Origin of the sequence: Streptomyces sp. NBC_00158 (assembly GCF_045160885.1) — a bacterium.
In the GTDB taxonomy this organism is placed as follows: domain Bacteria; phylum Actinomycetota; class Actinomycetes; order Streptomycetales; family Streptomycetaceae; genus Streptomyces.
On sequence record NZ_CP108161.1, the window covers coordinates 2419857 to 2871596 of the forward strand.

The 451740-nt window shown below is 71.9% G+C and carries 438 protein-coding genes, 1 tRNA gene, 1 other RNA gene, 4 pseudogenes and 1 riboswitch (1 of these 445 cut by a window edge); of the genes and pseudogenes, 204 read left to right on the top strand and 240 right to left on the bottom strand.

Annotated features, from left to right (window positions below; genetic code table 11):
* The first annotated feature begins 275 nt into the window (after positions 1-275).
* Complete coding sequence (locus OG553_RS10735) at positions 276-626, top strand: ATP-binding protein (RefSeq protein WP_405978748.1); 351 nt, start codon at positions 276-278, stop codon at positions 624-626.
* 84 nt (positions 627-710) lie between these two features.
* Here OG553_RS10735 and dapC read toward each other — a convergent pair whose 3' ends face one another.
* On the bottom strand, positions 711-1805 hold the full coding sequence (gene dapC / locus OG553_RS10740; protein WP_405978749.1) for a succinyldiaminopimelate transaminase: 1095 nt from the start codon (positions 1803-1805) through the stop codon (positions 711-713).
* 105 nt (positions 1806-1910) lie between these two features.
* The gene (fdxA, locus tag OG553_RS10745) at positions 1911-2243 is read right to left on the bottom strand and encodes a ferredoxin (RefSeq protein WP_007266339.1); all 333 of its coding nucleotides are present in this window, start codon (positions 2241-2243) and stop codon (positions 1911-1913) included.
* Between the two features lie 116 nt (positions 2244-2359).
* Here fdxA and OG553_RS10750 point away from each other — a divergent pair, with 116 nt between their 5' ends.
* Together OG553_RS10750 and OG553_RS10755 are read left to right on the top strand one after the other, a co-directional pair.
* Complete coding sequence (locus tag OG553_RS10750) at positions 2360-3343, top strand: GNAT family N-acetyltransferase (RefSeq protein WP_405978750.1); 984 nt, start codon at positions 2360-2362, stop codon at positions 3341-3343.
* Entirely contained in the window at positions 3340-4125 is a 786-nt protein-coding gene (locus OG553_RS10755) for a transglutaminase-like domain-containing protein (protein WP_405978751.1), read from the top strand. Before OG553_RS10750 ends, OG553_RS10755 begins: the two co-directional genes overlap by 4 nt.
* A 293-nt stretch (positions 4126-4418) precedes the next feature.
* Here the strand turns inward: OG553_RS10755 and OG553_RS10760 are convergent, their stop codons facing one another.
* The 8 genes from OG553_RS10760 to OG553_RS10795 all read right to left on the bottom strand — a co-directional run bounded on the left by OG553_RS10760 (position 4419) and on the right by OG553_RS10795 (position 11797).
* On the bottom strand, positions 4419-5045 hold the full coding sequence (locus OG553_RS10760; RefSeq protein WP_405978752.1) for a response regulator transcription factor: 627 nt from the start codon (positions 5043-5045) through the stop codon (positions 4419-4421).
* A complete protein-coding gene (locus tag OG553_RS10765) occupies positions 5042-6205 on the bottom strand; it encodes a sensor histidine kinase (protein WP_405978753.1) in 1164 nt (387 codons plus the stop codon). The genes OG553_RS10760 and OG553_RS10765 overlap by 4 nt, the downstream gene beginning before the upstream one ends.
* Before the next feature lie 4 nt (positions 6206-6209).
* Positions 6210-6974 (bottom strand): ABC transporter permease, encoded by a 765-nt coding sequence (locus OG553_RS10770; protein WP_405978754.1) that lies wholly within the window; start codon positions 6972-6974, stop codon positions 6210-6212.
* Entirely contained in the window at positions 6971-7930 is a 960-nt protein-coding gene (locus tag OG553_RS10775) for an ABC transporter ATP-binding protein (protein ID WP_405978755.1), read from the bottom strand. Before OG553_RS10775 ends, OG553_RS10770 begins: the two co-directional genes overlap by 4 nt.
* A 172-nt stretch (positions 7931-8102) precedes the next feature.
* Positions 8103-9947 (bottom strand): hypothetical protein, encoded by a 1845-nt coding sequence (locus OG553_RS10780; protein ID WP_405978756.1) that lies wholly within the window; start codon positions 9945-9947, stop codon positions 8103-8105.
* Between the two features lie 352 nt (positions 9948-10299).
* Positions 10300-10683 (bottom strand): DUF6113 family protein, encoded by a 384-nt coding sequence (locus OG553_RS10785; protein WP_405978757.1) that lies wholly within the window; start codon positions 10681-10683, stop codon positions 10300-10302.
* A complete protein-coding gene (gene mshB / locus OG553_RS10790; RefSeq protein ID WP_405978758.1) occupies positions 10680-11579 on the bottom strand; it encodes an N-acetyl-1-D-myo-inositol-2-amino-2-deoxy-alpha-D-glucopyranoside deacetylase in 900 nt (299 codons plus the stop codon). Before mshB ends, OG553_RS10785 begins: the two co-directional genes overlap by 4 nt.
* Before the next feature lie 23 nt (positions 11580-11602).
* Complete coding sequence (locus OG553_RS10795; protein WP_045952243.1) at positions 11603-11797, bottom strand: hypothetical protein; 195 nt, start codon at positions 11795-11797, stop codon at positions 11603-11605.
* A gap of 398 nt (positions 11798-12195) precedes the next feature.
* On the opposite strand from OG553_RS10795, the gene OG553_RS10800 reads away from it, so the two are divergent.
* Positions 12196-12633 carry a cupin domain-containing protein gene (locus OG553_RS10800; RefSeq protein WP_405978759.1) on the top strand — a complete coding sequence of 146 codons (438 nt, stop codon included), beginning with the start codon at positions 12196-12198 and terminating at the stop codon, positions 12631-12633.
* 9 nt (positions 12634-12642) lie between these two features.
* On the opposite strand, the gene OG553_RS10805 is transcribed toward OG553_RS10800, so the two are convergent.
* The 13 genes from OG553_RS10805 to OG553_RS10865 form a co-directional block, all read right to left on the bottom strand.
* Positions 12643-13707 (bottom strand): ABC transporter ATP-binding protein, encoded by a 1065-nt coding sequence (locus tag OG553_RS10805; protein WP_405978760.1) that lies wholly within the window; start codon positions 13705-13707, stop codon positions 12643-12645.
* Complete coding sequence (locus OG553_RS10810; protein ID WP_405983012.1) at positions 13700-14674, bottom strand: ABC transporter ATP-binding protein; 975 nt, start codon at positions 14672-14674, stop codon at positions 13700-13702. The genes OG553_RS10805 and OG553_RS10810 overlap by 8 nt, the downstream gene beginning before the upstream one ends.
* 17 nt (positions 14675-14691) lie before the next feature.
* Positions 14692-15723 carry an ABC transporter permease gene (locus OG553_RS10815; RefSeq protein WP_405978761.1) on the bottom strand — a complete coding sequence of 344 codons (1032 nt, stop codon included), beginning with the start codon at positions 15721-15723 and terminating at the stop codon, positions 14692-14694.
* Positions 15716-16639, bottom strand: a complete 924-nt coding sequence (locus OG553_RS10820) for an ABC transporter permease (RefSeq protein ID WP_405978762.1) — start codon at positions 16637-16639, stop codon at positions 15716-15718. Before OG553_RS10820 ends, OG553_RS10815 begins: the two co-directional genes overlap by 8 nt.
* Positions 16640-16670: 31 nt before the next feature.
* Positions 16671-18302: an ABC transporter substrate-binding protein gene (locus OG553_RS10825; protein WP_405978763.1), complete on the bottom strand. Its 1632-nt coding sequence runs from the start codon at positions 18300-18302 to the stop codon at positions 16671-16673.
* Positions 18303-18408: 106 nt separating this feature from the next.
* Positions 18409-19353, bottom strand: coding sequence for a GNAT family N-acetyltransferase (locus OG553_RS10830; protein WP_405978764.1), 945 nt, complete (start codon positions 19351-19353; stop codon positions 18409-18411).
* A 175-nt stretch (positions 19354-19528) separates the two neighbouring features.
* Positions 19529-20575, bottom strand: a complete 1047-nt coding sequence (locus OG553_RS10835) for an ABC transporter ATP-binding protein (protein ID WP_405978765.1) — start codon at positions 20573-20575, stop codon at positions 19529-19531.
* Positions 20568-21623: an ABC transporter ATP-binding protein gene (locus OG553_RS10840; protein WP_405978766.1), complete on the bottom strand. Its 1056-nt coding sequence runs from the start codon at positions 21621-21623 to the stop codon at positions 20568-20570. The genes OG553_RS10835 and OG553_RS10840 overlap by 8 nt, the downstream gene beginning before the upstream one ends.
* A 13-nt stretch (positions 21624-21636) precedes the next feature.
* A complete protein-coding gene (locus tag OG553_RS10845) occupies positions 21637-22596 on the bottom strand; it encodes an ABC transporter permease (protein ID WP_405978767.1) in 960 nt (319 codons plus the stop codon).
* On the bottom strand, positions 22589-23536 hold the full coding sequence (locus tag OG553_RS10850) for an ABC transporter permease (protein ID WP_405978768.1): 948 nt from the start codon (positions 23534-23536) through the stop codon (positions 22589-22591). Before OG553_RS10850 ends, OG553_RS10845 begins: the two co-directional genes overlap by 8 nt.
* Before the next feature lie 95 nt (positions 23537-23631).
* Positions 23632-25254: an ABC transporter substrate-binding protein gene (locus OG553_RS10855; RefSeq protein WP_405978769.1), complete on the bottom strand. Its 1623-nt coding sequence runs from the start codon at positions 25252-25254 to the stop codon at positions 23632-23634.
* Between the two features lie 427 nt (positions 25255-25681).
* Entirely contained in the window at positions 25682-27586 is a 1905-nt protein-coding gene (gene typA / locus OG553_RS10860; RefSeq protein ID WP_405978770.1) for a translational GTPase TypA, read from the bottom strand.
* 331 nt (positions 27587-27917) lie between these two features.
* Complete coding sequence (locus tag OG553_RS10865) at positions 27918-30374, bottom strand: ABC transporter family substrate-binding protein (RefSeq protein ID WP_405978771.1); 2457 nt, start codon at positions 30372-30374, stop codon at positions 27918-27920.
* Between the two features lie 400 nt (positions 30375-30774).
* Here OG553_RS10865 and OG553_RS10870 point away from each other — a divergent pair, with 400 nt between their 5' ends.
* The 7 genes from OG553_RS10870 to OG553_RS10900 all read left to right on the top strand — a co-directional run bounded on the left by OG553_RS10870 (position 30775) and on the right by OG553_RS10900 (position 41185).
* Entirely contained in the window at positions 30775-30999 is a 225-nt protein-coding gene (locus OG553_RS10870) for a hypothetical protein (RefSeq protein ID WP_405978772.1), read from the top strand.
* Positions 31000-31102: 103 nt separating this feature from the next.
* Positions 31103-31927 carry a hypothetical protein gene (locus tag OG553_RS10875; protein ID WP_405978773.1) on the top strand — a complete coding sequence of 275 codons (825 nt, stop codon included), beginning with the start codon at positions 31103-31105 and terminating at the stop codon, positions 31925-31927.
* Position 31928: 1 nt separating this feature from the next.
* A complete protein-coding gene (locus OG553_RS10880; RefSeq protein ID WP_405978774.1) occupies positions 31929-33863 on the top strand; it encodes a fumarate reductase/succinate dehydrogenase flavoprotein subunit in 1935 nt (644 codons plus the stop codon).
* Complete coding sequence (locus OG553_RS10885) at positions 33860-34642, top strand: succinate dehydrogenase/fumarate reductase iron-sulfur subunit (protein WP_405978775.1); 783 nt, start codon at positions 33860-33862, stop codon at positions 34640-34642. Before OG553_RS10880 ends, OG553_RS10885 begins: the two co-directional genes overlap by 4 nt.
* Positions 34643-34687: 45 nt before the next feature.
* Complete coding sequence (locus tag OG553_RS10890) at positions 34688-37999, top strand: protein kinase domain-containing protein (protein ID WP_405978776.1); 3312 nt, start codon at positions 34688-34690, stop codon at positions 37997-37999.
* A gap of 360 nt (positions 38000-38359) precedes the next feature.
* Positions 38360-40432 carry a TPM domain-containing protein gene (locus tag OG553_RS10895; RefSeq protein WP_405983013.1) on the top strand — a complete coding sequence of 691 codons (2073 nt, stop codon included), beginning with the start codon at positions 38360-38362 and terminating at the stop codon, positions 40430-40432.
* 36 nt (positions 40433-40468) lie between these two features.
* On the top strand, positions 40469-41185 hold the full coding sequence (locus OG553_RS10900) for a PspA/IM30 family protein (RefSeq protein WP_405978777.1): 717 nt from the start codon (positions 40469-40471) through the stop codon (positions 41183-41185).
* A 26-nt stretch (positions 41186-41211) separates the two neighbouring features.
* Here the strand turns inward: OG553_RS10900 and OG553_RS10905 are convergent, their stop codons facing one another.
* From OG553_RS10905 to OG553_RS10945, 9 genes are all read right to left on the bottom strand, one after another.
* Complete coding sequence (locus OG553_RS10905) at positions 41212-43830, bottom strand: SpoIIE family protein phosphatase (RefSeq protein ID WP_405983014.1); 2619 nt, start codon at positions 43828-43830, stop codon at positions 41212-41214.
* A gap of 182 nt (positions 43831-44012) precedes the next feature.
* Complete coding sequence (locus tag OG553_RS10910) at positions 44013-44441, bottom strand: ATP-binding protein (protein WP_042803982.1); 429 nt, start codon at positions 44439-44441, stop codon at positions 44013-44015.
* Between the two features lie 250 nt (positions 44442-44691).
* Positions 44692-45099, bottom strand: coding sequence for a (deoxy)nucleoside triphosphate pyrophosphohydrolase (locus OG553_RS10915; protein ID WP_405978778.1), 408 nt, complete (start codon positions 45097-45099; stop codon positions 44692-44694).
* Between the two features lie 32 nt (positions 45100-45131).
* Positions 45132-45326, bottom strand: a complete 195-nt coding sequence (locus tag OG553_RS10920; protein ID WP_125598320.1) for an SPOR domain-containing protein — start codon at positions 45324-45326, stop codon at positions 45132-45134.
* Positions 45327-45625: 299 nt separating this feature from the next.
* Positions 45626-46378 carry a GntR family transcriptional regulator gene (locus OG553_RS10925; RefSeq protein ID WP_405978779.1) on the bottom strand — a complete coding sequence of 251 codons (753 nt, stop codon included), beginning with the start codon at positions 46376-46378 and terminating at the stop codon, positions 45626-45628.
* A 100-nt stretch (positions 46379-46478) separates the two neighbouring features.
* Positions 46479-48143 carry an IS200/IS605 family accessory protein TnpB-related protein gene (locus OG553_RS10930; RefSeq protein WP_405978780.1) on the bottom strand — a complete coding sequence of 555 codons (1665 nt, stop codon included), beginning with the start codon at positions 48141-48143 and terminating at the stop codon, positions 46479-46481.
* Positions 48136-48714: an IS607 family transposase gene (locus OG553_RS10935; RefSeq protein ID WP_405978781.1), complete on the bottom strand. Its 579-nt coding sequence runs from the start codon at positions 48712-48714 to the stop codon at positions 48136-48138. The genes OG553_RS10930 and OG553_RS10935 overlap by 8 nt, the downstream gene beginning before the upstream one ends.
* A 103-nt stretch (positions 48715-48817) precedes the next feature.
* A complete protein-coding gene (locus OG553_RS10940) occupies positions 48818-49981 on the bottom strand; it encodes a DUF4190 domain-containing protein (RefSeq protein WP_405978782.1) in 1164 nt (387 codons plus the stop codon).
* A gap of 177 nt (positions 49982-50158) precedes the next feature.
* On the bottom strand, positions 50159-51730 hold the full coding sequence (locus OG553_RS10945) for a S8 family peptidase (RefSeq protein WP_405978783.1): 1572 nt from the start codon (positions 51728-51730) through the stop codon (positions 50159-50161).
* A gap of 232 nt (positions 51731-51962) precedes the next feature.
* Between OG553_RS10945 and OG553_RS10950 the strand changes: the two genes are divergently transcribed.
* From OG553_RS10950 to OG553_RS10960, 3 genes are all read left to right on the top strand, one after another.
* Positions 51963-53084 carry a pyridoxal-phosphate dependent enzyme gene (locus tag OG553_RS10950; protein ID WP_405978784.1) on the top strand — a complete coding sequence of 374 codons (1122 nt, stop codon included), beginning with the start codon at positions 51963-51965 and terminating at the stop codon, positions 53082-53084.
* A 407-nt stretch (positions 53085-53491) separates the two neighbouring features.
* Positions 53492-54310, top strand: a complete 819-nt coding sequence (locus OG553_RS10955) for an isocitrate lyase/phosphoenolpyruvate mutase family protein (protein WP_405978785.1) — start codon at positions 53492-53494, stop codon at positions 54308-54310.
* Between the two features lie 44 nt (positions 54311-54354).
* Positions 54355-55311: an EamA family transporter gene (locus OG553_RS10960; RefSeq protein WP_405978786.1), complete on the top strand. Its 957-nt coding sequence runs from the start codon at positions 54355-54357 to the stop codon at positions 55309-55311.
* Positions 55312-55324: 13 nt separating this feature from the next.
* Here OG553_RS10960 and OG553_RS10965 read toward each other — a convergent pair whose 3' ends face one another.
* From OG553_RS10965 to OG553_RS10980, 4 genes are all read right to left on the bottom strand, one after another.
* A complete protein-coding gene (locus OG553_RS10965) occupies positions 55325-56116 on the bottom strand; it encodes a trypsin-like serine peptidase (RefSeq protein WP_405978787.1) in 792 nt (263 codons plus the stop codon).
* Complete coding sequence (locus OG553_RS10970) at positions 56113-57198, bottom strand: alpha/beta hydrolase (RefSeq protein WP_405978788.1); 1086 nt, start codon at positions 57196-57198, stop codon at positions 56113-56115. Before OG553_RS10970 ends, OG553_RS10965 begins: the two co-directional genes overlap by 4 nt.
* A 277-nt stretch (positions 57199-57475) precedes the next feature.
* Positions 57476-58624, bottom strand: coding sequence for an alpha/beta hydrolase (locus OG553_RS10975; RefSeq protein WP_405978789.1), 1149 nt, complete (start codon positions 58622-58624; stop codon positions 57476-57478).
* 136 nt (positions 58625-58760) lie between these two features.
* Positions 58761-59198, bottom strand: coding sequence for a MarR family winged helix-turn-helix transcriptional regulator (locus tag OG553_RS10980; protein WP_405978790.1), 438 nt, complete (start codon positions 59196-59198; stop codon positions 58761-58763).
* Positions 59199-59281: 83 nt separating this feature from the next.
* On the opposite strand from OG553_RS10980, the gene OG553_RS10985 reads away from it, so the two are divergent.
* A complete protein-coding gene (locus OG553_RS10985) occupies positions 59282-60256 on the top strand; it encodes an SMP-30/gluconolactonase/LRE family protein (protein WP_405978791.1) in 975 nt (324 codons plus the stop codon).
* A gap of 32 nt (positions 60257-60288) precedes the next feature.
* Positions 60289-60870 carry a Uma2 family endonuclease gene (locus OG553_RS10990; protein ID WP_405978792.1) on the top strand — a complete coding sequence of 194 codons (582 nt, stop codon included), beginning with the start codon at positions 60289-60291 and terminating at the stop codon, positions 60868-60870.
* A 46-nt stretch (positions 60871-60916) separates the two neighbouring features.
* Here OG553_RS10990 and OG553_RS10995 read toward each other — a convergent pair whose 3' ends face one another.
* Positions 60917-63307 carry a xanthine dehydrogenase family protein molybdopterin-binding subunit gene (locus OG553_RS10995; protein WP_405978793.1) on the bottom strand — a complete coding sequence of 797 codons (2391 nt, stop codon included), beginning with the start codon at positions 63305-63307 and terminating at the stop codon, positions 60917-60919.
* Positions 63308-63562: 255 nt separating this feature from the next.
* On the opposite strand from OG553_RS10995, the gene OG553_RS11000 reads away from it, so the two are divergent.
* On the top strand, positions 63563-65167 hold the full coding sequence (locus OG553_RS11000) for a PucR family transcriptional regulator (RefSeq protein ID WP_405978794.1): 1605 nt from the start codon (positions 63563-63565) through the stop codon (positions 65165-65167).
* An 8-nt stretch (positions 65168-65175) separates the two neighbouring features.
* Here the strand turns inward: OG553_RS11000 and OG553_RS11005 are convergent, their stop codons facing one another.
* The 4 genes from OG553_RS11005 to OG553_RS11020 are packed head-to-tail and all read right to left on the bottom strand — an operon-like array spanning position 65176 to position 70368.
* On the bottom strand, positions 65176-65898 hold the full coding sequence (locus tag OG553_RS11005) for a sulfite exporter TauE/SafE family protein (protein ID WP_405978795.1): 723 nt from the start codon (positions 65896-65898) through the stop codon (positions 65176-65178).
* 32 nt (positions 65899-65930) lie between these two features.
* Positions 65931-66689, bottom strand: coding sequence for a fumarylacetoacetate hydrolase family protein (locus OG553_RS11010; protein ID WP_405978796.1), 759 nt, complete (start codon positions 66687-66689; stop codon positions 65931-65933).
* On the bottom strand, positions 66677-69571 hold the full coding sequence (locus OG553_RS11015; RefSeq protein ID WP_405978797.1) for an FAD-binding and (Fe-S)-binding domain-containing protein: 2895 nt from the start codon (positions 69569-69571) through the stop codon (positions 66677-66679). The genes OG553_RS11010 and OG553_RS11015 overlap by 13 nt, the downstream gene beginning before the upstream one ends.
* Positions 69572-69630: 59 nt before the next feature.
* Entirely contained in the window at positions 69631-70368 is a 738-nt protein-coding gene (locus OG553_RS11020) for a 2OG-Fe dioxygenase family protein (RefSeq protein ID WP_405978798.1), read from the bottom strand.
* A 491-nt stretch (positions 70369-70859) separates the two neighbouring features.
* Between OG553_RS11020 and OG553_RS11025 the strand changes: the two genes are divergently transcribed.
* The gene (locus OG553_RS11025) at positions 70860-71690 is read left to right on the top strand and encodes a helix-turn-helix transcriptional regulator (protein WP_405978799.1); all 831 of its coding nucleotides are present in this window, start codon (positions 70860-70862) and stop codon (positions 71688-71690) included.
* Positions 71691-71927: 237 nt separating this feature from the next.
* On the opposite strand, the gene OG553_RS11030 is transcribed toward OG553_RS11025, so the two are convergent.
* From OG553_RS11030 to OG553_RS11045, 4 genes are read right to left on the bottom strand one after another with little or no spacing between them, the layout of a single operon-like run.
* Complete coding sequence (locus OG553_RS11030) at positions 71928-72698, bottom strand: hypothetical protein (RefSeq protein WP_405978800.1); 771 nt, start codon at positions 72696-72698, stop codon at positions 71928-71930.
* Positions 72682-73899 (bottom strand): hypothetical protein, encoded by a 1218-nt coding sequence (locus OG553_RS11035; protein WP_405978801.1) that lies wholly within the window; start codon positions 73897-73899, stop codon positions 72682-72684. Before OG553_RS11035 ends, OG553_RS11030 begins: the two co-directional genes overlap by 17 nt.
* Before the next feature lie 54 nt (positions 73900-73953).
* A complete protein-coding gene (locus OG553_RS11040; RefSeq protein ID WP_405978802.1) occupies positions 73954-74208 on the bottom strand; it encodes a Txe/YoeB family addiction module toxin in 255 nt (84 codons plus the stop codon).
* On the bottom strand, positions 74205-74486 hold the full coding sequence (locus OG553_RS11045) for a type II toxin-antitoxin system Phd/YefM family antitoxin (protein ID WP_405978803.1): 282 nt from the start codon (positions 74484-74486) through the stop codon (positions 74205-74207). Before OG553_RS11045 ends, OG553_RS11040 begins: the two co-directional genes overlap by 4 nt.
* Before the next feature lie 439 nt (positions 74487-74925).
* Between OG553_RS11045 and OG553_RS11050 the strand changes: the two genes are divergently transcribed.
* Positions 74926-75177: a hypothetical protein gene (locus tag OG553_RS11050; RefSeq protein WP_405978804.1), complete on the top strand. Its 252-nt coding sequence runs from the start codon at positions 74926-74928 to the stop codon at positions 75175-75177.
* The gene (locus OG553_RS11055; RefSeq protein WP_405978805.1) at positions 75177-75569 is read left to right on the top strand and encodes a DNA-binding protein; all 393 of its coding nucleotides are present in this window, start codon (positions 75177-75179) and stop codon (positions 75567-75569) included. The genes OG553_RS11050 and OG553_RS11055 overlap by 1 nt, the downstream gene beginning before the upstream one ends.
* A gap of 129 nt (positions 75570-75698) precedes the next feature.
* On the opposite strand, the gene ychF is transcribed toward OG553_RS11055, so the two are convergent.
* On the bottom strand, positions 75699-76787 hold the full coding sequence (gene ychF / locus OG553_RS11060; protein ID WP_405978806.1) for a redox-regulated ATPase YchF: 1089 nt from the start codon (positions 76785-76787) through the stop codon (positions 75699-75701).
* Positions 76788-76937: 150 nt separating this feature from the next.
* On the opposite strand from ychF, the gene OG553_RS11065 reads away from it, so the two are divergent.
* On the top strand, positions 76938-77435 hold the full coding sequence (locus tag OG553_RS11065; protein WP_405978807.1) for a DUF6542 domain-containing protein: 498 nt from the start codon (positions 76938-76940) through the stop codon (positions 77433-77435).
* On the opposite strand, the gene ppgK is transcribed toward OG553_RS11065, so the two are convergent.
* Positions 77429-78220 (bottom strand): polyphosphate--glucose phosphotransferase, encoded by a 792-nt coding sequence (ppgK, locus tag OG553_RS11070; RefSeq protein ID WP_405978808.1) that lies wholly within the window; start codon positions 78218-78220, stop codon positions 77429-77431. The genes OG553_RS11065 and ppgK overlap by 7 nt on opposite strands.
* Before the next feature lie 21 nt (positions 78221-78241).
* Positions 78242-79246, bottom strand: a complete 1005-nt coding sequence (locus OG553_RS11075; protein ID WP_405978809.1) for a 4-hydroxy-3-methylbut-2-enyl diphosphate reductase — start codon at positions 79244-79246, stop codon at positions 78242-78244.
* Positions 79247-79332: 86 nt separating this feature from the next.
* Here OG553_RS11075 and OG553_RS11080 point away from each other — a divergent pair, with 86 nt between their 5' ends.
* The 4 genes from OG553_RS11080 (at position 79333) to OG553_RS11095 (ending at position 83010) form a co-directional block, all read left to right on the top strand.
* Entirely contained in the window at positions 79333-80706 is a 1374-nt protein-coding gene (locus OG553_RS11080) for an APC family permease (RefSeq protein ID WP_405978810.1), read from the top strand.
* Positions 80707-80739: 33 nt separating this feature from the next.
* Positions 80740-82032, top strand: coding sequence for an exodeoxyribonuclease VII large subunit (xseA, locus tag OG553_RS11085; RefSeq protein ID WP_405978811.1), 1293 nt, complete (start codon positions 80740-80742; stop codon positions 82030-82032).
* Between the two features lie 51 nt (positions 82033-82083).
* Positions 82084-82323: an exodeoxyribonuclease VII small subunit gene (locus OG553_RS11090; protein WP_405978812.1), complete on the top strand. Its 240-nt coding sequence runs from the start codon at positions 82084-82086 to the stop codon at positions 82321-82323.
* A 96-nt stretch (positions 82324-82419) separates the two neighbouring features.
* On the top strand, positions 82420-83010 hold the full coding sequence (locus OG553_RS11095) for a malonic semialdehyde reductase (protein WP_405978813.1): 591 nt from the start codon (positions 82420-82422) through the stop codon (positions 83008-83010).
* A 133-nt stretch (positions 83011-83143) separates the two neighbouring features.
* On the opposite strand, the gene OG553_RS11100 is transcribed toward OG553_RS11095, so the two are convergent.
* Complete coding sequence (locus tag OG553_RS11100) at positions 83144-83671, bottom strand: DUF4245 domain-containing protein (RefSeq protein ID WP_405983015.1); 528 nt, start codon at positions 83669-83671, stop codon at positions 83144-83146.
* A gap of 226 nt (positions 83672-83897) precedes the next feature.
* On the opposite strand from OG553_RS11100, the gene glpX reads away from it, so the two are divergent.
* Positions 83898-84929: a class II fructose-bisphosphatase gene (gene glpX / locus OG553_RS11105; RefSeq protein WP_405978814.1), complete on the top strand. Its 1032-nt coding sequence runs from the start codon at positions 83898-83900 to the stop codon at positions 84927-84929.
* A gap of 132 nt (positions 84930-85061) precedes the next feature.
* Here glpX and OG553_RS11110 read toward each other — a convergent pair whose 3' ends face one another.
* Together OG553_RS11110 and OG553_RS11115 are read right to left on the bottom strand one after the other, a co-directional pair.
* Entirely contained in the window at positions 85062-85463 is a 402-nt protein-coding gene (locus OG553_RS11110) for a WhiB family transcriptional regulator (protein ID WP_405978815.1), read from the bottom strand.
* Between the two features lie 132 nt (positions 85464-85595).
* Positions 85596-86282 carry a DUF1707 domain-containing protein gene (locus OG553_RS11115; protein WP_405978816.1) on the bottom strand — a complete coding sequence of 229 codons (687 nt, stop codon included), beginning with the start codon at positions 86280-86282 and terminating at the stop codon, positions 85596-85598.
* 150 nt (positions 86283-86432) lie between these two features.
* Between OG553_RS11115 and OG553_RS11120 the strand changes: the two genes are divergently transcribed.
* From OG553_RS11120 to OG553_RS11130, 3 genes are all read left to right on the top strand, one after another.
* On the top strand, positions 86433-88097 hold the full coding sequence (locus OG553_RS11120; protein WP_405978817.1) for a fumarate hydratase: 1665 nt from the start codon (positions 86433-86435) through the stop codon (positions 88095-88097).
* Positions 88098-88236: 139 nt separating this feature from the next.
* Complete coding sequence (locus OG553_RS11125; protein WP_405978818.1) at positions 88237-88845, top strand: hypothetical protein; 609 nt, start codon at positions 88237-88239, stop codon at positions 88843-88845.
* A gap of 96 nt (positions 88846-88941) precedes the next feature.
* A complete protein-coding gene (locus tag OG553_RS11130; RefSeq protein WP_405978819.1) occupies positions 88942-89715 on the top strand; it encodes a glycerophosphodiester phosphodiesterase in 774 nt (257 codons plus the stop codon).
* 86 nt (positions 89716-89801) lie between these two features.
* Here OG553_RS11130 and OG553_RS11135 read toward each other — a convergent pair whose 3' ends face one another.
* Entirely contained in the window at positions 89802-91331 is a 1530-nt protein-coding gene (locus OG553_RS11135; protein ID WP_405978820.1) for a ricin-type beta-trefoil lectin domain protein, read from the bottom strand.
* Positions 91332-91438: 107 nt separating this feature from the next.
* On the opposite strand from OG553_RS11135, the gene OG553_RS11140 reads away from it, so the two are divergent.
* The 3 genes from OG553_RS11140 (at position 91439) to OG553_RS11150 (ending at position 96043) form a co-directional block, all read left to right on the top strand.
* Entirely contained in the window at positions 91439-92842 is a 1404-nt protein-coding gene (locus tag OG553_RS11140) for a class II fumarate hydratase (protein ID WP_405978821.1), read from the top strand.
* A gap of 103 nt (positions 92843-92945) precedes the next feature.
* Positions 92946-93668, top strand: coding sequence for a DUF402 domain-containing protein (locus OG553_RS11145; RefSeq protein ID WP_405978822.1), 723 nt, complete (start codon positions 92946-92948; stop codon positions 93666-93668).
* A gap of 251 nt (positions 93669-93919) precedes the next feature.
* Positions 93920-96043 (top strand): SpoIIE family protein phosphatase, encoded by a 2124-nt coding sequence (locus tag OG553_RS11150; protein WP_405978823.1) that lies wholly within the window; start codon positions 93920-93922, stop codon positions 96041-96043.
* Positions 96044-96130: 87 nt separating this feature from the next.
* On the opposite strand, the gene OG553_RS11155 is transcribed toward OG553_RS11150, so the two are convergent.
* Complete coding sequence (locus OG553_RS11155; protein WP_405978824.1) at positions 96131-98422, bottom strand: transglycosylase domain-containing protein; 2292 nt, start codon at positions 98420-98422, stop codon at positions 96131-96133.
* Between the two features lie 244 nt (positions 98423-98666).
* Here OG553_RS11155 and OG553_RS11160 point away from each other — a divergent pair, with 244 nt between their 5' ends.
* The 5 genes from OG553_RS11160 (at position 98667) to OG553_RS11180 (ending at position 103602) form a co-directional block, all read left to right on the top strand.
* Complete coding sequence (locus OG553_RS11160) at positions 98667-99578, top strand: SPFH domain-containing protein (RefSeq protein WP_405978825.1); 912 nt, start codon at positions 98667-98669, stop codon at positions 99576-99578.
* Entirely contained in the window at positions 99575-99892 is a 318-nt protein-coding gene (locus OG553_RS11165) for an AT hook motif protein (RefSeq protein ID WP_405978826.1), read from the top strand. Before OG553_RS11160 ends, OG553_RS11165 begins: the two co-directional genes overlap by 4 nt.
* A gap of 157 nt (positions 99893-100049) precedes the next feature.
* Positions 100050-100574 carry a PadR family transcriptional regulator gene (locus OG553_RS11170; RefSeq protein WP_405978827.1) on the top strand — a complete coding sequence of 175 codons (525 nt, stop codon included), beginning with the start codon at positions 100050-100052 and terminating at the stop codon, positions 100572-100574.
* Positions 100571-101257, top strand: a complete 687-nt coding sequence (locus OG553_RS11175) for an ABC transporter ATP-binding protein (RefSeq protein WP_405978828.1) — start codon at positions 100571-100573, stop codon at positions 101255-101257. The genes OG553_RS11170 and OG553_RS11175 overlap by 4 nt, the downstream gene beginning before the upstream one ends.
* A complete protein-coding gene (locus OG553_RS11180) occupies positions 101254-103602 on the top strand; it encodes an ABC transporter permease (protein ID WP_405978829.1) in 2349 nt (782 codons plus the stop codon). The genes OG553_RS11175 and OG553_RS11180 overlap by 4 nt, the downstream gene beginning before the upstream one ends.
* An 87-nt stretch (positions 103603-103689) precedes the next feature.
* On the opposite strand, the gene OG553_RS11185 is transcribed toward OG553_RS11180, so the two are convergent.
* The gene (locus tag OG553_RS11185) at positions 103690-104637 is read right to left on the bottom strand and encodes a hydrogen peroxide-inducible genes activator (RefSeq protein WP_405978830.1); all 948 of its coding nucleotides are present in this window, start codon (positions 104635-104637) and stop codon (positions 103690-103692) included.
* 123 nt (positions 104638-104760) lie between these two features.
* On the opposite strand from OG553_RS11185, the gene OG553_RS11190 reads away from it, so the two are divergent.
* The 3 genes and pseudogenes from OG553_RS11190 to OG553_RS11200 all read left to right on the top strand — a co-directional run bounded on the left by OG553_RS11190 (position 104761) and on the right by OG553_RS11200 (position 107451).
* Positions 104761-105453 (top strand): hypothetical protein, encoded by a 693-nt coding sequence (locus tag OG553_RS11190; protein WP_405978831.1) that lies wholly within the window; start codon positions 104761-104763, stop codon positions 105451-105453.
* Positions 105454-105634: 181 nt separating this feature from the next.
* Positions 105635-105769, top strand: a pseudogene (locus tag OG553_RS11195) (peroxiredoxin); the annotation flags it as partial.
* A gap of 161 nt (positions 105770-105930) precedes the next feature.
* Positions 105931-107451 (top strand): recombinase family protein, encoded by a 1521-nt coding sequence (locus OG553_RS11200; protein WP_405978832.1) that lies wholly within the window; start codon positions 105931-105933, stop codon positions 107449-107451.
* A gap of 18 nt (positions 107452-107469) precedes the next feature.
* On the opposite strand, the gene OG553_RS11205 is transcribed toward OG553_RS11200, so the two are convergent.
* From OG553_RS11205 to OG553_RS11295, 19 genes are all read right to left on the bottom strand, one after another.
* Positions 107470-107598 carry a hypothetical protein gene (locus OG553_RS11205; RefSeq protein ID WP_405978833.1) on the bottom strand — a complete coding sequence of 43 codons (129 nt, stop codon included), beginning with the start codon at positions 107596-107598 and terminating at the stop codon, positions 107470-107472.
* A complete protein-coding gene (gene thyX / locus OG553_RS11210) occupies positions 107595-108284 on the bottom strand; it encodes an FAD-dependent thymidylate synthase (protein WP_405983016.1) in 690 nt (229 codons plus the stop codon). The genes OG553_RS11205 and thyX overlap by 4 nt, the downstream gene beginning before the upstream one ends.
* 56 nt (positions 108285-108340) lie before the next feature.
* On the bottom strand, positions 108341-108583 hold the full coding sequence (locus OG553_RS11215; RefSeq protein ID WP_405978834.1) for a hypothetical protein: 243 nt from the start codon (positions 108581-108583) through the stop codon (positions 108341-108343).
* Between the two features lie 21 nt (positions 108584-108604).
* Positions 108605-108877 carry a hypothetical protein gene (locus tag OG553_RS11220; protein ID WP_405978835.1) on the bottom strand — a complete coding sequence of 91 codons (273 nt, stop codon included), beginning with the start codon at positions 108875-108877 and terminating at the stop codon, positions 108605-108607.
* Between the two features lie 19 nt (positions 108878-108896).
* Complete coding sequence (locus OG553_RS11225; protein WP_405978836.1) at positions 108897-109328, bottom strand: hypothetical protein; 432 nt, start codon at positions 109326-109328, stop codon at positions 108897-108899.
* Positions 109329-109337: 9 nt separating this feature from the next.
* Positions 109338-109976, bottom strand: coding sequence for a hypothetical protein (locus OG553_RS11230; RefSeq protein WP_405978837.1), 639 nt, complete (start codon positions 109974-109976; stop codon positions 109338-109340).
* Between the two features lie 5 nt (positions 109977-109981).
* Complete coding sequence (locus tag OG553_RS11235; RefSeq protein ID WP_405978838.1) at positions 109982-110335, bottom strand: hypothetical protein; 354 nt, start codon at positions 110333-110335, stop codon at positions 109982-109984.
* Positions 110332-111006: a hypothetical protein gene (locus tag OG553_RS11240; protein WP_405978839.1), complete on the bottom strand. Its 675-nt coding sequence runs from the start codon at positions 111004-111006 to the stop codon at positions 110332-110334. Before OG553_RS11240 ends, OG553_RS11235 begins: the two co-directional genes overlap by 4 nt.
* Before the next feature lie 84 nt (positions 111007-111090).
* Positions 111091-111654 carry a hypothetical protein gene (locus OG553_RS11245; RefSeq protein WP_405978840.1) on the bottom strand — a complete coding sequence of 188 codons (564 nt, stop codon included), beginning with the start codon at positions 111652-111654 and terminating at the stop codon, positions 111091-111093.
* Positions 111655-111673: 19 nt separating this feature from the next.
* A complete protein-coding gene (locus OG553_RS11250) occupies positions 111674-112069 on the bottom strand; it encodes a hypothetical protein (RefSeq protein ID WP_405978841.1) in 396 nt (131 codons plus the stop codon).
* A gap of 30 nt (positions 112070-112099) precedes the next feature.
* The gene (locus OG553_RS11255; RefSeq protein WP_405978842.1) at positions 112100-112285 is read right to left on the bottom strand and encodes a hypothetical protein; all 186 of its coding nucleotides are present in this window, start codon (positions 112283-112285) and stop codon (positions 112100-112102) included.
* 156 nt (positions 112286-112441) lie between these two features.
* Positions 112442-112729 (bottom strand): hypothetical protein, encoded by a 288-nt coding sequence (locus tag OG553_RS11260; protein ID WP_405978843.1) that lies wholly within the window; start codon positions 112727-112729, stop codon positions 112442-112444.
* A gap of 76 nt (positions 112730-112805) precedes the next feature.
* On the bottom strand, positions 112806-113519 hold the full coding sequence (locus OG553_RS11265; RefSeq protein ID WP_405978844.1) for a DUF2786 domain-containing protein: 714 nt from the start codon (positions 113517-113519) through the stop codon (positions 112806-112808).
* Between the two features lie 23 nt (positions 113520-113542).
* An RNA gene (locus OG553_RS11270) (hammerhead ribozyme type II) lies at positions 113543-113608 on the bottom strand.
* A gap of 13 nt (positions 113609-113621) precedes the next feature.
* Entirely contained in the window at positions 113622-113867 is a 246-nt protein-coding gene (locus OG553_RS11275) for a hypothetical protein (RefSeq protein ID WP_405978845.1), read from the bottom strand.
* A 68-nt stretch (positions 113868-113935) separates the two neighbouring features.
* Complete coding sequence (locus OG553_RS11280; protein WP_405978846.1) at positions 113936-114397, bottom strand: hypothetical protein; 462 nt, start codon at positions 114395-114397, stop codon at positions 113936-113938.
* A gap of 156 nt (positions 114398-114553) precedes the next feature.
* On the bottom strand, positions 114554-115201 hold the full coding sequence (locus tag OG553_RS11285) for a hypothetical protein (protein ID WP_405978847.1): 648 nt from the start codon (positions 115199-115201) through the stop codon (positions 114554-114556).
* 146 nt (positions 115202-115347) lie between these two features.
* Positions 115348-115779 carry a hypothetical protein gene (locus OG553_RS11290; protein ID WP_405978848.1) on the bottom strand — a complete coding sequence of 144 codons (432 nt, stop codon included), beginning with the start codon at positions 115777-115779 and terminating at the stop codon, positions 115348-115350.
* Positions 115780-116575: 796 nt separating this feature from the next.
* A complete protein-coding gene (locus OG553_RS11295; protein ID WP_405978849.1) occupies positions 116576-117028 on the bottom strand; it encodes a hypothetical protein in 453 nt (150 codons plus the stop codon).
* 356 nt (positions 117029-117384) lie between these two features.
* Here OG553_RS11295 and OG553_RS11300 point away from each other — a divergent pair, with 356 nt between their 5' ends.
* From OG553_RS11300 to OG553_RS11420, 25 genes are all read left to right on the top strand, one after another.
* The gene (locus OG553_RS11300; protein WP_405978850.1) at positions 117385-117960 is read left to right on the top strand and encodes a DNA cytosine methyltransferase; all 576 of its coding nucleotides are present in this window, start codon (positions 117385-117387) and stop codon (positions 117958-117960) included.
* Positions 117961-118213: 253 nt separating this feature from the next.
* The gene (locus OG553_RS11305; RefSeq protein ID WP_405978851.1) at positions 118214-118348 is read left to right on the top strand and encodes a hypothetical protein; all 135 of its coding nucleotides are present in this window, start codon (positions 118214-118216) and stop codon (positions 118346-118348) included.
* A 321-nt stretch (positions 118349-118669) separates the two neighbouring features.
* Positions 118670-118742, top strand: a tRNA-Trp gene (locus tag OG553_RS11310).
* A 61-nt stretch (positions 118743-118803) separates the two neighbouring features.
* Positions 118804-118986: a hypothetical protein gene (locus OG553_RS11315; RefSeq protein WP_405978852.1), complete on the top strand. Its 183-nt coding sequence runs from the start codon at positions 118804-118806 to the stop codon at positions 118984-118986.
* A 98-nt stretch (positions 118987-119084) separates the two neighbouring features.
* Positions 119085-119438: a hypothetical protein gene (locus OG553_RS11320; RefSeq protein WP_405978853.1), complete on the top strand. Its 354-nt coding sequence runs from the start codon at positions 119085-119087 to the stop codon at positions 119436-119438.
* A 39-nt stretch (positions 119439-119477) separates the two neighbouring features.
* Positions 119478-119765, top strand: coding sequence for a hypothetical protein (locus tag OG553_RS11325; RefSeq protein WP_251065180.1), 288 nt, complete (start codon positions 119478-119480; stop codon positions 119763-119765).
* A gap of 348 nt (positions 119766-120113) precedes the next feature.
* The gene (locus OG553_RS11330) at positions 120114-121139 is read left to right on the top strand and encodes a terminase (RefSeq protein WP_405978854.1); all 1026 of its coding nucleotides are present in this window, start codon (positions 120114-120116) and stop codon (positions 121137-121139) included.
* A 31-nt stretch (positions 121140-121170) separates the two neighbouring features.
* Positions 121171-122595, top strand: a complete 1425-nt coding sequence (locus OG553_RS11335; RefSeq protein WP_405978855.1) for a phage portal protein — start codon at positions 121171-121173, stop codon at positions 122593-122595.
* Positions 122592-123692, top strand: a complete 1101-nt coding sequence (locus OG553_RS11340) for a hypothetical protein (protein WP_405978856.1) — start codon at positions 122592-122594, stop codon at positions 123690-123692. Before OG553_RS11335 ends, OG553_RS11340 begins: the two co-directional genes overlap by 4 nt.
* Position 123693: 1 nt before the next feature.
* Positions 123694-124215 carry a hypothetical protein gene (locus OG553_RS11345; protein ID WP_405978857.1) on the top strand — a complete coding sequence of 174 codons (522 nt, stop codon included), beginning with the start codon at positions 123694-123696 and terminating at the stop codon, positions 124213-124215.
* A 77-nt stretch (positions 124216-124292) separates the two neighbouring features.
* Positions 124293-125354: a hypothetical protein gene (locus OG553_RS11350; RefSeq protein ID WP_405978858.1), complete on the top strand. Its 1062-nt coding sequence runs from the start codon at positions 124293-124295 to the stop codon at positions 125352-125354.
* A gap of 74 nt (positions 125355-125428) precedes the next feature.
* The gene (locus tag OG553_RS11355; RefSeq protein WP_405978859.1) at positions 125429-125890 is read left to right on the top strand and encodes a hypothetical protein; all 462 of its coding nucleotides are present in this window, start codon (positions 125429-125431) and stop codon (positions 125888-125890) included.
* On the top strand, positions 125887-126222 hold the full coding sequence (locus OG553_RS11360) for a phage head-tail adapter protein (protein WP_405978860.1): 336 nt from the start codon (positions 125887-125889) through the stop codon (positions 126220-126222). Before OG553_RS11355 ends, OG553_RS11360 begins: the two co-directional genes overlap by 4 nt.
* Positions 126222-126605 carry a DUF5403 family protein gene (locus tag OG553_RS11365; RefSeq protein ID WP_405978861.1) on the top strand — a complete coding sequence of 128 codons (384 nt, stop codon included), beginning with the start codon at positions 126222-126224 and terminating at the stop codon, positions 126603-126605. Before OG553_RS11360 ends, OG553_RS11365 begins: the two co-directional genes overlap by 1 nt.
* Positions 126605-127099: a hypothetical protein gene (locus OG553_RS11370; RefSeq protein ID WP_405978862.1), complete on the top strand. Its 495-nt coding sequence runs from the start codon at positions 126605-126607 to the stop codon at positions 127097-127099. Before OG553_RS11365 ends, OG553_RS11370 begins: the two co-directional genes overlap by 1 nt.
* A 79-nt stretch (positions 127100-127178) precedes the next feature.
* On the top strand, positions 127179-127919 hold the full coding sequence (locus OG553_RS11375) for a hypothetical protein (protein WP_405978863.1): 741 nt from the start codon (positions 127179-127181) through the stop codon (positions 127917-127919).
* Between the two features lie 105 nt (positions 127920-128024).
* Positions 128025-128363, top strand: coding sequence for a phage tail assembly protein (locus tag OG553_RS11380; RefSeq protein WP_405978864.1), 339 nt, complete (start codon positions 128025-128027; stop codon positions 128361-128363).
* Between the two features lie 65 nt (positions 128364-128428).
* Complete coding sequence (locus tag OG553_RS11385; RefSeq protein ID WP_405978865.1) at positions 128429-128731, top strand: hypothetical protein; 303 nt, start codon at positions 128429-128431, stop codon at positions 128729-128731.
* A gap of 6 nt (positions 128732-128737) precedes the next feature.
* Complete coding sequence (locus OG553_RS11390) at positions 128738-133168, top strand: hypothetical protein (protein ID WP_405978866.1); 4431 nt, start codon at positions 128738-128740, stop codon at positions 133166-133168.
* The gene (locus tag OG553_RS11395) at positions 133165-134007 is read left to right on the top strand and encodes a phage tail family protein (RefSeq protein WP_405978867.1); all 843 of its coding nucleotides are present in this window, start codon (positions 133165-133167) and stop codon (positions 134005-134007) included. The genes OG553_RS11390 and OG553_RS11395 overlap by 4 nt, the downstream gene beginning before the upstream one ends.
* A complete protein-coding gene (locus OG553_RS11400; protein WP_405978868.1) occupies positions 134007-136205 on the top strand; it encodes a siphovirus ReqiPepy6 Gp37-like family protein in 2199 nt (732 codons plus the stop codon). The genes OG553_RS11395 and OG553_RS11400 overlap by 1 nt, the downstream gene beginning before the upstream one ends.
* A gap of 13 nt (positions 136206-136218) precedes the next feature.
* Positions 136219-137535, top strand: a complete 1317-nt coding sequence (locus OG553_RS11405; RefSeq protein WP_405978869.1) for a tail fiber domain-containing protein — start codon at positions 136219-136221, stop codon at positions 137533-137535.
* The gene (locus tag OG553_RS11410; protein ID WP_405978870.1) at positions 137532-137876 is read left to right on the top strand and encodes a hypothetical protein; all 345 of its coding nucleotides are present in this window, start codon (positions 137532-137534) and stop codon (positions 137874-137876) included. Before OG553_RS11405 ends, OG553_RS11410 begins: the two co-directional genes overlap by 4 nt.
* Positions 137877-137945: 69 nt before the next feature.
* Complete coding sequence (locus tag OG553_RS11415; RefSeq protein ID WP_405978871.1) at positions 137946-138740, top strand: peptidoglycan-binding protein; 795 nt, start codon at positions 137946-137948, stop codon at positions 138738-138740.
* Entirely contained in the window at positions 138737-138955 is a 219-nt protein-coding gene (locus OG553_RS11420; RefSeq protein WP_405978872.1) for a hypothetical protein, read from the top strand. Before OG553_RS11415 ends, OG553_RS11420 begins: the two co-directional genes overlap by 4 nt.
* Positions 138956-139009: 54 nt before the next feature.
* On the opposite strand, the gene OG553_RS11425 is transcribed toward OG553_RS11420, so the two are convergent.
* The 3 genes from OG553_RS11425 to OG553_RS11435 form a co-directional block, all read right to left on the bottom strand.
* Complete coding sequence (locus OG553_RS11425; protein ID WP_405978873.1) at positions 139010-139402, bottom strand: hypothetical protein; 393 nt, start codon at positions 139400-139402, stop codon at positions 139010-139012.
* 74 nt (positions 139403-139476) lie between these two features.
* The gene (locus OG553_RS11430; protein ID WP_405978874.1) at positions 139477-140175 is read right to left on the bottom strand and encodes a hypothetical protein; all 699 of its coding nucleotides are present in this window, start codon (positions 140173-140175) and stop codon (positions 139477-139479) included.
* 51 nt (positions 140176-140226) lie between these two features.
* Positions 140227-141201 (bottom strand): hypothetical protein, encoded by a 975-nt coding sequence (locus OG553_RS11435; protein ID WP_405978875.1) that lies wholly within the window; start codon positions 141199-141201, stop codon positions 140227-140229.
* 240 nt (positions 141202-141441) lie between these two features.
* Between OG553_RS11435 and OG553_RS11440 the strand changes: the two genes are divergently transcribed.
* The 20 genes from OG553_RS11440 (at position 141442) to OG553_RS11535 (ending at position 153039) form a co-directional block, all read left to right on the top strand.
* Positions 141442-141930 (top strand): hypothetical protein, encoded by a 489-nt coding sequence (locus OG553_RS11440; RefSeq protein ID WP_405978876.1) that lies wholly within the window; start codon positions 141442-141444, stop codon positions 141928-141930.
* A 292-nt stretch (positions 141931-142222) separates the two neighbouring features.
* Entirely contained in the window at positions 142223-142675 is a 453-nt protein-coding gene (locus tag OG553_RS11445; protein WP_405978877.1) for a hypothetical protein, read from the top strand.
* Positions 142672-143604 (top strand): hypothetical protein, encoded by a 933-nt coding sequence (locus OG553_RS11450; RefSeq protein ID WP_405978878.1) that lies wholly within the window; start codon positions 142672-142674, stop codon positions 143602-143604. The genes OG553_RS11445 and OG553_RS11450 overlap by 4 nt, the downstream gene beginning before the upstream one ends.
* Positions 143605-143649: 45 nt before the next feature.
* Positions 143650-144141 carry a hypothetical protein gene (locus tag OG553_RS11455; RefSeq protein ID WP_405978879.1) on the top strand — a complete coding sequence of 164 codons (492 nt, stop codon included), beginning with the start codon at positions 143650-143652 and terminating at the stop codon, positions 144139-144141.
* A 115-nt stretch (positions 144142-144256) separates the two neighbouring features.
* The gene (locus tag OG553_RS11460) at positions 144257-144694 is read left to right on the top strand and encodes a hypothetical protein (RefSeq protein ID WP_405978880.1); all 438 of its coding nucleotides are present in this window, start codon (positions 144257-144259) and stop codon (positions 144692-144694) included.
* Between the two features lie 61 nt (positions 144695-144755).
* The gene (locus OG553_RS11465) at positions 144756-145157 is read left to right on the top strand and encodes a deoxycytidylate deaminase (protein ID WP_405978881.1); all 402 of its coding nucleotides are present in this window, start codon (positions 144756-144758) and stop codon (positions 145155-145157) included.
* A gap of 20 nt (positions 145158-145177) precedes the next feature.
* Positions 145178-146023: an AAA family ATPase gene (locus tag OG553_RS11470; RefSeq protein ID WP_405978882.1), complete on the top strand. Its 846-nt coding sequence runs from the start codon at positions 145178-145180 to the stop codon at positions 146021-146023.
* A gap of 3 nt (positions 146024-146026) precedes the next feature.
* Complete coding sequence (locus OG553_RS11475) at positions 146027-146401, top strand: hypothetical protein (protein ID WP_405978883.1); 375 nt, start codon at positions 146027-146029, stop codon at positions 146399-146401.
* Positions 146398-146550 (top strand): hypothetical protein, encoded by a 153-nt coding sequence (locus OG553_RS11480; RefSeq protein WP_405978884.1) that lies wholly within the window; start codon positions 146398-146400, stop codon positions 146548-146550. Before OG553_RS11475 ends, OG553_RS11480 begins: the two co-directional genes overlap by 4 nt.
* On the top strand, positions 146547-146960 hold the full coding sequence (locus tag OG553_RS11485) for a CHC2 zinc finger domain-containing protein (protein ID WP_405978885.1): 414 nt from the start codon (positions 146547-146549) through the stop codon (positions 146958-146960). Before OG553_RS11480 ends, OG553_RS11485 begins: the two co-directional genes overlap by 4 nt.
* A 34-nt stretch (positions 146961-146994) precedes the next feature.
* Positions 146995-147459, top strand: a complete 465-nt coding sequence (locus OG553_RS11490) for a toprim domain-containing protein (protein WP_405978886.1) — start codon at positions 146995-146997, stop codon at positions 147457-147459.
* Positions 147456-147821: a hypothetical protein gene (locus tag OG553_RS11495; protein ID WP_405978887.1), complete on the top strand. Its 366-nt coding sequence runs from the start codon at positions 147456-147458 to the stop codon at positions 147819-147821. The genes OG553_RS11490 and OG553_RS11495 overlap by 4 nt, the downstream gene beginning before the upstream one ends.
* Positions 147821-147988 carry a hypothetical protein gene (locus OG553_RS11500; RefSeq protein ID WP_405978888.1) on the top strand — a complete coding sequence of 56 codons (168 nt, stop codon included), beginning with the start codon at positions 147821-147823 and terminating at the stop codon, positions 147986-147988. The genes OG553_RS11495 and OG553_RS11500 overlap by 1 nt, the downstream gene beginning before the upstream one ends.
* A complete protein-coding gene (locus tag OG553_RS11505) occupies positions 147985-148194 on the top strand; it encodes a hypothetical protein (RefSeq protein ID WP_405978889.1) in 210 nt (69 codons plus the stop codon). Before OG553_RS11500 ends, OG553_RS11505 begins: the two co-directional genes overlap by 4 nt.
* A 3-nt stretch (positions 148195-148197) precedes the next feature.
* Entirely contained in the window at positions 148198-149391 is a 1194-nt protein-coding gene (locus OG553_RS11510) for a hypothetical protein (protein ID WP_405978890.1), read from the top strand.
* Positions 149388-149711, top strand: coding sequence for a hypothetical protein (locus OG553_RS11515; RefSeq protein WP_405978891.1), 324 nt, complete (start codon positions 149388-149390; stop codon positions 149709-149711). Before OG553_RS11510 ends, OG553_RS11515 begins: the two co-directional genes overlap by 4 nt.
* On the top strand, positions 149708-150091 hold the full coding sequence (locus tag OG553_RS11520; protein ID WP_405978892.1) for a hypothetical protein: 384 nt from the start codon (positions 149708-149710) through the stop codon (positions 150089-150091). The genes OG553_RS11515 and OG553_RS11520 overlap by 4 nt, the downstream gene beginning before the upstream one ends.
* Positions 150088-150492, top strand: a complete 405-nt coding sequence (locus tag OG553_RS11525; RefSeq protein WP_405978893.1) for a hypothetical protein — start codon at positions 150088-150090, stop codon at positions 150490-150492. The genes OG553_RS11520 and OG553_RS11525 overlap by 4 nt, the downstream gene beginning before the upstream one ends.
* Before the next feature lie 2 nt (positions 150493-150494).
* A complete protein-coding gene (gene nrdJ / locus OG553_RS11530) occupies positions 150495-152690 on the top strand; it encodes a ribonucleoside-triphosphate reductase, adenosylcobalamin-dependent (RefSeq protein WP_405978894.1) in 2196 nt (731 codons plus the stop codon).
* 73 nt (positions 152691-152763) lie between these two features.
* Complete coding sequence (locus OG553_RS11535) at positions 152764-153039, top strand: hypothetical protein (protein WP_405978895.1); 276 nt, start codon at positions 152764-152766, stop codon at positions 153037-153039.
* A 44-nt stretch (positions 153040-153083) separates the two neighbouring features.
* Here the strand turns inward: OG553_RS11535 and OG553_RS11540 are convergent, their stop codons facing one another.
* On the bottom strand, positions 153084-154436 hold the full coding sequence (locus OG553_RS11540; RefSeq protein ID WP_405978896.1) for a transcriptional regulator: 1353 nt from the start codon (positions 154434-154436) through the stop codon (positions 153084-153086).
* Positions 154437-154850: 414 nt separating this feature from the next.
* Here OG553_RS11540 and OG553_RS11545 point away from each other — a divergent pair, with 414 nt between their 5' ends.
* The 5 genes from OG553_RS11545 to OG553_RS11565 all read left to right on the top strand — a co-directional run bounded on the left by OG553_RS11545 (position 154851) and on the right by OG553_RS11565 (position 158053).
* Positions 154851-155042: a hypothetical protein gene (locus OG553_RS11545; RefSeq protein WP_405978897.1), complete on the top strand. Its 192-nt coding sequence runs from the start codon at positions 154851-154853 to the stop codon at positions 155040-155042.
* A gap of 162 nt (positions 155043-155204) precedes the next feature.
* Complete coding sequence (gene amcB / locus OG553_RS11550; protein ID WP_405978898.1) at positions 155205-156323, top strand: cyclophane-forming radical SAM peptide maturase AmcB; 1119 nt, start codon at positions 155205-155207, stop codon at positions 156321-156323.
* On the top strand, positions 156301-156567 hold the full coding sequence (gene amcA, locus OG553_RS11555; protein ID WP_405978899.1) for a multiple cyclophane-containing RiPP AmcA: 267 nt from the start codon (positions 156301-156303) through the stop codon (positions 156565-156567). The genes amcB (OG553_RS11550) and amcA (OG553_RS11555) overlap by 23 nt, the downstream gene beginning before the upstream one ends.
* Positions 156568-156638: 71 nt before the next feature.
* Positions 156639-157313, top strand: coding sequence for a pentapeptide repeat-containing protein (locus OG553_RS11560; RefSeq protein ID WP_405978900.1), 675 nt, complete (start codon positions 156639-156641; stop codon positions 157311-157313).
* A gap of 14 nt (positions 157314-157327) precedes the next feature.
* Positions 157328-158053, top strand: coding sequence for a hypothetical protein (locus OG553_RS11565; protein ID WP_405978901.1), 726 nt, complete (start codon positions 157328-157330; stop codon positions 158051-158053).
* Here the strand turns inward: OG553_RS11565 and OG553_RS11570 are convergent.
* Positions 158050-159222 (bottom strand): hypothetical protein, encoded by a 1173-nt coding sequence (locus OG553_RS11570; protein ID WP_405978902.1) that lies wholly within the window; start codon positions 159220-159222, stop codon positions 158050-158052. The genes OG553_RS11565 and OG553_RS11570 overlap by 4 nt on opposite strands.
* 252 nt (positions 159223-159474) lie before the next feature.
* Here OG553_RS11570 and OG553_RS11575 point away from each other — a divergent pair, with 252 nt between their 5' ends.
* Both OG553_RS11575 and OG553_RS11580 read left to right on the top strand, forming a co-directional pair.
* Positions 159475-160044: a peroxiredoxin gene (locus OG553_RS11575; RefSeq protein ID WP_405978903.1), complete on the top strand. Its 570-nt coding sequence runs from the start codon at positions 159475-159477 to the stop codon at positions 160042-160044.
* 3 nt (positions 160045-160047) lie between these two features.
* The gene (locus OG553_RS11580) at positions 160048-160587 is read left to right on the top strand and encodes an alkyl hydroperoxide reductase (RefSeq protein ID WP_125601103.1); all 540 of its coding nucleotides are present in this window, start codon (positions 160048-160050) and stop codon (positions 160585-160587) included.
* 78 nt (positions 160588-160665) lie between these two features.
* Here the strand turns inward: OG553_RS11580 and OG553_RS11585 are convergent, their stop codons facing one another.
* The 5 genes from OG553_RS11585 to OG553_RS11605 form a co-directional block, all read right to left on the bottom strand.
* Positions 160666-161352, bottom strand: a complete 687-nt coding sequence (locus OG553_RS11585; protein WP_405978904.1) for a hypothetical protein — start codon at positions 161350-161352, stop codon at positions 160666-160668.
* The gene (locus tag OG553_RS11590) at positions 161336-162691 is read right to left on the bottom strand and encodes an AI-2E family transporter (protein WP_405978905.1); all 1356 of its coding nucleotides are present in this window, start codon (positions 162689-162691) and stop codon (positions 161336-161338) included. The genes OG553_RS11585 and OG553_RS11590 overlap by 17 nt, the downstream gene beginning before the upstream one ends.
* Before the next feature lie 118 nt (positions 162692-162809).
* Complete coding sequence (locus OG553_RS11595) at positions 162810-163553, bottom strand: transglycosylase SLT domain-containing protein (protein WP_405983017.1); 744 nt, start codon at positions 163551-163553, stop codon at positions 162810-162812.
* Positions 163554-163947: 394 nt separating this feature from the next.
* On the bottom strand, positions 163948-165264 hold the full coding sequence (locus OG553_RS11600; RefSeq protein ID WP_405978906.1) for a PhoH family protein: 1317 nt from the start codon (positions 165262-165264) through the stop codon (positions 163948-163950).
* A 306-nt stretch (positions 165265-165570) separates the two neighbouring features.
* Positions 165571-166332, bottom strand: coding sequence for an isoprenyl transferase (locus tag OG553_RS11605; RefSeq protein WP_405978907.1), 762 nt, complete (start codon positions 166330-166332; stop codon positions 165571-165573).
* A 127-nt stretch (positions 166333-166459) separates the two neighbouring features.
* Here OG553_RS11605 and mgrA point away from each other — a divergent pair, with 127 nt between their 5' ends.
* Entirely contained in the window at positions 166460-167497 is a 1038-nt protein-coding gene (gene mgrA, locus OG553_RS11610; RefSeq protein ID WP_405978908.1) for an L-glyceraldehyde 3-phosphate reductase, read from the top strand.
* Positions 167498-167628: 131 nt separating this feature from the next.
* On the opposite strand, the gene OG553_RS11615 is transcribed toward mgrA, so the two are convergent.
* Positions 167629-168366: a prepilin peptidase gene (locus OG553_RS11615; protein WP_405978909.1), complete on the bottom strand. Its 738-nt coding sequence runs from the start codon at positions 168364-168366 to the stop codon at positions 167629-167631.
* A gap of 380 nt (positions 168367-168746) precedes the next feature.
* Between OG553_RS11615 and OG553_RS11620 the strand changes: the two genes are divergently transcribed.
* From OG553_RS11620 to OG553_RS11630, 3 genes are all read left to right on the top strand, one after another.
* Positions 168747-169121: a DUF192 domain-containing protein gene (locus tag OG553_RS11620; protein ID WP_405978910.1), complete on the top strand. Its 375-nt coding sequence runs from the start codon at positions 168747-168749 to the stop codon at positions 169119-169121.
* Between the two features lie 36 nt (positions 169122-169157).
* Complete coding sequence (locus tag OG553_RS11625; RefSeq protein WP_405978911.1) at positions 169158-169775, top strand: SMI1/KNR4 family protein; 618 nt, start codon at positions 169158-169160, stop codon at positions 169773-169775.
* A 306-nt stretch (positions 169776-170081) separates the two neighbouring features.
* Positions 170082-171377, top strand: coding sequence for an extracellular solute-binding protein (locus tag OG553_RS11630; protein WP_405983018.1), 1296 nt, complete (start codon positions 170082-170084; stop codon positions 171375-171377).
* 167 nt (positions 171378-171544) lie between these two features.
* On the opposite strand, the gene OG553_RS11635 is transcribed toward OG553_RS11630, so the two are convergent.
* Entirely contained in the window at positions 171545-172168 is a 624-nt protein-coding gene (locus OG553_RS11635; protein WP_405978912.1) for a hypothetical protein, read from the bottom strand.
* Positions 172169-172352: 184 nt separating this feature from the next.
* Between OG553_RS11635 and OG553_RS11640 the strand changes: the two genes are divergently transcribed.
* A complete protein-coding gene (locus OG553_RS11640; protein ID WP_405978913.1) occupies positions 172353-173486 on the top strand; it encodes a serine hydrolase domain-containing protein in 1134 nt (377 codons plus the stop codon).
* Between the two features lie 43 nt (positions 173487-173529).
* On the opposite strand, the gene OG553_RS11645 is transcribed toward OG553_RS11640, so the two are convergent.
* From OG553_RS11645 to OG553_RS11655, 3 genes are all read right to left on the bottom strand, one after another.
* Positions 173530-173850 (bottom strand): nuclear transport factor 2 family protein, encoded by a 321-nt coding sequence (locus OG553_RS11645; RefSeq protein WP_405978914.1) that lies wholly within the window; start codon positions 173848-173850, stop codon positions 173530-173532.
* Between the two features lie 152 nt (positions 173851-174002).
* Positions 174003-174821, bottom strand: coding sequence for a polysaccharide deacetylase family protein (locus OG553_RS11650; RefSeq protein WP_405978915.1), 819 nt, complete (start codon positions 174819-174821; stop codon positions 174003-174005).
* A gap of 221 nt (positions 174822-175042) precedes the next feature.
* Positions 175043-176632 carry an MDR family MFS transporter gene (locus OG553_RS11655; RefSeq protein ID WP_405978916.1) on the bottom strand — a complete coding sequence of 530 codons (1590 nt, stop codon included), beginning with the start codon at positions 176630-176632 and terminating at the stop codon, positions 175043-175045.
* 120 nt (positions 176633-176752) lie between these two features.
* On the opposite strand from OG553_RS11655, the gene OG553_RS11660 reads away from it, so the two are divergent.
* Positions 176753-177337 carry a TetR/AcrR family transcriptional regulator gene (locus OG553_RS11660; protein ID WP_405978917.1) on the top strand — a complete coding sequence of 195 codons (585 nt, stop codon included), beginning with the start codon at positions 176753-176755 and terminating at the stop codon, positions 177335-177337.
* A 71-nt stretch (positions 177338-177408) separates the two neighbouring features.
* Here the strand turns inward: OG553_RS11660 and OG553_RS11665 are convergent, their stop codons facing one another.
* The 3 genes from OG553_RS11665 to OG553_RS11675 all read right to left on the bottom strand — a co-directional run bounded on the left by OG553_RS11665 (position 177409) and on the right by OG553_RS11675 (position 178463).
* Complete coding sequence (locus OG553_RS11665; RefSeq protein WP_405978918.1) at positions 177409-177642, bottom strand: hypothetical protein; 234 nt, start codon at positions 177640-177642, stop codon at positions 177409-177411.
* 20 nt (positions 177643-177662) lie between these two features.
* Entirely contained in the window at positions 177663-177980 is a 318-nt protein-coding gene (locus tag OG553_RS11670) for an antibiotic biosynthesis monooxygenase family protein (protein WP_405978919.1), read from the bottom strand.
* Between the two features lie 78 nt (positions 177981-178058).
* The gene (locus OG553_RS11675; protein WP_405978920.1) at positions 178059-178463 is read right to left on the bottom strand and encodes a nuclear transport factor 2 family protein; all 405 of its coding nucleotides are present in this window, start codon (positions 178461-178463) and stop codon (positions 178059-178061) included.
* Positions 178464-178570: 107 nt separating this feature from the next.
* Here OG553_RS11675 and OG553_RS11680 point away from each other — a divergent pair, with 107 nt between their 5' ends.
* Both OG553_RS11680 and OG553_RS11685 read left to right on the top strand, forming a co-directional pair.
* Positions 178571-179128 (top strand): TetR/AcrR family transcriptional regulator, encoded by a 558-nt coding sequence (locus OG553_RS11680; protein WP_405978921.1) that lies wholly within the window; start codon positions 178571-178573, stop codon positions 179126-179128.
* Between the two features lie 44 nt (positions 179129-179172).
* Positions 179173-179718 (top strand): Uma2 family endonuclease, encoded by a 546-nt coding sequence (locus OG553_RS11685; RefSeq protein ID WP_405978922.1) that lies wholly within the window; start codon positions 179173-179175, stop codon positions 179716-179718.
* Positions 179719-179727: 9 nt separating this feature from the next.
* Here the strand turns inward: OG553_RS11685 and OG553_RS11690 are convergent, their stop codons facing one another.
* Positions 179728-180294 carry a hypothetical protein gene (locus tag OG553_RS11690; RefSeq protein WP_405978923.1) on the bottom strand — a complete coding sequence of 189 codons (567 nt, stop codon included), beginning with the start codon at positions 180292-180294 and terminating at the stop codon, positions 179728-179730.
* A 185-nt stretch (positions 180295-180479) separates the two neighbouring features.
* Here OG553_RS11690 and OG553_RS11695 point away from each other — a divergent pair, with 185 nt between their 5' ends.
* Genes OG553_RS11695 through OG553_RS11705 form a run of 3 tightly spaced genes read left to right on the top strand, consistent with a single transcriptional unit; the run spans position 180480 to position 183863 of the window.
* Positions 180480-182309, top strand: a complete 1830-nt coding sequence (locus OG553_RS11695; RefSeq protein WP_405978924.1) for a polymorphic toxin-type HINT domain-containing protein — start codon at positions 180480-180482, stop codon at positions 182307-182309.
* On the top strand, positions 182306-182710 hold the full coding sequence (locus OG553_RS11700; protein WP_405978925.1) for a DUF6188 family protein: 405 nt from the start codon (positions 182306-182308) through the stop codon (positions 182708-182710). The genes OG553_RS11695 and OG553_RS11700 overlap by 4 nt, the downstream gene beginning before the upstream one ends.
* Positions 182711-182744: 34 nt before the next feature.
* The gene (locus OG553_RS11705; RefSeq protein ID WP_405978926.1) at positions 182745-183863 is read left to right on the top strand and encodes a MerR family transcriptional regulator; all 1119 of its coding nucleotides are present in this window, start codon (positions 182745-182747) and stop codon (positions 183861-183863) included.
* 70 nt (positions 183864-183933) lie between these two features.
* Here the strand turns inward: OG553_RS11705 and OG553_RS11710 are convergent, their stop codons facing one another.
* Together OG553_RS11710 and OG553_RS11715 are read right to left on the bottom strand one after the other, a co-directional pair.
* The gene (locus OG553_RS11710) at positions 183934-184410 is read right to left on the bottom strand and encodes a ricin-type beta-trefoil lectin domain protein (RefSeq protein ID WP_405978927.1); all 477 of its coding nucleotides are present in this window, start codon (positions 184408-184410) and stop codon (positions 183934-183936) included.
* Positions 184411-184800: 390 nt separating this feature from the next.
* On the bottom strand, positions 184801-185400 hold the full coding sequence (locus tag OG553_RS11715; protein ID WP_405978928.1) for a hypothetical protein: 600 nt from the start codon (positions 185398-185400) through the stop codon (positions 184801-184803).
* A gap of 213 nt (positions 185401-185613) precedes the next feature.
* Between OG553_RS11715 and OG553_RS11720 the strand changes: the two genes are divergently transcribed.
* Both OG553_RS11720 and OG553_RS11725 read left to right on the top strand, forming a co-directional pair.
* A complete protein-coding gene (locus tag OG553_RS11720; protein ID WP_405978929.1) occupies positions 185614-185880 on the top strand; it encodes a hypothetical protein in 267 nt (88 codons plus the stop codon).
* A 10-nt stretch (positions 185881-185890) separates the two neighbouring features.
* Positions 185891-186151, top strand: a complete 261-nt coding sequence (locus tag OG553_RS11725) for a hypothetical protein (RefSeq protein WP_405978930.1) — start codon at positions 185891-185893, stop codon at positions 186149-186151.
* Here the strand turns inward: OG553_RS11725 and OG553_RS11730 are convergent.
* Positions 186148-186636 carry an ATP-binding protein gene (locus tag OG553_RS11730; protein ID WP_405978931.1) on the bottom strand — a complete coding sequence of 163 codons (489 nt, stop codon included), beginning with the start codon at positions 186634-186636 and terminating at the stop codon, positions 186148-186150. The two genes, OG553_RS11725 and OG553_RS11730, sit on opposite strands and share 4 nt — an antisense overlap.
* 247 nt (positions 186637-186883) lie before the next feature.
* Here OG553_RS11730 and OG553_RS11735 point away from each other — a divergent pair, with 247 nt between their 5' ends.
* From OG553_RS11735 to OG553_RS11745, 3 genes are all read left to right on the top strand, one after another.
* On the top strand, positions 186884-187735 hold the full coding sequence (locus OG553_RS11735) for a helix-turn-helix domain-containing protein (RefSeq protein ID WP_405978932.1): 852 nt from the start codon (positions 186884-186886) through the stop codon (positions 187733-187735).
* Positions 187736-187744: 9 nt separating this feature from the next.
* Positions 187745-187942, top strand: a complete 198-nt coding sequence (locus OG553_RS11740; RefSeq protein WP_405978933.1) for a hypothetical protein — start codon at positions 187745-187747, stop codon at positions 187940-187942.
* Between the two features lie 75 nt (positions 187943-188017).
* Entirely contained in the window at positions 188018-188311 is a 294-nt protein-coding gene (locus tag OG553_RS11745) for a hypothetical protein (protein WP_405978934.1), read from the top strand.
* Between the two features lie 58 nt (positions 188312-188369).
* Here the strand turns inward: OG553_RS11745 and OG553_RS11750 are convergent, their stop codons facing one another.
* Entirely contained in the window at positions 188370-188792 is a 423-nt protein-coding gene (locus tag OG553_RS11750; RefSeq protein WP_405978935.1) for a hypothetical protein, read from the bottom strand.
* A 42-nt stretch (positions 188793-188834) separates the two neighbouring features.
* On the opposite strand from OG553_RS11750, the gene OG553_RS11755 reads away from it, so the two are divergent.
* Positions 188835-189311 carry a hypothetical protein gene (locus OG553_RS11755; RefSeq protein WP_405978936.1) on the top strand — a complete coding sequence of 159 codons (477 nt, stop codon included), beginning with the start codon at positions 188835-188837 and terminating at the stop codon, positions 189309-189311.
* A 398-nt stretch (positions 189312-189709) separates the two neighbouring features.
* Here OG553_RS11755 and OG553_RS11760 read toward each other — a convergent pair whose 3' ends face one another.
* On the bottom strand, positions 189710-191251 hold the full coding sequence (locus OG553_RS11760) for a helix-turn-helix domain-containing protein (RefSeq protein ID WP_405978937.1): 1542 nt from the start codon (positions 191249-191251) through the stop codon (positions 189710-189712).
* Positions 191252-191369: 118 nt separating this feature from the next.
* Between OG553_RS11760 and OG553_RS11765 the strand changes: the two genes are divergently transcribed.
* Positions 191370-191543 (top strand): hypothetical protein, encoded by a 174-nt coding sequence (locus OG553_RS11765; protein ID WP_405978938.1) that lies wholly within the window; start codon positions 191370-191372, stop codon positions 191541-191543.
* An 18-nt stretch (positions 191544-191561) separates the two neighbouring features.
* Here the strand turns inward: OG553_RS11765 and OG553_RS11770 are convergent, their stop codons facing one another.
* The 14 genes from OG553_RS11770 to OG553_RS11835 form a co-directional block, all read right to left on the bottom strand.
* Positions 191562-192200, bottom strand: a complete 639-nt coding sequence (locus tag OG553_RS11770) for an OmpA family protein (RefSeq protein WP_405978939.1) — start codon at positions 192198-192200, stop codon at positions 191562-191564.
* A 4-nt stretch (positions 192201-192204) separates the two neighbouring features.
* Positions 192205-192792 carry a hypothetical protein gene (locus OG553_RS11775; RefSeq protein ID WP_405978940.1) on the bottom strand — a complete coding sequence of 196 codons (588 nt, stop codon included), beginning with the start codon at positions 192790-192792 and terminating at the stop codon, positions 192205-192207.
* Between the two features lie 29 nt (positions 192793-192821).
* Entirely contained in the window at positions 192822-193475 is a 654-nt protein-coding gene (locus OG553_RS11780; RefSeq protein ID WP_405978941.1) for a pilus assembly protein TadG-related protein, read from the bottom strand.
* Positions 193472-193672: a hypothetical protein gene (locus OG553_RS11785; protein WP_405978942.1), complete on the bottom strand. Its 201-nt coding sequence runs from the start codon at positions 193670-193672 to the stop codon at positions 193472-193474. Before OG553_RS11785 ends, OG553_RS11780 begins: the two co-directional genes overlap by 4 nt.
* Before the next feature lie 110 nt (positions 193673-193782).
* Complete coding sequence (locus OG553_RS11790; protein ID WP_405978943.1) at positions 193783-194469, bottom strand: response regulator; 687 nt, start codon at positions 194467-194469, stop codon at positions 193783-193785.
* Positions 194466-195545, bottom strand: a complete 1080-nt coding sequence (locus tag OG553_RS11795) for a sensor histidine kinase (RefSeq protein ID WP_405978944.1) — start codon at positions 195543-195545, stop codon at positions 194466-194468. Before OG553_RS11795 ends, OG553_RS11790 begins: the two co-directional genes overlap by 4 nt.
* Before the next feature lie 3 nt (positions 195546-195548).
* A complete protein-coding gene (locus OG553_RS11800; RefSeq protein ID WP_405983019.1) occupies positions 195549-196439 on the bottom strand; it encodes a DUF5936 domain-containing protein in 891 nt (296 codons plus the stop codon).
* A gap of 28 nt (positions 196440-196467) precedes the next feature.
* Positions 196468-197406 (bottom strand): type II secretion system F family protein, encoded by a 939-nt coding sequence (locus OG553_RS11805; protein ID WP_405978945.1) that lies wholly within the window; start codon positions 197404-197406, stop codon positions 196468-196470.
* Complete coding sequence (locus OG553_RS11810; RefSeq protein ID WP_405978946.1) at positions 197403-198749, bottom strand: CpaF family protein; 1347 nt, start codon at positions 198747-198749, stop codon at positions 197403-197405. Before OG553_RS11810 ends, OG553_RS11805 begins: the two co-directional genes overlap by 4 nt.
* 2 nt (positions 198750-198751) lie before the next feature.
* Complete coding sequence (locus tag OG553_RS11815; protein ID WP_405978947.1) at positions 198752-199213, bottom strand: TadE/TadG family type IV pilus assembly protein; 462 nt, start codon at positions 199211-199213, stop codon at positions 198752-198754.
* Between the two features lies 1 nt (position 199214).
* Positions 199215-199580: a TadE/TadG family type IV pilus assembly protein gene (locus tag OG553_RS11820; RefSeq protein WP_405978948.1), complete on the bottom strand. Its 366-nt coding sequence runs from the start codon at positions 199578-199580 to the stop codon at positions 199215-199217.
* Positions 199581-199583: 3 nt separating this feature from the next.
* A complete protein-coding gene (locus tag OG553_RS11825; RefSeq protein ID WP_405978949.1) occupies positions 199584-200876 on the bottom strand; it encodes a CpaE family protein in 1293 nt (430 codons plus the stop codon).
* 7 nt (positions 200877-200883) lie between these two features.
* Complete coding sequence (gene cpaB, locus OG553_RS11830; protein ID WP_405978950.1) at positions 200884-201585, bottom strand: Flp pilus assembly protein CpaB; 702 nt, start codon at positions 201583-201585, stop codon at positions 200884-200886.
* A gap of 39 nt (positions 201586-201624) precedes the next feature.
* Positions 201625-202494: a hypothetical protein gene (locus OG553_RS11835; protein ID WP_405978951.1), complete on the bottom strand. Its 870-nt coding sequence runs from the start codon at positions 202492-202494 to the stop codon at positions 201625-201627.
* Between the two features lie 371 nt (positions 202495-202865).
* Between OG553_RS11835 and OG553_RS11840 the strand changes: the two genes are divergently transcribed.
* On the top strand, positions 202866-204560 hold the full coding sequence (locus tag OG553_RS11840; RefSeq protein ID WP_405978952.1) for a chitinase: 1695 nt from the start codon (positions 202866-202868) through the stop codon (positions 204558-204560).
* 137 nt (positions 204561-204697) lie between these two features.
* Positions 204698-206029 (top strand): M14 family zinc carboxypeptidase, encoded by a 1332-nt coding sequence (locus OG553_RS11845; RefSeq protein WP_405978953.1) that lies wholly within the window; start codon positions 204698-204700, stop codon positions 206027-206029.
* A gap of 58 nt (positions 206030-206087) precedes the next feature.
* On the opposite strand, the gene OG553_RS11850 is transcribed toward OG553_RS11845, so the two are convergent.
* The gene (locus OG553_RS11850) at positions 206088-206495 is read right to left on the bottom strand and encodes a RidA family protein (RefSeq protein ID WP_405978954.1); all 408 of its coding nucleotides are present in this window, start codon (positions 206493-206495) and stop codon (positions 206088-206090) included.
* A 259-nt stretch (positions 206496-206754) separates the two neighbouring features.
* Between OG553_RS11850 and OG553_RS11855 the strand changes: the two genes are divergently transcribed.
* Genes OG553_RS11855 through OG553_RS11865 form a run of 3 tightly spaced genes read left to right on the top strand, consistent with a single transcriptional unit; the run spans position 206755 to position 210686 of the window.
* Complete coding sequence (locus OG553_RS11855) at positions 206755-208035, top strand: amino acid deaminase (RefSeq protein ID WP_405978955.1); 1281 nt, start codon at positions 206755-206757, stop codon at positions 208033-208035.
* A gap of 2 nt (positions 208036-208037) precedes the next feature.
* Entirely contained in the window at positions 208038-209618 is a 1581-nt protein-coding gene (locus OG553_RS11860) for an amidohydrolase family protein (RefSeq protein ID WP_405978956.1), read from the top strand.
* A gap of 48 nt (positions 209619-209666) precedes the next feature.
* Entirely contained in the window at positions 209667-210686 is a 1020-nt protein-coding gene (locus OG553_RS11865) for a YdcF family protein (RefSeq protein WP_405978957.1), read from the top strand.
* 87 nt (positions 210687-210773) lie between these two features.
* Here OG553_RS11865 and OG553_RS11870 read toward each other — a convergent pair whose 3' ends face one another.
* On the bottom strand, positions 210774-212141 hold the full coding sequence (locus OG553_RS11870; protein ID WP_405978958.1) for a carbohydrate-binding protein: 1368 nt from the start codon (positions 212139-212141) through the stop codon (positions 210774-210776).
* Positions 212142-212319: 178 nt separating this feature from the next.
* On the opposite strand from OG553_RS11870, the gene OG553_RS11875 reads away from it, so the two are divergent.
* Together OG553_RS11875 and OG553_RS11880 are read left to right on the top strand one after the other, a co-directional pair.
* Positions 212320-212505 (top strand): hypothetical protein, encoded by a 186-nt coding sequence (locus OG553_RS11875; protein WP_007266193.1) that lies wholly within the window; start codon positions 212320-212322, stop codon positions 212503-212505.
* A 354-nt stretch (positions 212506-212859) separates the two neighbouring features.
* Positions 212860-213288 (top strand): annotated as a pseudogene (locus OG553_RS11880) (peptidylprolyl isomerase); the annotation flags it as partial.
* Here the strand turns inward: OG553_RS11880 and OG553_RS11885 are convergent.
* The gene (locus tag OG553_RS11885; protein ID WP_405978959.1) at positions 213222-214292 is read right to left on the bottom strand and encodes a LysR family transcriptional regulator; all 1071 of its coding nucleotides are present in this window, start codon (positions 214290-214292) and stop codon (positions 213222-213224) included. The pseudogene OG553_RS11880 and the gene OG553_RS11885 overlap by 67 nt on opposite strands.
* Before the next feature lie 103 nt (positions 214293-214395).
* On the opposite strand from OG553_RS11885, the gene OG553_RS11890 reads away from it, so the two are divergent.
* Positions 214396-214875: a nitroreductase family deazaflavin-dependent oxidoreductase gene (locus OG553_RS11890; RefSeq protein ID WP_405978960.1), complete on the top strand. Its 480-nt coding sequence runs from the start codon at positions 214396-214398 to the stop codon at positions 214873-214875.
* A 142-nt stretch (positions 214876-215017) separates the two neighbouring features.
* Here OG553_RS11890 and OG553_RS11895 read toward each other — a convergent pair whose 3' ends face one another.
* The 14 genes from OG553_RS11895 to OG553_RS11960 all read right to left on the bottom strand — a co-directional run bounded on the left by OG553_RS11895 (position 215018) and on the right by OG553_RS11960 (position 232020).
* Positions 215018-215584, bottom strand: a complete 567-nt coding sequence (locus OG553_RS11895) for a GNAT family N-acetyltransferase (protein ID WP_405978961.1) — start codon at positions 215582-215584, stop codon at positions 215018-215020.
* A gap of 70 nt (positions 215585-215654) precedes the next feature.
* Positions 215655-216131 (bottom strand): macro domain-containing protein, encoded by a 477-nt coding sequence (locus OG553_RS11900; RefSeq protein WP_405978962.1) that lies wholly within the window; start codon positions 216129-216131, stop codon positions 215655-215657.
* Positions 216132-216175: 44 nt separating this feature from the next.
* Entirely contained in the window at positions 216176-216733 is a 558-nt protein-coding gene (locus tag OG553_RS11905) for a hypothetical protein (RefSeq protein WP_405978963.1), read from the bottom strand.
* A 181-nt stretch (positions 216734-216914) separates the two neighbouring features.
* Positions 216915-218036: an NAD(P)/FAD-dependent oxidoreductase gene (locus OG553_RS11910; RefSeq protein ID WP_405978964.1), complete on the bottom strand. Its 1122-nt coding sequence runs from the start codon at positions 218034-218036 to the stop codon at positions 216915-216917.
* A gap of 49 nt (positions 218037-218085) precedes the next feature.
* On the bottom strand, positions 218086-218706 hold the full coding sequence (gene wrbA / locus OG553_RS11915) for an NAD(P)H:quinone oxidoreductase (RefSeq protein ID WP_405978965.1): 621 nt from the start codon (positions 218704-218706) through the stop codon (positions 218086-218088).
* Between the two features lie 83 nt (positions 218707-218789).
* A complete protein-coding gene (locus OG553_RS11920; protein ID WP_405978966.1) occupies positions 218790-220226 on the bottom strand; it encodes a multicopper oxidase family protein in 1437 nt (478 codons plus the stop codon).
* A gap of 82 nt (positions 220227-220308) precedes the next feature.
* Entirely contained in the window at positions 220309-223674 is a 3366-nt protein-coding gene (gene pcaB, locus OG553_RS11925; RefSeq protein ID WP_405978967.1) for a 3-carboxy-cis,cis-muconate cycloisomerase, read from the bottom strand.
* The gene (locus OG553_RS11930) at positions 223656-224984 is read right to left on the bottom strand and encodes an AMP-binding protein (protein ID WP_405978968.1); all 1329 of its coding nucleotides are present in this window, start codon (positions 224982-224984) and stop codon (positions 223656-223658) included. Before OG553_RS11930 ends, pcaB begins: the two co-directional genes overlap by 19 nt.
* Positions 224981-226213: an MFS transporter gene (locus tag OG553_RS11935; protein WP_405978969.1), complete on the bottom strand. Its 1233-nt coding sequence runs from the start codon at positions 226211-226213 to the stop codon at positions 224981-224983. Before OG553_RS11935 ends, OG553_RS11930 begins: the two co-directional genes overlap by 4 nt.
* Entirely contained in the window at positions 226210-227877 is a 1668-nt protein-coding gene (locus tag OG553_RS11940; RefSeq protein ID WP_405978970.1) for a class I adenylate-forming enzyme family protein, read from the bottom strand. Before OG553_RS11940 ends, OG553_RS11935 begins: the two co-directional genes overlap by 4 nt.
* The gene (locus OG553_RS11945) at positions 227874-229067 is read right to left on the bottom strand and encodes an FAD-dependent monooxygenase (protein ID WP_405978971.1); all 1194 of its coding nucleotides are present in this window, start codon (positions 229065-229067) and stop codon (positions 227874-227876) included. The genes OG553_RS11940 and OG553_RS11945 overlap by 4 nt, the downstream gene beginning before the upstream one ends.
* A gap of 7 nt (positions 229068-229074) precedes the next feature.
* Complete coding sequence (locus tag OG553_RS11950; RefSeq protein WP_405978972.1) at positions 229075-229851, bottom strand: amidohydrolase family protein; 777 nt, start codon at positions 229849-229851, stop codon at positions 229075-229077.
* A gap of 5 nt (positions 229852-229856) precedes the next feature.
* Entirely contained in the window at positions 229857-230960 is a 1104-nt protein-coding gene (gene griH, locus OG553_RS11955) for a 3-amino-4-hydroxybenzoic acid synthase (RefSeq protein WP_405978973.1), read from the bottom strand.
* 220 nt (positions 230961-231180) lie between these two features.
* On the bottom strand, positions 231181-232020 hold the full coding sequence (locus OG553_RS11960; protein ID WP_405978974.1) for a 2-amino-3,7-dideoxy-D-threo-hept-6-ulosonate synthase: 840 nt from the start codon (positions 232018-232020) through the stop codon (positions 231181-231183).
* Positions 232021-232486: 466 nt separating this feature from the next.
* Between OG553_RS11960 and OG553_RS11965 the strand changes: the two genes are divergently transcribed.
* The 3 genes from OG553_RS11965 (at position 232487) to OG553_RS11975 (ending at position 237303) form a co-directional block, all read left to right on the top strand.
* Positions 232487-235327, top strand: coding sequence for a helix-turn-helix transcriptional regulator (locus tag OG553_RS11965; RefSeq protein WP_405978975.1), 2841 nt, complete (start codon positions 232487-232489; stop codon positions 235325-235327).
* A 222-nt stretch (positions 235328-235549) separates the two neighbouring features.
* The gene (locus OG553_RS11970; RefSeq protein WP_401244419.1) at positions 235550-236761 is read left to right on the top strand and encodes a pyridoxal phosphate-dependent aminotransferase; all 1212 of its coding nucleotides are present in this window, start codon (positions 235550-235552) and stop codon (positions 236759-236761) included.
* A gap of 116 nt (positions 236762-236877) precedes the next feature.
* Entirely contained in the window at positions 236878-237303 is a 426-nt protein-coding gene (locus OG553_RS11975) for a hypothetical protein (RefSeq protein ID WP_405978976.1), read from the top strand.
* 631 nt (positions 237304-237934) lie between these two features.
* On the opposite strand, the gene OG553_RS11980 is transcribed toward OG553_RS11975, so the two are convergent.
* From OG553_RS11980 to OG553_RS11990, 3 genes are all read right to left on the bottom strand, one after another.
* On the bottom strand, positions 237935-238189 hold the full coding sequence (locus OG553_RS11980; protein WP_405978977.1) for a hypothetical protein: 255 nt from the start codon (positions 238187-238189) through the stop codon (positions 237935-237937).
* Positions 238182-238331: a hypothetical protein gene (locus OG553_RS11985; protein WP_405978978.1), complete on the bottom strand. Its 150-nt coding sequence runs from the start codon at positions 238329-238331 to the stop codon at positions 238182-238184. The genes OG553_RS11980 and OG553_RS11985 overlap by 8 nt, the downstream gene beginning before the upstream one ends.
* Positions 238332-238421: 90 nt before the next feature.
* The gene (locus tag OG553_RS11990) at positions 238422-239636 is read right to left on the bottom strand and encodes a helix-turn-helix domain-containing protein (protein WP_405978979.1); all 1215 of its coding nucleotides are present in this window, start codon (positions 239634-239636) and stop codon (positions 238422-238424) included.
* A gap of 88 nt (positions 239637-239724) precedes the next feature.
* On the opposite strand from OG553_RS11990, the gene OG553_RS11995 reads away from it, so the two are divergent.
* A complete protein-coding gene (locus OG553_RS11995; RefSeq protein ID WP_405978980.1) occupies positions 239725-240084 on the top strand; it encodes a hypothetical protein in 360 nt (119 codons plus the stop codon).
* Positions 240085-240159: 75 nt separating this feature from the next.
* Entirely contained in the window at positions 240160-240528 is a 369-nt protein-coding gene (locus OG553_RS12000; protein WP_405978981.1) for an Mth938-like domain-containing protein, read from the top strand.
* Positions 240529-240532: 4 nt separating this feature from the next.
* Here OG553_RS12000 and OG553_RS12005 read toward each other — a convergent pair whose 3' ends face one another.
* Positions 240533-240979, bottom strand: coding sequence for an anthrone oxygenase family protein (locus OG553_RS12005; RefSeq protein WP_405978982.1), 447 nt, complete (start codon positions 240977-240979; stop codon positions 240533-240535).
* Between the two features lie 90 nt (positions 240980-241069).
* On the opposite strand from OG553_RS12005, the gene OG553_RS12010 reads away from it, so the two are divergent.
* Positions 241070-241648: a TetR/AcrR family transcriptional regulator gene (locus tag OG553_RS12010; protein WP_405978983.1), complete on the top strand. Its 579-nt coding sequence runs from the start codon at positions 241070-241072 to the stop codon at positions 241646-241648.
* A gap of 326 nt (positions 241649-241974) precedes the next feature.
* On the opposite strand, the gene OG553_RS12015 is transcribed toward OG553_RS12010, so the two are convergent.
* Positions 241975-242250, bottom strand: a complete 276-nt coding sequence (locus tag OG553_RS12015; RefSeq protein ID WP_405978984.1) for a helix-turn-helix domain-containing protein — start codon at positions 242248-242250, stop codon at positions 241975-241977.
* A 59-nt stretch (positions 242251-242309) separates the two neighbouring features.
* Between OG553_RS12015 and OG553_RS12020 the strand changes: the two genes are divergently transcribed.
* Positions 242310-242501: a hypothetical protein gene (locus OG553_RS12020; protein WP_405978985.1), complete on the top strand. Its 192-nt coding sequence runs from the start codon at positions 242310-242312 to the stop codon at positions 242499-242501.
* Positions 242498-243028 (top strand): VOC family protein, encoded by a 531-nt coding sequence (locus tag OG553_RS12025; RefSeq protein WP_405978986.1) that lies wholly within the window; start codon positions 242498-242500, stop codon positions 243026-243028. Before OG553_RS12020 ends, OG553_RS12025 begins: the two co-directional genes overlap by 4 nt.
* Before the next feature lie 527 nt (positions 243029-243555).
* Here the strand turns inward: OG553_RS12025 and OG553_RS12030 are convergent.
* Entirely contained in the window at positions 243556-244005 is a 450-nt protein-coding gene (locus tag OG553_RS12030; protein WP_405978987.1) for a hypothetical protein, read from the bottom strand.
* A 139-nt stretch (positions 244006-244144) separates the two neighbouring features.
* On the opposite strand from OG553_RS12030, the gene OG553_RS12035 reads away from it, so the two are divergent.
* From OG553_RS12035 to OG553_RS12050, 4 genes are read left to right on the top strand one after another with little or no spacing between them, the layout of a single operon-like run.
* Positions 244145-245248: a hypothetical protein gene (locus OG553_RS12035; protein WP_405978988.1), complete on the top strand. Its 1104-nt coding sequence runs from the start codon at positions 244145-244147 to the stop codon at positions 245246-245248.
* On the top strand, positions 245245-246459 hold the full coding sequence (locus OG553_RS12040; RefSeq protein WP_405978989.1) for a toxic anion resistance protein: 1215 nt from the start codon (positions 245245-245247) through the stop codon (positions 246457-246459). The genes OG553_RS12035 and OG553_RS12040 overlap by 4 nt, the downstream gene beginning before the upstream one ends.
* Positions 246456-248117 (top strand): substrate-binding domain-containing protein, encoded by a 1662-nt coding sequence (locus OG553_RS12045; RefSeq protein ID WP_405978990.1) that lies wholly within the window; start codon positions 246456-246458, stop codon positions 248115-248117. The genes OG553_RS12040 and OG553_RS12045 overlap by 4 nt, the downstream gene beginning before the upstream one ends.
* Positions 248104-248709, top strand: a complete 606-nt coding sequence (locus OG553_RS12050) for a hypothetical protein (protein WP_405978991.1) — start codon at positions 248104-248106, stop codon at positions 248707-248709. Before OG553_RS12045 ends, OG553_RS12050 begins: the two co-directional genes overlap by 14 nt.
* A 234-nt stretch (positions 248710-248943) precedes the next feature.
* Here OG553_RS12050 and OG553_RS12055 read toward each other — a convergent pair whose 3' ends face one another.
* Positions 248944-250785, bottom strand: a complete 1842-nt coding sequence (locus OG553_RS12055) for a phosphoenolpyruvate carboxykinase (GTP) (protein ID WP_405978992.1) — start codon at positions 250783-250785, stop codon at positions 248944-248946.
* A gap of 219 nt (positions 250786-251004) precedes the next feature.
* Here OG553_RS12055 and OG553_RS12060 point away from each other — a divergent pair, with 219 nt between their 5' ends.
* A complete protein-coding gene (locus tag OG553_RS12060; RefSeq protein WP_405978993.1) occupies positions 251005-251706 on the top strand; it encodes a hemolysin III family protein in 702 nt (233 codons plus the stop codon).
* Between the two features lie 35 nt (positions 251707-251741).
* On the opposite strand, the gene OG553_RS12065 is transcribed toward OG553_RS12060, so the two are convergent.
* The 6 genes from OG553_RS12065 to OG553_RS12090 all read right to left on the bottom strand — a co-directional run bounded on the left by OG553_RS12065 (position 251742) and on the right by OG553_RS12090 (position 262255).
* On the bottom strand, positions 251742-253124 hold the full coding sequence (locus tag OG553_RS12065; RefSeq protein WP_405978994.1) for a hypothetical protein: 1383 nt from the start codon (positions 253122-253124) through the stop codon (positions 251742-251744).
* A 125-nt stretch (positions 253125-253249) separates the two neighbouring features.
* Positions 253250-255679, bottom strand: a complete 2430-nt coding sequence (locus OG553_RS12070; RefSeq protein ID WP_405978995.1) for a galactose oxidase-like domain-containing protein — start codon at positions 255677-255679, stop codon at positions 253250-253252.
* 22 nt (positions 255680-255701) lie between these two features.
* Positions 255702-256901 carry a glycosyltransferase gene (locus OG553_RS12075; RefSeq protein WP_405978996.1) on the bottom strand — a complete coding sequence of 400 codons (1200 nt, stop codon included), beginning with the start codon at positions 256899-256901 and terminating at the stop codon, positions 255702-255704.
* A gap of 6 nt (positions 256902-256907) precedes the next feature.
* Entirely contained in the window at positions 256908-258635 is a 1728-nt protein-coding gene (locus OG553_RS12080; RefSeq protein WP_405978997.1) for an ArnT family glycosyltransferase, read from the bottom strand.
* A complete protein-coding gene (locus tag OG553_RS12085; RefSeq protein WP_405978998.1) occupies positions 258632-259963 on the bottom strand; it encodes a glycosyltransferase in 1332 nt (443 codons plus the stop codon). Before OG553_RS12085 ends, OG553_RS12080 begins: the two co-directional genes overlap by 4 nt.
* 237 nt (positions 259964-260200) lie before the next feature.
* Positions 260201-262255 carry a thioredoxin domain-containing protein gene (locus tag OG553_RS12090; RefSeq protein WP_405978999.1) on the bottom strand — a complete coding sequence of 685 codons (2055 nt, stop codon included), beginning with the start codon at positions 262253-262255 and terminating at the stop codon, positions 260201-260203.
* 197 nt (positions 262256-262452) lie between these two features.
* On the opposite strand from OG553_RS12090, the gene OG553_RS12095 reads away from it, so the two are divergent.
* From OG553_RS12095 to OG553_RS12105, 3 genes are all read left to right on the top strand, one after another.
* On the top strand, positions 262453-263931 hold the full coding sequence (locus OG553_RS12095; RefSeq protein WP_405979000.1) for an APC family permease: 1479 nt from the start codon (positions 262453-262455) through the stop codon (positions 263929-263931).
* 46 nt (positions 263932-263977) lie between these two features.
* On the top strand, positions 263978-264925 hold the full coding sequence (locus tag OG553_RS12100) for a hypothetical protein (RefSeq protein WP_405979001.1): 948 nt from the start codon (positions 263978-263980) through the stop codon (positions 264923-264925).
* 173 nt (positions 264926-265098) lie between these two features.
* Positions 265099-268323, top strand: a complete 3225-nt coding sequence (locus OG553_RS12105) for a tetratricopeptide repeat protein (protein ID WP_405979002.1) — start codon at positions 265099-265101, stop codon at positions 268321-268323.
* A 222-nt stretch (positions 268324-268545) separates the two neighbouring features.
* Here OG553_RS12105 and OG553_RS12110 read toward each other — a convergent pair whose 3' ends face one another.
* Both OG553_RS12110 and mca read right to left on the bottom strand, forming a co-directional pair.
* Positions 268546-268776 (bottom strand): hypothetical protein, encoded by a 231-nt coding sequence (locus OG553_RS12110; RefSeq protein WP_405979003.1) that lies wholly within the window; start codon positions 268774-268776, stop codon positions 268546-268548.
* A 2-nt stretch (positions 268777-268778) separates the two neighbouring features.
* A complete protein-coding gene (gene mca / locus OG553_RS12115) occupies positions 268779-269660 on the bottom strand; it encodes a mycothiol conjugate amidase Mca (RefSeq protein ID WP_405979004.1) in 882 nt (293 codons plus the stop codon).
* A 107-nt stretch (positions 269661-269767) separates the two neighbouring features.
* Here mca and OG553_RS12120 point away from each other — a divergent pair, with 107 nt between their 5' ends.
* The 4 genes from OG553_RS12120 to greA all read left to right on the top strand — a co-directional run bounded on the left by OG553_RS12120 (position 269768) and on the right by greA (position 272795).
* Positions 269768-270181 carry a DUF4307 domain-containing protein gene (locus OG553_RS12120; protein WP_385771811.1) on the top strand — a complete coding sequence of 138 codons (414 nt, stop codon included), beginning with the start codon at positions 269768-269770 and terminating at the stop codon, positions 270179-270181.
* Between the two features lie 226 nt (positions 270182-270407).
* Positions 270408-271565 (top strand): hypothetical protein, encoded by a 1158-nt coding sequence (locus OG553_RS12125; RefSeq protein ID WP_405979005.1) that lies wholly within the window; start codon positions 270408-270410, stop codon positions 271563-271565.
* A gap of 113 nt (positions 271566-271678) precedes the next feature.
* The gene (locus OG553_RS12130) at positions 271679-272188 is read left to right on the top strand and encodes a cupin domain-containing protein (RefSeq protein ID WP_405979006.1); all 510 of its coding nucleotides are present in this window, start codon (positions 271679-271681) and stop codon (positions 272186-272188) included.
* A gap of 109 nt (positions 272189-272297) precedes the next feature.
* Positions 272298-272795, top strand: coding sequence for a transcription elongation factor GreA (gene greA / locus OG553_RS12135; protein ID WP_125814764.1), 498 nt, complete (start codon positions 272298-272300; stop codon positions 272793-272795).
* A gap of 82 nt (positions 272796-272877) precedes the next feature.
* Here greA and OG553_RS12140 read toward each other — a convergent pair whose 3' ends face one another.
* From OG553_RS12140 to ilvA, 3 genes are all read right to left on the bottom strand, one after another.
* A complete protein-coding gene (locus OG553_RS12140; RefSeq protein WP_405979007.1) occupies positions 272878-273729 on the bottom strand; it encodes an ABC transporter permease in 852 nt (283 codons plus the stop codon).
* On the bottom strand, positions 273726-274727 hold the full coding sequence (locus tag OG553_RS12145; protein WP_405979008.1) for an ATP-binding cassette domain-containing protein: 1002 nt from the start codon (positions 274725-274727) through the stop codon (positions 273726-273728). Before OG553_RS12145 ends, OG553_RS12140 begins: the two co-directional genes overlap by 4 nt.
* A 180-nt stretch (positions 274728-274907) precedes the next feature.
* Entirely contained in the window at positions 274908-276140 is a 1233-nt protein-coding gene (gene ilvA, locus OG553_RS12150; protein WP_405979009.1) for a threonine ammonia-lyase, read from the bottom strand.
* A gap of 261 nt (positions 276141-276401) precedes the next feature.
* Between ilvA and OG553_RS12155 the strand changes: the two genes are divergently transcribed.
* The 3 genes from OG553_RS12155 (at position 276402) to OG553_RS12165 (ending at position 277720) form a co-directional block, all read left to right on the top strand.
* Positions 276402-276923: a MarR family winged helix-turn-helix transcriptional regulator gene (locus OG553_RS12155; RefSeq protein ID WP_405979010.1), complete on the top strand. Its 522-nt coding sequence runs from the start codon at positions 276402-276404 to the stop codon at positions 276921-276923.
* Positions 276924-277019: 96 nt separating this feature from the next.
* A complete protein-coding gene (locus tag OG553_RS12160) occupies positions 277020-277472 on the top strand; it encodes an RNA polymerase (protein WP_405979011.1) in 453 nt (150 codons plus the stop codon).
* The gene (locus OG553_RS12165; protein WP_405979012.1) at positions 277469-277720 is read left to right on the top strand and encodes a hypothetical protein; all 252 of its coding nucleotides are present in this window, start codon (positions 277469-277471) and stop codon (positions 277718-277720) included. Before OG553_RS12160 ends, OG553_RS12165 begins: the two co-directional genes overlap by 4 nt.
* A gap of 25 nt (positions 277721-277745) precedes the next feature.
* On the opposite strand, the gene OG553_RS12170 is transcribed toward OG553_RS12165, so the two are convergent.
* A complete protein-coding gene (locus tag OG553_RS12170; protein ID WP_405979013.1) occupies positions 277746-278903 on the bottom strand; it encodes a cystathionine gamma-synthase in 1158 nt (385 codons plus the stop codon).
* A 107-nt stretch (positions 278904-279010) separates the two neighbouring features.
* Between OG553_RS12170 and OG553_RS12175 the strand changes: the two genes are divergently transcribed.
* The 4 genes from OG553_RS12175 to msrA all read left to right on the top strand — a co-directional run bounded on the left by OG553_RS12175 (position 279011) and on the right by msrA (position 283789).
* On the top strand, positions 279011-280117 hold the full coding sequence (locus tag OG553_RS12175) for a hypothetical protein (protein WP_405979014.1): 1107 nt from the start codon (positions 279011-279013) through the stop codon (positions 280115-280117).
* Positions 280118-280305: 188 nt separating this feature from the next.
* The gene (locus tag OG553_RS12180) at positions 280306-281904 is read left to right on the top strand and encodes a M48 family metalloprotease (RefSeq protein WP_405979015.1); all 1599 of its coding nucleotides are present in this window, start codon (positions 280306-280308) and stop codon (positions 281902-281904) included.
* Positions 281901-283043, top strand: coding sequence for a hypothetical protein (locus OG553_RS12185; protein WP_405979016.1), 1143 nt, complete (start codon positions 281901-281903; stop codon positions 283041-283043). The genes OG553_RS12180 and OG553_RS12185 overlap by 4 nt, the downstream gene beginning before the upstream one ends.
* An 83-nt stretch (positions 283044-283126) precedes the next feature.
* Positions 283127-283789, top strand: a complete 663-nt coding sequence (gene msrA / locus OG553_RS12190) for a peptide-methionine (S)-S-oxide reductase MsrA (RefSeq protein WP_405979017.1) — start codon at positions 283127-283129, stop codon at positions 283787-283789.
* 87 nt (positions 283790-283876) lie between these two features.
* On the opposite strand, the gene OG553_RS12195 is transcribed toward msrA, so the two are convergent.
* Complete coding sequence (locus OG553_RS12195) at positions 283877-284923, bottom strand: NAD(P)-dependent alcohol dehydrogenase (protein WP_405979018.1); 1047 nt, start codon at positions 284921-284923, stop codon at positions 283877-283879.
* Positions 284924-285131: 208 nt separating this feature from the next.
* Between OG553_RS12195 and OG553_RS12200 the strand changes: the two genes are divergently transcribed.
* A complete protein-coding gene (locus tag OG553_RS12200; RefSeq protein ID WP_405979019.1) occupies positions 285132-286028 on the top strand; it encodes a helix-turn-helix domain-containing protein in 897 nt (298 codons plus the stop codon).
* A 32-nt stretch (positions 286029-286060) separates the two neighbouring features.
* On the opposite strand, the gene OG553_RS12205 is transcribed toward OG553_RS12200, so the two are convergent.
* The 3 genes from OG553_RS12205 to OG553_RS12215 form a co-directional block, all read right to left on the bottom strand.
* The gene (locus OG553_RS12205; protein WP_405979020.1) at positions 286061-287032 is read right to left on the bottom strand and encodes a GNAT family N-acetyltransferase; all 972 of its coding nucleotides are present in this window, start codon (positions 287030-287032) and stop codon (positions 286061-286063) included.
* Positions 287033-287165: 133 nt separating this feature from the next.
* Positions 287166-288410, bottom strand: a complete 1245-nt coding sequence (locus tag OG553_RS12210; protein ID WP_405979021.1) for an Ig-like domain-containing protein — start codon at positions 288408-288410, stop codon at positions 287166-287168.
* Between the two features lie 159 nt (positions 288411-288569).
* The gene (locus tag OG553_RS12215; protein ID WP_405979022.1) at positions 288570-288854 is read right to left on the bottom strand and encodes a hypothetical protein; all 285 of its coding nucleotides are present in this window, start codon (positions 288852-288854) and stop codon (positions 288570-288572) included.
* Positions 288855-289018: 164 nt separating this feature from the next.
* Between OG553_RS12215 and OG553_RS12220 the strand changes: the two genes are divergently transcribed.
* Entirely contained in the window at positions 289019-289399 is a 381-nt protein-coding gene (locus tag OG553_RS12220; protein WP_405979023.1) for an LPXTG cell wall anchor domain-containing protein, read from the top strand.
* Positions 289400-289462: 63 nt separating this feature from the next.
* On the opposite strand, the gene hutH is transcribed toward OG553_RS12220, so the two are convergent.
* From hutH to OG553_RS12245, 5 genes are all read right to left on the bottom strand, one after another.
* On the bottom strand, positions 289463-291004 hold the full coding sequence (hutH, locus tag OG553_RS12225; RefSeq protein WP_405983020.1) for a histidine ammonia-lyase: 1542 nt from the start codon (positions 291002-291004) through the stop codon (positions 289463-289465).
* A gap of 2008 nt (positions 291005-293012) precedes the next feature.
* Entirely contained in the window at positions 293013-294131 is a 1119-nt protein-coding gene (locus tag OG553_RS12230; protein ID WP_405979024.1) for a GGDEF domain-containing protein, read from the bottom strand.
* 84 nt (positions 294132-294215) lie between these two features.
* Entirely contained in the window at positions 294216-295019 is an 804-nt protein-coding gene (locus OG553_RS12235) for an enoyl-CoA hydratase/isomerase family protein (RefSeq protein WP_405979025.1), read from the bottom strand.
* Positions 295020-295045: 26 nt separating this feature from the next.
* On the bottom strand, positions 295046-296254 hold the full coding sequence (locus OG553_RS12240) for an adenylate/guanylate cyclase domain-containing protein (RefSeq protein ID WP_405979026.1): 1209 nt from the start codon (positions 296252-296254) through the stop codon (positions 295046-295048).
* Between the two features lie 170 nt (positions 296255-296424).
* Positions 296425-297291, bottom strand: coding sequence for a biotin--[acetyl-CoA-carboxylase] ligase (locus OG553_RS12245; protein WP_405979027.1), 867 nt, complete (start codon positions 297289-297291; stop codon positions 296425-296427).
* 131 nt (positions 297292-297422) lie between these two features.
* Here OG553_RS12245 and OG553_RS12250 point away from each other — a divergent pair, with 131 nt between their 5' ends.
* From OG553_RS12250 to OG553_RS12265, 4 genes are all read left to right on the top strand, one after another.
* Positions 297423-299015: an acyl-CoA carboxylase subunit beta gene (locus tag OG553_RS12250; protein ID WP_405979028.1), complete on the top strand. Its 1593-nt coding sequence runs from the start codon at positions 297423-297425 to the stop codon at positions 299013-299015.
* A 21-nt stretch (positions 299016-299036) separates the two neighbouring features.
* The gene (locus OG553_RS12255) at positions 299037-299249 is read left to right on the top strand and encodes an acyl-CoA carboxylase epsilon subunit (RefSeq protein ID WP_405983021.1); all 213 of its coding nucleotides are present in this window, start codon (positions 299037-299039) and stop codon (positions 299247-299249) included.
* A 92-nt stretch (positions 299250-299341) separates the two neighbouring features.
* Positions 299342-299476, top strand: coding sequence for a morphogenic membrane protein MmpB (mmpB, locus tag OG553_RS12260; RefSeq protein WP_401254192.1), 135 nt, complete (start codon positions 299342-299344; stop codon positions 299474-299476).
* A gap of 37 nt (positions 299477-299513) precedes the next feature.
* A complete protein-coding gene (locus OG553_RS12265) occupies positions 299514-300122 on the top strand; it encodes a nucleoside triphosphate pyrophosphatase (protein WP_007266093.1) in 609 nt (202 codons plus the stop codon).
* On the opposite strand, the gene OG553_RS12270 is transcribed toward OG553_RS12265, so the two are convergent.
* Positions 300103-300543, bottom strand: a complete 441-nt coding sequence (locus OG553_RS12270) for a hypothetical protein (RefSeq protein WP_405979029.1) — start codon at positions 300541-300543, stop codon at positions 300103-300105. The two genes, OG553_RS12265 and OG553_RS12270, sit on opposite strands and share 20 nt — an antisense overlap.
* Positions 300544-300932: 389 nt before the next feature.
* On the opposite strand from OG553_RS12270, the gene OG553_RS12275 reads away from it, so the two are divergent.
* The gene (locus OG553_RS12275) at positions 300933-302696 is read left to right on the top strand and encodes an acetyl/propionyl/methylcrotonyl-CoA carboxylase subunit alpha (protein ID WP_405979030.1); all 1764 of its coding nucleotides are present in this window, start codon (positions 300933-300935) and stop codon (positions 302694-302696) included.
* Between the two features lie 329 nt (positions 302697-303025).
* Here OG553_RS12275 and OG553_RS12280 read toward each other — a convergent pair whose 3' ends face one another.
* On the bottom strand, positions 303026-303988 hold the full coding sequence (locus OG553_RS12280; protein ID WP_405983022.1) for a DeoR/GlpR family DNA-binding transcription regulator: 963 nt from the start codon (positions 303986-303988) through the stop codon (positions 303026-303028).
* Positions 303989-304223: 235 nt separating this feature from the next.
* Positions 304224-305663 carry an NAD(P)H-quinone dehydrogenase gene (locus OG553_RS12285; protein ID WP_405979031.1) on the bottom strand — a complete coding sequence of 480 codons (1440 nt, stop codon included), beginning with the start codon at positions 305661-305663 and terminating at the stop codon, positions 304224-304226.
* A gap of 162 nt (positions 305664-305825) precedes the next feature.
* Between OG553_RS12285 and OG553_RS12290 the strand changes: the two genes are divergently transcribed.
* The 3 genes from OG553_RS12290 (at position 305826) to OG553_RS12300 (ending at position 308942) form a co-directional block, all read left to right on the top strand.
* On the top strand, positions 305826-306263 hold the full coding sequence (locus tag OG553_RS12290; RefSeq protein WP_356845208.1) for a gamma-glutamylcyclotransferase: 438 nt from the start codon (positions 305826-305828) through the stop codon (positions 306261-306263).
* A 126-nt stretch (positions 306264-306389) separates the two neighbouring features.
* Positions 306390-307196: a purine-nucleoside phosphorylase gene (locus OG553_RS12295; RefSeq protein ID WP_405979032.1), complete on the top strand. Its 807-nt coding sequence runs from the start codon at positions 306390-306392 to the stop codon at positions 307194-307196.
* Positions 307197-307295: 99 nt separating this feature from the next.
* Complete coding sequence (locus OG553_RS12300; RefSeq protein WP_405979033.1) at positions 307296-308942, top strand: phospho-sugar mutase; 1647 nt, start codon at positions 307296-307298, stop codon at positions 308940-308942.
* Positions 308943-309772: 830 nt separating this feature from the next.
* Here OG553_RS12300 and OG553_RS12305 read toward each other — a convergent pair.
* From OG553_RS12305 to afsQ1, 4 genes are all read right to left on the bottom strand, one after another.
* Positions 309773-310285, bottom strand: a complete 513-nt coding sequence (locus tag OG553_RS12305; RefSeq protein ID WP_405979034.1) for a GNAT family N-acetyltransferase — start codon at positions 310283-310285, stop codon at positions 309773-309775.
* A gap of 902 nt (positions 310286-311187) precedes the next feature.
* The gene (locus OG553_RS12310) at positions 311188-311802 is read right to left on the bottom strand and encodes a hypothetical protein (protein ID WP_405979035.1); all 615 of its coding nucleotides are present in this window, start codon (positions 311800-311802) and stop codon (positions 311188-311190) included.
* A gap of 7 nt (positions 311803-311809) precedes the next feature.
* Positions 311810-313300 (bottom strand): sensor histidine kinase, encoded by a 1491-nt coding sequence (locus OG553_RS12315; protein ID WP_405979036.1) that lies wholly within the window; start codon positions 313298-313300, stop codon positions 311810-311812.
* Positions 313297-313974 (bottom strand): two-component system response regulator AfsQ1, encoded by a 678-nt coding sequence (gene afsQ1 / locus OG553_RS12320; RefSeq protein WP_405979037.1) that lies wholly within the window; start codon positions 313972-313974, stop codon positions 313297-313299. The genes OG553_RS12315 and afsQ1 overlap by 4 nt, the downstream gene beginning before the upstream one ends.
* 203 nt (positions 313975-314177) lie before the next feature.
* Between afsQ1 and OG553_RS12325 the strand changes: the two genes are divergently transcribed.
* On the top strand, positions 314178-314882 hold the full coding sequence (locus OG553_RS12325; RefSeq protein WP_362469998.1) for a SigE family RNA polymerase sigma factor: 705 nt from the start codon (positions 314178-314180) through the stop codon (positions 314880-314882).
* Positions 314883-315039: 157 nt separating this feature from the next.
* Here OG553_RS12325 and OG553_RS12330 read toward each other — a convergent pair whose 3' ends face one another.
* Both OG553_RS12330 and OG553_RS12335 read right to left on the bottom strand, forming a co-directional pair.
* Entirely contained in the window at positions 315040-315672 is a 633-nt protein-coding gene (locus OG553_RS12330) for a uridine kinase (protein ID WP_128637085.1), read from the bottom strand.
* 702 nt (positions 315673-316374) lie between these two features.
* Complete coding sequence (locus tag OG553_RS12335; RefSeq protein WP_405979038.1) at positions 316375-316752, bottom strand: hypothetical protein; 378 nt, start codon at positions 316750-316752, stop codon at positions 316375-316377.
* Between the two features lie 334 nt (positions 316753-317086).
* On the opposite strand from OG553_RS12335, the gene OG553_RS12340 reads away from it, so the two are divergent.
* Complete coding sequence (locus tag OG553_RS12340; protein ID WP_405979039.1) at positions 317087-317458, top strand: hypothetical protein; 372 nt, start codon at positions 317087-317089, stop codon at positions 317456-317458.
* Positions 317459-317530: 72 nt separating this feature from the next.
* Here OG553_RS12340 and OG553_RS12345 read toward each other — a convergent pair whose 3' ends face one another.
* From OG553_RS12345 to deoC, 3 genes are read right to left on the bottom strand one after another with little or no spacing between them, the layout of a single operon-like run.
* Positions 317531-318439 (bottom strand): aldehyde dehydrogenase family protein, encoded by a 909-nt coding sequence (locus OG553_RS12345; RefSeq protein ID WP_405979040.1) that lies wholly within the window; start codon positions 318437-318439, stop codon positions 317531-317533.
* The gene (locus OG553_RS12350) at positions 318432-319868 is read right to left on the bottom strand and encodes an aldehyde dehydrogenase family protein (RefSeq protein ID WP_405979041.1); all 1437 of its coding nucleotides are present in this window, start codon (positions 319866-319868) and stop codon (positions 318432-318434) included. Before OG553_RS12350 ends, OG553_RS12345 begins: the two co-directional genes overlap by 8 nt.
* Before the next feature lie 5 nt (positions 319869-319873).
* Positions 319874-320836 carry a deoxyribose-phosphate aldolase gene (deoC, locus tag OG553_RS12355; protein WP_405983023.1) on the bottom strand — a complete coding sequence of 321 codons (963 nt, stop codon included), beginning with the start codon at positions 320834-320836 and terminating at the stop codon, positions 319874-319876.
* A 137-nt stretch (positions 320837-320973) separates the two neighbouring features.
* Here deoC and OG553_RS12360 point away from each other — a divergent pair, with 137 nt between their 5' ends.
* The 3 genes from OG553_RS12360 (at position 320974) to OG553_RS12370 (ending at position 323314) form a co-directional block, all read left to right on the top strand.
* Positions 320974-321603, top strand: a complete 630-nt coding sequence (locus tag OG553_RS12360) for a PH domain-containing protein (RefSeq protein WP_405979042.1) — start codon at positions 320974-320976, stop codon at positions 321601-321603.
* Between the two features lie 869 nt (positions 321604-322472).
* Positions 322473-323048, top strand: a complete 576-nt coding sequence (locus OG553_RS12365; protein WP_405979043.1) for a VanZ family protein — start codon at positions 322473-322475, stop codon at positions 323046-323048.
* Between the two features lie 53 nt (positions 323049-323101).
* A complete protein-coding gene (locus OG553_RS12370; protein WP_362470016.1) occupies positions 323102-323314 on the top strand; it encodes a PspC domain-containing protein in 213 nt (70 codons plus the stop codon).
* Between the two features lie 51 nt (positions 323315-323365).
* Here OG553_RS12370 and OG553_RS12375 read toward each other — a convergent pair whose 3' ends face one another.
* The 3 genes from OG553_RS12375 to OG553_RS12385 all read right to left on the bottom strand — a co-directional run bounded on the left by OG553_RS12375 (position 323366) and on the right by OG553_RS12385 (position 325819).
* Positions 323366-324133: a hypothetical protein gene (locus OG553_RS12375; protein ID WP_405979044.1), complete on the bottom strand. Its 768-nt coding sequence runs from the start codon at positions 324131-324133 to the stop codon at positions 323366-323368.
* A gap of 128 nt (positions 324134-324261) precedes the next feature.
* Complete coding sequence (locus tag OG553_RS12380) at positions 324262-324531, bottom strand: hypothetical protein (RefSeq protein ID WP_405979045.1); 270 nt, start codon at positions 324529-324531, stop codon at positions 324262-324264.
* Positions 324532-324670: 139 nt separating this feature from the next.
* On the bottom strand, positions 324671-325819 hold the full coding sequence (locus OG553_RS12385; RefSeq protein WP_362470025.1) for an adenosine deaminase: 1149 nt from the start codon (positions 325817-325819) through the stop codon (positions 324671-324673).
* Positions 325820-325932: 113 nt separating this feature from the next.
* Here OG553_RS12385 and OG553_RS12390 point away from each other — a divergent pair, with 113 nt between their 5' ends.
* The 3 genes from OG553_RS12390 to OG553_RS12400 all read left to right on the top strand — a co-directional run bounded on the left by OG553_RS12390 (position 325933) and on the right by OG553_RS12400 (position 328410).
* Positions 325933-326652 (top strand): alpha/beta hydrolase, encoded by a 720-nt coding sequence (locus OG553_RS12390; RefSeq protein WP_405979046.1) that lies wholly within the window; start codon positions 325933-325935, stop codon positions 326650-326652.
* Between the two features lie 76 nt (positions 326653-326728).
* A complete protein-coding gene (locus OG553_RS12395; protein WP_405979047.1) occupies positions 326729-327094 on the top strand; it encodes a cupin domain-containing protein in 366 nt (121 codons plus the stop codon).
* A 215-nt stretch (positions 327095-327309) separates the two neighbouring features.
* On the top strand, positions 327310-328410 hold the full coding sequence (locus tag OG553_RS12400) for a LuxR C-terminal-related transcriptional regulator (RefSeq protein WP_405979048.1): 1101 nt from the start codon (positions 327310-327312) through the stop codon (positions 328408-328410).
* Positions 328411-328412: 2 nt separating this feature from the next.
* On the opposite strand, the gene OG553_RS12405 is transcribed toward OG553_RS12400, so the two are convergent.
* From OG553_RS12405 to OG553_RS12425, 5 genes are all read right to left on the bottom strand, one after another.
* Positions 328413-329132, bottom strand: a complete 720-nt coding sequence (locus OG553_RS12405; protein ID WP_405979049.1) for a hypothetical protein — start codon at positions 329130-329132, stop codon at positions 328413-328415.
* A 12-nt stretch (positions 329133-329144) separates the two neighbouring features.
* A complete protein-coding gene (locus OG553_RS12410; RefSeq protein ID WP_405979050.1) occupies positions 329145-329819 on the bottom strand; it encodes a pentapeptide repeat-containing protein in 675 nt (224 codons plus the stop codon).
* 69 nt (positions 329820-329888) lie between these two features.
* On the bottom strand, positions 329889-330080 hold the full coding sequence (gene amcA, locus OG553_RS12415) for a multiple cyclophane-containing RiPP AmcA (RefSeq protein WP_405979051.1): 192 nt from the start codon (positions 330078-330080) through the stop codon (positions 329889-329891).
* The gene (gene amcB / locus OG553_RS12420; protein ID WP_405979052.1) at positions 330058-331176 is read right to left on the bottom strand and encodes a cyclophane-forming radical SAM peptide maturase AmcB; all 1119 of its coding nucleotides are present in this window, start codon (positions 331174-331176) and stop codon (positions 330058-330060) included. The genes amcA (OG553_RS12415) and amcB (OG553_RS12420) overlap by 23 nt, the downstream gene beginning before the upstream one ends.
* A 44-nt stretch (positions 331177-331220) precedes the next feature.
* The gene (locus OG553_RS12425) at positions 331221-331454 is read right to left on the bottom strand and encodes a hypothetical protein (protein WP_405979053.1); all 234 of its coding nucleotides are present in this window, start codon (positions 331452-331454) and stop codon (positions 331221-331223) included.
* 145 nt (positions 331455-331599) lie between these two features.
* Here OG553_RS12425 and OG553_RS12430 point away from each other — a divergent pair, with 145 nt between their 5' ends.
* Positions 331600-332931 (top strand): tetratricopeptide repeat protein, encoded by a 1332-nt coding sequence (locus OG553_RS12430; protein ID WP_405979054.1) that lies wholly within the window; start codon positions 331600-331602, stop codon positions 332929-332931.
* A gap of 99 nt (positions 332932-333030) precedes the next feature.
* Here OG553_RS12430 and OG553_RS12435 read toward each other — a convergent pair whose 3' ends face one another.
* Entirely contained in the window at positions 333031-333969 is a 939-nt protein-coding gene (locus tag OG553_RS12435) for a LysR family transcriptional regulator (protein WP_405979055.1), read from the bottom strand.
* Positions 333970-334068: 99 nt separating this feature from the next.
* Between OG553_RS12435 and OG553_RS12440 the strand changes: the two genes are divergently transcribed.
* The 3 genes from OG553_RS12440 to OG553_RS12450 all read left to right on the top strand — a co-directional run bounded on the left by OG553_RS12440 (position 334069) and on the right by OG553_RS12450 (position 337306).
* A complete protein-coding gene (locus OG553_RS12440) occupies positions 334069-335364 on the top strand; it encodes an MFS transporter (RefSeq protein WP_405979056.1) in 1296 nt (431 codons plus the stop codon).
* 152 nt (positions 335365-335516) lie between these two features.
* Positions 335517-336224 (top strand): L,D-transpeptidase family protein, encoded by a 708-nt coding sequence (locus tag OG553_RS12445; RefSeq protein WP_405979057.1) that lies wholly within the window; start codon positions 335517-335519, stop codon positions 336222-336224.
* Positions 336225-336307: 83 nt separating this feature from the next.
* A complete protein-coding gene (locus tag OG553_RS12450) occupies positions 336308-337306 on the top strand; it encodes a sigma-70 family RNA polymerase sigma factor (RefSeq protein WP_405979058.1) in 999 nt (332 codons plus the stop codon).
* Here the strand turns inward: OG553_RS12450 and OG553_RS12455 are convergent.
* The 12 genes and pseudogenes from OG553_RS12455 to OG553_RS12510 form a co-directional block, all read right to left on the bottom strand.
* Positions 337205-337570: an STAS domain-containing protein gene (locus OG553_RS12455; protein WP_405979059.1), complete on the bottom strand. Its 366-nt coding sequence runs from the start codon at positions 337568-337570 to the stop codon at positions 337205-337207. The two genes, OG553_RS12450 and OG553_RS12455, sit on opposite strands and share 102 nt — an antisense overlap.
* Before the next feature lie 440 nt (positions 337571-338010).
* Positions 338011-339288, bottom strand: coding sequence for a thymidine phosphorylase (locus tag OG553_RS12460; protein ID WP_405979060.1), 1278 nt, complete (start codon positions 339286-339288; stop codon positions 338011-338013).
* A 116-nt stretch (positions 339289-339404) separates the two neighbouring features.
* Positions 339405-339803 (bottom strand): cytidine deaminase, encoded by a 399-nt coding sequence (locus OG553_RS12465; protein ID WP_405979061.1) that lies wholly within the window; start codon positions 339801-339803, stop codon positions 339405-339407.
* Positions 339800-341062, bottom strand: a complete 1263-nt coding sequence (locus tag OG553_RS12470) for an ABC transporter permease (RefSeq protein ID WP_405979062.1) — start codon at positions 341060-341062, stop codon at positions 339800-339802. Before OG553_RS12470 ends, OG553_RS12465 begins: the two co-directional genes overlap by 4 nt.
* Positions 341059-342174 (bottom strand): ABC transporter permease, encoded by a 1116-nt coding sequence (locus OG553_RS12475; RefSeq protein ID WP_405979063.1) that lies wholly within the window; start codon positions 342172-342174, stop codon positions 341059-341061. The genes OG553_RS12470 and OG553_RS12475 overlap by 4 nt, the downstream gene beginning before the upstream one ends.
* Positions 342171-343889: an ABC transporter ATP-binding protein gene (locus OG553_RS12480; RefSeq protein ID WP_405983024.1), complete on the bottom strand. Its 1719-nt coding sequence runs from the start codon at positions 343887-343889 to the stop codon at positions 342171-342173. The genes OG553_RS12475 and OG553_RS12480 overlap by 4 nt, the downstream gene beginning before the upstream one ends.
* Before the next feature lie 207 nt (positions 343890-344096).
* On the bottom strand, positions 344097-345161 hold the full coding sequence (locus OG553_RS12485) for a BMP family protein (RefSeq protein ID WP_405979064.1): 1065 nt from the start codon (positions 345159-345161) through the stop codon (positions 344097-344099).
* Between the two features lie 218 nt (positions 345162-345379).
* On the bottom strand, positions 345380-346636 hold the full coding sequence (locus OG553_RS12490) for an amidohydrolase (protein ID WP_405983025.1): 1257 nt from the start codon (positions 346634-346636) through the stop codon (positions 345380-345382).
* Positions 346637-346773: 137 nt separating this feature from the next.
* Positions 346774-347913, bottom strand: coding sequence for a hypothetical protein (locus OG553_RS12495; RefSeq protein ID WP_405979065.1), 1140 nt, complete (start codon positions 347911-347913; stop codon positions 346774-346776).
* 65 nt (positions 347914-347978) lie between these two features.
* On the bottom strand, positions 347979-348899 hold the full coding sequence (locus tag OG553_RS12500; protein WP_405983026.1) for an N-acetylneuraminate synthase family protein: 921 nt from the start codon (positions 348897-348899) through the stop codon (positions 347979-347981).
* Between the two features lie 363 nt (positions 348900-349262).
* Positions 349263-349820, bottom strand: a pseudogene (locus OG553_RS12505) (cytidylyltransferase domain-containing protein); the annotation flags it as partial.
* On the bottom strand, positions 349724-351304 hold the full coding sequence (locus tag OG553_RS12510) for a DUF6716 putative glycosyltransferase (protein WP_405979066.1): 1581 nt from the start codon (positions 351302-351304) through the stop codon (positions 349724-349726). The gene OG553_RS12510 and the pseudogene OG553_RS12505, both read right to left, overlap by 97 nt.
* Positions 351305-351459: 155 nt before the next feature.
* Here OG553_RS12510 and OG553_RS12515 point away from each other — a divergent pair, with 155 nt between their 5' ends.
* Both OG553_RS12515 and OG553_RS12520 read left to right on the top strand, forming a co-directional pair.
* Positions 351460-352461, top strand: coding sequence for a glycosyltransferase family 2 protein (locus tag OG553_RS12515; RefSeq protein ID WP_405979067.1), 1002 nt, complete (start codon positions 351460-351462; stop codon positions 352459-352461).
* Positions 352458-353801 carry a polysialyltransferase family glycosyltransferase gene (locus OG553_RS12520; RefSeq protein WP_405979068.1) on the top strand — a complete coding sequence of 448 codons (1344 nt, stop codon included), beginning with the start codon at positions 352458-352460 and terminating at the stop codon, positions 353799-353801. The genes OG553_RS12515 and OG553_RS12520 overlap by 4 nt, the downstream gene beginning before the upstream one ends.
* Before the next feature lie 19 nt (positions 353802-353820).
* On the opposite strand, the gene leuE is transcribed toward OG553_RS12520, so the two are convergent.
* Together leuE and OG553_RS12530 are read right to left on the bottom strand one after the other, a co-directional pair.
* Complete coding sequence (gene leuE, locus OG553_RS12525; RefSeq protein WP_405979069.1) at positions 353821-354471, bottom strand: leucine efflux protein LeuE; 651 nt, start codon at positions 354469-354471, stop codon at positions 353821-353823.
* A gap of 45 nt (positions 354472-354516) precedes the next feature.
* Positions 354517-356112, bottom strand: coding sequence for a methylmalonyl-CoA mutase (locus OG553_RS12530; RefSeq protein WP_405979070.1), 1596 nt, complete (start codon positions 356110-356112; stop codon positions 354517-354519).
* 168 nt (positions 356113-356280) lie between these two features.
* Here OG553_RS12530 and OG553_RS12535 point away from each other — a divergent pair, with 168 nt between their 5' ends.
* Positions 356281-357129 (top strand): peptidoglycan-binding protein, encoded by an 849-nt coding sequence (locus tag OG553_RS12535; protein WP_405979071.1) that lies wholly within the window; start codon positions 356281-356283, stop codon positions 357127-357129.
* Between the two features lie 251 nt (positions 357130-357380).
* Here OG553_RS12535 and OG553_RS12540 read toward each other — a convergent pair whose 3' ends face one another.
* Together OG553_RS12540 and OG553_RS12545 are read right to left on the bottom strand one after the other, a co-directional pair.
* On the bottom strand, positions 357381-358409 hold the full coding sequence (locus tag OG553_RS12540; protein WP_405979072.1) for a hypothetical protein: 1029 nt from the start codon (positions 358407-358409) through the stop codon (positions 357381-357383).
* Entirely contained in the window at positions 358409-359158 is a 750-nt protein-coding gene (locus OG553_RS12545) for an RNA polymerase sigma factor (RefSeq protein ID WP_405983027.1), read from the bottom strand. Before OG553_RS12545 ends, OG553_RS12540 begins: the two co-directional genes overlap by 1 nt.
* A gap of 328 nt (positions 359159-359486) precedes the next feature.
* Here OG553_RS12545 and OG553_RS12550 point away from each other — a divergent pair, with 328 nt between their 5' ends.
* The 10 genes from OG553_RS12550 to OG553_RS12595 all read left to right on the top strand — a co-directional run bounded on the left by OG553_RS12550 (position 359487) and on the right by OG553_RS12595 (position 368750).
* The gene (locus OG553_RS12550; RefSeq protein ID WP_405979073.1) at positions 359487-360107 is read left to right on the top strand and encodes a 2-oxo-4-hydroxy-4-carboxy-5-ureidoimidazoline decarboxylase; all 621 of its coding nucleotides are present in this window, start codon (positions 359487-359489) and stop codon (positions 360105-360107) included.
* Positions 360108-360259: 152 nt separating this feature from the next.
* Complete coding sequence (sdhC, locus tag OG553_RS12555; protein WP_405979074.1) at positions 360260-360640, top strand: succinate dehydrogenase, cytochrome b556 subunit; 381 nt, start codon at positions 360260-360262, stop codon at positions 360638-360640.
* 5 nt (positions 360641-360645) lie between these two features.
* Positions 360646-361128 (top strand): succinate dehydrogenase hydrophobic membrane anchor subunit, encoded by a 483-nt coding sequence (locus OG553_RS12560; protein WP_405979075.1) that lies wholly within the window; start codon positions 360646-360648, stop codon positions 361126-361128.
* 24 nt (positions 361129-361152) lie between these two features.
* The gene (gene sdhA, locus OG553_RS12565) at positions 361153-362907 is read left to right on the top strand and encodes a succinate dehydrogenase flavoprotein subunit (RefSeq protein WP_405979076.1); all 1755 of its coding nucleotides are present in this window, start codon (positions 361153-361155) and stop codon (positions 362905-362907) included.
* Positions 362907-363665 carry a succinate dehydrogenase iron-sulfur subunit gene (locus OG553_RS12570; protein ID WP_125818876.1) on the top strand — a complete coding sequence of 253 codons (759 nt, stop codon included), beginning with the start codon at positions 362907-362909 and terminating at the stop codon, positions 363663-363665. The genes sdhA and OG553_RS12570 overlap by 1 nt, the downstream gene beginning before the upstream one ends.
* A 139-nt stretch (positions 363666-363804) precedes the next feature.
* Complete coding sequence (locus OG553_RS12575) at positions 363805-364977, top strand: serine hydrolase domain-containing protein (protein ID WP_405979077.1); 1173 nt, start codon at positions 363805-363807, stop codon at positions 364975-364977.
* A 73-nt stretch (positions 364978-365050) separates the two neighbouring features.
* Positions 365051-367048, top strand: coding sequence for a bifunctional metallophosphatase/5'-nucleotidase (locus tag OG553_RS12580; RefSeq protein ID WP_405979078.1), 1998 nt, complete (start codon positions 365051-365053; stop codon positions 367046-367048).
* Between the two features lie 96 nt (positions 367049-367144).
* Positions 367145-367564 carry a hypothetical protein gene (locus OG553_RS12585; RefSeq protein WP_405979079.1) on the top strand — a complete coding sequence of 140 codons (420 nt, stop codon included), beginning with the start codon at positions 367145-367147 and terminating at the stop codon, positions 367562-367564.
* A complete protein-coding gene (locus OG553_RS12590; RefSeq protein WP_405979080.1) occupies positions 367540-368004 on the top strand; it encodes a thiol-disulfide oxidoreductase DCC family protein in 465 nt (154 codons plus the stop codon). The genes OG553_RS12585 and OG553_RS12590 overlap by 25 nt, the downstream gene beginning before the upstream one ends.
* 11 nt (positions 368005-368015) lie before the next feature.
* Positions 368016-368750, top strand: coding sequence for a TetR/AcrR family transcriptional regulator (locus tag OG553_RS12595; RefSeq protein WP_405979081.1), 735 nt, complete (start codon positions 368016-368018; stop codon positions 368748-368750).
* Positions 368751-368781: 31 nt separating this feature from the next.
* On the opposite strand, the gene OG553_RS12600 is transcribed toward OG553_RS12595, so the two are convergent.
* Positions 368782-370014, bottom strand: coding sequence for an MFS transporter (locus OG553_RS12600; protein WP_405979082.1), 1233 nt, complete (start codon positions 370012-370014; stop codon positions 368782-368784).
* 109 nt (positions 370015-370123) lie between these two features.
* On the opposite strand from OG553_RS12600, the gene OG553_RS12605 reads away from it, so the two are divergent.
* Positions 370124-370657 carry a MarR family winged helix-turn-helix transcriptional regulator gene (locus OG553_RS12605; RefSeq protein WP_405979083.1) on the top strand — a complete coding sequence of 178 codons (534 nt, stop codon included), beginning with the start codon at positions 370124-370126 and terminating at the stop codon, positions 370655-370657.
* Here OG553_RS12605 and OG553_RS12610 read toward each other — a convergent pair.
* The 3 genes from OG553_RS12610 to OG553_RS12620 all read right to left on the bottom strand — a co-directional run bounded on the left by OG553_RS12610 (position 370644) and on the right by OG553_RS12620 (position 374113).
* Complete coding sequence (locus tag OG553_RS12610) at positions 370644-372200, bottom strand: ABC transporter substrate-binding protein (protein WP_405979084.1); 1557 nt, start codon at positions 372198-372200, stop codon at positions 370644-370646. The genes OG553_RS12605 and OG553_RS12610 overlap by 14 nt on opposite strands.
* A gap of 111 nt (positions 372201-372311) precedes the next feature.
* The gene (locus tag OG553_RS12615; RefSeq protein WP_405979085.1) at positions 372312-373874 is read right to left on the bottom strand and encodes a metallophosphoesterase; all 1563 of its coding nucleotides are present in this window, start codon (positions 373872-373874) and stop codon (positions 372312-372314) included.
* Positions 373871-374113, bottom strand: a complete 243-nt coding sequence (locus OG553_RS12620; RefSeq protein WP_405979086.1) for an SCO4848 family membrane protein — start codon at positions 374111-374113, stop codon at positions 373871-373873. Before OG553_RS12620 ends, OG553_RS12615 begins: the two co-directional genes overlap by 4 nt.
* Positions 374114-374234: 121 nt before the next feature.
* Here OG553_RS12620 and OG553_RS12625 point away from each other — a divergent pair, with 121 nt between their 5' ends.
* Positions 374235-375506, top strand: a complete 1272-nt coding sequence (locus OG553_RS12625) for a D-alanyl-D-alanine carboxypeptidase family protein (protein ID WP_405979087.1) — start codon at positions 374235-374237, stop codon at positions 375504-375506.
* Here OG553_RS12625 and OG553_RS12630 read toward each other — a convergent pair.
* The 4 genes from OG553_RS12630 to glyA form a co-directional block, all read right to left on the bottom strand.
* Positions 375503-376426, bottom strand: coding sequence for a YhjD/YihY/BrkB family envelope integrity protein (locus tag OG553_RS12630; protein WP_405979088.1), 924 nt, complete (start codon positions 376424-376426; stop codon positions 375503-375505). The genes OG553_RS12625 and OG553_RS12630 overlap by 4 nt on opposite strands.
* Positions 376427-376599: 173 nt before the next feature.
* On the bottom strand, positions 376600-377184 hold the full coding sequence (locus OG553_RS12635; protein ID WP_405979089.1) for a 2'-5' RNA ligase family protein: 585 nt from the start codon (positions 377182-377184) through the stop codon (positions 376600-376602).
* A gap of 83 nt (positions 377185-377267) precedes the next feature.
* Complete coding sequence (gene trpS / locus OG553_RS12640; protein ID WP_405979090.1) at positions 377268-378281, bottom strand: tryptophan--tRNA ligase; 1014 nt, start codon at positions 378279-378281, stop codon at positions 377268-377270.
* A gap of 461 nt (positions 378282-378742) precedes the next feature.
* Complete coding sequence (glyA, locus tag OG553_RS12645) at positions 378743-380011, bottom strand: serine hydroxymethyltransferase (RefSeq protein ID WP_405979091.1); 1269 nt, start codon at positions 380009-380011, stop codon at positions 378743-378745.
* 35 nt (positions 380012-380046) lie between these two features.
* Positions 380047-380137: riboswitch (ZMP/ZTP riboswitch) on the bottom strand.
* 117 nt (positions 380138-380254) lie between these two features.
* Between glyA and rocD the strand changes: the two genes are divergently transcribed.
* Entirely contained in the window at positions 380255-381460 is a 1206-nt protein-coding gene (gene rocD, locus OG553_RS12650) for an ornithine--oxo-acid transaminase (RefSeq protein ID WP_405979092.1), read from the top strand.
* A 145-nt stretch (positions 381461-381605) separates the two neighbouring features.
* The gene (locus OG553_RS12655) at positions 381606-382169 is read left to right on the top strand and encodes a hypothetical protein (protein ID WP_405979093.1); all 564 of its coding nucleotides are present in this window, start codon (positions 381606-381608) and stop codon (positions 382167-382169) included.
* Positions 382170-382188: 19 nt separating this feature from the next.
* On the opposite strand, the gene OG553_RS12660 is transcribed toward OG553_RS12655, so the two are convergent.
* Together OG553_RS12660 and OG553_RS12665 are read right to left on the bottom strand one after the other, a co-directional pair.
* The gene (locus OG553_RS12660) at positions 382189-383385 is read right to left on the bottom strand and encodes a glutathionylspermidine synthase family protein (RefSeq protein ID WP_405979094.1); all 1197 of its coding nucleotides are present in this window, start codon (positions 383383-383385) and stop codon (positions 382189-382191) included.
* A gap of 6 nt (positions 383386-383391) precedes the next feature.
* Positions 383392-383694 carry a hypothetical protein gene (locus OG553_RS12665; RefSeq protein WP_405979095.1) on the bottom strand — a complete coding sequence of 101 codons (303 nt, stop codon included), beginning with the start codon at positions 383692-383694 and terminating at the stop codon, positions 383392-383394.
* 98 nt (positions 383695-383792) lie between these two features.
* On the opposite strand from OG553_RS12665, the gene OG553_RS12670 reads away from it, so the two are divergent.
* Both OG553_RS12670 and OG553_RS12675 read left to right on the top strand, forming a co-directional pair.
* Positions 383793-384632 (top strand): hypothetical protein, encoded by an 840-nt coding sequence (locus OG553_RS12670; protein ID WP_405983028.1) that lies wholly within the window; start codon positions 383793-383795, stop codon positions 384630-384632.
* 101 nt (positions 384633-384733) lie between these two features.
* Positions 384734-385261 carry a hypothetical protein gene (locus tag OG553_RS12675; protein ID WP_405979096.1) on the top strand — a complete coding sequence of 176 codons (528 nt, stop codon included), beginning with the start codon at positions 384734-384736 and terminating at the stop codon, positions 385259-385261.
* A gap of 29 nt (positions 385262-385290) precedes the next feature.
* Here OG553_RS12675 and OG553_RS12680 read toward each other — a convergent pair whose 3' ends face one another.
* Together OG553_RS12680 and OG553_RS12685 are read right to left on the bottom strand one after the other, a co-directional pair.
* Entirely contained in the window at positions 385291-385482 is a 192-nt protein-coding gene (locus OG553_RS12680) for a DUF397 domain-containing protein (RefSeq protein WP_405979097.1), read from the bottom strand.
* Positions 385479-386306: a Scr1 family TA system antitoxin-like transcriptional regulator gene (locus tag OG553_RS12685; protein WP_405979098.1), complete on the bottom strand. Its 828-nt coding sequence runs from the start codon at positions 386304-386306 to the stop codon at positions 385479-385481. The genes OG553_RS12680 and OG553_RS12685 overlap by 4 nt, the downstream gene beginning before the upstream one ends.
* A 108-nt stretch (positions 386307-386414) precedes the next feature.
* Between OG553_RS12685 and OG553_RS12690 the strand changes: the two genes are divergently transcribed.
* The gene (locus OG553_RS12690) at positions 386415-386843 is read left to right on the top strand and encodes an ATP-binding protein (protein ID WP_405979099.1); all 429 of its coding nucleotides are present in this window, start codon (positions 386415-386417) and stop codon (positions 386841-386843) included.
* Here OG553_RS12690 and OG553_RS12695 read toward each other — a convergent pair.
* Entirely contained in the window at positions 386824-388239 is a 1416-nt protein-coding gene (locus OG553_RS12695) for a PLP-dependent aminotransferase family protein (protein ID WP_405979100.1), read from the bottom strand. The two genes, OG553_RS12690 and OG553_RS12695, sit on opposite strands and share 20 nt — an antisense overlap.
* A gap of 46 nt (positions 388240-388285) precedes the next feature.
* Here OG553_RS12695 and OG553_RS12700 point away from each other — a divergent pair, with 46 nt between their 5' ends.
* Positions 388286-388804 carry a carboxymuconolactone decarboxylase family protein gene (locus OG553_RS12700; RefSeq protein WP_405979101.1) on the top strand — a complete coding sequence of 173 codons (519 nt, stop codon included), beginning with the start codon at positions 388286-388288 and terminating at the stop codon, positions 388802-388804.
* On the opposite strand, the gene OG553_RS12705 is transcribed toward OG553_RS12700, so the two are convergent.
* The 4 genes from OG553_RS12705 to OG553_RS12720 all read right to left on the bottom strand — a co-directional run bounded on the left by OG553_RS12705 (position 388805) and on the right by OG553_RS12720 (position 391788).
* Positions 388805-389671 (bottom strand): hypothetical protein, encoded by an 867-nt coding sequence (locus tag OG553_RS12705; protein ID WP_405979102.1) that lies wholly within the window; start codon positions 389669-389671, stop codon positions 388805-388807.
* Positions 389672-389674: 3 nt separating this feature from the next.
* Positions 389675-389809: a hypothetical protein gene (locus tag OG553_RS12710; RefSeq protein ID WP_405979103.1), complete on the bottom strand. Its 135-nt coding sequence runs from the start codon at positions 389807-389809 to the stop codon at positions 389675-389677.
* A gap of 136 nt (positions 389810-389945) precedes the next feature.
* A complete protein-coding gene (locus OG553_RS12715) occupies positions 389946-390935 on the bottom strand; it encodes a malate dehydrogenase (RefSeq protein ID WP_405979104.1) in 990 nt (329 codons plus the stop codon).
* 238 nt (positions 390936-391173) lie between these two features.
* Positions 391174-391788, bottom strand: coding sequence for a short chain dehydrogenase (locus OG553_RS12720; protein WP_405979105.1), 615 nt, complete (start codon positions 391786-391788; stop codon positions 391174-391176).
* Between the two features lie 70 nt (positions 391789-391858).
* Between OG553_RS12720 and OG553_RS12725 the strand changes: the two genes are divergently transcribed.
* Positions 391859-392752, top strand: coding sequence for a LysR substrate-binding domain-containing protein (locus OG553_RS12725; RefSeq protein WP_405979106.1), 894 nt, complete (start codon positions 391859-391861; stop codon positions 392750-392752).
* On the opposite strand, the gene OG553_RS12730 is transcribed toward OG553_RS12725, so the two are convergent.
* Positions 392739-393287, bottom strand: coding sequence for a DUF3017 domain-containing protein (locus tag OG553_RS12730; RefSeq protein WP_405979107.1), 549 nt, complete (start codon positions 393285-393287; stop codon positions 392739-392741). The genes OG553_RS12725 and OG553_RS12730 overlap by 14 nt on opposite strands.
* On the bottom strand, positions 393277-394137 hold the full coding sequence (locus OG553_RS12735; protein ID WP_405979108.1) for a bifunctional methylenetetrahydrofolate dehydrogenase/methenyltetrahydrofolate cyclohydrolase: 861 nt from the start codon (positions 394135-394137) through the stop codon (positions 393277-393279). Before OG553_RS12735 ends, OG553_RS12730 begins: the two co-directional genes overlap by 11 nt.
* Positions 394138-394389: 252 nt before the next feature.
* On the opposite strand from OG553_RS12735, the gene OG553_RS12740 reads away from it, so the two are divergent.
* Positions 394390-395142 (top strand): RDD family protein, encoded by a 753-nt coding sequence (locus OG553_RS12740; protein ID WP_007266003.1) that lies wholly within the window; start codon positions 394390-394392, stop codon positions 395140-395142.
* 90 nt (positions 395143-395232) lie between these two features.
* On the opposite strand, the gene purH is transcribed toward OG553_RS12740, so the two are convergent.
* Together purH and purN are read right to left on the bottom strand one after the other, a co-directional pair.
* Positions 395233-396810, bottom strand: coding sequence for a bifunctional phosphoribosylaminoimidazolecarboxamide formyltransferase/IMP cyclohydrolase (gene purH, locus OG553_RS12745; protein WP_405979109.1), 1578 nt, complete (start codon positions 396808-396810; stop codon positions 395233-395235).
* Positions 396807-397430 (bottom strand): phosphoribosylglycinamide formyltransferase, encoded by a 624-nt coding sequence (purN, locus tag OG553_RS12750; protein WP_405979110.1) that lies wholly within the window; start codon positions 397428-397430, stop codon positions 396807-396809. Before purN ends, purH begins: the two co-directional genes overlap by 4 nt.
* A 249-nt stretch (positions 397431-397679) precedes the next feature.
* Here purN and OG553_RS12755 point away from each other — a divergent pair, with 249 nt between their 5' ends.
* Positions 397680-398255 (top strand): hypothetical protein, encoded by a 576-nt coding sequence (locus OG553_RS12755; RefSeq protein WP_405979111.1) that lies wholly within the window; start codon positions 397680-397682, stop codon positions 398253-398255.
* Positions 398256-398671: 416 nt separating this feature from the next.
* Here the strand turns inward: OG553_RS12755 and OG553_RS12760 are convergent, their stop codons facing one another.
* Positions 398672-400228 carry a DUF6350 family protein gene (locus OG553_RS12760; protein ID WP_405979112.1) on the bottom strand — a complete coding sequence of 519 codons (1557 nt, stop codon included), beginning with the start codon at positions 400226-400228 and terminating at the stop codon, positions 398672-398674.
* 119 nt (positions 400229-400347) lie between these two features.
* Between OG553_RS12760 and OG553_RS12765 the strand changes: the two genes are divergently transcribed.
* Complete coding sequence (locus tag OG553_RS12765) at positions 400348-402054, top strand: helix-turn-helix domain-containing protein (protein ID WP_405979113.1); 1707 nt, start codon at positions 400348-400350, stop codon at positions 402052-402054.
* A 64-nt stretch (positions 402055-402118) separates the two neighbouring features.
* Here the strand turns inward: OG553_RS12765 and sucD are convergent, their stop codons facing one another.
* The 5 genes from sucD to OG553_RS12790 form a co-directional block, all read right to left on the bottom strand.
* Complete coding sequence (sucD, locus tag OG553_RS12770) at positions 402119-403009, bottom strand: succinate--CoA ligase subunit alpha (RefSeq protein ID WP_405979114.1); 891 nt, start codon at positions 403007-403009, stop codon at positions 402119-402121.
* Between the two features lie 21 nt (positions 403010-403030).
* A complete protein-coding gene (sucC, locus tag OG553_RS12775; RefSeq protein ID WP_125818842.1) occupies positions 403031-404209 on the bottom strand; it encodes an ADP-forming succinate--CoA ligase subunit beta in 1179 nt (392 codons plus the stop codon).
* 263 nt (positions 404210-404472) lie between these two features.
* The gene (locus OG553_RS12780) at positions 404473-405624 is read right to left on the bottom strand and encodes a VWA domain-containing protein (RefSeq protein WP_405979115.1); all 1152 of its coding nucleotides are present in this window, start codon (positions 405622-405624) and stop codon (positions 404473-404475) included.
* Positions 405621-407909, bottom strand: coding sequence for a DUF5682 family protein (locus OG553_RS12785; protein ID WP_405979116.1), 2289 nt, complete (start codon positions 407907-407909; stop codon positions 405621-405623). The genes OG553_RS12780 and OG553_RS12785 overlap by 4 nt, the downstream gene beginning before the upstream one ends.
* Positions 407906-409012 carry an AAA family ATPase gene (locus tag OG553_RS12790; RefSeq protein WP_362467161.1) on the bottom strand — a complete coding sequence of 369 codons (1107 nt, stop codon included), beginning with the start codon at positions 409010-409012 and terminating at the stop codon, positions 407906-407908. Before OG553_RS12790 ends, OG553_RS12785 begins: the two co-directional genes overlap by 4 nt.
* A 134-nt stretch (positions 409013-409146) precedes the next feature.
* On the opposite strand from OG553_RS12790, the gene OG553_RS12795 reads away from it, so the two are divergent.
* Both OG553_RS12795 and OG553_RS12800 read left to right on the top strand, forming a co-directional pair.
* A complete protein-coding gene (locus tag OG553_RS12795; protein WP_405979117.1) occupies positions 409147-410487 on the top strand; it encodes an SWIM zinc finger family protein in 1341 nt (446 codons plus the stop codon).
* A gap of 305 nt (positions 410488-410792) precedes the next feature.
* Positions 410793-412367, top strand: a complete 1575-nt coding sequence (locus OG553_RS12800; RefSeq protein ID WP_405979118.1) for a DUF5691 domain-containing protein — start codon at positions 410793-410795, stop codon at positions 412365-412367.
* Between the two features lie 38 nt (positions 412368-412405).
* Here OG553_RS12800 and OG553_RS12805 read toward each other — a convergent pair whose 3' ends face one another.
* Positions 412406-412810 carry a cobalamin B12-binding domain-containing protein gene (locus OG553_RS12805; protein ID WP_362467164.1) on the bottom strand — a complete coding sequence of 135 codons (405 nt, stop codon included), beginning with the start codon at positions 412808-412810 and terminating at the stop codon, positions 412406-412408.
* 210 nt (positions 412811-413020) lie between these two features.
* Between OG553_RS12805 and OG553_RS12810 the strand changes: the two genes are divergently transcribed.
* Together OG553_RS12810 and OG553_RS12815 are read left to right on the top strand one after the other, a co-directional pair.
* Positions 413021-413854, top strand: a complete 834-nt coding sequence (locus tag OG553_RS12810) for an esterase/lipase family protein (RefSeq protein WP_405979119.1) — start codon at positions 413021-413023, stop codon at positions 413852-413854.
* A gap of 272 nt (positions 413855-414126) precedes the next feature.
* Positions 414127-415584 carry a M23 family metallopeptidase gene (locus OG553_RS12815; RefSeq protein WP_405979120.1) on the top strand — a complete coding sequence of 486 codons (1458 nt, stop codon included), beginning with the start codon at positions 414127-414129 and terminating at the stop codon, positions 415582-415584.
* A 55-nt stretch (positions 415585-415639) separates the two neighbouring features.
* Here the strand turns inward: OG553_RS12815 and pcrA are convergent, their stop codons facing one another.
* Positions 415640-418141: a DNA helicase PcrA gene (pcrA, locus tag OG553_RS12820; protein ID WP_405979121.1), complete on the bottom strand. Its 2502-nt coding sequence runs from the start codon at positions 418139-418141 to the stop codon at positions 415640-415642.
* A gap of 86 nt (positions 418142-418227) precedes the next feature.
* Between pcrA and OG553_RS12825 the strand changes: the two genes are divergently transcribed.
* Complete coding sequence (locus tag OG553_RS12825; protein ID WP_405979122.1) at positions 418228-418584, top strand: hypothetical protein; 357 nt, start codon at positions 418228-418230, stop codon at positions 418582-418584.
* A 181-nt stretch (positions 418585-418765) separates the two neighbouring features.
* Positions 418766-419818: an NlpC/P60 family protein gene (locus tag OG553_RS12830; RefSeq protein ID WP_405979123.1), complete on the top strand. Its 1053-nt coding sequence runs from the start codon at positions 418766-418768 to the stop codon at positions 419816-419818.
* A gap of 6 nt (positions 419819-419824) precedes the next feature.
* Here the strand turns inward: OG553_RS12830 and OG553_RS12835 are convergent, their stop codons facing one another.
* The 3 genes from OG553_RS12835 to OG553_RS12845 form a co-directional block, all read right to left on the bottom strand.
* A complete protein-coding gene (locus OG553_RS12835; RefSeq protein ID WP_405979124.1) occupies positions 419825-420937 on the bottom strand; it encodes an alpha/beta hydrolase in 1113 nt (370 codons plus the stop codon).
* 110 nt (positions 420938-421047) lie between these two features.
* Complete coding sequence (locus OG553_RS12840) at positions 421048-421743, bottom strand: response regulator transcription factor (RefSeq protein WP_007265981.1); 696 nt, start codon at positions 421741-421743, stop codon at positions 421048-421050.
* The gene (locus OG553_RS12845; protein ID WP_405979125.1) at positions 421740-423032 is read right to left on the bottom strand and encodes a PspC domain-containing protein; all 1293 of its coding nucleotides are present in this window, start codon (positions 423030-423032) and stop codon (positions 421740-421742) included. Before OG553_RS12845 ends, OG553_RS12840 begins: the two co-directional genes overlap by 4 nt.
* Positions 423033-423163: 131 nt before the next feature.
* Between OG553_RS12845 and OG553_RS12850 the strand changes: the two genes are divergently transcribed.
* The gene (locus tag OG553_RS12850) at positions 423164-424459 is read left to right on the top strand and encodes a PspC domain-containing protein (RefSeq protein ID WP_405979126.1); all 1296 of its coding nucleotides are present in this window, start codon (positions 423164-423166) and stop codon (positions 424457-424459) included.
* Complete coding sequence (locus OG553_RS12855) at positions 424446-424670, top strand: hypothetical protein (RefSeq protein ID WP_405979127.1); 225 nt, start codon at positions 424446-424448, stop codon at positions 424668-424670. The genes OG553_RS12850 and OG553_RS12855 overlap by 14 nt, the downstream gene beginning before the upstream one ends.
* Here OG553_RS12855 and OG553_RS12860 read toward each other — a convergent pair.
* The 4 genes from OG553_RS12860 to guaA form a co-directional block, all read right to left on the bottom strand.
* On the bottom strand, positions 424634-425125 hold the full coding sequence (locus tag OG553_RS12860; RefSeq protein WP_405979128.1) for a DoxX family protein: 492 nt from the start codon (positions 425123-425125) through the stop codon (positions 424634-424636). The genes OG553_RS12855 and OG553_RS12860 overlap by 37 nt on opposite strands.
* Positions 425126-425144: 19 nt before the next feature.
* Positions 425145-426386 carry a hypothetical protein gene (locus tag OG553_RS12865; RefSeq protein ID WP_405979129.1) on the bottom strand — a complete coding sequence of 414 codons (1242 nt, stop codon included), beginning with the start codon at positions 426384-426386 and terminating at the stop codon, positions 425145-425147.
* Positions 426387-426503: 117 nt separating this feature from the next.
* Positions 426504-427280: a class II aldolase/adducin family protein gene (locus tag OG553_RS12870; RefSeq protein ID WP_405979130.1), complete on the bottom strand. Its 777-nt coding sequence runs from the start codon at positions 427278-427280 to the stop codon at positions 426504-426506.
* A 132-nt stretch (positions 427281-427412) separates the two neighbouring features.
* Complete coding sequence (gene guaA / locus OG553_RS12875; protein WP_405979131.1) at positions 427413-429005, bottom strand: glutamine-hydrolyzing GMP synthase; 1593 nt, start codon at positions 429003-429005, stop codon at positions 427413-427415.
* A gap of 372 nt (positions 429006-429377) precedes the next feature.
* On the opposite strand from guaA, the pseudogene OG553_RS12880 reads away from it, so the two are divergent.
* Positions 429378-429644 (top strand): annotated as a pseudogene (locus OG553_RS12880) (chorismate mutase); the annotation flags it as partial.
* A gap of 273 nt (positions 429645-429917) precedes the next feature.
* Here OG553_RS12880 and OG553_RS12885 read toward each other — a convergent pair.
* From OG553_RS12885 to OG553_RS12915, 7 genes are all read right to left on the bottom strand, one after another.
* Complete coding sequence (locus OG553_RS12885) at positions 429918-431570, bottom strand: hypothetical protein (RefSeq protein WP_405979132.1); 1653 nt, start codon at positions 431568-431570, stop codon at positions 429918-429920.
* A 181-nt stretch (positions 431571-431751) separates the two neighbouring features.
* Entirely contained in the window at positions 431752-433575 is a 1824-nt protein-coding gene (locus OG553_RS12890; protein WP_405979133.1) for a GMC oxidoreductase, read from the bottom strand.
* 9 nt (positions 433576-433584) lie between these two features.
* Positions 433585-435216, bottom strand: a complete 1632-nt coding sequence (locus tag OG553_RS12895; RefSeq protein WP_405979134.1) for a succinic semialdehyde dehydrogenase — start codon at positions 435214-435216, stop codon at positions 433585-433587.
* 134 nt (positions 435217-435350) lie between these two features.
* Complete coding sequence (locus tag OG553_RS12900; protein ID WP_405979135.1) at positions 435351-437012, bottom strand: serine/threonine-protein kinase; 1662 nt, start codon at positions 437010-437012, stop codon at positions 435351-435353.
* Between the two features lie 114 nt (positions 437013-437126).
* Positions 437127-439694, bottom strand: a complete 2568-nt coding sequence (locus OG553_RS12905; RefSeq protein WP_405979136.1) for a protein kinase — start codon at positions 439692-439694, stop codon at positions 437127-437129.
* Between the two features lie 88 nt (positions 439695-439782).
* Positions 439783-442401, bottom strand: coding sequence for a protein kinase domain-containing protein (locus tag OG553_RS12910; protein WP_405979137.1), 2619 nt, complete (start codon positions 442399-442401; stop codon positions 439783-439785).
* Positions 442402-442650: 249 nt separating this feature from the next.
* Positions 442651-444357: a glycerol-3-phosphate dehydrogenase/oxidase gene (locus tag OG553_RS12915; RefSeq protein ID WP_405979138.1), complete on the bottom strand. Its 1707-nt coding sequence runs from the start codon at positions 444355-444357 to the stop codon at positions 442651-442653.
* 254 nt (positions 444358-444611) lie between these two features.
* Between OG553_RS12915 and OG553_RS12920 the strand changes: the two genes are divergently transcribed.
* Both OG553_RS12920 and OG553_RS12925 read left to right on the top strand, forming a co-directional pair.
* Entirely contained in the window at positions 444612-445841 is a 1230-nt protein-coding gene (locus tag OG553_RS12920) for a nucleotide sugar dehydrogenase (protein WP_405979139.1), read from the top strand.
* Between the two features lie 200 nt (positions 445842-446041).
* Entirely contained in the window at positions 446042-446515 is a 474-nt protein-coding gene (locus OG553_RS12925) for a hypothetical protein (RefSeq protein ID WP_405979140.1), read from the top strand.
* Positions 446516-446591: 76 nt separating this feature from the next.
* Here OG553_RS12925 and OG553_RS12930 read toward each other — a convergent pair whose 3' ends face one another.
* From OG553_RS12930 to OG553_RS12945, 4 genes are all read right to left on the bottom strand, one after another.
* Positions 446592-447716 carry a GuaB3 family IMP dehydrogenase-related protein gene (locus OG553_RS12930; RefSeq protein ID WP_405979141.1) on the bottom strand — a complete coding sequence of 375 codons (1125 nt, stop codon included), beginning with the start codon at positions 447714-447716 and terminating at the stop codon, positions 446592-446594.
* 145 nt (positions 447717-447861) lie between these two features.
* Positions 447862-449361, bottom strand: a complete 1500-nt coding sequence (guaB, locus tag OG553_RS12935; RefSeq protein ID WP_405979142.1) for an IMP dehydrogenase — start codon at positions 449359-449361, stop codon at positions 447862-447864.
* A gap of 148 nt (positions 449362-449509) precedes the next feature.
* Complete coding sequence (locus OG553_RS12940; protein ID WP_405979143.1) at positions 449510-450139, bottom strand: sigma-70 family RNA polymerase sigma factor; 630 nt, start codon at positions 450137-450139, stop codon at positions 449510-449512.
* A 385-nt stretch (positions 450140-450524) separates the two neighbouring features.
* Entirely contained in the window at positions 450525-451136 is a 612-nt protein-coding gene (locus OG553_RS12945; RefSeq protein WP_003948568.1) for a response regulator transcription factor, read from the bottom strand.
* 379 nt (positions 451137-451515) lie between these two features.
* Here OG553_RS12945 and OG553_RS12950 point away from each other — a divergent pair, with 379 nt between their 5' ends.
* On the top strand, positions 451516-451740 hold the 5' portion of the coding sequence (locus OG553_RS12950) for a WhiB family transcriptional regulator (protein WP_030298281.1). 102 nt of this gene lie beyond the right edge of the window; 225 of the gene's 327 nt are visible here — the first part of the coding sequence; the start codon lies at positions 451516-451518; its stop codon lies off the right edge, out of view.

The window sequence follows — 451740 nt, forward strand, 5'->3', positions numbered from 1 at the left end:
ACCACCCGCGCACGCCCCCGGCGTGCGGGTGGCCCGGCGTGCTGCCTCGGCGGCACGGTCACGCGTACGCCCCGTCACCCGGGAGGGGTGTCCACGCGTTCGGGCCGTACACCCGGAAGACGGAAAGAACCGCAGGTCGGGGCGGGTCCGGTGCTCTTGTCACGGAAGCCGATTAAACGATGCGTTACTGATCCTTTACCCAGCGGGTCCGCAACTCCCCCCACCCCGGGAGCGGTTGTACACGACGTACTCAGCCGCTACCGCTTAGGAGCATCATGACCCTCCCCCTGACCCGTCGGATCGCCCGCGCCGCGCTTCTCCTCGCAGCCGGTACCGCTCCCGTGGTCGGTGCGGCAGGCGCCGCCAGCGCGGCCGACGCCGTGGGCCTGGAGTCCCTGCCGAAGCTGAACACGCTCACCGCCCCGGACGCCGGAGCGGCCACCGACACCGCGCACACCGCCACCGAGGCCCTCCCGGCCGCCGCCCCCGTCGCCGCTCCCGCCACCGACGCCGTCGGCGGCCTCGGCGGCGCCACCCAGACGCTGGGCGGCCTGCCGGTCGCCGGGCAGGCCCTGGGCGGTGGCCTTCCCGGCGGCGGCCTGCCGGGCGGCCTGCCGCTGGGCTGACCCCCGCCGGACGCGCGAACGCCCGAGGGGGCCGGGAGCTGATGCTCCCGGCCCCCTCGGCGCGTTTCCGGCGGGCGGCCGCGGTCAGCCGAGGCGCTTGACCGCGGCGGCGACCCGCTCGTCGGTGGCGGTGAAGGCCACGCGGACGAAGTTCGCGCCGGCCTCGCCGTAGAAGTCGCCCGGCGCCACCAGGATGCCGAGGGACGCGAGGTGCGCGACGGTGTCCCAGCAGGGCTCGTCGCGGGTCACCCACAGGTACAGGCTGGCCTCGCTGTGCTCGACGCGGAACCCGTGCCCCTCCAGGGCGGTGCGCAGCGCCTCGCGGCGGGCGGCGTAGCGCCCGCGCTGCTCCTCGACGTGGGCGTCGTCGCCGAGGGCCGCGACCGTGGCGGCCTGCACCGGGGCGGGGGTCATCATGCCGCCGTGCTTGCGGATCTCCAGCAGCTCGCCGAGGACGTTCTCGTCGCCGGCGATGAACGCGGCCCGGTAGCCGGCCAGGTTGGAGCGCTTGGACAGCGAGTGGACGGCGACGAGGCCCTCGTACGAGCCGCCGCACACGTCGTCGTGGAGGACGGAGACGGGCTCGGCCTCCCAGCCCAGCTCCAGGTAGCACTCGTCGCTGAAGACGAGGATGCCGTGCTCGCGCGCCCAGGCGACGATCCGGACCAGCTCTTCCTTCGGGATGACCTTCCCGGTGGGGTTGGACGGGGAGTTGAGCCACAGCAGCTTCACGCCCGCCGGGTCCAGGTCCGTCGGGTCGTCGTAGACGACGGCCTCGGCGCCGCACAGCCGCGCGCCGACCTCGTACGTCGGGTACGCGAGGCGCGGGTAGGCGACCTTGTCCCCGGCGCCCAGGCCCAGCTGGGTCGGCAGCCAGGCCACCAGCTCCTTGGAGCCGACGACCGGGAGGACGTTGCGGTGTCCGGCGGCGCTCGCGCCGAGGCGGCCGCGCACCCAGCCGGTGATGGCGTCGCGCAGGGCGGGGGTGCCCCACACGGTGGGGTAGCCCGGGGAGTCGGCGGCGGCGACCAGGGCGTCCTGGATCAGCTGCGGCACCGGGTCGACGGGCGTGCCGACGGACAGGTCGACGATGCCGTCCTCGTGGGCAGCCGCCGTCTTCTTGTACGGCTCCAGCTTGTCCCAGGGGAACGTGGGAAGACGGTCGGAAACTGCGGCCACGGTGCTCTGCTCTCTCTCAGGGGCTGGACGGGTGCGGGAAAACGGCTCGGTCCCGCGCGGCGGGCGTGCCGTACGGGACCGAGAAGCGCGTCTGCCGTGGAACGGTCAGTGCTCGCCGGCGTTGATGTCGGCGGGCAGCGCGGCGACGAAGGGGTGGTCGCGCTCGATCAGGCCGAGCTTGGAGGCACCACCGGGCGAACCGAGCTCGTCGAAGAACTCGACGTTCGCCTTGTAGTAGTCCTTCCACTCCTCCGGAGTGTCGTCCTCGTAGAAGATGGCCTCGACGGGGCAGACCGGCTCACAGGCGCCGCAGTCGACGCACTCGTCCGGGTGGATGTACAAGGACCGCTGGCCCTCGTAGATGCAGTCGACGGGGCACTCTTCGATACAGGCCTTGTCCTTGACGTCGACACAAGGCTCCGCGATGACGTAGGTCACGCTCTCGTTCCTCCTCGGTAGGGCTGTCCATTCGCGCGGGAGCGCGGCGTCGTCGATGCCCGCACCTAGTATCTCCGTTCCCGGGCACGATCCGAACAGGAGGGGCGGACAGAGCTGTGGAAATCACTGCCGGTGGGCTGCTGGAGATCCGTATTACCCCGGCTGACGTGGGTAAACGAGTCTCTGTACGACGGGTGGAGGACGGCGGGAGCGGTGCTCCGGCGTTCGCGGACGCGGTCGGGGTTCTCACATCCTGGACCGGGGGTGTGCTGACGATCACACGCAAGGACGGCGTGTCCGTCCACATCCCGGAATCGTCGCTGGTGGCGGGCAAGATCGTGCCCCCCGCGCCGGCCCGGCGCAGGGGTCCCGCGACCTCCTTCGAGGAGCTGGCGCGGGTCACGGCGCGGGCCTGGCCGCCGCTGGAGAGCGAGCCGCTCGGCGAGTGGACGCTGCGGGCCGCCGCCGGGTTCACCCGGCGCGCCAACTCCGTGCTCCCGCTCGGCGACCCCGGCATACCCCTGGACGAAGCACTCGCGCGGGTGACCTCCTGGTACGCGGAGCGCGACCTTCCGGCGTACGTGCAGGCCGCGACCGGCGCCGCCGGGACGCAGGAGCTGCTCTGCGCCGAGCTGGAGCGGCGCGGCTGGGCCAACGAGGTCTCGGCGGAGGTCCGCGTCGGGGGCCTGGCCCCGGTGGGCGACCTGGACGCGGACGCGGCGGCGGTACGCCTGACCCGCGAACCGGACGAGCGGTGGCTCGCCCGCTACGGCAGGGTCCGGGAACCGGAGCTCGCCCGGCGGATGCTGGTGGCGGGCCCGTCGGTGTGGTTCGCCTCCCTGGACGACGGCCGGGCGATCGGGCGCTGCGTGGTCGACGGCCGCTGGGCCGGGTTCGCGGCCGTGACCGTCGCCCCGGAGGACCGGCGGCGGGGGCTGGCGACGGCGGTGATGACGGCGCTGGCCCGGCGGGCGCTGGAGGAGGGCGCGTCGGCGGCGTGGCTCCAGGTGGAGACGGACAACCCGGCGGCGCGGGCCCTGTACGACGGGATGGGCTTCGCCACGCACCACTCCTACCACCACTTCCGGGCGGTGCGGTGAACACGCGCGAGCTGTTCGCGGCGGAGGCCCGCGCGGAGCGGCCCGACCTGGCCCGGCTGTGCCTGCTGCTGGCCGCGGAGGCGGATCCGGAGCTGGACGAACGGGCCATGGACCGGGCCGAGATCGAGCTGGACCGGCTCGCGGGGATGCTGCCGTACGGGCTGCGGGACGCGAGGTCGTGGGCGACGGCGGTGACGGAGCTGCTGGGCGGCCGGCTCGGCTTCCACGGCACCCCCAAGGACTACGACCGGCTGTCGTCCTCCCTGCTGCACGAGGTGCTGCTGCGCCGGCGGGGCCTGCCGATCCTCCTCTCGGTGGTGTGGCTGGAGGTGGCCCGGCGGGCCGGTGCGCCGGTGTACGGGCTGGCGCTGCCGGGGCACTTCGTGGTGGGCTTCGGGGACCCGGAGGACTCGGTGGTGGTGGACCCCTTCGCGGGCGGCGCCTCGCTGGGCGCGGGCCCGGCGGAGCTGGCGGCCGCCCCCAAGACACCGGCGCGCACCCTGGACATCGTGCTGCGGATCCTGAACAACATCCGCGTCTGGGCCTCCGCCCGGCCGGAGCACTCGGCGGTCGCCCTGTGGTCCCTGGACCTGGCCCTGCTGCTGCCCTCCCACCCGGCGGCCCTGCGGTACGAGCGGGCGCGGCTCCTGGTGGAACGGGGTGCCTTCCGGGAGGGCGCGGCCGAACTGGAGGGCTACGCGGAGGTCATGGACGCGGTGGACAAGGACGAGGCGGCGCGCATCCGCGGCGAGGCCGTCGCTGCTCGCGCCCTCCTGAACTAGCCGCCGGGTCCCCGGAGGGCCGCTGCGCGGTGCCGAGGCCCCCGCCCCGCCCTTCGCCCGTTCCCCGGGGCTGCGCCCCGGACCCCCGCGCCTCAAACTCCCCCAGCTACCGCTGGGAGGTGCCCCCAGGCGGGGCTGGATTTGCCGCTGCGCGGCAACTTCCAGCCCGCGCGGCGTTTGAGCGCACCGGGCGCGGAGCGTCCGGTACCGGGGTCAGGGGCGGAGCCCCTGGGAACGGGCGAAGGGCGGGTAGGGGACCTCGCCCCGCGCAGCGGCAACGCCACCGGCACCGGCTACAGCCAGCCCTTTTCGCGGGCCACGCGGACCGCTTCGGCTCGGTTGCGGGACGCGAGTTTCTGGATGGCCGTCGAGAGGTAGTTGCGGACCGTGCCCTGGGAGAGGCAGAGGCGCGCCGCCAGTTCGGCGTTGGTCGCGCCGAACTCCGCCGCCCGCAGGACCTCGCGTTCGCGGTCCGTGAGGGGGTTCGCGCCCTCCGCCAGGGCCGCCGCCGCGAGGGTGGGGTCGATGACCCGCTCCCCCGCCAGGACCTTGCGGACCGCGTCGGCGAGCTGGGCGGCCGGGGCGTCCTTGACCAGGAAGGCCGAGGCGCCCGCCTCCATCGCGCCGCGGAGGTAGCCGGGGCGGCCGAAGGTGGTCAGGACGACGATCTTGAGGGCGGGCAGGGCGGCCCGCAGCTGCGCGGCCGCCTCGATGCCCGTCATGCCCGGCATCTCGATGTCGAGGAGGGCCACGTTCACGTCGTGGGAGCGGGCCGCCGCGAGCACCTCGTCGCCGCGGGCGACCTGGGCCAGGACCTCGATGTCCGGCTCCAGGCCGAGGAGGGCCGCCAGGGCCTCCCGGACCATCGACTGGTCCTCGGCGAGGAGGATCCGGATGGGGGCGGCGCCAACTTCGCTCATGACCCGGATCCTAGGGGAACCCGCGCCACCAGGCGGAAGCCGGTCTTGCCCGCAGGTCCGGCCGACAGGCTGCCGCCGACCGCCTCCAGACGCTCCGTCAGGCCGGTCAGGCCGTTGCCGGGGACGGCGGCGCCCCCGGCGCCGTCGTCGGTCACGGACAGTTCGACGACCGGGCCCGCGAGGGTCTGGCGGGTGGCCAGGGTGACCGTGCAGCGCCGGGCCCCGCTGTGCCGGACCACGTTCGTCACGGCCTCGCGCAGCGACCACGCCAGCGCGGATTCCCTCTCTTCCGGGAGCGCGTCGTCCTCGAACTCGGCCGGCAGGTCGCCGGCCACGCCCGCCGCGGCCAGCGCCGTGCGCGCGCCCGCGAGTTCGCCGGGCAGCGTCGGCCGCCGGTAGCCGCTGACGGCCTCCCGTACGTCCACCAGCGCCTGCCGGCTGACCCGTTCGATGTCGGCCACCTGCTGGGCGGCCCGCTCGGGGTGCTCGGGCAGCATCCGGCCCGCCAGCTCGCTCTTGAGGGTGATCAGCGACAGCGAGTGGCCCAGCAGGTCGTGCAGGTCGCGGGCCATCCGCAGGCGCTCCTCGTTGGCCGCGAGCTCGGCCACAGTGGCCCGCGCCTGGCGCAGCTCAATCGTGGTCCGGATCATCGCCCGGACCCCGACCATCGCGAAGCCGCCCATCAACGCGGGGATCAGCAGCCCGGCCAGGTACTCGGTACCGCCCGGGACCGCGAAGGCCACGGCCGTCAGCAGCGCGGTCGCGCCCGGGACGGTCCAGCGGGACACCTCACCCGGCAGGGCGGCGCCGGAGGAGATGGACACGTACACGAAGAGCACCAGCCACTCGCGGCCCAGGGTCAGCGAGAGCACGGTGGCCTGCGCGGCCAGCACCGCCAGGGAGACCAGCACCCGCGGCACCGGCATCATCCTGACGGTGCGGAAGACCAGCACCAGGTACCAGCAGGTGAAGGCCAGCAGGCCCAGGCCGCCGAGCAGCCGGGCGCCGGTGCTGTGCCCGCCGCTGACCAGGTCGGTGACGGGGGCGCTGAGGTAGAAGAGCCAGATGCCGATCCACAGGCTCTTGACCACCTTGTGGGTGGTGCTCTCCGGTCCCCGGCCGATGCGGTGCAGACCGTCGGCTTCCTGCGTCAGCGCCACTGTCTCAGGCCTTCAGTGAGTCCTTGCGGTACAGCCAGGCGGCCGCACCGGTGAACAGTACGAAGTACGCGGCGAGGATCGCCACGTCCTTCGCGTGCGGCGCGCCCCCGAGCTCGATGGCCTGGCCGAGGCCGGCGTAGGCGTGGGTGGGCAGCCACTCGCAGATGTTCCGGAGCCACTGGGGGAAGTTCGCGGTGGGCATCCACAGCCCGCCGAGGATGGACAGGCCGAAGTAGAACAGCATGGTGATGGGGCGGACGTTGTCCCCGCTGGCGAGGTAGCCGATGGCCACGCCGAGCGCCGCGAAGACGAGGCTGCCGGCCCAGATCGCGCCGGTGAGGGCGAACCACTGCCAGGCGTCGAACCGTACGCCCTTGGCCGCGGCGGCGACGGCGAAGACGACCAGGATGGAGGGCAGGGACAGGACGCCGGCGCTGGCGGTCTTGGCGAGGACGTAGCCGTGTCCGGGCAGGGCGGTCAGCCGCAGCTGGCGCACCCAGCCCTTCTCGCGCTCCTTGGCGATCCGCTCGCTGTTGCCCATCAGCACGGCGGTCAGGGCGCCGAAGGAGGCCATGGCGACCATGTAGAAGGCGGGCATGGTCAGTTCGGTGCCCATGACCTTGGTCGTGCCGTCCAGGGTGCCGCCGAGCATCAGGAAGAGCGCGGCCGGGTACATGACGGTGAAGAACAGGTACTTCTTGTTGCGCAGGGCGCGGGAGATCTCCAGCTTGACCAGCCGCAGGGTGCCGGCGTTGACCGTGTTCATCATCGGGTGGCCTCCTCGGCCTCGGTGAGGGCGATGAAGGCCTGCTCCAGGCCGAGGCCCGCGACCTCCAGGTTGCGGGGGTGGAGCCCGAGTCCGTACACGGCGCTCACGGTGGCGTCGGCGTCGCGCGACTGGAGGCGTACGGAGCGGCCGGTGAGGTCGAAGGCGGTCAGGCCGGGCAGGGCGCGCAGCGCCTGCTCGTCGACGGGGCCGTCGAGGTCGAAGGCGACCTTGCGGGCGCCTGCCTTGGCCTTGATCTCGGCGGCGGTGCCGTCGGCGAGGAGCCGGCCCTTGTTGAGGACGAGGACGCGGTCGGCGATCGCGTCCGCCTCCTCCAGGTAGTGGGTGGCGAACAGGACCGTGCGGCCCTGGGCGGCCTGCTCCCGCATGGTGGCCCAGAAGGCCTGGCGGGAGGTGACGTCCATGCCCGTGGTCGGCTCGTCGAGGACGATCAGGTCGTTGTGACCGGCGGTGGCGAGGGCGAAGCGCACGCGCTGCTCCTGGCCGCCGGAGAGCTTGTTGACGAGCCGGCCGGCGATCTCCTCGATCCCGGCCCGGCTGAGGACCTCGTCGACGGGGTGCGGGCGCGGGTGGAGGGCGCAGCCGAGGGCGACGAGCTCGCGTACGGTCACGTCCTCCATCAGGCCGCCGCTCTGCAGCATGGCGCCGACCCGGCCGGAGGCGATGGCCTCGCGGGGGGTGGTGCCGAAGAGGGTGACGGTGCCGGAGTCGGCGGGGCGCAGGCCGAGGAGGAGGTCGAGGGTGGAGGACTTGCCGGCGCCGTTGGGGCCGAGGAGCGCGACGGTCTCGCCCGGGTGGAGTTCGAGGGAGAGGCCGTCGACGGCCCGGACCTTGCCGTAGCTCTTGGTCACGTTCTGGAAGGACACCACGGTGCCGGTGTCGCCGGATCCGCCTGCGGGGCCCGGGGCGGCGGGGTGTGCCGCGGTCGTCGTCGTCATGTACCGAGGTTCGCCCGTACGGGGGTGGGCGCGGCAGTGTCGCGGGTCGTGACTCCCGCATGACGGATGTCATGCGGTGGAGGTGACAGTCCTGGTGGCGGGGGGTGCCGGGGATGCGGCGAAGCCCCTCTCCGGGGCCGGGGAGGGGCTTCGCGGCGCGGTCGCGGGACGGTCAGTTCGCGTTGGTGTCGATCGTGACGGTCCGTTCGGCGGGGGTCTTGCCGATGAGGGCCTTGCCGAGGGCGCCCGCGACGTCCTGCGGGGTGACGGGGGTCTTGGCGCCGGTGCCCCGGGTGATCAGGACCCCGTCGAAGGCGTTCCCGTAGGTGGCCTTGAGGGCCTCCAGGTCGTACTTCTCGACGAGGCGGCCGTCGACGGCCGTCATGCTGAGGATCTTCGGCAGGGACTTGGGGCCGAAGGGGATGGACTTGGTGCCCGCCTTGACCGTGGCGACGCCGGACATCGCGGGCTCCGCGAACTCCTTCATGGCGCGGTCCAGTTCGGTCTGCGTGACCGTGGGCTCCTTCTTGCTGACCGGGAGCTGGACGGCGGCGGCCTTGCCGTTGGCGACGAGCTCTCGGAAGGCCTTGGTGACCTTGTCGACGGAGCCGTCGACGTCGAGCCCCTCGCCGGCCTTGCCGGGTACGGCCACGGCCTTGCCGGTGTCGAACTTGATGGTGCCCTCGGAGGAGGAGCCGGCGGCGCCGGCCAGCTCCTGGAGGGAGACCCGCAGCTTCTCCTCGTCGACCGGCATGACGGCGGTGGCCGTGCGCTCGACCCCGAAGAGGGAGCCGATGACGCTGACGGGGTTGTAGTCGCTGCCCGTGGCGTTGCGGACGGTGGTCTGGCTGTCGAGGGTCAGGCCGGCCTTCTCGGGCTTCAGCTCGACCTGCTTGCCGCCGATGCTGAGCTGCAGCGGGGCGGCGGCGCGCTTGCCGAAGGCGGCCTGGAGCTTGGCGACGGCGTCGTCGCGGCTGCCGCTGATGTCGACGCCGAGGACGGTGGTGCCCTTGGGGACGTCGGAGTGGTTCATCAGCAGCCCGGCTCCGTAGGCCACGCCTGCGAGGACGACGATGCCGCCGCCGAGCAGGACCAGCTTGGAGCGGCCCTTCTTCTTGGCGGCCTTGCCGGCCGGGGCGGACTTGCCGGCCTTGGCGGACTTGCCCGCGGGGGCGGGCGGCGGCGTCATCTGGCGCGGCGGCTTCGGGCCCGGCGGCGGGGCGGCCGGACCGGGCGCGGGCACCGGCGCGGGGGCCGGGGTGTCGAAGGCCTCGGGGCCGGGCCAGCTCGGGGGCGCCTCGGCACCGACGGGTACGGTGCCCAGCGCGGGTCCGCCCGTCGGCCCGGCGGGCTCCGGGAAGGCGGGGAAGGGCTCGGTGACGGGCCCGTTGTCGTACCCCGTGTAGCCCTGGGGGGCGCCGACTCCGGGGCCGCCGACGACGGGGGGCGGCGCGAAGCCGGCGCCGTTGCCGTGCGCGGCCGGGGGCTGCGGGTGTCCGGGCTCGGCCGGGGGCGCGAAGCCGGCCCCGGTGCCGGGCACGCCGGAGCCGTAGCCGGCGCCGGGGCCGCCGGGCGCACCGGGGCCGCCCTGGCCTGCGGGCATGCCGGGGCCGCCCGGGCCGCCGACGGGCACGCCGGCCGGGGGCGTCGCGGTGGGCGGGGGCGCCGCCGACTTGCGCGGGGCGAACCATCCGCCGGCCGGCGCGTCGCTCTGCGCGGGGGCCGGCTCGGGCGCGGGTGCGGCGGGCGCGGGAGCCGGCGTCGTGGCCGCGGGGAGTGCGGGGGCCGAGGCGGCGGGCCGGGCGGGCGCGGGGCGCCGCTCGGGCGTGCGCGGGGCGGCGGCGGGCCCGGCGGCGGCCGGGGACGCGTCCTGGGCACCGTCCTTGACGGGCTTGCGCACGACCACGGGCGGGATCGGCCGGGATCCGGGGATGTTGATCCGGATCCGGGTCGTCAGGTGGGTCTCGGTCTTCGGCCCGTCGGTGTCGGTGTCGGGCGTGGACGGGTTCGAGGTCACAGGGTTCTCCTCCGGGACGGTCGCGGCGCCGGGACCGGGTGGCACGGACGGATACTGGCCGGTTCCATACGGCGGCGTACCCGAGGGGTAGGCGGCTCCACCGTGCCCTTGGGGCCCGGGGGACGAACTGTCGGTTTCACGACTCAAGGCAGGTTCTCCCGGTTGGCTCCGCCGCCCGTCATTCCGTGCGCGGGCAGCTCGGCGGCCCGTCCACCATACTGGCCGCCGCCCGGGCACAACTGTCGGCCAGGAATCCCAGGTTCCTCTTCTGCTTCCGCGCGCCCCCGCGCGAGGGCCCGTCAAACCCCCGCAACCCGTCCCCGATCGGCGGATGCGGGAGTTCAGCGGCCCTTCATCCGCGGGACTTGGAGGCCTGATCCGGCCTCTCCACGGGGCCGCGCATCGTGGCGCAGATCACAGCGGCCGCACTTCCCCCCAAAAGGTATGCGTACATGCCGATTCCGGAGGAACCGAGCAGGAAGTCCCCTTCGGGACGGGGGAGGCTGAGGAGGACGTAGGAAAGGAACCAGCCGGCCGCCGGGGCGCCCACCCCGAGGCCCCCGCCGACCGTCAGCCGGCCCGCGAGGAACAGCCCGAGGAGGGCCAGCAGCGCGAGCAGCAGCCCGGCGGGGAACCACAGGTCGACGACGAGCCAGCCGGCCGCGCCGGTGAGCGCGCCGAGGACGAGAAGGCCGAGCAGGGCGGCGATCCGCCCCGGGGTCAGCGCGGTGGTCACGCCTCCACCCCCGCGAAGAGGTCCCGCTCGCGCTCGCCCGCCGGGGCGCCGGAGCGGCCCGCGGCCAACTCGTAGTACTCCCGGGCGAACAGCGGCTGGCCCAGGTCGTTGGAGAGGGCGAAGAACGGGCCGTCCACGGCGATCTGGGTGACGTGCGCCCGCATGGCGGCCGCCTTCGCCGCCGCCAGTGCGGTCGCGCCGCCCTCGTCGCCGATCTCGGCGGTGATCCGCTCGTCGGGGACCACGCCCGGCACGTCGTCCGGGGTCGCGATGCCCGGGAAGGCGGCGCCCGCCGCGCGCAGCCGCTCGAAGCCCTCGTCGACGACCGAGGCCGGCACGCGGTTCCAGTAGAGCTTCGCGATGGCGTGCGGGGCGCCGAGCTCGGGGCGGAACGCGGGGTCGGCGGCCAGTTCCGCGCCGCGCGTGGCGACCCGGTGGGCCTGGATGTGGTCGGGGTGGCCGTAGCCGCCGTCGGGGTCGTAGGTGACCAGGACCTGCGGGCGCAGCTCCCGGATCACTGCCACGAGGTACCCGGCGGCCTCGTCCAGGTCGGCCGACCAGAAGGAGCCCGGGCGGGCGTTCTGCGGGGCGCCCATCATCCCGGAGTCCCGGAAGCGGCCCGCGCCGCCGAGGAAGCGGTGGTCGGCGACCCCGAGTTCCTTCATGGCGGCGGCGAGCTCGCCGACGCGGAAGGGGCCGAGGGCGTCGTCGCGGTCCGGCGCCAGGTGGGCCAGCTCGGCGGGGATGACCTCGCCCTCCTCGCCGAGGGTGCAGGTCACCAGCGCGACGTGGGCACCCTCGGCCGCGTACTTGGCCATGGTGACGCCGTTGTTGATCGACTCGTCGTCCGGGTGCGCGTGCACGAGGAGCAGACGACGGGCGGGAAGACCGTTCATGGGTCCCACCCTAAGAGCACCACCTACAACTTGAGGCCACTGATCATGCTCGCCACGTTGGAGGTGAGCTGGCTGAGGGTGGGCGCGACCGTGGAACTCGCCAGGTAGAACCCGAGCAGTACGCAGACGAACGCGTGCCCCGCCTTCAGACCCGACCTCCGGACCAGAAGGAAGACGACGATCGCCAGCAGCACCACGGCCGAGATCGAGAGTGCCACGGCGTTTCACCTCCACGTCGAGCGGACATCGGTATGCGTACTCTTGCTCGGCGAATTCATACCCACCGTGCGCTACGGATCATAACTATCCGTACCAGCGCATCGATCGAATTCCGGCAGCACGAGGGGCGCATGCCGCGCACGGCCGGGGGCACACGGAGGCCGGCCGGGAGGGCTCCACGCCCTCCCGGCCGGCTGTCGACACCCGCACGGCCGCACATGGCCCAGACTGCATGCCCCAGATCTCGGGGCAGAAACGGTCAAGTTGCCCCTGTGTTAACCGTGTTGGGTCAAAGCCTGCCCGACCGGGCACCCGTACGCGGGGTGGCTGGAAATGATCGCTCACCCGGCCGTCCGAAACCGTTCGGACCTGCGGGAGCGCCTGTTGTACTGCCCCCATGAGCGATCTTGGAATACAGGAGTGCGCGGTCGTCCGCAGCGGCGGCTACGAGGGCGTGCAGGGCGGTTCCTTCGGGGCGGGGATCAGTGCCCAGTCGGCCGGGGCGCAGGGCCTGTGCCTGCACCGGCTGGTGATGCCGGCGGGCTCCCGGGGCCGGCCGCACCTGCACGAGGGACACGAGTCGGCCATCTTCGTCCAGTCCGGCGAGGTCGAGGTCTGGCACGGCGAGGACTTCGCCCGGCACCTCGTCCTGCGCGCCGGCGAGTACCTGTACATCCCGGCGGACACGCCCCACATGCCGGTGAACACGGGCACGGAGGACATGGTGTGCCTGGTGGCCCGGACCGACCCGGACGAGCAGGAGGGTGTCAGGCTGCTGCCGCTGCCGGAGCGGCTGGCCGCGCTGGTGGGCTCCCTCCCGGTCGGGGCGGGCTGAGCGCGCCGGTCACCGCTCCTTCGCCAGGGGGGCCGGTGGGGGCGGGAGTTCGCCCGGGGGCGGGACCACCCGCTTCTCCGCCGCGAAGTGGCAGGCCGAGGGGTGGGCGGCCGGGCCCGGCGGGAGGGCCTGCGGGACGGCCAGCAGGGGGACCTCCGTCGCACAGCGGGATTCGGCCTTCCAGCAGCGGGTGCGGAAGGGGCAGCCGGACGGCGGGTTGGCCGGGGAGGGCACGTCGCCGGTGAGGATGATCCGCTCCCGGTGGTCGCGGGCTCCGGGGTCGGGCACCGGCACGGCGGAGAGCAGGGCCTGGGTGTAGGGGTGGGTGGGGTGGTCGTAGATCTGGGTGTCGGTGCCGATCTCGACGACGCGGCCCAGGTACATGACCCCGACCCGGTCGGAGATGTGCCGGACGATGGACAGGTCGTGCGCGATGAACACGTACGAGAGGCCGAACTCGGCCTGGAGGCGCTCCAGCAGGTTGACCACCTGGGCCTGGACGGAGACGTCGAGGGCGGAGACGGGCTCGTCCGCGACGATGATCTCGGGCTGGAGCGCGAGGCCGCGGGCGATGCCGATGCGCTGGCGCTGGCCGCCGGAGAACTGGTGCGGGTACCGGTTGATGTACTCCGGGTTCAGGCCGACCACGTCCAGGAGCTCCTGGACCTTGCGGCGCCGGTCGCCCTTCGGGGCCACCTCGGGGTGGATCTCGTACGGTTCGCCGATGATGTCGCCGACCGTCATGCGCGGGTTGAGCGAGGTGTACGGGTCCTGGAACACCATCTGGATGTTGCGGCGGACGGCCTTCAGGGCGCGGCCCGAGAGCTTGGTGATGTCCTCGCCCTTGTACGAGATCGCGCCTGCGGTGGGGCGTTCGAGGTTGACCAGCATCCGGGCGACGGTGGACTTCCCGCAGCCGGACTCGCCGACGATGCCGAGGGTCTCCCCCGGCGCCAGGGAGAAGGAGACGCCGTCGACGGCCTTGACCGCGCCGACCTGCTTCTTGAAGAGGATGCCCTGGGTGAGCGGGTAGTGCTTGACGAGGTCGCGGACCTCCAGGATGGGCTCAGGCACCGATGCACTCCTTCCAGAAGAAGCAGGCGCTGGCCCGGTCCGGGGCGACGTCGGCGAGCGGCGGAACCTCGGCGCGGCAGACGGCCTGGGCCATCGGGCAGCGCGGGTTGAAGGCGCAGCCGGGCGGGATGGCCAGCAGGTTCGGCGGCAGGCCCTTGATGGCGTAGAGCTCCTGGCCCTTCTGGTCCAGGCGCGGGATCGAGTCGAGCAGGCCCCGGGTGTAGGGGTGGGCGGGCGACTTGTAGATCTCGCGCACGGGCGCGGACTCGACGATCCGGCCCGCGTACATGACGGCGATCTTGTCGGCCACGTCGGCGACGACGCCGAGGTCGTGGGTGATCAGGATGAGGCCCATGTTGAGTTCGCGCTGGAGCTCGGCGAGCAGGTCCATGACCTGGGCCTGGACGGTGACGTCGAGGGCGGTGGTGGGCTCGTCGGCGATGATCAGGGAGGGTTCCAGGGCCAGCGCCATCGCGATCATGATGCGCTGGCGCATGCCGCCGGAGAACTGGTGCGGGTAGTCCCCCACGCGCTGTTTCGCGGCGGGGATCTTCACCCGGTCCATCAGCTCCACGGCCCTGGCCCGGGAGTCCTTGCGCGACATGCCCCGGTGGACCTCGAACATCTCGCCGAGCTGGGCGCCGACGCTGAGCACGGGGTTGAGGGAGGACAGGGCGTCCTGGAAGATCATCGCCATTTCGGCGCCGCGGATCTTCCGGCGTTCCTCCTCCTTCGCCTTCAGGAGGTCCTTGCCCTTGAAGAGGATCTCGCCGCCCGCGATCCGGCCCGGAGGGACGTCGAGGATCCCCATCACGGCCTGGGCCGTCACGGACTTGCCGGAGCCGGACTCGCCGAGCACGGCGAGGGTCTCGCCCTCGTCCACCGAGTAGTCGACCCCGTTGACGGCCTTGGCGACCCCGTCGCGGGTGGTGAACTCGACGTGCAGGTCCCGGACTTCGAGCAGCATCTGGCGGCTCACACTCCTCAGCGCAGCTTGGGGTCGAGGGCGTCGCGGACCGCGTCGCCGAGCATGATGAAGGCGAGCACGGTCAGGCTCAGGGCGCCCGCCGGCCAGAGCAGCATGTGCGGGGCGTTGCGGATCTGGGTGGCGGCGTTGGAGATGTCGATGCCCCAGGAGACCGTGGGCGGGCGCAGGCCCACGCCGAGGAAGGACAGGGTGGCTTCGAGGGCGATGTAGGTGCCCAGGGCGATGGTGGCGACGACGATGACGGGGGCGACGGCGTTGGGGGCGACGTGGCGCAGCAGCATGCGCCCGTTGCCGGCGCCGAGGGCGCGGGCGGCCTGGACGTAGTCGTTCTGCTTGGCGGTGATCACCGAGCCGCGGGCGATGCGGGCGAGCTGCGGCCAGCCGAGCAGCACGATGAAGCCGACGACGGGCCAGACGGTGGTGCTGGTGACCACGGACAGGAAGACCAGGCCGCCGAGGACGACGGGGATCCCGAAGAAGATGTCGGCGACGCGGGAGAGCAGGGAGTCGCCCCAGCCGCCGAAGAACCCGGCGAGCCCGCCGAGTACGGAGCCCAGCAGGGCGGCGCCGACGGTGGCGCAGACGCCGACGGTGATGGAGGCGCGGGCGCCGTAGACGGTGCGGGTGTAGACGTCGCAGCCCTGGGTGTCGTACCCGAAGGGGTGTCCGGGGGCGGAGCCCTGCTGCGATTTGGACAGGTCGCACTGGAGGGGGTCGCCGCTCGCGATGAGCTGGGGCCAGATGGAGATGGTGACGAGGAAGAGGATGAGCAGGGCGGAGACGATGAAGACGGGGTTGCGGCGCAGCTGGTGCCAGGCGTCGGACCACAGGGAGCGGGCCTTCTCCCGGGGGCCTGCGGCTCCGCCCGCTGCGGATTCCTTGGCTACGGCGACGCCTTCCACGCTCTCGGCCTCCTGGAGGGCCAGGTCCATGGCCCCGCCCTGGCCGGTGGGCGACATGGCCTCGCCGGGGCGGGGGCCGACCGGGTCGTAGCCGCCGGGGCCTTCGGGGCGCTCGGGCTCAGGCATAACGGATCCTCGGGTCCAGGACCGCGTAGAGCAGGTCGACGAGCAGGTTCGCCACCAGGAAGACGATGACGAGGATGGTGACGAAGCCGACCACCGTGGGCGAGTTGTTGCGCAGGATGCCCTGGTAGAGCTGGTAGCCGACGCCGTGGATGTTGAAGATTCGCTCGGTGACGATGGCGCCGCCCATGAGGGCGCCGATGTCGGTTCCGATGAAGGTGACCACCGGGATCAGGGAGTTGCGCAGCAAGTGGCGGGTGATGACCCTGCGGCGCGGCAGGCCCTTGGCCACGGCGGTGCGTACGTAGTCGGCCTTGACGTTCTCGGCGATGGAGGTCCGCGAGAGCCGGGTGACGTAGGCGAGGGAGACCAGGGCGAGGACGATGCCGGGGAGGATCAGCTCGTTGAACGGGGCGTCCGGGGAGACGGTGGGGCGTACCCAGCCCCATTTGACGCCGAAGACGAACTGGAGGAGGTAGCCGGTGACGAAGGTGGGCACGGAGATGACGACGAGGGTGAGGACGAGGAGGGTGGTGTCGATCGCCTTGCCCCGGCGCAGTCCGCTGACCACGCCGAGGGTGATGCCGACGAGGATCTCGATGACGATGGCGACGATGGTCAGGCGCAGGGTCACGGGGAAGGCCGTGGCCATGAGCTCGGTGACCTTCTGGCCGTTGAAGGCCGTGCCGAAGTCGCCCTTGAAGATCTGCCCCATGTAGTGGACGTACTGCTCCCACAGGGGGCGGTCGAGGTAGAGGTCCTTGCGGATCCGGGCGGCCGTGGCGGGGTCGGGGGCCTTGTCGCCGAAGAGGGCCGCGACCGGGTCGCCGAGCGCGTAGACCATGATGAAGATCAGGAAGGTGCTGCCGATGAACACGGGGATCATCTGGAGCAGCCGCCGGATCACGTAACGTCCCATGGACTGCTCCAGGATCGATCCGTCGGAGGGGTCAGCTGACCTTGATCTCGTTGTAGACCGGGACGCTGAACTGGTTCAGGGCGACGTCGGAGATCCGCTCGGAGTGGCCGGCGCTGCCGTTCTGGTACCAGAGGGGGATGGCCGGCATCTGCTCGGCGAGGATCTTCTCGGCGTCCTGGAAGGAGGCGGTGGCCTTGGCGGCGTCGGTCTCCTGGTTGGCCTGGTCGACGAGCTTGTCGAAGTCCGGGCTGCTGAACTTGCCGTAGTTGGAGGAGGCTCCGGTGTAGTACAGCGGCTGGAGGAAGTTCTGGATGAGCGGGTAGTCGGCCTGCCAGCCGGAGCGGAAGGGGCCGGTGAGCTTGTAGGCGCTCTGCTGGTTGCGGAAGTCCGCGAAGGTGCCGACGGGGTTGACCGTGCAGACCGGGCCTTCGCCGAGGGCGTTGTTGACGCTGTTGCAGACGGCGTCCATCCAGTCGCGGTGCGAGCCGGTGTCCACGTTCGAGGTGAGGGTCATCTTGCCGCCGGGCAGGCCGCCGCCCTCCTGGATGAGCGCCTTGGCCGCCTTGGGGTCGTACTTGCAGGCGTCGCCGCAGAGGGTGGACTTGAAGCCGCCCTTGTCTCCGAGGGCCGGGGAGGTCCAGTCCTTGGCGGGGGTGCGGGTCTCGCGGAAGATCTGCTGGGTGATCTCGTCGCGGTTGATGGCCATCGAGATGCCGCGGCGGACCTTCTCCATGCCCTCCTTGCCCCACTGGGCGTCGTAGAGGGGGAAGGTGAGGGTCTGGATGATGAGGGCCGGCTGGTTGATGTAGCGGTCGCCGAGGTCGTTCTTGACGTTCTTCAGCTGCTGGGCGGGGACGTCGTCGACGAGGTCGAGGTTCCCGGAGATCAGGTCCGTGTAGGCGGTGTTGTTGTCGGTGTAGACCTTGAGGTCGACGCCGCCGTTCTGCGCCTTGTCCTCGCCGGGGTAGCCCTCCCACTTGCGCAGCTTCATGCCGGTGCCCTTGGTGTACGAGTCCACCGTGTACGGGCCGTTGCCGACGGGCTTGTCGAGCCAGGCGGTGTGGTCGGTGAAGAAGGCCTTGGGCAGCGGGGCGAAGGCCTGGTAGCCGAGGGTCTCGGGCCAGGTGGAGAACTTGGACTTGAGGGCGACGGTGAAGGTCTTGGGGTCCTTGACGACCAGTCCGGACATGGTCTTCGTCTTGGGGTCCCCGGCGGCGGGGTGCAGGTCGGCGTAGCCCACGATGTCGGCGAAGAAGGGCGCGTTGTTCTGCTTGTTGCGCACGTCCGCCGCGTAGTTCCAGGCGTCGACGAAGGACTGGGCGGTGACCGGCTCGTCGTTGCTGAACTTCCAGCCGTCCTTCAGGGTGATCGTGAAGTTCTGGCTGTCGGTGGTCTCGATCTTCTCGGCGACCATGTTCTTGGCCTCGCCGGTCTTCGCGTCGTAGCGCTTGAGGCCCCGGAAGAGCATGTCGAGCACCTTGCCGCCCTGCACCTCGTTGGTGTTGGCGGGCTCCAGCGGGTTCTGCGGGTCACCCCAGGAGGAGCTGACGATCCCGGCCGCGCCGCCGCCCCCGCCGCTGTCGCTCCCGCCGCCGCAGGCCGTCGCCGCGAGGGCGACGGCCACCGCACATGCGGCCCACTTGGCGTGGGTGGCTCCGCGCATGGACTGCCTCCTAGAGATACCAAGACTCACTTAGGGGCAATGTCACCCCATGTCGGGTCTCGTGCACTCCTGGTTGGCCCTTTTGCACCCTCGCGTCCCCCGGCTGTCACCCCTGGGGGTGCAACTTGAGCTCCCAGGTGTCGACGGCGTAGTGCAGGGCCATCCCGTGCGCCTCGTACAGGGCGAGGGCACCGGTCTCGTTGAGGGTGTCCACGCCGAGGCCGAGGGTGTCGCGGCCGCGGGCGGCGTAGGCGGCGAAGGCGTGCCGCAGCAGGTGGGAGCCGAAGCCGTACCCGCGCAGGTCCTCGCGTACGCCGAGGTGGCTGACCCAGCCCATGCTGGTGCGGTCGTCGCGGGTGACGAGCACGGCGACGTCCCCCTCGGCCGGGAGGCTCGCGAGCCACACGAGCGACCAGTCGAGGCCGCGGCCGTCGATGTGGTCGAGCCAGGACTCGTACGGGCGGTGCGCGTGGCCGAAGTGGGCGGCGAAGGTCTCCTCCACCAGGGCGTGGGCGCGGCGGCGGTCGGCCTCGTCTTCGGCGCAGTGGCGCAGGGCGAGGCCGCCGAGCGGGGCGGGCGGCAGGTCGGCGGCGGGCGAGAGCCGGCGGGTCATCACCTGGTAGCGGCGGACGCTGCGGTAGCCGCGGCCGGTGAGGAGGGTGAGGTCGAGGGTGGGCCGGACGTTGAGCTGGATGCGCAGCCGGGCGTCCGGGCCGGTGCCGGAGGCCATTTCGCGGGCGCGCTCCTCCATCCGGTGCAGGAGTGCCAGGGCGGCCCGGCCGTGGCCGGGCAGGACGTAGTGGTCGCCGTCGACGCGGCCGGGGCCGGAGTCGGCCCAGACGAGGGCGTAGGCGACGAGCCCGCCGTCCTGGAAGGCGAGCCAGGAGTCGGCGGCGAGGTCCACGTCGGGGTGGTTGAGGTCGGCCTCGACGGTGCCGAGGTCGGTCTCGGGTCTGCCGATCTCGATGACGTCGACGGCGTTGAGCAGTGCGCAGATGTCCCGGGCGTCCCCGGGCCCGGCCGGGCGGACGGTCAGCGTCTCGGTGGTCATCCGTCCACTGTCGGCGGCCGCGGGGCGCGGCCGCAACGGACTTTGGACCTCCGGGGCCGGGCCGGGCGGCCCGCCGGGCGGCTCGGCCGGGCGCGCCGGGGAACGCCGAGGGCGCCCGGCCCGGAGCTGGTGCTCCGGGCGCGGGCGCCCTGGGACGCGTACGCCGTACGGGAGGTCAGCCGGCCAGGACGGCCCGGTCCTCCGCGAAGTGGCACGCCGACTCGTGCGCGGCCGGGGTGTCGACACCCTGGAAGCGCGTCGGGATCGCCAGCAGCGGCTCCTCCGTGGAGCACTTCTCCTCGGCCTTCCAGCAGCGGGTGCGGAAGCGGCAGCCCGACGGCGGGTTGGCCGGGGAGGGGACGTCACCGGTGAGGATGATCCGCTCGCGGCCCTCGCGGGCCTCCGGGTCCGGCACCGGCACGGCGGAGAGCAGGGCCTGGGTGTACGGGTGGGTGGGGTGGTCGTAGATCTCGGCGTCGGTGCCGATCTCGGCCATCTTGCCCAGGTACATGACGCCCACGCGGTCCGAGATGTGCCGGACGATGGAGAGGTCGTGCGCGATGAAGACGTAGGAGAGGTTGAACTCGTCCTGGAGCTTCTCCATCAGGTTGATGACCTGCGCCTGCACCGACACGTCGAGCGCGGAGACCGGCTCGTCGCAGATGATGATCTCGGGCTGGAGCGCGAGGCCGCGGGCGATGCCGATGCGCTGGCGCTGGCCGCCGGAGAACTGGTGCGGGTACCGGTTGATGTACTCCGGGTTCAGACCCACGACGTCCAGGAGCTCCTGGACCTTGCGGCGCCGGTCGCCCTTCGGGGCCACCTCGGGGTGGATCTCGTACGGTTCGCCGATGATGTCGCCGACCGTCATGCGCGGGTTCAGCGAGGTGTACGGGTCCTGGAACACCATCTGGATGTTGCGGCGGACCTCTTTGAGGGCCTTGCCGGACAGCCTGGTGATGTCCTGGCCCTTGTAGAAGACCTCGCCGGCGGTGGCCTTCTCCAGGCTCATGAGGAGCTTGGCGACGGTGGACTTGCCACAGCCGGACTCACCGACGATGCCGAGGGTCTCGCCCTGGTAGAGGTCGAAGGAGACCCCGTCGACGGCCTTGACCGCGCCGATCTGCTTCTTGAACAGGATGCCCTGGGTCAGCGGGAAGTGCTTGACCAGGTTGCGCACCTGAAGGATCGGCTCGCCCTTGGGCTTGGTGAGATCAGCCATGGATCTGCTCCTTCCAGAAGTGGCACGCGCTGCCGCGGCCCGGCAGCTCGGTGCCGTCCTGCTCGGTCACCTGGTGCAGGACGGGCACGTCGGTGCGGCAGATGTCCTGGGCCTTGGGGCAGCGCGGGTTGAAGGCGCAGCCCGTGGGGAGGTCGAGCAGGTTGGGCGGCAGACCCTTGATCGCGTAGAGCTCCTGGCCCTTCTGGTCCAGGCGCGGGATCGAGTCGAGCAGGCCGCGGGTGTACGGGTGCGCCGGGCGGCTGTAGATCTCGTGGACCGGGGCGGTCTCGACGATCCGGCCGCCGTACATGACGGCGATCTTGTCCGCGACGTCGGCGACGACGCCGAGGTCGTGGGTGATCAGGATCAGGCCCATGTTCATCTCGCGCTGGAGCTCCGCGAGCAGGTCCATGACCTGGGCCTGGACCGTCACGTCGAGGGCCGTGGTCGGCTCGTCGGCGATGATCAGGTCGGGCTCCAGGGCCATCGCCATGGCGATCATGATGCGCTGGCGCATACCGCCGGAGAACTGGTGCGGGTAGTCGCCCACGCGCGCCTTGGCGGCGGGGATCTTCACCCGGTCCATGAGCTCGACGGCCTTGGCCAGCGAGTCCTTCTTGGACATGCCGCGGTGGACGCGGAACATCTCGCCGAGCTGGGCGCCGACGGTGTGCACCGGGTTCAGCGAGGACAGGGCGTCCTGGAAGATCATGGCGATCTTCGAACCGCGGATCTTGCGGTAGTCCTCGGCCGGGAGCTTCAGCAGGTCCTGCCCCTGGAAGAGGATCTCACCGGAGGGGATCTTGCCGGGCGGCATGTCGAGGATGCCCATGATGGCCTGCGCCGTCACGGACTTGCCCGAGCCGGACTCGCCGAGGACGGCGAGGGTCTCGCCGGCGTTCACGGAGTACGAGACGCCGTTCACGGCCTTGGCGACACCGTCGCGGGTGTGGAACTCGACGTGCAGGTCGCGCACATCGAGGAGGGGGGTCCCCTCCGGCGCCGAGCGGGGCGCGGGGACGTTCGAGGTCTTGTCGATGGTGGTCAACGTACGCCCTTCCTCAGCGCAGCTTCGGGTCGAGGGCGTCGCGCACCGCGTCGCCGACCATGATGAACGCGAGCACGGTGACGCTCAGCGCAATGGACGGGAACAGCAGCACGTGCGGTGCCTGGAGCCAGCGGGCCGAGGCGTCGCTGACCATCAGGCCCCAGGAGATCTCCGGGGGCTGGACACCGATGCCGAGGTACGACAGGGCCGCCTCGGCGGAGATGTACACACCCAGGCTGATCGCGCCGACCACGATGACGGGGGCGACGGCGTTCGGCAGGATGTGGCGGATCGTGATGCGCATGGTGCCGGCGCCCAGGGCGCGGGCGGCCACGACGTAGTCGTTGTTCTTGTTCTGCAGCACCGAGGACCGCATGATGCGGAAGATCTGCGGCCAGCCGAGGACCGCGAGGACCAGGGAGACGGTCCAGGCGTTGCCGGGCATGGCGGACATGATCAGCATGCCGCCGAGCAGCAGCGGGATGGCGAAGAAGATCTCGGTGAACCGGGACAGGATGCTGTCCACGAAGCCGCCGACCCAGCCGGCGATCAGGCCGAGGGCGCCGCCGACGAGCAGGACGAGCGTCGTGGTGACGACGCCGACGATCACGGAGTTGCGGGCGGCCCACACGGTACGCGTGTAGACGTCGCAGCCCTGGATGTCGTAGCCGAACCAGTGGGCCGCGCTCGGGGTCTTGAGCGAGTCCTCCAGCTTGCAGGCGCCGGCGTCGAACGGGCTGCCGTCGGTGAACAGCTGCGGCACGGCCGCGACGATCAGCAGGAACACCACGAGCACTGCACCGATGATGAAGATCGGGTTGCGGCGCAGGTCGTCGATCGCGTCGGACCAGAGGCTGGCCTCGCGGTCCTTCTTCTTCTTGTCCTGGACCTTGCCGGCCTGCTTGCCCCCGGAGGTGGCCGCGGCCGTCTGGGTGTCGGTCATCGAGTCCTCCACCGTATTCGTGTCACGCATAGCGGATCCTCGGGTCGAGCACGGCGTACAGCAGGTCCACAAGGAGGTTGGCGACGAGGTAGATGAGGACCAGGAGGGTCACACCACCCACGACGACGGCACCCTGCTTGAGGTAGACGGACTGGGCGAGCAGGCCGCCGAGGCCGTGGATGTTGAAGATGCGCTCGGTGATGACCGCACCGCCCATGAGGGCACCGAGGTCGGCGCCGAGGAAGGTGACGATCGGGATCAGCGCGTTGCGCAGCGCGTGGTTGACGACGACGCGGCGGCGGGGCAGGCCCTTGGCGGTCGCGGTGCGGACGTAGTCCGCGCGCATGGTCTCCATCAGGCTGGTACGGGTGAGTCGGGCCACGTACGCGAGCGAGGTCGAGGCGAGCACCCAGGCCGGGAGGAGGTAGGCCTGGAGTCCGTCGTTCTCGTTGAAGGAGACGGAGAAGAGCTCGATGCCCCAGCTGTTCTTCAGCTGGACGCCGAGGGTCAGCTGGAGGACGAAGCCGGTCACGAAGACGGGGATCGAGATGACCATCAGGGTGGAGATGAGGACCAGCTGGTCGAGGAACTTGCCGCGGCGCAGGGCGGCCATGATGCCGGCCGCGACGCCGACGATCGCCTCGATCACGAAGGCGAAGATCGCGAGGTTCACCGTGTACGGGAACGCCTCGCCGATCAGGTCGGTGACCTTGCGCCCGGTGAGGGTCTCGCCGAGGTCACCCTGGAACACACCGGTGATGTAGTTCCAGTACTGCAGCAGGAACGGGTCGTCCAGGTGGTACTTCTCGCGCAGCATGGCGGCGACGAGCGGGTCTGCCTTCTTCTCGCCGGCGAGGAGCTGAATCGGGTCAGCGCCGGGCATCGCGAAGGTGAGCAGGTAGATCAGGAACGTGGCGCCGATCAGCACAGGGATCGCCTGTATGAGTCGGCGGATGAGGTAGCGGCCCATCAGACCTCCAGCAAAGAACAGGGGGAAAGGGCGGGCAGACGGAAACCTGATTCCGTCTACCCGCCCCCGCGAACTCCCCTAAGTGACGAGGGGTGTTAGTTGCGCTCGACGTTCGCCAGGTCCATCTGGCCCTGGGCGTCGACCTCGACGTTCTTCACGGACTTGGAGTAGGCCGCGGAGGACATGTACGTGAACACCGGGATGTACGGAAGGTCGCGGATGATGATGTCATCGGCCTTCTGGTACAGCTTCAGGCCCTCGGCGGCGTCGGTCGCCTTGTCGGCGTCCGCCATGACCTTCTCGAACTCGTCGTTGCGGTAGTGGCCGTAGTTGGAGCCCTGCTCGATCGCGACCTTCGAGAAGACCGGACGCAGGTAGTTCTCCGCCGCCGGGTAGTCCATCGACCACGCCATGCGGAAGGCACCCTTGTACTTCGCCGCACCGAGGTCGTCCAGCATGTCACCGAACTTGGCGTACGGCTTGGCGGTGACCTCGATGCCGAGGTTCGCCTTCAGCTGGTTGGCGACGGCCTCGATCCACTCCTTGTGGCCGCCGTCGGCGTTGTAGCCGAGCTCGATCTTGTTGCCGGGAACACCGCCGGCCTTCTCGAAGAGCTCCTTGGCCTTGGTCGGGTTGTACTGGCCGACCTCGCCCAGCGCGCCCTTGCGGTAGCCCGGGATGATGGGGCTGATGAAGTCGTCGGCCGGCTTGCGGGTGCCGTTGAAGATGGTCTTCGTCAGCGTGTCCCGGTCGATGGCCATGGAGATGGCCTGTCGGATCTCCAGCTTGCCGAACGCCTCGGGGTTCGTCTCCAGCGGGAGGCCGATGTAGCCGACGGCCGACTCGGGCTTGTAGATGTAGCGGTCGCCGAACTCCTGGGAGACGGTGGCCATCGCCGAGATCGGGAGCTTGTCGACGATCTGGATGTTGTCGGCGCGCAGGTCGTTGTACGCCGTGTCCATGTTGTCGTAGATCTTGAAGGTGACGCCCGCGAGCTTCGCACGGCCCTCGGCCGGGTACTTGTCGAAGCGCTTGACCTTGATCTGCTTGTTGTGCTCCCAGGCGCCGTCCATCTGGAAGGGGCCGTTGCCGATCGGGTTCTCGCCGAACTTCTTCGAGTCCATGGTCTCGAAGGCCTTGGGCAGCGGGAAGAAGGCGTTGTAGCCCAGCATGGTCTTGAACTGGGAGAAGGGCTCCTTCAGCGTGACGGTGAAGGTCTTCTCGTCAACGACCTTGAGGCCCTTGAGCTCCTTGGCGGTGGGCTTCTTGTCCTTGCCCGGCGCGAGCTCGTCGGAGCCCTCGATCTTGGCGAAGAACGGCATGGCCTCGGCCACGTTCTCCTGGTTGGCGCCCCAGTTCCAGGCGCGGACGAACGACTGCGCGTCGACCTTCTCGCCGTTGTGGAAGGTGAAGCCGTCCTTGACCTTGATGGTCCAGGTCTTCGAGTCCGTGCTCTCGATGGACTCGGCGACGTCGAGCTTCGGCTCGTTGGTCTTGGTGTCGTACTTGACCAGACCGCTGAAGACCGCGTTCATGACCTCGGAGCCCTCGGACTCAGCGGTGTCCTGACCGATCAGGCGGTGCTGCGGCTCGCCGAGCACAACGGTGATGTTGCCGCCCTTGCCACCGGCGTCGTTGCTACCGGTGCTGCAGGCCGTCGCGGCCATGGCCACGATCACGGCACCCGCGACCCACTTGGCGCTCGTTGCTCCGCGCATGGGTATTTGCCTCCTCAGGAGTCACTGTCGATTCGTGAAGGACCCGGTTCCCGCTGACACCCCTGACAGCGAAATCCGGTCCCATCGTGTGTGCTCGTGAGTCGACGCTCCCCACAGCGTGTGACCCATTGACCCGAGCTCAATGGAGCCAATCCTCAGGGACTCCCAGGCCGTAAACCACACTTAAGTGGTCTCGTTTTCACAACATCACCGCATGGCGAAAACCCGAAATCCGGACAAACGGATAGGAGACAGACACGTGCGAAACGGACGGTTAGCTCATCATCCGGAGCGTCACGGTCGGTATGCGGACACCTGAACTCAACAATCCGTTTGACAAACGCGAACGGCCCCTCCTCGCACCGGGACGGTGCGGGGAGGGGCCGTTGTCAGCCGTACTGCTTTCGGCCAGAGTCCGACTCGCGGACTACTTGGCCGACTTGGCGCGCGACGCGGTGCGCGAGCGCTCCTTCTGGTCCAGGACGACCTTGCGGATGCGGACGGCCTCCGGGGTGACCTCGACGCACTCGTCGTCGCGGCAGAACTCCAGGGACTGCTCCAGGGACAGCTTGCGGGGCGGGATCACGTTCTCCGTGTTGTCCGCCGAAGCCGCACGCATGTTCGTGAGCTTCTTCTCCTTGGTGATGTTCACGTCCATGTCGTCGGAGCGCGAGTTCTCGCCGACGATCATGCCCTCGTACACCTCGGTGCCGGGCTCGGTGAACAGGACGCCGCGCTCCTGCAGGTTGATCATCGCGAACGGCGTGACCGCGCCGGAGCGGTCGGCGACCAGGGAGCCGTTGTTGCGGGTGACCAGCTGGCCGAACCACGGCTCGTGGCCCTCGTGGATCGAGTGGGCGATGCCCGTACCGCGGGTGTTGGTCAGGAACTCCGTGCGGAAGCCGATGAGGCCGCGCGACGGGACGACGAACTCCATGCGGACCCAGCCGGAGCCGTGGTTCGACATGTTGTCCATGCGGCCCTTGCGGACGCCCATGAGCTGCGTGACCGCACCCATGTGCTCCTCGGGCACGTCGATGGTCATGCGCTCGACCGGCTCGTGCGTCTTGCCGTCGATCTCCTGCGTGACGACCTGCGGCTTGCCGATGGTCAGCTCGAAGCCCTCGCGGCGCATCTGCTCGACCAGGATGGCGAGCGCGAGCTCACCGCGGCCCTGGACCTCCCAGGCGTCCGGGCGGTCGGTGTCGAGGACGCGCAGCGAGACGTTACCGATCAGCTCGCGGTCCAGACGGTCCTTGACCTGGCGGGCGGTGACCTTGCGGTCCTTGACCGCGGCCTTGGCGTCCGCGCCCTTGCCCGTACCGCCGCGGCCGACCATCGGGGAGGTGTTCGTACCGATGGTCATGGAGATCGCCGGCTCGTCGACCGAGATCAGGGGCAGCGCGACCGGGTTCTCCGGGTCGGCCAGGGTCTCGCCGATCATGATGTCGGGGATACCGGCGACGGCGCAGATGTCACCGGGACCGGCGACCTCGGCCGGCTTGCGGGTGAGCGCCTCGGTCATCATCAGCTCGGTGATGCGGACGTTGGAGATCGAACCGTCGCGCTTGATCCAGGCCACGGTCTGGCCCTTGCGCAGCTCGCCCTGCTCGACGCGGAGCAGCGCGATGCGGCCGAGGAAGTTGTCGGCGTCCAGGTTGGTGACGTGGGCCTGGAGCGGGGCCTCCTCGTCGTACACCGGGGCCGGGACGTGCTCCAGGATGGCCGAGAAGAACGGCTCCAGGTTCTCGCTGTCGGCGGGGACGGTGCCGTCCTCCGGCTTGGTCAGCGAGGCGACGCCGTCACGGCCGCAGGCGTAGACGATCGGGAACTCGATCTGGTCCTCGTCGGCGTCCAGGTCGAGGAACAGGTCGTACGTCTCGTTGACGACCTCGTCGATCCGGGAGTCCGGGCGGTCCGTCTTGTTGATGCAGAGGATGACCGGCTTGCGCTGCTGGAGGGCCTTGCGGAGCACGAAGCGGGTCTGCGGCAGCGGACCCTCGGAGGCGTCCACCAGGAGGACGACGGCGTCCACCATCGACAGACCGCGCTCGACCTCGCCACCGAAGTCGGCGTGGCCGGGGGTGTCGATGATGTTGATCGTGATCGGGGCCCCGCCGTCCTTGGGGTGGTACTTCACCGCCGTGTTCTTGGCGAGGATCGTGATGCCCTTCTCACGCTCCAGGTCGTTCGAGTCCATCATGCGGTCGTCGAGCTGCTGGTGGGCGGCGAAGGCACCGGCCTGCTTGAGCATGGCATCGACGATGGTCGTCTTGCCATGGTCGACGTGGGCGACGATGGCGACGTTACGGATGTCGTGGCGCGTGGGCACTTCGGCGCTTCTCCCGGGATCGTGGATGGCGTCGCGTACGGCCTGGCACGCGAGCCTCTGCCGGGCGGAAACCTGCCACGGCCTTACCCCATCGTACGTCGAGTGGCGGGAACCGCCTGCCGGGGGGTCTGTCAAGAGGCCGGACGGCTGAGGAGCGCCGGGATTCGGGTGGGGGGTCCCGGCGCGGGGTGCGGCCTGTGTTCATGCGGGTCAATGGGTACGTACGACCTTGCCCGCCGGGGATCCGGCGGGCAAGGAACTTGAGTCACTTCTGAGCTTGCTACCCGGGGGTCAACCTGACAGGCCCCGTTTTTTCACCCGATGTCCGCGGCTACTTCTTCTCGCCGTCCTTGGCGCCCTTGGTGTCCTTGGCGGTCGGCGGCTTCTTCCAGCCGATGTCCTGGTAGCGGGGCGCGCCGAGGCCGAAGGCGCCGGCGTTGGCCAGGCCGGGCTTGACGGCGACCAGCTCGGGGCGCTGGTAGAGCGGGATGGAACCGGCCGCGGCCCAGATCCGGGCGTCCGCCTTGCGCATCAGCTCGCGGGCCTGCGCCTCGTCCAGCTCGCCGGCGGCCTGGTCGAAGAGCTGGTCGATGTGGTCGGTGCCGACCCGGGTGTAGTTCTGTTCGACGAGCAGGGAGCCGTCGGCGGCCGGCTCGGGCTTGGCGAAGATCGGGCGGGCGTCGGTGGCCGGGAAGGCCGTCGCGGGCCACGAGTACAGGGCCAGGTCGTACTGGCCCGAGGCGATGTGGTCCTTGAAGAAGCTCTCGTCGGCCACCTTCTTGATCTCCGTGCTGATGCCGATCTTCTGGAGCATCTGGGAGATCCGCTCGCCGACCGAGCGCAGGGCCTCCGAGCCGGGACCGGCCGGGAGGACGAAGCGCAGGCTGAGCGGCTTGCCGTCCTTGGCGAGCATCGCGCCGGAGGTGCGGGCCTGCTTGGCGGGGGCGGGCACGGGGGCCGGGCTGGCGGCGGCCGCGGGCTCCTTGGCGTCCGTGTCCTCCTTGGCCTCCTCGCCCTCCGCCGGGGCCTTGGCGTCGTCGGCGGCCGCGGCGGCCGCCTTCGCGAGGGCCTCCGCCTGGGCGAGCAGGACGTGCTCCTGCTGCGCGGCGAGGGAGGCCGGCGCCAGGGCCGGCGAGGGCCCGTCGGTGCGGCCGAAGGAGGCGACGCCCTCGGCCGCGTCGGCCCCGAAGCCGCGCACCGGCGTCTGCGGCAGGACGCGCAGCCCGGCGGCGGGGGCGGGGGCGCCGGGCAGGCCGGGCCGGGTCCGGCGGATGCCCAGGTCGGCGGTGGCGGAGCGGAGGTCGCCGTTGCGGCCGTCTTCGTCGCCCACGATGTAGAGGCCGTCGTCGCCGGTGCCGTCGCCCGGTCCGGGCTTGGCGCCCGCCGGGGTCTTGGAGTCGTCCTGCGAGCTCTCCGCGCTCTCGGCCCCCGCCTTCGCCGGCTCGTTCAGCTTGCCGCCCTTGCGCCAGCCCGCGTCCGCGAGCAGGGCCTGCGCCGCCTGGGTGTCCTGGCCGCCGAGGGCGTCGCTGTTGTCGGCGTACGCCTGCTGCCCGGCCAGCGCCAGGTGGCTGCCGACCGGCTTCGCGGGCAGGCCCAGGGGCTTCAGGACGATCTCGGCGAGGGTCTTGCGGTCCAGGGCGCGGGCGACGGCCCGGCGGACCCGCTCGTCCGACAGCGGGCCGGAGGCCCCGTTCATGGCCAGCTGCGTGTAGGCGGCCTCCAGCGACTTGCGGACCGTGAAGCCGCGCAGCGCGGACTGCTCCTCCGCGTACTTCTTGACGGCGTCGGCGTTCTTCTGGCGGGTCTCCTGCTCCTCCTTCGCCTTGGCCTCGTCGGCCCCGTGGGCCAGCGCCCAGGAGAGGGTGGCCTGCGCGGGGGTGAGGGAGGCGCCCGGGCCGTGCGTGCCGTCCACCCGGCCGGCGTCCCGGTGGGCGAGGGCGATGCGGTCGGCGCCCGAGCGGTCGATCTCGGCCAGGTCCACCTTCCCGGCGGCCAGCGCCGCCGGGCGGCCCGCCCGGGGCACCGCCGTCAGCACGAGGGTGTCCAGCTTCGCGGGCCGGCCCCACCAGCGGGGGTTGCGGGTGAGCGCGGCGGTGCCGGTCTTCTTGTCGATGGCCCCCAGGCCGAAGGGCCCGGCGGTGACCTTGAGGGCGCCGCGGGCCCCCTCGTTGAAGGCCTCCGGGGTGCCCATGACCTGCTTGGGGTAGAGCGGGCTGAACAGGGAGCGCCAGTCGGAGTACGGCCTGACGAAGGTGACCTTGACCTCCAGGTCGGTCTTGCCGCGCTCGATCTTCTCGATCCGGTCGTAGCCGGCGTTGCGGGCGGTCCAGTACGCCGAGTCCTTGCCGTTCAGGGCCCGCCACTGGGCGACGAAGTCGGCGGCGCCGATCTCGCGCCCGTCGCTCCACACCGCCTGCTGGTTCAGCTTGTACAGGACGACCTGCTTGGGCTCGCGCTCGACGACCTCGGCCTTCTCCAGGTAGTCGGGATTGGCCACCGGCCGGCCCTTGGCGTCCAGGGTGAACAGCTGCGGCAGGACCGCGCCTGCGATGCGGCCGGTGGTGGCGTCCGCGTCGGCCTGGAAGGTGTTCAGGGTCTCCGGCAGGGAGTCCACGGCCCAGCGCAGCACGCCGCCGTCGGCGACCTGCTCGCGGACGGTCGTCGCGACGTCCGGTCCGGCGGCGGCCGGGCCGCCCTCGTCCTCGCCCGCGCCGCAGCCCGCGAGGAGCGGCAGTGCGAGGACTCCCGAGGTGAGGAGCGCCAAGGACCTGCGCCTTCTCTGGGTCATGGGTGGTACCTCCGGGGCGGGGCGCGAGGGCCGTGAGACGAGGGTCTTGATCACGTTCGGCGGTATATGGAGCTGATCACACCGGTGTGGAAACCCACTGAAATCGACCACCGCCCGCGTCCTCCGCAGCGGCCCCTCGCCACGCCGCGAACCCCACCCGTGCGGACCAATCCCGCTTGCGCCCCCGGGCACGCCCCCCGCCCCCGGCCGCCGCCGGGCTCCGCGCCCAGCCGCGCGTTCCCTCGTTCGAGGGATGAAAATGGGGGCAGGGAGGGGCGCACGGTTTGCGCCTGCGCGCCCGGAATCGCTGCACGTCCCTTCACAACCGGGGACGGGAGGCGCGACACTCGCAGGCGCCCGTGAGCATTGCCACCGCACCCTGCGGAAGTGAGGGCAAGTCATGTCCCTGCAAGACGATCTGACCGCCGTACGGCGCAGTCTCGACCAGCTGGTCCGCTCGGTGGAGCAGCTGGAGAAGGACGTCGCCCGGCAGTCGCCGGCCGCCGGCTCCGGGCCGCCGGAGAAATCCAGGATGGTGACCATCCCGGACACCCCGTACGACAACGCGCTGTGGACGGACACCGACGACGAGGGCCTCGGCGCCCGCGACCGCCGCGCCCCCTAGGACCCGCCGCCACACGTCCCCGCGCAGCACCCCCATCTGGCCCGGCCGCTCCGGCGGCCGGGCCTCCTGGGCCACCCCTCGACCACTCCACCCGGAGTCCCCTTTGGCCACAGGCACGGAACCACCCCAGCAGCGGCCCGGCGGGGTCCACGGCCCCTCGCGGGCCGCGATCACGGCCCGGCACCTGCGGACCGACCGGTGGTGGCTGTCGCCCGCCGGCACCGCGGCCGGGCTGCTCGCCTTCATCGCGTACTCGACCTGGCGGGCCTTCGCCAACGACCACTACTACGCGGCCCCGTACGTCTCGCCGTTCTACTCCCCCTGTCTGGCGGAGAACTGCCAGACCATGCGGGGCGGCCCCAACCTCGACCTGTTCGGCAGCTGGTGGGGCCTGTCCCCCGCCCTGCTGATCCTGGTCTTCCCGCTCGGATTCCGGCTGACCTGCTACTACTACCGCAAGGCCTACTACCGGGGCTTCTGGGCCTCGCCGCCCGCCTGCGCCGTCGCCGAGCCGCACGCCTCGTACACGGGTGAGACCCGCTTCCCGCTGGTCCTGCAGAACCTGCACCGGTACTTCTTCTACGCGGCGGTGCCCGTCGCGGGCATCCTCACGTACGACACCGTGCTGACCTTCCGCGACGAGCACTACGCCTGGGGCCACATGGGGCTGGGCACACTGGTCTTCCTGGCCAACATCGTGCTGATCTGGGCCTACACCCTGTCCTGCCACTCCTGCCGGCACATCATGGGCGGCCGCCTCAAGCACTTCTCCAAGCACCCGGTCCGCTACCGCCTGTGGGGCTGGGTCAGCCGGCTCAACGCCCGCCACATGCAGCTCGCCTGGGCCTCCCTGATCAGCGTGGCCCTCTGCGACTTCTACGTGTACCTGCTGGCCAGCGGCACCATCACCGACCCGAGGATCTTCTGAGATGGCTCAAGTGGAACGGCAGCAGTGGGACGTGGTCGTGGTCGGCGCGGGCGGTGCCGGACTGCGGGCCGCGATCGAGGCCCGGGAACGGGGCGCCCGTACGGCCGTGATCTGCAAGTCCCTCTTCGGCAAGGCCCACACGGTGATGGCGGAGGGCGGCATCGCCGCCTCCATGGGCAACGTCAACGAGGGCGACAACTGGCAGGTCCACTTCCGCGACACCATGCGCGGCGGCAAGTTCCTCAACCAGTGGCGGATGGCCGAGCTGCACGCCAAGGAGGCCCCCGACCGGGTCTGGGAACTGGAGACCTGGGGCGCCCTCTTCGACCGCACGCCCGACGGCCGGATCTCCCAGCGCAACTTCGGCGGCCACGAGTACCCGCGCCTCGCGCACGTCGGCGACCGCACCGGCCTGGAACTGATCCGCACCCTCCAGCAGAAGATCGTCCAGCTCCAGCAGGAGGACTTCGAGGAGCACGGGGACCACGAGGCCCGGCTCAAGGTCTTCCAGGAGTGCACGGTCACGCGGGTTTTGAAAGATCGCAGCCTGAAGGACCGCGGTCCCAAGGACGGGGAGAGGGTCTCGGGGACCTTCTGCTACGAGCGCGAGACCGGCCGCTTCTTCGTCCTGGAGGCGCCCGCCGTCGTCCTGGCCACGGGCGGGATCGGCAAGTCCTTCAAGACCACCTCCAACTCCTGGGAGTACACCGGCGACGGCCACGCGCTGGCCCTGCTCGCGGGAGCCCCCCTCCTCAACATGGAGTTCGTCCAGTTCCACCCCACGGGCATGGTCTGGCCGCCCTCGGTGAAGGGCATCCTCGTCACCGAATCCGTGCGCGGCGACGGCGGGGTGCTGCGCAACTCCGAGGGCAAGCGGTTCATGTTCGACTACGTCCCGGACGTCTTCAAGGAGAAGTACGCCGAGTCGGAGGAGGAGGGCGACCGCTGGTACGAGGACCCCGACCACAACCGGCGCCCGCCCGAGCTGCTCCCCCGCGACGAGGTGGCCCGCGCCATCAACTCCGAGGTCAAGGCCGGCCGCGGCTCCCCGCACGGCGGGGTCTTCCTCGACGTGTCCACCCGGATGCCGGCCGAGAAGATCAAACGCCGGCTGCCCTCCATGTACCACCAGTTCAAGGAGCTGGCGGACGTGGACATCACCGCCGAGCCCATGGAGGTCGGCCCGACCTGCCACTACGTGATGGGCGGCATCGCGGTCGAGTCCGACACCGCCGCCACCGTCGGCGTACCCGGCCTGTTCGCCGCCGGGGAGGTCGCCGGCGGCATGCACGGCTCCAACCGGCTCGGCGGCAACTCCCTCTCCGACCTGCTGGTCTTCGGCCGGCGGGCCGGACTGCACGCGGCCGAGCACGCGGCGGCCGCCGGTGCCGGCCGGGCCGCCGTCTCCCAGGCGGAGATCGACGCGGCGGCCGCCGAGGCCCTCGCCCCGTTCCACGCCGAGGAGGGCGCGGAGAACCCGTACACCCTCCACCAGGAGCTCCAGACGGCGATGAACGACCTGGTCGGCATCATCCGCCGCGAGGGCGAGATGGCCGAGGCCCTGGAACGGCTCGCGGCCCTGCGCGTACGGGCCTCCCGCGCCGGGGTCGAGGGGCACCGGCAGTTCAACCCGGGCTGGCACCTGGCGCTGGACCTGCGCAACATGCTGCTGGTCAGCGAGTGCGTGGCCCGCGCCGCCCTGGAGCGCACCGAGAGCCGCGGCGGGCACACCCGCGAGGACTGCCCGGCGATGGAACGGCAGTGGCGGCCGGTGAACCTGCTGTGCCGCCCGGTCGTGCCGGCCCCCGCCGATCCCGGCGCGGCGCGGATCGCGCTGGAACGGGTCCGCACCGAACCGATCCGGCCCGACCTGCTCGCGCTCTTCGAGAAGGAAGAGCTGGCCAAGTACCTCGCCGAAGAGGAGCTGTACGGGTGACCACATACGACGCACGCTTCCGGGTCTGGCGGGGCGACGCGGAGGGCGGCGGGCTGCGGGACTTCACCGTCGAGGTGCACGACGGCGAGGTGGTCCTGGACATCGTGCACCGGCTCCAGGCGACCCAGGCGTCCGACCTCGCCGTCCGCTGGAACTGCAAGGCGGGCAAGTGCGGCTCGTGCAGCGCGGAGATCAACGGCCGGCCGCGGCTGATGTGCATGACGCGGATGTCCGTCTTCGGCCGGGACGAGACCGTCACGATCACCCCGCTGCGCGCCTTCCCCGTCATCCGGGACCTGGTCACGGACGTGTCCTTCAACTACGCCAAGGCCCGCGAGGTCCCGGCCTTCGTGCCCCCGCCGGGGGTCGCGGCGGGCGAGTACCGGATGCAGCAGGTGGACGTGGAACGCTCGCAGGAGTTCCGCAAGTGCATCGAGTGCTTCCTGTGCCAGGACACCTGCCACGTGGTGCGCGACCACGAGGAGAACAAGGCCGCGTTCGCCGGCCCCCGCTTCCTGATGCGGGTCGCGGAGCTGGACATGCACCCCCTGGACGCGGCCGCGGACACCGGCCTGGACCGCAAGCGCACCGCCCAGGAGGAACACGGGCTGGGCTACTGCAACATCACCAAGTGCTGCACGGAGGTCTGCCCCGAGGGCATCAAGATCACCGACAACGCCCTGATCCCGCTGAAGGAGCGGGCCGTCGACCGCAAGTACGACCCCCTGGTGTGGCTGGGGAACAAGATCCGGCGCCGTTCGGCTTCCGACCCCCGTTAGTTCACTTCGCGGTGGACAATGCCCCCTGGATGACCGTCGGACGACGTGATCTCAGGGGGCTTCGCGGTGCGGGTGGGGGAAGTACTGGCGGACCGGTACCGGCTGGACCGGCGGCTCGGCGCCGGAGGCATGGGCGAGGTGTGGCACGGCCACGACCAGGCCCTGCACCGGGCCGTGGCGGTCAAGGTGCTGCTGGACGCGGCGACCAACGAGGAACTGATCGCCCGGTTCCGGCGGGAGGCCACCATCGGGGCGCGCCTCCAGCACCCGGGCATCACCGTCGTGCACGACGTGGGGCAGCACGAGGGGCGCCTGTTCATCGTGATGGAGCTGCTCTCCGGCGAGGACCTGGGGGCACGGCTGGCCCGCTCGCCGGGCGGACTGCCGGCGGGCGAGGCGGTCGCGCTGGCCGCGCAGACGGCGGAGGCGCTGGCCGCCGCGCACGAACAGGCCGTGGTGCACCGGGACCTGAAGCCCCAGAACCTCTTCCTGCTGCCCGGCGGCCGCCTGAAGATCTGCGACTTCGGCATAGCCCACTCCGCCGACGCGACGGCGGGGTGGACGGTGACCGGGCGGATGTTCGGCACCCCGCCGTACATGGCGCCCGAGCAGTGGCGCGGCGAGCACGTGGACGCCCGCTGCGACCTGTACGCGCTGGGGTGCGTGCTGTACGCGCTCCTGAGCGGGGAGCCGCCCTTCGGGTCGGCGGAGCCGATGTACGTCCTGATGCGGCGTCACGTGGAGGACGCGCCCGCGCCTCTGGAGGTGCCGGGGGTGTCCGCGGAGCTGGGCCGGCTGGTGCTGGCACTGCTGGCGAAGGACCCGCGGGACCGTCCGGAGTCGGCGCAGTGGGTCGCGGGGGCGCTGCGGGGGCTGGAGCGGATCGCGGCCGGCGGCGCGGCGGGGGGTTCCGTCCCCGCCGACGGGCGGCGGGCGGAGCCGGAGGCCGAACCGGGGCCGGGGCTGGAGCCGGGGTCGGGGCCGGGGCCGGAGCTGGAGCCGGGGTCGGGGTCGGGGCCGGGGCCGGAGCTGGAGCCGGGGCCGAGGCCGGGGCCGGAGCTGGAGCCGGGGTCGGGGCCGGGGCCGGAGCTGGAGCCGGGGCCGAGGCCCGAGCCGGGGTCAGAGGCCCGGTCCGAGGCGGGGCCGGGGCGCGAACCGGGGGCGGGGCCCGAGCCGGGGCCCGAGCCGGGGCCCGAGCCGGGGCCGGAGGCCCGGTCCGAGCCGGGGCCGGGGCCCGAGCCGGGGCCGGGGCGCGAACCGGAGCCGGGGCGCGAGCCGGGGCCCGGGGGCGAGCCGGGGCCGGGGCCCGAGCGGGAGGTGGGCGGCTTCGTTCCCGCCCCGGTACGGGACTTCGTACGGGAGCTGCTGCTGGAGGCCGAGGAGACGCTGACCTCCCTGCCGCCCGGGGCCGGCGAGGCGCGCACCGAGGGGCTCGCCCTCGCGGCGGAGGCCGCGGCGCGCTTCGACGCGGGCCTCGCGGGCCGGCTGCTGGCCGACGCCGAGCTCTGGGCCTGGACCGACGGGGACGGCGACGGCGCCCGGGTGGCCGCGCTGCTGACCGGGCTGGCCCGGCGGATCTCGCGGGACGCCCCCGCCCGCACCGAACGGGTGCTGACCGACGCGCAGCAGGCCCTCTTCCCGGTGCCCGACCCGAAGCGGACGGCCCGGCTGCGGAAGGTCGCGGAGGAACTCGCCGCGGTCGCCCCCGAACGCGGGGTCCGGCTGGCCCGTTGGTACTTCGGCGGCAGCCCGGCCGAGGAGGCCGTACTGGCGCGGGCCGCGCTGGCGAGCGCCCCGGCCGACCTCCCCCGGGCCGAGGGGTACCTGTCCCTGATCCAGAGCCCGGTGGTCCGGGCGGCCACCGAGTCCAGGGCCGTCACCGCCGTCGCCCGGCGGGACCTGCCCGCCGCGCTCCGGCTGGCCGCGCGGATCCCGGGCGGCGGGGCCCGGGTGCGGGCGCTGTGCCGGGTGGCGGGCGAACGCTCCGCCGTCGGGGACCGGGCGGGCGCGGCCGAGGCCCTGGCCCTGGCGGAGCAGGCGCTGGCCGACACCGCGGACGAGGAACTGGACGCGGCCCGCGCGGCCCTCGACGCCGCCCGGGACCTGAGCGCGCAGGGCCGCCCCTCCGTACTGGACCCGGCCGTCGCGCAGGAGCGGGCCGCCGCCGCCCGCCGGCTGGCCGAACCCGCCGAGCGGGGCCGGGAGCTGGCCTGGATCGCCCGGGACTGCACGGCGGGAGCGCCCTGGCTGGCGGCCGCCGCGGCCGACCCGGGCACCCCGCCCCCGCGCGCGGTGCCCCCGCGCCCGCGCGCGGCCGGTACCCGGCCCGCGACGGGGTGGCGGACCGGGGACCGCCCGGACGCGCTGCACGCCGCCGGGGAGCGGGTCGTGTGGACGGCGGGGTCCGAGGTCGGCTGCGTGGACGCGGCGACGGGTTCCGGACGCTGGACGGCGTACGCCGACGAGGGGGTGCGGGCGCGGCCGCTGCCGGAGCCGGAGTGGGTGTGGTGCAGGGCCGACGCGGACACCGTGTGCGTGGTCGTGGGGTCGGGCGCCGGGTCGCGCGAGCGGCTCGTGGTCCGGGATCCGGCCGACGGGCGGGTGCGGTGGTGGCGGGAGCTGACGAAGCCGGCGGGACTGGTCCCGGCGCCGGGGCTGGTCCTGCACAGGACGCAGGACGAGCTGACCGCCCTGGACAAGGCCGCCGGGGAACCGGTGTGGCGGCACCCGCTGTCGGGCGTGACCTCGTTGACGGTCGCGGGCGAGTGCCTGGTCCTCGGGGACGGCCGGCAGCTGCGGGCGCTGCACCTGCCGAGCGGGACCCCGCTGTGGTCCTGGCCGCGCGGCTACGACGCCGGCGCGCGGCCGGCCCCCGACCACCTGCCGGGCGGGCCGGTGCACGTGCTGGCCGGCGGTGTGCTGCGCGCGCTGGACCGGCGCAAGGGGTACGAGCTGTGGCGCTTCGAGCCGGGGACGCCGGCGGCGGGGCTGCTCGTCGAGGACGGGGTGGTGTACGCGGCCGCGTACCGGGCGGAGCAGGGCTGGGACGTGGTGTTCGCGCTCGACGCGGAGAGCGGGGCGGTGCGGTGGCAGCGGCCGGTGACCCGGCGGGAGGGCACGGAGTGCGTGCTGGAGCTGCTGGGGGTGCGGCGGGGGGTGCTGTACGTGAAGTCCTCCCACGGCGGGCGCCGGGGGCTGCTGGGGAGGGCGGCGCTGCCGTTCGTGACGGGCCTGGACGTCGCCACGGGGCGGCCTCGCGGGCACTGGGACCATCCGGCGGGCGGTCCCGCCCCTGTCGTCGCCGCCGGCACCCTGATCCAGACCCAGCCGACCCTGACGGGTCTGCCGATGCCCTGACGCGCCGCCCCTCTTCACGCGCCGCTCGCGCGGCCGGTGGGTCGTGTGCGGGTGGGTGGGCCGCTGCGCGGGGCGAGGTCCCCTACCCGCCCTTCCACCGTTCCCAGGGGCTCCGCCCCCTGACCCCGTCGCCTCAAACGCCGGCGGGGCTATCCATAGCCCCGCCGGCGTTTGAGGCGCGGGCGCGGTAGCGCCGTGTCTTGAGCCGCGCCGGCGATTGAGGCGAGAACGGTTGAAGGGCGGGTAGGGGACGGCCCCGCGCAGCGGCCGGCCAGCCGCAGGCGGCCCACTGGCCCCGGCCCCGGAAGGCTCCGGGTGCGGAGGGCCGGAACGGCCCATAGCCTCCGAAATGTGTATCCGCTGAGAGGCACCGCCGCCCTCCGGGGCCTGATCCTCGCCGCCGCGCTGCTCGCACTGCTCGCACTGCCGACGCAGTCGGCCCACGCCGAGGACCCCGTCGCCCTGTCGAGGCAGGGACAGGTCACCGACCGCGTCGGCGCCCTCGGCGACCGGGCGCCCGCCGTGGCCGCCGCGCTGGAGCGGCTCTACGCCGACCGGAAGGTCCAGCTCTTCGTGGCGTACGTGCGTGACTTCTCCGGCCGCGCCCCGCAGGGCTGGGCCGACGCCACCGCGCAGAAGAACGGCCTCGGCCGGGACGACGTGCTGCTCGCGGTGGCGACCGGCGACCGCCAGTACGCCTATTCGGCCGACGTCGACTCCGGTTTCACCGAGGCGCAGCTCGCGGACGTCGCCCGTACCGCCATCGAGCCCGCCCTGCGCCAGAACGACTGGGCGGGTGCCGCCATCGGCGCGGCGAACGGCTACGACGCCGTGCTCGGCGGGAAGCCGGTGCCGGTGCCCGTCGTCACCCCCGGCCCGGCCGACCCCGGCGGGGCGGCGGAAGGGGTGGGCGGGGCAGGGGACTTCGTGCTGCCGGTGGTCGCCGTCGGTGCGGCGGGGGCGCTCGGGGTGTACGCGTACCGGCGCCGCCGCAAGCGCGACGGGACGGGCCGGGGCACGACCACCGCCCACGCCGGCTGGGACGGGGCGCGGGCCGAGCCCACCCCGCTGCCGGAGCTCGACGCCAGGGCGAAGGCCCTGCTGGTGGAGACGGACGACGCCGTCCGCACCAGTACCGAGGAGCTGGGCTTCGCCACCGCGCAGTTCGGCGACGACGCGGTCGGCACCTTCACCGCGGCGGTGGCGTACGCCAAGGACGAGCTGACGCACGCCTTCCGGCTGCGCCAGCAGCTGGACGACGCCTACCCGGAGGACGACGCGACCCGGCGCCGGATGCTGGAGGAGATCGTGGCCCGCTGCACGGAGGCGAACCGCAGGCTCGACGCCGAGTCGGCGGACTTCGACCGGCTGCGGGACCTGGAGAAGAACGCCCCGCGGGCCCTGGCCACGGTGGAGGCGCACTTCCGCGCCCTGACGGGCCGTACGACGACCGCCGAGGCCACCCTCGCCGCGCTGACGGGCCGCTACGCGGACTCCGCGGCGGCGCCGGTGGCCTCCAACCCGGAGCAGGCGAAGGACCGGCTGCTCTTCGCGACGACCAGCCTCGGCGGGGCGCGGGCCGCCCTGGACACCGGTGACAACGGCCGGGCCGCCGTGCACGTACGGGCCGCCGAGGGCGCGGTGGACCAGGCGGCGACCCTGGTGGACGCGGTCGAGCGGCGGGCGCAGGAGCTGGCGGAGGCGGCCGGGAAGCTGCCGGGCGCCCTCACGGAGACGGAGACGGACCTCGCCGACGCGCGCGGCCTGCTCACCGGTACGCAGGCGGGCTCCGCCACGGGTGACCTGCGGGGCCGGATCGGCCGGGCGGAGTCCGTACTGGCCGACGTACGGCGGGAGCAGGCGGCGGGCCGGTACGACCCGATCGACGCGCTGCGCCGGGTGGAGGAGGCCGACGCGGCGCTGGACGAGGCGCTGGCGGGGGCGCGGGAGCAGGAGTCGGGGCGGCGGCGGGCGGCGGCGCTGCTGGACCAGGCCCGGTTGTCGGCCCGCAGCGCGATCGGCGCGGCGACGGACTACGTGACCACCAGCCGTGGCGCGGTCGGCAGCCAGGCCCGGACCCGGCTGGCGGAGGCGCAGCGGCACCTGGAGCGGTCGGCGTCACTGGCCGGACAGGACCCGGCGGGGGCGCTGGCGGAGGCGCAGCAGGCGGACTCGCTGGCGCGGCAGGCGCAGCAGCTGGCGGAGGAGGACGTACGGGCGTACCGGAACCCGTACGCGGGTCAGCGCGCGGGCGGCGGCCGGGGCGGTGCCGTGCTCGGCGGGATCATCCTCGGCGAGATCCTCCGGGGCGGCGGCGGCCGGGGCGGCTTCGGCGGGGGCGGAGGCGGAGGCGGAGGCGGCTTCGGCGGCGGGCCCGGCTCCTACGGGGGCGGCGGGACCCGCGGCCGCATGGGCGGCGGCGGCCGCTTCTGAACGACGAGGCACCAGACCCCATCAGGAAGGACCCCGATGAGCAAGCAGACGATCCTCGGCCGTGTCACCCAGCTCGCGAAGGCCAACATCAACGCGCTGCTGGACCAGGCCGAGGACCCGCAGAAGATGCTCGACCAGCTGATCCGCGACTACTCGAACAACATCTCGGAGGCCGAGCAGGCGGTGGCCACGACCATCGGCAACCTGCGGATGCTGGAGGCCGACCACAAGGAGGACGTGGACGCGGCCGCGGAGTGGGGCGGCAAGGCCCTCGCGGCCAGCCGCAAGGCGGACGAGCTGCGCGCGTCCGGCGCCGCGGCGGACGGGGACCGCTTCGACAACCTGGCGAAGGTGGCCCTGGGCCGGCAGTTGCAGTCGGAGAAGGAGGCGGCGACGGCGGAGCCGGTGATCGCGGCTCAGACGGAGGTCGTGGACAAGCTCAGGGCGGGCCTGGGCGCGATGAAGGACAAGCTGACGGAGCTCCAGGCCAAGCGGGACGAGCTGGTGTCGCGGGCGAAGACGGCGCAGGCGCAGAACACGATGCTGGACGCGGTCGAGAACATCGACGTGCTGGACCCGACCAGCGAACTGCACCGCTTCGAGGAGAAGGTGCGCCGGGAGGAGGCGATGGCCATGGGCAAGTCGGAACTGGCGGCCTCCTCCCTGGACGCCCAGTTCGAGGCGCTGGACGACCTCGGCAGGTCCTCGGAGATCGAGGCCCGCCTGGCCGCCCTCAAGTCCCGGGCGGCCTGAACGGGTTCCTCCTCGGCCGTACGTGCTCAGCCGTACATGCTCAGCAGCTGTTCCGCCGACAGTTCGGTGACCGCCTCTCCCGGTGCGCCGCCCGGCATCGGGAGCGGGAGCTCGAACCAGACGGTCTTGCCCCGGTGGGTGCGGCGGGTGCCCCAGCCGGCCGAGAGCAGGCCGACGAGCTGGAGGCCGCGGCCGCCCTCGTCGGTGTCCCGGGCGCGGCGGCGCCTGGGCTGGGCGAGGTTGCCGTCCCAGACCTCGCACACCAGGGTCCGGTCCAGCAGCAGCCGCAGCCGGATCTCGCCCTCCCCGTACCGCAGGGCGTTGGTGACGAGTTCGCTGACGAGCAGTTCGGTGGTGTCGAGCAGGCCTTCCAGGCCCCAGCCGGGCAGCTTGGCCCTGGCCAGTTCCCGGGCCCGGCCCACCGAGCGGGCCTCGCGGGGGAGCTGCCAGTCGCCGACGGCTCCGGCGGGCAGGCCCTGGACGCGGGCCATGAGCAGGGCGATGTCGTCCTCGCCGTGCCGGGTGTGGAGGGTGTTCAGGACGTGGTCGCAGACCTCCTCCAGGGGGCGGGACGGATCGGCGACCGCCCGGCGCAGGCCCCGCAGGCCCTCTTCCAGGGGGTGGTCGCGGGATTCGACCAGGCCGTCGGTGTAGAGGGCGAGGAGCGCGCCCTCGGGGAGTTCGACCTCGACCTCCTCGAAGGGTTCGCCGCCCACCCCGAGCGGCATTCCGGTCGGGATCTCCAGCAGCAGCCCGGGGCGCGGTTCGGCGCCGTCCTCGGCGGGTTCGACGAGGACGGGCGGCATGTGGCCGGCGTTGGCGATGGTGCAGCGCCGGGTGACCGGGTCGTAGACGGCGTACACGCAGGTGGCGAGGTAGACCTCGGAGCGGTCGGCGTCGCGGGAGTGCAGGGCGGCCCGCGAGGCCTGCTGGGCGCCTCCCGGGGCACCGAGGCCGCGGGCGACCTCGTCGAGGGCGGTGAGCACCTCGGCCGGTTCGAGGTCCAGCAGGGCGAGGGTGCGTACGGCGGTGCGGAGTTCGCCCATGGCGACGGCGGCGCGCAGGCCGCGGCCCATGACGTCGCCCACGACGAGGGCGGTGCGGTGCCCGGGGAGTTCGATGACGTCGAACCAGTCGCCGCCGACCTCGGTGGCGGCGTTGCCGGGCAGGTAGCGGCAGGCGATGTCGAGGCCGGCGGCCTCGGGGTCGCCGGGCGGGAGCAGGCTGCGCTGGAGGATCAGCGCCCGTTCGTGCTCGCGCCGGTAGAGGCGGGCGTTGTCGATGCAGACGGCGGCCCGTGCGGCGAGTTCCACGGCGACGGCCCGGTCGCGTTCGCCGAAGGGCTCGCTGCCCTTCGTACGGGAGAACTGGGCGAGGCCGACGACGGTGTCGTGGGCGACCATCGGGACGATCAGGGTGGACTGGACGAGGTCGTCGGGGCCGGCCGCGTCGACCAGCCGGGGCCGTGCCGTGCGCAGGACCATCGCTCCGGGCGAGGCGGCCGGGTAGCGGTGGGTCTCGCCGACGGCGACAAGTGCGCCGGGTCCCGAGAGGGGGGCGTCGGAGACGGCGGAGGCGAAGGCCACCCGGCGCAGTTTCGCGGAGGGTGCGCGGCGGGCGCCCTGGTCGGGCAGGGAGGGCACGCCGGGGCCCTGCGGGCGGGCGGGGCGGTCGTCGTCGCCGAGCAGCAGCCCCTGGTAGAGGTCGACGGCGGCGAGGTCGCAGAAGCCGGGGACGGTGACGTCGAGGAGTTCGCGGGCGGTGGTCTCCAGGTCGAGGGAGTTGCCGATGCGGTGGCCGGCCTCGTTGAGGAGGGCGAGGTTGCGGCGGACCCCGGCGGCCTCGCGGGCGGCGAGGTGGCGGCGGGTGACGTCGGTGCCGAGGCCGGCGACGCCGATGGGGCGGCCGGTGCCGTCGTGGACCCGGTAGAGGTTGATGGACCAGTGGCGGTCGTCGCGGCTGCGGGGGGTGGCTCCGGTGATCCGCAGGTCGGTGACGGATTCGCCGGTCTCCAGGACCCGGCGCAGGGCCTCGGCCATCCGGTCGGCCTCGTGGGGCGGCAGGTAGTCGTGGACGGTGCGGCCGCGGTGCTCGGCGACGGTGCCGCCGAAGACGGTCGCGAAGCGCCGGTTGGCGCGCTGCACGGTGAGGTCGGTGCCGAAGAGCAGGAACCCGAAGGGAGATTGGCCGAATATGGCCTGTGATGCGGCGAGGTCGGATTCGATGCGGCGCAGCGCGCGCACGTCGACGACGACGCAGAGTGCGGCCCGCTCGGCGCTCTCGGTCTGGGTGGGCATCACATAGATCTCGGCCACCCCGTGGGCGCCCTTGCCGCCGGGGATGCGGAAGGGGATCAGGCCGGTCCACTCCTTGCCGTCGAGGATCTCGCCGACCTTGCGGTGCCCGCCCTCGCGCAGCTCGGGCGGCATGAAGGCCTCGACCGGGTCGCGGCCGACCGCCTGCGCCGCGCCGAGCCCGAACAGCTCCTCGGCGCGCAGGCTCCACTGGTCGATGAGCCCGTCAGGGCCGATCGAGAAGGAGGCGACCTTTATGTAGTCGTATATCGAGCCAGGCGGACTGCTGTGCCACAGGGAGTCGTGCAAAGGCTCCCCGGGCACGCGGGCCTGATGTGTCTGCGCAGGTATCTCGCTCACGCGACCGTCCCCTCCAGCTCACCGCAACCGGACCGGCCATGACCGAAGTATTCAGCACCACGGCCCCGTACGGCACGGCGTTCACGATCACAAAAGGGTCCCGTTGTTTTCCGGCCATGTCCGGTGGTCTCCCCAGACGCCGCCCGGGAGACCCACTGCCGCCCTTCTCCTTGTTACTCACCAGGAAGAGCCAACTCGAACCACACGGTTTTCCCCGTCTTGCCGTGCCGGGTCCCCCACCGGCGCGCGGAGACGGCGACGAGGTGCAGGCCGCGCCCGCCCTCGTCGTCCGGCTTGGCGATGCGCTCGCGGGGCGGATCCGGAAGCGGATCGGAAACCTCCACGAGCAGGGCCGGGCCGCCGGCCAGGTCCGGAGCGGCCGGATTGCGCCGTACCAGGCGGACCCCGATGGGGCCGGAGGCGTACCGCAGGGAGTTGGTGACCAGCTCGCTGACCAGCAGGACGGTCACGTCGCCGACGGAGTCGAGGCCCCAGGAGCGGAGGGTGCCGCGCACGGCGTGGCGTGCGGTGCGGACGGCACCGGGCTCGGCGGGGAAGGCCCACTCGGCGCACTCACCGTCTGTGTCGATCACGCCGATCACTTCCCGGGCCACCAGCGACCCCTGTCCGGTTCGTCGGTGACGAAAGGGGGGCGAGATAGGGACTAATAGCGACATACCCGATATTCGGGGCGCCGTACCACCCGATCCCCCACGCACCGGCGCACTGTGGCGCAGACGGCCTACAGCGGGAGCGTCACGCGCCCCGGTGCGCCCCGCGTGCGACGCGGCGCCCGCCCCGCCTCCCGTCCGGGGCCCGCCCGACCGCCCGACCCGACCGCCCGACGCGCGCCTACCCCGCGTCCGCCCCGGCACGCAGCCGGCGGCCGGCCTCCTCGACGAAGGGGCGGTCCTGGTCGAGCCAGTCCACCGAGTCCAGCTCGTGCGGGGCCAGCCAGCGCAGCTCGTCGTGGTCCTCCAGCGGCTCGGGCTCCCCGGAGACCAGCCGGGCCGTCCACACGTGCAGGACCAGGCCGGGCTTGAGGGGCCACTCCCCCGGGATCCGCTCCAGCGCCTCGGTCTCCACGCCGAGCTCCTCGCGCAGTTCGCGCACCAGCGCCTCGGGCACGGTCTCGCCCGGCTCGGCCTTCCCGCCGGGGAGCTCCCACCGGCCGGCCAGCTCGGGCGGCGCGCTGCGCCGGGCGGCCAGCAGGCGCCCGTCATGACAAAGGGCTCCGCCCACGACCACTCGTACAGTCATGGGCGGAGCCTATGCCAGCGCCTTCAGCCGATTCAGTTGGTGGTGGCGGTCTGGCTTTCCTGTCCGATCCGCTCGACCCAGTAGAGCTGCTTGTGTCCGCGGTCGTCGAGGCTGTCGACGACCTTCTGGGCCTCGGCCCGGGTGGGGTAGCGACCCACCCGGTAGCGGTTGCCGTTGTCGTCCTGACGTATGACCAGCCATGGAAGCAGGGCACCGCTGTCGGTCATCGCGCTTCACCCTCCGCCGCTGTACCTGCCCAGGAAACCGCATTGCGCATATGCCCGAGCTTACGCCCGACCTTTACTGAGCGGATACGGTTTTTCACGAAGAGGTACCTGGGGGGCGTACGCATCCGGCCAGGCGTACGAGCGGGCCGTGCGCGCCGGTCCGGACCCGGCGCACGGAGCGCACCCGCGGGTGGGCCGACGTGGGGGTGCCCGCCGCGCCGCGCGGGCCGGACTCGAACAAGGGTCCGGGGCGCGCCCCGGACCCTTGCGGAACGACCGAAAACCCCGCGCGTGCCCTGTTACCGGACAGGCAGGTGGTACGAGAGGCGGTAGCGGTCCGCCGGCACGACCACGTCCGCGGTCTCCACGGCGCGGCCCGAAGCGAAGTACGTACGGCTCACCACCAGCACCACGTGCCCCGGGACCCCGCCCAGCGACATGATCTCCTCGGCCAGCCCCGGCCGGGCCCCGACCTCCTCGACCACGTTGTCCACGACCACGTCGATGGCGGCCATCCGGTCCACCACCCCCGAGCCGCCCAGGGGCCCCTCCTCGGGCAGCATCACCGGGGTCCGGCCGGTCACGGAGAGCGGCTCCCAGGAGGTGGAGAGCATCATGGCCTCCCCCGCGTCGCGGAAGACGTACCGGGTGCGCATGACCCGGTCCCCCGGCTCGATGCCGAGGCGCTCCGCGATCCGGTCCGGCGCGGCCGTCTGCTCGCTGCTGGACTCCCACGTGCCGCGCGCGCCCGCCTCCGCCTGCTCCTGGCGGAACGGGGTCGAGGCGCCGGCGGAGCGGTAGCCGGAGCGGGCGACCCGGCGGGGCACGGGCTGCTCGCGCACGTACGTACCGGAGCCGGAGCGGCCCTCCACCAGGCCCTCGGCCATGAGGACCTTGCGCGCCTCCAGTGCCACGGTGTCGGAGACCCCGTACTCCTCGCGGATCCGGGCCTGGGAAGGGAGCCGGGCGTGCGGGGGCAGGGAGCCATCGACGATCTTCCGTCGCAGATCCCCGGCCACGCGGAGATAGGCCGGCTGCTCACCGAAAGTCACGAGCCACTCCCATCAGGTTGACAGACAGCTACACCCTGGCAACCGACGGTTGGGCAGCGCAAGCACGGGCCAGAGTTTCACCCGATGTGATGAACCCAGGTCACTCAAACCGTTCCTGATCAGTGAACAGGAGTGGGTCTTGGACCCACGTCCCGGCACTGCGCGCGTCCCGAACGGTTTTGGATGCGCCGGTCGCCCGCGTTCTTTGTTTCATCCCTGTTCGGGCACGTGCATCGTGTGCACGCTCCGCGGCAGGGCGGCGGGTTCCCTCACGCTCTGGGGTGCCTCGGTGGGCCTGGGCGGTCCGATGCCCGCGACGATCGCTCTGGTCGTCGCGGGGCGGTGCCGTCCGTCGCCGGACCGGGTGCCCGAGGGCGCGTCGCCCGATCGCGATGCCGGCGGCATCGTGACGGGACATCTTTCGGTGTGGGGTGGCCAGCGGCTTGCGCCAGTGCTGGGCGCCCCACTGGGAGGTGTGGGCAGGATCGACCGCGACGACGGCGAGGCCGGTCTCGGCGGCCATGGAGACGAGCCGGGCCTTCAACTTGCCGGTGGGCATGCCGCAGATGAGCTGCCGGAACCGCTTCTTGCGGCCGCGCTTCTCGCGGGTCTTCTCCGCCTGGAAGTCCAGGTCCTCGATCGCGATCGCGGCGACGCCGACCCGCTTGGCCCAGTGAAGTACCCGGGTGATGGCGTGCCGGATCTGCGCGTCCCGATGGTCCGCGGTGCCCGACAGGTCGTAGAGGAACCGGTGGGGCTCGCCCACCGGGTTGCCGTGGACATCGAGCCGGTAGGCGGCGAAATGGTCAGCGTTCGTGTCCACGCCGATCACACCCCTGGCCCGTGCCGCATCCAGCGGGACCGTCCGCACGACGGGGCGTTGCCAGGATGCGGTGAGGTACCAGCGCCCGCGCGGAACGTCGTAGTGGATGCGGTAGGCGACGGCCCGGTTGCCGTCGATCCGGTCCCGCCACTCCTGGCTCCGGTGCACGAAAGCGATCCGGGAGGCCAGGACGTACCGGCCGTGCTTCGCGTTCGCCAGGTGTGTCAGCGGCGCGGGCAGCTTGAGCGACACCTCGCCGTCCGGGGTGACACGGATGGTCTCGTTGCCGAAGCGCTTGCCCGACTCGCCGTCAGCGGCCAGGAACCAGCGCTCCGCCTCCCACAGCTGTCGCCACTCGGCCTCGGTGAGCTGCGCTGCCTGGAGGTTGTGCCGGGTGCCCAGCAACCGGCGGCCGCCGCGCACCACGTGCACGACACCGTTCTCCCGGTCGGCCCGCGCCGCGTCGAGTCGGTGTTCCAGGGTGTGCAGACGCCGGGACTTGTGGAACCACTCGCCCCTGGAGCGGTATCCGCCCGGTGCCCGCTTGCTGCCCTTGCCCCCGATGGGCTGGGACAGGCGGTGCGTCAGCGTGCGGATGCCGGTCTCAAGGTTCTGGATGTGCGCGAGCTGACCACGGCTGGAGAGCGCCCACTGATCGTGCGTGGCCTTCGTGATCGACCCGGCCCAGCGAGAGGACGACTTGGCCGTCAGCGCACGCTTTCGGGCGGCCCACGTGTCCGTGGCGTGCCCCAGGCCGTCCGCACACCGCTGCCTGGGGTCGCGCGACGCGAGAACCCCCAGGTACTCCCCCACGCCACGCAAAACCGTCTCGTCCTGGCTGGTCAGCCCCTTGAGGCGGTCTCGTACCGCCACGTCGGAGGGGCCGGCAGCCACGAACGGCGCGTCGATGGTGCGCAGCTTCTTCCTCTGCTGCTCAGTCATCGGCGGCCGCCGCTGCCAGAGCCCTCTTCGCCCGGCTTCCCGCAGAACGGCGGCCGTACAGGCGGACACAGAAGAAGGTCAGAACCTCAGCCATCTCCTGTGCCAGGTCGTCTTCGGCTTCGCCCTCGTTCAGGACCACCAGGCGGCGGCCGGTCGCGGACAGGGCGGCTTCGACGAGTTCGACGTTCATCCGGCCGAGGCGGTCTTCGTGCTCGACCACCACGGTGGTCACCGCGGGATCGGCCAGCAGACGACGCGCCTTCGCCCGGATGCCGTTCACGCCCGATGCGATCTCGGATTCGACCCGCACCACTCGATGCCCGGCCTTCGCCGCCCACTCGGTCAGCCGGGCGACCTGACGTTCCAGATCCTGCTTCTGATCGTGGGAGGAAACGCGAGCGTACAAGCCCACGCCACCCGTTACGGACACTGACGAGTTCGCCTCGACGTTCACCAGGATCGTGCGCGGCCCCACCCGTTCCGCAGGGACCGGCAATGTGCCCTCACGGAACCAGCGATACGCAGTCTGCGGATGCACACCCTGCGCCTTCGCCCACTCCTTGAGGTTCATGCACCCGACCGTAACGACACTCATCCAAACGCACTATCACTCACAAGAGCGAACCAAAGGACCAGCAGCGCTCACCCCCTTACCGCGCGTTACCCACCGGACTTCAGACGGACTCCGACGAAGGCCCCCGCCCGGACCCCGACCCCGACCCGTCCGGACCCGGCACCACCCACTCCGGAACCCGCGTCGAGAGCCCGTACGACCCGCGCAGCGCCTTCTCCGTGTCCACCGACAGCGCCGCCAGCGCCGTGTCCCACGCCCGCCGGAAGTCGGCCGGCCGGGTCGCCCGCGCCGCCCGCTGCCACTCCTTGCGCGCCGCGGCGACCTCCCTGAGCCGGTCGCCCGCCGCCGGCCCGGTGCCCTGGCGCGAGGTGACGCCCTGGAGCATCCGCTCCTCCGCGGCCAGCGCCTCGTCCACGCCCCGCGCCCACTTCTGGTGCTCGGGCAGCGCCTCGTCGAGGTCCCGGTCGGGGGCGCGGCCCAGCGCCTGGTCCACCGTGTTCAGCGCGGTCAGCAGGGTCACCTGGTCCGGCGTCAGCATGCCCGCGTCCTTGCGCAGACTGCCCTTGTGCTCCTCCGTCGACGTGCCGATGAGGCACAGGAGCCGCCGGTCGCCGTTCTGCCAGCTGTCCGGCGAGGGGGTGAAGTAGAACATCTCCGCGTACCCGGGCAGCGCCCACGAGTCCATCGCGTACGCGTCCTGCGCCTTCCAGCAGGTGTCCGTGGCGGTCTCCTCCAGCCACCCCTTGCTGGGATAGGCGCTCTGCCCGATCGCCGTCGCGGCGGTCACCTCCGCGTCGTGCACCCGGTCGCAGCCGACCCGGTACGTGAAGCGGGTCTCGTCCAGGAGGTCGCCGCCGGGAACGTTGAAGCAGTCGCCCACGCGCAGCTCGTCCATCCCCGTCAGCCGGCCCTCGACCTGCTCCGCGTACCGTCCCCCGCCCAGCGCGCCGGTGAAGTGCTCCGCGTACCGGGTGACGCCGGTGACCAGGACCGCGGTCGCCAGCAGCGAGACCACCAGGCCCGTGACGGCGAGGGCGCGGCCCCGCTCCCCCTTGCGCGAGATCTGCACCAGCGCCACGACGCCGAAGACGATCCCCAGCGGCGGGAAGCAGAGCAGCCCGACCAGCAGGGAGGCCAGCGCGAACCCGTTGAGCGCGGGCGGGTGCCCGTACGCGGGCTGCGGCCCCCACACCGGCGGCGGCGACGGCGGGGGCCAGGAGCGGCCCGGGCCGGCGGGGGGATGTTGCGGGGGCGGGGTGGTCACCGGGCGAGTGCTCCATCAGGGGCGGCGCGAACGAATGCGCGAAATACTACGCAGCGGGGGCGACCGATCACTCGGTCGCCCCCGCGTTCATCGCGCGATCCAGCCTGTTATCGCGCCCCTCGCCGCCCGGTCGCCCGGGCGGAGGACCTCATGCGGTGCACGTCCTGCCGCCCGGCGTCAGAACTGCAGCGCCCAGGAGTCGATCTTGCCGGTGTCGACGTTGGCGTTGTCGTTCACCCGCAGCTTCCACACCCCGTTGGCCACCTCGGACGAGGCGTTGACCGTGTAGGAGCGGATGATGTTGTCGGCGCTGCCGCCGCTGCGGTTGTGCAGGTTGTAGACCGAGCCGTCGGGGGCGACGAGGTCGACCTTCAGGTCGCCGATGTAGGTGTGCTTGATGTCGACCGAGACGCTCAGCGCGGCCGGGGCGTTGCCGGAGATCCCGCTGACGGTGACCGGCGACTCGACGGTGGCGTTGTCGTTGACCGCGTAGTCGGCGGTGTTCTCGAACTTGGTGCCCGGGTTCGGCGGCGTGGTGCTCGCGCCCACGTTCAGCAGGCGGTTGGGGGACCCGGTGCCGGGGCCGGTCACCACGTTCGGGGTGGCCGCCGCGACGAGACCGTCGCGGACCTGCGCCGGGGTGCTCGCCGGGTTCTGCGAGAGGTAGAGGGCCGCCGCGCCGACGACGTGCGGGGTGGCCATCGAGGTGCCCGAGATGGTGTTCGTCGCGGTGTCCCCGGTGCCCCAGGCGGAGGTGATGGAGGAGCCCGGCGCGAAGATGTCCAGGACGGAGCCGTAGTTGGAGAAGCTGGACTTCGCGTCGGTGTTGGTGGTGGAGCCGACGGTGATGGCCTCGGCGACGCGCGCCGGGGACTTGCTGGAGGCGTCCGTGGACTCGTTGCCGGCCGCGACGCCGTAGGTGATGCCGGCGGCTATGGAGTTGCGTACGGCGGTGTCGAGCGCGGAGTCCGCGCCGCCGCCGAGCGACATGTTGGCCACGGCGGGCTTGACGGCGTTGCGGGTGACCCAGTCGATGCCGGCGACCACCTGGGCCGTGGTGCCGGAGCCCTGGTTGTTGAGCACGCGGACGCCGACGATCTTGGCCTTCTTGGCTACGCCGTACGCGCCGCCCGCGACGGTGCCGGCGACGTGCGTGCCGTGGCCGTGGCCGTCCTGGGCGGTGTTGTCGTTGTCGACGGCGTCGTAGCCGTCGGAGGCGCGGCCGCCGAAGTCCTGGTGGGTGATGCGGACGCCGGTGTCGATGATGTAGGCGGTGACGCCCTCGCCGGCCTTGTCCGGGTAGGTGTAGCTCTGGTCGAGCGGGAGGGCCCGCTGGTCGATGCGGTCCAGGCCCCAGGACGGCGGGTTGGGCTGGGTGGCGTCGACGGTGAAGGTGCGGTTCTGCACGACCGACGCCACCGCCGGGTCGGCCGCGAGCTTTCTGGCCTGCGCCTCGGAGACCTCGACGGAGTAGCCGTTGAGGGCCGCGCTGTAGGTCCGGTCGATCTTCGCGCCGTACCGCTTGGCGACGGCCTTGCCGCTGTCGGCGGTGGAGCGGGCGGCGGAGTCCTTCAGGGTCACGATGTAGCTGCCGGGGACGGCCCCGGCGGCGCCGGCGTTCTCGATGACGCCCTGGGGGCCGTCGGCCGCGGAGGCGGGAAGCGCGGCTGCCGCGCCGAGCGCGAGGGCCACGACTGCGGTCGCGCTGACGCCGGCGATCCTCCGGCGGGTGTGACGCATCACGGACATGTGGGGGGTCCTCCTCGTAGGGGGTGGTCTGCGGGTGCCGAGCGGCGGTGCGCGGACACGCGGAAGAACTTGTTTTAAGCATGTCCATGACAACGAATCCCGCCCCAACGGGCCGCCGTCCCCGAAAGGTTGACCCACCCCCGCGCCATCCCACAAGAGCACAACGGCCGCACCATGGACGCGTAACATCCGTGCCATACAACGGCCATGAACGAGCAAAGGCGCTCCGCACATGACGCACGCACTTCCTGGTTACGTCTGCCCCGAGGACGGCACGCACGCCGACGTGCGGACCGCGCCGTGGTGCTGCCCGCTGTGCGGCGGCCCCTGGGACCTCGACTTCGCACCCGATCCGGCCATCCCCCTCGAACCGGCGGCCGGCCCCCACTCGCTGTGGCGGTACGCGCCCGCACTGCCGCTGCCGGGGGCGTTCTCCGTCTCGCTGTCGGAGGGGCACACCCCGCTGGTGCCGCTGGCGGAGCGGATTCACGCCAAGCTGGACTTCCTGATGCCGACGCTGTCCTTCAAGGACCGGGGCGCGGTCATGCTCGCCGAACTGGCCCGGCGGCTGGCCCCGGAACGGGTGGTCGCCGACAGCAGCGGCAACGCCGGGACGTCGGTGTCGGCGTACTGCGCCCGGGCCGGGCTGAGTTGTGAAGTTTTCGTGCCGGAGGGCACCTCGGAGAAGAAGACGGAACAGATGCGGGCCCACGGCGCGTCCGTACGCGTGATCGCGGGCGGCCGCGAGGCCACGGCGCGGGCCGCGCGGGCGGCGGCGGACGAGCCGGGCACCTTCTACGCGAGCCACGTCTTCAACCCCTACTTCCTGCACGGCACCAAGACGTACGTCTACGAGGTCTGGGAGGCCCTCGGCGGGCGGCTCCCGGAGGCGCTGGTCGTGCCGGTGGGCAACGGCACCCTGCTGCTGGGCGCGGCCCTGGCGGTGGAGGAGCTGGCCCGGCGCGGGGTACGGCCGCCCGCGCTGATCGGCGTCCAGGCGGAGGCGGTGTCCCCGGTGGCGGCCGCCTTCGCGGCGGGCGCGGAGGAGGCCGCGCCGGTGCCGCAGCTGCCGACGGCTGCGGAGGGCATCGCCATCCCGGCTCCGCCGCGGGCCCGGCAGATCCTGGCGGCGGTCCGCAAGTCCGGCGGCACGTTCGTGACCATCCCGGACGACCGGCTCCGCGAGGCGCAGCGGGACCTGGCGCGGCGCGGCCTGTTCGTGGAACCGACGGCGGCCGCCTGCTGGGCGGCGGTGGCCCCCACCGCCCCCGGCGACCCCCTCCGCGGCCGCACGGCGGTCATCCCCCTGTGCGGCGCGGGCGCCAAGACGGGCCTGGCCCCGTCTCCTTCTTGACGCGGTCCTCGCACCGCTCAGCGCCGGGGGCGCTTCCCGGGCTTCGGGCCCGCTGCGTCGGCCTCCGGCCGTCGCATGCGGGGCGGGGCCGGTTCGGGTGGCTGGTGCCGGTGGGTCGGGTGCGGGTGGTGTGCCGCTGCGCGGGGCCGGGGTCCCCTACCCGCCCTTCCACCGTTCCCAGGGGCTCCGCCCCTGACCCCGGGTACGGGCGCTCCGCGCCCGGCGCCTCAAACGCCGGCGGGGCTATGAATAGCCCCGCCGGCGTTTGAGGCGCTGGGGGTCCCCCCAGCGGTAGCTGGGGGAGGGTCCGGGGGCGGAGCCCCAGGAGGGGTCCGGGCGCGGCCCGATAGGGCTTGGTGTCGGAAAACCGCCAGCCCGGCGGTGGGGCGGTCTGGTCAACTGGGGGCATGACCACCAACCTTGAGCGTGCCGCCCAGGCCGCCGCCTTCGCCGCGCTGCACACCCCCGCCGCCCCGCTCGCCCTCGCCAACGCCTGGGACGTCGCCAGTGCGCGGCTCGTCGAGGCCGCCGGGGCGGCGGCCGTCGCCACCACCAGTGCCGGGGTCGCCTGGTCGCTCGGGGCGCCCGACGGGGACGCGCTCGCGCGGGAGCGGGCGCTGGAGCTGATCGCCCGGGTGGCCTCGGCCGTCTCCGTGCCCGTCACCGCCGACATCGAGGGCGGGTTCGCCGCCGACGCCGCCGGGGTCGGGGAGACCGTCGCCGGGGTGCTGGCCGCCGGGGCGGTCGGGATCAACATCGAGGACGGCCGCCGCGCCCCCGCCGAGCACGCGGAGCGCCTCGCCGCGGCCCGGGCCGCCGCCGACGCGGCCGGGGTGCCGCTGTACGTCAACGCCCGGGTGGACACGTACCTCTTCGGCCTCGGCGAGAGCTCCGCCCGCCTCGACGAGACCCTCGCCCGCGCCGCCGCCTACCTCGCCGCCGGCGCCACCGGCGTCTTCGTGCCCGGGGTCACCGACCCGGCCACCGTCGCCGAGCTCGCCAAGGGGATCGACGGGCCGCTCAACGTGCTCGTCGGCCCGGGCGCCCCCTCCGTCGCCGAGCTCGGTGCCCTCGGGGTGGCCCGCGTCAGCCTGGGCTCCTGGGTGGCCGAGGCCGCGTACGCCGTGGTCCGCCGCGCCACCGAGGAACTGCTGGCCGGCGGCACGTACGGGTCCCTCGCCGGGTCCCTGCCGTACGGGGAGCTGAACGCCCTGCTCAAGGGCTGAGATATCCGGAAGCGTGCATCGGGCACCGACCGTAGGATCCGGCCATGGGCACCTCGACTCCGATAGGCGGCAAGGACACGGGCGCGGGCGCGGCGACGGACTCCGCGCGCCGCAGGACCACGGGGGCCGTGTGGTTCGCGCTCGCGCTCGTGTACGTGGTCTGGGGCTCGACCTACCTCGGCATCCGGATCGTGGTCCAGACGATGCCGCCCTTCCTGTCCGCCGGGGCCCGCTTCATCACCGCGGGCCTGGTGCTGGCCGGGATCGTCGCCTGGCGGTACGGGCCGTCCGCGCTCCGGATCACGGCCGCGCAGGCCCGCTCGCTGGTGCTGGTCGGCCTGCTGCTGATCCTGGGCGGCAACGGCCTGGTGGTGCTGGCCGAGACCTCCATCCCGTCCGGGCTGGCCGCGCTGCTGGTCGCCTCGGTGCCGATGTGGGTGGTGGTGCTGCGGGCGGCCACCGGTGACCGGCCGCCGCTGCGCACCCTGGCCGGGGTGCTGGTGGGCCTCGCCGGGCTGGCCGTGCTGACCAGCCCGGGGCTGAGCGGGGAGGTCCACCTGGGCGGGGTGCTGCTGGTGCTGGGCGCCGCGCTGCTGTGGTCGCTGGGCTCGTTCTCGGCCGGGCGGCTGCCGATGCCGGCCAACCCCTTCACCGGCTCCGCCTACCAGATGCTGGCGGGCGGGGCCGCCGGTGTGGTGGTGGGGCTGCTGCGCGGCGAACAGCGCGGCCTGGACCCCGGCTCCTTCTCCACCTCCTCGTGGGTGGCCCTGGGCTACCTGGTGCTGATCGGGTCGGTCGTCGGGTTCACCGCGTACGCGTGGCTGCTCCAGGCGGCGCCGCTGTCGCTGGTGGCCACGTACGCGTACGTCAACCCGGTGGTGGCCGTGGCACTGGGCGCGCTGATCCTGGACGAGCCGCTGACCCTGCCGATCGTGCTCGGCGGCGCGATCGTGGTGGCGGCGGTCGGGGTGATCGTCAGCACCGAGCGCCGGAAGAAGTAGCCCCGGGCGCCGCTCAGCCCTTGGCGGCCCGCTCGTAGAGGGCCTTGGCCTTCTCGTCGTACAGCGCGGCCGTGGAGTCCACGTCCGTGTCCCCGCCGCTGAGCACCCCGATCAGCCGGCCCGGCTGCCCCGTGCCGCCGCGGTCGGCGATCCAGGGGCTGCCGCTGGTGCCGGTCCAGAAGCCCGAGCAGCTGATGTACAGCATGTCGGGGTCGTCGAGGTCGTGGCGGGTCTGGGTGGTGCAGGAGACGGGCTTGTTCTGCGGGTTGTGCTCGGACTCCGGGTAGCCGACGACGGTGACCTCGCGCTCGTAGCCGGAGGTCCAGTCGGGCGCGGGCGCCTCGCCCTTGCCGCCGACGGCTTCCTGCACGCTGCGGCCGTCCTCGTCGGGCTCGATGGTGAGGAAGGCGAAGTCGGCGGTGTCGTCGCCCCACTTCGTCCAGCGTTCGTCGACGTGGATCGAGCGGACCTTCCACACCCCGAGGGGCTGGGTGCCGGAGCCCTCCCCGGAGAAGGCGGGCGCGAAGGAGAGCTCGCCGATGGCGAGGCCGTCGTGGGCGACCTCGCCGGGCACTCCGTCCTCGCCCGCCGGGGCGACGCAGTGCGCGGCGGTCGCGACGACGTTGCCCTCGGGGCTGTCGACCACGCTCGCCGTGCACCAGTGCTCCCCGTTGGCCATGAGCACGCCGACGGTGGGGAAGGGGTGCACCGGGCGGTCGCCGGGCGCCTTGAGGAACGCGACGGCGCACACCATCGCGATCCCCGCGGCGGCGGCCGCCGTCGCCCCCTTCACCGCGGGGCTCATCGCACGGCGGGGTCGGGTGTCGGTCCCTGCATCACCTTGCTGATCCACTCCAGGGAACCCTCCCTCATTCCTCGTACGTACGACTTTCCGTTGTGCTCACCATCCTGGATCACCTGCAGCCGGGTGTGCACGGGGCCCCTCCCGTATTCGCGCATGAACCGCTCGGCCAGGTCGCGGCCGCTCTCCTTGGTGCCGATCTGGAAGTTGATCCAGACCTCCGGACCACCCTCCTTGATCAGCTTCTCGGCGAGCTTCTCGGGGTCGTTGGCGTCCATGGCCTGCCGGTTCCCCTTCCACAGCGGGGAGTCGGGGACGATGTCGACGCCGCTGGCGATGACCGCCTTGAAGCGCTCGGGGTACTTGAGGACGTGCTTGAAGGCGCCGAAGCCGCCCGAGGAGGAGCCCATGAAGGCCCAGCCGTCGCGGGAGGTGAAGGTGCGGAAATTGGCCTTCGTGAAATCGGGGACGTCATCGGCCATCCAGGTGCCCATCTTCGGCTGGCCGGGGATGTCCGATCCGTCGAAGTGGTGCTTGGTGTCCGCGTTGATCACCGGCATGACGAGGATGAACGGCAGGCTGGTGCCCGCCTTGACCCCGTCGATCACGGCCTGCTGGAGCCCGAGGCCGGGGCCGGTGCCCCAGTAGTTCTTGGGGTAGCCGCGGCCGCCGGGCAGGGAGATCAGCACGGGGAAGGCGCTCTTGGCGTACTTCGGCTCGTCGTACTCCTTGGGCACCCACACCCACACGTCGCCCGTGAAGCCGGACTTCTGGCCGGTCAGGGTGGTCATCGCGATCTGCGTGCCGTCCGGCAGCCGGCTCGTGCGGGTGAACTCGGCCTTGGGGCCGGTGGGCATCAGCACCCCCGGGCGGATGTCCTCGGCTGCGGCCGACTCCTGGATCTTGCCGAAGGAGACCGGATCCCCTATGTCCGAGAAGAGTCCCGCCTTGTACGCCGCGCCGCCCCCTGCGGCGAGGGCGAGGGCGACTCCGCCGCCGATCAGGACGTGGCGCCTGCGGGGGCGCCGGGGGCGACGGCCGCCCTTGGTCGTGGGGCCGCCGTCGCCTTGGTGGTCATACTGCACGGATTCGTTCCCGTTCCTTCTCCGGCGCCCTGGTTGGGCGCGGGTCGGACCGATTGGTCCCCCTTAACACCTGTACAGAGGTGTGAACGACCGTATGGGTTGCCTGGGACCGGGGCGACGTGGCGAGGGCCACGTGGCGGAGTCCGGCGACGGGCCGGGGGCGGGTCCTGCCTGCGGGAACGGGAGGTCTTCGAACGTACGGGGCCCGGGTCGGCCGGGCGGGGCGGACGGGGGCGGGCGGGGACGCGGGCGGGCAGCGGACGGGGGCGGGCCCCGGTCAGCCCGCCTCGGGCCTGGGGCCCTTCAGCACCTTGCTGACCCACTCCAGCGAGCCCTCCCTCATGCCGCGCACGTAGTGCCAGCCGTTGTGCTCGCCGTTCTGGATGTCGCGGATGGTCGTCTTGACCGGGCCCTTGCCGTACTGCTGCACGAACCTCGTCATCCGGTCCTTGCCGGACTCCTTCGTGCCGACCTGGAAGTTGACGTAGACGTCCGGGCCGCCGCTCGCGATCAGCTTCTCGGCGAGCCGTTCGGGGTTGTTGGCGTCCATCTCCGCCTGGTGGCCCTTCCAGAGCGGGGAGTCGGGGGTGATCTCGCCGCCGCTGGCGATCACGGCCTTGAACTTGTCCGGGTGCTGGAGGAGCGTCTTCATGCCGACGAAGGCGCCCGAGGAGGAGCCCATGAAGGCCCAGCCGTCGCGGGACCTGTACGTACGGAAGTTGGCGCGGGCGAAGTCCGGGACGTCCTCGGCGATCCAGGTGCCCATCTTGGGCTGCCCGGGTATGTCGGCGCCGTCGTAGTAGTACTTGTCGTCCGGGTTGAGTACCGGCATGACCAGGACGAAGGGCAGGCTGGTGCCGGCCCGGACGCCCTCGGACACGGCCTTCTGGAGGCCGAGGCTGCGGTCCGCCCAGTAGTTGGTGGGGTAGCCGTTGCCGCCGGGGAGGGCGATGAGGACCGGGAAGGCGCTCTTGGCGTACTTGGGCTCCTCGTACTCCTTGGGGGTCCAGACCCAGACGTCGCCCTCGAACCCGGATTTGGCTCCGGCCACGCGGGTCTTGGCTATCACCGTGCCGTCGTCGAGCTTGGCGGTCTGCCTGAAGTCGGACCTGGGGCCGGCCGGCAGCTGCACGTCCGGGTCGCCGGTGGGCGTGGGCGGGGCGGAGGGGGCGGCGGCTGTGGCCGAGGCGGTGGCCGAGGCGGTGGCCGAGGCGGACGGCGGGACGGGACCGCCGAAGCTGACGGCCTCGCTGTTGCCGGAGAACCAGTCCTTCTCGTAGGCGACGAAGCCGCCCCCGCCGAGGAGCAGCGCGCAGGCGGCGCCCGCGCCGGTCCACACCGCGCGCCGGGACCTCCTGCGCCCCTGCCCGGGCCCGGGCTCGGGCTCGCGACCGGACGGCTGCTGGTGCTGCGGGTTCTCGTGCACGGACTTCGCTCCGAACGGTCGGGCTGCCCCGGGCGGGACAGTGCGGGTGGAACTCCCCCCATGTGGGATGCGCGGATCCCGCGGGAAGTTCCGGGCCCGTGCGGGAACGCGGGCGGAACTCCGCGTTTCCGTCAGCTCACCTGAGGGTGTCGAGCACCTCGGCACACCGTCCCAGCAGCTCGATGAGCTGCGTCCGCTCCTGGTCCGTGAGGGCGGCGGCGAGGGCGGTCTCGACGCGGACGGCGCCGGCGTCGGCCAGCTCCATCGCGGCGCGGCCCTCCGGGGTGAGCCGGGTCTCCAGCACGTTGCGGTGCCACTCGTGGGGGGTCCGCTCGATGAGGCCGCGCTCGTGGAGGTTCTTCAGGACGGTGTTCATGGTGGGCGGCGTGACCCCGCAGAGCCGGGCGAGGGCGGCCGCCGAGATGCCCGGCTTCTCGGCGAGCCAGAGCAGGGCGGCGTACTGCGGAACCGTTACTGCGGCCGGCTTGCACGCGGCGTTCTTCGCCGCGAGGAGCGCCTGCTCGGCGCGCTTGATGTGCGCGCCGATGCGTTCCTCGGGAGGCATGGAGGTCATTGCGGCATCCTACGACCCTTGCCAAGCATTAGACCTCTAACTACTCTGCGAACACACCGATCAAGAAGGGTTCACCCATGCGCATGTCCTCTAATACCCTGGTGACCGCGGCCGCCGTCGCCCTGGCCGCGGCCCTGACCACCGCCGCCGCCCCCTCGCCCGCCCCCTCCTCCCCGGTCGGGACGGCGTTCACCCTCCCCGGCTCGAAGGTCTACCCGGAGGGCATAGCCTCCGACCCCCGCACCGGCACGGTGTACGTCGGCTCGTACGCGGACGGCACGGTCTACCGCGCCCGCCCGGGGGCCCGTACCGCCGAGGTGTTCCTCCCGTCCGGCACCGACGGCCGGCGCACGGCGAACGGGCTGCGCGTCGACGCGCGGGGCCGCCTGTGGGTCACGGACTCCACGGCCGGGGTGTCGGTGTACGACACGGCGACGGGGGCCCGCCTGGCCCGCTTCGAGGTGGACCCCGCCACCCCGCACTTCGTCAACGACCTGACCATCACCCCGGACGGCACCGCCTACCTGACGGACAGCGTCCGCGCGGTGATCTACCGGGTCACCCCCGCGCAGCTGCGCGCCGGCTCCGGCCCGCTGACCGTGGCGTACGACCTGGGCCGGCACGTCACCCCGCCGCCGCCCGGCAAGTTCACGCTCAACGGCATCACCGCCGACCGGGACGGCCGCTACCTGCTGACGGTCGACATGACGGCGGGCGAACTCCACCGCGTCGACCTGCGCACCGGCGCCCTGAGCCGGGTCGCCCTGACGGGCGGCGACCTCAAGGCCGCCGACGGCCTCCAGCTCTCCCCCACGGGCACCCTCCGGGCGGCCCACAACGTCACCAACACCCTGACCCGCTGGCAGCTCACCCCGGACGGCACCCGCGCCCGCCTGACCCGCACCCTCACGGACCCGTCCCTCCAGATCCCCACCACCCTGGCCCACACCCCGGGCCGCACCCTGGTGGTCCGCTCCCAGTTCGACAAGGACGGCCCCCTCACCCCCTCCACGGGCACCCCCACCACCTTCTCGGTGGCCGCGGTCCGGGGTCTGTGACAGCCGAGCCCGCGGGCCGCTACCGTGAAGCCATGACCGGACTGCCCGACTGGATGCGCCCGCCGCGCGCGGAAGGCTGGTTCGCGGAGGACCTGGACCGCCTCCCGGAAGCACCGCGCCATACCGAGCTGATCGACGGAGCCCTCGTATTCATGATGTCGCCGCAGCGCTGGTGGCACGGCGAGGTCGTCACCGACCTCACGCTCGCCCTCAGGACCCAAGCCCCGGACGGTTTCAGGGTCGGCAGGGAAATGACCATCCGCCTCGATGCCCGCAACCGTCCGGAGCCGGACGTCGTGGTGACCACAGCCCCTTACGATCCTGACTGCACGTGGTTCGCCCCGGAGGACGTGAAGCTCGTCATCGAGGTCGTCTCCCCCGAATCGGCCCACCGGGACCGCACGGTGAAGCTCCGCAAGTACGCGGAAGCCGGCATCCCCCACTACTGGTGCATCGAGGACGAGGACGGGGCGGCCGTCGTCCACGTCTACGAACTCGACGAGCCGACCGGCGCCTACGCGCCCGCCGGCATCTTCCGGGGCGCCCTCCGGCGCCCGGTGCCCTTCGAGATCAGCCTGGACCTCGACAAGCTCACCCCGCCCCACGGCGGTTGACCGGTGTGCCCGGGGCGGCCGCTCGCGCCGCCCCGGACGCCACCTGTCAGAGGCCCGTCAGGTGTTCCGGGCGGATCGGGGTCTTGTCGAGCTCCAGGCCCGTCGCGTTGCGGATGGCCGCCAGGACCGCCGGGGTGGAGGAGAGGGTCGGGGCCTCGCCGATGCCGCGGACGCCGTACGGGGCCTCCGGGTCGGCCAGTTCGAGGTAGTCGACCGGGATCGTCGGGGTGTCGAGGATGGTCGGGAGCAGGTAGTCCGTGAAGGAGGGGTTGCGGACCTTCGCGGTCTTCGGGTCCACGATGATCTCCTCCATCACCGCCACGCCCAGCCCCTGCACGGTGCCGCCCTGGATCTGGCCGACGACGGACAGCGGGTTGAGGGCCTTGCCCACGTCCTGGGCGACGGCCAGCTCCACCACCTTGACCAGGCCGAGTTCGGTGTCCACCTCCACCACCGCCCGGTGCGCGGCGAAGGCGTACTGCACGTGGCCCTTGCCCTGGCCGGTGACCCGGTCGAAGGGCTCGGTGGGGAAGTGCCGCCACTCCGCCTCGATCTCGACGACCTCGTCCTCCAGGACGTCGGCGAGGGCCGCGAGGACCTCCCCGCCGGAGGTGAGCACCTTGCCGCCCTCCAGCAGCAGCCCGTCGGAGGCCCACGCCGGCTGCTGCGCGCCGAACCTGCGCCGGCCGATCTCCAGGACGCGTTCCCGGACCAGCTCGCAGGAGTTCTTCACGGAGCCGCCGGTCATGTACGTCTGGCGGCCCGCGGAGGTCGAACCCGCCGAGCCGACCCGGGTGTCGGCGGGGTGGATGGTGACCTGCTGGACCCCGAGTTCGGTACGGGCGATCTGCGCGTGGATGGTCACACCGCCCTGGCCGACCTCCGCCATGGCCGTGTGGACCATCGCGACGGGCTCGCCGCCCACGACCTCCAGCCGCACCCTGGCCGTCGAGTAGTCGTCGAAGCCCTCCGAGAAGGCGACGTTCTTGATGCCGACCGCGTAGCCGACCCCGCGGACGATGCCCTCGCCGTGCGTGGTGTTGGACAGGCCGCCCGGCAGCGCGCGCAGGTCGGCCGGAGCTCCGGCCACCTCCCACTGGCGCGGGGGCGGCATCGGGCGATCCTTGACCATGCGCAGCAGTTCGGCGACCGGGGCGGGGTGGTGCACGACCTGCCCGGTGGGCATGACCGTGCCCTGCTCCATCGCGTTGAGCTGGCGGAACTTCACCGGGTCCATGCCCAGTTCGTCGGCGAGCTTGTCCATCTGCGCCTCGTACGCGAAGCAGGCCTGGACGGCGCCGAAGCCGCGCATCGCGCCGCAGGGCGGGTTGTTGGTGTAGAGGCCGACCGCCAGGATGTCCACGTCCTCGATGACGTACGGGCCGGCCGAGAGCGACGCGGCGTTGCCGACGACCGAGGCCGTGGAGGAGGCGTACGCGCCGCCGTCGAGCACGATCTTGCAGCGCATGTGCGTCAGCCTGCCGTCGCGGGTGGCGCCGTGCTCGTAGTACAGCTTCGCCGGGTGGCGGTGGACGTGGCCGAAGAAGGACTCGAAGCGGTTGTAGACCATCTTCACCGGCTTGCCCGTGCGCAGGGCGAGCACGGAGGCGAGGATCTGCATGGAGATGTCCTCGCGGCCGCCGAACGCGCCGCCCACGCCGGCCATCGTCATGCGGACCTTCTCCTCGGGCAGGCCTAGGACGGGGGCGATCTGCCGCAGGTCCGAGTGCAGCCACTGGGTGGCGACGTACAGGTCGACGCCCCCGTCCTCGGAGGGCACGGCGAGGCCGGACTCGGGGCCGAGGAAGGCCTGGTCCTGCATGCCGAAGGTGTATTCGCCGGTGACGATGACGTCGGCCCGCGCGGCGGCCGCGTCGGCGTCGCCGCGGACGATGGGCTGGTGGTGGACGATGTTGGGGTGCGGGACGTGGGCCGAGTGGTGGTCGCCGCGGTTCTCGTGGACGAGCACGGCGTCCGGGGCGAGCGCGGAGGCCTCGTCGGTGATGAGCGGCAGCTCCCGGTACTCGACCTTGATCTTCGCGGCGGCGCGGCGGGCGGTCTCGGGGTGGTCGGCTGCGACCAGGGCGACCGGCTCGCCGTGGTGGCGGACCTTGCCGTGGGCGAGGACCGGGGTGTCCTGGAACTCCATGCCGTAGTACTTCATCGGGGCCGGCAGGTCGTCGTACGTCATGACCGCGTGGACACCGGGGAGGGCCAGGGCCTCGGCGACGTCGATGGAGACGATCTCGGCGTGGGCGACGGTGGACCGCAGGGTCTGGCCCCAGAGCATGTCCTCGTGCCACATGTCCGAGGAGTACGCGAACTCGCCGGTGACCTTGAGGGTGCCGTCGGGGCGGAGCGTGGACTCGCCGATGCCGCCCCTGGTCCGGGAGCCCTGGGTGACGTTGGTGGGGATTCCGCTGGTGCTGCCGGCCATCTTCGGACCGCCTCTCTGCGTGACGTGCCGGTGCCGCGACCCCCGTGCGCGGCATCCGGCTCCCGCGTGGCCCGAACCGCTGCCGGCCACGCGGAGCAGTAGACACAGCCGCCGAGGGGGCGGGGCAGTCACCGATCACTCAGAACAGCCCGCTCCGCCGCCTGTGGAGGACCGTGCTTTCGCACCGTCACGAGCCCCTGAACTGTGGTGATCCGTGTACGGGAAGGGCGGGCGCGGCGTGAGAGTCTGACGGTCATGCGGCTGCGCGAACTCCTGGACACCGACGAGCTGGGGCTGCTGCTGCTCGTGGGCGCGGACGCCGGCGACGAGGTGCTCGACCGCGCGGTCCGGGCCGTTCCGGTCATCGACCTGGCCGACCCCGGGCGCTTCCTCTCCGGCGGGGAGCTCGTCCTCACCGGGCTGGCCTGGTGGCGGGGGGACGGGGACGCCGAGCCGTTCGTACGCGTCCTCGCGCGGGCGGGCGTCACGGCCCTGGCCGCGGGGGAGGTCGAGCACCGGCTCGTCCCGCACGACCTCGTACGGGCCTGCCGACGGTACGGCCTGCCGCTGGTCGCGGTGCCGCCGGAGACCTCGTTCGCGTCGGTCACCGAGTACGTGCTGCACCGCCTGCACCGCCGGGAGGTCGGCAGCCTCGCCGCCGTGGTCGAACGCCACCGGCGGCTGCTGGCCGACCGGGCCGCCCCCGACTCCGTACTGGAGCTGCTGCGGCAGAGCCTCGGCCTCGACGTGCGCGTGCTGTCGGCGACCGGGCGGCAGATCGCCGGGGCGCACCCGCCGCCGCACCCGCGGACGGCGGCTGCGCTGGCCGCGCGCTACCTGGCGGCGCGCCGGGCGGGCGAACCGGTCCCCCACCGGGTCACGGTCGGGGACCGCGCGTACTCCCTCCTGCCGGTGCCCGGTGCCACCGGGCCGGCCTGCGAGCTGGCCGACTGGCTGGTGGTGGTGGAGGCCGACGTCTCCGGCTGGCCCGCGCCGGACGCGGAGCTCCTGGACCGGGTCGGCGAGCTGCTCGGCGACGCGCGGTTCGCGCACGAGGGGGCGAAGGCGGCGCTGCGCGACCTGGCCCGCCGTTCCCTCGACCTGGTGCGCGGCGACGTCCCGGCCGAGGAGATCCCCGTACGGCTGCGGAGTACCGCGCAGTCCGTGGTCAGCGGGGTCGTCCACTGGCCGCGCTGCCAGTACGTGGTGGCCGACGGGGTCCCGGCCCGGGCCCTGCGCGTCCTGCTGGAGGAGGCGCTGGTCGAGCCCGACGGCCCGGCGCCGGTGTCACCGCTGGACATCGCCGCCACCGTGGAGGCCGAACGGGCGGTGCTCATGGTCCTGGTGCCGGAACCGGCGCCCGGCGTCGACTGCGCCGCCCTCCAGCGGCGGCTCGCCGCGGCCCTCGCCCGCTGGCTCGGCCCGGGAGAGGCGGTGTCCGTCGGCGTGAGCACCCCGGTGGACGACCCCGGCAACGCCCGCCGTGCGCTGGACGAGGCCCACAACGCGCTGCGGGTGGCCCGCCAGGCCCCGGACCGGGTGACCGTACGCGGCCCCGGCGACCTCACCGCGCACGTCCTGTCGCTGCTCCCCCTCATCCCGGCGGACGCCCGCCGGGCCTTCGCGGACCGCCACCTCGGGCCGCTGCGCGAGCACGACCGCCGGCACCGGACGGAGCTGCTGGCCACGCTGGAGGCGTTCCTCGACTGCGACGCGTCCTGGTCCCGGACCGCGGCCCGGCTCCACCTGCACGTGAACTCGCTGCGCCACCGCGTCGCCCGCATCGAGGAGCTGACCGGCAGCGACCTGGCCCGGCTGGAGACCAGGCTGGACTTCCTCGCCGCCCTGCGGGCGGTCTGAAGGGCCCGTCAGGCGGCGGCCACGCGCAGGACCACCGACAGGGAGCTGACGACCAGCAGGCCGAGGACGACCCGGCGGAAGCGCTCGGCGTTCAGGCGGTGGAAGACCTTCTCGCCGGCGAATATCCCGATGAACAGGGCCGGTACCCCGACGAGGAGCATCTGCCCCACGGTCGCGGTGAGCTGGCCGCTGATGCCGAAGCCGACGAGCGCGGCCAGGCTGGTGCCGGAGAACACCACGCCCAGGGTGGCCCGCTGGACCCGGGGCTCCAGCCGCATGCTCTGGAACGCGGCGACCATCGGCGGGCCGTCGATGCCGGTGGCGGCGAAGGAGGCTCCGGAGAACAGGCCCACGGCCATGACCATCTTCAGGCCGCCGCCCAGGGTGATCTTCCGCCACACGATGAACGTGCCCATCAGGACCACCGCCGTGATGACGAACAGCAGCACCCGGGAGGAGAGCGTGGCCAGCAGCCACACCCCGAACGGCACGCCGGCCAGCCCGGACAGCAGGGTGGCCGTCATCAGGCGGCGGTCGACGTGGCGCCAGTCGCGCACGGCTATCCACAGGCTGAGCGGGGCGGCCATGATCCCGGCCACCACCACCGCGCTCGCCGGGTCGATGAGCAGCGCCAGGGGCGGGACGGCCACGAGGGAGAAGCCGAAGCCCGCCGTGGTGCGTACGACGGAGGCGGCGGCCAGCACCAGGAAGGCGCCGAGGAGGATCAACATGGGGCAGGGGTCTCCAGGTCGGGCGGCGCGGTTCAGACGACGGGGTTGGTGAGCTCGCCGATCCCCTCGACGGAGACCGTGACCCGATCGCCGCGCCGCAGCGGTCCGACACCCGCCGGGGTGCCGGTGAGTACCACGTCACCGGGGTGCAGGGTCATGGCCGAGCTGATGTGGCTGATCAGGCGGTCGACGGGGTGCACCATACGGGAGCTGTTGCCGTCCTGGCGGATCTCTCCGTTGACCGTGGCCCGGACCGCGAGCGCGCGGGGGTCGAGTTCGGTCTCCACCCAGGGGCCGAGGGGGCAGAAGGTGTCCGAGCCCTTGGCCCGCCACCACTGCCGGTCCGGGCCCTGGAGGTCGCGGGCGGTGACGTCGTTGGCGCAGGTGTAGCCGAGGAGGTGGTCGGCCACCTCCTCCGGCTTCAGGTCGCGGCAGGTCTTGCCGATGACCGCGGCGAGCTCGGCCTCGTGGTGGAGCTCGTCGGTGTAGGAGGGCTTGACGACGGCCTCGCCGGGGCCGATGACGGCACTGCCCGGCATGAGGAAGACGAGCGGCTCCTCGGGCACCTCGTTGCCGAGCTCCGCGGCGTGCTCGGCGTAGTTCCGGCCGATGGCGAGGACCTTCCCCGGGGTGACGGGGGCGAGCAGCCGGACCTCGGCGAGGGGGAAGCGGGGCGCGTCGTCGGACACGTCCAGGGGGCCGAAGGGGCCGTTGACGAGCGGTACGACCTCGTCGTCGGCGAGGAGTCCGTAGCGGATCGTGCCCGCCTTCTCGAACCTTACGATGCGCATGATCCACTTCCGTTCCGGGAGTTCTTGCCGGGGGTGTTGCCGCGGGCGTTTCCGGGCAGGGCGCGCAGCAGCAGCTCCGCGAGGTGTTCGGGGCGGTGCGAGCCCTCCTGGGAGATCTGCGTGCGGCAGGAGAAGCCGTCGGCCACCACGGCGGTGTCCGGCCCGGCGGCCCGCAGCTTCGGGTAGAGCTCGCGCTCGGCGGCGCCCTGGGAGACGTCCCAGTGCCCCGGTTCGTAGCCGAAGTTGCCCGCCATGCCGCAGCAGCCCGCGGAGACCACGTCGGCGGTGACGCCGAGCCGGCGCAGCACCTCGGTCTCCGGCCCGTGGCCGTGGCCGGCCTCCTGGTGGCAGTGCGGCTGCATCACGGCGTCCTGGTCGAGCGTGCCGAAGGGCCAGGGGCCCTCGTGCTCCGCGACCACTTCGGCGAGGGTGCGCACCTGCCGGGAGAGCCTGCGCACGACGGGCGAGTCGGGCAGCAGTTCGGCGGCCTCCTCGCGCAGGGTCTGCGTGCAGGAGGGTTCCAGCCCGATGATGGTCCGGCCGGCTTCGAGGTGCTCGCGCAGGGCGCCCACCGAGCGGCCGAGGACGGCCCGGGCGGTGCCGAGCTGGCCGGTGGAGTGCCAGGTCAGGCCGCAGCAGACGGGGCCGTCGGGCAGGACGACCTGGTATCCCATGGCTTCCAGGACCCGGGTGGCGGCCTGGGCTCCGCGGGGGTCGAGGAGGTTGCTGAAGGTGTCGGGCCACAGGACGACGGTGCCGGCGCTGCCCGGCTCGGCGGCGGCCGGGGCGGAGGCGGGTGCCGGGGCCGGCTTGCGGTAGTGGAACCACTGCCTGAAGGTCTGGGACGGCAGTTCCACCAGGGGCCGGCGGGTCTCCAGCCCGGCCAGGGCGCTCAGCCGGGCGGCGACGGGCGCGCGCCGCGTCAGCCGGTTGAGCGTACGGGGGGCCACGGAGGCGAGCCGGGCGAGCACCGGCAGCCAGCCGAGGGTGTAGTGGGCGCGGGGCCTGAGGCGTCCCTCGTAGTGCTTGCTGAGGAACTCCGACTTGTAGGCGGCCATGTCGACGTTGACCGAGCAGTCGCTCTTGCAGGCCTTGCAGGAGAAGCAGAGGTCGAGGGCTTCCAGGACCTCGGTGGAGCGGTAGCCGTCGGTGATCGTCTCGCCGCGCAGCATCTCGCTCAGCACCCGGGCGCGGCCGCGGGTGGAGTGCACCTCGTCGCGGGTGACCTGGTACGAGGGGCACATGTGGCCGGTGTCGTTGCGGCAGCTGCCGACGCCCGTGCAGCGGTGCACGGCGTTGGTGAGCGAGCCCTGGTCGGCGCCGAAGCGCTGCACCAGGGGCAGTTCGTTGCGGTCGCGGCCCGGTCCGGGGCGGATGTCGGCGTCGAAGGGTGCCGGATCCACGATGATGCCGGGGTTGAGCAGGTTGCGCGGGTCCCAGATCTCCTTGAACGCGGCGAAGGCGCCCATGAGTTCGGGCGAGTACGTACGGGCCAGCAGCTCGGAGCGGGCGCGGCCGTCGCCGTGCTCGCCGGAGGCGCAGCCGCCGTGCGCGACGACGAGGTCGCCGGCGGCGGTGATGAACTCCCGGTAGGCGGCGATGCCCTGTTCGGTGCCGAGTTCCCAGTCGACGCGTACGTGCAGGCAGCCCTCGCCGAAGTGCCCGGTGATGGTGCCGGTCCGCCGGTGTTCGGCCATGAGGGCGTGCAGGTCCCGCAGGTATCCGGAGAGCCGCTCCGGCGGGACGGCGGAGTCCTCCCAGCCGGGCCAGGCCTGGCGGCCGTCGGCCATGCGGGTGGCGATGCCGGCGCCGTTGCGGCGGATGGACCAGATGGCGGCGGTCTGCACGGCGTCGGCGGTGACGAAGCTGGTGGCCCCGGTCTCGCGGGCGAGGCGTTCGGCGTTGGCGATCGCGTCGGCCTCGTCGGTCCCCTCGATCTCGCAGTACAGCCAGGCCTCGCCGCGCGGCAGCAGGTCGATGCCGGGGGCGCGGCCGCCGCGCGAGCGCAGCGCCTCGACCAGGGGGGCGTCCAGTCCCTCCACGGTCAGCGCGCCGGCCTTGGCCAGCGAGGCGCCGCAGTCGGCGGCCGCGTAGACGTCGGGGAAGCCGAGGACGAGGAGCACCCGGGCGGCCGGGAGCGGGGTGAGGGCGATCTTCGCGCCGAGCAGGACGCCGCAGGTGCCCTCGGTGCCCACGAGCGAGCGGGCGACGTGGAAGCCCTTCTCGGGCAGCAGGGCGCCCAGCCCGTACCCGGACACCTGGCGGCCGAAGCGGCCGAGTTCGGTGCGCAGCGGTGCGAGGTGGTGGTCGCGCAGCCGCTTGAGCCGGCGGTCGATGTCCGGGTCGCCGCTGGAGCCGTGGCCGGCGTGGATCCGGCGGCCGTCGGCGAGGAGCAGGTCGACCTCCTGGGTGATGTCGGCGGTGGTGCCCCAGGCCACCGAGTGGGCACCGCAGGCGTGGTTGCCGATCATTCCGCCGATGGTGCAGCGGGAGTACGTGGAGGGGTCGGGGCCGACGGTGAGGCCGTGGGCGGCGGCCCGGTCCCGGAGGGTGCCGAGGACGACGCCGGGCTGGACGGTGGCGGTGCGGGCCTCCGGGTCGAGTTCGTCGATGCGGTTCATGTACCGGGAGAAGTCGAGGATCAGCCCGGTGCCGATGGAGTTTCCGGCGATGGAGGTGCCGCCGCCCCGGCAGGTGATGCCGACGCCGTGTTCGGTGGCGATGCCCACGGCGACGGCCACCTGTTCCTCGTCCCGGGGCTCCAGCACCGCGGTCGGCATGACGCGGTAGATCGAGGCGTCGGAGGTGTAGGCGGTACGGGTCCGCACGTCGGTGCGGGCGGCGGGCAGCCGTGACTGGAGGTGCCTGGTGAAGTCGTTCATGGCGTCTTTCCCGGGTGGCGGGGAGGGGCGGGGCGGCGGCGGTCAGGGGTTGCGGTCGGTCAGCCGGCGGAGCCGTCGGCCGGGAGCGGGAAGTAGTCGATCAGCAGCATGTCGCGGACACCTTGCCGGACTCCGGAGGCGGGCTCGATGGCGGAGACCCCGTGGAAGACCCTGCGGTCGTCGATCACGATCGACTCGAACCGCCGGAGCAGCGTGGTGCTGTGGAGGGGGCGGCGGTCGCGGTCGTACAGCTGCGATTCGCCCCCCTGGACGTCGGTGCGGCGCATCAGGACCTGCGCCACGTAGTGGTGGCCGTCCTCGTGCACGCCCTCGGGGGCCGGGAGGCCCTTGGCGTCGCGGGTCGCGGTGATGCGGATCTGGTGGACGCCGACCCCGGTGGTGGCCGGGTCCAGGTCGCCGGGTACCCGCTCGGCGAAGAAGCGGATGAGGGTGTGGAGCACTCCGCCGGCGGCCACGTCGTCGGCAAGCGGGGGGAAGTGCCGGTCGACGCCGCCGTGCAGGGAGTTCACCTCGGCGGACTGGTGGAAGGCGCGCGGCGGGTCCTGCACGAGTTCCCCGCCGGAGAAGTGGAAGAGGCCGTGACGGCAGCGGCGGTAGTCCGCGCCGTCCTTCATGTAGGCGTCGACGGGCATTTCCTCCCAGGACTCCAGGAAGAGCTTGATCTCGCTCGCCGTGTGGACGTCCAGGGCCTGCGCCAGCTCCTCGTCCGAGAAGTACCTGTACGGAGGGTTGATATCAGCGGCCGGGCTCTGTGAACGTATTGCCTCGGTCGTCACCACGAACTCCCTTTATCGGTTTCTTCGACATTGCCGCGATGAATGCGGCAGCACCGATGCTGGCCGGGATGGGAGCGCCCGGACAAGGCCGGAAACAGGTTCGGAAACCTGCACCGCAGGAACACGCGGAAGAACTGGAATCACACCCTCCGGCCGAATTCACATCCCCGCCCGAAGACGTGATCAAAGTCTCCAGCCGGCCTGGATGCCGGTCGAGTTTGAGTCAACTAGCCTGGTAGGGAGCGCCAGTTGCCAGCATGGGGGAAAACCCGATGACGCCTACGTTTGGTACACCTCTCGAATCACTCCGATCCCAGGACATTCAGCTCTACCGAGAGCTGCTCGCGCAGGATTCGGCGTCCTATCCGCCTGCGGCTCCTGATTCCGCCTCCGGGGAACGGTCCCCCGAAGCCCGCGAGGATTCCCTGGAAAGACTCCTCTCGTCCGGCCTCGCCGTTCCGGACGACCGGAGCAGCAGCGGCTTCACCCCCGTGAATCCCGAGACGATCGGCAGCCACGTCGTGGCCGAGATCCTGGAGAACTCCGCCCGGTCGGCGATCAACCTGCTGCGGCTCCGGGACGAATTGGGTCCGGTGGTAGCCGAATACCGGAACAGCCGCCTGCGGAACACCTACGGGTACGTGACGCACACCGACCACCCGAACATCAACGCCGCCATCCGGCTCGCGGCCCGGGAATGCCGCTTCGAGGTGCTCACCTCACAGCCCGGCGGGGGCAGGTCCGAAACCGTCCTGAGCGAGTCGCTGCCCGCCACGCTGGAGATGCTGGACCGCGGGGTGCGGATGAAGACGATCTACCAGCACAACGCGCGGTCCAGCGCGGCGACGCGCAGGTTCGTGCACACCGTCCAGCAGCGCGGCGCCCGGGTGGCCACGCTGGACGAGAACTTCGACCGGCTGATCGTCTTCGACAGAACGGTGGCGTTCATTCCCGAGGACGACGACGGCCGGGTGGCCGCGGAGATCCGCGCCCCGGCCGTGGTCTCGTTCCTCGTGGCCCTCTTCGAACGCTCGTGGACCAGGGCCGTCCCCTTCACCCCGCCCGGCCGCGACCGGGCCACGACCCGCATCACCGACGACCTGGAACGGGCCATCATGCGGCACATCGTCGCCGGTGACACCGACTCGGTGACCGCCGCGCGGCTCGGCATCAGCGTGCGCCGCTGCCAGGAGTACGTGGCGAGGATGTCCGCGCGGCTGGGCAGCCGCAGCCGGGCCCAACTGGGCTACCTGATAGCCAAGTCGGCGCTCCTCGACGGCGCCCCGGAGGAGCCGGCCCCGGCCCCGGCCCGCTCCGCCTAGGCCGCCATGCGGGCGCCGCGGCGCCCGGCCGGACTCGTCACGCCCCACCCGATGTCACTGGCCGACGGGGCGATCAGTACCGCGGCGGGAACGGGGGCGATGGCGAAGCGGCGCATGGTGCCTCTCTCATGGATACCGAACCGGACTGGTACCGCCATGTTCACGCGGCAAGGGCCACCCCTTCAACACCCGGAGGGGGTGGTGAACCCGCACTGCGGGAACACGCAGGGGTACGTGTCAGACGGGCGGCAGCAGATCGCTGCCGCTGACGGTGTACGCGAGCGGCGGGTACCGGAAGTCCGTTTCCTGGTTCTCCCGCCGCCGCAGCCGGTAGAACTCGCGCGCCTGCTCGTCGTCGGCCGCCACCAGGCGCGCACCCTCCGGCAGGTACGCGTGCCCGTCCCGGAACCGTACGAGGGTCTTCGAGGTCCGGAAGGTCACTCCCAGCCACTCGTTCTCCGCCGCCGGGGCGGCCGCGTCCAGCACGATCCTGTGCCTGAGCCGCCGGTTCGCGCCGACGGAGAACACGACGACACCGTCGTGGGCGAGGGGCACCTCGAACTCCTGGCCCCCGTCCCCCTTCTCCTCGAAGACCAGCTTCCGGAGCGGACCCGTCCCGGGATTCCGGTAACAGGAATACACGGCGATGAAGGAACCACCGGCCAGGTCGAGGGCCTGGTCGGAGTGGGCTCCCATCTTCCGGTAGGCGTCCGTGTACCTCTCGACGAGGGCGTTGTTGAAGCCGGCCGGAAGCCCCGCGCACTCCTGGATCCGCCGCGCCAGCCGCTCGTGCACCGCCCCGAAACGCTGCGCCGGGCTGCCGTAGCGGGTGGTGGTGCGTACGAGGGGCACCCCGCCCGCCTCGTCGACCCTGGTGAGGACGCCGCCCCGCCGCCCCTTCCCCAGCTCCTCCCAGCGGACCGACGCGGACAGCTCCGCGAAGGGGTCCTCCCCGGCCGGCAGCGCATACGGGACGACCCCGTCGGGGAGCCTAGATCCGAGGGGCAACGTAGTCTCCCGCGTTCATGCTGAACAGCAGCTCCGGACCGTAGTCGACGAAGGCCGAGCTCCTGTTCTCCTCGGCGTACAGCCGCCGCAGCTCGTCCATGCCCTCCGGCGTGGGCGGCCCCAGCTCGACGAGACCGCCCGCCCCCTTGAGGAACGTACCGCCGTCCTTGTGCACGGCTTCGGCGCTCGAACAGCGCACCACGTACCCGAGGCGCGTCGGGAGCAGCCCGGCGTCCAGGGCCGAGGGCCGGATCTCGTGCGTGTACAGGCGGTTGGTGGACAGCGGCATGAAGAACACGGAGCCCGGGTGGAGGGTCACGGTGAACCGCTCGGGCAGCGCGGCCCCTCCACCCCCTCCTGCCGGGTCCTTGAGGCGGAACCTGAGGCTGGTCAGCCCGTCCTCGTCCAGGGGACCCGGCCGGTCGTAGAAGGTGCAGAAGGCCATGACCCCGTTGGCGGGCATGTCCTTGGTCTTGTCCGCGTGCGCCGATATCCGGGCCTTGGACTGCTTGCGCCCTTCCGCGGCACGGGTGTTGTGGTAGACCTGCGCGAGGACGTGGTTCAGCGGCGCGTGGCCGCGGAACACGGTCGCGGCCTCGCGGTTCAGGGCGTCGACGATCTCCGTGTCGGTCGGGCGGAAGCCCTCGGTCGGCCCGGAGAGGTTCGTGGAGCAGCGCAGCAGCCGGAAGTGCAGCTCCTCGCCCTCCTGCGTGACGGGCGTCAGGTAGATCCCGCTGCGGTGGGCCGTCCCGGGCTTGGTGGACTCCGTCAGCGCCTGGAACTCGTGCTCGGCCCGGATCCGCCCGAAGTGACCGTCGCCGGGCTCGAAGAACCGCCGGTAGTACACCCCGGCCCCGTGCACCCGGACCGGTACCCGGCCGGTCCCGACGGAGGTCCACGCCCCGCCCGCGTCCCCGTACGCGTCCCCGTACGCGTCCCCGTACGCGTCCCCGTACGCCGGCTCCCGGACGACGAACACCCGTTCCGCCCCGTCCAGCCGGCGCTCCCCGATCGCGGACACGTCACCGCACAGGTACACGGTCTTCCCCGCGAGGTCGCACGCCCCGGAGACGACCTCCTCCGGCGTGACCACGGCCCCGAAGAAGTCCCGGCCCAGATCACCGCCCCGCAGCTCCGCGGGCACGACGAGCACGTTGCCCGCGTCCTCGATCCTTGCCTCTGCCGACCCTGCCGCGTTCATCGGACGGTCCCCCCTTCGCGAGGAATTCGGTTACTACCCGCACCACATGAGCGGTCAGTAGCGGTACCGGGCCGCGAGGATGACGATCTCCTTGTCCGTGACCAGATAGACAAGGCGGTGCTCATCATCGATCCGTCGCGACCAAACCCCCGGCAAGTGGTACTTCAGCGGCTCGGGCTTGCCGATTCCCGAGAACGGGTCACGCTTGACGTCCTCGATGAGCTTGTTGATCCTGGCGAGCATCTTGCGGTCGTTCTTGAGCCAGGACGTGCAGTCCTCCCAGCCCTGGCCCTCGAAGACGAGCCTCACGCGGCACCCGTACCAGCGTCCACCGAGTCGGGATCGATCAGTTCGCGCTCCGACACGTTGATGTCGGCCAGGGCGTTCTCGTACGCCTTGAGCAGCCGGCGGGCGTTCGCCGGGGAGCGCAGCAGGTACGAGCCCTCGCGCAGCGCCGCGTAGTCCTCGGCCGAGACGAGCACGGCATTGCCGTGCTTGGAGACGATCTCGATGGCCTCGTGGTTCTCGTTGACCTTCTTGATCAGCGGAAAGAGTTCCTTGCGGGCTTCACTCGCCGTTATGGACATGTCCTCACCCCTTCCCTCAAGTGGTACCTGATAACGTACCACTCTCGACACCCTCCAGCAGGGTCGAGCGACTGCCCGGATGGCCGGATGTCCCAGCACGGGTAAACAGCAAGGGGTCGACTCCCGACGGTGTCGACCCCTTCTGACCTGCATGTTTTCCACGTCAGCGACGTGGTGTCAGTTCATCCGCTCATACGTTGAAGCGGAATGCCTGCGGCCCGATCCTGACCTGCGGCGGAGCCCCCATCCAGGGCTCTGACCAGCCATTTCTCCGTTGGCATGCGTTGGCTCCCGATGACTGTTTACGAGTGTCCTGCGGACTGGCTGCGGACCGGGCGGTCCCGCAAGGCGGAGGACGGAGTGCCCGAGCCGCTTCTTCCGCGCCGCCGCCGCGACCATTCACACCCACGGAGTTACGACCGCCGGTAGGATCGACACCATGAGCGGTAGCAGAAAGTACTCCGTCAGCCTGCCCGAGGACCTCGCCGAAGCCGTACGCGCCCATGTCGGGCCCGGCGGCTTCTCCGCCTACGTCGCCGAAGCCCTGGAACAACGGGTCGCCATGGACAGGCTTCGGGAGATCGTCGCCGACTTCGAGACCGACAATGACGAGCTCACCCGCGAGGAGGTCGAGGCCGCCCGCGCGCTGCTGCGCCATGACCACCGACAGGTCGGCGGTGCCGCCGCCTGATGCCTGGCACCCTGCTGCTCGACAGCGAAGGACTCTCCAAGCTCTACCGCAAGGACCGCACCGTCGTGGCGATGGTCCAGGCGGCATCGGAAGAGGGCGTCCGCGTGGCCACAAGCGCCATGACCACCCTCGAAGCCGACTACGAGCGCGTCCACCCCGCCCGCATCAAGTGGGTCCTCTCCCGCATCGACGTTCACGACGTCACCAGGGAGATCACCGACGAGGCTGCCGCCCTCCTGCGCACTCACCACCTTCACGGCCACAAGTACGCCATCGACGCCGCCTTCGCCGTCATCGCCCGCAACGCGCCGCAGCCGGTCACCGTCCTCACTTCCGACCCCGAGGACCTGACGCTTCTCTGCGGCCCCGCCGTAGAAGTCATCAAGGTCTGAAACGCCCGCCGCGCCCAGTCGGCCGGCGCGCCGCCGACACCCCGCGCTCGACAGGCGAGGACCCCAAGCGGACAGGAGAACGTGCCTGACCTGCCAACTGGCAGGTCAGGCACGTCACTTGATGAATGGTCAGACGTTGAAGCGGAACTCCACCACGTCGCCGTCCTGCATGACGTAGTCCTTGCCCTCCATGCGGGCCTTGCCCTTGGCGCGGGCCTCGGTGACCGAGCCGCAGTCGACCAGGTCCGCGAAGGAGATGATCTCGGCCTTGATGAAGCCGCGCTGGAAGTCGGTGTGGATCACGCCGGCCGCCTCGGGGGCGGTGGCGCCCTGCTTGATGGTCCAGGCGCGGGTTTCCTTCGGGCCGGCCGTCAGGTACGTCTGGAGGCCCAGGGTGGCGAAGCCGACGCGGCCGAGGGTGGCGAGGCCGGGCTCGTCCTGGCCGACCGACTGGAGGAGTTCGAGGGCCTCGTCGTCGTCCAGCTCCGCGAGGTCCGCCTCCAGCTTCGCGTTCAGGAAGATCGCCTCGGCCGGGGCGACCAGGGCGGCCTGCTCCGCCTTGAAGGCCTCGTCCGTCAGCTCGTCCTCGTCCACGTTGAAGACGTAGAGGAAGGGCTTGGTGGTCAGGAGGTGGAGCTCGTGGAGGAGGTCGCCCTGCTCCGTGCCCTTGGTGATGCCCTTGGAGAAGAGGGTGTCGCCGGCTTCGAGGATCTTCTTCGCCTCGACGACCGCCGCCAGGACCGCGACCTTCTCCTTCTGGAGACGGGACTCCTTCGTCAGGCGCGGCTCGGCCTTCTCGATGGACTGGAGGTCGGCGAGGATCAGCTCGGTGTTGATCGTCTCGATGTCGTCCTTGGGCGAGACCTTGCCGTCGACGTGGACGACGTTCTCGTCCTTGAAGGCGCGGATGACCTGGCAGATCGCGTCGGACTCGCGGATGTTCGCCAGGAACTTGTTGCCCAGGCCCTCACCCTCCGAGGCGCCGCGCACGATGCCGGCGATGTCGACGAAGTCGACCGTGGCGGGGAGGACCTTCTGGGAGCCGAAGATCTCCGCCAGCTTGCCCAGGCGGGGGTCCGGGACGCCGACGACGCCGATGTTCGGCTCGATGGTGGCGAACGGGTAGTTGGCCGCCAGCACGTCGTTCTTGGTCAGGGCGTTGAACAGGGTCGACTTGCCGACATTCGGCAGGCCGACGATTCCGATCGTGAGCGACACGTTGGCGACTTCCCGTAGCTGGAGGGGGCGGCGGCCCGGAGGTGGGCCACCGGACAGTTTACTTTCCGATGAGCGGCACTCGTTGTACGCGTGTCCGGGCCCGGGTTCGGGGCCCTTCCCGCCTAGTTTGGTGGGGTGGAGCAATACAGGATGCGTTCGGTACGTCACCCGCAGGTGCCCTCCCGCGTTCCCGCCCGGGTGCCCGCCCAGTCGCGGCGCCCCGCCGCGCCCCGCCGGCTGCCCCGGCCCATGCTGACCGGGTTCGGCGCCGGGCTGTTCGCCTGCCTGGCGATGCTGCTGGTGGCGGGGGTGTGCCGGCTGCTCTTCGGCTCCTCCCTCTTCGCGTACGGGCTGCTCTTCCTGCCCGTCGCCGCCGCGGTCGGCGTGTGGGTGCGGCCCGCGGACCTGGTCACCGCCCCGATCTCGGCCCCCATCGCCTTCGCCGCCGGGGTGTGGCCCGTCTCGGGCGGCTCCGGCGGCCTCGGCGGGCAGCTCATGGGGGTGGTGTCCGCGCTGTCCCTGCACGCCGGGTGGCTGTACGCGGGCACCCTCGCCGCCGGGCTGATCGCGCTCGTGCGCCGGGCCGCCCTGAGCGGGCGCAAGCGGGCCGCCCGGCAGCAGCGCAGGACGGCCGGCGCCGCCTACTGAGCCCCGGACGCCCCTGAGGCCCCTGAGGCCCCTGTCGCGCCGTCCGCGCGGTCGCGGGCGGCCATCGCCGCGCCGACGATCCCCGCGTTGTTCTGGAGCTTCGCGGGGACGATCTCCGCCCGGATCCCCTTGACCAGCGGCAGGAACTTCTCCGGCTTGCGGCTGACTCCGCCGCCCAGGATGAACAGGTCCGGGGAGAAGAGCATCTCCACGTGGGCCAGGTACTTCTGCAGCCGGTGCGCCCAGCGCTCCCAGCTGAGGTCCCCGTCCTCCTTGGCCTTCACCGAGGCCCGGGTCTCCGCGTCGTGGCCCTTGAGCTCCAGGTGGCCCAGCTCCGTGTTCGGCACGAGCCGTCCGTCCTGGAAGAGCGCGCTGCCGATGCCCGTGCCCAGGGTGAGCAGCAGCACCGTGCCGGGCACCCCGCGCCCCGCCCCGTACGTCATCTCGGCGACGCCCGCCGCGTCGGCGTCGTTGAGGACCGTGACCGGCCTGCCGTCCAGCCGGGCGGAGAGCAGGGCCGCCGCGTCGAGGCCGATCCAGCCGGGGTCGACGTTGGCGGCCGTGCGGGTGACGCCGCCCGTGACCACTCCCGGGAAGGTGACGCCGACGGGGCCGTCCCAGGAGAAGGCGCCGACCACCTCCGCGACACAGCCGGCCACCCCCTCGGGGGTGGCCGGCTGTGGGGTGAGTACCTTGTGGCGCTCCTGTGCCAGCTCGCCGCGGGCCAGGTCCACGGGAGCGCCCTTGATGCCTGAACCGCCGATGTCCACACCGAAGATCTGCATGGACATACGGTACGAAAGGACTTACTTCTCGGCGACCAGTTCCGCGGCCTCCGCGCGCAGGTCGCGGCGCAGCTCCTTGGGCAGGGAGAAGACGATGTGCTCCTCGGCCGTCTTGACGATCTCCACGTCCGCGTAGCCGCGCCGGGAGAGCCATTCCAGGACTTCCTCGACGAGGACCTCCGGGACGGAGGCGCCCGAGGTCAGGCCGACGGTGGTGACGCCGTCCAGCCAGGCCTCGTCGATCTCGCTGGCGAAGTCGACCAGGTGGGCGGCCTTCGCGCCGGCGTCGAGGGCGACCTCGACGAGGCGGATGGAGTTCGAGGAGTTCTTGGAGCCGACGACGATGACGAGGTCGGAGTCGGCGCCCATCACCTTGACGGCGGCCTGCCGGTTCGAGGTGGCGTAGCAGATGTCGTCACTGGGCGGGGAGACGAGCAGCGGGAACTTCGTCTTCAGCGCGTCGACGGTCTCCATGGTCTCGTCGACCGAGAGGGTGGTCTGGGAGAGCCAGACGACCTTGGACTCGTCGCGGACCTCGACCTTGGCCACGTCGTCGGGGCCGTCGACGATGGTGATGTGGTCCGGGGCCTCGCCGGAGGTGCCGATGACCTCCTCGTGGCCCTCGTGGCCGATGAGGAGGATGTCGAAGTCCTCGTTGGCGTAGCGGACGGCTTCCTTGTGGACCTTGGTGACCAGCGGGCAGGTCGCGTCGATCGTCGCGAGCCTGCCGCGCGCCGCCTCCTCGTGCACCACGGGCGCCACGCCGTGCGCGGAGAACATCACGATGTTGCCGGGCGGGACCTCCTCCGTCTTCTCGACGAAGATGGCGCCCTTCTTCTGCAGCGTCTGGACGACGTACTTGTTGTGCACGATCTCGTGGCGGACGTAGACCGGAGCACCGTACTGCTCCAGGGCCTTCTCGACGGCGATCACGGCACGGTCCACACCCGCGCAGTAACCGCGGGGGGCGGCGAGCAGGACGCGGCGGGAGGCGGGAGCAGGGGCGGCAGCAGTCATGTGCTCCATCGTACGGGGGTCTCCAGCAGGCCGTACGTCGCCCGTTCGGCACAGACTTGGCCGAACGTACGTACCGACCGTCATCCGGAGGACCGATGGCATCCGCTACGGATTCCAGCACGGCGGCCCCCGCGGCGCTGCGCCGGAACCTGGGCTTCCGCGACCTGGTGGTCTACGGGCTGCTCTTCATCGCCCCCATGGCCCCGGTGGGGGTCTTCGGGACCCTCGACGCGAAGTCGCACGGCGCGGTCGCCCTGGTGTACCTCGTCGCGACCGTGGCGATGGCCTTCACGGCCTTCTCGTACGCGCAGATGGTGCGGGTGGCCCCGCAGGCCGGCTCGGTGTTCACGTACGCCCGCAAGGGGCTCGGCGAGGGGGCCGGGCTGATCGCGGGCTGGATGGCGATGCTCGACTACCTGCTGATCCCGGCGGTGGCGTACCTGTTCTCCGGGATCGCGATGAACGCGCTGGTCCCGGAGGTGTCCCGGTGGGTGTGGACGGCGCTGGCGGTGGTGGTCACCACGGCCCTGAACCTGTGGGGCGTACGGGCGGCCGCGCGGGTGGGCTTCGCCGTGCTGGCCATGGAGATCGTGGTGCTGCTGGTGTTCCTGGTGGCTGCGGTGACCGTGCTGGCCCAGGGCGGGGCCCGGCGCGGCTGGCTCTCGCCGCTGACCGGGGACGGGTCGTCGGCCTTCTCGGCGGCGGCCGTGCTGGGCGCGGTGTCCGTCGCCGTCCTGTCGTACCTGGGCTTCGACGCCATCGCCTCCTTCGCGGAGGAGGTCACCGGGGGCAGTGCCCGGGTGGCGCGGGCCGTGCTGTTCTGCCTGGCGCTGACCGGGGTGCTGTTCGTGGCGCAGACCTACCTGGCGGCGCTGCTGTCGCCGGCGTCCTCGGCGGAGCTGGCGGCCGACCCGGGGCGGCAGGGGCCGGCCTTCTACGACGCGGTGGAGGCCTCGGTCGGGCCCTGGCTGCACGACCTTGTGGCGGTGAGCAAGGCGGTCGGGGCGGCCTTCGCGGCGCTGGCCGGGCAGGCGGCGGCGGGGCGGCTGCTGTTCGCGATGGCCCGGGAGCGGCGGCTGCCGCGGGTGCTGGCCCGCACCTCGGGCGGTACCCCGAGGGCGGCACTGCTGGTGGCGGCCGCGGTGACGCTGGTGGCGGCGGTGTGGGCGGCCCGGCGCGACGCCGGCCTCGGCCACCTGGTCTCGGTGGTGGACGTGGGGGCGCTGGTGGCGTTCACCCTGCTGCACGCCTCGGTGGTGGGGTGGTTCGTGGTGCGGCGGCGGGCGGGGGCCCCGGTGTGGTGGAAGCACCTGGTGGTGCCGGTGCTCGGGGCCGCCGTGACGGTGGCCGTGATCGTGGAGGCCTCCTGGACGGCCCAGCTGGTGGGGGCGGTGTGGCTGCTGGCGGGCCTGGGGCTGCTCCTCGTACAGCGCGGGCGTACGGGCGGCGACACCCGGCACGCGGCCTGAGACGCTGTCAGCGGCTGCGGTTAGCCTGCGTGCATGGGTCTGAATACGTCGGCTGATGCGCCGCTGCCGGTCGGTCAGGTGTCCCGGCTCATCGGGGGCTGGATCGACCGCCTGGGCCAGGTGTGGGTGGAGGGGCAGATCACGCAGCTGTCCCGGCGGCCGGGGGCCGGGGTGGTGTTCCTGACGCTGCGCGACCCCTCGCACGACATCTCGGTGAGCGTGACCTGCTTCCGCCAGGTCTGGGACGAGGTCGCGGACGTGGTCTCCGAGGGCGCCCGGGTCGTCGTACTGGCCAAGCCGGAGTGGTACGCCCCGCGCGGGCAGCTGTCCCTGCGGGTGACCGAGATCCGCCCGGTCGGCATCGGCGAGCTGCTGGCGCGCCTGGAGCGGCTGAAGCGGTCGCTGGCCGCCGAGGGGCTCTTCGCCCTGGACCGCAAGAAGCCGCTGCCGTTCCTGCCGCAGCTGATCGGGCTGGTGGTGGGGCGGGCCTCGGCGGCCGAGCGGGACGTGCTGGAGAACGCCCGGCGGCGCTGGCCGGCCGTCCGCTTCGAGGTGCGCAACGTGGCGGTGCAGGGGGTGCACGCGGTGCCCCAGGTGGTGCAGGCGGTCAAGGAGCTGGACGCGCACCCCGGCGTGGACGTGATCATCGTGGCGCGGGGCGGCGGCAGCGTGGAGGACCTGCTGCCGTTCTCCGACGAGGAGGTCGTGCGTACGGTCGCGGCGGCCCGCACCCCGGTGGTCTCGGCGATCGGGCACGAGCCGGACTCCCCGCTGCTCGACCTGGTCGCGGACCTGCGGGCCTCCACGCCCACGGACGCGGCCAAGAAGGTGGTCCCGGACGTCGGCGAGGAGCTGGAGCGGGTGCGCCAGCTCCAGGGCCGCGGCCTGCGGGCGCTGCGCGGGCTGCTGGAGCGGGAGGAGCGGGGCCTGGCGAACGCGCTGGCGCGCCCTGTGTTCGTGCACCCGCAGCGGATGGTGGAGACCCGGGAGGCCGAGCTGGAGGCGCTGCTGGCCCGCAGCCGGCGCACGCTCGGGCACCTGCTGGACCGGGCCGACTCGGAGCTGGAGCACACGCTCGCCCGGGTGGTCGCGCTGTCGCCGAAGGCCACCCTGGAGCGCGGGTACGCGGTGCTCCAGCGGGCCGACGGGCACGTGGTGCGGGCGCCCGGGGAGGTCGTGGCGGGCGAGGTGCTGCGGGCCCGGGTGGCGGCGGGCGAGTTCGCGGTGGAGGTGGCGGAGCCGGAACCGGCGAACGCCCCGCCGCAGGTCCCGGAGCCGGCGGTGGAGACCGGCTCGACCGCCGGTCCAGACCCTCTCGAAAACTGACACATTCCACGCTAATCAGACGCACCGCATACCTACGATGGGACCCAAGGAATGACCGACACCGATACGGCGCTGGGGTACGAACAGGCACGGGACGAGCTCGTGGAGGTCGTCCGCAAGCTGGAGGCCGGAGGCACCTCCCTGGAGGAGTCGCTGGCGCTCTGGGAGCGCGGCGAGGAGCTGGCGAAGGTCTGCCGGCACTGGCTCGAAGGGGCCCGCGCCCGGCTGGACTCGGCACTGGCCGCCCGTGAGGCGGCGGCCGGGGACGACGGGGACGGCCGCGAGGAGTGACCCGCACCACCAACCCAGCTAGTAGTTGAAATTTCATCTACTTTGGCCGTAGAGTCGGAGCCACCGCTTCACCTCCGCATAGAAGAAGGCTTACCGATGTCTCTCGTGCTCGACGCCGCTGCCCAGGACCTGCTGTTCCGCGAGGCCCGCACCGCCAACTCGTTCTCCGAGGAGCCGGTGACCGAGGAGCAGGTCCAGGCCATCTACGACCTCGTGAAGTTCGGCCCCACCGCCTTCAACCAGAGCCCGCTGCGCGTCACCCTCGTCCGCTCCCCCGAGGCCCGCGAGCGCCTCGTGAAGCACATGGCCGAGGGCAACCAGGCCAAGACCTCCGCCGCCCCGCTGGTCGCGATCCTCTCCGCGGACAACGAGTTCCACGAGGAGCTCCCCCAGCTGCTCCCGCACTTCCCGCAGGCCAAGGACGCCTTCTTCTCCGAGCGCCCGGTCCGCGAGCAGAACGCCCTGCTGAACGGCGCCCTCCAGGCCGCCTACTTCATCATCGGCGTCCGCGCCGCCGGTCTGGCCGCCGGCCCGATGACCGGCCTGGACTTCGACGGCGTCCAGAAGGAGTTCCTGGACGCCGACCACACCCCGCTGATGGTCGTCAACATCGGCAAGCCGGGCGAGAACGCCTGGTTCCCGCGCTCCCCGCGCCTGGACTTCGACCAGGTCATCACCACCGTCTGAGCCCCCCGCGCCGCCTGAGCACCGGCACGGACACGCACACGACGTACGCGAAAGGCCGCCCTCCCCGGATCCCGGGGAGGGCGGCCTTTCGCCGTACCTGCGGCCATGCCCGCGGCGGCTACGGGTCTGCGCGCTACGGGGCCTGCGGCCCCTGCTTGAACTCCAGCGCCGCCGCCATCGCGGCGAGCCCGTCGAAGTCGGCCGTGCCCGTCACCACGGTCACGTAGCCCTGCTCCTGCCGGACGAGCGCGTCGTACTTCTCGCCGTCCCAGCGCTCCCACGCCCGGTCGCCGACCTGCTGGGTCTGCCCGGTGGCCTTCGCCTGCTGGGTGAGCTTGGCCACGTTCTTGGCCGAGGCGTCGGTGGACTGCTCCACCGCCACGTACTGCTTGTCCGGATCCTGGAAGCCCAGGTGCCAGGCGTTCGCGTCCTTGCGCTCGAAGGTCACCGAGGTCGCCCGCCACTGGTCCGGGAGGCCCACCGGGGCCGCCACCGGGTACGGCGCGGCGCGCCGGGCCGTGATGGTCTCCACCCGGTAGTCCACCGTGCGCGTAGGGTCGGCGTCCTCGTCATGGGGGATGAATATGTAGATGCCCGCCACGACCACGCCGATCACCGTCAGCGACCGGACCATGTCCCAGACCGTCTGCTTGCCTTTCATACCTGCCACCGCACCATCGTCCCGCATCGCCCTCCGCGATCACCGGCCGGGGTGGGCGTGGCGGGCGTGGCGGGCACACCACCGGAGGCGCACGATGTCCGCTCAGCCGTACGGCATGACCGATATGCCGCTCATACGTGACCCGGTCTGCTCAATATGTCGATGAACCGATAGAGTTCCAGCACCCTCACATCCCGGCCGTCGTCGTACAGAAAGGTGCGCTCCGATGACCGAGCACAACCTGCCGCCCCAGCTCGAAGTCGCCCCCGATTCGCCCGACCGCAACCTCGCCCTGGAACTCGTACGGGTCACCGAGGCCGCGGCCCTCGCCGCGGGCCGGTGGGTGGGCCGTGGCGACAAGCTCGGCGCCGACGGCGCCGCGGTCAACGCGATGCGCACCCTGATCTCCACCGTCTCGATGAACGGCGTCGTCGTCATCGGCGAGGGCGAGAAGGACGAAGCGCCCATGCTCTTCAACGGCGAGCGCGTCGGTGACGGCACGGGCGCCGAGGTCGACATCGCCGTGGACCCGATCGACGGCACCACGCTCAACGCCAAGGGCATGCCCAACGCCATCGCCGTCCTGGCCGCCGCCGACCGCGGAACCATGTTCGACCCGTCCGCGGTCTTCTACATGGACAAGCTCGTCACCGGCCCCGAGGCCGCCGACTTCGTCGACATCAACGCCCCCGTCTCGGTGAACATCCGCCGCGTCGCCAAGGCCAAGCGGGTCGCCCCCGAGGACGTCACGGTCGTCATCCTGGACCGCCCGCGCCACGAGGGCATCGTCAAGGAGATCCGCGAGACCGGCGCCCGGATCAAGTTCATCTCCGACGGCGACGTCGCCGGCTCGGTCATGGCCGTCCGCGAGGGCACCGGCGTCGACCTGCTCATGGGCATCGGCGGCACCCCCGAGGGCATCATCTCCGCCTGCGCCATAAAGTGCCTCGGCGGCACCATCCAGGGCAAGCTGTGGCCCAAGGACGACGCCGAGCGCCAGAAGGCCATCGACGCGGGCCACGACCTGGACCGGGTCCTGACCACGAACGACCTGGTGTCCGGCGAGAACGTCTTCTTCGTCGCCACCGGCATCACGGACGGCGAGCTGCTGCGCGGCGTCCACTACCGCTCCGAGACCGCGACCACGTCCTCGCTGGTCATGCGCTCGAAGTCGGGCACGATCCGGCAGATCGACTCCACGCACCGCCTGTCGAAGCTGCGCGCCTACAGCGACATCGACTTCGACCGCGCCCAGTAGGAGCGGTCCGGCCGGCGACGGCACGGCGAAGGGGCGGCCCCTGTGCGGGGGGCCGCCCCTTCGGCGCGTTCACCACCGGTCCGGCCGAGACCGGTCGACGCGTGCGTACGTGCGCGGCGCCGCGCGCTCCGGTCAGCCCGCCGCGGCGACCGGTCCGGGCGCGCCCGCGCCCGGGAGCAGTTCGGCGGCCCGGCGCCGCCTGCGGCCCAGCACCACCCGGCGCTCGGCGGCGGTGAGCCCGCCCCAGACCCCGTACGGCTCCGGCTGGAGCAGGGCGTGCTCGCGGCAGGCGACCATCACCGGGCAGCGGGCGCAGACCCTTTTGGCGGCCTCCTCGCGGGCGAGCCGGGCCGCGGTGGGCTCCTTGGACGGTGCGAAGAAGAGACCCGCCTCGTCCCTGCGGCAGACGGCCTCGGCGTGCCATGGGCCGTCCTCTTCCCTGGCCGGATCCCGCGGCTTCGGCACGGCCGTCGGGCGCGTCGGAAGGCTCTGGACGGCGGCTGCATGCAGGGACTGATGCGGCGGATGCGGCACGGTCTACTCCTGACGACGTATACGCGAGCGAGAGACGATGCACCAGTCCCTACCCGCTGCGCGTGCCGCTATGCACCGCGTGCCGCCGGGGCGGCCGGGTTCGTCCGAAACCGGACGCAGCCCGGTCGTGTTTCAGTCGAGGTGCTTGCGGAGCTTCGCGGCCAGGTCGACGAGGCGGGAGCCGCGCTTGGGGCGGGCCTCGATGTTGCCGAGCAGGGCGAAGCCGCGGACGATCACCACGGGGGCCTGCGGGTCGGCGGCGACGCCCTCGCCGCGCACTTCGAAGTTGCCGAGGACGCCGCTGCCGTAGCCGCGCAGGGTGACGTTCTCGGGGACGAGGACCTCGATGTTGCCGAGGACGCTGGTCGCGGTGATCTCGGTGACCTGCTGCTCGAAGACGGCCTCGCTGAGGTCGATGGTGATGTCGCCCATGACCGATACCGCACGCGTGCGGGCGCCGGGGCGCCAGCGGCCCTTGCGGGCGGAGCTGCTGCACACCGCGACGACCGTCTCGGCGGGTCCGCCGGCGGCCGGCGCGGCGGGGGTGTCGGTAGCGGCGGACGCGGCGGGCCGGTGGCCGCCCGTGCCCGCCGGGAGGTCGCGCACCAGCAGGTCCAGCTCCCCGACGGTCTTGACCGCGTACAGGGTGTCGAGGCGCTCGGAGTGCTCCTCGGCGGTCAGGCGGCCCTCCGCGAGGGCGTCGGAGAGGATCTGCGCGATCCGGTCCCGGTCGGCGTCGGAGGCGCGCAGCCCGGAGGGTCCGGCGGCCCCGTCGCCGGGCGCGGGGGCAGGGGAGGCGGTGTGCTTTTCCATGTCCACGCCGCCCAGCATAGCGAGACACGATAGATCGCGATACTGCTGGGTGAGCCTTACCTCACAGACACAGCCGGCGCGAGAGGTCCTACGCTTGATGTCCGCGCTGCCAATTGGTCGCCAGCGCTGTCTGCCGAGTGAGGAATGGCTACCCAAATGCCGGAGTTCGCGTACACCGACCTGCTGCCCCTGGGCGAGGACACCACCCCCTACCGGCTGGTGACCTCGGAGGGAGTCTCGACGTTCGAGGCCGACGGCCGTACGTTCCTCAAGGTCGAGCCGGAGGCGCTGCGCAAGCTCGCCGCCGAGGCCATCCACGACATCCAGCACTTCCTGCGCCCCGCGCACCTCGCGCAGCTCCGCCGGATCATCGACGACCCGGAGGCCAGCTCGAACGACAAGTTCGTCGCGCTCGACCTCCTGAAGAACGCGAACATCGCGGCGGCCGGCGTCCTGCCCATGTGCCAGGACACGGGCACGGCGATCGTCATGGGCAAGCGCGGCCAGAACGTGCTGACGCAGGGCGGCGACGAGGAGGCCCTCTCGCGCGGCATCTACGACGCCTACACCGAGCTGAACCTGCGCTACTCGCAGATGGCCCCGCTGACCATGTGGGAGGAGAAGAACACCGGCTCGAACCTGCCCGCGCAGATCGAGCTGTACGCGACCGACGGCGGCGCGTACAAGTTCCTCTTCATGGCCAAGGGCGGTGGCTCCGCCAACAAGTCCTTCCTCTACCAGGAGACCAAGGCGGTCCTCAACGAGGCCTCCATGATGAAGTTCCTGGAGGAGAAGATCCGCTCGCTCGGCACGGCGGCCTGCCCGCCGTACCACCTGGCGATCGTGGTCGGCGGCACCTCCGCCGAGCACGCGCTCAAGACCGCGAAGTACGCCTCCGCGCACTACCTGGACGAGCTGCCGCGCGAGGGCTCCGCCCTGGGCCACGGCTTCCGCGACGAGGCCCTGGAGCAGCAGGTCTTCGAGCTGACTCAGAAGATCGGCATCGGAGCGCAGTTCGGCGGCAAGTACTTCTGCCACGACGTCCGCGTCGTCCGCCTGCCGCGCCACGGCGCCTCCCTCCCGGTCGCGATCGCCGTGTCCTGCTCGGCGGACCGCCAGGCGGTCGCCAAGATCACCGCCGAGGGCGTGTTCCTGGAGCAGCTGGAGACGGACCCGGCGCGCTTCCTGCCCGACACCACGGACTCCCACCTGGACGAGTCCTCGGACGTGGTCTCCATCGACCTGAACCGGCCGATGGACGAGATCCTGGCGACCCTGACCGAGCACCCGGTCAAGACCCGCCTGTCCCTCACCGGACCCCTGGTCGTGGCCCGCGACATCGCGCACGCCAAGATCAAGGAGCGGCTGGACGCCGGCGAGGGCATGCCGCAGTACCTCAAGGACCACCCGGTGTACTACGCCGGCCCCGCGAAGACCCCCGAGGGCTACGCCTCCGGCTCCTTCGGCCCGACCACGGCCGGCCGCATGGACAGCTACGTCGAGCAGTTCCAGGCGGCGGGCGGCTCCAAGGTCATGCTGGCCAAGGGCAACCGCTCGCAGCAGGTGACGGACGCGTGCGGCGCGCACGGCGGCTTCTACCTCGGCTCGATCGGCGGCCCGGCGGCGCGCCTGGCGCAGGACTGCATCAAGAAGGTCGAGGTCCTGGAGTACGAGGAGCTCGGCATGGAGGCGGTCTGGAAGATCGAGGTCGAGGACTTCCCGGCCTTCATCGTCGTCGACGACAAGGGCAACGACTTCTTCCAGAACCCGGCCCCCGAGCCGACGTTCACCCACATCCCGGTGCGCGGCCCGGGTCTGTAGTACGCGGCTCCGAGGGCCCCTCCCCCGTTCGGGGGAGGGGCCCTCGCGCGTCTCCGCCCTTCGGCAGATGGCAGGGGCGCCGGCTCCCGGCGAGGCTGTTCCCGTACCCGAAACGGCCTACCCCAAAAGGGAGTTCATCATGAAGCCCCGTACGCGTGCCCTCGCCCTCGCCGGAACCGCCGCCCTGCTCGCGGCCGTGGCCCTGGCGTCCCCGGCCCCGGCGGCGCCGGTCGCGCCGAAGACCGCCTCGGTGCACGGGGGCGGCGCGATCTTCTTCCCGTACTCCCCCAAGGACGACATCCGCTTCACGGTCGACGCCGAGTCGGCCCCGTGGACCAAGCCGTACCCGAACACCCCGGGCCTGGAGAAGGGCCTGCCGACGGACGCGCGGGGCCGGGTGACCATCTCCCACCACTTCAAGGAGTCCGGCTTCACCGGCACCGCCGAGGCGGAGATCGACTGCCTGGTCACGGGCGGCAGGACCGCCACCCTGACGGCCGTGGTCAAGACCTCGAACGTCGGCTGGGAGGGCAAGCGGATCGGGATCAGCGTCCAGGACGGCGAGCACGGCGCCCCTGACCGGGTCGGCTTCTCCTGGGCGGTCGCCAACGTCGACGTGAACGCGGACGGCTCGGTGGTGGAGCCCCGGGTGGGCACCTGCATGGCCCCGGCCCCCTTCACGGAGGTGGTCAAGGGCGGCTACAAGGTCACCCCGGCCCCGCTGGCCCCCCAGCCCGCGAAGCCGTAGTTCCCCGCCCGCGGTTTCCGCTCCCGGGCACCGGGGTTAACGTCGGGTACGCCGCCCTGCGGCGACCCGTTCACCCCGGTTCGCAAGGATCCCCGTATGACAGCGTCGACGCCCTCCCTCCGCACCGCCCGCACCGTCCGGGTCGTCGCGCACCGCGGGGCCTCGCAGGAACACCCCGAGCACACCATCGAGGCCTACCGGCAGGCCGTCGCCGACGGGGCGGACGCCCTGGAGTGCGATGTGCGCCTGAGCCGGGACGGACGGCTGGTGTGCGTGCACGACCGGACCGTGGAGCGGACCTCCGACGGGCGCGGGGTGGTCTCGGCGATGACGTACGAGCAGCTGTGCGCGTTCGACTTCGGCGGGTGGAAGGGCGAGAAGCACCGGGGGGCCCGGGTGCTGCTGTTCGAGGACCTGCTCCAGGAGGCCCTCGCCGCGGACCGGCCCGTCGGGCTGGCCGTGGAGACCAAGCACCCCACCCGGGCCGGCGGCCGGCTGGAGGCCGAGCTCGTCCGGGTGCTGAAGGAGTACGGGCTGGCCGACGGAGCGGACGGCCGCGTCGAGGTGATGAGCTTCTCCCGGAACGCGCTGACCCGGATGCACCGGCTGGCGCCGGGTCTGCCCGCCGTGTACCTGATCGAGCGGGCCGTGCGGCCGCCGCGTCCGCCGTTCGCGGGGCACGCGGGTCCCGGTATCGACCTGGTGCGCCGGGATCCGGGACTGGTGGGCCGGCTGCGGGCCAAGGGGCTGCGGGTGCGGGTGTGGACCGTGGACGAGCCCGAGGACGTGGAGCTGTGCGTGCGGCTCGGGGTGGAGACGATCATCACCAACCGGCCCCGGCAGGTACGGGAGCAGCTGGAGGCCATTTAGCGGGCCGGGTCCCGGACGTGGGAACACCCGGCCGGAGCGGTCCGGCCGGGTGTGGGGGGTGCGGTGGCGGTGCGGGGACGGGCGGCTTACGCGAAGCGCTGGTTCGCGGAGCCGTTGCAGGGCTGGAGGCGCAGCTGCTCGTGGGCGGCGGCGACGGTGAGGCACATGCCGGGGGCGGCCGCGGGGCGCAGGGTGGCGCCGTCGCGGACGAACTGCTGGTTGGCGCCGCCGTGGCAGTTGTAGAGGATCATCCCGGTGCCGGCGCCGTAGTTGGCGCCCGGGGCGTCGAGGCAGCGGTCGTGGGTGAGTTCGACGTGGAGGGACTTCCTGGCGGAGTCGTACCACCAGCCCTGGTTGCGGCCGCCGTGGCAGTCCCAGCCGACGACCTTGGTCTCGTTGGCGCTGGAGCCGCCGAAGGAGTCGAGGCAGTTGCCGGTGGCTTCGTTCTTCAGGGGCTTGTAGAGGGAGTCCCAGGCGCCGGCCTGGAGGACGGGGGTGCCGGTGCTCGCCGGGTCGGCGCAGGAGGCCTCGCGCAGGCCGGAGGCGTAGAGCTGGGTGAGGCAGGACGCGAAGGCGCCGTGGCCCCGGTAGTTGGGGTGGAAGGACTGGCGGGCGGTGTTCTCGTCCCAGGGGAAGTGGTCCCCGAGGTCGAGGTAGAGGCCGCGGGCCCAGGTGTCCTCCATGCAGACCTCGTGGCCGTGGAAGAGCCGCGAGTTGTCGAGGTAGACCGCGCCGGAGGCGAGGGCCGCGGCGCGCATGCCCTTCTCGAAGGTGGGCACGGCGTAGTTGCGGCCCCAGGTGGCGTCGGAGTCGTAGCCGGCGCAGCCGCCGGGGAGCTTGCCGGGGAAGTTCGGGTTGTCGTTGAAGTCGGGGCCGATGGGGCTGGGGTAGCCCATGACGACGAGCTTGTAGTCGGTGTCGGCGTAGCCGGCGTCGCGCATGACGGTCTTGAGGTCCGCGACGGTGGCCTCGACCTTGGGCTTCAGGCCGTCGACGCGGGACTGCCAGCCGGGGCCGTACTTGGGTTCGCAGGTGCCCTGGCTGAGCACCCAGCGGGTGACGCAGTCGGTCATGACGGGGCCGAACTGGAGGTCGTCGTTGGCTCCGGCGACCAGCAGCACCATCTTGATCTTCGTGTTGCGCGCCTTGACGGCCAGGCTGTCGCTCTGGACGAGCTCGTCGGCGTACTGCTTGCTGCCGCCGATCCGGATGTTGCCCGTGTAGCCGCCGGAGCAGGCGACGTTGAAGGTGAGGTCGGCGGGGATGCCGGTGCGGTGGATGGCCGCGTCGGGCGAGCGGTGGCACTGGTTGGACGGGGTGTTGGTGGCGGGGTCGTAGTTGCCGACGCCCTCGCCGGAGATCTCGCTGTCGCCGAGGGAGATGAGGCCGGTCTTGCGCTCGGCGAGCGGCCGGATCGCCGGGTCCCCGTAGATCTTGACGGCCTCGGCGGCGCGTACGGCCTCCAGCTCGGGCGACAGGGGTGCGATCGAGCCGGAAGCGGCGGGTGCGGCCTGGGCCATGGGGGTGACGGCGGTGACGCCCCCGAGGGCGGCCGCGAACGCCGCGACGGCGGCGAAGGTACATCTGAGCCTGGGTTTCGTGCGGGCACGTGCCATGAACGCCTCCCCGATATCGGTGTTACCACCGGTATTTACTGGCCGGTAGGGGAGATGGGAACAGTTCGAACAAGACAATTGCTCAAGTTTCTGAGGAGGCTACAAAGATGACCGACGATCAGCAGCCGCAGGCGTTCCGGACCGAGCACGACTCCATGGGCGAGGTCCGCGTCCCCGCGCACGCCAAGTGGCGCGCGCAGACCCAGCGCGCGGTGGAGAACTTCCCGCTCTCCGGGCAGCGCATCGAGCGCGCCCACATCGAGGCCCTCGCCCGGATCAAGGCCGCCGCCGCCCTGGTCAACGCCGAGCTGGGAGTGGTGGACGAGGACGTCGCGCGGGCGATCCGGTCCGCCGCCGCCGAGGTCGCCGAGGGGCGCTGGGACGAGCACTTCCCCGTCGACGTGTTCCAGACCGGGTCGGGGACCTCGTCCAACATGAACACCAACGAGGTGATCGCCACCCTGGCCACCGAGCGGCTCGGGCGCGAGGTCCACCCCAACGACCACGTCAACGCCTCGCAGAGCTCCAACGACGTCTTCCCCTCGTCGATCCACATCGCGGCCACCGCCGCCGTCTCCCGCGAGCTGGTCCCGGCCCTGGAGCACCTCGCCGCCGCCCTGGAGCGCAAGGCGGCCGAGTTCTCCGAGGTGGTCAAGGCCGGGCGCACGCACCTGATGGACGCCACTCCGGTCACCCTGGGCCAGGAGTTCGGCGGGTACGCCGCCCAGGTCCGCTACGGCGTGGACCGGCTGCGGGCCGCCCTGCCGCGGCTGGCCGAGCTGCCGCTGGGCGGTACCGCGGTGGGCACCGGGATCAACACCCCGCCCGGGTTCTCGGCGGCCGTGATCGCCGAGGTGGCCCGCGCGACCGGGCTGCCGTTGACCGAGGCCCGCGACCACTTCGAGGCCCAGGGGGCCCGGGACGCGCTGGTGGAGACGTCCGGGGCGCTCCGTACGATCGCCGTCTCGCTCACCAAGATCTGCAACGACCTGCGCTGGATGGCCTCCGGCCCGCGCACCGGATTGGCCGAAATCAATCTGCCGGATCTCCAGCCGGGGTCCTCGATCATGCCCGGAAAGGTCAATCCGGTCGTCCCCGAAGCCCTGTTGATGATCGCCGCGCAGGTGATGGGGAACGACGCGACGGTCGCCGTCGCGGGCGCCGCCGGCAACTTCGAGCTCAATGTGATGCTCCCGGTGATGGCCCGGAACCTGCTCGAATCGATCCGCCTGCTCGGCAACGGCAGTCGGCTGCTGGCCGACCGCACCGTGGACGGGATCACCGCCAACTCCGAGCGGGCCAGGGAGTACGCCGAGTCCTCGCCCTCGGTGGTGACCCCGCTCAACCGGTACATCGGCTACGAGGAGGCGGCCAAGGTGGCCAAGCGCGCCCTCGCCGAGCGGAAGACGATCAGGGAGGTCGTGCTGGAGTCCGGCTACGTCGACCGGGGCGCGCTCACCCTCGCGCAGCTGGACGAGGCGCTCGACGTGCTGCGGATGACCCGGCCCTGAAATCGGTTCCGGCCAGGGGCCGAATCCGGTCGTTTACCGTCCCCGGCCCCCTCCGTGACCTGCACCGCAGCGTCCCGCGGGGCCGCCGCCCTAAGATCTGCGCATGACAGGTACCTACGGGGGGCCCGGGGGCGGCGCGGCGCGGCCCGCCGCGGGTGACGCGGCGTCGGCGCCGCACTGGGCGCCCGGGGAGCAGATCCTCTGGCGCTACCGCGACCACGCCCCGGGGCAGGCCGGCCCCATCCACATCGCCCGCCCGGTGACGGTGGTGCGCGACACGGACGAGCTGCTCGCCGTGTGGATGGCGCCCGGCACCGAGTGCGTCAAGCCGGTGCTGGCCGACGGCAGTCCGGTACACCGGGAGCCGCTCGCCACCCGCTACACCGCGCCCCGCACCACCGCGCGCTCGCGCTGGTTCGGCGGGGGCGTGCTGAAGCTGGCCCGGCCCGGGGAGCCGTGGTCGGTCTGGCTGTTCTGGGACGACGACTGGACCCTGCGCAACTGGTACGTCAACCTGGAGGAGCCCCGTACCCGGTGGGCCGGCGGGGTCGACTCCGTCGACCACTTCCTCGACATCGCGGTCTACCCCGACCGCAGCTGGAAGTGGCTGGACGAGGACGAGTTCGCGCAGGCGCAGCGGATCGGGCTGATGGACCAGGACCAGGCGCGCCGGGTGGTGGACGCGGGGCGCTCGGCCGTGGAGGTCGTCAAGGCCTGGGGGGCTCCGTTCAGCGACGGATGGCAGGACTGGAGGCCCGATCCGGCCTGGGGAGTTCCGGTTCTGCCCGAGGACTGGGACCGCACCCCGGCGCATATGACCTCATGAGACCCTTGATGCGCCCCCGGGGGTCAACCGTAGGATCGTCCTCCGCAGGTCGTGCACGAGGGGCCCCACCGGTCCCGCACCCGTAAATGACCTGCGGCGACCGGGACTTGACCGGAGGTCGACGCGAGCGAAAGGTAACGAGCGGGACGCGGTACCCGGGGGTGATGGTGCCCCCGCCGCTGAGCGGGTATACCGCGACTGACCGAGTTGAGTGCAGCGCACATCGAGCGCAAACGGACGGAATTCCACGCGTGACGGAGTACCCCACCTCCCAGGAGGGCCCGCAGCCCACCGTCGCCTCCGGCGGAGGTACGGATGAGCTCGGCCACGGCAAGGCCCCCATCGCGGCCGCCGAGGCCGTACGCACGCATGCCGACTTCCCGCGCCCGCGCGGCACCACCGGCGAGGGCTCCGGGCACGGCCCCGCGGACACCGGCGCGGCCGCGGCACGCGGCCGGGACGGCGAGGCCGCGCGCAACGCGGGCCGGCGCACCCCGGCCGACGGGGCGCCGGGCGAGCCGGCCGCCGCCGAGGCCGCCGCGGCCGTACGGGCGGTCCCGCTCCCGGCCTCCGGCGCCGGTTCCGGCCACGGCCCCGGCTTCGGCGAGGTCGGCGTGGCCCGCCGCGAGGGCGACCGGCTGCGGTTCGTCGGCGCCGCCACGCGCCGGATCGCGCGCGGCATCGACCTCGACGAGATCGTGCTCGGCCTGTGCCGGGCCACCGTGCCGACGTTCTCCGACGCCATCCTCGTCTACCTGCGCGACCCGCTGCCCGTCGGCGACGAGCGGCCCGTCGGCCCGGTCGTTTTAAGGCTGCGCCGCACCGACCGGCTCCGGCCGATCGACGACCTTACCGACGCCGACGGGGGCGCCGGGGCCGCGGGGGCCGCCGGCGAGCTCGACTTCAGCCAGCTGCCGCTGGTCGGCCCGCAGGGTGACCTGCCCGCGGCCGAGCTGTGCGAGATCCGCCCCGGCGGGGCCCTCGCCGAGGTGCTGCGCGGCGTGCGCCCGGTCTTCGGCTCGGCCGCCGGGGCCAAGGACGCGCTCCCGGAGCTGCTGGGCACCGACCATCCCGTGCCGCGCGGCCAGCGGGCCATCCTGGCCCCGCTGCGGGGCCGCCGCCGGGTGATCGGCGCGGCCGTGTTCCTGCGCACCCCCGACCGGGACGCGTTCGAGCAGAACGACCTGCTCGTCGCCGCGCAGCTGGCCACGCACACCGCGCTCGGCATCGACAAGGCCGTGCTGTACGGGCGCGAGGCGTACATCGCCGACGAGCTCCAGCGCACGATGCTGCCCGACGGCCTCCCCCAGCCCACCGGGGTCCGGCTGGCCTCCCGCTACCTGCCCGCCGCCGAGACGGCCCGGGTGGGCGGCGACTGGTACGACGCCATACCGCTGCCGGGCAGCCGGGTCGCGCTGGTCGTCGGCGACGTCATGGGCCACTCCATGACCTCCGCGGCGATCATGGGCCAGCTGCGCACCACCGCGCAGACCCTGGCCCAGCTGGACCTGCCGCCGGCCGAGGTGCTGCACCACCTGGACGAGCAGGCCCAGCGGCTGGGCTCCGACCGCATGGCCACCTGCCTGTACGCGGTCTACGACCCCGTCTCGCACCGGATCACCATCGCCAACGCCGGCCACCCGCCGCCGGTGCTGCTGCACCTGGGCGGCCGCGCCGAGGTGCTGCGCGTGCCGCCGGGCGCCCCCATCGGGGTCGGCGGCGTGGACTTCGAGGCCGTGGAGCTGGACGCCCCGGCCGGGGCCACCCTGCTGCTGTACACGGACGGGCTGGTGGAGTCCCGGCTGCGGGACGTGTGGACCGGCATCGAGCAGCTGCGCGAGCGCCTCGCGACGACCGCGCAGCTGACCGGGCTGGACCACTCGCCGCCGCTGGAGGCCCTCTGCGACGACGTGTTGGACATGCTCGGCCCGGGTGACCGGGACGACGACATCGCGCTGCTCGCGGCCCGCTTCGAGGGCATCGCGCCCAGCGACGTGGCGTACTGGTTCCTGGACCCGGAGGAGACCGCTCCGGGCCGGGCCCGCCGGTTCGCCCGGCGCGCGCTGGCCCGCTGGGGGCTGGAGGAGCTGAGCGACTCGCTGGAGCTGCTGGTCAGCGAGGTGGTCACCAATGCCGTCCGTTACGCGGAGCGGCCGGTGACGCTGCGGCTGCTGCGCACGGACGTGCTGCGCTGCGAGGTCGGCGACGACTCGCCGCAGCTGCCGCGCCAGCGGCGGGCCCGGGACACCGACGAGGGCGGGCGCGGCCTGTTCCTGGTGAACCGGCTCGCCCGGCGGTGGGGCGCGACCCGGCTGAGCAGCGGCAAGGTGGTCTGGTTCGAGCTCCCGCTGCCGGGGGCGCACGAACGGCGCTGACCGCCCGGAGCACGCGGAAGCGGAAACGGGAACGGGAACGGGACGGCCCCGCAGCGGAATCGCTGCGGGGCCGTCGTCGTCGTGCGCCTACCTGTCGTCCAGGTTCGGACCCGGCGGGACGGGCGGCGTCGGGTCCTTCGTCGGCGGGGTCGGCTTGCCCGTCGGCGTGGTCGGCTTGCCGGTCGGCGTCGTGGGCTTGCCGGTCGGCGGGGTCGAGCCGCCGGAGCTGCCCGAGGGGTCCGGGGTGCCGGTCGGGCGGGTGCTGCCGGAGCCCGACGGCGTCGGGGTGCCGGAGCCGCTCGGGGTGCCCGACGGGGAGGGCGCGCGGGAGGGCGCCGGGGTGCCCATCCTGGCGTCGTCCAGGTCGAACTGGCCCGTGGTCTGGCCCTTGAGCGCGGCCGTCGTGTACGCCTGCCAGATCTGCGCGGGGAAGCTGGAGCCGCCCGCGCGGCCCTTGCCGGCGGTACCGGTCAGGGTGACCTGGCCGTGGGTGTTGGGGTCCTCGCCGAACATCGCGACGACGGTGACCAGTTCGGGGGTGTAGCCGGTGAACCAGGCGGCCACGTTGGACTCGGTGGTACCGGTCTTGCCCGCGGCCTCGTAGGCGGAGCTGCGGACGGCCTTGCCGGAGCCGTTCTCGACCACGCCGGTGAGGACCTTGGTCACGGTGTCGGCGGTGGTGCTGGTGAGCACCTGGGAGCCGATCGGGGTGACGGGGGTGAACTCGCCGTCCTTGTGCTCGGCCTTCTTGATGATGCTCGGCGTGACCTTCTTGCCGTGGTTGTCGAGGGTGGCGTAGACGGCGGCCATCTCGACGGTGTTGGCGCTCATCGTGCCGAGCGACATGGCGGGGCTCGTCTGCGGCCAGCCCGGACGGTCGGTCATGCCCATGGAGAGGGCGGTCTTCTTCACGTTCGTCGGCTTGGCGTCCACGATCATCTGGGCGTAGACCGAGTTGACGGAGGAGTTGGTGGCCTCCTGGACCGAGATCATCGGGTCGCCGTAGTTCTCGTTGTCCTGGTTCTGCGGGGCGAACGGGGTGTCGCTGCCGACCACGGGACGCTTGCTGGTGCCGTCGTAGAGGGTGCTCGGGTTGATCGGGCGGCCGTCCTGGGTCTTCGACCCGTTCTCCAGGGCGGAGGCCAGCACGATCGGCTTGAAGGTCGAGCCCGGCTGGAAGTCGGTGCGCAGGGCGTTGCTCGCCGCCTTCTCCGTCAGGCCCACGCCGCCGTACATGGCGACGATGTGGCCGGTCTTGGCGTCGACGGAGGTGGCGCCGGCCTGGACGCTCTGGTCCTGGGGCCGGTTCTTGGTGTCCTTGCGGTCGAGCTTGGACTCCAGCTCGTCCTGGACGGCCTTCTCCAGGGCGGCCTGCTTCTTCTTGTCGATGGCGAGGGTGATCGTCCAGCCGCCGGCGTTGATCTGGGCGTCCTTGATCCCCTGGCGGTTCATCTCGGCCTCGGCGGCCTGGATGAGGTAGCCCTTCTGGCCGTCCATGCCCGGACGCGGCTTGGGCTTGATCGGCTCCTGGAACTTCAGGGTCTGGCGCTTGGCCTGGTCCAGCTTGCCCATCTCGACCATGTTGTCGAGGACGGCGTTGAAGCGGATCATCACGAGGCGCTTGCCGTTGGGGCCGGCGGTCGCCCAGTCGTACTGGCTGGGGGCCTGGATGACGGCGGCGAGGTACGCGCCCTGCTCCAGGGTCAGCTTGTCGGAGTCGACGCCGTAGTAGGCCTGGGCGGCGGCCTGGATGCCGTACGCGTTGCGGCCGTAGAAGTTGGTGTTCAGGTAGCCCGCGAGGATGTCGGGCTTCTCCATCCGCTGGTCGACCTTGAGGGAGATGATCAGCTCGCGCAGCTTGCGCGTCGGCGACTGGTCCTGGGTCAGGTAGTAGTTCTTGACGTACTGCTGGGTGATCGTCGAACCACCGGCCGTGCCCTTGCCGCGGACCGTGTTGACGAGGCCGCGGACCACGCCCATGACGTCGACGCCGCGGTCCGTGTAGAAGGTCTTGTTCTCGATCGCGATGAACGCGGTGCGGACGTCCTCGGGGACCTTGTCGATCGGGACGATCTCGCGGTTCATGTCGCCGGTGCGGGCCATGATCGAACCGTCGGCGTACTTGTACGTGTTGCTCTGGAGCGTCGCGGTCTTGTTCGGGTCGGTCGGCTCGTCCACGGAGAAGTAGAGGGCTATGCCCGCGACCACCAGGAGGAGGATGCCGCCGAGGAAAGTCCCCAGCAGCGTCTTCCAGTTGAGGAAGCGGCGTATGCCACTGCGCTTCTTCGTCGCCTTGCCCGCGCGCCCGCCGGCGCGCCCGCTCGGCGCATTCCGCGCACCGCGTTGCTGCTGCGCCCGTCGCGCATCTGCTCGGCCCATCGCTCCCGCTCCGCTCGATTACCCCCCCGACGTCAGCTCAGAAAACTAACACCGCAGGCTGTGACAAAGGTTGATCAACCCAGATCAATACCGGTCAATTCGGACGTGAGAATCAGCACCCACTCCGATGGAACCGACGCCAACGATGCCGGAAGGGTTGCGGTGTCCGCAAAAAGTGATATCACTTTGATAGAGCGACGCGGTCGACGACGGCCGGACGCAACACACCAAACGGGGGCATTCCATGGCAATCGAAGCGGACGCACGGCCGAGTGCGGTACGTGAGTTCACGGCGCGCAGCGTCGGCGGCGGACCCGCCCTGCTCTTCGGGCTGGTGGGCGTGGCGGCCGGGGCGGGTCTGCTGGCGGTCGCCGCCGTGTCCGCCGCGACGGCGGTCAAGGCGACCCTGATCCCGCTGGGCGCCCTGCTGGTCCTCTCCGCCTTCTTCGCGATGACCGGCCTCAACACCGTGGCCCCCGGCGAGGCCCGGGTGGTCCAGCTCTTCGGCCGCTACCGGGGCACGGTCCGCGCGGACGGACTGCGCTGGGTCAACCCGCTGACCTCGCGCCAGAAGATCTCCACCCGGGTGCGCAACCACGAGACGGCCGTCCTCAAGGTCAACGACGCCTACGGCAACCCGATCGAGCTCGCGGCGGTCGTGGTGTGGAGGGTCGCCGACACGGCGCGCGCCGTCTTCGAGGTCGATGACTTCACCGAGTTCGTCGAGACCCAGACCGAGGCGGCGGTCCGGCACATCGCGATCGAGTACCCCTACGACGCCCACGACGAGGGCGGCCTGTCGCTGCGCGGGAACGCCGAGGAGATCACCGAGAAGCTCGCGGCCGAGCTGGCGACCCGGGTCGAGGCGGCGGGCGTGGAGATCGTCGAGTCCCGCTTCACGCATCTCGCGTACGCTCCGGAGATCGCCTCCGCGATGCTCCAGCGCCAGCAGGCGGGCGCGGTCGTGGCGGCCCGCAAGCAGATCGTCGAGGGCGCGGTGGGCATGGTGGAGCTCGCCCTGACCCGGCTGGCCGAGGAGGACATCGTGGACCTGGACCCGGAGCGCAAGGCCTCCATGGTCTCGAACCTGATGGTGGTGCTCTGCGGCGACCGCGCGGCCACGCCCGTCATCAACACGGGCACCCTCTACCAGTGACCCCCTCCGCCGCCCCCCGCCCCGGCGGGCCCCAGGGCCAGGGTTCCGGGTCCGGTCCCGGGTCCGGTCCCGCCCCGGACCCCGCCGAGGGCAAGACCGCCCGGGTGGCACGGCAGGCGCGCAAGCAGGTGCTCCTGCGGCTCGACCCGCAGGTCTACGACGCCCTCGCGCGCTGGGCCGGCGAGGAGCTGCGCAGCGCGAACGCGCAGATCGAGTTCCTGCTGCGCAGGGCCCTGTCCGAGTCGGGCCGGCTCCCCGGCGGCGCCGCCCCGATCCCCCCGCGCGGCCGCCCCCGCAGCGCACCGGACCCCTGAGCCCGTGCGCCCGTGATCCCGCAATCCCGCAGGACCCGTCCGGGCCCGCCGACTCCGCGTCGGCGGGCCTTCGGCGTATCCGCTGCGGGCATCCGCGCGTATCCGCACGTCAGAGACCTATACACCATGCGTATACACGACGTGTATAGTCGCGGCCATGTCCATCGGCCACACCCTGCTCGGCCTCCTCGAGGCCGGCCCGCGCCACGGCTACGACCTCAAGCGCGCCTTCGACGAGACCTTCGGCCACGACCGCCCCCTCGCATACGGGCAGGTCTACTCGACCATGTCCCGGCTCCTGAAGAACGGCCTCGTAGAGGTCGACGGGGTCGAGAGCGGCGGCGGTCCCGAACGCAAGCGGTACGCGATCACCGACGCCGGCATCACCGACGTCGAGCACTGGCTCTCCGAGCCCGAGAAGCCCGAGCCGTACCTCCAGTCGACCCTGTACACCAAGGTGGTCCTGGCGCTGCTGACCCACCGCAGCGCCGACGGGCTCCTCGACACCCAGCGCGCCGAGCACCTGCGGCTGATGCGCATCCTGACCCAGCGCAAGCGCAAGGGCGACATCGCCGACCAGCTGGTCTGCGACCACGCCCTGTTCCACCTGGAGGCCGACCTGCGCTGGCTGGAGCTCACCGCCGCCCGCCTCGACCAGCTCGCCCGGGAGGTCCGCCGATGACCCCCGCCGGCACCCTGCTCGCCGCCGCGGACCTGCGCAAGTCGTACGGGCCCACCAAGGCCCTGGACGGCGCCGGGTTCTCCATCCACCCGGGCGAGGTCGTCGCCGTCATGGGGCCCTCCGGCTCCGGCAAGTCGACGCTGCTGCACTGCCTCGCCGGGATCGTCACCCCCGACTCCGGCACCGTCACCTACGCCGGCCGCGAGCTGTCCTCGATGAAGGACGCGGAGCGCAGCGCCCTGCGCCGCAGCGACTTCGGCTTCGTCTTCCAGTTCGGCCAGCTCGTCCCCGAGCTGACCTGCGTGGAGAACGTGGCCCTGCCGCTGCGCCTCGCCGGGACCCGGCGCAGGGAGGCCGAGGCGACCGCGCTGCGCTGGATGGAGCGGCTCCAGGTCGAGGACCTCGCCGCCAAGCGCCCCGGCGAGATCAGCGGCGGCCAGGGCCAGCGGGTGGCCGTGGCGCGGGCCCTGGTCACCGGACCCCGGGTGATCTTCGCGGACGAGCCCACGGGCGCCCTGGACTCCCTCAACGGCGAGCTGGTGATGCAGCTCCTCACCGAGGCCGCCCGGTCGGCGAACGCCGCCGTCGTCCTCGTCACGCACGAGACCCGGGTCGCCGCGTACTCGGACCGCGAGATCGTCGTGCGCGACGGCCGCTCCCGCGACATGGAGCCGGTCGTATGAGCGCGCCCGGCAGGACCCGCGCGTGGTCCCGGGACCTCGCCATGGGCGCCCGGTTCGCCCTCGGCGGCGGCCGCGAGGGGTGGCTGCGGACCCTCTTCACCGGTGTGGGCGTCGGCCTCGGCGTCGCGCTGCTGCTGATCAGCACGGCCGTCCCGAGCGCGCTCGCCGCCCGGCAGGAGCGCGGGAACGCCCGCTCCCTCCTGGGCGCGCCCACGGCCGCGGCACCGGGCCCCGACACCCTGCTCATAGCCCGCGCCGACATGACGTACCGCGGCCAGGACGTCGAGGGCCGGCTGCTGAAGCCGGAGGGCCCCGGGGCCCCGGTCCCGCCGGGCCTGAAGGCCTTCCCCGCCCCCGGTGAACTGGCCGTCTCCCCCGCCCTGCGCGAGCTGCTGCGCTCGCCGGAGGGAGCGCTGCTGCGCGAGCGCCTCGACGGCAGGATCGGCGCCGTCATCGGCGACGCCGGCCTGACCGGCCCGGCCGAGCTCGTCTTCTACCGGGGCGCCGAGAGCCTCCCGGCGACCGAGCCGGGCGAGTTCCGCGTCCGGCGCGTCACCGGCTTCGCCCCCGCTCCCGAACGGGCGGAGCTCAGCCCGGTGCTGATGCTCACCGTCCTGCTGACCTTCGTGGCCCTGCTGCTGCCGGTCGCCGTGTTCATCGCCGCCGCCGTCCGCTCCGGCGGGGAGCGGCGCGACCAGCGGCTCGCCGCGCTGCGCCTGGTCGGCGCCGACGGGCGGACGGTCCGCCGGATCGCGGCCGGGGAGGCGCTGGCCGGAGCCGCGGCCGGGCTCGTACTGGGCTCCGCCTTCTTCCTGGTCGGGCGCCGGCTGGTCGGCTCCCTCTCCCTCGGCCAGCGCAGCGTCTTCCCGGCCGACCTGGCCCCCGCGCCGGGGCTGGTCGCCCTGGTGGCCCTCGCCGTTCCGGTCGCGGCCGTGGCCGTGACCCTGTTCACGCTGCGCGGGGTGGTCATCGAGCCGCTGGGCGTCCTGCGTACGGCGCCCCCGCGCCGACGCCGCATCTGGTGGCGGCTGCTGCTGCCGCTCGGCGGGCTCGGCCTGCTCGCGCCGCTGGCGGGCCGCCGATACGAGGGCGGCCGGTTCAACGAGTGGCTGGTCGGCGGCGGCGTGGTGCTGCTGCTGGTCGGGGTCACCGCCCTGCTCCCGTGGCTGCTGGAGCGGTGCGTCGGCCGGATGCGCGGCGGGCCCGTCTCCTGGCAGCTGGCGGTCCGCCGCCTACAGGTCTCCAGCGGTCCCTCCGCCCGGCTGGTCAACGGCATCACGGTGGCCGTCGCCGGGGCGATCGCCCTCCAGATGCTCTTCTCGGGCGTGGAGGCGGACACCACGCGGGAGACCGGGCAGGACCCGTCCCGGGCCTCGGTCGCGGTGCTGATGCACGGTGGCACCGAGGACGGTCTGGAAGAACTCGGCCGGCAGCTCGCCGGGACCCCGGGCGTGGTCCGGGCCGTCCCGCTGACCGTCGTGGGCGTCGCCCGGCAGGTCCCGAGCCCCGGCTCGCCCGACGTGACCATCGGCAGCTGCCGGGCGCTCGACGAGGTGGCGGAGCTCGGCCCCTGCCGGGACGGTGACGTCTTCCTCCTCAGCGGCGGCCCCCTGGAGGAGGCCGTCGCTCCCGGGGACCGGGTGTTCGCCGGGGACGTCAGGATCTCCGCCGCGGAGTCGGCCGCCCTGGGCGGGAAGACCGTCGAGTGGACCGTCCCGGCCGGCGCCCGTACCGTCCGCCCCCGCGAGGACCCGACCGGCAAGCTCCGCACGGGCCTGCTGGCCACCCCGTCCGCCGCGCCCAAGGACGTGGGGCGGGCCCGGTTCGCGCAGGTCTACGTCCAGCTCGACGACTCCGTGCCGGACGGGCTGGAGCGGGTGCGCACCGCCGCCTTCAAGGCGGACCCCCTGGCCACGGCGATGACCCTGCGGGCCACGCAGGAGGACGGCGCCCTCCCCGGGATCCGGGCCGGGCTGTTCTTCGGCGCGGCCGGGGTCCTGGTCCTGATCGGCACCAGCCTGCTGGTCGGCCAGCTGGAGCAGCTGCGCGAGCGCAGGAGGCTGCTGGCGGCCCTGGTCGCGTTCGGCACCAGGCGCTCGACGCTGTGCCTGTCGGTGTTCTGGCAGACGGCGCTGCCGGTGGCCCTCGGGCTGGTCCTGGCGGCGGTGGCGGGCACCGGGCTGGGCTCGCTGCTGATGGGGCTGGCGCAGGTCCCGGTGCGGGTCGAGTGGACCCAGGTGCTCCTGCTGACCGGCGCCGGCGCGGGGCTGGTCGCGGCGGTCACCCTGCTGAGCCTGCCGCCGCTGCTGCGCCTGATGCGCCCCGACGGGCTGCGCACGGAGTAGCGGGCGGAGCCGTACGCCCCAGGGGGTGTCCGCGAAGTCGCGCCGTCCGCCCGGGGGGCGGGGCAGGCGCTACTCCGCGGACACCCCCTACTCCGCGGGCCACACCGGGAGGGGGCGTACGGCTTCGCGGAGCGCCGCGGCGATGGCCCGGAACTCCTCCTGCCGGGCGGTCCCGGTCCGCATGGCCAGCGCGATCCGCCGCGAGGGCGCGGGCTCGGCGAAGTAGCCGGTGGCCAGGTACTCGTTGCGCGCGGTCTCCAGCCGCAGCGCGGTGCGCGGCAACAGGGTCACGCCCAGTCCCCCGGCGACCAGTTGTACGAGGGTGGACAGTCCTGCGGCGGTCGTGGTGACGGCGGCCCCGTCGGACCGGCCCGCCTCGCGGCAGATGTCGAGGGCCTGGTCGCGCAGGCAGTGCCCCTCGTCGAGCAGCAGCAGCCGCAGGTCGCGCAGTTCCTCGCGCGGGATGTCGCGGCGTCCGGCGAGCGGGTGTTCGCGGGGCGCCAGCAGGACGAAGTCCTCGTCGAAGACGGGCAGTTCGGTGACCCCGGGGACGCCGAGCGGCACCGCGAGCAGCAGCAGGTCGAGCCGCCCGCCGGCCAGTCCCTCCAGCAGCGAGGAGGTCTGCTCCTCGTGCACCTGGAGGTCCATGCGGGGGTAGCGCCGGTGGAAGAGCCCGAGGACGGTCGGCAGCAGGTACGGGGCGACCGTGGGGATCACCCCGAGCCGCATGATCCCGGTGAAGGGGGCCCGTACGGCCTCGGCCTCCTCCAGCAGCCCGCCCATGGCGTCGAGCACCGTGCGGGCCCGGGCCGCGATCCGCTCGCCCGCCGGGGAGAGCAGCACCTTGCGGGTGGTCCGCTCCAGCAGCTGGACGCCGAGGGCCTCCTCCAGTGCGGAGACGGCGCCGGAGAGCGCGGGCTGGCTCATGCCGATCGAGGCGGCCGCGTCCCGGAAGTGCAGGTGTTCGGCGACGGCGGCGAACGCCCGCAGCTGTGCGAGCGTCGCCTGCTTCGCTCCCCTGTTGCCGACAGCCACTGATAGGTACCTCCGATCGCCCAGCACCAGACTAGGCCGTGCGCGCTGCGGGCGGCCCGGTGGTGCGTGAGAGTGGAGGGAGGGACGAAGGGCCCGGCCACGGGCCGAACCCTGGAGGCAACCATGAGGAACAAGTTCCTGCGGATCGCCGTTCTGACCCCTCTGGCGGTCTCACCGCTGGTCCTCGGCCCGACGGTCATGGCCCACGCCGCACCGGCGGCCCCCACGGCCGGCACCTGCGAGGTCATCAAGGGCTACGGCAAGCCGCCGAACGAGTGGGCGGTCCAGGGCAAGGGATTCACCGAGGACGTCGTCTCCGTCAAGGGCGACAACGGCTACAGCAACCCGGACTACAAGCCCACCAAGGGCAGCGTCGCGATCGGCAGCGTGCCCGCCGGCCACTACACGGTCGGGGGCGTGACCTGCACGGGCGGCACGGACCCCGTGAAGACCGGAACCGACACGGGTACGGACGCCGACGCGAAGGCCCAGTACGACAAGGGCTTCCAGAAGGGGTTCCAGGCGATCAGGGCACAGTGCGGCGCGAAGCCGCCGCAGAACCTGGCCCAGGTCGACCCGAACTGGCAGAAGGGCTACGACGCGGGCGCGGCCCTGGCCGCCAAGACGTTCTGCGGCGGCACGCAGGACGGGCAGACGGGCACCACCGAGTACGACAAGGGCTACCAGCGCGGCTACGACTCCACGAAGACCACCTGCAAGACCGCTCCCCCGCAGACCGCGGTCCAGCCCGACCCCGAGTGGCTGCGCGGCTACGGCGAGGGCGCCGCGAAGGCCCTGGCGGAGTTCTGCAAGTAGGCGCAAGCAGGCGGGTCTCCCCGCCGGACCTCCCCCACGGAGATGATTGATAGGGAAGCCTGATCAGCGGGACCGCCCTTAGCGATTTCCGCGATCAATGTCACTGTGCCAGCATGTGAGACCGTCCAACCCCTTCGGAAAGCCCCCAAAAGGGCCCCTTTCCGCTCTGCAAGGAGTCAGTGTGCTCACTGTCGGTGACAAGTTCCCCACCTACGATCTGACCGCCTGCGTCTCCCTCGACGCCGACAAGCAGTTCGCGCAGATCGACCACAAGTCCTACGAGGGCAAGTGGCGCGTGGTGTTTTTCTGGCCCAAGGCCAGCGTTTAACCCACCTGCGGAACCAACGGTTCCACATGTGATAATCGCTCCTTGGCATATGGCTCGAAGCCGCTGACCAGCCGGGTTGGACACCTGCGTCAGCGCGCAGCGAGCGAGCAAGGGAGCACCACTTGATACCCGTCGGCATGTACCGGCGCGTGTCCGAGGACAAGGCCATGAAGGGCCTCGCCTCGACATGGCGTGAGGTCGAGGAGCAGGTCAAGGAACAGGAAGACGCGATACGCGCCCTGGCCTCTGTCCTCCCCGACGACGTGACGATCGTCCGCGATTACTGCGACAACAACACGCCTGCCTCGGACCCCTTCATCGTCCGCCAGGACTTCGAGAACATGTTGAAGGATCTCGAAGCGGGCATCATCCGAGGCATTCTCTTCCTGCACTCCGACCGGCTTGCGCGCCTCGTCTATGACGCCGCCCGCGTGTGCCGGGTCTTCGAGATGAACCCCGAGTACATCGGCCTGAGCGTCGAGGGCAGCGTGAACCTCGCGACCGTCGAGGGTCGGGGCATGTTCGTCATGCAGGCCACCGTGGGCAACATGGAGATCGGCAACACGCGCCGCCGTGTGGCCCGTACGAACCGCCGTGTCGCCGAGAAGGGCGTCATGCACGGAGCGCCTCGCGCCTTCGGCTGGGGTGAGGACCGGCGCACCCTGGATGACGTGGAAAGCAAGATGATCCGCGATGCGATCCTCGCCATCCCTGGCGGTTACAAGGTCGCCGACTTCCGCCGGGCCCTGATCGAGTACGGCTACGAGCCGAAGCGGAACAAGAAGTCACACGACGGTATCCGCAAGATCCAGCACACGGCCGCCGAGGCGATCCTCATAAGCCCGCGCGTTGCTGGCTATCGCTTCCACGTCCCCGAGTCCATGCGCCGGGCGGCCTCGGGGCGCTTGTGGCTGCCGGACTTCATCGTCTACAAGAACGGTGAGCCGGTCCGGGGTGACTGGGAAGCTCCCTGCTCGCCGGACGAGTGGCAGGCCGCGGTGGACGAGATCAAGCGGCGCAAGGAGGCGAACAAGGCCGGACTCAAGAGCGGGAAGCACGACACCACGGCGTCGCACTTTCTGTCTGGGATAGCGCGGTGCGGGAAGTGCTCGTCGCCGATGTGGTCCAACCCCTACAAGAGAGGGACGGGCGCTTACGAGAAGTACAGGTTCCGGTACGCCTGCCTCTCGAACCAGGGAGGGTGCGGCGGGATCACCCGCGTCGGGCCGCCGATTGATGAGCTGGTCGAGACCGCGTTCCTGTTGGAGACGCGGGTGACGCTCGGCTCCGATGTGGCGAAGGCTGCGGAGATCGACGAGACGGTCCACGACAGGCGGCTCTCGGAGATCGCGAGCGAGATCGAGGACGTGAACGCGCGGCGCAAGGCAGGGCGGATCTCTACCTCGTCGGCTCTCGACATGATCGAGGACTTGGAAGGCGAGCGGGAGAAGCTGACCTCGAAGCGCGGACAGCTTGCCCTTCAGAAGCGGAAGAAGGCAATGCTGACGCCGGACGCGCTCGCGGACTGGGAAGGGCTGACGATGACGGAGAAGCGCACGCGCCTGAAGGCTGCTGTGCGGGCCGTGATCGTGCATCCCGCCGGCAGAGGGAAGCGGTTCGATCCGGAGCTGATCGAGGTTGTCTGGCAGAAGAACCAGGCGGCGACGTAACGGGGAAAGTCCCCCTCCCTACACGGGGAGGGGGACTTCTCTCTTGGCGGGCCGTAGACCCCAGAGCTTCATGACGTAGTGCCGGTGGGCCTCGTCCCGTACGGGCGCCTTGGCCAACTCGCGCTTCAGCCACTCCTCTTTCGTCACGGGGCGACTCTCCCGTTCGCCTCGAAGGCCGCGTGGGTCACGGGCATGAGGTCGGCGAAGATCGCTTCGGCCTTCTCGGCGCACATCTCGATCTCGCGCTGAGGGTTGGAAACGAATGCAGCGTCCTCGCGATGGGTGCGGAGGCTGAGGAAGTTCATCAGTCCGCGGGGGTTCATGGTGACGTACATCGAGGTGTAGATGCCGACCGGCAGGGCGGCGCGGGCGACCTCGCGGGCGATGCCGGCGGAGAGCATCCGCTCGTAGGAGCGATAGGTGGTCTCGTAGGCGTTGACCAGCTCGGCGTCCACGATGGCGAACTGCTCTGTCGTGCCCGGCTCGAAGCGGTAGCTGCCTGCCTTGCCGACCTGGACGAGGTTGCGGCCTACTGCGGGGAGGTAGAAGTCGGGCCGCAGCTCGCGGTAGCGGGCGGACTCCTCGTTGTACGAGGCGATGCGGTGGCGCTGCCATTCACGGAAGACGAAGATCGGGGCCTCGACGTACAGGGTGAGGCTGCCGTGTTCGAAGGGGCTGCCGTGCCTCTCGCGCATGAGGAATCCGATCAGCCCCTTGTCTCGGGCTTCCTCGGTCGTCCGGGCGCCGCCGGAGCTGCGGCCGAGGGTGGAGACGCGGGCGGCGCGCACGACCGCTTCGTCCGACAGGTTGTGGTCGACGAGCTGGACGGTCATGTCGGAACGGAGGTTGATGGGGGTCACGACGAGCCTCTCTGGTTCAATCTTTACACTCAGGCCGCGTAGTGGGCGGCCTGCTCTTCATAGGAGCGGCGGGACTGCTTCGTGAGGTGCCACATGCCGAAGTCGCACTGGTAGACGCGGTTTTCGCGGTCGATGGCCCGGCGCTGTCCTCGACGTTCGGCATTGCGGTCGCGCTTGGCCTGAGCCCGGCCGAGCGCCTTCTCCGCTGCTCGCTCGTCGGCAAAGGCCCGCTTGCCGGAGCACTCGCAGGTGTGGAATTCGACGGTCTTCATGGTGATGGCTCCTTCGGCGGGTCAGTGGCGGGTGAGTCCGAGGCTGCGGCTGCGGTTGCGGATGATCCGCATGTAGACAAGGACGGCTGGGCGCTGGACTCCGAGGTACTCGGCGAAATGGCGGGCGGGGTTGATGACACCTTCCGCCTCGGCTTTCGCGAGGTGAGCGGCGAGGCGAACGAGGAAGGCATCGGATACCCGTGCCGTCTTGCCGCGCAGGGCCAGCAGTTCGGCGATCTCGTCCTCGGTGATGCTCGGGGCGCGGAGGATGTCGGCCGGGTCGGTGCTGGTCATTCTGCGTCCGTCTCTCTGATCACTTCTGCTGGAACTTGCCACAGGGGCAGGTGGGGATCTGGCAGGCGCCTCGGGCGGCGCCGGCAAGGGAGTGAGTGAAGGGGGCGTGGCCGCATTCGGGGTGGAAGCAGTAGCCCTTCCACCCCTTCTTGCCGTCCACGTTGGCCAACATCGCGCCGGGGCTGTAGAGCTTGACGACTCGGCCGGTCCCCCCGAAGGCCATCTTCGAGGCGAAGGTCTTGATCTCGGCTTCGCTTCCGAACGGCCCGAAATTCAATCCGCGGTGCCCGTCCTTCCAGGTGTGCACGAGGGCGAACAGGTCGCGCATCTGGAGGAGTTCGGCGGCTGTCTTGTAGATCGCCTTTGCCATCTGGTCGGCGCTCTCGAAGGTGGGGTCCTCCAGGAGCGCCTTGATAGCTTCGACCTCTTCCTTCCGGGGGGTCAATCTCATGGCTTCACCTTAACAGGCGTGTTCCATGTTTACATCTGCCGCCCTGATGGTCTGCATCACACGCGCGTACATCTCCCACAGGGTGCCGTCATTGCGGACCACTGCGTCGAAGGCGTATCCGGTCAAGGCGTTCTCGCTCGCGTGCCCGGTCTGCGCGATGGGGCTTGAGCCCGGCCGCTCCACGAGGATGACCAGGCCGCCGCGCTGGCGGATCGCGTCCGCCTCGTTGGGAAAGCGCACGTCGGTGATGACGGTGGGGCCCCAGGTCTCGTAGTCGCGGAAGAGAGCGTCGACCCACACGTTCTCCCCCAGGGCTGCCCGGCCGCCCTCAGTGCCGAGCCTTTGGAGGTACTGGCGCACCTCGGGGTAGACGTCTTTCGTGGTCTCCCACCCGTAGCCGTCCACCTCGTAGCGGAGGCTGGTCACGCCCTCGGCGTACTCCTTTTCCACCATGAGGGGGTCGAGGGCGTACAGCATCTCCTTGACCTTGTCGGCGAACGCCTTGCGCTGCCACCCGGCGCTGAGGAGTACGTCGGCGGCGGTGTCCTTGCCTGCGCGTGCGGCGCCCGCGAAGCCGACGAGCGGCGCTGGCTCCCTGCCGGATTCCGCGGTGCCGGCGGGCTTGAGTTCGGCGATCGAGGTGTTCATCGTGTTCATCCTTCGTGACTGTCGTGGAGTCGGTTCAGGCCGGGGGCGTGCACGTGTCCCTCGCAGACGTCGCAGTCGCAGTCGTGGAGGCATAGGTCGCATCCGGGCCAGTCGCAGAGTGGGTCGGGACCGTGCCAGTGCTGCGGGTCGGGCTCGTCGCAGCCCCACCCTCCACAGGTGCGGTCGCGGGCCCACGTGGGGTAGACGAGGTGTTCACGCTGGCCGGAGAGGCCGTGGGCGAGGTGCTCGCCTGGGCAGGTGAAGCGGGAGCGGCTGGCGCTCTCGCGGTCCCGGAAGGCCGCCCGGCACAGGGTGCACTGGAGGCGGCCTTCCGGACGCTTGCGGAGCTGGTGCCTCACGCCGTCATCGTGCCGAAGGCGGGGACGGCCGGGCCGAGCGTCCACGTGCCTCCGACCTTCGGGGCGGCCTCGCCAATCGCGGTCTCGAAAGACCACTCCTCAGACATCAGAGACTGACGCATGAGCAGCTCGGCGTGACGGCCCTGGAGGGCGCGGAGCTGGATCTCGACATCGCGGGCCTCGCGCTCAATGGCTGTCAGGCGGGCGTTCCGGCGGCTGCGGAGGAACTCAACAGCCTTCTCGTGGACGAGCTGAGCGTCGCGCCGATGCATCTCGATGAGGGCCTGGACGATCTCGCGGGTCCGCTTGGTCGCCCCCTCGGGGGCCTCATAGTCGCCTATGCCGGTCTGCACGCGGCGAACGTGGATGTGCCAGTCAGTCTGACCAGGGCGGACGACGGTGTACTCCGCCAGGCGGGAGCCGCAGACTTCGAGCGTCCCGGACGCCCCGGCGCGGTTCCACGTGCTGCGGCCGTAGGCGACCGTGAAAGCCGTGGGGAGGAACTCCCACGCACTCTCGGAGTCGGAGACTCGCAGCTCGTGGAACTCGGGTGCGATTTCGACCGTCCCTCGGACTCGCGGGCCAGTCAGCTCGTAGGCGGTAATCCAGGGCTTCGAGGCTTCAGTTCGCTCGACCGTGACGGAACCGAAGGACAGGTTCAGCGTGCTCATGTTGCGCTCTCTTTCGTCTGCTGAAGGGTGGCTGCCCCTGCCCTCTCCCTGTGTGAACAGGGGCAGCCGATGTGCTGTGGTGGGTCAGGCCGTGGTGCCGGCGGACCGGGCGGCGTAGAAGCGGAGGGCCTCTCGGGCCTGCGCTCGGGCGAACGAGCCGCTGTAGAAGCCGGAACGCGTGGCGACCTGGGACCACTCGGGCTCGTCGGCGTCGGGCTCGCTCGTCTCCTCGACGACGACCCCCCACACGTCTCCGGCGAGCCAGGCTTCGTACTCCTCCATCTCGGCCTCGACATAGCCCTCAGTGAGGAGGCCGCCGTCGATGGCTCGGGCCTCCTCGCCGGTCACGTACCAAAGGGAGCGCGGGCCGTTGTCGGGGGCGGATTCGAGGACGATTCCGCCGTGCATGATCGCCACATACCGGGTGAAGGTCTCTATGCCCTTCCAACGATTCCAGGCGAGGCGTCCCCAGGCGTCGGCGAGCGGGCCGCCGTCCTCGTCGACCGCCGCGTACTGGCCGAGGTAGGTGTCGATCGTGATCACGTGGACGAGCGTGTCCGGGTCGTTGCGGGGGTTGTCGGCGCGTGCGTCGCGGACCAGGCGCGCGCGGAAACGACCGTCTTCGGTGGTGGACAGAAAGTCGGACATGCTGACTCCTTCGAGTTGATCAGGCAGCGTGGGCGTCTGCGTCCCAGGCGGGCAGGTCGAGGCCGAGTTCGGCGTAGCGGGCGGCTCGTGCCTGGGCTCGGCTGGGGCCGGAGAACTTGCAGCCCTTGTGGCGGCGGGGCGGAGCGGGGTTCTTGCCGGTGCGCTCGCGCATGTGGCTGTAGAAGATCTCGATGTCAACGCTGCACAGCAGGCAGCGCAGGGCCCATCGGTGTTCACTGCCGGGGTAGCCCTCGTGGACTCCGGCGCACCGGGTGCGGGTGCAGTTGTCGGGTTCGGCGACCGGCTCGGTGCGGGTGGTGTAGCCGAGTTCGAGCATTCGGGCCCAGGCGGCCTTGAGGCTGTCCAGGTTGCGCGGGTTGGCACGCAGGAAGGAGGAGAGGAACGGGGCGGTCATGTGTCCTGCCTTTCGGGCGAGTTGGGGAGGTCAGGCCCTGTCGGGCGCGCGGAGGTAGCCGAGGGTGCCGGCGGAGTCGATGGCCCAGACCTCGCCGGGGTCGAGCACGAGATCGCGGGTGCTGATCTCGGAGGCGCAGTGGTCGCAGCGGAAGAGGCCGGAGACCGTCACCCCGAAGGGGGCCTTGCTGCACTCGGCACAGATGATGGTGATCACGGGTAGCCTTTCTGGGGTGGCCTCCTCCCCTCTCCCTGTGGGGAGGAGGCCGCTCGCGTCAGCGGGCGAGGATTCCGATCAGGCCGAGCGCGTTGCAGACGACGAGGGTCAGTACCGCGGTGAGGGCGCCGGTCACAATGTCGTACGGGTCGCCGTTCACTTCGCGCTGACCTCGTCGAGGATCGCGAGGATCTCGTCGCAGGCCGCGTACTCGGAGGGGCTCACGTGGCGCCATTCCGAGTCGGGGAGCATCTCGACCGGCAGGGACAGGGCCAGGCTCTCGGCGGTCTCCGCGAGGTTGCATAGCGTGTACCACTCCTGCGAGCCGGGGTCGTAGTCGTTGCGCCACTCGTTGACCTCGCGCACGGTCTTGAGCACCTCGGCGACGAGCATCTTGATCCGGTCGAGTCCCATCGACTCGGCGTTCCGGATGGACGGCATCATGTCTCTCTCTTCTCTGTGCGATCGGGGGGCCGCCCCCGCTCTCCCTGTGTGCAGAGGCGGCCCGAGGTGGGGTGGATCAGGCCGCGATCGCCCGACGACCACTCACGCGGGTCTGGCCGAGGTCTGCGCGGCGTCCGGCCTCGCGACCGGCGTTCATGCCGCTACCGCGTCGGCGGTGCGTTCCGGCGTTCCGCTGGTTCGGGTACGCCTGCCGGAAGCGAGCGAGGGTGACGGCCCTCCGGTCCGCGACGACCAGCTCTGCGGATCGCCCGGACGCGCTCGGAGCGGCCTCCTGACGGGCGCGGGCCTCGATCTCCTTCAGCCGCTCGTGGACGGTCAGGATGAACCCGGCCATCCACGACTTGCGGTAGGTGACTGTGGCCTCTCCCAGCCGGGGGCGGCCCTGGCGCATCCCGTTGAACATCTGGAGGAGAAGGCTGGTGAACAGCAGCTCCACCCGGTCGAGGTCGGACTCGTGGCCGAAGAGGTGGATCTCGCCGTTCCGGAGGTTGATCCCCTTGCAGCCGAGCGCATCGGCGATGTAGCCGAGGAGGAGTATCCGGTCACCGGCATACGTGCCCTGCACCTTGATCATGCGGTCGCCGGGGCGGTCGGTGTTCGGGTTCAGGTCGGCGAGCATCGCCCGCTCGACCCCGTACTTCGCCATCAGCTCGGCGGCCTTCGCGAAGTACGCCTGAGCCTCTTCGGGGGTGGTGGCCGGATCCTCGGCCTTCGCCAGGATGGCGCGGATCTTGGCGAGCTTGCCGTCTTCAGGCATGGGGGTAGCCATGTCGGAACCTTTCGGGGGTTCGATGCGGGCTGGCATCGTCAGAGGGGAGGGACCGCCTCCCGCTGACCTCCCTTCGGGAGGTTTCGCCTTTGCATCTGGGGGTCAGGCGGAAATCAGGTCCCAGCCGTTGAGGATGTGAGCGATGGCGAGGGCGTCGATGTGGGCCTTGGCCGCTGCCTCGCGTTCCTCGTAGGTCGGCAGGTCGTACGTCACCGTCAGCTCGGCGAGGGGGTCGATTGCGAAGGGCTCGAAGAGTCCCGTCACCAGCACGTCGCCGAATCGAAGAGCGAGAGAGTGCGCGCCGCAGTCGGGGGCGCGGAAGGTGATCTCGTCGTCGGGCTTGATCATGGTTGGGCTCGCTTTCCGGAAGGGCCTCCCTGCTCTCCCTGTGTGCAGGAAGGCCCGAGGGTGGAGGGTCAGACGGAAGAGGTGCGGAAGGCGTCACGCACGGCGGTGAGCTTGATCTTCAGTTCGGCGAGCTTGGCCGCGTTCTTCGTGGCCCGGTCCCGCTCCCAGCGCCAGATCTCGCGGTACGTCGGATCGTTCGGGTTGTCGGCGAGGAGCTTCCCCGCCCGCTCCTTCTCGACCAGCTCGTACGCTTCTCGGCGGACGACCGCGCCCAGGAGCGGTTCCCAGTGCGTTGTGATCAGCTCGTCGTCGGTCACGTACTGCCAGAAGACGGCGTGGTGCAGTCCGGCCGCGAGGTCGGCGCGCTGGTGGTACTCCTCGGCCATGTGCGCAAGGCCCTTGTCCTCGAACTTGCGGGCCATGAGGCGGAACTCTTCGCGGTCGTAGGCCAGGGCGAGGCCGTAGATCGTGCTGTGCGAAAGCAGGGTGCCGGCGACAGCCTTGACCGCGGATTCGGTCTGCGGGTGCATGTGTCCTCGTGTTTCAGTGATCGGTTGCTGACGCTGGTTGGCTCGTCAGAGGGCAGGCCCCGCCTGCCGCTGACGCCCGGAGGGCGTTTCGCCTTTGCGTTGCTGGGGTGGCTGTCCCTGCCCTCTCCCTGTGTGGGAAGGGACAGCCGGGAGGGATCAGGCCCGAGCGAGGTCTGAGTTGCTCGTGACCTCTTGCAGGGAAATCCCGTGGGGGTGCAGGACGCCGCAGTCGTCCTCGCCGCACTCGCACTCGTCGCGGAGGGTCTTGGCGTGCATCTCGGCGCAGCCCTGGGCGTACTGCCAGGCGGACCACAGCGAGGTGAAGCGGGACTCCGCGTCGCGCTCGTACCCCTCGCGCTGAGTCACGAGGACTCGGCCGGTCCCTTCAGGCTGGACCTCCCACAGACCCACCAGGTCGCCGTTCTCGCGCCAGACTCGGACCTCGTGGTTCGGCTCGCACTCGCCCTCGAAGGCGCAGTCGGAACCGTCGCAGTAGCCGGTGAAGCAGTGCCACGAGTTGGCCGGGTCGCAGTCTTCGTTCCGGCAGGCTTCACACTCGCGGGCGTTCATGATGTGCATCCCGCAGCAGTCGCAGTCGTGGGCGCCTCGGATGATCTCTTCGGACTCGTCTTCGAGAAGCTCCCACCCATCGGGTACGAACAGCTCGACGTCGTCCGGTTCCTCGGAGAGGTACTCCTGCACGTACGTGGTCTGCGTGGCTCCGGGGACACCCTTGTATGGCTGCCCGATGACCAGCATCAGGTTGAACTTCGCGTCGCTCGGGGCGACGACCTTCGCGCTCATGAAGACCTCGAATTCATGGGTTGGACTGACGGGCTGGCTCGTCAGGGGGGAGGCACCGAACCTCCCGCCGACACCCCCCACCGCACCCAGACCAGGGGCACGGTGGGACCGCAGGGCGTTTCGCCTTGTAGGGTCAAACTTCACACTTAGGCGTCGAGGTCGACCGCGATGAAGACGACCTCCAGCTCCTCTTCCGTCTTCGGTTCGATGCCGTTCAGGCGGTCGATCTCGGCAGCCTGCTGCGCTATGAGGCGGCGTGCCTGGTCGAGTTCGAGTGACAGGTCTTCCACGCGGCGGCCGAGGTTGTAGGCCATGGTCAGGAGGGGGAAGCGCTGGACATCGGTCTTCGCAAGGTTCACCGGACGCTTCGGCCGCTCGATCTCTGCGATGGCCTCGACCGTGAGGAATACGGGGCCGGCGCAGTAGGTGCACTTCTCCCCTGCGTCCTGTGCGGTGACAGCTCGCTCGTAGAAGCTGAAGTCGACGCACTGGTAGCACCGGAAGTCGCCATCCGCCCGCTTGATTCCCACGGCCTTGCCGTACTGCCTGTCGTGGGCGGAGAAGACGTACTCGCTCATGTGGCCTTACCTTTCGGTACCGGCGTGTTCAAAGTTTACACTAGCCGGAGAGTTTCGCCGAACCGTTTGGCTCGGCGTCTGTTCTAACTTTACACCATTCATCGGGTGGAGTTTCGCGTTTGGCCTGGTCAGCGGTAGGCACTCCCATGTCCTACCGCCAGGACCCTTGGCCTAGCGATCTCCGGGACCGTGGTCCGTTCGATGTGGCTACATCTTAACACTATCCCCCGGCTTCTCTGCAACCCCCGTTGTGGGCTGCGGTTTTACCGGTTCTGCATGTCGTTCCGTCCGTCCCGTTGCCGGTCCGTTCGGTGCGATGTGGCTACACCTTAACACGCTGCCCAGGCTGCGCCGCAACCGTGCCCACTGCGGAGGGCTGGAGTCCTTAGCCTCTTACGCGTGTGCGTGCGCGCCCGCTGTGCTCTGGTATGCCGTGTGTGCCCTGATTCATCACATTGCATGGGCTTCTATCTCGTATCGGCCTGTTCAGTACTCACGTGAGCTTATGTACTGAGGTGAAGGCAATATCCACAGTTGTGGAAAACATCCGATGCACACCCTAAACAGTTGGTGTGTCCGCATTGGCCAGACATAGCCCGGGGGGTGGGGGTATGACCCAGCCGGCGGCGGGTTCCTGGCCGCCATGTGTTAGCAGCTCGGATTCCGCCACGGTTCCAAGGTCGACGGGGGCCGTCGCGCGCCGCGTCAAGCCACGACATACGTGCAGGTCAGCGCCGCTATGACCGTTCTGCAGCGCCTCCGCCGGCACTGCACAGGAATGAAGGCCGCGGCGAGGTCAGCTCTTGCCGTCGCCGAGGATGCCGCGCGCCTCGTTCGGGGTCAGGACATGGCGCACACGGTGCTCGATGTTCCGGTCGGACAGGCCGTCGAACCGCCTCGCGTCCTGCATTGCCTCGGCAAGCTCCTGGCGCTTCACGTCGTGGGCAAGGTCGGCCATCTGCGCCTCTTCGATCGCGCACTCAAGGGCGAGCGTCGGCCCGTGAACCGGTGCCGGGTTGTCGATCACCGCGTGACGCCCGTTCTCGCTGTGCACCTCGACGACAGCGGGAAGGCCCTCGTATTTCGCCGGGCACGTCTCGCGCCAGCGGGCGAGGACCAGGCGGCCGAGGTCGTGAGCCGTGCCGCCCCAGGTGGTCATCTCACCACTGTGCGCAGGCTTCTCCCAGCCCTCGTCGGCGTTGGCTGCCGCTGGCACACGAAGCTCGTACGTGAAGGTCGTCTCGTCCATGCCGCCGACTGTATCGGCGCTCTCCTGCCCTGAAGTACGTCTTCGCGTCTTCAGGAAGGGGCGGCCTCCGGCCGCCACATCTGCTTGCCGTCTTCTCGCCGTCGCCCCTCCGGGGCGCCTTCTCCCTTCGCCTCTTCGCCGCCGCTGCTCAACACCGCCGCCCTTCGGGCGCCGCCGGGAAGTGACCGAGGTCACAAGTCTTCGTCTTTCCGGAATCAAGATCAATTAGCGACTTCTATATGTAAGTACGTAAGTCGCAAGGCTCGCGAGGCTTGAGCCCCTGGCGGGGCTCGCCTGCATGAAGACGCCTTGCGACTAGCGCGTTGCAGGCTTGGCCCCGGAGGGGCCACCTGGGGATGACGAAGTACGTATGTACGTACTTCGGGGTGGGGGTCTTTCTGGAGATCCTCGAACTCTGCGCGGGGTACGGCGGCCTGGGAATGGCAGTCGCCCCGCTCATCGGCGGACGCATCGCGTACGTAGCGGAAAGCGCCCCCGGGCCGAGCGCAGTCCTCGCCGAGAGGTACCCGGACGCTCCGAATCTGGGCGACATCCGCGAGATCGACTGGACACAGCTCGTCGGCAAGGTCGACGCGATCACGGCGGGCTTTCCCTGCCAGGACATCAGCATTGCGGGGTCACGGGTTGGAATTCGAGGCACTCGCTCTGGAGTTTGGGTCAACGTCCTTGACGGCATTCGCACGGTACGACCGCGAATCGTCTTCCTGGAGAACGTGTCGAACCTCCGGACGCGCGGCCTCGAAGTCGTCCTCCGTGACCTGGCCGAGGTCGGGTATAGCGCGCGGTGGATCTGCATACGAGCTACCGCAGCTAGCGCCCCTCACCTCCGTGACAGGTGGTTCTGTATCGCGACCCCTGAAGACTCCGACCGCGAATTTGGGGTCCAACGGCGGCGCTCGCCCACCTGCTGAACGTCGCGCAGGCGGCCACGGGCCGACTCTCGATGACGAGGTCTGCTACCTCCTCCCCTACTCGGAAGCGATCCGGGAAGGCCGCGAGCCCGAAGCCGCGGTGGACGGTCCCCGCTCCCCTGCTCACTGGTGGGGCGAGTATCTCGCTGCCATTCGGCAGTGGGAGGACGTGACTGGCCGCGCCGCTCCGCCTCCTACCGAGGTGGGCCGCAAGGGCGGGCCGCGAGTCACGGTCGAGTGGGTTGAGTGGCTGATGGGTCTTCCCCTCGGCTACGTGACCGGCGTCCCCCGCCTCACGCGCGGGCAGCAGCTCCAGATCCTCGGTAACGGCGTCGTGCCCCAGCAGGCCGCGACCGCGTTTGCGGCGCTCCTCGACCTGGGGGTGTGAATGCCGAACTGGTCGGGCTCGGACAGGCGCGAGCGCCTGCCGGCGGACTGGCCGAGAACACGAACCCGCATCCTGCGGCGCGACGGACATCGCTGCACTGCCCGCGATCAGTACGGGAATCGCTGCGAGGAACCCGCCACAGATGTGGACCACATCGTGCCTGGTGACGACCACCGAGACGCCAACCTGAGATCGCTCTGCGGGTGGCATCACCAGGCCAAATCGTCGCGCGAAGGCGCACTCGCCCTGGCCGCGAGGCGCAAGCGCATAGATCGGCGGTTCCGCAGGACCGAGGGGCACCCCGGCCTGCTGTAAGCCGAAGGGTCGATAGCTCAACTGGAAGAGCGCCGGTCTCCAAAGCCGGCGGCTGGGGGTTCGAGTCCCTCTCGGCCTGCATGGACATCTGGTCATGGCTGTGGGTCGCGTGGCTCGCGGCCTTCGGCGTAATCGAAGGAGTGGCCCTTGCACGAGACGACCGAGGAGACACCTTCTCCGAACACGTCTGGAAGTGGTTCGGCATCGGACGACACGATGAGCCTCGGCCTGCCGTCACGGGCTCGGTGCGGCTGCGCCGCTTCGTGCTCCTCGCCTTCTGCACCTGGCTGTGGACGCACTTCCTGACCGGCGGCGCGTTCTGATCTGACTCGAAGGAGGTGAGCCAGTGCCCGGCCCCGTACCCAACCGTGAAGCCGACCTGGCTCGCCCTCGCGAGCGCAAGGGCAGCGACGTTCAGCCTGTGACGCGAGGCGTTGCCCGGCCCACAAAAGTGCCCAACGGTGACCGTTCCTGGCATCCGATCGCGAAGCGCCTGTGGGACTCCCTGAAGGAGTCCGGTCAGGCCGACTACTACCAGGCGAGCGACTGGGCTCTCGCCTACTCCCTCTGCGAAGACCTCTCCTTCTACAAGAAGTCGGGGAAGCGGTCGGGCCAGATGCTCCAGACCATCTACTCGGCCTTCGAGCGGCTCCTCGTCGCCGAGGGCGACCGGCGCCGTGTGCGCATCGAACTGCACGAGCCCGAGCCGGAACAGCAGTCCGCGGCCGTGCTCGCCATCGCCGACTACAAAAAGGATCTCGGACTCGCCGAGTGAGGTCATGCCCACGCTGGGCGGACCGATCACCGAGGGGAGGTGAGTCCCATTTCAGCCCTTACAGCAGAAGAGATCGACGCCCTGGAGCCGAGCTTCCTCGGCCCCACGTGGCAGAAGGCCCCGGACGGGTCCTGGCTACTGCCTGAGCACACACTCGGGTGGCAGGTCGCCGGATGGTGCGCGGAATACCTGCGCGCCGAAGACGGCGGGCCCTGGCGCTTCACTCGCGAGCAATTGCGCTGGACGCTTTGGTGGTACGCGGTCGACGAGAACGGTCGATTCCTTTACCGAAAAGGCGTTCTCCAGCGCCTCAAGGGCTGGGGTTGAATGGCAAGGACCCCCTCCTTGCCGTCATCAGCCTCGTCGAGTTCGTAGGGCCGAGCCGGTTCTCTCATTGGGATGAGAACGGGCATCCGGTCGGAGTTCCGCACCCGCAGGCGTGGGTACAGGTGGCGGCTGTCAGCCGCGACCAGACGCGGAACACGATGACTTTGATGCCGAGCCTCATGAGCGACAAGCTGATCGAGACGTACGGCATCAAGGCAGGATCTGAGCTGATCCGCGCAAACGGCGGCCGTCAGCGCCTTGAGGCGGTGACAAGTAGTTATCGCGCCCTGGAAGGGGCGCGGTCCTTAGCGGTCCACGTTTGTTGTACTTAACGAATCCCACCACTGGGTGCTCGGCAATTCCGGCGACAAAATGTACGCCACGATCGACGGCAACGCGACTAAGCGCGACAGCCGCTATCTGGCCATTACCAACGCGTTTCTCCCGGGCGAGGATTCTGTCGCGGAGAAGATGCGCGAGGCGTTCGAGAAGATCCTCGAAGGCCGCGCGGCTGACATCGGCTTCATGTACGACAGCATCGAAGCGCACCCGGCAACTCCCCTGACGCCCGAAGCAATCCGGATCGTCCTGCCGAAGATCCGCGGAGACGCCACCTGGCTCCGCGTCGAGACGATCCTTCAGTCGATCCTCGACACGACCATCGAGCCCAGCCGCTCGCGTCGCATGTGGCTTAACCAGATCGTCGCGTCGGAGGACGCGATCTACGGCCCGGCCGAGTGGGATGTCCTGCGGGATGACTCAAAGATCCTCCAGCCCGGCGACGAGATCACCCTCGGCTTTGACGGCGGCCTCCGCGACGACAGCACTTGCCTGCTGGCGCTCCGCGTCAGTGACGGCTTCGCCTGCGTCTTGGGCCTCTGGGAGAAACCGGATGGCCCCGCCGGCAAGGACTGGGAAGTCCCGCGCGAGCAAGTGAACTCGGCCGTGCACGAGGCGTTCGCCGCCTTCAGCGTGCAGGGCATGTACGCGGACGTGGCTCTCTGGGAGAGCTACATCAGTGAGTGGTCCGCAACGTACGGCGAGGGCCTGGCCGTGAAAGCTCCGGGCAAGGACGCGATCGGCTGGGATATGCGGTCGAGCTTGAAGGCGTCAACCATGGCGCACGAGCGTCTGGTTCGCTCGGTCCTCGACCGGAAGCTCGTGCACGACGGCGACCGGAAGCTGCGCCGGCACGTGCTGAACGCGCGCAGGAGGACCAACAATTTCGGGCTGTCCTTCGGCAAGGAGAGCCGCGAGTCCCCGAAAAAGGTGGACGCGTACGCAGCGCTCATGCTCGCGCACGAGGCCCTCGTCGATCTCCGAGCCCGTGGCAAGCAGGTCCGTAAGCGGACTGGCCGGGGCTTCTTCCTGTAGCAGTGTAAACATTGAACAAGGGTGGTGAACCATGGCCGACCCCACGGCGCCTGCCGCCCTTGCGGTGCAGCTCCTCGCCATCCTCAGTAGAGACAAGGACCGGCTGACCCGGATCGACGACTACCTTCACGGGCGGCACGACGATCCGTACATGCCGGCGATGGCGGACGACGAGTACAGGCTCCTCGCCAAGAGGGCCGTCTCGAACTGGACCCCCCTCCTCGTCAACACACCAGCGCAGGCCCTCTATGTGGACGGCTACCGCGCAGGTGACGAAGAGGGCCAGGGCGCGGCAACAGACCTTGCCTCTCCGCAGTGGCGACATTGGCAGCGGTCCCGCCTCGACGCACGGCAGTCGGCCGTCTACAAGGGCGCACTGACCTACGGGCACTCCTTCACCCTCACCGAGCGGGTGAAGGGCCTCGTTCTCACGAAGGGGCTGAGCGCGCTCCGCACAGCAGCCCTGTACGAAGACCCGGCCAACGACGACACCCCCCACTCCGCGGTGACCGTGACGGCCTGGCCCTCGGGCGACAAGCCCGGCCGGGCCCGGATGTGGGACAGCCACTTCGAGTACGCGGTCACCTTCAAGGCGCTGGACGACGAAGACGGCGTCCGTGTCGGCAAGGGCAAGCGCCACGGCGCTTCGGAGTGCCCTGTCACAAGGTTCGCAGCGTCGGTCGACCTCGAAGGCCGGACGGTCGGTGTGGTTGAGCCGATGATCCCGCTCCAGAACCGGATCAATCAAACCGTGTTCGATCTCCTCGTCGCGCAGACCTACGCCTCGGTGAAGGTCAGGACGGCTACGGGCATGGCCCCGCCGGTCCAGCGCGATCCGGAGACGGGCGAGATCGTCTATGACGCCCAGGGCAACCCGATCCCGTTGCCGATCAATCACAACGCGAAGCGCTTCTTGTTCGCGGAGGATCCGGACGTCCGCTTCGGCAGCCTCGACGAAACCCCTCTGTCGGGATTCATCGAGAGCATCGACATGAGCATCCGGCACCTCAGTGCGTGCGCGCAGGTACCCCCTCATCACCTGCTTGGTCAGATCGCGAACCTCTCGGCCGAGGCCCTCCAGGCTGCCGAGACTGCGCTCAGCCGCAAGATCCAGGAGTTCAGAACCCTGTTCGGCGAAGCGTGGGAGAGGGTGTTCAGGCTCGCGGCCGAACTCGAGGAGCTGCCGGCGGCTGACGACTTCACGGGCGAAGTCCTGTGGCGTGACATGGAGCAGCGCTCCCTTGCGCAGGCCGCTGACGCCCTGGGCAAGCTGCGCGAGCAGCTCGGCATCCCCGCGAAGGGGCTGTGGAAGCGTGTTCCGCAGGTCACTCAGACCGAGCTGGACGAGTGGGACGAGCTTGCCGAGGAGGAAGACTCCGTCGGTCAGCTCGCTTCTGCGCTGACGCGGGCAACCGCTGAACCGGTCACCGCGGAATCGCTTCCGGTGGCAGCGTGACGCGCAAGAAGGGGCAGGCCGAGACCGACGAGGTCTCGGCAGCTTTTCATGTCGCGCTGACCCAGATCGGAGCGCAGACCACAGCTGAGGCGCTGGCCCTGTGGGCGGATGTCCCGGTCGACCGGCGAGCGGCTACGGCTGGCTCATGGTTGCGCCGGGCTATCACGCTCGTCATGGGACGCAGGCGCCAGTCGCGCGACCTCGCGCGGGCCTACTACCGGCTCGCGCGGGCGCTACAGACCGGCAAGACGACTGCTGACCCCTATCACCCCGAGCCCGCGTACGTGACCCTGGCCGACCTTCGGCGAGAGTTCGCGGAACTGGCGGGCTCCTACAGCCCGCCGGCTGAACCGGCGGGTGAGGCCGCGACCGTCGAGGACGGGGAAGCCTCGCCCGCGCCAGTCGTCGAGCAAGACCGTGAAGACGAGCCGGGCCAGGCGCCCCGCAACGATCCCGGTCCCGACAGCGACGACCAGGAGGACGAGCCCGACTGGGACCGCATCCTCGTCGAGGAGCTGGAAGGGCTCCGTGAGGAAGAAGAGCGGATCGAGCGTGAGGCCGAGGCCGAACTTCGGATCGTGCTTGAGGCCCTCGGCCCCGCGAACCTCGACCGTCGCCTGACCGTCGAGGACGCAGACCCCGAGGAAGCCCACCGCCAGGCAGGCTCCCGGCAGGCCGCAGCCGCAGCCCGCGTCGCGATGAACGGCGGCCGGTCAACGAACTGGTCGCACATGCGCCGCGACCGACGCGCCCTCGGATATGTGCGCCTGTCGCGCACGGGAACCCCGTGCGGCTGGTGCGCCATGCTGATCAGCCGGGGCCCGGTCTACAAGTCCCGCGAGTCCGCCACGTTCAACGACGGCGACAAGTACCACGACAACTGCCACTGCTACGCGATGCCGGTCTGGAACCGGGATCAGTACCAGTCGAGCGAGCTGACCGCCCTGTCGCGGCAGTACGAGGCCCTGTGGCCGAAGGTCACGAAGGGCCACACCGGCAAGGACGCGGTGAGCGTCTGGCGCCGGTTCATCCGCACAAAGCAGAGAGCCGCAGCCCAGGAGGCGCGGCCCCCCACTGACACGACCCCGGAGGCGTGAAGTGCCCGAAGAGAAGCCCGAGGCCACGGCCGAGAATCCGCCCGCCCCGCCTGCTGGCGAGGAAGTCCCGTCCGGCGAGAAGCCGGACGACAAGGGCGGTGCCGGCGCCGAGTCCACCAGCGAGGAAGACGCGCTTCCCGATTGGGCGCGTAAGGAGCTGGCCAAGGTCCGAGGCGAGGCCGCTGGTTACCGCACGCGGCTGCGTGACGCCGAGACGAAGCTCTCGGGGGCGAAGACTCCTGAAGAGGTGGAGGCCGCCCTCGCTGACGTGAAGGCGAAGAACGCCGAGCTGGAGCACTCGCTCGTCGTCGCCACGGTGGCCCGCAAGTTCGACCTGCCCGAAGCGCTGGCGGGACGGCTGCGCGGCGCGACTTCCGAGGAGCTGGAAGCCGACGCCAAGGCCCTTCAGTCACTTCTCACCCCTGTGCCCCCGCCCGCTCTCGGCGGCGGGCTGGACCCGTCCGACGAGGACGACGGAGAGATGGACCCGCGCAAGCTCGCGCGGCGCACCCGGCGCTTCTAGCGCCCCCGATGACCCCCCTTACTCAACCCCCGTGCTGACCAGCCGGGGGTTTTTCCATGCCCCCGGAGGTTCCACCCTTGCCCACCGCACAGCACCAGGTAGTCAAGCCGCAGAAGCTCGTCAACGCGGCTGTCGGAATGCTGGAGCAGGAGCTTCTCATTCCCAACCTGTTCACCAAGCAGGGCGTCGACCAGTTCAAGGGCGCCGAGAACGACACCATCTCCATGAAGGTGGAAGGCATCCTCCCGTTCCACGACTACGCGTGGCGTAACGACCGCTCCAACCCGATCGTCTTCGACGAGTACGCGGAGCGGACCCTCGCTGTGACCTTCGGCGGAAATGTGTACAGCGCCGTGAAGCTCACCGACGAGCAGAACGACTTCGACATCGACAACTGGTCGAAGCTCCTGCGCCCGCAGTCCAAGGCCATCGCTCGCGGCCTTCAGCGCCGGGCGGTCAACATGCTGACCAGCCAGGCGTACAACGTCACCATCGGCAACGCCGGTCAGGCCCTTCGCGGCGCCCTCATTGAGGCCCGGCGCGTGCTCAACGCGTTCCACGCCCCGAAGGAAGGCCGCTACCTCCTGGTCGGCACCGAGTTCGAGTCGGCGCTTCTGTCCGACGAGAAGCTCAACTTGGCGCAGAACGTCGGTGACTCCGAGGCCGAGACCGCGCTGCGTACCGCTTCGATCGGTCAGCGCTTCGGCTTCAACATCGTTGTCGACCAGACCATCCCGGCGGACGCGGCCTACGCCTTCTCCTCGTCCGGCTTCATCTTCCTCTCCGGTGCCCCGAGCGTGCCGCAGTCCGTTCCGTACGGCGCGACCACCTCGTTCGAGTCGATCGCCCTGCGGTGGGTCCGCGACTACGACCCGCTCTACATGCAGGACCGCTCCGTCGTGAACACGTACGCCGGTTTCCGCAGCGTGCCTGACGTGCTGGTCGGCTGGGACAAGGTCAACGAGAAGGAAATCGTCTCCACGCAGGAGCACTTCGTTCGCGGTATCAAGCTCACCCTCGACGGCGCCTCGAACTACCCGGCTGCCGCGTCCGAGCTGGCCGTGATCACCGGCGTCTCCGACGCGAAGGTGTGGACCCCGACCGGCATGAAGGCAGAGACCGACCCGGCCAACGCCTGATGAGACGGCAGGCCGCGTGACCTGGAACCACCGGGAATCGCGGCCTGCCGGCCTTTCGGAAAGGAGGTCGAGCGATGGCCTACGCCACCCTCGACGAGCTGAAGGGCCGCCTCGACTGGGAGCCGGACGCGGACGAGCTGCGGATCGCAGCGGGGGCGCTGGAAGACGCCTCGGACCTGGCGGTCACCTATGGCCGCGACTGGCCCGAGGCCACCCCGCCCCGCCTCGTTCGAACGCTGGTCCTGAAGGCCGCGGCGAGGTACCTGCGCAACCCGAACGGCTACACGCAGAGCCGAGCGGGGGACGAGACGCTCGCCTGGTCGGACGCCCATGGCCGAGACGCCGGCAGCGTCTACTTCACGCGCGAGGAGATCCGGCTCCTGGAGGAGCTTGCCGGCCGCAAGCGCGGCATCACCAGCGTGGTCGTCTCGGCCTGGGGCACGAAGCCGCAGCGGGCAGACACCAGCGGGCTCGTTCCCGTCGACTACTCTCCCGCCTCCCCCTTCCCGCTGTTCGGGAACGAGGGCCCCTGGTGAGCGTGCAGCGCAGGCGCGGCCAGACCGCGCGCGTGTGGCGGACAACCCAGACCGTCGACCGGCGGGGCAACACGGTCATCGCCGTGGACGAGGACAACCCCGTGACCGTCAGGGCCGCCTTCATCCCCCAGCGCAGTGGCAAGGCCGAGGTCCCCGGCCAGCAGCAGATCAACGTGACGCGCATGATCGTGGACGCCCATGTCGAGGGCGTCACCCTGTGGTCCCGCGTCGAATACCAGGGCCGCTCGTGGGACATCGTGACGCCCCCCGCCTACCACCACGGGGACCGCCGGACCCGTCACTGGAGCATCGACATACGGGAGCGGCCCTGATGGCAGAGATCGAAGACGAGGTCGGCGGCAAGAAGCTGGAGGAGTTCATCGCCCGTATGCCCGGCGTGCAGCGGTCACTCGACGAAGCCCGCTTCGAAGTCGCCGCGCGGGCCGAGGCCCTGCTTCTCCAGCATCGCCAGGAAGGCCATGCGTCGATCGACGTCGAGGACGGCCGGATCGACAAGTACGTGATCCTCGACGACGAGCGCGGCAAGGACGCCGCCCTCTCAATCGAGTACGGCCGCGCCGAACAGTTCATCGTCCGTAAGCGCAAGGACGGTCAGACCTACCTCGACATCATCCCGGCGGCAGAGGGCCTGTTCATCCTCGCTCGCGCTGCGAACCTCCCCAAGCGCCGGAAGGGGAAGGTGCACCTCGACTGATGGCAGGACTCCCCGACCACATCAAGGCCATGGCGGAGCTGTCGCCCGTCGAGGATCTTCTCCTCGCGGTACTGCGCGAGGGTCTGCCCGGCGTACGGGTGAAGTCCCTGGTCGACCTGCACGAGGAGTTTCCTCTCGTCCTGGTCCGCCGCGACCCGACCTGGGGCCAGTGGCAGGGCGACACCCGTTTTACGGATGCCGCCCGCGTCGTCATCAACTGCTTCGTCCCCGACCCCAACGGCGACGAAGAAGCGGCGATTCTCTCCGAGGCCGTTCGCGTCGTACTGCGCAATGCCTGGCTGAACCAGAAGGTATATCCCCGCCGAGGCCACATCATCCGCGTGGATCTGAATTCCGCTCCCAGACGTGCGACGGACTGGGCGACAGCTACTGGCCCAGTGCAATACGCGGACCTCCCGACCGGAGTTTGGCGTTACGAGTCGATCTACGACGTACAGATCCGCAAGCCGCGGACTCGCCCTTACACCCCCTGACACTTTCCATTACGCAAGGCCCGGACCCCACTCGCGGGGCGCCGGGCCTTTTTGCGTGCGCGAGTAAGGATTCAGCCTCTTGGCGATCAATGACCTGGCCACCCTCGTTGTAGGCAGTGGTAACTATCTGACCGCGCCTGTCGGCACGACCATGCCAGCGGATCTCCTGACGCCGCTCAGCCCGTGGCAGAACGTCGGTCACACCTCCCTTGAAGACATCTTCGGCATTACGTCGGAAGGTGGCGAGGCAACCACAATCGGCAGCCTCCAGAACAAGAGCCTTCGCACCAAGTATTCGGCGCGAACCGAAACGATGACTTTCACTTTGCAGCAGTTTGATACTGCTGGTCTGAAGCTCTACTTCGGTTCCAACGCGCCGATCCTCCCTGACGGTTCCGTGGGCGTTCCGACTAACCCCGAGCCGACTCAGTCTGCGTTCCTCGCGGTATTCGTGGATGGCGACAACCATTTCGCTTTCTACGCTCCTCGCGCGGAAATCTACCGAGCCGACGACATGGCGATCTCGGACACCGAGTCTCTCGCCGGACTGCCGATCGGCGTCAAGCCGATGGTCCACGGCAACAACACGTGGACGTACGCGATCACGCCCCTGGGCGGGGTGCTGGCGACCGGCGCGACTGCTGGCTCCCCGGGCTCCTTCACCCCGGAGGGTGCTGTCGTCCCGGCCAACCTGGCTGCTCTGGCCGGTGTGATCGCGACCCCGACCACGAAGTGGACTACGGGCCAGCACGTGAACCTCGGCGACGGCTCGAAGGCGTACTGGAACACCACGGTCTGGGCCGCCGGCACCGCCACCTGATCCTCCCTCACTCCCGGCGCGGGCGCCTTGCGGACCCGTCCGCGCCGGGCTTCTCCCTTTCGGTCCGCTCCCCCTTTCATCTCATTCCCGGAGGTCCGCAACCCCATGGCTTCTTACTCTCTCGACGACATCCGCGCCGCCGCGGAGCGCAAGTACGGCAGCACTGACATCCAGATTGGCGAAGAAACGGTTCGCCTCCTCAACCCGCTGCGTCTGCCCAAGGCCCGGCGTGATGCGCTGATGTCTCTTCAGGAGCAGATGGGCAAGGAGGAATCCGACCAGGCCGAACTTCTGTCGGAGGCAATCCTCACCATCGCCGCATCCGAAAAGGCAGCCGAGAAGCTGCTCAATGAGGTGGACGGCGACCTTGCGATCCTCGCTGAAATCTTCGGCCACTACGGCGAGAGCACCCAGGTGGGGGAAGCCTCGGCCTCGCAGGACTGATCGACGAATACGCAGAGGGCCTTTACCCGGACCTCCTCTTCCACTTCGGCGTCGATCTCGCTGACGTGATCGAGGGCCGGGGGCCCTCGCCTGCGCTCGTCCTTCTGCTTGTGCAGAGGCTTCCCGACACCTGCCTAACGGTCGCCCTCGCGTCTGGCGGCCGTGAGCATTTCGGCTGGGGTCAGGACCGGCATTTGTCGGCTGATCTCTTCGACGCACTGAACCAAAACACCCGTGCCACCGGCCAGTGGGGCAAGGGCAAAGCCCCGAAGATCCCGCAGTACCCGAGACCGCAGGCAAAGAAGGCCGAGAAGAAGGCCAAGAAGCCGCGCTCGGTCGCGGAGATTTACAAGCACTTCCGGAGGTAAGCGCCCGTGGCGTCGGAACCGAATATCGTCGGCCGGATCGCGGTCAAGGTCATGCCGGATACGTCTGGCTTCAAAGAAGACCTGAAGAAGAAGCTCGAAAAGATCGAGCATGATCTCGCGATCACCATTCGCACCAAGGCCGATGCAACCGGCGCCCGCAAGGATGTCCTCGAAGCGGTCCGCGCGATCAACGCCGACAACAAGAAGACCGACACCCGCAAGATCCGCTTCTACACGAAGCTCGACCTGGCCGGGATGTCCAGCGAGGTGACCCGGGCCGTACGGGAGTACCAGTCTCGCGCGAACCAGCACCGGATCACCTTCTCCGCTACCGGCCGCCAGGTCGTACAGGAAGCCCGCCGGACCCAGCGCCAGGCGCAGGCCGAACTCTCCGACCTGCGCATCGGCGTGAACCTCGACAACCAGGGCTCCGTCCTGGCTGCCATCGGCCGGGTGAAGGCCGCGCTCGTCGCGATCGGCGAGACGGACATCGACATCGACCTCGACGAGGGCTCGCTGAACGCGGCGATCGACATGTTCGAGGAACGCCTCGACGAGATCGGGCACATCAAGCTCCAGGTCGACCAGGAGAGCGAGTCGTCGGTCAAGGCCGCTGTCGCCGCGATCGACCGCGAGTTGCAGCGCCTCGCCGAGACCGAGCTGAAGGTCACCCTCGACCGGGACTCCCTGGAAGAGGCCAAGCGGAACCTCGTCGCGGAGTCCCGCGCGGCGGCTGTGCAGGCTGCCGGCGAAATTCAGGACCAGCTCGACGCCATCCAGATTCGCCCGAAGCTGGACGAGCAGAAGGTCGTCCAGGTGAAGCGGCAGCTCGAAGCAGCCTTCGAGCAGATGCGGAACCTGCGGGCACAGCTCACGCCCGAGCTGGACGCGCTCGCCACCCAGAAGGTCAAGCGGGATATCGACGACCTCCAGGACCGCATCGACGGCCTGAAGGCGGAGATCGAGCCGGAGCTGTCGCGTACCGGCGTCATGGCCACCATCGCGCACATGGCGGTCCTCACCCGGGACCGCTTCGTGGACCTGATCCCGCGCGTCAAGCTGTCTGCTGCGGCCACCGCAGCGGCGATGCTGCAAGCCCTCAGCGGCGCACGAGTCCTTGGCGACATGTTCGAGCGCCTGGGCAACATGGTCCGCAACCTGGACCGGTCCGCGCCGATCATCGGCACCCTGGCGACCGCGATAGCGGGCCTCGCCGGCTGGGGCATCACCGCGGCTTCCAACCTGTTCACGATGTCCGCCTCGCTCGCGCAGATCGGGGCAACCTCCCTGGCCCTGCCGGGAATTCTCGGCGGCATGGCGATCGGCATCGGTGCCACCGTTGCCGCCTTCAAGGATTTCAACAAGGTGTTGCCCGGGGTCAAGGGGCAGCTCTCCTCCCTCCAGGACCTCATCAGCGAGAAGTTCTGGGCAGAGGCGAAGAAGCCGATCAAGGAACTGATCGACACCGTCATGCCCGAGCTGACGGCAGGCTTCAAGACCACCTCCACTCAGCTCGGCCAGTTCTTCGGCGGCTTCGCCGACTCCCTCAAGAGCAGCCTCGCCCCCGCCCTGGGCGGCATGTTCGAAGACCTCTCCAAGTCGATCGACATCGCCACGACCGGCACGGGCGCCTTCGCCAACATCATCAAAACTCTCGGCGAGGTCGGCGCTGGCTACCTCCCTCAGCTCGCGCAGTGGTTCGTGGACGTCGCCACCAAGGCGTCGACCTGGCTGAACCAGAAGGGCGAGTCCGGGCTCCGCGAGGAGATCAACGCGGGCATCACGGCCCTCAAGGATCTCGGCGGGATCCTGTTCGAGACGGGCGGCATCTTCGCGGGCCTCTCCCGCGCGGCCACCGCGGCCGGCGGCTCCACCCTCGGCATGATCCGCCAGACGCTTGCGGGGGTCCACGAGGCCGTAGACAGCAGTGGCGTACAGGCCAAGCTTGTCGGTCTGTTCACGGCCGCCCACGACGCCATGTCGAACATGGCCGCCAAGGGCGGCGGCGAGGTGAAGGCGTTCTTCGGCCAGTTTGTCGGACTGCTGACGGAGATTCTTCCCCAGGTCGGAACGATCCTCGGTACCGCGCTCGGCGCTATCGCTGGCGCACTGAATCAGGATCAGGTATTCGCCGGGGTCTATGCCCTATTCAACGGAATCCAGGCTGCGGTAAATGCCTTGGCTCCTGCCATGGCCCCGCTCGGCCAGGCATTCGGGGCAATTCTGACTCTGGTCGGATCTTTCCTCACAATGCTAGGCCCTCTGGTCGCTGCCGTTCTCACGCCGCTTTCGCAGGCTTTTACAATGCTGGTTCCTGCGATCGAGCCTTTGATCGGTTTGCTTGGCGAAGGCTTGATGGGAATTGTCGCTGCGCTCGCTCCGCTCATTATGACCGTGGTCGAAGCCTGCGTTCCGCTTATCGAGGCGCTCGTCGCCGGGCTGGCCCCGATCATTCCGCTGATCTCGGCAGCGCTCGCCGTAATGTCGGCTGCGCTACAGCCTGTGATCGAAATTCTGATGCAGATTTTGACGGCTGCGATTCTGCCACTTATTCCCGTGGTGCAGTCGCTCGCCGCAGAGTATCTGCCTCTGATTTCAGAAGCCTTCTCGGCGGTAATGGAAGCCATTCAGCCTTTCCTGAACGCCCTGCTCCAGGTCGTCAATTTCCTCATGCCGATCTTGGCCCCGGCGATCGAGTTCATCGCCGGACTGCTCCTAGGTTCCCTGGTCGGAGCCATCAACGGCGTGGCCGACGTATTCACTGGACTCTGGAACGTCTTCAAGGGCGTCTGGGACATGATCGTTGGCTACTTCAAGTTCGTCATCGGCTTCTTCGTCGGCTCCATAACGGGCGACTGGAGCATGTTCGAGGACGGCCTGAAGCAAATGTGGGAGGGAATCAAGTCGTTCCTGAGCGGCCTTTGGGATGTCATCAAGGGCGCCTTCATGATCTTCCTGAACATCGGAATTCTCGGTGTCGGAAAGAAGATCCTGGCGGGCATCAAGAGCCTCTGGGACAACGCCTGGAACAGCATCAAGGGCGCAGCGATTTCCATCTGGAATACAACGAAGGCGAACTTCTCGTCCTTCATGACCTCGCTGCGAAATGCCCCGGGCGCCGCACTCCAGTCGATCAGGAAGTTCTTCTCGGACACCTGGAACACCATCAAGTCCGAGGCGGGTACGGCCTGGGAAGCGGTGAAGCGCGTCTTCTCTCAGAAGATCGATGAATGCGTGAAGTTCGTTCGGGACATCCCGAGCAACGTCAAGCAGATTTTCGGTGACGCGAAGTCGCTCCTGATGGACGCAGGCCGGAAAATCATCACCGGTCTGATCGACGGCTTGAAGAGCATGATCGGCTCGGTTAAGAGCACCCTCGGCGACCTCACCAGCAAGATCAAGGACTGGAAGGGTCCTGCCCCCAAGGATGCCGTCCTGCTGTACGACGCCGGTCGGCTGATCATCCAGGGCCTCATCAAGGGTCTGGAGTCGCAGTACGACAAGGTCAAGCAGAGCCTCAACGAGCTGACGGCGAAGATCCCCAAGGGCGCGTCCAAGGGCCTCAAGGACCGGATCAACCATGACCGGGCCGTGCTGCTCAAGCTCGCCGCCCAGTGGGAGGCGGGATCGAAGCGGCTCCAAGCCGCGCGGGACAAGCTCGACAAGCTCCGCGAGGAAGCCAGCCGCTACGCGAAGTCCGTCGCGGACAAGGTCATCAGCACTGGCGACGTCACGAAGATTCAGGACACGTCCTTCACCGGGATCTCGTCGGAGCTGAAGAACGCGGTCGAACAGGCGAAGCGATTCGCGGACGTGCTCAAGAGGCTCAAGACCCTGGGGCTGAACACCACCTCGTTCGACCAGATCGCCTCCGCAGGCCCGGAGGCCGGGCTCGCTGCGGCCGAGGCCATCGCCAACGCGGGTGCGTCCGGAGTCGCAGAGATCAACGCCTTGCAGAAGGAGTTGGAGAAGTACGCCGGCAAGGCCGGGGCCACCGCGTCGCACTACATGTACGACGCCGGGGTCAAGGCGGCCGAGGGCCTGGTCAAGGGCCTTGAAGCACAGCAGAGCGCGATCGAAGCGCAGATGCTCAAGATCGCGGACGCGATGGTCAAGGCCATCAAGAAGGCCCTCGACATCCACAGTCCGTCGCGGCTGTTCAGGAAGCTCGGCTCCTTCGTCGGCAAGGGCTTCGGCCTCGGCGTCGAGGACGAGCGGGGGCGCGTCGAACGCGCCACCAATGCGCTCGCTTCGAGCGCGACCTCGGGGGCGTCTCGCGAGGTCACGGCCGCTGTCTCTGGCGGTCTGGCGGCGGCCGACTCCGGCCGGTCCGTGACGAAGGTCTTGAACTACTACGCGGGCTCGGCAAGCAGCTCCCTCTCGTCCGAGGAGGAGCTGTTCGCGGCTGCCTCGCGGGCAAGGATGGTCGGCTGGTGAAGCTCGAATTGGCTTCGGCCTCAGACAGGCTGGACCTGGACGGCTTCGAGAAGAACGGGCTTGGGTTCCAGGCCCTCGCCGGGATAACCGGCCTGGGCCTGCCCCAGCTCTCTGTTCAGTGGCTCGAAGGAGCCGGGGACGGCGCCGCCTATCGCGGGCGGCGCGTCCTTCCCCGTGACATCGACATCCCCCTCGACATCGTGGGGCGTGACCGGGTGCACCTCGCCGAGCTGGTGAACCGGCTCGCGCGGGTCCTCGCCGCGGATTGCACCCTGACGTATGTCGATGCCGAGGGCGTGCGCTGGTCCACGCCCGTCCAGTGGACCGGCGGAGGAGACATCGACCCCGGCTCGGGCGAACGCGACGTGCAGACCGTCATCACGCTCCGGGCCCCCTCCCCGTACTTCCTGGCTGAGGCGGCACAGACGGTCTCGATCGGCGGCGCCACGGCTGCGCCGTTCCTCTCGTCGCTGTCGGCGATGCCCCTCGCGTCGTCGCAGGCGATCGGCGACGTGCAGCTCTCCAACGAGGGCGATGTGCCGGCGTTCCCCGTCTGGGAGGTGACCGGGCCGGGCGACAACTTCAAGGCGATCAGCCCCGAGGGCAAGGTTCTGCACTGGACCGGCACCCTCGCGGCCGGGGAGAAGCTCGTCGTCGACATGGGGGCAGGCACGGTCAAGAGCGGCACCGGAGTCAACCGGTACTCGCTCCTGGCTGCGGCCCCCGCCTTCTGGTCGGTAGCGCCGGGCGCCTCTACCGCGACGGCCTCGCTGCTCAACATCACGACCGCCTCTCGCATCGTGTGCTCCTGGCGTCCCCGGAAGTGGGTGGTGATCTAGTGCGGCAAGAGGATCTCCTCGTCGAGGTACGCGACAAGACCCTGACGCGCGTCGGCGCGATCCCTGCGGATCTCCTGACCATGGACGCGGAGGACGTACACAACAACGTCGGCACGTGGAGGCTCAGCATCAACGCCGAGCACCCTCTCGCGTCGGTCCTCTCTACGCCGGGCGCCGGCATCATCGTGACCGGTCCGGCGGACGTCCTGTTCTCGGGGCCGGTGACGAAGACGGAGAACGCCTCCACGGCAACGGACCCGCTCGGCACGCTGAAGGTCGAGGGCGTAGACGACACGATCATCCTGTCCGACATGCTGGCCTGGCCCGACCCGTCCAACGGGAACGCGGCCAGCCAGAACTTCGCCTTCGACGAGCGGGTAGGCCCCGCCGAGACGCTCATGCACGCGTATGTGAACGCGAACTGCGGCCCCTCGGCTCCGGCAAACCGGCGCCGGATCGGCCTGGTCATGGGCGCCAACGGCGCGCGCGGAGCGGAGGTCTCCAAGGCTGCCCGGTTCCAGCAGCTTGGCGAGCTGTGCAAGGAGCTGGCCGAGCCTGCCAGCCTGGGGTTCCGAGTGGTGCAGCGCGGGGCGAACCTGGTGTTCGAGACCTACGCGGTGCAGGACCGCACGAAGGAAGCCCGGCTCGGCGTCGTGAACAACACGCTCGCCGGTCAGCGCGTAAGTACCTCCACCCCGCTGAAGACCCGGGTCATCGTCGGCGGTGACGGCGATGGGTCGAACCGGCTGTTCGTCCCCGTCGACAGCGCAGACTCGATCGCCTCCGAGACTGACTGGGGCCGCCGGATCGAGACGTTCATCGACGAGCGGTCCTCGACGGATACGGTCGAGCTGACGCAGAAGGGCACCGAAGCCCTGGCCGATGGCGGCAAGACGGTCACCGCGGCCCAAGCCGTTCCAATGGAGGATTCCGCGCTCGACTTCGGGCGGGACTGGTTCCTCGGCGACAAGGTGTCCGTCATCGTCGGCACCGCCGAGATGGCGGCCGTCGTCACCGGCATGGTCCTGAAGGTCGACTCGGACGGGTACCGGCTCGGCGCGACACTGGGCGACCCCAGTCCGCTCAACCCTGCAATGGCCGACGCCAAGGCCGTCAAGGAGCTGGAGTCCCGCGTCTCTTCCCTGGAACGAACAGCGGAAGCCTCGCCTGCCGGCGCTCGAGAAGTGCCAGCGGGCACCCTGACCCAGTCCAGCCCCACAGACGCCTACCCCGAACGCGCGAGCGTCATGTACCTCACAGCGGCGGACGCGACCGCTGGCGGCTGGGACTTCGGCGGCAAGTACGGCTTCGTCACGACCCGGCGCCAGGCGAACGGCGATGCGTACCAGACCTGGAGCCGCGTGCACGCAGCCGCGACAACCCACGAGGAATGGGTGCGCGGCGGCAACCGGTCCTCGGGCTGGAGTGCTTGGCGGCAAGTCGGCTTCGACAACCAGCTGGTGCCGGCGGACTTCACCTCGGCCTCGTTGCCGAGCGCCTACCCCTTCGGCACGTCGACGCTCACCATGAACGAGACGCAGGCGATTGCAGGCGGCTGGGCGTTCGGCACGGGCGGCAAGTACGGCGTGGTGCGCACGGTTCATCCCGTGGGTTCCACGTTCGCACACCAGACGTGGCTTCGGCTGAGTCCCACGGTCACGGAGGAATGGACCCGCTCGGGCAACGACGCGGCGGGCTGGACGACGTGGCGCACCTCGGCACACAACGAGAAGGCCGCTAAGGGCGTCGTCGCGATCCAGGGCCTCACCACCTCGGCCTACATCGGCGACACGGCAACCGTGATCTACACGCAGCAGTTCACCGCTGAAGCGGGCCGTTGCTACAAGGTCGTCGTCCGGATCGCAGCCATCGACACAGACGGCACCGGCGATAACGCCAACACGAGCATCCGCTACGCGAAGCAGGGCGCATACACCTGCGTCCGATGGGCCGCCGGCACAACGGTCAGCACGTCGAGCACGCTCGCAGCCGACTTCTTCAGCACGACCTTCGACGACGACTCGAACACGTCGAGCGGCCTGAACATCACCTGCTACATCAACAACCCCCCGGCCGGACCGGTCACGGTCGGCGTCACGCTCAACACCCGCCGAGCCGCTGCGACGTACGGCATGGTCCGCTACCTGCCCGGCGGCCTGTCGACCCTCGCTGTCGAGGACGCTGGCGCGGCAGTTTAAGGAGCTTCCCTCTTTGGCTATCACCTCATACCCGTTCGACGGCCAGGCCGTCACGGAGACCCAGTTCTCCCAGATGTTCCGCGAGTTCCAGGACTCCGGCGTCGTCACCTCGCTCGGCGGCTCAGGCTTCGGCGTAAACCCTTCGGCTGGCATGACGCTGACCGTGAGCGCGGGCCTCGCCTTCCTACGCGGCCACATGGTGCAGTCCACGGCGACGGAGAACGTAACCATCGCGGCAGCCAGCGCCCAGGCCCGCGTCGACCGGGTGGTCCTCAAGCTCGACCCAGCAACGAACTCGATCACCCTCGCGGTGAAGGCCGGCACCGCGGGCTCGACCACGCCTGCGGCCCTCACTCAGACGGACACCGGGATCTACGAGATGGCCCTCGCGTCCGTCACCGTCGGCGCGAGCGTCACCTCGATCACGGCCGGGGACATAACGATGACCCGCCCGTTCGTGGGACACCGCGTCGGCGCATGGATTACCGCCACCCGCCCGACATCTCCGCGCATCGGTCAGCTTGGCTACAACAACACCACCGACTCGTGGGAATACTGGTCCGGCTCCGTCTGGGCACCCCTGCTGTCGACCGTGGACTGGTCCAACCTGTCCGGCAAGCCCGCGACGTTCACCCCGTCCACCCACACGCACACCTGGTCCCAGATCAGTGACCGGCCGTCGACCATGACCCCGACTGCGCACACGCACGACTGGACTCAGGTCACGGGCAAGCCCACGAGTTTTGTCCCGAGCGCCCATGGTCACGCCTGGTCGGAGCTGACCGGCGTCCCGGCCACTTTCGCCCCGAGTTCCCACTCCCACTCGTGGGACAGCATCACCTCGAAGCCGAGCACATTCACCCCGAGTTCCCATTCCCACTCCGGCTATCTGGGGTCTGGGGACACGATCCACCGTGCCAACGGGTCGGATCGTCCGCACTCTTACACGCCGACCGGCGCCACCTGGTACGCGGTGTGGGTGGACGGCAATCACAACTTCTGCCGCAACACCAGCGCGCGCCGGTTCAAGGAGAACATCCGGGACATCGACATCGACCCGGAAGCAGTTCTGTCCCTGCGCCCGCGCATCTACGACCGCAAGCCCACCGTGAACGACGAGGGCGAGACGGTCGAGGGACGCCGGGACGAGTTCGGCCTGATCGCCGAAGAGGTCGAGGAGACACTTCCCGAGATCGTCATCCGCGACGAGGAGGGACAGATCGACAGCGTGCGCTACGACCTGATCGGGGTCGCGCTCCTGTCCGTCGTGCAGGACCAGGCCGAGCGCATCGAGCGTCTGGAGCAGCTCGTCAGGGACATGTCCCGATGAGTTTTGACCCCGCCGTACAGGTGGCGATCGTCTCAGCCGGCGGCATGGTTACCGCAGCTCTGGTTGGCGTTCTGGTCGAGCTTGTGAGACGCCAGGGGACAGCGCTGTCCGAGGTGCGCGCGCACGCGCAGGAAGCGCGCGACCAGGTCTCCAACGACCACAGCACGAACCTGCGAGACGACCTGGACAAGGTCATCTCGGGACTCGATCGCGTCCTGGAAGGGCAGGCCCGGCACAGCCGGGACATCCGCGACCTGCGCGCCGACCTGTCCCACGAGCGCAGCGAACGCCTGGCTGTCTCGGAGCGTCTCGACACGCACATCTCGACCTCCGCTCCCTAAAACCCACCACCCCCCAAGGCCCTGTCCCCCATCGGACGGGGCCTTTCGCATGTCCCAAAGGAGGACCCCGTGAGCAATCAGGCTCAGAAGATCCTCGGCATTGCACGCGCCGAGAAGGGCTACCAGGAGGGCCGGAAGTCCGGCCACTGGAACAACGACCAGAAGTACAGCAACGGGGTGCCCGGCCTGGAGTGGAGCGACTTCCAGGCGTGGTGCGCGACCTTCGTCTCCTGGTGCGCGCTGAAGGCCGGGGTCGCCGACCTCTACCCGCGCACCGCGTCCTGCCTGACCGGCGTCTCCTGGTTCAAGCAGCGGAACCGGTTCTCGGCCTACCCTGCGATCGGTGCCCAGGTGTTCTTCGGCAAGGGCGGCGGCACGCACACCGGTCTCGTCTACGACTACGACGACGAGTTCGTCTACACCATCGAGGGCAACACCAACGACTCGGGCAGCCCCGAGGGCGACGGCGTGTACGAGAAGAAGCACCGCCGGAAGGACTCGTACGTCTTCGGCTACGGCTACCCGGCCTTCGCCGAGGGGATCAAGTCGGCTGACCCGGCGTGGAAGGACAAGGCGCCGAAGCCTCAGCCGCCGGCACCGCAGCCTTCCTCGCAGATAGTCGCGCTGAACCCGGCCGTGAAGCCTGGCGCCAAGCACGCCCAGGTGCGCGACCTTCAGCGGCTCCTGATCAAGGCCGGTTACGGCCCGATCAACGGGGCCGTGACCGACTTCTACGGCCCGGAGACTCAGCGGGCAGTGGCCCGATTCCACGACCGGAACCCCGCTTACCGCAGCGGCCTGCACGACCCGCGGATTGGCCCGAAGGGCTTCGTCGCCCTCCAGAAGCAGGCGGGCCGCCGATGAGCAAGATGCTTCTGCCCGGCTCGAAGCCGCCGAGCCTCCTGTCCCTGCTGCCTGTCCGATACCGCTCGCGCGCTGGGGCGTTCCTGGCCGCGCTCGGCGTGGTCGTGAGCGTCTGCGCCATCGTCTACGCCGACAAGCCCGAGGTCGCTGTCATCGTCCAGATCGCAACCGCCCTCGGCCTGGTCGAGTCTCCCGACTCGGACGCCACCGAGTGAAGCACGCCCCCCTGCCGGTCCTCATGGGCTGGCAGGGGGGCGGCTTTCGTCGTCTCAGGACTCGTCGTTCTTCCCGGCTTTCCCAGCCTTCAGCGCCTCGATCTCATCCATCGTCATGACGGGGGTCCTCGAACGGCGCACCGGAGCCTCGGCCGCCTTCCTAGCCTTGGGCCTCCTTGCCGGCGGCGCCTGCTGCCCAGGCACCTCGGCCTTCGGGTCCTCGACCGCCGCGATGATGGCCGCAGCCGCTCGTTCGAGGGGGGCCAGCTCCGGAGGACCCTGCGCAGCAAGGTCGTCACCGAAGAGATCCCGCAACGGCGCCGCGTCCTCGTCGCACAGGTCACGCTCGCGAGGCTTGGAACCCGCAAGGGCGAGGGTGTACCGGGTCGTGGGGCGGTCCTTGCTCTTGCACTGGTCGCATAGGCGCACGGTGATCGTTAGTTCCATTTCGGCGCCCCCTCGCGCTGCGTGACTCTCTATGTGTTGATTGTCGCTCATGGAGGGGGCACGGGTCGAAGTTGTCAGAGTGAGGCGGATTCGAGCCGCTGAAGGTAGCGGCTTCCGGTGCGCCGGTCGCGGCCCATGAGTTCGGCCAGGGCGGGACCGGTGACCTCCTTCTGCTGCTCCTTGAGCTTCGCGACGGCCTGGCGGATCTCCGCGATGCTCGCGGTCGGACGGCCGGGGCGGCGCCGGTTTCGGGCCTTGGCCACCTCGTCGACCGGCGGCTCGAAGCCGTCAAGGGTCTCCTGAACGGGCTCGGCTTCCTGGTCCTGGCGCTCGTCGTCGACATGCTCCTCGGCGATCAGCGCGGCTTCCGCCGGCATAGCCCTGGTCGCTCGGATGATCATGTGTGCCACGTGCCCGGCGACGACGCCCGGAACGGTGGAGACAGCGGCGGTCAGCGCCATGGACGACTGCATGTACCCGGCGGCTATCCAGTGGGCGACGATCTGGCCGACCACGGTCATGGCCAGGGCGCCGATCGCACCGACGACGGCAGTTCCGCGACCCTTCTCGCCCTTCTTGCGCGTCTCGACGAACCAGACGGCGAAGCAGGCGTACACGCTCATGCAGACCGGCATACCGGCGGCAGCGATCTCTCCCCATCCGGCAGCGCGGGCGAGCTGGTACTCGCCGGGAGCAGACATGGCGAGAGCGACGGCGAGAACGAGGCCGCCCAGGACGTAGGCGTACCAGGGCATACGGACAGACGAAGACATGGCTGTGCCTTTCAGAGGCAGTGCGAAAGTGGAGAAAGTTCGAGGGGGCCGTCAGGCCCGGGACGGCCGCGCCATGGCTGCGCGGGCCTCGGCGGCACGCTCGCGGTAGTCCGCGATGAAGCCGTTCTCTTCCGGCTGGGCCAGGTCGGCGCCGGTCTGCGATGCGGCGATCAGCTCGCGGGCGAAGTCGCTCAGCTCGACGCCGGAGCACACGCCGCAGATGCCGGAGTCCTGGCCAGCGGGCAGGAGGCGGCCACAGCCGTCCGTCGCGCAGTCGGTGTACGTGCGCCACTGGCGCTTGCGCTCGGGGCGCTTGCGGTCGAGGCGGTCCTCGATCAGCTTCGAGGCGCTGTAGAGCTTCCTGGGAAGCCCCTGCGTCACTGCGTCGGTGATCTCGGCGATGGTCGCCCCACGGTCCAGCCAGTCCGCGAGGGACGGGACGAGCTTGCTGACCTGGCGCTCATTGAGCTTGAGGCGGGAGTCGATCGCGGCAAAGCGCCGAAGGAGGCGGGCAGCCTCGATCTCCTGCTTGCTGTCTTTGGGGCTCTCGCCCTCCCTCTCCTTGTCGGCGTCCCGCTCGGACGGCGCAGGCTCGGCCTCGGCGGGAGGGTTGGGAGGGTTCTTTCGCCCGTACTTAGAAGAGTCCTTATCCCCGTAAGGGGACGTGCCCGTCTTCTGAGTGGCCGGGGCGCTGGTGACCGGACGGGCGGGAACCGGGGACGAGGCCATGTTCGGCTGCTCGTACACGTCCACGCTGGAGACGATCTGGTTCGTCTCGTCGTCGCGGCTGGTCTTCGTCACCCAGTACCCGAGCTTGCGCAGCTCCTCGACGGCCTTGGCCACCGCGGATCGCCCTTGCGGGTAGTTGTCGGAGAGGGTGCGGACGTTTTCCTTGACCCCGCTGGGCATGGAGAGGACGAGGGCGAGGATGCCCCGCGCGGTGTGCGACATGCGCGGGTCCTGGATCGCCTTATTGGCGATGATCACGAAGTCCCGCTCATGCGTCGGGATACGATGGATCTGCATAGGGAGTGCGAGCTCCTGGTGCCGGACCCCGGGGTGTTAGCCGCACCGCCGGGGTCACCTGTCTTGTTACGCCCTGACCAGGCACTTTCGTAAACCTGTGACTAGGCGGATCAGCTTCGCTGTCGGGTTCAGCTTGACATGATCACTAGTCGTTGGTCAATCTTTACTCGAACAAGACAGGTTCGGGGTCATCCTGGGGGATGAGCGCGGACAGCGCAGACCAACACCCGAGGGGGATACATGCCCGCGTCGAAGATCGTCAACGAGCAGGAAGTCATCCAGTGGTTCCGGGAGGGCAAGACCTACCCGGAGATGATCCGGCTCTACGAAGAGATGTACCAAATCACGACCACCGCCCCCATGTGGTCTTCCTTCCGCCGACGCAGGGGTCTCAGCCGGCGGAACCTACGCGCCGATGACCTGCTGCCTTGGAAGATGAAGGAAGAGCATAGGCACCAATACCCGCCCATCATGCTTCGGATCGAGGCTCGTCTACGCGAGGAGAAGGCAGCCCTGGAGCGGGGCGAGGAGCCCGAGCGCCCCGTCAGCGACCGCGACAAGAAGCGCCTCGCGTCCTGGAAGAAGGGCCTCACGGCGGACGGGCAAGACCTCGTCGTCCACTACGACGCCGAGACCGAGGAGGGGTTCTTCCTCGTGCCGCGCAGGCCCGAAGACACTGATCTCATTCGCACTCCCCCTCGCAAGACCGGCAACCAGGCTCGGGACTGACCCTACACCCGAACACTCGAACGCGCATTCGAACAACGCGCTACCCTTCCCGCACAGAAGGGTTGCCCTACCCCCGTCGCATCTCGGCGGGGGTTTTCTCGTCCTCAAGTCGTATGCGCCTCTGACCTGCGCATGAGTAGGGTGTGTTCACCCGGCGTTCACTTTCTGCGCACAAGTGCGGCCTGCCGTTCCGCATGTGCGCACCGCCCGCGACAGTCGGTTGACACACCGTGCACCGGCCACGTAGAAACAAGCCAGACGAGTTCAATGTTTACACCTGGGGGGTCGAGCTGTGCCGCTGAACCTGAGCGAGCCTGTCTCGGATGAAGGGCCGACGAAGTACGGCGACACGAAGTGCTTGTTCGTGAGGGACAAGGAAGACGTGCCGCATGAAGCAGGACTCCCCGACCTGTACGCCCTGGCCGTCAGCGAAGACGGCACTCATGCAAGGACCGATAGCGTGCTCGGCGGTATCAAAACGACTCTTCCTGCTGGCGTCGAGCTGGTCGGAGACCCCGCGGCCTGGGACTGCGCGCTGATCGTGCACCCGAACACTCCTGCCTCACAGATGGTCAAGGTTTATGCCGCGCTCCGCGCTGCGAACCTGGAGCCCATGAGCGACGAGGAGCAAGAGCCAGAGCTGCTCGACAACGGCATGGTCCGCATATGGCTGGTGCCCACTGATCCGGGAGACCCGTTCGACGAGGACGACTCCCCTGTTCGAAACCTGGAGATCGCAGCTTGAGAATCGTCGACCTGGCGCCGACACCGACAGTCCCCCGCGACGGCTGGGACCGGCCGCTCGTCGTCCCCAAGCAGGGCGGCAAGCCCGTCCCGCTCACCCGCACGACGACGTACATCGACTGCATCGAAGACAAGACCGCCCTGTCCGGTTGGAAGTCCCGGATGACTCTGGTGGGGGCCGCGAAGCGCCCCTCCCTGCTGGACGTGGTCAGGCAGCTCGATCCCGAGGACACCGAAGACAAGCGCAGGCTGAACGTCCTCGCCGAACAGGCTATGGACATCTCCGGGGCGAATGCCAAGCGGGAGAAGGGCACGCACCTTCACACCCTGTCGGAGTACGTAGACCGCGGTGAGCCCCTGCCCGCCGGCACCGCCGTACGCGACCAGCTCGACATGGCCGCCTACATGGGTGCCACCGTCGAGTTCGACGTGAAGGCCGTGGAGAAGTTCGTCGTCGTGCCCGAGCTGGGCACGGGCGGAACGTTCGACCGGCTCCTCGAATACGCCGGGCCGGGCCCGGACGGCGAGCCGATCGAGGGCTCCTTCATCGGTGACCTGAAGACAGGCAGCATCCAGTACGGCGCCCTCAAGATGGCGACACAGCTTGCCGTGTACTCGCGCGGTGAGCTGTACGACTACAGCCGCTTCCCCGTAGACCCGTCGAACAGGAAAGAGTTCGCTGCATGGAAGAAGCGAGAGGTGCCGGCGGACGAGGCCGCACATGCGTATAACGCCCTGCCCGACGTGTCGCAGAAGTGGGGCATCATCATCAACCTGCCTGCCGGTTCGGCCGAGTGCACCCTGCACTGGGTGGACCTCGAAGTCGGCTGGGCTGCGGCCAAGCTCGCCCGAGAGATCCGCGCCATGCGCAGCGTGAAGGGTGCGATGCGCCCGTGGGTGACCGGCCTCACAAATTCGAAGGTCGCCTAATCGCCGGCACGCGTGTTAAGTTTGACCCAGAACTGAGGGAGTGAAGTGAAGGCAGATCAGGCAGAACTCGTGACGTCCTTCCCGGACGGCTCGATCGGAATCACCATCAAATACGGCAAAAGCTACGAGGACACCTGGGCCGTCTTCCGTGGCTCCGTGAGGCAGGTCCGCGAGCTGCTCTGTGACTACTTCGGGTTCGAGTGTAAAGATGTAACAAGCCTCTCTCTGAGCGACCTCGTTGTCAACGCAACGAGCCTCGCTCACGGCAAGGGGAACATCGCCTCGATCCTCGACGCACGGATCATCCCGGACGACACCGCAACCGCGGCGCCGGCAGACGATCCCTGGGCGGCTGCCTCGGCCGTTCCGTCCCAGCCCCAGACCGACAACGGCTCCGCCTGGATCCTCGGCGAGATCGAGAAGCAGACCAGCGTGGCCGACCTGCAAAAGCTCTGGGCGGCGAACCAGTCCCACTTCGCCGACCCCGCCGTGATGACCGCCTACAAGGCCCGTGGCCGGGCCCTGAAGACCGGCTGAGCATCATGCCCGTCATCATCCTCTGCCTCGTCCTGGCCCTGTCCGCAATGGGCGCGGTCATCACCCCACGGCTCTCTGAGCCCACCCCCTATTACCGAACCGAAGGAGAAACCGAGTGCCCCTGAACCTCGTCGAGATCGCGACCGCTGGCGGCGGCTGGCTCAAGCCGAATGACGTGAAGGACGCCCCCGCCCTGCTGATCGAGGTCAACTCCTACGAGGCACAGCGCCCCACCCCGAACGGGCCGAAGGACTCGGCCCTGTGCGATGTGACGGTCTTCAAGGACCGCGCCGCCCTCGACGCCCTGAACCCCGAGATCAACAAGGGGATGCGCATCGAACAGACCCTCCTCGCCCGCGACCTCGCACCGCTCGTGGGCAGCGCAACCATCGTCACCCTCGCGCAGATCCCGCCCAAGCGGCCGGGTGCCTACCCGGCGTGGGTCTGGCGTCCTGTCGCCGACGCGAACACCCGCCAGGCGGTCATCAAGTACGCCGAGCAGCGCGAGGCCGCCGTCGAGGCCGCCGTCGCCGAGGCCCCTTCCTTCGACTGATCGCGACGAGCTGGGGGCCGGTCACGCGGCTGGCCCCCGCTCTCGCGGGTCTGGAGGACCCGTGAACCGTCCCTCCTGGGACTGCTGGGCGATGGGCATCGCTCAGGCCGTGGCCACCCGTGCGGACTGCACCAGGGCCCAAGTCGGAGCCGTCGTTCTCTACGCCAACAAGCGCGACATGTCGCCGGGCTACAACGGCTTGCCGGCGGGCGTGCCCGGCTGTGCGACGGCAGGCAACTGCCCTCGTGGCCGCCTGTCTGTCGAGGACTGTGCGCGCGACTCGGACTATGCGAACTGCGCCGCGAGCCACGCGGAGAGGAACGCGATCGAGCGCGCGGACCCGAAGGAGCTTCCCGGCTCCACCTTGTACGTCACCCGCAAGCCGTGTCCGGCCTGCCTGACCTTGATCGAGGCGGTTGGTATCCGCCGCGTCGTCTACAGAGAGGAGATACCCCAGTGCTGACACCCGCTAGGTCACTGGCCTTGCACGCCGAGTCCGGCAAGGAGCTGCCGCGCGTCGAGGCGTTCGAGGCCCTGTACGCCATGGGATGCCGCCCGCGTCACGGAGAGGTCGTGATGATCGCGGGCAGGTCCGGCACGCAGAAGTCCGGCTTCGCGCTGTACTGGACGGCGCAGATGGGTTTGCCGACGCTGTACTTCTCCGCCGACATGTCGGCCTTCACCGCGAGCAGCCGTCTGGCGTCGATGATGACGGGCGACACGACCGAGATGGTGGAAGCGGGCATGGGTGCCGGCGGCCGTCACCGCATGGAGTACCTCAACGCGCTGTCGGGCCTGCCCTTCACGTTCTCGTTCGGCTCGCCGATCACGTGGCACGCGGTCGACGAGGAAGTCGAAGCATGGGTCGAGCTGTGGGACAACTACCCGGCCGTCTTCGTCTTCGACAACCTGATGGACTTCGAGGGCGCCGAGTCGGACTACACCGAGCAGATGGCCGTGATGAGCGGCCTGACCGAACTGGCCCGCGCGACCGGCGCGACCGTGATCGTCCTGCACCACGCGAGCGACAAGTCGTGGGAGGCGAAGAGCGACCCTTGGGCTCCCCCCTCCCGAGATCAAATCAAGGGCGGGTTGTCGGAGAAACCGGAGCTGAGCCTCTCCGTGGCGCTGGATCCGAACTCGCACGAGTACCGGGTCGCAGTGGTCAAACAGAGGATGGGCGCCTGCGACCCGACAGGCAAGCGGTACGCCTCGATGCGTTGCCACCCCGAGGTGACGCGGTTCTCGAAGCTCGAACGCCTCGCCCCGGTCACCCCGCCGGCACAGCCCTGGTCCCCGACCGCCATTCTTCAGAAGCAGGGAGTGTAAAGATTGACCACGATCACTGAGCGGAACCGCGCCAACCGGCGCAAGGGCGCCGCCTGGGAGACGGAACTCCTCGCGGGCCTGCGCTCGGTAGGCGAGGACGCCGAGCGGCTGCGGCTGACCGGGGCCGAGGACGAAGGAGACCTCGTCGTCCGCGAGGACGGCGGCCTGTTCACGGTCATCGAGACCAAGAACGCCCGCTTCGAACCAGGGCCGTTCCTCGACGAGGCCGAGCGCGAGCGCCTCAACTTCGCCAAGCACCGAGGCATCGACCCGCACAGCGTGGAGTCGATCGTCGTCGTGAAGCGCAGGGGCAAGGGCTGGCGCAAGGCGTTCGTGCTGACCACGGTCGAGGCGTACTTCGGGCTGGACGCCGCGTGATCACGGTGACGTTCGAGGAGGAGGCCGAACGCGACCGACTCATAGTCGAGTTGGGCAGGTTCGACCTGAGCACGGCTGCGGGACAGGGCCTCGACGACCTCGGATACGACGACGACAAGGGCTGGTTCGTCGGCAGGCGGTTGCCGTGAGGTTCAGCCGGATCGACAACGACGACCAGGACCACGAGAAGCCAACCCTCGAATCGGTCCTCGAACACTACGGCGTCGACTTCAACGACCAGCGCGCCACGGGCATGGCGGAGTGCCCGTTCCACGACGACCAGACGCCGTCCTTCTCGTGGAACACAGACCGGCAGCTCTGGAAGTGCCACTCCTGCGGCAAGGGCGGCGACTCATTCACTTTGATCATGGAAAAGGAAGGCACAGACTTTGTCGGAGCGCGAGCCATTGCGGCCTCTCTCTCCCTCGCAACGCGAGATGCTGGAGGAAGCGACCGCGACCTATCAGGCAGCGCTTACGGCGGACGCCGCAAGGTATCTCCTCGGCCGGGGAATCGGCCGCGCGGAGGCGGCTACGTACCGGCTTGGCGTCGTGGGTGACCACCCGTTCCCCGGCCACGAGAGGTACAGGGGGATGCTCGCCATCCCCTACCTCGACCGCAACGACGCGCCGCTGACCATCCGGTTCCGCTGCCTGCAAGACCACGACCACCGCACCTTCGGCCACGGCAAGTACAACACCATCAAGGACGACCCGCCGCGCATGTACGGCGTCGGCTCCGTCCACAAGGCCGACAGCGTGATCGAGGTGACCGAGGGCGAGCTCGACCGGATCATCCTGGAGAAGCTCGGCCTCCACGCAGTCGCCATCCCCGGCGCCTCCATCTGGCAGGGACGCCACAGGCGGATGCTCGCGGGCTTCAACAGGGTCCGGATCTGGGGTGACCCCGACGATGCCGGCGCCGAGTTCACCGCCCGCATCTGCCGCGCCCTGCGCTCCGCAAAGGGGATGCGGCTGCGGGCCGGAGACGTGACCGAGACCTACGTGCAGGAGGGGGCTGAAGCCCTGCTCAGTTTGATCAAGGAGGACGAACAGTGACCCAGACCACCGCAAAGAAGGCCGCCCCTCGCAAGGCGCCGGCACGAACGGCCGACCCGCTGACTGCCGTCCTGGCCGAGGTGCAGGCAGCCGCGAAGACCGTGGGCCCGCTGCCCGGCCATCTCGTCGGCGGCGTGCACCCGGACCGGGGAACCGACGCCTACCGCAGACGCGGCGAGGAGTGGGCCATCATCAACGCCGACCGGGGAGAGGCCGGGGTGCTGGGCGTCGATGGCCTGGCGATCGAGGTCGCCTTCGCCGCATTCGGCGGGCGCACGCCTGGAGAGATCCGCGGTGGCCTTGTCCGCCTCAGCTCGCTCGCCGTGGCCGCTGTCACGCAGATCGACCAGGAGGGCAAGTGATGGCCGCCGCGATGAGTGCCGAGCACTACCGCCAGGCCGCCGCAGAGCTGGACGCGTGGGAGCCGAAGGACCCGTGGGGAGCCGACTTTTACACCGGCCTCGGCATTGGCGAGGCCGCCAAGATCCTGCGCGCGCGGGCTGACGAGCTGGAAGGGGGTGCCGAGTGAGCGAGGCCCTGCCGGGCGACCCTGGCCCGACCCTCACCCGCCTGTACGAGGAGCTGGAGCCCGACGTACGGGAGACCGTCGTCCTCCGCCTTCTCGACATCGGCTCCTCCGCCGAGCGCCTGGCCCTCGTCCTGCGCAAGCACGGGCACTCCGTCTCCGCTTCCACGATCCGCACGTACCGCCGATCTCTTCGTGATGGAGTATAAAGTTTGAACAAGACTGAGCTGCTGAACGACCTTCTCGCGACACCGACCGCACCGGCCATCAGCGGACGCCAGACCGACCCCGACAAGGATTTCACCCGCCAGATCGAGGTGTCGGGCGACGCGGCCGAGGTGACCGTCCGGGGCCCCGAAGGCATCGACCCCGAGTCGACGGCGGCCGACGTGCTCCGCGCGCACCAGCTCGACCCCGCCGAGTGGGAGGTCACAGGCTTCCGGTCCTCCGAGTGGACCATGGCCAACGGTGAGCCGGGAGTCTCCGCACGGTTTTCCTTCGGCCGCCGCAAAGTGCCGGCGGTTCTCGAGCGGCCGAACATCGACGAGCTTCTCGCTCTCTTCGACCAGGCGCCCGGTTTCGTCCAGGAGGGCGAGAAGGGCGAGTTCACTTTCATAGTCGCCTTGGGTGACATGCAGTTCGGCAAGATCGATGGCGACGGCTACGCGGGCACGCTCACGCGGGCGATGCACTGCATCGACCAGGCGGTCAGTCGCCTCGCCGACTACCAGGAGCGCTTCGACATCGAGCACGTCCACCTCGCGTGGCTCGGCGATCACGTCGAGGGCTTCGTCTCTCAGGGCGGCGCGAACGTCTGGCGCACTCAGCTCACCCTCACGGAACAGATCCGGCTCACCCGCCGACTGATGGCGCACGCGATCATCCGCTTCGCGCCGATGGCCAGCCGCCTGACGGTCGTGGCGGTCCCCGGCAACCATGGCGAGGCCGTGAGGCCGGGCGGGAAGGGCGTCACCCGCTACGACGACAGCCACGACACGGACGCCCTGATCTCCGTCAGCGAGGCCCTGGCCCTGGCGGGCGAGGAGTTCGCCCACGTCGAGGTGTACGTCCCCGATACGGACGAGCTGACCGTCGTCGTCGAGTGCTCGGGCACGGTCGTCGCCCACGCGCACGGCCACCAGTGGCGACCTGGCAAGCACTTCGAATGGTGGAGGTCGCAGGCGTTCGACAAGACGAGCGCGATGCACACCGCCGACCTTCTCCTCGCCGCCCACCTGCACCACGAATTCGTGGACACGGACGGACCGAGGACGTTCATCCAGATCCCGGCCATGGAGTCCGAGTCGACGTGGTGGCGGCACCTGAAGGGCACGCGCGGGGCGCCGGGCCTGATGGTCATGGTCACGAAGGACGGGGCCGTGCCGGTGAAGGAAGTGGTCCGGTGACCGGCCCGGCCGACTGGCGGGTCCTTGAGCTGCCGGATGTGGTGGCCCTCGCAGGCCGTGCCGCCCGCCGTATCGCGGACGGGTACGAGGACACCCTGACGCTGGAGTACGAGGACGCCCGGCAGGAGGCGCTCATCATCCTGGCAACGAAGCCGGACATGGTGAACGAGTGCCTCGCCGACCCCTCGCTCGGCCTCGGCGTTCTCTATCACCGCCTGGTCCTCGACCTTATGGACCGTGTGAAGACCCAGGCCAAGTACCGCTGTCGCCACATCTCCTACGAGGCGGCCTGCGAGGCGGCGGAGAGGGGCCGCCTGTGAGCGGGTACGACCGGCGCCTGGTCGAACACCTGCTTCCGGCCGTGTGGGACGTGGAAGCCGCGTACGGCGTCCGTAACCCCACGGCCCCTGACCCGGACATGCCGAAGGGGACCGTCGACAAGAAGGCCGCGGGGACCTTGTTCGCGCACCTCGCCGACATCCGGCGCGGCTGGAAGACGGCCCCCCTGTCCCGGGTCGAGAAGCGAGCGCTGTTCATGCACTTCGCCCTCGACTGGGAGGACCAGCGAATCGCGGCCCGCGAGGCGGTCACCGACAGGGCTGTCCGCTACCGGCTGGAGCGAGGGGTCGGCAAGCTCGCCGCCCACCTCAATGGCACCGACTACATCGACAGCTACGACGAATTGGAGACCGCAGCGTGAGCGAACCTCTGCCCGAGGAACCGCCTGCCGAGGAGCCTCAACCCTCTGAGCCGCCCGCCGGCATGGGCCCGGAGGACTTCGAGTTCTGGGACGACTCGACCCAGACCTTTTACGAGCGCCGGGCAGACGGCGCAGTCATCGCCCGCCCATTTACCGAAAGGGAAGTCACCCAGCAGCAGGACGAGTTGGCGCTTGACAGCCTGCACTCGGAAGCCGCCTTCGCGATCGGCTACCTCGACGAGCGGATCGACTCTTGCCTCGCTTACCTGGCGCTGCCCGCGCCCACGGGCGAGGAGTCGGCGGCACAGATCAGGGTGCTGTCCGACCTCTCCGCCTACAGCGCCGGAACCCTCAAGCGCCTGATCAAGGTGCTGGCCGTCATGTTGAACAAGCCGGTCTGACCTTGGCCAAGCCGCAGACCATCCCCCATCAGAAGGAGAACCTCATCACCACCGCAGTTCCGTTCGGTCCCACCGGTCAGACCGTGTACGAGCGCACCTACAGCCGCACGAAGGCGGACGGTAGCCGGGAGACGTGGCCCGAGACGGTCCGCCGCGTTGTCGCAGGGAACCTCGGCCTCGTCTACGGCCCCGCCGAGGGCTGGAGCGAGGGCGTGCGAGCCGAGCATGACGAGCTGGTCGAACTGATGGACCGCTTCGCAGTCCTGCCCGCAGGCCGCCACCTGTGGGCGAGCGGAGTCAAGGGCAGGCAGTACCTCTTCAACTGCCACGTCAGCGGGTGGGGCGAGAAGCTCAGCCGACACTTCGAGTTCAGCTTCCTTCGGCTCATGGAAGGGGGCGGCGTCGGGGCCAACTACTCGACGCGCTTCCTGAAGCCGTACGGACCCCCTCGTCGACCCCTGACCGTGCACATCGTGTGCGACCCCGCCCACCCCGACTACGAGGACATGAAGGCCGCGGGCGTCCTCTCGATGGACTACGACTCGGACTGGACCGGGGCGTTCGAGGTCGAGGACTCCCGCGAGGGCTGGGCCGCCGCGCTGGTCGACCTGATCGACACCTTCATGACCGACGACGAGGTCAAGCACAGGGACCGCGTGTACGACGTGAGCCGCGTACGCGGGAAGGGCGCCCGCCTGAAGACCTTCGGCGGCGTGGCGAGCGGCCCGGCCCCGTTCGCCCGCATGATGCAGGAGATCGGCCGCGTCCTAAGCCGGGCTGCGCGCTGCCAGTCCTGCGGCGACACGGGAGCGGTCGAGGACTACCGGGGTTGCGACTGCTGCGAGTCCTCGTTCCCTTGCGTGGACTGCCCCGAGCACCTGACCCCCGTCGAGGCGATGGAAATCGACCACGCCATCGCCGAGTGTGTGGTCTCAGGCGGAAACCGCCGGTCCGCCCGCATGGCCATCTGCCGCTGGGATGATCCGTACATCGACGAGTTCCTGTCGTGCAAGGACGACCCGGCGCAGCACTGGACGACGAACATCTCCGTCGAGATCGACCAGGACTTCATCGACTACCTGTCCGGCGAGAAGCACGACGACTTCGGGCCCGGTGGAAACGAGTGGGCCCACATGGTGCACCGCAAGGTCGTCGAAGGGATGCTGAAGAACGGCGAGCCCGGCTACTGGAACTCGACCGCCTCGAACGTCGGCGAGCCCAGCGAGGTCGTCGCCACGAACCCGTGCGGCGAGATCGCGCTCATGCCGTGGGAGAACTGCAACCTCGGGCACGTCAACCTCGACACCTTCGTGCTCGACGGGCACGAGGCGTACGACGAGACCGGCCTCAAGAGGGCGCACGAGCTGATGGCCCGCTTCCTGGTGCGGGCGACATACGGAGACGTGAACGACGCCGAGCAGGCCGAGCGCCTGGCCGCACAGCGCCGAATCGGCGTCGGCCACCTGGGCGTGCAGGGCTTCCTCGCGAAGCAGGGCATCCGCTACAGCGAAGCGCCGGCACACACCCGCTTCCGGCTCCTCCTCGGACGCCTGAAGAGGGTCGTCCGCCAGGCCGCCCGCGACTACGCCTTCGAGCTGCGCATCCCGGAGCCGGTCAAGGTCACGACGGTCGCCCCCACGGGCACGATCGCGAAGATGCCGGGTGTCACGGAGGGGATTCACCCCGTCTATGCCCGCACCTTCCTGCGGCGCGTGCGCTTCTCGATAGCCGACCCGGACCAGGCCGCCAGGGTCGCCGCCTTCGAGTTCGAGGGGTACAAGGTCGAGCCGTGCGTCTACGACCCCAGCGGGAACACGATGGTCGTCGAGTTCCCCACGCTGGACAAGCTCGTCGCCGAGGTCGAGGCGCGCGGCTATCCGGCCGACCTGGTGGAGTCGGCCGACGAGCTGTCTCTGAACCAGATGCTCGCCTTCCAGGCCATGTACCAGACCGAGTACGCCGACAACGCGGTGTCGTTCACGGCGAACGTGCCCGAGGGCCTGGACCTCGACGAGACAGCGGAAGTGATCGAGTCGTGGCTCCCTCTCCTGAAGGGCACCACGATCATGGTCGACGGCACTCGGCCGCAGGCTCCGTACGAGCGGATCACCCGCGACCAGTTCGACGAGTACGAGTCGTTCCGGGTCGAGGACTCGACCGACGAGGAGTGCTCGACCGGCGCCTGCCCGGTGCGCTAATCGTCCTACGCCATAAGCGAGTTGGGCCCCCGGGAGGGGGCCCTTCTGGCGTTTCCGCAGGTAGAATGCCTGCATGACGTTCAAGATGACGTGGGCGCTGGTCGCCGAGCACGTAGACCAGTGGACCGGCGACGACTTCACCGAGGCCGCGTCGGTGCTGGACAGAGAGGTCGGCGCCACGGTCTCGGCGAGCGGCATGAACGAGGGCGCCCAGGCTCACTTCCGCGAGACCTTCCTCGTTCCGGTCCGGGACGGGATCGCAGGCGCCGGCAAAGAGGCGGTTGAGGCCGGACGTGGCTGGGACCGCGCCGCCGGGCCTCTGCTCGTCGTGCTCTCTCCGGCTGCCTGACTTGCAGGCCCCCGCGATCGACGCGGGGGCCTGCGTCCGTTTGGTCAGGCCGCCTCGACGAGGGCCTGTGCCCGCTCGTTGAAGTCGGCGACGAGCCGGTTCTGCCCGAAAGGCTGCATCCGGCGGCGTAGATCCTGAACGGCCTCGATGGCGCGCGTGCTCTTGACCTGTGAGGCCAGCGTCAGTGTGCGCAGGCCCGCAGCGTACGCGGAGTCCACGTCTCGACGCTGAACGTGGCTGACCGCGAGGGCTGCCTGAGACATCGCGCCCCGCCGGGCGCGCTTCTGCTGGTGTGCGTGATCGATGGACCGTACGGCGTGGGCCTCGGAGGACTTCGGGTCATTGAGATCCCGGAAGGTCATCGCGTGCTCGCCGTGCAGGTAGGCCGGGTCAATGAACTCCGCCCACGCCTGCTCTTGCTCCGGACGCACCCGCTCGAACGCTTTCTCCGATTCGATCACGGCCCGGCTGGCCGCTTTGATGTCGCCGAGCTTGGCGAGGGCCCGCGCTTCGAGGCACCACAGGTCAGCCAGGCAGGCAGCGGAATCGGCCTTGGCCAGCCCGTGTCGACCGGCCTGCGCAAGGCGGCGACCTTCGTTCGGGTCGCCCAGTAGGGTCGCCTGGTCGGCCATGCCGGCGAGGACATGCGCCCCGAGGGCCGCGTTCTTCGACTCCTCGGCGAGCCGAAGTGCCTGGATGAGGTAGCGCTGTGCCACGCCGTGCTCTCCGGAGTCGTACGCCATCCAGCCGAGGAGATAGGTCTGCTCGCTGGCGGCCTCGCACAGCGCCCGGCGCACCTCTTCCGTCTTCGCACGGGGCAGGAGCGGCAAGACGTGCTGGGTCATGTACTCGGCCAGGACCAGGCGGCCAGAGCCTCCGCCCTGGAAGATGTCCATCCGCTGGAACTTTTCGAACATCGCCTTCACGGACGTCACGTCCTCCAGGCGGACGCGCGGTCCAGCGGACGGTTCCTGATCGAGGGTGTTCATCAGCCAGTCGCGCGAGGGCCCAACCCCGGCGACCGCAGCGAAGGGTGCGGCTGCAAGCAGTTTGCGTCGGTCCACGTCAGCTCTCCCGAGTTCGGCAACTGCCTTCACGGTAGCCGTGAACGAGGTGTCGTAGACGAGAGCGGAATCAACCGATGTGCCGGCGCCGAAGCCGATGTCGTATGCCGTGACGCGATACCCGAAGTGGTCGGAGAACACGTCGGCAACGATCTGCGGGACAGGCTCGCGAGGCTGTTCACCTTCGATCCAACACCTGATCCGGGACACACCAGGCGCGATGTGGGGCTCCCTGTACTCCAGCGCCTTCGCCTTGATTCGGCGCGCTAGCTCACCGCGGCTCATTCTGGAGCGGGCGAGATGGCTCTCCAGTCCCACATTGCGCGTCTTCATCCCCAGGGCCTCCGGTTACCTCGGGCCGAAAGCGACACCTTTCGACACCCCCTCGTACGGTACCCAACTCCTCACGCTGGGTGTTGCCTTGACGTACCAATTCGCCGACCAGGAGCGCACCCCCGCAGCCAGAAACTCGCGAAGGAGACGGGACCGCATGCCCGACGAGAACACCCGGATCGAGGAAGTCTCAGATCACCGCCTGATCGGACGGGAGGTTGCGCACCTGCGAGACGGCCGACGCGGTACCTGCGCAGCGGTGTTCAAGCACATCAGCAAGGCAAACAACAGGACCCTCCGCACAGTGGCTCACATGCGTCCGCTGGACGCCTCCGGCAGGGAGTGGGAGGCGGACCCCAACAGCCTCCAGCCGATCAGCCCCATCGGCTCCGAGGCCCGCACCAAGGCGTTCGTATGACCGGGCAGGCATGGGTCGGCGACGAAGTCCGCGACCCCAACGGCCACACCTGGGTGGTCACCGATGTCCGAGCAAGCAAGACGTGGGTGTTGCGTCCGCTCTCCGGCGGCCTCGCGACTCAGCACGAGACCGACGACCCGGACTCCCTTGAAGTGCTCGTCCGCAGGGAGCATCGCACCCAACCCTGACCAGCGTCCCCGGCGGACGAACGGCCTCTGCGGCCCGGCGCACGCCCCGCACGCGCCCTGGCCATCCCCGCGCCCCAGGGCGCAGACCCCCTTCGCGGGGCGTGTCCCAGGCCGCAGAGCCCATCGTTGCCACCCGTTCAGCCCGAACCGAGAGGATGCACGATGCTCCCTGCCGCCCGCCTTGCCACCCGTCCGCGTTCCGTGATCATGCAGCCGACCACCAAGTGCTTACCGATGGACTGCACCTACTGCTACCTGCCGTTCCGCAAGCTAAACCACCTCATGCCCGTCGAGGTCGCGGAGGCAGTAGCCCAGGTCGTCAACGTTTGGGCGGCCGACGACCCAGCCTTCGAAGTTGTATGGCACGGGGGTGAACCGATGGCCACTGGCCGGGAGCGCCTGGCCGCCCTCATGGCCCCCTTCCAGGGCGTCAGGCACAGCATCCAAACGAACGCCGCTCTCGTGGACGACGCGTGGTGCGAGTTCGTGATCAAGCAGGGGATGCACGTCGGTGTCAGCATCGACGGCCCCGAGGACATGAACACCCACCGCATCACCCTTGCCGGCCACCCCGGCTTCCGCGTCACCATGCGCGGCATTGAGCGCCTCCGCCGCCACGGCATCCCCTTCTCCGCCATCGCCGTCGTCTCCAATCCCGACCCGGCCGACGCCGCCCGCTTCTACGAGTTCTTCGCCGAGCTGGGCGTAACCACCCTCGGCGTCAACGTCGAAGAACAGGAGGGGGTCAACACGGGCCAGCAGGCGGCCGACCCGCTACGGGCAGCGGAATTCTGGGAGGCCCTCGCGGACGCCTGGCGGGCCAACCCCGCCGTTCGGCTCCGGGAGGTACAGCGGGTCCTCAACTTCGCCAGTGCCGTCCTTCAGGGCCACGACGTCACCCCCTTGCCCGCATCCTCCCCCTGGGACCCGCTGCCGACCATCGCCTACGACGGCAGCGTGATCATGCTCTCCCCGGAGCTGGCCGGATTTACAGATCCCCGCCTCGGAGACTTCACCACCGGCAACGTGCTCAAGGACGGCCTCGACGCCCTGGTAGCCGAAGCCGAGCAGCGCACCCCATGGATCGCCGAGTTCTGGGACGGCGTGGATGCCTGCCGCGCCACTTGCCCCACCTTCGCCTTCTGCGGAGGGGCACACCCCGCGAACCGGTACTTCGAGCACGGGGGCCGCATGGACGGCACCCGTACCTCGTACTGCACCACGTCCAAGATCGCCCTTCTCGAAGGAGTCACGCGACATGTCCGCAGCCACCGCCCCTGATGCCACCGCGCTCGTGATGGACTCGGCACCGGGATTCACGTCCCTCCTGGAAGCCGCCGGCACCTCGTCCGTCGCCCGCTGGGAGAACGCCTGGACTAACGCCACCTGGAGCAACCAGCCCACCTCGCAGGCCGCGCACGCCCAGCCCTTCGCGACCGCCTTCGACAACCGGCCCACCTGGGATAACCCCACCCCGGCCTTCGACAACCGGCCCACCTGGGACGACTGGAACAAGAGCAAGTAGTCCCACCCCCGACCGGGGCGGCCCCGTCAGCCGCACAGGGCCGCCCCGGCACCACCATGAAGGAGTAATCCATGGCCACCCGCACGTTCGGCCACGTCACCGTCACCCTGCCCGAGCTGGACGAGCCCGGCCTCTACCTGTCCCACGTCGACACCCTCGACAGCCCCCGAGGCGCCGTCCAGGACTTCACGTACGGGGACGCGGACCTGCGCTCGCTTGACCTCGCCGACACGCAGCTCATTACCGGCCGCATCACTGGTGTGCATTCCAAGAAGGTCGAGTTCGAGGGGCTGAGCCTGCACGGTGTGGAGATCACCAGCAGCGATCTCGGAGCGGCCCGGTGGAGCGAGAGCAAGCTGACCCGCGTCCACCTCCGCGACTGCAAGCTGATGGGCGCCGCCTTGGACGGCGTGGTGCTCGACGACGTGTTGTTCGAGGGCTGCAAGCTCGACTTCGCCACCTTCGAGAAGGTCCGCGTCACCGGGCCCGTGGCCTTCATCGGCTGCGTCCTCACCGAGGCCACCTTCACCGACTGCGACCTGTCGGACGCCGTGTTCAACGACTGCACTCTCCGGCTCACCGAGTTCGGCACTGGCCGATACCGCAACACCGACCTTCGCGAGAACGACCTGTCGGCACTCCGCGGCGTCGCGAACCTCTCCAAAGTCCGCATCGACCACGGCCAACAGGCCGATCTCGCCGAGGCCCTGGTGGGCGAGCTGGACATCGCGCTCGGAGACGACTGAACCCGGAGACCCCAGTGCCCCTGCACATCGCCTGCGCCGACCTGGACGCCCTCCGCGAGCGGTGCGACTTCGCCACCGTCCGCACCATCAAGAACGAGCCCGAGTACGAAGACGGCGCCGTCGTCCCGTCCGGGCTGTGGCAGCCGCTTCCCGAGGCGGTGGGGCTCCTGCTGACCGCGCCACAGTGGGCCCCGCCCAGCACCCTCGTGGAGATCGTCCGCCCGCCTGTGCCCAAGGGCGAGGAGTTGGAGGTCTTAGCCGCCCGCATGGGGGACTCGGACGCCGTGTACCTCGGCCAGGCCCACGCCAAGCCCGACATGATGACGACGACGGAGAACTACGCCGCCGGCAAACTGCTCGGCCTGCACCTCGACAACTGGGACAAGCTGCTTTACGGCGCGAAGGCGCGGGGACGGCGGAGACTGGCCGTCAATCTCGGCCCCGGCAGCCGATACATCATCCTGGGCGCCCTGGACGCTCAAGCTGTCTGCCGGGCCGTCCATCCCACTGACTACAACCTCCGCTACCCCCACACCAACGACTACCGGGAACACGTCGCGGCGGGGCACCCGGTACAGGTCATCCGTATCCGGCTGGCACCCGGCGAGGGCTACATCGCCCCTACTGAGTACCTGCTGCACGACGGCTCCACCGAGGGCCAGGAGGAGCCGTCCACCGCAGCCTTCTGGCTAGGTCGATGGGCAAGGGGTGCCCTGCCGTCCCTGATCGAACCCACCTAGTCCGATGGTGTCGGCCCCGGCTGGTCTGCCTCCCTGCGGGCAGCGAGGTCGGGGCTGTCGGCCGCCTCAGGCGCGGTCGGCTCGGGCAGCACTCCCAAGACTGCCAAGTCCGGGGCTCGGCTCTCCTCGTGGGCTTCGAGGACCACGTCAACTGCCTGCCCGATCGCGACCCCGGACGCAGCGTCGGCACTCGGGCAGCGCTGGGAGCCGTGCTCAGCGACGACTGCGCCGGTCTCAGTGTCCGTGATCACAGTCTCTACAAGAGGCTGCACGTCGGCAGTTGCCGCCATCGGCGCCGAGAAGGTGGTCGTGAGCGACAGGTCCGCCGAGATGGGCGCCTCCACCTGGATCTTCAGCAGGTTGCCGCTCTGGACGGGCCCGATCACCACGGCCTCACCGGGAGAGGCGGCACCCAGCCAGTCAGAGAAGCTGTCAGCGCCCTTGACGAGGTCTTCCAGGGGCTCGGGCACCACCTTCTTCAGCTTCTCCCCCAGCCGCTTTTCCTTCTTCTCCTTCTTGGCCTTCTCCTCCGCGTGGAGGTTCTTGCCGGTCGCGGGGTAGTACGGCTTCCCCTTGCCGGCGGGAGCCGTGGGCGCTTGGCCCGCCTGCCCCTCAGTAGCCACGGGGGCGCCTGGTGTTTTCGGCGTGGCCGTGACCGAAGACTCGGCGCTACCAGCGGGCGAGGGGGGCAGCTTCGCGTAGACCGGCCCGTTGGGGACCGCCACATCTTCGGTGTGCACGTGCACGGTCCCGTCCGGGTGGACGTGTATCTGGGTCTTGTCGCCGTAGGCCAGGGCGTACGCGTCTTCGGTCGAGAGGCCACGCCTCGTCGCTTCCCGAATGAGCGCCTTGCGCTGTTCTCCCGTCAGCGGGACGCCTGCGATGCCGCCTCCGCCGTCCAGGTAGGTAGGGAAGTAGCCGGGCAACGGTGCGGATTCGAAGGCGTCGTCGATCTTGGTCCCGTGCGGCTTGTCGGGCTGCTTGGGGGCGGCCCGATCATCGTGGCCCATGGTGCTCAGGGTGAGGCACGTGAAGGTGCCGCCGACCAGGAGTCCCCAGGTGCCGATGGCGAGCTTCCGGTCACGTTGGCCCTTAGCGGGCAGGGCAAGGAGCTTCCCAATGGGATGAGTGCTGATCTCATCCTGCGACGCCTCATTGCGTCGATTCACGGGTCGACTCCCCTCAAACGGAATATGAACTTCCGGTATCAAATCACGAACAGAAGATCGATTTATCCCTATACTGTTGAACCTTCAGGTCACGATGTGGAGTCAGTCACCTACCGCCAAGTAACCCCGGACACCGCGCCCCGTTAATCGGACACGCCTATCAATCCGGTCGGAAGTAGCGATTTCACCCATCAATGCCGCTGTGCCAGGGTGATCACGTCCAACCCCTCAGTACGACCCGAAGGACAGAGCGTGCTCACTGTCGGTGACCAGTTCCCCGAGTTCGACCTCATGGCTTGCGTATCCCTGGAGAAGGGCAAGGAGTTCCAGCGGATCGACGCAGAATGGCTTAAGCTCAACCGGGAAAAGAAGGGTTGGTTGGTGGCCTTCTTCTGGCCTGCCGACTTCACCTTCGTGTGCCCGACCGAGATCGCCGCGTTCGGCAAGCTGAACGACGAGTTCGCGGACCGCGACGCGCAGGTCCTCGGCGTCTCCGGTGACTCCGAGTACGTGCACCACGCCTGGCGCAAGGACCACGCCGACCTGCGCGACCTGCCCTTCCCGATGCTGGCCGACGTCAAGCACGACCTGATGCAGGCCTGCGGCGTCGAGGGCGAGGACGGCTTCGCCAAGCGCGCCGTCTTCATCGTCGACCCGAACAACGAGATCCAGTTCGCCATGGTGACCGCCGGTTCCGTCGGCCGTAACCCCAAGGAGGTCCTGCGGGTCCTCGACGCCCTGCAGACCGACGAGCTGTGCCCCTGCAACTGGAACAAGGGCGAGGACACCCTGAACGCCGGCGCCCTGCTGGCCGGTGAGTGACGGATGTCCCTCGACACCCTGAAGTCGGCCATACCGGACTTCGCCAAGGACCTGAAGCTGAACCTCGGTTCGGTCATCGGCAACCAGGACACGCTCACCCAGCAGCAGCTGTGGGGCACCGTCCTGTCCTGCGCGATCGCCGCCCGCTCCCCGCGCGTCCTGCGTGAGCTGGAGCCGGAGGCCAAGGCCGCGCTCTCCCCGGAGGCGTACAACGCCGCCAAGTCCGCCGCCGCGGTCATGGCGATGAACAACGTCTTCTACCGGACGCGCCACCTGCTCTCCGACCCGGAGTACGGCACGCTGCGCGCGGGCCTGCGGATGAACGTCATCGGCAACCCGGGCGTGGAGAAGGTCGACTTCGAACTGTGGTCGCTCGCGGTCTCCGCGATCAACGGCTGCGGCCAGTGCCTGGACTCGCACGAGCAGGTCCTGCGCAAGGCGGGCGTCGACCGCGAGACGGTCCAGGAGGCCTTCAAGATCGCCTCGGTGATCCAGGCCGTCGCCGTCACCCTCGACGCGGAAGCGGCCCTGGCCGCCGAGTAGTCGCCCCCAGGGGTGCTCCCGAGCACCGCCGTGCCCCCGCAGCCCTTCCGGGCGGCGGGGGCACGGCGCGTTCGCGGGTCACTTCTCGCGCAGCCGGGCCATCAGGGCGCGCATGTCCTCGATCATCGCCGCCTTGACGGCGTTCTCGTCGAGGTCGCCGCCCTTGCCGTCCTCGCCCGGCCACCACTCGACCCTGATGGTGAGGACGGCCCCGCCGTCGAGCACCTGGAGCCGGGGCGCGGAGTCCTCGCCGGTGAACACCGCCCGCTCGCCGAGGCCGGGGACCAGCTGGGGCTCCACGGACGGGGACCTCAGGTTCAGGTTGATGCCGGGCCCGTGCCCGAACTCCGCCTCCGGGTCGGTCTTCTTGTGCAGTTCGACCTGCACCTGCGCGTCATGGGTGAAGGGGCGGTCCTCCCGGCCCCCGGTGGAGAAGCAGTGGGACCAGTCCAGCGCCGGGCTCTCTCCGTGGCTCGGCATGCCCACGCCCAGGTTCCCGGTCACCGCGCCGACGGCCTTCAGCGGCGTCTCCGTGCACAGCTGCTCGCTGTGCCGGTACGCGATCGGCGGCCCGGCGGCGGCGTGGCGTTCCTGCGCGACCAGCACCCCCGCCCAGACGGCGGAGGCCAGCACGGCCCCGCCCAGGGCCCAGAGCCAGGGGGCCCGTCCGCGCCCCTCCCGGCCCCCGGGCCGCTCCTGCGGGCCCGCGAGCTCGGCCGGAGAGGCGTCGGCCCACTCCCCTTCGAGCTCAGGCTCGCTGATCATCCCCGGCCTCCAGCGCGGCGGCCCGTACCGCCGTGGCCCCGTGCGGGCCCGGACCCGTGGCGGAGACGGCCCCGTTGTGCCGCTCGCGCGAGTACGCCCTCAGGTAGACCACCACCGTGTTGGTGACGGCCACCAGCGGCACGGCGACGACGGCCCCGCCGATGCCCGCGATCATCCCGCCGGCCGCCACCGCGAGCACCACCGCGAGCGGGTGGACCCGTACGGCCCGGCCGAGGATGAAGGGCTGGAGCACGTGCCCCTCGATCTGCTGGACCGCCAGCACCACGCCCAGCACCGCCAGGGCGATGACGGGGCCCTGCGTCACCAGCGCCACGACCACGGCGAGCGCGCCGGAGATCACGGCGCCGACGAGCGGGATGAAGGCGAACAGGAAGATGAACACGGCCAGCGGCACGGCCATCGTCACGTCGAGGAAGTACAGCCCGAGGCCGATGAAGACGGCGTCGATCAGCGCGACGAGCACCGTGCCGCGCACGTACGCGGTCAGCGTGCGCCAGGCGCGCGGACCCGCGCCGGCGACACCGGGGCGGGCGGCGGCCGGGACGAGGCCCAGCACCCAGCTCCAGATCCTCTGGCCGTCGTAGAGCAGGAACAGCGTCGAGAACATCGCGAGCAGCATGCCCGTCATCACCTCGACGAGCACCGTCACGCCCTGGAGGCCGGCGGAGGTGATCTCCTCGGTGTTGGTGCCGATCGTCTCGCTGAGGTTCTTCGCGATGTCGTTGATCTGCTTCTCGGTCACGTGGAACGGACTGTCCAGTGCCCAGCTCTTGAGTTCGTTGATGCCCTCGCGGAGCCGGTTGGAGAGGTCGTCGAGGTTCTCCATGACCTGCCAGACCACGAACCAGCCGACGAGCCCGATGACGACGAAGCCGAGGATCGCGGTGACGGCCGTGGCGAGCCCGCGCGGCAGGCCGAGCCGGCGCAGCCGCACCACGAACGGCTGGAGCAGCGCGGTGACGAGCAGGGCGGCGGCGAAGGCGAGGACGACCAGGCGGACTTCGCTGATCACCTTCATCAGGACCCAGACCATCCCGGCGAGCAGCAGCAGCCGCCAGCTCGCCTCGGCGGCGACCCGCACCCCCCACGGGATGACGGTCACCGGGTCGGGGCGGACCGGCGGCGGGACGGCCACGGGCCCGCCGGGCGTCGCGGCGCCCGGGGCCACCGCCGTGGAGGCGGAGGCGGAGGTGGCGGCGGGCAGCGGCGGTTCGCCGGCGGCCTCGGCCTCGACCTCGGCCCGCCGTTCGTCCAGGGCCGCCTCCATGCGGCTCAGTCTGCTGCCGAGCCGGCCGAGCCAGCCTGCCCTCTTCGCCATGTCGTTCCTTTCCCCCCGCCCAGCGGTGACACCTCGCACGACCGTACACGCGAGGAACCCCACACCGTTGGACGGTGCGGGGTTCCCCGAGGTTGTACGCGGGCCCTATGCCAGGGCTCTAGTACCAGCCGTTGGCCTGGTGGAAGCTCCAGGCGCTGCACGGGCTGCCGTAGCGCTCGTTCATGTAGCCCAGGCCCCACTTGATCTGGGTGGCCGGGTTGGTGCGCCAGTCGGAGCCGGCCGAGGCCATCTTCGAACCGGGGAGCGCCTGGACCAGACCGTAGGCTCCCGAGGAGGAGTTGACGGCCTTGTAGTTCCAGGTGGATTCCTGGTTGATGATGTTCGAGAAGCACTGGAACTGGCCCGCCGGGACCAGCTGCCGGGCGATGTCCTTGACCTGGGCGACGGTGTAGGAGCCCTGCACCGGGAAGTCGCCCGCGTCGCGGGTGGCGGAGCGGCTGGCGACGCCGCCCTCCTCCTCGCGCTGCTCCTTGAGCTTGGCGTCGGCCTCCGCCTTCTTCGCCTTCTCGGCCTCGGCCTTCTCGGCCTCCGCCTTCTTGGACTTGGCGTCCTCGGCGGCCTGGATGCGGGCGGCCTCCTCCACCGAGCGCTTGGCGTCGGCGTCGGCGGCGTGGGCGATGGTGTCGGCCTGCTGCGCCAGGGTGGCGCTCTGGACCTGGGCCTGCTCGCCGACCGGGACGTCTGTCAGGAGAGTCGCGCCGGAAGCGGTCGTCTCGATGTCGTTGGAGGCGGCGTCGCCAGTGGCGACGCCCACGACTGCGCCGACGGTGGTGACCGCGGTGGCCGAAGCCACTGCGAACCCCCGGACCGAGATCCGGCTCACACGGTGTCCTTCCAGCAGCGTCCGCAGTGACCGCGCGGTCGCAAGAGTGCCCCTTCGACACTGGTCTCCGTGGTGTTGAGGTCACTGGAGACGCTGGCCCGTGGGCAACTCCCTTGCGGGGGATGCCGGCTGTACCGGGCGGCATACGGACATCGGCTGTGGAGTTGTTCGTACTGCGTATCCCGGAAGGGGATACAGGTATTCCGTATGCGGGGCCTGACGGAGAACAGACTCTGCCGGACCTCGACGCCGCAGGGCAATTCCGCGTTGCGTGTGAAAGGTCACACCTGCTGTGATGCCGGTGATTCGGGGAAACGCCTGTGCAGCAGGGCGCCGCCCGGCTAGGCTCCTGGGCCTTTGCCGGGCGGCGCCAACTGACCGTCCCGCTATGGGGGTTTTACCCCGTTCCCTCCTAGAGGGTCTCCAGCATCTCCGTCACCAGTGCGGCGATCGGGGAGCGCTCGGAGCGGGTCAGCGTCACGTGGGCGAAGAGCGGATGCCCCTTCAGCTTCTCAACGACGGCGACCACTCCGTCGTACCGGCCGACGCGCAGATTGTCGCGCTGGGCCACGTCGTGGGTGAGGACCACCCGCGAATTGGCCCCGATCCGGGACAGAACGGTCAGCAGGACGTTGCGCTCCAGGGACTGGGCCTCGTCCACGATGACGAACGCGTCGTGCAGCGAACGTCCGCGGATGTGCGTGAGCGGCAGGACCTCCAGCATCCCGCGCCCGAGCACCTCCTCGATGACCTCGCGCCCGGCGACCGCCGAGAGGGTGTCGAAGACCGCCTGCGCCCAGGGGCTCATCTTCTCGGCCGCGTCTCCGGGCAGGTACCCGAGGTCCTGGCCGCCGACCGCGTACAGCGGGCGGAACACCATGACCTTCTGGTGCTGCCTCCGCTCCAGCACCGCTTCCAGGCCCGCGCAGAGCGCCAGCGCCGACTTGCCGGTGCCGGCCCGGCCGCCCATCGAGATGATCCCGATCTCCGGGTCGAGGAGCAGGTCGAGGGCGATGCGCTGCTCGGCGCTGCGGCCGTGCAGCCCGAAGGCCTCGCGGTCGCCCCGCACGAGCTTCACGTTGCCGTCGGCCGTGACCCGGCCCAGGGCCTTGCCCCGTTCGGACTGGAGGACCAGCCCGGTGTGCACGGGCAGTTCCGCGGCCTCGGGCACGTGGAGCCGTTCCTCGGAGTAGAGGAGGTCCACCTGCTCCCCCGAGAGGGCGAGCTCGCTCATGCCGGTCCAGCCGGTGTCCGTGATGGCGAGTTCGGCGCGGTACTCCTCGGCGAGCAGGCCCACGGAGGAGGCCTTGATGCGCAGCGGGAGATCCTTCGAGACGACCGTGACGTCGTAGCCCTCGGCCTGGAGGTTGCGGGCGACCGCGAGGATCCGCGAGTCGTTGTCCCCGAGCCGGAAGCCCGCCGGCAGGACGCCGGGGTCGGAGTGGTTGAGCTCGACGCGCAGCGTGCCGCCCAGATCTCCCAGCGGGATGGGGGCGTCGAGGCGACCGTAGCGGACCCGGAAGTCGTCGAGCAGGCGCAGGGCCTGACGGGCGAAGTAGCCGAGTTCGGGATGGTGCCTCTTGGCCTCCAACTCGGTGATCACCACGATCGGGAGCACGACCTCGTGCTCGTCGAAGCGGGAGAACGCGTTGGGGTCTGCCAGCAGGACGCTGGTGTCGAGGACGTAGGTCCGCCTGTCGGGCAGGCGGCGCTTTGTGCTGGTCACCACGGAAGGACGTACCCCCTCGGAAGAGGTCGGGCCATGAAGACCGGACCGGTCATCGGCGCCAGTGCCAGGGCCGAATTCCGGCCCTCCAATCCGTCCGTGCGAACCGCACGCGCGTCCTGGTGCAAAGGGCCTCCCGGGCGGACGGCCCTGTGCCGTCCGCTGAGACTCGACACCCGTGGATCGGGCGTCGACCTGCCTGGGTTATGCCCTCGAACGTGCGGTGCCATGCCATGGCATATGACGGACGCTCGGTGAATCCCTGGTGAAGGGTTCGCGTGGGGCCGAGGGGGTCGGGGTGTCTTCCGGTCAGGTGCCGTAGCGCCGGTGGCGGGCGGCGTAGTCGCGGAGCGCGCGCAGGAAGTCGACCTTGCGGAAGGCCGGCCAGAAGACCTCGCAGAAGTAGTACTCGGAGTGGGCGCTCTGCCACAGCATGAACCCGGACAGCCGCTGCTCGCCGCTGGTGCGGATCACGAGGTCGGGGTCGGGCTGGCCGCGGGTGTAGAGGTGCTCCGCGATGTGGTCGATGTCCAGGACCTCGGCGAGCTCCTCGAAGGAGGTGCCCTTCTCGGCGTGCTCCAGCAGGAGCGAGCGGACCGCGTCGGCGATCTCCTGGCGGCCGCCGTAGCCCACGGCGACGTTGACCAGTATCCCGTCGATGTCGTGGGTGGCCTGCTCGGCCTCCTTCAGGACCGTCTGGGTCTGCGCGGGCAGGATGTCCAGGTTGCCGACGTGGTGGACGCGCCAGCGGCCGTCCTCGGCGAGGCCCCGGACCGTGTTCTCGATGATGTTGAGCAGGGGCCGGAGCTCGACCTCCGGCCGGTCCAGGTTGTCCGTGGAGAGCATCCACAGGGTGACGACCTCGACGTCCGTCTCGGTGCACCAGCCGAGCATCTCGGAGATCTTGTCGGCGCCGGCCTGGTGGCCCTGCACCGTCGTGCCTCCGGACGCCTTGGCCCAGCGCCTGTTCCCGTCCAGGATGACGCCGATGTGCTTGGGCGACGCGTCATGGTCGAGGCGGCCTTCCACCCGGCGTGCATAGAGCCTGTACACCAGGTCGCGCAGCTTCACGATCTTCGAGCCCCTCCGTGCAATGCCCCCGTGCGAATTGCGGTCTCCCCCGAGTCCGCCACATTACTGCGCGTCGGGATCGGGTACCCAACTCGGTCTGTCACAAGTCCGTGATAGCAAGGACAACATGACTGATAACAATCCCTATCGGGCAGAGCCCTCGCGTTACGACTCCATGCCCTACCGGCGCACGGGTCGCAGCGGCCTCAAGCTTCCCGCGATCTCCCTGGGTCTCTGGCACAACTTCGGGGACGACCGGTCCCTGGAGTCCCAGCGCGCCATCCTGCGCCGCGCCTTCGACCTCGGCGTGACCCACTTCGACCTGGCCAACAACTACGGCCCGCCGCCCGGCTCCGCCGAGCTGAACTTCGGCAAGATCTTCGCCCAGGACTTCGCGCGCTACCGCGAGGAGCTGGTGCTCTCCACCAAGGCCGGCTACTTCATGCACCCCGGCCCGTACGGCGAATGGGGCAGCCGCAAGTACCTGCTCGGCTCGCTCGACGCCTCGCTGAAGCGGATGGGCGTGGACTACGTCGACGTCTTCTACTCGCACCGCTTCGACCCGGAGACCCCGCTGGAGGAGACCATGGGCGCGCTCGCGTCCGCGGTCCAGCAGGGCAAGGCGCTGTACGTCGGCGTCTCCTCGTACACGGCGGCGCAGACCGCCGAGGCCGCCCGGATCCTGACGGACATGGGCGTGCGCCCGCTGATCCACCAGCCCTCGTACTCCATGATCAACCGCTGGACGGAGGAGGACGCGCTGCTGGACACCCTGGAGGAGGCCGGCATGGGCTGCATCTCCTTCGCGCCGCTCGCGCAGGGCATGCTGACCGGCAAGTACCTCCAGGGCATCCCGGAGGACTCCAGGGCGGCCGCGGGCAAGTCCCTGAACCCCGCGCTGCTGTCGGAGGACGTGGTCCGCCGCCTGCGCGGCCTGAACGACATCGCGGCCCGCCGCGGCCAGTCGCTGGCCCAGCTGGCGCTGACCTGGGTGCTGCGCGACGAGCGGATCACCTCCGCGCTGATCGGCGCGTCGAGCGTGAAGCAGCTGGAGGAGAACGTCGCCGCGCTGGCCGGTGCGCCGCTCACGGAGCAGGAGCTGAAGGAGATCGACTCCTTCGCGGTGTCGACCCCCGGCACCAACATCTGGGCCCAGCGCGGCTGACCTGCACTTTTGCCCTGAGGGCGGGTGGAAAGAAAAACGGGCCGGTCCGTGGGGGGGATACGGACCGGCCCGAGGGGGGGGTTCCACCATAACCCTTCGTAAAGCGTCCTGCGTGCATTGCCGCAAAACGATTACGCTCCGAATCCGCCCAGCAGCACTCCGGTGAGGGTTCCGGCGGCCATGAAGGGGCCGAAGGCGAAGCCCTGGTCACGGGCCGCGCGGCCGCTCAGCAGCAGGCCGAGGCCGTATACGGCGCCGTAGAGCAGCCCCAGGAAGGCCCCGGCCACCCATACCCCCCACCCGTACCACCCAAGAGCGACCCCCAGGGCGAGCGCCAGCTTGACGTCGCCCAGCCCCATCCCGGCGGGGTTGATCAGGAACAGCACGAGGTACGCGGCCCCGAGCGCGAGCCCGCCCAGCAGCGCGAGCCGCCAGGACCCGGCGGCCCCGGGCAGCAGCGCGGCCGCGCCGAGCAGGGCGGCGCAGGCGGCGGCGAGGGGGAGGGTGAGCACGTCGGGCAGCCGGTGCACGGCCCGGTCGACGAGCCCCAGCAGCACCGGCACGGGCGCGAGACCGACGAACACCACCGCCTCGGGGCGTGCGCCGACGGCCGCCGCGAGGGCCGCGCAGACGGCCGCGGTGAGGAGGGCCGCCCCGCGGGCGCGGGGGCCGTAGCGCGGGGCCGTAGCGCCGCTTCCCCGGGGGCACTGGGCGGGCCCGAGCCAGCCCCGCAGCGGGTGCCCGTCGGGGCAGCGCGCGCGCCAGGGCTCGCCTGGTTGCACCGAGAGGCGGTACGCGGCGCGGGGCAGCGCCAGGCCGGCGGTGCCGCCGTACGCGGCGGCGGCGAGGGTGATCACGGTGGTGCCCATCCGGCGACGTTAGGCCGCCGCCGTCCCGGCCGGATGGGCCCCGGGACCCAACCCCGCCGGTCGGCGTCGCCGCTGCGCGGGGCGAGGTCCCCTACCCGCCCTTCCACCGTTCCCAGGGGCGTTGCCCCTGACCCCGGTACCGGACGCTCCGCGCCCGGTGCGCTCAAACGCCGCGCGGGCTGGATATTGCCGCGCAGCGGCAATATCCAGCCCCGCCTGGGGGCACCTCCCAGCGGTAGCTGGGGGAGTTTGAGGCGCGGGGGTCTGGGGGCGGAGCCCCCAGGGGGTCCGGGGCGCAGCCCCGGGGAACGGGCGAAGGGCGGGGCGGGGAGACGGCCCCGCGCAGCGGTGCGGCGGGCTTCCGCCCTAGGGTGACCCCCATGGCGTACAGGGACGGCACCGGCACCCTCCTCATCGGCGGCACCACGGTCCCCCTGGAGGTCGCCGCCTCCTACCGGGCCCGGACCCGGGGGCTGCTCGGCCGGGACGGTGTCGAGGGGGCGCTGCTGCTGACGCCGGCGGGCAGCGTGCACACCTTCCGGATGCGGTTCCCGATCGACGTGGCCCACCTCGACCGCCGCATGCGCGTCATCGCGCTGACCACCATGCCCCCGGGCCGCCTGGGACTGCCCCGGCTCCGCTCCCGGCACGTGCTGGAGGCCGAGGCGGGGGCCATGGCCCGCTGGGGCCTGGCGGTGGGGAGCCAGGTGGCCGTGACCGTCTCGACGGGTGGACCTCCCGGCGCGGGGCGGTAGGTTGGGGCGGTTGAGCTGGGGTCTCAGGGGAGCGGCATGACGGAGAACGCGCGGATCAAGGCGCTGGAGCAGATCATGCCGGCGACGCACGGCGCCGACGAGGACGTCGACTGGCAGGCGGCGGAGGCCGTCTGGGGGACCCGTTTCCCCTCCGACTTCGTGGCGTTCATGGGGCGTTACGGGGCCGGGTCCATCAATGGCGAGGCCACCGTGCTGCTCCCGCTGCCCAAGCCCGGTCTCCAGTGGGACCCGGCCGAGATGGCCGAGGAGACCGCCAACGCCCGGCAGCTGTGGGAGGCCGGGGGCGGCCGGGCCGCCTTCGGCGTGGACCCGGAGTCGATCATCGCCTGGGGCGTCACCGGCGGGTCCGACATCCTGTGCTGGCTCACCACCGACCCGGACCCGGACCGCTGGCCGGTCCTGGTCGCCGGCCGGCACACCGCCGACGCCTTCGCCGTCCACCCGTACGGGATGGCCGAATTCCTGCTGCGGCTCTGCTCCGACGAGTTCGACGTGAGCCCCGTGAGCATCACCTTCTGGGACGCCGGGCACCTCAGCTTCGTCCACTGGCGCAAGGCCCAGCGCCGTTGGCAGGAGGGCCGCAACCCCGAGACCGGCGAGCCGGACCCCTACGCCGGCGAGTTCGCCGACTAGCCGGCCGCCGGGGCCCGCCGCCCGACCGCGCCCGAAATCACACCGAGCCCGTTTCCCCTGCCGGAAACGGGCTTTTCGGCATGTCTACGCGCGTCGCATATCCCGTACCCATATCGGAAAACACAATTTCGAAAAGCATTGGTTGGAGCATTGAACACAAGTGCCGACCCAATGCATTCCAGCCGACCGCCCTCGGGAGAGAATTCCGGCCAGACGGGCCACGGCGGGACACCCCAGCCCGGAGCAACTCATAAGTAATAACGGGAATCAAAAGAAAATCAGGGGTATCCACTCGTGCGACGAAGAATGTTCGGCGCGGCCGCCACGGCCACCGTGTTCGGTCTGCTGATACCGCTGTCCGGCTGCGGAACTTCCTCCGGTGACGGCGGCGGCGACACGCTGCGCCTGGTCGCGGCCGAATACGGCAACACCCCCGCCACCAGTTCCAAGGCTTTCTGGGACAAGGTGACGGCCGATTTCACGAAGGCCAACCCGGGCATCAAGGTCAAGGTCGAGCTGCTTCCGTGGGCCGACATCGACCGCGAGGTATCCCGTATGGTCGCCTCCGGCAAGGCGCCGGACATGGCCCTCATGGGCTCGTACTCGGACTTCGCCGCGCAGGGCAAGCTGTATTCCGCGGAAGAACTGCTCTCGATCAGCGCCGAGGCGAACTTCCTCCAGCCCCTCGCCGAGGCCGGTTCGGTCGGCAACACCCTCTACGGCCTGCCCTTCGTGGCGAGCAGCCGTCTGCTCTTCTACAACACCAAGCTGTTCGCGGACGCCGGCCTCGTCGCCAAGGACGGCTCGCCCACCTGGCAGCCGAAGACCTGGGCGGACCTGGAGAGCGCCGCCAAGGCGCTCAAGACGAAGGGCGTGAAGTACCCGTACGCACTGCCGCTGGGCCCCGAGGAGGCGCACGCGGAGGCGATGATCTGGGAGCTGTCCAACGGCGGCGGCTACGCCGACAGCAGCGGCAACTACAGCCTGGCCTCGGACCAGAACGTGGTGACGTTCAACTGGCTCAAGACCAAGATGGTGGACCCCGGGCTGACCGGACCGACCCCGCCCTCGCAGCTGAACCGCGCCGACGCCTTCGCGGCGTTCCTGCGCGGCGAGGTCGGCATGCTCAACGGCTACCCGTCCCTCTCCCACGAGGCGCGCGCCAAGGGCATCACCGTCGGCGCCGTGGCCATGCCGGTCTCGGACTACCTCGGCACCGGCGAGAACCCGCCCACCGTGGGCGTGGCCGACTGGATGATGGCCTTCAAGCAGAACGGCAAGCGCGAGGAGATCGGCAAGTTCCTGGACTTCGTGTACCAGGACAAGAACCTGGCGGACTTCGCGGGCCGCTACCACCTGCTGCCCTCGACCGTCACGGCCTCCCGCACCCCCTCGGGCGGCGGCCTCGACAAGAACGACGAGCAGTTCCTGACCGCCCTGCGCGGCGCCCAGCTCTACCCGGTCAACAACCCGGCCTGGATGTCGGTCAGCGACACCATCAAGCGCAACATCGGGCGGGCGGTGGAACCGGGCGTGAGCCCGAAGGCCGTCCTGGAGGACATCGCCGCGAAGGCGAGCGCCGCCTCGAAGAGGAACCACTGAAAGTCCCCCGCAACGAGGGACCTTCGCCTCCCTGCCGCACGTCATCCCGTACGGCAGAATGGCTGTCGGCACTTGATCCAAGGCCGCGGCCCCGTCGCCCGTCGGGCACCCACAAGGTGCACGGGGCGACAGGCCTCCTCCTCTCCCCCTCTCCTCCCCGGCTCCCGCTACGCCTTGCCGTTCTCCGCGGAGAACGCCTTGCGGTACTGCCCGCAGCCGGAGTCCCAGCGCAGGGTGCCCGTCAGCGTCCCGTAGTGGGTGCGCGTGACCGACCACTCCACCGTGTACTCGCCGGTGTCGCACGCGATCTTCTTTCCGCCCGGGACCTTCTGACGCCCCGTCGCGGGCTGCCCCGTCAGCTTCCGCTCCACCTCGGCCCGCGCGACCCCCTTCGCGTCGCGCAGCACGGCGTGCACGACGATCGGGTGCGTGCCGTTCTTGGTGGTCAGCCCCTTGTTCACCAGCACGTCGGACACCGCCCACGCGAACTCGTACGAGGGCTGCCAGGAGAGCGTGTCCGGGTCGGCGACCTTGCGTTCGCCCCTCGGGTCGTGGGGGTGCGAGGGGCGGGAGACCGTCCCGTACTGGATCCCCGGGTGGAAGCGGACCTGCCCCTCCAGCTTGTGCTTCTGGTCCTTGGTCCACGTGGACTTCATCTCGTGCTCGCCCCCGGCCGGGTCCTGGAGGAATCCGGTGCCCGGCGCGGCGGCGGCGGAGGCCTGGCCGAGGGCGGGGGCGACGGCCGCGGCGGCCGCGGCGAGGGCGAGGGCGGCGGTGCGAGTGCGCTTCATGCCCGGACCAACGGGCCCCCGCGGCGGGCCGGAACGACGCCGTGCGCGCGTTCACCCGTACGGAGCGGCCGGCGGACGCACAGGTGACAGATTCCCGGCCGGGCCGGCACGCGCCCCTGACGCCTCTGGTTGCCTGTGGCCGAACGGACGGGGAAACGGTCCCCGCACGACCACGGGGGATGGCATGGGCACGATGATCGATGGGACGGTCGCACCGGGCTGGGAGGCGGTACGGGAGGAGTTCGAGGCGTTCGTGGCAGCCGAGCCGAACCCGCCGGAGGCCCAGCTGGCCGTGCGCCACCACGGCCGGACCGTGGTGGACCTGTGGGGCGGCGAGGACACCGACGGGTCCACCCTGAGCGGGGTCTTCTCCCTCACCAAGGGCGCCGCGCACCTGGTCGTGGCGCTGCTGGCGCAGGAGGGCGTACTGGACCTGGAGCGCCCGGTGTCGGCGTACTGGCCGGAGTTCACCGGGCACGGCAAGGAGCGGCTGACGGTGCGGCAGCTCCTCGCGCACCGCTCCGGGCTGATCAGCACCGGCGAGGGCTTCTCGTACGAGGAGATCGCGGACGACGCCCTCATCGCGGCCCGCCTGGCGGCGCAGGAGCCGTTCTGGGAGCCGGGCACGGCGTACGGCTACCACGCGTTCGTGATCGGCGCGCTGACGGGCGAGGTGGTGCGGCGGGCCACGGGACGCTCGATCCAGGAGCTCTACGAGGAGCGGGTGCGGGCGCCGTACGGGCTGGACCTGTACATGGGGCTGCCGGCGGAGCTGGAGGGCCGCTGGAAGCCGGTCCTGGAGATGCTGCCGACGCCGGCGCAGCTGGAGCTGCTGGCGGCGGGCGGGCCGCCGCCCGAGCTGCTGAGCACGGCGTTCAACTGGCACCACGAGCCGCCGATGGACTTCGTCGCGTACGCCAACCACCCGAAGGTCAAGGCCCTCGGCCCGGCCTCGGCGGGCGGCAGCGGCACGGCGCGCGGAGTGGCCGCCCTGTACGCGGCGGCCATCAGCGGGCTGGACGGGCGGCCCGCGCTGCTGGAGCCGGCGACCGTGGCGGACGTGGCGCGGCTGCACACGCCGGGGCAGGACCGGGTGACCTCGGAGCCGGACCACTTCGGGCTGGGCTTCGAGACGCAGCCGGCGGTGGGCCCGGAGGCCTTCGGGCACTGCGGCGCGGCGGGCGGCAACGGCTTCGCCGACCCGGTCACGGGGATCGCGTACGGGTACACGCGCCGCCGCTTCGGCTTCCCGGGCGGGCTGGCCCCGGAGAACGGGCGCCTGACGGCGGCGGTGCTGGGAGTGGCGCGGGGGCTGTAGGCCGCGTCCTTCGGACCGGGCCGGGCCCGCGCGCGCCGGGCGCTCAGGCCTGGCCGGTCTCGAAGCGGCTGATGTGGCCGTCGGAGACGGTGAACCGCCAGGCGGTGCGCATCTCGCCCCAGGTGTCGTTGCGGTAGGAGACGACGAGGGAGCGGCCGTCGTCGGTCTGCTTCTCGACCGACATGTGGCCGCGGGAGGAGAAGATCTCGCGGTCCGTCCAGTCGGTCACGTCGCGGTCCGAGCCGTCGTCGGACATGGTCGCGCCCGGGGTCAGGACGGCCCGGAAGGCCTCCTGGTCGCCCGCGTTGACGGCGGTGACGAAGGCCCGGACGGCGGGGTCGGCGAGCTGGTCCGGCTTGATCATGGGGTCTCCCGGTCGTGTGCGTGGTCGTCGTGCGTCCTGTGCTGCGCGCGCGACCAGGGAACACCCCCGGCGGGGCCCGGCGGCCGACCCTCACCCGTTCGCCGCCCGGCGGCGTGTCAGTGCCGGCGCCGGAGCAGGCTCCGGCGCCGGTGTCAGGAGGCGTCGGGGGCGGTGCGCACCGGGAAGCCGGTGGGCCGGCCCTGCTCCTCCAGCCAGGTCAGGACCTGGTCGAGGGCGGCGACGGTCTGCTTGCGGTCGCCGCCTCCGTCGTGGAAGAGGACCGTGGGGCCGTTGCCGATCTCGCGCTTGACGGCGTCGACGATGGCGGCGGTGCCGGGCTTGCCGAAGTCCTTGGTGTCGACGTTCCAGCCGAGCGGGCGCATGCCGTTGGCGGCGGCGATCCTGCGGCTGTCGGGGGTGAAGGCCCCGCCCGGGGCCCGGTAGTACTCGACCTTGGCGCCGGAGCCCGCGGCTTCCTCGATCAGCTTCTTCGCGTCGAGGATCTGCGCCTGCTGGTAGGCGACGGGCTTCTTGTCCATGGACGTGTCGTGGTCCATGGAGTGGTCGCAGAGCCGGTGGCCGGCCGCGACGACCTTCTTGACCAGGTCGGGGTGGGCCCTGGCCTGCGGGCCGATCATGCAGAAGACGGCCTTGACGTCGTGCTCGGCCAGCACCTGGAGGACCTGCGGGGTCCAGCGGGGGTCGGGGCCGTCGTCGATGGTGATGTTGACGGCGTTGCCGCCGGCCTCGGAGGCGTGGGCGATGCTGTCGGGCAGCCCGGCCGGCTGCGCCGGCGGCTGGGCGGCCGGCCCGTTGCCGCCCGCAGGGGTCTGCGTACCGCCCTGCCGGGCGGCGGGGCCGTCGTCGGTGGTGACGAGGGCCGTCACGCCCCAGATGGTGGCGGCCACGGCGGCGGCCGAGGCGCCGACGGCTATCCGGTTCCGGAGGCTCTGCTTCTGCGTGCTCGTCATGTGTCCACTCCCCGTCCGGCCTTGCAAGGGTTCTGTGGGTCATGACGCCTCGATACCTGGAGGGGTTCCACCGAATTGCCCAATAAATTCCAGGTAATACGGACTTTGGTCCTCAATAACCTCAGTTGTCACATCTGTTGGGGACATGAAAAAGGCGGGTGCGGTCCGGGGGGATCCCGGGCCGCACCCGCCGCGCCTTCAGGCGGGGAGTGACCGGTGGCTCAGTGCGCGAAGGAGTCCTGCGGGGCCTGCGCGGCCTTGGCCTGCTCGCCGCCGGCCGGGGCCGGACCCGCGCCCCGCAGCGGGACCTCCTTGACGAACCAGGCGAGCACGAAGCCCAGTACGGCGACCGCCGCGCCCAGCAGGAACGCCGAGTGGGTACCGGCGGCCACGGCGTGCTGGTAGGCGTCGCGGACGGCCTCGGGCAGCTTGGCCAGGCTCGCCGCGTCCAGCTGGGCGGAGCCGGCGGCCTGCGCGGCCTGCGGGCCGAGCCGCTCGGACATGGTGTCCGTGACCTGCGAGGTGAACAGGGAGCCCATCAGGGCCACGCCGAAGGAGCCGCCGAGGGTGCGGAAGAGGGTGGCCGAGGAGGAGGCGACGCCCATGTCCTTCATGTCGACGCTGTTCTGCGCGACGAGCATGGTGATCTGCATCAGGAAGCCGAGACCGGCGCCGAGGACGGCCATGTAGAGGCCGGAGACCAGGCGGGTGGTGCCGGTGTCCATGGTGGCGAGCAGGAAGAGGCCGACGACCATCAGCGCGCCGCCGACGATCGGGAAGACCTTGTACTTGCCGCTGCTGGTGGTGATCCGGCCCGCGACGAGCGAGACGGCCATCATCGAGAGCAGCATCGGCAGGAGCAGCAGGCCTGAGTTGGTGGCGGAGGCGCCCTGGACGGACTGCTGGAAGAGCGGGAGGTAGAGCACGCCGCCGAACATGGCGAAGCCGACGAGGAAGCCGATCACCGACATGAGGGTGAAGTTGCGGCTGCGGAAGATGTGCAGCGGCATGACGGGCTCGGCGGCCTTGGTCTCGGCGTAGAGGAACGCGGCGATGGAGAGGACGCCGACGACGATCAGGCCGATGATCTCGGCGGAGCCCCAGGCGTACTCGGTGCCGCCCCAGGTGGTCACGAGGACGGTGGAGGTGATGGCGATGGTCAGCAGGGCCGCGCCGATGTAGTCGATCCTCGGGCGTTCCCCCTGTCCCGTCTTCTTGGGCAGGTGCAGCACCGCGGACACCATCGCGAGGGCGACCGCGCCGAGCGGGAGGTTGATGTAGAAGGACCAGCGCCAGCCCATGTGGTCGGTGATGGTGCCGCCGACCAGCGGGCCGCCGATCATGGCGAGGGCCATCACGCCGGCCATCATGCCCTGGTACTTGCCGCGCTCGCGGGGCGGGATCAGGTCGCCGATGATCGCCATGACGCCGACCATCAGACCGCCGGCGCCCAGGCCCTGGACGGCGCGGAAACCGATCAGCTGGCCCATGTCCTGGGCCATGCCGCTGAGCGCGGAGCCGATGAGGAAGATGATGATCGAGGTGAGGAAGGAGCCCTTCCGCCCGTACATGTCGCCGATCTTGCCCCAGATCGGCGTGGAGGCGGCGGTGGCCAGCGTGTAGGCGGTGACCACCCAGGAGAGGTGCTCCAGGCCGCCGAGCTCACCGACGATGGTCGGCATCGCGGTACCGATGATCATGTTGTCGAGCATGGCCAGCAGCATTGCGATCATGAGGGCCATGAGGACGACACGTACGCTGCGCGGCTTCACCTCCTCGGCGCCGGCTGCTTTCGTGATGTTCTCCGCCATGTCCACTCCCCGTTCACATCCAACCGCGCCGGGCACTTACTTGCCGCCCGGCTAGTTCACTACACTGGGGAAGGTAGACCCGTCACTAGCCGGGCGTCAAGTAAGTACTCGGGGAGATCCATGTCCAGCACCGGTCCGCAGCAGCCGCGACGTGGCAACACGCGCCAGCGCATCCAGGACGTCGCACTGGAGCTCTTCGCCGAGCAGGGGTACGAGAAGACCTCTCTGCGGGAGATCGCGGAGCGCCTGGAGGTCACGAAGGCTGCGCTGTACTACCACTTCAAGACCAAGGAAGACATCATCATCAGCGTCTTCGACGACCTCACCCGGCCGATCGACGAGCTGATCGGGTGGGCGCAGGAGCAGCCGGGGACGCTGGAGACCAAGCGGGAGATCCTGCGCCGCTACAGCGAGGCCATGGCGGCGGGCGCGCCGCTGTACCGCTTCATGCAGGAGAACCAGGCCACGATGCGGGAGCTCAGCATCGGGGAGACGGTCAAGCGCCGGCTGTTCACCCTGGTGGAGCTGCTGCGCAACGACGAGGGGCCGCTGGCGGACCAGGTGCGCTGCGTGAGCGCCCTGTTCACCCTGCACGCGGGGATGATGTTCCTCCAGCACGTGGAGGGGGACCCGGAGGAGACCCGGCTGGCGGCCCTGGACGTGGCCACGGACCTGATCACCCGCGCCCACCGCGGCGACGCGTAGTCACCGGCGGGCGGGCGGCGGGCGTCACCGGGCGGGGCGGCTCAGGGCGGGGCGGCTCAGGGCGGGGCGGCTCAGGCGCCGTCACCGCCGCCCGGCCGGGTCGCGGAGCGCCTCGCCGCGAGGGAGCGGCGCAGGACGGGGAGGGTGAGCCCGAGGGACATGCCGATGGCCAGGCCCGCGCCCACGTTGTCGAACACCAGGAGCCCGAGAAGGATGCCGACGGACATGCCGGCCGACAGGCCGACGCCGACGTCCTTGCCGTAAGTGCCCTCGTCCGCGGTGGTCTTGCTGTCTTCGTGTGCCATGCACACATTCTGTCAGCCGATCACTTGTCCACGGCCATGGCCAGCTCGAACATGCCGCTGCTCATGTCCTCGCACAGGGCCCGGCAGGCGCCGAAGAGCTCGGTGAACTGGGGCATGGCCTGCCAGTCCTCCATGGCCTGCGTACCGGTCCAGCGGGACACGGACACGAAGTGGCCCGGCTCGTTCAGGTCGCGGATCAGCCGGGCGTGCAGGAAGCCGTCGGCGGACCCCTGGGTCCAGGTCAGGAACTCCGTCCAGCGCAGGATGAACTCGTCCTCCTCGCCCGCGCGCACCTGCCAGTTCCCCGAGGCCCAGTACCTGCTCGTCGTGTCGGACATCGCGCACCACCTCGGGAGTCGGCCCCTCCCCCAGATTAGGCCGGTACGCGCGCACCGGCCCGTCCGGGGCGCGGCCGCTCAGGCGCGGAGGCGCCGGTCGGACTCCTCGATGGGGACGTCGTTGATGCTGGCCTCGCGGCGGCGCATCAGGCCGTCGTCGTCGAACTCCCACTGCTCGTTGCCGTGGCTGCGCCACCACTGGCCTTCCGCGTCGTGCCACTCGTACTCGAAGCGGACGGAGATGCGGTTGCCGGTGTACGCCCACAGCTCCTTGCGCAGCCGGTAGTCCAGCTCGCGCTCCCACTTCTCGGCGAGGAAGGCGCGGATCTCCGGGCGGCCGGTGAGGAAGCGGTCGCGGTTGCGCCAGACGGAGTCCTCGGAGTAGGCGAGCGCGATGCGCTCGGGGTCGCGGGTGTTCCAGGCGTCCTCGGCGGCCTGCACCTTGGCGCGGGCGGTCTCCTCGGTGAACGGGGGCTTGAGCACGGTGAATTCCTCTCGGATCGCAACACGGAGAAGCTCGGAGAACGTTCGTTCTCAAAGTAGAGAACGAACGTTCTCGGCGCAAGCGGTTCTGAATTACCCTTCACCCCATGGACGACGAAGAGGCCCGCACCCGACTGCTCGACGCGGCGGAGTCGCTGTTCTACGCCGAGGGCCTCCAGGCCGTCGGCATGGACCGCATCCGCACGGAGTCGGGCGTCCCCCTCAAGCGGCTCTACCGGCTCTTCCCCGCGAAGGAAGCCCTGGTCACCGCCTACCTGGAGCGGCGCGACGCCCGCTGGATCGGCAGCCTGCGGGAGGCGGTGGCGCAGGCCCGGGAGCCGGTGCCGGCGGTGTTCGACTGGCTGGCGCGGTGGTTCTCGGAGCCGGACTTCCGCGGCTGCGCCTTCCTCAACGCGTACGGGGAGCTCGGCACGGGCCCCGCGGCCGTGCTGGACGTCGTACGCCGCCACAAGTCTGAGCTCCGCGCCCTGCTGGGCTCCCTGACGGACTCCCCCTCCCTGGCGGACCAGCTCCTGATCCTGGCGGAGGGCGCCACGGCCGTGGCCGCCCTCACCCCGGGCCCGGAACCGGCCCACACCGCCCGAGAGGCGGCCCTGCGCCTGCTGGAGGCGGAAGCGGGCCGGGGGACCGGCGCGCGGCGCTAGCCTGAGGGAGCACCAACGCCGCCCAGTGGACCACGGTGAGAGCCATGAGCTTCGAGGACATGCTGCGCGCGGTCGAGGAGATGGACACACCCGAGGGCTACAAAGCCGAGCTCATCCGGGGGAAGATCATCGTCTCGCCATGGCCGGAGCTGCGTTGCATGCGGCCCATGCTCAGCCTGCGGGAGCAACTGGAGCAGCACGCCCCAGAAGGCCATGTGGCGGAGAGCGCCCCCTTCCTGTTCAGCCTCCCGTCAGCCTGCCGCGCCTACGGGCCAACCCTCTACGTCGTCGACCGGTCCGCCTTCCTGGCAGAGGGGCGGCACGGCGACGGGGAAGCCCTGCACCTCGTCGCGGAGTTCACGTCGACCTCCACCAGGGACGCGGACTGGCAGGAGAAGCTCCAGGTGTACGGACAGCTGCTGCCCGTGTACCTCGTGGTCGACATGCAGGCGGAAGAGATCACCTGCTTCTCCGACCCGTCCCCGCAGGGCTACCGCGCCCACAAGACGGTCTCCTTCGGCACCCCCCTGCCGGTGCCCGCCCCGTTCTCGTGCGAGATCGACACGACCGCGTTCCAGCCGGCGGGCTGAGCCGGCTCGTCAGCGGCAGTCCACCCCGTGCAGGGACGGCATCACGGGGTCGCCCTCGCGGCCGTGGACTTCCAGGACGCCCGCCCGTTCGCCCCAGTGCAGCTCGTACTGTCCGGCGGCGATGGGGCGCGTGCCGTCGTCGGCGATCCAGGTGCTGCCCGGGAAGGCGAACCCGACGCCGTTCACCGCGTACACGGTTCCGTCGCCGATCACGAGGAACGCGTTCTCCCGCACCACGGCCCGGCAGCCGTCCGGCCCCGCCGGGTCCAGCACCCGGTACTCCGACCCCAGGTCCCCCGCCCCGCCGAGCGCGGTGCCGGCCACGGCCGCCAGCGCGGGGAGGGCGAACGCCGCCCGCCAGGGCCCGGAGGGCCGGGAGCGGGGGCGGATCCGCAGGAGCGCGGCCGCGAGGAGCGCGGTCCCGGCGACCGCCCAGTGCGGCAGCACCCACCCGGGGACGACCAGGATCGGCTCGGTCCAGCTCACGACGGCGGCGAGCAGCGCGCACAGGACGGCGAGGAGCAGCCGCCGGTCCACCGCCGATACCCGCCGCTCCGGTTCCACTCGCGCCTCCATCCCCCCACCCTACGCGGGCCGTTGGGCCAAATGATCATGACCTGCGGTAACGCCTTACGGTCGGTCGCGACCACACGCGCGCACCGCATGACGCATGGCGCATGGCGCATGACGCGTGAGCAACATCGGCGGCAGTGGCCGCCACGGGGAAGCGCGGCCCTCGCGGGCCGCGTCGTAAGGAACGCATGTTTCAGCACGTCAAACAGAAGACCGTCGCCCTCCTGACCGCCCTGTGCCTCACCGCGGGCGCGGGAGTCGGGTCGGCCGCGGCCGCCGAGCGGCCCGAGCGCGAGCCCACGCTCCTGGAGATGGCCTCCAAGGTGTCCCAGTACGCGAACTGCCGGTCGCTACCGCTGCACCAACGGCCGCAGTGCGTAAAGGAGTTCGCCCTCAAGTCGCTCAAGATCAGCCTCGCCGTGGGCACGTACCTCTACATCTCCCAGCCTGCGATGAAGGACAAGGGCGCGGCCTTCGCCGAGGTCAACAAGGAGATGGAGAAGCTCGCCGGCCAGCTCCGGCCGCTCCTGACCCAGGCGAACCAGGAGGCGGACCCCGCGCGGAGGCGGGAGATATTCAAGCAGCTCGCCAAGACGTACAAGGCGGGCAAGCCGCACCTGGAGAAGTTCCGCAGCCAGCTGTTCCAGGCCTCGGAGCTGCTGGACTCGGTCGGCGAGCCGTCCGCCGAGCTCACCGCCCTCCTCTCCGTCTACCTGGGGGACTACTTCCCCGAGCGGAAGCCGGTCGAGCCGGTGCCGGACGGCCCGAGCATCTTCGACGCGCTCGACGAGCTCAAGGGCATCGGCAAGGACATCGACCAGATCATCAAGGGCCTCGACCAGATGAACGAGGCACTCGACGAGATGAACGCCACGATGGTCCAGGTCAACGAGAGCATCGACGGGATCAACAAGGGCCTGGAGCAGGCCAACCGGGGCATGGACAAGCTCAACGAGGGCGTCCGTGAGATGAACGAGGGCCTGGGCCAGATGAACACCGCCGTGCGCGGGTTCAACAAGGCCGCCGACAAGATCGTCTCGGTGCCGGACATCAAGTTCGACTTCTCCCACGTCAACGAGAAGGTCGGCGCGAACCAGACCCCGCCCGAGGTGCTCGCCGCCCAGGACCGCAGGATGGGCTCGCTGCTCAACCTGCTCCCCGGCATCGGCGACGGCAAGGGCGTCGTGGAGGCCCTCCGCGGCAAGGACCTGGCCACCGGCGAGGAGCTGAGCGTCACCGACCGCGCCCTGGGCGCGCTCGTCGTGCTGCGCTGGGTGCGCAACGGCGGGACGCTCACCGCCGACGCCATCCGCGCCGCCCGCAAGGGCGAAAGGGTCGCCGGCTGCTTCAACAGCTTCCCGGCCGGCACCCCGGTACTGATGGCCGACGGGACGGCCCGCCCCATCGAGCAGGTCGGGCCCGGTGACAGGGTCCTCGCCACCGACCCCGAGTCGGGCGTCACCGGCCCCCGCCCCGTCGAGGCGACGATCCACACGCCCGACGACATCGACTTCACCGGCATCACCCTCAGCGCCGACGCCGGCCGCGGCACGCTCACCTCCACCGACCACCACCCGTTCTGGTCGGACAAGCGCGGGCAGTGGACGGACGCGGCCGACCTCAACTCCGGCGACACCCTCCGCACGCCGGACGGCGCCACCGTCGGGATCGAGGAGGTCGTCCACTGGAAGGAGATCCGGGGCGCCTACAACCTCACCGTCAACGACCTCCACACCTACTACGTGCTCGCGGGCGCCACTCCGGTCCTGGTGCACAATTCCAACGGGCTGTGCAGCAGGCCGGCGGCCATCGCGAAGGCGACGGGCTACTCCGTCAAGCAGATCAAGGACGCGATCCACAAGGTGAAGGCCCAGGGCGGTTGGCGCGGTATCGGCGGCAACAAGAACCCGGACATGCTGATCGACCCCAAGACGGGCGAGGTCCATCCGCAGATGCCCGACGGCAGCCCCGGCGACAGCATCGGCAACATCTTCGACCACCTTCCGGACCTGCCGTGATCGAGGAACACGAAGACCGCTGGGTCATCGGGCTGCGGGGCACCGCCGTGGTGGCCGTCGACTACGTCGACCTCCCCCGGGACGTCCTCACCGTCGCACTCGCGGACGGCGCGCTGCTCACCGTCTCCGGGCCGGTGCTCCTGACCGACGGCCCGGCGTCCGCGCCGGGCGCGGTCGCGCTGCCCGTCAGGGAGGCGGGCCTGCTCGTCGGCGCGACCGTCCGGTCGGCGGTCGCGTTCAAGAACGGCTCCCTGCGGATGGTGTTCGGCACGGGCCACCACCTGAACGTCCGGCCGACGGAACCCGCGACCCGGATCCGCCTGTGGAAGCCGGGCGCGTACTGCTGGTCGTGGGAACGGAACACGGAGACGGGCACGGGCACGGGCCACATGCGGGTTTGACCCTCGACCTGGTCGAGGGACCAGAGTGCGGGACGTGGGGAACGAGATGCGCAGTATCGGCGAAATGGCCCGGGACAGCGGACTGGGCGTGAGCGCGCTGCGGTTCTACGACGGAGCCGGAGTGCTGGTCCCGGACCGGGTGGACCCGGTGAGCGGGTACCGCTGGTACGGGCCCGGCCAGCTGGACGAGGCCCGCCTGCTGGCGCACCTGCGGCGGGCCGGCATGCCGCTGGCCGACATCCGGCTGGCGGCCGCCGGCTGGGCCGGGTCCGACAGGGCCCTCGTGCTGAAGCTGCTCGCCGAACACCTGCTCCGGCTGGAGCGGGGGCTCGGCGAGGCGCGCCGCGAGTTCTCCATGGTCCGTGCCCTTCTCGATGCCAGGGAGATCCCGATGAGTTCCACCACCGCCGCCGACGCCACCGCCGTACGCCTGACCCTGTCCGGGGCCGGGCTGGCCGCCGCGCTGGACGCGGTCCGGTTCGCCGCGAGCACCGATCCGGAACTGCCGGTGCTCGGCGGCGTCCTGTTCGACTTCGACGCCGAGGGCGGGGCACTGCGGGTCGTCGCGACCGACCGGTACCGGCTGGCCGTCTCGGCGGCCGCCGTCACCGCTTCCGAGGGCCTGGAGGCGGCGTCCCGCGTCCAGGCCGTCGTACCGTCACCGCTGGTCGACGCGATGCGGGCGCTGCTCGGCGCCGAGGGGCCCGCGGAGCTGCTGGTCGAGGGGGACAGGGTGGCCCTGGAGGCCGGGGAGCGGCAGGCGGGCGGGCGCTGCCTCGGCCCCGGCTTCCCCGACTACCGCCGGCTCGTACGGCTCCCGGCCGGGCGCCGGGCCGTGGTGGACGTGGCCGCGTTCCGGGAGGAGCTGCGCAGCGGTCCCGTACGCGGCCAGGTGCGGGAGCAGGACGGCGCCGCGTACGAGGTGAGCGTGCTGGAGGTGACGGACGGCGGCGCCGCGACGGTCCGCGGGGACGGCGCGGCCGGGGAGGACGGGATCGGCGTCAACCGTGCCTTCCTGCTGGACGCCCTGGCCGCCGGCGACCGGGACCGCCTGGTCCTGGAGGCCGGGGCGCCCAACGCCCCCCTGACGGTCCGGCGGACCGACGACGAGGACACGTACTCGCTGCTCATGCCGGTGCGCGTGGAGGACTGAGCCCGGCCGTCCCGTTCCCGGGGCGGACGGCCGGAGCCGGCCGCCCCGGGAACGGGAACGGGAACGGGGATCAGGCGAGGGCCAGGCTGATCTGGTCGTTGAAGACCACCCAGTTCTGCCCGCGGTCGGCGGAGTCGCAGGGCTTCGAGGAGACGGTCGTGGCTCCCCAGGTGTTGGCGAGGCAGTACGCCGGGGCGAAGGCGAGGGAGATCTTCTGGCCCGAGACGTTCCAGTACTGCCCCTGGTCGTTGGGGTCGCACGGCTTCGTCTGGACGTCCGGGGTGCCCCAGTTGTTGGCCAGACAGTAGCCGCGCGCGTTGGTGAGGGAGATCTGGTGGCCCGAGACGGTCCAGTGCTGGCCCCGGTCGGCCGCGTCGCAGGGCTTCGAGGAGACGTCCGGGGCGCCCCAGGTGTTGGCGAGGCAGTACCGGCCCGGAACGGCGGCCTGCTGGACGGCGCCAGCGGCCCCGGCGGTACCGGCCGGCAGGAGGGAGGCGGTCAGGGCGAGGGCGGCGAGGGCGAGGGTCTTGCGGAGGGCGATTGCCATGATGCGGATTCCGTTCTCACGCGGGCAGGAGTGATTCACTCAGGCCAAAGGGAGGGAGTTATCCGGCTCGGATCCGAGCACATGGAGATTGATATCAGCGATCACCGGCCGATTAATTGGCTTGACCGACCCCTTCACCCGTAACGACCAGTCGACGGATGATCGGATCACCGCCGACTGGCGGATTAGCCCCCCTCAAGTCTCAAAACACACCTATCCCCACCTGCAAGAATGGCCAGAAACCCACGACCCGGCACACCGGGTCCGCCCTGCTCCACACCCCTGCGCAGGGCGGACCCGAATTTCGAACCCGGCACCCCTGATGCCGAAACGTTCCTCATCATCGCTTTCACGCCGAATACCTACAGCGGGTGAATCGGAGTGGAATTCTCAGCCAGCTCGCAGAGCCGCGGAGAATGCGGCGAGGGAGTCGGCCGAGGCGTACACGGTCACGGCGTCGACGACCCCGGCGGCGCCCATGTCGAGGCGTACGGGCGGGTCCAGGCGCACGGCCACCTCCAGCGAGTCGCTCACCGAGCAGGCCACCGCGTCCGGCTCGTCCGGCACGGGCCGCACCCCCCGGCCGTCCACGGTTCGGATCACGGGCGACACGGACCGGACCGCGGAGCGCGGCAGCGCGACCTCCCCGAGGAACCCGGTTCGCAGGACGAGCCGCTCGGCGTCGACCTGGTGCGGATGCCGGAGCAGCGCGGCCACCAGCGCGAGCCCGCCGACGATCAGCAGCACCTCCAGCGCGGCGTGGGCGGGCCGGAGCGGGGGCGGGACCATCGAGGACACCAGGAACGAGGTGACGAACTCGATGGCGACGAGCGGCAGCACCAGCTGCCGCACCCCGCCAGAGTGCCGCACCCCCGGCACCGCCGGCCGCCGCACGGCCACCTCCACCAGCGACCGCACCAGCACCTTCACGGCACCGGCCCTGCCCGGCCCGGCCGTCACCGTCCCCGTCACCCACTCCGTAGCGGCCACGCACCCGCCCCCGTTCTCTCCGCTCTCATCTCCCCCCACCTTCAGCCGAGTTGAGACAGGACGAAAGTGACAAACGTCAGCGACGCGGCAACGGCACACGGCTCGACATGCACGCCGACGCACCCGGAGAGAAGATGAACAGACAGGAAAGGGCCATCCGCATGCCCGCGCGCGCGGCGACCGCGCGCACCTGCCCCACCAGGAGGTGACCTCATGGCATGGGACCTGACTTCCCCCTATTACGTAGGACCCAAGGGCACCGTGCCCGTCTGGGTGACGTTCGGCTCGCCCGGCCAATGGCGGTACACGTACATCCAGGCACGTCCCTACCCGAACACCCTCAAGCAGCCGTTGTTCGTCATGAACCAGGCCGTGAGGGTCGACAGCTCATCACTGGGCGGGCCGGTGGGCTGGGGCTTCGGAGCGGACGTCTACAACCCCAATGACGTGTGGATCCAGTTCACCCTGCACGGGGTCTGAAGGAGGACTCATGGGCGCCACACCACTCAACCCGTCCGCCGCGGTCTTCGTGGACGAACACGGCACGATCCGCGGAGCCGTCGTCTTCGGAGAACCGCAAAGGGGCGAGGACGAAGTCCGGCACAGCCCGGCCTCGTCCCAGGACCTGACGGTCCACGAGGTGGACCTGCCGCCGGAGCTGCGGGGCCGAGACCTGGCCCCTGACGCCTTCGAGGCGTACCAGGTGGTCGTGGAGGGCGGCAACGCCACTCTGAGGCGGCGCGAAGGCTAGGGCCGGCAGGGGAGGGTGGCCCAGGTCCGCGTCCCGCCGCCGGGCTCCCGGGAGGGCCCGACCCCCCAGTCCCCGCCGTGGTCGCGGACGAGCGCGGCGAACACCCGGAGGGTGGCCCGGCGGCGGGCCTCGCAGAGGGCGGCGAGGCGGGGGTGGGCGTGCGCGGAGTGGCCGTCGTAGACGATCAGGCGGAGGGCGTCGTCGCGCTGACGGAGGGAGAGGTACGTCTCCCCGTACGGGTCCATCCGCCAGGCGGAGCCCATGAGTTCGGAGGCCGCCTGGACGGCGGCGGGTTCGAGCGGATCGAGCGCGTAGGCCCGCAGCGCGGCCCGGACCACCTGCCGGGCGATCCCGGCGGACCGGGCGGAGGCGGGCAGCGTGACGCTGCACGACAGCCCGGCCGCGGGGTCGCCTTCGGGGGCGACGGGGCAGGAGGCGGGGGCGGCGTACAGGTCGGCGGTGAACGGGCTGAGCGGACTGAGCATCTTCGGCTCCCAAGTCGTCTGCGGTGACGGCGGATTGGCATCGGAAGCTCGACGCGCACAGGGGCTCACGCGGGCGGGGAGGTGGCCCGTCGCCGAGGCCGAGGCATGCTGCGGCGGTGCGCTTCGACTCCCCTGGGTGAGCGGTGCGCTACCTAAAGTAGCGCGAGAAGTGGGGTATCCACCACCTGGTCCGTGGAGTTGAACCACGGGATGGATCTGCTGGGCCGTGACGCGGCAGACTGCACCCATGCCGCCGCGCACCTCACCGACTGAACGTCAGAAGCGACTGGGCGCCGAGCTGCGCAGGATGAGACTGGCCGCCGGCGTATCGGCCGAATCCGCCGCCGGCCTGCTCGGTGTCGACCGGGCCAAGGTCTCTGCCATGGAGCAGGGCGTCCGGGCCATAAACGAGGAACGCCTTCGCGCCCTGGCCTGCCACTACGACTGCGCGGACGAGGACTACATCCACGCGCTCGTCGCAATGGCCCAGACTCGGAAGCGCGGTTGGTGGGAGCGCTACCGGGGCTCACTGTCATCGGCCGTGCTCGACATCGCCGAACTGGAGGCCCACGCGACGCGCATGCGGTGCGCGCACTCGGTACACATCCCGGGCCTGTTGCAGACCAGCGAACACGCCCTTGCACTCTTCCGGTTCGTCGTACCGAGACTGCCGGAACAGCAGGTCGCCCTGCGCCTGGCGCACAGGCTGGAGCGGCAGCAGGTGCTGGAGGGCGCATCGGCGCCCGAGTACGTCGCGGTCGTGCATGAAGCCGCACTGCGCATGCGGTTCGGCGGCCCCAAGGTGGCACGGGCTCAACTCGATTACCTGACGCACATGTCCGCCCGGGACAACGTCGTCCTGCGCGTACTACCTTTCGAAGCGGGAGGGTTCCCCGGCGCGGGCCAGACGGTCAACTACCTGGAGGGTCCGGTTCCGCAACTCGACACCGCGCAGGTCGACAGCACACACGGCCCCGACTTCCTGCACACCGAAGCGCAATTGGCCAAGTACCGGGCCCAGCTGGACTGGATGGAGCGGCTCAGCCTGACCCCCGCTGATTCAAGGGACTTCATCCAGGCCCTGGCCCGTCAGCTCTGAGAGGACCCGATGACCGACATCGACTGGGAAGACGCCTTCTGTGGCGAAGGCGCGAGCTGCTACCGCATAGGCGTGGACGCGAACGGCAACAGTTACATCGCCGTCGCCGGACAGGAAGACCGCCCGCTCACGGACAGCCGGGCGGCCCTGTCGGCCCTGATCCGCGACATCAAGGCAGGCAAGGCGGACCACCTCCTCGACGGCTGACCCGGACCGTCTCGCCGCGCGGCGCCCGGCGGCGTAGCGTCGTAACCGGGGGCGATCAGGAAGCGAGGGGTCGCCATGGCCGTTCTGGTGCAGAACACCGGCACCGGCTGGGACCGGGAGCTCTACCAGACGCTGCACGACCGCGTCATCCCCGACGTCACGAAGCCGCCCGCCGGACTCATCGCCCACGCGGCGATGCCCGGCGACCCGGACGGGTGGGTGGTCATCGACGTCTGGGAGTCGGAGGACGACTACCAGCGCTTCCTGGAGGAGGTCCTGATCCCCGCCTCGCAGGAACTCGGGACGCCGCAGTTCGACACGAAGATCGTGGAGATCTACAACCTGATGGTCCCGCCGCACCCCATCTGAGGTCCCCCGTACGCGGCGTGCCGTGCCGGTGGTCCGGGCACGGCACGCGCTGACGGGATCAGTGGCGGCGCTGACCGCTCTTCGCGGGGCCCTTGCCGGTGGATGCGGCGGCTCCCGGGACCCGCTTGGCGAGGGGAGGCGGCGGGGTGGATCCCGGCGGCTGCGGAACGGCCGCGGTCCAGATCCGGGTGGTGGGGCAGACGAGGAGGTCCGGCTCGCCCCGGGCGACGGTGCAGGTGGTCTCGTAGATCTCCCCGGTCGTGGTCACCACCTCGACGATGACGTCGTTGCCGGTCTCCGCGATGGTGATGCCGCAGGGGTTCGGCGGGTAACCCGTCGAGTTCCCGGAGAGGTTGTACCAGGTGAAGGCGGGCTGCGTGGGGTTGTTGGCGTTGAAGTCGTAGACGCCGGCCAGCGCGGTGCCGTTGGGGAGCAGGACGGCCTTGTACTTGACCTCGGACTCGTCCCAGGAGGTCGACACGTCGACGCACGGCCCGGTGGGCCCGGTCGGACCGGCCGGCCCTTGCGCCCCGGTCTCGCCCTGGGGGCCCTGGGCACCGGTGGCACCGGTCTCGCCCTGCGGACCCTGCGCGCCGGTCGCGCCGGTCTCACCCTGCGGGCCCTGCGCACCAGTCTCACCCTGAGGGCCTTGGGCACCGGTCGCACCCGTTTCACCCTGCGGACCCTGAGCACCGGTCTCACCGGTCTCGCCCTGCGGGCCCTGAGCACCGGTCGCACCCTGCGGGCCTTGGGCGCCGGTGGCACCCGTTTCACCCTGCGGGCCCTGGGCACCGGTCGCACCGGTTTCGCCCTGCGGGCCCTGGGCACCCGCCGGACCCTGCGCACCCGCCGGTCCCTGGGGCCCCGGCGGACCTGCGGGGCCAGCCGGTCCCGGCGGGCCAGGGGTGCCCTTCGGCGGGCACTTCGTCTGACGCCAGGTGCCGTACTCGTCGTCGCCGTCCTCGACGTGATCCTTCGCGCCGTCAGGGTGGCCGTGTGAGCCGCACGGGTTGCTCGCGGCGGCTGCCGCCGGGGCGACCGGCGTGCCCGCCGCCACAGCGGGGCCCGCCATGCCCACGAGCACGAGCGAGAGGGAGGCCAGTGTGCTCCCCGCCGCCCAGGCCCGACTGCGGGCCACCGGGCCCAGGGGGGCCTTGCCCCTGTGCTCACGACTCATAGAAGCGCTCCTCCGGAACGAAAGGGTTATGAACGTCCTTGGGATAAACGGACAACAACCCCAACGCCTTGAGTCCAGAGCGGCCGACATCAACCCAATGGCCTACCCGCCCCCCACGAACGGCCGCACCGACACCCACTCGCGATATCGCGGGTCTACGCGCTGCGGCCTCTCGGCCGCCACCCCGACCCCGTCCGGGCTACGGGGTCGGTGAGCAACGATCAATCGAGGCGGTAGCCCTCGACGTCCAGCACGTCCTCGCCGCAGTAATACCGGACGGCATTCGGATATGCGACATGCTCCTCATAGAGGATTACGTAACCGGCCAGCGCGGTGATCTGCCACGCATTCCCGAGGTGCCGGGCGAGGAGCCGGAACGCGGCGTCGGCCGTCAAGAGTCCGGCGGGAACCTTGATCGTGTCCGCCTCGCGCCCGGGGTCCAACTTGAACCTGAACCTGTAGGGCAGGTGCGACTTCAAGTAGTCGGCAAAATGCCGAACCGTCATCAGGCGAGGAGTCGGATCGAACGGAAATGGCCAGTCCAGGTCAATCGGATGAAGGAGATCGAAGTGTCCTTCTTTGAGCTGGACCAAGTCCCGCGCGCGACCTGGATCAGAATTACCGAATCCATTATTGTTCCAGGACGGCCAGCCACTCAGCTGCTTGATGACAAGCCTCTCAGGGGCGATAACAGACATGTCATCCTCGATGTATACATAGGAGAAGAACAGCTCGGATGAGGAAACGTGCTTCCTTCCGAGGATCTTCACTCGAAGTCGATCCAGACGCTTCTGCATCGCGAAGTCGGTTTTCCCGACGTACAGCAACTCGTCGCCCCAACCAGAGACCCGGCGGGTCAGCTGGAATACTCCGGGCCTGGGCAGCACCCCACGAAGCCCCTCTTCGGTCAAAGGAACAGGCTCCTGACCCAAGAGGGAGTCTGCAAGCCGTCGGCCCAGGTGGGCATCAATACCGAACGCGAAGCTGACGCTGTCCCCGCTCGTGGTCACCACGGCTGTGGCGTCGGCCGTGCGGCCGGCGTCTTCCTCGGCCTCGCGTCCCTCGGCACGATCCTCGGCGAGCTCCAGCTGCTCTTCTAGATCCGCGCACCGTGCTTCCGCTTCCCAGGCACGCCGCTCGGCATCCGCGAGCTGCGCTGTCAAGCCAGCTATCGTCTCGAGGAGTTCGTTCCGCTCAGCGCTCAGCGCTTCGAAATCCGAAGACCACCGGACCATCTCAGCACGATGCACGAGTCGGTCCGCTGCGCCCGCGTTCTCCAGCTTGCGGAGCTGGGCCTGCTGCTCGTCCAACTTCTCGTGAGCGGTCCGAACCACCTCCTGAAGGAGCCGGACCTCCTGCTTGAGCCGCACGCTCTCCCTGTCCGCCTGGGCGAGCTCGTCCCGCAGCTCCTGAAGTTCGGCAGCCAAGGGGTTCGCGGCACGGAGAGCAGCCCGATGCAGCTCGCGTACATGGGCCCGGACGGTGGGGGTCAGCTCTACGCCGGTCGCCTGGTCCCCGTGCTCGATGAGCTGCTCCACGAAGTCGGCCTGCGGTACCAGGACGCCGCTGAAGAAGCGGGACAGTGTCGAACGGTCCCACAAGACGCGTGCTGCGTAGCGGCTCAGGGTCAACCCCAGACGTTGTGCCAACTCCCGCAGCGCCACGGCCAAGGCATGGCGCTCAGGCCCGACCTTCAGGCGATCGACATCCTTCTGAAACACCATCCTGCGCGGCTCTCTCGGAACCAGCTCCCCCTGCGACATCCGCTCCCCTCCCTACGCCTGCCGGCTGTTGCGTGAAGTCGCAACGGTGTGCGCGTGCGGCAACACGCGGCCTCCTTCCATGATCGGTGGAACGTGCCGACCCACCAAGGGGGACCCCGTGACCACAACCACCGCGCTGCTCATCCTGCTGCTGGCCGTGCTCACCGCGCTGCTGGGCGGAGCCTTGTTCCACCTCGTCCTGACCCGGCCACGCCTCGCCACTCCGCTCACCGTCGCCATGGGAGGAATGGCCTTGCTGGCGACCTTGACGTTCGGCGTCGTCAGCCGCTGAGGACCGAGCGGAAACACCTCAGCCGACCGCGCCGCGGGGGAAGGTGATCTCGACCCGGCGGTTCTTCTTGCGGCCTTCCTCGGTGCTGTTGTCGGCGATCGGGTAGTCCTCGCTGTATCCGCGTACGTCGTAGGTGACGCCGGGGTTGGTGACGGTCTTGGCCAGCTCGGCCTGGACGGCGTCGGCGCGCTGCTTGGAGAGCTCCTTGCCGTGTTCGTAGCTGCCCTGGTCGTCGGTGAAGCCGAAGACGCGGATGCGGGTGGCCTTCTGGGTGTTGATCTCCTGCGCGATGGCCTGGATGCGGGAGGCGGCCTGGGCGTTGAAGACGGCGCTGTTCTCCGGGAAGAGGACCTCGGACTGCAGGGCCATCATGACGTTCTGGTTGGTCTCCTGGCGGCGCTGCTCGCCGCCGAGGTCTTCGACCACCTCGGCGATGTCGAGCACCTTGATGGGTGCGAGGGTGCCGCCCTGGGGGATCTTGAGGCCGGGGGCGTTCGGGTCGATGGGCACGGGTGCGGCGGCCGACGGCTCCGTGCCGGGCGGAACGGAGGGTTTGGGGTCGTCGGCGTGGGCGCTTGTCGCGCCGAGGAGGTGGGCGCCGGCGATGACGAGCCCGGCGATGGCTGTGGCTGCGGCTACGCGGTGGCGTTTTGTCATGGGGTCACCCGGAGAGTTTGACGGTGGCCGTGGCGAAGGTGGGAATGCTCATCTCCACCTCCATGGTGGCAGCAGGCGGCGCTGGGAACTGCGCAAAGAACGGGACCGACTGGCCTGGTTCGATAATGGCCAGCCCCGTGGTGCACAGGCACCTTCCATCGGTGTCCCGGAGCACGTAGTAGCGCTTCTTTCCGGCCTTGTCGACCAAGGTCACGCCGGCAACGGAAACACCACTGGAGTTGAGTTCGTTTCCTCGCCATGGCGCCGTGTTGACGTAGGGAGCAGTGCCGGTGTTCTTCAGCTGACCTTCCACGGTCAGGAATCCACCGGCGTCACGTGCCGCCTTGTTGATGGTCAACGTCATACCGGCCTCACCGTTGGCGGTGGCGAGCACCACCGTCGGCGTGGGCTTGGAACCACCGCTCGGTGCCTGCGACTTCGGCGCGTCTCCCTGAGGCGCCGACGAGGGGTCCTGGGCGGACTTGGGCTTGTCGTCGCCTCCCCCACCGCAACCCGCCACCGCGAGCGCCAGGACGGCCGCGGTTACGGCAGCCGCTCCCCCACGGATCTTCGCCGAGCGCCGAGTGCTCATCTATGCAGCTTCCTTTTCTCGCGTCTTTGTCAGTCGACCAGTCGTACCGTGAACAGTGCCTTCGCCAGCTTGCTCAGTGAGCCCGGATGCGCCAGATCCAAAGTGAGCGACTCCCCGTCACAGACGAACTTGACGCTTCCCGGCCCCGGCGTGGAGCTCGGGCTGGGACTCGGGCTCGATGTCGGGTCCGGGGTCGGTGTGGGCGACGGAGGGGCCGGGGCCGAAGCCAGTGAACAGCGGGGCTTGATACGGGCCTTGGCAGTGGCCTTCCCGTGAACACCCTCGGTGCCCGGCACCACTGACTCACCGACGGTCCCGTTCGTCGTCACAGTGACGCTGACTACCGGGATGGCTGCTTCACATTCGGCGACGGCATCGTTCAGAGCCGCGAACTCGGCCGCCTTGGCACACGCGCCTCGCCCTGTGAGCAGGTCACCATGCACGAGCTTCGCCCAGTCCGCGGGCGTGAGGCTGAGCAGGTCGAGCCCCGAGAAGGTTCCGTCCCTGGCCTCTCCTGCTGCGGCGAGGGCAGCAGCATCAGCAGCACCCTGCGCATTGCTGCGCGTCACCCCTGCCTGCCCCACGACGAAGAAGGCCAAGGCCGCGAAGAGCAGGCCCACCACCACGATGATGTAGACGGGGAATGCCTGCCCCCGCTCGTCCCTCAGCCCCTGCCGGCTCACTTCCCCGCAGTGATACTCGCGACCGCCCCTGTGATCTTGGTGGTGATGGCCTGCCCGATGCCCGTACCGACGATCGCCCCGATGATCACCACGACCACCAGGATGATCCCCAGGTACTCGAACGCCGTCTGCCCGCGATCCCTCGCACCCTTGCCCGCGTACCGCTTCCGCAACCTGCTCAGCGTGTTGTTCGACATAGGGGGTCCCTCCCGGTCCGGTTCCGCTGTCGATCTGCGGACGGTACGGGGAGTGACGAGAGATAACCAAGGGTCCCGGGGCCCAAATACGGTCCCATTGCGCACGGCGTCTACCCATGACCGGTCACCCCCGGACGGGCTGTTCCCAGCCAGCGGGCTATCGCCTCGCTGCGGCTCGCGCTCTGGAGCTTCGCGAAGATGCGGTTGATGTGGTTCTTGACCGTCTTCTCGCTGATGAAGCAGGCGCCGGCGATCTGCTGGTTGTTCATGCCGGACGCGATCAGGTCCATGATCTCCACCTCCCGCGAACTCAGCCCGAAGACAACGGAGTTGTGCACGCGCTCCGTCGACTGTGCCACAGAAGGTTGCGTCTGCGAAGAGGACCTCAGCTCCGCGAGGACCGCGGTGGCCGCCGTCGGGGTGAAGTGGGCGCGGCCTTCGCGGACGTCGCGGACCGCCCGGACCAGTTCGTCCGCGCTGAACTCGCCGTGGATCAGGTAGCCGCCCGCCCCCAGGAGCAGGGCCTCGCGGATCTGGTCGGCCTCCTGGCTGTACGTCAGCATGAGGACAGGGGCCAGGCACACCAGGTGCGGCAGCGCCGAGATGCCGTCCACCCCCGGCATCCGGACGTCCAGCAGGATCACGTCCGGGGCGTGGGCCCGGGTCAGGTGCAGGGCCTCCCGGCCGTCGCGGGCCTGGGCCACCACCCGGAGGTCCCCCGCGGTGGCCAGCAGCGCGCTCAGCCCGGCCCGCACCACCGGGTTGTCGTCGGCGATCAGGACGTCGATCGGGGTCATCGGATCCCCTCCAGCGGGAGCGAGAGACGGACACGGGTGCCCGGGCGGCCGGCCGGGCGGGGGCCGAGGGAGAGGGCGGCTCCGATCGCCGCCGCGCGTTCCCGCATGCCGCGTACGCCGAAGTGGCCCGCGGACGGGAGCTGCGCCGGCAGGCCGCGGCCGTCGTCCTCCACCGAGACGGTGAGGTGCGTGCCGGTCACCGAGACGGTGAGCAGGGTCTCGGAGGCCTCCGCGTGGCGGCGTGCGTTCTCCACCGCCTCCGTGGCGATGGACAGCACGTGGTGGGAGACCGGGGCCGGCAGGGCCGGGAGCGCGCCCGTCACCCGGACCTCCGCGTCCAGCGCGTGCAGCGCCGGCAGGAGGGGGAAGGGCTCGGCCCGCAGGTCCGTCAGGAGGGCGCGGGACTCGGTGGCCGCGCGGCGGGCCGCCGAGGCCACCTGCTCCGCCAGGGCGCGGATCGAGGCCGGGTCCGGCGTGCGCGCGAGCGCGTCGGCGGCGAGGGCCAGGCCGTGCAGGGTCTTGGAGACGGAGTCGTGCATCTCCCGCGCCAGGCGCTCCCGTTCCTCCCGGACCGCTTCGGCCGCCGCCAGCCGCGCCCGGGTCTCGGAGAGGCGGAAGAGGAAGTCGCGGACCGAGGACCCGGCCGCGCCGGAGAGGACGCAGAGGAAGGAGAGGACCAGGCCGCCTCCGAGGGCGGCCACCACCACCGTCTGGGCCGCCGCGAAGACCGCCGAGCCGCGCCAGCCGTACACCAGGCCGGAGAGGAGTGGGGTGCCCAGGGCCACCAGGCCCAGCGGGGACGACGGGGTGGCCGTGACCAGGAGCAGCGCGCCCACCGCCATGTCGGCCGCCAGCAGCCACCGGTGGCGCAGCAGCAGCGGCCCGAAGCGCTCCCAGTCGCGGAAGAGGGCGTACGAGAGGAGGAAGGTGAGGGCCGCGGAGGTCGCCACCAGGTACGTGGGGGCGCCCGGTGCCGTCCGGCCCAGGGCGAGCGGGGCGCCGAGGGGGATCATGACCAGCCGGACGGCGAAGACCTGCCTGCACAGGGCCTGGAGGGCGTTGGCTTCCAGGCGCATGGCTCAGCCGCCTCCCAGCAGGGCGCCGAAGTCGACGTTCGCGCCGTAGACGAAGCCGCAGACGAGGAGGATCAGGGTCCCGGGCAGCATGAACATGGTCACCGCGAAGGTGGCCTTCGGGACGGCCCGGGCGGCGCGCCGGCGGGCGTTCTGGGCGTCGGTGCGCCGCATGTCCTCGGCGATCGCGATCAGGGTCTCCACGATCGGGGAGCCCAGCTCCTCGCCCTGCTGGAGGGCGGTGACGAACTGTGCGACCTGCTCGGAGTCGTTGCGCCGGCGCAGCTCGTCGAAGGCCTGGCGGCGGCTGACGCCCATGTCCATCTGCTGGAGCGTGATGCGGACCTCGTCCGCCCAGGGGCCCTCGTACTTGGCCGCGACGCGTTCGAGGGCCTGCCGGAAGCCCAGTCCGGCGCTGACGACGACCGCGAGGACGTCCAGGAAGTCCGGCAGGGTCCGCTCGATGTTGTCCCGGCGGATCCGGATCGCCGACCAGAGCCCGGCCTCGATCCAGAACAGCCCGAAGGCCACCATCAGGAGGGCGGGGACGAGCTTGCCGTTCATCAGCATCGCGAGGGCGCCGAGGCCGCCCAGGAAGCCGTACACCGCGCGGCGGGCGGCGTAGCGGTCGATGGTGAGGCCGGCCGGGTTGCCCGCCATGTCGATCTGGCGGCGCTTGCGGGCCACCTGCTTGGGACCCATGAGCCGCAGCACCATCGGCGCCCAGCGGATGCCGAGGCGGTCGACGAGCGAGCCGACGGCGGTCGTACGGGTGGCGCCGACCTCCAGGGCGAGGGCGAGGTCGGTGGGGAGTTTGACGTCGGCGCGGTAGAGCCGGACGCCGTACAGGATCCCGAAGACGGAGAGGGCGGCGGCCAGGGCCAGGAGGAGGGGCAGGTAGGTGTTCATCGCAGCGGCCGGCCCCTCAGACGTCGATCTTCGACAGGCGGCGGATGAGGACGAACCCGAGGGTGAACAGGCCGAGCGCGATCAGCACCGCCGTCTGCCCGATCCAGGCGCCGGTCATCCGGTCCAGGGCGCCGGGCATCATCGTGTCGACGAGGAGCAGCGAGCCGAGGCCGATCGCCGGGACGAGGTACGCGGTCACGGTGACCTGGGACAGCTGCGTACGGATCTCCCTGCGCGTCTCCTTGCGCTGCTCCAGGGTCACGGTCAGGTTCCGCAGGCTGCCGACGATGGCGCCGCCGGCCCGCGCCGACAGGACGAGGGTGGAGACGAGGACGACCAGCTCGCGGGACGGGAGCCGCTCGACGATCTCCCCGAGCGCCTCCTCGATGGAGTGGCCGACCGCGAGCCGGTCCGCGACCCGGGACAGCTCCTCCCCGGCCGGGGCCTCCAGTTCCTCGGCGGCGATCCCGATGGCGGTGCGCAGGGCGAGTCCGGCCTGGGTGGCGTTGGCGAGGATGCGGGCGAGCTCCGGGAGCTGGTTGATGAACCGCTCGGTGCGCCGGGCGCGCTGCCAGTTGAGGAAGGCGTTGGCGGCCCAGAGCCCGATCAGGCCGGCCACCGGGCCGAAGAAGGGTGCGAGGAGGGAGGCGGAGACCAGCCATATGCCGGCGACGGCCATCAGCATGTACGCGAAGAACTCGCCCGGGGTGAGGTCCAGGCCGGTGGTGGCCAGCTTCAGTTCGATGCGCCGGCCCAGCCGCGTCCTGCGCAGGCGCCGGTCGAGGCCCTGGAAGCGGCGCCTGCGGCCGGTGGCCCGGGGGGCGCCCTCCGCGGAGAGCCGGTCGATGAGGGCGGCGCGCTGGGCGAGCCCGGCCGAGTACGCGTGCACCCCGAGGGACACGAACAGGCCCGCCAGCAGCGTGGCGCCGAGGGTGAGGAGGACGAGGTTGGTCACAGCACGGTCCGGGAGGTCAGCGGGTCGAGGTAGTCCTCCGGCGGGGCGACCCCGAAGGCCTGGGGGATGGGCTGGTTGCTCATGTAGAGGCGCTCCGCGATCCGGCGGGGCAGCGGGGCGTAGGCGAAGTAGCCGTGCACGCGCCCGTCGGCCCCCATGGGCTGGGCGAGGTAGCGGCACACGGTGGTGATCCGGAACGGCTCGCGGCCGTGGGAGTCGAGGATGGAGATCTCCGTGATGCGGCGCGAGCCGTCGCCGAAGCGGGTGAGCTGGACGATGACGTTGACGGCGCTGTTGATCTGGTCCTGGAGGGCCTCGAAGGGGATCTCGACCTCCGACATGGAGGCGAGGGTCTGGAGGCGCATCAGGGCGTCCTGCGAGCTGTTGGCGTGGACGGTGGCGAGGGAGCCGTCGTGGCCGGTGGACATCGCCTGGAGCATGTCGAGGGTCTCGCCGCCGCGGACCTCGCCGACGATGATGCGGTCGGGGCGCATGCGCAGGGAGTTGCGGACGAGGTCGCGGATGGTGATCTGGCCCTTGCCCTCCACGTTCGCGGGCCGGGATTCGAGGCGGATGACGTGCGCCTGCTGGAGCTGGAGCTCGGCGGAGTCCTCGATGGTGATGACGCGCTCGCCCTCGGGGATCAGTCCGGAGAGGGCGTTGAGGAGGGTGGTCTTCCCGGTGCCGGTGGCGCCGGAGACGATCACGTTCATCTTCGCCTGGACCAGCCCGGAGAGCAGGAGCAGCATCTGCTCGTCGAGGGAGCCGAGGGCGATCATCTCGTGCAGGGTGAAGGCGCGCGGGAAGCGGCGGATGGTGAGGGTGGCGCCGGTGAGGGAGAGCGGCGGGATGATGACGTTGACGCGTTCGCCGCTGGGCAGGCGCGCGTCGACCATCGGGTTGGCCTCGTCCACGCGCCGGTTGACGGTGGAGACGATGCGCTCGATGGTCTGCATCAGCTGCTCGTGCGAGGCGAAGCGGATGGGGAGCTGTTCGACGCGGCCGGAGCGCTCCACGAAGATCTGGTCGGGGCCGTTGACCATGATCTCGGAGATGGAGGCGTCTTCGAGGAGCGGTTCGAGCACGCCGAGGCCGAGCGCCTCGTCGACGACCCGGCGGATCAGCTGGGCGCGCTCGGCGGTGGAGAGGACGGGGCCCTCGCGGCTGATGATGTGCCCGAGGACGCGTTCCAGGCGCGCGCGGCGCTCGGCGGGCGCGAGCGCGGACATCTCGGCGAGGTCGATCTCCTCCAGCAGCTTGGCGCGGTAGGAGGAGACGAGCCGGCCGTCCTCGCGGGGGCTGTGGCGGTCGTCGGGGGTGTTGACCCGGGAACGCAGGCTCATGGTCACGGTCCCTTCGGGTCGTCGTTGGGCATGACAGCGGTGGCCCTGGCCGGGTCGACGGACAGGCCGGGCACGATCGTGTTGATGGGGATGGTCACGGTGGCCGTGACGGCGTCGGCGCTCTTGCTGATGGCCACGTCGGCCGTGAGGCCGCCCCGGACGGCCGCCTGGCCGGCGGCCGCGCCGCCGGAGCCCTTGCGGGCCTCCACGCGGGCCGCCGTGCGGGCGGCGGTGTCGGCCTGTTCGTGGACGTACGCGATCCAGCCCAGCTGGATCCCGCACAGTGCGACGAACAGCAGGATCGGCACGAAGCCGATGTACTCCAGGGCGACCTGCCCCCGGTCGCCCCGGCGGCCCGCCCTGGCCGCGGGACCGCCCGCGCCGGGCGCGGGCGGCCCGCCCGGCGCGGGCCCCGGGCCGGGCCGGGCGGCTCGGCCGGGCCGCTGATCGCAGTGGCGGGGCATCTCAGTTCTCCCTCTCCATGGCGGCACCGGCCTCGCCGGTGATCCGGCCGAAGCTCAGGCCGGGGTAGAAGACCGGGATCTCCAGCTGGACCGTGGCCCTGTACACGTCGCCGGACGGCCCGCACTCGGTCGTGAGGTTCCACGCACCGCTGATGTGCTCGGCGGCAGCCGTCTGGCAGGCCCCGCCGCCCTTGACCGCCCCCGCCCGCGCCGCCTCGTCGGCCGCGTTGCCGGCCAGGGAGAACGCGTAGCCGATCAGTACGCACTCCCAGACCGCCGCGACGAGCAGCAGGATCAGCGGCACCATGCCCACGAACTCCAGGGCCACCTGTCCCCGGTCCCCGCCCCGGTACCGCCCCCGGCGCACGCCTCAGCCCTCCCGGCCGCGCCGCAGCCGGGCCACCGGGCCGGGCGGGCGGACCGCGAGGGCCGCGCCCGTGCCCGCGACCGCGCGCGTGCCCCGCCGGTGGTCCGGGGCCGGTGCCCCGTCCGGTGCCGAGAGGAGGCCGAGTTCGCCCGCCACCGCCCACAGGGCCTGTTTCACCGTCGAGCGGTTGTCGAGGTCCTGGACCCGGCCCGCGTCCACCACGGCCTGGAGTTCCTTGAAGGCGGCGGGGACGGAGGTGCGGACCGGCCGGGTCTTGGTGATCTTCTCGATCAGCGAGGGCTGGATCTCGGTGTGCTTGCTCCAGCGGTTGACGACCATCGCGGTGTCCTCCGCCTTGCGCACCTGGAGCCGCTCCCACATGCGGACCATCCGCTTGGCCGCGCGTACGGAGACCACGTCGGGCGTGGTGACCAGTACGGCCGTGTCGGCCTGTTCCACGGCGGCGGCGTTGGCTCCGGTGACCTGGGTGCCGCAGTCGACGACGACCAGTTCGTAGCGGGCGCGCAGGGCGCCGATGACCTGGCGGGCGGCGCGTTCGTCGACCTCCTCGCCCCGCTCGCCGTCCGCCGGGGCCAGCAGCAGGGCCAGGCCGGTGCGGTCCTCGTAGACGGCGTCCTGGAGGACGCGGGGGGAGATGTCCTGGATCCCGGCGAGGTCGGCGATGGAGCGGCGGAACTGCACGTCGAGGTAGGAGCCGACGTCCCCGGCCTGGAGGTCGAGGTCTACCAGGGCCGTGCGCCGTCCCGAGGCGGCGGCGGCGAGGGCGAACTGGACGGCGGTGAAGGTGGTGCCGACGCCGCCCTTGGCCCCGGTGACGGTGACGACCCGGCCGCCCGGGCCGGTGAAGACCTCCGCGCCTCCGCCCAGGTGGCGGCGTACGCCGACGGCCCACAGCGCGGCGGCCTGGACGCGGGCGCTCAGCTCCTCGTACGAGAGGGGCAGGGCGATCAGGCCCCGCGCGCCGGAGTCCATGGCGGCGGAGAACAGGCCGGGGCCGGCGTCGGAGGAGAGCAGGACCACGCCCACCGCCGGGAAGCGCAGGGCGACTTCGCGGATGAGTTCCAGGGCGGGGACGGGGCCGATCCGCTCGTGGACGAGGACGACCTCGGGGAGTTCGTCGACGGACTCGGCGGCCATCCGGCCGAGCATGTCGAGGAGGGAGGTGGAGTCGGGGACGGGAGGGGCGGGCTCGGCGTCGGGCAGCTGGCTGAGCAGGGCCGTGATGGAGCGGGCGGCGTCCGGGTCGCCGGCCGCGGGGAGGATTCGAGTGGTCATCCGCGCCTCACTTGTCCCCGTCGAGGGTGTACGTGCGGTCGGTGGGGCCGGGGGCCGAGTCGGTGCCGGGGGCGACCAGGGCCAGCCGGACGTGTTCCGCGAAGGACTCGGCGTAGGCGACGCGCTGGGTGTCCTTCGTGTTCAGGGCGAAGGTGATCGGGACCGCCTCGGCGGGGCCCTTGCGGTCGCTGTCCTTGTCTAGGGCGGTGAGCTTGCCGACGCCGAGGACGCGGGCGTTGGCGACGATGATCACCGAGCGGGAGGGGTCGGTCTCCTTGGCGCCCTTGAAGGTGGCGATGATGTTGACCTTCGCGCCCGAGGTGATCTTGCCTGCCACGCCGGTGGCCGCGTCGATCATGATGGCGATCTCCTGCTCCCCGGCCTGGAGCTGCGGCTTGTCGACGAACATGTCGCTCTGGAGCAGGGAGCCCTTCTTCAGGGTGGTGAGCGCGATCTTGCCCTGGAGCGCGCCCAGGTCGTCGACGGCGGTGTCGGAGAGCCACCGCTTGGGGACCTTCACCTCTTCGAACTGGCCGGCCGTCAGGGCGCTGTACGGTGCGATGTCGCCCTTGACGCGGTACGCGACGACCTCGGCCCCGACCTTGGAGTTGACGTCGCCGATGACGACGAGGACCCCGGCGAAGGCGGCGAGGGCGCACAGGACCGACAGCAGGAGCAGGATGACGCCGCGGCGCTGGCGTGAGTTCATGAGCCGTACTACCTCGCCGTTCTTCGTTCGTTCGGGCGGTCAGGATCCGGTTCTGGAGCGGGCGGCGGGCACCTCGGGCGGTGGTGCGGCCAGGGGGGCGGCGCAGAAGCCGCAGCGGTCGCCGATGAGCTCGAAGCCGCACCAGCCGCACTCCTCGCGGCGCACCGAGGAGACCAGCTGGTGGAGCACGGAGACGTCGGGGATGGCGGCGGCGAACTCGACGAGCTTGGGGGTGGCCCACCAGCGGGCGGAGTCGGCGGGCAGCGGGTTCTCCATGACGCCCTGCACCTGCCAGGCGGGGGCCAGTTCGGCCGCCACCCAGTCGGAGGAGAGCTGGCCGCGCGCGAAGGTGAGGTGGGTGGCGAAGGCGGGGCCGGCCGGGACCACCCCGGTGGCGGCGGTGCCGAGCCGGGCCAGGTGCGGTGACGGGTGCGCGAGTACGGCGAACTGGGCACTGGGCGACCAGGAGCGGGCGTGCGCCTTGAGGCCGACGGGGATCCGGTCGAGCTTGGCGACGGAGCCCAGCAGGGCGCCCGCGTACACGTAGTGGGAGAGCAGCCGGGCGGCGGAGGCGATCACCCCGGGGCTGAAGTCGCAGACGGTGAGCTGGCGCAGCTGACGCACCAGCACGGCGGTGCCCAGCGGCGGGAGGTCGGTGTCGACGATCGCGATCCGGTCGGTCTCCAGGATGGCCCGTACGGTGCGCACCCGGTGCGCGGTGGCCGGGGGCAGCCAGGACGGTACGACGGCGACGAGGTGGCCGTGCCGTTCCAGCAGGGCGCCGGTCTCGGCGAGGGCGGCCTCCAGGCCGGCTTCGGCGGGCGGGTGCAGTACGGCGGCGCCGGGGGTGTGCCGGTCGGGGGCCGGCAGCACCAGGTCGGCACTGGTGACAGCGATGGCGGTCGGCACGCGAATCCCCCCGTTCACCCTCCGCGCGGCGTCCGTTCGCCCGGCCGTCGGCCGGACTTCCGCACGCGCGCATGCTGCGCGACCGCAAACGATCGGCGCCCTTCCCCCTTGCCCGAGCACCATATCCGCGACGCCCCTGACAGGGCAGGGGCTTGAAGATTCCCGTGCCGGAAGCACATGTCACAGGAGGCGGGAAACCCGGACAACAGGGATCGGGGCCGGGTCCATTTCAAGCCACATTGCAAACACTCTTGACACGGGGATTGGTCTGGACCAACTTGGCTGGCGCCTGCTTTCGGTCCGGGGGACCCCACTCCCCCCTCACAGCTCCCCCCTTCCGCTTCTCCCCTTCCTCCCCCCACGGAGCCCACGTGAACCGCATACGCTCCCTCGCCCTGCCACTCGCCGCCACCCTCGCCGCCGGCGGCCTCACCGCCCTCGCGGCGGGCCCCGCACAGGCCGCCGACGTCAACGTCGTCCGCAACGGCGGCTTCGAGTCCGGACTCGCCAACTGGTCCTGCTCGAACGGCAGCGGCGCTTCCGTCTCCTCGCCCGTCTACGCCGGGGCGGGCGCCCTGAAGGCCACCCCTGCGGGCTCGGACAACGCCCGCTGCTCCCAGACCGTCACGGTCAAGCCGAATTCCACGTACACGCTCAGCACCCAGGTGCAGGGCTCGTACGTCTACCTGGGCGCGACCGGCACCGGCGCCCAGGACGCCTCCACCTGGACCCCGGGCTCGGGCGGCGGCTGGCAGAAGCTGTCGACCACCTTCACCACCGGCCCGAACACCACCCAGGTCACCGTCTACACCCACGGCTGGTACGGCCAGCCGGCCTACACCGTCGACGAGTTCAGCGTCTTCGGCCCGGACGGCGGCGGCCCCACCGACCCCGGCCCGGGCCTGCCCGGCGCTCCCGCCGGGGCCGCCGTTTCCGGCCAGAGCCAGAACGGGCTCACCCTTTCGTGGAACGCGGTCAGCGGGGCGGCCGGCTACCACGTCTACCAGGACGGCGTGCGCGTCCAGACGGTGGCGAACACCTCCACGCCGGTCACCGGGCTCGCGCCGGGCACCTCGTACTCCTTCCAGGTGAGCGCGTACAACGCGGCCGGCGAGGGCCCCAAGTCGGCGCCGGTCACCGGCACCACCACCGGGGGCGGCGGCCCGAACCCGAACCCGTCGGTGCCCAAGCACGCGCTGACCGGCTACTGGCAGAACTTCAACAACGGCGCGACCGTCCAGAAGATCTCCGACGTCTCCGCGCAGTACGACATCATCGCCGTCTCCTTCGCCGACGCCACGACCACGCCCGGCGCCATCACCTTCAACCTCGACTCGGCCGGCCTCGGCGGCTACACCGTGGACCGGTTCAAGGCCGACGTCGCCGCGAAGAAGGCGGCCGGCAAGTCGGTCATCCTCTCCATCGGCGGCGAGAAGGGCACGATCTCGGTCAACGACTCCGCCTCGGCGACGAATCTGGCCAACTCCGCGTGGGCGCTGATGCAGGAGTACGGCTTCAACGGGATCGACATCGACCTGGAGAACGGCCTCAACCCGACCTACATGACGCAGGCGCTGCGCGCCCTGTCGGCGAAGGCGGGCCCCTCCATGGTCCTGACCATGGCCCCGCAGACCATCGACATGCAGTCCACGCAGGGCGGGTACTTCAAGACCGCGCTGGCCGTGAAGGACATCCTGACGGTCGTGAACATGCAGTACTACAACAGCGGCGCGATGAACGGCTGCGACGGCAAGGTCTACTCCCAGGGCTCGGTGGACTTCCTGACGGCCCTGGCCTGCATCCAGCTGGAGGGCGGCCTCGACCCCTCGCAGGTGGGCATCGGCGTCCCGGCTTCGCCGAGCGGCGCGGGCAGCGGCTACGTCTCCCCGACCGTGGTGAACAACGCCCTGGACTGCCTGGCCAGGGGCACGGGCTGCGGGTCCTTCAAGCCGTCGAAGACCTACCCCTCGCTGCGCGGGGCGATGACCTGGTCGACCAACTGGGACGCCAAGGCGGGTAGCACCTGGTCCAACGCGGTGGGTCCCAAGGTCCACGGGCTGCCGTAGGCGGTAGAGGTGTGGGGGTGGCTGATTCGGTCCGGTGAGCCCGCCGGATACCCCCGGGGCTATTGACCGGGACATGCCACAAGAGCACGCTGTGCGCGTCCGCACGGCTACCCCCACACTCCCACCCAGGAGAACGCATGCGGCTCCACACCCGCCGGAGGGCCGCCGTCACGGCGGCCCTGCTGGCGCTCGCGCTCGGCGCACCCGCCTACGGCATGAGCGCGACGGCAGCACCGCCGCCCACCCCGTCCACGGCGACGCAGGACGAGGCCATCGCCCAGTACGAGATCCAGGGCCCCTCCACGGCCGCCGAACGCACGGCCCTGCTGCGCACCGGGGCCTCGATCGACGAGGTGGACGCCCGCTCGGTCGTGGTCAGCGCCGACCCCATGCAGGCCAAGAGCCTGCGGGCGCTCGGGTACGCGCTGACCCCGCTGCCCGGCCCGCCGGACCGCGGCGAGCGCGGGGTCGCCGCGACCCCGATGGACTTCCCCTCCGCCGACTCCCGGTACCACAACTACGCCGAGGCGAAGGCCGAGATCGACCAGCGCATCGCCCAGTACCCCGGGATCATGAGCAAGCGGGTCATCGGGAAGTCGCACGAGGGCCGCGACCTCATCGCCATCAAGATCAGCGACAACGTCGGCACGGACGAGGCCGAACCCGAGGTGCTCTTCACGGCCCACCAGCACGCCCGCGAGCACCTGACCGTGGAAATGGCCCTGTACCTGCTCAAGGAGTTCGGCTCCAAGTACGGCACCGAGAGCCGGATCACCAACATGGTCAACCAGCGCGAGATCTGGATCGTCCCGGACCTCAACCCGGACGGCGGCGAGTACGACATCGCCACCGGCTCCTACCGCTCCTGGCGCAAGAACCGCCAGCCCAACAGCGGCTCCTCCTACGTCGGCACCGACGAGAACCGCAACTGGAACTACAAGTGGGGCTGCTGCGGCGGCTCCAGCACCAGCAAGAGCTCCGAGACCTACCGCGGGCCGGCCGCCGAGTCCGCGCCCGAGGTCAAGGTGGTCTCCGACTTCGTCCGCAGCCGGGTGGTCGGCGGCAAGCAGCAGATCACGGCCGCGATCGACTTCCACACGTACAGCGAACTGGTGCTGTGGCCGTTCGGCTACACCTACAACGACACCGCACCGGGCCTGACGGCCGACGACCTCGCCGTGTACAAGAAGATCGGCACGAGCATGGCCGCCAGCAACGGCTACACGCCCGAACAGTCGAGCGACCTGTACATCACCGACGGCACGATCGACGACTGGCTGTGGGGCAACCAGAAGATCTTCGCCTACACCTTCGAGATGTACCCGGCGAACGGCGGCGGCGGCTTCTACCCGCCCGACGAGGTGATCGACCGCGAGACGGCGCGCAACAAGGAAGCCGTGCTCCAGCTGCTGGAGAACGCGGACTGCATGTACCGCTCGATCGGCAAGGAAGCCCAGTACTGCGCCTAGCGCGCACCCGCTGAGCCGGGGCGCCCCACCGCCAGGGGGGCGCCCCTCCGCCCGTGCCTCAGCCCAGCACCGCCAGGGCGTCGATCTCGATGAGCAGCCCGGCGGGCAGACCCACGTACACCGTGGTCCGGGCGGCGGGCACCTTCACGCCCTGCTCGTCGAAGTAGGCGTTGTAGATCTCGTTCATCTCGGCGAAGTGGCCGGTGTCGGTCAGGTAGACGCGGATCATCACCACGTCGTCCCAGGTCGCGTCGCCGGCCTCCAGCACGGAACGGACGTTCTCCAGCGTCTGGAGGGTCTGCTCGCGCAGCGACGGCCCGGCGGTGGTGGGCGGCTGCCCCTCGACGTGCGGGAGGTAGCCGACCTGGCCGGCGACCTGGAGGATGTTGCCCTTGCGGACGCCGTGCGAGAACTTCGCGGGCGGGGCGGGGTGGGACTCGGGGGTGACGGCGGTCTTCTCGCTCACGTCGGGGTCCTCTGCGTTCGTATCGGTACGGGGGTGTTCTCCCCCCGCTGATGGTGTCAGCGGGGGCCGGCCCCCGTGGCCCCGGTTCGACCGGTTCGCGAGGACGGGCTACCCGTACCGGACGGGGCCGGGCGGGCGGGGCCGCTGCGCGGCGGCCGGCCGACCCCCGGCGGAACCGGGGGACGTTGACCCGCCGTCCCTGCCGGTGTAGACCACAGGCAACGCGCAGCGCATCCGCACCACCCCCCAGGAGGACCCCATGGGCAGCGACGCAGTCCGACGGCTCGCCGGCGAACCCGTCGACCACCGCTTCAAGGGCCTGCCCCCGGACGCCCAGACGGCCGGCCTCACCGTCGGGGAGCTCGCCGCGCAGGGGCGGGACCTGTACGCCGGCGGGTTCACCACCCCCGTCCTCACCCTCGACGCCGACGCGCTCGCGCACAACCTCGCCGTGCTCGGCGAGTACTCCGCCCGGCACGGCCTCGCCTTCGCGCCCCACGGCAAGACCTGCATGGCCCCGCAGCTGTTCGAGCGCCAGCTCGACCACGGTGCCTGGGGCATCACCGCCGCCGTCCCCCACCAGGCCCGCGTCTACCGCGCCTTCGGGATCCCGCGCATCTTCCTCGCCAACGAGCTCGTCGACCCCGCCGCCCTGCGCTGGGTCGCCGCCGAGCTCGTCGCCGACCCCGGCTTCCGGTTCGTCTGCTACGTCGACTCCGTGCGCGGGGTCCGGCTCATGGACCGGGCCCTCCGGGGCCACGGCGCCGTACTGGACGTCGTCGTCGAGCTCGGCGCCGGCGAGGGGGCGCGCACGGGGGCCCGTACCGACGAGGACTGCCGGGCCGTCGCCGACGCCGTCGCCGCCACCGACACCCTCCGCCTCGTCGGCATCGCCGGCTACGAGGCCGAGGTGCCCGACGCCGACCCGGAGAAGGTGCACGCCTGGCTGCGCCGGCTCACCGGGCTCGCCGCCGAGTTCGACAAGGCCGGACGGTTCGGCCCCGACGTCGAGGAGATCGTCGTCAGCGCCGGCGGCTCCGCCTGGTTCGACGCCGTCGCCGACGTGTTCGCGGAGCTGCCCGAGCTGTCCCGGCCCGTGCTGAAGCTGCTGCGCTCCGGGGCGTACGTCTCCCACGACCACGGCTGGTACGGCCGCCTGACCCCCTTCAACCGGGTCCCGGAGGAGGGCGGACTGCGCCCCGCCTTCCGGCTCTGGACGCAGGTCGTCTCCCGCCCCTCCCCCACCCAGGCCTTCGTCAACGCCGGCAAGCGCGACATCGCCTACGACCTCGGCCTGCCCGAGGCCGAGCTGGTCCGCGACGCCCTCGACGGCACCGAACGCCCCGCCACCGGCATCCGCGTCGTCAAGCTCTCCGACCAGCACGCCTGGCTGGAGACCGGATCCGCCGAGGACGTCCAGGTCGGCGACTGGGTGGCGCTCGGCATGTCGCACCCCTGCACCATCTTCGAGAAGTGGCCGCTGATCCCGGTCGTCGAGGCCGACGGCAAGGTCACCGAGTACGTCCGGACCTTCTTCTAGCCGTGGACCTCGTCATACGCGGCGCCCGTGTCGTCGACGGCACGGGCGGGCCCTCGTACACCGCGGACGTCGCCGTGCACGGGGGCCGGATCGCCGCCGTCGGCCGGATCCCGGCCGGCGGGCGGCGGACCCTCGACGCCCACGGGCTGGCCCTGGCCCCCGGGTTCGTCGACATGCACGCCCACAGCGACCTCGCACTGCTCCGCGACCCGGACCACTCCGCCAAGGCCGCCCAGGGCGTCACCCTCGAAGTCCTCGGCCAGGACGGCCTGTCGTACGCGCCCGCCGACGAGCGGACCCTGGCCGGCGTACGGACCGCCATCGCCGGCTGGAACGGCCCCGGGGACGACGTCGACCTCGACTGGCGGACCGTCGGCGAGTACCTCGACCGGATCGACCGCGCCCACGGCGGACGGGGCACCGCAGTCAACGCCGCCTACCTCGTCCCACAGGGCACCGTCCGCGCGTACGCCCTCGGCTGGGACGACCGCCCGGCCACCCCCGCCGAACTCGACCGGATGCGCCGGCTCGTCGCCGAGGGGCTGGAACAGGGCGCCGTCGGCCTTTCCTCCGGGCTCACCTACACCCCCGGCATGTACGCCACCGGCGCCGAACTCACCGAGATGTGCAAGGTCGTCGCCCGCTACGGCGGCTACTACTGCCCGCACCACCGCTCGTACGGGCGCGGCGCGCTCGCCGCCTACGCCGAGATGCTCACCCTGGCCCGCGAGGCCGGCTGCGCCCTGCACCTGGCGCACGCCACCATGAACTTCGGGGAGAACGAGGGCCGGGCCCCCGAACTGCTGGCCCTCCTCGACGCGGCCCTCGCCGACGGCGCCGACGTCACCCTCGACAGCTACCCGTACACCCCCGGCTGCACCACCCTCGCCGCGCTGCTCCCCGGCTGGGCCCACGAGGGCGGCCCGGACGCCCTGCTGGCGCGGCTGCGCGACGAGGACACCTCCGAGCGGATCCGGTACGCGCTGGAGGCGGAGGGCTCCGACGGCTGCCACGGGGTGCCGGTGGACTGGGCGACCGTGGAGATCTCCGGTACGAACGACCCCGCGTACGGGAGCCGCGTCGGCACCCGCCTCGACGGCTGGGAGACCGCGCGGCGGCTGCTGATCGACGACCGGCTCGGGCCGACCGTCCTCCAGCACGTCGGCCACGAGGAGAACGTCCGGGCGATCATGCGCCACCCCGTCCACACCGGCGGCTCCGACGGCATCCTGCACGGCGCGAAGCCGCACCCCCGCGCGTACGGCACCTTCCCGCACTACCTCGGCCGCTACGTGCGCGAGTTGGGCGTGCTCTCCCTGGAGGAGTGCGTGGCCCACCTGTCGGGCCGCCCGGCAGCGCGGCTGCGGCTGCCCGACCGGGGGCTGGTCCGCGAGGGCTTCCGCGCCGACCTGGTCCTCTTCGACCCGGACACGGTCGCGGCCGGGTCCACGTACGAGCGGCCGCGCGCACTGCCCACGGGCATCCCGTACGTACTGGTCGACGGACGGTTCGTCATGCGGGACGGGAAGCGGACGGACGTCCTGGCCGGGCGGGCGGTGCGCAGAACCCCGTTCGCGGGCTAGGACTTTGGTCCCACCGGGTGTTCACGGCCGACACATACGATGAACGCCATGGCCGTCTTCATCCTCCCCGCCCTCTTCTTCCTCGCCTTCTGCGTGAGCGTCTTCAAGGACCGCCGCCGCTTCAGCAACGCCGTACTGCTCGGCCTGACCTGCATCACGCTGGCTGCGACGCTGCTCTTCAAGGTGGCGGCCCTGCCCGCGTGGGCGGCCCTGGCGATCTTCGCGCTGGCCTTCGCCGCGCCCGCGGTGGGCACGGTGGTGATCGGCGGCCTGCTGATCGCCAACGGCATCACGATGATCCGCAAGGAGGGCCGCAGCCCGCGCAACCTGCTGTCGATGCTCGCGGGCCTCGGGATCTTCGGGATGATCGCGCTGCTGGTCGCCGTCCCGTTCTCCGGCTCCGCCCTGCTGAACGGCATGGCCGCGACCCTGACCCTGGTCGTCGCGTACGTCGCCTTCATCTTCGTGTGCTTCCTCGGGTACGCGTTCCTCTACGGCCGGATCAAGGTCCGCGGGGACGTCGACCACGTGGTCATGCTGGGCTCCGGCCTGATCGGCGGGGACCGGGTGCCGCCGCTGCTGGCCTCCCGGCTGCGCAAGGGGCAGCAGATCTACGAGGCCCAGCTGGCCCGCGGCTCGCGCCCGCCGGTGCTGCTCACCTCGGGCGGCAAGGGGTCCGACGAGCGGGTCTCCGAGGCGCGGGCCATGGCCGACTGGCTGATCGCGGAGGGGGTCCCGGCGGAGCACGTGCGGCTGGAGGAGAACTCGGCCACGACCGAGGAGAACATGCTCTTCTCGAAGGGGATCATGCTGGCGGACAAGCCGGGCTACCGGTGCGTGGTCGTCACCAACAACTTCCACGCCTTCCGGGCGGCGATGCTGGCCCGCAAGACCGGGGTCAACGGGCAGGTGGTCGGCTCGCCGACGGCCCGCTACTTCCTGCCGAGCGCCACCCTGCGCGAGTTCGTCGCGGTGTTCTGGGAACACCGCGTGGTCAACCTGTCGATCTGCGGGGTCCTGGTGGCGATCGGTGCGGTGGCGACGCTCTCGGCCGTGACCTACTTCTGACGCGCGTTCCGTGCGGGGGTGCCGCGACGCCCCCCTTGGTCGTCACGGCACCCCCTGCTCGCGGGTCCCCCGCGGTTGGAGCTGCGGTTACAGCTTCTGCCAGAGCGCCGGGACCACCGAGGGCTCCCAGCCCGTCTGGGCCTGGTGGCCCTGGAGGCAGCGGTAGGTGGCGCCGCCGTAGGTGACGGTGTCCCCGGCCGCGTAGACGGTGCCGGCCTTCCAGGTGCCGCCGGGCTGCGGGCCGGGGCCCGGGCCCGGGCCCGGGTCGGAGCCGGTGACCTTGAGGGTCAGGCCGTACGCGGACAGGATCGGGTTCAGCGGCTGGAAGAAGGTGGTGCCGCCGCTGGTGCAGTCGCCGGAGCCGCCCGAGGTCACGCCCTGGGCCTGGCTGCCGGAGATGTAGGAGCCGCCAGAGTCGCCGGGCTCGGCGCAGACCGTGGTGCGGGTGACGCCGGAGATGGTGCCCTCGGGGTAGGTGACGCTGGTGTTGTGCTGCTGGACGGTTCCGCAGTGCCAGCCGGTGGTCGATCCGGAGCGGCAGACGGAGGCGCCGACGGGCTGCAGGACGGAGCCGGTGACCTGGACGTTCGTACCGCCGCTGCCCTTGACGTAGGGGGTGGCGGTCCAGTTGGTGTTGGCGGCGACCCAGGCCATGTCGTTGCCCGGGAAGACCGACGCCTGGAAGGAGCCCTGGGCGACCTGGTTGAAGCCGCTGGTGCTGGTCCCGGCCCGGCCGCAGTGGCCGGCGGTGGCGAAGCCCTGGGTGGTGCCCCTGGTGATCGGGAAGCCGACGGAGCAGCGGCCCTGGCCGTTCATGTAGTACGCGTCCCCGCCGCGCAGGTCGTACAGCGGGCGCGGGGCCTTCTCGGCGGCGGTGCGCACGACCGTGGCGAGGGCGGGGTCGGTGCCGGTGGCGGCCAGCAGGGCGGCGGCCGCGCCGGGCCGGGTCTCCTCGATGACGAGGGTGTTGGTGCGCGGGTCGACGTACCGGACGGGGGTCTCGGCGGTGGCGGCCCGGTCCAGTCCGGCCTTCACGGCGTCGAGGTCGGCCAGGGAGCGGGTGACCAGCTTCGCCTCGGCCCCGGCCGCGCGTATCGCGGCGGCGTCGGCGGCGCGGGTGGTGGCCACCGTCAGGGTGGCGGAGTCGGCCCCCTCGACCCAGGCGCCCGCGAAGGCGGCGCCGAGCCGGGCGTGCAGCCGGGCGGCGGTGGCGCCCGCCTCGGCCTCGTGGGCGAGCCGGTCCTTGGCCTGCGTGGGGGTCAGGCCGAGGTCGCGCCGGAGGGCGGTGAGCAGCTCGGCGGGTGCGTCGCCGGGGCGCAGGGTGGCGGTCGCGGACTTCTGCGGGGCGGCCGGGTCCGCGGTGGGGGTGGCGGCCCCGGCGGCGGTGGTGCCGGCCAGCAGCAGCCCGGCGGCGGCCAGGGCGGTACACGCCGCGCGGGCGTGTCGCTTGAGCATGGTGGATCTCCTCGGTTCAGTGGGGGTCACCGAAACCGTAGGAATCCGAACCGGCGTACGGGAGCTGCCGGTTGGCCCCTCCCCCGGTGTTATGGCCGGGCGTCCCCGGTCCCCGGGGTGCGTTCATGGGGCGGGGGCCTCACGATGGGGGCCTGGGGGGTACGGCAGGAGGTATCCGATGGACAGTGAAGCCAACGAGCAGCCCACCCGGTCGGACCGGCTCTTCACGGGTGGAGAGCGCGCGTACGACCCCGAGGACCTGGTGATGGCGACCGGCCACGACCCGACTCCGGAGCGGGTCGAAGCGGCGCGGAAGCTGATCGAGAAGGAGGGCCCGCAGGTCATCGAGCGCTACCTCCCGTAACGCCCGCCCGACCGGTCGGCGCTGCCTGTGTTCCACGGCCCGGGGCCACCCCCCGGGCCGCGGCCTACCCCTTTCAGCCCCGCCGCCCCCTCCAGCCCCGCCGCCCCCTCCACCAGCCTCGCCTGGGGGCACCTCCAGCGGTAGCTGGGGGAGTTTGAGGCGCGGGGTCCGGGGCGGAGCCCCGGGGAACGGTGGAAGGGCGGGTAGGGGACCCCGCCCCGCGCAGCGGCCCACCCACCCCGCCCCGCACACGGCGGCCCCCGCCCCCCCCACCCGGCCCTGGGCAGTGGCCCGCCCCTCACCCTCTGCGAAGCTGAGAGGCACGTTTCGCACCCGAAGGGACCGGACCCCCTCATGCCCCAGGTGAAGCTGACCACCACCCTCGGCACCATCGTCATCGACCTCCACGAGGAGGCGGCGCCGGCCACGGTCGCCAATTTCCTCGCGTACGTGGAGAGCGGCCACTACGACGGCACGGTCTTCCACCGGGTGATCCCCGGGTTCATGAACCAGGGCGGCGGCTTCACCGCCGACATGCGGCAGAAGCCGGTGCGCGAGCCGGTGCGCAACGAGGCGGACAACGGCCTGCGCAACACCCGGTACTCGGTGGCGATGGCCCGTACGAGCGTCCCGCACTCGGCGACCTCCCAGTTCTTCGTCAACACCGCCGACAACCCGGCCCTGGACCACACCGCCCCGACCCCGTCCGGCTGGGGCTACGCCGTCTTCGGCACGGTCAGCGCGGGCCGGGAGGTGGTGGACTCCATCGCCGCCGTCCGCACCGGCCGGGCCGGCGGACACGGGGACGTCCCGCTGGTCCCGGTGGTGATCGAGAAGGCGGCCGTGGAGGGCTGACCGGCGGGGGCCCGGCGGGCCGCGGCCCCGGAGGAGCGGGCCAGCGCCTCCGCGTGCGCGGACCTGGCGTGCGCGAGTACGCCCGGCGCCCCGGCCGCGGCCGGCGCCGCCGGGTGCCAGCCCAGCAGGTGCCGCCAGACGAGCGGGCTCCCGGCGAGCGGCCGGGCCACCACCCCCGGGGTCACGGGGAACGTGGCCCGGCACAGCCCGACGGCCCGGCCGACCTGGACCAGGTGCACGCAGGACGCGGTGTCGGTCTCGTAGACGCAGGCGGGGGTGAAGCCGGCGCGGACGCAGGCGGCGGCGAAGCAGTCCCCGAAGCAGCCGTCGCCGGGTACGTCGGTCCAGGCCTCGGCGGCCAGCTCGGCCAGTTCGATCTCCGCGCGGTGGGCCAGCGGGTGGTCCTCGGCCAGCATCACGTGGACCGGGTCCCGGGCGACCTCCAGCCAGGCGAGCCGTCCCGGCTCCGGCGGGGCGCTCTCGCCGCATGCCCCGACCAGCGCGAAGTCGAGCCGGCCGGCGGCCACGCCCTGGGCGATCTCCCGTTCCGACCAGGACGTGTACGTGGTGACCGGCGCCCCGGGCTCCTGGTGGGCGATCCGGTCGACGAGCCCGCCGAGCAGTGGTCCGTGGGTGCCGCCGAGGCGGTAGCCGGCGGTGCCGCTGCGGGCGAAGCGCACCGCCTCCTCCTGGAGCTCGGACAGCGCGGGCAGCAGGACCCGGGCCCGCTCCAGTACGAGTTCTCCGAGCGCGGTGGCGCGTACGCCGTCCCGTCCGCGTTCGAAGAGCTCGCCGCCCAGGGCCCGCTCGATCCGTTTGAGCTGGCCGCTCAGGGCGGGTTGCGCGAGCCCGAGGGCGGTGGCGGCGCGGGTCAGGCTGCCGGCGTCGGCGACGGCCCTGACGATCTTGAGGTGTCTCAGCTCCAGATCCATGGTCCGAGCTTGGTCCAGACCTGCGGGCGTGCGCTACGGGTCCGGCGCATCCAGAATCGGTAAAGGCTCGTTAGCGCTCCGGGGGACGCCCTACGGAGGTCAGATGAACAGTGTTGCCGCGCCGCTCGCCCCGGCCGCCCCGGTGTCCCGGGCCGACTGGGACCACCCCACCGACCCGCACCCCGGGCCGCGGCTCGACCACGTACGGACCTACGTGGCGAGCAGCGGCGCCGACGGCCACCTGTGGCACGGGGTCCCGACCCTGCTCCTGACCACCCTCGACCGCGCCACGGGCCGGCCGGTGCGCACGCCGCTGATCTACGCCGAGGACGAGGGCCGCTACCTGGTCGTCGCCGCGGACTCGGGCGGGCCCCGCCGCCCCGCCTGGTACGGGAACCTGACCGCGCACCCGGAGGTCCGCCTCCAGGTCGGCGCCCGGACCTTCGCGGCGTGGGCGCGCACGGCGGACGCGGTGGAGCGGGAGACGTACTGGGAGGCGCTGACGGCGCTGTGGCCGCTCTACGAGGACTACCAGGCGCTCGCGTGGCCGCGGGAGCTGCCGCTGGTGATCGTGGAGGGCTGACCGGCGGCCCCTGGGTCCCGCGCCGGAGGCGAATCGATCCGCCGCCGGATGCCTCCGCCGCGGATCCCCTCCGGCCGGAACCCCTCCGGCCGGAACCCCTCGGCCCGCAGCCGCCCGGTGCGCCCGGCAGGCCGGGCGGCCCTTACGCGGCCGGCTGCCCGGCCGGGGTGGCGACGGCCGTGTAGGTGCGGCCGGCGACCGTGTACTCGCCGAGCGGGGTCATGCCGAAGGCGTCGACGTGCACCCGCCAGGAGGGGGCGTTGCCCGCCTCGATGAAGGCGACGAGCGCCTCGGTGCGGCCCGCCGAGGCCTCGACCGCCATCCCGAACAGGCCCCGGGCCACGCCGTGCCCCCGGAAGGCGGCGTCGACCACGACCGGCCCGTACAGCAGCCACGGCACCTCGGCCAGCGGGCGCCCCCGCCAGGCGAGCGAGGCCTGGGCGCGCAGCAGCCCGAGGACCGCCGCCGGCGGGTCGTCCATGTCCTGGGCGACCGACAGCGCGAGCAGCCCGGCGACCCGCCCGTCACCGGCGTCGGCCACGAGCAGCTCCCCGTCCCGCGCCATCCCGCGCAGCGCCTCGACCCCGAAGCCCCCCTGCACGAACCCCTGCGCGGCCCGCTGCTCCTCGCTGAGGGCGTCATGGTGGTTGGCGGCGAACAGCCGCGCCATGGCGGGCGCGTCGCCCTCGGTGGCGTATCGGAAGCGCATGCCGCGATGCTGCCACGCGGACCCCGTCCCGGCCCCCGCCGACAGGCCCGCATGTCACCTCACGCCGACCTCACGCGTGGTCGTACACCGTGACGGCCACGTCCCGCGCGCAGAGCGCCTCGGTTATCAGCGGTTCGACGCGGGACCACTTCCCGCCGGCGAGCCCGCACCCGATGCGGGGCATGTGGACGCTCGCCCCCAGCTCCTGGGCGTGGTCCGCCAGCTTGCCGAGGCAGCGCTCCATGGCTTCGTAGCGGACGGGCGGGCCGCCGCTGCCGGTGCGTATGCCGCGCTGGCCGACCATGTTGGCCACCCACACGTCGGGCTTCACCCGGACGACCTGCACGGCGCCGAGGCCGAAGTCGTTGCCGCTGCGCGCCCGGTGCCAGGCCCTGAACTCGGCCTCCGGCTCGGGCCAGCGGCGGGAGAGGGCGAGCACGAAGCCCTTGCCCCAGCCGCCTATGTCGTTGCAGACGTGCGCGATCAGCTTGGGGCCCTTGGCCTGCGGACTCGTCGCGTCCCCGGAAATGATCGTGAGCGGCTTCATGCGCCCACGGTAGGCGGTGGGACCGACAACGGGCCGGGCCCGGGTCAGCGGTTGGTGTTGAGGAAGCCGATGACGACCGCGCCCCACCAGCAGGCCTGGGAGACCAGGGCGGTGGCGCCGCCCCAGAGGAGGAGGCCGCGGCCGGGTTCGTCCGTGGCGGCTTCGAGGCGGCGGCCCAGCAGGCCCGCCTGGAGGCCGTTGACGGTCAGCAGGGCGACCAGGCCGATCTTCGTCAGGGTCAGCGTGGAGGTGAGGTCCGGGTGGAGCATCAGGCCGCTCACCACGAGGCCGCCGAGGCCCGCCCAGATCGGGACGTGGAGCCGGGAGGTCGCCGCGACGACCTCCGCCAGGCCGCAGCGGCCGGTGGCCCAGAGCAGGCCGTAGTAGTCGGCGGAGAGCACCGCGCCGAAGCCGAGGACCAGCGAGGCGAGGTGCGCGAACAGCGCGGCGGAGTGCATGGCCGCGTCGGCCCGCATGTGGAGCGAGCACCACAGGCCCGCCGCCAGGACGACCAGCGCACAGAGGGCCCCCGCCGCGACGGTCCACCACGAGTCGTAGAGGCGGACGGGGCGGGGGGAGAGTCTGGCTGCTGGGGAGGACATGGCGGCGGGCTCCGGGACGAGGGGGCACGGCTCCGTCAGCCGCGCCAAAGCAAGGTAAGGCTCACCTAAAGAATCCTTTCCGTCAATCCGGGTCCACTGGCCGGAACCGTGACCCGGGACACAGCTCGGACGCAGCCCGGACGCAGCCCGGACACGAGTCCGGACGGGCTCCGGAAGCTACTCAGGGGTAGATCAGGCGGGTGTTGATGTGCCGCTTCAGCTGCTTGGCGTCGGCGCCCGTACGGGCCACCTCGCGGTCCCAGCCCGTGGTGAGGACGGCCTCCTCCGGGCCCAGGTCGACGCAGGTGACGTACGGGTCCGGACGGAACAGCGCGAAGGGCTCGCCGGTCAGGTCGGCGACCGCGTTGTGGCCGGCGGTGGCCCCCGAGGGGATGGCGTACTGGCAGCTCTGCGTCGCGGTGCGGCCGCCCTCGACCTCGGCGGCCGCGGTGTCGCCCGCCGCGAAGACGCCCTCCACCCCGGCGACGCGCAGCTGCCCGTCCACGAGGAGGCGGCCCAGGCCGTCGCGGGTGCCGGGGATCCGGTCGGTGAGCGGGCTCGCCACCAGGCCACCGGTCCACACGACCGTCGCGGCGTCCAGGTACGTGCCGTCGCTCAGCTTCAGCACGCTCCCGTCGTAGGCGTCGACCGAGCAGCCGGTGCGGTGCTCGACGCCCGCCCCCTCCAGGGCTCCGAGGATCAGCGGGCGGGCCCGGTCGCCGAGGCCCGGCGCGGGCAGCGCCTCCCGCTCGACCACCACCACACGCGCCCCGGGGTACGCGGACAGCCGCTCCGGCAGGGTCCCGGCGAGCTCGATGCCCGCCAGGCCCGAGCCGACCACGGCCACCGTGAACCGGCCCGGCCCCTGGGGCAGTTCGGCCAGCGAACGCAGCCGCAGGTCGAGGGCGTGCGCCTCGGTGAGGGTGTCGATGTAGTGCAGCGCCCCTCCCCCGGGCAGCGCGGGCTTGCGCACCCGGCTGCCGGTGGCGAGGACGAGCCGGTCGTACGGCAGCGGGCCGTCCGCGCCGGCGAGGGCCACCCGCCGCTCGCCGGTGTCGACGTCGGCGACCTCGGCGCGCACCCGGCGCACCCCGAGCGGGGCGAGTACGTCGTCCAGGGCGACCCGCATCCGCTCGGGCCGGGGCTCGTACAGGCGCGGCCGCAGGACGAGGTCGTCGCCGGGGGCGACGAGGACGATCTCGACGCCCTCGCCCGCCCGGCCGGCCTGGCGCCGGATGCGGGCCGCCGCCTTGGCGGCCCACACTCCGGCGAACCCGCCGCCCGCGATCACGATCCGGGACATGGTGCTGTGCTCCTTCTGGTTCTCACGGGACGGCGGTCGGCGCGGCCGGTCAGGCCGCGGCCAGGCCCTTCTTCAGCGCGGTCGCGATCTCGTAGGCCCGGCGGGTCTGGAACTCGATCGCGGCGAGGTTGTCGTCGGTGGGCGGGGTGGTGCCGGTGCCGCCCGAGACGCTGCTGGTGCCGTACGGGTTGCCGTTGGACTCGGCGAACTGGATCGGGTCGGCGTAGCCGGGCGGGACGATGATCGAACCCCAGTGGGTGAACACGTTGTTGAGGGAGAGCAGGGTCGACTCCTGGCCGCCGTGCGTGGTGTTGGAGGAGGTGAAGGAGGTGACGACCTTGTTGACGAGCTTGCCCTGGTACCAGAGCCCGCCCGCGGTGTCGAGGAAGCCCTTGAGCTGCGCGGCCGGCAGTCCGAAGCGGACCGGGGTGCCGAAGACGATGACGTCGGCCCAGTCGAGGTCGTCCAGACTGGCGGTGACGACGTCGGCGGTGGCGTCCAGGTGCTCGCCCCAGGCCGGGTTGTAGGCGACGGCCTCGGCGGGGGCGGTCTCGGCGACGCGGCGCAGGCGGACCTCGGCACCGGCCTTCTCGGCGGCCGCGGCGGCGGTGGTGGCGAGCTTGTGGACGTTCCCGGTGGAGGAGTAGTAGACGACGGCGACGTTGGTCACGGCATTGCTCCCTGAGGTGAAGGAATCGTTGGACTCGGTGAACTGGGCAGTGGAAACAGGGGTGTTCTTACGGCGCCACCAGGTCATTTGATCTCCATCTGCGCCATCATTCCCATGGCGGCGTGGTCGAAGAGATGGCAGTGGTAGAGGTACTTGCCGCGGTGCGAATCGAAGGTCGCCTGGACCTTGACGGTCTCGCCGGGCATGACCCGGACGGTGTCCTTCAGTCCGGCCTCCGCGGGGCCGACCGGTCCGCCGCCCCGCTCCAGCACCCGGAACTGCACCAGGTGCATGTGGAAGTTGTGCGGGACGAACCGGTTGGTGTTGGTGACGGTCCAGATCTCGGTGCTGCCCCAGGCGATCGTCTGGTCGATGCGCGCGGCGTCGTACACCTGGTCGTTCATGTACGCGCCGGGGTTGGCCCGCCCGTCCTCGTCCATCCGCATGCTGATCTGGCGGTGGACGGTGGCCGGCGGGAGCGGGGGGAGGGTGCGCAGCCGGGCGGGCACGGAGCTGGGGTCGGATGCGGTGCGCGTGACGTCGAAGCGCAGCACCTTGCCGACCTGCTCGGCGGGCCCGGGGCCCTCGGTGTTCTCCAGGACCAGCTGCGTGCCGAGCGGGTAGCGGGAGAAGTCGATGACGACGTCGACGCGCTCGCCCGGGGAGAGGCTGAGGGTGCCGGTGCGGTGCGGGGTTTCCAGGAGTCCGCCGTCGGAGCCGACCTGGATGATCTCCCCGCCGTCGGAGAGCCGCAGCGTGAAGAAGCGTATGTTCGTGGAATTCAGTATTCGGAAGCGGTACTTGCGGGCGGCGACCTGGAAGTAGGGCCAGGGCTTGCCGTTCGCGAGGATCGTGTTGCGGTTCTGGAAGTCGTCCATGACGTAGAGGAGCTGGCCGGCGTCGTCGAAGCGGGCGTCGCGCAGCGCGATCGGTACGTCGTACTGGCCCGAGGGCAGCGGCAGGGCGCGTTCCTCGTCGTCGCCGAGCAGGTAGAAGGCGGACAGTCCCCGGTAGACGTGCTCGGACTCCATGTGGTGGGCGTGGTCGTGGAACCACAGCGGTGCGTGCGCCTGGTCGTTCTCGTAGCGGTAGAAGCGGGCCGAGCCGGGGGCGATGGTGTCCATCGGGTCGCCGTCGTTCTCGGGGGTGACGTGGCCGCCGTGGAGGTGGATGGCGACGGGCATGTCGAGGCGGTTCTTCTGCCGGATGACGACCGGGCGGCCGCGGCGGGCGCGGACGGTGGGGCCGGGGAAGGAGCCGTTGAAGGTGATGACCTCGGTGCTGACGCCGGGCAGGATCTGGGCGCTCGTGCGGCCGACGTACATCTCGTAGGTGTCGGTGCCGTTGAACGTGGACACGGGCTGGAGGGTCGCCGGTACGGGCATGGCGGCCTGGAAGGGCTGGAGGGCCGGGGCGGCGCTGGCGCTGGTGGCCGTGAGCACCGGGGTCAGGGCCGCGCCCGTGAGGGCGGTGCCCCCGGTGGCGAGGGCGGCGCCGAGCAGGCGTCTTCTGGTGAGCATGGGGGTCCCCCTGGGTGTGGCGGTGGCGGCCGTGGCGGCGGCAGCGGTGGCTGTGGTTTCAGCAGTGGCTGTGGCGGCGGGTTCAGCGGTAGTGGGCGAGGGCCCGGTCGACGAGGGCTCCGGCGGCGCCGGTGTAGCCGGCCGGGTCGAGGAGTCCGTCGATCCCTTCGGCGTCGAGGACGGCGGTGACCCGCAGGTCCTCGGCGAGGAGGGCGGCGAGACCGGTGCCCTCGGCGGCGGAGCGGCGGGCGCAGGCGGTGACGAGGCGGCGGGCCTCGGCCTTGCCCAGGGCGGGTGCCAGGGCGGCGGCGACCCGTTCGGAGGCGGTGAGGTCGCCGGTGAGGGCGAGGTTCTCCCGCATCCGGTGCGGGTGCACGCCGAGCCCTTCGAGGAGTTCGGCGGCGGTGGCCGCGGCCCCTCCGGTCAGCCGCAGGCACTCGCGCAGGGGCTGCCATTCGGCGTGCCAGGCCCCGGCGGGCCGCTCGTCCTCGGCGAGCATGCAGTGGGCCAGTACGGAGGCCTGCGCGGGCACCTGCAGCGCGGCCGAGCGGATCATCGTGGCGAGTACGGGGTTGCGCTTGTGCGGCATGGCGGAGGAGGCGCCGCGTCCGGCGGGACCGGGCTCGGCGACCTCGGCGACCTCGGTGCGGGCCAGCGACAGCACGTCGACGGCGATCTTCCCGAGGGCCCCGCAGGCCAGGGCGAGTTCGGCGCCGAGTTCCGCGACCGGGGTGCGCACGGTGTGCCAGGGCAGGACCGGTGCGCGCAGTCCCGTCTCGGCGGCGAACGCCTCGGTCAGGCGTAGGGCGTAGTCGGCGCCCACCGCCTGCGGGGCGTCGAGCCGGGCGTACTCCAGGTACCCGGCGAGGGTCCCGGCGGCGCCGCCGAGCTGTACGGGCAGGCCGGTGCGTACGCGGCGCAGCCGGGCGGCGGCGACCGCGACGGCCTCCAGCCAGCCGGCCGCCTTGAGTCCGAAGGTGACGGGCACGGCGTGCAGGGCGAGGGTGCGGCCGGGCATCGGGGTGTCGCGGTGCTCGGCGGCGAGCCGGGTGAGGGCGGTGCGGCAGCGCTCCAGGTCGGCGAGGACGGCGTCCAGGGCGCGGGCGGCGACCAGGACGGCGGCGGTGTCCATGATGTCCTGGCTGGTCGAGCCGCGGTGGACGTAGTCGGCGGCGGCCGGGTCGACGGCGGCGACGGCCTCCGTCAGGGCCTCCACGAGGGCGACCACCGGGTTGGCGGACTCCCTTGACCGGACGGCGAGTTCGGCCGTTCCGAGGGGTGCGGTGCGGGCCACGCGGGCGATGGTGTCGGCGGCCGCGTCCGGGACCACGCCCAGGCGTGCCTGGGCCCGGACCAGTGCCGTCTCGGCGTCGAGCAGGGCGCGCAGCCAGGCCTCGTCGTCGGTGAGGGCCTCGGCGGGGGTGCCGGCGCGGACCTGGCCGAGCAGGCCGGTGTCGCCCGCGGTGGTGCGTACGCCGACGGCGGCGGGGTGCGGGGTGCCCGTCACGGGGTCCGGGGCGGGTTCGCCCAGCCCGAGGAGCTGCCGGGCCAGCGCGTCGGCGTCGCCGACGGTCACCGAGTCGACGCCGGGGCGGACCCCGGCCGCGGTCACCCAGTGGACCCCCTCGGTCGGGACCCCGAAGGCGTACAGGTTCGGGTGCGGCCGGCCGGCGGCGTCGACGACCCGGTAGGGGCGCGGGGTGACCGCGAGCCCGCCCGTCTCGTACTCCATGCCGCCCGTGCCGCCCCCGACGCGGAACGGGCGGGCCTGGCCGCTGTCGAGGAGCTGACGCAGCAGCGGGTCGGCGGTGCGCCGCACGTCGCCGTCGGGCAGCCGGGCCTCGATCAGCACCCGGGCCAGGATCCGTGAGCCGGGCACGTCGGAGCGGGCCGCGAAGGCACCGGAGACCTGGTCGACGTCGATGCGGGTGCCGGGGCCGAGGACGCTCAGCACGCCCGCCTCGATCAGCGCGATCATCTCGGCGATCCGCCGGGCGGGCGGGCCGATGGACAGGAACGCGTTGAGCGGGGTGTACCAGCGCTCCAGGTCGTCGCGGTGCGAGCGGGCGGTGAGCCCGCCGTGGTCGACGACGAGGCGGACCTCGTTGCGCAGGTCCCGCAGGACGTCGAGGGCGGCCTTGAACGGTCCGTCGACGTTGCCGGCGCGGGCCTGGGCGAGGTCGCCGCGGAGCCGGCCGAGCAGCCAGGCGCGGTGCTGGGCGGTGCCGGTGAAGCCCCCTTCGGGTCCGGTGGCGGCGAGCCTGTCCCAGTCCCAGCGGGCTTCGGCGGGGATGGCGTAGGCGTCGAGCGCCTCGGCCTCCTCCGGTCCGTGCCAGGGCAGTTCGAGCCAGCCGCGGCGGAAGGCGTCGCCGGCCTCGCGGCCCTCGCGGGCGGTGACCAGGCCGGTGTAGTAGACGGTCTCGGTCTCCTTGGCGATCAGCGGCCACAGGTCCTGGCGGAAGTCGAGCCCGCCCTCCGCCGCCGACCGCTTGACGAGGCCCTCGACCACCTCGGGGCGCAGCACGCGCGGGGTGTGCCGGCCGCGGGGGCCCTTCTGGTTCTCGCCGCGCGCCTGGTACGGGAGGCCGCGCCGGGAGCCGGCGTACAGCCGGGGCTCGCGCCCGGAGCGCTCGTACACCAGCCGGCCGCCGCGTTCCCGGAAGGTGCCGCCGCGGCCCTGGGTGAGGAGGGTCATGTGGTCGAAGAAGTTCAGGCCGAGGCCGCGCAGGAGCACGGGCTCGCCGGGGGCGACCGCGCCGAGGTCGAGTTCGGCGGGGTTGGCGGGCGGGAAGTACAGCAGTCCGCGGGCGGCCGCGTGGTCGGCGAACCGGCGCTGGGCGGCGTCGGGTTCGGTGTCCACGTGGCCCTGGGCGAGGACGAGTCCGTCGAGGCCGGGCAGCCGGGTGCCGTCGGCGAGGCGGGCCCAGGGGCGGCCCGTGTCGGTGTCGGTGCCGCAGGCGACGGCCGCCGAGCGGTGGGTGACCAGTTCGACCTGCCGGGGGGCGCCGGCCCGGATCCGGGCGGCGGCCCAGCGCAGGTAGGCGCCGTAGAAGGCCCGGCTGGGGTACGAGTCGGGGGTCAGTTCCCGCGCCTCGGCGAGGACTTCGGGGCCGGGGGCCGGCTCGGCGCCGGATGCGAGGTCGCGGGCCCAGGCGTAGAGGCTGGGTCCGGGCTCGACGGGGCCGGCCATGGTGACGCTGGCGTCGGAGAAGACGGTGACCTGGGAGGCGACGGTGTTCATCAGCAGCCGGCGGTCCTGGCCGGTGGCCCAGACCCGGCCGGGGCCCTGCTCGGCCGGGTCGACCAGGTGGACGGTGACCCTGGCGTCCTCGGGCAGCAGCCGGGCGTTGGCGCACAGCCGCTCCAGCAGGCTCAGTCCGCGGGGCCCGACCCCGACGACCGCCGTCTCCAGCGGCCCGCCCGGGGGGCTCAGTCGAGATATGTCCATCCTTCCTCCCTCGCATCGGCCGCCTCGTACAGGAAGCGGGGCTTGACGAACTGGTCCTCGCGCAGCAGGGCGCCGGGCGAGATCAGGGTTCCGGGTCCGCCGACGGTGACCTCGACGGGTATGCCGAGGGTTTCGGCGGCGCCGGCGCGCAGCTTCTCGGCGATCTCCTCGTGGCCCTCGCGGGCTTCGACGACGAGGCGCAGCCGGTCGGCGTCGGCGACGCCGCGCCACATGTGGGCTCCGTACTCGACGGGCAGCCGGTAGACGAGCTCGTCGACGTCGTGCTGGCGCAGGGCGCGTCCGGCGGCGGTGATGCCCGCGCCGTCGCGGCCGTGCACGCGGACGGTGGGCAGGGTCCAGCCGCAGGGGCAGTCGCGTTCGGTGAGTTCGACGAGGTCGCCGGTGTCGTAGCGGAGCAGCGGCATGGCCTCGCGGTAGAGGGTGGTGACGAGGAGGCGGCCGCGTCCGGTGGGGGCGATGTCGCCGGTGGCCGGGTCCTGCACCTCGAAGAGGAAGCGGTCTGCCCAGGCGTGGAGGGTGCCGTGGGCGCATTCGCCGGCGAGGGAGGTGGTCTCGGTGGAGCCGTAGTCCTCGATGACCTTGGCGCCGCCCCACAGTTCGCTGATCCGCTGCCGCTTGGCGGTGCTGAGCGGTTCCCCGGCGACGACCAGGGCGCGGGGTCCGTGTCCGGCGGCCGCGGCGGCGCGGGTGCCGGCGCCGAGGGCGTCGTCGGCCGCCGCCCACAGCAGGGGTTCGCTGGGCAGGGACCAGGTGACGGTGGGGCGGACGTCGCGGATCAGCCGCAGCAGCCGGCGGTAGGGCATCATCGACGTCCGGTTGTCGGCCGGGACGACCATGGCGCCTGCGGCGCGGGCCGCGTGGTGCATCTGGTGGGCGGTGGTGGCCATCGAGTACGGGGTCTTGACGAGCACCCGGTCCTCGGCGGTGAGGGCGGCGGCGGAGCGGTTGAAGCGGTCGGCGGTCTCCGCCCAGTCGTTCTCGGTGAGGTAGGAGGCGGTGGGCTCCCCGGTGGTGCCGCTGGACTCGTGGTAGCTGGCGACGTCGCGGCCGGGGACGGCGAGCATCCCGAAGGGGTAGGCGTCGCGCAGGTCGGACTTGAGGGTGGGTCGGAGCCCGTCGAGGGTGGTGCGGCCGATGCCGACGCGGGTGGCGTAGAAGGGGCTGCGCTGGGCGCGGGAGAGGGTGGCCGGGAGGGCGGAGAGCTGGAGCCGGCGCAGTTCGGTGAAGGTGGACCAGTCCCCCGGGCGGGGCCAGGCGCCGCCGCCCGCGGGGGCCGCCGCGGCGGTCACCGGTCGCCCGCCGGCTGGAGGCCGGGCTTGCCGGCGGCGGCGGGGCGGGCGGCGGGGACGCCGAGGGCGGGGCGGGCGACGGCCAGCAGGACCAGGAGCAGGCCGATGACCTCGCCGCCGGCGGCGACCCAGCCGAGGCCGCCCGGGGAGGCCCAGGAGACGATGGCGCCGCCGACGGAGGCGCCGAGCGCGGAGCCGATGTAGATCGCGGAGTTGTTGAGGGCGAACGTCAGGTGCATGTGCTCGGGGTCGATCTGGGCGAGCCGGGAGAACTGGGCGGGGGTGAACGCCCAGCCGCTGACCCCCCAGACGGCGATGACGACGGCCAGGGCGACGTACGCGGTCATCCCGTCGAGGGTCTGGGCGACCAGGGAGACGGCGGCCAGGGCGACGGCGAGGACGGCGATGGTGCGGCGGATCGTGGAGGTGCCGCCGACGCGGTCGGCGCTGCGGCCGCCCAGGATGTTGCCGAAGACGGCGGCCACACCGAAGACCAGCATGATCAGGGTGGTGGCGAACTCGCCGTCGCCGCCGACGCCGGTGCCGTGGACCAGGGTCGCCAGGTAGGTGAAGACGATGAACGTCGAGCCGATGACGGTGACGGACTGGAGCAGGGTCAGGCCCACCGCCGGGCGCAGCATCGGCCGGAACCGTTCGGCGATGCCCGGTCCGGGGTTGCCGGGCAGCCTCGGCAGGGAGGCGGCGGTGGAGACGGCGGCGACGAGGGCGAGGGCGGCGACGAACCAGAAGGCGCCGCGCCAGTCGGACAGGGCGGAGATCAGGACCCCGATGGGGACGCCGAGGACGATGGAGACGGTGAGCCCGCCGGTGACGATGGAGATGGCCCGGCCGCGGAACTCGGGCTCCGACTGTTCGGCCGCCGCGGCGGTGGCGACGGGCCCGAAGACACCGGCGGCGATGGCGGCGACGATGCGGGTGGCGAGCAGGATCCCGAAGGTGGGGGCGACGGCGGTCAGTACGTTGGCCACCGCGAACAGGGCCATGCTGCCGACGAGTACGGCCCGCCGCTCGGCCTGCTGGGTCAGCGCCGACAGCAGCGGCGAGCCGAGCGCGTAGACGAGGGAGAAGACGGTCACCTGGAGGCCGGCGGCGGCGAGGGAGACGCCCAGGTCGTCGGCCATCGCGCCGAGGATCCCGGCGACGATGAAGTTGTCGGTGCCGATGGCGAAGGTACCGATCGCCAGCGGCGCGATCCTGCGCATGTTCATGAGGTTTCCCCGGGGTCGGTTGCGGTCAGGGCGTCGGCGAGCTGGAGGCGCAGGTGGCGTTTGAGGACCTTGCCGGAGGGGCCGAGCGGCACCTCGCCCGCGGTGCGGGCGACCCGTACGGCGGCCAGGGCGGGCAGTCCGGCCTCCGCGAGGGCCTTCGCGGCGGCGGTGCGCAGCCGCTCCGCGTCGGCGTCCGGGTCGCGGGGGCGCAGTACGGCGACGGGGCTCTCGGCGCCTGCGCCGTCGGGGACGCCGACGACGGTGCAGTCGTCCAGGTCGGGCAGCGCGCCGAGCAGGGCCTCCTCCATGAGGAGGGAGTACGCGGGCCCGTGCGCGGTGTGGATGACGTCCACGGCCCGGTCCAGGTGGAAGTACGTGCCGTCCTCGCCCTCGCGGACCACGTCCCCGGAGACGAACCAGCCGCCCAGCCGCGAGCGGTAGTAGCGGTCCTGGTCGTTCCAGTAGCCGGGGGTCAGCGTCGGGCCCCGCACGCCCAGCAGGCCGGCCTCGCCGCGCGGGGCCTCGGTGCCGTCCTCGCGGAGCACCGCCACCCGCGCCCACGGGTGGGGGCGGCCGATGCAGCGGTCGTGGCGGACGGTGTCGGCGGTGGTGACCTGGCCGAACTGGGCGAAGCCGAGCTCGGAGGAGCCGAGGCCGTCGATGAAGACGGCGCCGGCCCGGACCAGCGGGGCGATGTGCCGGCCGTGCGCGGAGTCCCCGGTGTTGAACCAGCGCTCCACGGAGGCGAGGACCTCGTCGGAGGGCTCCAGCGCGGCCAGTTCGGCGTACGTCTGGGCGAACGCGACCACCGTGTGCGGCCGGTGCTCGGCGATCGCGGCGGCCACGTGCGCGCCGGAGCGGTCGGCGAGGGCGATCAGGCGGGCCCCGAAGAGCAGCGCACCGGCGGCGAAGCTGGCCCCGGCCTGGTGCGACTGGGGCACCGCGGAGAGCATCACCTCCCGCTCGGCGGGCTGTGGCAGGAGCAGGAGTTCGCGCAGCGCCGCGACGCTGCCCTCGTGGGTCCAGATCACCGCCTTCGGTACGCCGGTGGTGCCGGAGGAGTGGCTGATCAGCACCGGGTCGCCGGGGGCGTGCCGGAAGCGGTCGGCGTCGGCGAGCGGCCCGGCGCCCGTGCCGAGGGCGGACATCTCGTCCGAGACGCCGAGGACGGTGAGCCCGTCCAGGACCCCGGCGGTGCGCAGGGCGTCCCGGTGGACGGAGTCGGTGAACAGGCCGGCCGCGCCCGTGCGCTCGTACAGTCCGGCGGCGGTCTCGGCGGCGAGCCTGCCGTTGACCAGGACCGGGATCGCGCCGATCTGGCTCAGGGCGAGGAAGTGCAGGACGTCCTCGAAGCTGTCGGTGAGGTAGACGGCGACCCGGTCGTGCGGGCCGATGCCCCGGTCCAGGTACCAGGCGGACCAGGTCCGGGCCAGGTCGTCCAGTTCGGTCAGGGTGAAGTCGCGGCGGCGGACCCCGTCCGGGCCGAGCAGGGGGTGCTCGCTGTGCAGGAAGGGCGCGCCGGGGTCGGCGCTGACGGCGAGCGCGTGGTGGAGCAGGCTGCCGCCGCCGAGGGTGCTCGCGCGGGCGAGTTCTTCGCGGGTCATCCGCGGGGCGGGCGGCGCGGTCGGCGCGGTCTGGGGCGCCGTCGCCGTGGGGGCGTTCATCGTATGGGCTCCGCTCTGGCGGCCTCTGCCGCGTCGTATCCGAACAGCCAGTCCTGTGCGGCCAGCTGGTGACTGTCCGCGAGGGCGGCGTCCCGGTGCCGGCGGGCCGCCCCGTCCGACAGGTGGAGGGTCTTGGCGTTGTTGCGGGAGATCTGCTGGATCCGCCCGGTACGGGTCATCCGGATCCGCTCGTAGCGGCGCAGCCGCCCGGCCAGGTCGGTGCCGCCGTGCTCGGTCAGGCACACCACCAGTGCGGCGGCGTCCTCCAGGGCCTGGTTGGCGCCCTGCGCCCGGAACGGCAGCATCGGGTGGGCGGCGTCACCGAGGAGGGTGACCGCGCCCCGCGACCAGTTGTCGACGGGGTCCCGGTCGTGCAGCGCCCAGCAGCCGACCTCCTGGGCCGCCGACAGGATCTCGACGACCTCCCGGTGCCAGCCGTCGGAGTAGGCGGCCCGCAGGTCCTCGACGCGGCCCGGGGTGTTCCAGGACTCCTCCGGGACCTCGTCCCGGGGGGCGGTCGCCGCGAAGCTGATCTTCCGGCCGCCGGCCACCGGGTAGCTGACGAAGTGCCGTCCCGGGCCCAGCCACAGCCGCACCCGGGGGTGTGCGCTGTGGCCGGGCAGCCGGTCCGCCGGGATCAGGCCCCGGTACATGACCTGCCCGGAGTAGCGGGGACGGTCCTCGACCAGCGTGTCCCGGGTGACCGAGTGGATGCCGTCGGCGCCGACGACCACGTCCGCGGAGCGGGTGGAGCCGTCGGCGAACCGCAGGACCACCTCGCCCTCCCGCTGCTCGACGCCCGTGCACTTCAGGCCGAGGCGCAGGGTGCCGGCGGGGAGCCGGGAGAGCAGGATGGAGTGCAGGTCGGCCCGGTGGAGCGCGTAGTGCGGGGCCCCGTACATCTCCTCGCAGGCGTCGCCGAGCGGGGTGCGGGCGATGAGCCCGTTGTCGTCCCAGCGGCGCAGCTCGATCGCGGCGGGCCGTACCGCCACCTGGCGGAGGGCCGGCTCGATGCCGAGGCGGTGCAGGAGCCGGGACGCGTTGGGGGCGATCTGCAGACCGGCGCCTATCTCCCGGAGGTGGCGGGTCTGTTCGTACACATCGCAGGCCAGGCCCGCCCTGGCGAGCCCGAGGGCGAGGGCGAGGCCTCCGATGCCCGCGCCCACGACCGCGATCCGTGGCTGTTCCATAGTCAACTCACAGGGTGTCCTTCAGGCCCAGCAGGTCCGCCGCGTTGTGCCAGAGGATCTGCTGGAGCTGCCAGTCCGCCAGGCCCAGTGCCGCGTACTTGGCGAGCTCGACGGTGGGATGTTGGAGCGGGTACTCGGAGCCGAAGAGCAGCCGGCGGGCGCCGAGCCGCTCGATGGCGAGCCGGATGACGGCCGAGTAGCCGCCGGAGGTCTCCAGCAGGATGTTGTGGCTGTCCTTGATCAGCCCGATCCCGTGGAGGTCGATCTCGCCGACGCCCGAGTGGCCGAGTACGAAGGTCACCCGGGGGAATCCGGCGGCGAGTTCCACCAGGTCGGCGACGGTGGCGCCGGGGCGGTGCAGGCAGACGGTGTAGACCGGGTGGCGGTGCTCCTCGGCGATCCTGACGAGGGAGTGGGTGCGCTCGTCCGGGAACGGCACCCCGTGCACCGCCGGCGATATCTCCAGTCCGCGGAACTCCGCCGCCCGCACCGCGTACGCGCAGGGTCCCCGGTGGGGGTTGGCGAAGTGGAAGGGGACCAGCCGGCCGCCGGAGGCCCGGCAGCCCGCGAGCACCGCGTCGTTGTCGGCGTCGGTCTCGATGTGGCCCCCCTCGACCAGCTGCCGCGACAGCCGGTCGAGGGAGATCGTGCCCCCGGCGGAAACGGCCGCCCGGGCGATTCCGTGCGCGTCCATCGTGTCGAGGAGCCGTCGGGCGGCGCCCTCCTGAGGGGTGAGGCGCGCGTGGAAGTCGAAGACGGGCGGGGGCGCTTCCGCGGGGGTCACGTGGATCACTTCTCCAGGCAGAACTCGTTGATCGGGTAGCCGACGTGGCGGTCCTCGGTCGGCAGGTAGCCGAGCACCTTGTCGCCGGGCTTGAGCTCGGTGGAGTTCAGGACCACACCGCCGGGGCCGAGGACCCGCACGTGCCAGTCGTCCTGGAGGATCAGGTTGGCGGTGCGCCCGTCGGGGCCGACCGCGTCGATGGAGATCAGCGGACGCGTCTCGATCTTGACGCGGCCGACGGTGACCAGGCGGGTGTTGCCGTGGATGTCGACGGCGGTGACGCGGGAGCCGGACTTGAGCTCGCTGAGGTAGTTCGTCCGCTCGTTGTTGCCGATGGTGTACGAGTGGATGCCGCCGGCGTTGACGCGGAACGGCCGGGTCGGCATGTACGGCAGCGGGTGGGTCTCGCTGACGCACAGGATCATGCCCTTGGAGTGCGAGCCGATGAGCAGGCCCTCGTCCTCGCCGAAGTGGGTGGCGGTGTCGACGCAGGCGCGCTCTCCCATGCCCACGTGCGCGGTGGCGGTGACGGTCAGCTCGGTGAGCGTCAGGTTCGGCACGCCGGCCTCGGCCGAGGCCTTGAGGGCGGTGGCGTCGCCGACCTTGGCCGGGGCCATGAGGACGCCGTCGGAGCCGAGCTCCAGGACGCCGAAGATGATCTCGGCCTCCTCCACGTCCTGGGCGACGGTGATCAGGGAGCCCTCGGCGCGGGCGGCCGCGGCGATCACGATCTCCAGCGGGATCTTGGTGGGGTCGCGGAAGAGGAGCAGGCTCCACTTCTCGGTGCGGCCGGACTGGCAGGCGTCCTCCAGCGTGTCCGCGTCGATGATCTCGACGAAGCGGCCGAACTCGACCTCGGGGTGACGCAGCGCCAGCTCGGCGGGCTGGCCGTGCTTGGCGGGGTCCACTATGACCACGTCGGCCGCGCCGAAGCTCTCCGGCAGCGCCTTGCCCTGCGGGAAGAGGACCTTCTTCACGGTCGGCGGCAGGCCTTCGAAGTCGGCGGCGTCGTCGGCGAGGATGCCGTCGACACGGGCGTGGAGGGCCTCCTGGACGATGGCGTCCTTGGCGGAGCCGACGGAGCGGATGTCTACCCAGCTGAGCTTCACTTCAGTGACTCCTCGTGGATGTAGGTGTATGAGGGCATGCACGGGTACGGGACGGCGTACCCGGAGGTCCGCGCGGGGAGGCGCGTGAGTGTGCGGGGGTCGTGCACGGGCTCGGTACGGATACGGGGGGCGGGTATGTGCGGGCGCGGTCCACGTGCGCTCGCACCGCCCCGGGGAAACGGCCGGGCCCCTCTGGAGGACCGGTCGGGACCCGGCCGGATCAGACGCGGGCCGGCATCCGCAGGACCGGCGGCGCCACGGGCACCTGGCCGGCGGTGGGAACCGCGTCGCAGTGGATCAGGTCGGCGAGCCTGCGGGCCATGGCCGCCGGATCGGCCGCCTGGAAGACGTTGCGGCCCATGGCGACACCGGCGGCGCCGCCCTTCAGGGCGTCGCTGACGTAGCCGGCGACCAGTTCCGGCGTGTCGAGGCGGGGCCCGCCCGCCACGATCACCGGCACCTGCGCGCCGCTGACCACGTCGGCCATCTCCGACGGGTTGCCGACGTAGACGGTCTTGACGATGTCCGCGCCCAGGTCGGCGGCGAGGGTGATGGCGTGCGCCACCAGCTCCGGGTCGTAGGGGTTGGTCACCCGCGGACCGCGCGGGTACATCATCGCCATCAGCGGGACGTTCCAGCGGTCGCAGGACTCGGCCACCGTGGCCAGGTCCTTGATCTGGCCGCGCTCGTCGTCCGCGCCGACGTTGACGTGGACGCTGACCGCGTCGGCGCCGAACCGCAGCGCCTCCTCCACGCTCGCCACCAGGTACTTGGCGTCGGGGTCGGGGGCGTGCCGGGTGCTGGCGCTGAGGTGGACGATCAGCGAGGTGTCGGCGAAGTGCCGCGGGTCCACCCCGCGGACGCTGCCCTTGTGGAGGACGATGGCGTCCACCCCGGAGCCGGAGAGCTGCCCGGCGAGCCGGTTCAGACCGCCGGGCACCTGGAGCGGCCCGTCGCTGATCGAGTGGTCCAGCGGGACGACGAACAGCCGGCGGCTGCCCTCGTGGTAGAGCCTGTTGAGCCGGGCCTCTCGACCGTATGCGTGGTGCAGCGTCGTCATCGTGACTCCTCCCGTTAGGCGGCTGCGTGGCTGCCGGCTGGTCCAAACCTTGCCAAGGGAGGGGGTGGTCCCCCATCACGCGAACACGGGATCCGGGGCGGTATCACGTACGTGAGGGGGGCGCGGGAGGGGCGTCCCCGCGAGGTCGGGAGGGGCGTCTTCGCGCGGGCGGGCTGGGCGTCCTCGCGCGGGCGGGCTGGGCGTCCTCGCGCGGGCGGGCGGCTTTCCTCACGCCCCGTCACATCACCTGGAGCGGGACCTGAGAGAGACCCGCAGCCCGGCTTTACCTGGCGCGATGTGTCCGTCTTGTGGACGTCCCGACACCGGGACCTACTCGCCGGTTCGGGTTAGCGTCTGGGCTGCCCCCGGCCCAGCGGCCGCGGGAGAAGTCGAAATCCGTGAGGGCCCGCGGCGCGACAGGGCCTTCGTGTCGGGCACATGCCCGACGGGGGAGGGATTACACACAGTGTCCGAGCACGAGAGTCCACTCGTCGGCCGGAGCAACGAACTCACCACGCTGCACCGGGCCCTGCTCAGGGTCCGCGCCGGCACCGGCGGCTGCGTCGTCATCGAGGGGTACGCCGGCCTCGGCAAGAGCCGGCTCCTCGCCGAGAGCGAGCGCCAGGCCGCCCGGCACGGCATCGCGGTGGCCCGCGGCCAGGCCACCGAACTCGACCACGTCGTCCCCATGGCCAGCCTGCTGGGCGCCCTCAGCAGCGGCCCCGAACCCGTCCTGGACCGCGAGACCCTCAGCTCCCTCGCGGCCGGCGGATTCACCGAGTCCGGAAGGTTCTGGCTGGTCCACCGCATCGCCGAAGCCATCGAACAGGCGGCCCGCCGCCGCCCCCTGGCCGTCGTCCTCGACGACATGCACTGGGCGGACGAACTCACCGCCCAGGCCCTGCGCATCCTGCTGCCCACCCTGCACGCCGCCGAGGTGCTGTGGCTGCTGGCCCTGCGCCCGGCCCGCGCGCCCAGCCCCAGCCCCGTCCACGACCTCGCCGACCGGCTGGTCGCGGACGGCGCCCAACGCCTCCCCCTGGCACCGCTGTCCGGGCCCGAGGTCGCCGAACTGTGCACCCGTACGCTGGGCAGCGCACCCTCCGCCCAGCTGCTGGCCCACGCCGAACGCAGCGACGGCAACCCGTTCCTGCTCGTCGAGCTGCTGTCCCGGCCCGACTCCGAACAGCCCTCCGCCGCCCTGCCGCGCGGCTGGCTCGCCGGGCTGTCCGAACCCGCCCGGCGGCTGCTGGAGGTCGGCGCCGTACTGGCCCGCCCCTTCAGCGTGGCCGAGGCGGGCGGACTGCTGGGCCTGGCCGTCGCCGAGCTGAACACCGCCGTCCGCGAGGCCGTCGCCGTGGGCATGCTCATCGGCACCGGCTCCGAACTCCGCTTCCGGCACGACCTGATCCGCGAGACGGTCTACGGGACGCTGCCCGGACCCGTCCGGCACGCCCTGCACCAGGAGGCCGCCGGCGTACTGCGCGCCACCGGCCGGCCCGCCGCCGAGATCTCCCAGCACCTCGCGCGCGGCGGACAGCGCGGCAACCGCGAGGCCATCGCCACCCTGCACCTCGCCGTCCGGGAGGCCGCCACCCAGTCCTCCGGGATCGCCGCCGACCTGATGCTCCAGCTCCTCGACCTCGTCGAGGAGGACGCCCCCGACCGGCCCGGCCTGCTCACCGAGGCGGTCCAGCTGCTGGCCAACGCCGGACGCCTGGACCAGGCCCGGGAGCTCGGCGAACGCGCCCTGCACAGCGGGCTCGCCCCCGGGGAGGAGACGTCGATGCTGCTGGCCCTCGCCGAGGCCCTCAAGCACGCCGGACACGACCGGCTGGTACTGGACTACGTCGGCCGGGCCCTCGCCGCGCCGACGGCCCTCGGGGCGGTACGGGCCGAGCTGTACGCCGTACAGTCCCACGCCCTGCTGTCCTTCCCCGGCATCGAGGCGGCCGAACGGGCCGCGGTCGCCGCGGAGCGGGCCGGCCGGGCCGCGGGCGCCGCCTCGGCGGTGGTGTTCGCGACGGTGGCCCGCAGCGTGACCGCGCGCGGCCGCGGGGACATCAGCGAAGCGCTGGCCGTCGCGGGCGAGGCCGTGCAGATCGCCGAGACCGGCAGCCCCGAGGCGCGCCGGCGCCACCCCCGGCTGTGGCTGGCACGGGCCCTGGTGTCGGCCGACCGGTTCGGGGAGGCCGACGCCGTCAACGAGCTGGGGCGGCGCGAGGCCGAGCGGATCGGCAGCGCCTGGTCGCACCCGCTGTGGTCGCTCAACCGGGCCGCGCTCAAGCTGGCCGGCGGCTTCCTGGAGGACGCGCAGGCCGAGGCCGAGGCGGGCGCGCGCGTCGCCGACCAGCTCTCGGCGCGGGCCGTCGCCCCGCACCTGCTGGCCCTCCTCGCGCGGATCGCGCTGCTGCGGGACGAACACCGGCTGGCCGCCGAGCTGGTCCGCGAGTCCCGCCGCCACGCCATGGCCTCCCTCGGCGCGATCCCCTACTTCGTCGACTGGATCTCCGCGCTCCAGCTGGAGGCCGACGGGCGTCCGAAGGAGGCCCTGCGGGCCGCGTCCGGGGTGGTGTCCTCGCTCGACGACTCGCTGCTGTTCCTGTCCGAGGAACCCTGCGCCTCGGTGCAGCTGGTGCGGATCGCCCTGGCCGCCGACGCTCCCGAGGCGGCCCGCACCGCGGTGCGCGCCGCCGCGCGGCTCGCCGCCGCCAACCCGGGCACCGGCACCCTCGCAGCCTTCGCCGACCAGGCCGCGGGGCTGCTGGACGGGGACGCCGCCCTGCTGCGCAAGGCGGCCGACGCCATGCGGGACGGCCCGCGGCGGCTGGCGGCGGCCTCGGCCCTGGAGGACGCCGCCGTCGCGGCGGGGGCGCGGGGGGTGCCGCTGCTGGAGGAGGCACTGGCCGCGTACACGGGGATGGGGGCCCGGCGGGAGATCGCCCGGGTCCGGGCCCGGCTCGGGGGCCTGTCCCCGGCCCCGGCCGCGGCCCCGGCGGGCGCGGGGGGCTTGGGAGTGGGGTCGGGGTCGGGGTCGGGGTCCGGTGTGGGTTCGGGTTCGGGCTCCGGTGTGGGTTCCGGTTCGGGTGTGGGTGTGGGTGCGGGTGCGGGTGAGCAGGGGGCGGAGCTCACGCCGTCCGAGCTGAGGGTCGTACGGCTGGTGGTGGAGGGGCTCACGAACCGGGGCGTGGCCGACCGGCTGTTCCTGTCCCCGCACACCGTGGACACCCACCTCCGGCACGCCTTCGCGAAGTACGGGGTGAACAGCCGCGTGGAACTGGCGCGGGCCTTCCTGGCCGTCGGCTAGGCGGGCGTCCGGCCCTCCCGCCCCGGGGTGACGAGCGCAACACCGGGGGTGGGAGGGCCGGGGCCCGTTCACCCATTCCGCAGGCCGGACGGGGGCCCCGCCGCCGTTTCAAAGGGTGGACGGGGGCACCACCCCTACATCGCTCGAAATAGGGCATATCGCTCGATGGATTTCCGCCGGAACGGCCGAGCGGGCGGGCGGCCGGGCCCGTAAGCTCCCGTCATGCAGGTGATCCAGTCAACGAAACTCGCCAATGTCTGCTACGAGATCCGCGGACCCGTCCTCGAAGAGGCGATGCGGCTCGAAGCGGCAGGTCATCGCATCCTCAAGCTGAACACCGGCAACCCCGCGGCCTTCGGCTTCGAGTGCCCGCCGGAGATCCTTGAGGACATGCTCCGCAACCTGGGCAACGCCCACGGCTACGGGGACGCGAAGGGCCTGCTGTCGGCGCGGCGCGCGGTCATGCAGCACTACCAGACCAAGGGCATCCACCTGGACGTCGAGGACATCTACCTCGGCAACGGCGTCTCCGAGCTGATCCAGATGTCCATGCAGGCGCTGCTGGACGACGGCGACGAGGTACTGGTCCCCGCCCCGGACTACCCGCTGTGGACCGCGTCGGTCTCGCTGGCCGGCGGCACCGCCGTGCACTACCGCTGCGACGAGCAGTCCGACTGGATGCCCGACCTCGCGGACATCGAGCGCAAGGTCACCGACCGCACGCGCGCGATCGTGATCATCAACCCGAACAACCCGACCGGCGCCGTCTACGACGACGAGATGCTGCGCGGCCTGACGGACATCGCCCGCCGGCACAACCTGGTGGTGTGCTCGGACGAGATCTACGACCGGATCCTCTACGACGGCGCCACGCACACGAACACCGCCGCGATCGCCCCGGACCTGCTGACGCTCACGTTCAACGGGCTGTCCAAGAACTACCGGGTCGCCGGGTACCGGGCGGGCTGGATGGCGGTCTGCGGACCGAAGAAGCACGCCTCGTCGTACATCGAGGGCCTGACGATCCTGGCCAACATGCGCCTGTGCGCGAACATGCCCTCGCAGCACGCCGTGGCCACCGCGCTGGGCGGCCGGCAGTCGATCGTCGACCTGGTGCTGCCGGGCGGGCGGCTGCTGGAGCAGCGCGACACGGCGTACGACCTGCTGACCCAGATCCCGGGCATCACGTGCGTGAAGCCGAAGGGCGCGCTGTACCTGTTCCCGAAGCTGGACCCGGCGGTCTACAAGGTCAAGGACGACCGGCAGATGGTCCTCGACCTGCTGCGGGCCGAGAAGATCATGGTGGTGCACGGCACCGGCTTCAACTGGCCCGAGCCCGACCACTTCCGCATCGTGACCCTGCCCAACGCGAAGGACCTCGCGGACGCCGTCACCCGGATCGGCCGCTTCCTGGACGGGTACGGCCAGCCGTAGGTCCGGTCCAGTCCGGTCCGGTCCAGTCCGGTCCACTCGGGCTCTACCAAGATTCAACTCAACCTTAGACCGGATCCAATGTAGGATGGCCTCCTGACCAAGCAGGAGGCCTCCTCATGTACGAACCGAGCCGTCCCAAGTCGGTCGTCCAGCGAGTGGACGCCCACCGCGCCGACACCGCCTCGTACCCGCACAGCAGCCGGGGCGAAGCCCTCGACATCCAGCTCGCCGGGCACCTCGCCGCGCTGCTCGCCGTCACCGACGAGCTCGGCCTCGACGACGACGGTGCCGTGCGCATCGCGGCCCAGGTGACCCGCCTGCGCGGCTCGCACCCCGTCCGCGTCGCCTACCCCGCCCTGGCCGACGGCGCCGACGCCCGCACCCTGCACCGCCGCGCCCGCGACCTCGCCGCCCGCGCCCTCCTCGTAGCCGCCTCCCGCGCCGACACCGCCGCGGCGATCCTCGCCGCCCAGCGCATGGACGCCCACACCGCCGCCCTCGAAGCCCCCGACCGGGCCGGCGCCCAGGCCGGCGCCCACTGACCGGCCCCGGTCCGGGACCGCGCAGGCTCCGGACCGGGCGCCATGACTTGCTCTGGGGGGATCCGGCGCGGGTTTTCCCGCCTCGGGCCCGCTATCTCCCCCTCGACCTCCCGGGGCCGGGCGGTAGTTGCCCACCCGCCTCCCCGTCTGCGGGCCGGTGGGTGGGGAGCGGTGCACCCTCGGGCGGGATCAGGGTTGGTTTGGGGGTTTCCCGTCAGTCCCATCGTCCTTCCGTGTCGGGCCGGCCTGTCAAGGGCGCTCCCTTCGGTCGCGTCGCTACGCGATGGCCTTCGGCCACCCTTGACAGACCGACCCGCCACGGAAAGCCGAAAGACTGCCGGGAAACCCCCAAAAGAACGGCACGGTCCAGAGAGGGAGGGACGGCCGTATCAGCGATGAGGCGACGGGGCCGGGCGTCGGTCGGCTGGCGTCCGGGCCCGCCCGGTTCTGGTCCCGTGCCGGGGGCGCGGCTACCTGCACGAGAGGTTGACCAGAGCCCCCGGGGCAGCCGACAAGCGCGTCAGATCGCTACGCGCTCCTCATTTCTCGGCGCCCGACGACCGCCCTGGGCTGATACCCGCACCAAAAGACGAACAGAGCAGCCCGGGAAGCCGACAGGCGCAGCAGATCGCTACGCGCTTCTCTGATCTCGGCGGCTGACGGCCGTCCTGGGATGGTCCGGGGCCGGTTCGACGTTGGTGGCGGCGGTGGTGAATTCGCGGCCGGAGGCGCCCCGGATGTAGGCCAGTTCCAACCAGCGCTCGATGCCGGTGTCCGAGACGTTTTCGTTGATCACGGCCATGAGGACGCCTTCGGCGCCGGAGGCGATGTCGCGCACGCGCTGGTGGAGGAGCCGGTGGGGGACGTACTCGTAGCACTCACTCATCGGACGCCGCCTCGAAGGTGCCGAGGAAGCGCTCCCAGCCGACGAGCGCCCGGTCGAGGAGTTCGGCGCTGAGGTTGCTGGTTTTTTGCGCCCTCGACCACGGGTTGTCCGGGTCGAGCCGGTCGGTTGGTGTCGCTGCCATGTTGCATCCCTCGTGTTGTCTGCCGGACGGCTTGATGTTCTCGTCGGCTGACGACGGGTCACAGGGATGCAACGTCCCACTTTCGATCGCTTAGTTGGTGATGCCGAGGAAGTCCTTCAGCTGTCGCAAGCCCGGCGGGTGGTGCGGTCCTGCCCACAGGTCCGTGACGATCGCCACGGCCAGGGTGTGGTGCCTCATCCACCCCGGGGCGACCTTCCGCAGGCTCTCCAGGGCCTTGAGCGCTCCGGCGGCATCCCCCAAGTCCGCGTGAGCTCGCGCCAGGTCCAGGAGCAGCCACGTTCGCCAGGAGGGCGGGGTGTCCTTGCTGAGCCTTATGCCCCTCGCGAGGGTCAGGGCCTCCTCCGGGCGCTCGTGCTGGACCGCGAGGCGCACCCGCTCGATGCGCACCGACGACCGGCTGAACACCGAGACGAGTTTGCCGTCGGCCGGCGGAGGCAGGGTGGCCAGTCGGGCCGCCGCCTTCTCTGCCGTCACCATCATTTCGTTGGCCGTTGCGTAGTCGTCGCTGCGCGCGTACGAGGTCGCTGCGGACATCAGCAGTCCGCCCCAGACGCGAACTCCCTCTGAGGTGGAGGTGTGTTCGCGTTCCACCGCGTCCGCCGCGTGCACGGCCAGGTTCCGCGCGTCGTCCAGCCTGGCCTGCCTCTGGTAGGCCCATGCGACGGAGTTCGACAGCATCGGAGCCAGCAGGGGGTCCGAGGAGTCTCCGGCTGCGGCGTACGCCCGCTCCAGCGCCGAGAGGGCGAGGTCCGTCTTGCCCAGGCGGATGGCGAGGTGTCCGCCGAGCTGCAGCGCCTTGCCGAGAGCCGCCTGACCGGCCGCCCGCTGATCCGCGTTCCCCACGGCGGCGAGGAGTCTGGCATCGGCGATGATGCCCGGCAGCACCTCCATGAGGCGCCCGAAGTGCGCCGCGTGGTACAGGGTCCATCCGGCCGCCAACTCGGCCCGCAGGAGCGGGAGTGACAGCCGTTCCACTCCGGTTGGCTCCACGGGCGGTGCGAACAACGGCGGCATTATGGCGCGCCGCACGGCCACGAGCGCCGGGGAATCCGCCTCACCGTTCGAAGGCACCCCGGGCGGGTCGCCCAGCAAGCTCGTCAGCTCTACGCCGAGCCCCTTGGACAGGGCGTGCAGCGTGGGCAGTCTGGCGCTGTGCTTGCGCTTCTGCTCCAGCTTGCGCACCACGTCGACGGAGACGCCGGACCGCTCGGCCAAGCCCTCTTGCGTCAGTTCGGCGAAGCGGCGGAGACGACTCAGACGGTCACCCAAGTGCTCAGAGGCCATACCGCCAAACTACGCCTTGCCCGTTCAAGGCACCGCTGTTTCAGCCGGGCTGAGGGTACGCTCCGGCGCACCGACGAGAGGGGTTCTCATGTTGCAGACCGAAGGCGCGCGACTGTTCCGGGAGGCCTGGATCGCGGGGGTGCGGCAGCACTTCCCGGGTGAGCCCAAGGCCGGTTACGTGACCCCGTGGGAGCACATGCCCCAATGGGAGCGCGAGGCCGCCGGGGCCGTGTACGCGCAGGTGCGTCAGTTCGTGGAGGTTGCCACCACCGCACGGCTCTCCCGGGAGCAGAAGGGCCGTTTCGTCGCCACCTGTTGGACCGCCCAGATGTTCAAGCACTTCGAGGACCCGAAGCCGGGCTACGTGGCCGACTGGCCGGACCTTCCTGCGTGGCAGCAGGAGACGGACGCGGACACCTTCGAGGCGATTGAGAAGGCGATCGCCTGAGGGCCGTCATGCCCCCTGGACGTGCGTCGAGCAGGTGAGGCGGAGAACATGGGCGTCGACGACGAAGGGTGTGCGATGGAGCGGTCTCCGCTGATCACGCGGGTCTCCTGGGGGAAGATGGAGGTCGAAGGGCTGCCCCCGGGGAAGGACTTCGTGCTGTATCCCGGTGGTGGGAGCGGCTGGGACTGGGGTGTGCACGGGACCCGGCACGAGCCGGGGATCCAGCCGGGGGACGTGCGGGAGCTGCTGGGGCGCGGGTGTGCGGTCGTCGTGCTCAGCCAGGGGATGGAGCGGCGGCTGGGGGCGACCCCGGAGGCGCTGGAGGTGCTGCGGGACGCCGGGGTCGACGTGTACGTGGACGGGACCAGGGGCGCCGTCGAGGTGTACAACCGGCTGGCCGGGGCCGGAGAGGCCGTCGGCGGGCTGTTCCACTCCACCTGCTGACCGGTCAGGCGAGGGCCGTCACCAGCAGGGCGAAGGCGGCGATGATGACGGCGACGCGGACGTAGTGGAGGCGGTCCCAGCGGTTCGACTGCTCCTTCCAGTCTGCGGGCCGGTTCTCGGGGGTCCACGTCTTGCTCCGGTTGTTGATCGGGACGAGCAGCAGGATCGACATGATCACGCTGAGGATCAGCAGCGCGCCGGCGGTGACGACGAGGCCGGTGCCGGGGAGGTGCCATCCGGCGATGGCCCGGATGGCGACGAGGACGAGCGAGCCGATGTACCAGACCGGCATCACGGCGCCGAGCATCCGGCCCCCGTGGGCGCGGCCGAGTTGGCCGCTGTCCTCGGGGAGCGCGGCGAGGATCCGGTTGACGACGAAGGCGACGGAGAACTCCACCCCCACCATCACTCCGATGACGACGGTGGTGACGACCTCAAGTGCGTCGAGCATGACGACCCTCCCGGGACCTAGCGTTGCTAGCTGATGAGGCAACGCTAGTACTGCTGTCGCTCTCTTGTCTAGCAGTGCTAGGATCGAATCATGTCGGTACAGGAACGCAAGCAGCGCGAGAGGGCGGTCCGCGAGCGCCTCATCGTGGCGACGGCCCGCGAACTCGCGGAACAGCAGGGCTGGGACGCGGTCACCACCCGTCGGCTCGCCGAGCGCATCGAATACAGCCAGCCCGTCCTCTACAGCCACTTCCGCGGCAAGCGCGAGATCATCGGTGCCGTCGCCCTGGAAGGTGCCGCCGAGATGGCCGTGGCGGTGCGGGCCGCGACCGCGGGCGCGAGCGGCCCGCGCGAGCGGGTCACCGCCCTCGCCCGCACCTACCTCGACTTCGCCGCCCGCAACCCGGCGGTCTACGACGCCCTGTTCCAGCTGGACGGCGGGCTGGCCTTCGCGGTCGAGGAAACCCCGGAACCCCTCAAGGACGCCTTCGCCTCGCTCCTGGAGAGCCTGGGCGAGGTCGCCGGGGACGGCGTCAGACCGGGGCTGTTCACCGAGGTGTTCTGGGCCTCCCTGCACGGCCTGGCGACCCTGACCCGCGCGGGACGGCTGCTGCCGGAGGACGTCGAGTCGAGGGTGGAGCTACTGGTGGACCGGCTCGCCGTGGTCTGACCCCGTCGCGCACGGCGGCACCCTCGCGCACATCGCGGAGCAGGAGGACGCGGCCGCGCTCACGCCGGCGCCGGCTGACCCCGCCCGCCGGCGGGGTCGGCCACCGGCGCCTCGTCGTCCTCGTCCCCGTCGTCGCAGTACGGACACCACGGCGCCAGACGGTTGTGCGCCGGGTCGCCCAGTTCATCCCGACGCCGAGGAGCAGCAGGAGGCCCGGGAAGAAGTCCGACCTGCGCGCCGCGCCGTCCATGCCGGCAGCGCCGCAGAGGAGGCCGCGTTGCCGTAGTGGCGGTGCCTCAGCCTGGAGGCCCGTCTGCGCCAGGTCATCACAAAGCGACCACCTCCGCGGCCTTCTCCGCCTCGCGCGGCACGAGGCGCACGGTCAGGTCGGCGCCCATGGCCTCCGCGACCCGGTTCAGAACGTCCAGGCTCGGCAGGCTCCTGGCCGCCTCCAGCCGTGAGACGTGCGGCTGCCTCATCCCGGCGGCCTCCGCCAACTGGCGCTGCGACCAGCCCAGTTCCATCCTCCGGTCGTACACCGCCTGGGCGATCCGGTAGGCGAGGTCCCGCTCCTCGATCTCATCGTCAATCTTCCTTGGCATACCCCCGATGGTATGTATACCTTGAACGGGATACCAGGGGCCGCCCGAAAGGAAGTCGAATGCTCGAATCCCTTGCCCGAAACCCCTTCCTGCGCCCGCTGTGCACCACCGTGGCCTTCGTCGGCGCGGTCACGATGGCGGCGTCACAGTCCGGCCACCAGACGCTGTGGACCGTGTCGGCGGTCCTCTCCGGCCTCGACCTGGCCCTCCAGGGCTGCACGGCCCTCCTCGGACGGAAGAAGACCGCATGACGATCGACCTGCTGGTCATCTACACGAACCGCCTGGACGAGTGCCGCGACTTCTACGCCGGCCTCGGCCTGGACCTCGTCCCCGAGCGCCACGGCAACGGCCCGGACCACTACGCCGCGACCCTCGCCGACGGCACCGTCCTGGAGCTCTACCCCGCCACCCGCCGCCCCGAGACGGGCTACCTCCGCCTCGGCCTGACGGGCGACTCCCCCCGCACCCTGACCGACCCCGACGGCCGCACGGTCGTCCTGACCGCCCCGGAGCCGACCCCCGTGCCCCGCGAGACCGTCCGCCGCATCCTCGGCGGGACCGCCCGGACCGACGTACGGGTCCACCCCGGCGGCAGCACGTCCATCAGCATCACCATCGGCGACGACTTCGCGGTGGTCGACGGCAAGGACGCGACGGGCTGGGGATGGAGCCTCAACCCGGCCCCCCACGCCGGCTTCACGGGCCACGACCACACCGCCAAGACCCTCGACGAAGCCCTCCACGGCGTAAGCGCGGCAATCGCCGCCAACGCCTGACCTGCTCCGCAACCCGGTACGGATACCAGCCCCGGACGGCCGTCCGACGCCGAGCCGGGAGGAGCGCGTAGCGATCTGACGCGCCCACCGGCTCCCTGGGCTGTCCTGTTCGTCCTCTGGCGCAGGTACCAGCCCAAGGCGGCCGCCGGACGCCGAAACGGGAGGAGCGCGTAGCGATCTGCTGCGCCTGGGTGCTCCGCAGGGGCTCTGACCGGCCTTTCGTGCGGGCAGTCGCACCCCTGGCCCGGGATCACGGACATGGGGCCCGGATGCCCGGCGGGCCGACGCCCGGCCCCGTCGCCCCATCCCTGACGGACCCGTCCCTCACCCTCTTCCCCGTGACCGTTCTTTTGGGGGTTTCCCGGCAGTCTTTCGGCTTTCCGGGGCGGGACGGCCTGTCAAGGGTGGCCGAAGGCCATCGCGAAGCGACGCGACCGAAGGGAGCGCCCTTGACGGGCCGGCCCGACACGGAAGGACGATGGGACTGACGGGAAACCCCCAAACCAACCCTCATCCCGCCCAAGGAGCTACCGCTCCCCCGGCGCCCCCGTCTCCCCCACCACCCCCGCCACCCCGCACCAAACCCCCGCCCCCGGCGCCCACACGGGCCCGACGGCCTCGGGCCGGGCCGGGGGGCCGGACGGTGTCAGGCCCGGGAGGCGGACCAGGGTGCGGGCCTCACGGGCGTCCGGGGCCTCCGGCTGCCGGTCGCGGAACTCGACCGTGGCGACGTACGAGCCCTCGCCCCGCGCCTCCAGGACCGCCACCACGCGCCGGCTCGGCGGGTCGATCCGGCACCCGGTGACCCGTACCTCCGGCGGAGCGGGGGGAGGGGCGGCAGGGCTCCCGCTGGCCCAGACGTACAGCCCCAGCGGGGCGAACACCAGCAGCCCGGACAGGCACACCATGCCGACCACCCAGCCCTGCCAGCCCTGCCACCGCAACCCGCCCGCACCACCCGAGCCGTTCACACCCATGCCCCAGATCCTCCCGCCGCCCGCCCCCGCCCACCAGCACCCGCCCACCCGGACAGCATTTCGAAGCGGGACCGTCTGGACACCCCGCGTTCACCCAACGCCGCGCGGAATGTGGGTTTCCGTGAGCAGGCTGCCCCCCGTGAGACGCATCCTTGGAATCGCTCTGGCGGTCCTCCTGGTGGGCGGCGTTGTCGCCGTCATCTTCCTCGGGGGAACCGGTACATCAGAGGGCACGGCAACGAAGACCGTGCGTGGCGTCATCGGATCGGAGAAGTCCGAGTTCTTCCGCGATCCCGACGTCGTCAAGGCCCTTGCAGCCAAGGGCTACACCGTGAAGACCGAGACCTCGGGCTCCTGGGCCATGGACCAGCTGGCCCTCAAGGAGTACGACTTCGCCTTCCCCAGCAGCAGCGAGCCCGCCGACGAGATCGCCGCGAAGGCCGGGGTGAAGGGCGCGCAGAGCGCGAAGCCCTTCTTCTCCCCGCTCGTGGTCATCGCCCGCGCCAACGCGGCGCGCGTCCTCGCCGACAACGGCCTCGCCAAGATGAACGGCAAGAACACCGGCACCCTCCTGATGGAGCCCTTCCTCAAGGCGGCCGGCGAGGACCGCACCTGGCAGCAGCTGCCCGGTGCCTCGGCGCACGCCGAACTGACCGGCACCGTCTTCATCAAGACCTCCGACCCCACCACCTCCAACTCCGGCGCCCTGTTCATCGGCGCCACCTCGAACGTCGCCAACAACAAGACGGTCGTCTCCGACGACGCCGGCATCGAGCGCACGGCACCCCTCCTCAAGAAGCTGATCTCCGTCCAGGGCTCCCTGGAGCCCAGCACCGACGGCCCCTTCCGCTCCTTCGTCAGCGGCAGCGGCGAGCCGCTGGTCCTCGCCTACGAGGCCCAGGTCGCCGCGCTGCTGCTGCAGAAGCAGGCCACCGGGGAGGCCGCGAGCATGGTCGTGCTGTACCCGGACACCACCGTGAACTCCCCGCACACCTTCGTGCCGCTCGGCGAGAAGGCCAAGGACCTCGGCACGCTCCTCGCCACCGACAAGAAGCTGCGCGAGCTGGCCGTGCGGCACGGCTTCCGCCCCCAGGAGGGCACCGCCGAGTTCTCCGCCGCCACCAACCAGTACGCCGGGTACCTCAACCCGGAGCTGACCGGGATCCGCCAGGTCAGCGCTCCGACCGTGAAGGTCCTGACGGCGCTGGCGGGCCGCGCCAAGGGGCAGGGGGGCACGCCGTGACGCTGACACCGCCGCCGCTGACACCGCCCGAGGAGAGCCCGCTGGTGCTGACCGCACCCGAGCCGGTACCCGCCGTCCGCCGCGAGCAGGCCTCCGGCCTCGTGCCGCTCCAGGACGGCGTCCAGGAGGAGATGGCCCGCCGGGCCGACGAGTACGTCGGCCAGCTCGCCGGCATCGACGCCCGCTCGCCGGAGTTCGCCTCCCGCATCGGCGACATCACCGCGCTCGGCTCCGCCGACATGCGCACCGCCGCCAACCAGTCCAACCGGATGCTGGAGCGGGCCGTACGCTCCCTCGGCGCGGACGGCGGCACGGACGGCGGCGGCGACGCCCAGGCCCGGGTGGCCGCCTCACTGGTCGAGCTGCGCCGCACCGTCGAGGACCTCGACCCGCGGGACGCGCCCGCCAAGGGGGCCCGCAAGCTGCTGGCGAAGCTGCCGGGCGGCAACCGGCTGCGCGACCACGTGGCCAAGTACGCCTCCTCCCAGACCACCCTGAACCGGATCGTCGGCGCGCTGCGCGGCGGCCAGGACGAGCTGCGCCGCGACAACGCCGCCCTGCACACCGAGCGGGCCCGGCTCTGGGAGACGATGGGCAAGCTCCAGGAGTACGCGGTGCTCACCGAGGCCCTGGACGCGGCCGTCGAGCAGCGGATCTCCGAAGCCGGACGCACCGACCCCGCCCAGGCGGACGCGCTCCGCGCCGACGTCCTGTTCCCGGTGCGCCAGAAGCACCAGGACCTGCTGACCCAGCTGGCGGTGTGCGCGCAGGGCTACCTGGCGATGGACGTGGTCCGGCGCAACAACGAGGAGCTCATCAAGGGCGTGGACCGGGCGGCGACGACGACCGTCTCGGCGCTGCGCATCGCGGTGATGCTGGCCTCGGCCCTCGACAGCCAGCGCAAGGTGGTCGAGCAGGTCAACGCCCTGCGCGGCACCACCGAGGAGCTGATCCGGGGGAACGCGGAGATGCTGGCCACCCAGAGCGGCGAGATCCAGCGGATCGCCGCCGACCCGGCGGTGGGCGCGGAGACGCTCCGTACGGCCTTCGCGCAGATCTGCAAGACGCTGGACGCGATCGACGGCTTCAAGGTCCAGGCCACCGAGAACATGGCGGCGACGGTGGAGTCCCTGACGGGCGAGCTCCAGGCGGCCTCGGCGTACCTGGCCCGCACCCGCACCACGAACGCCCTGGAAGGCGGGGACCGATGAAGCGGCACACCACGGCGCGCACGGCCACGGCGCGCACGACCACGGCCCGGCTGCGCAGGCGCCTGGCCGCGACGGTGGTGCTGGCGGCGACCCTGCTGGGCGCCACGGCCTGCACCTCGGACGAGCCGGCGGGGCCTTCCGCGTCCGGCGACGCCAAGCCCCAGGAGTACAAGGAGGGCAGGCTCCGCGTGCTGGCCTCCAGCGAGCTCTCCGACATGGCGCAGATCCTGAAGGACGCCAAGACGGCCACCGGGGTCTCCGTCGACTTCACCTGGTCGGGGACGCTGGACGCGGCCGAGCAGGTCGCCTCCGGCAAGGCGGACGGCAAGTACGACGCGATCTGGCTGTCCTCCAACGACTACCTGCGGCTGCGCCCCGAGGCGGCGTCGAAGCTCGCCAACGAGACCCCGGTGATGTCCTCGCCGGTCGCCGTCGGCGTCAAGCCGGAGGCGCTGGCCCGCCTCGGCTGGAAGCCGGAGGAGGTGACCTGGTCGGCGGTCGAGGAGGCGGTGGCGGCCGGGAAGCTGACGTACGGGATGACGGACCCGGTGCGCTCGAACTCCGGCTTCTCCACCCTCGTCTCGGTCGCCTCGGGCCTGTCCGGCGCGCAGTCGGCGCTGACCGACGCGGACGTGCAGAAGGCCCGGCCGCGGCTGAAGGAGTTCTTCAAGGGCCAGAAGCTGACCTCCGGTTCCTCGGGCTGGCTCGTGACCGCGTACGCCAAGCGCGACGACGTGGACGCGCTGGTCAACTACGAGTCGGTGCTGCTGTCGATGAACGACCGGGCCAAGTCCCCGCTGAAGGTGATCCGCCCGAAGGACGGGGTGGTCACCGCGCACTACCCGCTGACGCTGCTGACCTCGGCCCCGGCCGGGGCGCGGGAGTCGGGCCGGCTGCTGACGGAGTACCTGCGGGGCGACGCGGCGCAGAAGGCGATCACGGAGAGGACGTTCCGGCGGCCGGTGGCGCCCGGGGTGGCCCCGGCGGCCGGGCTGGACCCCGCGGTGCGCCGCGAACTGCCCTTCCCGGGCGCCCGGTCGGTGGCGGACGGCCTGCTGGCCTCGTACGAGAACGAGCTGCGCCGGCCCTCGCGCACGGTGTACGTGCTGGACACCTCGGGCTCGATGGAGGAGGCGGACCGGATCGGGCGACTGCGTTCGGCGCTCACCGACTTGACCGGGACGGGGAGTTCGGGGACGGGGCAGCGGTTCCGGGACCGTGAGGAGGTGACGCTGCTGCCGTTCGGCGACAAGGTGAAGCGGGTGCTGACGCACGTCGTCGAGCCGGGCAACCCCGGGCCGGCGCTGGAGGCGATCCGGGGTGACGTGAAGTCGCTGCGCCCTGAGGGCGGTACGGCCGTCTACGCCAGCCTGAAGGCCGCCTACCAGCACCTGGGGCAGGGCAACGCGGACGCGTTCACCTCGATCGTGCTGATGACGGACGGGCAGAGCGGTGACAAGGTGAAGGACTTCGACTCCTTCTACGCCGGGCTGCCGGAGGCGCAGAAGCGCACCCCGGTGTTCGCGGTGCTGTTCGGGGATTCGGACCGCAAGGAGCTGACGCACATCACGGAGCTGACCGGTGGCCGGCTCTTCGACGCGACCGACGGGAACGGCTCCCTCGACGGGGCCTTCGAGGAGATCCGTGGCTACCAGTAGAGCGCTCGCGTACCTGGAGTCGAAGAAGAACCTGTGGGGCAGCGCCTGCGGGCTGCTCGGGCTGGGCCTGACCCTGGCCGGGGTGGCGGGGGCGTACTGGCCGGCGGTGGTCGCGGGGCTGTACGCGGCGGGCGCGCTGGTCGCGCCGCCCGAGCGGACGGTGCCGCCGCCGTTCGCCGGCCCTGCCGAGCAGCTGGACCTCGTACGGGAGGACCTGGGGCGGCTGCGGGAGTACGTGGCGGAGGTGGAGCTGCCGCCGGCCGCCGAGGGGAAGCTGAGCGAGCTGCTGGACACGTACGCGGCCCTGCTGGACCCGGGCTGGGTGTCGCAGGTCCTGGCGACGGAGCCGGAGGCGGTGCACTCGCTGGCGCGGGCGGTGCGGCTGGACGTGCCGGAGTGCGTGGACACGTACAACCGGACCCGCTGGTGGACGCGGCTGACGCCGGGCGGCGAGTCTCCGGAGCGGCACCTGGAGCGGCAGCTGTCGGTGCTGGCGGAGGAGGCGGAACGCCTGACGGCGGACCTCCAGGACAGGGAGGCCCGCCGTCAGCAGACGCACACGGCCTATCTGGAGGAGCGCGGACGCTCCTGAGGCGGGGCGGCGACCGGGACAGTGGCGCCGGCCCGTCGGCCAGTCAGGCGTGTGCTGCGATGGGAAAGCCTTGGTCGGGGATTCCCACAGCGGTGGGAGCACCTTGGTCGGGGACTCCCACGTTCGTGTGCCCTGTCGTGTCAGGGCTGCCCTGTCGTGATCAGGGCGGGCCCTGTCGTGTCGGGGCGGGCCGGCCCGGTCGTGCCGGGCCGGCGGTGGTGGTGGTGGCGGCGATCAGCCCAGGCGCTCGACGAGCGCGTGGTACTGGTCCCACAGCTCCTTGGGGGTGTGGTCGCCGTAGGTGTTGAGGTGCTCGGGGACCAGGGCGGCCTCCTCGCGCCAGACCTCCTTGTCGACGGTGAGGAGGAAGTCGAGGTCCTCGTCGGCGATGTCGAGGCCGTCGAGGTCGAGGGCGGCCTTGGTCGGCAGGACGCCGATGGGGGTCTCGACGCCCTCGGCGGTGCCGTCGAGGCGGCCGACGATCCACTTCAGGACGCGGCTGTTCTCGCCGAAGCCGGGCCACACGAACTTGCCCGCGTCGTTCTTGCGGAACCAGTTCACGTAGTAGATCTTCGGGAGCTTGGCCTGGTCCTTGTCGGCGGCGACCTTGACCCAGTGGGCCATGTAGTCGCCCATGTTGTAGCCGCAGAAGGGCAGCATCGCGAAGGGGTCGCGGCGGAGTTCGCCGACCTTGCCCTCGGCGGCGGCGGTCTTCTCGGAGGCGATGTTCGAGCCGATGAAGACGCCGTGGTTCCAGTCGAAGGACTCGGTGACCAGCGGGACGGCGGAGGCGCGGCGGCCGCCGAAGAGGATCGCGGAGACCGGGACGCCCTTGGGGTCCTCCCACTCGGGGGCGATCGTCGGGCACTGGGCGGCCGGGACGGCGAAGCGGGCGTTGGGGTGGGCGGCCGGGGTCCCGGACTCCGGGGTCCAGGCGTTGCCCTTCCAGTCGATGAGCTCGGCGGGCGCCTCTTCGGTCATGCCCTCCCACCAGACGTCGCCGCCGTCGGGGGTGAGCGCGACGTTGGTGAAGACGGTGTTGGCGTACATGGTCTTCATGGCGTTGGCGTTGGTGTGCGCGCCGGTGCCGGGGGCGACGCCGAAGAAGCCGGCCTCGGGGTTGATCGCGTAGAGGCGGCCGTCCTCGCCGAAGCGCATCCAGGCGATGTCGTCGCCGATGGTCTCGACCGTCCAGCCGGGGATCGTGGGCTCCAGCATGGCGAGGTTGGTCTTGCCGCAGGCGCTCGGGAACGCGGCGGCGACGTACTTCGCCTCCCCTTCGCCGGCCGGCGGGGTGAGCTTGAGGATCAGCATGTGCTCGGCGAGCCAGCCCTCGTCGCGCGCCATGACGGAGGCGATGCGCAGCGCGTAGCACTTCTTGCCGAGCAGGGCGTTGCCGCCGTAGCCGGAGCCGAAGGACCAGATCTCGCGGGTCTCGGGGAAGTGCGAGATGTACTTGGTGGTGTTGCAGGGCCACGGCACGTCGTCCTGGCCCTCGGCGAGCGGAGCGCCGAGGGTGTGGACGGCCTTGACGAAGAAGCCGTCGGTGCCGAGCTCGTCGAGGACGGCCTTGCCCATGCGGGTCATGGTGCGCATGGCGACCGCGACGTAGGCGGAGTCGGTGATCTCGACGCCGATCGCGGAGAGGTCGGAGCCGAGGGGGCCCATGCAGAACGGGACGACGTACATCGTCCGGCCCTTCATGGAGCCGCGGAAGATGCCCTTCTCACCGGCGAAGATCTCCTTCATCTCGGAAGGAGCCTTCCAGTGGTTGGTCGGGCCCGCGTCCTCCTCCTTCTCGGAGCAGATGAAGGTGCGGTCCTCGACGCGCGCGACGTCGGAGGGGTCGGAGGCGGCGTAGTAGGAGTTCGGGCGCTTGGTCTCGTCGAGCTTCTTGAACGTGCCCTTGGCGACGAGCTCCTCGCACAGGCGCTCGTACTCGGCCTCGGAGCCGTCGCACCAGACGATGCGGTCCGGCTGGGTCAGGGCTGCGATCTCCTCCACCCAGGAGACCAGCTCTGTGTGTTCGGTGGGGAGGGTCGAACCGGAAGTGGGAGCCGCGTTGTCGCGCGCCACGATTGCTCCTTGTTGAGGGGTTTGTTTGGTGTATGCCCCGTGGGGGCTGCGACCCGGACGCTTCGCGCTCCGCTCATCCGGTGCCGACCGCACTCATCTGATCATCCGGTGGATGTGCGCATATGTCCAGGGGGCCTCTCACGTGAGCATCGCCACGTCCGTCAATCTTCCGTAAAGAGGAAAACCGGAACCTACGGACCCGTAGGTAGCATGTGGACCATGACTTCAGACGCCGCCGCCGTGTCGAGCGCCGCACCGGTCGCACCGGCCGTAACGGCAGGTCCGGAGGCCAAGCCGCTGATGCGCGGCTGGCTGCACACCGGGATGTTCCCCGCCGTGGTGATCGCCGGCCTGGTACTGATGGCCTTCACCGACTCGACGAGGGCCCGCGTCGCCTGCGGGGTGTACGTCCTCACCGCCTGTCTGCTGTTCGGCGTGAGCGCCGTCTACCACCGCGGCACGTGGGGGCCGCGCGGCGAGGCCGTCCTACGGCGGCTCGACCACGCGAACATCTTCCTGATCATCGCGGGCACCTACACCCCGCTCGCGGTACTGCTGCTGCCCGACTCCACCGGCAAGCCCCTGCTGTGGGCGGTGTGGATCGCGGCCGCGGCCGGCATCGCCTTCCGCGTCTTCTGGGTCGGCGCCCCGCGCTGGCTGTACACCCCGTGCTACATCGCGATGGGGTGGGCGGCCGTGTTCTTCCTGCCCGACTTCATGCGGACCGGCGGTATCGCCGTCCTCGTCCTGGTGATCGTCGGCGGTCTGCTCTACAGCGTGGGCGGGGTCATCTACGGGATGAAGCGCCCCAACCCCTCCCCCCGCTTCTTCGGCTTCCACGAGGTCTTCCACTCCTTGACGCTCGCGGCCTTCGTGGCCCACTACGTCGGCATCTCGCTGGCCGCGTACCAGGCCGCGTAGGCCGCTTAGGCCCCACGACACGGCCGGACCCGCCGTCAGCGGTGGCCGGAGACCGCCGTCCGCACGGACGCCGTGCCGTTCGGGGCGACCGGGTCGAAGGTGGCCGACGCCGCCTTCGCCACCGCCTCGACGGAACCCCCGGCCTTCGGGCGCACCGTGACGCGGAAGGTCCGCTTCTCCCCCGCGCGCAGCGTTCCCACGTCCCAGGTCAGCTCGTCGGCGGTGGGCCGCTTCGCCTGCGGGTGGGCGGAGACCGTGTACGCGCCGCGCGGCTTGGCCAGCCGTACGACCGTGCGGGCCGCGGCGGAGCCGCCGTGGTTGGTCACCGTCACGATGTAGGTGTACGCCTCGCCCGCGCGGGCCCTGCCCGGGGCGGCCAGCCGGACGGCCAGGTCGGCGGCCCGGCCCCCGACCTTCACCCGCCCGATCCGGTTGCCGAGCAGTTCCGTGAACCACATGTTCCCGTCGGGGCCGGCGGCGATGTGGAAGGGCGTGCTGTCCGGGTTCGGGTTGGGCACGGGGAACTCGGCGATCTTGCCGCCCGTGCCGATCCGCCCGATCCGGTTGACGTTGGACTCGCCGAACCAGAGGTTCCCGTCGGGGCCCGCCGCGATGCCGACCGGACCGCTGTTGCCGGTGGGCAACGGGAACATCCTGACCTGGCCGTGCCGGGTGATCCGCCCGATCGCGTTGGAGTTCGGGTCGGTGAACCAGAGGTTCCCGTCCGGCCCGGCGGCGATGTTGAAGGGGGCGCCGTCCGCGTTCGGCAGCGGGTACCCGGTGACCTTCCCGGACGGGGTGATCTTCCCGACCCGGTTGGTGGCGGGCTCGGTGAACCACAGGTTCCCGTCCGGACCGTTGGCGATCCGGTACGGGGCGCTCTCGGTGGCCGGCAGCGGGAACTCGGTGATCTTCCCGCCCGGGGTGATCCGCCCGATCCGCCCGGCGCCCGCCTCGGCGAACCACACGTTGCCGTCCGGCCCCCCGGTGATCCCGACCGGGTAGGAGTCGGACCGCGGCAGCGGGAACTCCTTGAGCTCGCCGCCCGCGGCGATGCGGCCGATCCGGTTGGTGCCGGGCTCGCTGAACCACAGCCGGTCGTCGGCCCCGGCGGCGATGTCGTCCGGGAAGCTGCCCTTGGGCAGGACGAACTCCTTGACCGCTCCCTCGGGGGTGATCCGCCCGATCCGGTCGGCGCCGTTCTCGGTGAACCACACGTTGCCGTCGGGCCCGGCGGTGACGCCGACCGGACCGCTGCCCGCGGTGGGCGGCTCGTACTCCGTGATCGTCCCGACGCCGTCCGCGGCCCGCGCCTCCCCCGCGAGCCCCGGCGGCCCGAGCAGGGCGCAGGCCAGCAGCACGGCGGAACACCGGCGGCGGCGCGGGGCGGAGGGAGCGGACGGGGCGGTCGCGGGCATGGGCGCGGAACCTTTCGACCGGAACGGGACGGGCCGGAAGAACCCAGCGCTCAGCGTAGGAGGACGGCCCGCCTCCCTCGCGGGACGACGGGCCGTCAAACGGGTGCACTTGGGGCGCTACGCGCTCAGCACGCGTAGCCGTCCTTGTCCGGGTCCAACCGCAGCGGATCGCTGCCGTTGACCTTCATCCGCTTCGGGAACTGGTGGGCGGCCAGCCACTCGCAGCGGTCCTTGGTCGTCTTCTTCACCTCCGCCGGGAAGGTTCCCGGTACGCAGACGCTCGCCGTTCCGTAGTGCCGGTCGCAGCCGGCCACGGTGGGCGCGACCGGGGCCGAGTCCCGCTGCGCGGGGTTGGCCTTGGGCGCGGCGAGCTTGTCGGCGAAGGAGTGCTCGTGCGGGGCGGGCAGCTGCTTGCCGTCCGTCTTGGCCGCCGCCGCCAGGGCGGGGGCCCCGCCCAGGTGGACCCAGGTCGCGACCGACGGGACGCCGTTCGCGTCGACCCCGAACAGCATGTACCAGCCGGGCGGCGCCAGGTTGGGGTTGCTGGTGACGTTGAGGTCGATGGTCTTGTTGTCGATCACCGTCATCGGCAGGTCCACGAACCGCTGGTTGGGGTCCGAGGAATGGGTGACCGCCGCCGGGCGGATCAGTTCCGCCTTGGCGATCGGCCGGTCGACGGTGATCCGCTGGGTGTCCCCGTACACCCACTCCGTGTCGATCACGGAGGTGAGCTTCGGGCGCGGCCCCTTGAACAGGTAGGGCGGGCTGTAGACGGACACCGCGTGGTTGTACGTGCCGTTGCCCGGGTTGTCGCCGACCGACATGACCCGCCCGTCGGGCAGCAGGAACGCCCCCGAGTGGTAGGTCCGCGGGATCGGGTCGGTGGCGAGGCCCGCCTGGTAGGTGTTGCTCGCCGGGTCGAAGAACGAGGACTCGAAGACCGGGTCGGCCCGGTCGTGGAGGCCGCCGCCGGTCTCCAGCACCTTGCCGTCGGGCAGCAGCACCGCCGAGACGTACATCTTGCCCTCGGCGCCGGTCTGCGGGCGCTTGCCCGTGCCGGTGTCGACGAGGCCCTGCGGGAGGTCGGGGCCCGCGGTGTAGGCGGGGCTCGGCTTCTTCAGGTCGATGATGTCGGTGAGCCGGTTGGCGGCCGGGTTGGTCTCGTTGTTGCCGCCGCCGACGGTCAGCACCCGCTGGTCCTGGGCCGGGGGCAGCAGGACGCTCGCCGACTCGTCCCTCTCGTCCTTCTTCCGCAGGCCGGGCACGTCCGTGATGGTGTTGGCGTCGTAGTCGTAGACCGAGGCGCCGGAGCCGGGCGTGCCGTTGCCGAAGGTGTGGCTGCCGGAGTAGAAGAGCCGGCCGTCCTGCATGAGGATCATCGACGGGTACAGGCCCCAGTACGACCAGGTCTGGTTGACCTCGTTCATCGGCAGCCACTTGTTCTGCGCCGCCGAGAACTTCTCCGCGGTGACGTTGCCCGTGGAGTCCTCCTTCAGCCCGCCGAAGGAGATCACGTCACCGTTGCCGAGGATGGTGGCGGACGGGTACCAGTGGCCGCCGTTCATGTCGTTGGTCTTCGTGTACGTCTCGGTGGCCGGGTCGAAGACGTAGCTGTCCTTCAGCCCCTGGTAGCCGATCTTCCCGTCGGCCGACGGGTAGCCCTTGTTGCCGCTCATCACCAGCACCCGGCCGTCGGCCAGCTGCACGTGACCCGAGCAGAACATGTCCACCGGCGTCGGGATCGTCTTCACGCTGCCCGCCACCGGGTCGTAGACGGCGGAGGTGAAGGTGCCCGCGTTGAACTGGGAGATGTCGTTGCCGGAGCCGGCGATCAGCAGCACCTTGCCGTTCTTGAGGACCACCGCGTGCATCGAGCGCACCGGGTTCTGGGTGCCCATCACCTCCCACTTGCCCTTGGCACACTGCTCGGCCGTGCCGGTGCAGGCGGGCCCCGGCGGGACCGCGCCCACCTCCTCCAGCGCGTAGTCGTCGGTGGTGAGGGTGCCCACGCCGTAGACGGACAGACCCCACGCGATCTTGTCGGTGTTCGGCGGTACGGCGGGCGTACGGACCTCCGTGCGCGCCCACGCCGCGCTGACCGGCGGGTTCTGCAGGTCGGTCCAGTACTGCCAGCCGGCGGTGGTGTCGTGCCGGAACACCGTCACCGACACGTCGGGGGTGTTCGACTTGTACCAGGCCGACAGGTCGTACTGCTTCCCCGGCACCACGGTCGGCGCGCAGGCCGCGTTCTCGGTGACCAGGGCCTTGCGGTCGCCGCTGACCCGGCGGGTCACCGACACCTTCATGGCCTTGGTGCCGCTGTGGGAGTCGGCGACGGTGGCGAAGGTGAAGTCGTTGTCGCCCCAGCCCGATTTCGACCAGCAGGAGGGCATGTCGGAGCCGGCCGGACCCGCGGTCTCGAAGCCGGGGTTGGTCAGCAGGTTCGGCGCCCCGGCCGTGGCCTGCTGGGGTGCGGTCAGGAGCAGGCAGGCGGTCATCGCGCCGACGGCGGTCAGGGCGGCCCGCCCCGACCCCCGTCGGATCTTCCTACGCATACACGGGTCCTTTCGGTACGGCTCAACTCCTGGTGGTGCGCGCCGCGCGTGGCCCGCGCGGCAGGTAGACGAGCGCTTCGGTGGCGGCGAAGCGCAGGACGAAGGTGGTGACCAGCGCGAGGGCGGTCGCGGGCAGCACCTCCATGCCGAAGCGGCCCACGAACAGCGCGATCACCGGGATGCGCAGCAGCAGGTCGGCGTTGGCGAGGAGGGCGAAGCGGCCGAGGCGGTCCGCCCAGTGGCGGTGGCGGCGCCGGTCGCGGAAGAGCAGCGTCTCGATGAAGAGGAAGTTCCACAGCACCCCGGCCTGGTTGGCGAGCACCTCGGCGGCGAGGTACTGCATTCCGGCGTGGGTGAGCAGCCAGAGCGCCAGCAGGTTGGGCACGAAGCCGGAGAGCCCGATCAGGCCGAAACCGATCATCCGCGCGAGGGGGCTCGCGGAGCGCAGGGCCGCGAGGTGCGTCAGGAAGCGCAGCCCTTCCCGGGCGGTGGACTTGGACTCGCCGACGAAGCGGTCCTGGAAGACGAAGGGGACCTCGGCGCGCCGCTCGGGGCGGCAGCGGACGGTGAGCTCCAGCAGGATCTTGTAGCCGAGGGGCTGGAGCGCCGCACTCGTCACGGCCGTGCGGCGGACGGCGAAGAAGCCGCTCATGGGGTCGCTGATGCCGCGCAGGGCGCGCGGGAAGAGGCCCTTGGCCAGCCAGGTCGCGGTGCGCGAGACGGCGACCCGGTAGCCGCCGGCGAGTCCGGCGCGGCTGCCGCCGGGCAGGTAGCGGGAGGCGACGACGAGGTCGGCGCCGGTGCGCTCGCCCTCGCCGACGAGTTCGGGGACCAGGTGGGGCGGGTGCTGGAGGTCGGCGTCCATGACGACGATCCAGTCGGAGCCGACCCGTTCGATCCCGGCGGCCACGGCCCCGCCGAGGCCCCCGTCGGGGTTGTCGCGGTGCAGTACGGAGACGGGGAAGGGGCAGTCGGCGGCGGCCTTGTCGATCGCGGCGGGGGTGTCGTCGGTGGAGTCGTCGACGAACAGCACCTCGAAGGAGTGCCGGTCGCCGACGGCCGCGCGGAGCCGGGCGAGCAGCTCCGCCACGTTCGCGGACTCGTTGAAGGTCGGGACGATCAGGGTGACGCCGCCGCCGGCCTCGTGACCATGGGCACGGGCCGGCGGAGCGTCGACTTCCGGATCATCCAGGGCATGCGGGGGCCACAGGTCCTCGCTCATCGTGGTTCAGCTCCCACTCTCGCGGTCGGTCCGGCGGATCTCGATACGGTCCTCGCCCGTACCGAAGACGGCGACCGCGGTCGAGTGCTCCAGAGCAGCCTTCACGTTGGGGAGGTTCGCCGCGTCGCGACGCACGGTGGGCGAGGAGACCACGTAGTCGATGTCCCGCCACCCCCGCGGCAGGGTCTTGGTGACGGCCGGGTCGAGGTCCGCCTTGTAGAACCAGATGGCGCCGTCCCCGGGTGCAAAACCGTGGTGAACAGCGTCGAGCCAGAGCGCGTCGTCGACGAGGACGCGGGTGTTCGCCGGGTCGGCGACCTCCCGGCCGAGCCAGGCCGCCGCCTGCCGGTAGGGGGCGTTGGCGTCGACGGTGAGGGCGGTGTGGTTGCCCTCGTACCAGCGCGGCAGCACGAACGCGGCGGCCGCCACGGCGAGTACGCCGACCAGCGCCCGGCGCGCGTACACCGCGCCCCGCCGCTCCCCCGGCGCACGCCGGCGGCGCAGTACGGCGTGCGTGACGCTGGCCGCGCCCCCGGCGAGGACCAGGGCCAGGAACGGCAGCGCCTGGATCACGTACATCGCCGGGAGGTAGCCGGAGGGCCGCATCGCGACCACGGCGAGGATCACGACGGCCAGGGCCGGCCCGGCGAGCGCGCGGGCGGTCACCGACCAGCGGTGGGTGGCCAGCAGCAGCACGGCACCGGCGAGCCCGCCGAGCGGCAGGACGGCGTCGTAGTACAGCCAGGACCGGAAGACCCCGTTCGAACCGGTGCCGGGGTCGAGGATGAAGCCGGAGCCGGGGCGGCTCATCTGGTAGGTGATGCCGTCGATGAGGGAGACGTGCCCGGCGCCGGGCAGCAGCTCGTTGTTGAGCAGCGCGAACAGCGGGTACGAGAGCCCTATCATCGCGCAGGCCGTTATCGCCCCGGTCACGGCGAACTTGCGGGTGTCGCGGTGGCTGTGGCGCCACATCGTCACCAGCAGCGCCGGGAGCACCACCAGCATCGTCTCCTTGGTCAGGACGGCGGTGGCGGCCGCCAGTCCCGAGCCGAAGTGGTGCCACAGGTGGCGGCTGGGGGACGCGGCCAGGCAGAAGGCCAGCAGCATCCACATCACGGCGAGGTTGTCGAGGAAGATCTCCCGCTGGAGGACCACCGACAGCGGCGACAGCCCGAACAGCCCCATCGCCAGCCCCGCCGCCCAGCGCGGCAGCCACAGCCGGCGCGCCAGCACGTACATCAGCACCGAGCTGGCGGCGGAGACGGCCAGCATCGAGAAGCGCATCGGCGCGACCGTCATCCAGTCGGGCACGAAGAGGGCGGGCAGGTACGTCAGGCCCGCGACCTGTATCCAGCCCAGCGGCGGATGGTCGTACCAGTACGTGTAGTGGGCCAGCCCGTCGCCCTGCTGGACCGCCCACGCCTGGGCGAGGTACGTGCCCTCGTCGTCGCTCAGGGTCGGGAAGTTGGTGATGTTCCAGCCCTGTACGAGGACGATCGCCAGCAGGATCACCCCGCACAGCAGCAGGTCCGGCCTGGAGGAGCGGAAGCGCACCATCGGGCGCGCGAACGCCGCCGGGCGCACCCCGAGACCGCCGCCGCCCCGGCCCCCGGGACCCGCAGGACCGGAGCCGCCGGAGCCGGGCGGACGGCGTACGGGCAGCAGCTGGGCGGTGTCGGTGCCGGTGGGGTCAGCCGGCTGGGGATCAGTGGCCGTGGGCAGGGTGGCGGTCACCGGAGGCTGTCCTCTCGGATCGGAGTGGCGGAGGCGGTGGCGGCGGAGCCGGCGGAGGCCCCGGGCACGGTGGAGGCACCGGAGGTGGCGGAGGTCAGGTGCGCGCCGGTGTGGCTGGTCAGCTCCCACTCGTTGCGGCCGCGCTGCTCGCGCCAGACCGCGCGGATCGCGGCGCCCGCCAGCAGCACCTGGTAGAAGGGGCCGCCCACGATGAGCTTCAGGTAGTGCGAGAACCGCACGCGCAGGCCGTACTGGCGGCCGAAGTCGTGCAGGCCGACGATCTCGAAGACGAACGTCACCATCGCCGTGATCATGGGGAGGAAGGTGATGATCGCGATGCCCACGGGCACGTCGAGGAAGAACGCCACCGCGAAGTTGACCGGGATGATCACCCCGGTGGCCGCCTGCATGAACGGGGTCATCAGGGTGTAGCGGGCCAGCCAGCGCTGCCCCCGGCCGGGCAGCTGCTGCCAGTCCTTCTTCCGGTAGACCTGCAGGAAGCCCTGGTTCCAGCGGGTGCGCTGCTTGAGCAGGCTCATCAGCGAGCCCGGGGTCTCCTCCCGCGTGACCATGTCGGAGTCGTACGCGACGACCACCTTCTTGCCCACCGACGACAGCCGCACGCCCAGGTCGCAGTCCTCGGCGAGGCAGTTCTGGTCCCAGCCCCCGGCCTCGCGCAGCACCGCGGTGCGCACGAAGACGGTGTTGCCGCCCAGCGGGATGAAGCCCTTCTCGGCGTGCAGGTGGAGACGGGAGCGGAACCAGAAGAAGTACTCCAGGCAGTTGCGCAGGCTGTACCAGCTGGAGTGGAAGTTGATCAGCTGCACCCCGCCCTGGACCACGTCCGCGCCGGTGGAGCGGAAGGCGTGGTCGACGTGGGTGAGCAGCTCCGGGTGGACCTGGTCCTCGGCGTCGAAGACCCCGACGATGTCGCCCCGGCAGTGCGGCAGGGCGGTGTTGAGGGCCTTCGGCTTGTTCTTGGTCTCGTTGTGGTCGACGACGACGCGCACCCGCTCGGGCGCGCGGACGGCGGCGCGCTCCGCGACGGCGGCCGTCTCGGGGTCGTCGTGGCCGACGATGACGATGATCTCGTAGTCGGCGTGGCTCGATTCGAGCAGCCGGTCGATGGTGTGCTCCAGCACGGCCTGCTCGTGGCGGGCCGGCAGCAGCAGCGAGAAGGCCAGCCGCCCGCCGCCGTCGGGGCTGTCGAAGCGGGTCGAGGCGAGCGTCTCGGGCGTCCGCCAGGCATGCATCTGCCACCACAGCGTGAACGCGGCCATCCAGAAGAGCGCCAGAGAAATGGCGGCAATAAAGACAGAGGTGAGCAAACTGTCCCCCACAGCCGAGCCGCACCCCAGGCGGCGATCGAAAACCCCCCGGTGACGACCCGGCCCCCCGGCCTGCCGCCCCCGCATCCCCCACGCGCGCACCCTCCGGCGCGCCGTCTCGTTGCTACCGAAGAACACGAGACTAGACAGTGAAAATGAAACTCAGGCGCCACTCGAATAAAAACCAAGTTTCCAAGTGACGCCCGAGCAACCGGAATTGACGCTACTCTGCCACAATCACGGATGAACCACACCCAACTGCTCAGCCAGTGAGACCAGTTCCGTCGTAGGCCGCGCGCAGACGAAGTGACGGCACACATACGCCGTCGGAAGGTCGCGCACGAGTGTGCGCTCGGCCAGAAGTGGGAACTCACCGCCGCTGCCGTCCGCCTTGCGCGGCAGACCGACCGCCACCACCGCCCCGGGAGCCGTCGCCAGCAACGCCGTCCGGTGCAGCGCGGCCGTCGCCGGATCCTCCGGATGACCCACCACGGCCACCTCGCGCGGCCCGTCGACCAGCGCCTCCGCGACCGCCAGTCCGTGCCCGATGAACCGCGGGGCGCGCGGCCCGAGCGCGTGCACCACCCCGAGCGCCCGCTCCGCCGCCTCCCGGTGCGGCGCCGAACCGGTGTGCGCGGCGTACGAGAGCAGCGCGCCGGCGGCCGCCGTCCAGCCCGACGGGGCCGCGGTGTCGGTGGGGTCCTGCGGCCTGCGGATGAGCTGCTCGGCGTCGTGCGCGGTGTCGTAGAGCGAGCCGTCCTCGGCGGTGAACCGGGCCATGACGAGGTCGACGAGGAACCCGGCGAATTCCAGCCACACCCCTTCCCCGGTGACGGAGGCCAGCGCCAGGAAGCCCTCGGCGACGTCGCCGTAGTCCTCCAGCACCCCGGCGTTGGCCCCGACCCGCCCGTCCTTGCTGGTCCGCGCCAGCCGGGCCATGCCGTCCATGTGCACGCGTACGAGCAGGTCGGCGGCCTCGATGGCCCGCTCGACCAGGTCGGGCCGCTCGAAGAAGGCCCCGCACTCGGCGAGCGCCGCGACGGCCAGCCCGTTCCAGGCGGCGACGACCTTGTCGTCCCGCCCGGGCGCCGGCCGCCGGCCGCGCGCGGCGAGCAGCCGCTCCTTGATGGAGTCGACCTTCCCGGCCTCCACCACGGGCCCGTCCTGGGGCAGTTGCAGCACGGACTTCCCGTGCTCGAAGGTCCCCTCCTCGGTGACCCCGAAGTACGCGGCGGCCAGCGCCCCGTCCTCCTCCCCCAGCACCTCGGCCAACTGCGCGGGCGTCCAGGCGTAGTACGCCCCCTCGACGTGCCTGCCGCTCAGCGGCTCCTCGCTGTCGGCGTCGAGCGCGGAGGCGAACCCCCCTTGCTCCGTCCGCAGTTCCCGCACCATGAAGTCGGCGGTCTCCAGCGCGACGCGCCGCGCCAGGTCGGAACCGGTGGCCCGCCACAGGTGCGCGTACACGCGGCACAGCAGCGCGTTGTCGTACAGCATCTTCTCGAAGTGCGGCACGACCCACTCCCGGTCCACGGAGTACCGCGCGAACCCGCCGCCGAGCTGGTCGTAGATCCCGCCCCGGGCCATGGCCTCACAGGTGTCGGCGGCCATCTGCAGGGCCCCCTCGGACCCGGTCCGGGCGTGGTGGCGCAGCAGGAACTCCAGCACCATGGACGGCGGGAACTTCGGCGCCCCGCCGAACCCGCCCCGCGCGGCGTCGTACTCCCGCGTCAGCCCGAGCAGCGCCCGCCCCAGCTCCTCGGGCCCGGGCAGCCCGGCCTTCCCGTAGTCCAGCTGCCGCCCGGCGAGGTCCCGCACGATCCGCTGCGCGACCTCGGCGACCTCCTCCCGCCGCCCGGTCCAGGCTGTCCGCACGCCTTCGAGGACCTGCATGAAGGAGGGCATCCCGTGCCGGGGCTCGGGCGGGAAGTAGGTCCCGAAGTAGAAGGGCTCGGCGTCGGGCGTGAGGAACACGGTCATGGGCCACCCGCCCTGCCCGGTCGCCGCCTGCACGGCCTCCATGTAGACGGCGTCGATGTCGGGGCGCTCTTCGCGGTCGACCTTGATGTTGACGAAGTGTTCGTTCAGATAGGCAGCGGCCAGCTCGTCCTCGAACGACTCGTGGGCCATGACGTGGCACCAATGGCAACTCGAGTAACCGACGCTGAGCAGCACCGGCACGTCCCGGTCCCTCGCCTCCGCGAACGCCTCCGGCGACCAGGGCCACCAGTCGACCGGATTGTCGGCGTGCTGGAGCAGGTACGGCGAGGTCTCGTTCGCGAGGTGGTTCGGCATGGGCCCAATCTAGCCCTCGGGGCAGGCTCCCCAGGCATCGCCGTGAGACAACGAAATCCGTAGCCGTCCAGCATCTGGATACCGATTTCCGTCACCTGATCGACAGTTGACGAAAGAAACCGAAGAGTAGGGCTTGTATCTCCACTTCGGCGTCGGCAAGATCGGCCCCCTGTGACACGGCCGGAAGGGGCAGCGCGTTGGGCAGGAGGGGCGGGAACGGTGGCGGGGGTGAGCTGCGGGCCGGGGCGTTCGGGACGTTCGACGCCGTCGTCATGGCCGTCGGGGGGTGCGGGCCCGCGTACACCGTCGCCGCGACGGTTCCCGCACTCGTCGCCACCGTCGGCCTCGCCGGGCCCGCCGTGCTGCTGTACTGCGCGCTCCCGACCATCGGGATCGCGCTGGCCTTCCGCCACCTCGGGCGCCTCGACGTCAACGCCGGGGCCAGTTACGCGTGGGTGGCGCGGGCGCTGCACCCCTTCCTCGGGTTCCTGAGCGGCTGGGCCCTCGTGGTCTCCGCGACCGTGTTCCTCGTCGCCGCCACCCGGCCCGCCGGCAGTGCCGTGCTCGGCCTGGTGGTGCCCGCTCTGGCCGGGCGGGCGGGGCCGGCGACGGCGGTGGGTGCGGGGCTGTTCGTACTCATGGCGGTCGTGGTGGCGCTCGGTGCGCGGATCGGCCCGTACGCGCGCAGGATCATCACCGGTACGCAGCTCGCGCTGCTGCTGTCCTTCGCCGTCGCGGCGCTCGCCACCGACCGGCCCAGGACGGAGTTCTCGGCGTCCTGGTTCGGCTTCGGCCACTTCGACACCGCGCACGGCTTCGTCGCCGGGGCGCTGGTCGCCGGGGTGATGTACGCGGGCTGGGACGTGGAGAGCAACCTCAACGAGGAGACGCGCGGCGGCCGTCGGGGGTTCGGGCTGGGCGGGCTGATCGGGGTGGTGGTGTCGTTCGTGGTGTTCTCGCTGTTCACCGTCGCCACCGTCCGGCTGATCGGCGTGGACGCGGTGCGCAGGAACCCCGACGGGTTCCTGTCCGAGCTGGGCGAGGCCGTGTGGCCCGGCTGGGGCGGGCGGCTGCTGGTGCTGGCGGTCGTGCTGTCGACGGTGGCCACGCTGGAGACGGCGCTGCTGCAGGCGACGCGGACGCTGTTCGCGATGGGCCGCGACCGTACCCTGCCTTCCGTGCTGGGGCGGATCCACCGGGAGTGGGGGACGCCGGCCGTGGCCACCGGGTGGATGGCGGGTGTGGCGCTGCTGGTGGTGGCGGTCGCCGCCACGGCCGGTTCGGGTGCGCAGTTCGTGCGCGACGCGGTGAGCGGGATCGGGCTGCACATCGCCTTCTACTACGCGATGGCGGGCCTCTCGGCGGTGGTGGCGTACCGCAGGGTGCTGTTCCGGTCGGCCGGGAACCTGCTCTTCGTCGGGGTGTGGCCGCTGGCGGGGGCGCTGTTCATGGGCTGGGTGTTCGTGGTGTCGCTGCCGGAGCTGACGGGGAGCGCGCTGGCGATCGGGCTGGGGGCGCTGGCGCTGGGGCTGGTGCCGATGTTCGCGGCGTGGCTGCGGGACCTGCCGTACTTCGGCCCCCGGCCGCTGGATCCCGGGCAGCCGGCCGTCGGGGGCGAGCTGCACGCGGCCGCCCATGCGGGGCGCCGGCGGGACGGCGTCCTGAGCGACTTCTGACGTACCGCCCGCGGCCCCCGGCCCGGCCCCTTATCGAGGAGTACGCATGTCAGCGTGGCTGCGCCGTCGGCGGTCCGGTGCCCCGGACTACGATCCGGCGTTCGGTGACCGGGCCCTGGAAGAGGGCTGCCAGGACATGGCGATGGGCCGCTGGGAGGGTGCCCGGGACCTGCTCGCGGGGCATCCGCGTGAGGACTGGGACCGGCGTGCGCACCGCATCCGGCTGCTGGCGGACGCGGCGGCGGACCGGCACACGGTGGACGTGTGGCACGCGTCGGACCCCTCGGACCCGGACGCGGCGGTGCTGCGGGCGGAGACCGAGGTGATGCGGATGTTCGCGGTGGCGCGCGGCGGGGCGCTGCCGGCGCGCGGGGCGCTGGACCGGGCCTCGGAGCTGTGCCTGCGGGCGGCGGGGCTGGCTCCGGGGGACCCGCACCCGTACGTGTCGCTGGTGGCGCTGGCGCGGCTGTACGAGGGCGGTGACCCGAACCTGGGGCACTGGTGGAGGGAGCTGCGGGCCCGGGATCCGTTCCACCGGGAGGGTCATCACCAGGCGCTGCGGTACTTGTCGGCGCGGTGGCACGGTTCGCACGGGGAGGCGTACAACTTCGCCTGGGACACGGCCGTGTACGCGCCGGTCGGCTCGCCGCTGGCGGTGCTGCCGCAGGTGGCGCGGGCGGAGCAGTTCCGGTACGCGCAGGAGGAGCAGGGGCGTTCGGCGATCGGGCTGGCCACGCACTGGAGCGGGGGGCGGGCGCAGTGGGACCTGCGGGAGGCCCTGGAGAAGTGGCTCGGGGGCCGGGCGGTGGCGTACGCGCAGGACGTGGCGGACCTGAACCATCTGGCGCACGGGCTGGTGCACGCGGGGATGGAGGCGGAGGCGGGGCCGGTGTTCGCGTTGCTGGAGAACCGGGCGACGCGGGTGCCGTGGTCGTACACGGGGGACGCGGAGGGCTCGTTCGTCCGGTGGCGGGACCGGGTCCTGGGGTCCTGAGGAGGATCGCGCGTCCGGCTCGTCCCGCGCCGGGGGCTCCGGGGCGTACATATATGCACGCGGTTGTCCGTCGGGCCTCCAACTCCCTCTGAAATAGCTCAGATTCCTCGCGCTCCGGACTGTCCCGCAGGACACTTGGCGCACGTTTCCGGAGCTCTCCGAGGAGGATGCCGATGCGGGACAGCCATCGTGTCGAGGCCGAACGGGTGCTGGCCCGGGCCGTCGAGGAGGAGGTCCGGCGGGCGGGTTCGGGGGATCCCGAGGCGTTGCTCGCGCGCGGGCGGGAGGCGCTGGACGGGATCGCGGCGGCGGCCGGCGAGGAGTACGCGGCGTACGTGGCGGCGCTGGACGAGGCCGCCGCCGGGGAGCAGTCCCTCGGGGAGGCGTTCCGGCGGGGCAACACCGGGGCGTCGCTGTTCGTGACGGGCGTCGCCGCGGCCGCCGCCGTCGGGGCGGACCTGGCGTTCGGGGTGGACGCGGGGACGGCGTTCAGCGCGGGCATCGTCGTGGGCGTCGCGGGGGCGGCGGCGACGGTGGCCAAGGTGACGGCCCTGCACGTGCCCGCGGCGAACCGCCGTGCCGGGGCGGCCGGCCGGCCGGGCGGGCCGGAGCAGCTGCGGTTGCAGTGGCTGACGGCGCTGGAGGTGCGCGGGATCCGGCCGTTCCTGGAGCAGGAGCGGGCGGTGGCGGCGGCTTCGGTACGGGGTCCCGTGCGCGGGCGCGTCGCGAACGGGGCGCCGGTCAACGGCACCGGCACCGGCGCGGCGGCGAAGGTGCGCTCCGGGGACCGCAGCGCGGAGGCGCGGCGGCGCAGCATGCTGGAGCAGTCGTTCGGGCAGCTCCCGGACGCGGACGCGCTGTTCACGGGCCGGCGTGCCGAGCTGACCCGGATCGCGCAGTGGGTGCAGGCGGCGCGGGCCAGTACGGAGACCCGGCCGGTGGTGGTCGTGCTGCACGGCGAGCCGGGGGTGGGGCGTACGGCGCTGGCGCTGCGGGCGGCGCACGCGCTGCGGGACCAGTTCCGCGGGGCGTGCGCGGTGGACCTGCGGGGCGGGGCCACGGGTGCGGGCGAGGCGCCGTTGTCGACGCGGGAGGCGCTGCTGCACCTGCTGAACCGGCTGGGGGCGCCGCGCGAGCAGCTGTTGTTCCGTGAGGGGGCGTCGGCCCAGGCGCAGGTGCGCCGGCTGACGGAGCTGTACCACCAGCACCTCCAGGGGTTCCCGGTGACGGTGGTGCTGGACGACACGGTGGACGTGCGCCAGGTGCGGGCGCTGGTGCCGGAGCGGTCGGAGAGCCTGGTGCTGGTCACGGCGCGGGAGCCGCTGGAGCTGCCCGCGGACCTGGGGGCGTGGGTGTACCAGCTGCCGGTGGTGCGCCTGGCGCAGGCGGAGGCGGCCGAGGTGCTGCGGGCCGGGGCGCGGGCGGCGGGCGAGGCCGCTCCGGAGGGGGCGGCGCTGGAGGGGCTGCTGGAGCTGGGGGCGGGGCTGCCGCTGGCGTTGCGGGTGCTGGCTCCGCTGGGGTCGGCGCGGGCCTCGGACGGTGGTGGGGGCGGCGGGCTGGAGCACGCCCTGGAGCTGGCCTACGTACGTCTGCCGGAGGAGCGGCGCCGGCTGCTGCGGCGCCTGACGCTGGCGGGGCGGGCCTCACTGGGGGCGGCCGCGGCGGCGGCGCTGGCGGGCGCGGACCGGGTGGAGGCCGGGCGGCTGCTGGGCGAGCTGGCCCGGGCGGGCCTGCTGGACCTCGTGCGCGGGGAGCGGTACCGGATGCACGACGCGGTGCGCTCGTACGCGGCGGCGCGGCTGGCGGCGGACGAGGACCGGGCGGAGGCGGCGGCCGCGCACGAGCGGCTGGTGCGGGACTACGCGAAGCTGGCGGACTCGGTGATCCGGATGGTCGACGGGAAGATGTCGACCCGGGCCAACCACTTCGGGGGGCACGGTTTCTCCTCGCTGGACGCGGCGCTGCGCTGGCTGGACGAGGAGTCGAGCTTCATCACGGCGGCGCTGCGGCATTCGGAGGGGGTGGACCAGCAGGCGGTGCTGGACCTGCTGGGGGCGCTGTGCGACTTCTGTCTGCTGCGCGGGGACCTGTACCGGCTGGGTGAGATCAACGAGCTGACGCGGGCGGTGGACCAGGGGCGGCTGAACCGTTCGGTGCAGTGGCGTACGGGTATCGCGGCGCGGCAGCTGGGCGAGCTGGACAAGTCGCGTACGACGCTGACGTCGCTGGTGGACCAGTACCGGGAGGCGCAGCAGGAGGCGGGTGCGGGGATGGCGCTGGTGTCGCTGGGGATCACCCTGCACCACCAGGGCAACCTGCCGGAGGCGGCGGCGCGGATCCGGGAGGCGCTGGTGCTGCAGGAGCCGGAGGAGCTGGCGGGGGACCGGGCGTGGGCGCTGCACGCGCTGGGGGCGGTGGAGCGGGACCGGGCGCGGCTGGGGGAGGCGGTGGCGCTGCTGGAGCGGTCGCTGGAGCTGCACCGGGAGAGCGAGAGCGTGCACGGTGAGGCGTGGGCGCACTTCCAGCTGGGGCAGGTGTACCTGCGGACGGGTGAGGTGGTGCGGGCGGAGGAGGAGCTGCGGCTGGCGCTGGGTCTGTACGGGCGGACGCGGGACGACCGGGGCGAGGCGTGGGCGCTGACGCAGCTGGGGCGGGCCCGGGTGGTGGACGGTGATCCGGAGGCGGCGCTGGAGCGGCTGCGGGACGCGCTGGCGCGGCACCGGCTGGCGGAGGACGCGCGGGGCGAGGCGTGGACCCTGTACTACCTGGGGCAGGCGCTGGAGGAGGACGGGGAGCGGGACCGGGCGGTGCGGGAGCTGGAGCGGGCCCGGACGATGTTCTCGCGGATGCGGGACGTGTACGGGCTGGCGCACGCCCGCTACCACTCGGGGCGGGTGACGCGGGACCAGCGGGCGGCGCAGACGGGGAACCTGCGCAATTCGGGGTTCGCGCGGCAGCTGCTGGTGGACGCGCGGGCGGACTTCCGGCGGATCGGGCTGGCGCACGGGGAGGGGTGGACCTGTGTGGAGCTGGCGGTGATCGACGCGGGGAACGGGCGGGTGCCGCAGGCTGTCGGGCTGTGCGAGGACGCGGTGCGGCTGTTCGTGTCGTACGGGGACCGGCGCGGGGAGGACTGGGCGCGGTTCCTGAGGTGCACGATGCTGCCGTACGCGGGCGCGGGCGATTCGGCGGTGGAGGAGGCGCGGGCGGAGCTGGCCCGGCTGGCGGCGGCTCCGCATCCGCTGCGGGACGGCCGGCTGGAGGACTGCCTGGAGACGTACGGGGTGGTGCTGGCGCGGGGGGTGGACCCGGCGGAGGGCTGGCAGGCGTGGCGGCTGGGCCTGGTCCCGAACCTGCGGGCCCGCGAGATCATGGGCGTGTCCCTGCCAAGGCCCTAGCCGGGCGGGCGCCGGAGGTCACGGCCGCGCCGGCCGCCGCGACCCCGGCCGGGCGGTGTCGGGCGGTGCCGGGCGTGCGCGTGCCGGTCCGCGGCGCGGCCACCCGCCGGGCGGTGCGGCCCGCGCCCCGGCTCCGCCGGCGGCGCGGCGGCGTACGCGCGAGCGCCGTCCCGCCCGGTCGTGCCGGGCGGGACGGCGCCCGCGCGCCGTGTCGCGGGGTCCCTAGGGGGTGTCGGCGGCGGGGGCCGCCGGGGCGGCGGCGCCGCGCTCGGGGGCTTCCTCGAAGTCGACGCGGCCCATGTGCTTGCTCATCGACTTCATCAGCACCCACACGCCAAGGGCGAGGGCGGCGAACACGACGAACCCGAGGAGGCCCGGGGTCACCTTGTTCTTGTCGAAGGTGTCGGCGGCCAGCGGAAGGAGCTGGGTGACTGCTGCCTGCGTAGCGCTCATGGCTAAGCATTCTCCCGGATGCCCGCGAAGAGGTCGGACTCGGGGAGGGAGGTGTCGACGAACGACTTGGCGAGCTCGTACTCCTCGGTGGGCCAGACCTCCTTCTGGATCTCCATGGGGACGCGGAACCAGCCGCCGTCCGGGTCGATCTGGGTGGCGTGCGCGATGAGGGCCTTGTCGCGGATCTCGAAGAAGTCGGAGCAGGGGACGTGCGTGGTCAGCGTCCGCTCCTTGCGCTCGAACTCCTTCCAGCGCTCCAGCCACTCGCCGTAGGGGGATTCCAGGCCGCGGGAGAGGAGGGCCTCGTGGAGCGCGACGGTGCGCGGCTTGTTGAAGCCCTGGTTGTAGTAGAGCTTCTGCGGCTGGTACGGGGCCCCGTACTCGGCCTCGGGGAACTTGTCGGTGTCGGCCGCACCGTCGAAGGCCACCATCGTGATCTTGTGGGTCATGATGTGGTCGGGGTGCGGGTAGCCGCCGTTCTCGTCGTAGGTGGTGACGACCTGCGGCTTGAAGGCGCGGATCTTCTTCACCAGCTCGCCGGCGGCCTCCTCCACGTCCGCGAGGGCGAAACAGCCCTCGGGGAGCGGGGGCAGCGGGTCGCCCTCGGGGAGGCCGGAGTCGACGTAGCCGAGCCATTCCTGGTCGATGCCGAGGATCTCGCGGGCCTCGTCCATCTCCTTGGCGCGCACCTCGTGGATGTTCTCCTCGATGTACTTGTCGCCCTGGAGCTTGGGGTTCAGCACGGAGCCGCGCTCACCGCCGGTGCAGGTGACCACGAGCACCGGCACCCCCTCGGACACGTACTTGGCCATCGTGGCCGCGCCCTTGCTCGACTCGTCGTCGGGGTGGGCGTGGACGGCCATCAGTCGAAGCTGCTCGGTCAAGACAGGATCCTCTGTGATTCGGCGCGACGGTCAGCCTCTATATTGACCGAATCGGGGGTTGGAAAATTCCTGGGTGCCCCACCCCTCCCCGACGAGAGGAAACGATCATGAGCGCGGTGCGCGAAGGCCTCCCCGAAGGCCGGTACGGCCGGTCGGCGGACGAGCGCGCGGACCGGAAGCTGAAGATCGTCGGATCGGTCCTCGGGGTCGGGCTGCTGGCCGTGGTCGGCTGGATCGGCTGGGACTACGTCGGCGGGCAGAGCGTCAGCGCCGAGGTGATCAAGTTCCAGATCGTCTCCGACAGCGAGGTCAAGGTGCACCTGGAGGTCCGCAAGGAGGCCTCGGTCACCGGCGTGTGCACCCTCAGCTCGCAGGACGAGCAGCACGGCGAGGTGGGCCGCGCGGACTTCACGTTCGGGCAGGACGCGAAGCGGGTGGACGAGATGGTCACCCTGAAGACCACCGGGCGCGCCACGATGGTGGAACTGGTCGGCTGCCAGCCGGCCGGCACCAAGGGCTGACGCCCCCGGCGCCGCGCACCCGGCGCGTGAGGCCCGGGGCCCGGAGCCACAGGACCCTGCCGCCGGCCGGCCCGGCGGCCGCGGGCTCGGGAGGCCGGCCCGTGAAGGACCCAGGGGCGGAATCCGGCCCACAGGGCCCGGCGCGCGTCTTTGATCATGCCGAGCGCCCCCGCCTAGCATGGACATGCCACTCCCCCGCGCCCTGTCCAGCCGACGGAAGACATCCATGCGCCTCCAGCGGATATTCACCGCGACCGCAGCCCTCGCCGCGCTCACCACCCTCGCCACCGCCTGCGAGGACTCCGCCAAGCCGGCCAAGGCGGCCGCGAGCCCCGCCGCGAGCCCCTCGGCGACCGCCGGAGCCTCCGCCGCCCCCACCGCCACCGCAGCCGGCGCCGGCGCCGGCGCCGCGCCGGCCACGCTCGCCGAGGCCCAGGCGTACGTGCAGAAGTACACCTCCTGCGAGGACCTGAGCAGCGACCCGAACGACAGCCGGGTGAACCTCAACGGGTACACCCCTGTCGGCACCTCGGGCATCACCGCGCGCGGCGTCTGCTCGGACAAGAAGCAGCAGGGCGAGATCGTCCTCTCCATGGTCTCGGACATGAAGGCCCACCAGCAGGCCGAGAAGGACCACGTCACCAAGCGGCTCGACGAGGGCTACTGGGACGCGGGCCTCTACGACCCGGTCCTCTACGGCAAGACCTTCACGGTCACCGCGCAGAAGACCGGGACCAACCTGGCCCTCGTCAAGTCGGACCTGCGCGCGCTGGTCTGCAACCCGGACTTCACCGTGCCGGAGGGCTACAAGAAGGAGAAGGCCCTCGTCGAGGGCTGCGTCCTGACCGACTTCGTCAACACCCGGGACGGCAAGGGCAGCCCCGTGAAGGGCCCGGCCCTCCCGCGCGCGGGCAGCATCGAGGAGCTCCGCAAGCTCGTCAGCCCGAAGGCGGTCGACTGCACGGAAATGCTGGTCACCAACGAGCACGTCGCGTCCATCGACTACCTGCCGGTCGTCGGCCGCGACGTCCAGGGCGCGGGCGTCAAGCAGCGGGCGGTCTGCGGGCAGCTCGGCGGGGCGACGCGCGCGCACAACCTGAACTGGCTGGACCTCGTCGCCGACATGAAGGCCCTCCAGACCGTGTCCAAGGATTCACAGCTCGCCGAGGTGGGGCACCAGCGCAAACTCACCCAGAGCAAGCTGATGGTCGGCACGAACATCGCCGTGGAGAGCAACAACCCGGCCGTCCGCAAGGAGCTCTACAAGCTCGGGTTCCTGCGCGTGGACTGCGAGCCCGCCTTCAGCGCGCCCGCCGGCTCCCGGATCCAGAAGGCCCAGGTCGACGGCTGCGTCCTGACCGACTTCGAGCGCCCGACGAGCTGACAGCTGACAGACGGCCGCCCGGAGCGTGCACGGCGCGCCCCGGGCGGGGTATCGACTGGGGTGTCACGCCGACCGCGCACCAGCAGCGCCGGCAGCGAACCCCAGGAGCCGCCATGTCACTGTTCATCCCGGATTTCGACGACTCCGTCGTCGTCCGCGCCGCCGACGCGGAGGATATCCACTACGGGCCCGACTCCTCCCTGCGGCTGCTCGCCGACAGCTCCACGGGCGGCGGGTTCCTGTCCACCATGCGCGTGAGCCTCAAGGCGGGCTCCGACGGCGCCCGCCCGCACCACCACGGCCGGTCCGCCGAGATGTTCTACATGATCGACGGGACGGCCCAGCTGCTGGCCGGCGACAAGGTGGTCACCGCCGAGGCCGGCGACCTGGTCATCGTGCCGCCGGGTCAGCAGCACGCCTTCGCCGCCGCGCCCGGGGAGAGCGCCGAGATGCTGGTGGTCATCACCCCGGGCGTGGAGCGGTTCGAGTACTTCCGCCACCTGGAGCGCATCAGGTACGGGAAGGTGCCGCCGGAGAGCCTGCTGGAGGTCCAGGACCTCTACGACACGTACTTCGGGACCAGCACCGTCTGGGAGGGCGCCCGCACTCCAAGGACCCAATGACACACTTCATACACATGGTGTCCTCCCCCTTTTCTTCCCGAATTGTTAGGCTCGTGGTTTCGCCCGCCGCTGGCGGCTTTGTAGTCCCCTGTACCGACGAGGAGCACCCGTGACCCAGACGAGCGAGAGCGTCACCTGGCTGACCCAGGCGGCGTACGACCAGCTGAAGGCCGAGCTGGACTACCTCTCTGGTCCCGCCCGCACGGAGATCGCCATGAAGATCGCGGCTGCCCGCGAGGAGGGCGACCTGCGCGAGAACGGCGGTTACCACGCGGCCAAGGAGGAGCAGGGCAAGCAGGAGCTGCGCGTGCGCCAGCTCACGCAGCTCCTGGAGAACGCCAAGGTCGGCACGGCCCCCGCCGCGAGCGGCGAGGTCGCGCCGGGCACCCTCGTCACGATCGCCTTCGACGGCGACGAGGACGACACCCTGGAGTTCCTGCTGGCCTCCCGCGAGTACGCGTCCTCCGACTTCGAGACGTACTCGCCGCAGTCCCCGCTGGGCGCGGGCGTGAACGGCAAGAAGGTCGGCGAGGACGCCCAGTACGAGCTCCCGAACGGCAAGAAGGCCACGGTCAGGATCCTGGCCGTCAAGCCCTTCAACGGCTGATCACCCCCCCTCTTCACGCACACCGACGCGCGAGCCCCTGCCGGACCCGGTCCGGCGGGGGCTCGCGTGCGTTCCGCGCCGGTCAGCTGTCCGCCCGGCGGTACTTGCGGACGGCGAGGGTGCGGAAGACCGTGATGATCAGAGCTGACCAGATGAGCGAGGCCCAGACCGGGTGGGCCATCGGCCAGGTGTCGGACGGAGAAACGCCGGGGTTGCCGAAGAGCTGGCGAGCCGCCTGAACGGTCGCGCTGAAGGGGTTCCACTCGGCGATCGGCTGGAGCCAGCTCGCCATGTTCTCGGTCGGAACGAAGGCGTTCGAGATGAACGTGACGGGGAAGAGCCAGATCAGCCCGCCCGAGGTGGCCGCCTCCGGGGTGCGCACGGACAGGCCGATCAGGGCGCCGATCCAGGAGAAGGCGTAACCGAGCAGGAGCAGCAGGGCGAAGCCGGCGAGCACCTTGCCGAGGCTCTCGTGCGTCCGCCAGCCGACCAACAGGGCGACGATGGCGAGCACCACCATGGTCAGGGCGGTCTGCACGAGGTCGGCGAGCGTACGGCCGGTCAGAACCGCGCCGCGCGCCATGGGCAGCGAGCGGAACCGGTCGATCAGGCCCTTGTGCATGTCGTCGGCGATGCCCGCGCCCGCGCCGGCGGTGGCGAAGGTGACGGTCTGGGCGAAGATGCCGGCCATCAGGAACTCGCGGTAGGCGCTGGCGCTGGTCGAGCCGCCGATCATCATCGAGCCGCCGAAGACGTAGCTGAACAGCACGACGAACATGATCGGCTGCACCAGGCCGAACACGACCATTTCCGGAATCCTGGTCAGGCGGATCAGGTTCCTGCGGGCGATGACCAGGGAGTCCCTGACGCCCTGGGTGATGCCGCCGCCGGGGCGGGGGGCGGTGAGCCGCGTGTCCGAAGAGGTGATGGTCACTTCGCCGCCTCCTTGGGGGTCCGGCCGGGCCCCGGGGTGCCGTTCTCCTCGCGGGTCAGCTCGGCCGCGTGGCCGGTGAGGGAGATGAACACGTCGTCGAGGGTGGGCCGGCGCAGGCCGATGTCGTCGATCTCGATTCCCCGGGAGTCCAGCTCCCGGATGACCTCGGCGAGCAGCTTGGCGCCGCCGGTCACCGGGACGGTGAGCTTGCGGGTGTGCTCCTCGAAGGTGGTCTCGCCCTTGCCGAAGCCGGCGAGGACCTCGCGGGCGGTGGCGATGTGGCCGCGTTCGTGGACGACGACCTCGACGCGTTCGCCGCCGGTCCGGGCCTTGAGCTGGTCGGAGGTGCCTCGGGCGATGACCTTGCCGTGGTCGACCACGCAGATGTCGTGGGCGAGGCGGTCGGCCTCCTCCAGGTACTGGGTGGTGAGCAGGAGGGTGGTGCCGCCGGCGACGAGTTCCTCGATGACGTCCCACAGGGCCTGGCGGTTGCGCGGGTCGAGGCCGGTGGTGGGTTCGTCCATGAACATGACGGGCGGGCGGACGACGAGGGCGGCGGCGAGGTCGAGGCGCCTGCGCATGCCGCCGGAGTAGGTCTTGGCGGTGCGGTCGGCGGCGTCCGCGAGGTTGAAGCGCTCCAGGAGCTCCACTGCGCGGGCCTTGGCCGCCCTGGCGTTCATCTGGTAGAGCCGGGCGACCATCTGGAGGTTCTCGCGGCCGGTGAGGTATTCGTCCACGGCGGCGAACTGGCCGGAGAGGCCGATGGAGCGGCGGACCTCGTTGGGGTGTTTGAGTACGTCGATCCCGGCGACGACGGCGCGGCCGCTGTCGGGCTGGAGGAGGGTGGTCAGTACGCGCACGGTCGTGGTCTTGCCCGCGCCGTTCGGGCCGAGCAGGCCCAGGACGGTTCCTTCGGGGACGTCGAGGTCCACGCCGTCCAGTGCACGTACTTCGCCGAAGGTCTTGACCAGGCCTTCGGCGTATATGGCGCCTGGCATAGGGGTTCTCCCTGAGCGATGGGGCCGGTTGTTCCTGGACATTCCTAGGCAAAAGCCTAGGGGCGTCGGGCAGCGCTCGCCCGGCGCACCGGCACCGTATTGCGTCATATCGCGTCCCCGCCACGGTTTTCGCGGAGGGCTCAGCCGCAGGGCCCGGTCCGCAGGGCCCGGCCCGAGGGGTCAGTCCATGACCCGGTAGCCCGCCGCGTGCAGGGAGCGGGCGACCTCCGCGCAGTGCTGGGGCCCCTTCGTCTCCAGTTGCAGCTCCACCTCGACCTCGGTCAGCCCGAGCCGCGGGTCGGTCCGTACGTGGCTGACGTCCAGGACGTTGGCGTCCACCGTCGACAGCACCGCCAGCAGCCCGGCCAGGGCCCCCGGCCGGTCCGCGACCCGCAGCCGCAGCGACAGGTAGCGGCCCGCCGCCGCCATGCCGTGCCGCAGGATCCGCTGGAGCAGCAGCGGGTCGACGTTGCCGCCCGACAGCACGGCGACCACCGGGCCGTTCCCGTACAGCTCCGGTTCGCTCAGCAGCGCCGCCACCGTGCTGCACCCGGCCGGTTCCACGACCAGCTTGGCCCGCTCCAGGCAGAGCAGCAGGGCGCTGGACAGGGCGTCCTCGGAGACGGTCCGTACGTCGTCCAGCAGCTCCCCGATGATCGCGAAGGGGACGTCGCCGGGACGGCCGACCTTGATGCCGTCCGCCATCGTGTTCGGGTTCTCGATCGACACCGGGTGCCCGACGCGCAGCGAGGGCGGGTACGCGGCGGCGCCCGCCGCCTGCACGCCGATCACCTTCACGTCCGGGCGCAGCGCCTTGACGGCGACCGCGACGCCGGCGGCGAGCCCGCCGCCGCCGATGCCGACGAGGATGGTGCGCACCTCGGGGCACTGCTCCAGGACCTCCAGGCCCACGGTGCCCTGGCCGGCGATGATGTCGCGGTGGTCGAAGGGGTGGATGAACACGGCCCCGGTGCGGTCGGCGTGCTCCTGGGCGGCGGCGAGGGTCTCGTCGACGACCTGGCCGTGCAGGCGCACCTCGGCGCCGTACTCCTGGGTGGCGGCCACCTTCGGCAGCGGGGCGCCGACCGGCATGAACACGGTGGAGCGGACGCCGAGCAGGGAGGAGGCGAGGGCCACGCCCTGGGCGTGGTTGCCCGCGCTGGCGGCGACGACCCCGGCGGCGCGCTGTTCGGGGCGCAGGCCGGCGATGCGCACGTACGCTCCGCGGAGCTTGAAGGAGCCGGTGCGCTGGAGGTTCTCGCACTTGAAGTGGACGGGGGAGCCCGTGAGGGCCGAGAGGTGCCGGCTGCCCTCCATCGGCGTCACCCGGGACACGCCCGACAGCATCTTCTGGGCCCCCCGGACGTCGTCGAGGATGACCTGCGGGACGGGCACGGGCACGCGGTAGTTCATGCGGCCAGTCTCGCAGCCCGCGGGGGCCCCGGCTCAGGGACGGAGGCGGGCCCGGCGGGGCGCCGGGCGGGGCGTCGCGCGGGCGCACCACAAGGGGCGCATAAGGGGCACACAACCGGCGGAATCTCGCCATGCGGGACACTCCTCCAGCGGTCGTCGGCACGGGCCGTATCAGTTATCAAACGCGGCGTACGAGCCGCCGCATGGCCGCGTACTCTGTCCCCCATCCCTGTCGGCCCCACGCGAAGAGAGCCCACGGCCATGCCCTCGATCCCGGCCAGTTCCGACCTGCCCACGGCGGCCGAAGCGCCCGCCGGAGCGGGACTCCTCGACGCGCTCCAGCACCAGGTGGCGGTCTTCGCCCGCCGGGCCGAGCAGACCCGCCTGGGCGGCGTCGGCCAGGCCCGCAACTCGATGGACCGGGCCGCGTACCTGCTGCTGAACCGGCTGGACCTGGAAGGCCCGATGGGCGTGAAGGCGCTCGCGGGCGGGATGGGCATCGACTCGTCCACCGTGACCCGGCAGGTCGCCCCGCTCGTGGACGGCGGCCTGGTCAAGCGGACCTCGCACCCCGAGGACGGCCGGGCCGTGGTGCTGGCGCTGTCCCCGCGCGGACTGGCCCGGCTGGAGGAGGTCCGCTCCTCGCGGCGGGAGCTGATGGCCCGGGTGACGGAGGGCTGGGCGGAGGACGAGCGCGAGGTGTTCACCGCGCTGCTGACCCGTTTCAACGGCTCGCTGTCGGAGCTGATGTCCGCGGCCTCCGAGGGCGGCCCGGCCTCCTGACCCGGCGGCCGCCGGACCGTCGGGTCCGGCCGTTTCCGAACCGTCGGATCCGGCCGCGTCCGACCCCTTGACCGGGGTGGTGGCCCCGGCCCCACCATGTGTGCTGTGGACCGGCGTTCGGGGCGGGATGCGGAGTTCGAGGCCTTCGTCGCGGGCGCGGCGGGGCGGCTGCTGCACGTCGCCGCGCTGCTGACGGCCGAGCCCCCGGACGCGGCGCCCGCGGCCCGGCGGATCCTCGCGGGCGCGCTGGCCCGTACGTACGCGCACTGGGCGCGGCTGCGCGACGACGACCCGTACGACCGCACCCGCGCCGAGCTGTGCGCCGCGTACGCCCGCACCGCCCGCCGGCTGCCCGCGCGCGGCGGGGTCCTGGCGCCGCTGGGCCCGCTGGAGCGGCTGGTGCTGGTGATGCGGATCTACGAGGGCGTCGCGGAGGAGGTCACGGCCGCGCAGCTGGGGCTGCCGCCGGAGCGGGTCGAGGCGGTCTGCAACCGGGCGGTGGCCGCCATGCGGGCCGCTGCCGCGCAGTCCCCGGCGGAGGCGGCATGAGCCCCCTCGACCGGAAGGAGACGCAGGTCAGGCAGCTGCTCGACGGCCCGCACCCGGCGGTCCCGGCCGATCTCGCGGCGGCGGCCCGGACGCACGGCAGGCGGCTGCTGCGCCGCCGGCGCGCGCTGCGCCGGTTCGGCTGGGCGGTGCTGTGGGCGGCGGCGGTGGCCTTCACGGTGTGGGCGGCGATGACCCGGCCGTGGGCGGTCCCGCCGAGCGACGTGTCGCCGCCCCTGGAGGGCTGGTAGCGCTCCGGGGGCGGCGGCGTACGTCCTAGCCGAGGGCCTGGACGAGGTCCGCGACGAGGTCGTCGGCGTTCTCGATGCCGACGGAGACGCGGATCAGGTCGGCGGGGACCTCCAGGGCCGAGCCGGCCACCGAGGCGTGGGTCATCCTGCCCGGGTGCTCGATGAGGGACTCGACGCCGCCGAGGGACTCGGCCAGCGTGAAGATCCTGGTGCGGCCGCAGACCGCGACGGCCTCCTCCTCGCCGCCGGCGACCTGGAAGGAGACCATGCCGCCGAAGTTGCGCATCTGCTTGGCGGCGATCTCGTGGCCCGGGTGCTCGGGCAGGCCCGGGTAGAGGACCTTGGTGACCTTCGGGTGACGCTTGAGCGCCTCCACGACCTTCGCCGCGTTCTCGGCGTGCCGGTCCATGCGCACGGCCAGCGTCTTGATGCCGCGCAGCACGACCCAGGAGTCGAAGGGGCCTGCGACCGCGCCCATCGCGTTCTGGTGGTAGGCCAGCTCCTCGCCGAGGGCCTCGTCGGCCGTGACCAGGGCGCCGCCGACGACGTCGGAGTGGCCGCCCATGTACTTGGTCAGCGAGTGCACGACCACGTCGGCGCCGAGCGCCAGCGGCTGCTGGAGGTAGGGGGAGGCGAAGGTGTTGTCGACGACCAGCTTCGCGCCGGCCTCGCGCGCGATCTGGGCGATCATCGCGATGTCGGTGATGCCCAGCAGCGGGTTCGAGGGGGTCTCGACCCAGATGACCTTGGTCTTCGGGGTGAGGGCCGCGCGCACCGAGTCCGCGTCGGAGGTGTCGGCCACCGACCACTCCACGCCCCAGCGGGAGACGACCTTCGCGAACAGGCGGAACGTGCCGCCGTACGCGTCGTTGGGGATGACCACGTGGTCGCCCGGGGAGAGCAGCGTACGCAGCAGGCAGTCCTCGGCGGCGAGCCCGGACGCGAAGGCGAGGCCGCGGCGGCCGCCCTCCAGCGCCGCGAGGTTCTCCTCCAGCGCGGTACGGGTCGGGTTGGCGCTGCGGCTGTACTCGTAGCCGCCGCGCAGTCCGCCCACGCCGTCCTGCTTGTAGGTGGACACCTGGTAGATGGGCGGCACGACCGCGCCGGTCTGCGGGTCCGCCGTGTTGCCCGCGTGGATCGCGCGGGTCTCGAAGCTCTGGTGCTCGTGGCTGTCGTCGCTCATGAGGCAGATGCTATGCCCCGTCAGCGCCGCGGTCCTCTCCTGGCCTGACCGCACGCTGACCTGCACCCGCTCGCCATTCGGCCGCCCGGTCTGGTTCGCTTGGCGGTATGCAGATTTTCTGGGTCCTGATGGGGCTGGCCCTGGCCGCCGCCATGATCTTCTCGTTCAAGCGGGCCAGGCGGGGCGGTCTGACGCTGGTCTCGCCGGGCAGCCCCGACGCCGCCGACCCGGCGGACTACGGTTTCGCGCGCGAGGAGGAACTGGACGTCCGGGTGCCCGGACCCGACCACGACCTGATGGACGCTCTGGAGAACGTCCAGCGCACCGGCCACTGGCGGGCCGCGTCCGCCCTGCTCGCCGGCACCCCGAAGGACGGCGAACGGCGCTGGCAGCGCGTGCAGGCCTTCGGCGGCGCGGCGGCCCTGGAGCTGTCGCAGCGCCCCGGCGAGGGCGCGCAGTGGCTGAAGGCCTGGCGGCTGGAGGCGGAGAAGGACGCGGGCGGCGCCCAGGTCCACGCGGAGCTGCTGGTGCAGCAGGCCTGGCGGTCCTCGGGCGGGGTGGGCTCGCAGGACCACCGGATCATGCTGGAGGAGGCCCGTGACGCCTGCCGCAAGGCCTCGCTGCTGGCACCCGGCGACCCGGTGCCGGTCATCACGGAGCTGGCGATCGCGCGGGGGCTGGGGTACTCGGAGGCGGAGTTCGACGCGCTGTGGGCCCGGGTGATCGACGTGGCGCCCGCCCACATGGGCGCGCACCTGGCCGCCCTGCACTACTGGTGCGAGAAGTGGCACGGCTCCCGGGAGAAGGCCGACGCGTTCGCGCAGACGGCCGCGGCCCGCGCCCCGCAGGGCTCGCTGCTGGCGGCGCTGCCGCTGTTCTCCCTGTACGAGAACATGCCCGACACGGTCCTGGTCAGCGACTTCGGCAGGACCGCGGTCGTCTCGCGGGCCCTGGAGGGCGCCCTGTACGCGGTGCACCAGGCGCGTGCGGACGATCCGGTGCTGGCGCACGTACGGCACCTGCTGCTGTGGTTCCTGGTCGGCGCGGGCCGCTGGGCGGAGGCCATGGAGCAGGTCCGGCACGTCGACGGGTACGTGGGCGCCCTGCCGTGGTCGGCCACGGACGGGCCGGCCGCCGCGTACGCGGTGGCCCGGGCGATGGCGGTGGCCGGCTACGAGGCCAACGGCGGTTCCCCGGCGACGCTGCCGCACTGACGGCCGCCGGTCCGCGAGGGGCGGCGGGGGTCCGCGAGGGTGCGTGCGGCGGGCGCCCCCGGCCCCCCTCGCTCCGGATATCGGTACCCCCGCTCCCGGTATGTCGGCGCCGGGTCATAAGGTGCGCGTAAACATTGCACCATGTGCGCGTCAAAAGCCGCACCATCCCGTGGGGGGACCCCAACCATATGGGCGCTTCGCTGCGCGCTCTGCGCGCCCTCGTCCTGCTCGCCGGCTTCTACCTGCTGAGCGTCTTCCTGCTCGCCCTCCTCGGGCTCGCCGACTGGGCCGCCGTCTCCTGGCTCAACGGGGCCGTGGGCGGCAAGATCGTCATCGGTACGGTGGTCCTCGCCATCCCGATCATCCGCGGCATGTTCATGCTCCGCACGCCCAAGGCCGACCCCATGCCCGGCGTCCGCGTCACCGAGGCGCAGGAGCCCGCCCTGTGGCAGGCCGTGCGCGAGATCGCCGCCGAGGTCGGCACCCGCGCCCCCGACGAGATCGTGCTGATCGACGAGGTCAACGCGGCCGTCTCCGAGGACTCCCGGCTGCTCGGCCTGGTCTCCGGCACCCGCCGCCTCTACCTGGGCCTGCCCCTGATGACGGGCATGGACGAGATGCAGCTGCGCGCCGTCCTCGCCCACGAGATGGGCCACTACGCCAACTTCGACACCCGCCTCACCCCGCTGATCGCCCGCGGCCGCGCCCAGCTCGTGCGCACCATCCGGCACTTCCACGACCGCGCGGACAACACCGAGGCCAAGGAGCGCGCCAAGCAGGAGAAGCGCGCCGAGAAGCGGATCGCCAAGGGCAAGAAGGCCAAGGAGATCGACACCGACGGCGCGGGCTTCTCGTACCGCGCCATGGCCGCGATCTACACCGGCTACGCCCACTTCTACATGCGGGCCACCCTCTCCTCCTCGCGCCGCCAGGAGCTGGCCGCCGACCTCGCCTCCGTCCGCATCGCCGGCCGCGACTCCGCCGCCTCCGCGCTGCGCCAGCTGAACGCCCTCGACTCGGCGCACGGCTTCTACATGAGCTCGTACGCCACCCTCGGCGTCGGCGCCGGCCTGCTGCCGCGCCCCGGCCAGGTCTTCGGCGGACTGCGGCACCTGCTCGACGCCCGCCCCGGCGAGCTGGAGAAGATGCGCCACGACCTGTCCACCGAGCCCGCCTCCCCGTACGACTCCCACCCCGCGCTCGCCGAGCGCGTGGCCCGCATCGAGGCCCTGCCCGACGACGGCCGCGCCGGCCAGAGCGCCCGCCCGGCGCTGGAGCTGCTCTCCTCCCCGCAGGAGGCGCTGGCCGCGCTGGAGCAGGTCGTCCTCACCCCCGAGGCGCTCGCGCTCACCCGCGTGGACTGGGACGAGCTCGTCCACCGGTCGATGACCACCTACGTCGGCCGGGGCGCGGAGGACGTCCGCGAGGCCCTCACCGCCGAGGGCGCCGGCCCCGGCCTGGGCGACCTGCTCGACGCGATCGACGCCGACCCGGCGGTGCGCTGGCGGATCGCCGACCGCTTCCCGAAGTCCGACGAGGCGCAGGCCGCGACCGGCCGCACCGCCCGCGAGTTCGCCCGCCCGGTCGTCCGGCGGGCCCTCGGCCAGCTGGTCACCGTCGAGCTGCTGGCCCGCGGCGCCGCCCGCTGGGAGCTGTCCTGGTCGGACTCGGCCTCCCTGTCCTACCCCGTTCCCGGTTTCGAGGACGAGCTCGGCCCCGCGCTGGACGCGGCCGTCGCCGACCTGCCCGACACCGAACTCCTGCGGAAGCTGGTGCTCGCCCCGTGACCGTCGTGCTCGTCGTCATCGGCGCCCTGCTGCTGGCCGTCGCCTGCTGGGTGCTGCGCGGGACGTACTACATCCGCAAGGCCAAGCGCCTGGAGGCCGAGATCGGCGTCCTGGACGCGCAGGCCGAGGCCGGGAAGGCCGAAGCCGAGGACCGCAAGGCTGCGGCCGCCGTCGCGCAGGGCTTCGTCTCGGAGGCCGACCTCGACACCGGGAACCCGGCGCCGGTCCCGGCCGGGCGGACCGCCGTCCTGGAGGCCGTCCGCTCGGGCGACTGGGAGGCGGCCGCCGCGTACCTCGACGCCGCCGGGCAGGACTGGCAGGAGCGGCTGGAGCGGGTGCGCCCGCTGGCCGAGGCGGCCGCCGAGGACGACGCCTGGCTGCTGGCCTGGCGCGCGGCCAGGCCCGGGGACGCCACGGCGGCCCTGGTCAACGCCGACACCAGCGTGATGGTCGCCTGGAACGTGCGCGGCAGCCAGTCCGGCCGCAGCACCACCCAGGAGCAGTTCCGGATCTTCCACCAGCTGCTGGGCAAGGCCCGGGCCGACGCGCACGAGGCGCAGGAGCTGGCCGACCCCGCCGACCCCTCCCCGTACGTCGTCGAGCAGGCCATCGCCATGGGCCTGGGCTACTCGCACGAGCAGTACCGGGAGCTGTGGGGGAAGATCACCGAACGCGCCCCGCGGGTGCTGTGGTCCCACGTCGCGGGCCTGCAGTACTGGTGCGCGAAGTGGCAGGGCTCGCACGAGCTGGCCATGGAGTACGCCCGCGCGTCGGCGGCCGCCGGGAAGCCGGGCGACCTGCTGACCCTGCTGCCGCTGATGGCGTACTTCGAGCAGGAGACGTACGAGGACGACCTGCTGCCGGAGACGTACTACAAGGAGCCGGAGATCGTCGCCGCGACCGACGCGGCCCTCGCGGACCTGGCCGCCGCCGGCAACGCGCACCCCGGGACCCCGCGGATGCGGCACATGCTGGCCTACCTGCTGTTCTGGCAGGACCGGGACGCGGAGGCGGTCGAGCAGTTCCGGCACGTGGACGGGTACATCGGCGCCGTGCCGTGGACGTACGCCGCAGAGCCCAGGCGGCGCTACCTGTACGCCCGCGACTGGGCGGTGGACGTGAGCACGCCGGACGAGTAGGTCCGGGCGCGGCAGACCGGGGCGGGCGGGGAGGGAATCCCCGCCCGCCCCGATCCGTTGTCCCTCCCACAAGGAGGGAATCCATGTTCTCGTACCGCCGCACGCCCGAGCTCCCCACCCGCGAGGAGGCCCTCAAGGGCCGCGCCGAAGCACCGTTCCCGGTGCCCGAGCGCCACACGGTCCTCGGCAACCCGCTGTCCGGCCCCTACCCGGAGGGCCTGGAGGTCGCCGACTTCGGCCTGGGCTGCTTCTGGGGCGCCGAGCGCAAGTTCTGGCAGACCCCCGGAGTGTGGACCACCCTGGCCGGCTACCAGGGCGGCTACACCGAAAACCCGCTGTACGAGGAGGTGTGCTCCGGCCAGACCGGCCACACCGAGGTGGTCCGCGTGGTCTTCGACCCGGCGCAGGTCTCCTACCAGACCCTCCTGAAGCTCTTCTGGGAGTCCCACGACCCCACCCAGGGCTTCCGCCAGGGCAACGACGTAGGCACCCAGTACCGCTCGGCCGTCTACACCCACTCCCCCGCCCACCAGGCGGCCGCCGAAGCCTCCCGCGACGCCTACCAGCGCGTCCTGACGGCCTCGGGCCACGGCACCATCACCACCGCCGTCCTCCCGGCCGAAGACCGCCCCTTCTGGCCGGCGGAGCCGTACCACCAGCAGTACCTCGACAAGAACCCCGGCGGCTACTGCGGCATCGGCGGCACGGGCGTCTCCTGCCCGATCGGCGTGGCGGCGGCGGAATAGCGCAGCGGCGCGGCGGCCGCGGGCCCGGCCCCGGCCGGTGCGCGGCCCGCGGACGCCCCACGGGCGGCCGCGGGCCCGGCTGCCGCGTCAGATCGTCGACGCGTCGATGACGAAGCGGTAGCGGACGTCGCTGGACAGGACGCGTTCGTAGGCCTCGTTGACGTCCTCCGCGCGGATCACCTCGATGTCCGCGCCCAGGCCGTGCTCCGCGCAGAAGTCCAGCATCTCCTGCGTCTCGGCGATGCCGCCGATCATCGACCCGGCGAGGGTCTTGTTGCCGCCGATCACGGAGAACAGGTTCAGCTCCACCGGCTCCTCCGGGGCGCCCACGTTCACCAGCGCACCGCCGACCCGCAGCAGCGACAGGTACCGGTCCAGGCCCAGCGGCGCGGAGACCGTCGAGAGGATCAGGTCGAAGCGTCCCTTCAGCTCCTCGAAGGTGGCCGCGTCGCTCGTCGCGTAGTAGTGCGTGGCGCCCAGCCGCAGACCGTCGTCCTTCTTGCGCAGCGACTGCGACAGGACGGTCACCTCGGCACCGAGCGCGGCGGCGAGCTTCACGCCCATGTGGCCCAGTCCGCCGAGGCCGACCACCGCGACCTTCTTGCCCGGGCCCGCCTGCCAGTGCCTGAGCGGCGAGTACAGGGTGATGCCCGCGCACAGCAGCGGCGCGGCCGCGTCGAGGGAGAGGCCCTCGGGGATGCGGACGGCGTAGTTCTCGTCGACGACGAGGTGCGTGGAGTAACCGCCGTACGTGGGGTCGCCGTTGCGGTCGAGGGCGTTGTACGTGCCCGTCATGCCCCGCACGCAGTGCTGTTCCTGCCCGGCCAGGCAGTACTCGCACTCGCGGCAGGAGTCGACCATGCAGCCGACGCCGATCCGGTCGCCGACCGCGAACCGCGTGACGCCCGCGCCGACTTCGGCGACGACACCGGCGATCTCGTGGCCGGGGACCATCGGGAAGATGCCCTCGCCCCAGCCGTCGCGGGCCTGGTGGATGTCGGAGTGGCAGATGCCGGCGAACTTGACCTCGATCAGTACGTCGTGCTCGCCGACCGGGCGGCGCGGGACCGTGGTGCGCTCCAGCGGGGCCTTGGGGGCGGGGGCGGCGTAGGCGGCTGCCTGGGTGACGGACATGGGGTGCTCTCCTCGGACGAGGACGCCTGGGGGGCCGTACCGCGCGGTGCTGCGGGCGGGCCGTGGCGTCCGTTCTTCGACGTCACCCACCTTGCCCCCTCCCGCGCCGCCCACCCAGACCCCTGCGGAGCCTATGACCGCTGGACCTACCCCTGACGGGGTCAGGCTGAGCCCGGCGCCGGCCGCGCGGGCCGGGGATACTTGCGGTATGGACCAGCTTGATCAACGAGCCGAACTCGGGGACTTCCTGCGCAGCTGCCGCGCCCGCCTGCGGCCCGCCGACGTGGGCCTGCCCGACCACGGGCGCCGTCGCCGGGTCCCGGGCCTGCGCCGCGAGGAGCTGGCCCAGCTCGCCGGGGTCTCCGTGGCGTACTACACGCGCCTGGAACAGGGCCACGGCCAGAACGTGTCGGCGGAGGTCCTGGACGCCATCGCACGGGCACTGCGCCTCGGCGCCGCCGAGTCGGCGCACCTGAACCACCTGGCCAGCCCCCGCACCCGCCGCTCCGGCGGCCGCACGGCCCGCCCCCAGCAGGTCCGCCCGGAGCTGCGCGCGCTGCTGGCGGCGATGGACGGCGTACCGGCGTACCTGGTGGGGCGGCGGCAGGACGTGATCGCCTGGAACCCGCTCGCCGCGGCCGTCTTCGGGGACTTCGGGGCACTGCCGGCGGCGGAGCGCAACCTGGTGCGGCTGGTGTTCCTGGACCCGGCGACGGCCGAGCTGTACGCGGACTGGGAGTGCCGGGCCTGCGAGGTGGTCAGCAACCTGCGCCTGTACGCGGGCCAGCACCCCGACGACGAGCGGCTGTCGGCGCTGGTCGGGGAACTGTCGGTGAAGAACGAGGAGTTCCGGCGGCTGTGGGCCGCGCACACCGTGGCCGACAAGACGCACGGCGTGAAGCGGCTGCGGCACCCCATCGTCGGGCAGCTGGACCTGGCCTTCGAGACGCTGACGCTGCCCGACGACCCGGCACAGTGCCTGGTGACCTTCCACGCCGAGCCCGGCTCGCCCTCGGCGGACGCCCTGCGGCTGCTGTCGTCCTGGACGGCCCCGCCGGTGGCCCCGCCGTCCGCGCCGCAGCGGGCCGCCGAGGAACCCGCGTAGGGGCGGAGGGGCGGAGGGGGCGGCGGCAGGGGTCAGAGCTTGAGCTGGAAGACGCCCGCGCCGCGCTCGCGGCGGTAGCCGAGGGACTCGTTCACCGCCAGCATCGGGCCGTTCTCGTCGGCCACCGTGGTGCCGATCCAGCGCAGCCCCGGGCAGTGCTCGGCCGCGTACGCCTCCATCCGCAGCTTGACCGCGCGGCCCAGGCCGTGGCCCCGGTGCGCGGGGACGACCACGGTGTCGTACTGGAGGGCGCGCGGGCCCGCCGGATCCGGCAGCACCAGCACCGTGTACGCGGCCACCTCCCCGGCCGGGGTGACCGCAGCGGCCAGGGCGATCTCGCCGCCCCGGTCGAGGACCAGCTGCTGCGCACTGTGCACCCGCTCGGGGGTCCAGGCCACGAAGGCCTCCTCGCTGTCCCCGCTCGGGGCGTCCTCCATCGCCCCGTGGGCGACGGCGGTGGCCGGGGCCCACGCGTCGGGCACGAGGCCCGGCCAGACGTGGAACTCGTAGCCGGGGGTGGCGGGCACCTCCGGCGGGCCGTCCGCGCCGAGCTCCCGCACGTACCAGCCCATGGAGAGCACGTTCTCGAAGCCCAGGGACTCCGCGAAGGCCTGCCCGGGGCCGCCGAGGTCGGTGACGGTGGCGACGGAGGTGCGGCCCTGGTCGAGGAGCTCGCGGCGGACCCGCTGCCACAGGGCCGTGCCCACACCGCTGCGGCGCGCGTCGGGCCGCACGGTCAGCTCGTCCAGGAACGCGGTGTGGGTGTTGCCCCGCTCGGTGAAGAGCAGCAGGGCGGCCTGTCCCGCACCGTCCCCGGCCGTCCAGTGCGCGAAGCGGCCGCGCGACGGCGGGACGCGCAGCCGTCCGGCGGCCTCCGTCCGCGAGGGGGCGGGCACGGCCGGCAGGGCGGCGGCGTCGGTGGCGTGCGCGGCGGCCTGGACGGCCCACCATGCGTCGACCTCGGCGTCGGTGGGGGGAACGGACAAGGTGTTGATCTTCGTCATGGCTGGACTGTAGGCGCTGCGGCCCTGAACCGGGCTCTCTTTTCAGCCCGGTTCACGGAGGACCTCCGCGAACGCCGGAAGGCGGGGAGCCCTTCCGGGCTCCCCGCCTTCCGTCCGTACCGCTGCCGTGGCGTCAGGCCGACGGACCGGCCTTCCACTCGGCCCACGGCATGTTCCAGCCGTTGAGGCCGTTGTCCGGCTTGATGGTCTTGTCCGGGGAGTTCACCACGGTGACGACGTCGCCGATGAGCGAGTTGTCGAAGAACCAGGCACCCGGCTGGTTCGGGTCGTTGGCGCCCTGGGCGTCGTTCAGACCGACACAGCCGTGGCTGGTGTTGACCTTGCCGAAGATCGAGTCGGCGCCCCAGTAGTTGCCGTGGATGAACGTGCCCGACGTGGACAGCCGCATCGCGTGCGGGACGTCCTTGATGTCGTACTCGCCCTTGCCCTCGCTGTTCTTGAAGCCCACGGTCGAGCCGTCCATCCGGGTCTCCTTGAACTTCTCGGAGATCACCATCTGGCCGTTGTACGTGGGGTTCTCGGGAGAACCGGCGGAGATCGGGATGGTCTTGAGGACCTGTCCGTCACGCGTGACCGTCATCGTCTTCGCCTTCACGTCGACGGTGGAGACCTGGCTCCGGCCGACCTTGAAGGTGACGGTCTTGTTCTGCGCGCCGACGATGCCGGGCGCGCCCTGGACGCCCTGGAGGGCGAGCTTCAGGGTGACGGTGGAGTTCGCCTGCCAGTACTGCTCCGGGCGGAAGTCCAGGCGCTGGTTGCCGAACCAGTGGCCGACGACCTCCTGGCCGCTGCTGGAGGTGACGCTGATGGCCGCCTGGACGGCCTTCTGGTCCTTGATCGGCTTGTTGAAGGTGATCGAGACCGGCATGCCCACGCCGACCGTCTCGCCCTCCTCCGGCACGAAGGAGCCGACGAAGCTGTTCTCCGGGGAGAGGGTGGTGAAGGAGGCGTTCTCGTGCGCCTCGCGCCCGGCCTCGTCCTTCGCGGTCGCCGCGAGGGCGTACTTGGTGGAGCGCTTCAGCGCGGCGTCCGGCTTCCAGCTCTTGCCGTCGGCGGCGATCTTGCCCGTGACGGCCGTGCCGTCGGAGCTCTTCAGCTCGACCTTCGTGAGCGTGCCGTCGCTGACGGCGACGTTCGTCCCGTCGTTCAGCGGGACGTTGGTGGAGCCGTCCTTGGGCGTGATGGCTATTCGGGCCTTCGAGGCGTCCTTTGCCGCCGCCGCGTCGACCTCCGCCTGCGACTTGCCCGCGTCCGAGCTGCCCTGAGACTTTTCGCCGCCCCCGTCATTGCAGGCCGAAAGCATCAGTACGCCACCGAGCACGGCGGACACGGCCACCAGGGACCTTCTCCGCCGCATGCTGTACGTCCTCACACGTCACTCCATCGTTGCCGTGAAACCCCGGGCTGCGATCCCGGGATCGGGCCGGGCAGGGGGCGTCGCCCCCTGCTCGTCCTGACAACGCGTTAACGACGCGGTTCGGTTCCACATCCCGTTCGAATGTGTGCAACCCCACGGTCAGGCGTTGTCGGCCCCTTCTTCGAAAGCACCATCTTCCCCGTCGAGGTCCCACTCCAGGGACTCGGGGTCGTATTCGACCGGTTCGCTGCTCCAAGAGGCCTGTGCCAGCTCGACTCCGGTCAGCTCCGCGACCAGGTCAGTGGGGTCGACGAGGTAGGCCAGCGCCTCCGATTCGTCCTCCCTGACCGCCGACTCCGCGTGCGCGCGCTCCTCGTCCGGCATGAACTCGTCGGCCTTGATGTGCGCGAGGGCCGCGCCGATGAGGGCGTCGGAGTCCGACACCTCCAGCACCAAATCAACCCGAAGCCGTACGTATCGTGATTCATCAGAAGGGTTCATACGACGGAGAGTAAGCCCGCGACAGCCTCGACTTTCCCGCGACCCGCCCCTTTCACTAGCATCTGCGCACACGGCCAATTCGCTGCTTCCGCAAGGGGGATCGCACCGTGTCCGCACGTCGACCTCTGCTCACCGCCCTCGGGGCGACCACCCTCCTCGCCGCCCTCTGGTTCGTCCCGTCGGCGAACGCCACCGCCCCGGGCCTGTCCGCGGGCACCCCGGGCGCGCCCGCCGCCGCCAACACCGGAACCGTCTCGGACACCGGTGCGGACGACGAGGGCGCCGCTTCCGTTGCCGGCACGGGGACCGGTAACGGAACCGGGACCATCGCCGGCGTCTCCGACGAACGGCCCGCCGGCATCACCGTCCTCTCGCTCGCCGACACCGGCAGCATCGACACCACCCCCTACGTCCTGGGCGGCACCGTCTGCCTCGGCCTCGGCGCGGGCTTCGTCGCCTTCTCCGTACGCCGCTCCCGCAGCCTCTAGAAACGGCGGAAGGGCCGCACCCCCTCGGGGTGCGGCCCTTCCGCCGTTCTCTACCGCCGCGGGTCAGGCGAGGGGACCCGTCACCGGCTCCACGGCCGCGACGAGCCCGCCCGCGCGCACGAAGGCGTCGGCGGCGGCCAGGTCCGGCGCGAGGAAGCGGTCCGGGCCGGGGCCCTCGACACCCGCCGCACGCGTCGCCGCGATGGCGGCCTGGCTGGCCGGCGCCGGGGTCAGCCCGTGCCGCAGCTCGATGGCGCGGGTGGCCGCGTACAGCTCGATGGCGACGATCCGCGTCAGGTTGTCGATGGCGGTACGCAGCTTGCGCGCCGCCGACCAGCCCATGGAGACGTGGTCCTCCTGCATGGCCGAGGAGGGGATCGAGTCGGCGGACGCCGGGACGGCCAGCCGCTTCATCTCGCTGACCAGGGCGGCCTGCGTGTACTGGGCGATCATCAGACCGGAGTCGACACCCGCGTCGTCCGCGAGGAACGGCGGCAGGCCGTGGCTGCGGTTCTTGTCGAGGAGGCGGTCGGTGCGGCGCTCGGCGATGGAGCCGAGGTCCGCGGCGGCGATGGCCAGGAAGTCCAGCACGTACGCCACGGGCGCGCCGTGGAAGTTGCCGTTGGACTCCACGCGTCCGTCGGGCAGCACGACCGGGTTGTCGACGGCCGCGGCCAGCTCGCGGGAGGCGACGAGGGCGGCGTGCGCCATGGTGTCGCGGCCCGCGCCGGCCACCTGCGGGGCGCAGCGCACGGAGTACGCGTCCTGCACGCGCGGCGCGGACTCCTCCTGGAAGTGCCCGGTGAGCCCGGAACCCTTCAGCACGGCGGCCATGTTGGCGGCGGAGGCGCCCTGGCCGGGGTGCGGGCGGATGGCGTGCAGCTCGGGCGCCAGCACCTTCTCGGTGCCGAGCAGCGCCTCCAGGGTCAGCGCGGCGGTGATGTCGGCGGACTTGTACAGCGTGTCGAGGTCGGCGAGGGCCATGACGAGCATGCCGAGCATGCCGTCGGTGCCGTTGAGGAGGGCGAGGCCCTCCTTCTCGCGCAGCTCGACGGGCTCGATGCCGTGCTCGGCGAGCAGCTCGCCGGCGGGGCGGACGGTGCCGTCGGGACCCTCGGCGTCACCCTCGCCCATCAGCGCCAGGGCGCAGTGGGAGAGCGGCGCGAGGTCGCCCGAGCAGCCGAGGGAGCCGTACTCGTGGACGACGGGGGTGATCCCGGCGTTGAGCAGGTCGGCCATGGTCTGCGCGACCGAGGGCCGCACGCCGGTGTGCCCGGAGGCCACCGTCTTCAGACGCAGGAACATCAGGGCGCGGACGACCTCCCGCTCGACGCGCGGGCCCATGCCGGCGGCGTGCGAACGGACGATGTTGCGCTGGAGCTGCGCGCGCAGCTCGGGGCTGATGTGCCGGGAGGCGAGCGCCCCGAAGCCGGTGGAGACCCCGTAGACGGGCTCGGGCTTGGCGGCGAGCGCGTCGACGATCTCGCGAGCGCGGCCGAGCGCTTCCAGCGCCTCGGCGGACAGCTCGACCCGCGCGTTGCCGCGGGCGACGGCGATGACGTCCTCGGCGGTGGTCCCGGACGTCCCCACCACGACAGTGTGCATATCCATATTCAGCACCCTACGGACTGAATCCCTTCATGTCACCCCTCCATTTCCGACCGATTTCCCCCCGCCCCGCGGGGCGGGGTCCGGCGGGGCCGCGTGTTCGGGGGCGGGGGCTGCGAGGCTCCCGGTGCGGGCGGGCCATCTCCCCCTCGAGGGGGTGGGGGCGGGTCGGTGGCTGCCCACCCGCCTCCCTGGGTGCGGGGCGGTGGGGTGGGGGGCGGTGCACCCTCGGGCGGTCTCACAGCCGGTTTGGGGGTTTTCCGTCAGTCCCATCGTCCTTCCGCGTCGGGCCGGCCCGTCAAGGGCGCTCCCTTCGGTCGCGTCGCTACGCGATGTCGCTTCGCTCCACCCTTGACAGACCGACCCGCCACGGAAAGCCGAAGAACTGCCGGGAAACCCCCAAAAGAACGGTCACGGGGCAGGAGGAGAGGGACAGCCCCTCGGTGCTGAGGCGAGGGGCCGGGGCCCGGCCCGCTGGGCATCCGAGCCCTCAGAAGTCCCGGTTCCGGGCCAGGGGCGCGACTACCCGCACCAAAAGGCGACCCGAGCGACTGCGGAGCCCACAGGCGCACCAGATCGCTACGCGCTCCTCAAATCTCGGCGTCCGGCGGTCGTCCTGGGTTGATACCTGCACCAAAGGACGGACAGAGCGGCCCGGGAGGCGTCCGGGCGCAGCAGATCGCTACGCGCTCCTCTCGTCTCGGCGTCCGGCGACCTCCTGTGGCTGATACCGGCACCAAAAGACGAACAGAGCAGCCGGGGAGCCGGTGGGCGCAGCAGATCGCTACGCGCTGCCCGAATTTCGGCGACTGGCCGCCGTCTGGGGCTGATACCGGCACCGGATGGTGCGCTGGACCCCATCGGGTACGGCAGGCGCGGGAGATCGCTACGTGCTGCCCGGATATCGGCGTCCTGCAGCCGTCTGGGGCTGGTGCGGGCGGGGAACGGGCCGGAAGGCCACCTTCGAGGCGCGAATCAGCCCTCCCACAGCGTCTTTGACCGCCCGTCGGACCCTGCGGACATCTCCTTCAACCGCAAACTCCGACAGAGACCCTCACGCGCCCCTCCCGACCTCACCGCAGCCCCAAGAGACGGACAAAGAGGGCGCATGAGCCTTCTTTCCGGCCCATGACCGGCCCAAGACGACCGCCGGCCGCCAAGCAATGGGCAGCGCGTAGCGATCTGCCGCGCCCACTGACCGCCTTGGTCGCTCTGCTCGTCTTCTGGTGCGGGTGCCAGCCCCAGGCGGCGGCCGGTCGCCGAGACGGGAGGAGCGCGTAGCGATCTGTCGCGCCCACCGGCACCCTGGGCTGTCCTGTTCGTCTTCTGGTGCGGGTATCAGCCCCAGACGGCCGCCGGACGCCCAAACCTGGTCAGCGCGTAGCGATCTGACGCGCCGGGGCTCCGGGAGGCGCGCTGACCGATCTCTCGTGCAGGTAGGCGCACCCTGGCTCGGAATCAGGACTTCTGAGGGGTCGGATGCCCGGCCGACCGGCGCCCGGCCCCTCGCCTCAACGCTGACGGAGCCGCTGTCCCTCTCCTGCCCCGTGACCGTTCTTTTGGGGGTTTCCCGGCAGTCTTTCGGCTTTCCGGGGCGGGACGGCCTGTCAAGGGTGGCCGAAGGCCATCGCGAAGCGACGCGACCGAAGGGAGCGCCCTTGACAGGCCGGCCCGACACGGAAGGACGATGGGACTGACGGGAAACCCCCAAGGCTGCTCTGAGGCCGTCCCAGGGTGCACCGCTCCCCACCCCACCGCCCCGCATCCGAAGCCGCCACCGCCCGGCGCCCCTTCGAGCCCCCGCGCCCCGCGACCGCGCACACTGCGCACCCCGGCACGGCCGGGGCCGACGCCGCCCCGCCCCGATCCGGCCGCGCCGTCAAAAACCGCCCGCCACGACCCGACGTACCCACTCACCCGCACCCGGGGAGGCGGGTGGGCAGCCGCCGACCCGCCCCCGACCCCTCGACGGGGAGATAGCGCGCCCGAGCCACGAGCCGAGCCCCTACTGCCGCCCCCGGAACCGCCGCCGCTCGCCGCGGCCCTCGCGGGCGGCCGCGGCGTCGGCCAGGCGGACCACCGCCGTGTCGCGGCCCGCCACCACCGGCTCCGCCGAGCGGGCCGCCTTCGCCTTGTACTGCGCCGCGTCCGCCAGCCGGAACAGCCGCCGGGAGGACTTCACCGGCCCGATCGGGTCGCCCGTGGAGGCGACCCCGCACGCCACCCCCTCGCCCAGTTCCAGCTCCGCGGCCCGTGCGCAGACCTCCCTCGTGACCCGGACCACCTCGTCCGCCGACGGTCCCGCGCTGACCAGGCAGAACTCGTCCCCGCCCAGTCGTGCGACCAGCGCCCCCGGGAGCATCGCCCCGCACAGGCTCAGCACCGAGCCGAACCGTTCCAGCAGCCGGTCGCCCGTCGCGTGCCCGAGGGTGTCGTTGACCCGCTTGAGGCCGTTCAGGTCGCACACCACGAGGCTGACCACCACCCCGCCGCGCCGGTGCTCCTCCAGCGCCTCGTCCAGCCTCATGTCCACGGCCCGCCGGTTGGCCAGGCCGGTCAGCGGGTCCGTGAAGGCGAGGCGGCGGGCCTCCTCCAGGCGCTCGTTCTGCGCGAGCCCGGCCGCGACCACCGCCGCCAGCACCGCCGCGAACTCCGCGTCGTCCTCGTCGAAGTCCGGTAGCCCCTCGTCCCGGGCCACGTACAGCTCGCCCCAGGCCCGCCCGCTGAGCACGATCGGCGCGACCACGCACGTCCCGCGTCCGCGCCGGCGCAGCGCGTCCCCGCGCCGCCCGGGGCGGTCGCCGACGGCGCTCTCGACCCAGGCGTGCGGGCCGCCGCCGCCCACCCAGCGTTCGTGCAGGAACTCGGTGATCTCGGGGAAGTCGTGCACGGGGTAGGACTCGTCCTCGGGGAACTCCTCCTCCCCGGCCCGCCGCTCGCCCTCGTTCACCAGGACCCGCAGCCGTCCCCGCTCGCGCTCCCAGGCCGAGATCGCGGCGAACGAGCCGTCCATCGCCAGCCGGGCACCCCGCGCGGCCGCCCGGACGCTGTCCCGCGGCGCGCAGGCCGCCGCCATCGCCTGCGCGAGTGCCACGACGGCCCGTAGCCGCCCGTCAACTCCCATCACCCCAGATTAGGGAGTTTTATCCGATTTAGTGACGGTAAGACCAACTTGGGGTGACCGGAAGTCACCCCGGGACGCGCCGCCCTACTCCCCCGGCCAGTTCGGCTTGCGCTTCTCGTTGAAGGCCGCCACGCCCTCGGCCCGGTCCCCGGAGAAGGCCACCGTCCGCCAGGCCGCGTCCTCGATCTCCAGCCCCGCCGCCAGGTCCATGCCGTGCCCCAGCCGCAGCGCCCGCTTGGCGGCGCGCAGCCCGACCGGAGAGTTCGCCGCCATCGTCAGCGCCAGTTCCAGGGCCCGTGCGCGGTCCCCGCCCGCCGGGGCGACCTCGTCGACCAGGCCCAGGGACAGGGCTTCGGCCGCCTCCACCCGGCGGGCGGTGAAGATGAGCTCGGCCGCCCGCGCCGCGCCGACGCGGCGCGGCAGGAGCTGCGTACCGCCGCCGCCCGGGATCACGCCCACCGACACCTCGGGGAGCCCGACCACGGCCGTCTCGTCGGCCACGATCACGTCGCAGGCCAGGGCCAGCTCGAAGCCACCGCCGAGCGCGAAGCCGTGCACCGCCGCGACCGTCGGCATGGGCAGTTCCAGCACGCCCCCGTACGCCCCGCGGGTGGTGGGCCGCTGCCGGACGAGCTCGGCGTCCGAGAAGGAGTTGCGCTCCTTGAGGTCGGCGCCGACGCAGAAGGCCCGCTCGTGGGTGGAGGTGAGTACGACGACCCGTACGCCGGGGTCCGCGGCGAGCGCGTCGCACGCGGCGGAGACCGAGCGCGCCATCTCCGTGGAGACGGCGTTCATCGCCTTCGGCCGGTCCAGCACGAGCTCGGCGACCACGTCGCCGCCGCCGTGCCGCCGCACCGCCACGAACTCTCCGAAGCGCTGCTCAGACATGCTGCCACCCTCCCGGTTAACGATCGTTACCCCGGGATCTTAGGTGTCCTCCGCGTCAGCGACCAGGGCTCGACGACTCCCAGGCCGCGGACCGGCCGCTGCCACATCGGCTGGAGCGCGAAGCGGTACGTGCCGCCGCCCTCCTCGTTCTCGGCGTCCTTCTCGGACTTCGGCGCGGCGCCGGTCCGGCTCAGCTCCTCGGCCATCGCCCCGTCGACCAGCACCGCGTCCTTCGGGGCTATGGAGGTCAGCCGGCTCGCGAGGTTCACCGTCGTGCCGAAGACGTCGCCCATGCGGGTCGTCACCGTCCCGAAGGCGATGCCGACGCGCAGTTCGGGCATCTGCGGGTCGGCCTCCATGGTCTCGATCAGCCGCAGCGCGATCTCGGCGGCCGTCGCCGCGTCGTCGGCGCAGTACAGGACCTCGTCGCCGAGGGTCTTGATCAGCCGGCCGCCGTGCGCGGCGACCAGGTCGGCCGCCGTCGTCTCGAAGGCCTCGACCAGCTCGCCGAGCTCCTCCTCCTCCAGCCGGCGCGTCAGCCGGGTGAAGCCGACCAGGTCCGCGAAGCCCACGGCGAGGCGCCGGTCGACCATCTCCTCGTCGTCCGCGACCTGTACGACGCGGCCGGTCGCGGCCGCGAGCTGGCGCCGCCACACGTAGACGAGGAACTCCTCCAGCTCGGGCAGCAGCAGTTCGACGAGCGGGTACGTGACCTCGGTGCGGGTCATGCCCGGCTCGGGCGGCTCCGTCAGGCCTTCGAGGAAGGAATCGATCTGCCATTCGGCCAGCCGGGCGGTGGTCTGCCCGGTGGACCGGGCCACCTGTACCGCCATGGGCTCGCTCAGCAGTCCCGCCTCGACCAGGCCGGCCAGGCGCCGCAGGGCCAGTACGTCGGCCTCCGTCAGGGCCTTGGCCTGGCCGATGTCGGCGAAGCCCATGGCCCGCCAGAACCGTGAGGCCAGCTCCATCGAGACGCCCGCGCTCCGGGCCGCCTGGAACGGGGTGTACCGCCGTTCGGCGCCCAGGATCAGCTGCTCCAGGCGGATGGCGAGCGGGTCGGCCGTCGGCTGGGCCGCGTGGTCGACCTCGTGGAAGGGCGTGTGCTGGTCCCGCCCGATCGGGGTGCCCGGGTTCCCGGAACCCGACCCGGAACCGGACCCGGACCCGGGCGAGGAGCCGGACGGGGAACCGGAGCCGGACGCGGACGCGCTGGACGTAGGGTCGTCGACGGTCAAGGGCCGCCTCCTGTCCATTCCGTGCGCGCTGCCGAACCGGGTGATCACCGGGAGGACCGGGATCGCCTAAACCATACGGCAGGTGTGCCGTAGCTCACTCCCCCAGTTCCGGCCCCGAAGTGCGGAAAGCGCCGCGGAGGTCCGGGGGCGGGCCCCCCGGACCTCCGGTACTACCTCACCGACCTCAGGTGCACCACGTCCCCCGCACCCACCGCCTCACGGGCGTCGTCGGCCGTACGGATCACCAGCCGCCCGTCCGCGTCCAGCGCTTCGGCCGTTCCGGTGAGCTCGCGCCCTCCGGGCAGGTCCGCGCGCACGTGGCGGCCCAGCGTCGCGCAGCCGGCCGCGTACGCCTCCTGGAGCCCGCTGTCGGCCGGGTCGCCGGCCGCGTCGCACCAGCGCCCGTACCACTCCTCCAACGACCGCAGCACGGCCTTGAGCAGCGGCTCCCGGTCGGTCACCGCCGCCTTGGCCAGGGCCAGCGACCCGGCGGCCGGTACGGGGAGCTCGTCCTCCGTGAGGGTGACGTTGAGGCCGATCCCGAGGACCACCCCGTCCTCGACCCGCTCGGCGAGGATGCCGCCGGCCTTGCGCTCCTCCCCGTCCACGCTGACCAGCAGGTCGTTCGGCCACTTGAGCGCGGTGTCCACGCCCGCGCCCCGCGACAGCCCGGCCGCCGTGGCCACCCCGGCCAGCAGCGGCAGCCACCCCCACCGCTCCTGCGGTACGCCCGCCCCCGGCTTGAACAGCACGGAGAAGAACAGCCCCGACCGGGCCGGCGCGACCCAGCTGCGGTCCAGCCGCCCGCGCCCGGCCGTCTGCTCCTCGGCGACCAGCACGGCACCCTCGGGCAGTTCCGCGGCCCGGGCCGCGAGATCGGTGTTGGTGGACCCGGTGGCGGCGACGACCTCCAGGGAGGTCCACAGACCGTCCGGCGTGACGAGCGCCTTGGAGAGCGCGGAGGCGTTCAGGGGCGGGCGGTCCAGGCTCGACCAGCGGCCCTGGCCCGCTCCGGCTGGAGCATCTTGTGGAGTCATGCAACCCAATGTAGGTGTGTCAAACGCCGCACTGCCGAGCGCCATGCCCGCCGATACGCTACGCACCAGTAGCCAGCAGCAGTCAATCAATTGACCAGGCAGTTGACACCACACAGGGAGCCGCGACCCCGATGTCCCAACCCTCAGAGCCGATCGACATGCACACGACCGCGGGCAAGCTCGCGGACCTGCGGCGCCGCGTCGACGAAGCCACGCACGCCGGTTCCGAGCGCGCCGTCGAGAAGCAGCACGCCAAGGGCAAGCTGACGGCACGTGAGCGCGTGGCGTTGCTGCTGGACGAGGGGTCCTTCGTAGAGCTGGACGAGTTCGCCCGGCACCGTTCGACCAACTTCGGCCTGGAGAAGACCCGCCCCTACGGCGACGGCGTGGTCACCGGCTACGGCACCGTGGACGGCCGCCCGGTGGCCGTGTTCTCGCAGGACTTCACCGTCTTCGGCGGGGCCCTCGGCGAGGTCTACGGCCAGAAGATCATCAAGGTGATGGACTTCGCCCTGAAGACCGGCTGCCCGGTCGTCGGCATCAACGACTCCGGCGGCGCCCGCATCCAGGAGGGCGTCAGCGCGCTGGGCATGTACGGCGAGATCTTCCGCCGCAACGTCCACGCGTCGGGCGTGATCCCGCAGATCAGCCTGGTCGTGGGGCCCTGTGCCGGCGGCGCCGTGTACTCCCCGGCCATCACGGACTTCACGGTCATGGTCGACCAGACCTCGCACATGTTCATCACCGGCCCGGACGTCATCAAGACGGTCACCGGCGAGGACGTCGGCTTCGAGGAGCTGGGCGGGGCGCGCACGCACAACAGCACGTCCGGCGTGGCCCACCACATGGCCGGTGACGAGAAGGACGCGATCGAGTACGTCAAGTCACTGCTGGCGTACCTGCCGTCGAACAACCTCTCCGAGCCGCCCGCCTTCCCCGAGGAGGCGGACACCGAGGTCTCCGACACCGACCTGGAACTCGACGTCCTGATCCCGGACAGTGCGAACCAGCCGTACGACATGCACACTGTGATTGAGCACGTGCTGGACGACGCGGAGTTCCTGGAGACCCAGTCCCTGTTCGCGCCGAACATCCTCACCGGCTTCGGCCGGGTCGAGGGGCACCCGGTGGGCGTCGTCGCCAACCAGCCGATGCAGTTCGCCGGCTGCCTGGACATCAACGCCTCCGAGAAGGCCGCGCGGTTCGTCCGCACGTGCGACGCCTTCAACATCCCGGTGCTGACGTTCGTGGACGTCCCGGGCTTCCTGCCCGGCACCGACCAGGAGTACAACGGAATCATCCGGCGCGGCGCGAAGCTGATCTACGCGTACGCCGAGGCCACCGTCCCCCTCATCACCGTCATCACGCGCAAGGCCTTCGGCGGCGCCTACGACGTCATGGGCTCCAAGCACCTCGGCGCGGACCTGAACCTGGCCTGGCCGACCGCCCAGATCGCCGTCATGGGCGCGCAGGGCGCGGTGAACATCCTGCACCGGCGCACCATCGCGGAGGCCGCTCCGGAGGAGGTGGAGGAGACCCGGGCACGGCTCATCACCGAGTACGAGGACACCCTGCTGAACCCGTACACGGCCGCCGAGCGCGGATACATCGACGCGGTGACCATGCCGTCCGAGACCCGCGCCCACGTGGTGAAGGGGCTGCGGCAGCTGCGTACGAAGCGGGAGTCGCTGCCCCCGAAGAAGCACGGCAACATCCCCCTCTAGGCCCTCCAGGAGGACTCTGTGGTGATCAAGGTCGTCAAGGGCAACCCGACCCCCGAGGAGCTGGCCGCCGCACTGGCGGTGGTCCAAGCGCGCGCGGCGGCGCTGGCCTCGGCCCCGTCGGGCGCGCCCCGGATCCCGGACGAGTGGGCCTCGCCGAGCCGGGTGGCCCGGCGGCGCCAGATGCTGCCCGGGCCCCGCGCGTGGGGCCGTACGTACTGGCCCGGACGGGGCTGAGTCCCGGGTTCCGGAAGATGGCGCGAACGGACGGTGGCGCCTGAGTACCCGTACTCAGGCGCCACCGGCGCACCGGGGGCCAGGATCGGAGCATGCTCTGGTCAGACCCGAAGGACGAGCCCCCGAAGGACATGCGCGACGCCCAGGCGATGCTCCGGCGGATGCTCGTGGTCCTCGTACTGGCGATGGTGGTCGCGGTGTACGTCCTCGGCGTGCCCCCGTTCTAGGACACGGCCCGGCGGCGGCCCCGGGGGCCGCCCTACGATGGCCCCCATGACCGTACGCACGCTCGTCCTCGCCTCCGCCTCGCCCGCCCGGCTGAACCTGCTGCGGCAGGCCGGGCTCGCCCCGCACGTGATCGTCAGCGGCTTCGACGAGGACACCCTGGACCACGACGAACCGGCCGGCCTGGCGCTGGCCCTGGCCGAGGCCAAGGCGGGCGTGGTGGCGGGCCTGGAGGAGGCCGCGGGCGCCCTGGTGATCGGCTGCGACTCGGTGCTGGAGCTGGACGGCGAGGCGCTCGGCAAGCCGGCCGACGCGGCCGACGCCACGGCCCGCTGGAAGTCGATGCGCGGCCGGGCCGGGGTGCTGCGCACGGGCCACTGCGTGATCGACACGGCCACCGGCCGTCAGGTCTCGGCGACGGCCTCCACGACGGTCCGCTTCGGCGAGCCGACGGACGCGGAGGTGGCCGCGTACGTGGCCAGCGGCGAGCCGCTGCACGTGGCCGGGGCGTTCACCCTGGACGGCCTGTCGGCGCCCTTCATCGACGGGATCGACGGGGACCCGGGCAACGTCATCGGGCTGTCGCTGCCGCTGCTGCGCTCGCTGCTGGGCGAACTGGACGTGTCCATCACGGACTTGTGGGCCTGAGCCCCTTACGGGAAGGCCCAGACGGCCCGGCCGGCCCGGCGTGGAGCATCAGGGTCAGCACGAGCAGGCACAGGATCACCATCGTCGCCGCGAAGGCGCCCCAGCCGACGAGTCCCACGGCGAGGGCGCCGAGCACCCCGTGGGTGACGGCGGCGGCGACGAGCACGACGCGCGCGGGCCGGCCCGGCGGGCGGTCGCGCAGGGCGGCGACGGCGGCCAGGACGGCGCACAGCAGGAGGAAGGCGCCCATCCCGGCACCCATCGCATAGGTTGCCGTGGACATGACATCCGGATCCATGCCCGCGATGGACATCGACTGGGCCTCGGTCGCCCGGCCCAGCACCACATGGACGAGCACGAGCACGGCGGCCTCCGCGACGAGCGCGATCGCGGCCAGCCCCGCCACGAGTCTGCGCAGCACGACGCCCCCATCCCTCCCACGCCACAAGCGTGTTCGACGCCAGGGAGGCTACTAACGAGTAAACCTTCGGACAAGAGTCCGGACCGGCTTCGTTACGGGAAAGCGCCGCGCGGGCGACAGTGACGGCTCTCACTCAAAGAATGCATAGGCCGTTCGTAGGGACTCCACAAAGAATCGACGGGGGCCGCTGACCCGCCGAACAGAGACCTTCCCCTCCCAACGGGGTTACTGTGCAGTCGGGGATCTCCCTGACCTGGGGCGACACACGGGATTTCACACTCAAGGGGCACTCGAATAACGCTCCGTGTGGGCAAGGTCACCACCGGGGAAGGGTCGTAAGGCCGTGTCGGCAGTCCCTAAACTCAGCTTGTTTCAAGGAGGGAGCCATCGTGCGCAAGGTGCTCATCGCCAACCGTGGCGAAATCGCTGTCCGCGTTGCTCGGGCCTGCCGGGATGCCGGGATCGCGAGCGTAGCCGTCTACGCCGATCCGGACCGGGACGCCCTGCACGTCCGCGCGGCAGACGAAGCTTTCGCGTTGGGCGGTGACACCCCGGCATCCAGCTACCTCGACATCGCGAAGGTCCTGCAGGCCGCCGCGGACGCCGGTGCGGACGCCATCCACCCCGGATACGGCTTCCTCTCCGAGAACGCCGAATTCGCCCAGGCCGTGCTCGACGCCGGCCTGACCTGGATCGGCCCGCCGCCGCAGGCCATCCGCGACCTCGGCGACAAGGTGGCCGCCCGCCACATCGCCCAGCGCGCCGGCGCCCCGCTCGTCGCGGGCACCCCCGACCCCGTCTCCGGGGCCGACGAGGTCGTCGAGTTCGCCCGGGAGCACGGCCTGCCCATCGCCATCAAGGCGGCCTTCGGCGGCGGCGGCCGCGGCCTCAAGGTCGCCCGCACCCTCGAAGAGGTGCCGGAGCTGTACGAGTCCGCCGTGCGCGAGGCCGTGGCCGCCTTCGGCCGCGGCGAGTGCTTCGTCGAGCGCTACCTCGACAAGCCGCGCCACGTCGAGACCCAGTGCCTCGCCGACTCGCACGGCAACGTGGTCGTCGTCTCGACCCGTGACTGCTCGCTCCAGCGCCGCCACCAGAAGCTGGTGGAGGAGGCCCCGGCCCCCTTCCTGACGGAAGCCCAGAACGCCGAGCTGTACGCCGCGTCCAAGGCCATCCTCAAGGAGGCCGGCTACGTCGGCGCGGGCACCGTCGAGTTCCTCGTCGGCACCGACGGCACCATCTCCTTCCTCGAGGTCAACACCCGCCTCCAGGTCGAGCACCCGGTGACCGAGGAGGTCGCCGGCATCGACCTGGTGCGCGAGATGTTCCGCATCGCCGACGGCGAGGAGCTCGGCTACGGCGACCCGGAGCTGCGCGGCCACTCCTTCGAGTTCCGCATCAACGGCGAGGACCCGGGCCGGGGCTTCCTGCCCGCCCCCGGCACCGTCACCCTCTTCGCCCCGCCGACCGGCCCCGGCGTCCGCCTGGACGCGGGCGTGGAGACCGGCTCGGTCATCGGCCCCGCCTGGGACTCGCTGCTCGCCAAGCTGATCGTCACCGGCGCCACCCGCGAGCAGGCCCTCCAGCGCGCCGCGCGCGCCCTGGCGGAGTTCAACGTGGAGGGCATGGCCACCGCCATCCCCTTCCACCGCGCGGTCGTCTCCGACCCGGCCTTCGCCCCGACCGACGGCACCCCGTTCAAGGTCCACACCCGCTGGATCGAGACGGAGTTCGTCAACGAGATCAAGCCCTTCGCCGCTCCGGCGGCCGAGGAGACCGAGGACGAGCCCGGCCGCGAGACGGTCGTCGTCGAGGTCGGCGGCAAGCGCCTGGAGGTCTCCCTCCCGTCCTCGCTGGGCATGACCCTGGCCCGCACCGCCGCCGCGGGCGGTGCCAAGCCGAAGCGCCGCGCCGCCAAGAAGTCCGGCCCGGCCGCCTCCGGCGACACCCTCGCGTCGCCGATGCAGGGCACGATCGTCAAGGTCGCGGTCGAGGAGGGCCAGCAGGTCAACGAGGGCGACCTGGTCGTCGTCCTGGAGGCCATGAAGATGGAGCAGCCGCTGAACGCGCACCGCTCCGGCACCATCGTCGGCCTCACCGCCGAGGTCGGAGCCTCCCTCACGTCGGGCGCCACGATCTGCGAGATCAAGGACTGACGCCCCCGCACGTGACGAAGGCCCCCGCCCCGGGTATCCCGGGGCGGGGGCCTTCGCACTTCCGGCCGTACCGCGCCCCGGTTCCCCTGCGGGGCAAGTCCCCTACCCGCCCTTCCACCGTTCCCAGGGGCTCCGCCCCTGACCCCGTACGCCTCAAACGCCGGCGGGGCTATGGATAGCCCCGCCGGCGTTTGAGGCGCTGGGGGTCCCCCCAGCGGTAGCTGGGGGAGGGTCTGGGGGCGGGGCCCCAGGGGGTCCGGGGCAACGCCCCGGGGAACGGGCGAAGGGCGGGTAGGGGACAGCCCCGCAGGGCGGCCACCACCGAGCGGCTAGCGACGCCGCATGTCCGCGACCCGCGCCCGCTCCCCCGCCTGCTGCTCCAGCAGAGACGCGGGCGCGCTCCGCAGCTGCGCCGTCGGCCCGCCCCGCCGCTGCACCGGCAGCGGGGACTCCCGCCGCGCCCTGCGCCCCGGCATGCCCTCACCGTGCCCCCCGGCCCCGCCACCGGCACCGGCACCGCCGCCCGCCCCGCCCCCGGCCACCGGCGCCGACCCGGCCACGGTGATCTGCACACCCTGGTCTGCCAGCGCCTGGAGCTCCGTCGCGGCCCGCTCGTCGTGCTGCGGGGGCTCGTCCGTCACCAGCCGCGTCATCACGTCGGTCGGCACGGTCTGGAACATGGTGTCCGTGCCGAGCTTCGTGTGGTCGGCCAGTACGACGACCTCCGCCGCCGCCTGCACCAGCGCCCGGTCCACGCTCGCGGAGAGCATGTTGGAGGTGGAGAGCCCGCGCTCGGCGGTCAGGCCGCTGCCGGACAGGAAGGCCCGGGAGACCCGCAGCCCCTGGAGGGACTGTTCGGCGCCGCTGCCCACGAGGGCGTAGTTCGAGCCGCGCAGCGTGCCGCCGGTCATCACCACCTCCACCCGGTTGGCGTGCGCCAGCGCCTGGGCGACGAGCAGCGAATTGGTGACGACGGTCAGGCCGGGCACCCGCGCGAGCCGGCGGGCCAGCTCCTGGGTCGTGGTACCCGCGCCGACGACGACGGCCTCGCCTTCTTCGACGAGGCCGGCCGCGACATCGGCGATGGCGGTCTTCTCCGCCGTCGCGAGATGGGACTTTTGCGGAAAGCCGGACTCCCGCGTGAAACCGCCCGGCAATACCGCACCGCCGTGTCGGCGGTCGAGGAGTCCTTCTGCCTCCAGTGCCCGCACGTCCCGCCGTACGGTCACTTCGGAGGTCTGGACGACGCGGGCGAGCTCACGGAGCGATACCGCACCGTTGGCCCGCACCATTTCGAGGATCAATTGGCGACGTTCAGCAGCGAACACGAAACTGACAGTAACCCCAACGACCGTCTGCTTTCAGCTCTTTGCGCCGGAATACCGAAGTTGTCCATACGACGGCCCGGCGAGTGGTATACGCCGCGGGCCCGCTGCCGGTCCGCGCCACCACGCTCCCCCGCCCCACCTAGGCTTCCGCCCCAACCCGCGTACGGGAAGGGGCGGTTGAGCCTCGGGGCGGGGCTCGCTACGCCTCGCCGCCCGCCTTGCGGGTGTGCAACTGGCGGGCCACTTCGGCGATCGAACCGGACAGCGAGGGGTACACGGTGAACGCGTTTGCGATCTGCTCGACGGTCAGGTTGTTGTCGACCGCGATCGAGATCGGGTGGATCAGCTCGCTCGCGCGGGGCGAGACGACGACGCCGCCCACCACGATCCCGGTGCCCGGGCGGCAGAACAGCTTCACGAACCCGTCCCGGATGCCCTGCATCTTCGCGCGCGGGTTGCGCAGCAGCGGCAGCTTCACCACGCGGGCGTCGATCTTGCCGGCGTCCACGTCGGCCTGGGTGTAACCGACGGTGGCGATCTCGGGGTCGGTGAAGACGTTCGAGGAGACCGTCTTCAGGTTCAGCGGGGCCACCGCGTCACCGAGGAAGTGGTACATCGCGATGCGGCCCTGCATGGCGGCGACGGACGCGAGCGCGAACACGCCCGTCACGTCACCGGCGGCGTACACGCCCGGCGAGGACGTGCGCGACACCTTGTCGGTCCAGATGTGCCCGGACTCCTTGAGCCGGACCCCGGACTCCTCCAGGTTCATGTTCTTGGTGTTCGGGATCGCGCCGACCGCCATCAGGCAGTGGGTGCCCGTGATCACGCGGCCGTCGGAGAGGGTGACCTCGACCCGGTCGCCGACCCGCTTGGCGGACTCGGCGCGCGAACGGCCGATGACGTTCATGCCGCGGCGGCGGAAGACGTCCTCCAGGACGGCGGCCGCGTCCGGGTCCTCGCCCGGCAGCACGCGGTCGCGCGAGGACACCAGCGTCACCCGGGAGCCCAGCGCCTGGTACGCGCCGGCGAACTCGGCACCGGTCACACCGGAGCCGACCACGATCAGCTCCTCGGGGAGCTCCTCCAGGTCGTAGACCTGGGTCCAGTTCAGGATCCGCTCCCCGTCGGGCATCGCGTCCGGGATCTCGCGGGGGGTGCCGCCCGTGGCGATCAGCACGGCGTCGGCGGTGAGGATCGTCTCCGTGCCGTCGGCGGCGGTGACGATGACGTCGCGAGTGCCGTCGATGCCCTGCGGGCCGCCGAGCTTGCCGCGGCCGCGCATGACGCGGGCGCCGGCCCGGGTCACGGACGCGGTGATGTCGTGGGACTGCGCCAGGGCGAGGCGCTTCACGCGCCGGTTCACCTTGCCGAGGTCCACGCCGACGACGCGCGCGGCCTGCTCGATGTGCGGGGTGTCGTCCGCGACGACGATCCCCAGCTCCTCGTACGACGAGTCGAAGGTCGTCATGACCTCTGCGGTCGCGATGAGGGTCTTCGAGGGCACGCAGTCGGTCAGCACCGACGCCCCGCCCAGACCGTCGCAGTCGACGACGGTCACCTCCGCGCCGAGCTGGGCCCCCACCAGGGCTGCCTCATACCCGCCGGGTCCACCGCCGATGATCACGATCCGGGTCACGAAAAGTCCGCCTCACGTCTACCCGGCCGGCTGCCGCCCCGGCCGGTGTTCCGGGGGTTCTCCCCGGGGGATGCATTCCGTGCCCCATTGTCCCGCACGCATCAAGGTGCTCGCACCATCCGGACACGCGGGCCGGGGCGCGCCTCCCGTACCCTCGACCTCATGTCGCTCTACGCCGCGTACGCCGGCAACCTCGACCCGCGGCTGATGACGCGCCGCGCTCCCCATTCGCCGCTGCGCGGCACGGGCTGGATCAACGACTGGCGGCTGACCTTCGGCGGCGAGCAGATGGGCTGGGAGGGTGCCCTCGCCACCGTCGTGGAGGCCCCCCGCCACCAGGTCTTCGTCGCGCTGTACGACATCGCCCCGCTGGACGAGGACTCGATGGACCGCTGGGAGGGTGTCGGCCTCGACATCTACCGCCGCATGCGGATCCGCGTCCACACCCTGGACGGCGAGGAGGCGGCCTGGTGCTACGTCCTCAACGGCTACGAGGGCGGCCTGCCCTCGGCGCGCTACCTGGGCGAGATCGCCGACGCCGCCGAGTCGGCCGGCGCGCCCCACGACTACGTCATGGAACTCCGCAAGCGCCCCTGCTGAGGCCCATGGGGTGCCCGCCCGCACGGGCGGAGGGGGACGATTCGGCGGAAACGACAAGGCAACGATCCGAACACCGTGAGCTGCGCCATCTACGCGCGTAGGCGATAAGCGGCTACGCTCGTCTGCGTGAACGCATCTGTTACCGACCCCTTCGCCGCCGCCGACGCCGCCGCCGCCCGCCTCCGCGAGCTCACCGGCGTCGAATCCCACGATGTCGCCCTCGTCATGGGCTCCGGCTGGGCCCCCGCCGCAGAGGCGCTCGGCGCCCCCGAGTCCGAGTTCCTCGTCACCGAGCTGCCCGGCTTCCCCCCCGCCGCCGTCCAGGGCCACGGCGGCAAGGTCCGCTCGTACAAGATCGGCGACAAGCGCGCCCTGGTCTTCCTCGGCCGGACCCACTACTACGAGGGCCGCGGCGTCGCCGCCGTCGCCCACGGCGTGCGCACCGCCGTCGCCGCCGGCTGCAAGACCGTCGTCCTCACCAACGGCTGCGGCGGTCTCCGCGAGGGCATGAAGCCCGGCCAGCCGGTCCTGATCAGCGACCACCTCAACCTGACGGCCACCTCGCCGATCGTCGGCGCGAACTTCGTCGACCTCACCGACCTGTACTCGCCGCGCCTGCGCGCCATGTGCAAGGAGATCGACGAGACCCTCGAAGAGGGCGTCTACGTCCAGTTCCCCGGCCCGCACTACGAGACCCCGGCCGAGATCAACATGATCCGCGTCATGGGCGCCGACCTGGTCGGCATGTCCACCGTGCTCGAAGCCATCGCCGCCCGCGAGGCCGGCGCCGAGGTGCTCGGCATCTCCCTCGTCACCAACCTGGCCGCGGGCCTGTCCGGCGAGCCGCTGAACCACGAAGAGGTCCTCCAGGCCGGCCGCGACTCCGCCGCCCGCATGGGCACGCTGCTGACGCAGGTCCTCGACCGCATCTGATCGAACCGGTCGGCACCCGACGTTCGATCGGTCTATCGATCGAACGGCCGGCCGGCCGACATCGACGACGCACGACGTACGAGAGGTAAGGCGGAAGCAGTGCAGGAACAGGACGACCTCCTCACCCGGGCCCGCGCCTGGCAGGCCGAGGACCCGGACCCGGAGACGGCGGCGGAGCTCGCGGCCCTGATCGACGCCGGCGACACGGCCGAGCTCGCGGACCGCTTCTCCGGCACGCTCCAGTTCGGCACAGCCGGACTGCGCGGCGAGATCGGCGCCGGCCCGATGCGGATGAACCGTTCCGTGGTCATCCGCGCCGCGGCGGGCCTCGCGGCCTACCTGAAGGCCCAGGGCCACGACGGCGGCCTCGTCGTCGTCGGCTACGACGCGCGCTACAAGTCCGCGGACTTCGCCCGCGACACCGCCGCCGTGATGACCGGCGCCGGACTGCGGGCGGCCCTCCTGCCCCGGCCGCTGCCGACGCCCGTCCTCGCGTACGCCATAAGGCACCTCGGCGCCGTCGCCGGCGTCGAGGTGACCGCCAGCCACAACCCTCCCCGGGACAACGGCTACAAGGTCTACCTCGGCGACGGCTCGCAGATCGTGTCCCCCGCGGACACCGAGATCGCGGCGCAGATCGCGGCCGTCGGCGCCCTCGCCGACGTACCGCAGCCCGCCGACGGCTGGCTGCAGCTCGACGAGGAGGTCCTGGAGGCCTACCTGACCCGCACGGACGCCGTCCTCACCCCCGGGTCCCCCCGGGGCGTGCGGACCGTCTACACGGCCATGCACGGCGTCGGCAAGGACGTCGTCCTGGCCGCCTTCGCCCGCCACGGCTTCCCCGAGCCGGTGCTCGTCGCCGAGCAGGCCGAGCCCGACCCGGCCTTCCCGACGGTCGCGTTCCCGAACCCGGAGGAGCCGGGCGCCATGGACCTGGCCTTCGCGAAGGCCGCCGAGGTCCAGCCGGACATCGTCATCGCCAACGACCCGGACGCCGACCGCTGCGCGGTGGCCGTCCCGGACAACGGCGGCTGGCGCATGCTGCGCGGCGACGAGGTCGGCGCGCTGCTCGCGGCCCACCTGGTCCACAAGGGCGCCCAGGGCGTCTTCGCCGAGTCCATCGTCTCGTCCTCCCTCCTCGGCCGGATCGCGGAGGCGGCCGGCGTCGGCTACGAGGAGACCCTGACGGGCTTCAAGTGGATCGCCCGCGTCGACGGCCTGCGCTACGGCTACGAGGAAGCCCTCGGCTACTGCGTGGACCCCGAGGGCGTCCGCGACAAGGACGGCATCACCGCCGCCCTGCTGGTCGCCGAGCTCGCCTCGGTGCTGAAGGAACAGGGCCGCACCCTGACCGACCTGCTGGACGACCTGGCGATGGCCCACGGCCTGCACCACACCGACCAGCTGTCGGTCCGCGTCTCGGACCTGTCGGTCATCGCCAACGCCATGGCGCAGCTGCGCGCCGAACCCCCGGCCTCCCTGGCGGGCCTGCGGGTGGTCTCGGCGGAGGACCTGTCCCGGGGCACCGAGAAGCTCCCGCCCACGGACGGCCTGCGCTACTACCTGGACGGCGACTACAAGGCCCGCGTCATCTGCCGCCCCTCCGGCACGGAGCCCAAGCTCAAGTGCTACCTGGAGGTGGTGGTCCCGGTGGCGGAGGCCTCCGACCTGGCCAGCGCCCGCACCCGCGGCCAGGAGATCCTGGACGGCATCAAGAAGGACCTCGGCGCAGCCATGGGCCTCTGACCCTCCCGGCCCGCACCACGCAACGACGGCCCCCTCCGCCCCGGGCGGAGGGGGCCGTCGGCGTACGGGGGGGGGTACGCGGCCTGCGGTGCGGGCCGGCCATCTCCCCATCGAGGGGGTGGGGGCGGGGCTGGGTGCGGGGCGGTGGCCGGGTGCGGGGCGGTGGCCGGGTGGGCGGGGTCCCCTCGGGCGGTCTCGGAGCAGGTTGGGGGCTTCCCGTCAGTCCCATCGTCCTTCCGCGTCGGGCCGGCCTGTCAAGGGCGCTCCCTTCGTCGCGTCGCTACGCGATGTCGCTTCGCTCCACCCTTGACAGACCGACCCGCCACGGAAAGCCGAAAGACTGCCGGGAAACCCCCAAAGAAACGGCACGGTCCAGAGGAGAAGGGACGGGTGTCGCAGCGATGAGGCGAGGGGCCGGGCGCCGGCCGACCGGGCATCCGAGCCCTCAGACGTCGAGATTCCGGGCCGGGCGCGCGGCTACCCGCGCCAAAAGGCGACCAGAGCAGCCCGGGAAGCCCCCAAGCGCACCAGATCGCTACGCGCTCCTCCCGTCTCTGCGTCCGACGACCGCCCGGGGCTGATACCCGCACCAAAGGACGAAGAGAGCAGCGGGGAGCCGATGGGCGCACCAGATCGCTACGCGCTCCTCCTTTCGCGGCGTCTGCGGCCCGTCTTGGGCTGATACCTGCACCAGAGGACGACCATGGCGGCCCGGCATGCGCACGGGCGCGTCAGATCGCTACGCGCTCCTCTTTTCTCGGCGTCCCACGGCCGTCCGGGGCTGATATCCGCATCGCAGGACGGACGATGGGTGGGGACCTCGGACGGTGTCACATGTGGTCGACGTGCAGTTGGGAGCGGGATTCGAGGCTGCGGAGGTAGGTCAGGCCGGGGCTGCCGGCGAGCTGCGTCTCGTCGGTGACGATGAATCCCGTGCGGGCCAGCACGGTGCGGGACGCCTTGTTGCCGAGCGTGGTGGCGGCCCGCAGGGTGGTCAATCCGTAGTCCTCGGCAGCGAGACGGCACACTTCCCGCACGGCCTCGGTGGCCATCCCCCGACCCGTGGCCCGCTCCGCGATCCGGTAGCCGAGTTCGGCCCCGCCGTCTGCCACGTCGACCAGGTTGACCCGCCCCAACACCTCGCCCGCAGGGCCCACCAATACATGGAAGCGGCAGACCCCGGCCTCCTGCTCCGCGAGCAGATCACGCTGCCGATCGTCGAACCGGGCGAAGTACTCGTCACCTCGGTCAGGGACGGACGCTGCGAAGTAGGCCCGGTTCTCCTGCTCAAAGGCGAGCAGCGCGGAAGCATGGTCCGGACGAAGCAGTTGCAGCTCAACCATGATCAGAACGCTACCCGCTACATGTACACGGCCAACGGGGCGATTCATCCTCGTCGGATCGTCAGACCGCCGGGCGGGCGGGGGTCTCCGAACAACTACGCGCCATGGCCGCGTATGGCGCACACGCCCGATCCTTGGCGGTGAAAGCGATCGAGACCCTTGGACCAGGAATGACACCCAAGACGACCGCCGGACGCCGAGAAAAGAGGAGCGCGTAGCGATCTGACGCGCCCGTGCGCATGCCGGGCCGCCATGGTCGTCCTCTGGTGCAGGTATCAGCCCAAGACGGGCCGCAGACGCCGCGAAAGGAGGAGCGCGTAGCGATCTGGTGCGCCCATCGGCTCCCCGCTGCTCTCTTCGTCCTTTGGTGCGGGTATCAGCCCCGGGCGGTCGTCGGACGCAGAGACGGGAGGAGCGCGTAGCGATCTGGTGCGCTTGGGGGCTTCCCGGGCTGCTCTGGTCGCCTTTTGGTGCCGGTAGCCGCGCACCCGGCCCGGAATCTCGACATCTGAGGGCTCGGATGCCCGGTCGGCCGGCGCCCGGCCCCTCGCCTCATCGCTGCGACACCCGTCCCTTCTCCTCTGGACCGTGCCGTTTCTTTGGGGGTTTCCCGGCAGTCTTTCGGCTTTCCGTGGCGGGTCGGTCTGTCAAGGGTGGAGCGAAGCGACATCGCGTAGCGACGCGACGAAGGAGCGCCCTTGACAGGCCGGCCCGACGCGGAAGGACGATGGGACTGACGGGAAGCCCCCAACCTGCTCCGAGACCGCCCGAGGGGACCCCGCCCACCCGGCCACCGCCCCGCAGACGGGAGGCGGGTGGGCAGCCACCGACCCGCCCCCACCCCCTCGCGGGGGAGATAGCCGGCCCGCACCGCAAGCCCCGTACCAGCGCGCCCCCGCCCCCTACGAAGCCGAAGGCGACGGGCTCGGCGTCGGCGTCGGGCTCGCCAGGTCGCCCAGGGTGGGGACCGACTCGGGGCGGGAGCGGACCGCGTCCGTGCATTCCCAGGCGCGGGGCGGGTCGGCGTTCGGGCCGCCGAGGACGACCGGGCCCGGGCCTGCCGAGACGGCGTCGCTCGCCGAGAGGGTGCAGACGACCTGCGCCAGGGCCACCGGCGGGAGGTCCTCCGGCTTGCGGCTGAGCCGCAGCGTTCCCGCCGGGTCGCCGGGGCGGGCCGGGGCGGCGGCCAGCTGGTCGGGGACGCTGGTGGTGAAGCCGCCGTCGCGTTCCTCCGCCGAGGGGCTGCGTTCCAGTTCCTCCAGCAGCGCCTGCGCGACCAGTACGACCGCATCCCGCGTGGCGCGCTTCTCGGGTACCGGCACCACGCGCTCCACGCCGACCAGCTGCGATCCGCAGACGAGTTCCACCGTGGCCCGGAAGCCCTGTACGCCGCTCTGGCCCGCCGGCTGTCCGGCGGTCTCGCAGGACACCCGGGACGGGGCCGCGCCCACGTCGACGGGGACGGTCGTGGCCCGGATCCCGCACCCGGAGAGAAGGGCCGCACCGACCACCAGCACCGCAGTCCTACGCTTCCACGCCGCCACCGGCGATCACCGCCCCCACGTCCATCGGGAGCCGCAGTGTGAACACGGCTCCGCCTTCCGGCCCGTTCGCGGCGGTGATGTCACCGCCGTGGATGTGGGCGTTCTCCATCGCGATCGACAGGCCGAGCCCGCTGCCGTCCGACTTGGGCCGGGACGCGCTCGCCTTGTAGAAGCGGTCGAAGACGTGCGGGAGCACTTCCTCGGGGATGCCCGGGCCGTTGTCCCGGACCGCGATGACCAGCCATTCCCCCTCCACGCGCACCGACACCCGCACCGGCGAGCCGCCGTGCTTGAGGGCGTTGCCGATGAGGTTGGCGAGGATGACGTCGAGGCGGCGCGGGTCGAGGCGGGCCACGATCCCGCGGCCGGCGTCGAGTTCGACGGCGTCGAGCCAGGCGCGGGCGTCGATGCAGGCGGTGACCTGGTCGGCGACGTTGACGTCGTCGAGGACCAGGCGGGCCGTTCCCGCGTCGAAGCGGGTGACCTCCATCAGGTTCTCCACGAGGTCGTTGAGCCGGCGCGTCTCGCTCACGACCAGGCCGACCGCCGGGGCGATCATCGGGTCGAGGTGCTCGGCCTCCTCCTCCAGCACCTCGGCGACCGCCGTCAGTGCCGTCAGGGGCGTGCGCAGCTCATGGCTCATGTCGGCCACGAAGCGGCGGCTGGCCTCCTCGCGGGCGCTCATGTCGGCGACCTTCTTCTCCAGCGCCTCCGCGGTCCGGTTGAAGGTCCGTGACAGGTCGGCCAGTTCGTCCGTCCCGGACACGTCGAGCCGGTGGTCGAGCTCGCCCTCGCCGAGGCGGCGCGCCGCGTCGCCGAGGCGCTGTACGGGTTTGAGGACGGTCCGTGCCGCGCCCTGCGCGAGCAGCGCGGATCCGAGGAGGGCGAGGCCGGTGGCGATGGTCAGGGACCAGCCCAGTGCGTTGAGGTCGTCGCGTTCGGTGGCGAGGGACTTGTACATGTAGCCGGTGGGGCCGCCGCCGACGATGCGGGTGCCGCCGACCAGGTACGGGTTGCCCTGGGGCTTCGTCCGCTGCCAGTACATGTGGTACTCGGAGTCGTTGGCAGCGGTGGTCTTCTGCCGGTCGTTGACGGCGTACTGGAGGGACTTCGGTACGTCGTTCAGTCCGAAGGGGACCGCTCCGGAGGCGCCGATGACCTTGCGCCCGTCCTTGCGTTCGTGGACGAGGAGGACGCTGTACCCGGGGCTGCTGCCGGCCATGAGCTCGGCGGTGCGCTGTATCTCCTCGGGCGTCGGGTCGGCGGGCAGTGCCGCGGCCCGGTTCTGCATCTCCTGGCGGAAGTCGCCGAGGGCCGCGTCCTGGGTACGGGTGAGCACGGCCTCGCGGTTGAGCCAGTACGCGATGCCGGACGCGGAGACCGCGGCCACCAGGGCGACCAGGGCAAACACCACGAGCAGGCGCAGCCGCAGGCTGGTCCAGCGCCGGCCCGCGAAGAGGGCCTTGGTCACTGCGGGGAGTCCAGCCGGTAGCCGACACCCCGGACGGTACGGATCAGCGTGGGTGAGGAGGGCACTTCCTCGACCTTGGCGCGCAGCCGCTGTACGCAGGCGTCGACGAGCCGTGAGTCGCCGAGGTAGTCGTGTTCCCACACCAGGCGCAGCAGCTGCTGGCGGGACAGGGCCTGGCCGGGGCGGCGGCTGAGTTCGAGGAGGAGGCGCAGCTCGGTCGGGGTGAGCTGGAGGTCCTCGCCGTTCTTCGTCACGGTCATGGCGGCCCGGTCGATGACCAGGGAGCCGAACGTGGCAGAGTCGCTCGCCTCGCGCTCCCCGCGCCGGAGCACGGCTCGGATGCGCGCGTCGAGCACGCGTCCCTGGACGGGCTTGACGACGTAGTCGTCCGCTCCGGATTCCAGGCCGACGACGACATCGATGTCGTCGCTGCGCGCGGTGAGCAGGATGATCGGCAGCTGGTCGGTGCGGCGGATCCTCCGGCACACCTCGAAGCCGTCGATCCCGGGCAGCATGACGTCGAGCACGATCAGGTCCGGCCGCTGCTCGCGCAGCAGTTTCAGGCCGTCCTCGCCCGTCGCCGCGGTGGCCACTCGGTGGCCCTGGCGGGTGAGGGAGAGTTCGAGGGCCGTGCGGATGGCGTCGTCGTCCTCGATCAGCAACAGGAAAGGCACGGGCTCATTCTGTCCCATCGGCCGTGCGCACTTCGACCGTCGGGACGGTGGCAATCGTGAGGGGCGTGATCGCGCCACTGTCTGGCGCACGGGTGGCTGTGACAGGCCTGTGACAGTCGGCGGACACCCTGGTTATACCGGCCGGGCAGTCTTTTCTCATCGACACGACGGACCGAAGCAGACTCCACGACGGGGGGCGCGAGATGAACACGCTGCACAGCACCACGACCAGCGCGGTTGTCACGCGGCTGCACGATGTGAACCGCCGGGCGGGTGTCCGTACGGTGACGGTCGCCCGTCAGCGGCCGGCACACGTCACAGCCATTGACGCGAAGCAGTACCAGGCGGTTCCCGCGCAGCGCACCGCGCCGGCCCCGTCCTCCTCCTCGGAGGCGGAGTTCACGGCGTACGTGCAGGAGCGGCGGGCGGCGCTGTACGCGACGGCCTTCCACCTCACCGGCGACCGCCACGAGGCCGAGGACCTGTTGCAGAGCGCGCTGTTCTCCACGTACCGCGCCTGGGACCGGATCAGCGACAAGGCGGCGGTGGGCGGGTACCTGCGCCGGACGATGACGAACCTGCACATCAGTGCCTGGCGTCGGCGGAAGCTGAACGAGTACCCGACGGAGGAGCTGCCGGAGACGGCGTCGGACACGGACGCGATGCGGGGTACGGAGCTGCGCGCGGTGCTGTGGCAGGCGCTGGCCCGGATTCCGGAGCCGCAGCGCACGATGCTGGTGCTGCGGTACTACGAGGGCCGTACGGACCCGGAGATCGCGGAGATCCTGGGCATCAGCGTGGGCACCGTGAAGTCGAGCATCTGGCGCTCGCTGCGCCGGCTGCGGGAGGACGAGGTGCTGAGCTTCGGGCGTGACGAGGCGGAGTCCTTCGGGGAGCTCGTCGCGTAACCGGGAAAGACCATGGGGCCAGGGGGCCCGTCCTACGGGGGTGGGACGGGGGCCGCAGGGGGAGAAGAGGCGGGATCAAGCGGCCGGGGGTCCGCGTGATCCCGCCTTTTCACTGTGTCCGGGGTCGGGCCGGGTCAGGTCGGACCGGGTCCGCCCGTCAGAGGGCGGTGGGGGTGCGGTGGCGGCCGGCGGCCGCGGCCGCGAGCCGGCCGAGGGCTTCGTCGCGTGCGCAGGCGTGGGCGCCGAGGGCGACGTGGCGGGCGACGATTCCGCGTTCGGCGCGCATGAGGCGGTAGCCGCGGCGCAGCAGGAAGGGCACGGACTTGCGGCCTTCGCGCAGGTCGCGCAGGAAGCGGCGGCGGAAGGTGGTCGAGGGGCGGCCGCGCAGGCAGATGGCGTCGGCGAGGAGTCCCAGTTCCTGGCAGCGGGCCGCGATGTCGGCGGCGAAGATGCCCTCGGCGATGAACAGCGGGGTGCGGTCGATGTCGAGGGTTTCCGTGCCGGTCCGGGAGGACGAGGCGATGGAGTAGACGGGGACCTCGGTGCGGCCGGCGGCGCAGAGTTCCGCGATGGCGGCCACGGCGGTGTCGGCGTCCCAGGAGAGCGGGGAGTCCCAGTCGATGTCGGAGCTGCCTTCGACCAGGGGGAGGGTGGGGTCCGTCGCCTCTTTGTAGAAGTCGTCCAGCCGCAGTACGGGGAGGCCCGACCGGGCCGCGAGCGAGGACTTGCCGGAACCCGAGGGACCGGTCAGCAGCACGACGCGCGTGGGAAGGGGAGATGAACAGCTCACGGGAGACCAGTGTGAGGCATTACCCGGCGTATCAACACACTGCCGACAGGCCCTGCGACCGTTCTCACACGGCGGGTGGCCAGTAGTTGATTCGGCGGTTGGTCATGGCTGGCCGTCGGCTGCCTCGTTTGGGTGAACGGGAGGAGTTGTAGGCACGGTGGCTTCGTTGAGACGTCGGTCTGCGCGTGTCTGCTGACGATGCCCGGGTCTTGCGGGTCGTCGGTGAACATCTGGGCGGGTGCGCCCGTGCCGATCTGGCTGAGCGGGTGCGGATCGGCAGGGTGGCGGTGAGGGAGAATCGGCGGGAACTACACGATCAGCGTGGGCCCGGTCGAGGGCACGGTCACGATCGTTCTTCCCGAACCCTTGCGGCACCTGGCGAACGCGCCGCGCGGCCGTTACCGCCTCGCCTGCACCGTCACCTTCAACCACCGCCGGGGCGAGTGGCTGGACCGGGTCACCGCCCACCAAGCGGTGCGCTACGACATCACCCACGACCCCGAACGTGGCCGCTGGCATCTCGACGCGTCCTGGTCCACCCCGGAAACGGTCCTGCCCACCCCGGCCGAGCTGGCCGCCACTGGTGTGCGGCTGCTGGCCGTGGACCTCAACGCAGGCCACCTCGCCGCATGCGTCATCGACACGCACGGCAACCCGGTGGGCCAGCCCGTCACCGTCCCCGCCGACCTGACCGAACCCACATCACAACGCGACGGACGACTGCGGCAGGCGATCAGCGAACTCATCCACCTCGCCAAGGCGAACGACTGCACCGGTCTGGCGATCGAGAACCTCGGCTTCGACGACGCCCGCGCGATCGGCCGCGAAACCATGGGCCGCGGCAGTCGCGGCAAGGCCTTTCGCCGCACCGTGGCCGGACTCCCCACCGCCGGCTTCCGGGAACGCGTGCGCGGCATGGCCCACCACGCGGGGCTCGTCGTCGTTGCGGTCGATCCCGCCTATATCTCCCGTTGGGGAGCACAGCACTGGAAGCAGCCTCTCCAGCAGCAGTCGAAGACCGTCGTCGTCACCGGCCACCACGCGGCCGCGGTGGCGATCGGCAGGCGCGCCCTCGGACACGGGCTACGGCGTCGGCCAGGTGTGACCGCACACGACCAGAGGATCGTGGCGCGGAGAGCTACCGGCCAGACCGTCCCCCACCCGAGGACGTGCGGGACCGCGAGCCCGCCAAGGACCACAGGCACGCCCCACCAAGGCAGCAAGACCTGCCGGGACCGAAACGACCAGCTCGCGCTGCTCCCCGTTTCCCAAGACCGTTCGGGGAGACAACCGGCCGGCCCGGTTTACGGCGATCCGGCCAACAGCGGCCAACATCGCTGGGAACGGTTGGAATCCGGGATGCCGCCTCCACTACTCTGTGTGCGCACGCGACTACGACCACAGGCAGGAACCCATGGCCCGTCACGCAGCATCCGACCCCTCTCCGCACCGGCTCCGCGCCGCCGGCCTGAGCCTGTCCATGGCCGGGGCGGCCCTGGCGATGGCGGCCGGCGGGGCCCAGGCCTCGGAGACCCACCTCCAGGCGGCCGAGACCGACCTCAACGCGGCGGTGGCCGGGATCGCCAACCCGCTGGGGGACCTGAAGGTGAACCCGCTCGCCAAGACCGGGGTGGACCCGCTGGACAACGGGGTGGCGACGAAGGTCGCGGACTTCCCGGCCGTGGGCACGACGATGGTGACGGGGATCCTGACGCAGGGCCCGTCGGTGAAGGAGCTGCCGACGGCGGCGGTCACCTCGCTGCTGGGGCCGGTCCTGCCGAAGTAGCAGGGCGTACGCACGTGAAGGCCCTGGCAGCACGGGGGTTTCGCTGCCAGGGCCGGTCTCACGGGGGCGGTACTAGTAGGAGGAGCCGCCCGAGCCCAGGGAGCCCGTGGGGTGCCAGACCGTCTTGGTCTCCAGGAAGGCCGTCATGCGGTGGGTGCCGGGGTCGGCGGCCCAGTCGTCCACAGGCTGTGGACGCAGGACGCGCTTGAGGTTGTCCGCCGCGGCGATCTCCAGCTCCTTGGCGAGGGCCGCGTCGGCGCCCGCCAGGTCGATGGCGTTGACGTCCTGGTGGGCCGCGAGGTGGGGGCCCATCTCGGCGGCCTTGCCGGAGAGGATGTTGACGACGCCGCCGGGCAGGTCGGAGGTGGCCAGCACCTCGCCCAGGGAGAGGGCGGGGAGCGGGGCCTTCTCGCTGGCGATGACGACGGCCGTGTTGCCCGTGGCGATGACCGGGGCGATCACCGAGACGAGGCCCAGGAACGACGACTGCTGCGGGGCGACGACGGTGACGACGCCGGTCGGCTCCGGGGTGGAGAGGTTGAAGAACGGGCCCGCGACCGGGTTGGCCCCGCCCACGACCTGGCCGATCTTGTCGGTCCAGCCCGCGTACCAGACCCAGCGGTCGATGGCCGCGTCGACGACCGCGGCCGCCTTCGACTTGGACAGGCCCTCGGCCTCGCCGACCTCGCGGACGAACTGCTCGCGGCGGCCCTCCAGCATCTCGGCGATGCGGTAGAGGATCTGGCCGCGGTTGTAGGCGGTGGCGCCGGCCCAGCCGCCGAAGGCCTTGCGGGCGGCGACGACCGCGTCACGGGCGTCCTTGCGGGAGGACAGCGGGGCGTTGGCCAGCCACTTGCCCTTGCCACCCGACGATGTTTGCGCGCTCACCTCGTACACCCGGCCGCTCTCGGAGCGGGGGAACTTGCCCCCGACGTACAGCTTGTAGGTCTTGAAGACGTTCAGACGGGTCGACTCAGACATCGAGGTAGCCCTCCAGGCCGTGGCGGCCGCCCTCGCGGCCGAAGCCCGACTCCTTGTAGCCGCCGAAGGGCGAGGTCGGGTCGAACTTGTTGAACGTGTTGGCCCACACCACACCCGCGCGGAGCTTGCCCGCGACCGCCAGGATGCGGGAGCCCTTCTCCGTCCAGATGCCGGCGGAGAGGCCGTACTGACTGTTGTTGGCCTTGGCGACGGCCTCGTCGGGGGTGCGGAACGTCAGCACGGACAGGACCGGGCCGAAGATCTCGTCGCGGGCGACGGTGTGCGCCTGGCTGACGTTCGTGAAGAGCGTCGGGGCGAACCAGTAGCCGGCGGACGGCAGCTCGCAGGCCGGGGACCAGCGCTCGGCACCCTCGGCCTCGCCGGTGTCGGCCAGGGCCGTGATCCGGGCGAGCTGCTCGGCGGAGTTGATCGCGCCGATGTCGGTGTTCTTGTCGAGCGGGTCACCCAGGCGCAGCGTGGAGAGGCGGCGCTTGAGGGAGTCGAGGAGCTCGTCGTGGATCGACTCCTGGACCAGCAGGCGGGAGCCCGCGCAGCAGACCTGGCCCTGGTTGAAGAAGATGCCGTTGACGATGCCCTCGACGGCCTGGTCGATGGGGGCGTCGTCGAAGACGATGTTGGCGCCCTTGCCGCCCAGCTCCAGGGTGACCTTCTTGTCGGTGCCGGCGATCTGGCGGGCGATGGCCTTGCCGACCGCGGTGGAGCCGGTGAAGGCGACCTTGTTGACGTCGGGGTGGGCGACGAGTTCGGCGCCCGCGTCCCCGTAGCCGGGGATGATGTTGACGACGCCCTTGGGCAGGCCGGCCTGACGGCAGATGTCCGCGAAGAACAGCGCCGAGAGCGGGGTGGTCTCCGCCGGCTTGAGGACGACGGTGTTGCCGGTGGCGAGCGCCGGGGCGATCTTCCAGGCGAGCATCAGCAGCGGGAAGTTCCACGGGATGACCTGGCCGGCCACGCCCAGGGGGCGGGGGTTCGCGCCGAAGCCGGCGTGGTCGAGCTTGTCGGCCCAGCCCGCGTAGTAGAAGAAGTGCGCCGCGACCAGGGGGAGGTCCGCGTCGCGGGTCTCCTTGATCGGCTTGCCGTTGTCCAGGGTCTCCAGGACGGCGAGCTCGCGGCTGCGCTCCTGGATGATCCGGGCGATGCGGAAGAGGTACTTGGCGCGCTCGGAGCCGGGCAGCGCGGACCACTTCTCGAAGGCGCGGCGGGCGGCCTTGACGGCGCGGTCGACGTCGGCGGCGCCGGCCTGGGCGACCTCGGCCAGGACTTCCTCGCTGGAGGGGCTGACGGTCTTGAAGACCTTGCCGTCGGCGGCGTCGGTGAACTCGCCGTCGATGAAGAGCCCGTAGGAGGGGGCGATGTCGACGACCGAGCGGGACTCGGGGGCCGGTGCGTACTCGAAGAGGGATGCCATGGTGATCAGTCCACCGTCACGTAGTCGGGACCGGAGTAACGCCCGGTGCTCAGCTTCTGGCGCTGCATGAGCAGGTCGTTCAGCAGGCTGGAGGCGCCGAAGCGGAACCACTCGTTGGTCAGCCAGTCCTCGCCCGCGGTCTCGTTGACCAGGACCAGGAACTTGATGGCGTCCTTGGTGGTGCGGATGCCGCCGGCCGGCTTCACGCCGATCTGGATTCCAGTCTGCGCCTTGAAGTCGCGTACGGCTTCGAGCATCAGCAGGGTGTTGGCGGGGGTGGCGTTGACGCCGACCTTGCCGGTGGAGGTCTTGATGAAGTCGGCGCCTGCGAGCATGCCGATCCAGGAGGCGCGGCGGATGTTGTCGTACGTCGACAGCTCGCCGGTCTCGAAGATGACCTTGAGGCGGGCGGCGGTGCCGTCGGGGCGGACGCACGCCTCCTTCACGGCCTTGATCAGCTCGTACGTCTCCAGGTAGCGGCCGGCGAGGAAGGCGCCACGGTCGATGACCATGTCGATCTCGTCGGCACCGGCGGCGACGGCGTCCCGGGTGTCGGCCAGCTTGACCGGCAGGGCGGCGCGGCCCGCGGGGAAGGCGGTGGCGACGGAGGCGACCTTGACGTCGGCGCCGTTCAGGGCCGCCTTGGCGGTGGCCACCATGTCGGGGTAGACGCAGACCGCGGCGGTCATGGGCGTCGTCCGGTCGGTCGGGTCGGGGTTGGCGGCCTTGGCGGAGAGCGACCGGACCTTGCCCGGGGTGTCCGCACCCTCGAGCGTCGTCAGGTCGATCATCGAGATGGCCAGGTCGATGGCGTACGCCTTGGCCGTCGTCTTGATCGAGCGGGTGCCGAGCGAGGCCGCGCGGGCCTCCAGGCCGACTGCGTCTACGCCGGGCAGCCCGTGCAGGAAGCGGCGCAGCGCGCTGTCGGACGTCGTCACGTCAGCGAATGCGGTGAGGGTGGTGGGCATGGTCACCAGGTGAGCATATCTACGCGCGTAGCGCCTGTCACCCCCCTCGGTGCACATATGGGCGTGAGATCCGTCATCGGAGCTCGCGGCCCCGCTCGCCCGTACCTCCCGGCGGGCCATGCGGCAGAATCGGCGGCATGACTACGCCCTCCCCCCACGAGCCGGTCTACGCCGACCGCGTCTACCGCTCCCCCATGGCCGTCGTCTCCGGGGTGCTGCTGCTCGCGCTCGTCGCCTGGCTGTGCGGGGACGCCGTCGTACGGGGTGAGGGGGGCGCACGGTGGACCGGCATCGCGGTCGCGCTGCTCGCCGTCCCGCTGATCGTGGCGTTCACCCTCCGCCCGGCCGTCTTCGCCAACGACGACCGCATGCGGATCCGCAACCCCTTCCGGATCATCGAGCTGCCCTGGGCCGCCGTGGACGCGGTGCGCGCCGGGTACTCGGCGGAGGTGCTGGCCGAGGGTGCGAAATACCAGATGTGGTCGGTGCCGGTGTCGCTGCGCGAGCGCAAGAAGGCCGGCCGGCAGTTCAGCCGCCGGGAGGCGCTGCGCGGCAAGGGCATGGCGCCCGAGGACGCCGGGGCGGAGCCGGCCGCGCCGACGCGGGCCGCCGCCGACCGGGCCGTGGACGAGCTGCGCGAGCTCGCCGAGCGCGGGGCGGGCCGGCCGGGCGCGCAGGGCACGGTGCGGGTGCGGTGGGCGTACGAGATCATCGCGCCGGCGGTGGTGGGCGCGGTGCTGCTGGCCGTACTGCTGGCCACGGGCTGACGGGGCCCTTGCCCTGCCGGGCGGCTCGGCGGGCGGGGCCCTTGCCCTGCCGGGCGGGGCTGCGGCCCGGCGGGCCCGGCTCCGGCGGGCCGTGCTGCCGCAGGCGAGGCTCCGTGGGCCCAGCTCCGGCAGGCCGTGCTGCCGCAGGCGGAGCTCCGTGGGCGAGGCTCCGGCAGGCCGTGCCGCCGCGGGCGAGGCTCCGTGGGCCCAGCTCCGGCGGGCGGAGCTCCGTGGACCCGGCTCCGGCAGGCCGTGCTGCCGCAGGCGGAGCTCCGTGGGCGAGGCTCCGGCAGGCCGTGCCGCCGCGGGCGAGGCTCCGTGGGCCCAGCTCCGGCGGGCGGAGCTCCGTGGACCCGGCTCCGGCAGGCCGTGCTGCCGCAGGCGGAGCTCCGTGGGCGAGGCTCCGGCAGGCCGTGCCGCCGCGGGCGAGGCTCCGTGGGCCCAGCTCCGGCGGGCGGAGCTCCGTGGACCCGGCTCCGGCGCGCCGTGCTGCCGCAGGCGGAGCTCCGTGGGCGAGGCTCCGGCAGGCCGTGCCGCCGCGGGCGAGGCTCCGTGGGCCCAGCTCCGGCGGGCGGAGCTCCGTGGACCCGGCTCCGGCGCGCCGTGCTGCCGCAGGCGGAGCTCCGTGGGCGAGGCTCCGGCGGGCGGAGCTCCGTGGGCCCGGCTCCCGGCGGCGCTGCCGGGCGGTCGGCCGGGTGGGTCCTGCCCCGGTGGGCGGAGGGCCGGTGGGCCGGACGCGGGTGTTGCGGGCTGCCCCGCGGGGTGGGGCGTCCGTCCGATGATCGGGGCATCCGCTGAGCTGCCGTAACCGGTACGTAACGGCCGCGGGCACCGGAACCGGGCCCGCCGGGGGGTGCGTCCTCGGAGGTGTGCACCGTCATGAGGGCAGCGGCAGCGCCGCCACCGCCACAAAGCTCCCGGTCCGGTCCCGGCTCCTGAGCGGGTCCCTGCTGGCCGCGCATCTGCTGCTCGTCGGATGGCTGACGCTGAGCCCCCTGGACGTCCCCTGGGCGGCGGCCGCGAACCTGACCCCGCTGGAGGGGATCCGGGCGGACCTGGCCTACGGCCCACTGGAGGCCGCGCGGCGGATCGGCGAGGGGCTGGCGCTGCTGGCCCCGCTGGGGGTCCTGCTGCCGCTGGCCGGGGGGCGGCTGACGCCCGGGCCGCTGGCGGCCTGGGCCTCGCTGGTCCGGACGGCGGCCGCGGCCGTACTGATCTCGCTCGGCATCGAGATGCTCCAGACCGCCGTCCCGGGCCGGGTGCTGGACGTGGACGCGCTGCTGCTGAACACCGCCGGGGTGGTGATCGTCCACCTGGCCGTCGTCCCCGTGCTGCGCGCCCGGATGCGCCGCGCGCACGCGTCTCAGGGGCCCACCCCGAGAATTACCAGGGTCGGCATCGGACCCTGGACCGAGGTCCTGTCGGCGGTACCGCGCGAGTATTGAGGCATCGCGGAAGGGAAGATCCCGGAGCGCGATCCCATCCGAAGGAGAAGAAAATGAGCGCGATTACCCGCCCCCGTGACGGACGGATGATCGGCGGCGTCTGCGCCGGGCTCGCACGGCGTTTCGGCATCAAGACCCGCACGATGCGGATCATCTTCGTGGCCTCGTGCCTGCTGCCCGGACCGCAGTTCCTCATCTACCTGGCCCTGTGGCTGCTGCTCCCGAACGAGAAGGCCGGCGCGGGCTCGGCGCAGACCGCCTGGTGAAGCAGACCGCCGGAGCGCCCTAGCGGTGCTCCGGGGGCGCTCCAGCCGGACTCAGCCCGCCTTCTTGACCTTGTCGAGCTGCTTGTCGGCGACTTCCTGCGGGACCAGCGCCTTCTGGTCCGCGGCGGCCACGTTCAGGGCCATCAGCCGCACGACCCGGTCGCCCTGGCGTACGACGACCAGGTGGACCGGCGCCGAGACGCCCTCGGCGGTGGCGGTCGTGGTCCAGCTGACCGTCTCGTCGCCGGCCGTCTTGTACGGGACGGTCTTCACGTCCCGGTAGCGGCCGGTCTGCTTCTCGACGGTGGCGGTGAAGCCCGTACCGCAGGCCGCGACGGCCTCGCGCAGCCGGGCGACGACCCGCTTGGCCTCGGCCTCCGCGTAGGAGCTGACGGAGGCGGAGACGGCGAGGCCCACCTGCTTCTGGGAGCCGATGCCGCGGTTGACGGTCTCGTGGGCGGCCGGGTCGGGCTTGTCGCCCATGATGTCGGCGAGCGGCTGGCAGGCCTTCTTGTCGGCCTGCGGCTGGCCGTCGGGGGCGTTCGGGTTCTTGCCCTGCGCGGAGATCTGGTACCCGGCGAGGTCGCCCTGGACGAGGGCGGCCCGCTCCAGGCTCGCGTCCTTGGCCTTGGGCGCGGCGGGGGCCGCCGGGGCGCCGGGCGCGCCCGAGGGACGGGCGGCCGCGGAGCCCTTGGGGTCGGGGGTCTTCCCGGGCGCGGGGGCGTCCGTACCGCCGCCGCAGGCGACCGCTCCGAGGAGCAGGGCGGGGAGCAGCGCGAACCTCGTCGCGGGCGCCGTGAATCGTGCCGTGATGCGCATGACCGAACCTCATACCCCGTACGTCGGCGGGCAGTTGGTGGTGATCGTGGCACACCGCGCGACACGGCGCACACCTCCTCGAAGGGGTGTGCGCCGCGTGCGCGTGCGTGCGATTTCCCGGGCTGCGGTCAGCCGAGGGCGCCGAGCGGGCCGGCCACCGGGGCGAGGCCGCCGAGCAGGCCGGTGACGGGGGCGGCGGCGTCGGTGGCCTCGCCCCCCTGCGCACCCTGCTGCTGCGTCTGGTCGGTGAGGGAGCTGGTGGCGCTGGTCAGGGAGCCGAGGGTGTCCGTCAGGCTGGCGGCGGGGAGCGCCGAGGCGGAGGCGGTACCGGCGGCGCCCGCGGCGAGGGCGGCACCAATCACAGCGACACCGAGGGACTTGGCAGCAGACTGCTTCATGAAAAATCGTCCTTGCGACGGGGAACTGAGCGGCTCCGCAAACTAGCCACTTCAAACCCCGTCCCGCAAACATCCTTAAATACGAGAAAGCGCCCGGGAGTTGAATCTCCCGGACGCTTTCCGTGGGTCATTCCGTGGCCTAGGCCGAGACAGTTCCGCTGGTGGAAGCGGTCTGCCGGAACAGCCATTCGGACTTCAGCTCCGCATAGCCCGGCTTGATCACGTCGTTGATCATCGCGAGTCGTTCATCGAAAGGAATGAACGCGGACTTCATCGCATTGACGGTGAACCACTGCATGTCGTCGAGCGAGTAGCCGAAGGTGTCGACCAGGTGCTCGAACTCTCGGCTCATGCTGGTGCCGCTCATCAGGCGGTTGTCGGTGTTGACCGTCAGCCGGAAGTGCAGCTTGCGCAGCAGGCCGATCGGGTGCTCGGCGTACGAGGCGGCCGCGGCGGTCTGCAGGTTGGAGGTCGGGCACATCTCCAGGGGGATGCGCTTGTCCCGGACGTACGAGGCCAGGCGGCCCAGCTTGACGGAGCCGTCCTCGGCGACCTCGATGTCGTCGATGATCTTCACGCCGTGGCCGAGGCGGTCGGCGCCGCACCACTGCAGGGCCTGCCAGATCGACGGGAGGCCGAAGGCCTCGCCCGCGTGGATGGTGAAGTGGTTGTTCTCGCGCTTGAGGTACTCGAAGGCGTCGAGGTGGCGGGTGGGAGGGAACCCGGCCTCGGCGCCGGCGATGTCGAAGCCGACCACGCCGTTGTCGCGGTAGCGGTTGGCCAGCTCGGCGATCTCCAGGGCGCGGGCGGCGTGGCGCATGGCGGTCAGCAGGGCGCCGACGCGGATGCGGTGGCCGTTGGCCTTGGCGCGGCGCTCGCCCTCGCGGAAGCCGTCGTTGACGGCCTCGACGACCTCTTCGAGGGTCAGGCCGGCTTCGAGGTGCTGCTCGGGGGCGTAGCGGATCTCGGCGTACACGACGCCGTCCTCGGCCAGGTCCTCGGCGCACTCGGCGGCGACCCGGAAGAGGGCCTCCTTCGTCTGCATGACGGCGCAGGTGTGCGCGAACGTCTCCAGGTAGCGCGGGAGGGATCCGGAGTCCGCGGCGTCACGGAACCAGACGCCCAGCTTGTCGGCGTCGGTCTCGGGCAGCTTGTCGTAGCCGACCTCGGCCGCCAGCTCGATGATGGTCCCGGGGCGCAGTCCACCGTCGAGGTGGTCGTGCAGCAGCACCTTCGGGGAGCGGCGGATCTGGTCCGGCGTGGGCAGGTTGGGGGTCTCGCTCGTCATCCCGGCACTCTACTCCTACGCGCGTAGAGCAGCGCGGCGGCGGCAGGGGTCGATATGTAACAGAGACCGTACGGACGGGTGGCGTACACCTGTCAGTCTGAGACTGTTCCGCCATGGCACAGCATGCGCCGCCGGCGCGCGGGGCCCGCCTGGGGCGGGCGGCCGGCGCGAACGGCTCGGTCTCGACGGTCAGTGGTGTGGTGCTCCTCCTTCCCGGAGCGTCCAGATTCGCCCCCGGTCCGGTACGTCCGCTCGCGCGGGCGCTGGCCCGGGCGGGCGGGGCGCAGGGGCTGGTGGCGCACCCGGTGGTGCACGGGGCAGGGCCCCGGGAGGAGGCCGCCGGGTGGGCGGTGGACGAGGCGGTCCGGCTGTACGGGGACGTCCCGGTGTGCCTGGCCGGTTTCGGCGCGGGCGGCCGGGCGGCCCTGCTGGCGGCGGGGCACGGTGCCGTCAACTCGGTGGTGGCGCTGGCCCCTTGCTTATCGGAGGACGCGGACGCGGACTCCCCTGAACCGGTGAAACAGCTCGCGGGGCGGCAGGTGCTGATCGTGCACGGCACGAACGACGCGCGCAGCGACCCGGAGTCCTCCTTCCGGCTGGCGGCGCGGGCGAAGAAGGCGAATCGTTCTACTTGCCGGTTCGAGGTGCACTCGGACGGCCACGGGCTGCGGGACCACCGTGCGGAAGTGGTGGCACTGGCGGTGGACTTCGTACTCGGCGCGATGCTCTCGGACCGGTACTCGCGGCCAGTCGTTGACGCGCTGGCGGCGCCGCCCCCGCTGGGTCTGAGGATGCCGCTGGCCTCGGGCTTCGGGCGGTCGCTGCGGGGCTGAGCGGATGCGGGGGCGGGCGTATCGTGAAGAGTGGACTCGGGGTCGGCTCGGGGTGCTCTCCGGGAGGCGATCGGCCATGGCCGGGATGGTGCGCAGGAGCTTCGACAGCGCGGACGAGACGCGGCCGTTCGCCGATGGCAAGGGCCGGCTGGACCTGATCCAGACGGATGGCGGGCCGGTGGGGCGCGCGGTGTTCGAGCCGGGCTGGAAGTGGTCCGAGCACATCAAGCCGCTGGCGGGCACCGACAGCTGCCAGTCGGCGCACACGGGGTACGTGGTCAGCGGCCGGATGCAGGTCGTCATGGACGACGGCGAGGGCGCCGAGTACGGCCCGGGCGACTTCATGCAGGTGGCCCCGGGGCACGACGCGTGGGTGCTCGGCGACGAGCCGTGCGTGGCGGTGGACTGGACGGGCTTCGGCAGCTACGCCAAGCCCGCCTGAACGGGCCCGGCCGGGCCGCCACGGGCCGCGCCGGAACGCGGGGCCTGCCGCTCCGCCCCCTCACGGTCGGATGGCCCCGGGCGGCGCGGCCGCGCGTCGTGGGTCCCACTGTGCCTGTTCGGCATATGCCGGGGGCCGTAGTCCGGGCGTCGACTTGTCGCCTTGCGGGAACCTGAGGGGTTTACGAAGGGGCACAGGCAGGGACGAATGTGCATATGCCAGACCCAGCCAATGCCGCTGCTGCTCCCGCTCCCGCCGCCGAAGCCGCTGCCGATGCCGGCTCCAGTGGCCGCGAGGACCCCGAGGACCTGAGCCCCACGGCCCGGCGCCTGTACGCGTACGCCGTCGACCGCCACGCCTTCACCGCCGCCGAGGCCACCACCGCCCTCGGGGCCCGCGCGGGCGCGGCCGTGACCGAGCTGGCCGCCGCGCACCTGCTCCAGCGGGTGCCCGACGGCGAAGGCCCCGAGCGCTGGTGCGCGGTCGCGCCCCGCGCGGCGGCGGCCCGGGCGCTGGCCCCGCTGGCACTGCTCGTACGGGAGACGCACGACGAGATGGACCGGCTGCGCGGGCGGCTGGAGGCGCTGGTCCCCGCGTACGAGGCGGGGGCCGCGCACCGGGACCTGAGCGGGTCGGGACGGCTGGAGCTGGTCACCGACCTCGGCGCGGTGCGCGGGCTGATCACCGAACTGGTGGCGGGCTGCGAACGCGAACTGCTGACCTCCCAGCCCGGCGGCGGCCGCCCGCAGGAAACCCTGGAGGAAGCGGTCGGCCGGGACGAGTCGCTCCTGGCCCGCGGCGTCCGGATGCGCACCATCTACCAGCACACCGCCCGCTACTCCCGCCCCACGGCGGCCTACGTCGAACGGGTCACGGCCCTGGGCGCCCAGGTACGCACCCTCGGCGACGGCCTGATGCGCATGCTGATCTTCGACGCCCACACCGGCCTGATGGCCGTACCCGACCGCCAGGGCGCGGCACTGGTCGTACGCGAACCGAGCGTCGTCCACTTCATGACGGCCGCCTTCGAACGCTCCTGGCTCGGCGCCCGCCCCTTCCCCACCACCGTCACCCCGGAAGCCGCCAAGTCCCTCTCCGACGAGCTGCGCCAGACCATCGTCCGCCTCCTCTCCGACGGCCTGGAGGACAAGGTCATCGCCCGCCGCCTCGGCATGTCGGAGCGCACCTGCCAACGCCACATCGCCGAGATCATGCGCGCCATCGGCGCCAAATCCCGCTTCCAGGCCGGGTACTTGCTGTCGGCCGCCGCAGCCGGCCGGCCGCGGGAAGAGCCCGGGACCGACTGCCCGTCCTGACGTCAGATCAGCGAGGGCAGGGTGCCCCGCGGCCACCGTCCGAGCCAGAAGGCCGCCGCCGAGGGGTGCTCCTGGCGTTCGGTCGATCCGTCGTGCAGCAGGTACTCGGTGGGGGCCAGGTAGCCCTCACCCGGATCGATGCGCATCCGGGCGAGCTGGAGGGGCCGCCCTCCGGCGACGTAGGCGCGGTAGTCGTCGGTGTGGGGGTAGCGCCGGAGGTGGTCGGCGGGGTGGACGGCCCGGCACACCGTCTGTGCGTCTACGGCCCCGAGGACGATGTACCTGGTGCCGGGGCCGAGGTTCAGGCAGAGCCTTCGGCGCGCGGTGTGCTTCTCGGCGTACGGGAGCTTGTCCCAGTTGTCGAGGTGGAGGCCGAGCAGGCGGCCGTCCGCGCGGTTGTCCGTGGTCGTCGTCATGTCGGCCTTGGATAGGGCCTGCCCGAGGTAGACCGCCTCCGGATCGCCCATCGGCCGTGTGAGGTCTTCGAGCGGGAGGCCGTCGCAGAACGGCGGACGTACGATCTCCACCAGGGTGCTGTCCAGCGGCCTGCGCGGCGCGGTCACGGCCCTGACGTCCGACTCGGCCATGGCGCGCCACTGCCCGGCCGGGACGACCGATCCCGCCTCGTAGTCGTTTTCCTCCGGGTGTGCGCTCCGGGCAGTGGAGATCTCACAGCGTGCGCGGAGCGCGGCCGGGTCGCCGTAGGCGATGTGCAGGGGCACGGGTCCTCCGGGTCAGTCGTCGCCGATGGAGACGTCGAGGTCGTTCACCAGGGCCTCGGCCAGTTCGGCTTCCTGCCCCGGACCGATGCGGACCTTGGACAGGTTCGCGACGCCACGGACGGCGGAGAGGTCGTTGCCCCGCAGGTCCGTGTCCCGGTACCGGCCGACACCGAACTCGGTGAGCCTCAGGGTGCAGTCGGTGAACACCGCGCCGGAGAAGTCGCAGTCGGTGAACGCGGCCTCAGTGAAGGAGCAGCCGACGAAGGCGACGGGACCGGTGGCGCGTACCCTCTCGAAGGTGGCGTAGTCGAACCGGCAGCCCTCGAAGAGGACGTTGTCCAGCACCAGGCGTTCCAGCGCCGCGCCCATCAGCTTGCATTCGCGGACCAGCACGCGGGTCAGCTTGCTGTCGCTCCACCGGGCGGAGCCGAGGTCGCTGCCGGTGATCTCGACGGCGTGGAGGTTGAGGGATTCGAGCCCGACGCTCCGGGAGCGCAGGCCGGTGACGCGGCCGGTGATGAGCTGGGCGTCCACGAGATCGAGTGAGCGCAGGTCGGCGTCTCCGTACGTGAAGTCCTGGATCGTCCCGCGCGGGCTGTCGAGCGTGTCGACGTTGGTGAGGTAGAGGCCGGGTTCGTCGAGGTCGGGGGTGGCGACGGTGATACGGCCGAAGGTGCGATTGGCCATGTGGCGCTCCTTGAGGTGGTACCAGGGGTGGCCCCGCCATGCGCGGGGCCACCCCTGATGTGGTGGGTACTACTTCTCCGCCTTGCTCCAGTCGTCCCACGTGGGCCGGTTGTCGAACGGGGCGGAGCTGGGGTTGTCCCACGTGGGCCGGTTGTCGAACATGGCGAGCGCATGGGTGCCGACAGCCGGCAGGAGGGACTGGAATCCGTCGGCCGAGTCCATCACGAGGGTGATGGCGTCAGCGGGCGTGTGTGCGGACATGTCGGGTGACTCCTTCGAGTAGGGCGATCTTGGCGGTGGTGCAGTACCGGGTCCTGGTCCCGTCGAACCGGCCACCGTGTTCGAAGTACCGGTTCGCGGCGTGGGCACCCCCGCAGAAGGCGAAGGTGGGGCATGCGGCTCGGCAGGCGTCCACGCCCCGCCAGAACTCGGTGATCCAGGGGGAGCGCTCCTCGGCCTCGGCCACCAGGACGTCCAGGCCGTCCGTCAGCACGTTGCCGGTCGTGAAGTCGCCGAAGCGGTCGTCGCGGAACCCGGCCAGTTCCGGGGAGAGCATGATCACGTCGCCTTCGTACGTGATGGTCGGGAGCGGGTCCCAGGGCGCCGTGACCGGAGTGGGGGCGGTCTCCCGGGCACCCAGGACCGCGCCTGCGAAGTTCAGGACGCGCTGGACCTCGCGCAGGCGCACCACCGGGTTGGCCCGCCACGCATCCGTGAGGGCGGCCCAGAACTCCACCGCACGGGTGTGGTCGGCCCGACGGGGACCCGTGTTGACGCCTTCCTCCTCCTCGACGTTCACGCCGAGGACCGTCACACCGAGTTCGGCGAAGAACTCGTAGAAGCGGCGGGCGTCCGCCGGCTCGGGATCGGAGACGACCGCGATGGCGGAGAACGGAATGCAGTGGAGCCGAAGACGCTCGATGCCGCGCAGGGCCACGCCGAAGCCCGGACGGCCGGCGAGCGTGACGCGATGGGCGTTCATGTCCTCGGGGCCGTCGATGCTCACGCCCACGTGTACGTCGTGCTCCAGGAGGAACTCGCACCATGCGGTGTCCACGAGCGCGGCGTTCGTCTGGACGCTGTGCTTCACGCCCTCGAAGGGGGCCATCAGCGCGGCCAGGTGCTCGCGGCCGGTGGCCAGCGGTTCCCCGCCGTGCCAGACGACCTCGAAGCCGGGGCGGGCGGCGGCCCAAGCGTTGACCGACACAGCCGCTGCTTCCGCCACTGACAGGGGCATGAGGTTCCGCGTCTTGCGGAAGGGGAGGTAGCAGTAGGTGCAGTCCATGGGGAGGCACTGCGTGGTCGGCTGCATGATCACCGAGCGGGGGACGGTGGCGAGTCGGGGCGGGCTGGGCATCGTGCTCCTCTCGATCGCGTTCGAGTGCTGTGGGGGCGGGACCTTCACCCGTCGCCGGCCCGGCGGGGGACGTCGGGGGCGACGATCCGTTCCCGGCCACCTCCTTCCGGCCTCAGGAACACCGCGCACGGCATGACACGTCGGCTGCACGGGTCCTCGTACGGGCCGATGAACTGCACGACGGCTTCGCGGTTCTGTCCGGGGTCGAACACCCGGGCACCCTCGTGGAGCCAGTCCGGCAGGTCCTGGTGGGACGCGGGGCGGGGTGGAAGGTTCACGCCTGCTCCTGCTTCTAAGGATCGGGACCGACGGCTGTCGGCCTTGTGGAAATCCGTGATGCTCACAGTCAACCGCCGCGTACGGAACGTGAGTACGGTGGTGACGGCAGCAGACCGTGAAAGCCGTGAAATCCGGGGGACCACCATGACGGCAGGCACACGGAACATCGCATTGGCCGCGCTCTTCGAAGAGACGGGCTGGTCGCGGGGCCAATTCATCCGGGCCATCGCACGTGTGGGCACCGAGAGCGGCATCGCCTTCGGCTACGACGAGTCGGCGGTACCGAAGTGGGTGGCAGGAAGTCTGCCGAGGAAGCAGGTTCGCCCGCTGGTCCTGGAGGCCCTCTCCCGCAGGCTCGGCCGGCCCGTCACCGCGTATGCCGCAGGGTTCACGAATTCGCCCGAGACCTCGGGCCGGCCGCCGGATACCGTGGCGGGACTGGTCGATCTCGGGAGCGCTGACATGGATCCCTCACGCAGAAGTGTCCTCGGCGCCGGGCTGTTCTCGGCTGCGGCGGTGATTCCCGGCTGGCCGGACGTCCGCGACCGGTTGCGACGTGTACAAGAAGATCCACACACCCGGATCGGACTGCCCGAGATCAGCGCCATCATCTCCATGACCGAGTACATGAGCGATCTCGACGACAAGTTCGGCGGTCGGATGGCCAGGCCGATGGCAGCCGCCTTCCTGGTGAACACGATCGTCCCCGCACTCAGGGCGACGGCTGGGGACGAGGTGAAGAACGCACTGCGCTCGGCTGCGGCCGATCACCTCTACCTGACCGGGTACATGGCCATGGACGAGCGACAGGACGGACTGGCGCAGCAGTACTACACCAAGGCCCTGGAACTGGCGGGATCGGCGGGCGACCACCTGACCTACTGCACCACCCTGCGGGGGATGAGCGTCCAGGCCGTCGACCTCGGGCACGGCCCCCTCGCGCTCCGCCTGGCTGACGCCGCTGCCGCGGCCTCGCCGCAGGCCGGTCCCCGGATGCTCGCCTTCCTCACCGGGCAGCAGGCGCACGCAGCCGCACAAACGGGGGACCGGACCGGGGCACTGCGGCGGCTGAAGGCAGCCGAGACGGCGATGGACAAGGCGGAGTCGAGGGCGAAGGCGTTCGGGTCCTACGATCCCTCAGCGATGAACTACCACGTCGGGCAAGTCCGGTACGAGCTCGGCGACGTCGCCGGTTCCATCGAGTCCATGGAGCTCGCGGACCGGCTGCGCGAGCCCGTCTACCGGCGGACCAGGGTCCGGTACAACGCGATGATCGCCGAACGGAAGCTGGCCGTGGGTCGCCTGGAGGAGGCCTGCGTGGACTGGAACCGGGTCCTGGACGACTATCCGCACGTGCAGTCCGGCCGGTGCGACGACCGCGTCCGGATCATGCTCTCCTCCCTCCGTCCCCACCTCGGCAACGTGCACGCCCGCGAGGCGTACGAACGGGGCAGGACGCTGCTCCGTACGGGCTGACGCTGCCCGCCAGGAGCCCCGGCGGCACGACGGACGGAGTCCGGCGCGGCGGCGCGAAGCCGGGGAGGCCGCTCGCGGCCCAGCCGCGCGAGCGGCGCGTCAGGAAGGAGGCTCCAGCTCGGGGATGAGGCGGCCCCGGCGGGAGAGGAGGAAGCGTTTGAAGGCGGCCACCGGTGGGGTGTCCGGGTGGCCGTCCAGCCAGGCGACGCCGATCTCGCGGACCGCGCGCGGTGCCGTCACCGTCAGTTCGACCACCCCCGGGCGGGGGACGGCGGGCGGGGGGAGGAGGGCCACGCCCAGGCCCGCCGCGACCAGGCCGCGCAGGGTCTCGGCCTCCTCGCCCTCGAAGGCCACCTTCGGGGTGAACCCGGCCTCCGCGCACAGGTTGTCGGTGATGCGGCGCAGGCCGTAGCCGGGTTCCAGGGTGACGAAGGTTTCCTCCGCGGCCTCGGCGAGGCGGATGCGCTTGCGGGTCGCGAGGCGGTGGTCGTCCGGGACCACCAGGCGCAGCCGCTGCTCGTCGAGGCGGCGCGCGGCCAGGTCGGGGGCGTCGGGGACGGGCGAGGTCAGGCAGAGGTCGAGTTCCCCGGTGCGGAGCTTCTCCAGCATGGCCTCGCCGTAGTTCTGGACGAGGGCGAAGCGGACCCGGGGGTGGTCGGCGCGGAAGGCGCGGATCAGGCCGGGCACGGTCTCGGGGCCCAGGGTGTGCAGGAAGCCGAACGCGACCTTGCCGGAGTTCGGGTCGGCGTCCTGCTGGACGGATCCGGCGGCGCGGGCGATCCCTTCGAGGGCCTGTTCGGCGGAGGCGAGGAAGGTGCGGCCGGCGGTGGTGAGGGCGACGGTACGGCCCTTGCGGGCGAACAGCGAGACGCCCAGGTCCTGTTCGAGGCGGACCATCGCCCGGGACAGGGTGGACTGCGGTACGCCCAGCTCGTGGGCGGCGCGGGTGACGTGCTCGTGCCGGGCGACGGCGACGAACTGGGCGAGGCGGGGGGCCAGCCCTTGTGTCACGGCCATGTCTTCTTCGTAACGGTTCATTGATATCCGAGGCCCTGGGCTGCGGTGATGCACTGGTGGATTGATTATCCCTCGTTTGTGCATTGGACGCATGAAAAAGAGTGGGCGTAGCTTCGATGCATGCCTCCCGCTCATACCGGGGCACCCGTCACCACGGGTGCCTCCACCCCGTCGTCCCCTCAGCCCGAGCCCCACTCCCCCGGCCGCCCCGGCTACCGCCGGATGAGCCTCGCGCTCTTCGCCGCGGGCCTTGCGACCTTCGCGCTGCTCTACTCCACCCAGGCCCTGCTGCCCGCCGTCTCCGCCGGATTCGGCGTGACCGCCGGTCAGGCCAGCTGGACGGTGTCGGCGGCCACCGGCGCGCTCGCCCTGTTCGTCCTGCCGCTCAGCGCGCTGTCCGAGCGGTTCGGGCGGACCCGGACGATGACCTGCTCGATGGTGGTCGCCGTCGGCATCGGCCTGCTGGTGCCGTTCGCGCCGAACCTGGAGTGGCTGGTGGCGCTGCGCGCGGTGCAGGGCGCGGCGATCGCCGGGATCCCGGCCTCCGCGATGGCGTACCTCGCGGAGGAGGTCCGGCCCAAGGCGCTGGTCGGGGCCATCGGCCTGTTCGTGGCCGGCAATTCCATCGGCGGCATGAGCGGCCGCATCGTCACCGGCTGGGGCGCGCAGCTGTGGGGCTGGCGCGGCGGGCTGCTGGCCGTCGGCGTGATGGCGCTGGTCTGCGCGGTGGCCTTCCTGGTGCTGCTGCCCCGGGCGCGGTTCTTCCGGCCTGCGTCGCTGAATCCGCGCGCGGTGGGGCGTACGGTCTCCGGTCATCTGCGGGATCCGCTGCTGCTGCGGCTGTACGGGATCGGCGCGCTGTTCATGACGGTGTTCGGGGCCGTGTACACGGTCATCGGGTACCGGCTGGTGGAGGAGCCGTTCTCGCTCGGTCAGGGCGTGGTCGGGTCGGTCTTCCTGGTGTACCTGGTGGGTACGGTCTCCTCGGCGGCGGCCGGGCAGCTGGTGGCCCGGGCGGGCCGGCGCGGGGCGCTGTACCTGGCGGTGACCACGACCGCGCTGGGCCTGCTGCTGTCGCTCGGCGACTCGCTGTGGCTGATCCTGCCGGGGCTGGTGCTGATCACGGCCGGGTTCTTCGCCGGGCACGCGGTGGCGTCGGCTGCGGTGAGCCGGACGGCGAAGACGGGCCGGGCGCAGGCCTCGGCGCTGTACCAGTCCGCGTACTACCTCGGTTCCAGCGCGGGCGGCACCCTGGGCGCGCTGGCGTACCACGCCTCGGGGTGGGCGGCCACAGTCGGGATCGCGCTGCTCGCGGTGCTGGGCGTCGTCTCGATCACCCTGTACGGGTCCCACGCGGCCCGTGCCGAACGGCGCCGGCTGCTCGCCCCGGGCACCCGCGCGGCGGCGGCCCGCTGACCCCTGCCGAACGCCCCCGAACCGGTCCGCCGGCGGACGTCGGCGGACCCGCACCGGCCAACTCCGTTCAAGGTCTGTGCGGCGTGCGCAACTCGCTCTAGCTTGGGAGGCATTGGCGCCCCCACAGTGCGGGCGAGGCAGGGGAGGACCGGATGGCGGCGATACGCGTGCGCGCGCGGCGGCGGGCTGCGGTGGTGTTCGGCGGGGCTCTGGCGCTGGCAGCGCCCCTGGTGGTCGTGGGGGGCGGTCCGGCCCAGGCCGCCGCCTGCAACGTGACCACCGGGCCCTACCAGCGGCAGGTCGAGCAGTTCCTCGGGCGGCCGGTGGACGGGGTGCAGTCGGCGGCCGACTGCACGGCGATCCAGTCCTTCCAGGCCACCCACGGGATCACCCCGACCATGGGGTACGCCGGGCCGCTGACCTGGCAGACGATGAGCACGATGCTGGCGCAGCGGGCGGCGGGCAAGAACCCGAACGCCGAGGGCAAGTGCCCCACCAACCTGGGGCGGATCGCGTGCGTCGACCTGACCCGCCAGCTGAGCTGGATCCAGGACGGGTCGACGCTGAAGTACGGTCCGGTGCCGGTGCGCACCGGCAAGGCGGAGACGCCGACGCGGACGGGCCTGAAGAAGATCTACTACCGGTCCATCAACCACTGGTCGACGATCTACAACGTCTACATGCCCTACTCGCAGTTCTTCGACGGGGGCATCGCCTTCCACTCGGTCACCAAGAGCATGTGGAACCCGCCGGGTTCGGGCGGCTGCGTGAACATGACGACGACGGACGCGAAGGCGTACTGGAGCATGCTGACCAACGGGGAGGACGTCTTCGTGTACGGGCGCAAGCCCGGGACCTGACGGTTGCCCCCGCTCCGGCTGCCGTTGTCGGACCCCTCGGGTAGTTTCCGAAGGGACGGACAACCACCTGGGGGACGGCGGCCATGAGCGACCTTGCTACCTCGTCACCGGAACTCGACGCGGCGATGGACCGCTACCGCGTCGAGCTGACCGGCTACTGCTACCGGATGCTCGGCTCGTCCTTCGACGCCGAGGACGCGGTCCAGGACACGTACGTCCGTGCCTGGCGGGCCCACGAGAAGTTCGAGGGGCGGGCCTCGCTGCGGTCGTGGCTGTACCGGATCGCCACCAACGTCTGCCTGGACCTGCTGAAGGCGGGGAACAGGCGGGCCCGTCCGATGGACCTGTCCGCGCCGCAGCACCAGGCCTCCGCCGTGCTCAACGAGCGGCCCGAGGTGACCTGGCTGGAGCCGGTGCCGGACGGGCGGGTGCTGCCGCAGACAGCCGACCCGGCGGAGCTGGCGCTGGCGAAGGAGTCCGTGCGGCTGGCCTTCGTGGCGGCGCTCCAGCACCTGCCGGCGAAGCAGCGGGCCGTGCTGATCCTGCGGGAGGTGCTGGCCTGGAAGGCGGACGAGGTCGCGCAGCTGCTGGAGACCTCGGTGGCGTCGGTGAACAGCGCGCTCCAGCGGGCGCGGGCGACGCTGTCGGGGCAGGCACTGCGGCCGAGCGAGCCGAAGGACCCGCTGGACGCGGAGCAGTCGAAGCTGCTGGAGCAGTACCTGTCGGCCTTCGAGGCGTACGACATCTCGCGGCTGACCGAGCTGCTGCACGAGGACGCGGTGCTGTCGATGCCGCCGTTCGACCTGTGGCTGCGGGGGCCGGCGGACATCGCCGCGTGGCACCTGGAGCAGGGCATCGGCTGCAAGGGCTCGCGGCTGGTGCCGACCACGGCGAACGGGCTGCCGGCCTTCGGGCAGTACCGTCCGCGGGAGGACGGCCTGCCCGGGCACGTGCCGTGGGCGCTCCAGGTGCTGGAGGTGTCAGAGGGGCGGATCGTCGGGCTGAACGCCTTCCTGGACACCGCGCGGTGGTTCCCGCTGTTCGGGCTGCCGGAGGAGCTCTCCGAGTCCGACGAGGTGTAGCAGGGCGCGGAGCGCGGGGGGCGCGCCGGTCACGGTGAAGCGGGTGCCGTGGCGTTCGGCCGTGAGGGCCAGGCGGGCGAGGGCGTCGACGGTGGTGAGGGTGGGTGGCTCGGCCGCCCGCGCGTCACAGGTCACCGGGCTGCCCGGGCCGTCCCGGCACAGCTCGCGGAGGCGGGCGCAGAGGGCGGGGACGTCGGGCTGGGGCCCTTCCAGGGCCAGGGTTCTGTCCACGGGGGGATGACCGTCCGCTGCCGCGGAACTCATCGGCGGTGGCCGTTGCGCTGCCGCGCGGGCCTGGACCGGGGGCGGTACGGTGCCGCGCGGGCCGGTGGCGGGGTTGGTACGCCGACGCCGGCGCGCCTGCGCGGGGCCGGCGCGCCTGCGCGGGGCCGGTGCGGTGCGGCGGTGCCGCTGCGGTGCGGCAGTGCCGCTGCGCGGGGCCGGTGCGGGGCGGCGGGGGTGGTGCTGCGCGGGGGGGGGAGGTCCCCTACCCGCCCTTCCACCGGTCCCCGGGCTGCGCCCGGACCCCTTGCGGGGGCGCCGCCCCCGCACCCCCGCGCCTCAAACGCCGGCGGGGCTGGATGTCTCCAGCCCGCGCGGCGTTTGAGCGCAACGGGGTCAGGGGCGGCGCCCCTGGGAACGGGCGAAGGGCGGGGAGGGGCAGGCTCCGCGCAGCGGGACCACGGCCCTCCCCCGGCCAGGGGTTACGCGATGCGGTCCAGGACGATCGGGTTCGCCGAGAACGCCGTGCCCGACGGGGAGACGTCGTAGCAGCCCTCCAGGGAGGACAGGGCGTACTCGAACTTCTCCGGGGTGTCCGTGTGGAGCGTCATCAGCGGCTGGCCGGCGGTGACCGTGTCGCCCGGCTTCGCGTGGAGCTCGATGCCCGCGCCCGCCTGGACCGGGTCCTCCTTGCGGGCGCGGCCCGCGCCCAGGCGCCAGGCGCCGACGCCGACCGCGTACGCGTCGAGGCGGGTCAGGACGCCCGAGGCGGAGGCGGTGACCACGTGCTGCTCGCGGGCGACCGGCAGGGCCGCGTCCGGGTCGCCGCCCTGGGCGGAGATCATCCGGCGCCACACGTCCATGGCGGAGCCGTCGGCGAGGGCCTTCGCCGGGTCGGCGTCCTTGATGCCGGCGGCCGTCAGCATCTCCTGCGCGAGGGCGATGGTCAGCTCGACCACGTCGGCCGGGCCGCCGCCGGCCAGGACCTCCACGGACTCGCGGACCTCAAGGGCGTTGCCCGCGGTGAGGCCGAGCGGGGTGGACATGTCGGTGAGCAGGGCGATCGTCTTGACGCCGCTGTCGGTGCCCAGGGCCACCATGGTGGAGGCCAGCTCGCGGGCGTCCTCGATGTTCTTCATGAAGGCGCCGGAGCCGACCTTCACGTCGAGGACGAGGGAGCCGGTGCCCTCGGCGATCTTCTTCGACATGATCGAGGAGGCGATCAGCGGGATGGCCTCGACGGTGCCCGTGACGTCGCGCAGGGCGTAGAGCTTCTTGTCCGCCGGGGCCAGGCCGTCGCCGGCCGCGCAGATGACGGCGCCGGTGGTGTCGAGGACGTTCAGCATCTCCTCGTTGGAGAGCAGGGCGCGCCAGCCGGGGATGGACTCCAGCTTGTCGAGGGTGCCGCCGGTGTGGCCGAGGCCGCGGCCGGAGAGCTGCGGCACGGCCGCGCCGCAGGCGGCGACGAGCGGGGCGAGCGGGAGGGTGATCTTGTCGCCGACGCCGCCGGTGGAGTGCTTGTCGGCGGTGGGGCGGGAGAGGGAGTCGAAGTTCATCCGCTCGCCGGAGGCGATCATCGCGGCGGTCCAGCGGGCGATCTCGGCCCGGTTCATGCCGTTGAGCAGGATGGCCATGGCGAGCGCGGACATCTGCTCGTCGGCGACGATCCCGCGGGTGTAGGCGTCGATGACCCAGTCGATCTGCTCGGGGCTCAGCTCACCGCGGTCCCGCTTGGTCCGGATGACGGAGATGACGTCCATGAGGTGACTTCCTTCTACGCGCATAGAGATGAGGGAGGGAGGTTCAAGGAGTTTTCGAGGAGGGGGCGAGAGCGGCGACGGCCCTCCGCCCGGCAGGGCGGAGGGCCGTCGTGCGGCTATCTCAGGTGGTCGGGCCCGAAGGCCTGCGGCAGCATCGCGCTCAGCGGCAGGATCCCGTCCGGTGTCTCCACCAGGAGCTCCGGGCCGCCGAACTCGTAGAGCAGCTGGCGGCAGCGCCCGCACGGGACGAGGATCTCGCCCTTGCCGTCCACGCACGTGAAGTGCGTGAGCCGGCCGCCGCCGGTGGCCTGGAGGGAGGAGACCAGGCCGCACTCGGCGCACAGGCCGAGGCCGTAGCTGGCGTTCTCGACGTTGCAGCCGGTGACGGTCCGGCCGTCGTCGACCAGGGCCGCGACTCCGACCGGGAAGCCCGAGTAGGGGGCGTACGCGCGGGTCATCGCGGCCCGGGCGGCCGTCCGCAGGGCTTCCCAGTCCACCGCCGGGGCCGGGGTCACTTGCCCTGGCCCTTGCGGTACGGCATGCCGTCCGCCTTCGGCATCCGCAGGCGCTGCGCCGACAGTGCGAGCACCAGCAGGGTGGTGACGTACGGGGCCGCGTCCACGAACTGGCTGGGCACCTGGTCGGTGGCCGCGTACCAGGCGAAGAGCCCGGCGGCGCAGACGCCGGCGATGGCGGCCTGCGGGTACTTCTTCTTGTACAGCTGCCAGCCGACGGAGATCACCAGCAGGATGGCGATCAGCAGCAGCATCGCGTGGACGTTCTCGGCGCCGCCGCGCAGCTTGAGGCTGTCGGTGAAGCCGAAGAGGCCCGCGCCCAGCGCCATGCCGCCCGGCATCCAGTTGCCGAAGATCATCGCGGCGAGACCGATGTAGCCGCGGCCGCCGGTCTGGCCCTCCTGGTAGATGCCGGTGGAGACGATCGCGAGGAACGCGCCGCCGAGGCCCGCCAGACCGCCGGAGACGACCACGGCGATGTACTTGTACTTGTAGACGTTGACGCCGAGGGACTCCGCCGCGACCGGGTTCTCACCGCAGGAGCGCAGGCGCAGGCCGAAGGCGGTGCGCCAGAGCACCCACCAGGTGGCGGGGATCAGCAGCACGGCGACGACGGTCAGCAGCGACAGGTGGGTGACCAGGCCGCCGAGGACGCCGGCGATGTCCGAGACGAGGAACCAGTGCTTGGCCTGGAGGCTTTCCAGTCCGCTGGAGAGCCCCGGGATGGTGATCTCGGTGATGGGCTCGATGCGCGGGGACTGCTTGGAGGAGCCGCCCTCGGCCTTGTCGAAGGTGAAGTTCGACAGGTACTGGGTGAAGCCCGTGGCCAGGATGGTGACCGCCACACCGGAGACGATGTGGTTGACGTTGAAGGTGACGGTGATGATCGCGTGCAGCAGGCCGCCGAGGGCGCCGCCGACGATGCCCAGCAGGACGCCGGTCCAGGGGCCCCACTGGTAGCCGGCCCAGGCGCCGAACCAGGTGCCGAGGATCATCATGCCTTCGAGGCCGATGTTGACCACGCCGGCCCGCTCGGCCCAGAGGCCGCCGAGGCCCGCGAGGCCGATCGGCACGGCGAGCTGGAGGGCTCCGGAGACCTGGCCGACGGAGGTCAGGTCGTTCGCGCCGGAGATGACCCGGACCAGCGAGACCAGCGCGAGGCCGCCCGCGATGATCAGCAGGATCCAGGGCAGGGTGAGCTTGCGGCGGCCGCCCGGCTTGGGCGCGGCTTTCGTCGTGGAAACGGTGCTGGCGCTCACGCCGCGACCTCCTTCTCGGTCTTGATGGCGTGGCCCGCGGCCAGCTCTTCGCCGACCTTCTGCTGCTGGCGGCGGATGCCGTAGCGGCGGACGAGCTCGTAGCTGACGACCACGGCGACCACGATCAGGCCCTTCATGATCGTGCCGATTTCCTTGGCGTAGCCGGCCGTGTCGAGGCCCGCGGACGCCTTGTCGATGAAGGCGATCAGCAGCGCGGCGAAGAAGATGCCGACCGGGTTGTTGCGGCCGAGCAGCGCGATGGTGATGCCGGTGAAGCCGATGCCCGCCGGGAAGGACAGGTTGTACGTGTGGGACTCGCCCAGCAGCAGCGGCATGCTGACCAGACCGGCGACGGCGCCCGAGAGCAGCATCGAGGTCATGATCATCTTCTTGGCGTCCACGCCGGAGGCCTGGGCGGCGGACTCGCTGGCGCCGGTGGCGCGCAGGTCGAAGCCGAACCGGGTGCGGTTGAGCACGAACCAGTAGACGATGCCCAGCGCGAAGGCGATGAAGGTGAAGCCGTAGACCTCCAGGCCGTCACCGATCTCGACGCCCGGGAACCAGCCCGACTCCGGGATGTCGCCGGTGGTCAGGTCGTTGGAGCCGACGGGCTGCACGCCGAGGTTCTTGGGCAGGATCAGCCAGGCGATCAGCGAGGTCGCGATGGCGTTGAGCATGATCGTCGAGACGACCTCGCTCACGCCGCGCTTGGCCTTGAGGATGCCCGCGATGCCGGACCAGAAGGCTCCGACGAGCATGGCGACGAGCACGATCACCAGGATGTGCAGCGGGCCGGGCAGCGTGACCGCCGCGCCGACCAGGGCGCTGATCATCGCGGCGAGGCGGTACTGGCCGTCCACACCGATGTTGAAGAGGTTCATCCGGAAGCCGATGGCGACGGCCAGGGCTGCCAGGTAGTACGTGCCGGCCTGGTTCACGATGAGGACCTGCACGTCCTCGTAGCCGGACTGTTCGATCATGATGCGCAGCGGCTCGATCGGGTCGACGCCCGACGCGGCCAGCACGATCATGCTGAGTACGAAGGCGCTGACCAGTGCCAGCGCGGGTCCGGCGAAGCCGAGAAGCAGCCGGTCCTTGTCGAATTTCTTCATCGGGCCTCGTCCTCCGTCGTGTCGCCGGCGGCGTCGGCGGAGTGGTCGTCAGTGGCTTCCAGGTGCCCGGTGGCGGCGCCGGTCATGGCGGTGCCGAGCTCCTCGGGGGTGATCGTCGCCGGGTCGGCGTCCGCGACCAGGCGGCCGCGGTAGATGACGCGGAGCGTGTCGGACAGGCCGATCAGCTCGTCCAGGTCGGCGGAGATCAGCAGCACGGCGAGGCCCTCGCGGCGGGCCTCGCGGATCGCGTCCCAGATCTGCGCCTGCGCGCCGACGTCCACACCGCGCGTGGGGTGGGCGGCGATGAGGAACTTCGGGTTGTGGCTCATCTCGCGGCCGACGATCAGCTTCTGCTGGTTGCCGCCGGAGAGCGAGGCCGCGGTGACGTCGATGCCGGGCGTGCGGACGTCGTACTCGCGCACGATCCGCTCGGTGTCCTTGCGGGCCGCCTTCGGGTCGAGGATGCCCTTCTTGGAGTTGGGCGCCTCGGTGACGTGGCCGAGGATGCGGTTCTCCCAGAGCGGGGACTCCAGCAGCAGGCCGTGGCGGTGGCGGTCCTCGGGGATGTAGCCGATGCCGCCCTCGCGGCGCTTGCGGACCGCCATCTTGGTGATGTCGGCGCCGTCGAGGGTGATGACGCCCGCGTCGGGGCTGATCATGCCCATGAGGGCCTCGATCAGCTCCGTCTGGCCGTTGCCCTCGACGCCTGCGATTCCGAGGACCTCGCCCTTGTGGATCGTGAAGGTGATCCCGTCGAGCAGCAGGCGGCCGGCGACGGCGGGCTCGCGCAGGTCGGTGTCGGAGTCGCCGAGGGCGCTCGTGGCGGTCTCGGGGGTGACGACGGCACCCGCGTCGGCGACGGTCAGGCCGTCGACCTGGAGCATGGGCGTCGTGGTGACCGTGGACTCGCGGGTCTCCGGCGAGGGCAGCTCGCTGCCGACCATCAGCTCGGCGAGCTGCTTGGTCGTCGCGGTCTTCGGGTCGGCGGTGCCGACCGTGGTGCCGCGGCGGATGACGGTGATGTCGTCGGCGACCTTCAGGATCTCGCCCAGCTTGTGCGAGATGAAGATGACCGTGAGGCCCTCTGCCTTGAGCTCGCGCAGGTTGTCGAAGAGCGCGTCCACTTCCTGCGGCACGAGCACTGCGGTCGGCTCGTCGAGGATGAGGGTCTTGGCGCCGCGGTAGAGGACCTTGAGGATCTCCACGCGCTGGCGGTCGGCGACGCCGAGGTCCTCGATCAGGGCGTCGGGGCGCACGCCGAGGCCGTACGCGTCCGAGATCTCCTTGATCTTCTTGCGGGCCTTGGAGCCGATGCCGTAGAGCTTCTCGCCGCCGAGGACGACGTTCTCCAGGACGGTGAGGTTGTCGGCGAGCATGAAGTGCTGGTGCACCATGCCGATGCCTCGGGCGATGGCCTCACCGGGGTTGTTGAAGGAGACCTGCTCCCCGTCGATGGCGATGGTGCCCTCGTCCGGCTTCTGCATGCCGTAGAGGATCTTCATCAGGGTCGACTTGCCGGCACCGTTCTCGCCGATGAGGGCGTGGACCGTGCCCTTGCGGACGGAGATGGCGATGTCCTTGTTGGCGACGACGCCGGGGAAACGCTTGGTGATGCCGTGCAGTTCTACGGCGAGAGGGGGGCTGGACGCGTTGATGACGCACTCTCCTTGGCGCGGAAGGAGCTGGAAAAGCCAAGTGGCTCGGCAGGAGGACAGGGCGGGGGTCGGCCGGGCGGGTGGGCGGGAAACGGACGGTATCGCGTCCACGATGCCTCTACGCGCGTAGCACTGTCGGAAGTGAAAACTTGCGGCCAAGTGGCCACAAGTAGTCACGGACTAGAAGCGAAGACGCGGTGCGGGGTCCGGAGCGGTAGAGACCGCATCCGGACCCCGGAGACCGCGACTATTCGTCAGACAGGGCCGTTACGGCGTGGTCTTGACGGTGATCTTCTTCGCGATGATGTCGGCCTTCGCCTTGTCCACCGCGGCGATGACCTCGGCCATGTTCTTGTACTCGGGGTTGGAGTCGGCCAGGCCGACGCCGTCCTTGTCCAGGCCGTAGCGGATCTCGCCGGACTGCGGCGAGCCGTCCTTGACCGACTTGATCAGGTTGTAGACCGCGTCGGACACGTCCTTGGTGACCGAGGTCAGGATCTTGTCCTTGTACTTCGACAGGCCGGCCTGGTTGTACTGGTCGGAGTCGACGCCGATGGCCCACTTGCCGGAGGTCGCGGCGGCCTCGATGGCGCCCGAGCCGGCGAGGCCGGCGGCGGCGTAGATCACGTCGGCGCCACCGTCGATCTGGCCCTTGGCGGCGGCCTTGCCCAGGTCGGGCTTGGCGAAGCCACCGAAGTCCGGCGGCTGGGAGAGGTACTTGCTCAGTACCTTGGCGTTGGGGTTGGTGTCCTTGACGCCCTGGGTGAAGCCCGCCTCGAACTTCTTGATCAGCGGAACCTCGACACCGCCGATGAAGCCGACCGTGCCGCTCTTCGACGCCTTGGCGGCGGCGACGCCGGCCAGGTAGGAGCCCTGCTCCTCGTTGAACACCAGGTTGGCGATGTTCTTGTCGGTCACCGAGGTGTCGTCGATGATGCCGAAGGTGGTCTTCGGGAACTTCGCCGCGACCTTCTTGATGGCCGGCGCGTAGGCGAAGCCGACGCCGATGACCGGGTTGTTGCCCTTGCGGGCCAGCTCGGTGAGGCGCTGGACCTTGTCGGCCTCGCTCTCGCCCTCGGTGGGCTCCGCCTCGGCGCCCTTGATCTTCAGGTCCTTCTCGGCCTTCTCAAGGCCCGCGAAGGCGGCGTCGTTGAACGACTGGTCACCACGACCGCCGATGTCGTACGCGATGGCCGCGCCAGCGGCCGAGGACGACGCGCTGCCGTCGGAAGAGGGGCTGTCCGAGGACTTCTTTCCGCCACAGGCGGTGGCCGAGAGGGCCAGCGCCGCGGACGCGATGCCCACGGTGGCGATCCTGGTGATCCGGCGCAAGGGGAGGCTCCTTCAAAACCTGACCGAAGCGCCACGACCGGCGCTGGTTTCGCGGCGATCGTAACGCGCGTAGATGTCAGTTAAAGGCCCGTTCATGAGTCGTTATCGGATCGTCGCGAACCGGACAGTGACCGATCGGTAACGGGACAGGCGTCCAGCCCTTGTGTACCAAGGGCCGGACGCCGCCGACAGGAGACCGGCCGGTGATGTATGGAGCTTTACCCGATCTTTGACGTGACGGGGCCGTTTCGGCGTCCGTCGAGCAGCGCGGCGGCCGTGAAGAACTCGACGCCGTAGCCGATCGAGGACTCGTCGACGTCGAAATCGCCGCGGTGCAGGTCCCGCTTGGCCGTGTCGCCGGGGCGTCGGACGCCGAGGCGGGCCATGGCGCCGGGGACGTGCTCCAGGTACCAGGAGAAGTCCTCGCCGCCGAGGCTCTGCTCGGTGTCCTCCACCGACTCGGGGCCGCGCCGGGCGCCCATGGCCTCCCGGAGCAGTTCGGTGACCACCGGGTCGTTGACCACCGGCGGCACGCCGCGCACGTGGTTGATCTCGAACTTGGCCCCGTGCATCGTGGCGACCTCGTCGATCGCCGCGTGGATCATGTCGGGGGCCTCGTACCAGGCGTTCAGGTCCAGGCAGCGGACGGTGCCGGAGAGCTCGGCGTGCATCGGGACGACGTTGCAGGCGTGCCCGGACTCGATCCGGCCCCAGGTGACGGACATGCCCGAGCGGGCGTCCAACCGGCGGGCCAGCAGGGCGGGCACGTCGATGGCGACCCGGGCGGCGGCCGTCACCATGTCGGTGGTCAGGTGCGGGCGGGCGGTGTGGCCGCCGGGGCCGTCGAGGGTGACCTCCAGGCGGTCGCAGGCCGAGGTGATGGGGCCGGGCCGCAGCCCGATCATGCCCGCGTCGACCCGGGGGTCGCAGTGCACGGCGATGATCTTGCCGACGCCGTCGAGCACCCCGGACTCGATGGCCTCGGTCGCGCCGCCCGGCAGCACCTCCTCGGCCGGCTGGAAGAGCAGCCGCACCGGCCGGGGCAACAGGCCCTGCCGGTCGAGCTCGGCGAGGACCAGGCCGGCGCCGAGGACGACGGTGGTGTGGACGTCGTGCCCGCAGGCGTGGGCGCGGTCCGGGTAGGTGGAGCGGTACGAGACGTGGGTCTTGGCGTCCGGGATGGGCAGGGCGTCGATGTCCGCGCGCAGGGCCAGCATCGGCCGTCCCCCGTCCCAGGTGCCGACGTCACAGATGAGCCCGGTGCCGGACTTCAGGACGCGTGGTCGCAGGCCCGCCTTCTCCAGCCGGGCCTTGATCGCCGCGGTGGTACGGAACTCCTGGTGTCCTAGCTCGGGGTGCATGTGCAAGTCCCGGCGGAAGGCGATCAGTTCGGCACGGAGCCGGTCCGGCAGCTTGCCGGGCAGCTCGGGCCGGACAGGCTTGCCGGGCAGGGCGGTCTGGGGCTCGCGGGACATCAACTGGTTCACCCGTTGAAGGGTAGGCGCACGGATGGGTCAACTGTCCGGAGATCACCAAAAGTTCATGCCCTTAGGGGAAAGAAAAGCGACCTCTGGACGCATGACCGGATGCGGCCGGGGGTAAACTCGCGCGCTCATCCGGCCGTGGGGGCGCTCCGCGCGGGGAGTCTGCGCACATCACGGGCGGTGTCGGTGACGCCCGCGAGGAAGCCGCGGGCGCGCGGGGATGCGCCGGGGGCGAGCCAGGCGGGGTCGATACCGCATACGGCCACCGTCACGCCAGTGCCGGTGAGGGCGTACGGCAGCGTGTGGACGACCGTGGACGGAAAGCTGACGATCGTACGTCCCACGGGTCCCCGACGGGCGATCAGTTCCAGCGGCAGGTCCGGCCGTACGATCTCCAGCCCGGTCGCCGCGCTCAGCGCGCGCAGCTTCTCCGGCGTCTCGCGGCGGTGCGCGAAGTACCGGGTCACGCCGTGCTCCCTGGCCAGGGCGGTCACGGCCTCCAGGTAGCGGGCCGGGTCGACGACGCCGGTCTCCACGAGGGAGGTGCCGACGAGGTCGGTGCCCCTGGTCAGGCGGGGCGGGCCGAAGCGGGCGCGGGTCCAGGCGAAGTCGTTGACCCGCAGTGCGGTCCCGGGCAGCGGGGTGACCGGCATCGAGGTGAACAGCTCGACGCGGCGCCCCTCCCCCGGCCGCAGCCGGCGCCGGGCCGCGCCGGAGACCGGCGCGTACGCGAGTTCCCGCGCCCGGGACAGGGGGCCGCCGCCGGTGCGGTGCCAGCGGCGCAGCCGTTCGCCGCGGCCGAGCTGCGCGACGAACTCCATGGTGGCGGTGCCGTCGTCGACGACGACGAGTTCGGCGGCCCGGGACGGGGTCAGCAGCAGCTGGACGAAGCGGGAGAAGGGGTCGCCGACCACGATCCGTTCGGCGCGGCGCACGGCCGGGCCGAGGGCGGCCAGGGCCCGCAGGGGGGCGCCGGAGCCGCCGCGGGCCTCCTGCCAGTGGACGGCGTACCCCTCGTCGCGGGCGATGGCGGCGACCCGGCGCAGCTGGCCGCGGGACATGGGGTCGGTGGGCGGCAGGACGACGATGCGCAGCCGGTCGGCGACGGTGCGCGGGTCGGGCCGGCGGCGTTCGGCGAGGGGGCCGGGCTGGGCCGGGACGGCGGTCAGCAGGGGCTCGCGCCCGCGCCGGGTGTGGGCCCACTCCAGCACGTTGAGCAGCTGGACCGGGCTCTCCACGAGGGCCAGGGTGGGGGCGGAAGGGTTCACCACGTGCTCCGCTCGGGGGAGGAGGGGCGGGGGCGGCGGGCGGGGGGCGGCGGGCGGGGGCCGGCTCAGACCGTCGCCGGGGCGGGGAGGGGGCTCTGGACGCGGCGGAGCTTCTTCATGGGGGCGAGTTCGGAGTCGTAGACGCGCTTGACGCCGTCGCCGAGGGCGGTCTCGATGGTGCGGATGTCGCGGACCAGGCGGGCGAGGCCGCCGGGTTCGACGGAGGCGGCCTGGTCGGAGCCCCACATGGCGCGGTCGAGGGTGATGTGCCGCTCGACGAAGGTCGCGCCGAGGGCGACGGCGGCCAGGGTGGTCTGGAGGCCGGTCTCGTGGCCGGAGTAGCCGATCGGGACGTTGGGGTACTCGTCCTGGAGCGTGTTGATGACGCGCAGGTTGAGCTCCTCGGCCTTGGCCGGGTAGGTGGAGGTGGCGTGGCAGAGCAGGATGTTGTCGCTGCCGAGGACCTCGACGGCGTGCCGGATCTGCCGGGGGGTGGACATGCCGGTGGAGAGGACGACGGTGCGGCCGGTGGCGCGCAGGGCGCGCAGGAGTTCGTCGTCGGTGAGGCAGGCGGAGGCCACCTTGTGGGCGGGCGGGTCGAACTTCTCCAGGAAGGCGACGGCCTCGGTGTCCCAGGGGGAGGCGAACCAGGCGATGCCGCGCCGGGCGCAGTGTTCGTCGATGGCGAGGTAGTCGGCCTCGCCGAACTCGACGCGGTGGCGGTAGTCGATGTAGGTCATCCGGCCCCAGGGGGTGTCGCGTTCGATGTCCCACTGGTCGCGGGGGGTGCAGATCTCGGGGGTGCGCTTCTGGAACTTGACGGCGTCGCATCCGGCTTCGGCGGCGGCGTCGACGAGGGCGAAGGCGGTGCCGAGGTCGCCGTTGTGGTTGATGCCGATCTCGCCGACGACGTAGACGGGCCGGCCGGGGCCGGCGACGCGGGGGCCGAAGGTGCGGAGGCGGGGTTCTGCGGTGGCGGCGGTCATGGCGGGTGGTGTCCTTCGCTCGGTGCGTGGGGTGCCGGTGCCGGTGTCGGTGTCGGTGTCGGTGTCGAACAGGGGCGCGAGGAGGCGTGCCCTGGCGAGGTCGTGCGGGTCGTCGATCTCCAGGACCCGCGCGGGGTCGGCGGGGACGGGGAGGGTGCGGCCGAAGAAGCGGTGCCGGGCGGCGCGGAAGCCGGCGGCGGTCATGGCGTAGGCCGCGCCGGTCTCCAGCAGTTCCTCGGGGCGGTCCTGGCGGCGGGGGCGGTACGCGGCCTCGTGGTTGACCCCGCTCCCGGAGCCGTCGGCGGCGCGGCGCCAGAGGAAGCCGTGGAAGGGGGCGGCGGTCAGGGCGGAGTCGGCGTCGCCGCGGGCCACGGCGGAGGCGACGGACTCGACGTCCCGGGTGGTGAGGAAGGGGCTGGTGCACTGGACCAGGAGGACCACGTCCACGGTGAGGGAGTTCAGTTCCTCGAAGGCGTCCAGGGCGTGCAGTACGGCGGCCTCGCTGCTCGCGGTGTCCCCGGAGAGGGCGGCGGGCCGGGTGATCACGTGGGCCCCGGCGGCGCGGGCGGCGGCGGCCACGGGCCCGGAGTCGGTGGAGACGGCCACGTCGGTGACGGTGGGTGCGGCCAGGCAGGCCCGTACGGCGCGGGCGACGAGCGGGGTCCCGCCGACGGTCGCGGTGTTCTTGCCCGGCACCCCCTTGGACCCGCCGCGGGCCGGGATCACGGCCAGGACCCGGCGGGGCGTTCCGCCGTGGTGGGTCGCGGGGTCGCCGGGCCCGGCGGGGCCGGTGACCCCGCGGTGGCCGGCGGCGGCCCGGGGGCTCACAGCTCGCCCAGCCGGCGGATGACCGGGGCCACGCGCTGGACCCCGTGCCGGTAGGCGCCCCGGGCGGCCTCGCGCAGGTGGCCCCGCAGCCACCGCCGGGCGGCGGACCCGTCCTGCCGGACGGCGCCCGGCAGCGGGGTGCCGTCGGGGGCGAGGTGCTGGCGGGCCAGGATCCCGGGGAGGTATCCGGGGGCGGTGCGGAGCGTGTAGTACGGGTCCACGGGCGGCAGCCGGTCGGCGGCGAGCAGCCCGCCGAGGCGCTGCCGCGCGGTGGCGTACGGGTCGGCGGGGCCGGGGCCCGGTGCGGTGTCCGCCCGGCCGGCGGGGGTCCCGGCGGACGGGCCCGGCGCGGTGTCCGCCTGGCCGGCGGGGGCCCCGGCGGCGGGTTCCATCGCGGTGTCCGCGCGACCGACGGGGCCGGCGGCGGCCGGGTCCGGCACGCGGGCCGCGCGGCCGGCCGGGTCCGGCGCGGGGCCGGCGGGGGCGGGGACACCGGGTTCGGGTGCGGCGGGTCGGCGGGGGGCCGGGACGCCGTGGGCCGCTGTCCAGGCGGGGTCGCCCTGCGGCAGCAGCCCGGCGTCCAGTTCGTCCCACGAGGTCAGGCAGCCGGAGCCGAGGAAGTGCTGGTTGCCGAGGGCCTCGCGGATGCCGAGGTCGGTCAGGACGGCGGTCGGGACGCCCCGGTGCAGGGATTCCAGGGCGGCGGTGGAGGAGACGGTGACCAGCAGGTCGGCGGTGTCCAGCACCTCGCCCATGTGCCCGTAGACCAGTCGGCAGTTGGGCGGGAGTCCGCCGGGGAGGCGTTCGGCGAGGCGCTGGTAGGGGTGCTCCTCCAGGTGGGTGGTGTGCTCGCCCGGCCGGCTGCGGAGTTTGACCAGCACCTCGCGGTCGGGGTGCAGCCGTGCGTGGCCGGCGGCGCGGCCCAGCAGGTAGGCGCGGTCGGCGCGGCCCTCCGGCACGGAGGGCTGTACCGCGAAGACCACCCGGTGGGTGCGGTTCCCGGCGGGTGCGTACGGAGTCCCGTCGAGGAAGGGGAGGGCGGTCTCGGTGACGGCGTCCGGGCCGGCGCCCGCTCCCTCGTAGACGGCACGGAAGCGGTCGGCGTCGTGGCGGGAGTTGGCGAGGACCAGGTCGGCCCCGTGCCGGAGCAGCAGTCCGTCGGCGAGCTTCTCGTAGACGACGCCGACGTAACCGGTGACGAACACCGGCCGGGCGGCGGGTTCCGGCCACAGGGCGCGGGCGCCGTGCAGCACGGCCTGGACGGCGCCGCCGACGAGGGCCAGTACGACCACGTCGTACCGTTCGCGCCCGCCCGCGATCTCGGCGAGGAACTCGGCGCAGGTCACCTCGGCCGGCGGGGCGTCCGCTCCGACTCCCGCCTCGCCGAGCTGGCGGGCGGTGGGGGTGGCCCGGCCGCGCAGCAGGTAGCCGGTGATCCGGTGGTCCCCGGGGGCGAGGCGGCGGGCGGTGAGGGCGCCCCATTTCCAGCGTGTGTCGGAATCGGCGAGTACGGCGATGCGTTGACCGGCCGGGCTGCTTCTGAATGGCACTGGCACCCGGCAGAAGCTATTCGCCATTTCCGGTGTCCGGCCCAACGAGCGCACAACGGTGGGTTAACAACCCGTCGACGAAATGCGAAAGCGCGCGGGTTAACGCGCCCGCCCCGTTTCGTTCACATGGAATCCGCGTCCGGGCCACGGTGAATGCCGGGGCGCGTCCTATTGTCTCGCGGGTGCTCAAGCTCTCTGTTGTCGTGCCGTTCTACAACGTGCGGACGTACGCGCCGGATGCCCTGAAGAGTCTCGAACTGAACGCCCGCGCGGATTTCGAGTTCCTGCTGGTGGACGACCGTTCCACGGACGGTACGCCCGAGCTGCTGGAGCGGGCGGCGGCCGGCGGGGTGCCGGGGGCGGTGCACCTCAGACGGGACCGCAACGGCGGGCTGGCCACCGCCCGCAACACGGGGCTGGACGCGGCGCGCGGGGAGTACATCGCCTTCCTGGACGGTGACGACTGGCTGGCGCCGGGCCACCTCGCCCGCACCCTGGCCGCCATCGAGGCGCTCGGCTGCGACTTCGTGCGCACCGACCACGTGCAGGTGACGGGCCGGACCCGGGCCGTGCAGCGGGTGCCGTACGGGCCCGCGATGGTGGTGGGCGATCCGCGGGCCGGGATCCTGCCGGTCTCGCGGGCCACGGCGGTGGACTATCCGTACGCCTGGGCGGGGATGTACCACCGGCGGCTGCTGGACCGGGGGCTGCTGCACTTCACCGACGGGCTGCGGACGGCGGAGGACCGGCCGTGGATCTGGCGGCTGCACCGGGAAGCCGCTTCCTTCGCGGCGGTGGGCCTGCCGGGGGTGTTCTACCGGCGGGGCATTTCGACCTCGTTGACGCAGATCGGGGACGAGCGCCAGCTCGATTTCATTCGCGCATTCGACCAGGTCCTCGCGGATCTGGCGACCGACCGTGAATACGAACTGTTGATCCCCAAGGCCGTTCGAACGTATTGCGCGATTATCGCGCACCACATCGGATCCAGTGAGAGGTTCGAACCGGTCGTGGCGAAAAAACTCCGCTTCATGAGCGCGGCCGCCCTCGGCCGCATGCCCGCCCCGGTAGTGGACCGGGTCGTCGACTCGATGGGCGCCGAACGCTCCGCCCTGCTGCGCGGGCTGCGGCGCCGACGGCGGCGGCGGACGGCGGGGGCCCACGTGGCGGGGGCGGGCTCGTGAACGTCACGCAGGTCTTCCTCGCCTCCACGCTCTACGGGACGGCCACCCTCGCCGCCGCCCTCGACTCGGGCGCCTTCCCGCCGGCCGGCCGGCGGATCCTGCTGACCAGCAACCACTCGCCGGCCCCCGAGATCACCCCCGGGCTCGACGCGATGCCCGGGTTCGGCGCCCTGCGCACCCGCTTCGACGAGGTCCTCGACTGGAACGCGGTCGTCGCCCCGCAGCACCCCAGCACCTGGGCCCCGCGCCCGGAGGACGTGCCGATGTGGGAGCGGCAGCTGCGCGCGCTGTGGGGGCTGGGCGACGACCGGGTCGAACTGGTCGTGGAGTCCCTCCAGGTGCCGCCCGCGCAGAGCCTGTGCCGGCTGTTCCCGGGGGCGGCGGTCGACGTGTACGCCGACGGTCTGATGTCGTACGGGCCCACCCGCTTCCGGCTCGACCCGCAGATCGGCATGCGGGTGCGCCGCGTGCTGCACCCGGACCTGGTGCCGGGGCTGGAGCCGCTGCTGCTGACGGAGTTCGGGGTGCGGGGGGAGGTGGTCCCGGCGCCCGCGCTGCTGAAGGTCCTGGCGGAGCTCGCGGACCTGCCCGAGGCCTCGGCCGGGGGCTACGAGCCCCGCGAGGAGGAGCCGCCCGCGCTGCTGCTGGGCCAGTACCTGTCGGCACTGGACCTGATGTCCCCCGACGAGGAGGAGGAGCTGCACGCCGACATGGTCCGCGGCGCCTTCGAGTGGGGCCACCGCGAGCTGGTGTTCAAACCGCACCCGAGCGCCCCGGCGGCGTACTGGCGGCGGGCGCGGGCCGAGGCGGAGCGGCTCGGGGCGCGGCTGACGGTGCTGGACGCGCCGCTGCCGGCCGAGGTGCTCTACCAGCGGCTGCGGCCCGCTCTGGTGGCGGGCTGCTTCTCGACCGGGCTGCTGACGGCGCGGGCGCTGTACGGGATCCCGGTGGCGCGTACCGGGACGGGGGCGCTGCTGGCGCGCCTGGACCCGTACCAGAACAGCAACCGGATCCCGCTGACGCTGGTGGACGCGCTGGTCCCGGACCTGCACGGGCCCGCGCAGGACCCGCCGGCGGACCTGGCCGGGCTGGTCGCGGCGGTGGGGTTCACGATGCAGCCGAAGGTGCTGGCCGGGCGCCGGGCGGAGGCGGAGGCCCACCTCGCCCGGCACCTGACCCCGCACGCCCGGCGCTACTTCGGCCGCCGTCGGCTGACCACGCTGGGGCTGCCGGGCGGGATCCCGGCGCAGCTGTCGTTCCTGCCGCGGAGCCCGGCCGTCCGGCGCACCGTGCACCGGCTGCGCAGGGGGCTGGGCAGGAGGCTCGGCAGGACCGGCTGAGTCGGCCGACTCGGGCGGCTCAGCTGACGGCGAGCTTCGCGGCGAAGCCGAGGAAGATCACGCCGGCCGCCGAGGTCGCCCCGGCCGACAGCCGCTTGCGGCGGCGGAAGGCGGCGGACAGACGGGTGCCCGCGAATATCAGGGTGGACAGGTACAGGAAGCTGACCAGCTGCGAGACCGTGCCGAGCAGCAGGAACGACAGCGCCGGGTAGGAGTACCCGGGGTCGACGAACTGCACGAAGAAGGACAGCAGGAACAGGATGGCCTTCGGGTTGAGCAGGCTGACCAGCAGCGCCCGCCGGTAGGGGTGCTCGGCCGCACCGGCCGGCTCCTCCCCGGTGAGGAGCTCCTCCTGCCGGTCCCGGCGGCTGCGCCACATGCCCCAGGCGGCCCGCATCATGCCGACGGCGAGCCAGCCGAGGTAGCCGGCGCCGAGCACCTTGACCACGGTGAACAGCACCGGGCTGGCCTGGAGCAGCGCGCCCGCGCCGACCGCCGCGAGCACCATGAGCACGGTGTCCCCGGTGAACACGCCGCAGGCGGCCTTGTAGCCCTCCTTGACCCCGCGCCGGGAGGCGACGGAGAGCACGTACAGCGAGTTGGGCCCCGGCAGCAGCACGATCAGCACGACGGCGGCGAGATAAGTAGGAAGATCTGTCACACCCAGCATGAGCAGGAGTGTCCCATGAGGACACACCTGTCGCGCCAGTCCGTTTCAGTGGGCGGACCGGGACGGTTCGTAGCTGCCCCAGACCTCCCGCAGCACCCCGCACACCTCCCCCACCGTGGCCCGCGCCCGCAGGGCCTCCTTCATCGGCGGCAGGACGTTCTCCCGGGTCCCCTCCGCCGCCGCCCTCAGCCCCGCCAGTGCCGCCGAGACGGCGCCGGCGTCCCGCTCCTCCCTGAGCCGGGCCAGTGCGGCGCACTGGCGGGCCTCGATCTCCGGGTCGACCCGCAGCGGTTCGTACGGCTCCTCCCGCTCCAGCGCGAAACGGTTGACGCCGACCACGATCCGCTCCCCGCTCTCCTGCTCGCGGGCGATCCGGTAGGCGCTGGCCTCGATCTCCTCCTTCTGGAACCCGGCCTCGATCGCGGCGACCGCACCGCCCATGTCCTCGATCCGCCGCATCAGCGCGAGCGCGGCCGCCTCGACCTCGTCCGTCATCCGCTCCACCGCGTAGGACCCGGCGAAGGGGTCGACCGTCAGCGGGACGTCCGTCTCGTACGCGAGCACCTGCTGGGTGCGCAGCGCCAGGCGGGCCGATTTCTCCGTGGGCAGCGCGATGGCCTCGTCGAAGGAGTTGGTGTGCAGGGACTGGGTGCCGCCCAGTACGGCGGCCAGCGCCTGCACGCCCACGCGTACGAGGTTCAGCTCGGGCTGCTGCGCCGTCAGCTGCACCCCGGCCGTCTGGGTGTGGAAGCGCAGCATCAGCGACCTGGGGTTCCGGGCCCCGAACTCCTCGCGCATCACCCGGGCCCAGATCCGCCGGGCGGCCCGGAACTTGGCCACCTCCTCCAGCAGGGTGGTCCGGGCGACGAAGAAGAAGGAGAGCCGGGGCGCGAACTCGTCGACCTCCATCCCGGCGGCGAGCGCGGTGCGGACGTAGGCGATCGCGTCGGCGAGGGTGAAGGCGATCTCCTGCACGGGCGAGGCCCCGGCTTCGGCCATGTGGTAGCCGGAAACGGAGATGGTGTTCCAGCGGGGGAGCCGCTCGCGGCAGTAGCGGAAGGTGTCGGCGGTCAGCCGCAGCGAGGGGCCGGGCGGGAAGATGTACGTGCCGCGCGCGATGTACTCCTTCAGGACGTCGTTCTGCACGGTGCCCGTCAGCTGCCCGCCCGAGATGCCCTGTTCCTCCGCGACCAGCTGGTACATCAGGAGCAGCAGGGCGGCCGGGGCGTTGATGGTCATCGAGGTGGAGACCCGGTCGAGGGGGATCCCGGCGAGGAGCACCCGCACGTCCTCGACGGAGTCGACGGCGACGCCGACCTTGCCGACCTCCCCGTGCGCGAGCGGGGCGTCGGAGTCGTGCCCCATCTGCGTGGGCAGGTCGAAGGCCACGGACAGGCCGGTCCCGCCGCCCGCGATGAGGGCCCGGTAGCGGGCGTTGGACTCGGCGGCGGTGCCGAAGCCGGCGTACTGGCGCATGGTCCAGGGCCGTCCGGTGTACATGGTGGGATGGATCCCCCTGGTGAAGGGGTACTCGCCCGGGCTGCCGAGACTGGTCCGCGGGTCCCATCCCGTCAGGTCGTCGGGGCCGTAGACCGGTTCGACGGGGATTCCGCTTTCGGTTCGTGCCGTGGGACGGGCCATGGGGTGGTGCCTCCGTGTCCGTGGAGCCGACGGGCCCCGGGGCTGGTACAACCGCACCGAGCCCGCGACGGCCTGGTCACAATGGGGCAACATCGCGCGTTCGTCCGCAACTGTCCACGCCCTTCAGGCATCACCTAGGTACACGACGTTGAACTCGGGGGAACCGCCATGCACCGAAAGAAAGCATTCATCCGCACGCTCGGCCTGGCCGCAGCCGTCGCGCTCGCCGCGACCGCGTGCGGTCCCCAGGGCGCCGGGGCCGGTCCGGCCGCCCCGTCCGCACCGGCCGGCTCCCCCTCCAAGCAGGACGACAAGCCCGCCTCGCCGTCCGCCCCGGCCGCGCAGCCGTCCGCCTCCGCCCCGTCGGCGTCGGCCGCCCCGGGCGCCAAGCCGCTCATGGCCAACGGCGACGAGAGCGAGCAGGTCCGGGAGCTCCAGGCACGGCTGCGCCAGCTCAAGCTGGTGTCGACGGCGCCGACCGCGTTCTACGGCTCGAAGACGACCGCCGCGGTCAAGACCTTCCAGTCGCAGCACGGTCTGCCCGCGACCGGTTCGGTGGACGAGGCCACCTGGCAGAAGGTGCAGGGCCTGACGAAGAAGCCGACCGATGACGAGCTGCGCCCGCCGACCACCAACGAGGTGGACGCCCCGGACCCGCGCTGCATGCAGGGCCGGGTGATGTGCATCAGCAAGGAGAGCCGCACCCTGGCCTGGATGATCGACGGCAAGGTCGTCTCCACGATGGACGTGCGCTTCGGCTCGGAGAACACGCCGACCCGCGAGGGCCTGTTCCAGGTGGAGTGGAAGGCGAAGGAGTGGACGTCGACCATCTACCACACGTCGATGCCCTACTCGATGTTCTTCAGCCAGGGCCAGGCGGTGCACTACTCGTCCGACTTCGCGGCCCGCGGCTACGACGGGGCCTCGCACGGCTGCGTGAACGTCCGGGACAAGAAGAAGCTGTCGGAGCTGTTCGACCAGGTGAAGGTGGGCGACAAGGTCGTCGTCTACTGGTGAGCCCGGCCCACCGGCGATCCGGTGGACCGGCGATCCGGTGGTCCCGCAGAGGTGATCCGGTGGTCCCGGAGAAGAGAGGGGGCGCGGGCAGGGCCGGGGGAACGTGCCCCGCCCGCGCCGGGTGCGCCGAGCCCAGGGGTACGGGGGGAACCCCGGCTCGTGCGCGGCCGATGACCAGTCGGCTCGTTACGTACTGCGTCAGCGGTTCGAAAAGTGTTACTGCCCCCGCCCGGGAATCTTGAAGAAGCGTTTCAGCGAGTGCGGAAACCCAGGCCGCCGCTGGTCAGCGGGGTCATGGAGGGCAGCGGCAGCGGGGCGCTGCCCTGGTCGGCCCCGCTCCGCGGGACCGTGCCCTTCGTGGCCCCGTCCAGCAGGGTCGCGCAGAAGCGCTGGACCTTCGAGGCGCCGCCGGCGAGCTTGGAGAGGTACTCGCGCCGGTCCTCGGCGAGCTTCTTCGCCTTGTTGTCCCGGCACAGGTCCTGGGGCCGCGGCTTCTCCGCCTCGATGCCCTGGTTCTTCCCGCTGTCGGTGGTGCTGCCGCCGGTGGACTTGTCGCGGGTGCCGTCGGTGCCCGCCGCGCCACCGCCACCGCCCGCGGCGGCCGTGCCGGGCGGTACCGGCAGGATGGGCGCGACGTCGGGGAGCGTACGCATGCCCGTGCCCGGCGTGGGCGAGGCGTCCGGGCCGTGCGAGAAGCCGTCGACGCCCAGGGACGGGGTCGGCCGCAGCTGCGGTACGAGGGGCGGGCCGGCGGTGTCCCCGGCGGGTGCCGGGTCCGAGTCGGCGCTGACCGAGACGGCCGGGGCGGGGCCCGCCGTCAGGTGCGCGGCGCGGTCCAGCAGTCCGGTTCCGGCGACGGCGGCGATCCCGCCGACGGCGACTCCGGCCAGCGCGGCCGCCAGCCCGAACCGCGCGGCGGTGACGGGACGCCGCTGGGCGGGTATCCGTACGGGGGGTATCGGCGCCAGGTCGACCAGGGGTTCTGCGGCCCCGGCCGGGGTGGCCCCGGGTACGCCGGCTCCGGCCGCGGCGGGAGCCACTGCGGGCGCCGTCGCGGGCGCCCCTGCGCGGGCCGCGCGGAACGCGGCCAGGGCGGCTTCCTCACCGGGCAGTTCTGCCCCGGCTGAGCGGGGCTTCAGGGCGTCGAGGGCGGCGCGCATCCGGGCGGCCTCCGCCCGGGCGCGCGGGTCGGCACCGGATCCGACCGGGCCGGGGGTCCCTCCGCGCAGCAGCTCGTCCGCCGTGGCCCTGTCCAGCCACGCGTTGTGCTCGTCGGCCATCACATGTCCTTCTGCGTCCGCCAACGTGAATGCGTCACACCGGTTCGCTCCACCAGGCCCCCCGCCCGACCGCGCTGCGCGGGCACCGCGTCGAGATCGCGCTCCCGTTCCTGGTCCCCGGCATTATGGCCGACCCGGGCACGGGGTTCCGCTTCGTTTTCCGTCCCGCCCGCCGCACCGGCCCCGCCGGCGGGGCCGAACTCCGCGCTGAGCAGCTCCGCGAGCTTCTTCAGCCCGCGGTGCGCCGCCGTGCGGACCGCGCCGGGGCGCTTGCCGAGGGTCTCGGCCGCGCTCTTGGCGTCCAGGCCGACGACCACGCGCAGCACGACGGCCTCGGCCTGGTCCTGCGGCAGCTGGGCGATCAGCTTCATGGTCCGTCCGGTGGACAGGGCCTCCATGGCCTCGCCGTAGGTGTCGGAGTCCGCGGCGCGGCCGGTCAGCTCGGTCTCGTCACCGCCGACGGCCGGCCGGCGGCCGCGCATGCGGATGTGGTCGAGGGCCCGGTTGCGGGCGATGCGCGCGGCCCAGCCGCGGAAGCGGTCGGCGTCTCCCGTGAAGGTGCCGAGGTCGCGGGCGATCTGCAGCCAGGCCTCGGAGGTCACGTCCTCCGCGTCGGCGTCCCCGACGAGCGTGCGTACGTATCCGAGCAGGCGCGGGTGCACGGCGCGGTACACAGTCCGGAACGCGCTCTCGTCGCCGTCCTGTGCCGCGAGCACCGCGGCGGTCAGCTCCGCGTCGTCCCCCAGCAAAGTCCCCAACCCGTTCAACGTCCTGTACGTGTGGCGCAAATCCGCACGTTACGGCTTTCATGTACCTCTCGTCCACGAGTTGTACAACCAGCAACCAACCCTGCGCGGAGCGGGGTGTGACAGAAAACGCACTCCATACGCTGACATGAATACGGGCTTGTCGCACGAGCCCGTGACGGATGGCGACCGGGGCCTCTCCTGTGGGGGGTGGCGGCCTCGGTCGTCCTCCCCCCTCCAGCCGGGGCAAACCCCCCGGCCTCATCCTTTCGGCTCACTTCCGGGTGAAATCCCCGTTCGAGCAGGGCACGACCACTCCGAGATCGCTAGCGTGGCGGTACACCCGCGCCGCGCCCCGAGGAGTACTCCGCTGTCCAGCCATCTTCCGGCACAGGTCCGCGGTCCGGCCTCCGCCCCCGGCGCCGGACTGGCGCGATTCAACTCCCTGCCGCCCGAGACCGCCCGAGCCGTCCTGCTGCGCTGCTGCGGCAGCGGGCGCTGGGCCCACCGGGTGGCCGCCCACCGCCCCTACCCGGACACCGCCGCCCTCCTCGCGGCCGGCGAGGAGGCCTCGTACGACCTCTCCCAGGGCGACCTCTCCGAGGCGCTGGCCCGGGAGTCCTCGGCCGAGCTGGGCCAGGGCGCCCCGTACGCCGCGCTCCTCGCCCTCGACGCGGCGCGGGCGGAGTACGAGCGGACCTTCGGGCACGCCTTCGTGATCTGCCTGGACGGGCACCCGCCGGAGGAGCAGGTGGACCAGCTGCTGGCCGCGATCCGCCGGAGGATGGCTCACGAGATCGACGAGGAGCGCTCGATCTCCGCCGAGGAACTGCGCCTGGTCGCGCGCTCCCGGACCCTCCGGCTGCTGGACCGACTCGCCGGTGCGCGGCCCTGGGACCCGGACGACGGTCTGCCTGCTGCCGATTTCGGGCTATTTGCCCCTGTGGGATAGCCCGTCCGTGCCTGTTTGATCACACCGACGGACCCCGGGCGAGGGAACCGACGAAGCGTCGCTACGATGTCCGGGGCCGGTGGACCGTACCCGGCCGGGCCCGACCGACAAAGAAGCCGGCTGGCCCCCGCCCCGCTTCCGGAGGGTTTTCCGTGCCGGCTGGAACGTTGTACCGCGGCCGGGAAGGAATGTGGTCCTGGGTGGCTCATCGAGTCACCGGCGTCCTCATTTTCTTCTTCCTGTTCGTACACGTCCTCGACACCGCTCTCGTCCGCGTCTCCCCCGAGGCGTACGACGATGTCGTGGCTACCTACAAGACTCCGATCGTCGCGCTGCTGGAGTACGGCCTCGTCGCCGCAATCCTGTTCCACGCGCTCAACGGTCTCCGTGTCATCGCCGTGGACTTCTGGTCCAAGGGCCCGCGTCACCAGAAGTCGATGCTCTGGTGGGTCGTGGGTATCTGGATCGTGCTGATGATCGGGGCCCTGTACCCCGTTCTCGGCCACGCCTACCTCGAACTGTTCGGGAAGTGACACGCATGTCTTCTGACACTTCTTCCGCCCAGGCGATCGGCGACGTGGAGGGCGTTTCCCTCTACGACACCGACAACCCGGCGCCGTACATCGAGGCCCCGCGCAAGCGCACGGGGAAGACCCCGCGCTCGACCCGCGGCAACTTCGAGATGGCCGCGTGGCTCTTCATGCGCCTCTCGGGCATCGTGCTCGTCGTCCTCGTCATCGGCCACCTGCTGATCCAGCTGGTGCTGGACGGCGGCGTCTCCAAGATCGGCTTCGCCTTCGTGGCCGGCCGCTGGGCGTCCCCGTTCTGGCAGGTCTGGGACCTGCTGATGCTGTGGCTGGCCATGCTGCACGGCTCCAACGGCCTGCGTACCGTCATCAACGACTACGCGGAGCGTGCCAACACGCGGCTGTGGCTGAAGGGCCTGCTCTACACCGCCACGGTGTTCACCATCCTTCTGGGCACGCTGGTGATCTTCACCTTCGACCCGAACATCCGCTAGGCAACGGGGCTGAGGCGAAACAAGATGAAGATCCACAAGTACGACACCGTCATCGTCGGCGCAGGTGGCGCGGGCATGCGCGCCGCCATCGAGTCGACGAAGCGCAGCCGCACCGCCGTGCTGACGAAGCTCTACCCCACCCGCTCCCACACGGGCGCCGCGCAGGGCGGCATGGCCGCCGCGCTGGCCAACGTGGAGGACGACAACTGGGAGTGGCACACCTTCGACACGGTCAAGGGCGGTGACTACCTGGTCGACCAGGACGCCGCCGAGATCCTGGCGAAGGAGGCCATCGACGCGGTCCTCGACCTCGAGAAGATGGGCCTGCCGTTCAACCGCACCCCGGACGGCACCATCGACCAGCGCCGCTTCGGCGGCCACTCCCGCAACCACGGCGAGGCGCCGGTCCGCCGGTCCTGCTACGCCGCGGACCGCACGGGCCACATGATCCTCCAGACGCTGTACCAGAACTGCGTCAAGGAGGGCGTGGAGTTCTTCAACGAGTTCTACGTCCTGGACCAGCTCCTGGTCGAGGAGGACGGCGTCAAGAAGTCGGCCGGTGTGGTCGCGTACGAGCTCGCCACCGGCGAGATCCACGTGTTCCAGGCCAAGGCCGTCATCTACGCCTCCGGCGGCACCGGCAAGTTCTTCAAGGTGACCTCCAACGCGCACACCCTGACGGGTGACGGCCAGGCGGCCTGCTACCGCCGCGGCCTGCCGCTGGAGGACATGGAGTTCTTCCAGTTCCACCCGACGGGCATCTGGCGCATGGGCATCCTGCTGACGGAGGGCGCCCGCGGTGAGGGCGGCATCCTCCGCAACAAGGACGGCGAGCGCTTCATGGAGAAGTACGCGCCGGTCATGAAGGACCTCGCGTCCCGTGACGTCGTCTCGCGCTCCATCTACACGGAGATCCGCGAGGGCCGCGGCTGCGGCCCCGCCGGCGACCACGTGTACCTGGACCTGACGCACCTCCCGCCGGAGCAGCTCGACGCGAAGCTCCCGGACATCACGGAGTTCGCGCGCACCTACCTCGGCATCGAGCCCTACACGGACCCGATCCCGATCCAGCCCACCGCGCACTACGCCATGGGCGGCATCCCGACCAACGTCGAGGGTGAGGTCCTGTCGGACAACACCACCGTCGTCCCGGGCCTGTACGCGGCCGGCGAGGTCGCGTGCGTGTCGGTGCACGGCGCCAACCGCCTGGGCACCAACTCGCTGCTCGACATCAACGTCTTCGGCAAGCGCTCCGGCATCGCCGCGGCGAAGTACTCGCAGGAGAACGACTTCGTCGAGCTGCCGGAGAACCCGGCGCAGCAGGTCGCCGACCTGGTCGAGCACCTGCGCAACTCCACGGGCAAGGAGCGGGTCGCCGACCTGCGCCTGGAGCTCCAGGAGACGATGGACGCGTGCGTGATGGTGTTCCGCACCGAGCAGACCATCAAGACCGCGGTCGAGAAGATCGCGGAGCTGCGCGAGCGCTACAAGAACGTGTCCGTCCAGGACAAGGGCAAGCGCTTCAACACGGACCTGCTGGAGGCCATCGAGCTGGGCAACCTGCTCGACCTGGCCGAGGTCATGGCCGTGTCCGCCCTGGCGCGCAAGGAGTCCCGCGGCGGTCACTACCGCGAGGACTACCCGAACCGCGACGACGTCAACTTCATGCGCCACACCATGGCGTACCGCGAGGTCGACGCCGACGGCAAGGACTCCGTCCGCCTGGACTACAAGCCCGTCGTCGTCACCCGCTACCAGCCGATGGAGCGTAAGTACTGATGGCCACCCCCACCCTGGACAAGGTCGAGGCCGAGGCCGCGGCCTCGCACAACATCACGGTCACCTTCCGGATCCGCCGCTTCAACCCCGAGGTCTCGGCCGAGGCGGAGTGGCAGGACTTCCAGATCGAGATCGACCCGAAGGAGCGCGTGCTCGACGGTCTCCACAAGATCAAGTGGGACCTCGACGGCACGCTGACCTTCCGCCGCTCGTGCGCGCACGGCATCTGCGGCTCCGACGCGATGCGGATCAACGGCAAGAACAGGCTCGCCTGCAAGACGCTGATCAAGGACATCAACCCGGAGAAGCCGATCACCGTCGAGGCCATCAAGGGCCTCACGGTGATGAAGGACCTCGTGGTCGACATGGAGCCCTTCTTCCAGGCGTACCGCGACGTCATGCCGTTCCTGGTCACCAAGGGCAACGAGCCGACGCGTGAGCGCCTGCAGTCCGCCGAGGACCGCGAGCGCTTCGACGACACCACCAAGTGCATCCTGTGCGCCGCGTGCACGTCCTCGTGCCCGGTGTTCTGGAACGACGGCCAGTACTTCGGCCCGGCGGCGATCGTCAACGCCCACCGCTTCATCTTCGACTCGCGCGACGAGGCCGGCGAGCAGCGGCTGGAGATCCTGAACGACAAGGACGGCGTGTGGCGCTGCCGCACGACGTTCAACTGCACCGACGCGTGCCCGCGTGGCATCGAGGTCACGAAGGCGATCCAGGAAGTCAAGCGCGCCCTGATCACGCGCCGCTTCTGATCCCTTCCGGCTGAGCCCGAGCCCGAGGCCCGCACCCCGTTCAGGGGTGCGGGCCTCGGGTGCGTTCGGGGGTGCCTCAGGGTCGGGTCAGGGGTGGTCCCGATGGTCCGGCGATCTTCCGCACGGCAGGCTTACGGGCATGACGAACCCCGCGAACTCCGCTTCCCGCAAGGCCCGTTGGGCGACCGCGATCGCCGCCGGCGTGGCGCTCGCCGCCATCGGCGCCGGTACCCTGCCCGCCGTGGCCTCCGCCGCCGAGCGGCCCGCCGGCGCCCCTGTCACCGGCGTCGTTCACACCCACGACCGGCTGGACCGCGCCGCCCTCCAGGACTCCCTCGACGGGCTCCCGGACGTGGCCGTCAGCGGAGCCCTGGCCCGGGTGAGCGGCAAGGACGGCCGCTGGAGCGGGGCGGCCGGGCCCACGGTGCCGTCGGCCGACGCGAACTTCCGGATCGGCAGCGTCACCAAGGTGTTCACCTCGACGGTGACGCTCCAGCTGGTCGCGGAGGGCCGCCTGGGCCTGGACACCCCCGTCCAGCAGGTCCTGCCGGGCGCCCTGCCCGCCGACTGGGCCCCGATCACGATCGGGCAGCTGCTGAGCCACACCAGCGACCTGCCCAAGCCGGTTACGCCGGGCCCCGGCACCACTCCGGCCTCGGCCGTCTCCGACTCGGTGCGGGCGGCCGGTGCGTGGCAGCCCGCACCGGGGTCCAAGCAGCAGTACAACGGCCTGAACTACCTGCTGCTCGGCATGGCCATCGAGAAGACGACCGGCCGTACGTACGCCGAGGAGGTGCAGCGCCGCATCGCCCGGCCGCTGGGGCTGCGCCACACCTACGTGCCCGCCGCCGACGACCGGTCGCTCCCGGCCCCGCACACCCGGGCCCTGTGGGACGCCTCCGGGAAGGGCACCGGCGAGCTCGTCGACAACTCCCGGCAGAGCCCGTGGGCCTGGGCGGAGGGCGGGATGATCTCCAACGCCCCCGAGCTGGACCGGTTCTTCACCGCCCTGATGAACGGCCGGCTGCTGGAGCCCGCGCAGCAGAAGCTGCTGACCGAGGCGGTCCCGGGCTTCGAGGGGACCCGCACCTTCAGCCGGGGCGGGCTCCAGCACTGGGAGCTCGGCCCGGGTACCTGGGTCTGGGGCAAGACCGGCTCGTACGACGGCTACACCAGCGGGCTCTTCATCAACGAGGACCGCAGCCGGGTGCTGGTCTACTCCCTCAACCCGACGAACCGCAGCCCCCAGAAGAAGGAGGACGGCCTGACGGAGCGGGACCACATCTTCAAGATCGCCGGCGCGGCCTTCTGATCCCGCCACGGAGGAGTGAAGCCGCGCCACGGCACGTCGACACGGGCGGCCCGGCGCGGGAGCATGACCGGATGTGACGAGGCTCGCCAAGACCGCATGTCCGGACCGGAGTTCGCACCACCTCGGGCGGCGGACGTTCCTCACCGCCCTGGGGACCGTCGCCGCCACGTTCGCCACGGGGGTCCCCGCCCACGCCACCGCACACGCACGGGACGCCGCCACCGCCGCCGAGTACGTGGACGTACAGCTCCTCAACATCACCGACCTGCACGGCTACCTCCAGGGCGCTCCCGGCGGCAACGCCGTGATCAGCGGCAACGGCGGCCGGACGTACACCGTCGGCGGGGTCGCGTACATGGCCGCACACCTCGCCCGGCTCCGGGACGGGCGGGCCAACTCCTTCTTCTTCACCCCCGGGGACGCCTTCGCGGGCTGGGAGTTCGACGCCGCCGCCTTCGCCGACGAGCCCACCATCGAGGCCCTCAACAGGATGGGGCTCGACTTCGCGACCGCCGGGAACCACGAGTTCGACAAGTCCCCCGCCATGCTGCGGCGGCACATGGAGCAGGGCGTGCCGTTCCCCGTCGAGGGCCGGGACGCCTCCTTCACCGACTCCTCCGGCGCCCGCTTCCACGGCGCCGACTTCCGGTACCACAGCGCCAACGTGGTCTGGGGTGCCGACGGGCGGACGGTGCTGCCCGCGTACAACGTCGAGACGGTCCGCACCGCGGCCGGCCAGGAGCTGCGGATCGGGTTCATCCACCTGACCGCCCTCGGCACCGAGCTGATGCCCGGCTCCTACCAGCCGGGGCTCGCCACCCTCGACGAGGTCGCCACCGCGGACCGGTACGCGGCCCTGCTCAAGGCCCAGGGCGTGGGCGCCATCGTGCTCAGCGTCCACGACGGGGCGGTGGCCGGGGCCGACTTCAACAGCGGCGCCGACCCCTCCGGTCCGGCCCTGGACCTGGCGCTGCGGGTCTCCCCCGACATCGACGCCATCGTCACCGGGCACTGGCACACCCGGTTCAACATGATGGTCCCCGACCCCGACGGCGTTCCCCGCCCCTTCGTCGAGGCGGGCTGCCACGGCCAGCTGATCAACGAGATCAGCCTCCGCCTCGACCCGGCGACCGGCAGGGTGGTCCGGGAGCTGACCGTGTCCGTCAACCACCCCAACACCCGCGACGTCGCCCCCGATCCGGCCCTCAAGGCGGTGGTCGACTACTGGGCCGGGCAGGCCGCCGCGCGGGACGCCACCCGCATCGGCCGGCAGACCGGCTCGTTCTCGCGTACGCGCAACACTGCCGGCGAGTCCACCATGGGCGACCTGGTCGCCGACTGGGCGCTGTGGGCGGGCCGCAGGCCGTCCGACCCGGAGAACGACGCCAACGTCCACCCCAACGTGCCGGCCCAGCTGGCGCTGGTCGCGGCCGCGCCCCGGGTGGGTCAGGCGGTCATCGCGGGGGACCTGCCGCGCGACGCCGCCTCCGGCGGGGCGGTCACCTTCGGCCGGGCGTGGCGGGCCGTCGGCTTCGGCGACCCGGTCGTCAGCGCGACGGTGACGGGGCAGCAGATCCACGACGCCCTGGAGCAGCAGTGGACGACGGCGGCGAGCGGCGAGCTGCTCTTCGCGCCGCTGGCCGTGTCCGGGAACGTCCGCTACACGTTCGACGCCCGGGGCGCGGTCGGCGACCGGGTCGGCCCGGCGGACGTGTTCGTCGACGGCGTCCCGCTCGAACCGGCCCGGAGCTACCGGCTCGCGGCCCCCTCGTACACGTTCCTGGCGTACGACGGGTACGCCGCGCTGCGCGGGTTCCAGGCCCCGTACCGCCACCAGCGCGACTTCGAGAGCTTCGTCGCGTACGTCCGCGAGAGGCAGACCCTCGCCCCCGCGCCGCTGAACCGGGTGACGGCCGCGAACACGGCCCGGCGCGGCGCCGATGTGGGCACCGTCCTGGAGCCGGGCCCGTACCTGCTGGCGGACGGCTCCCCGATGCCCCGGCCGGAGGCGGCCCTCGTCGCGGCGGACCGCCCGCCCGCGACGCCCGGGGGGTTCCGGCCGCCCTGCTGAGCACACCGCCGCCCACAGAGAACCCTTGAACCTGTTCAAAAACAGGTCTACAGTCAGTCCTGCCAGGATTTGAACACGTTCAAGGGGGCTGGGGCAATGGACCTCACCGTGGTCGCGTACGTCATCTACCTGTTCATCAGCATCGGCCTGACCGTCTGGGTCGCCCGTACGCTCAGCCGCAACGGCCGCGTCTTCATCGCCGACGTCCTCCAGGGCAACGAGAAGCTCGCGGACGCCGTCAACCACCTCCTGGTGGTCGGCTTCTACCTGGTCAACATCGGCTTCGTGACCCTGTACCTGCGCTCGGGCGAGACGGTCCTCGAAGCCCGCGGCCTCTTCGAGGCGCTGTCGGTCAAGCTCGGCGTCGTCCTGCTGGTCCTCGGCGTCATGCACCTCGGCAACGTGTGGGTGCTGAGCCGGATGCGCCGCCGCGGGATCATGGAGCGGCAGGCCGCGCAGCTGCCGCCCGTGCCGCCGGTCGCCCCCCAGGGGTGGACCGCGCCGGCCGGGGCCTGAGCGTGGCGCGGGCCGCGCGGGAGGCCGGGCCCGGCGTCCGGTACCTGACCGTCCTCTACGACGCCGACTGCCCCGTGTGCACCGCCATCCGGAACTGGCTGATCAGGCAGCGGCAGCTGGTCCCGCTGCGGCTGGTGCCGGCCGCCTCCGCCGAGGCCTGGCGGAAGTTCCCGAAGCTGGCGCACTCCGAGACGCTGCGCGAGATCACCGTCGTCGGGGACGGAGGCCAGGTGTGGCGGGGCACGGACGCCTTCATCGTCTGCCTCTGGGCGCTCGCCGAGCACCGCTCGAAGGCCGAATGGCTCGCCACCCCGGCGGGCCGCCCCTTCGCCGGGGCGGCCATGAACACCGCCGCCGCCGTCCGGCACGCGGTACGTACCAATTCCGAAGCGGAGTCCGGGGAACCGGCCTGTGACGATCACTGCTCCGCGCCCCGATAAGGTCGGACACCGTGACAGATCAGAAGGCGCCCAAGAGCGAGCAGACCCGCACGCTCATCCTCGAAACCGCCCTCCGGCTCTTCCAGGAACGCGGGTTCGACAAGACGACCATGCGGGGCATCGCCAAGGAGGCGGGTGTCTCGGTCGGCAACGCGTACTACTACTTCGAGTCGAAGGAGCACCTCGTCCAGGGCTTCTACGACCGGATCGGCGCGGCCCACCAGGCGGCGGTGCGGCCCGTCCTGGACCAGGAGGCCGATCTCCAGAAGCGGCTGGCCGGCGTGCTGACGAGCTGGCTGGACATCGCGGAGCCCTACCACGAGTTCGCCTCCCAGTTCTTCAAGAACGCGGCGGATCCGGAGAGTCCGCTCAGTCCCTTCTCGGTGGAGTCGGAGCCGGCGCGCAAGGCGGCCATCGGCATCCACCGCGAGGTGCTGGCCGGGGCGAAGACCAAGGTGCCGGCCGAACTGGCCGACGTGCTGCCGGAGCTGATGTGGCTCTCGCAGATGGGCCTGGTCCTGTACTGGGTCTTCGACCGCTCCCCCGGCAGCGAGAAGACGCGGCGGCTCGCCGAGCGCGGCGCCCAGCTGACCACGCGGGGCATCGTGCTGGCCCGGTTCCGGGTGCTGCGCCCGCTGGTGCGCGAGGTGCACGAGCTGTTCGCGGACTTCCTGCCGGGCATGGCCCAGACGGCGGCCGCGCGCGGCGGCAGGCGCGCCTCGGACCCCCACCCCGGCGAGGAGTGAGGGTCCGGGGGCAGGGGCGGCGGGGGCCGTCTCAGCCCAGGACGAGGAGGGTGGCCACCGCCGGGCCGAAGGCCCCGCCCAGCTGGTAGCAGAGGGTGAAGAGGCCGATGGCGCCGGGCCGGTGGGCCTCGTCGGGCGCGGCCGAGACGGCGTGGGTCGACAGGACCGCGTTCGCGGCGGTGGCGGTGAACACGCCCACCCCGGTGGCCAGGACCAGCAGGAGGCCCGAGTCCGCGAAGACCCCGATGAGCGCGGCGGTGGCGCCGGCCGCGACGAGGACCGTACGGACGGCCGCGCGGCCCATCCGGGCCGAGGCGGCGGCGAGCAGCCAGGACAGGGCGGCCCCGGCCAGCAGCGCGACCAGCTGCCCGGTCCCGGCGGAGGCCGCGTCCCAGCCGGCCCGGTCGGCGAGCAGCCGGGGCGCCGCGAAGAGCAGGGTGAAGTAGGAGGTCGACAGCACCAGCGCGAGCAGGGCCGAGACCACGAAGACGGGCCGGCGCAGCAGCGCGGTGGGCACGAACCCGTCGGGGCGGCGGCGCACGTGCAGGGTGAGCAGCACGGCGGCGGCCAGGGCGCCGGCGAGGGCGGCGAGGGGCTGGGTCGGCAGCAGCACCAGGGCGGTGGCGAGGGCGGTCAGCAGGGCGGCGCCGCGCCCGTCGAAGCGGCCCGCGGGGTCCGGTGCGGTCCCGCTCCCGGCGTGCCGGAGCACGGCGGGGACCGCCAGCAGGGCGCCGGCCTGGACGGCGAGGGCGAGCCGCCAGGAGGCGCCGTCCGCGAGGGTCCGGCCGAGCAGCGGGCCGGCCGCGCCGAGCATGCCGAAGCCGGCGCTGATGACGCCCATCCGGCGGGCGGTACCGGCGAGGCTCATCGCCGCCGCGACCAGTCCGGCGCCGCCCGCGGCCTGGGCGCAGCGGCCGAGGAGGGTGAGCGGGAGCCAGGGGGAGACGGCGACGAGCAGGGTGCCGCCCAGGACGAGGGCGGCGGCGAGGCGGAGCACCGCGGCCAGGCCCCGGCGGCGCAGGAGTCCGGCCATGAGCGGGGTGCCGGTGGCCATGGCCCAGCCGAAGGCGGTGAGCAGCCAGGCGGCGGTGGCGTCGGCGACGCCGAGCGAGCGGGCCATGTCGGGGAGGATCAGCACCGGCGCGTTGGCCCCGGCGGCGACGGGGGTGGCCAGCAGGGCGAGCCAGAGGACCGGGACGGGCGTCCGGCCGGCGGCGGCCGCCGGCGCCCCGGTCCTGCTGCTGGTGGTGGCGGTGACCGTCATGGACGACCCACTCCCCTTCATCTCTGAACCTTGACAATCTCAACGTTGAGATAAAAACAGAGAGACTGCCTCAACGTCAAGTGTCTTAACGTTGAGGTATTCTCGGGGCATGGAAGAGGACAACGCTCAGGACATCGTGGCCACGATCGTCGGCGAGTGGGAGAAGGAGCGCCCCGACCTCGCGGAGGCGCTGTGGCCCGTCGACGTCCTGGCCCGGATCCAGCGCATGAACCGGATCATCGACAAGTACCTCAAGACCTTCACCGCCGAGCACGGCCTGGAGGTCGGCGAGTTCGACGTCCTGGTCAGCCTGCGCCGGTCGGGCCCCCCGTACGCGCTGACCGCCGGCGCGCTGATCCCGGCCGCCATGGTGACCTCGGGCGCGATCACCAACCGGATCGACCGGATGGAGGCCAAGGGCCTGGTCGAGCGGGTCCGCGACGAGGCCGACCGCCGCTCGGTCCGCATCCGGCTGACCGAGGCGGGCGCCACCCTGGCCGACACGGTCATGGAGCAGCACCTGGGGCACTACGCGCGCCTGCTGGCCCCCCTCGACCGGGAGACCTGCGAAGCGCTGGCCGGCCCCCTGCGCACCCTGCTGCTGGCGCACGGGGACACCCTCGCGCCCCCTACAGCCAGTTGAGCTCCCACAGCCGCCACACGCCCGTGCCGTCGGAGAGGAACTGGGAGCCGGTGACGGCCTCCCGGGAGAGCACGTAGTCCTTCTTCTGCCAGATCGGCAGCATCGGCACCTGCTGGGCCACCACCCGCTGGAGCTCGCGGAAGTCGGCGGCGGCCTCGGCGCGCTCGGAGTGGGCCTGGGTGCGGGTGATCAGCTCGTCGACGTACTTGTCGGAGAAGCCGTTGTTCATGCTGGAGTCCCGGCCGACCAGCGGCGCGAGGAAGTTGTCCGCGTCCGGGAAGTCGGCGATCCAGCCGATCGTGTAGGCGTCGAACTGCCCGGCCGCGTAGGCCTTCTGGAAGTCCTCCCAGGCGTCGACGGACTTGATCCTCACCTGGAACAGGTTCGTCGACTCCAGCTGCCGCTTGATCTCCTCGGCCTCGGCGAGGTTCGCGCCGCGCGCGTTCACCCCGAGGGTGACGGTGACGGGCGCGGTGGTCCCTGCGTCGCGCAGGAGCTTGCGGGCGGTCGTGCCGTTGGGCGCGGGGTACGCGTCGAAGAAGGGCGTGCTGTGCGCCGGAACGCCCGCCGGGACCAGGGAGTAGAGCGGGGTGACCGTGCCCTTGTGGACGTCCCCGGCGATCTTGGAGCGGTCCAGTACGGCCGCCACGGCCTGGCGCACGGCCGGCTTCTCCACCGCCGACCCCGGGCGGACGTTGAAGACGAGGTTACGGGTCTCCGTGCCGCCGGTGGCCTGGTAGCGGGTGTCCTTCAGGCCCGGGTTGAGGCCCGCGAGCACCGCCGGGGGCATGTCCCGGTGCGCCACCTCGACCTCGTGGTCCCGCCAGGCCTTGTCGAGCTGCGCGGAGTCCTTGAAGTACCGGACGGTGACCAGCGCCCGGGCGGGGCCGCCCTGCCCCTTGTACGCCGGGTTGGGCCGCAGCTCGGCGCTGGTGCGCGGGCGGTACCCGGCCAGGGTGTACGGGCCCGAGCCGTCGGCCTTGCCGTCCTCGCGCAGCGCCTTGGCCGGGTAACGGTCCTTGTCGACGATCGAGGCGGCGCCCGTGGCGATCTTGAAGGGGAAGGTGGCGTCGCGGGAGGAGAGGTTGAAGGTGACCGTGCGGCCCTCGGCCTTGACCGACTGGAGGCCGGTGAAGAGCGGGGCCGGCCCCTGGTCGGAGTTGATCTGCTTGATGCGGTCGAAGGAGAACTTCACGTCCTCCGCCGTGACGGCGCGGCCGTTGGAGAAGGTCAGGTCGGGGCGCAGCTCGCACTGGTAGGTGGTCAGCTTCTGCCCGACGAACTTGCAGGAGGACGCGGCGTCCGGGACCGGGGTGGCGGAGCCGGGCCTGATGGTCAGCAGCGACTGGTAGATGTTGCCGAACAGGGCCCAGGAGCCCGCGTCGTAGGCCCCGGCCGGGTCGAGGGCCGAGACCACGTCGGTCGTGCCGACGCGGATGGCGCCGCGGCCCTCCTCGTCGGAGGGCAGCAGCTGCCAGGCGCCGACGCCGGCCGCGCCGAGGACCAGCCCGGCCGCGATCACCTTCGAGCGGACAGACCGCATCCCCGAACCCCGTCCATCGATGTCCGATATCCGAACGACCTCTCCGACTATCGGTCACTGAACCACGGAAAATCGGCCGCGGGAAGGCCCGCGATGCCCGGTCGGGCCCGGTCAGGCCTGGTATGAGGCGAGTTCGACGACGGTGATGTCGGACGGCGCCCCGACCCGCACCGGCGGCCCCCACGCGCCCGCGCCCCGGGACACGTACAGCTGGGTGTCCCCGTAGCGCTCCAGGCCCGCGACGGTCGGGTTCGCCAGCTCGGCCAGGTACTTCCCGGGCCACAGCTGGCCGCCGTGGGTGTGCCCGGAGAGCTGGAGGTCCACGCCGTGCCGGACCGCCTCGTCGATCACGATCGGCTGGTGGGCGAGGAGTACGGAGGCACGGGCGCGGTCCCGGTCCCCGAGGGCCGCCCGGAAGTCGGGGCCCTTGCCCTCCTTCTCCCCCTGGACGTCGTTGACCCCGGCGAGGTCGAAGTGGGGCAGCTCGCGGCGGGCGTTCTCCAGGGGGGTGAGGCCGAGCTCGCGGACGTGGTCCACCCACTGCTGGGCGCCGGAGAAGTACTCGTGGTTCCCGGTGACGAAGAAGGAGCCGAGGCGGGCGCGGAGTTCGCGCAGCGGCTCGGCGGCCGGGCCGAGGTCGCGGACGTCGCCGTCCACGAGGTCGCCGACGATGGCGATGAGGTCGGGCTGGGTGCGGTTGACGGTGTCGACGATGCGGCGGGTGTGGGCGCGGCCCAGCACCGGGCCGAGGTGCACGTCGCTCACGACGGCGATCCGGAACCCGTGCGCGGCGCGCGGCAGCCGGGCGAGGGGCACCTGCACCCGCTTCACGCGGGGGCCGCGGAGCACACCGTACGTCCCGTTCCCCACGACCCCGGCCGCGGCCACGGCAGCCGCCCCACCGAGCACCCGCGCCACGAACACCCGCCGAGTGGCGACGCCGGCCGCCGTCCCGGCCGCGGTGGCGACACCCGTCTCCGTCGCCGGACCGCCCGCGGTGGCGGTACCGGGCGCCGTCGCCAGACCGGGCGCGGTGGTGTCGGCCCGGGCGGGCGCGCCGGGGGCGGGAGCGTTGGTCGGCCGGTCGGCGGAGGCGGGGCCCTGCGGGGCCGTTCCCCCACCCGCCCCTTCCCGCAACCGGAGCTCCGCCCCGGACGCCCCGCCCGGCTCCGCCGGGGGCTGGGGCTGCGCCCCGGACGCCCCGCTGGAAACGGCGGGCACCAGATCGAGCCCCTCCGGCGATTGAGGAGCGGGGCCCGCGGCCACACCGCCCGGCGCAGCCGGCTCGGTCGGGGGCCGGGGCTGCGCCCCGGGTGCCGGGTCGAGCCCCTCCGGCGATCGAGGAGTCGGGGGCGACGGGAGCCGGCGGAGCCACAGGCGGCGGATCGGTTCCGCCACGGCCATCGCCATCGTGAGATACAGCAGCACCGCCAGCCACATGTACCCCGGCCACGCCACCAGCCGCTCCAGCCAGAACGGCGCGCCCGCCCGGCCCGCCGTCAGCGCGGCCAGCGCCAGCAGCGGCAGCGCGAAGGCCAGGACGGTGCCCGCCCTCCGTGCCGGCCCGCCCGCACGGGTCGTGTCGCGGACCAGGCGGACCCACAGCCACCGGTGGACCAACGCAAGGAGCGCCAGTACCGCAACGACCGCCACAATCACCACAAACACGGTCATCGCGATTCACGTCGCAGAGCGAGGACGCTGCGCAACCCGATCACACCAACGGCGGTCCCCAGGAGAAAGGACGTGACCGCCAGGAGAAGGTGGACCCAGAAGTAGGCCGTGGGCTGACCGTCGTCGAATGCCAGACCGCTGGCGTCATTGAAGAGGTTCTTCACGAACGTGGACCAGATCACCCAGGACCAAGCGCCGAACGCTGCGAGGAACCAGGACGCGGTACGGCTCAGTTTCATGTCCCCAGTATCGGATTCGTCCCCAGGACGGACGCGCCGGGGTGGGCCGTACCGGGGGTGGTTGGGCCCGGTTGGCCGGTCCCGGACGTCCGGCAGTCCATCGGGATGTACGTTCACCTGCGTGTCTGCCAAGAAGACCGCACTGACGGTCCTTTCCGCCGCACTGCTGGTCCCGGCGGTGCTCGTGGCACCCGCGAGCACACCCGCGCTCGCCGCGCCCACGCCGCCCCCGGCGGCCGACGGGAAGGGGCAGCCCCCCAAGGCGCCGAACGCCCCCGCGCCGCCCCCCTCGATGTCCACGGTCGGCGGCGCCCGCCTCGGCCAGCCCGGCACCCAGGTCAACCCGCTGCCCGGCGCGCCCGCCCTGCCCGCCAACCTCAGCGGCCGGTCCTGGATCGTGGCGGACGCCGAGACCGGCGAGGTGCTCGCCGCGCACAACGCGCACTGGCGGCTGCCCCCGGCCTCCACCATGAAGATGCTCTTCGCCGACACCGTGCTGCCCGGCCTCCCCAAGGACCAGGTGCACCACGTCACCGACCAGGACATGGACGGCGTCGGCCCCGGCAGCAGCCTGGTCGGCGTCAAGGAGGACCACGACTACAGCGTCCACGACCTGTGGCTCGGCGTGTTCCTGCGCTCCGGGAACGACGCGGTGCACGTGCTCTCGGCCATGAACGGCGGCATCGACAAGACCGTCAAGGACATGCAGGCCCACGCCGAGGAGCTCCAGGCGCTGGACACCCACGTGGTGTCCCCGGACGGCTACGACGCCCCCGAGCAGGTGTCGAGCGCGTACGACCTCACCCTCATCGCCCGCTCCGGACTGCAGAAGCAGGACTTCCGCGAGTACTGCGGCACGGCCGAGGCGAAGTTCCCCGGCCGGCAGGAGGCGGGCAGGCCCCGCGAGTACTTCGAGATCCAGAACACCAACCGGCTGATGACCGGCGCCGGCGGCATCACCCCGTACAAGGGCATCGCCGGGGTGAAGAACGGCAACACCACCATGGCCGGTTCCACCTTCACCGGCGCCGCCCAGCGCGGCGACAAGAAGCTGCTGGTGACCGTGATGAACCCGGACAACGGCGGGGTCAACTCGGTCTACGAGGAGACGGCCCAGCTCTTCGACTGGGGGTTCGAGGCGGCCGGGAAGGTCAGGCCGGTCGGCGAGCTGGTGCCGCCGAAGAGTGCGGACACCTCCCCGCTCGGCTCCCCCGCCACGACCCACGAGAAGGGCCGGCCCGCGGCGGGCGGCGAGGCCTCCGGCAGCGGCGGGCTCGGCACGGCGCTCGGCATCGCGGGCGGGGCGCTGGCCGTCCTGGCCGGCGGGGCCTACGTGGTCAACCGCCGCTGGCCCCGGGGCCGCCGCGGCCCGGGAGGCGGCACCGCCTCCTAGGCCGCCTCCTCCTGCCTCTCGTCCTGCTGCTCGTCCTGCTGCTCGTCCTGCCGCTCGTCCTGCTCCTCGTCCTCGTCCCGGGTCGCCGTCCAGGCCGCGCAGAAGAGCAGCAGCTTCGCCGTGAAGCTGATCCACAGCAGCAGGGCGATCGGCACGCCGAAGGCCCCGTACATGCTCTTGGCCGCGACCCCCCGCATGTAGCCGCTGAGCAGCAGCTTCAGCAGTTCGAAGCCCGCCGCGCCGATGAGCGCCGCCTGGATCAGGCGGCCGCGCGGCGGCTCGACCCCGGGCAGCAGGGTCAGCAGGTACAGCAGCAGCAGGAAGGCCGCCAGTACGCCGACGACGAAGGCCGCGGCGCGCAGCAGCGCCCCGCCCGCCCCCTCGCGCGCGATGCCGAGGAGTTCGGCGGACTTGCCGACCGCGCTGGCCCCGATGATCGACGCGGCGGCCGAGGCGAGGGCCGCGCCGCCGAGGCCGAGGAGGACCAGGGCGTCCTTGCCCTTGCGCAGGAAGGGGTTGCCCTCGTCCTCGTCGTCCTTCTCCCAGACGGCGCGCAGGCAGTCGCGCATCGACCCGATCCAGCCGATTCCGGTGAAGAGGAGCACGGCGCCGGCGACGATGCCGACGGTGCCCGCGTTGGCGACGAGCCCCTCCAGGTCGAGCTGGTCGGAGATGCCGGGGACCTGTTCGGCGAGGCTCTTCTGGAGCTTGTCCAGCTGCTCCTGGCTGAGCAGGGCGGCGCCGACCGCGGCGGCGACGGTGATCAGCGGGAAGAGCGCGAGGAAGCTGATGAAGGTGATCGCGGCGGCCAGCCGGCTCCAGTGCACGCGGTCGAGGCGCTCGTAGGAACGCCAGGCGTGGGTCCGCGTGGCGGCGGAGACCGCCGGCCCGACCACCGGGAGTTTCTTCAGCCAGTCCATGGGGGCCACCGTAAATGAGCTCAGCGAAATAGCGGGGATTGCCGGTTTCGGGCGATACGGTCGTCGACTGTGACTTTTCGCCCTACGGATCGTCCCCAGGCCCACCCGTTCCATGCCCTGCTACTGCGGGGTTTCCGCTTCCGCGCGCGCCGGGCCGCCCCGCGGCTGCTGCGTCAGGGGCGCGGCACGGCCGCGCCGGCCGGCGGGGCGGGCTGCGCGGGGACGCCGACGGCGCCGGTGCCGAAGGGGTACTCGCGCAGCTTGCGCCAGACACCGTCCGAGCCCTGCTCGTAGAGCGCGAAGCCCTCGCACAGCCAGCCCGCCGCGTAGTCGGCGAGCTCGGCGAAGGCGCGGTCCATCGCTTCCTCGGAGATCCCGTGGGCGACGGTGACGTGCGGGTGGTACGGGAACGCCAGCTCGCGGGCGAGCGGTCCCTCGGGGTCGCGCACCTCGCCCTGGAGGCGGGTGCAGCCCGGGGTGCCCTCGGCGAGGCGGACGAACACGACCGGCGAGAGGGGGCGGAAGGTCCCCGTCCCCTCCAGCCGCATCGGGAAGGGCGGGAAGGCCCGCGCGACCTCGGCCAGGTGGGCGCGGATCGCGGGCAGCCGGTCCGCCTCCACCTCGGTGGGCGGTACGAGGGTGACGTGCGTGGGGATGCCGTGCGCGGCGGCGTCCCCGAAGCCGGCGCGCAGCTCCTGGAGCTGGCTGCCGTACGGCTCCGGGACCGCGATCGAAACGCCGAGCGTTACGGTCCCCACGTGTGTCTCCTTGGTGTGTGTACGAGGTGCTGCCGCTCAGTGTGGCGGCAGCACCCCCTCGGCCGCCAGGGGCCCGAAGTCCGTCAGTGCTTGGCGGGCAGGAAACCGAGGTGGTCGTAGGCCTGCGCCAGGGTCTCCGCGGCGACCGCCCGGGCCTTCTCCGCGCCCTTGGCCAGCAGGGAGTCCAGGGTCTCCGGGTCGTCCAGGAACTCCTGCGTGCGCTGCCGGAAGGGTGTGACGAAATCGACCATCACGCCTGCGAGGTCGGTCTTGAGCGCTCCGTAACCCTTGCCCTCGTACGAGGCCTCCAGGGCGGGGACCGACTCGCCCGTGAGGGTGGAGAGGATCGTGAGCAGGTTGCTGACGCCGGGCTTGTTCTCGGTGTCGAAGCGGATCACGGTGTCGGTGTCGGTGACCGCGCTCTTGATCTTCTTCTCGGTGACCTTGGGCTCGTCGAGGAGGTTGATCAGGCCCTTGGGGGAGGACGCGGACTTCGACATCTTGATCGCCGGGTCCTGGAGGTCGTAGATCTTCGCGACCTCCTTGACGATGTGCGCGGCGGGGAGGGTGAAGGTCTGGCCGAAGCGCTGGTTGAAGCGCTCGGCCAGGTCGCGGGTCAGCTCGATGTGCTGGCGCTGGTCCTCGCCGACCGGGACGGCGTTCGCCTGGTAGAGCAGGATGTCGGCGACCTGGAGGATCGGGTACGTGAACAGGCCGACGCTGGCGCTGTTGACCCCGCCCTTGGCGGACTTGTCCTTGAACTGGGTCATCCGGCTGGCCTCGCCGAAGCCGGTGATGCAGTTCATGACCCAGCCGAGCTGCGCGTGCTCCGGGACGTGGCTCTGGATGAAGAGCGTGCACCGCTCGGGGTCCAGGCCGGCGGCGAGGAGCTGCGCGGCGGACAGCCGGGTGTTCGCGCGGAGGTCCTTCGGATCCTGCGGCATGGTGATCGCGTGGAGGTCGACGACCATGTAGAAGGCGTCGTGCGTCTCCTGGAGGGCGACGTACTGGCGGATCGCTCCGAGGTAGTTCCCGAGGTGGAACGAGCCGGAGGTGGGCTGGATGCCGGAGAGCGCGCGAGGACGGTCAGAAGCCATGCCCCCCATTCTTCCACCTGCCGAAGCCGCCTCCGTGCGGTGGGCCGGTGCCGGTGCCGGTTGGTCGGGTGCGGGTGGGTGGGCCGCTGCGCGGGGCTTGCTCCCCGCCCCGCCCTTCGCCCGTTCCCCGGGCTGCGCCCGGACCCCTCCTGGGGGCTCCGCCCCCAGACCCCCGCGCCTCAAACGCCGGCGGGGCTGAGATGTGCTGCGCACATCCAGCCCGCGCGGCGATTGAGCGCACCGGGCGCGGAGCGTCCGGTATCGGGGTCAGGGGCAGCGCCCCTGGGAACGGTGGAAGGGCGGGTAGGGGACCTCGCCCGCGCAGCGGCCCACCACCCGCACCCGACCCCACCGGCACCCGCCACCCGAACCGACCCCGCCCAACGGGCCGGCGGACGGAGTCCGGCGCAGCGGCGCGAAGCCGGAGAGGCGCCCCGGCGCCGAGCCGCGCGAGCGGCGCGTCAGAGGGGGAGCCCCGGGGCCGGGAAGGCCGACATGAGGGACGAGACCTCGGCGCGGATGCCGGCAAGGGCCGGCTCGTCGGCCTTGGCGGCGGCGTCCACCGCGCGGGAGATCCAGTCCGCCACCACCGGCATGTGCGCGGCGGTCAGGCCGCGCGAGGTCAGCGACGGCGTGCCGATGCGGATCCCCGACGGGTCGAACGGCTTGCGCGGGTCGAACGGCACCGTGTTGTAGTTGACCACGATCCCCGCCCGGTCCAGCGCCTTCGCCGCGACCTTGCCCGGGACGTCCTTGCCGGTGAGGTCGATCAGGATCAGGTGGTTGTCCGTGCCGCCCGAGACCAGGTCGAAGCCCCGCTCCAGCAGCGCCGCGGCCAGCGCCTTCGCGTTGGCCACGACCGCGTGCGCGTACGAGACGAAGGACGGCTGCGCGGCCTCGTGCAGGGCCACCGCGATGCCCGCCGTCGTCTGGTTGTGGGGGCCGCCCTGGAGGCCCGGGAAGACCGCCTTGTCGATGGCCTTCGCGTGCTCCTCCTTGCACATCAGCATCGCGCCGCGCGGGCCGCGCAGGGTCTTGTGGGTGGTCGTGGAGATGACGTCCACGTGGCCCGCCGGGGAGGGGTGGGCCCCGCCCGCGATCAGGCCGGCGATGTGGGCCACGTCCGCGACGAGGACCGAGCCGGCCTCCTGGGCGATGGCGGCGAAGGCCTCGAAGTCGATGGTGCGGGGCAGGGCCGTACCGCCGCAGAAGATGATCTTCGGGCGTTCGGCCAGGGCCAGCGCCCGCACCGCGTCGTAGTCGATGAGCCCGGTGCCGGGCTGCACCCCGTACTGGACGCCGCGGAACCAGGAGCCCGTGGCCGAGACGCCCCAGCCGTGCGTCAGGTGCCCGCCCATCGGCAGGGCCATGCCCATCACCGTGTCGCCGGGCTTCGCGAAGGCCAGGTAGACGGCCAGGTTGGCCGGGGAGCCGGAGTACGGCTGGACGTTGGCGTGGTCCACCCCGAACAGGCCCTTGGCCCGCTCGATCGCGAGGGCCTCGACGCGGTCGATGTTCTGCTGGCCCTCGTAGTAGCGGCGGCCCGGGTAGCCCTCGCTGTACTTGTTCTGCAGGACCGTGCCGGAGGCCTCCAGCACGGCCGCGGAGACGTAGTTCTCGCTGGGGATCAGCCGCAGGGTCTCCGCCTGGAGGGTCTCCTCGGCGGACACGAGCGCGGCGAGCTCGGGGTCGGTGGCGAACAGGGCGGGCTGGCGGTGGTGCGCGGTCATCGCGGCTCCTCCGGGGTCGATGTCGAATCTCGTCCCCGCGAGGCCCAGGCGAGCGGCCCTGTGTGCGGTCGTGCGCGCACGACTCCCCCGGAGTTGGTTCTCCGTACGCCAGTCGCCGTGCGTACCGAACACCATAGCGGGCGCGGCACCGATGAGGTTTCCGGTTCCACGATCCGAGCGACGATACAAATGACGTCACCCACGTCACCCGCGCCACCAGCCAGACGGACGATCGGAGACCCCGTGTCGAGAACTGCTGATGCCATCCGCTCCGCCGACGAACACAGCGCGCACAACTACCACCCCCTGCCGATCGTCGTCGCGTCGGCGGACGGGGCGTGGATGACCGACGTGGAGGGCCGCCGGTACCTCGACATGCTCGCCGGGTACTCGGCGCTCAACTTCGGGCACGGCAACCGCAGGCTGATCGACGCCGCCCGCGCGCAGCTGGAGCGGGTCACCCTCACCTCCCGCGCCTTCCACCACGACCGCTTCGCCGACTTCTGCGCCGAACTCGCCGCGCTGTGCGGCAAGGAGATGGTGCTGCCCATGAACACGGGCGCGGAGGCGGTGGAGACGGCGGTCAAGACGGCCCGCAAGTGGGGGTACGAGGTCAAGGGCGTCCCGGACGGCCAGGCCAAGATCGTCGTCGCGGCGAACAACTTCCACGGCCGTACGACGACCATCGTGTCCTTCTCCACCGACCACGAGGCCCGCGACCACTACGGCCCCTACACGCCCGGCTTCGAGATCGTCCCGTACGGGGACCTGACCGCCCTCGACGCCGCCGTCACCGCCAACACCGTGGCCGTGCTGCTGGAGCCGGTCCAGGGCGAGGCCGGGGTGCTGGTCCCGCCGGCCGGGTACCTGGCGGGCGTACGGGAACTGACCCGCGAGCGGAACGTGCTGTTCATGGCGGACGAGATCCAGTCGGGCCTGGGCCGCACCGGCCGGACCTTCGCCTGCGACCACGAGGGCGTCGTGCCCGACGTGTACGTCCTCGGCAAGGCGCTCGGCGGCGGTGTGGTGCCGGTGTCGGCCGTGGTCGCCGACCGGGACGTGCTCGGGGTGTTCCGGCCCGGGGAGCACGGGTCCACCTTCGGCGGGAACCCGCTCGCCTGCGCCGTCGCGCTGGAGGTCATCGCGATGCTGCGCACCGGCGAGTACCAGCAGCGCGCCGCGGAACTCGGCGACCACCTGCACCGGGAGCTGAACCTGCTGATCGGCGGGGGCGCGGTGACCGCCGTCCGCGGCCGCGGGCTGTGGGCGGGCGTGGACGTCGACCCGGCGATCGGGACGGGCCGCGAGGTCTCCGAGAAGCTGATGGAGCTCGGCGTCCTGGTGAAGGACACCCACGGCTCGACGATCCGGATCGCGCCGCCGCTGGTGATCTCCAAGGAGGACCTGGACTGGGGCCTCGACCAGCTGCGGTCGGTGCTCTGCGCGTAGTGGTCCCGGCGGCGGGTACGGCCGTACCCCGGCCGTGCCCGCCGCTGCGGTGGACACGGGGAGCGGCCCGGCGGACGATGGAGGGACCCGTACGGGTGCGCGTCCCCGGCTCGCGCCGGGCCGACCCTCCGATGGGAGCACCCCCATGCACCGACGCGACCGACACATCCTGCTGTGCGCCGCCCTGGCGTCCTCCGTCGCCCTCGGCGGCGCCGCGGCCCTCGCGGCGCCGGCCTCCGCGGCGCCGACGGCGGTCCCCGCCGCCAGCTGCACGGTCACCCCCGACCCGTCGGGGAACTTCGTGGTCATCACCGGCGAGGGGTTCACCGCCCCGCGCAACCTCAACGACGGCGAGTCCACCGAACCCCTGAACATCGACGCGAACGGCAACTTCCGCGTCCAGCGCTTCCAGAAGAACGTCGACTACACCGTCCTCGCGGTGAACGAGGACCAGAACTTCGTCTTCGTGAACTGCCAGGTCAAGCAGGCCACGAAGCCGACGGGCCCGTCCACCACCGCCCCCACGAACTCGCGGGAGTACAAGCACGGCTACGCGGACGGGTACTTGGCCGGCGTGAAGGCCGCGTCCCGGTCGGACTGCACCGTCCCGCCCCAGCCCGACAAGAGCCGGGACCACTCCAAGAACTACTGGCAGGGCTGGACGGCGGGCGCCGAGGCCTCCTACGACAAGCAGTGCCCCAGCGGCTGACGGCCGACGGCCGACGGCCCTAAAGAATGACGTGCGGCAGGAAGCGGGCGTACTCGTCCGTGACCGGGCCCGCCGATTCGCGGATGCCCAGCCCCGCCGCCTCCTCCTCGACGACCCACGCGCCGAGCACCGTGCGGTTGCCGTCGAAGTCGGGCAGCGGGGCCAGCGCCTGGAAGACGTACGTCTCCCCCTCGGCCGGGACGAAGGGCTCGCCCTCCCCGCCCGCCTCGTGCAGCGTGACCCCGGCGCCCTCCCGGCCCAGCAGCGGCTTGGCGACGTACCCGCAGGTGTCGGCCAGCTCGCGGGGGCCGTCGAGATAGGCGGGCAGCAGGTTGGGGTGCTCGGGGAACAGCTCCCACAGGATCGCCAGCAGCGCCTTGTTGGCGAGGAGCATCTTCCACAGCGGCTCGATCCAGGCGGTGGTGCCCGAGCCGCCGCCGTGGTCGTAGGTGCCCAGCACCTGCGGGGCGAACTCGTCGGTGGCCAGCCACTCCCACGGGTAGAGCTTGAAGCAGCTGCGGATGAAGCGGAGCTTCTCGTCCACGAACCGGCCCGAGAGGCTGTCCCAGCCGATCGTCTCCACCGACAGCGCGTGCGTCTCCAGCCCGGCCTGCTCGGCGGTCTCCTGGAGGTAGGCGACCGTCATCAGGTCCTCGCCGAGCTCGTCGGTCTCGGAGTGCGCGAAGTGCACCGGGCCCGGCGGCAGCAGCTCGGCCTGGCGGCGCCAGGCCTCGACGAGCCGCTCGTGGAGGGAGTTCCACTGGTCGGCGCCCGGGAAGCGCTCCTCCATCCAGAACCACTGCGGGCTCGCGGCCTCGACCAGGGAGGTGGGCGTGTCGGCGTTGTACTCCAGCAGCTTGGCGGGCTCGCCGCCGCCGTCGTAGCGCAGGTCGAACCGGCCGTAGAGGGAGGGCTGTTCGGCGCGCCGGCGCCAGGACTCGGCGATCAGCGCGGCCAGCTTCGGGTCCGTGATGCCGAGGTCCGCGAAGCGGTCGTTGTCGACGATGTGCGCGGCCGCGGCCAGGCACATGGCGTGCAGCTCCTCGACCACCTCCTCCAGCGCCTCGACCTCCGGGAGCGAGAAGGAGTAGTAGGCGCTCTCGTCCCAGTAGGGGCGCAGGGAGTCGTCGGGGTAGCGGGTGAGGGGGTAGATCAGCCCCTGCTCCTCGACGGTCTTCTGCCAGTCGGGGCGCGGTTCGATGGTGTGCCGCTGCATCTGCGCTCAGCCGCCGGAGGAGCCGGAGCTGCTGTGGCCGCCGATGCCGCCGCGGGTGACGGCGGACTTGTCGAAGCTGCCGCCGGTCACCTTGCCGTTGCTGACCCTGCCCCCGTAGTAGTACGAGCCGCGGCCGCCGCTCTTGCACTCCTTGGAGTTCAGGTGGTCCAGCGTCGAGCGGGAGGCGCAGCGCTTGTCGGGCTCGTCGCTGCTCCCGCAGGCCACGAGGGTGGCGGCGAGCAGGCCCATGCCGCCGAGGGCGACCGCGCCGGAGCGCATGCGTCGTCTGGTCGTGTTGCCGGTATCCATGGCCTGCACCCTAGAGCGGGGGCGCGGGGGGATGGAATCCGGCCGCCGTCACACCCTTGTCACGACGGTTGACTTACAGTCGGTTCGTGCTGATTGGGATGGTTTGCGCGCTGGGTGCGGCGGTCTGTTTCGGTACCGCGACCGTGCTCCAGGCGATGGCGGCCCGCGCGGCGGCGGCGGACGGGGCGGCCGGGGCGGGGACGCTGCTCCTGAAGGCGGTGCGGCAGTGGCGGTACCTGGCGGGGCTCGGGCTGGACGCGGTCGGCTTCGTGCTCCAGATCATCGCCCTGCGGCACGTACCGATCTACGCGGTGGGTGCCGCGCTGGCCGCGAGCCTGGCGGTGACGGCGGTGGTCGCGGCCCGGCTGCTGCGGGTGCGGCTGTCGCGGCTGGAATGGGGCGCGGTGGCGGTGGTGTGCGCGGGGCTGCTGATGCTCGGGCTGGCCTCCGGCGAGGAGGGCTCGGGGACGGGCACGCCCGCGCTGGAGCTGGGCCTGCTGGTGGTGGCGGGGCTCGTCCTGGTGGTCGGCGCGGTGGCGGGGCGGATGCCGGAGGGCTCGCGCGCGCTGGTGCTCGGGCTGGCGGCGGGGACGGGCTTCGGGGTGGTGGAGGTGGCCGTCCGGCTCATCGACTCCGTCTCGCTGCGGGAACTGCGCAACCCGGCGCCGTACGCGCTGCTGCTGGGCGGGGCGGCGGCGTTCCTGCTGCTCACCTCCGCCCTGCAGCGCGGCTCGGTGACGGCGGCGACGGCGGGCCTGGTGCTGGGCGAGACGATCGGCCCGGCGGTGGTGGGCGTGGCCTGGCTCGGCGACCGCACCCGCGAGGGCCTGACGTGGCTGGCGGTGGCCGGCTTCGCCGTGGCCGTGGCCGGCTCCCTGGCCCTGTCCCGCTTCGGAGAGCCTGCGGAGACCCGGGCGTCCCTCACGGATCCCGCCTGACCCGCGCCGCCGCGCGGGTGCTGATGCGGTCGCCACGGGCTCCGCCGACAATGGTGGAACCAGGGCTGTGAAGCTCAGCCCACCCATCCAGGGGTGGATGTATGAACCGCAGACTGTGTATCGCTCTCCTGGCACCACCGCTCGCCGCGTCCTTCGCGCTCGGCACGGCCTCCGGCGCCCACGGGATGGACGAAAGGACTCCCGGGACCGGCACCATCGCCCCGGCGGCGGTGTGCGCGGTCGTACGGAACACCGACGCCGCGGGCGCGCCCACCTTCTCGCTCATGGGCGAGGGGTTCAAGGAGGGGCAGAAGGTCGCCTTCATCGGACCAAGCCACTCCGGCACCGGATTCACCATCGACGCCGATGGCGCCTTCGTCGTGAAGGACGCCAAGGACGGCCAGTACCACATCACGGTGGACGACGGTGCCAGCGTCATCAAGTGCGCCAAGGCCAAGACCCAGCAGTCACAGAAGAACGAGGAGAAGGCCAAGGGCTTCGCCGACGGCTTCAAGGCGGTCAAGGCCAACTGCCAGGCCAAGCTGCCGCAGGGGATCGCACCCCCCACCGCCACCTACGAGAAGGCCTGGAAGGACGGAGCCGCTGCGGCTGCCGCCCAGTTCTGCTGAGGAGTCACCCCGGCTCGGCCCGGGCGCCCTCAGACGGCTTTGACCCCGGCCACGAACGCCGCGAACGCCGCCGCCCTGAAGGTCAGCACCGGGCCGCCGGGGGTCTTCGAGTCCCGGACGGGGACGGTGGCGGGGAGGTTGAGGGCGACCTCGACGCAGTTGCCGCCGTTGTCGCTGTAGGAGGACTTGAACCAACGGGGGGAATCGGACCTGGTCGTCACGGGGTGCCCTTTCGTACCTCATTGATCATGGCCACTGATGCCGCCTGGGACAGGGCTTCGGCCTGAAGTTGATGGTAGGCCGTCAGCATGGGCAGCACCGAGACGGTTTCGCGGTCCAAGTGGCCCTGTGACTGGGACTCGGCGTAGGCGACGACCGACCGGTCGGCGAGCGTCAGCAGATTGACCGGGAGGTTGAACGTCCGCCGCTCCCCGATCTCGAACGGCGCCACTTGCAGCATCGTGTGCGGCCGAGCTGCGAACTCGACCAGGCGCTCCAGTTGGGCGCCCATCACCTCCAGGCCGCCGACGGGCCGCCGGATGCAGCTCTCGTCCATCACCACGAACACCATGGGTGGCCGTACGCGTTCCAGCGCCTCCTGCCGCTCAGCGAGGAACGCGACCCGCTCGGCGGCGAACTCTGGCGAGATGGCCCCTCGTTGCACGGCGCTGTCCGCCAGGACCCGCGCGTACTCGGGCGTCTGCAACAGTCCGGGGATGATCCCGATCTCGAAGAGGCGGAGCTCCACCGCGCGGCCCTCGTAGCCGACGTACTCCGGGAAGCCCTCCAGCAGCGCGCCGTGACGGACCTCCAGCGACAGGCGCTCGAACGTGTCTCCGCCCCCGAGAGCCGCGTCCAGACTGCGCGAAAAGCGCAAGGTCGGAACTTTGCGACCGGTTTCCACGGCGGAGATGTGGGTGCTCGAATACCCCATCCGCTCGCCCAGTTCCTCCTGCCTCCAGCCGCGGGCCGTCCGCATACCGCGCAGGCGCGCGCCGTACGCGGCCTGCGGCGAGCTGTCCGGGTTCAACTCCTTGATGTTCACAGGGCTCCCACCGACCTTTCGTCCTCCCCTGACACGTTGAATGCTTCCCGGCAACCAGCCACGCTGAACCCGCTTGGTAGTGAGACGGCTACGGAGAGGAGCGGCAGCATGCCCAACCCGGGAAACGAATGGCGGCAGCGGTTCAGCAGCACACGACGAGGCGCCCGCCTCGCCCGGCATCTGGCCGAGCTCGAACTGTGCCGGTGGGACTTCCCGCTCGGCGGGGACGAGTCCGAGCGGGTCGCGCAGGTCGTCGCCGAGCTGGCGGCCAACGCCGTGACCCACGGCTGCGTGCCGGGGCGGGACTTCGAGCTCGGGCTGCGGGAGCTGGACGGGGTGCTGCGGGTGGAGGTGTCCGACGCGCACGCCGGGAAGCGGCCCGACCTCCGGCCCGCCGGTGACGGCCACGGCTACGGGCTGCGGATCGTCGAGGAGCTCTGCGTCGCCTGGGGCGTCACCGGCCGGGTGGTCGGCAAGACCGTCTGGGCCGAAGTACCCAAGCGGCGGCGGCCGACCGCTACGGCAGCGCGGCCGTGAGCGCCGCCAGGGTCGGGGCCCAGGCGCTCGTCGACGGGGTGCCGTAGCCGACGACCAGGGCCTCCCTCGGCGGCATCTCCGTCTCCGGGTGCCGGAACCGCGCGAGCCCCTCCAGCGCGAGGTCCTGCCAGACGGCGGCCTGGACGAGGGAGCGTTCCGTGCCCGGCGGGAGGTCCAGCACCGCGTGCAGCCCCGCCGCGATGCCGGACACCGGGACGCGTCCCGCCACCGCGGCGACGAGCTCGTCCCGGCGGCGCCGGTACCGCAGCCGCATGCCGCGCACGTGGCGGTCGTACGCCCCCGAGGTGATGAACTCCGCCAGGGTCAGCTGGTCCAGCGCGCTGGACGTCCAGTCGACCTCGCCCTTCGCCGCCAGCACCTCCTCCAGCAGGTCCGGCGGGACCACCATCCAGCCCATCCGCAGCGCCGGGGCCAGGGACTTGCTCGCGGTGCCGAGGTAGACGACCCGGTCCGGGTCCAGGCCCTGGAGCGCGCCGACCGGCTGGCGGTCGTAGCGGAACTCCCCGTCGTAGTCGTCCTCCAGGATCACCCCGCCCGCGCTCCGCGCCCAGTCCACGGCCGCCGCCCGCCGCTCGGGGGTGAGGGCCGCGCCCGTGGGGAACTGGTGCGCCGGGGTCAGCAGCACCGCGCCCGCGCGGGGTCCGAGCCGGGCCAGGTCGGGGGTGCGGGCCCCGGCTCCGTCCACCCACAGCGGGCGGGTCACCAGTCCGGCACCGGTCAGCAGGTCCCGGTGCACGTCGAGGCTGTACCCCTCCACCGCCACCTCCCGCACCCGCCGCTCCCGCAGCACCCGCCCCAGGAGCTGGAGCGCGTGCGCGAACCCGGCGCACAGCACGATCCGGTCCGGGTCCGCGTACACCCCGCGGGCCCGCGCCAGGTACCCGGCGAGCGCCTCCCGCAGCTCCGGCCGGCCGCGCGCGTCGGCCGCGTACCCGAAGGCCTCGTTCGGGGCGTCGGTCAGGGCCCGGCGGGCCGCCGCCAGCCAGGCCCCGCGCGGGAAGCCGCCCAGGTCCGGGGAGCCGGGGAGCAGGCTGTACGCGGGACCCCGGCGCGCGGGGCGGCGTACGGTCTGCCGGGCGCCCGGGGCCCTGCGCACCCTGGCCCGCTCGGCGACGCGGGTGCCGGAGCCCTGGCGGGCCGTGAGCCAGCCCTCGGCGACGAGTTCCGCGTACGCCTCCGCGACGGTGTTGCGGGCGATCCCCAGGTCGGCGGCGAAGGAGCGGGAGGAAGGCAGCCGGGTCCCGGGCGCGAGCCGCCCGCTGCGCGCGGCCTCCCGCAACGCCTCCGTCAGGGCGGCCCGCAGGCCCCGGCCGCCCGCCGCCGCGGCGAGGTCCACGTGCAGGTCGGCTCCGAAAGTGGCCCACGATCCCGTCATGGAGTTGGACCATACAGGCGGGCCGCCCGACCCCTACGGTTGAGACATGACCAACCAGAACGGACATCACGCCCACACCGCCGAACTCGCCGCCGAGCACGCCCCGCGCATGCAGTTCGCCAAGGTCGCCCCCGAGGTCTACAAGGCCGTCATCGGGCTGGAGCTCGCGGCGAAGAAGGGCCTGGACCCGAGCCTCGTCGAGCTCGTCAAGCTCCGCGCCTCGCAGATCAACCACTGCGCCTTCTGCATGGACATGCACAGCAAGGACGCGCTCGCCGCCGGCGAGAGCGTCGAGCGCGTCCTGCTGCTGGGCGCCTGGGAGGAGTCGCGGCACTTCTACACCGAGAAGGAGCTGGCCGCGGTCGAACTGACCGAGGCCGTCACCGTCCTGACGGACGGGTTCGTGCCGGACGAGGTGTACGCGCGGGCCGCGAAGCACTTCGAGGAGGCCGAGCTGGCCCAGCTGATCGCCGTCATCGCGACGATCAACGTTTGGAACCGGATCGGCGTCACCACCCGCATGGTCCCGGGCCACTACACCCCGCCGGCGGCCAAGAAGGCCTGATCAGTCCGGCCGGAACGACTCCAGGGCCGCCGTCAGGTTCGTGCGCGTCGTCGCGGCATCGGCGGCCGGTCCGGCCGCCAGCAGCGCCCAGCGCCGGCCGTCGGGGGTGGTGACGATCCGCTCCATGCCCCGGCGGCGTCCGTTGGACTCCGAGCTGTCGTACTCGTAGACCAGCTCGCAGCCGGTCCCCGCGGTCGGCTCGATGGAGACCTGCCGGTAGCCGGGGTTCGCCTTCAGCTGGTCCGAGGAGATCTGGAGCAGCGTGCAGGAGCCCATGGCGCCGCTCTCCGTGACCCGGAAGATCTGGAGGAGGGCGCTGCGGTCCCCGGGCCGGCGGTAGAAGGAGCCGCTGCCCGTCTCGTCGGTGCTGGGCTCCCATCCGTTGGGGACGGCGACCGAGAAGCCGCTCTCGTTGTGCACCACCGTGTGGCCGCCGCCGGTGCTCGGCGACGGGCTCGCCGACGGGCTCGGCATCGTCGGCGTCGGGCTCGACGGCGTCGGGCTCGACGGCGCGGGTGAGGAGGGGCCGGATTCCGGGGCCGTCCGCTGCCCCGACGGGGACGCGGGCGGCCGGACGGCCGCTTCCGCGACGTCCTCGGCGCCGAGCAGCGTCCACGCCGCGATGGCGGCGCCACCCACGACGGCCGCCGCCAGGCCGACCAGCACCGGGGTGCGCCACTGCTGCCCGCCGCCCGGCGGGGGCGGCGGCGGGGGCACGTACGCGGGCGCGGACGGCATCGGGGGCCACGGCTCGTGGTACCCGGGGGCGGTCGGCGGGGGCACCGCGGGCAGCGGGGACCGCTCGGTCGGCCCCCACTCCCACCGCTGCGACTGCGGGTCCCGGCGGGCGCCGTCGGACGGGGACACCGGTCAGCCCCCCAGCGGGGCGAGCAGCCCGCCCGGCGCGGTGGCCGCGTGGACCCGTACGAAGAGGGAGGCCGACGGCCGGCAGGAACACGCACTCGTCGACGGCCGGCTCGCGCGGCCGGTCAGATGGTCGGTCACCGGGTGACCATATTTTCGGCCTGCACGGATGGACAGGCGCATTCACGCCAAAGCGCCCCGACCGGGTTCGGTCGGGGCGCTTCGGGTTCCGTACTGGTCAGGCCTTCAGGTGGAGGGCCCGGTCAGGACGGGTGGATCAGATCAGGCCGAGCCCGCGCACCGCGTCGCGCTCCTCGACGAGCTCCGCCACGGACGCGTCGATGCGCTTGCGGGAGAACTCGTTGATGTCCAGGCCCTGGACGATCTCGTACTTGCCGTCCTTGGTGGTGACGGGGAAGGAGGAGATGATTCCCTCCGGGACGCCGTAGGAGCCGTCCGACGGGATGCCCATCGAGGTCCAGTCGCCCGCGGCGGTGCCGTTGACCCAGGTGTGCACGTGGTCGATGGCGGCGTTGGCGGCCGAGGCGGCCGAGGAGGCGCCACGGGCGTCGATGATCGCGGCGCCGCGCTTGGCGACGGTCGGGATGAACTTCTCGGCGAGCCACACCTCGTCGTTCACGACCTCGGCGGCGTTCTTGCCGGCGATCTCCGCGTGGAAGATGTCCGGGTACTGGGTCGCCGAGTGGTTGCCCCAGATGGTGAGGCGCTTGATGTCGGTGACGTCCGAACCGGTCTTCTGGGCCAGCTGCGTGATCGCGCGGTTGTGGTCCAGGCGGGTCATCGCGGTGAAGCGCTCGGCCGGTACGTCCGGGGCGGCGGCCTGCGCGATGAGCGCGTTGGTGTTGGCCGGGTTGCCGACGACCAGGACCTTGATGTCGTCCGCGGCGTGCGCGTTGATCGCGGCACCCTGCGGCTTGAAGATCCCGCCGTTGGCGGCGAGCAGGTCGCCGCGCTCCATGCCGGCGGTGCGCGGGCGGGCGCCCACGAGCAGCGCGACGTTGGCGCCGGCGAAGCCCTGGTTCGGGTCGTCGAAGATGTCGATGCCCTTGAGCAGCGGGAAGGCGCAGTCGTCGAGCTCCATGGCGGTGCCCTCGGCGGCCTTCATGCCCTGGGGGATCTCCAGGAGGCGGAGCTTGACCGGCACGTCAGCGCCGAGCAGGTGGCCGGACGCGATGCGGAAGAGCAGCGCGTAGCCGATCTGGCCGGCGGCGCCGGTGACAGTGACATTCACGGGAGTGCGGGTCATGGCCTTCTCCGTTAGACAGCTGGCGGTGGGGCGTCCCCGCCCCATGTGCTGGACCCCAATGACTGGGGAGGACGCCGCTTCCCTGTCCTTACGAATCTTGACGTGAAGAGACATCCGCGGTCAGGCTATCCGACCCGCGGGGCCCCCAATCCCCCGGACCCTGTGGTCCACGGCACACGGGCGGCCGGCTGCGGTGGTTTCGAAGGTCCGAACGGGTGTGCGCCCCCACCTCCGGCCGTTACTCCACCCGGAAGACCTCGCCCGTCCGGTGCCCCTCCACCGACTTGACGTAGGCGTTGGCCGCGCGGGCGACCGGTACCGGGTCGAATCCGGCGAAGGCGTCCCCGTACGCGTCGAGGGACTCGGTGAAGACGGTCGGGCTGACGGCGTTGATCCGCTGGCGGCCCGGGAGCTCGATGGCGGCGGCCCGCACGAAGGCCTCGACGGCGCCGTTGACGAGGGAGGCGACCGAGCCTGTGAGCAGCGGTTCGCGCGCGAGGATGCCGGTGACCAGGGTGAAGGAGGCGTGCGCGGGGAGCCGGGCGGCGCCCTGGCGGACCAGCTCGATCTGGCTGACGGCCTTGCCCTCCAGGCCCTCGCGGACGTCGGCGGTGGTCAGCTCGGACAGCGGGCGCCACGGGACGCTGCCGGCGGCACTGGCCACCGCGTCGACGGGGCCGACCGCGTCGTACATCGCCCGGACGGACTCGGGGTCGGTGATGTCGACGTGCACGTCCGCGTCCTTGCGGGAGGCGGTGACCACCTCGTGGCCGCGCTCGCGCAGGGCCGTGCGGACCGCGCTGCCGAGGGTTCCGTTGGCTCCGACCAGGAGCACCTTCAGGGGAGCGTTCATACGACGAGCATCCGCCCGGCCGATCGTGAAGTCCAGCTACTTCAGCTACACCCGTCGTTAAGCTGAACTCATGCTTGATGTGAAGCGGATGGTGATCCTGCGGGACCTGGCCGAGCACGGGAAGGTGACCGTGGTCGCCGAGCTGCACCGGGTGACCCCCTCCGCGGTCTCCCAGCAGCTGCGCGCCCTGGAGGCCGAGGCCGGGGCCGCCCTCGTCGAGCGGGAGGGGCGCGGGCTGCGGCTCACCCCGGCCGGCGCGGCACTGGCGGCCGCCTGCGAACCGGTGCTGGCCGCGCTGGAACGGGCCGAGGGGGCGGTACGGGCCCTCGACAGCGGGCCGGCCGGCGAGCTGTACGTCGGCTGCGCCCCGAGCGCGCTGGCCACGGTGGCCGCGCCGCTCGTGGCCCTGCTGGCCCGGCGCCACCCCGGGCTGCGGCCCCGCGTGGTCCAGGCCGACCCCGAGGAGGCCGTGCCGCGGCTGCGCGGGCGGCGCCTGGACCTCGCGGTGACGTACGCGTACCCGCTGCTCGGCGCCGCGCCCGCGAGCGGGACCACCGCCGTCCCGCTGTTCGACGACCCGCTGTGCCTGGCGCTGCCGGAGGCGCTGCTGCCGGCCTACGAGCGGGAGGGGCCGGCGGCTCTGCGCGACGCCGACTGGGTCTCGGCGCCCGCCCCGAGCAGCTGCCGGGAGATGCTGGTGCACACCTGCCGCAACGCCGGGTTCACCCCGCGCATCGCGCACGAGTGCTCCGACCTGCGGGCCGGGCTGTGGCTGGTGGCCGCCGGGCGGGCCGCGTCGGTCCTGCCGAAGCTGCTGTGCGACGCGCCGCCGCCCGGCACGGCGGTGGTGGAGCTGCCGGGCCGGGGGCGGGTCCTCCAGGCGGTGGTCCGGGCCGGTACGGAGACCCGTCCGGCGGTCGCCGCGGCCCTGGACGCCCTGCGGGAGGTCGTCAGCGGACGGTGAAGCGGACCGCGCTCTCCAGGAAGGGGAGGTGCAGCCACGGGTGGGGCTCCATGACCAGCGCGAGCAGCGTGATGGCCACGCCCAGCACCCCGTACGTGATCATGTCCGTGAAGCGGGAGCGCACGGCGAGCATGCCCACCGAGGGCAGGACGCGCCGCATCACCGCCGCCGCGATCAGCGCGACGCCGATGATCAGGCAGCCGATCCGCGGGTGTCCCACCGCCGTGGTCAGCAGCCCCACCGCGGTGGCACCGAGGACGCTGAGCATCGGCCACTGACGGGCCGGCGTGGACACCGCCCCCGGGATGGCACGGCCGCCGCCCTCGGGGCGGGCCGTGTCCTGGGTGACGGTGGGGAACCGCCGGGACCGCGCGGCCGCCACCCGCCCGGCCCCCGCCGGCTCCCCGGCACCGGCCCCGGCTGGGGCTCCGGTCTCCGGGGCGGCGGGTCGGTCGGCCGCGCGGTCGCCGTCCTGCGGGCGGGACGCGCCGTCCGGCGTCCCGCCCGTACCGCTCACGTCGTGCTCAGCCCGCACTGGTGGTCCGCTCCGCCGCCTCGACGACGTTCACCAGCAGCTGCGCCCGCGTCATCGGGCCGACACCGCCCGGGTTCGGGGAGAGCCAGCCCGCCACCGCGGCGACGCCCGGGTGGACGTCCCCGACGATCTTGCCGTTCTCGTCGCGGCTGACGCCGACGTCGAGCACCGCCGCCCCCGGCTTCACGTCCTCCGGCTTCACCAGGTGCGGGACGCCCGCCGCCGCCACGACGACGTCCGCCTGGCGCAGCAGCCCGGAGAGGTCGCGCGTACCGGTGTGGCACAGCGTCACCGTGGCGTTCTCGGACTTGCGGGTGAGCAGCAGTCCGATGGAGCGGCCGACGGTGATGCCCCGTCCGAGCACGACGACGTGCGCGCCGTTGATCTCGACCCCGTGGTGGCGCAGCAGCTCGACGATCCCGTACGGGGTACACGGCAGCGGGCCCTGCTCGTTCAGGACCAGCCGGCCCAGCGACATGGGGTGCAGGCCGTCCGCGTCCTTGGCCGGATCCATCAGCTCCAGGACGCGGTTGGTGTCGATTCCCTTGGGGAGCGGGAGTTGGACGATGTAGCCCGTGCAGTCCGGATTGTCGTTCAGCTCGCGCACGACCGCCTCGATGTCCTCCTGGGAGGCCGTCGCGGGCAGTTCGCGCTGGATGGAGGCGATGCCGACCTCGGCGCAGTCCTTGTGCTTGCCGTTGACGTACCAGCGGCTTCCCGGGTCGTCGCCGACCAGGAGGGTGCCGAGTCCGGGGGTGACGCCCCGGGCCTTCAGCTGCTCCACGCGGGCCTTCAGTTCGGATTTGATCGCGGCCGCGGTGGCCTTGCCATCGAGAATCTGGGCGGTCATGGGGGCATCCTCCCGGATGGGGCGGTCCGGCTTCCACTCGGGCGTCGGCCGGATCGCACTCTTGATTGCACTTGCACAACAAGTCTGGCCCGCCCCCGCAACCAACTGGACAAGCCCGGTACGGGCCCACCACGATGACGGGCAGCAAGACGATCGGAAAGAGTGCCGCGGGCAGTGCCGGGGGGCGTACCGCAGAAGCAAGTGTCCTCCAGCGTGCCGTGCGTCCCCGCACTTCACGGAGGAAAGACCCAGATGAGCTTCGGCGACCCGAACAACCCCTACGGGCAGCAGCCTCAGCAGCCGCCGCAGGGCCAGCCCGGCTACGGCTACCCGCAGCAGGCCCCGCAGGGCGTCCCGCCGCAGGGCCAGCCCGGCTACGGCTACCCGCAGCAGGGCCAGCAGCCCTACGGCGTTCCTCCCCAGGCGCCGGGCACCCTCCAGGCCAACAACGGCTACATCAACGTCGCGGGCCTCGGCACCGTCCAGGTCGCCACGATGGGCCGCCGCTTCGGCGCCCGCGTCATCGACGGCCTGATCATCGGTGTCCTGTACTTCATCCTCAGCTCCGTGGTGTTCGCGGGCGCCTTCGGTGCGGCCAGCGACATCAAGGACTGCTCGGGCATCGACCCGCTGTCCCCCGAGTACAGCACCTGCCTCAACGAGGCGTCGGCCCAGGCGGGCGAGGCCGCGGGCGGCATCTTCGCGGCCTTCTTCGGCGGTCTGCTCATCCTCGGCCTCGCCACCCTGCTCTACGAATGGCTGATGATCGCCTTCGTCGGCGCCACCGTCGGCAAGATGGCCCTCGGCCTGAAGGTCGTCAAGGAGAACACGGGTCAGGTCCCCGGCATCGGCGGCGGCTTCATCCGCTGGATCATCCCGATGGTCGGCTCCGTCCTCTGCGGCATCGGCCAGCTCCTGGTCTACCTCTCCCCCTTCTTCGACAACTCGGGCAAGCTCCAGGGCTGGCACGACCGTGCCGCCGGCACGATCGTCGTCAAGAAGTAAGCAGCACGAGCACCACCCGTTCAACGGCGAAGGCCGCGTCCCGCAGTGCGGGACGCGGCCTTCGCCGTCGCTGCTCTACTACCGGGTCGCTCAGTGGAAGAAGTGGCGGGTACCGGTGAAGTACATCGTCACGCCGGCCTTCTTCGCCGCCTCGACGACCTGCTCGTCACGGACCGAACCGCCCGGCTGGACCACGGCCTTCACACCGGCGGCGGTCAGGATCTCCAGCCCGTCCGGGAAGGGGAAGAAGGCGTCCGAGGCCGCGTACGAGCCCTGCGCGCGCTCGGCGCCCGCCCGCTCGACGGCGAGCTTCGCCGAGTCGACGCGGTTGACCTGGCCCATGCCGACGCCGACCGAGGCGCCGTCCTTGGCGAGGAGGATCGCGTTGGACTTGACGGCGCGGCAGGCCTTCCACGCGAAGGACAGCTCGGCCAGCTCCTCGGCGGACAGGGCCTCGCCGGTGGCCAGCGTCCAGTTCGCCGGGTCGTCGCCCTCGGCCTGGAGGCGGTCGGTGACCTGGAGCAGCGCACCGCCGTCGATCGGCTTGACCTCGACCGGGTTGGCCGGGGCGCCCTCGGCGCGCAGCACGCGGATGTTCTTCTTGCGGGCCAGCACCTCGACGGCGCCGTCCTCGTACGCCGGGGCCACGATGACCTCGGTGAAGATCTCCGCGACCTGCTCGGCCAGCTCCACCGTCACCGGGCGGTTGACGGCGATGACGCCGCCGAACGCGGAGAGCGGGTCGCAGGCGTGCGCCTTGCGGTGCGCCTCGGCGACGTCGGCACCGGTCGCGATGCCGCACGGGTTGGCGTGCTTGATGATCGCGACGCAGGGGTCGGCGTGGTCGTACGCGGCCCGGCGCGCGGCGTCGGTGTCCGTGAAGTTGTTGTACGACATCTCCTTGCCGTGCAGCTGCTCCGCCTCGGCCAGGCCGCCGGTGCCGTCGACGTAGAGCGCGGCGCCCTGGTGCGGGTTCTCGCCGTAGCGCAGCACGTTCTTCCGCGCGTACGTGGCGCCCAGGAAGTCGGGGAAGCCGGAGTCGTCCGCGGCGGCGTAGTCGTCGGCGAACCAGGAGGCGACCGCCACGTCGTACGCGGCGGTGTGCTGGAAGGCCTCGGCCGCGAGCCGCTTGCGGGCGGTCAGGTCGAAGCCGCCGCCCTGGGCCGCCGCGAGGACGTCGGCGTAACGGGCGGGGCTGGTGACGACCGCGACCGAGGGGTGGTTCTTGGCGGCGGCGCGGACCATCGAGGGGCCGCCGATGTCGATCTGCTCGACGCACTCGTCGGGGGTGGCGCCGGAGGCGACGGTCTCCCGGAACGGGTAGAGGTTGACGATCACCAGGTCGAACGGCTCCACGCCCAGCTCGGCGAGCTGGTTGCGGTGGTCCTCCAGGCGCAGGTCGGCGAGGATGCCGGCGTGCACGCGGGGGTGGAGGGTCTTGACGCGGCCGTCGAGGCACTCGGGGAAGCCGGTGAGCTCCTCGACCTTGGTGACGGGCACCCCGGCGGCGGCGATCTTCGAGGCGGTGGAGCCCGTGGAGACGAGCGCGACGCCCGCCTCGTGCAGGCCGCGGGCCAGCTCTTCCAGTCCCGTCTTGTCGTAGACACTCACGAGCGCGCGGCGGATCGGCCGCTGGGTCGTAGCCGTCGTCGTTTCGTTGGCGGTCACTGGATTGTTACCTTTCGTCCCTCAATGCGGTAGCCGTGCCGGGCCAGGCGCCCCACGACGTCGACGAGCAGCTGACGCTCGACTTCCTTGATGCGCTCATGGAGCGCGGCTTCGTCCTCCCCGTCCCGGATCTCCACGACACCCTGGGCGATGATCGGACCGGTGTCCACGCCGCTGTCCACGAAGTGGACCGTGCAGCCGGTGACCTTCGCCCCGTACGCGAGGGCGTCGCGCACCCCGTGCGCGCCGGGGAAGGCCGGGAGGAGGGCGGGGTGGGTGTTGACGAACCGGCCGCCGAAGCGGTCGATGAAGCTCTTCCCGACGATCTTCATGAAGCCGGCGGAGACCACGAGGTCCGGCGCGTGGGCGTCGGTCGCCCCGGTGAGCGCGGCGTCCCACTCCTCACGGCTGCCGTAGTCCTTCACCGGACACACGAAGGTGGGGATCCCCGCCTTCTCGGCCCGCTCCAGACCGGCGATGTTGTCGCGGTCGGCGCCGACGGCGACGACCTCGGCCCCGAAACCCTCGGCTCCGCCGGGGTGGGCCTCGATGGCGTCGAGCAGGGCCTGGAGGTTGGTGCCGGAGCCGGAAACCAGCACGACCAGGCGGGAGGCGGCCATGGGAGGCCCTTTCTCACAGGATTTGCGACGTTCGTCTTGTGCGGTCATACGAAACTTCGGGGTACCGATATACGGGGAACCATACGAAGCCACCGACCGCCTGCAACGATACCGGCACACCGGACCGCCCCCGAGGGACGGGGGGACGGCCGGACGGTAGCGTCTGGCGTACAAGCCGCGAACGACGCGGAACGCGCCCTCGTACGCGGGGCGCGCGCCGCCCACGACTCAGGGGAAGTCACAGACTCGATGCCGGACCGCCGCCAGCCCGACCCCTCGACCGACGACAACCCCTTCGCGGCGCCCCCGGAGGGCCGGCCCGACCAGCCGTGGCAGCCCCGGCAGCCGCAGCGGCCGCAGGACGGCGGCGGTCCGGGCGGCGGCCCGGGCGAGCCCGGCGAGGGCGGCCCGGCCCGCTGGGACCCCATGGACCCGGTCCAGCGGCGCGCCCGCTACGCGCTCCTCTCGGGCATGTGGGGCTTCTTCTTCGGCATCTTCGGCATCCCCTCGGTGGGACTGCTGCTGGGCGCGCTGGCCATGTACTGGGGCATCAGCGCCCTGCGCGGCCGCCCGGCGACCGACGCGGAACCCGGCGGCCTGTCCGCCCTCGGCCCGGCGGCCCGCCCGCAGCGCGCGGCGGCGGTGAGCGGCCTGGTCACGGCCACGCTGGCGCTGATGCTGGCGGCCGGCTCGTACGCACTGCAGCTGGCGTACAAGGACTTCTACGTCTGCCGCGACGACGCGCTGACCCGCACGGCGGAACTGGAATGCAACACCCTCCTCCCGGACAACGCGATCGGCAAGATCCTCCGCGTCCAGCGCTGACCCCCTCCCGGGGCGGGCGCCGACCGCTGCGCGGGGCCGGGGAAGTTCTGGCGCAGCGCCGGCCCGGCCGGTGGTCCGGCGCTGCGCGGTGGTGCGGCTGTCAGTCTGGCGCTGCGCGCCGGTGCGGCTCAAGACACGGCGCTACCGCGCCCGCGCCTCAATCGCCGGCGGGGCCGGAGTTGCGCCTGGCGGGGCTGGACGGCCTCGGGCGGAAGTGCGCTGCGCGCACTCCAGCCCGCCGGGTGATCTCCGGCCCCAGCCGGCAAATTCCAGCCTCGCCGGCGATTGAGGCGCTGGGGGCCCCAGCGGTAGCTGGGGAGGGTCTGGGGGCGGAGCCCCCAGGGGGTCCGGGGCGCAGCCCCGGGGAACGGGCGAAGGGCGGGTAGGGGACCTCGCCCCGCGCAGCGGCACCCCGGTCAGGGCTGCGGGCGGCGCCGCGCCAGCACCCGCGCCCCCACCACCGCCGCGGGCAGCACCGGCGGAGCCACCGGCACCACGACCACCGGCGGAGCCACCGGCCCCGCAGGAACCGGCTCCACCGGAGCCACCACCGGCGGAGCCACCACCGCGGGAGCCACCACCGGCGGAGCCACCACCGCGGGAGCAACCAACGGTTCCGCCGCCCTCCGCAACGCCTCCCACCGAAGCTCCCGCACCCCCGAGTCGTGCCACGCGTCCTCCGCCTCCACCCCGCCCCCCGCGGAGCGAACCGGCCGGGTCCGCCACACCTGCACCCCCACCGCCAAGGGCACCGCCAGCACCAGCGTCCACCCCGCCGCCGCGCCCCCGACGGCCCACCACACCGGCCCCACGCCCGCCAGCACCCGCGACCCCAGCGGCCCCGCCGAAGCCGCCGCGAGGCCGGCCATCGCCAGCCCGCACACCACCGCGCCCAGTGCCGCCGTCAGCGCGGTCTCCCCGTACGAGACCTCCCGCGCCCGCCGCACCGCGAACCACCCCACCGCCAGCCCCGCCGCCACCGGCAGCCCCAGCGCCGCCCAGGTGAGCGGCGTACCCGGCCCCGGCGCCGGCAGCGCCGCCAGCAGCGGGAACCTCGGCAGCGCCGCCGCCCCCTCCAGCCCCAGCGGGGTCGCCACCGCCCCGGCGCCCAGCGCGAACCCGGGCCCCAGCCCGTACGCCGCGCCCCACACCATGGCGTTCGGAATCAGCGCCAGCGCGAGCAGCAGCACCGCGAACCGCCCCGACCACACCCCGGTCAGCGCGAGGAAGGAGTTCTGCACCTCCGGCCCGTGCCAGGCCAGCGACACCCCGACGAGCAGGGCCCCGCCGCCCAGCAGGACGAGCACCCCGGCCGCGCCGGAGCGCAGCGCCAGCGCGTACCGGGGGCGGGCCACGGCCCGGCGTACGCTTCCCGGAACCCACCCCGGCAGGGGGCCCGTCGGCTTGCCCTTGGCCGCCCACACCCCGCCTGCGGCGGAGAGCACCGCCACCAGCGGCACGTGCCAGGCCGCGCTGAGCGGGTCCGCCGGCATCGGCCCGCCGGCCGCGTACACGGTGGCGAACGCACCGACCGTCAGATAGCCGCAGGTCACGGCGGAGAACACGGCGGCCGCAGGCAGCACCTCGTCCCCCTCCGCCCCGGCGGCGTCCCCCGAGGCGCTGCCCAGCCGGGCCGCGCGCCGCATGAGCAGCACGGGCAGCGCCACGAGCAGCAGCGGGACCAGGCCGACGGGTGCGGGCACCCCGGAGAGGGTCTCGTAGCGGACGAGTTCGGTGCCGTGGGCCATCAGCCACAGCCCGGCGGCGAGGTGCAGCGCGCCGCCCGGGCCGCTGTCGGGGTAGGGGGAGCTGATCCACAGCACGATCACGAGCACGGCGAGGAAGCCGAGCCCCAGTCCGGCGGCCACGGCGCCGCCCAGCACGCAGGCGGCGGCCGCCGGTGAACGGCGCCGCGGGGCCGCGTGCCTCGGGGCCTCCTGCAACGGCGTCCCGCGTTCGGTCACTTGGGTCACGTGGCCATGGTGCCCTCGACACGCGCTATGTCCTGGTAACAACCGATTTTCCGTTGTGTCGTCCAAGATACGTTTATGTACTTTATTGCCCAGAGCAGCCGTGTCGCGGGGAGAGTGGCATGACACAAGACGTCGAAGCGTCCTCCGGTTCGGAGCTGGGCCTCCCGTCCCCCAAGGAGCGCCGCTGGCTGCGCGAGTCGGGCGGGCTGACGTACGAGGAGGTCGCGGCGGAGCTCGGCGTCACCGCGACCACCGTCCGCTCATGGGAGTGCGGCCGCACCGAGCCCCGCGGGCGCACGCGCGAGGCGTACGCGGCGCTCCTGGACCGGCTCGCGGCCACCGGCGCCGCCCCGGCACGGCCCGTGGCGGCGGGCCCGCCCACGCACCGGCCCCGCCCCACCGGCAAACGCGGCGCGAAGCCGGCCCCCCACCGCCCCCACCCGACCCCGCCCCAGGACGCCCCGGCCGCCGCGGCTCCGACCGGCGCCGCCGCCACACCCGTCGCCTCCGCCCCTCCGAGCACCCCGGCCGACCCCGCCCCACCCCTCGGCCCCGCCTCACCCGCCCGGCCCCGGCCCCACCCGGACGCGGACCCCGCCGCCCACACCGACGCCGGCACACCCGCCGCACCGGCCTGGGCCCGGCCGCACCCGGCCGCGGGCTCCACCGCCCACACCGACCCCGGCGCACCCGCCGCCGCGCCCCCGGCCCCCGGCACACCGACGGCACCCGTCACCTCCGGCACCCCCGGCGGCCCCGACGCACCCATCGGCCCCGACACCCCCGCCACACCGGCCTGGGCCCGGCCGCACCCGGCCGCGCCTCCCGCCTCCGCGCTCCCCGCCGCCGCACCTCCCGCCCCGGCCGAGCCGGACCCCGACCCCGCGCCCACCCCTGAGGAACCGTTTCAGCAGGCCGGTCCCGGCCGGCCGGACCCCGCGCGGGGGGAGCCCGCCCCCGAGCCGGACCCCGCCCCGCCCGGGCCGGTGTACGGGCCCCGCCCGAGACCGCCCCGGGACCCCGTCGAGGCCTTCGACACCCTCTACGACCACACCGCGGCCGCGCTCGTCCGCCAGGCCTACCTGCTCACCGGCCGCCGCGCCCTCGCCCTGCACTCCGTCGAGGTGGCGTTCCGTCAGGCCTGGGGGCGCTGGCCCGAGGTGGCCACCGACCGGGACCCCGTCGGCTGGGTGCGCTCGGCCGCGCACGAGTACGCCCTCTCCCCCTGGCACCGGTTCCGCCGGGCCCACCGCCACCCCGACAAGCCCCCGGCCGACCCCGCCGACCGGGTCCTGCTGGACGCCCTCCTCGCGCTGCCGCCCGTGCACCGCCGTACGGTCCTGCTCTACGACGGCGTCGGACTCGACCTGCCCGACACCGCCGCCGAGACCGAGGCCAGCACCCCGGCCACCGGGCACCGCCTGCTGCGCGCGCACGCCGAACTCGCCCGCCGGATCCCCCTGCTGGCCGGGGTGACGCCCGAACGGCGGTCGGCCATGCTGCGCGAGCGGCTCGGCGCGGTACGGCCCGCCGTCTCCCTGGAGCCGCGCCCGGCCGCCACCGTCCGCACGGTCAGCGAGCACCGGGCCCGGCGGCTGGCGCGGGCCGCGCTCGTCCTGACCGCCGTGATCGCCGCCTCGACGGGCTACACCACCGTCACCGCCCCCGACCACTACGAGCCGCCCGTCGCCCCCGGCACGAGCGTCTCCGGGGTCCCGCCGCTGAGTGGCCCCCCGAGGCTCACCGAGACGAGCCGCTACCTCCAGGACAAGCTCCGCGCCGACCCGGCCGCCGGCCCCCACCGGCTCCATCCGAAGCTCGAATAGCAAAAGGGCGTGGCCCGCACCCCGAAGGGTGCGGGCCACGCCCGTACAACGGTCCTACCAGCGCTTACTTGGCGCCTTCGAGGATCTCGCGCGCCAGCTTGGCCGTCTCGGTCGGCGTCTTGCCGACCTTGACGCCGGCGGCCTCGAGGGCCTCCTTCTTGGCCTGTGCGGTGCCAGAAGAGCCGGAGACGATGGCGCCGGCGTGGCCCATGGTCTTGCCCTCGGGGGCGGTGAAGCCCGCGACGTAGCCGACGACCGGCTTGGTGACGTTCTTCGCGATGAAGTCCGCCGCACGCTCCTCGGCGTCGCCGCCGATCTCGCCGATCATGACGATGAGCTCGGTCTCCGGGTCGGCCTCGAAGGCCTCCAGGGCGTCGATGTGCGTGGTGCCGATGACCGGGTCGCCACCGATGCCGACGGCGGAGGTGAAGCCGATGTCGCGCAGCTCGTACATCATCTGGTAGGTCAGCGTGCCGGACTTGGACACGAGACCGATCTTGCCGGGCTTGGTGATGTCGCCCGGGATGATGCCGGCGTTGGACTGGCCGGGGGTGATCAGACCCGGGCAGTTCGGGCCGATGATGCGGGTCTTGTTGCCCTTGGCGGTCGCGTACGCCCAGAAGGCGGCGGAGTCGTGCACCGCGATGCCCTCGGTGATGACGACGGCCAGCGGGATCTCGGCGTCGATGGCCTCGACGACGGCGGCCTTGGCGAAGGCCGGCGGGACGAAGAGGACGGAGACGTTGGCGCCCGTCTTCTCCATCGCCTCGGCGACGGAGCCGAAGACCGGGACCTCGGTGCCGTCGAAGTCGACGGTCGTGCCGGCCTTGCGCGGGTTCACGCCGCCGACGATGTTCGTACCGTCAGCCAGCATCAGCTTGGTGTGCTTCAGGCCCGTGGCACCGGTCATGCCCTGGACGATGACCTTGCTGTCCTTGTTGAGGAAGATAGCCATGTGAGTCTGTGACCTCTGCCCTTACTTCGCAGCCGCGAGCTCGGCGGCCTTGTCGGCCGCACCGTCCATGGTGTCCACGCGCTGCACCAGCGGGTGGTTGGCGTCCGAGAGGATCTTGCGACCCAGCTCGGCGTTGTTGCCGTCGAGGCGGACGACGAGCGGCTTGGTGACCGCCTCGCCGCGGTCCTCGAGCAGCTGCAGCGCCTGGACGATGCCGTTGGCGACCTCGTCACACGCGGTGATGCCACCGAAGACGTTGACGAACACGGACTTGACGTCCGCGTCGCCCAGGATGATCTCGAGGCCGTTGGCCATGACGGCGGCGGAGGCGCCACCGCCGATGTCGAGGAAGTTGGCGGGCTTGACGCCACCGTGGTTCTCACCGGCGTACGCGACGACGTCCAGGGTGCTCATGACGAGACCCGCGCCGTTGCCGATGATGCCGACCTCGCCGTCGAGCTTGACGTAGTTGAGGCCCTTCTCCTTGGCAGCGGCCTCAAGCGGGTTCGCGGCGGCGTGGTCCACGAACTCCTCGTGGCCCGGCTGGCGGAACTCGGCGTTCTCGTCGAGCGAGACCTTGCCGTCGAGCGCGATGACGTCACCGGAGGCGACCTTCGCGAGCGGGTTGACCTCGACGAGGAGCGCGTCCTCGGCGATGAAGGTCTTCCACAGGGTCACGAGGACCTCGGCGACCTGCTCGGCGACCTCGGCCGGGAACTTCGCCAGGGCGACGATCTCGCGGGCCTTCTCGATGGTCACGCCCTCGTTGGCGTTCACCGGGACCTTGGCGAGCTTCTCCGGGGTCTCCTCGGCGACCTGCTCGATGTCCATGCCGCCGGCGACCGAGGCCATGGCCAGGAAGGTGCGGTTGGTGCGGTCGAGGAGGTAGGAGACGTAGTACTCCTCCAGGATCTCCGGCGCGGTCTCGGCGATCATCACCTTGTGGACCGTGTGGCCCTTGATGTCCATGCCGAGGATGTCCGTCGCGCGGGCGACGGCCTCGTCCGGGGTGGCGGCGAGCTTCACGCCACCGGCCTTGCCGCGCCCGCCGACCTTCACCTGGGCCTTGACGACCGACTTGCCGCCCAGCTTCTCGGTGGCCTCGCGAGCCGCCTCAGGCGTGTCGATGACTTCACCGGCCAGCACCGGTACACCGTGCTTGGCGAAGAGGTCCCTCGCCTGGTACTCGAACAGGTCCACGCGCGTCCGTCCCTTGTCTTCAAAGATTCGCAGTGATTCGCGGTTTGTCTGCTATCTGCGTGGGCGTGCCGCGGAGGGCAACGTGACGGCGCTGTCACTAGGAAGGCGCACACGGTGACCGTGGACGCGGCATGTCCGTCTCGCAGGTTATCCCCGTGGGACGTAGGTCCCTAAATCAGGGATCACACCTGAGCGGTGATACCTGTCACAGATCGCCTCACGGTTGAACTGCGTCTTCGTGTGATCTGCCGATGGCGTGCCCGTCAGGGGACCGGCAGTGGGCGCTTCTCCAGCGCGGCCGCCATCACCTCCGGAAACAGGTCGGGCGTGCAGGCGAATGCGGGCGCGCCCAGTGCCGCCAGGGCCGCGGCGTGCTCGTGGTCGTAGGCGGGAGCCCCTTCGTCGGACAGGGCCAGCAGGGTCACGAACTCCACCCCGGCCGCCTTCATCGCGGCCACCCGGCCCAGCATCTCGTCACGGATCCCGCCCTCGTAGAGATCGCTGATCAGGACGACGACCGTGTCGGCCGGTCGGGTGATCTTGGACTGGCAGTAGGCCAGGGCGCGGTTGATGTCGGTGCCGCCGCCCAGCTGGGTGCCGAAGAGGACGTCCACCGGGTCGTCGAGCTGGTCGGTGAGGTCGACGACGGCCGTGTCGAAGACGACCAGCCGGGTGGCGATCGACCGCATGGAGGCGAGGACGGCCCCGAAGACGGAGGCGTAGACGACCGAGGCCGCCATCGAGCCCGACTGGTCGATGCAGAGGACGACCTCCTTCTTCACCGCGCGGGAGGCCCGGCCGTAGCCGACGAGCCGCTCGGGGACGACGGTCCGGTGCTCCGGGAGGTAGTTCTTCAGGTTGGCCCGGATGGTCCGGTCCCAGTCGATGTCGTGGTGGCGGGGACGGCTGGTCCGCGCGGAACGGTCCAGCGCGCCCGTCAGGGTGGCCCGGGTACGGGCCGCGAGCCGCTGCTCCAGCTGCTCGACCACCTTGCGGACCACGGCCCGCGCCGTCTCCCTGGTGGTGTCGGGCATGGCCTTGTTCAGCGACAGCAGGGTGCCGACGAGGTGCACGTCCGGCTCGACGGCCTCCAGCATCTCCGGCTCCAGCAGGAGCGCGGCCAGCCCGAGCCGCTCGATGGCGTCCCGCTGCATGACCTGGACCACCGGGCCGGGGAAGTACGTACGGATGTCCCCGAGCCAGCGCGCGACGCGCGGGGCCGAGCCGCCGAGCCCGCCGGAGCGCTCCCCCTGCGCCCGCCCGCCGCCACCGCCGTAGAGCGCGCCGAGAGCCCCGTCCATCGCCGCGTCCCGCCCGCCGAGGGTGCATCCGGTGCCGTCGCCCTCCCCGCCGAGCACCAGCCGCCACCGCCGCAGCCGCTCGTCTCCGGCGGTTCCCGTACCGCTCTCCGTCATGTCCCGATCCCCTCTCGTTCCGCGTGCCCCGCCGCCGCCCCGAGGAGCAGCCGGGCCAGGCCGGCCACCGCGTCGGCGCGGGCCGGGTCCAGGTCCGGGGCGAAGCCCGGCGGGGCGGTGGTGGACGCCGTGCGGGCGCCCGGGACGCGCCGGGCCAGCTCGCCCAGGGTCCGCTTCACGCCCGGCTCGTACGCCCCGAAGGTGCGCCGCAGCAGCGGCAGCACGTCGATGAAGGCGCCCTCCGGCACCGACACCAGCCAGGCGTCGACCAGGCCCAGCAGCCGCTCGTCGTGAACCAGCAGCGTCCCGCCACCGGCGCCCCCGGCGAAGCCCTCGATCCAGCCCGCCGAGTCGGCCGGGGAGGCCGCCGGGGACAGGGCGAGCCCCATCAGACGCGCCGTCTCCCCGGCCGGGAGCCGGCCCTCGTCCAGCAGCAGCCGCGCGGCCCGCCCGCGTATCCGCCCCGGTACGGTGTCCCGCCCGGCCAGCGTCCGCAGCACCGCCGACCAGCGCTCCCGCAGCCCCGGGGCCGCGTCGGCCAGCAGCCCGACCGCCCCGTGCACCCCGTCGACGTGGCCCTGCAGCTCCGCCGCCCCGTCGGCGTCGAGCCCGGCCGCGCAGGCGGGCGGCAGGGCCACGCAGATCCGCTCCGCCAGCCCGGCCGCGACCGTGCCCAGCGCCGACGCGTCCGTGCCCCGTACGTCCCCGTACCGCAGCGCGCGGGCCAGCGCGGGCAGCGCCCCGGCCAGCCGGGCCACGTCCGTGTCCAGCGCGGCCCGGTCGGCGAGCGCCCGCAGCACCGCGGGCAGGGCCCCCGACAGCCCAGCCAGCAGGCAGCGCTCGGCCAGCGCGGTGACCTCCCCCAGCTCCCCGGCGGCCGCCGCGTCGGCCTCCGCCTTCGCGGTGGCCGCGCCCGGCACCGTGGTGCCCCAGATCCCGGCCTCGGCGACCCGCACCGACAGCTCCGGCTCCCAGCACAGCCGCCAGGTCTCCCGGAAGGTGCCCGTGCCGCCGCGGGAGGCCGTCGGGGTCCCCCAGTCGATCCCGAGCAGCCGCAGCCGGTGCAGCAGCAGGGACTTGGCCGCGTCGGAGTCCTTGCGCAGGTCCAGCTCCAGCTCGCGCCGCTGCGCCTCGGCCTTGAGCCGCAGGGTGCGCTGCCGGCGCGTCAGGTCCCGCTGGAGCGGTACGACGGGCGCCGCGTCCGGGACCTCGCCGAGCACGTCCCCGACGACGAGCCGGTCCTCGACCAGCGCGAGCGGTACGTCGGAGCCGTCGCACATCACGGCCCGGACCGCCTCCAGGGTCTCCGTGAGGCCGGGCAGCGGGCGGCCCCGCACGGCGGCGAGCGTCTGCGCCAGCCGGACCGCCTCGATCACGTGCGCGGAGGAGACCTGCCGGTCCTCCTCCCGCAGCAGCCCGGCGACCTTGGTCAGCCAGCGCTCGACGGGCCGGTCCCGGGCAGCGAACAGGTGCGCGTACCAGCCGGGCGAGGTGACGCCCGCGCCGTACCCGCCGGCGCGGGCGAGCCTGCGGTGGCTCCACGGCACCCAGGTGGTCTCGACCTTGACCTTGGGCAGCCCGGTGAGCAGTGCCCGGTCCGCGGCCACCGTGGACCGGGCCCGCAGCGCCGGGACGTGCCAGGCCCCGCACACCACGGCGTAGTCGTCCCCGAACTCCCTGCGGGCCGCCCGCATCCGCTGCCGCATGTGCGCCTCTCGGACCAGGTCGCGGGCGTGGCCGCCGTCGCCGTAGGTCTCGCGCAGGACGGCCATGGCCTCCCCCAGGGCCTCGAAGACGGCCAGCGGGTCCCGCGCCTCCCCCGTGCCCCGGTGCTCGACCACGTCCTCCCACCAGTGCTCGGGGTCCTCGTACCCGGCGGTCTCCGCGAGCACGGCGAGCGGGTCGACCCGGACGGCGCCGGCCTCGCGGGCGTCCGGCTCCTCCTCCCGGGGCCCGGCCAGCGTGTGGGCCGCGGGCAGGTCGATGAAGCGCACCGGCACGTCCCGGGCCTGTGCCCAGCGGAGGGCGGCCCACTCCGGGGAGAAGGCGGCCAGCGGCCAGAACGCGGCCCTGGCGGGGTCGTCCGCCGCGTGCGCGAGGAGGGCGACGGGCGGGCGCATCCCGGGGTCGGCGGCCAGCGGCAGCAGCGCGTCCCCCTCGGGCGGCCCCTCGATCAGCACGGCCCGCGGCCGCGCCCGGTCCAGCGCGGCGCGTACCGCGCGGGCCGAGCCGGGCCCGTGGTGGCGGACGCCCAGCAGCAGTGGTCCCGCGGCCGCCGGGCTCATGCCGTCACCTCCCGGCAGGCGCGGTAGAAGTCCTTCCAGCCGTCCCGCTCGCGGACGACCGCCTCCAGGTACTCCTGCCAGACGACGCGGTCGGCGGCCGGGTCGCGGACGACGGCCCCGAGGATCCCGGCGGCCACGTCGGAGGGGCGCAGGACGCCGTCCCCGAAGTGCGCGGCCAGGGCGAGGCCGCCGGTGACGACGGAGATGGCCTCGGCGGTGGAGAGGGTGCCGCTGGGCGTCTTGACCTTGGTGCGGCCGTCGTCGGTGACGCCTTCGCGGAGCTCGCGGAAGACGGTGACGACCCGGCGGATCTCCTCCAGTCCCTCGGGGGCGGCGGGCAGGTCCAGGGCGCGGCCCATCTGGTCGACGCGGCGGGCGACGATGTCGACCTCGGCGTCGGCGGTGGCGGGCAGCGGCAGGACGACGGTGTTGAAGCGGCGGCGGAGCGCGCTGGAGAGCTCGTTGACCCCGCGGTCGCGGTCGTTGGCGGTGGCGATGAGGTTGAAGCCGCGTACGGCCTGCACCTCCTGGCCGAGCTCCGGTATGGGGAGGGTCTTCTCGGACAGGACGGTGATGAGGGTGTCCTGGACGTCGGCCGGGATGCGGGTGAGTTCCTCGACGCGGGCGGTCATGCCCTCGGCCATGGCCCGCATGACGGGGCTGGGGACGAGGGCCTCGCGGCTCGGGCCGTGGGCGAGGAGGCGGGCGTAGTTCCAGCCGTAGCGGATGGCCTCCTCGGGGGTGCCGGCGGTGCCCTGGACGAGGAGGGTGGAGTCCCCGCTGACGGCGGCGGCGAGGTGTTCGGACACCCAGGTCTTGGCGGTGCCGGGGACGCCGAGCAGGAGGAGGGCGCGGTCGGTGGCGAGCGTGGTGACGGCGACTTCGACGATCCGGCGCGGCCCGACGTACTTGGGCGTGATGACGGTGCCGTCGGCGAGGGTGCCGCCCTGGAGGTAGGTGGCCACGGCCCACGGGGAGAGCTTCCAGCGGGCCGGGCGGGGCCGGTCGTCCTGCGCCTCCAGGGCTTTCAGTTCGTGCGCGAAGGCGTCCTCGGCGTGCGGTCGCAGGGCCTCGGTTCCGGTGCTGCTCTCGGGCGTGCTCATGGTCCCCCTCCAATGCTCGGCAGCCGCTCCCGGCCGCTGGAACCACGGTGCACCATGCCACTGACAACGCCCCTTGTTCCGGGCGTCGTTGCAGGTCAGAGCGATTGTCAGTGGGGGTCTCTACGGTGGTTCACATGACTGAGCAGGGGGTCCGCTGGACGGCGGAACAGGTACTGGCTCTGGCTCCTGACGAGGCGTCGCGCAAGGCGGGGGGCAGGCTGGGCGGGGCGGGTCCGTGGTCGCATACCGGAGGTTCCGCTTCCGGTGCGGTGTGGGGGTCGTGCAAGGGCAGCGGCAGTACGCCGTACCGGACGGTCGTCGACCTGACGGGGCCCGCGTACAAGTGCTCCTGTCCGAGCCGGAAGTTCCCGTGCAAGCACGCACTGGGGCTGCTGCTGCTCTGGGCGGCGGAGGGGTTCGGCGATCCGGCCGAGGCCCCCGACTGGGCGGGGGAATGGCTCGCGGGGCGCGCGGCGAAGGCGGCGCGTCCGGCGGCCGGCCCGGTGGACGCGGAGGCGGCCCGCAAGCGGGCGGAGCGGCGGGCCGGGCGGATCGGCGCGGGCGTCATCGAGCTGGAGCAGCGGCTGACGGACCTGCTGCGCGGGGGGCTGGCCGGGCAGCAGCAGGCCGGCTACGCCCCCTGGGAGGAGGTCGCGGCCCGCATGGTCGACGCCCAGGCGCCCGGACTGGCCGCATGCGCAAGGGAGTTGGGGGCAATACCCGGTTGCGGCCCCGGCTGGCCCGCCCGGATGCTTGAGGAGTTCGCGCTGCTGCACCTGCTGGACAGGGCGTGGCTGGGGGTTTCCGGGCTGCCGGAGCCGCTGGCCGCGACCGTCCGGAGCCGGGTGGGGCTGCCGTCCCCGGCGGAGGGGGAGACCGTCCGGGACCACTGGCTCGTACTGGCCCAGTACGACTCGGTGTCCCCGGACGGCCGGCTCACCACCCGCCGGATATGGCTGCGCGGGCTGGAGGGCGGACGCCCGGCGCTGGTCCTGGACTTCGGTCCGCCCGGACGGCCGCCGGGGCTGGCGCTGCCCGTCGGGCTGGTGCTGGAGGCGGAGGCCCGCTTCCGGCCCGGGTCGGCGGGGCTGCGGGCGGATCTGGGGGACCGTACCGCGGCCGCGGTGCCGGCCGCCGCCCGCACTCCGCCCGGGGTGAGCACCGGCGAGGCCCTGGAGGCCTACGGGGCCGCGCTGCGGGAGGACCCGTGGCTGGAGTCCTGGCCGGTGGTCCTCGGCCCCGTGGTCCCGGTACCGGGCGAGGGGGACGGGGCGGCCTGGCAGGTGGCGGACGCGCGGGGGGCGTCCGCACTGCCGGTGGCGCTGCCGCAGGGCCGCTCGCGGTCCGGGCTGTGGCAGCTGGCCGCCCTCTCGGGCGGCGGACCCGTCACGGTCTTCGGCGAGTGCGGCCACCGCGGCTTCACCCCGCTGACGGCCTGGCAGCCCGGCTCTCCCGAGCCGGTGCCGCTGCTCTGACGGGGCGGGCCCGGCCGGACGGCCGGACGGACGGACCAATCGAAAACGCAGGGGGCCTGGGGGGATCCATGCCGTCTCGCAGACCGACATGGAGGACGCGCGGGCGCGGGGGCGCCGGCGCGGACACGAGGAGCCGGGGGGCTTTCATGAACGACAACCACGCCAGCTGAACACGCCCGTACGGCGGTTCCGGTGCCGCGGCCCCGCACAGGGGGCCGGGCCGCGGCCGGGCCGGCACGGCGCACGACTCGCGACGCACGACTGACCGCGCACGACCGACGGGGACTGGAGAGGGAGGGATTGCGATGGCCCAGGGTGACGAAGGGACCGGCATGGACCGGGACTGGGAGGAGCTGGTCACCGCCGCGCTGCTGGGCACCGGGCGGCGGGGCGGCTCGCCGGAGGCGCTGCTCGACGCGGCGGCCGTGCAGACGCTGCGGCGCCGGGCCGGGCTGCGGCCCGGCGAGGCGGCCCGGCGGCCCCGGCCCGCGGCGCACGATCCGCGCCCGGAGCCCCCGGAGGCCGCCCGGCGGCGGCTCGCGCAGCTGCTGGCCGGCCGGACCGCGGCGGGCAGCGGCGGCGGACGGCGCGGGGCCGCACCGGATCTGACGGAGCTGCTCCCGCAGTGGCTGGCCGCCGCCGCACGGCACGGGTACCGGGCGCCGTCGGCCCTGGTCCCGGCGCTGCTGGACGCGGGCCGGGCGCGGACCGACCTGCGCCCGCAGGCGCTGGCCCTGGCCGGGGCGCGGGGGCTGTGGCTGGCCCGGCTGAACCCGGAGTGGCGGTTCGCCCTGCGCGGCGCGGCCGGAGGCGGCGGGGAGATGCCCGACCCGGCCGACGGCGAGGCGGTGGCCCGGCTCTGGGAGGAGGGGCTGTTCGCGGAGCGGGTCGCCCTGCTCGGCGCCGTCCGGGCCCACGAGCCGGCGGCGGCGCCCCGGCTGCTGGCCACGACCTGGGCCACGGAGCGGGCCGAGGACCGGCTGATGTTCCTCGACTCCCTGCGGTCCGGGCTGTCCGGTACGGACGAGCCGTTCCTGGAGGCGGCGCTGGCCGACCGCAGCCGCAACGTCCGGGCGACCGCCGCCGAACTGCTGTCCGCGCTGCCCGCCTCGGCGCTGGCCGGGCGGATGGCGGAGCGGGCACTGGCCTGCGTCGGCCCCGGGACGGTGGTGCCGCCGGCGGAGTGCGACGCGGGCATGCTGCGCGACGGGGTGGTCAAGCGGCCGCCGGCCGGGCGCGGGGAGCGGGCCTGGTGGCTCGGCCAGCTGGTGGAGGCGGCCCCGCTGTCCTGCTGGCGGGACCGCTTCGGCGGGCTCTCGCCGGCGGAGATCGTGGCGCTGCCCGTGGCCGAGGGCTGGGCGGAGGAGATGCACGCGGCCTGGTGCCGGGCGGCGGTGCGCCAGCGCGACCCGGTCTGGTCGAAGGCCCTGCTGGGCCCCGCGTCCGCGCCGCCGGCGGCGGGCCCGGGCACGGCTTCGCTCGCGGAGCGGGCGAAGCTGCTGGAGACGCTGGCCGAGGAGGAGCGGGCCGCGTGGGTCGCGGAGTTCGTGCGCGCCCACGGGTTGTCGGAGGCCTTCCAGCTGCTCGGCGTCTGCCTGGTCCCCTGGGCGGGGGAGCTGGGCCGGGCGGTGGTGGACGCGCTGGACGCGGCACGCGGGGCGGGCAGTTACCCGTGGAGCTTCAGCGGGGTGATGGGCCTGGCCGAGCGCTGTCTCGACCCGGCGGAGGCGGACCGCCTGGAGGCGCTGACGGGCACCGCCGAGGACCCGTCGGAGGCTTCACCGGGAGCCGCCGCCTACTGGGCGGAGGCCTTCCAGCGCCTGGTGGCCACCCTCCGGCTGCGCGCGGCGATGCTCGCGGAACTGGCCCCGGCCGCCTGAACGGGCGGCGGGGCCGACGCTGTCGCGGGGGGGGCGGGTCAGCCCTGGCGGACGTGGGCGTTGACCCAGTCCACGATGGAGGTGGTGGTGGCGCCGGGGGTGAAGATCTCGGCGACGCCCTTCTCCTTGAGCGGGGCGATGTCGTCCTCGGGGATGATCCCGCCGCCGAAGACCTTGATGTCCTCCGCGTCGCGCTCCTTGAGGAGCTCGATGACGCGGACGAAGAGCGTGTTGTGCGCCCCGGAGAGGATGGAGAGGCCGATGGCGTCCGCGTCCTCCTGGATGGCGGTGTCCACGATCTGCTCGGGGGTCTGGTGGAGGCCCGTGTAGATGACCTCCATGCCCGCGTCGCGCAGCGCCCGCGCGATCACCTTGGCGCCGCGGTCGTGGCCGTCGAGACCCGGCTTGGCCACCACCACACGGATCGGACCGGTCACACCCATCGCACTGCCTCCCGAGTGAACGAACGTTAAGTACAGCATTGCGCACGGCACCGTTTCGCGGTCAACGGGGAGGGGGAAATCACACGTGGGACGCCGTTGATTCACCACCGCCCCGTCGCCCCGCCACCGCGCCGACAGCCGCACGGCACGGTGGCGGGGCAGCGCAGGCGGTACGGCCCCGCACCCGAATGGTCCAGGGGGAGGCCGTCCATGGGGCTGACGATCGCGCCGCTGCCCGTGCCGCGCACGGGTGCCGCCCTGCGGGCGGCGGTCCTGGAGGCAGCGGTGCTCGCCGGGCACCTCCTCCTCTACCCCACCGGGATACGGGAGGAGCGCCCGCCGGAGCTGCCCGCCGCCCGGACGCCCGGACAGCCGCCGCCGGTGCTGCTCCTGCACGGCTTCACCGACAACCGCTCGGTCTTCGTCCTGCTGCGCCGCGCCCTGGGCGCGGGCGGCCTGCGGCGCGCGGAGACGTACAACCACTCCCCCTTCACGCGCGACCTGCGCAGGACGGCCCGTCACCTCGCCCGGCGTGTCGAGGAGCTGTGCGAGCGCAGCGGCCAGGAGCGGGTGGACATCGTGGGGCACAGCCTCGGCGGCCTGGTCGCGCGGTACTACGTCCAGCGGCTCGGCGGCGACGCGCGCGTGCGCACCGTGGTCACCCTGGGCACCCCGCACGGCGGCACCCGGGTCGCGCCGTTCATGGACGCGCACCCCCTGGTGCGCCAGGTGCGCCCGGACTCCGAGGTGATGGCCGAGCTGGGTGCGCCCGCGCCCGGCTGCCGGACCCGGTTCGTGGCGTTCTGGAGCGAGTTCGACGCGCTGATGGCGCCCACCGGGACGGCCCGGATCGAGCACGCCGACCTGGACGCGACGAACGTACAGGTCACCGGTATCGGACATCTCGCCCTCGCCGTCCATCCCGCCGTCATCACCGCCGTCCGGCGCGCCCTCGACGGTCCGCTGCGCGCGGCGGACGGCGCTCCCCGCCCCGCGGAGTCCGCCCGCGCCGCGGGAACCGGGGGTCGGAGCCTGGTCGTCTGAGACGGCCGGGACCGCGTGCCCGCCCGGCCGCCGCGCGGGCCCGTGCGTACAACATCGGTCGACCGCCAGTCGAACGAATTTCGAACTCAAGGCCAAGGCTCGGTCTTCCGGCGACCGAAAGACGGCCGAATGCCCGGTTCCGCTGAGGACGAAACACTCGGAAGATTGTCGAGGCGAGTAACCGCCGGGTACAGTCACGCCACTGCTCTCCTCCGGTGAACCTTGAGTTCCCCGGCCACCCAGGCCCCACTGCCGAGGCGAAAGAGAAGTTGGTGAACGACCGCCCGACGTCGGGCCAGTACCCCGATTACGGGTACGACGGCCTTTCCACCACCACTTTCGCTGGTGACCAGGCATATGCGTCCTATGAAACGCAGGGCCAGGGCTACCAGTTCGTCACGGACTACGCCGCTTCCGGCAGTTACGGAACGTACGACGCGTACGCGGCGTACCCGTCCGCGGGCGACACCGGCTCGTACGACACCACCGGGTGGTCCGCTCCGGAGAGTTACCTTTCCAGCGTTCCGGCCCAGACCGTCCCCGAGGACACCACGGGCCAGTACGACGCGAGCGCCTGGAACGCCGCGACCGCCGAGTACCCGTCGGCCCCCCTCGGCTACGACCCGGCCGGCGCGGAGCAGACCGGGCACTGGACCCTCCCCGGCTACGGCCAGGAGACCGGCACCTACGACGCCACCGCCTGGAACGGCGGCGCGGCCGAAGGCTTCGCGGACACCGAAGGCTTCGCGGACACCGACCCGTACGCCGACGACGAGACCTCCGTCTTCGAGCCCGTGCCCGCCACGGCCGAGGGGGAGGAGCCGGACTTCCCGGACGCCCCGGTGCACGACATGCCCACGCAGGCCGTGCCGCTCACCCCGTCCGCCGCCGCGTCCGCCCCCGGACCCCGCGCCGGCCGCAGGGCCAACGGCAAGGGCGGCTCGGGCCGCGGCAACGCTGCCAAGGGCGGCGGCAGCGCCGCCGCAGGCAGCCGCCGGCGCAGCCCGGCCAAGCGGTCCGCCCTGCTGACGGTGGCCGTGCCCTCCGCGTGCGTGATGGGCGTCGCGGGTGTGGCCGCCGCTTCCGTCGGCGGACTCACCGGCTCCGACAAGCCGTCCGAGGAAACGACCACGATGGCCGCCCCGGACCCGTCCTCGGTGAAGCCGGTCGAGGCGAACAACAAGCTCGACACGCAGCTGGCGGCGCTCAGCGCCGACGCGGGCGACTTCGCGGACCGCGCGAGCCGCACGCAGGAGCGCATCGACCTCAAGCAGCGCCAGGAAGAAGAGAAGAAGAAGCGCGCCGAGGAGGCCGCGGCCAAGGAAGCGGCCCGCCCCAAGTTCGCGGTTCCCGTCGCCCAGCACGGCCTGAGCGCCAGCTTCGGCCAGGCCGGCGGCATGTGGATGTCGGTGCACACCGGCATCGACTTCCCCGTCGGCTACGGCACCCCGGTCATGGCCGCCACCGACGGCACCATGCGCACCCAGTGGAACAGCGCCTACGGCAACATGGCCATCCTGACCTCCCCCGACGGCACCGAGACCTGGTACTGCCACCTCAGCAGCACCAAGATCCGGTCCGGGCAGGTCAAGGCCGGCGACGTCATCGCGTACTCCGGCAACTCCGGCAACTCCACCGGCCCGCACCTCCACTTCGAGGTGCGCCCCGGCGGCGGTTCCGCGATCGACCCCGCCGCCTGGCTGCGCAGCCACGGCCTGGACCCGAGCTGAGCCGAGACGGACGACGGCAAAGGCCGGGGCCCGAAGGCCCCGGCCTTTGTCACTCCTACAGCTTCTGCACCGGCGCGTAGCGCAGCAGCAGCCGCTTCGGCTTGGCGTCCCCGAAGTCGATGGTGGCCTGCGCGTCCGCGCCGGCCCCCCGGACCTCCATGACGGTGCCCAGACCGAACTGGTCGTGGGTGACCCGGTCCCCGACGGACAGCGCGACGACCGGCTTGTCGGCGGCCCGGCGCGTGGCGAAGCCGGACGGGCCGGACTTGGTCCGCGAGGAGGACAGGAACGCCTCGGGCGAGGTCCCGAAGGTGGCCTTCCCGGAGGACGAGCCGTACCCGGAACCGCGCACCGGCCCCGCCGGCTTCTGCGCGGCGCCCGTCCGCTTCCACTGGAGGTACTCGGCCGGGATCTCCTCCAGGAACCGCGAGGGCGGGTTGTACGAGGGCGTCCCCCACGCGCTGCGCATGCCGGAGCGGGTCAGGTACAGCCGCTCCCGGGCCCGGGTGATGCCCACGTAGGCGAGGCGGCGCTCCTCCTCCAGCTCCTTGGTCTGGCCGAGCGCGCGCATGTGCGGGAAGACCCCGTCCTCCATGCCGGTCAGGAAGACCACCGGGAACTCCAGACCCTTGGCGGTGTGCAGGGTCATCAGCGTGATGACGCCCGAGCCGTCCGTGTCCTCGTCCGGGATCTGGTCGGAGTCGGCGACGAGCGCGACCTGCTCCAGGAACTCGGCGAGCGTGCCCCCCGCGCCGCCAGGCGCTGATGTCGCGGCCTCCTCGGTCCTCGCCTGCTCGAACTCCAGGGCCACGGCCGCGAGCTCCTGGAGGTTCTCGATCCGGGTCTCGTCCTGCGGGTCGGTCGACGCCTGGAGCTCGGCGAGGTATCCGGTGCGCTCCAGCACCGCCTCCAGCACGACGGCCGGGCCCGCGCCGGATTCCGCGATCGTGCGCAGCTCCTCCATCAGCACGTTGAACCGCTTGACGGCGTTGGTGGAGCGGGCGGCCATGCCGAAGGCCTCGTCGACGCGGCGCAGCGCCTGCGGGAAGGTGATCTTCTCGCGCATCGCGAGCGCGTCGATCATCGCCTCGGCGCGCTCGCCGATGCCGCGCTTGGGCACGTTCAGGATGCGGCGGAGCGGGACGTTGTCCTCGGGGTTCGCGAGGACGCGCAGGTAGGCCAGGACGTCCCGGACCTCCTTGCGCTCGTAGAAGCGGACGCCGCCGACGACCTTGTAGGGGAGGCCGACGCGGATGAAGATCTCCTCGAACACGCGCGACTGGGCGTTGGTCCGGTAGAAGATCGCGACGTCGCCGGCCTTGGCGTCGCCGGCGTCGGTGAGCCGGTCGATCTCGTCGGCGACGAACTGGGCCTCGTCGTGCTCGGTGTCGGCGACGTATCCGGTGATGACGGCGCCGGTGCCGGCCTGGGTCCACAGGTTCTTGGCGCGGCGGTTCTCGTTGCGCTCGATGACCGCGTTGGCCGCGGACAGGATCGTCTGCGTGGAGCGGTAGTTCTGCTCCAGCAGGATCGTCGTCGCGTCCTTGTAGTCCTCCTCGAACTGGAGGATGTTGCGGATCGTCGCGCCGCGGAAGGCGTAGATCGACTGGTCGGCGTCACCCACCACGCAGAGCTCCGCGGGCGGCAGGTCCGGGTAGCCGGGGCCGACCAGCTCGCGCACCAGCGTGTACTGGGCGTGGTTGGTGTCCTGGTACTCGTCGACCAGGACGTGCCGGAAGCGGCGCCGGTAGTGCTCGGCCACGTCCGGGAAGGCCTGGAGGAGGTGGACCGTGGTCATGATGATGTCGTCGAAGTCGAGCGCGTTGGCCTCGCGCAGCCGGCCCTGGTACATCGCGTACGCCTGGGCGAGCGTCTTCTCGAACCCGTCGGCCGCCTGCGCGGCGAAGGCGTCCTCGTCGATGAGCTCGTTCTTCAGGTTCGAGATCTTGGCGTTGAAGGACTTGGGCGGGAACTTCTTCGGGTCCAGGTCCAGGTCCCGGCAGACGAGCGCCATCAGGCGCTTCGAGTCGGCCGCGTCGTAGATCGAGAACGAGGAGGTGAAGCCGAGCCGCTTCGACTCGCGGCGCAGGATCCGCACGCAGGCGCTGTGGAAGGTGGACACCCACATGGCGTTCGCGCGGGGGCCGACGAGGCCCTCGACGCGTTCCTTCATCTCGCCGGCGGCCTTGTTGGTGAAGGTGATCGCCAGGATCTGGCCCGGGTGGACGTTCCGCGCGGACAGCAGGTGGCCGATGCGGTGGGTGAGGACGCGGGTCTTGCCGGAGCCGGCGCCGGCCACGATGAGCAGCGGCGAGCCCGCGTGCACCACGGCGGCGGCCTGCTGCTCGTTCAGCCCGTCCAGGAGCGTCGCGGGGTCGATGACGGGGCGCGGGGCGCCGTCCCGGTAGTACGCGTCCCCGCTCATGGGCACGTCGAAGGCGCCCCCGAAGAGGTCGTCCGCGCCGTGCTCCGGCTCGGCGTGCTCCTCGGGCGGCGGCGGGACCTCGTCGGAGGGGGTGAGGTCGGCCAGGAAGCTGTCGTCAAAGAGGCTGCTCATCGCCTTCCGAGTTTAGAGGGCGGGACCGACAGCCGGTCCCGCCCCCGGAAAACAGGGCGCGGAAGGCGCCCCGTACCCTCGGCGGCATGACCGTTCTGACCAACATCTTCGTCGGCCTGCACATCATCGGCATCGCCTCGCTCCTCGGCGGGTTCCTGACCCAGATGAAGGCGATGGGCGCCGGTACGGCGCGCTTCGTGCCCGCGATGCTGCACGGTGCGCTGACCATGCTGGTCACCGGTGTGCTGCTGGTGGGCTTCCGCGAGATGGGCGACGGGGCCCCGCTCGACCACGTCAAGATCGGCGTGAAGCTGGCGGTCCTGTTCGTGATCCTGGCCCTCGTTTACGTCAAGCGCGACGAGGAGCACGTGGAGAAGGGGCTCTTCGCGGCGGTCGGCGGCCTGACCGTGGCCAACATCTTCATCGCCGTCCTCTGGCACTGAACCGCCGTCCTCCGGCACTGAACGGCCGTCCTCTGGCACCGACCGGTCCCGCTCGGACCAGTCCCGGTCGGAGGAAGCCACTTCCGATCATCTCGTCATCTGCCCGTTACCTTCGGGTTTAGCGTCCTCCCCCGAGACCTCCCCCAGACCTGCGGGACGAGCGGAAGGACGTGAGGCCCCCGTGGCCAGTCATCGAAAGCCCAGGCAGCGCCCGTTCTCCGGCGGCACCGTACGGACCGCCGCCACCCTCGCCCTGGCGGGCGCTGCCACCGCCACCGCCTTCGAAGGCACCTCGCACGCCGAGCCGCAGCTCGGCCCCGCCCAGGTGAAGGCGGAGGTCGACCGGCTCTACGGGGAGGCCGAGGCGGCGACGGAGAAGTACAACGGGGCGAAGGCGAAGTCGGAGGAGGCCGAGCGGGAGCTGACCGGGCTGCGCGAGGAGACCGCCCGCAAGACGGACCGGCTGAACACCGCCCGCAGCGCGCTCGGCTCGCTCGCCGCCTCCCAGTACCGCAGCGGCGGCCTGGGCCCCGCCCTCCAGCTGGCCATGGCCCCCGACCCGCAGGAGTACCTGGACCGGGCCGGCATGCTCACCCGGGCCGGCGACCGGACCGCCTCGGAGGTGGCGGCCGTCAAACGCGGCCTCGACGAGGTCGGGCGGCTGCGCGACCGGGCCGCCGGCCGGCTCGCGGACCTGCGCGCCCGCCGGGACGAGCTCGCCGCGCAGAAGACCGTCATCGAGGACAGGCTCGCCACCGCCCGGCAGCTGCTGGCCCGGCTCACCGCCGAGGAGCGGGCCGCGTACGAGGCGCGGTCGGGCACCGCCGCCGCCGTCGGGGCCGACCCGGCGAGCGCCCCGCACACCCCGCCGCCGGCGACCGGGGCCTCGCGCGCCGCCCGCGCGGTGGCCTTCGCCTACGGGGCGATCGGCAAGCCGTACGTCTGGGGCGCGACGGGACCGGGCTCGTACGACTGCTCCGGCCTGACCCAGGCGGCGTGGCGCGCGGCCGGGGTGTCCCTGCCCCGCACCACCTACACGCAGATCAACGCGGGCAGCCGGGTCTCCCGGGACCAGCTGGCCCCCGGCGACCTGGTCTTCTTCTACTCCGGAGTCACCCACGTCGGCATGTACGTCGGCAACGGCCAGATGATCCACGCCCCGCGCCCCGGGTCCACGGTCCGGCTGGCACCGGTCGACTCCATGCCCTGGGCCGGCGCCTCCCGCCCGGCGTGACCCCCGCTACGGCGTCTTGACCTGCTGGCTGAGCCATCCGAAGGTCTGCGGCAGCTGCTTCGACCAGGCCTCCAGGTTGTGCCCGCCGGTGATCTTCTCGGCGTGCACGGTGGTCGGGCTCTGCGCGAGGGCCTTGAGGTCGGTCCCGGACAGGTAGCCGTCGTGCTCGGCGCCCGACATCCACAGCGCGACCGCGGGCGGCGCGGGCTGGGCCTTGAGGAGTTCCTTCAGGTTGTGGGTGCGGCGCAGCTCCGGGTCCTTGGCCACCAGCGAGCTGGGCTCCTGGCCGGGGTCGTTGTAGCCGGACAGGGAGACGGCGGCGCCGTAGCGGTCGGGGTGCAGGATGGCCAGCTTGGCGGCGCAGTACGCGCCGGCGGAGTAGCCGGCGACGCCCCAGGTGCGGGCCTCGTCGGAGGCCCGGAAGTTGTCGGTGACCATCTTGCGGACGTCGACGCTGAACCAGCTGTCGGCGTTGACCTTGCCGGGTATGTTGGCGCAGCCGGTGTCGCCGTTGCCGAGCAGCATGGCGCGCGGGGAGACCAGGATGAAGGGCTGGACCTTGCCCTCCTTCATCAACGGCTCCAGCACCTCGTGCGCCTTGAGCCCCTGGAACCAGGACTTGCCCGTGCCGGGTATGCCGGGGATCAGCTCGACCACCGGGAACTTCTTGTCCTTGTACGCGGGGTCGTCGTACTGCGGCGGCAGCCACACCATGACGTCGCCCTTGACGCCGGAGATCTTCCCGTCGAGCTCGGTCTTCTTCACCCGCCCGCCGAGCCCCTCGACCGGTACGAACTCCTGGCGGACCTTCGGCTCCTCCCGCACCTGCTCGGCCTTCTTCCCGCCGAGCCCGTCGGCACCCAGGTCGGGGGCGGCCTGGACGTACTTCCCGGTGCCCATCAGATCGCCCCAGGAGACGTAGAAGTTCATCTCCCGGTTGAGCGCGAGGAACACCAGGGCGACGGCGGTGACCTGGGCGAACAGCACCATCAGCGCGCGGGTGGCGACGCGTGCGACGGCAGGGCCGCGCACCTTGCTCCACACGGCCAGCGGCAGCACGACGGCGGTCACGGTCAGGACGACCGCCGTCGCGAAGAGAGGGGTCCCGGTCAGGCTCATCACGCCACCCAAGACCCGCCGCGATGCCTCCCGGTTGCCCTCCACGCCTGCGGCGTGGATCACACCCCGGGGGGCCGGCCCCGGGGCGTCACCCCCGGTTCATCCGCAGGTCAGACCAGCCGGCGGGCCGTCGCCCAGCGGGTCAGCTCGTGCCGGTTGGAGAGCTGGAGCTTCCTGAGCACCGCGGAGACGTGCGACTCGACCGTCTTCACCGAGATGAAGAGCTGCTTGGCGATCTCCTTGTACGCGTACCCGCGCGCGATCAGCCGCAGCACCTCCCGCTCGCGCTGGGTGAGCCGGTCGAGGTCCTCGTCGACCGGCGGGGCGTCGGTCGAGGCGAAGGCGTCCAGCACGAAGCCGGCCAGGCGGGGCGAGAACACCGCGTCCCCGTCCTGGACCCGGAAGACGGAGTCCACCAGGTCGGTGCCGGTGATGGTCTTGGTGACGTAGCCGCGCGCGCCGCCGCGGATGACGCCGATGACGTCCTCGGCGGCGTCCGACACCGACAGCGCGAGGAACCGCACCGGGTTCTCGGCGGCCGCCATCAGCGGGGCGCAGCGGCGCAGCACCTCGACGCCGCCGCCGCCGGGCAGGTGCACGTCGAGGAGGACCACCTCGGGGCGGGTGGCGGTGATGACGGTGACGGCCTGGTCCACGTCGGCGGCCTCGCCGACGACCTCGACGCCGGTCCGGGCGGTCTCGCCGATCTCGGCCTGGACCCCGGTGCGGAACATCCGGTGGTCGTCGACGAGGACCACCCGGACCCTCCTGCCCGCGCCGCCGGTGGTCGCGTTGTCCTCGGTCATGCTGATTTCGCCGCCCTCTCCATCTCCAGCTCGACTACCGTGCCGCCGTCGGGCGCGGACCGCAGCACCGCGGTGCCCCCGTTGCGCTGCATCCGGCCGATGATCGATTCTCGTACGCCCATGCGGTCGTCCGGTACCGCTTCCATGTCGAAGCCCGGTCCGCGGTCGCGCACGGACACGAACACCGTCTGCCCCTCGACCTCCGCGTACACCTGGACGGGCCCCTCGCCACCGTACTTGGCGGCGTTGACCATCGCCTCGCGCGCGGCCTGGACCTGGGCGCCGAGGCCCTCGTCGAGCGGGCAGTCGCCGACGACGACCACCTCGATCGGGACGCCGTGGTGGTCCTCCACGTCGGCGGCGGTCTTCTTCACGGCCTCGGCCAGCGTGGCCGGCTCCTCCGCCTCGTCCTTGCCGGTGCCCTCGGGCTTGTAGAGCCAGTTGCGCAGCTCGCGCTCCTGGGCGCGGGCGAGGCGGCGGACCTCGCCGACGTCCTCGGCGTTGCGCTGGATCAGGGTGAGGGTGTGCAGCACCGAGTCGTGGACGTGGGCGGCGACCTCGGCGCGCTCCTGGGCGCGGATGCGCATCAGGCGCTCCTCGGAGAGGTCCTGGGTCATCCGGATCAGCCAGGGCCCGGCGAGCAGGGCTATGCCGACGAGGACGGCGAGGACGGCGGTGAGGAGGTTGCCGAGCTGGGCCGCGGAGCCGCGCACGACGATGAACACGGTCAGGCCGACGCCGACGAGGACGACCCCGGCGAGCGCCCGGCCCGCCTGGAACAGCCGCTTCTGGCGGTCGCCGGCCGCGCTCCAGTGGGCTCGGCGGGCGTTGTCGGCCTGCCGCCAGACGAGGACGACGCCGGCCCCGACGAGCAGGGTGGGCCAGATGTAGCGGCCGTTCTCGCCGCCGAAGCGGAGCTGGGAGACGAAGATGCAGGCGCCGACGGCCAGCGCGATCAGGCCGGAGACCGCTCCCTTGTCGGGCTTGCGCACCCGGCGGGTGCCGTCGGCGAGGGTCTCGAAGAAGGAGTGGTGCCCGGTCTTGCCGCCCTGGCCGAGCGGTACGAAGACCCAGAACGCCGCGTAGAGCAGTACACCGAGCCCGTCCCCGAACATGAACATGCCGAGGAAGGCGAGCCGGACCCAGATCACGGGCAGCCCGAGGTGACCCGCGAGGCCGCGCGCGACCCCGCCGAGCATCCGGCCGTCGGCGCTGCGGTAGAGCTTGCGCTGCGGGACGTCCTCCGGTTCGGGTGCGTGCGGAATGCGTGGAGCGGCGGCTACGGGCATGCCACCAAGGGTCACACGTCCGGCAGCGGCCGGGCATCAGGGCATCCCCCCAGTTCTGTAGGGGGGATATCAGGGTTGCGCCAGGGTAGGGCCCGGTGCCGGGGGGCCGCACCGCCCGTCACCATGGACCCATGACCGACGTACAAGACGCCCCGCCCGGGGATCCCGGGGCACCGGCCCCCGCCGAGCGGCCACCCCTGCGCCGCAGCAAGCGCGACAAGGTCCTCGCGGGCGTGTGCGGCGGCCTCGGCCGGTACTTCGACCTGGACCCGGTGGTGTTCCGGATCGTCCTCGGGGTGCTCGCCGTCACCGGCGGCGTCGGCCTGATCTTCTACGGCTTCGCGTGGCTGCTGCTCCCCCTGGAGGGGGACGAGGACAGCGAGGGCAAGCGGCTGCTGACCGGCCGCGTCGAGGGCGCCACCCTCGCCGCCGTGTTCAGCGCCCTGGTGGGCTGCGCCCTGTTCCTGTCGATGCTGGACAACGGGGTGATGGGGGCCTTCTCGGTCCTGGTCATCCTGGCCCTCGGCGGGGCCTCCTACTGGTCCCGGCGCCACCGCGCCGCAGCCGCCCCCGAGGTGCGGGCCCCGGCCTCGCACCGCCCGGCGCCGCCCGAGACGCAGGCGCCGCCGGTGCCGGGCAGCCCCTCCTGGTGGCGGGACCCACTGGTCAAGGACGGCACCACGGGCCCGGTCGGCTCGGCCGGCTACCTGTGGGGCCCCGACGACGGGGACTCCGGCCGGGACCGGCCGGGCACCGCCCCGGAGAAGCCCCGGCGCGGGGTGCCCGCACGGCCGCGCGGCGGCATCGGCGGCCGGGTGTTCGTACTGGCCGTGCTGGCGGGAGGCATCGGCACCGCTTCGGTGTGGGAGGGCAGCACCCTCGGGCACGCCCTCCAGGTGGGCCTCGCGTCCGCGCTCGCCGTCTTCGGGCTGGGTCTGGCCGTCAGCTCCGTCAAGGGCCGCACCGGCTTCGGCACGGTCCTGCTCGGCCTGCTCACCGCCGTGCTGCTCGCGGGTGCGGTGGCCATGCCGCGCGAGATCGGCACCGACTGGCGGGACACCGCCTGGCGCCCGGCGGCGGTGGCCGACGTACGTCCCGCGTACGAGGCGGGGACCGGGCTGGCGACCCTGGACCTGAGCCGCCTGGACGTGCCCAAGGGCGCGACCGTGGCCGTCCGCGCCTCCATCGAGGCGGGCCGGCTGAAGGTGGTCCTCCCCCGGGAGGTCACCGCGCACGCAGACGTGTCGATCCGGCTCGGCGACATCGAGCTGCCCGGGGACACCGGCCCCGGCATCCGGATCAGGAGCGAGGGCGAGAGCCGGCGGGCGACCCTGCCCCCGGCCGCCGGCACCGAGGCCGGCGGGACGATCGAGCTGCGCCTGGAGGCGGGCGTGGGACAGGTGGAGGTGGCCCGTGCGGCGTCATGAGTTCCAGCCGGGACGGCTGCTGGCGGGGCTGGTCCTGACCGCCGCGGGCGTGCTCTACCTGCTCGACGCGGCCGGCGAGACGGACGTGCCGTGGTTCCTGGTGGTCCCGTTCGCGGTGGGCGGGCTGGTGCTGGCCGCCCTGGTCGGGATGGTCACGTACGCCGTGCGCCGGGATCAGCGCGACCGGATCATCGAGTCGAAGGACCAGTAGGGCGCCCCCGCGAGGACCAGTGGGGTCCAGGCCATCAGGTACGCCAGGTCGTTGCCGTAGTAGTACGGGGTCACGGCCCAGGAGACGGTGAGCCACAGGCTGAGCGAGATGAGCAGGCCGCCGGCGGCGGCGAGCCGGGTCAGCACCCCGGCGAGCACGCCGAGTCCGACGAGGAGTTCCCCGATGGCGATGGCCACGCCGAAGCCGACGGGGGCCTTCAGGGCGAGGTCCACCAGGGCGGGGATCGCGGAGGTGTCGCGCACCCCGCGCATCATCTCGCCGATCGAGCCGCTGCCGGTCTCCGCGAGGAAGCCCCCGGCCGTCAGCTTGTCGATGCCTGCGTAGACGAAGGTCACGCCGAGGAAGATCCGCAGCGGGAAGAGCGCGTAGCGGGTGGCCAGCTCCTTGAGCGGGGTGGTCGTCCGCTGCCCGGATGGGGCGTCAGTTCGGGTCACGCCCCCATGTCTACCCCGTTCACTCGGCCACGTCGATGACGCAGCGGTTGGATTCCACCCCCGCGGCCGTGACCACCTGGACGTCGACGCGGCCCGGCTCGACCTCCGCGGGCACCGGAACGGTGAGCACCGAGTCGGAGGGGTTGGTGAACCCGCCCGCCACCGGGACCAGCGGCACGTGCACGTGGACCGCCCCGACCCGTACGACCAGCCGGGCGAGCATCTCCGGGGTCCGCGCGCCGGGCGGCACGAAGCCGACGCCGCGGATCTCGATGTCGTCGCCGGGCCGGACGGCCGCGTCGATGTCGCCGGGCTCGCGCCTGCGGACCACCGAGAGCACCAGCGGGCGGCTGCCCTCGGCGTACTTCGCCGCGAGGTACACCGCCGCCGAGAGGGCCACCAGCATGGCCAGCGCCCACGGCAGCTGCGGCAGCCGGTCGGGAAACCGGGCCAGCGACACCGCCGCGTAGGCCAGCACGACGGTGGAGACGAGCACGTACTGCGCGTCCGGGAAGCTGCCGCGGCCGTCGTCGTCCGTCAGCAGGTCCACCCCGCGCGGCCGGTCCGCCGGCAGCTTCTGCAGCCGCTGCCCCATGATGCGTACGCAGACCACGCGGCGGACCAGCACCGCCACCGCGGAGGTCAGCGCGACCACCGACAGCAGCGGCAGCGCCCGCTCCAGCGCGAACCCCTGGTACAGGGTCTCGCGCTCGGGGCCGGGCGAGGAGGCGGCCAGCCGCAGCGCGGGCAGCAGCGCCGCGAACGCGGTCAGCACCAGCCAGGCGCTCGGCACCGCCTTCGAGGTCGACAGCCGGTTGTCCTCCCCCACGACCGGGGCCAGCAGCCCGCCGCGCAGCGACTGGGCGCGGGCGGCGGCGGTGAGCAGCCCGGCGAGCAGCACCGCGGCCAGCAGACCGGCGGTGCGGGCGGCGGACCAGCCGGTGCCGAGCGCGGTGCCGACCTGGACCAGCAGGAGCACCCCGGCGGCGATCCACAGGGTGAGGACGGCCCGTCGGGAGAACAGGTACAGCCAGGAGTTCCCGGCCTCCCGGCCCCGGTCGGCGACCGTGCGGGCGGACAGGGCCAGCTCGTCGGAGACCCACTGGCGGGAGGCGCCGAGGGAGTGGGCCACCGCGGCCGGCACCCCTTGCCCGGCGGCGAACTCGTCCCGTTTCTCCAGGAACGCGGCGACCGCTCTGCGGTGCCCCTCCCGTGCGCAGTCGTCGCAGGCGCAGACGGCGGTGTGGGTACTCCGGGACATCTCTTGGACAGCCACGTGCGTGCCGCCTCTCTGAACTACGGTGCAATGCCAGCGAATTGTGCACCACTGCGGCAGTGCTCCGGATTGCGCACGATGTCAGAGCAGGTGATTAACGGTTCATGATGTTGACGCCACGTCCTCGACGGTCTGCCACAGCGGCTGGTAGCTCACCCACGCGGCGAGATCACCGCCGAACCGATCCCGCGTGGCCACGGCCGCGCGGTGGTCGACGGGCACCGGTTTCCCGGCCGCCCGAGCGATCAGCTGCACCTGCGCGGCCCGCTCCGCCGCGATGAACCACCAGGCGGCCGCGTCCACCGATCCGCCGACCGTCAGCAGTCCCTGGTTGCGCAGGATCAGCGCCTTGTACGGGCCGAGGGCGCGGGCCACCCGCCACGGGTCGGCGACGCCGCCGCCGGGGTACTCGTCCAGCAGCGCGTGGTCCTCGTAGAAGGCGCAGGCCTCCTGCGTGACCGGGGCCAGCAGCTCGCCGAGGCAGGCCAGCGCCCTGCCGTACGGGCCCTGCGCGCGGACCACGGCGACGGCGTCGGGCCGGGCCCGGTGGACGGCGGCGTGCACGGCGAACGCCAGCTCGTTGAGCCGCCGGCCGCCCTCCAGCACCCGGCCGTCGCCGTCGGCGAGCAGCAGGTCCTCGGGGCGGATGCCCGCGAAGGCCCGGCCGAAGGGGTTCACCCAGTAGCAGTCCGCGAACTCGGGGTCCCGCGCGGTGACGTGCCCCGAGACGCCGTCCTCGTACCCGAGGCGCCCCAGCAGCCGCAGCGTCCCGGCGAGCCGCTCCTTGCGGTGGGCGCGCTCGCGGGCCGGGTCCTCGTGCACCGGCGGCATCTCGAAGGCCAGCCGGTCCACCGGCACGGGCACGGGCTGGTCCGGCACGGCTTTCCCCTCCCCCTTGACCACGTTCGCGGCGCAAGGTACCGGCGCGGCCGCCAACTGGCCATAGGAACGACGGAGCCGCCGCCCCCCGTCGAGGGGTGCGGCGGCTCCGTCAGGGCCTGCGGGTGGGTACTACTCCCACTCGATGGTGCCCGGGGGCTTGCTGGTGCAGTCCAGGACCACGCGGTTCACGTCCGGCACCTCGTTGGTGATGCGGGTCGAGATGCGGGCGAGGACCTCGTACGGCATGCGCGTCCAGTCCGCGGTCATCGCGTCCTCGGAGGAGACGGGGCGCAGCACGATGGGGTGGCCGTAGGTGCGGCCGTCGCCCTGGACGCCGACGCTGCGGACGTCCGCGAGGAGGACGACCGGGCACTGCCAGATCTCGCGGTCGAGACCGGCGGCGGTGAGCTCGTGGCGGGCGATGGCGTCGGCCTCGCGCAGCAGGTCCAGGCGCTCCTTGGTGACCTCGCCGACGATGCGGATGCCGAGGCCGGGGCCGGGGAAGGGCTGGCGCTGGACGATCTCCTCGGGCAGGCCGAGCTCCTGGCCGACCATCCGGACCTCGTCCTTGAAGAGCTGGCGCAGCGGCTCGACGAGCTCGAACTCGATGTCGTCGGGGAGGCCGCCCACGTTGTGGTGCGACTTGATGTTCGCGGTGCCGGTGCCGCCGCCGGACTCCACGACGTCCGGGTACAGGGTGCCCTGGACCAGGAACGCGACCGCCGGGCCGTCCTCCTGGAGGATCTCCAGCTGGGCCTGCTCGAAGACGCGGATGAACTCACGGCCGATGATCTTGCGCTTGGTCTCCGGGTCGGAGACGCCGGCCAGCGCGGTCAGGAAGCGCTCCTGCGCGTCGACGACCTTCAGCTGCACGCCGGTGGCCGCGACGAAGTCCTTCTCGACCTGCTCGGTCTCGCCCTTGCGCATCAGGCCGTGGTCGACGTACACGCAGGTCAGCTGGGAGCCGATGGCCTTCTGGACGAGGGCCGCGGCGACCGCGGAGTCCACGCCGCCGGACAGGCCGCAGATGGCGCGCTTGTCGCCGACCTGCGCCTTGATCGCCGCGATCTGCTCCTCGACGATGTTGCCGGTGGTCCAGGTGGGCTTCAGGCCCGCGCCCCGGTAGAGGAAGTGCTCCAGGACCTGCTGGCCGTGCGTGGAGTGCATCACCTCGGGGTGGTACTGCACGCCGTACAGCTTCTGCTCGTCGTTCTCGAAGGCCGCGACCGGGACGACGTTCGTCGACGCGGTGACGGTGAAGCCCTCGGGGGCGGCGGAGCAGGCGTCGCCGTGGGACATCCACACCGACTGGTTCTCGGGGGTGCCCTCGAAGAGGGTGGAGCCGGACTTGGAGACGGACAGCGGGGTGCGGCCGTACTCGCGCGCGCCGGTGTTGTCGACGGTGCCGCCGAGGGTCGTCGCCATCAGCTGGAAGCCGTAGCACATGCCGAAGACCGGGACGCCGGAGCCGAAGAGGGCCTGGGCGTCGTCCAGGCGCGGGGCGCCCTCCTCGTACACGGAGGACGGGCCGCCGGAGAGGATGATCGCCTTGGGGTCCTTGGCGAGCATCTCGGCCACGGGCATCGTGCTGGGCACGATCTCGCTGTAGACGCGGGCCTCGCGGACGCGGCGGGCGATGAGCTGGGCGTACTGCGCGCCGAAGTCGACGACGAGGACCGTGTCCGGGGCGCTGTCGTGGGCGGCGGAGGGTGCTTCTGGCACGGGGCGGCCTTCCGGCGGAAAGTGGTGGCTGTTTTGTCGATTCTACCGGTGGCGCCGGCCGCCGTTTTGTCGCACCATCCGAGGCCCACGTCACGCCCGGGCCGCCCCGGCGCCCGGGAGCGGGTCACCGCGGGGGCGTCTCAGCATCCGGGCCCGGTTGGCCGGGGCCCGGCCGGGGGGCCATAATCCACACCATGCGCAAGCAGCTGAGCTTCCTCTTTACCTATGGCACCGGCCGGTCCGGTCGCCATGGGTCATCGTGATGCTCGCTTGAGCCGCTGACTTCCCAGAGCGCCCCGGTCCGACAGGACCGGGGCGCTCCGCGTTTCCGCTCCTGCCGGGCCACCGCCCACCACCCAGCACAGGAGAGACGCCATGACCACGATCGCCACCACCCCCGAGCAGCTGATCGCCGGCTCCCGCGAGCGCATCGACGCCCTCGACGACCGCATCATCGGGCTGATCCAGGAGCGGATGGCCGTGTCGGCCGTCATCCAGGAGGCCCGGATCGGCGCGGGCGGCCGGCGGGTGCACCTGTCGCGCGAGATGGAGGTGCTCTCCCATTGGAGCGATGCCCTCGGCAAGCCGGGGACCGCCCTCGCGATGACCCTGCTGGAGCTGTGCCGGGGCCGCGTCTGAGCGCGCGGCCGCCCGTTCGTCACCCGTCCGGAGCGTGACCGGGGCGGGGGCCCTTCGTTGGTGAGGTTGTCCGTGCCAGCCAGGCGCGGGACGAAGCAGCACCACGCGTGGCTCCACGGGAGCGATGAGACGCGACGCCCGACGGCGCGCGTCGTGGGACCTCGCTCCCTCGTGTGACCGGACGGCAGGGGACAGCAGCCCGGTCACCCCATGAGGACGGCCGGCCCGGGGGACGCCCCGGGCCGGCCGTTCGTCATTCCGTGTCCCGCAGGCCTACGCGTGCGCGCCGCCGTTGTTGCCGCGGCGGCGGAAGGACAGGTACAGCGCGGCGCCGACGGCGAACAGCCCGGCCCCGGCGATGCCGACCAGGCCGGCCGTGCTGCCGGTGGAGGCCAGCGGGCCGCCGTTGCGGCCGGCGGCCCCGGTGGCGTTGTTGCCCGTGGTGGAGCCGTTGCCGCTGCCCGCGGTGGGCGAGGCGGTCCCGGAGGTGCTCGGGGAGGCGCTGCCGGAGGCGGAGGGGCTCGGCGACTTGGTCGGGGTGGCCGTCGGGTTCGCCGTGAAGTCGGCCTGGTTGTTGGTCAGCACCTTGTCGAAGGTGTGCCGCGTGAACTCGCCCTTCGCGTCGAGGGTGCCGACGGAGACGGCGCCCTTGGCGTCCTTGACGGCCTTCTCGATCTTGAGCTCGAAGGGGAACTCCAGCTTCTCCTTCTCCAGCACGGACGTCCCGGTGGCGCAGCGGTACTGCGTCGGCTGGACGGCGCGGCAGGCCGCCGGGGCCGTGAGGACCTTCACGCCCTTCGGGAGGACCACGTCGACCAGGGCCGCGGGCCCCGTGCCGGTGACCCAGGCGGGGCCGTTGTTGCGGGCGGCGACGACGGCCTTGACCGTCGTGCCCGCCGCGCCCTTGACGGTGAGGGCCTCGGCCGCGAAGTCGGCGGTGTTCTCCACCGTGAAGGCGGCTTCGAGCTTGTTGTCGGCCTCGTTCAGGTCGGGGGCGCGCAGCGGGGCGGCCTCCGCCTTCTCGCGGGCGACCAGCTTGCGGCCCGTCCCGGGCGCGGCACCGGCCGCGTCGGTCTCCTTGGTGTCGGGCTTCTTGGCGTCCGGGGCCTTGGCGTCCGCGGCCTTCTGCGGGGCGCCCGCCGGGTAGATGCCGTACGTGAACCGCTCGTGGAAGGCGTTCGCGCCGGCCTTCAGGTGCAGCGGGCTGTCGCCGGCCAGCTCGTAGGTGGCCTTGGCCTTGAACTCCCCCTCGACCGTGCAGACGACGGTGTTGGAGGTGCGGTCGGTGCGGTAGGCGCAGTTGTCGTAGCGCTCCGGGAGCTCCAGGCCGCGGGTGGCCTCCAGTTCCAGGATCACGCCCTTCGCCGGCTCCGTGCCCTCGTTGCGGAACGCGAGGGGCAGGGTCTGGCTCTCGCCCGGCTTCGGGTCCGTCTTGAGGGGCAGCTTCCGCATGATCAGGTCGGGGCCGCCGATGCTCAGGGTGGTAACGGCGGGGGTGATGGTGGCGCCGGCGGCCGTGCCGGTCACCGTGACCGCTGCGGAGGCCCGTTCGGCGGCCCCCTTCTCGGCGGTGGCCACCAGTTGCAGGCCGGGGTTCGGGCCCTTGTCCTTGCAGACGAGCTTGGTGCCGTTCTCCACGCACTTCTGGGGTGCGGCGGCGCTCTCCTTGACGGAGGCGATGCCGGCGACCGCGGTCCGGTCGACGGTGAAGGTGAACTCGCCGGCGAAGGAGCCGACGCCTTCCAGGCGGAAGGACATGGCCACCGGCTGCGGGGCACCCGTCGCCGGGTGGGGGCGGAGGGCGAGGGCGGACTGCCCGGCCAGGTGGAAGACGGGGTCCGCGGATTCGGCGGCCATCGCGGTGGGGGTGGTCAGCCCCACGGCCACCAGGCCGCACGCGGCCAGCAGGGAGATGCGCTGTCTCATGCCCCCCTTGACCGCCGGACCGCCGCCCCGGTTGCACTGTTCCCCGTGTGACCGACACCACAGCTTGCCGCAAAGGATTCCGGTACAACCTTTTTCGGCAACCGCCTGTCCACTCTTGTACTGCGGCGGGTACCGCGCTCGGAGGGGGAGCGCGGTACCCGCCGCGGTCGTCTTCCCGGGGTCAGTGCTCCGGTTCCGGTTGCCTGGGCGGGATTTCGGGGACCGCGAGGAACGGCAGCCGCAGGGCGCCGAAGGCCTCCTTGGGCACGGCCGGTGCGACCGGCTCCACCGCCTCCAGCCTCCGGTACGCCTCCCCCTGCGCGGGCCGCCGGTCCGCCTCGCCCTTGTTGGGCCAGTACGACATGGCCCGCTCGGCCTGCGCCGTGATCGTCAGGGACGGGTTGACCCCGAGGTTGGCGGAGACCGCCGAGCCGTCGACCACCGAGATGCCCGGGTGCCCGTACAGCCGGTGGTACGGGTCCACCACGCCCTCCTCCGCGGAGGCGCCGATGGGGCAGCCGCCGAGGAAGTGCGCGGTCAGCGGGGTGCCCATCAGCTCGCCGATGTTGCTGCCCGGGAATCCGTTGATCTCCTCGGCCAGCAGCGTGGCCGCCTCGGTGGCCTCGGCGATCTGCACCGGGTTGGGCGCCCCGTGGCCCTGCCGGGCCGTCAGCAGGCCCTTGCCGATGCCGCCGGGCTTGCGGTAGGTGGTCAGGGAGTTGTCCAGGGACTGCATGACCAGGCCGATGATGGTCCGCTCCGACCAGCGCCGGTTCGACAGGGAGCGCAGCAGCTGCACGGGGTGGGTGGCGGTGCGGGCGAACCAGGCCCGGACCCGGTGCCTGGCGTGGGGCACCTGGAGGATCGTCATGAACCCCATGGCGTTGGAGCCCTTGCCGTAGCGGACGGGCTCGATGTGGGTGTCGGCGTTGGGGTGCACGGACGAGGTGATGGCCACGCCCCGGGTGAAGTCCGCGCGGGCCCCGGCGCCGTGCCGCCTGCGGTAGCGGCGGTCGTCGGTCTGGGCGCCGACCAGGCCCTCGGAGTTGGTCCGGGTCAGGTCGCCGAGCCGGGCGGAGATCCGGGGGAGCTCGCCGAGGTCCTTCATGGTGTGCAGCAGGGTCTGGGTGCCGTACGTTCCCGCCGCGACGACCACGTGCCGGGCGCGCAGCACCTGCGCCCTGCCCCTGCGGCGGTCGGCGGTGGGGACGATGCGGACCCGGTATCCGCCGTCGGGGTGTTCGGAGAGGGCGGTGACGGTGGTCATGGGGCGGATCTCCGCCCCGGCCTTCTCCGCGAGGTGCAGGTAGTTCTCGCCCAGGGTGTTCTTCGCGCCGTGCCGGCAGCCGGTCATGCACTCGCCGCATTCGGTGCAGGCCTTGCGGGCGGGCCCGGCGCCGCCGAAGTACGGGTCGGGGACCTCCTGGCCGGGGCGGACCGCGGGCTGTCCCGCCGCGTCCTCGCCGTCGCCGAAGAACACGCCGACCGGCGCCATGTGGAAGGAGTCCCCGACGCCCATCTTCTCGGCGACGGCCTTCAGGTGGACGTCGGAGGGGGTGAGCGTCGGGTTGAGCCGTACGCCCAGCATCCGCTTGGCCTGGTCGTAGTACGGGGCGAGTTCCTCCCGCCAGTCGGTGATGGAGGCCCACTGCCGGTCCTCGAAGAACGCGGCGGGCGGCACGTACAGGGTGTTGGCGTAGTTGAGCGAGCCGCCGCCGACCCCGGCGCCGGCCAGCACCATCACGTTGCCGAGCAGGTGGATGCGCTGGATCCCGTACAGCCCGAGGGCGGGCGCCCACAGGTAGTTGCGCAGGTCCCAGCTGTTGCGGGGCAGGTCCTCGCGGGTGAAGCGGCGTCCTGCCTCCAGGACGCCGACCCGGTAGCCCTTCTCGGTCAGGCGCAGCGCCGAGACCGAGCCGCCGAAACCCGATCCGATGACGATGACGTCGTAGTCGTACGCGTGGTCCTGCTCGTGGTCGTGCTCGTGGTCGCGGTCGTGAGGCACGGGTTCCCCTTAGCGCAGTCGGAGGGCCTTGAGGACCTTGAGGCTGCTCGTCATGAAACGGGCGTACTGCTCGTCGTCCATGCCGAGCGAGGGTGCCATCGGGAGCAGCCGCTGGTGGGCGACGGTCTGCGCCTCGGTGTACTTGAGGATGCCCTCGGAGCCGTGCCGGCGGCCGAGGCCGGATTCCTTCATGCCGCCCATGGGGGCCTGGGCGCTGCCGTAGGCGGGGGCGTAGCCGTCGTTGATGTTGACGGTGCCGGTGCGCAGCCGGGCGGCGACGGCGTGGCCGCGCCGGGCGTCCTTGGTCCAGACGCTGGAGTTGAGGCCGTACGGGGTGGCGTTGGCCTGGGCGACGGCATCGTCCTCGTCGGTGAACCGGTAGATCGAGACGACCGGGCCGAAGGTCTCCTCGGCGCAGACCGACATGGGGGCCTCGACCCCGTCGAGGATGGTGGGCTCGTAGAAGAGCGGGCCGATGTCGGGGCGGGCGGTGCCGCCGGCGACGAGGGTGGCGCCCTTGGCGACGGCCTCGTCCACGTGCCGCCGCACGGTCTCCAGCTGGCGTTCGCCGACGAGGGAGCCCATGTCGGCGCCGTAGGCGAGGGAGGCGCCGAGCCGCATGGCCTTGGTGCGGGCGGCGAAGCGCTCGACGAAGGCGTCGGCGATCGAGGCGTGGACGTAGAGCCGCTCGATGGAGATGCAGAGCTGTCCGGCGGAGGAGAAGCAGGCGCGGACGGCGCCGGCGGCCGCCTTCTCGACGTCGGCGTCGTGCAGGACGAGCATGGCGTTCTTGCCGCCGAGTTCGAGGGAGACGCCGACCAGGCGGGCGGCCGCGCCCTGGGCGACCTCTCGGCCGGTGCGGGTGGAGCCGGTGAAGGAGACGTAGTCGGCGTGCCGGACCACCTCGGGGCCGACGACCGGGCCCTCGCCGAGGACGACCTGGAAGACCTCGGCGGGCAGTCCGGCCTCGATGAGCAGGTCGCGGGCCCACAGGGCGGTCAGCGCGGTCTCGGTGTCGGGCTTCATGACGACGGCGTTGCCCGAGACGAAGGCGGGCAGGGCGTCGCCGACGGAGAGTTCGAGGGGGTAGTTCCAGGGGGCGATCTGGCCGACGACCCCGCGCGGCTGGCGGAGCTCGGTGACCTTGGTGAGGGTCGGCATGGCGCCGGTGTGGCCCTTGGGGCGCAGGTACGAGGGTGCCTTGCGGCCGTAGTGGCGGGCGGCGACGGCGACGGCCTGGACCTCCTCGTGGGCGTGCAGGCGGGCCTTGCCGGTCTCCAGCTGGATGAGGTCGAGGACCTCGGACTGGCGGGCGAGGACCAGGTCGTGGAAGCGCAGCAGAACGGCGGCGCGCCGCCGTACGGGGACGGCGGCCCAGGCGGCCTGGGCGGCGCGGGCCTCGGCGAAGGCGGTGGCCACGTCCTCGGGGGTGGCCTCGGGCAGGTCCGCCAGCTTCGCCCCGGTGAAGGGGGTGTGGTTGGCGGTCCGGCCGGAGCCGATCACTCCGCGGGTGAGCCGGGTGACCAGGGCGGGGGTCACCACGTCGGCGGCGGTGCGGGCGCCTGCCGGGGCCGTGGCGACCGGGTTGGTGGGCTGCGGTGCGGAGCGGAGGGTGGCGGCGGGGGCCTGCGAGTCCGTCATGGCGGTGAGCGTATTGGGCGGGCGCGCCTTTGGGTACCCGTGGGTAACCGGATTTTGCCAAATCTGCCAGCAATCGCTGGCAGGATGGCCGGGGACGGCGGCCCGCCCCGGCCCGGCGCCCCTGCCCGGCCGGCCTAGCTTCCCTTGCCGGCCGGCTCCCAGCCACTGAGCACGATGTCGAACCGCTGGCGGGTCGTGGCCCAGTCCGACACGGGGCCCGTCATGTAGATCGCGTACTCGGTGCCGTCCGGGGCGTAGTACATCTGCTCGATGGCCCGGCGCGGCCCGGCGTGCACCCCCTTCTCGGTCCACGTGAAGTCCCACAGCGCGGCCTGGGTGCTCTCCCGGAAGGTGTTCGGGGCGAGCTTCTGCCGCTTGTAGTCCGTCCGCTTCGCCACCTGCTTCTCCAGGTCGAGCACGTGCGCGTACGGGTCCTTGAAGTCCGGGGTGGGGTCGGCGGCGATCCGGATGTAGTGCTTGCCGTCGTCCCCCGTGTAGTCGATCTGGTCGCCGAACACCTGGCGCTTCCAGCCCTTGGGGACGAACAGGGTGAAGCCGTCCGGGTCGGTGACCTTCTCCCACCCGTCCGGCGGGGTGGCGGCCTTCTTGCCGCTCTGGCCGGTCTGGCCGGTCTGGCCCTCGGTGGCGCTCGTGTTCTTGTCGGAGCCGCCGCCCTTGTCCGCTTCCCCGTCGTCGCCGGTGTACTTCAGCAGCCCGAAGACCGCGCCGCCGCCGAGCAGCGCCGCGACCACGGCCACCACGGCGGCCCGGCGCAGCCGGCCCTGCGGGCGCCCGGCGGGGGCCGCCGGCCGCTCGGGCAGGGCGGTGGTGGCGGCCGACGCGGGTACCGGGGCGGGATCCGCCGCCGGGGCCGGGGCCTGGGCGGGGGGCTGGGGCGCCTGCGCGGAGGCCCGCTCCTCGTCGCTCACCGCGCGGGTGGGCACGTACGCCTGGGCGGCCTTCGGCTCGCGGCCCTCCATCGCTTCCAGCAGCATCCGCTCGGCCTCCGCGGCCGAGGGACGCTCGGCCGGGTCCTTGCGCAGCAGCGCCGTGATGACCGGACCGAGGGCACCGGACTGGCGGGGCACGGGCGGCTCGTCGTTCACCACGGCCTGGAGGCTGGAGATCGGCGAGGTCCGGCGGAAGGGCGAACGGGCCTCGACGGCCGTGTACAGGGTGGCGCCCAGCGACCACAGGTCGGAGGACGGGTCGGGGGCGCCGCCCGTGACCCGCTCCGGGGCCAGGTAGTCGATGGACCCGACGAGTTCACCCGTCCGCGTGATCGACGAGTCGCCCTCGATCGCGGCGATCCCGAAGTCGGTCAGCAGTACCCGGCCGTCCTTGGCCAGCAGCACGTTGCCCGGCTTCACGTCCCGGTGCATCACGCCGACCGCGTGCGCGGCGCGCAGCGCGCCCAGCACGTGCAGGCCGATCCGGGCCGCCTCGCGGGGCTCGATCCGGCCGGCGGCCTTGGCCGCCTCGGCGAGGGAGGGGCCGTCGATGTGCTCCATGACGATCCACGGCCGGTCGTCGTGCTCCAGCACGTCGTGGACGGTCACCACCGCCGGATGCTGGATCCGGGCCGCGGCCCGCGCCTCCTTCTGCGTCCGGGCGTGCATGACCTCCCGGTCGGCCTGGGACACGTAGAGCCCCGCCGTCAGTTCCTTGACCGCGACCGTTCTGTGCAGCAGCTCGTCATGCGCGCGCCACACCTTCCCCATGCCGCCGCTGCCGATCGGCTCCACGAGCCGGTACCGGCCTGCGAGCACCGCACCCGCGCCTGTCTGCTGTTCCACGAATTCCCGCCGCTCTGTGCACTCCACGCCAGATTACGGAGCCTGCGGGCGCTGCCGGAACAAGGCGGGGCCCGTAAACCGGCACTGTGACGCAATCGCCGTACTGATCGTCCGTCAGCCTCCGGCTTTGTAACTCGCCGTCGCCCTCTCGAAGACGTCCGTGACCTTGTCCTGGTTGTCCTCCGGTCCCGTGACCATGACGACGTGGTAGGCGCCGCCGAGCACGACGACGAAGTTCCGGGCGAACAGGGACCGCCCCGCCGCGTCGATCCAGGTGTAGCGGCCCGTCACCCGCAACTGCTGACCCACCTTCGTCGATTTGACGTCCCCGCCCGACGCCCAGGTGGAGTTGCGGTACGGGGCCAGCTCGGGCTCCTTGTCCTTCTGGTAGCCCAGCGGGTCCGGATCCCCGCCCTCGACCCGGTCCCGGCCCGGTACGACGATCAGGGTGAACTGGCCCTGGGTGTAGCGCACCTGCCCGGCCTCGTTGATGGAATGGCGCTCCCAGCCGTTCGGCACGGCGATGCTGAAGTGCGCCGGGTCCTGCTGGACGGTGTAGCCCTCCGGCGCGGGTGCGTCGCCCTGCGGGGCGGGCTTGGACTCCGGGGCTCCGCTCGGGGTGCGCCCGGGGGTCTGCGCCGGCTTGGACGCCGGGCCCTGCTGGGGGCTCCCCGGGCCGGAGGGGGAGGCCGCCGGGCTCTGGGCGGCCGTGGGCTGCTGCCCGGAGTCCGCCGCGCGGGGCAGGAAGAGCATCGCGTACGCCACCCCGCCCGCGAGCAGGGCCAGTACGCCGACCAGCAGCAGCCGGCCGAGGGAGCGCGGCTCGCCGGGGGCGGCGGGGTTGCGGTGGCGTCCGTGCAGCTCGCCGCGCCGGCGGGGGACGGGCAGCCGGGCGGGGTCCGGCTCGGGCAGCGGGAGGCCGGCGAAGTCGCCGTCTGGCTCGGGCGCTGAGCGGATCAGCGAGCGCAGCCAGCCGCGCAGCTCCTCGAAGTCGGGCCGCTCGGCCGGGTCCTGGCGCAGCAGGGACTCCACGACCGGGCGCAGCGGGCCGCAGTCCTCGGCGAAGGCGGGCGGCTCGGCGCAGACCATCTCGACGAGCTCCGCGACGCTGTCCTCGGGGTACGGGGCGTGCCCCTGGACGGCGCGGTACAGCAGGGCTCCGAGGGCCCAGAGGTCGGCTGCGGGGCCGACGGGCGCGGCCAGCTGCCAGTTGCCCTGCACGGGGCCGGCGGCCTGCTCGGGCGCCCAGCGCTCGGTGAGGGGGCCGACGACGGCCATCCGGGTCTGCCGGGCGCGCTCGGCGTCGAGGCCGGTGCGGGGGCCGCCCCAGGCTCCGCCGGTACGGGGGCGGTGGACGGGCGTTGGGGCGGGGACGGGTGCGGGGGCGGGCGCGGGGGCAGGGGCGGGCGCGGGGGTGCGGCCGGCTGCGGGGGCCGGGCGCGGGGCCGGGACCGCGGGGGGCTCGGCCTGGCGGTAGCCCTGCGGGAGGGCGAGCTGGGCGGGCAGCGCGGGCCGGGCCGGGGCGGGTTCCGGCTCCGGCTCCGGCTCCGGCTCCGGCTCCGGCTCCGGGGTGTGGGCGGGCTCCGACTGCTCGGGTTCCGGCTGCGGCTCCGGCTGCGGTTCGGGCGGTGTCTGCGGCTCGGCCGGGCGACGGGGGGCGACCCCGTGCCAGGGCGTGGCGGCGGCGGTGTCCGGCCCCCCGTACGGGTACGCGTACTCCTGGGGCAGGTTGGCCCCGGTCGGCGGCAGCACCGGCACCACCACCGGGCCGCGTGCGCCGCGCTGGCGCGCCACCTCGGCGGTGGCCGCCCGGGTTCCGGCCCGCAACGCGGCGATGGTCCCGGCGCGGGCGGACGCCTCGGCGGCGGCCGGGTCCTGCGCGGGCGGCGGGGCGGGCCGGGCCTGCGGCGGCTCCGGGGCCCGTTCGGGGGTGATGTGGTCCGAGTAGCGGGGGCCGGTGTCGTACCCGGGCGCCACCAGCGGCGCGTACCGGGGCCCTTCGTCGGGGGCTCCGGCGGGCGGGGACGGCGGCGCCGGGTCGGGGGCGGGGTGCGGGGGCGGCGGGGTGCCCCAGGCGGCGTCCGCGCCCGCGTCCCCGCCCGGCTCCCCGGTGTCCGGCGGCGGCACCGGGTCGTACCCGCAGAGGGCCTCCTCGGCGGCGCCCGCCGCCAGGCCCGTCAGGACGACCCGTCCGTCCTCGCATATCAACACGGTCCGGGCCGTGATGTTGCGGTGCGTCCAGCCGTGCGCGTGCAGTACGCGCAGCGCGGTCAGCACGTCGGAGGCGACCTCCGCCGCCCTGTAGGGGCTCAGCGGCTCGTCGGCGATCAGCGCGGCCAGCGGCCTGGCGGGGACGAGTTCGCTCACTATCCACAGCGAGCCGTCCTCCGCGAACACGTCGAAGACCTGGTCGAGACGGGGATGGTCCGGTACGGAGGCGGCCGCCTGGGCGGCGGCGATCGCCCGCCGGACGGCGGGGAGTTCCCCGGCGGCGACGGTGTGCGCGCCCGTTCCGTCGAGGAGTTCGGCGTCCACGACCTCGGGCAGCGGCACCTGCCGGACGAGGACCTCCTGCCCGCTGCGCGTGTCGAAGGCGCGGGTCTCTATCAGCTCGTACTCGTCGGACGGCGGAATCGGCAGACGGTAGCGGTCGGACAGGATCCGGCCGGCGTAGTCCTCCACATCGCCTCCCCCGAGTGCGGTCCCCCATGGCCCCCGCTGGACACGATACGTCGCCGGGGCCGCCCGCGTCCCGGGCTTGCGAGGCCCGTCAGCCCAACGGCTGGAAGGTCTGGAAGGCGGTGTCGCGCAGCTGGGTGCACTCGGGGCCGTCCCACTGGTCGGCGGCGCAGCTGATCATGATGGCGTAACCGTGGGTGGCGTCCGCCTTGAAGCCGCGGTTGAGGACGCGGACCCGGGTGCCCTGCTGGTCCCGCTCGAACTCCCAGTCCGCGACGGTCGGGTAGTTGCGGTAGCTCACCGCGTCGAGGCGTATCTGGCGGTAGTTCTTGCTGCTGCCCGCGACGGCCGGGGCGAGCTTGGACCAGGCGAGGCGGGCGTCGTTGCCCGGGCTGCCGGTGTAGTCGACCTGGATCCTCGGGAAGCCGCCGTCGCGGCTGTATATCGCGCCGGAGTTCTCGCCCGCGGTGCCGGTCTGACGGAAGCCCTCGGGCATCGCCATCGAGAAGTGGAACCCGAGGTCCGTCACGGTGGCGAAGCCGGCCGGGAGTCCGCCGGAGCCGCCGGGGCTGGCGCCCTGGCCCTGGCTCTGGCTCTGCTGCTGCGCCGGGTTCTGGCCCTGACCCTGACCCTGGCCCGGGTCGGTGCCGCCGGGGGTGCCGCTGGGCTCGGGCGTGCCCGGGGTACCGCTGGGGTTCGCGCTCGGCGAGGAACCGGCCGACGCGGCCGGGCCGTTGCCGGCGGAGCTGCCGGGCGAGGGGCTGCCGGAGACGGCCGGGCCGCCCTTGCCCTCGTTCTTGCGGCCGCCGTCCTTGCCGTCGCCCTTGATCATGTACGCGATGAGCGAGCCGACCACCGCGAGGACCACGACCACCGCGGCTATGGCGAGCACGATGGTGCGGCGCGGCACCACGTCGGTGAGCGAGGGCCCGGGCTGCGCGGGCCGGGCCGGGGGCGCCTCGGCCGCGGCAGCGGCGGCGGCCTCGGCGGCGGCCGCCTTGCGGGCGGCCTTCAGCGCGGCGCGGGTCCGCTCGCGCTGCTCGCGCTCGCGGCGCTCGCGTTCCTTCTTCGCGGCCTTCTCGGCTGCCGCGTCGGCCTTGGTGAGGGAGATCGGGCGGGTCTCCTCGACCGGCGGGACCGGCTGCGGCTCCGGGGCCGCGACCGGCTCGGGGGCGTTGATCACGGCGGTGAGCATGGCCCGCGCCTGGTCCTCGCCGAGGCGCATGGCCGGGTCCTTGACCAGCAGCCCGTAGATGACCTCGGTCAGCGGGGCGCCGGCGTTCTGCGGCGGGTCCACGGGCTCGGTCATCACCGCGGTGAGCGTGGCGAGGGCGTTGCCCTTGTCGTACGGGGGTACGCCCTCGACGGCCGCGTACAGCAGCCCGCCGAGGGACCACATGTCCGCGGGCGGGCCGGGCTTCTGGCCGCGGGCGCGCTCCGGGGAGATGTACGAGGGGGCGCCGACGAGCATGCCGGTGGAGGTGATGGAGGGGTCGCCCTCCACCTGGGCGATGCCGAAGTCGGTGAGCACGACGCGGCCGGAGGCGGCGATCAGCACGTTGGACGGCTTCACGTCGCGGTGCAGGATCCCCTGGCGGTGCGCGGCACGGAGCACGTCGAGCACGGCGAGGCCGACCTCGGCCGCGCGGTGCGGGGTCAGGGGGCCGTTCTCCCGGACGAACTCGGCGAGCGAGGGGCCCTCGATGAGCTCCATGACGATCCAGGGGCGGGCGTCCTCGTCGACGACGTCGAAGACGGTGACGGCGCCTTCGTTGCGGATCCGGGCGATGGCCTTGGCCTCGCGGAGGGTCCTGGTGATGAGGCGTCGCTTCTCGTCCTCGTCGACGCCGTTGCCGAAGCGGAGCTCCTTGACGGCGACGGTACGGCCGAGGACCTCGTCCTCGGCGCGCCAGACGGTGCCCATGCCGCCCTTGCCGAGCACGTCCCCCAGCCGGTACCGCCCGGCCAGCAACCGCCCCTCGCGCCGCGCCTCTTCGGCTCCGCCCCCTTCCGGATCCCCCGCCTCGGCGGACCCGTCCTCGACGGCCTCGCCCTTGGCGGACCCGCCCTTCTCCACGCTCACCTTCACGGGCGCGTCCTTCTTGGGCTCGCCCCCGGCGGACGCCGCCTCGGCGGGCCCGTCCTCGACGGGTGCCGCGTCCACGGGCGCGCCCTTCGCGGAAGCACCCTCCGCCACGGCCGCCTTGGCGGGAGCGCCCTTCTCCGCGCTCGCCTGCGCGGGCGCGTCCTTCTCGGCCGCCGCCTCGGCAGGCTCGCCGATGGCGGACGCCGCCTTCGCGGGCTCGTCCCCGGTTCCGTCCTTTGCGGGAGCGGCCCCAGCAGGCTCGGCCTTGGCGGAAGCGGCCTTCGCCACGGCCGGTTTGGCGGGCGCACCGTCGGCAGGCGCGTCCTTGGGCGGCGCCGCCTTCACGGGCTCGTCCGCGACGGGATCGCCCTTCGGGGGTGCGGCGTCCACGGGCGCGTCCTTCGCGGAAGCGGCCTTCGCCACGGCCGCCTTGGCGGGGGCGTCCTCGGCGGGGGCGTTCTTCGACGGGGTGCCCTTCGCGGGAGCGTCGCCGGCGTCACCGGCGGGAGCGTCCTGCTCGGGGGCGTCGACGTCCCCGGACGGAGCCGGCTTCGCCGGGGCGGCGGCGCGCGGCCGGGGCACGGCCGTGGCCTCGGTGCCGCCGGCCGACGCGGCCTTCGACACCTTCGCAGTGGAAGCGGAACCGGCGGAGCCGACGCCTCCGTCATCCAGCTTCGCCGTAGGCGCCCCGGCAGACGACTCGGTGTGCTCCGGCTTCGACATGCGTCCCCTCTGCGATCGTGCAGCCTGCCCCGGCTGCCTCGGCAGCCGCCGGGGGGCACGGTAATCCACCCCGGCAGAAACCTCATTGTTGCTCACTCCGCATCCGACGGGAGCCCCGGGTCCGCCGGTTCCCCCTCCTGTATCTCGGAGTTACAACGGGACGATGTCGGGCGCCCCCAGCCGTGCCGCGTCCGCCGTCTGGTCGTCCGGCTGGCGCTGTGATTCCCGCTCCGCCTGGACCCGCTTCTCGTAGTGCTCGACCTCCTTCTCGATCTGCTGCTTGTCCCACCCCAGCACCGGAGCCATCAATTCCGCACACTCGCGCGCCGATCGCGTCCCCCGGTCGAAGGTCTCGATGGAGATCCGGGTCCGCCGGGTCAGCACGTCGTCCAGGTGCCGGGCGCCCTCGTGCGAGGCGGCGTAGACGATCTCCGCGCGCAGGTAGTCCTCCGCACCGGTCACCGGCTCGGCGAGCCCCGGGTCGGCCTCGATCAGGCCGAGCAGTTCCTCCGTCAGGGATCCGTACCGGTTCAACAGGTGTTCCACCCGCACCACATGGAGTCCCGTCCGCGCGGCGATGCGGGCGCGGCCGTTCCACAGGGCCCGGTAGCCCTCCGCCCCCACCAGCGGCACGTCCTCCGTCACGCACGCCGCGACCCGCTGGTCCAGCCCGTGCACCGCCTCGTCGACCGCGTCCTTCGCCATCACCCGGTACGTCGTGTACTTGCCGCCCGCCACCACCACCAGCCCCGGCACCGGATGGGCGACCGTGTGCTCGCGCGAGAGCTTGCTCGTCGCGTCCGACTCCCCCGCCAGCAGCGGCCGCAGGCCCGCGTACACGCCCTGGACGTCGTCCCGCGTGAGCGGCACGGCCAGCACCGAGTTCACGTGCTCCAGCAGGTAGTCGATGTCCGCGCTCGACGCCGCCGGGTGCGCCTTGTCCAGGTCCCAGTCCGTGTCCGTGGTGCCCACGATCCAGTGCCGGCCCCACGGGATCACGAACAGCACCGACTTCTCGGTCCGCAGGATCAGCCCGGTGCTGGAGTGGATCCGGTCCTTCGGCACGACCAGGTGGATCCCCTTGGAGGCCCGTACGTGGAACTGCCCGCGCTCCCCGATCAACGCCTGCGTGTCGTCCGTCCACACCCCGGTCGCGTTCACGATCTGCTTGGCGCGGATCTCGTACTCGCCCCCGCCCTCCACGTCGCGCACCTTCGCCCCGACCACCCGCTCGCCCTCGCGCAGGAAGCCGACCACCCTCGCCCGATTGGCGCAGTGCGCCCCGTACGCCGCGGCCGTCCGGACGAGCGTGGCGACGTAGCGCGCGTCGTCCATCTGGGCGTCGTAGTACTGCAGCGCGCCCACGAGGGCGTCCTTGCGCAGGGCCGGGGCGATGCTCAGCGCCCGTTTGCGCGTGAGGTGGCGGTGGGTGGGCAGGCCCCGCCCGTGCCCGCTGGAGACGGACATCGCGTCGTACAGGGCCACGCCCGAGCCCGCGTAGAAGCGCTCCCAGCCCTTGTGCTGGAGCGGGTACAGGAAGGGCACCGGCTTCACCAGGTGCGGGGCGAGCCGCTCCAGCAGCAGCCCGCGCTCCTTGAGCGCCTCCCGGACGAGGGCGAAGTCGAGCATCTCCAGGTAGCGCAGGCCGCCGTGGATCAGCTTGCTCGACCGGCTCGACGTCCCGGACGCCCAGTCACGGGCCTCCACCAGGCCCGTGGACAGGCCTCTGGTCACGGCGTCCAGCGCGGTGCCCGCGCCGACCACGCCCGCGCCGACCACCAGAACGTCCACTTCCCGTTCGGCCATCCGGGCGAGCGCCTCCGTGCGCTGTGCCGGTCCCAGTGTCGCTGTCCTCACGGCTGCCTCCCGTTGGTGCGGGCCGTACCCGCTCGGTGCGGGTGATCCCGCTCACATCCCCCGCTTCTCGATTCTGACCGGCCGCACCCACATCAGCCACCGCCTGTGGACAACACAACGGCGACCACCACCCCACAATGCGACATATCTGTCATATATACGCCTAGTCTGACATTGCGCCAGCTCCAGTCGTCCACAGGACTTGCGCACACCGCCCCCTCATGCATGCCAGGGAAGGGAAGGGACGGCCCCCCATGCCCGCAGATCTCGCCGTCATCGGACTCGGCCACCTCGGCCTCCCCCTCGCCCAGGCGGCCGTAGCCGCCGGAATCGAGACCGTCGGCTACGACAGCGGCCCCGCCACGGACAGCACCCTCACCGCCGCCGAGATCCGCCGCATGTCGGCGGCCGGCTTCCGGGTCACCACCAACCCCGCCGAACTCGGCCGGGTCCGCACCGCCGTCATCTGCGCCCCCACCCAGCTCGGCGCAGACCGCGCGCTCGACCTCGGGGCCGTCGGCGAGGCGGGCCGCACCCTCGCCGCCCGGCTGCGCCCGCACACCACCGTGATCCTGGAGTCCGCCGCCCACCCCGGCGTCACCGAGGACTACCTGCGGCCCATCCTCGAGGAGGGCTCCGGCCTGCGGGCCGGCCGGGACTTCCACCTGGCCTACTCCCCCAGCCGCCTCGACCCCGGCAACCGGACCCACACCATCTCCAACACCCCCAAGGTGATCGGCGGCCTCACCCCCGCCTGCACCGAGTCCGCGCAGGCCTTCTACGCCCGCCTCACCGAGAAGGTCGTACGCGCCCGCGGCCTGCGCGAGGCCGAGACCGTGCAGCTCCTGGAGACCAACTACCGGCACGTCAACATCGCCCTGATGAACGAGATGGCCGTCCTCTGCCACGACCTCGGCGTCGACCTGTGGGACGTCATCCGCTGCGCCGAGACCAAGCCCTACGGCTTCCAGGCCTTCCGCCCCGGCCCCGGCGTCGGCGGCCACGGAGTCCCCCTCGACCCCAACTACCTCCCCCACACCACCCGCACCCCCGGCCACCCCCTGCGCATGGTCGGCCTGGCGCAGGAGATCAACAACCGGATGCCGCAGTACGTCATCCAGCGCTGCGCCACCCTGTTGAACGAGCACGGCAAGTCCGCGCGCGGCGCCCGCGTCCTCCTGCTGGGCGTCACCTACAAGCCGGACCTCGCCGACCAGGAGGGCTCCCCGGCCCGGGAGATCGCCAGCCGGCTCCTCGACCTCGGGGCCCTGATCAGCTACCACGACCCGTACATCGCGGGCTGGCGGGTCCGCGACCAGCCCGTGCCGCGCGCCGACTCCCTCTACGAGGCGGCGGCCACCGCCGACCTGACGATCCTGCTCCAGCACCACCGCACGTACGACATGCAGGGCTTGGCCGTGAAGGCCCAGCTCCTCCTCGACACCCGCGGCGCCAGCCCGGCCGGCGCGGCCCACCGCCTCTGACTCCGACTCCGACCCAGGCCCAGGCCCAGGCCCAGGCCCCGGCCCCGGCCCCGGCCCAGATCACAGCCGGATCCCATTCCGATCACCCGACCGAAATCCCCAGGTGGAAATCGACCGCCCCCTGTTAGCCTGCGGCGTCACTTATCCCGCACTTACGCCCTCCGGGCCCCGTGCGCCGAATCCCTGGGGGGGATTTCCCAATGAGCCAGAACTTCCAGCCGCCCGCACCCGCGTCCTACACCGAGGCCCCGGCGCCGGCCCCGGCCCGCCGCGGCAACGTGGGCCTCGCCGTCGCGGCCGCCGTCGTGGCGGCGCTGGCCTCGGCGGCCGCGTACGGCGGCATCATGAACGCCATCGACCGCGAGATCGGCTACGCGGCCGCGGGCGTGGGCCTGCTCGTGGGCCTGGCCGCGGGCAAGCTCGGCGGCCGCAACCCGGTCCTGCCCGTGGTCTCCGCCCTGCTCTCGCTCGGCGCCGTCTACCTCGGGCAGCTCTTCTTCATCGCGCTCGCGATGGCCAAGGTCGGCGACATGGGCGTGCTCGACGTCCTCGACAAGATCGGCGTGTCCGGTCTGAACACCGTCTGGAAGGACGGCATGGACTTCATGACCCTCGTCTTCCTCGGCCTCGCCGCGTTCGTCTCCTTCGGCGCGGCCAAGAAGGCGAGCGACTGAGCGGGCACCCCGCACGCGCCGGAGGGCCGGCACCCCGTGCGGGGTGCCGGCCCTCCGGCGTACCTACCGGGACGGGTCAGCGGCTGTGCTGCGAGTCCGCGATCGTGACCTCGACGCGCTGGAACTCCTTGAGCTCGCTGTAGCCGGTGGTGGCCATCGAGCGGCGGAGCGCGCCGAAGAAGTTCATCGAGCCGTCCGGGGTGTGCGACGGGCCCGTGAGGATCTCCTCGGTGGTGCCGACGGTGCCGAGGTCCACCTTCTTGCCGCGCGGCACGTCCTCGTGGACGGCCTCCATGCCCCAGTGGTTGCCCTTGCCCGGGGCGTCGGTGGCGCGGGCCAGCGGGGAGCCCATCATCACGGCGTCGGCGCCGCAGGCCACGGCCTTCGGGATGTCGCCGGACCAGCCCACGCCGCCGTCGGCGATGACGTGGACGTAACGGCCGCCGGACTCGTCCATGTAGTCGCGGCGGGCCGCGGCCACGTCGGCGACGGCGGTCGCCATCGGGACCTGGATGCCGAGCACGTTGCGCGTGGTGTGCGCCGCGCCGCCGCCGAAGCCGACGAGGACGCCCGCGGCGCCGGTGCGCATCAGGTGCAGGGCCGCCGTGTAGGTGGCGCAGCCGCCGACGATGACCGGGACGTCGAGCTCGTAGATGAACTGCTTGAGGTTCAGCGGCTCGGCGGCGCCGGAGACGTGCTCGGCCGAGACGGTGGTGCCGCGGATCACGAAGATGTCCACGCCCGCGTCGACGACGGCCTTGGAGAACTGCGCGGTGCGCTGCGGGGAGAGCGCGGCGGCGGTCACGACGCCCGAGTCGCGCACCTCCTTGATCCGCTGGCCGATCAGGTCGGCCTGGATCGGCGCGGCGTAGATCTCCTGGAGACGGCGGGTGGCCGTCGCCTCGTCCAGCTCCGCGATCTCGTCGAGCAGCGGCTGCGGGTCCTCGTAGCGGGTCCACAGGCCTTCGAGGTTCAGCACGCCGAGGCCGCCGAGCTCGCCGATGCGGATCGCGGTCTGCGGGGAGACCACCGAGTCCATGGGGGCGGCCAGGAAGGGGAGCTCGAAGCGGTACGCGTCGATCTGCCAGGCGATCGAGACCTCCTTCGGGTCCCGCGTACGCCGGCTGGGGACGATGGCGATGTCGTCGAAGGCGTACGCCCGGCGGCCGCGCTTGCCGCGCCCGATCTCGATCTCAGTCACGTGTGGTGGCCTTTCCTCAGGGTCTGCCCGTCCAGTATCCCCGAACGGCGGGGGGCCGCGTTCCGGTGACCGCTGTACGGACGACCCCGGGCACGCCCGAGGGGGCGGGCCCGGCCGGGCCCGCCCCCTCGGGCGGTCTTCGCGCTCAGCGCTTGCGGCTGTAGTTCGGTGCTTCCACCGTCATCTGGATGTCGTGCGGGTGGCTCTCCTTGAGGCCCGCCGAGGTGATCCGGACGAAGCGGCCCCGGTCCTGGAGCTCGGGGACGGTGCGGCCGCCGACGTAGAACATCGACTGGCGCAGGCCGCCGACCAGCTGGTGGACGACCGCGGACAGCGGGCCGCGGTAGGGCACCTGGCCCTCGATGCCCTCGGGGATGAGCTTGTCGTCGCCGCCCACGCCCTCCTGGAAGTAGCGGTCCTTGGAGAAGGACTTGCGGTCGCCGCGGGACTGCATCGCGCCGAGCGAGCCCATGCCGCGGTACGACTTGAACTGCTTGCCGTTGATGAAGAGCAGCTCGCCCGGGGACTCCTCGCAGCCCGCGAGCAGCGAGCCGAGCATCACCGTGTCGGCGCCCGCGACGAGGGCCTTGGCGATGTCGCCGGAGTACTGGAGGCCGCCGTCGCCGATGACGGGGACGCCCGCGGCCTTGGCGGCGAGGGAGGCCTCGTAGATGGCGGTGACCTGCGGGACGCCGATGCCGGCGACGACGCGGGTGGTGCAGATGGAGCCGGGGCCGACGCCGACCTTGATGCCGTCGACGCCCGAGTCGATCAGGGCCTGGGCGCCGTCGCGGGTGGCGACGTTGCCGCCGATGACGTCGACGGAGGAGTTCGACTTGATCTTGGCGACCATGTCGCCGACCAGGCGGGAGTGGCCGTGGGCGGTGTCGACGACGATGAAGTCGGCGCCCACCTCGATCAGGGCCTGGGCGCGCTCGTACGCGTCCCCGGCGACGCCTACGGCGGCGCCGACCAGCAGGCGGCCGTCCTTGTCCTTGGCGGCGTTCGGGTACTTCTCGGCCTTGACGAAGTCCTTGACCGTGATGAGGCCCTTGAGGATGCCCGCGTCGTCGACCAGCGGAAGCTTCTCGATCTTGTGGCGGCGCAGCAGCTCCATGGCGTCCACGCCGGAGATGCCGACCTTGCCGGTGACCAGCGGCATCGGGGTCATGACCTCGCGCACCTGGCGGCTGCGGTCCGACTCGAAGGCCATGTCGCGGTTGGTGACGATGCCGAGGAGCTTGCCGGCGGGGTCGGTGACCGGGACGCCGGAGATGCGGAACTTGGCGCAGAGCTCGTCGGCCTCGCGAAGCGTCGCGTCCGGGTGCACCGTGATCGGGTCGGTGACCATGCCGGACTCGGAGCGCTTGACCAGGTCGACCTGGTTGGCCTGGTCGGCGATGGAAAGGTTGCGGTGCAGAACGCCGACGCCGCCCTGACGGGCCATGGCGATGGCCATGCGGGACTCGGTGACCTTGTCCATGGCGGCGGACAGCAGCGGAACGTTCACCCGGACGTTGCGCGAGATGAGCGAGGAGGTGTCGATCTCGTCCGGAGCCATGTCCGACGCGCCCGGCAGCAGCAGCACGTCGTCGTAGGTCAGTCCGAGCGAGGCGAATTTGTCGGGTACTCCGTCGGCGGTCATGACACCTTCCAAATGGTCTTGCTCAGCGCGGATGTCCATGCTAACGGGATCCCGGAGCGTCTCATTCCACGACGAAGGTCAACCACGATTTTCGTTGTTTCCTACGACAGAAAACGGCACGAAAGGGGATCTTCGCCTCCGGCGCAGGTCACTGCTCGGCGAGCGCGCGGAGCCTGCTGAGGGCCCGGTGCTGGGCGACGCGCACAGCTCCCGGGGACATGCCGAGCATCTGCCCGGTCTCCTCCGCGGTCAGCCCGACGGCCACCCGCAGGACGAGCAGCTCGCGCTGGTTCTCCGGCAGGTTCGCGAGGAGCTTCTTGGCCCAGGCCGCGTCGCTGCTGAGCAGCGCCCGCTCCTCGGGGCCGAGCGAGTCGTCCGGCCGCTCCGGCATCTCGTCGGAGGGCACGGCCGTGCTCCCCGGGTGCCGCATGGCGGCCCGCTGGAGGTCGGCGACCTTGTGCGCGGCGATGGCGAAGACGAAGGCCTCGAAGGGCCGGCCGGTGTCCCGGTAGCGGGGCAGCGCCATCAGTACGGCGACGCAGACCTCCTGCGCGAGGTCCTCCACGAAGTGACGCGCGTCACCCGGGAGCCGCGACAGCCGGGTGCGGCAGTAGCGCAGGGCGAGGGGGTGCACGAAGGCCAGGAGATCGTGCGTGGCCTGCTCGTCCCCCTCGACGGCACGGCGTACGAGCGCGCTGACGGCCCCGGCGTTGCCGCCTTTGGCGGCGCCGGTGGGGCCTGTGGCCGCGGGTGACCCCAGGGCCTCGTCGTCGCGCATCAATCCATGGTGCCTTGGCGCGGGAGCGTTCGCGGCACCGCGGTCCGTGTTGTGCATCGAAGCGTTATGAGCGGGTGCGCCGGAACCCATCATCTGCGCCCTCCCCTCCGCTCGGCCCGAATCGTCGCCCCGCGGGACTCGATCTCTCCAAGAATGCGGCACACCATCAAGCATGCGGCATCGCGCCCGAAGCGACACGTCCCCCGGATTGTGCCCCGCCAATCCCCGGTGTGACACCGGTTGCGGCGGGACTTCCACGGCTTCCGTGACTTCCGGGGCTCCGGCCGCTCCCGGGGCCCGCGCCCCGGCGGCGCCGGCGGACACCTGCCGCCCCGTCCGCCTCGGCGGACGGGACCGCGGCCGCCGCCGGCCGCCGGTGTGGACGTCAGCGGACGAGACCCCAGCGGAAGCCGAGCGCCACGGCGTGCGCCCGGTCCGAGGCACCGAGCTTCTTGAACAGCCTGCGGGCGTGCGTCTTGACCGTGTCCTCGGAGAGGAAGAGCTCGCGCCCGATCTCCGCGTTGGACCGGCCGTGGCTCATGCCCTCCAGCACCTGGATCTCGCGCGCGGTCAGGGTGGGGGCGGCCCCCATCTCGGCCGAGCGGAGCCGGCGCGGGGCCAGTCGCCAGGTGGGGTCGGCGAGCGCCTGGGTGACCGTGGCCCGCAGCTCGGCGCGCGAGGCGTCCTTGTGCAGGTAGCCGCGGGCGCCGGCGGCGACCGCGAGGGCCACCCCGTCCAGGTCCTCGGCGACCGTCAGCATGATGATGCGGGCACCCGGGTCGGCGGACAGGAGCCGGCGGACCGTCTCGACACCGCCCAGGCCGGGCATCCGTACATCCATCAGAATCAGGTCGGAGCGGTCGGCACCCCAGCGGCGGAGGACTTCCTCGCCGTTGGCGGCCGTCGTCACACGCTCGACGCCGGGCACGGTGGCAACCGCGCGACGGAGCGCCTCTCGGGCAAGCGGGGAGTCGTCGCAGACGAGGACGGAAGTCATGACCGCCCTCCGCAGCTGCTGATGCGCGTCACCTTGAGCCTCCAGGCTGGTACGTATCGTCACCTGTGCGGTCGATGCCCTCGGACACCTGTCCGGGAACCTCTCGTTTCAACCGCACTCGCTCTCTCAACGATGGTCACTCGAAAGAGTTACGGGTCGGACGGACACCTTCGGCACTCTACGTGAGGAAGCGATCACCACGCCGGAGCCACGAGCCAACTGCCCTCCATCTGGAGCTATGCCCTATTTGGCGGCTTTCCTTCCGTTTGCCATGTGTCTGAGGCTAGGGTCCCAATGAGTCATATTTACATCTACTACGACAGTAGGTGTGGAGACATGGACCGTATCCGCGTAGTACCCGGCACCAAGAGGACTACCAATGGCAGATTTCTCCCGCCTCCCCGGACCGAACGCCGATCTCTGGGACTGGCAGCTGCTGGCCGCCTGCCGTGGGGTCGACAGCTCCCTCTTCTTCCACCCGGAAGGCGAGCGGGGTGCGGCCAGGAGTGCGCGCGAGGCCTCGGCTAAAGAGGTCTGCATGCGCTGCCCGGTGCGTTCGGAATGCGCCGCGCACGCACTCGCCGTCCGAGAGCCCTACGGGGTG

Coding starts and splice junctions, on each gene's coding strand:
- OG553_RS10735 (WP_405978748.1), top strand. CDS start 276: ATGACCCTCCCCCTGACCCGTCGGATCGCCCGCGCCGCGCTTCTCCTC.
- OG553_RS10760 (WP_405978752.1), bottom strand. CDS start 5,045: ATGAGCGAAGTTGGCGCCGCCCCCATCCGGATCCTCCTCGCCGAGGAC.
- OG553_RS10770 (WP_405978754.1), bottom strand. CDS start 6,974: ATGATGAACACGGTCAACGCCGGCACCCTGCGGCTGGTCAAGCTGGAG.
- OG553_RS10775 (WP_405978755.1), bottom strand. CDS start 7,930: ATGACGACGACGACCGCGGCACACCCCGCCGCCCCGGGCCCCGCAGGC.
- mshB (WP_405978758.1), bottom strand. CDS start 11,579: ATGAACGGTCTTCCCGCCCGTCGTCTGCTCCTCGTGCACGCGCACCCG.
- OG553_RS10800 (WP_405978759.1), top strand. CDS start 12,196: ATGAGCGATCTTGGAATACAGGAGTGCGCGGTCGTCCGCAGCGGCGGC.
- OG553_RS10810 (WP_405983012.1), bottom strand. CDS start 14,674: ATGCTGCTCGAAGTCCGGGACCTGCACGTCGAGTTCACCACCCGCGAC.
- OG553_RS10815 (WP_405978761.1), bottom strand. CDS start 15,723: ATGCCTGAGCCCGAGCGCCCCGAAGGCCCCGGCGGCTACGACCCGGTC.
- OG553_RS10820 (WP_405978762.1), bottom strand. CDS start 16,639: ATGGGACGTTACGTGATCCGGCGGCTGCTCCAGATGATCCCCGTGTTC.
- OG553_RS10825 (WP_405978763.1), bottom strand. CDS start 18,302: ATGCGCGGAGCCACCCACGCCAAGTGGGCCGCATGTGCGGTGGCCGTC.
- OG553_RS10830 (WP_405978764.1), bottom strand. CDS start 19,353: ATGACCACCGAGACGCTGACCGTCCGCCCGGCCGGGCCCGGGGACGCC.
- OG553_RS10835 (WP_405978765.1), bottom strand. CDS start 20,575: ATGGCTGATCTCACCAAGCCCAAGGGCGAGCCGATCCTTCAGGTGCGC.
- OG553_RS10845 (WP_405978767.1), bottom strand. CDS start 22,596: ATGCGTGACACGAATACGGTGGAGGACTCGATGACCGACACCCAGACG.
- OG553_RS10850 (WP_405978768.1), bottom strand. CDS start 23,536: ATGGGCCGCTACCTCATCCGCCGACTCATACAGGCGATCCCTGTGCTG.
- OG553_RS10855 (WP_405978769.1), bottom strand. CDS start 25,254: ATGCGCGGAGCAACGAGCGCCAAGTGGGTCGCGGGTGCCGTGATCGTG.
- OG553_RS10865 (WP_405978771.1), bottom strand. CDS start 30,374: ATGACCCAGAGAAGGCGCAGGTCCTTGGCGCTCCTCACCTCGGGAGTC.
- OG553_RS10870 (WP_405978772.1), top strand. CDS start 30,775: ATGTCCCTGCAAGACGATCTGACCGCCGTACGGCGCAGTCTCGACCAG.
- OG553_RS10880 (WP_405978774.1), top strand. CDS start 31,929: ATGGCTCAAGTGGAACGGCAGCAGTGGGACGTGGTCGTGGTCGGCGCG.
- OG553_RS10900 (WP_405978777.1), top strand. CDS start 40,469: ATGAGCAAGCAGACGATCCTCGGCCGTGTCACCCAGCTCGCGAAGGCC.
- OG553_RS10915 (WP_405978778.1), bottom strand. CDS start 45,099: ATGACTGTACGAGTGGTCGTGGGCGGAGCCCTTTGTCATGACGGGCGC.
- OG553_RS10920 (WP_125598320.1), bottom strand. CDS start 45,326: ATGACCGACAGCGGTGCCCTGCTTCCATGGCTGGTCATACGTCAGGAC.
- OG553_RS10930 (WP_405978780.1), bottom strand. CDS start 48,143: ATGACTGAGCAGCAGAGGAAGAAGCTGCGCACCATCGACGCGCCGTTC.
- OG553_RS10935 (WP_405978781.1), bottom strand. CDS start 48,714: ATGAACCTCAAGGAGTGGGCGAAGGCGCAGGGTGTGCATCCGCAGACT.
- OG553_RS10945 (WP_405978783.1), bottom strand. CDS start 51,730: ATGTCCGTGATGCGTCACACCCGCCGGAGGATCGCCGGCGTCAGCGCG.
- OG553_RS10950 (WP_405978784.1), top strand. CDS start 51,963: ATGACGCACGCACTTCCTGGTTACGTCTGCCCCGAGGACGGCACGCAC.
- OG553_RS10955 (WP_405978785.1), top strand. CDS start 53,492: ATGACCACCAACCTTGAGCGTGCCGCCCAGGCCGCCGCCTTCGCCGCG.
- OG553_RS10960 (WP_405978786.1), top strand. CDS start 54,355: ATGGGCACCTCGACTCCGATAGGCGGCAAGGACACGGGCGCGGGCGCG.
- OG553_RS10965 (WP_405978787.1), bottom strand. CDS start 56,116: ATGAGCCCCGCGGTGAAGGGGGCGACGGCGGCCGCCGCCGCGGGGATC.
- OG553_RS10980 (WP_405978790.1), bottom strand. CDS start 59,198: ATGACCTCCATGCCTCCCGAGGAACGCATCGGCGCGCACATCAAGCGC.
- OG553_RS10985 (WP_405978791.1), top strand. CDS start 59,282: ATGTCCTCTAATACCCTGGTGACCGCGGCCGCCGTCGCCCTGGCCGCG.
- OG553_RS10990 (WP_405978792.1), top strand. CDS start 60,289: ATGACCGGACTGCCCGACTGGATGCGCCCGCCGCGCGCGGAAGGCTGG.
- OG553_RS10995 (WP_405978793.1), bottom strand. CDS start 63,307: ATGGCCGGCAGCACCAGCGGAATCCCCACCAACGTCACCCAGGGCTCC.
- OG553_RS11000 (WP_405978794.1), top strand. CDS start 63,563: ATGCGGCTGCGCGAACTCCTGGACACCGACGAGCTGGGGCTGCTGCTG.
- OG553_RS11005 (WP_405978795.1), bottom strand. CDS start 65,898: ATGTTGATCCTCCTCGGCGCCTTCCTGGTGCTGGCCGCCGCCTCCGTC.
- OG553_RS11010 (WP_405978796.1), bottom strand. CDS start 66,689: ATGCGCATCGTAAGGTTCGAGAAGGCGGGCACGATCCGCTACGGACTC.
- OG553_RS11015 (WP_405978797.1), bottom strand. CDS start 69,571: ATGAACGACTTCACCAGGCACCTCCAGTCACGGCTGCCCGCCGCCCGC.
- OG553_RS11035 (WP_405978801.1), bottom strand. CDS start 73,899: ATGAACGCGGCAGGGTCGGCAGAGGCAAGGATCGAGGACGCGGGCAAC.
- OG553_RS11045 (WP_405978803.1), bottom strand. CDS start 74,486: ATGTCCATAACGGCGAGTGAAGCCCGCAAGGAACTCTTTCCGCTGATC.
- OG553_RS11050 (WP_405978804.1), top strand. CDS start 74,926: ATGAGCGGTAGCAGAAAGTACTCCGTCAGCCTGCCCGAGGACCTCGCC.
- OG553_RS11055 (WP_405978805.1), top strand. CDS start 75,177: ATGCCTGGCACCCTGCTGCTCGACAGCGAAGGACTCTCCAAGCTCTAC.
- OG553_RS11065 (WP_405978807.1), top strand. CDS start 76,938: ATGCGTTCGGTACGTCACCCGCAGGTGCCCTCCCGCGTTCCCGCCCGG.
- ppgK (WP_405978808.1), bottom strand. CDS start 78,220: ATGCAGATCTTCGGTGTGGACATCGGCGGTTCAGGCATCAAGGGCGCT.
- OG553_RS11075 (WP_405978809.1), bottom strand. CDS start 79,246: ATGGAGCACATGACTGCTGCCGCCCCTGCTCCCGCCTCCCGCCGCGTC.
- OG553_RS11080 (WP_405978810.1), top strand. CDS start 79,333: ATGGCATCCGCTACGGATTCCAGCACGGCGGCCCCCGCGGCGCTGCGC.
- xseA (WP_405978811.1), top strand. CDS start 80,740: ATGGGTCTGAATACGTCGGCTGATGCGCCGCTGCCGGTCGGTCAGGTG.
- OG553_RS11090 (WP_405978812.1), top strand. CDS start 82,084: ATGACCGACACCGATACGGCGCTGGGGTACGAACAGGCACGGGACGAG.
- OG553_RS11095 (WP_405978813.1), top strand. CDS start 82,420: ATGTCTCTCGTGCTCGACGCCGCTGCCCAGGACCTGCTGTTCCGCGAG.
- OG553_RS11100 (WP_405983015.1), bottom strand. CDS start 83,671: ATGAAAGGCAAGCAGACGGTCTGGGACATGGTCCGGTCGCTGACGGTG.
- glpX (WP_405978814.1), top strand. CDS start 83,898: ATGACCGAGCACAACCTGCCGCCCCAGCTCGAAGTCGCCCCCGATTCG.
- OG553_RS11120 (WP_405978817.1), top strand. CDS start 86,433: ATGCCGGAGTTCGCGTACACCGACCTGCTGCCCCTGGGCGAGGACACC.
- OG553_RS11125 (WP_405978818.1), top strand. CDS start 88,237: ATGAAGCCCCGTACGCGTGCCCTCGCCCTCGCCGGAACCGCCGCCCTG.
- OG553_RS11130 (WP_405978819.1), top strand. CDS start 88,942: ATGACAGCGTCGACGCCCTCCCTCCGCACCGCCCGCACCGTCCGGGTC.
- OG553_RS11135 (WP_405978820.1), bottom strand. CDS start 91,331: ATGGCACGTGCCCGCACGAAACCCAGGCTCAGATGTACCTTCGCCGCC.
- OG553_RS11140 (WP_405978821.1), top strand. CDS start 91,439: ATGACCGACGATCAGCAGCCGCAGGCGTTCCGGACCGAGCACGACTCC.
- OG553_RS11145 (WP_405978822.1), top strand. CDS start 92,946: ATGACAGGTACCTACGGGGGGCCCGGGGGCGGCGCGGCGCGGCCCGCC.
- OG553_RS11155 (WP_405978824.1), bottom strand. CDS start 98,422: ATGGGCCGAGCAGATGCGCGACGGGCGCAGCAGCAACGCGGTGCGCGG.
- OG553_RS11160 (WP_405978825.1), top strand. CDS start 98,667: ATGGCAATCGAAGCGGACGCACGGCCGAGTGCGGTACGTGAGTTCACG.
- OG553_RS11170 (WP_405978827.1), top strand. CDS start 100,050: ATGTCCATCGGCCACACCCTGCTCGGCCTCCTCGAGGCCGGCCCGCGC.
- OG553_RS11175 (WP_405978828.1), top strand. CDS start 100,571: ATGACCCCCGCCGGCACCCTGCTCGCCGCCGCGGACCTGCGCAAGTCG.
- OG553_RS11180 (WP_405978829.1), top strand. CDS start 101,254: ATGAGCGCGCCCGGCAGGACCCGCGCGTGGTCCCGGGACCTCGCCATG.
- OG553_RS11190 (WP_405978831.1), top strand. CDS start 104,761: ATGAGGAACAAGTTCCTGCGGATCGCCGTTCTGACCCCTCTGGCGGTC.
- thyX (WP_405983016.1), bottom strand. CDS start 108,284: ATGACCGTCCAGCTCGTCGACCACAACCTGTCGGACGAAGCGGTCGTG.
- OG553_RS11215 (WP_405978834.1), bottom strand. CDS start 108,583: ATGAAGACCGTCGAATTCCACACCTGCGAGTGCTCCGGCAAGCGGGCC.
- OG553_RS11220 (WP_405978835.1), bottom strand. CDS start 108,877: ATGACCAGCACCGACCCGGCCGACATCCTCCGCGCCCCGAGCATCACC.
- OG553_RS11225 (WP_405978836.1), bottom strand. CDS start 109,328: ATGAGATTGACCCCCCGGAAGGAAGAGGTCGAAGCTATCAAGGCGCTC.
- OG553_RS11230 (WP_405978837.1), bottom strand. CDS start 109,976: ATGAACACCTCGATCGCCGAACTCAAGCCCGCCGGCACCGCGGAATCC.
- OG553_RS11240 (WP_405978839.1), bottom strand. CDS start 111,006: ATGAGCACGCTGAACCTGTCCTTCGGTTCCGTCACGGTCGAGCGAACT.
- OG553_RS11245 (WP_405978840.1), bottom strand. CDS start 111,654: ATGTCCGACTTTCTGTCCACCACCGAAGACGGTCGTTTCCGCGCGCGC.
- OG553_RS11250 (WP_405978841.1), bottom strand. CDS start 112,069: ATGACCGCCCCGTTCCTCTCCTCCTTCCTGCGTGCCAACCCGCGCAAC.
- OG553_RS11260 (WP_405978843.1), bottom strand. CDS start 112,729: ATGATGCCGTCCATCCGGAACGCCGAGTCGATGGGACTCGACCGGATC.
- OG553_RS11265 (WP_405978844.1), bottom strand. CDS start 113,519: ATGGCTACCCCCATGCCTGAAGACGGCAAGCTCGCCAAGATCCGCGCC.
- OG553_RS11275 (WP_405978845.1), bottom strand. CDS start 113,867: ATGATCAAGCCCGACGACGAGATCACCTTCCGCGCCCCCGACTGCGGC.
- OG553_RS11280 (WP_405978846.1), bottom strand. CDS start 114,397: ATGCACCCGCAGACCGAATCCGCGGTCAAGGCTGTCGCCGGCACCCTG.
- OG553_RS11285 (WP_405978847.1), bottom strand. CDS start 115,201: ATGAGCGCGAAGGTCGTCGCCCCGAGCGACGCGAAGTTCAACCTGATG.
- OG553_RS11290 (WP_405978848.1), bottom strand. CDS start 115,779: ATGAGCGAGTACGTCTTCTCCGCCCACGACAGGCAGTACGGCAAGGCC.
- OG553_RS11295 (WP_405978849.1), bottom strand. CDS start 117,028: ATGGACGAGACGACCTTCACGTACGAGCTTCGTGTGCCAGCGGCAGCC.
- OG553_RS11300 (WP_405978850.1), top strand. CDS start 117,385: ATGACGAAGTACGTATGTACGTACTTCGGGGTGGGGGTCTTTCTGGAG.
- OG553_RS11305 (WP_405978851.1), top strand. CDS start 118,214: ATGGGTCTTCCCCTCGGCTACGTGACCGGCGTCCCCCGCCTCACGCGC.
- OG553_RS11335 (WP_405978855.1), top strand. CDS start 121,171: ATGGCCGACCCCACGGCGCCTGCCGCCCTTGCGGTGCAGCTCCTCGCC.
- OG553_RS11355 (WP_405978859.1), top strand. CDS start 125,429: ATGGCCTACGCCACCCTCGACGAGCTGAAGGGCCGCCTCGACTGGGAG.
- OG553_RS11365 (WP_405978861.1), top strand. CDS start 126,222: ATGGCAGAGATCGAAGACGAGGTCGGCGGCAAGAAGCTGGAGGAGTTC.
- OG553_RS11370 (WP_405978862.1), top strand. CDS start 126,605: ATGGCAGGACTCCCCGACCACATCAAGGCCATGGCGGAGCTGTCGCCC.
- OG553_RS11380 (WP_405978864.1), top strand. CDS start 128,025: ATGGCTTCTTACTCTCTCGACGACATCCGCGCCGCCGCGGAGCGCAAG.
- OG553_RS11410 (WP_405978870.1), top strand. CDS start 137,532: ATGAGTTTTGACCCCGCCGTACAGGTGGCGATCGTCTCAGCCGGCGGC.
- OG553_RS11420 (WP_405978872.1), top strand. CDS start 138,737: ATGAGCAAGATGCTTCTGCCCGGCTCGAAGCCGCCGAGCCTCCTGTCC.
- OG553_RS11425 (WP_405978873.1), bottom strand. CDS start 139,402: ATGGAACTAACGATCACCGTGCGCCTATGCGACCAGTGCAAGAGCAAG.
- OG553_RS11430 (WP_405978874.1), bottom strand. CDS start 140,175: ATGTCTTCGTCTGTCCGTATGCCCTGGTACGCCTACGTCCTGGGCGGC.
- OG553_RS11435 (WP_405978875.1), bottom strand. CDS start 141,201: ATGCAGATCCATCGTATCCCGACGCATGAGCGGGACTTCGTGATCATC.
- OG553_RS11440 (WP_405978876.1), top strand. CDS start 141,442: ATGCCCGCGTCGAAGATCGTCAACGAGCAGGAAGTCATCCAGTGGTTC.
- OG553_RS11490 (WP_405978886.1), top strand. CDS start 146,995: ATGCTCGCCATCCCCTACCTCGACCGCAACGACGCGCCGCTGACCATC.
- OG553_RS11500 (WP_405978888.1), top strand. CDS start 147,821: ATGGCCGCCGCGATGAGTGCCGAGCACTACCGCCAGGCCGCCGCAGAG.
- OG553_RS11535 (WP_405978895.1), top strand. CDS start 152,764: ATGACGTTCAAGATGACGTGGGCGCTGGTCGCCGAGCACGTAGACCAG.
- OG553_RS11540 (WP_405978896.1), bottom strand. CDS start 154,436: ATGAAGACGCGCAATGTGGGACTGGAGAGCCATCTCGCCCGCTCCAGA.
- OG553_RS11545 (WP_405978897.1), top strand. CDS start 154,851: ATGACCGGGCAGGCATGGGTCGGCGACGAAGTCCGCGACCCCAACGGC.
- amcB (WP_405978898.1), top strand. CDS start 155,205: ATGCTCCCTGCCGCCCGCCTTGCCACCCGTCCGCGTTCCGTGATCATG.
- amcA (WP_405978899.1), top strand. CDS start 156,301: ATGTCCGCAGCCACCGCCCCTGATGCCACCGCGCTCGTGATGGACTCG.
- OG553_RS11560 (WP_405978900.1), top strand. CDS start 156,639: ATGGCCACCCGCACGTTCGGCCACGTCACCGTCACCCTGCCCGAGCTG.
- OG553_RS11580 (WP_125601103.1), top strand. CDS start 160,048: ATGTCCCTCGACACCCTGAAGTCGGCCATACCGGACTTCGCCAAGGAC.
- OG553_RS11585 (WP_405978904.1), bottom strand. CDS start 161,352: ATGATCAGCGAGCCTGAGCTCGAAGGGGAGTGGGCCGACGCCTCTCCG.
- OG553_RS11590 (WP_405978905.1), bottom strand. CDS start 162,691: ATGGCGAAGAGGGCAGGCTGGCTCGGCCGGCTCGGCAGCAGACTGAGC.
- mgrA (WP_405978908.1), top strand. CDS start 166,460: ATGACTGATAACAATCCCTATCGGGCAGAGCCCTCGCGTTACGACTCC.
- OG553_RS11615 (WP_405978909.1), bottom strand. CDS start 168,366: ATGGGCACCACCGTGATCACCCTCGCCGCCGCCGCGTACGGCGGCACC.
- OG553_RS11620 (WP_405978910.1), top strand. CDS start 168,747: ATGGCGTACAGGGACGGCACCGGCACCCTCCTCATCGGCGGCACCACG.
- OG553_RS11625 (WP_405978911.1), top strand. CDS start 169,158: ATGACGGAGAACGCGCGGATCAAGGCGCTGGAGCAGATCATGCCGGCG.
- OG553_RS11630 (WP_405983018.1), top strand. CDS start 170,082: ATGTTCGGCGCGGCCGCCACGGCCACCGTGTTCGGTCTGCTGATACCG.
- OG553_RS11635 (WP_405978912.1), bottom strand. CDS start 172,168: ATGAAGCGCACTCGCACCGCCGCCCTCGCCCTCGCCGCGGCCGCCGCG.
- OG553_RS11640 (WP_405978913.1), top strand. CDS start 172,353: ATGGGCACGATGATCGATGGGACGGTCGCACCGGGCTGGGAGGCGGTA.
- OG553_RS11645 (WP_405978914.1), bottom strand. CDS start 173,850: ATGATCAAGCCGGACCAGCTCGCCGACCCCGCCGTCCGGGCCTTCGTC.
- OG553_RS11650 (WP_405978915.1), bottom strand. CDS start 174,821: ATGACGAGCACGCAGAAGCAGAGCCTCCGGAACCGGATAGCCGTCGGC.
- OG553_RS11655 (WP_405978916.1), bottom strand. CDS start 176,632: ATGGCGGAGAACATCACGAAAGCAGCCGGCGCCGAGGAGGTGAAGCCG.
- OG553_RS11660 (WP_405978917.1), top strand. CDS start 176,753: ATGTCCAGCACCGGTCCGCAGCAGCCGCGACGTGGCAACACGCGCCAG.
- OG553_RS11665 (WP_405978918.1), bottom strand. CDS start 177,642: ATGGCACACGAAGACAGCAAGACCACCGCGGACGAGGGCACTTACGGC.
- OG553_RS11670 (WP_405978919.1), bottom strand. CDS start 177,980: ATGTCCGACACGACGAGCAGGTACTGGGCCTCGGGGAACTGGCAGGTG.
- OG553_RS11680 (WP_405978921.1), top strand. CDS start 178,571: ATGGACGACGAAGAGGCCCGCACCCGACTGCTCGACGCGGCGGAGTCG.
- OG553_RS11685 (WP_405978922.1), top strand. CDS start 179,173: ATGAGCTTCGAGGACATGCTGCGCGCGGTCGAGGAGATGGACACACCC.
- OG553_RS11690 (WP_405978923.1), bottom strand. CDS start 180,294: ATGGAGGCGCGAGTGGAACCGGAGCGGCGGGTATCGGCGGTGGACCGG.
- OG553_RS11695 (WP_405978924.1), top strand. CDS start 180,480: ATGTTTCAGCACGTCAAACAGAAGACCGTCGCCCTCCTGACCGCCCTG.
- OG553_RS11710 (WP_405978927.1), bottom strand. CDS start 184,410: ATGGCAATCGCCCTCCGCAAGACCCTCGCCCTCGCCGCCCTCGCCCTG.
- OG553_RS11720 (WP_405978929.1), top strand. CDS start 185,614: ATGGCATGGGACCTGACTTCCCCCTATTACGTAGGACCCAAGGGCACC.
- OG553_RS11725 (WP_405978930.1), top strand. CDS start 185,891: ATGGGCGCCACACCACTCAACCCGTCCGCCGCGGTCTTCGTGGACGAA.
- OG553_RS11730 (WP_405978931.1), bottom strand. CDS start 186,636: ATGCTCAGTCCGCTCAGCCCGTTCACCGCCGACCTGTACGCCGCCCCC.
- OG553_RS11735 (WP_405978932.1), top strand. CDS start 186,884: ATGCCGCCGCGCACCTCACCGACTGAACGTCAGAAGCGACTGGGCGCC.
- OG553_RS11740 (WP_405978933.1), top strand. CDS start 187,745: ATGACCGACATCGACTGGGAAGACGCCTTCTGTGGCGAAGGCGCGAGC.
- OG553_RS11745 (WP_405978934.1), top strand. CDS start 188,018: ATGGCCGTTCTGGTGCAGAACACCGGCACCGGCTGGGACCGGGAGCTC.
- OG553_RS11760 (WP_405978937.1), bottom strand. CDS start 191,251: ATGTCGCAGGGGGAGCTGGTTCCGAGAGAGCCGCGCAGGATGGTGTTT.
- OG553_RS11770 (WP_405978939.1), bottom strand. CDS start 192,200: ATGACAAAACGCCACCGCGTAGCCGCAGCCACAGCCATCGCCGGGCTC.
- OG553_RS11775 (WP_405978940.1), bottom strand. CDS start 192,792: ATGAGCACTCGGCGCTCGGCGAAGATCCGTGGGGGAGCGGCTGCCGTA.
- OG553_RS11785 (WP_405978942.1), bottom strand. CDS start 193,672: ATGTCGAACAACACGCTGAGCAGGTTGCGGAAGCGGTACGCGGGCAAG.
- OG553_RS11790 (WP_405978943.1), bottom strand. CDS start 194,469: ATGACCCCGATCGACGTCCTGATCGCCGACGACAACCCGGTGGTGCGG.
- OG553_RS11795 (WP_405978944.1), bottom strand. CDS start 195,545: ATGCGCCTGGAAGCCAACGCCCTCCAGGCCCTGTGCAGGCAGGTCTTC.
- OG553_RS11810 (WP_405978946.1), bottom strand. CDS start 198,749: ATGAGCCTGCGTTCCCGGGTCAACACCCCCGACGACCGCCACAGCCCC.
- OG553_RS11815 (WP_405978947.1), bottom strand. CDS start 199,213: ATGCCCCGCCACTGCGATCAGCGGCCCGGCCGAGCCGCCCGGCCCGGC.
- OG553_RS11825 (WP_405978949.1), bottom strand. CDS start 200,876: ATGACCACTCGAATCCTCCCCGCGGCCGGCGACCCGGACGCCGCCCGC.
- cpaB (WP_405978950.1), bottom strand. CDS start 201,585: ATGAACTCACGCCAGCGCCGCGGCGTCATCCTGCTCCTGCTGTCGGTC.
- OG553_RS11845 (WP_405978953.1), top strand. CDS start 204,698: ATGCGGCTCCACACCCGCCGGAGGGCCGCCGTCACGGCGGCCCTGCTG.
- OG553_RS11855 (WP_405978955.1), top strand. CDS start 206,755: ATGGGCAGCGACGCAGTCCGACGGCTCGCCGGCGAACCCGTCGACCAC.
- OG553_RS11865 (WP_405978957.1), top strand. CDS start 209,667: ATGGCCGTCTTCATCCTCCCCGCCCTCTTCTTCCTCGCCTTCTGCGTG.
- OG553_RS11870 (WP_405978958.1), bottom strand. CDS start 212,141: ATGCTCAAGCGACACGCCCGCGCGGCGTGTACCGCCCTGGCCGCCGCC.
- OG553_RS11875 (WP_007266193.1), top strand. CDS start 212,320: ATGGACAGTGAAGCCAACGAGCAGCCCACCCGGTCGGACCGGCTCTTC.
- OG553_RS11885 (WP_405978959.1), bottom strand. CDS start 214,292: ATGGATCTGGAGCTGAGACACCTCAAGATCGTCAGGGCCGTCGCCGAC.
- OG553_RS11890 (WP_405978960.1), top strand. CDS start 214,396: ATGAACAGTGTTGCCGCGCCGCTCGCCCCGGCCGCCCCGGTGTCCCGG.
- OG553_RS11895 (WP_405978961.1), bottom strand. CDS start 215,584: ATGCGCTTCCGATACGCCACCGAGGGCGACGCGCCCGCCATGGCGCGG.
- OG553_RS11900 (WP_405978962.1), bottom strand. CDS start 216,131: ATGAAGCCGCTCACGATCATTTCCGGGGACGCGACGAGTCCGCAGGCC.
- OG553_RS11905 (WP_405978963.1), bottom strand. CDS start 216,733: ATGTCCTCCCCAGCAGCCAGACTCTCCCCCCGCCCCGTCCGCCTCTAC.
- OG553_RS11910 (WP_405978964.1), bottom strand. CDS start 218,036: ATGTCCCGGATCGTGATCGCGGGCGGCGGGTTCGCCGGAGTGTGGGCC.
- OG553_RS11920 (WP_405978966.1), bottom strand. CDS start 220,226: ATGCTCACCAGAAGACGCCTGCTCGGCGCCGCCCTCGCCACCGGGGGC.
- pcaB (WP_405978967.1), bottom strand. CDS start 223,674: ATGGACATATCTCGACTGAGCCCCCCGGGCGGGCCGCTGGAGACGGCG.
- OG553_RS11935 (WP_405978969.1), bottom strand. CDS start 226,213: ATGAACATGCGCAGGATCGCGCCGCTGGCGATCGGTACCTTCGCCATC.
- OG553_RS11940 (WP_405978970.1), bottom strand. CDS start 227,877: ATGAACGCCCCCACGGCGACGGCGCCCCAGACCGCGCCGACCGCGCCG.
- OG553_RS11945 (WP_405978971.1), bottom strand. CDS start 229,067: ATGGAACAGCCACGGATCGCGGTCGTGGGCGCGGGCATCGGAGGCCTC.
- OG553_RS11960 (WP_405978974.1), bottom strand. CDS start 232,020: ATGACGACGCTGCACCACGCATACGGTCGAGAGGCCCGGCTCAACAGG.
- OG553_RS11970 (WP_401244419.1), top strand. CDS start 235,550: ATGCAGGTGATCCAGTCAACGAAACTCGCCAATGTCTGCTACGAGATC.
- OG553_RS11975 (WP_405978976.1), top strand. CDS start 236,878: ATGTACGAACCGAGCCGTCCCAAGTCGGTCGTCCAGCGAGTGGACGCC.
- OG553_RS11980 (WP_405978977.1), bottom strand. CDS start 238,189: ATGAGTGAGTGCTACGAGTACGTCCCCCACCGGCTCCTCCACCAGCGC.
- OG553_RS11985 (WP_405978978.1), bottom strand. CDS start 238,331: ATGGCAGCGACACCAACCGACCGGCTCGACCCGGACAACCCGTGGTCG.
- OG553_RS11990 (WP_405978979.1), bottom strand. CDS start 239,636: ATGGCCTCTGAGCACTTGGGTGACCGTCTGAGTCGTCTCCGCCGCTTC.
- OG553_RS11995 (WP_405978980.1), top strand. CDS start 239,725: ATGTTGCAGACCGAAGGCGCGCGACTGTTCCGGGAGGCCTGGATCGCG.
- OG553_RS12000 (WP_405978981.1), top strand. CDS start 240,160: ATGGAGCGGTCTCCGCTGATCACGCGGGTCTCCTGGGGGAAGATGGAG.
- OG553_RS12005 (WP_405978982.1), bottom strand. CDS start 240,979: ATGCTCGACGCACTTGAGGTCGTCACCACCGTCGTCATCGGAGTGATG.
- OG553_RS12010 (WP_405978983.1), top strand. CDS start 241,070: ATGTCGGTACAGGAACGCAAGCAGCGCGAGAGGGCGGTCCGCGAGCGC.
- OG553_RS12015 (WP_405978984.1), bottom strand. CDS start 242,250: ATGCCAAGGAAGATTGACGATGAGATCGAGGAGCGGGACCTCGCCTAC.
- OG553_RS12020 (WP_405978985.1), top strand. CDS start 242,310: ATGCTCGAATCCCTTGCCCGAAACCCCTTCCTGCGCCCGCTGTGCACC.
- OG553_RS12025 (WP_405978986.1), top strand. CDS start 242,498: ATGACGATCGACCTGCTGGTCATCTACACGAACCGCCTGGACGAGTGC.
- OG553_RS12030 (WP_405978987.1), bottom strand. CDS start 244,005: ATGGGTGTGAACGGCTCGGGTGGTGCGGGCGGGTTGCGGTGGCAGGGC.
- OG553_RS12045 (WP_405978990.1), top strand. CDS start 246,456: ATGAAGCGGCACACCACGGCGCGCACGGCCACGGCGCGCACGACCACG.
- OG553_RS12060 (WP_405978993.1), top strand. CDS start 251,005: ATGACTTCAGACGCCGCCGCCGTGTCGAGCGCCGCACCGGTCGCACCG.
- OG553_RS12065 (WP_405978994.1), bottom strand. CDS start 253,124: ATGCCCGCGACCGCCCCGTCCGCTCCCTCCGCCCCGCGCCGCCGCCGG.
- OG553_RS12070 (WP_405978995.1), bottom strand. CDS start 255,679: ATGCGTAGGAAGATCCGACGGGGGTCGGGGCGGGCCGCCCTGACCGCC.
- OG553_RS12075 (WP_405978996.1), bottom strand. CDS start 256,901: ATGAGCGAGGACCTGTGGCCCCCGCATGCCCTGGATGATCCGGAAGTC.
- OG553_RS12090 (WP_405978999.1), bottom strand. CDS start 262,255: ATGCCGAACCACCTCGCGAACGAGACCTCGCCGTACCTGCTCCAGCAC.
- OG553_RS12100 (WP_405979001.1), top strand. CDS start 263,978: ATGTCAGCGTGGCTGCGCCGTCGGCGGTCCGGTGCCCCGGACTACGAT.
- OG553_RS12105 (WP_405979002.1), top strand. CDS start 265,099: ATGCGGGACAGCCATCGTGTCGAGGCCGAACGGGTGCTGGCCCGGGCC.
- OG553_RS12110 (WP_405979003.1), bottom strand. CDS start 268,776: ATGAGCGCTACGCAGGCAGCAGTCACCCAGCTCCTTCCGCTGGCCGCC.
- OG553_RS12120 (WP_385771811.1), top strand. CDS start 269,768: ATGAGCGCGGTGCGCGAAGGCCTCCCCGAAGGCCGGTACGGCCGGTCG.
- OG553_RS12125 (WP_405979005.1), top strand. CDS start 270,408: ATGCGCCTCCAGCGGATATTCACCGCGACCGCAGCCCTCGCCGCGCTC.
- OG553_RS12130 (WP_405979006.1), top strand. CDS start 271,679: ATGTCACTGTTCATCCCGGATTTCGACGACTCCGTCGTCGTCCGCGCC.
- OG553_RS12145 (WP_405979008.1), bottom strand. CDS start 274,727: ATGCCAGGCGCCATATACGCCGAAGGCCTGGTCAAGACCTTCGGCGAA.
- ilvA (WP_405979009.1), bottom strand. CDS start 276,140: ATGAACTACCGCGTGCCCGTGCCCGTCCCGCAGGTCATCCTCGACGAC.
- OG553_RS12155 (WP_405979010.1), top strand. CDS start 276,402: ATGCCCTCGATCCCGGCCAGTTCCGACCTGCCCACGGCGGCCGAAGCG.
- OG553_RS12160 (WP_405979011.1), top strand. CDS start 277,020: ATGTGTGCTGTGGACCGGCGTTCGGGGCGGGATGCGGAGTTCGAGGCC.
- OG553_RS12165 (WP_405979012.1), top strand. CDS start 277,469: ATGAGCCCCCTCGACCGGAAGGAGACGCAGGTCAGGCAGCTGCTCGAC.
- OG553_RS12170 (WP_405979013.1), bottom strand. CDS start 278,903: ATGAGCGACGACAGCCACGAGCACCAGAGCTTCGAGACCCGCGCGATC.
- OG553_RS12175 (WP_405979014.1), top strand. CDS start 279,011: ATGCAGATTTTCTGGGTCCTGATGGGGCTGGCCCTGGCCGCCGCCATG.
- OG553_RS12180 (WP_405979015.1), top strand. CDS start 280,306: ATGGGCGCTTCGCTGCGCGCTCTGCGCGCCCTCGTCCTGCTCGCCGGC.
- msrA (WP_405979017.1), top strand. CDS start 283,127: ATGTTCTCGTACCGCCGCACGCCCGAGCTCCCCACCCGCGAGGAGGCC.
- OG553_RS12195 (WP_405979018.1), bottom strand. CDS start 284,923: ATGTCCGTCACCCAGGCAGCCGCCTACGCCGCCCCCGCCCCCAAGGCC.
- OG553_RS12200 (WP_405979019.1), top strand. CDS start 285,132: ATGGACCAGCTTGATCAACGAGCCGAACTCGGGGACTTCCTGCGCAGC.
- OG553_RS12205 (WP_405979020.1), bottom strand. CDS start 287,032: ATGACGAAGATCAACACCTTGTCCGTTCCCCCCACCGACGCCGAGGTC.
- OG553_RS12210 (WP_405979021.1), bottom strand. CDS start 288,410: ATGCGGCGGAGAAGGTCCCTGGTGGCCGTGTCCGCCGTGCTCGGTGGC.
- hutH (WP_405983020.1), bottom strand. CDS start 291,004: ATGCACACTGTCGTGGTGGGGACGTCCGGGACCACCGCCGAGGACGTC.
- OG553_RS12230 (WP_405979024.1), bottom strand. CDS start 294,131: ATGGGAGTTGACGGGCGGCTACGGGCCGTCGTGGCACTCGCGCAGGCG.
- OG553_RS12235 (WP_405979025.1), bottom strand. CDS start 295,019: ATGTCTGAGCAGCGCTTCGGAGAGTTCGTGGCGGTGCGGCGGCACGGC.
- OG553_RS12245 (WP_405979027.1), bottom strand. CDS start 297,291: ATGACTCCACAAGATGCTCCAGCCGGAGCGGGCCAGGGCCGCTGGTCG.
- OG553_RS12250 (WP_405979028.1), top strand. CDS start 297,423: ATGTCCCAACCCTCAGAGCCGATCGACATGCACACGACCGCGGGCAAG.
- mmpB (WP_401254192.1), top strand. CDS start 299,342: ATGCTCTGGTCAGACCCGAAGGACGAGCCCCCGAAGGACATGCGCGAC.
- OG553_RS12265 (WP_007266093.1), top strand. CDS start 299,514: ATGGCCCCCATGACCGTACGCACGCTCGTCCTCGCCTCCGCCTCGCCC.
- OG553_RS12280 (WP_405983022.1), bottom strand. CDS start 303,988: ATGGTGCGGGCCAACGGTGCGGTATCGCTCCGTGAGCTCGCCCGCGTC.
- OG553_RS12290 (WP_356845208.1), top strand. CDS start 305,826: ATGTCGCTCTACGCCGCGTACGCCGGCAACCTCGACCCGCGGCTGATG.
- OG553_RS12305 (WP_405979034.1), bottom strand. CDS start 310,285: ATGGTTGAGCTGCAACTGCTTCGTCCGGACCATGCTTCCGCGCTGCTC.
- OG553_RS12325 (WP_362469998.1), top strand. CDS start 314,178: ATGAACACGCTGCACAGCACCACGACCAGCGCGGTTGTCACGCGGCTG.
- OG553_RS12340 (WP_405979039.1), top strand. CDS start 317,087: ATGGCCCGTCACGCAGCATCCGACCCCTCTCCGCACCGGCTCCGCGCC.
- OG553_RS12345 (WP_405979040.1), bottom strand. CDS start 318,439: ATGTCTGAGTCGACCCGTCTGAACGTCTTCAAGACCTACAAGCTGTAC.
- OG553_RS12350 (WP_405979041.1), bottom strand. CDS start 319,868: ATGGCATCCCTCTTCGAGTACGCACCGGCCCCCGAGTCCCGCTCGGTC.
- deoC (WP_405983023.1), bottom strand. CDS start 320,836: ATGCCCACCACCCTCACCGCATTCGCTGACGTGACGACGTCCGACAGC.
- OG553_RS12360 (WP_405979042.1), top strand. CDS start 320,974: ATGACTACGCCCTCCCCCCACGAGCCGGTCTACGCCGACCGCGTCTAC.
- OG553_RS12370 (WP_362470016.1), top strand. CDS start 323,102: ATGAGCGCGATTACCCGCCCCCGTGACGGACGGATGATCGGCGGCGTC.
- OG553_RS12375 (WP_405979044.1), bottom strand. CDS start 324,133: ATGCGCATCACGGCACGATTCACGGCGCCCGCGACGAGGTTCGCGCTG.
- OG553_RS12380 (WP_405979045.1), bottom strand. CDS start 324,531: ATGAAGCAGTCTGCTGCCAAGTCCCTCGGTGTCGCTGTGATTGGTGCC.
- OG553_RS12385 (WP_362470025.1), bottom strand. CDS start 325,819: ATGACGAGCGAGACCCCCAACCTGCCCACGCCGGACCAGATCCGCCGC.
- OG553_RS12390 (WP_405979046.1), top strand. CDS start 325,933: ATGGCACAGCATGCGCCGCCGGCGCGCGGGGCCCGCCTGGGGCGGGCG.
- OG553_RS12395 (WP_405979047.1), top strand. CDS start 326,729: ATGGCCGGGATGGTGCGCAGGAGCTTCGACAGCGCGGACGAGACGCGG.
- OG553_RS12400 (WP_405979048.1), top strand. CDS start 327,310: ATGCCAGACCCAGCCAATGCCGCTGCTGCTCCCGCTCCCGCCGCCGAA.
- OG553_RS12410 (WP_405979050.1), bottom strand. CDS start 329,819: ATGGCCAATCGCACCTTCGGCCGTATCACCGTCGCCACCCCCGACCTC.
- amcA (WP_405979051.1), bottom strand. CDS start 330,080: ATGTCCGCACACACGCCCGCTGACGCCATCACCCTCGTGATGGACTCG.
- amcB (WP_405979052.1), bottom strand. CDS start 331,176: ATGCCCAGCCCGCCCCGACTCGCCACCGTCCCCCGCTCGGTGATCATG.
- OG553_RS12430 (WP_405979054.1), top strand. CDS start 331,600: ATGACGGCAGGCACACGGAACATCGCATTGGCCGCGCTCTTCGAAGAG.
- OG553_RS12435 (WP_405979055.1), bottom strand. CDS start 333,969: ATGAACCGTTACGAAGAAGACATGGCCGTGACACAAGGGCTGGCCCCC.
- OG553_RS12440 (WP_405979056.1), top strand. CDS start 334,069: ATGCCTCCCGCTCATACCGGGGCACCCGTCACCACGGGTGCCTCCACC.
- OG553_RS12445 (WP_405979057.1), top strand. CDS start 335,517: ATGGCGGCGATACGCGTGCGCGCGCGGCGGCGGGCTGCGGTGGTGTTC.
- OG553_RS12450 (WP_405979058.1), top strand. CDS start 336,308: ATGAGCGACCTTGCTACCTCGTCACCGGAACTCGACGCGGCGATGGAC.
- OG553_RS12455 (WP_405979059.1), bottom strand. CDS start 337,570: ATGAGTTCCGCGGCAGCGGACGGTCATCCCCCCGTGGACAGAACCCTG.
- OG553_RS12460 (WP_405979060.1), bottom strand. CDS start 339,288: ATGGACGTCATCTCCGTCATCCGGACCAAGCGGGACCGCGGTGAGCTG.
- OG553_RS12475 (WP_405979063.1), bottom strand. CDS start 342,174: ATGAAGAAATTCGACAAGGACCGGCTGCTTCTCGGCTTCGCCGGACCC.
- OG553_RS12490 (WP_405983025.1), bottom strand. CDS start 346,636: ATGTCCCGCGAGCCCCAGACCGCCCTGCCCGGCAAGCCTGTCCGGCCC.
- OG553_RS12500 (WP_405983026.1), bottom strand. CDS start 348,899: ATGACCGCCGCCACCGCAGAACCCCGCCTCCGCACCTTCGGCCCCCGC.
- OG553_RS12510 (WP_405979066.1), bottom strand. CDS start 351,304: ATGGCGAATAGCTTCTGCCGGGTGCCAGTGCCATTCAGAAGCAGCCCG.
- leuE (WP_405979069.1), bottom strand. CDS start 354,471: ATGCTGGGTGTGACAGATCTTCCTACTTATCTCGCCGCCGTCGTGCTG.
- OG553_RS12530 (WP_405979070.1), bottom strand. CDS start 356,112: ATGGCCCGTCCCACGGCACGAACCGAAAGCGGAATCCCCGTCGAACCG.
- OG553_RS12535 (WP_405979071.1), top strand. CDS start 356,281: ATGCACCGAAAGAAAGCATTCATCCGCACGCTCGGCCTGGCCGCAGCC.
- OG553_RS12540 (WP_405979072.1), bottom strand. CDS start 358,409: ATGGCCGACGAGCACAACGCGTGGCTGGACAGGGCCACGGCGGACGAG.
- OG553_RS12560 (WP_405979075.1), top strand. CDS start 360,646: ATGTCTTCTGACACTTCTTCCGCCCAGGCGATCGGCGACGTGGAGGGC.
- sdhA (WP_405979076.1), top strand. CDS start 361,153: ATGAAGATCCACAAGTACGACACCGTCATCGTCGGCGCAGGTGGCGCG.
- OG553_RS12570 (WP_125818876.1), top strand. CDS start 362,907: ATGGCCACCCCCACCCTGGACAAGGTCGAGGCCGAGGCCGCGGCCTCG.
- OG553_RS12575 (WP_405979077.1), top strand. CDS start 363,805: ATGACGAACCCCGCGAACTCCGCTTCCCGCAAGGCCCGTTGGGCGACC.
- OG553_RS12585 (WP_405979079.1), top strand. CDS start 367,145: ATGGACCTCACCGTGGTCGCGTACGTCATCTACCTGTTCATCAGCATC.
- OG553_RS12600 (WP_405979082.1), bottom strand. CDS start 370,014: ATGACGGTCACCGCCACCACCAGCAGCAGGACCGGGGCGCCGGCGGCC.
- OG553_RS12605 (WP_405979083.1), top strand. CDS start 370,124: ATGGAAGAGGACAACGCTCAGGACATCGTGGCCACGATCGTCGGCGAG.
- OG553_RS12610 (WP_405979084.1), bottom strand. CDS start 372,200: ATGCGGTCTGTCCGCTCGAAGGTGATCGCGGCCGGGCTGGTCCTCGGC.
- OG553_RS12615 (WP_405979085.1), bottom strand. CDS start 373,874: ATGACCGTGTTTGTGGTGATTGTGGCGGTCGTTGCGGTACTGGCGCTC.
- OG553_RS12620 (WP_405979086.1), bottom strand. CDS start 374,113: ATGAAACTGAGCCGTACCGCGTCCTGGTTCCTCGCAGCGTTCGGCGCT.
- OG553_RS12630 (WP_405979088.1), bottom strand. CDS start 376,426: ATGGACTGGCTGAAGAAACTCCCGGTGGTCGGGCCGGCGGTCTCCGCC.
- trpS (WP_405979090.1), bottom strand. CDS start 378,281: ATGGCTTCTGACCGTCCTCGCGCGCTCTCCGGCATCCAGCCCACCTCC.
- glyA (WP_405979091.1), bottom strand. CDS start 380,011: ATGACCGCGCACCACCGCCAGCCCGCCCTGTTCGCCACCGACCCCGAG.
- OG553_RS12655 (WP_405979093.1), top strand. CDS start 381,606: ATGCACCGACGCGACCGACACATCCTGCTGTGCGCCGCCCTGGCGTCC.
- OG553_RS12660 (WP_405979094.1), bottom strand. CDS start 383,385: ATGCAGCGGCACACCATCGAACCGCGCCCCGACTGGCAGAAGACCGTC.
- OG553_RS12665 (WP_405979095.1), bottom strand. CDS start 383,694: ATGGATACCGGCAACACGACCAGACGACGCATGCGCTCCGGCGCGGTC.
- OG553_RS12670 (WP_405983028.1), top strand. CDS start 383,793: ATGGTTTGCGCGCTGGGTGCGGCGGTCTGTTTCGGTACCGCGACCGTG.
- OG553_RS12675 (WP_405979096.1), top strand. CDS start 384,734: ATGAACCGCAGACTGTGTATCGCTCTCCTGGCACCACCGCTCGCCGCG.
- OG553_RS12690 (WP_405979099.1), top strand. CDS start 386,415: ATGCCCAACCCGGGAAACGAATGGCGGCAGCGGTTCAGCAGCACACGA.
- OG553_RS12695 (WP_405979100.1), bottom strand. CDS start 388,239: ATGACGGGATCGTGGGCCACTTTCGGAGCCGACCTGCACGTGGACCTC.
- OG553_RS12700 (WP_405979101.1), top strand. CDS start 388,286: ATGACCAACCAGAACGGACATCACGCCCACACCGCCGAACTCGCCGCC.
- OG553_RS12715 (WP_405979104.1), bottom strand. CDS start 390,935: ATGACCCGCACTCCCGTGAATGTCACTGTCACCGGCGCCGCCGGCCAG.
- OG553_RS12720 (WP_405979105.1), bottom strand. CDS start 391,788: ATGAACGCTCCCCTGAAGGTGCTCCTGGTCGGAGCCAACGGAACCCTC.
- OG553_RS12725 (WP_405979106.1), top strand. CDS start 391,859: ATGCTTGATGTGAAGCGGATGGTGATCCTGCGGGACCTGGCCGAGCAC.
- OG553_RS12735 (WP_405979108.1), bottom strand. CDS start 394,137: ATGACCGCCCAGATTCTCGATGGCAAGGCCACCGCGGCCGCGATCAAA.
- OG553_RS12740 (WP_007266003.1), top strand. CDS start 394,390: ATGAGCTTCGGCGACCCGAACAACCCCTACGGGCAGCAGCCTCAGCAG.
- purN (WP_405979110.1), bottom strand. CDS start 397,430: ATGGCCGCCTCCCGCCTGGTCGTGCTGGTTTCCGGCTCCGGCACCAAC.
- OG553_RS12755 (WP_405979111.1), top strand. CDS start 397,680: ATGCCGGACCGCCGCCAGCCCGACCCCTCGACCGACGACAACCCCTTC.
- OG553_RS12765 (WP_405979113.1), top strand. CDS start 400,348: ATGACACAAGACGTCGAAGCGTCCTCCGGTTCGGAGCTGGGCCTCCCG.
- sucD (WP_405979114.1), bottom strand. CDS start 403,009: ATGGCTATCTTCCTCAACAAGGACAGCAAGGTCATCGTCCAGGGCATG.
- OG553_RS12780 (WP_405979115.1), bottom strand. CDS start 405,624: ATGACGGAGAGCGGTACGGGAACCGCCGGAGACGAGCGGCTGCGGCGG.
- OG553_RS12785 (WP_405979116.1), bottom strand. CDS start 407,909: ATGAGCCCGGCGGCCGCGGGACCACTGCTGCTGGGCGTCCGCCACCAC.
- OG553_RS12790 (WP_362467161.1), bottom strand. CDS start 409,012: ATGAGCACGCCCGAGAGCAGCACCGGAACCGAGGCCCTGCGACCGCAC.
- OG553_RS12795 (WP_405979117.1), top strand. CDS start 409,147: ATGACTGAGCAGGGGGTCCGCTGGACGGCGGAACAGGTACTGGCTCTG.
- OG553_RS12800 (WP_405979118.1), top strand. CDS start 410,793: ATGGCCCAGGGTGACGAAGGGACCGGCATGGACCGGGACTGGGAGGAG.
- OG553_RS12805 (WP_362467164.1), bottom strand. CDS start 412,810: ATGGGTGTGACCGGTCCGATCCGTGTGGTGGTGGCCAAGCCGGGTCTC.
- OG553_RS12810 (WP_405979119.1), top strand. CDS start 413,021: ATGGGGCTGACGATCGCGCCGCTGCCCGTGCCGCGCACGGGTGCCGCC.
- pcrA (WP_405979121.1), bottom strand. CDS start 418,141: ATGAGCAGCCTCTTTGACGACAGCTTCCTGGCCGACCTCACCCCCTCC.
- OG553_RS12825 (WP_405979122.1), top strand. CDS start 418,228: ATGACCGTTCTGACCAACATCTTCGTCGGCCTGCACATCATCGGCATC.
- OG553_RS12835 (WP_405979124.1), bottom strand. CDS start 420,937: ATGAGCCTGACCGGGACCCCTCTCTTCGCGACGGCGGTCGTCCTGACC.
- OG553_RS12840 (WP_007265981.1), bottom strand. CDS start 421,743: ATGACCGAGGACAACGCGACCACCGGCGGCGCGGGCAGGAGGGTCCGG.
- OG553_RS12845 (WP_405979125.1), bottom strand. CDS start 423,032: ATGCCCGTAGCCGCCGCTCCACGCATTCCGCACGCACCCGAACCGGAG.
- OG553_RS12850 (WP_405979126.1), top strand. CDS start 423,164: ATGACCGACGTACAAGACGCCCCGCCCGGGGATCCCGGGGCACCGGCC.
- OG553_RS12865 (WP_405979129.1), bottom strand. CDS start 426,386: ATGTCCCGGAGTACCCACACCGCCGTCTGCGCCTGCGACGACTGCGCA.
- OG553_RS12885 (WP_405979132.1), bottom strand. CDS start 431,570: ATGAGACAGCGCATCTCCCTGCTGGCCGCGTGCGGCCTGGTGGCCGTG.
- OG553_RS12895 (WP_405979134.1), bottom strand. CDS start 435,216: ATGACGGACTCGCAGGCCCCCGCCGCCACCCTCCGCTCCGCACCGCAG.
- OG553_RS12920 (WP_405979139.1), top strand. CDS start 444,612: ATGCCCGCAGATCTCGCCGTCATCGGACTCGGCCACCTCGGCCTCCCC.
- OG553_RS12925 (WP_405979140.1), top strand. CDS start 446,042: ATGAGCCAGAACTTCCAGCCGCCCGCACCCGCGTCCTACACCGAGGCC.
- guaB (WP_405979142.1), bottom strand. CDS start 449,361: ATGACCGCCGACGGAGTACCCGACAAATTCGCCTCGCTCGGACTGACC.
- OG553_RS12940 (WP_405979143.1), bottom strand. CDS start 450,139: ATGCGCGACGACGAGGCCCTGGGGTCACCCGCGGCCACAGGCCCCACC.
- OG553_RS12945 (WP_003948568.1), bottom strand. CDS start 451,136: ATGACTTCCGTCCTCGTCTGCGACGACTCCCCGCTTGCCCGAGAGGCG.